Origin of the sequence: Vibrio casei, assembly GCF_002218025.2 — a bacterium.
GTDB lineage: Bacteria > Pseudomonadota > Gammaproteobacteria > Enterobacterales > Vibrionaceae > Vibrio > Vibrio casei.
The window spans coordinates 115,343-576,715 of the sequence record NZ_AP018681.1; the positions used below are offsets into that span (position 1 = coordinate 115,343).

Consider the following 461,373-nt stretch of genomic DNA (forward strand, 5'->3'; position numbering starts at 1 on the left):
AAGGGTGAGCATAGCCGCAACGTTGGTGGTGATGTGGATTCCCATTCAATGATGATGCCTTTAGGTGTTTGTGCCGGTATCACGCCTTTTAATTTCCCTGTGATGGTGCCGATGTGGATGTTCCCTATTGCACTGGCGACAGGGAACACCTTTATTTTGAAACCCTCAGAGAAGAACCCTTCGGTCTCATTAAAATTAGCGGCGTTGTTAGTTGAGGCCGGATTACCTTCAGGGGTATTTAATGTGGTGCAAGGGGATAAAGAATCGGTGGATGTATTGCTTAGTGATTCACGGGTAAAAGCAGTGAGCTTTGTCGGGTCGACGCCTATTGCTGAATACATCTACTCACAAGGCTCAGCCAATGGCAAACGCGTGCAAGCGCTCGGTGGGGCGAAAAACCATATGGTCGTGATGCCTGACGCCGATCTTGATCAAGCGGTAAACGCGTTAATGGGCGCAGCATTTGGCGCAGCTGGTGAGCGTTGCATGGCTATTTCTGTGGTGGTTGCTATTGGAGATGAGGTGGCCGATAAATTGGCGAAAAAACTGACCGCACGTATTCGAGAGTTACGAGTTGGACCGGGTTATGGTCAATCGATTGAAAATGAAATGGGGCCATTAATTACTCATGACCACATGAAAAAAGTCAGCGCTTATATTGATAAAGGGGCAGCAGAAGGCGCGACATTACTGGTGGATGGGCGAGATTGCTCAGTGCCTGGTTATGAAAATGGTTTCTATGTTGGAGGCACCTTATTTGATGATGTTACCCCCGATATGACGATTTACCGTGAGGAAATCTTTGGCCCGGTGTTATCGATGTTGAGAGCGAAATCTTTAAATGAAGCATTAGAGCTTATTAATCAACATGAATTTGGTAACGGCACGGCTATTTTTACCGCCGATGGTCAAGCGGCACGCGATTTTTGCGATAACGTTGAAGTGGGCATGGTTGGCGTTAATGTGCCAATTCCAGTGCCGATGGCATTCCATTCCTTTGGTGGCTGGAAACGTTCATTATTCGGCCCACTTCATATGCACGGTAATGATGGTGTTCGTTTCTTTACAAGGATGAAAACCGTCACTACACGCTGGCCTAAAAATCAGCAACAGCAAGCCGACTTTGTGATGCCTACTATGAAGTAGCTTGTTTCATCAACGGCTTTCTATATCGAACTCATTACAGTGACGTGGTGTGTGAGGTCAGAAAGCCGTTCTAATTAACTAAATAACTCACTTTATTCACAATAAACCCTACTCACTAACTTAGGTTGAGGGGCGTATTTGTTTTAGCCTCAGACAGTTCAATTCGTACTAGTGAACATAATCATGGAGAGTATTCATGTCTATTATACGGAAGCGAAACAAACGCCATTCAATCACAAAAGTCGTACTTGGATTGGTTTTTTTATTGGGGCTTAATACGCCAGTTAGAGCGGTACAAGGCCCAGGTTTAGGTAATCTTAACTACAGCAATGGAGAAGCTTACACTCAGGTATCTTATCCATTAGTGGATGATACTACTGGATTTTTACCACCCGATTATCCGGGCAGTAAGCATTATGGTGTGAATACCATGACCATGTTGAATGGTTATATGGTGGGTATTTTTGCACCAGACAGTGGCGGTGGGCCTGGTGGTTGGATTGCGCTCGATGCTTCAAATCCAACCAATTTATCGTTAGTAACAATGGTCTATGAGCCCGATACCAGCAATCAATATCGAACCGGTGATGGGTTGCGAACGGCTGAATTTCGAGAACCTCATTCTTTTGGTTTGAGTGAAGGTAATTTAGTTGCGATTCAAACCGGAAAAGGCATTGAAATTTGGGATTGGTCTAATGTAAGCAACCCTGTTAGGGTGTCAAAATTGCCAATATCAGGAGTGAACTTTGGCGATTATAATAATGTTTCTTGGCAATTGTTTTGGCAGGCACCTTATTTATATGTCGCACGCGGTAATGCCGGGTTAACCATTGTTGATACCACGAACATTAGTAATCCCTCGATAGTAAAAACCATACCCAATTCACAACTAGGTGGCTTTAATGTTGGCCCCGTGTTTGTCGTGGGGAATAAAATGTTTCTATCAAGCATGGAAACGACAGCAGGCTTTTCTATTTTAAATTTGGATGATCCTGTAAATCCGACCCTAGAAAAAAGTCTCAGTTCTTTACCTGAAAAATATTATGCTTCTTGCTGGGATGGGAAGTATGCTTTTTTTGGTGCTCGATCGACGGCAGAAAAACTCAGAATTTATGACACATCGACTACCCCAATAACTTTAGTTCATGACCAATTATCAGGGTTTGAGAACCTGTATTGTAACCTACAAGATCATAAGCTTTTCTTAGGCAATCAAAATGATATATCGGTGTTGGATATCTCTAACATGAGCAATATTCAACCTTTAGGAAGCGGTTCATTAAACGCTGCTGGTGGTGATACTGATCATGGGCAGGTATTTCCATTCGGTAATATGGTTTGGGTGGGGAATGATCATGGAACCGGCAGTGGGTTAATTGCTCATCAAGCTGGGCCAGATAATACCCCGCCAATGATTGCCACATTGAGCCCAGAAATGGATTCTATCCTTCAACCACAATCATCTCGTATTGGGATTATTTTTTCAGACAGCATATTGATGGAGTCGGTTAATAGCACGACCTTCACGGTGACGCCATTAGGAGGCGGCTCTACGATTGATGGTACTTACAGTGTCAATTTAGGGTTTGTTAACTTTACACCCAATATCCCGTTAGATGCCGATACGATTTATGTGGTTGATCTAGATGGTATTCAAGACTTTGCTGGTAATGCAATGCCTGCCACCAGTTACCGTTTTTCGACGGGGTCAGTCGTTGGTCATGATATTGCGCTTTCTAGTTCAACTCAGGTAACACTCGGTACCCCTATCACTTTTTCAGCTTCGGCTTCTCCTTTATTAGGGGGTAACTTAGAGTATTCTTGGGATTTTGGTGATGGCACTGCCCCCACCGCATTTTCGAGCAATGGTTCCGTTAGCCACACGTATAATACTCCGAATCACTGGAATGCGATTGTGACGGTGAGAGAGTCTGGTACGTTGACGACCAGTAAAGCTCAACAACATACGGTTTATAATCCAGTGACAACAACCGGCCCAACGACAGCCAGCACCATTGTGAAAGGCTCAACATTGGTGTATGCGGTTAATGAAGATAATGGCACGGTATCCGCTATTAGCCAGACAGCGCCGTTTGCAAAAGTGTGGGAAGCTCCTGTTGGTGAAAAGCCACGCACACTGGCTATTGCTCCCAATGGGGATATTTGGGTGGCCAATCAAGACAGCGATAACATTAAAGTATTGTCTTCAACCGGCAGTGTTATTCATACCATTGATTTGCCTCGTGCAAGTCAACCACACGGTGTGGTGTTTACGCCGGATGGTAGCGTTGCGTTAGTGTCACTGCAGGCTACCGGTGAAGTGGTCAAAATTAATGTTTCGGATCGAAGTATTCTTGGGCAGGTCAGTGTAGGTCAAAGTGCTCGAGGCATCGCTGTTGATAGTAATTCTTCTACGGCTTTTGTGACCCGTTTTATTTCACCTCAATCTCACGCTGAAGTGGTTGCGATAGACATTGGTTCAATGTCGGTCGATTTAGTTATCCCATTACAAAAAGACACGACAACAATGGATGGTGAAGATCGTAGCCGTGGGTTGCCGAACTACCTTAACGCCGTCACTATTTCGCCTGATGGTCAATCGGCTTGGATACCCTCCATCAAAGTTAATGTGGATCGTGGAGAATTTAATGATGGCGATCCAAATAAAGCATTAACCTTTGAAACAACACTTCGTGCGATTACTTCTCAAATCAATCTCAATACATTGACAGAAGTGCCTGCTTTGCAATTGGATATTGATGATAGAGCGCAGCCAAAAGCCATCGTATTCAGTGAACTAGGGGATTATGTTTATATTGCATTAGAAGGACAAAATAGCATTGAAATACGGGATGCTTATACACGAGAACGGGCGAGTGAGATTGCCGATTCAGGTAAGGCGCCACGAGGCTTAATTAAAGTTGGTGATTTACTGTTTGTGCATAATTTCCTATCAAGAACCATTTCTGTGCATGACTTGTCTCCTTTTGAAAATCAAGGTGAAGCGATTGCTAAACTGGCAGATATTTCTCTCGTTTCAAATGAAAACTTGCACCCAAGAGTATTGGCTGGGAAGCAGATTTTCTACAATGCTAGCGATGCTAGAATGACCCGAGATGGCTATATTTCATGTGCTGGCTGTCATACTGATGGTGACAGTGATAACCGTGTGTGGGACTTTACGGATCGAGGGGAAGGGTTGCGTAATACCATTTCTTTGCTTGGCCGAGTAGGGACAGGAAACGGTCGGGTGCATTGGACTGCTAATTTTGATGAAATTCATGATTTTGAAAATGACATTCGTTTCGAATTTGAAGGTGTTGGTTTCTTAGATGATGCTATCTTTGCGCTTACCGCCGATCCTCTTGGCGCGAATAAAGCTGGGTATAGTACCGATTTAGATAATCTTGCGCTTTACGTCAGTAGCCTCAACCAGTATCCGCGTAGTCCTTTTAGAGAGCAAACGGGTAATCTGACGGCATCGGCCACGGCGGGTAAACTCTTGTTTACTCAAAAAGGCTGTGATAGCTGTCATAGTGGTAATTTGTATACCGATAATCAACGTCATGATGTTGGGACAATTCAAGCTTCATCAGGACAAGGAAGTGGTGGCCCACTTGCTGATGTCGGTTTTGATACACCGACCTTGATTGGTGTGTGGTCAACACCGCCTTATTTTCACAACGGTCAAGCCGCAACCTTAAATGAAGTGCTTCAAATCGGCTCTCAGCACAGTGTGGCAGATTCCAGTGAACGAGCAGATCTAGTTGCATACTTAGAGCAAATTGAGTACGAAGGGCCAGAAATCGTCGTACCAGAACCACCTACTGAAGCTACAGTTGTTTATCTCAGCGATATGATAGAGCTTTCTTCATCTAATGGATGGGGGGATTTTGAAAAAGACGCCAGTAATGGTGAATCTGCTTCAGGAGATGGTAATACGATTTCCATTGGGGGAACCCAATATCAAAAAGGGCTAGGTGTGCATGCAGAATCTGAAATAGTGTACGATTTGAGTGACGGAGATTATGAGCAGTTCCGAGCATTTATCGGTATGGATGATGAAGTAGGAAACGCTGGATCTGTCGTATTTGAAGTATGGGTTGATGGTGTACTGAGTTATCAAAGTGGCACTCTGACAGGAGCTGATACCGCTCAATATGTGTCGATTAATCTCAACCCAAATAACTATGAATTGAAGTTGATAGTGACTGGTGCCGGTAACGGTGTGGGGAGCGATCATGCGAGTTGGGGAGACGCAAAGCTTATTCAATCCACAGGGCAAAGTTTGTATCATTATTTAAGTGATATGACGGCAACAGGAACCGTGCAAAATGGCTGGGGGCCAATGGAGCAAGACAGCAGTAATGGGGAAGAGGGAGCGAATGATGGCACTACAATTAGCATCGGCGGTTCTTTATATAATAAAGGCTTAGGTGTGCATGCCGAGTCATCGATTACCTATACGTTAATTGCTGGCGAATACGATCAATTTCAAGCAATTATCGGAGTTGATGATGAAGTCGGAAATAATGGCAGTGTTGTTTTTGAAGTTTGGTTGAATGGCAGCCGAACCTATCAGAGTGCCACAATAACGGGCAGCCAAGCCGGTATGACGATTAACATTCCTATTGATTCTAATGTGACAGAATTAAAACTCGTAGTAGGAGCCGCCGGTGACGGAGATGGATACGATCATGCCAATTGGGCGGAGGCAAGGTTACGTTCCGCTAATTAATTAGCGACTCATTCAGAGGTATTTATTTTTGCCCAAACCGATTGTTTTTGTTTGGGCATTTTTAATTTGAAAATGTGCCAAAGCCATTTAATGATCCAAAGTTTTGGTTAAGATTGAAGGGCGTCATTCCAGCCGAGCCAAGGCGAGAGCGGGAATCTTATACAGCGCGCTGAGAGTAGATACCGGATAACTCGTTCCTCGTTTCCGGCATGACGGTGGTTAGATGTTTCTTGTATCGGCAAGATACAGCTTAAACTTATTCTGCCCCATTCTTTACTAGGGATGCCAATTCACCGATTTCAACGTACTGAATAATTTTCAGCCTATTCGGGTAATAAAGGCTTGCTCGTCATCCACAAAAGCCACAAAACCGCCGTGATAGATAAATACCCGACCACGTCCCTCAACTAGGCAGGCAAGCTGTGGGTTAAAATCTTCTTCGTTATCCTGACGTTGAAAAGTGCCTGTATCGGTGATTATGCCGCTGAGTGTAGGTAAATATCCATAAGTGCGCTTGGCTTGATCAATTAGGCTCAATTCGCTAGCGGTAGAAAAGCATAAGGGGATCGCCCCTGCTTCTTCTATAAATAGAGTTTTCAGTTCTTCAAAAGCGGTAATCACCAGCCAGTCAATGCCGTTAACACGATGGATAAACATAGAGTTTCTCGATAATTCTGATGCGGAGATTCTATCATTGTCAGGGAAAAAGCGTAGTAGAAATTGAGTCATTAAAGACGGTAATGCTGTGCCATTTCCAGACATTGACTAGACCAACTTGAAACAGGTTTTGCCCCAAAGTGAGTTACCAATACTCACACGACTCAATTTTTTAACTTAAAAATATGCATCAAGTCTAATGTTTGATGCACGGTTAATTGAAATCGCTTAGTATTTTTAATTATAACGACATTGTCACGTAGACAATGTCCGTATAACAATTGTTATGTGTACACGAAATTAAATTCCTTTAAATAACTGCGCGTACACTATTAACTATTTATGACAACTTAATGAAAAGCACTATTAAATACAGGCGGTGTACCACATGCTAAATTTGAAGAATCGTACTATTGTGAGTTAAAAACTGTCTAGTGAAGTCTGGGAAGTGCTGTTGTATTTTAAATGTTTTAAGGGAATGCCCTGTGCAGAGCCGCATGCAGGGAGTTTTTTAGGGGCTGTGAGGTTAGAGACTCTGGTTACCCGATTAAAGCATTTGGCAGGGATTTTCAGTGCTCTTTACCGGATGATGTATCTATTTTGACTGACACAATTCAATATCCCATAGTTTCATTAATTCTGTAATGGAATCGTTGAGATCCGAGGCATCCACTCCGTCCCTAGCTAAAATCGATACACCAAGAAGGAAACTATTAAAGGCAATTCCCATAGATCTAGCATTCGTTTTTTTGGACAGTTCACCCATAGTTATTGCGCGTTCGACGCATCGCACAAACCCTTGAAGCGTTCGTGATCGCGAGGCGGCAAGTGGTTCAGCAACGTGAGTAAACTCTGGCGAAGGTGCACTCATTGTCCCCAAAGACACCATACATCCCTTTGGATGCCCTGATTCACACTGCATTTTTGTCGAGCGGCGGAGCGTAAGCTCAACAGCGTCTCTGGGTGAAATCTCGTCGTCCCATAGAGCGTCTGTTACGCATGCGTAAGTTTCCAAGTAGCACTGTACAGCTTCATTGAATAATTTCTCCTTTGAACCGAATGCAGCGTAAAAGCTTGGTGTAGAAATCCCTCCACCAATATTAGCTTTCAGTTGGCTTAGAGAAGTCGTTTCGTAGCCATGCTCCCAGAAAATATACATAGCTTGCACAACCGCTTTCTGGCGATCAAACGTTCTAGGTCTGCCCATTTTTGCCATTTTTGTCTCCATTTCATCTATGACTTATATACTACTCGATACATAAATCATTGACAAGACTTGGTAGCTTGCTATACATTTGTATCGATCGATATATAACCATACAGGCACATAAGTGCCAACGTGTAACCCACCAATTTTTTAAAGGATAACTTTTTTGTGAATAACTCTCTCAATAAAGCAAATGAAGATCCGGATCGCTTACCTATGTCGGCACTGCTCGCATTGGCCATGACCGGATTCATTTGTATTGTCACAGAGACATTGCCTGCGGGGCTGCTGTCTCAGATCAGTGCAGGTCTGGAAATCAGCCAGGCTATAGCAGGTCAAATGGTAACGGCATATGCTTTGGGATCCTTGCTTGCGGCCATTCCCTTGACAATTGCGACACGTGGCTGGAAGCGACGTAACGTTCTGCTGCTGACCATCTTCGGTTTCTTCATTTTCAACTCGGTTACCGCTTTATCAAGCAACTATGTTCTAACATTGGTTGCTCGTTTCTTCGCGGGTGTTGCAGCTGGACTTGCTTGGAGTCTATTAGCTAGTTATGCGCGCCGGATGGTCCAGCCCCATCAGCAAGGCCGTGCAATGGCTGTCGCTATGGTCGGTATCCCTCTAGCTTTGTCTTTGGGTGTACCTCTTGGCACATTTATGGGATCGACTATCGGTTGGCAAACTGCATTTGGCGTCATGTCAGGTTTGGCACTTGTCTTGATCGTCTGGGTGATAGCGAAAGTTCCTGACTATCCTGGGCAGTCCGCTCACGAGCGCTTACCGTTGAAGAAAGTATTCATGAGTCCCGGGGTACGACCAGTACTTTGCGTGGTTATCACATGGATGTTAGCCCACAATATTCTTTATACCTATATTGCACCGTTTGTGGAGCAAGCAGGGCTTGGGAAACGAATTGATTTGGTTCTACTTACCTTTGGTCTTGCGGCCCTTGTCGGTATTTGGTTTGCAGGCATGCTGGTGGACCGATATTTACGGATTGCAATTCTAACAAGTCTCTTAGCATTCGCTTTAATTGCTTTGCTATTTGGATTTGGTGCTCAATCTCCAGAAATTATCTATATCGGTGTCGTAGTGTGGGGCATCACTTTTGGAGGCGCATCCACCTTTTTGCAAACCGCATTGGCCGATGCTGCAGGTAGTGGTGCTGATGTGGCGCTTTCTATGAATGTTGTTGCATGGAATTTAGCTATTGCCGGCGGAGGAATCGTTGGCGGGATACTGCTTGATTCAGTAGGTGTTAGCTCTTTCCCTTGGTCTCTGCTGGCCTTACTTTCAGTCGCATTTTTAATAGCTTGGTCATATCATTCGCACGCCTTTAAATCTGGGGCGCGTATCAGTGAAAGTTCTGTCGCTCAATAATCATCAACTGCTTTATTAAAGTTACAGACTAAATACGCCAATGAGTATGGAAGAGAAGCACGGTTACCACTTTGACAGTGCAGAGCAGCTTATGGCCTGCATTGATGAGTATATTGCTTATTACAACAACGATCGAATTAAGGTTAAATTAAAAGGCCTGACTCCGGTAGAATACCGAAATCAGGCCTTAGAAGCCGCATAGCAGAAATGTCCAACTTTAAAGGGGCAATTCAGTTATCCTTGGTCACAAGAGAATGAAAGGCAATGATGCCAATTTTAAAGTCGGCAAAAGATTATTTAAAACACTATGCCACGTAAAACACATAACAATCCGCTCAAATTCGTTCCGGCCACAAAAAGCGTGGCCTCCACCAGACTCGCTGACGCTCGCAGTTTAGCGGGGCGTTGAGGTTGTAGGATTTCCCGATTTTCAGCGGATTTTCCATGTTTTTATCGTCATTTATCCTGCTGAGAATGGCTTAAATGCTGCGCGATGATAGTGGCCTTTATCATGGCAAGGAAAGAGATAGCGACAAAATGAGAGTTAAGCGGGTTTTTCCTTTGATTTTAGAGGTTTTACCTTCTATTTAATGTGATTTCGTAGTTTTTCTATATTGTGAAGCATGCTGAACATCGCCCATTGGGCGTTTACTTTCTCTCTACCTCTCAGCGTAAATCGGTTCATTTTTTTGTTGACGGTGATGTTGCCAAACACAGGCTCAATACACCCAAGTCGCTTGCTGTATTGCCGGTAAGCGTCCGGCCAACCACACCTAGCAACAACACTTTTTGTATTTGAAAATACCTTCAGCTTTTTATTGAAGGTTATTATGAATTCACCAATCCCTATGAAGGATATAGGGCCTATTATGTTCCATGTCAAAATACTGGACTCTCGTCATGGAAGTTTTGCCGACAGACTTCATCGAGCAATCCGAGACTTGGAAGATAATGTTAGGAGTGATTTTTCTGCAAAGGCTTAACAAGAGATTGAGACTTCAAGATACTTTTTAGTTTGTTAGAAACATTGTCGTGGGTGTAACTCGTTTCTGTCCAGCGCTACGTTAGTGGAAAATCATTGCGCATTCCAAGCCAGAACCCTTTGCTTACATCATTAGACTACTTAATTATTTTCGGATAAAATACGCACTCGCGGCTGCACATGAATTTCAGTCAACTTTAGAGAGAATACGATGATTGTAGAAAATGTGCTTCCTGAAGATTACGCAGAAATGCTGAATGTTTGGGAAAACTCAGTCCGAGCAACTCATGACTTCATAACAGAAGAAGATATTGATTTTTTTAAACCAATTATCATTGAGCAGGCTTTTCCTGCTGTCACGTTAAGATGTATTAAAAGTAATGATGGCTCAATTCTAGGCTTTGTGGGTATCCATGATTCTAAAGTTGAAATGCTGTTCATTTTAAACGAGGCAAGAGGGCAAGGTATTAGTAAGGTGCTACTGCAATACGCAATAGAGCAGTTAGGTGCAACCAAAGTCGATGTAAACGAACAAAACCCGCAAGCAGTAGGCTTCTACGAGCATATGGGTTTTAAAGTAGTTTCTCGTTCACCACTTGATGATATGGGAAAACCTTTTCCAATTCTGCATATGACACTTTAAAGCTCGGTTTGTCGTAACCAAGTTTGTTAGAAGAAACGCCCAAAGCTAATAACTTTGGGCGTTTCCGTATACGGTGAAAAATCCAATATAAATGTTTAAGGTTTCAAGATACTTTTTCTCATCTGAACTGTGCCACTTAGTCATTTGGGCTAAGAAGGTTTTGTCCAAAACTGAGTTACCTGTAATATCAAACTTTATCATCTCTCACAATTGATTCAGGGGCCTGAAATGTATAATCTGACTAAAATCTGAGTTGATAAGTAACCGCATGAATATAAAAAAGTTCACAGGATTAAAAGAGAAAGGCTCAACCATTGAGCGCGTGCTTCGGGTGATGTCATTTATCTCAGAGCATGAAGGTGAGTGCACACAACATGAGTTATCCGATGCGATGGCTTTACCGAAACTGGCGATGGGAAAATTGATTAATCAATTGAAAGAATTGGGTATTGTGAGTGAAAATTTAAATAGAAAAATCATCGCAGGCCCTGAGTTTCGGCAGTTGTCGCTTTCGGTGATCCGCAATCGTGTTTTTTCATCACAGCGGATCGCTATTCTTGAACAGTTGGCACAAGAAATTGGCGAAACCTGTGGAATATCGGTACCAAATGGTATTGATATGCTGTATCTAGAACGTGTTCAAACCAATTGGCCTTTGCAGATCAGCTTACCTGTTGGGAGTTTTGTGCCACTGACCGCCACGGCATCGGGAAAATTACATTTAGCGAATTTGTCCGATGAGGGTCGGCAAGTGATTTTGGATAATATCGCGCTGGATGTTTTTACAGAGCATACGATTGTCGATAGGTTGAAGCTTGAACAAGAGCTGGCGAACATTCGTGAATTGGGTTATGGGCGAGATAACAATGAATTTATCGATGGCATGGCAGCAGTCTCGGTTCCTATTACTTGCGATGGGCTATTATTCGGGTATCTATTTTGTCACAGCCCAGTTATCCGCCACAGCTTAGTTGATTTAGAAGCGTTTATTCCGCAAATGCAGAAAGCCGCCAATGATATAATGTCAGTTATGTTAAAAGGGGAATAATCTCTTGGCGTTTTAAACATCAATATGGTGTTGTAACTGATCACGCGTACGTTCTAGATCAGGCAAAAACGTGAGTAATTCATCGAGGCTTTTTCGCGTTTTAGGGCAATGACAGAACAACGAGGCTAAAAATTTTCCATTGGAAGAAAAAATCGGAATGGCGACCGCCACTAATCCATCGATAAACTCTTCATTATCCACACTGAACTGGCGATGCCGGATTTTTTTCAGCTCGACTTCAAGGGCGATTTTGTTCGTTTGTGTATTTTTCGCATAGCGAGTTAACGGCAGTTGATTCAGCAGTTTTTCACGCTGTGATTTTGTCAATGAGCTTAGAAATAATTTACCACTTGCCGTTGCCCAAATCGGTGATTTCATGCCCAGTGGCAATATGATTTTGAGTGGCCAGTTGGTCTGAATACGCTCGTAATACACCATGTCATTGCCATCGGGAATTGCGATGCCACAGGTTTCTTCAATACGTCTTGAGAGTCCATGCAATATGGCCTGTAAGTAAGTTTTTCTTTCGCTATTACTATTGATATTTAAGGCAATTCGTTTCAACTCGGCACCGGGGTAAATATTGCCTCTATGATCAGAAGAAAGAAAGGCATCATCATCGAGTTGTTGGACTAGGCGATGGTAAGTCGGTTTTGGGATCTCGGAGTGAAAAATAAGATCCGGTAGAGAAATTGGCTGTTCTTGCTTTGCGCTTTGAGTGACAATTTCCACAACCCGGCTGACGGCGTTGGGTTTATTGTCCATGCTGGCTTTGCTATCCATGTTGATACCTGTTATCCCTGACGTTTCTCGATTATATATTGTATCTCTACTGGCTAAAAGGTAGATTTAGAGACTAACCCAAGAAGGTGTATTCTTCTTTTCCACAAAATGGTGACGGTATAACGGCCCCACGACAAACAAAGGTGCGGCCAGATAATGGTTGTATTACTCGCTCTTGTTCTGTCATTCCATACCATCCCGTTGTGATAAAAAGGGAATCAAGGTTTTTTCCTCCAAAAGTGCAGCGAGTGGCATGTTTCACCGGCAGTTCGATCGTATGGAGGAGCTCGCCTAAAGAGTTATAAATGCTGATACAACCTTTATTCCAATGGCATATATATAGGTTTCCCATTGCATCGGTTGTTAGCCCATCGGGCAAACCTTGGTGCTCTTTTAATTGGATAAACACGCGTTTGTGGAGAACAGTTGACCAATCATGGTTCATCTGTAGTTCAATGACTTGCCCTTTAAACATATTCGACACGTATGCTCGCTTTAATTCCGGGTTAAAGGCGATGCCATTGGCGACGGAATAATCTTGATCTAATTGTTGTATAGAATGGTCTCTTGCTTGGTATCGATATATACAACCATCTGGTTGATCAAGTTGCTGCTCATTCATAGTGCCAAACCAAAGATCACCATTGGGACAATTTACTGCATCATTAAGCCGGATGTCCCTTTTCCCTTCCGTTGGATCGGCAATAAATTCAAAATGTTCGAATGTTCTATTACATCGGTATAAGCCATGTTTAGTGGCAGCCATCCAGTTTTGATTGGTAGTCGGTGCAATTGCTGTCACTGCAACAGGCACTGTGGTGACTTGGTGCAGCTCAAGACTTGGAGAATATTGATGAATATGGAAACTTTCGGTATCTACCCAAAATTGGCATTGATCTGACGCTAGCCAAATGGGCGATTCACCTATTTCACATAATGGTGATGGGATAAGATTAACAATGATATTTTTCATTTTTCACCTATATTGATAATTTAAATATCATTATAGGTTAATTTTTGGTTTTGTGCTTTTAGATGTATGAACAATATTAAAGGAGATTGGCAATAGTGGACTCGCTTAAGTGATTGAGATAAATATACGCAGCCGGTGAATAATCACGAACGATGAATAGATTCACCGTCCGTTGAAATTAAGCCTCAAGAATGGCTTTCAATTCTAATAATGATTTTACCGTATAATGCGGTTGAATATTATCAGTTGCGCTTGCGCCGTGTGGGTTTAACCAACAAGTTTCAATGCCAAAATTGATGCCGCCTAAAATATCAGAATGCAGGTTATCACCGACCATCAGCACTTTTGATTTACATGGATTACCCGCGCGTTGCAAAGCATGTTCAAAGATGATGCTATCAGGTTTTGCCATGCCGACTTCTTCTGAAATGATAACTTGATCTATGTAGCTATCCATTCCAGTGCGAGCCAATCGAATCGCTTGTAAATCGGTAAAGCCATTAGTAATGATACCAATTTTGGCTTTGCCCGTAATCGCTTCCATTAACTCTTTGGCACCTGGTAGAACAGAACAAATATCAGCCATGGCTTCTAAAAATGCTGAGTTCAGTTCCGCTGGCGTGGTGTTTAGTCGCTGCGCCCATGAATCAAAACGAGTGTGCTTGAGTTGGTCTGCCGTGATATCGCCATTTTGATAATCAATCCAAAGCGGTTTATTCACTTCTTGATAAGTGGCAAAATCTTGTTTGGTGAAATCCACGCCTTTTCTAGAAAACATGAGCTGCATACCTTTAAATGCATCAAAATGGAACAAGGTTTCGTCCGCATCAAAAAAAATCCAATCGTACTTCATGGTTACTCCTTATTTTGTTGTGGCTAGTGTAGCGATTTTTCTTTTTTGGGGTAAGCCAATAAATGAAAAACAAGTGATGAAGGATTTACATCCCATAGCGAAAGGGTTTGTTTAACGGTAACATATCTCGATGAATAGGCGCGAGAGCATGAGCATAGCCAGTAGCTGCAATGTATATTCACATCGAGCAAGGAAATGTGGATCTGTGATGGTTGATTCTTCGCTTAACAGAGAATCAACTTCGCGGAAGATGAGGTGATCAGGTAAAAAGCAAACATGGTTATTTTTATTGCCTGTCATTCGTAATTCACTGATAGGGTAAACTCCATTAATACTAGCGGACACACTAACAAGTAGGGCAGGCTTGTGCGCAAGCTCTTCGTCTGTAGTGAGTAGCAAAAAATTTTTGAGCGCAGGCGTTGCCATTCCATGCCATTCTGGCGTAATAAAAATAAAGGCGTCGGATTGAGACAATTGCTGAGCAATGGGTTTCCATTGTTGCCACTCGTTACCACCATTCCAAACGCCTTCATTCCAAAAAGGCAGATCTAATGCGTGTAAATCTACAATATTAATCTCGTTAAATTGAGAATGAGCTAATTGTTTTAAAGTGTTAGCGACATTTAAGCTTTGTGATTGTGGTCTTTGACTGCCAGAGACAATAGTGAGTTTCATGGTTAATTCCTTTTATTCAAATAGTTAATGAGTGATGGATTACGAGTTAGAGTGCCTATTTTTGGATGTTGTATTGCTTAAAATAATGGAAGAGAATATTGCTAGCGCGCCTATTAGTTGGCTTGGCGTAAAGGCTTGTTGTAAAAAGATATAGCCGAGTACACAAGCGGAGACACTGCTAAGAAAGCCTAAAAATGAAATGGAAATGGCAGGTAGTTTCTCTATACCGCGAAACCATAAGAAGTAACCTACAATTGCGCCGATTATGCCTAAATAGAGATAACCCAATACATTGGTGAGGCTGATGTGGTTTGGAATGCCTTCAACTGTCAAGGCGATCGGAGCAAGCATTAAGCCGCCAAAGAGTAATTGCCAACCAGTGAAACCTAATAAGCTCATCTCTTCTGGTCGTCCCCATTTTTTAGTTAACACTACACCTAGCGCCATACTTAGCGTGCCCATCAGCGCGACAAAAATCCCCGTTTGGTTAAGATTGGCGTGGCTATTGAGTACGAGAAAACCAATGCCTGTAATGCCGATTATACCGGCAAGAACATGTTGAAAAGTGAATGTACTCTTTAGTAAAAATCGACTGAGGACGATGACCATTAATGCTTGGCTTGACATCACTAACGCCGCCATTCCTCCAGGTAAGTAAGTGGCGGCATAAAAAAGACAATAGAAAAAAAAGCCGATATTAAAAAAACCTAATAACGCAATGCGCCACCACCAATGCCCTTTGGGTATGGTACGAGTGATCATAATCAACAGTATTCCAGCAGGAAGGGCTCGAATCAGTGCTGCCATTAATGGGCTATTAGGAGGAAGAAGTTCACTGGTCACGATATAAGTACTTCCCCAAAGAATGGGTGCTAGTGCTGTGGTGAGTAGCAGTAATAACAATCCTATTTTAGACATTATTGTTTCCTTAACTATTCCATCTCTAATATATGTAGAGAATAAACTTTAATAAAAGTATCTCTCATAAAAGATACTTTTATTAAAGTAATGGATATTTATATTTTGATCAAGTATCTTTTTTGAAAGTTACTTTTGAGGTTTGAATGATGAAAGATCCTGTCGATACTATTTTGCAGCAATGGTTACAAGTGCGCCCTGATCTTGATTGCTCAAGCATGGGGGTGGTTGGCCGTGTTCGACGCACCAGTGAGCAATGGAAAAAACAGATGGAGAAGGTGTTTAAGCAGCATCAATTAAACTCAATTGAGTTTGATATTCTAGCCACGCTCCGACGTAGCCAAGCACCACTCACGCCAACAGAGCTTTATCAAACACTGATGTTGTCATCGGGTGTAATGAGTACTCGTATTGAATCTTTAGTGCAAAGAGGTTTATTACAGCGTCTCGCGAGCGAAGAAGACCGACGCAGTTGCCGAGTAGAATTAACCGCAGAGGGGATGGCTTTAATCGATCTTAGTGTGGTTGAGCATGTCCAGAATATGGAAAGTATGCTCTCTCCATTAAATAAAAAAGAACGAGATCAGCTCGCTACGCTGCTGAAAAAGTTACAATAAAGTTCGTAAAATAGTAAGTCCATAGGCACAAAAGAATAGACCGAGTGCGTAGGAGGTATGTGCAAGAAAGCTGAAAAACCGAGCTCTCCAAGGTGCTGGGGTTTGGCTTGCTGCGACCCCAAACCCTAAACAAGGTTGCATAATAAAAAATGGAAAAATTAATGTTGTAATGCCTATGAGCAATGCTGGCATTAAGCTGGGTTGGGCTAGCCATGCTTGTCCAAAAATTAAGGCAGTCAAAGCAGAAAAAACAACACCGATGAAATAATGCAATAGCCAACCTACAATGGCTTCTTTAGGTAAAGGAGGGGTTTGCATGATGGTCTTATGCCGCCACTGACCTTTTGGTAAATACCCTACCCAGCGACCAACTAACGCGTAATTGAGTGATGGGATCCCTAAAACGTGTTTTTGAAACCAAGCCCAGAGATCCATTATTGCCGTTGCGCCCATTCCGATGATGATGATGGATAAAGTATTCATGTTCGATCCTTCTATAGATTTACTTCTCGATTTGTTAAAGTAAATTAAGAATACAACTTGAAGTTGGCTTTAAGTCAAGGGTGGATGCATGGATATTGGCGAAGTGGCAAAACGGTCGGTATGTTTACCTTCTACATTGCGGTATTACGAGAAACTGGGTTTGATTCATTCTGTTGGGCGGCATGGATTAAGACGTCAATACACATCAAAAGTTTTGAATAAGTTGAGTATTATATCATTAGGACAGATGGCGGGATTGTCCCTTACCGAGATAGCAATGATGTTTGATGAACATCAAGAATTAGTTATAGATCGAGTATTGCTACTAGAAAAAACACAGCAAATTGATGAACAAATAAGGCACTTAAAAGCGGTAAAAAAGAGTTTGCACCATGTTGCGACTTGCCCTCAATTATCTCACTTAGAGTGCCCATCTTTTCAGAAAATGATGGAAGCCGTACAAAAAATATAAATGTAAACCACATTTAAACTAGCGTTAACATAATTAAATAAATAGCCGTAATTTTAGTGAGGGCTACGGCTTTTTTATTTCAAATCAACGCAGTTAATTGCACGTTTTATGATTAATGTTCTCTTTGATTAGAGGATGTATAAAAACCAATGATTCGGATTAACTACTCGGCGTACCTTGATGGTGCGCAATATTACCTACTTCTAGTAGCGGTGCTACATCAAGATCGGCGGCGTTCATCATTGAAGATATGCGTTGCACAGAAGACAGCAGTAAGGATTGCTCCCAATTTTCCAAATTCTGAAAGCGTTGAATAAAATGATCTTGTAGTGGCAAAGGGGCCTTTTCTAGTAGCTTTGCACCTTCCTCTGTTAAATAAGCATGAACCTTACGCTTATCTAATTGGCTACGGTGACGCTTTACGAGACCACGCTTTTCAATACGGTCAATGATGGTGGTCGCGGTTGCTTGGCTCATATTAGTGTTTGATGATAATTGACGAATTGTCACCTCACCAGAGTCACGAATTGAACGCATCAGAAGTAGCTGGGGGCCAGTTAATCCCAGCTCTTTATTTAACTGTCGTGAATGTAAGTCGATTGCGCGAATGATCTGACGAATTGCTATCAGCACTTCTTCATGTTTGTCCATGTTTTTCCCCCATATTGAAGACGTGAAAAGTAACCCATCTGTTTTTATTCGCAAAGGGAAAACTGCATTGAAATAGTAAAATTATGGGTATTCTTTATGTTAAGTGTGAGTGAAAGGCGATATATCCTCAAAGAATGCTCATGATTTATGCTTTTGTGTGTCAATTAAGCGATCATGAACGGGTATCATTGTACAAAAATTAAGGATATAAATAAATGAAACCAGTCATAAAAAAAAGGCTCAGTGGTTTATTCGTTATTATGAGTTTAATTGGCATGAAAATATCGCCAGCTCAAGCTGATAGAATATCGAGTATGCCGGTTATTGCCCCGCTTTATTACAGTGGAACCTTAGTAAAAAATAATATTTTAAATCAGTTTGATACTACGTTTTCAGTCGGGCGTGATGTGACGGCCTTTACGATTGCTGGCATGACATTAGATGCCTATATTTTGACTCTTCCACTTCCACTTGAAACAAAAAATAGAGTGATTAAACGCCTTTCTAATCCTTTCTATAGCATCGCTCTAGGGCATTTTCTCTATGTTTTTTATGATCAATACAGCCGGGCAGAAAATAAAGACCAATTTCGTGCCCATCTCTTTAATCATTATTCTTCTGCTGAGCTAGAGCCTTGGCAACATACTCTTTTTTATTTAGATGAAGAAGAATCTGACATGAGGGATGTTGAGCAACCCGCCGATGAAGTTGAACGTCGTGAAGGGGTGACGATGAATCGCCCTTTTTTTGCCATGTTGGTGAGTATTTATGATGAATTATTTAACAATGATGATTGGGAACTCGCTAAATCTTTGCCTGATCACTACCAATATTTAACCACCTCTGCAAAAGATCAAGCAATCATTGTCCATGTTCAAACTTTGCTCATGGGAGAGCTTTCCAAATACGCGGAAAGTATGCCGCAAGGTGAAATGAGATCGGCAATGGATGCCATCTTAGATGATGCGAAACCGGCCAACCAAGGTAAGACCAACAATAAAGCGCAAGCATTGACGATTACTTTAATCGATTTTGTTCGCATGAATGTATTGAAAGCCTACCGCCAATATGTGCAACCGACTCAACGGGCAGAAGTCTTTACGAGGTGGATGCAAGATAAACTGGAAGATAACCCAGATGAGTTAATTGCCTATTTACAATCACGGCAAAACCGACCCAGAGCGGTTCAAATTGTGGTGGATGGTTTAAGCCAAGGTTTAATGGAAGGGTTAGCTCAATCTAAAGGCAGCCCTTATTTACACCAAGCATTCAAACAAGACCAAGTGTTTAAAGCTTTTAAACCAAAGGGTGATATGGGTTCACCAGAGCATCAACCTCAGCATAATTTTTTGAATCAGTTGGTAAATAAAGGGGAAAATGATCCGAATTATTTACCATTTTTTAAGCGGTTATATCAGCTACATAAAAATGGGATTGCTAGTGATGGCATTTCATCCACTCCGACTATTAGTGTGCGTAATTTACCGATTGTAAAAACGGGGGCCACAGTTTCTGGTGAAGGAGGGACGGGGATCCCTAATTTTCATTTTGTCGATAGGCAACAAGATCGTGCTTATTACTTTTTTGGTAATGATGCTTTGCAGTTAGAGCCTTTAACAGAACAGCGTGGAATGCAGACCATGTTTGATCGTTTAAACTATCTGAAAACCATGAATTGTAATGCTCAATATGATTGGAATGCACAACTTAGTTTTGATGCGTTAGTAAATTTAGGCTTGGGTGAATCGATTCGTGACTTTGGTGAGCAACGTTGCTTACTGGAATTGCAACACCGGGCGAAAGCAGAGCGTATCGCTTCGAAAAAGCGCCAAACTTTGATTAATGACATTCAGGCTTATCAAAGTCTAAGTGATTGGCGACTGCTGACAAAAATGAGCCAAAAGGCAGTGTTGAACGATCAAATCGCCGAGTTAGCAACATTGAATGAACAAGCTATGCCTGATTATTTATTGATGTATAACCCATGGCCGGATCACTTTGCTCATTTTAAAGGACCATTTGGCGATGAGATCATTAATCCAACTGGGGAGTTGAATCGATTAGATTTTTGGCTAGGACAGGTTGATGAGGCTTACAAACAAGCGGGAATACATCAACACACGCTTTGGGGCATGGCGGGAGATCATGGCTTGTCTGCGGTGCATTATACGCTTAGCCCAGAATTAGTGGTGTTTGATGGTTTGAAAAAGCAAGGTGTGGAGTTGAAAGTATTAAAAATTTCATCAGATGAGGGGGAAGGGCCCAAAATGACGAACGCTTTGCATTATCCGAGTAATAAAGGGGTGGATGTTGTGATTGCTTCTACCGCTGGTGGAAATTACATGATGGATTTCTTTAATTCTGAACGTGGTTGGAAAGTTCAGCCGCTTTATAAAGAACTGACAACATTGAAACCCATTGGTGGCGGTAAGCCCATGAACATCATTCATGAAATGGCTTATCGTTTACGTGAATCGTTAGATTACTTAGTGGTACGAGAAGCTGACTGCACTACTCAGCGTTGCGCGGTACGCGTGGTGGGCTATCGAAATGGGCAGATTCGTCATGAAGTTATCACTCGGATTGGGGCGCGTATTACTTATCAAGCAGTGGATGGAAAAGGTGCTCCGGAATTATTATCGATTGGGCTGACGAATCCGTATAAAGCAGCATTAACCGATGAACAAGTACAACGTAAACAAAGCTTAATGCAAACGTGTATGGCGCCAAAGGGGTGCATTGCCGCACAATGGCGATCGTTAACGGCCATGAGTACTCGACCCGATTCTGTGATGCAACTGGTGCATTTATATGAAGATGATAGAGCTGGTACTGTGAATTTATTTCCTAAAGATGGCTTTGGTTATAATACTTTAGTGCCTGGTCGCCATGCTGGTGAAACGTATTTAGAGAAAGACGCTTTTGTCGGTTTTTGGAAGGATGGTATGAAGCCTAAAACACGGTTAGGTGCAGTAGATAATGGCTCGCTTGCTCCCACGTTATATGAATACTTAACGGGAAATCAAGTTAACGTTGGCGTCGACGGTTGGGGGTATCCTTCGGTCTTAAAAAACCTACAGGAATAGTGTTGGTTTAAATCAGTAAAAGGTTGCCATATTGAGGCAACCTTTTATTCTTGGTTGATAGAATGTACCCTAAAGTATCATCACTAATGCGTTGATTATTTGGCCGCGTTTTTCGCTTCGGTAATCCAAGCATCAAATTGCTTTTGGTGGGCTTTAATCCAACCATTGGCATGGTATTCATTTGGAAGCCGTAGTTTTTGCCGTTTGGTAAGGCTGTATCGATATCACTACGGTTACCCGGTAATGATGAGAATGGAACTTCTAGCCAAGTAACGTCTTTACCTGGGACCAAAACGCCACTAACCCAATAAGGTGTCCATGTATAGTATAAAATCGATTCACCATTTCGATAACGCGCGATAGTATCGGCAATCAATGCTGCATAGTTACCTTGGTTATTAGTCACTGTTTTTTCAAGGCCGAACGATTTCATTTGGTGGTTTACAACACTTTCACAACCCCAGCCTGGATTACAGCCTGTTAGGTCTGCGGTGCCATCATCATTGGTATCAAACAACTTGGCTATTTTGGGGTCTTTAAGCTGTTCGATATTGGTGATGTGGTATTTGTCGGCAGTTTTTTTATCAATCAAATACCCTTGCGCGGCACCTGAAATGTATTCACCTTTACGGTAGAACTTATTATCCCCACCGGCTTGTTCATATTTATCTTTATGAAGTGGATCCCAGTTAACAGCAAGGTAGGTGGCATCGCCATTGGCAATTGACGTGTACCCAACGTTGTAGTCCACTTCTTTGGTTGGTTGAACGGTGTAACCAAGCGCTTCCATAGCCTTATTAACAACTAGCGTTTGAAAGGTCTCTTCAGCAACGGTTGATTGGATAGGTTGCACCGTTTTACCGGTTCCCGGTAAGTCGGCGGCCTGAGCGGTGAAAGCGACTGAAGAAGCCAATAAGCTGGTTGTAAATAAAGTTTTCATCCGTGATTTATTCATAATATCTCCTTGTTATTGAATCAATATTTAAGATGTTTCGGTTTTATTTTTCTTTGTTAATTTATAAACCAATGATATTGGGCCGGTTTCATACCAGCGTGTCTTTTTATCACGAGAGGCAATACCAATGGTTTGGGTTAATCGGTCTAATAAAATCGCTAGAATAACGATGCCTAAGCCACCGACGGCAGCAAGGCCCATGTCTAATCGACCAATACCGCGGAGTACCATTTGGCCTAAACCGCCGACGGCAATCATGGAAGCAATAACCACCATAGAAAGTGACAGCATTAAGGTTTGATTCACACCCGCCATAATGGTTGGCGTCGCGAGTGGAAGTTGAATTCGATAGAGCATTTGTTTCGGGCTTGCGCCAAAAGAATGCCCTGCTTCAATTAATTCTTCTGGTACTTGCTGAATACCCAGAATGGTCAAACGAACAATCGGTGGTAAGGCAAAGATGATCGTGACGACCACACCCGGCACATTACCTATACCAAACAACATAACGATGGGCACTAGATAAACAAAAGCTGGTGTGGTTTGCATCGCATCCAAAATAGGGCGAATGACTTTCGCGGCAGTGTCACTGCGGGCAAGCCAGATTCCCATTGGAAGGCCGATTAATAAACAGAAAAAGACAGATGTTAAGACTAAAGCTAATGTCACCATAGCCTGAGACCAAGCGCCAATAAGTCCAATAACAACCAGTGATACGAGAGTTGAAGCTCCCATTTTTCGACCAGCAAGTTGCCATGCGATTAGGGTTAAAATTACCATCATGATAATTGATGGGGTTGAGACTAACGCGGTTTGAAACGACGTCAGAATAAAATCAATAGGGACTCTAATCGCTTGGAAGATTGGGCGGCCATGTGTGACTAACCAGTTCAATCCCGTTTCTACCCAGTGATCAAACGGGATTACAGCATCTTTAAATGGGTGAGCCCAATCGATATGTTGCTCAATAGGATGAGTCGGGGCATCACTTAACCATGACGTCGTACTATCTGCTGAACTGGCGGTAGACCAAGGATCGGCAGCACTGGTTGTGGTTGAAGACCATGGATCGGCCGATGCAGCTTGATTGACACTTTCTTGAGTGGCGGTTGATTCAGTCGTCATAATAATTACTCTCTATCTAAAGTTTGAAGCAGGCGCGTTTTGGTGATCACTCCGTAGTAGGTTCCGTCATCTGACACGACGGGGACCGCATAAGGAACATCAGCGACTTGGCTAATTAATTCGCTAACAGGAGTATCAATATGTAAAGAAACGGCGTTATCTAATAGCGCAGAGCTAAGTGAACGTTGTTCTTTGTGCGCGACTTTGAGAGAATTAACCGATACGATACCGGCGTATTTATTGGCTTTATCGACCACTACACCGTAATCACGGTCTTGATCGGACAGAATTTGTAATGCAGCCGCAGGGCCATCTGTTTCACCTTTTTTAAACATGGCAGCCGGTTTCTTGCGAGCAATGTCTTTCGCGGAATAGACATCAGCAACGTTTACACCACTAAAGAAAGACTCGACATAATCGTTGGCTGGGTTTTGCAGAATCTCATCCGGTGTTCCAACTTGTACCACAATGCCATCTTGCATGATTGCAATACGGTCACCAATACGCATCGCTTCATCTAAATCATGAGAAATGAACACAATAGTGCGGCGGTCATCGTTTTGTAGGCGGATTAGTTCTTCTTGCATTTCAGTCCGAATTAAAGGATCCAGAGCAGAAAAGGCTTCATCCATTAAAAGGATGTCTGGGTCGGTCGCCAAGGCCCGGGCAAGCCCAACACGTTGTTTCATGCCACCAGAAAGTTCATCAGGGTAAGATTCACATTGATTTTCTAACCCAACACGAGCTAATGCATTTCGAGCGGAATCATTACGCTTGTCCAAATCAACGCCTGCTAATTCAAGGCCAAATGCAGCGTTTTCAATTACGCTCATATGAGGCATTAAGGCGAAGTTTTGGAAAACCATACTGATATTGTTGCGTCGCACATTACGTAATTCTTCATCTGAAATCACCGCAATGTCTTTACCGTTTAAATAAACATGGCCACGAGTCGGCTCAATTAAACGATTTAATAATCGAACTAAGGTGGATTTGCCTGAGCCAGAAAGGCCCATGATGACGAATATTTCCCCTTCATTAATCGAAAGTGAAACATCTTTTACCCCAACAGTGAGGCCAGTTTTGTCAAAAATTTCATCTTTATCTAAACCTTTATCGATGAGAGAAAATGCTTCATCGGGTGTTTCTCCAAACACTTTATAGAGGTTTTTTACTTCTAATTTCGTTGTCATTCTTTAGCATCCTTGGCTAGTTTTTTACAAAACCAAAACATCTAATGTCTTGTAAACTGTTTAGTGCCCTAAACAATTTGTCATGAAATTGCAAAAGTTAGACAGTGCGCACAAGTTGCTGTAATTAACAAAATTGTTATTTCTATTGGCTTTTTTGTATTGGTTTAAAGATGAGGTTGATAAGGGTAAATATTTGAAGTGTAAAGGTTATGTTTGAGTTTAGAATTCGATACGAACAAGATATTTGCCCTTTAAATGGTTAGGTTGGAATTATTTATGAGAAATATGATTCAGATATTGGAAGGTGGGTATACTAATACTTTTATCAATCCGTTATTCTTCCACCAAATTCTTTTGGCCTAATGAATATTTCTTTGGGTTTTAAATGTTTTGTTTTTCTTTAAATTATTCACTAGGAGCAATAGTCATGGGCACAATTCAGCGCCAGCAAACCAATCAACGAATGAGTAAAATTGTTGTGCATAACGAGACGGTTTATTTATGTGGTCAAGTAGGTGTTGCTGGAACGAGTGTGGCGGAGCAAACCGCGGAAGCATTACGTCGTGTTGAAACCTTGCTGTCAGAAGCTGGATCCGATAAACAACATGTACTACAAACCATCGTTTGGCTTGCAGATATGGCTGATTTTCAAGAGATGAATGCCGTTTGGGATGAATTTTTTGAAGAAGGTTTTGCTCCAGCGCGTGCGTGTGGCGAAGCGAAATTGGCGCGTCCAGAATTAAAAGTGGAATTGATAGTCACTGCGGCATTAAAGAAAGATTAAACCTATCCTTTTTAACTAACTAGGTTATAAAAATAAAAACGCACGTCGATTTTGATATCGGCGTGCGTTTTACTTTGGTTTTATCTATTCGCGTTTAAGCTTATAGAGTACAGACTTTTGTCCAGTCAGCGTTGTTACCCGGCTCTGATGATGTCCACCAGTTAGCTTGGTATACCATACCGTCGTTGATGACTTTATCACCTTGGTTAGCATGGCTTGGGTTGCCTTGCCAGTCGGTTTGAGGGAAGTCAGGGTAGGTAACCAGTCCAGCGCTATCACAAGTTCCGTCACTGTTGCCATTATCGCCGCCACCTGTGCTTGATGAAATATCACCTAAAGGCAGTTCTGGATTCTCAAACTTAAAGCCGTAGTCCACACCATTAATATTTACGGTGTAGTTGGCTGGGCCCGAAATTGGTAGGTAGTACACCATATCCAATTCATAAGACTCGCCAGCTGGTAGGACTTTCCAAGAAGGAAGTGTGAAGGCAACGCGATGCATGTCGCCATCTAAGCCTCCAATGTTATCCGCACGGCTATGACCTGAGCTAATCACTGCTAAACCGCCACCAGACTGGTCTTTGGCATTATCTGGTGTAGAGGTTGGAATATCGAATTGGAATTCGGTTCCACCTGGCAGATCTTGACCTGTGTTGTTGGTAAAGGTGATTTTCGGATTTACAGGGAAGTTTTGGTCACCCACTTTAAACCCACCAATGCTGACTGAAATATCGACTACTTGGTCAGGCATTGCTCCGGTTGCCACCTTGTTGCCGTAAGGCGCTGCTGACTTAAACTCATCATATATGGTCTTGGTCATAGTGTTACCCATGTGGTATTCACCGTTGCCAGATGCACACGCTTGCTCGGTTGGATCGACACTTGTACGGTTGCTATTCTCATCAAGGACATAACAGCTGTAGTCACCCGCTAGTTCCCAGAACATGATACCGCCAATACCTTGGTCGATAACGTATTGCGCTTTGGTGGTGATGGATTCTTTATCTTCAGTTGATAGGAAGACTTGTTTCTCTGCGTTCCATAACCAAGGAGCCACCGCCATTTCATCGTAATGACGAGTATAAGTACCGGTTAGTGCATCGGTTGGATCGTTTTGTGGATCTAAACCATAAGCATCAGCGTAAGAGCCCCAAATGCCTTTCTCTAGGTTTTTCGCATGCCACATTGGGTTTGAGCCTGCGCCCATTTCGTTGCCTTTCGGATCAGTATCGTGCCACATGTTGTCGATACCAATTGCGCCATGACCACAGTTGTTTTTCTCACCTTCACCGGTACCTTCTGAACATTCAGATTGGTTCAGTAGTGCAGCACGACCCCATAGGCCGTTATCGCCACCAGTGACGCCTTGCCAACCACGGGTGTAATAAGGAACACCAATATTGATTCGACCAGCAGGCATAGAACCACGGAAGTAATGGTAAGCCCAGTCAGTATTTAGGTAGCCGATACCACCGTAAGCGGCAGTTCCGTAAACATTCCATTGTGCAAGCTCAGAATCTTTACCTGTGTCGTATAGCGCAGCATTGTGACCAACGTGATCATTCCAAGCACCATGTAAGTCGTAAGTCATGATGTTGACGTAATCGAGGTATTTCGTTACATCAAAGGTTTCCATACCACGTAGTAGGTAACCAGATGATGGCGCTGCAATGGTTAACATGTAGTAGTTATCGTCTGCTTCTGATGCGCGGTCGACTTTCTCACGTAAAACTTTCATCAGCTCTTGGTATGATGCCCATAAGTGCTCGCGGCGTGGTTCCATAAAGTCTTTATCGTATGGGTTACCGGCACCAGCCATTGAGGTTGGATATTCGTAATCAATATCTAAACCATCAAATTTGTATTTGCGCATTAATTCAACAGCAGAATCGGCAAATTTTTCAATCGCAGCATGGTTGATAGAGCCATCGGCATTAGTAGTCATCGTGTAGAAACCACCGTCAGCAACACGTGAACCGTCAGTCGCAAAGTGACCACCCGTTTCCGCCCAACCACCAATCGAGATTAAGGTTTTCACGCCATAACGTTCTTTATAAGTCGCAAGCGCACCAAAGTGACCTTTAAACCCTAGTTCAGGATCAACATCGACACCCGGCCAAGTTTTACCTACCGCGGCATTTTCAGGATCATTAACATCACCAATATTAACGTTACCGTCAGAGCCAATGCTGACAAACGCGTAGTTAATGTGAGTTAATTGTTCCCAAGGAATATCTTTGACTAGGTAAGCCGCTTGATCGTTATCACCGGCACGCCAGCTAGTGAAATAACCGATAACACGACGAGGGTGATCGGCCCCCATTAATTCACGACCTTCTTCATCGTAAGCATTACAGTAAGGAACGTTCACACCTTCGGTTTGATATAGACCATCTGGGTGACAAGTTGCAGCAACCGGTTGATCACTGGTCACTTGTAAGCTTGCCGTAGCAGAGTCTGTAGTTGCGCCTTCATTATCGGTGGCTTTAGCAAAAACAGAAACAGAGCCAGTTTGAGTCGTCGTGTAGTTAAGAGTGTATGGAGAAGAGGCGACGGTTCCAACTAGGCTGCCACCAACATAAAAGTCGACTTTATCAACGGTGCCATCTGAGTCTGCGGCAGTAGCGGTTAATGTAACCACTTCACCTAAGGTTACGCTGCTGCTAGAAAGTGCAACAGAAACACTTGGTGCTTGGTTGGTGTCAGTTTGAGACATTTGCACTTCAAGAGTTACGGTGCTTTGAGTACTTTGCGCGCCTTCATTATCGTAAGCAATCGAACTAAATGCGTGAGTACCAGCAACCGCTGTCCAAGTGGCTGAGAATGGTGCACTGGTTGATTGCCCAATAACGTCACCATCGACTAAGAAGTCAACGCGAGCAATTGTGCCATCGCTGTCTGTTGCATTGGCGGTTAATGTCACTTCATCATCTTCAGTGAGAGAAGTACTCGTGGTTGGAGAGGTGAGATCAACCGTTGGGGCTTCATTGGTCACAACATCCGTGCTACAAGCATCAACCAGTGCCCAAGCTCCCCATTGCCCGGCATCTTTAGGGCTATCTCCTTGAGTCCAGTATTTTGCGCTGTATGCGCTACCTTCCTGTTGAACTTGAGCTCCACCATTATAAACTGCTGCGGTATCCCACAGATCTAATGGGCCGCAATCTACTGCAGCATAACTACTGAAAGCCATCATGCATGATGCCGTTAAGGCACTTAACCTAAAGGCATTTTTGCCTAGTTTCACTTGACCGTTTTTCATTAATGATTATCCCTAACGTATGGTTTTTACTCACATAGGTAATGTCTTTATCGTGAATAAAAAATTAATCTTATTGCGCAAGTTGAAGTTACAACTTAAATTCTCACGCAAAACAACTGTAGGATAATTGATGTAATACACACTGGAATTTTATGAAAATTACATACTGACTCGAAAAATTCACATTCTAGCGTGTAACAGTGTAATTGGGTTTGTACTCACAAGCCGATTTTGACTTAACCATGATATGATAAATGAACAACATAATCTGCTGGTTAATATTTTTTGATGGTTTTTTGTGCTAATTAATGCGTGATGGAATGATTTATTTATTAAGCATAGAGATTTTTAAGTGGATTAAAATAAAAATAATTTTTCTACTTTCCTTTTCCTGATGAAGTAATATTAAACATTTTTTACAATTAAAATTATGTAGAAGGTGGCGGAGTCATGAACATCACCGTTGACTTTAATACTTTTTCTTTTGGTTGTTTTTTGTTCGCTTGAGATCTTTATAATCTGTTTGATGAAAAAATCATCAGATAGGTCTCTTTGTCTTTTAATATGAGTGAACGTGTATTTAAAATTCACTTTATGCCATTTTTTCGTTTCTTCATAATACTAACGATTTGATTTTTTTCTTATTGTGGGTTTTTCATAAATAATGTTTTATATCAGTTTGTTAATGGATTTCTTAGGGGAAGGGTAATCAAAATAACTTAGGGAACATAAAGATGTGATCAAAAGCCTTTGGGTTGAAGTTACAACATAAATGTATACCCTAGCGGCGCGCTACCTGTTTGGAAAGGATGACTGCGGGTGTAAATACAGCTTTGTGATGCTATAGCAAAAATATAAATGCTAAAACAAGTATGCAAAGAAAAACTGGAGTCAGAATGCCTGATTTAACAAACTCTCTTGATAGTTATACTGAAACCCTTAAACCTCCGCGACAAGAAACTACTTCCGATAAACTTGGCTTAACCAATCCTGCCTTTTGGTATAGTGGCGGCTTTATTGCTCTTTTTGTGGTTCTCGCGTTATTTGATGGTCAAGTGCTGTCTTACCTCGTTAATACTGGCTTTGCTTGGTCAGTTAAAGTGTTCGGGCCATATTGGCAAGTTCTACTTCTTCTTACTTTTTTCATTGGGTTAGCATTGGCCGTAGGCCGTACTGGTCGAGTGATTCTAGGTGGTACTGATACCCCAGAGCTACCTAATTTCCGTTGGACGGCAATTTTATTTTGTACGTTACTTGCTGGTGGCGGTGTTTTTTGGGCTGCTGCCGAGCCTATCGCTCATTTTGTAAGTGCGCCACCTCTTTATGATCCGACTGATAATATTCAGCAACGTGCTATTAATGCACTTTCTCAATCTTTTATGCATTGGGGATTTTTAGCCTGGGCGATTGTCGGGAGTTTAAGCACCATTGTCGTTATGCATTTACATTATGATAAAGGCCTACCGCTGAAACCACGAATTTTACTTTACCCTGTTTTAGGTGAACGTGCTTTAAAAGGCCATGTGGGCGCATTAATTGATGCATGCTGTATTATTGCAGTTGCTGCGGGAACTATTGGTCCCATTGGATTTCTTGGTTTGCAAATTAGTTATGCATTGAATGTATTGTTTAATGTACCGGATGGTTTTGCTACCCAACTGATCATCGTATTATTTGCTATTGCGCTTTATACCATATCGGCGTTAAGCGGTTTAAATCGTGGTATGCAGATGTTAAGCCGTTATAACGTGATCTTAGCGGTGGCGTTGATGCTGTATATCTTAATTTTTGGACCTACTCATTTCATCTTTAACAGTTATATTCAAGGTGTTGGAACTATGGTCGATAGCTTTATACCCATGGCGACGTACCGTGGGGATGAAGGCTGGTTAAGTGGCTGGACGGTTTTCTTTTGGGGATGGTTCGTTGGTTATGCACCGATGATGGCGATTTTCATTGCGCGTATTTCTCGTGGTCGTTCAATTCGTGAATTGATTGGTACTGTGAGTATTGTTGCCCCTTTAGTGACTTGCTTTTGGTTTACGATTATTGGGGGCAGCGGTTTAGCGTTTGAGATAAGTAACCCTGGCAGTGTGAGTTCGGCATTTGAAGGATTCAATTTACCAGGAGCATTACTGGCGATAACACAGCAATTTCCATTTCCTACGCTGATTTCAATTTTATTTATTGTACTGACGACCGTATTTATTGTGACGACCGGTGACTCTATGACTTATACAATTAGTGTGGTGATCAGTGGTGAAACGGAGCCAAATGCGATTATTCGTACCTTTTGGGGAGTCATGATGGGGGTCACGGCACTTATCTTAATTTCTTTAGGATCTGGTGGTATTTCTGCCTTGCAGTCCTTTATTGTGATTACGGCTGTTCCAGTATCTTTAATATTATTGCCTTCTTTGTGGAACGCGCCACAAATAGCAATGAAGATGGCAAAAGACCAAGGTTTGGACTAGCCTTCATACTTTTTCGATAGCCCGTTAAGACCAGCCCTGAGCTGGTCTTTTTTATGTATATCGCAAAATAACTGCTAATAATTTTATTAGTGTATGAGAGTGATAACCAAGGGTGATAAATTTACTGGAATATCAATGGATTTTATGATGTTGAACAATCGGTATTTATATGTGATGGTCGCCAACATTGTTCACAAATGAAATCTTATGAAGAAGCAAAGTTTTTATTGATCATTGTCCAGAGACTAAAATGGATGGAGACAGAGACGGGATTCTTTGCGAAAGGCAATTTAAGCGTTAATTGATGTTAAAGCCGTTCAGTTTCGGAGTGTGAACGGCTTTATTGATAGCGGTATTTTATTTCACAATCCATTCTATTTGTTCATTGGCACGAATGGGTACAACCACATCTTCACCGAAAGGCATGGTTGCAGGTACATGCCATGTGGCTTTTTCAATGACAATGGTGTCGTTATTGCGAGCAATATTGTAGAAGTCTGGGCCATTGTGGCTGGTAAATGCTTCAAGGTTTTCAAGCTTACCTTCTTTATCGAACACTTCCGCATAAAGCTCAACCGCAGCATGGGCAGTATAAGAACCTGCGCAGCCACAAGCGGTTTCTTTTTTGCCTTGAGCATGCGGTGCGGAATCGGTTCCTAAGAAGAATTTTTTGCTACCAGAGGTGGCGGCTTCAATTAATGCTTGTTGATGGCTACTACGTTTTAGAATCGGCAGACAATAAAAGTGAGGTCGAATGCCTCCAACCAGCATGTGATTACGGTTAAATAATAAATGATGTGCAGTGATCGTTGCTGCAACGTTGTCGCCTGATTGATTAACAAATTCAACTGCTTCACGTGTTGTGATGTGCTCAAGTACAATTTTTAAATGTGGGAAATCGTTCACGATTGGCGCAAGTACGGTATCTAGAAAAGCTTTCTCACGGTCAAAAATGTCCACATCATGTGCGGTTACTTCACCATGAATCAGCAGTAACATACCCACTTCTGCCATGGTTTCTAATACTGGATAAATTTTCTTTGCATCGGTAACGCCAGAATCAGAGTTTGTGGTTGCACCTGCAGGGTAGAGTTTACAGGCTACAACTTTGCCAGAAGCGTACGCTTCATGAATATCGTCTGGTGTGGTGTTATCGGTTAGGTAGAGTGACATCAATGGTTCAAAAGTATCGCTGTGATTATGAGCCATGATGCGATCGCGGTACGCTAAAGCCAACGTTAAGTTGGTGATAGGTGGAACGGTGTTTGGCATGATCAAAGCCCGGCCATTGTAACGGCTAATATCCTTTACCGTATTAGCTAACGCATCGCCATCGCGTAAGTGCACGTGCCAATCGTCAGGGCGTGTAATGGTCAAAGTTGTCATGGTTCCCACCTTATTCAATTTAAAAAAACGCAAACGCTTTCGTGTGGGGCGAAATAATAGAGGAAATGTCCTTACTTTTCATCTTATTTTCCAGTCTTTCGCTTAGGTTCAAAGAGGCAATTCTGGTATTCTTTAACCATAACTATTATCCACACCAGATGGAGCGGTGATGAGTCAGTCAGAATTAGAAAAAAAACTCGCCAAGATTGAAGCTACTTTGGGCCTAGACCCTTTTCAAGAGGCGACATTAGCGCAAATTAATGTCTATCCAGTAAAATCAATTACTGGTATCGAAATGTCATCATCATGGGTCGAAAAGCAAGGATTAAGTTTCGATCGTCGTTTTATGGTGGCCGATATGAATGGACGAATGGTAACCGCTCGTGAAAACCATCAAATGGTGCGCATTAAAGCAGCCTTACAGGCAAATGGTTTAGTATTAACGTACCCAGAGTCTAAGCCTATTCACCTACGTTTTGAGGATTTTGAACGTGAAGAAGTGGGGTGCCAAGTTTGGAATGATCACTTTCAATCTTATTCCACAACAGAACAAGCCAATCAATGGTTCAGTTTTATTTTAGGTAAGAAAGTTCAGCTTTTATTTTCTGGTGAACAGTCCAATCGTCAACGTGAAAAAATTCAAACCAATGTGAGTTTTGCTGATGGTTATCCATTGTTATTGATTTCTCAAGGGTCTTTGGATGAACTTAACCGCCGCAGTACCAAACAAAATGTGATGGCGCAATTTCGCCCTAATATTGTGGTGTCTGATACCGAAGCTTTTGCAGAAGATTCGTGGAAGCGTTTTCGTATTGGTGAGGTTGAATTTGAAGTAGTGAAGCCTTGCATGCGCTGCGTTTTAACAACGGTTAATCCTATAACCGCAATGCGTAGTGAGCAAAATGAACCGTTGAATACACTCTCAAAATTTCGTGCTGATAAAAGTGGGGGGATCTTCTTTGGCCAAAATGTCATTGCCAAAAATGAAGGTATGATTCGTTCTGGTGATGTGGTCGAAATTCTTGAAACGAAAGAAAAAGAATATTACGCCGACACCAGCCAAGATGTCGTGCAAGTTGATCCTGTGAAAAAAATCACTATCAGTATTGATGGTAACTTGTTTGAAGGTGATAACCAGTCAACGTTATTAGAACAAGCTGAAAAATCAGGTATTCCAGTTGCCAATAGCTGTCGTTCGGGCTTTTGTGGCACTTGTAAAATGACATTGGAATCAGGCAAAGTTGAGCAACCAGATATGCCAGCTTTATTCCCAGGTGAAATCGATGAAGGTAAGGTGCTTGCATGTTGTTGCGTGCCTAAATCTGATGTTGAATTGGTGAGTTAGTTTTTATTACCTTCTTTTAGGGAGTCGTTATGACACAACCTGATATAAAATTTATCGCGTCCGATATGGATGGAACATTACTGAATGAACAAGGTAAACTTGACCCTGATTTTTATGGTCTTTATAACCAATTAGAACAAAGAGGCATCATTTTTGCGGCGGCTTCTGGTCGACAATATTACAGTTTAATGGACACTTTCGAGCCGCTGAAAGATAAGATGATGTTTATAGCTGAAAACGGCACCTTGGTGATGCACCAAGGCAAAGAGCTATACAGTTGTACCATTGAACGTGAGGAAGTTGAAGCGATCATCAAGCAAGCTCGTCTAATTGATGATGCATTTTTGGTGTTGTGTGGAAAACGATCTGCTTATATCGAAACACAGAATCCACAAGCTTTGGCTGAGTTTTCGAAGTATTATCATCGTTGTGAATATGTAGAAGATGTACTGAGCGTAGACGATGAATTCATTAAAATCGCCATTTGTCATTTTGGTGGTACAGAAGCGTTGGTTTATCCGATCATTAATGAAACGTTTGGTGATTCTCATCAAGTGGTTGTAAGCGCTAAAATTTGGCTTGATGTTATGAATGCAGACGCTTCTAAAGGAGCGGCGATTAAACACTTGCAAAATATGCTTGGTTTTAGTTTTGAACAGACTATGAGCTTTGGTGATTATTTTAACGATGTCGAGATGCTGCAGCAAAGCTATTATTCTTATGCCATGGAAAATGCACATGAAGGCGTTAAAAAATACGCTCGTTTTTATGCTCCAAGTAATCATGAGTCGGGGGTATTAAGGGTAATTGAAACTCTTCTAAAATAATATGCTAGTTATTCAATGAATGAGTTATCGCATAAGTGATGATTGAAATGCCACCAGCAGGCAAGAGCTTGCTAACTGGGGGCATTTTAACTTTTAGTATATGCAATCTGATTGATCCTATTCGATTCAATTTTTTGGAAGATATTGTGTGTTTAGGTTCGCAGGACACTCAGCCAATAGATATAACATTAATTGAGATTCATTAAAGGTATATAAACATGCTCATAAGCAATACTCATAGCAACAAAAATGAGTAATCCCGTCATAAGAATATTATACAGTTTAAAATAGTTTGGGTTATTAATGCGCTTTCCCATCATCATTCCAGCGATTGAATAACCGCTGGGATCTCCGAACCCCAATACGGCTAGAATGAATCAAACGGCCCTAATTTCAGGCCGACTGATGGGATTATGTGATATTACAACTCGGTTTGTGGACGTATTTTTAACGAAACCAAACGAGGCAATAATAAGCCCGTGATAACCACTGCTACACCAATTAATTGTAATGTAGTGACGGTTTGCCCCATCATAAATGATGTCAACATTGCGAAGATCGGTACAAAGTTAAAGAACAATGATGCGCTGGCAGAACCCAGTTGGCGTATGCCGTTTAGCCATAATAAGTAGCCCGCTACCGTCCCAAATAATCCAATATAAATCACTTGAGCAATCCCAGAAATAGAGCTGCTGGATAGTTCAGTAAAAGGATGCACTTCCGGGGTGATTAAACACATGGTTCCAATGACCGCTGCACCGCTGAGCATACCAACAAAAGTGTAAGGGATCACAGGCATCCACTGGCTGATTCCTTGGCTGAAATAGGTGTACAAGCTCCATGCTAACATGCCTGAAAATATGAGTTTATCACCATGATTCAGTTTCAGGTGAAGTAAGGTGTCTAAGTGCCCATTGGTGATCACCAATAAGACGCCAGATAAACTCACCAATAAACTAAAACATTGAGCTTTCGAGGGTAATGCTCGGTGAGCGACACTGGCGATAAGTGAGGTCATTAACGGGCTTAATGCCATGATTAATGAACCATTGGCAGCGCTGGTATACGTAAGCCCGGTGAACAGCCCTAGATTTAACCCACCAACCCCGACCGCACTGACCGTAATTACCCAGATCCATTGTGTCGAGCTTAGGAGAGTTTTTGGGCTACGAATGGCTTGCATATATAAACCTAGGCAAATGGCTGCAATAGCAAATCGCCAAAAAACTAAGGTTAGTGCGTGCACTTCATTTAATGCATTTTTACCGATAGGAAAGGTGCTGCCCCAAAAGAAAGTACACAGTATTAAGAGGGTAACCGCTTTAGTTGTAGTAGAAAAATTCATTCATTATTCCAGTTCACTTGTTAATAGACGGTAAGTGTATTAGTTTCATTATTAAGATAAACAAGCAAAAATAAGACAGGTAATCCCATTTATGAAATCTAACTATTCTCTTGATGACATGCGTTATTTTTGTACTGTAGCACGTTTGAAAAGTTTTAAATTGGCGTCAGAAAGTTTATCTATTCCCTTATCGACATTGAGCCGGCGAATCCGTCAATTAGAGCAAGACCTACAACTTCGATTACTTAATCGTGATGCACATCGGGTGTCGTTAACCAATACTGGGGAGCTTTATTTTCAACGTTCGAGTGCCTTATTTGATGAATTAAATGATATTGGTAAAGACTTGCATAATGAGAAGCATCAGGCGAAAGGTAAAATTCGTATTAGTGCTCCTATAAATGCAGGTTCACAATTTCTTCGTACTATTTTTTATGATTTTTTGCTTAAGTACCCTGATATTCAGTTGGATTTGCATTTTTCTAATAGTTTGATTGATATTGAAGGGGAAGGCATGGATGTGGTTTTTCGCGTTGGTAATCCTGTGGTGGATAATTGGATAGCTCGTCCGCTAAAAGATATTCACTTTATTCTTTGTACGAGTCCGAGCTTTACGACACGTGATATTTTACAACCACCTGATTTATGCGGTCAGCCTGTGATTATATGCCACCCAATGTCGGTATGGCAGTTAGTCAATATAAAAACGGGGCAAGCTTATGATTACCAAGCGAATCAAGCCATTCGTTTGGAGGTTGATGAAATACAAATGTTGACGCATGGAGTGAAACAAGGGTTAGGCATTGGCTATATTCCAGACTATTTTGCCTTGCCTATGATAGAGAAAGGAGAGTTAAATCGAGTATTGCCTGAGTGGAGAAGTAAGGCGAGAACGTTATTTATGTTGTATCGAGATCGTGATCATTTACCAATGAGGGTGCGTTTATTTATTGAGTTTGTGCTGACTCGTTTTGAGGAAATGGATGCCCGTTAGATGTTGGGATTAACGAGCATATTCAATTATTTTTTAGGAAAAACTTGGCTCCAATCTTGTTTCATATCAATTACGGTCCAACTATCTTTTTTCGCTAATGGAAGGGCTTTTTCTAAGTGTCCCACATTAGAGTCTTTATCGTAGGCCCACTCGCGTTCGGCGTCTGTATGATGAACCAGTAACGCAAGGCTTGGATAAGAGGATGTTTTTGTCCACTGCAACATTTCTAAATCGCCATCTGAATTTCCTACCGCGATAACGGGTTTCTTACCGATGTAGGTTTGAATGGTTAATGGTTTTTGTGCTTTATCATTGTTTACACTGATTTCAGGTAAACGCATGATGGTTGGTTTACCATTGACTATCTCATATTGAGTTTTGACCGATGAGCCTAAAATCTGCTCTTTGGGTATACGGTATACTTCTGGAGCCCAAGCTCTCATAAACTCAACGCCACCACCTGATACAATATAAGTCTTGAAATTGTTGTCTTGTAGGTAATGTAATAATTCAATCATTGGTTGGTACACCATCTCTGTAAATGGACGATGGGTTGTTGGATGGCGAGCGGTTTTGATCCAAGCTTTAACGGAAGCATTAAATTGCTCTGTTGACATACCAGTATGGCTAGCCATGACGAGTTTCACTAAACCTTCCATACCTGATTTTTTCACGCCTTCTAGGTCACCTTTTAGAGCCGATGCAAAAGGCTCTTCCGTTTTCCATTCGGGGTGCTGGCTTGCTTGGGCTTTAATTTGGTCTAAAGCGAAATAAAGTTGAAAATAGACAGGTTTCTCTGCCCATAACGTTCCATCATTATCAAAAGTGGCAATACGCTCACTAACAGGAATGAATTGCATTGAATCAGGGTTAGTCGTTTGTTGAACATATTGAATGATGCCTTTTTTTGTTGCCGTGTCGTTCCATGACGGTAATGGATCAATAGTGTTATTGGCGATAGCGTGATGACTCATAATGGCCACGGTGGCAAGTGTTAATATTCGTAATAGGTTCATAATTTATCCTTAAAACTAGGGAAAACGAAAATAACGCATTAAATATTAGTGTTGAACAAGAGCGATCTAATCTTAGACATAAACATCATAAAAAGGCCTACCATTGCTAGTAGGCCTACGATTAAAATTTTATCTTACTCTATTCACTACAATACTTATTTAGTTGTTGGAGCTTCAGAGAGTTTTTTCATTACATCATCTAGATTAAACGTTGCAGGTGTTTGGCTTGGTGGGAATTCTTTGAAGGTTTCTAAGAATTTCCCGACATAAGCTTGTGCTGGTACGTATAGATATACATGATCCATGACCCAGTCCCAATACGTGTTAGAGGTAACATCGGCTTCTTCATATGGGTCTGAACGTAGGTTAAATAGCTTAGGAGTACGTAATGGCGTGAATGGGTCGGCCCATAACGCTAAAGTACCTTTTGTACGTTGCTCCATGAAAACAATTTTCCAGCTTTCGTAACGAAGCCCGACTAACTGACCGTCATCATTGAAGTAGAAGAATTCTTTACGAGGTGATTCTTTTACTTTGCCAGTTAAGTAAGGTAGTTGGTTATAACCATCTAAGTGAACTTTGAAGGTTTTATTACCGACTTTTTTGCCCTTAAGCAATTCTTCTTTAACTTTGGTCTCACCAGCAACAGCGGCTAGAGTTGGTAACCAGTCAAGTCCGCTCACGATACCATTAGCAATGGTGTCTGGTTTGATGTGGCCAGGCCAACGAATCATAGCAGGAACACGGTAAGCACCTTCCCAGTTAGTGACTTTTTCACTACGGAATGGGCTATTACCAGCATCAGGCCATGTGTTCTTATGAGGGCCATTATCGGTCGTATATAAAACGACGGTATTATCGGCTACGCCTAAATCGTCAAGTTTCTTAAGAATAGCACCGACTTGGTTATCATGCTCAATCATGCCGTCAGCATATTCAGTGCGTGAGTTAAGACCTGGTTTATCACGGTTCTCTTCTTTTACATGGGTACGGAAGTGCATACGAGTTGCGTTCCACCACACAAAGAATGGTTTCTCTGCTTTTACTTGTTTTGCCATGAAGTCCATTGCAGCAGAAGCGGTTTCTTCATCAATGGTTTCCATGCGTTTGCGTGTCAGTGGGCCAGTATCTTCAATTTTACCATCGGCATAAGAATGAATAACACCACGTGGCCCAAATTTCTTTCTAAAATCAGGGTCTTGAGGGTAGTTACGTTGTTCTGGTTCTTCTTCAGCATTTAAGTGATAAAGATTACCAAAGAATTCATCAAAACCATGTTGTGTTGGTAAGAATTCATCGCGATCACCTAAATGGTTTTTACCAAATTGGCCTGTCGCATAGCCAAGAGGTTTTAATAATTGAGCAATGGTGACATCACGATCTTGTAAACCAACATCTGCGCCAGGTAAGCCAACTTTTGCTAAACCGGTGCGTAATGTAGATTGACCTGTAATAAAAGTAGAACGTCCAGCTGTGCAGCTTTGTTCAGCATAGTAATCGGTAAAAATTACACCATCTTTTGCAATTTGGTCGATATTTGGAGTTTGGTAACCCACTAAACCCATTGAATAGGCGGAAATATTGGTTTGGCCAATATCATCACCCATAATAACTAAAATATTGGGTTTGTCGGTTGCCGCAAAAGTACTAAATGAAGCTATGGCTCCACCTAATATGAGAGCTTTTTTTAAAATAGGACGCATGAATCCTCCTGCGCAATTATCCATAAAACATTAAAGATACAAATGTTCACAATCTCGTGCTCTAATGTAAAAAAACAGTAATTATTTCCATGAGCAATATCCGTGTAAATCATTGTTACCTAAAATATTAGTTATTATGAGAAAATAGTTATAATAGTTTGTTTTGTATTATGTGGATCCTAGCCTTTATAAGGCTTGAGAGAGATATTTTTTTGAGAAGATATTTTTGATTATGACGATAAAATAAATTTTATCATTCATCTTTGTTATGTATTTTCTTGGTTTATTCGTAAAACTTTTTTAATAAGAAGCTTTAACAATTATGGTTCTTAATTATTAATATGTAAGTTTATATTGAAAAGAATAATAAGCCTTTAATGTTAAGGCAGAGTTTTTGGGTATTTTAAGTGAAATCTGAAAAGAGTTGATAAACCTATGTTAATATTTTTTAGTTCATTTTTTATAATGTTCAAGTGGTTATGAATGACAATAAATCGTTTTTAATGTTTTGTATGGATAGCAATAAGCAGATGAGGTTTTTGTGAAAAAGTACGGACAATTTTTTTGGTAATAATGGTGCTTTTTAATATATTCAGTATGTCTGTTTATGCGGCAGGTCCTCCTAGTGAGCAATGTGCTAGCTGCCACCAACAGCAAGTTGACGATTGGAAAAAATCCGATCATTTTCATGCGATGGAAAAAGCAACGGTGGTGTCAAGTCTAGGTGAATTCGATGGACGTAGCATTCAATATTTAGGTCAACCGGCGGTATTTCGCGAAGATGAAGAGAAAAAACTTTGGGTTGATTTTGTCGATGAACAGGGTAAAACGCAGAATCTTAATGTGATTTATACTTTTGGTTATCAACCGTTACAACAATATATATTTGATGCAGGAAAGGGGCGTTGGCAATTTATTCCTTTTGCTTGGGATTCTCGTACTCAACAAGAAGGAGGTCAGCGCTGGTTTATCTTACATCCAGGCCAGTCCCCTAATGATACCTTCCACTGGACGCAACCCGGGCAGAACTGGAACCAAATGTGTGCTGATTGTCATGTGACGGATTATAAAAAAAATTATGATGCAGAGACCCAAACCTACCAACCTGAATTTTCGGCGATTAATGTTAGCTGCAATGCGTGTCATGGTGATAATACTAAGCATATTAAATGGGCTAAGGGAGATAAAAGCATTACGAATAAAGGCTATGACGTTAATATTAAAATGCGTACGCCTCTATTCCATAAAGATGTCGATGGTAACATGGTGTCTGTGCAACCTTTAATGGCAAGTAAACAAGTGGATACGTGTGCTAGTTGTCATGTACGCCGAACTCAATTAGAAGATCGCAGTAACCCACAAGATATTGTTAATGCCTTTATGCCATCATTATTAACAGCCGATTTGTATCAACCAGATGGCCAAATTTTAGATGAAGTGTATGTTTGGGGATCTTTTATGCAGAGTAAAATGCATGAAAAAGGAGTTACTTGTAGTAATTGCCATAATCCACATTCAGGCAAGTTAAAGCTACCTGGCAACGATACCTGTACTCAATGCCATACTAAAACTGAATATGATACGGATGCTCACAATAAACATGCTAAGTTTAAGCAAGGTAACCAGTGTGTAGATTGTCATATGCCTGCAACCACCTATATGCAGGTGGATCCAAGACGCGATCACAGCTTTAAAGTGCCTCGCCCCGATTCGACCCTTTTTACGGGGTCGTCGAATGCCTGTAATCAATGTCATGAGGATAAAAGTGCTAATTGGGCAGAAAAAACATTGAAAAGGTGGTATCCGAATAGTCAATATCAAGGCCGTGATCATTTTGCTAATGTGTTTTATCAAGCAGATATTGGCGGGCTTACCTCAAGTACTGAGTTATCTAAGATTGCTCAGGATTCTAATTATTCTGACATCGTACGGGCATCTGCTTTGGAGCGGATGAGCACTTTACCGGATAAGAACGCAATGGTCGCGATTGTACGTGCAGTTAAAATGAATGAACCACTGAAAAAGCTTGGTGCAATCGAAGCAGCACAAAACTTTCCTATTGATCAACGGTGGGGTTTATTGAGCCCTTTATTGAATGATAAAGCGTTATCGGTGCGTACTGAAGCTGCTCGAGTTCTGGCTCCTATTGTGCCTGATTTAGCTCAATCGGCGAAGCTTACGAAAGAAGAGAGAAATAGACTCAACAAAGTGTTGGATGAATATCGCCAAGTTCAAGCCTACCAGAATGATCGTGGTTTCTCTTATGCGGCGTTGGGCAACCTTGCTTTGAATATGCAACAGTTCGATAAGGCAGAAGAAAACTTTAAGAAAGCGATTGAATTGGAGCCTATTTTCATTCCCGCTTATGTCAACTTAGCGGATGTATTCCGAGTTGAAAAGGAAGAGAAAAAAGCGCAAGCAACGTTGGATCAAGGATTGGTTCTTTTCCCTAAGAATGCGTCATTACACTACGCTAAAGCAATGAGCTATATACGTGATGGGCAGAAGCCTAAAGCAGTAGAGTCTTTGCGTAATGCTACTATTTATGCTGCTGATAATATGCAATACCACTATACCTATTCTTTACTCTTAAAAGATCAAGGGAAGCGAAAAGAAGCAATATATGAATTGGTTGAGGCTTATAAGTTAGCCCCGAATAATCCCGAGTTAATTTATGCCATTTCTCAATCTTATGCTGAGATGAAAGATTATGCTTTGGCCTTAGAGTATGCGAAGAAGTTACAGCAACTTTTACCTAGGAACCCTCAAGTGGATGCGTTTGTGGATCAATTAATGAAATTGAACCAAGGTTAGTTTTTGGTGTTGCACGATAAAAAATGCACGCTGTTCAGCGTGCATTTTTATTTTGTTGAGTGAATATTATGTTTCACTATTTTAAATCAAAGCGATCTAATTCCATGACTTTTGTCCATGCTTTAACGAAGTCTTGAACGAATTTTTCTTTCGCATCAGCAGAGGCATACACTTCCGCGACGGCGCGAAGTTGTGAATTCGAGCCAAAGACGAGATCGGCACGCGTGGCTTGCCATTTTTCTTTTCCCGTTTTGCGATCCATTCCCTGGTAGATTTTCTTATCATCACCAATTGCTTGCCACTCGGTATTCATATCAAGTAAGTTCACAAAGAAATCATTGCTTAAGGTTTCTTTTTTATCGGTGAAGATGCCGTAACCCGTTTGAGCATAGTTGGTGCCTAGTGCACGTAAACCACCGACAAGAACGGTCATTTCTGGTGCCGTTAACGTTAATAGTTGTGCTCTATCAACAAGTAAGTACTCTGCCGGTACTCTAGATTTGCTATTTTCATAGTTACGGAAACCATCGGCAACCGGGTTTAAGTACTCGAAAGATTCCACTTCGGTTTGTTCTTGAGTAGCATCAGTTCGGCCGGCTTGGAATGGAACATCTACATCCATTCCTGCATTTCTCGCGGCGTGTTCAACCGCTGCGTTACCAGCAAGTACAAGAACATCGGCAAATGATACTTGTTTACCACCTGATTGTGCTTGGTTGAATTGTCCTTGAATTTCTTCCAGTTTCTCTAGTACTTTGGCGAGGTGTACTGGCTGGTTCACTTCCCAATCTTTTTGCGGAGCAAGACGAATACGAGCACCGTTTACTCCACCACGCATATCCGAACCTCTGAATGTTGAGGCAGCAGCCCACGCGGTTGAAGCGAGATCTGAAACAGGCAAACCAGAGGCCAGCAGTTGTTTCTTCAATTCGGCCTCATCAGATTTATCTATTAGAGGGTGCTTCACTTCTGGGATCGGATCTTGCCAAATTAAATCTTCGGCAGGTACTTCTTGTCCTAAGTAACGCGCTTTTGGCCCCATGTCGCGATGGGTTAGTTTAAACCATGCACGGGCAAACGCTTCTTGGAATTCCAGCGGGTTTTTCATGAAGCGACGAGAGATTTTTTCATACTCAGGATCAAAACGTAATGATAGATCGGTGGTTAGCATGGTCGGTTTATGCTTCTTACCCGCTTCAAATGCATCCGGTACATTTTCATCGTCAGTTTTTGCAACCCATTGCCAAGCACCTGCAGGGCTCTTCACTAGATCCCATTCGTAGTTGAATAAATTTTCTAGGAAGTAGTAGCTCCATTTGGTCGGGGTTTGTGTCCAAGTGACTTCTAAACCACTGCCGATCGCATCGCCTGCTTTACCTGAGCCGTAGGTACTTTTCCAGCCTAACCCTTGCTGCTCAATACCTGCTGCTTCTGGATCGGCGCCTACGTGTGCGGCATCACCGGCACCATGCGTTTTACCGAAAGTATGACCACCTGCAATTAAGGCAACGGTTTCTTCATCATTCATTGCCATACGAGCGAAGGTATCACGGATATCGTGTGCTGCGAGTAGTGGATCTGGTTTGCCACCTGGACCTTCTGGGTTTACATAGATTAAGCCCATTTGAACCGCGGCAAGGGGATCGTCTAAATCACGATCGCCAGAGTAGCGTTGGTCATCTTCAAGCCATGTGGTTTCTTGGCCCCAGTAAACGTCTTGCTCTGGTTCCCAAACATCTTTACGACCACCGGCAAAACCGAAAGTTTTAAAACCCATAGATTCTAGAGCAACGTTACCCGTTAGGATAAATAGATCTGCCCACGATATTTTTTTGCCATATTTTTGTTTAATAGGCCAAAGTAGGCGACGAGCTTTATCTAAGTTAACATTATCTGGCCAGCTGTTTAGAGGGGCAAAACGTTGTTGGCCTGTACCGCCACCACCACGACCATCTTGTACGCGGTAAGTACCAGCACTGTGCCAAGCCATACGAATGAACAGAGGACCATAATGTCCAAAATCGGCAGGCCACCAATCTTGAGAATCGGTCATTAATTCATGAAGATCTTTTTTGATGGATTTTAAATCGAGTGAGAGAAACTCTTTTTCATAATCGAAAGTAGAATCCATTGGATCGGACTTTGCATTTTGTTGATGAAGGATGGAAAGATCGAGTTGATTAGGCCACCAGTCTTTATTTTTTGTGCCGGTTGCTGCGGTTTTCGCTGCGCTATGAAACGGGCATTTTGATTCATTTGACATAGGTATACTCCCTGCATTTTGATATTGCTCTTTGATTCATTCAAATTACTCCTGATTCAGTGTCGTGACCAATCGGAATTACCGATAAAACTCATAGGTTATTCTTTATTTATATTATGGTTTTTTGTATTAGACCGTTTTTATTCATAACATTGATTACTAGCTTAGCGTAAATTGGTTACAATACGGGTTCTATTTAAAAGTTTGAGAAATTCGATGTCATTTTCGACGCTGGGATTAGACCCTTTAATACAAAAAGCTATTACCGAACTTGGTTATAACAAACCAACTGATATCCAAAGCAAAGCGATCCCGTTTGTTTTACGAGGTGAAAACCTGATAGCAGCGGCGCAAACGGGTACTGGTAAAACTGCCAGTTTTGTATTACCTATTTTAGAATTACTTCGCCAAGGTGAAACTCAGCGAAAAAAACGCATTCGAGCCTTAATTTTAGTGCCTACTCGAGAGTTAGCGATTCAAGTAGAAGAAAACATTCAAGCCTATGGTAAATACTTGGAGCTATCATCACTTGCTATGTACGGTGGTGTCGATTACGCACCACAGAAACAAGCCTTGCTTGATGGTGTTGATATTTTAGTCGCAACACCGGGCCGTTTGATTGATTTATATGGCCAGCATTCGGTACACTTTGATGAAGTTGAAATGTTGGTATTAGATGAAGCCGACCGAATGCTCGACATGGGTTTCATTGAAGACATCAATAAAATTTTAGCGCGCTTGCCTGAAAATATTCAGAATTTATTATTCTCTGCGACGTTATCAAACCCAGTGAGAGAATTAGCTCGTACGGCGGTGAGTAATGCGACGGAAATTTCTATCGCTAAGCACAGTGCGTCTAAAGATTCGATTAACCAATATATGATTACGGTAGATAAGGATAAAAAATCAGCCTTATTGACGCATTTATTAACTGAGCGAGATTGGGCTCAGGTACTTATCTTCATTGGCACTAAGCATGGTGCGGCTAAATTAGTGTCACAGCTTGAAAAACGAGGCATTGCGGCTGAAGCCATTCATAGTGGGCGAAATCAAGCGTCACGTGCACGCGTATTAGATGAATTTAAAGCAGGAACGGTGAAGTATCTAGTGGCAACTGGAGTGGCTGCACGTGGTATTGATATCGATGATTTACCGTGTGTCATCAACTACGATTTACCTTTTCCTGCCGATGATTATGTACACCGAATTGGTCGAACGGGTCGTGCTGGTTCAAAAGGTGAGGCGGTATCACTCGTTTCTCGTGATGATTTTAAAAATTTATGTATGATTGAAAGTCGTTTAGGACATTTGATCAAACGCGAAACGGTCGAAGGTTTCACGCCGATTAAAGATGTGCCCATTTCAGTATTAAATTATGTGCCAAAGCATAAAAGGCACTCGAAAGAGTCTTAATTTTAATTCTCGGTGATTGAAATAATCGTCACTTTTACAATAAACGCCATGCGATTAACATCGTGTGGCGTTTTTTAATGTCGGTTTGGTTATTGCCTTAATCATCTGTTTTGTCTGCGGGTATAATCGACAGTTTAGCGCCTGCTTCTAGTACGCCTTTGCGATCATCTGGGTTGTATAAGGCGCAGCTTTCTAATGATAAACAACCACAGTTAATACAACTGCCCAATTGAGTTTTCAGGGCTTTTAGACTTTGAATTTTTTGAGTTAATTGGTGTTGCCAACTTTGCGCTAGTTCTTCCCACTCTTCTTTTTTTGGTGCTCGGTGTTTAGGTAAGTGAGACAGTTGATTGGCTATTTCTTGCAAACTTAATCCCACATTCTGCGCCGCTTTAATGACCGCGATTCGACGAAGAATTTGTCTTGGGTAACGCCGTTGATTTCCAGCATTTCGGCTACTGTAAATTAGCCCTTTTTGTTCATAAAAATGTAAGGTAGCTACGCTTATTCCTGCACGTTTAGCGACTTTTCCAACACTCATGTCCATGTTCTTCACCCGATAAAATGTTTACCGTTGTTATTGATCTGTGATTTTAGTATTACAAACAATAAAAGCTAACCTTAACTTTAGGTTGAGTCTATCTTAAATATGATGACTTAAACATCTCAACTTAAAACATGGCCAAAAAACACGGTGACATAAGAGTATGAGTGGAATACTTTTTAATGACTACATTATTGACGCCCATATTATTGATTCATGTGTTTTTTCAGGGCCTGATTAAAGACATTTACTTTTTGTTGTAAGTACTTGCGATGGCTATACATGGCATTTACTGGGTAGGAGCCGAAGTCATAATCAGATAGCAGTTGCTGTAATTGACCAGTTTTTAAAAAAGGGTCAACCGCAAAATCTGGGCTGATGGTGAATAGATTACCGTGAACAGCAAGTCGGGCAGACGCTAATGCATTATTGACGGAAATAATGGACTGGATTGGGAACGAAAAAGATTCCCCTTCTTTGTAGCAACGCCTTAAGCTACGGCCTTTGTGGTTCGTATCGTAGACGGCAGGTAAAGAGCTTAATTCTTGTGGCACCTGTGGCATGCCATGTTGTTCAATAAAAGTGGGTGAAGCGCATGCTTTTAATGTCATTAATCCAACTGGCACGGCAATGAGGTCGGAGTCTTCTAATTGACCGATACGAATGGCGAGATCGTAACCTTCGGATACCAGATCAACAAAACGATCGTTGAGCACAACATCTATTTTTATGTTGGGATGAACGTTGATAAATTCGGCAACAAATGGCATTAGTACGCATTCACCAAATGTGGTGGGGGCGCTGATGCGTAAACGCCCAGCAATTTGTTGTTGATCGTTCTTTAAACTCACTTCCACCATCGAGATATCATCTAATATTCGTTTGGCTTGTTCATAGTAGGCTTTGCCGGCTTCAGTGAGCTGTATTCCTCGGGTTGAGCGATGAATAAGTCTTACCTGTAATTCACTTTCTAATTGAGAAACATGAGTACTCATTAGTGCTTTAGTTTTACTTAGATGTTGAGCTGCAGCGGTGTAAGATCCTTTTTCAGCAACATGAACAAAACTATTCATAACATTTAATTTATCCATTTTGTCTCCCTGTACTTATTTGCCTTTTACTAGCTGAACTTTATTCAATCGATTTGGTCAATATTACGCTGTTCAATAATTTTGAACAATGTGTTCATTGTTTACTATATTGTTAATTAAAAGTAATGGTAGCAAACTTACCTCATCGAATAATTGAAGAGCGAACGAGGTAAATGAGATGACAATGGCTCCTGCGATGTTTGTTGGTCATGGCTCGCCTATGTTTGCGATTGAGCAAAGTTATGCAAGACAATTGTTAGAACAGCATCAATCAAACTTTCAAAATATTAAAGCGACTGTTGTACTTTCTGCCCATTGGAATACGCGTGGTTATACGGCAATTTCAACCGATGCTCAGATGCAAACGATTCATGATTTTGGTGGTTTTCCAACGGCGTTATATCAATTGCAATACCCTGCTCGAGGAAATCCAGCATTGTCTCTGCAGATCCAGCAATGTTTGGTTGCGAAGGGGGTTGATGTTCAGTTGCAATCAAACAGAGGCTTAGATCATGGCGCTTGGGTACCACTAATGCACTTAGTCCCTAATGCGAGTGTGCCAGTGATTCAGGTGTCGTTAGATGTAACCGCTAGCCCACAGCAAGTGTTTCGATTAGGTCAATGTTTAGCTCACTTTCGTCAGCAAGGAATTGCAATCGTCGGCTCAGGTTCGATAACCCATAATCTGGCTGATGTGAAAGCTAGCCATGATAACGCAGCACACTATGCGCAACGTTTTGAAAGCTGGGTGCGTTCACAAGTGGAACAAAATAATGGAGAGGCTTTAATAGCTGCGGCTGATTTACATCCTGATTTTTATCAAGCGCATCCAAGTGCAGAGCATTATTACCCATTACTGTTTGCCTTAGGGGCAAGCCAAAGTAATGACCAACTTAAGATTTTGAAGGGTGGAATTAAATACCACGCTTTATCAATGGAATCGTATTTGTGGGCTTAGCTTAATGACTAAATGTTTAATAACTAACTGTTTAGTAGCTAACCCAAATTATTTAAACGTAAGGAAAAAATTATGTCTTTATTACAACGCATTGTGAAATCAAACACAGGCTCTACAAACGCAAGCTTTGCACCTTTAATACTACGTATACCGACGGGCATTATTTTAATGGCGCACGGTAGCCAAAAGTTATTTGGTTGGTTTGGTGGTGGCGGGCTTGAAGGAACTGGACAATTCATGGCATCACTTGGACTTAGCCCTGGTGAATTAATGGCATTTTTAGCTGGCTCTGGTGAGTTCTTTGGTGGTTTATTGATTTTATTAGGCTTGCTGACTCGCCCTGCTGCTGCGGTAGTTGCTTTTACGATGGTGGTAGCGATTGTTTCTGTCCACTTACCTAATGGTTTGTTCCTTGCCAATGGTGGCTATGAATTTGGTTTGGCATTATTGGCTATTGCTGTTTCCTTGGTTTTTTCAGGCTCAGGACGTGTAGGGATAGATAACCTTATTTTTAAAAAATTGAAAGGTTAGTATATTTCGTCTAGCGCCATCAAAAAAATAGTTGTGTTTTTATAAAGGATGCCCAATGAGATATTGGGCATTTTCTTGTCTTAAATATAGTCTTGAATATTGTCGACAGTGAAAGATGGCGTACAATGGGGTTATCTAATTATTTTAAGAGCTGGAAAATGGAACTCACCCAAGCCTTGCAACAAATTCAACCTTCTTATATTCGTGAAATCTTAAGTGATGCTCAAGCTCCAGGTGTTATTTCTTTAGCGGGGGGGTTACCTGATGGAAATACGTTTCCGATTAGTTTAATGGAACGGTCATTAACGTCATTGCCTGAACGTCCTGCTTTATTTCAATATGGTCATACAGCTGGTTTCGCGCCACTTTTAGATTACTTTCGTAAGCAATATCAGTTACTCGATCACCATCAAGCTTTAGTCTGTACCGGCTCTCAACAAGGGTTGGATCTGATTGCTCGCGCTTTTGTTAATCCTGATGATAAAGTTGTGATGGAAGCACCAAGTTATCTTGGCGCATTGCAAGTCTTTGGTTTGGCTCAAGCCAATGTGATCAGCGTGTCACAACAAGCGGATGGCCCCAATCTTGAAGAATTAGAAGCCTGTTTTGCCCATCAAGCACCAAAGTTATTCTATGCCGTGCCAGATTTTCATAACCCAACAGGCGTGTCTTGGTCTTTAGCGGTGCGTCAGAAAGTCGCTCAGTTATGTCAGCAATATGGCGTAACCTTAGTGGAAGATGTGCCTTACCGCGAATTACGTTTTAAAGGTGAGATGTTGCCTTTAGTCTCAAGCTTTTGCCCAGACCAAGCTTTAGTGTTGCGTTCGTATTCTAAAATTGCCGCTCCAGGTATGCGCATGGGGGTGGTGACAGGTAAAGAAGAGTGGATTACACCACTTATTAAAGTAAAACAGTGCGCCGATTTACACTCAAGTGTACCGATGCAGGCTGTCTTATTGGATCTTCTTCAGCATCCAAATTTTGATCAACACATTGTAACGCTTCGGTCTATTTATCAAGAACGTTACCAATGCCTTGCCGAACAACTTCGCGGTAAATTGCCCCAAGGTTGCGCGTTTAATGAAGTAGAAGGCGGTATGTTTATTTGGGTGACAGTCCCTGAGTGTGATGATTTTGCTTTAGCCAAAGCGGCATTAAAAAATAAAGTGGCGGTTGTTCCAAGCACTGTGTTCTACCAGCAAGGTGAAAAAATCACTCCGGCACTACGCCTTAACTTCACCAATGCCACGGTTGAAGAACTCGCGGAAGCGGTTGACCGTTTAGTAACAGTGATTAAATCTGAGTGTGGTGTTATGTAGATACTCGCTGCCAAAAAATTGAAGGCCAAGACATTATGCTCTTGGCCTTTTTATTAAAGGGTATTAAGGAATTGATTAATTTGGGGACGATGTTCTATAACTGAAAAATCCTGTGGGCAAGTGCAATATAAGAATGAATGATAATGCATGCCTAAATGCTGAGCAGTAAGCCGGACTGGCTCGGAAAAGCATGAAGGAGGTATCGGATCACAACCAGTTGCGATGAGTGATACTTTTTTGCCTTTTAGTAAACGGCCTATTTCTTTTTCTATAGAGATAAGATCCGATAGGCGATCAAAAAAGACTTTCATTTGCGCTGACATAGAATACCAATACATTGGCGTTGCAAAAATTAGGTGATTAGCTTGAAGTATTGAATGTATTAAAGGTAAAAAATCGTCATTTTTATTGTGGTGAGCATAATCATAGAATGAGAAGTTGAAATCATTTAAATCAAAGATCTTTGCTGATAAATTATTAGAAATAGTATTGACCAGTTGACGGGTATTACCATCGCCATTGGATGACCCAAAAATGATAGCCGTTGCCATGTTGTATCCTTATTGTGTGAGTTTAAATCACCTACACAATAAATCCTCAAGCTAACTTGAGGACAAGTACTATCTTGATAATAAAATCCTTTTTACACCGTCATTATCCCTTTTAATGTGGTTACTGCTTGCCCACTTAATTTAACTCTTTGGTTGTCTAACATTTCAATTTTAACTTCACCGCCACGCTGCGACGCTTGATAACCTATTAATTTGTCTTTCTTGAGTTCAGCAGACCAATAAGCCGCTAAAGCACAATGAGCAGAACCGGTAACGGGATCTTCGTTGACACCAGCCCAAGGGGCAAAATAACGAGAAATAAAGTCATATTGAGAGTCATTTGAAAGGGCAGTAATCACAACGCCTCGACCCGTTAGTTGCTTTAAACCATCAAAATTAGGTTGTAATCTTTTGAGTACTTCAACTTGTTTAATGACAATAAAATCTTTGGTATCAAAACGTCCAACTGTGATCACGTCTTTATTAGAAATACCTAAATAAGCCAGCATTTCTTCATTTATAGGCGTATTGAGTGTTAACGGTGCCAAGGGGAAGTCCATGGCAATATCGTGTTCGGAAAAATACACCGTTAATGGTCCTGATTTAGTTTGAAAAGTGACTTCATCACCTATCTTCATTTTTCCTTGTTGCAGCAGAACATGTGCCGTCGCTAGTGTGCCATGACCACATAGATTGACTTCAATTTTGGGGGTAAACCAACGCAAGTTCATATCATCTAAAGACAGGAAAGCGGTTTCCGATATCGCCATTTCTCCGGCAATCGATAACATTAAAGCTTCACTTAGGCCCTTATTGGTAATACACACACCGGCAGGATTACCTTTAAATGGAGTATGGGTAAATGCATCAGCTTGGTAGATTTCTAAGAGCATAATAAACCTAAGGTGGCAAGAGTAAGGTAAAATAAAATAGTGGTTGGTTTCGTAAAAGAAAAATTAGAGTAACCAATGAATACCGCTACTCTATTGATGCTTCAGATTTAGTCTTGAATTCGCTCAGCCAAGTCTTTGTCATTGAAAATCACAAGGAATCTATCCCAGTGATTAGACTAATACATCCACTCGTTACTGTCGAGTGATGGAGTTTTTCCATGTCATTTTTTCTTTTGGATTAAACGATTTTCCAAAGCATAAACGTCCGAATGAATAAGCTTGATTTGCAATAAAAGGCTTTTATAAAAGAGCAAAATTTTCTTAGTATATAGGTTGGACTTAACTCTAAGGAAAGATCTTTTATGCTAAAGATTCGGTTTGCCCTCAGAATAAAAAATCAATGGATAGACAGGCATGTATATACTTGAGTTAGCGTCATTTTTTGAGTAGCGTTAACTCAATAATCCCTCACATTAAGGAAAATATATAGCTCATTCTCATGGACATGATCACGGGCACTCCCACGGTCATCATCACCATTCGCCAGATGACAGCATGGGTAAATTGCTCTTCGCTATCATTATTAATATTGCGTTAACCGTTGTCCAAGTTATTGGCGGAATTCTGTCTGGTAGTTTATCGCTATTAGCTGATGCTTTACATAATCTCAGTGATGCTGGAGCCTTGATTGTTGCGGTTATTGCGAGAAAAGTCGGCAATAAATCAGCATCAAATACCATGAGTTATGGCTATAAACGAGCTGAAATCATTGGTGTGCTGATCAATAGTACGACCTTGATTGTGGTCGGTGTGTATTTGATTTTTGAATCATTTAATCGCTATTTAAACCCCGAACCAATTGATGGTTGGATTGTGATTGGCGTTGCAGGTGTTGCGCTTATCATCGACTTAGCAACCGCTTTTCTTACCTTCACTAGTGGCGCAAAGGATAATATGAATATCCGCGCAGCTTTTATTCATAATGTGTCTGATGCGATGGCGTCTGTTGTTGTTATCATTGCAGGGACATTCATTATTTTATATCAATGGTATGTGATTGATTTAATTGCCACGATTGGTATTTCTATTTACGTTATTTATCACGGCATTTTGCTATTAAAACAAAGTATTTTAATCATTATGCAAGCGGTGCCTTCTCATATCGATATTGAAAAAATGAAACAACAGCTCAATGTGATTGAAGGCGTTGAAGACCTTTCTCATTTTCATGTATGGCAGCTTGATGATAAAAAATATTTTTTTGAAGGCCACGCTAAGTTAAATACCACTGACAGTGAAACAGTCAAAAATTCGATTAAAGCTTTTTTACATGATGAATATGAAATTAAGCACAGCACCATTGAAACAACTCAAATGTTGGAAGCGGATCAGAATCTAGATCCTCTAAAATGAGTCTGATGTAAATCGTGCATGACGCGCTTCTGCCATTGTGCAATCAGTTTGAAGCATAAGATCAGTAAGCGTGATATCGGGATTATTGCTAATTAAACGTTCTAATATAGCCACTTTAGATTCAGGTTTTGTCTGGGTGGCTATGAGGCTCTCATCGATTTTCTTAATCAAAAATGCCATTGGTTCAGCATCAGATTGACGTAATGTAACCAATAAAGACATGACTGATTCAATAGCACCTTCAAGCTGCCAATGCCTAGAACGACGAATACGATTGAGCTTACACCCAGATTCGATGGCCAGTTGTTTCGCATGTTTAGCTTGTTCACCACCAATGCGATGGATGAATGAGGGAAGTTGAATACAGATCATGCCAGTATGATAAAGAAAAACGCTCATGATGACGATGGGCGTTTTCAATATTTGGCTTAGTGTTGATAAATTTTGGTATTAATAGCGCTTGTTATCAAGAGCGAGTGTTATTAATAGAAAGTGTTATCAGTAGAGTGTGCTATCAACCCCAATGTAATATTTTCCAAGGCTTCCCTTTCGCTTGTTCTAGTAGACGTTCACATGGATTCACTAAATAAGAAAAATCGGCGTATTCACATAAAGGTAAATCGTTGATGGAATCAGTGTAAAAATGCACTTCTGAAAATGATTCACTTTGTTGGTCACACCATTGCTGTAAGCGAGTGACTTTACCTTGCTGATAGCTAGGCGTTCCCAGAATGGTTGGCGTGAACTGATTATCTTTTTCCACTAAATCAATACCAATTGCATATTGAATGCCAATACGTTTTGCTACTGCAGCCACGAGAAAAGTCACGGATGCCGAGATGATTAACATGGCACGTTGCTGTTGGTGAAGTTGCTCAATTAAGGTGTTGGCTTGCGGAAAGATTTTTGACAGTATTTTTTCTTCCACACATTGATCGGCCAATTGTGACACTTGTTCAACGCTCAAATGGCGGATAGGCTCAATCGAAAAATTTAAATATTCTTTTATATCGAGCTTACCTTTTGCATATAAACCCATCAATCTTTTGTCTTCAGCAATAAAATTTGGATTGGTTGCTATTTTTTGTTCAACCAAAAATTCATGCCACAGCATCGCACAATCAGCATTGATTAAAGTTTCATCCATATCAAAGACATACAGAGGTTTGGTCATGTTTAGGCTCTCACTGGTTGAATTTCATTAAGATTAAAGCGCAGATTCAGTTGTTGGCCATTAGCCAGTAATCGTTCAGATGAGCGATTTAATAAATCGACAGTTAATTCGCAATCACGGCAGCTTTCCAGAGCAACTTGGTAGCGAATAACATTACCAAGTAGTTGATGACTTCGTATTTTAGCCGTTAAAGGTACGGAGATGTGTTTGGGATAATGCCGACCTTTTTCTTCCACGTAAATGGATTCAGGGCGGATGGCGATTTTTTCTGTCGTATCAATATTGAATAGCTGCTTTGCGTGTTGAGCTGCCATTAAGTTGTAATGGCCCATGAACCCTGCCACAAATTCATTGGCTGGCTGGGTGTAAATTTCTTCTGGGCTGCCTTGTTGAACAATCTCACCATTATTCATTAAAAAGATTCGATCAGACATGATCATGGCTTCTTCTTGATCATGTGTGACGAAAATAGTGGTGAGGTTGAGCTCTTTTTGAATCTCTCTAATTTGTTGCCTTAAGCGCTTGCGAATTTTGGCATCAAGGGCTGAAAGTGGTTCATCGAGTAATAAAATACGAGGTTTAACCACTAAGGCGCGAGCCAATGCGACACGTTGTCTTTGGCCGCCTGATAACTGATGCGGATAATGTTGTTCTTTACCGGCTAGGTCGACTAATTGAATGATTTTAGCCACTTCTTTCTTGATGTTCTCGGATGAGAGCTTTTTCATTTTCAAACCAAAGGCAATATTGTTTTCAACCGTCATATTGGGGAAGAGCGCGTAAGATTGAAATACCATGCCAATACCACGTTCTTGTGGCGTTTGATGCGTAATATCTTCTCCATCTACATGAATGCTGCCCCCATCAATTGGATTTAAACCGGCTAAGCTTCTTAATAACGTCGATTTTCCGCAACCACTGGGGCCAAGTAGCGTTATAAATTCACCTTGTTTGATTGAACATTCAATTCCCTCAAATACGGTATTAGAACCAAAGCGTTTGGTGAGTTGTGAGATATTAACGTAATGATTATTTTGATCGATATTCATGATGATGTTCCTTGGCTAAAACGACTGGCAAGCCAAGTCAGTACAAAGATAAATAAGAAATAGGTCATGACTAGAGCTGAGGTAAAATGTCCGCTCGTTTGACGCATATTGTAGAGGTAAATCTGCATGGTTTCATAACGGGTTCCGACCAGAATGTTGGCAAACACAAATTCACCTAACAAAAAAGAAAATGAGATAAATAGAGAGGCGAGTAACCCTTTTTTCAAATTGGGTAGAATAACCAGTAAGAATGCTTTGAATGTACTTGCGCCAAGTAAATGAGCTGCATCCATTAAGTCGTGTAAATGAATAGCGCTAAAGTTGTTGGAAATGGCTCGGTACATAAATGGTAAAGCGATAGTGAAATAGGTACCAATTAAAATCCAAGGCGTACCTACTAAAGGAATGGCGCTGTCGGAATACAATTGCAGCAAGCCAACCGATGACACCACGGGAGGAACCGCAAAAGGCAACAAGATTAAAATATTCATGACTTTATCGAGTTTAGGGTAGTAATAAAACACCACAAAAATAGTTGGTAGAATTAATACTACGCTGAGAACTAATGCGCTAATTCCTAATACTAAAGAGCGCCCGAATGCTGCGATAAATCGCTCGTCAGTGAGCAGTTTGATATACCAGTCGAACGTTAAGCCTCTGGGTAAAATAGTGGCACCCCAACTGGATGAAACAGAATAAAGCAGGGTCGCCAGTATCGGTAATATCATGATGCCAACAATGCCATACACTATAAATTTATGGGAAAGTGGTGAGTGATTAGCCTTTTGCATGATAGCTCCTTGAAATCAGCCATTGGTTAATCAGAGTGATAAACGCAAGCAGTGCCAATAGCACGACTGAAATTGCTGCCGCTAAATTCGGTTCCAGAAATAAATCACCCGACACCAAACTCGCAATACGAATGGTGATCAAGTTGTAGTTACCACCAGTTAAAGCATAAACACTGGCGTAGGCTCCGATGGCATTGGCAATCAGGATGATTAAAGTACCGAGCAATGCTGGCGCTAATACAGGCAAGGCAATGTGGAACCAATATTGATAGGTTTTAGCCCCCAGTAGAGCCGCGGCTTCTTTCCAATCACTTTTTAAGCTATCAAAAGCAGGGTAGAGTAGCAGAATTGCTAGTGGGATTTGAAAATACACATAAATGGTGAGTAATCCCCATTTACCGTAGAGATTAAAGTCATCAATTAAGCCGTATTTTTTTAGTAATAAAGTGAACGCGCCATTCACACCTAGAATAATGATGAATGCGAAAGCCAGTGGTACGCCTGAGAAATTACTGCTCATATTGGTGAAGGCAATGACGCCGTTACGAATTTTGTTATCAAGGTGCCGAAGTGAGGAAACCAATAGGGCGGCAATGAGCAAACCCAATATGCTCGACCAAGAGGAAAGCCAAATACTATTGCTAAAGCCTTGTAGCATAAATTTGGAATTCAGCACTTCATGGTAGTTATCTAACGACCATTCTCCATCGTAGATAAAGCTATTAATGACAACCCAGATCATTGGCGCAATTTGGAATAAATAGAAAAACACCCCAAAAGGGATGAACCATAAAGCGGGTTTTAGATGCCCTAACCAAGTTAGGACGTATGATTTTGTTTCTTTCATTTGATGGTTATCTTTGGTTTGTGACGTGATAGATGGATTATTCATATTCGGTCACTGTTTGTATTAAAACTGCTTATGTTCATCCCCATTATCCTTCTTGTGTGAGCAAGCTGCTTTCTGGAAACAGTTGTGGGAAATAGGGTTTGTTATGTTTAAGTCCAAGAAGTTGGCAAACACTGCCACAGATTTCAGTTTGCTTGATCTCAACTGGAAGGACGCCACTGCTTTGATGTGAAAAAGCATCACCAATAACAAACAAAGGAACTTCTCGCTCCTCTGGTAAGATCCCACCATGAGATAAGTCGTTATTCATCCCGTGATCGCTCGTTACCATGACTTGATAGCCATCACTAATCCAAGCATCTATGTAGGTGGATAGATGAATATCCGCTCCACGAGCACAATTACGGTATTGGCGAGAATCTAAGCCAAACTTATGACCTGTATCGTCAATATTCATTGGATGGATTAGTAGAAAATCCGGTTGATAAGTACGGCGTAAATACTCCGCATCCAGAAAGAGTGCTTCATCTGGGTAGTGATCCCAATGATAAAAGCAACCATGTTGAATATTCATCGATTCATTATGAGTAAATCGATCGCGTACAGCATCATACGGAGCTTGGTTATACAGTTCACTTACCCAATGATAAGCGGCGGCGGCAGTCACTTTTCCTTGCTGTTTCGCTAGGCTGAAAATAGATTCATGATGAGATAAACGAACAATCTGATTATTTACAATTCCGCTATCTACAGGGCGAACACCGGTTAACAAACATTCATACAGTGGGCGAGACATAGAAGGAAGCTCGCTTTGTAATGGATATAACGTGGCTCGGTTCTGCTCAATTAAACCATTTAAATAGCCCATACAATCATGGGCTACTTGGTAATTGAGGCCATCGAGAACCACTAAGATGACCTTATTTTTCATAATATTTAACTTCTTTAATTGGGTATTATTGTTGGTTAATTAACACTTCTTCTTGCCATTGACGGGGCAATTGACGAGCGGATTTTTCCCATGCAGCAAAGTCGCCTACAGGGTGAACGTTGCGGTATTGAGAGTTAGGCAGTAGCTTGTCTTGAATTGACTTCGGCAGTACGACATCGCTGCGAATAGGGCGGGCATAGCCTTCTGCAAGGTTGATTTGCCCTTTATCACTGAAGATGTATTCACGCGCTAGCTTCGCAGCGTTAGGGTTTTTTGCGTATTTATTGATGATGGTGGTGTAGCCCGAAATGACCGAACCATCTTGCGGAATGCTAACGGTAAAGCGGCTACGTTCAATTTGGTCGCGGTAATTCAGTGCGTTGAAATCCCACATTATCGCGACTTCTACTTCGCCTTTTTCAAGATTGGCGACACCAGGATCGGTAAACGATAAGCGGCCTTCTTTAGCTAGCTTGGCAAAAAATTCAATCGCAGGTTTCAAGTTTTTCTCATTGCCACCTTTTGCAAAAGCGGCGGCTAGAACGGCATTGTTCGCTTGAGCGGCAACACCCACATCACCGACACTGACTTTGTAATCTCCTTTTAGTAGATCATCCCAAGTTTTCGGTGGGTTTTTAACAAGGTTATTATTGGAAATAAACGCAATGGTACCGGTGTAAGCTAATGCCCAATGGCCTTCTTTATCTTTCGCCCAATCTGGAATGCTATCCCATGTAGTGGGTTTATACGGTTGGGTCACGCCTTTTTTAACCGCAGTACGAGCGAATGCAAAACCGACATCACCGATATCCGCTGTTGCATTATTTTTTTCAGCTTCAAACTTTGCGATTTCTTGCGCCGAACTCATGTCGGTATCTTGATGTTTTAAACCGTAGTTCTTGGCTAAATCTTGCCATGTGCCTTTCCAGTTGGCCCATGTGTCTGGCATGCCAATACTGTAAACTTGGCCTTCTTTTTTCGCCGCTTCTACTAAAGGTTGAATAGATGAATTGTCGGCAAATGCATGTGCAGAAAATAATGCTGCAATTAACGTAGTGCTGGTTAGCAAGCGTTTCATAAAGTCGATTCCTTTGGACTAGGTCAGTAAGTTCATTACGTATCCTAATGGCGAAATATGACGCTTTGTGGGCAGTTATCTTTCAATTTTTGGGTATTTTAATGGCAGTTTTATTTCAATTATTGATGTTTTAATCATCATGGTGATTGTCATCTTGTTGTTATAAAAACGTTTTACCCTATCGAAATAAATGACTGGACTAGATCAAGATAATGACGATAGCAATGGAAAGAGCCCCAACACGGTTAGCGATGATAAAGAACACGTTAAGAGAAAGAGTGGCTTCAGGGGTCATCGGGCATCGAAGTAAATTACCTTCAGAGCGTGAGCTAAGCGAATTATTCAATACGACAAGGATCACGATTAAAGATGCTTTGATCTCATTGGAAACGGAAGGACTTATCTATCGTGAAGAAAGAAAGGGGTGGTATGTGTCACCTCCTCGGGTTCGTTATAATCCTTTATCTCGTAGTCATTTTGAAAAGATGGTGACCGAACAGCACCGCCAGGCTCGAACAGTGTTACTACAAGTAAAAACAGAAATTGCTAATGGGGAGCAGGCGAAAGCGCTTGGTATTGATTCTATTTGTCCAATCCATATTATTGAACGGTTACGCTATATTGATGATCGTGCTGTGTTGTTTGTTGAAAATTGCTTAAAAGTAGATTTGTTTCCCGAGATCTTAAAGTATGGCCTCACGACATCATTAACTCGTTTATTTACCGAACAATATGGTTACCATACACATCGTTCTCGATTCGAGGTAATCCCAACGTCTGCGCCCAAACATGTCGCAAAATCGTTAGGTTTGGTTGAAGGGCAACCCATCTTAAAAATCTGCCGTATCAACTATAAACAAGACGGAGAATTGATGGATTGCGAGTTTGAATATTGGCGACCAGATGCTGTGATGATCAGCATTGACAGCGAGGGGTAGCTTCATGGGCGTACGGTATAAATATAAATATAAATATAAATAGAAGGATTTATACGTCTTCACCGGCCTCATCTTCAATCACAATATCAGTTTCTGTACTGGCCTCTTCTAACCAACGTTGGACGGCAGAACTGTTAAGGACTTTCAGCTGATACTCTCGTGCTTTATCGGAAAGTGGTATTTGATAAGTTTGGAAACGAAGTGCGATAGGTGTGTACATCGCATCAGTTATTGACCATTCTCCAAATAAAAAAGAATTAGAATATAGGCGCATTTGTTCTGACCATATCTCGTCAATACGCGCGACTTCTTTTTGTGCCGCTTCCGTTAATTGTACTCGGCGTGTTGCACGGCAGTTCATTGGCATTTCATTACGTACGGCGTTAAAGCCTGAATGCATTTCGCAAGCCAGAGATCGGGCTTTAGCTCGTTCAAGATGATCACTTGGCCATGCTTTTCCATTCAAGTACATATCATTAATATATTCTAAAATCGCCAGTGAATCCCATATTGTCGCTTTTCCATCAATTAAGGTGGGAACTTTGGCGGTGGGGGTTATGTTTTCTAATGTTCGATAGAACTTAGGCGTGAAAAGTTTTAGCTTGGTGATTTCGACATCTAGATTGTATTGTTTGAAAATTAGCCAGCCACGAAGCGACCAACTTGAGTAATTTTGGTTTCCTATATAGAGATGCATATCGATATCCTTATTGAGTATGAAAAATTTTAATCCGTTAATTGGAGTGTAGGGGATTGCTTGTTTTGTGACTAACGGATAGTTTTAATATCAGATATCAAAAATTGTGATGAATAAAAGTAGTGGGTAAATCAAATGGATATTGATGCTCTAAGAAGTTTTTTAGCGTTTGCAGAAACTGGCAGTTTTACTCGAGCAGCAAAGCAGATTTGCCGCACTCAGTCAGCGTTTAGCGCACAGATGAAGAAGCTAGAAGAGGAAACAGGAGCAGGTTTATTTGAAAAAAATGGCCGAAATCTTATTTTAAGTGAAGCGGGGTTGCAGCTAAGTGCCCAAGCAAAGCAGCTAATTACCTTACATGATAATACTCTGAACCAGTTAAAGCAGAACCAAGGTAAACGCTCATTACGCCTAGGGTGCCCTGAAGATTACAATGATATTGTCTTACCTATTATTGTTGCAATAATAAAAGATGCCGATCCGCGTTGTTCTATTCACATATACAGTGAAACTAGTATGACGCTAAGAAAATGGCTAGATACAGATAAAATTGATGCGGCTATTCTAACTCGCCAGCCGAATACAGAAGAAGGTTATTGGCTAACCTCTGATCGAGGTGTCTGGATTGCGGCACCAGATTATCAATTATCTCAAAATAGTCCAATACCACTCGCTTTATTTCAAACGGACTGTAAATATCATGCCGCTGCTATTGATGGTTTAACTAAAAAGGGAATCAGTTTTCAACTGTTGGCATGTTGTAATACGGCTTCTGCACAAAGAGCATTGGTTAAAAATGGATTAGCGATTGGGGCAATGGGGAAGTTAAGTATTGGAAACGAGTTAAGCATTATAGAAAATATGCCCTCACTACCAAATGTTGATATTGTTTTATCGGTATCAGCAAAAGTGCATCCATTGTTGAATTCTTGTTTTTTACAAAACTTAGAAGCAAACTTTAAAAAGAAAATGCCGATGGGTTCTCAACCCAACCAAGTCAATTCATAAAGCATTTAGCATGCTTAGATCGATTTCTATTGTTAATGATAAGGGTTTTCTGTTTCGAGTTAGATGAAAAATTTAGGTTAACTTTTATTTTTAGTTCGTAAAATGAACAAATAATGTATTTTTGAGTGAAAAATAAGCATTTAGTGTCTTTTTTTAAAATTATATAAATAAACACTTGCTAATGATCTGAGCTGCCCTATAATGCGCACCTCTTCAACGGAAAGCCGAAACGGTAACCGGGTTGTCTAAGTAGTAGATAGCGATGAAGAAAGCTCTTTAACAATTTAAACCTATCAATCTGTGTGGGCACTCGTTGATGATAATCAAAACAGTTTATTTTCACTTTTAAAAAGTGAAGGAAAATTTGGTATCAATGAACTGAGTGACCAAACGGCTATTAATAAGAACAGCTTTGAGCTTGTTTGATTTCACTTTTTAAAGTGAAAGTAATAATAGCGGCACAGTCAATTCATTATCATTTCCTGCTGGGAAATGATAATAAACTTTAAAGTTACTTTCTACCTCGGTAGAAATGAGTTTGAAGTCAGTAATCATTGAGCCGATGCGAAAGCATCAACAAAACTTTAATTGAAGAGTTTGATCATGGCTCAGATTGAACGCTGGCGGCAGGCCTAACACATGCAAGTCGAGCGGAAACGAGAAGGTGCTTGCACCTTCGGCGTCGAGCGGCGGACGGGTGAGTAATGCATAGGAAGTTGCCCTAACGAGGGGGATACCAGTTGGAAACGACTGTTAATACCGCATAATCTCCTTTCTGTTAAAGGAAAGAAGCAAAGCGGGGGACCTTCGGGCCTCGCGCGTTAGGATACGCCTATGTGGGATTAGCTAGTTGGTGAGGTAATGGCTCACCAAGGCGACGATCCCTAGCTGGTCTGAGAGGATGATCAGCCACACTGGGACTGAGACACGGCCCAGACTCCTACGGGAGGCAGCAGTGGGGAATATTGCACAATGGGCGAAAGCCTGATGCAGCCATGCCGCGTGTATGAAGAAGGCCTTCGGGTTGTAAAGTACTTTCAGTTGTGAGGAAGGTTTCGTCGTTAATAGCGGCGTTGCTTGACGTTAGCAACAGAAGAAGCACCGGCTAACTCCGTGCCAGCAGCCGCGGTAATACGGAGGGTGCGAGCGTTAATCGGAATTACTGGGCGTAAAGCGCATGCAGGTGGTTTGTTAAGTCAGATGTGAAAGCCCGGGGCTCAACCTCGGAAGGTCATTTGAAACTGGCAAACTAGAGTACTGTAGAGGGGGGTAGAATTTCAGGTGTAGCGGTGAAATGCGTAGAGATCTGAAGGAATACCAGTGGCGAAGGCGGCCCCCTGGACAGATACTGACACTCAGATGCGAAAGCGTGGGGAGCAAACAGGATTAGATACCCTGGTAGTCCACGCCGTAAACGATGTCTACTTGGAGGTTGTGGCCTTGAGCCGTGGCTTTCGGAGCTAACGCGTTAAGTAGACCGCCTGGGGAGTACGGTCGCAAGATTAAAACTCAAATGAATTGACGGGGGCCCGCACAAGCGGTGGAGCATGTGGTTTAATTCGATGCAACGCGAAGAACCTTACCTACTCTTGACATCCAGAGAAACCAGTAGAGATACAGGTGTGCCTTCGGGAACTCTGAGACAGGTGCTGCATGGCTGTCGTCAGCTCGTGTTGTGAAATGTTGGGTTAAGTCCCGCAACGAGCGCAACCCTTATCCTTGTTTGCCAGCGAGTAATGTCGGGAACTCCAGGGAGACTGCCGGTGATAAACCGGAGGAAGGTGGGGACGACGTCAAGTCATCATGGCCCTTACGAGTAGGGCTACACACGTGCTACAATGGCGCATACAGAGGGCAGCGAACTTGCGAAAGTAAGCGAATCCCAAAAAGTGCGTCGTAGTCCGGATTGGAGTCTGCAACTCGACTCCATGAAGTCGGAATCGCTAGTAATCGTGGATCAGAATGCCACGGTGAATACGTTCCCGGGCCTTGTACACACCGCCCGTCACACCATGGGAGTGGGCTGCAAAAGAAGTAGGTAGTTTAACCTTCGGGAGGACGCTTACCACTTTGTGGTTCATGACTGGGGTGAAGTCGTAACAAGGTAGCCCTAGGGGAACCTGGGGCTGGATCACCTCCTTACGAAAGATTTATTATTGATGAGTACCCACACAGATTGATTAGGTTTATAAAAGTTAAGGGGCTATAGCTCAGCTGGGAGAGCGCTTCGCTGGCAGCGAAGAGGTCTGCGGTTCGATCCCGCATAGCTCCACCATCTTTAAATGTTTTTACTAAGAATGTTTAAACATGGTTACCTCGAAAGAGGCTTAACTTGCTCTTTAACAATTTGGAAAGCTGACTAGATAAACATTTACTGTTTATCTTAATAAAAGTTCTCAAATCTTATTGCTTGCTTGCAAGTAATAAGTAACAACACACATTCAAGTGTCTTGTATTCTACAAACCAGTAATGGTTTGTTCTATTGAGTCCGGCAAATCGTTTATTTTGGATTACCCTCCAAAATAAACAAAAACTAAACCTTATTTAGTTGAACATACATAAAGACCCTTTTGGGTTGTATGGTTAAGTGAATAAGCGTACACGGTGGATGCCTAGGCAGTCAGAGGCGATGAAGGACGTATTAACTTGCGATAAGCGTAGATTAGGCAGTAAAAGCCACTTGAGTCTACGATTTCCGAATGGGGAAACCCACGTGCATAAGCACGTATTATTAACTGAATACATAGGTTAATAAAGCGAACCGGGGGAACTGAAACATCTAAGTACCCCGAGGAAGAGAAATCAACCGAGATTCCGAAAGTAGCGGCGAGCGAAATTGGATTAGCCCTTAAGCTTTATATGCGTCAGGTGAAGGCTCTGGAAAGTGCCGCGATACAGGGTGATAGCCCCGTAACCGACAACGCATACTAAGTGAAAACGAGTAAGGCGGGACACGTGATATCCTGTCTGAACATGGGGGGACCATCCTCCAAGGCTAAATACTCCTGACTGACCGATAGTGAACCAGTACCGTGAGGGAAAGGCGAAAAGAACCCCTGTGAGGGGAGTGAAATAGAACCTGAAACCGTGTACGTACAAGCAGTAGGAGCACCTTCGTGGTGTGACTGCGTACCTTTTGTATAATGGGTCAGCGACTTATATTTAGTAGCAAGGTTAACCGTATAGGGGAGCCGTAGGGAAACCGAGTCTTAACTGGGCGTCGAGTTGCTAGGTATAGACCCGAAACCAGGTGATCTAGCCATGGGCAGGTTGAAGATTGAGTAACATCAATTGGAGGACCGAACCGACTAATGTTGAAAAATTAGCGGATGACTTGTGGCTAGGGGTGAAAGGCCAATCAAACCTGGAGATAGCTGGTTCTCCCCGAAAGCTATTTAGGTAGCGCCTCGGACGAATACTACTGGGGGTAGAGCACTGTTAAGGCTAGGGGGTCATCCCGACTTACCAACCCTTTGCAAACTCCGAATACCAGTAAGTACTATCCGGGAGACACACGGCGGGTGCTAACGTCCGTCGTGGAGAGGGAAACAACCCAGACCGCCAGCTAAGGTCCCAAAGTATAGCTAAGTGGGAAACGATGTGGGAAGGCTCAGACAGCCAGGATGTTGGCTTAGAAGCAGCCATCATTTAAAGAAAGCGTAATAGCTCACTGGTCGAGTCGGCCTGCGCGGAAGATGTAACGGGGCTAAGCTATACACCGAAGCTGCGGCATCCTAGTTTACTAGGATGGGTAGGGGAGCGTTCTGTAAGCCGTTGAAGGTGAACTGAGAAGTTTGCTGGAGGTATCAGAAGTGCGAATGCTGACATGAGTAACGATAAAGGGAGTGAAAAACTCCCTCGCCGGAAGACCAAGGGTTCCTGTCCAACGTTAATCGGGGCAGGGTAAGTCGACCCCTAAGGCGAGGCTGAAAAGCGTAGTCGATGGGAAACGGGTTAATATTCCCGTACTTCTTATAAATGCGATGGGGGGACGGAGAAGGCTAGGTGGGCCTGGCGATGGTTGTCCAGGTTCAAGTGCGTAGGCTAATTTCTTAGGTAAATCCGGGAAATTGTTAGGCTGAGACACGATGTCGAGCTACTACGGTAGTGAAGTCATTGATGCCATGCTTCCAGGAAAAGCCTCTAAGCTTCAGTTTGTAAGAAATCGTACCCCAAACCGACACAGGTGGTCGGGTAGAGAATACCAAGGCGCTTGAGAGAACTCGGGTGAAGGAACTAGGCAAAATGGTACCGTAACTTCGGGAGAAGGTACGCTCTTGTTGGTGATGAGACTTGCTCTCTAAGCTGACGGGAGTCGCAGATACCAGGTGGCTGCAACTGTTTATTAAAAACACAGCACTGTGCAAAATCGTAAGATGACGTATACGGTGTGACGCCTGCCCGGTGCCGGAAGGTTAATTGATGGGGTTATCTTCGGAGAAGCTCTTGATCGAAGCCCCGGTAAACGGCGGCCGTAACTATAACGGTCCTAAGGTAGCGAAATTCCTTGTCGGGTAAGTTCCGACCTGCACGAATGGCGTAATGATGGCCACGCTGTCTCCACCCGAGACTCAGTGAAATTGAAATCGCTGTGAAGATGCAGTGTACCCGCGGCTAGACGGAAAGACCCCGTGAACCTTTACTACAGCTTGGCACTGAACATTGACCCTACATGTGTAGGATAGGTGGGAGACTTTGAAGCATTCACGCCAGTGGATGTGGAGTCAACCTTGAAATACCACCCTTGTAGTGTTGATGTTCTAACTTAGCCCCATTATCTGGGGTGAGGACAGTGCCTGGTGGGTAGTTTGACTGGGGCGGTCTCCTCCCAAAGAGTAACGGAGGAGCACGAAGGTGGGCTAAACACGGTTGGACATCGTGTGGTTAGTGCAATGGCATAAGCCCGCTTGACTGCGAGAATGACAATTCGAGCAGGTGCGAAAGCAGGTCATAGTGATCCGGTGGTTCTGAATGGAAGGGCCATCGCTCAACGGATAAAAGGTACTCCGGGGATAACAGGCTGATACCGCCCAAGAGTTCATATCGACGGCGGTGTTTGGCACCTCGATGTCGGCTCATCACATCCTGGGGCTGAAGTCGGTCCCAAGGGTATGGCTGTTCGCCATTTAAAGTGGTACGCGAGCTGGGTTTAGAACGTCGTGAGACAGTTCGGTCCCTATCTGCCGTGGGCGTTGGAAGATTGAAGGGGGCTGCTCCTAGTACGAGAGGACCGGAGTGGACGAACCTCTGGTGTTCGGGTTGTCATGCCAATGGCATTGCCCGGTAGCTAAGTTCGGAATCGATAAGTGCTGAAAGCATCTAAGCACGAAGCGAGCCCTGAGATGAGTCTTCCCTGGCGCTTTAAGCGTCCTAAAGGGTTGTCGGAGACTACGACGTTGATAGGTTGGGTGTGTAAGCGCTGCGAGGCGTTGAGCTAACCAATACTAATTGCCCGTGAGGCTTAACCATACAACACCTAAAGGGTTTTGGCTGGACTGAATAGAGTAAGAAATACGAATAGATACTTGAATGAGTGTGAGAACGAGTTAGAGATAACAGCAGCTTTCCGAATTAAGTTAAACGCTTATGCGTTTAACAAAAGAATTTGCTTGGCGACCATAGCGCTTTGGACCCACCTGATTCCATGCCGAACTCAGAAGTGAAACGAAGTAGCGCCGATGGTAGTGTGGGGTTTCCCCATGTGAGAGTAGGACATCGCCAGGCTTGATTTAAAAGAAACCGCTAATAATTAGCGGTTTTTTTTCGTCTGATGAAAATTTTTAATTATTTCATGCCCTAAACAAAAAATGTATTTATTTTAAGCAATCTTTGTTTATTTTAGTTATTAATATATGGTTTATCGCCATGTATCTGCGTTATCATTATTTATCTATTCCTAATTTACATTGATCTTATGTTACTTGAAGGCATTGAAACACTACTGGTTCTTAGTAATGAAAAGACCATGAGTCGTGTGGGGAGCCAACTTTATATTAGCCAGTCAGCAGTGAGTAAACGGATCGCTTTACTTGAAAAAAAACTGGGTAAAAAGTTGATTGTTCCAGATGGTAGGCATGTTCGCTTAACCGCTGACGCGCAAGAACTGATTATGAATATTGGTCCGACGTTCCAAGAACTACAAGGACAGATATTTGATCAACATACTTTTCAAGATGACACATTAATCAATCTCGATTGCTCTGAAACTTTAGTGGCAGGCTATCTTAATGGCATGATGGGAGAGTATTTAAAGCGAGATCCAGCAATTCGAATTAGCACACATCATACGCCAAGAATTGTAGAAAGAGTTCAATCGGGAAAAGCAACGGTTGGCTTTTGTGCTGGACATATTTCAATGCTACATGGACTGAAAGCATTACATTTATGGGATGAACCATTTGTTATTGTGAGTAGGGATTCGATATATGACCTACCTAAGCAACTGATAACGAATGATTTGTCAAACCCTGCTAACCGTTATCAATTGGATATTTTAAGTCAATTAGGAATTAATGCTTTAATGGAAATGGATTCTTATACAGCCTCGGCTCAATTGGCTTTGGGAGGAGTAGCATCGGCGCTTGTGCCACTCTCTGTGATTAAAACGTTGAATATTGAGCCGAAGTATTGTTTTAATTTTCCTGAGTTAGTACCGCTGTTTCGTCCTATCAATTTATGCTTACGCTCTAATACTCATAGGAATGAAAGAGTTAAAGCAATGATAGCAGCCATTGCTGATGTTGTTCCCACAAAAGCTTGAGTGCCATTGTCATTGACATGATAATAACTAAAGGTTTGATCCATTTTTGACCGCTACCGAGAACCACTTTTGCACCAAGGCGAGCACCAATGAAACCACCAATTGCCATGGTTAGTCCGAGCTCCCAAATTGGCAGGTCGGCCAATATAAAAAAAGATAGGGCAGCAATGTTGGACGTAAAGTTGAGAACTTTGGTTCTCGCGGTTGCGGCTACCAGTGTATACCTTCCAATTGCGACAAAACAAACGGCAAAAATAGAACCAGTACCAGGCCCTAAAAATCCATCATAAAAGCCAACACCGCCGCCAATGATGAAGGCAAATGCAGCTTCTGATAATTTGGGCTTATCTTCCGGATGAGGAGTGACTGAAGAAGAAAAAAGAAAATAGCTGGAAATGGCGATTAGAACGATAGGAATTAAACTCATTAAAATATCAGGTTTGATATGTTGAACCGCTTCAGCGCCTAATGCAGCTCCAATAAAAGTACATACAATCGATAACCACATAGATTGAAGTTTTACTGCACCGCTGCGTATAAAATATAAACTGGCAGAAAAACTACCAAATGAACTTTGTAGTTTATTTGTAGCAAGAGCCTGAGTTGGAGGTACGCCAGCCGCTAAAAGAACTGGTAGGGTAATTAAACCACCTCCACCAGCCATCGCATCAATAAATCCTGCGACAGCGGCCACTGCGACTAGCAGAGCCATCATTTCAAATGATAAATCCATTTTCTTTCCTTAGATATGAGCAATAACGTCAATATATCATTGAAGCTAACGTCTAATTAGCAAAAGGAAGGAAAGTTAACTATTCCATATTTTCATCAGTTATATTGTTGAGGTCTATTGTTAATTATATTTAGGACAGCTCCTTGAATTTTTCTGATAGAAGTTGAAAGCTTCTAAACATTTTTTATCAACTAAATAAGAGGGTGGGAGGTTAACGCTGATGTGGAGATACGTTTTATGCATCACGGTTTTCCAATCCATTAATGCACGTTTTAATGCAAAATCAGTGATGGTATTAATGCCTCTCTCTCCCCCAACATTTGGTTGGTTTTACTGCTTACAAGTGGTTGGTAAACTAAGAATAAATTATTGTTTTTGGCATGTGGAGCTCTAATGATTAAAGTCATATATCTATTATTAACGCTATTTATACATTTGACGAAATATAAATGACTTGAATTTATTTTATTCAAATATCCTTGTTGTTGTCGTCAAGAGAATGTTGATTCGTGTAAGATGATTTTTTTGATTTAGAGTTTATTGATGATTGGTTTATTTGTATTGCTAAGTGCTGTATCCCTCATTATTGTCATTCATCAACTATTCAGTTGGCTATGTTCAAGAAAGATATTAGGTAATTCAGTTTCAAAAGGGATGTTTTATGTATCAGCGTTCTTTGGTACTCCGATACATGAGTTGTCTCATGCACTAGTAGCGATAGTTTTTGGACATCGGATTAAAGCAATACAACTTTTTCAGCTCGGTAAGGATGGGCGATTCGGTTATGTTGAACATCAATGGAACAGGCGTTCGGTGTATCAATCTACAGGTGTTTTTTTTATTGCACTTGCCCCGTTATGCACTGCATTCTTGTTAATTGAATTTTTACAATATCACTTTAAACTTGGCGTTGTGGATACTTTTGTGTTGAATGTCGATATGGCAAATGTGAGAAATATTTGTTCTGAGGTTTTTAACTACATTTGGCACATTACTTATCAAATCGTCCAGTACGCTTCTCATTCATATGAAGGAGCGGGATGGTTGTTGATTGTATCTTTATTATGTTTTCACTGTATTCCGAGTCGAGCTGATTTTAAAAATGCACTAAAAGGTTCGATGATAGTGATGATTATAGTATTCCTGTTATGGTTTTTTTCGTATTCATTTAATCTGCATCATCAACAATGGATGCTGGCGATATTTAATTGGTCGGTCAATATGTCGAGCTTTATTTTTATCGTGTCATTGTTATCGATGTTGTGGTGGGGATTATTGTCTATTCCAGCTTTACTTAGGTTTAAGTGATGCCCATTTTTACTACATTAACTATGTCGAATAATACAGCTGATTGAAGAGCGCCGCCGTTTGCTATGTGTAATGTTCAGCAGTTTTCTAATTAGGAATATCAAGGATAAGGGAATAGATCGATATGATAAAAAACTCCGAATGGCCGGCTTTATTGATGGGCTTAATGGCGACTTTTATTGGGATTGGCATTTCACGTTTTGCTTATACTCCTTTTATTCCATCATTAATTGAATCATCCTGGTTCACGCAATCGGAAGCGGCTTATCTCGGCGCTGCAAACCTGGTTGGGTATTTTGTAGGGGCATGGCGAAGTCATGGAGTTTCTGAGCGTTTTGGCGTGATAAGAACGATCCTCGCTTCTTTTGTGTTGGTTGCCTTAAGTTTAGCGTTAAGTCATCAACCCTTACCATTTTGGATGTTTGCTATATTAAGATTTGTGGCTGGTTCGGCTGGCGCGACATTAATGGTGGTGGCTCCCTCGTACGCTTTAATGTCAACGCCTGCGGAGCGCCGACCTATTGTGGGATCGTGTATATTTACTGGAATTGGTTTTGGAATTTTATTTTCGTCGCTTTTAGCCCCTATTCTAGTGTCTCAAGGGTTAAGTACCAGTTGGATGATTTTGTGTGGAATGACGATCATCGCCATGTTTATTGCAAGCTGGGGAATGAGGCATCTTCATCGAATAGCACAAAATAAACAGCCTCATGAGGATGCAAAAGCACCTTCGAAATCCGTTTCTGTTGTTATCTTCTTTGTCTTTATTGCTTATGGATTAGACGCAGCGGGTTTTATACCACATACCGTTTTTTGGGTGGATTTTTTAGCAAGAGAACAAGGTCTTGGGACGCAAGAAGCCTCATTTCAATGGGGAGTTTTAGGGATTGGTGCGGTGTTTGGGGCGCTTCTTGCTGGGCAATTGGCTTACAGGATTGGTTGGGGGCATTCTCTTTCTATTGCATTCTTATTATTTACAATCGCTATTTTATTGCCGTTTTTTTCAACGGAGACGGTTTTTCGATATATGTCGTCGTTTATTGTCGGCGCTATGATTCCAGCGATTGTGACTTTAGTGTCAGGACGGCTTTCTGAATTAGTTTCCCCGGTTCAACATAAAAAGTATTGGGGGGTGGCTACTGCGTACTTTGCCGCAGCCCAAGCGTTATCTGGACTTATGATGTCGGCCTTTTATGACTGGGTCGGGCAATACCATTGGCTATTTCTATTGGGTTCTATTGTCATGTTTTTCGGTTTTATATGTATTCAAATGAGCCAGAAGAAACAAGGCTTGCTAGAAGTGTTAAGGCAAAACTAGGGCTTATTTACAATGGTCGATGTAACAATTCGTTTATTAAGCGATCTAAATTTGGGTTAAACGATGATTTTGGTCTCATTAAAAAATACCCTTTTCCGGAAGAAACTGCTAAGGAGTGAGGGGTGGTGAGTCTTCCCATCGCTAACTCTGTTTTTGCTAATGTCACATCACCGATAGCCATACCAAATCCTTGAATGGCCGCATTGATAGAGAGATCTAATGTTGCGAAGTGTTGGTTTTGTTTTGCTCTCATGCTGGTAATTTCTGGACGATGTAAGTTGTTACTGAGCTGTTTAAGCCAAAGTTTCCAATCTGATTGGTCTGGAGTAGCATGCAGCCAAGTTACATCCGCGAATGTTTCTAATGTGAGCGGTGAGCTTCCTGTTAATAAACTCGGTGAGCACATCGGTGTGAGTTTTTCTTCAAAAAGCAGTTCACTACTAAGCTGATGGTCTAATTTTGGTAATTTGTCTAACTCACCATAACCAATTGCGGCATCAAAGTGCTCCGTTGAAAAGTTGACTTTATGGTTGATGGAAGAAGTAAGCTCAACATCAATATCAGGGTGGGTTTGCTGGAATTGCATCAGTTTAGGTAATAGCCAAGAGGTAATACAACTTGGTGCCTTTAGCCTTATGGTGTGCTTATCGTGAGAGATTTTCTCGACTGCTCGCTGAATTTGATTTAATGCTGTTTCTATTAATGGTAAGAATTCAGCCCCTTTCTCTGTTAAGTATAACCCTCTTGCATGGCGTTGAAATAACGAGATCTCTAGGCGTTGTTCGAGAGCGAGGATCTGTCTACTGACCGCCCCTTGAGTCTGTCTCTTGATCACAAATCAAAAATGAAGTCTTGGGTTATTCGATATCCTTCAACCAAAGTCTGCAACTTAAACCATCCTTCCCATAGGGTGATCCAACTTATTCTCCCTGTTAGTTTACTATTGTTCCAACCTGCTAATTTACCTAGGCTAATGTAAGCCCAATGAATATTGGGCGTTAATTTAGGAGGTTGTACACCTTCAACTTTTATCCAAAGTAACTTCCACTCCAAAGGCGTCAATAGTGTTTCACAACTGGTATTTTTAGCTTTATCTTTATTTAACCCTACATACCTAAGCTGCTGAATCCTAATAGCAATAAATGACAATATGACAGTCATTTTTTCAAGGCTATTTTTTGTCTGCATGCGTAATGATTCGACTTTTGTCCCCCCAGACTTCCAAGCTTTATGGTAGTCCTCAATTAGCCACCTTTTCTCATAGAACTCTATGATTCGCTTTGCGTCATCAGCATTATTGATTTTTTCAGAAGTCAATAAATGCCATCTCAATGGCTCTTTAGAGCCAGTTGAGTTCTCATGGCAGCCAACATAATAAAGACTTATATCTTCAAGATTACCGCGCTTATTCCCCGGAACTTTTAATGTAACAGGTGAGTATTTGATATCGCAGTTTACTAATCTCTTTTTCCTAGCTGCTGAGGTTTTTGTTGCGCCTCTTTGAGATATGCAAATTGTTCTTTGAGCAACACTGACTAAATTTTCTGAAAAAGAATAGAGTTTATTGTTTTCCTCTGTGAGTCTCCGACTTTGCATCGAACGAACAACAAAACGATGGTTATTTTGAGTTTTATATCGAAGATATTCATAAATATCTGCTTCACGATCGCAGACAGATATAACTTTACTCATATTCGATTTAAGTCTCTTGGCAACATGAGTTGAAGCTCTTTGCCATTTAAAGCTTTCTTTATCTTCATATTTATATTCTAAATGTTTACTTCCTCTACCATGAGAGGAGAGGCTTCGGCACCAACGCTGTTGTTCGATAAGGCCCACAACATTTTGTTCATTTGGTGCAAATAACAATACAGAATGAGCCATCATCCCCCTAGCTTTTGTACTATTCCCTAAAGGGCCAAGTTCAGGGTTGACGGATTTATAACTGAAATTAAGGGATGTTGTATCTTCTAAAGCAAGCAATAAATCATAATTGTTAACGAGCTCTGCTGTAGTGTTAAATGCTGACGTTTCAATATCTTGAGCCTTGATTTTTTCATTTCGAATAAAGCGATAAGCAGCCTCAATTTTGTCCGATGTTTGTGATGATTTTACTACCGACATACCAATGTTACTGACTAAGTCAGTAACTAAAGTAACGAGTCGTTTTGTCCGTCTTTTATCACCTAGCTCAGCATTACCAAAATTATTCTGTGCCCACTCAGCAGCTTTGACAATCATGTTTATTCCTTAATTCAGACTCATCAATGGGAGATCTGATCTATGAATGTCGTTAAAGTTCCAGAAATAATGATTTGTGTATAAGAGACAGCCCTTGAGTAAGGTTTAAGCGTTGAGCTGCTGATGTGAAGTTTAATTCTTCCGCAGTGATCACAAAAGCGTGTAGTTCTTTCGTCGAAGGGAGTCGATGTGACATGTTGATCCTTGTTATAGATTACGGGCACTTAAGCTAGGTATGTTATTTTCGCATGTCTAGTATGTCAATATATCGATTCTCAAATCAACGTCACTCTGTATATTTAGAATCGAACTAAATATAAATTCACTTAATAAGAATTTATATTTATTTTTTCATGTATTTCATTCATTTTTTGATTTTATAAGAGAGTAGTAATGAGTTCTTTAGCCGATAAATTAGTCCCGCCAGCAGTAGAAAAACTCATACCTTATCAATCGGCTAGGCGTATTGCTCGTCAAACAGGAAATACAGGGCATTTATGGTTAAATGCCAATGAATTGGAATCATGTTGCCAATACGGTGATATCGATGGTGGTAAAAATGCCCATTACAATCGTTATCCTGATTTTTTACCTCATGATATTGCGGCAGATTATCAGCGTTATTGTGAGCAGCAATTAGATGGGGCATTGTCACTTTCAACGGAAATAATTGCGGTTAGAGGCGCCGATGAGGCTATTGATTTAATCGTTCGAACCTTTTGCCAGCCTGGTCATGATCAAATTCTTATTTGTCCACCGACTTATGGAATGTATGAGTTTTGTGCCGATGCCTTTGCAGTGAATACGGCGATAGTTCCTCTGCTTGATACTTTTCAATTAAATGTGGATGCGATAAAAAAACAATTACCACAAACCAGTGTTGTGTTTTTATGCTCACCGAATAATCCAACCGGTAATGTACTTCACCAAAATGATTTAATGGATTTATTAGAGGCGAGCAAAAACACTTCTTTAGTGGTGGTTGATGAAGCCTATATTGAATTTGCTCCACACACTTCGGCCGTACATCTTATGGCAACGTATCCTCATTTAATCGTGATTAGAACGCTATCGAAAGCATTTGGTTTAGCTGCCATTCGAGTGGGGTTTTTATTGGCCGATTCTAGCGTGATGAGCTACATTTCGCGCTTAGTTGCCCCATACCCTATTGCGGATCCTAGTGCTGAAATTGCTCAAAAAGCATTATCTGAAAGAGGGATCTTACAAATGAACCAGCAGACAGAACGATTAATTGAAGTGCGGGATTGGTTTATAGAAGCACTGTCGTCATTACCTATCGTGCAGACGATCTATGATTCTAGTACTAACTTTGTGTTGGTGAGATTTCGTGGGCAAACCAATATGTATGATTACTTGATCAGCCAAGGCATCGTCGCAAGAAGCCCTGCGAATGAATCCAGTGTTGAAGGTTGTGTCCGAATTTCGATTGGCAGCAAAGCCAGTATGGTGGAAGTTTTTGAAGCGCTAAAGCATTTTACCGAATGATTTTCCTTCGTAAATAACAAAAAATAATAAAAAGGATTTTAAGATGAAAAAAATAATGACGCTTGCAATGGCAGTGTGCTCTATGTGGTGGTTACCTGTTCAAGCTTCCGATCAACAAGCTTCCGATCAACAAGTGGTGCGTCTAGCCTCTGATTTTACTTACCCACCTTTTAATTATAAAGATGCTAATGGTCAACCTGCTGGATTTGATATTGAGATAGCGGCTGCTTTATGTCAGGCAGCAAACTTTAAATGTGAGTGGACGACTCAAGATTGGGATGGGCTGATACCGGCTTTACTTGCACGTAAATCAGATGTGATCATGGCTTCTATGCGCATTACCGAAGAGCGCAAGAAGCGTATTCTATTTACCAATAAGTACTACCAAACTCCCGCACGTTTTGTCGCCAAAAGTAATGCCGATTTTACTATGGATGTATCGGGCTTAACGGGAAAAAATATTGGTGTTCAAATTGGTACTATTCATGATAACTACGTAACTGAAAAATTCGGAGATGTTGCAAATATTAAACGCTATAAAGGCCAAGATGAAGTGTATCTTGATTTAGAAAGTGGCCGCTTAGATGCCGCGTTTGGGAATGCAGACCAACTTCAATTGGCCTTTTTAGATAAGCCGCTTGGTAAAGGTTTTGCTTTAGTAGGCGCGCCAGTCACCGATAAAGCTTATGTTGGAGAAGGCACGGCACTTGCGCTTCGTAAACAAGATAAGAAACTTGCCGAAGCGTTCAACAAGGCGATTGCTGAAATTCGTCAAAATGGAACTTACGACAAAATAGCGTCGAAGTATTTTAACTTTGATATCTATGGGGAGTAATAATCCGATTGCATTAAACGTTTATATCCATCTTACTTGACGTTGCAAATGTAATGACTCTGGCATAGCGGATAAACCTAAAAGGAACGGTACAGATTTTTCTGTGCCGTTTTTTGTTATTGATGAGTCTAAAATAAGAGAACAATGAGGTGATAGAGCCATGAGATTATAGAGTAATGTGGACTAGCCAGTCGGTTTTAGCGCAGCGATTAGAATGGGCTGTCTCTTTTTAATTCATGGCAAATATCAACAATTGCTAATGATAGGCCAGATTTGATGACTTGTTGTTGGCGTTGTAATTGCAGTTGGTAAAATTCCAAATCAATATCATCATCAGGTTCCGTGATTTGCAGGGGAACCATGCTGAGTTTACTGACAAGGTGGAGCCGTTTAATGGTTTCTAAGATGATGGGGTCAGTAAAGGAATATTCTAACCCATCACTATTGAGTTTATTTCTGAGTTTAATGATGTCTTCAATATCGTGATAAATCCCATCAGGCAGTACCCCAAGTCCGAATAAAAGCTTTAAACGGACATTGAGATCCCCTAAAGGGCCTGAATCTTGTAACAGTGGGCCGACGACGGATTGCACCGCAAAATTATCTTTACGAAATATTCGTTTGATGAGTGCATCGATGGCATCATTAAAAATTTCAACGGTTTGGATGAAAAATCCTCTTACCGTTGGGGCATGGTTTAAACGTTCAATGATTTCTGTTTCGTTCAGTTCTTCGGTCATAAATCAGTCTAATTAATGGAAATATCAAGCCAGACAGTTTGGCTTGTCGAGTTGATGCCTTAAAGTAAAGGCACCAACTTATCGCTTAGAAGCCGTATTGATTACAGTTGCTTATAAATCTGCTCAATTTTTTGGACTTCAAGGCTGCTTTCATCAAGGCCAGTATAATCGGCAAGTGATTTTTTAATACCTTGATTTTTAATCGCTTTTTGTAACTCTACCGCTTGTGGATCGGTTTCATTTTGATACTTACAAGCGGCAGCAATCCCTTTTAATAGGGTTTCGTTTGCTGTGTTGTACTCAATTGTACCGAGTAATGGTTTGATTAGCCTATCATTTTCACCTAATTTTCGTATTGGTTGGCGGCCAACGCGGCTGACTTCATCGACTAAATAGGGGTTAGCGAATCGTTCTAAAATTTTATTAATATACGCAGCATGCAGCGTAGGGTCGAAGTGGTAGCGTTTAATAAGCACAGCTCCGCTTTCTTGCATGGCTTGTTTGACATCAAAGTAAATTTCCGGATCTTCAATGGCTTCTCTAATCGTTTTGTGGCCTTTTAAGCACCCTAAATAAGCGGTAATGCAGTGGCCAGTATTCAGCGTGAAAAGTTTACGCTCAACAAAAGCCATGAGATTATCGGTTTTTTCCATGCCAGCGATATCAGGTATGTCACCTTTAAATTGGCTTTCATCGACAATCCACTCACTGAAACTTTCAACGGTGACTCCTAAAGGATCATCATTCGCCGCTTCTGCGGGTGGGACAATACGGTCAACTGCTGAATCGACAAAGCCAATAAGTTCGTCTGCTTTAGCATGTAGGCTGGTATCAAGGTACTTGTAAACTTCCCCTTTTAAATGGGTGGTACCTCGGATCATGTTTTCACAAGCAATGATATTGAGTGGGCTTTCATTACTTGCTGCAAAGCGTTTAGTGATCCCTTTTGCTATGGTTTTAGCGATGATATCTAACACGTTAGGGCCAACCGCCGTGGTGACCAAATCGGTGTGGGCGATTCGGTCAATAACATCGTCACTAGCTGAATTGACAGCCGTGACGTGGCTAACCGTATCGGTGCGGCATGTCGCTCCGACCACTTTAACTTTGTATTCTTGTTTGTGGCTAATCTGGTCAATTAATGGTGCATCGACGTCAGCGAAAGTAACTTGAACATCAGCATCGGCTAAGAGTTTTCCAATAAAGCCACGACCAATATTACCTGCACCAAAATGAACTGCATTTTTCATAATTATGTACCTACCAATATGGGTTAATCGAAGGTGAAAAGTGAGGTCAAACGCATAGGGGGAACGTACTGACCTCGTTCTTATTTCTTGTTTCTTGTTAGGCTGCTTCATGGCCTTGAAGAATATTAAGAACCTCTTCGATATCTTTGGTCGTGGTTAATTTCTCGATGGTCTCTGGATCATCAAGGGCATTAGTAATTTTAGTAATCACTTGAATATGTTCATCATTTTTAGCCGCAATACCAATGACTAATTTAGCGATGTCGTCTTTTTCTTCTCCAAATTTTACGCCAGAAGGGTATTGGCAGATGACAATGCCTGTTTTTAGCACCTTGTCTTTGGCTTCAACGGTGCCATGGGGCACGGCAATTGATTCACCTAAATAAGTGGTCACGAGTTTTTCACGCTCGAACATTGCATCAACATATTCTGGTTGGACGTAGCCCAGTTCAACTAATTGGTTGCCTGCAAAGCGAATGGCGTCCTCTTTATTGGAGGCGTGTAACCCGAGGTGAATATTTTTACGTTCGATATTAAAAACGGATGGGGTTTGCTCTTCAAAACTTTCATCATTTGCGGCAAGAATCGACATTTTGATGGCTTGATTATCGTTTGCAGCTTGTGGGCGCTGCGCAGCCAGTAACTGAGTGACAAGTTGGTTGTACATTTCACTGTCTAAAAAATTGACTAGTGATACGTGGTAAGCATTTGGTACATGTTTACGGGCACGGTCGGTTAAATCTTTATGAGTGATCACGATATCAACCCCTTCTGGCAAATTATTAATGGCTAAGTTAGTCACGCTAATATTCAAACCCGCTTGCTGGATTTTTTTGCGTAATAAACTTGCCCCCATTGCACTTGAACCCATGCCCGCATCACACGCGACAATAATGCTCGTGACTTTAGACATATCTAAGTTACCGCTTTGGCTTACGGTTTTGTTGTGAGTGGCTGTGAGCTTGTCGCCTTTAGTCCCCGCTTTCATGTCTTTCATTTGAGATGTGGCTTTTTCTAGAGAATCTTTTCCACCATCTTCGTCTGTTGTTCGTTGAGATTTCATTAAAATCGCGGCAACCGTAAATGACACCATTGCGGCGCCAAAAATAGAGCATAGAACACCAATCATCGAGCTTTTTGGTGTCATTAATAAAACAGCAAAAATAGAACCCGGAGAAGCGGGGGAAACAATCCCAGCATTAAAGGCTGTTAAAATGAAAACACCGGTCATACCGCCGGCAATTGCCGCTAAGATCAAACGTGGATTCATTAAAATGTATGGGAAATAAATTTCGTGAATACCGCCAAAGAAATGAATGATGGATGCGCCACCTGCTGTTTGTTTTGCGGTACCTTTACCGAAGAACATATACGCTAATAAGATGCCTAAACCTGGCCCTGGATTCGCTTCAATTAAGAAGAAAATTGACTGGCCTGTTTCAGTGGCTTGTTGGATACCAAGTGGTGAAAAAATACCGTGGTTAATGGCATTGTTTAGGAAGAGGATTTTTGCAGGCTCAACAAAAATGGATGTTAAAGGAAGTAAATGAGCATTCACGAGGAAGTGAACCCCCGCGGCCAATACGCCAGATAAAACTTTAACGAATGGACCAATAAGCATAAAGGCAATAATGGCGCAAACCATGCCGATAATACCGGCAGAGAAGTTATTCACTAACATCTCAAAGCCACTTTTTACTTTTCCTTCAACACGCTTATCGAAAGTTTTGATTGCCCAACCTCCCATCGGGCCGACCATCATTGCCCCCATGAACATTGGAATATCCGTCCCGACAATTACGCCCATTGTCGTAATTGCGCCGACAACTGCACCACGTTCCCCGCCGACTAATTTACCACCGGTATAACCTATCAGTAATGGTAGTAAGTAAGTGATCATAGGGCCAACCATCGACGCTAAAGTTTCATTTGGCAGCCAACCAGTTGGAATAAATAAAGCAGTAATAAAGCCCCAGGCGATAAACGCACCTATGTTGGGCATAACCATGTTAGAGAGGAAACGACCAAAATTTTGTATCTTGATCTTAGCATCAGGTGATATCATAACGACTCCCGTTTGATGTTCTTAAATTATATTGTTGTTGTAATACGGTTCGCAAAAACCGCTGGTTGCTTAGTACTCAATCAATTTACCACATAATATTAAATTAGAACTGATAACGGGTTTTTTGTGACTTTATTCGTACTTCTGCATCATTTTTGAATTAAAAATGCGATCTATTTTGCAGATATTTAATGTAATTTTATTACATTATTATAATTTCAATTTACCCCTCCGATTATTGGTGATCTGCATCACAATTATCGCTTGATGCTCGGTGATATTTATTGTGATTGATGTCACTAAATAATAAATGCCCATCCTTTTCTTAAAATTTTTAGTGATATATATCACGCGAATTTATTTATTTAGATTTATAAAATAATTCATAGGATGAATGGTTGGGTGTTGTGTAATTAAGTAACGAAAAGTGAAGTGATGTCTTTGTTGCTATTATAGACAAAAAAATCCCTGCTTATAGGGATAGGCAGGGAGTGGCTTATTATGTCCCTTACGGGCTGATGCGAATCAGAAGCACAATAGATAAATTTTAGACTGATATCTTAATCTTTGGGTATTAAATAATCATGAACCTTCAGTGTACTTTTTAATATTGATGAAATTTACCCGCTTGATAATCATTAATAGCTTGGTTAATTTCATCCATACTGTTCATCACAAATGGGCCATAGTGGACGACGGGTTCGTCAATAGGTTCACCCACAAAAATCAGCAGTCCCGTATCAGAATCCGATGTTATTTCAATTTCATCATGGCTATTATCCAATGGGGTAATAGGTTTCATGATGGCAAAATCACTTTGCTTTAATGATTTATCTGAAACAGTCACATCACCTTTATAGACATAAATAAGTGCATTATGGTGACTGGGTATTTTGAGTGAAATAGTGCTGCCTGCTTGGGCTTTCCAATCGGCCACGGTAGCTGGAACACCCGTGTCCGTTAATGGGCCTTGTAGTGGTTCACCATTGGCGACTAAGTCACCCGATAAAATACGCAGCAGGTTCGTTTCGGTTATAAATTTTTCAGTAATTGATTCAGGCTGAAAATCAAAATATTTAGCAGGCTTCATTTTGTCGCGTGCTGGTTGATTAATCCAAATCTGAAAACCGTGTAATTGACCATCTTCCATGATCGGCATTTCGCTGTGGATCACGCCTTGTCCGGCTGCCATCCATTGTGCGCCACCGCTGCGTAATTCGCCTACATTGCCCATATGATCTTTGTGCTGAAAGTGTCCATTCATCATATAGGTTAAGGTTTCTATACCGCGATGGGGATGTGGAGGGAAACCACCCACATAATCTTTTTTGTCGTCAGCTTTTAATTCATCCACCATTAAAAACGGTGAGAAGTATTTATTATTAAAACCAGCAACACGACGAATTTTTACCCCATCACCATCGGATGTATTTTGAGATTGCATGACGAAATGCACGGGACGTTGATTTAATTGAGACATAGTTACCTCGGGATGGTTGTTAGTTAATATGCATTCATAATAGGGCAAGATATTGTGCTTGATGATGGGGGTAGATAAATTAACTTGTTCGAAAAAATCGAACAACAAAAGTGGTCATGCATGTAAGTGCGATGTATGCAGCGGCTATGAATGCACCTTTAAGCGAAGAGTGTGCGGTGGGGACTGTCATGATCATTGATTCCACTTATAAAATGACATAGCTTAGTGATATGCCTCAGATTTGTAACAATTTATAAATATATTTTGCATTAATATAACGATAAAGATAACCGTCATGGAGAACAGGATGTTCAACCTTCAAAAAAAACCTTTACTGGCCTTAATTGGCTCACTTGCTGCTTTATCCACTATGTATACCACTAACGCTTTCGCGCAAGATACCGCTGCTGTTAAAAACACAGAAATCACTGTTGGCGCACTACACTTCACCAGCCATGCTGCAACCTTTGTTGCGCTTGAACGTGGGTACTTTAAGCAGCAAAGTTTGGATGTGAAACTGAAATTCTTTCAAGCGGCGCAACCAATGGCAGTTGCGGTAGCATCTAAAGATGTTGATTATGCGGTGACCGCAATGTCGGGTGGTTTGATTTCCTTGGCTGATAAAGGCGCGATCAAAATCATCGGTGGTTCATTGTCGGAAGATCCGAAGGTGAGTGGTCAAAAGATTGTGGTTTCCAATAAAGCGTTTGAATCTGGCGTGACAGATCCATCTAAACTCGATGGCAAGACGTGGGCGATTTCCCAGAAAGGATCGTCGTTCCATTATGTTGGCGCACAAATTGAAGCGCAAGATCATATCACCATGCACTTTAAACCATTGCAAAAAGTCGGCGCGATTATTGGAGCAATGAAATCAGGCCAAGTAGATGCATGGTCGATTGTGCCACATATTGCTAAGCCTTTGGCGGATGCTGGCGCGGTTCATATTATTGGTAATGTGTCGGATTACTTGCCTAATTACCAAGTCACCACCATTTTCACCTCTACCCATAATGCAACTCAAGAACGCGATCAAACTCAAGCATTCCTAACGGCCATTGCGAAAGGGGCGGCAGATTATAATGCGGCTATGATTGATCATACTGTTGGTCAAAAAGGTGAAGAGGATATGGTGAAACTGATCCATAAATATATCTATACTGATCAGCCTTTAGAAAAAGCAGCACCAAGCATCATCAATGGTTCAATGCGTTTAAATGCTGATAACGTCCTAAATATGGCATCGTTACAAAATCAATTAGATTGGTTCCAAAAAGGTAAGATGGTTAACACTTCAATTAAACTGACCGACATTGTCGATACTCATTATGTGAAAACGATTGATGAAAAATCAATGGATGCGAAAAAAGAGCCGACTAAATAAGTACCCATTAAATAACGACCAAGGACATTATGAATTTAAGTATTGAACAGCTGGGTCATTCGTACGGACAAATGGAAGTACTGCGTGATATTAACTTGGATATCCCAACCGGAAAAATTGTGTGTATTGTGGGTCCTTCTGGTTGCGGAAAATCGACCTTATTACGTTTAATTGGCGGTTTAGAGCAAGCGAGCAGTGGGAATGTGTTACAAGTGGGCGAGCCGCCACAGGCCTGTTTGAATCCACTTACTTATGTATTTCAACACTTTGCATTGCTGCCTTGGCGCTCGGTGGAAGGTAATATCAGTGTGGTACTGGAAGATCATAAGCTCCCAAAAGCACAAGTGCAGAGCATTATTACGGATGTTCTGGCGCGCACCAATTTAAGTGATTTTCGACACGCACTCCCTACACAATTATCCGGCGGAATGAAACAACGAGTGGCAATTGCGCGTGCTTTAGCGGTGAAACCGGCAGTGATGTTGATGGATGAACCTTTGTCGGCACTCGACAGCCAAACCCGTGAATTATTAATGGATGATTTGGTGGGTTTGTGGACCAAAGCACCTTTCACCGCAGTATACGTCACGCATAACTTAAATGAAGCGGTGCGTCTTGGGCATAAAATTGTGGTGCTATCGCGCCGCCCTGGTTGCATTCATGAAGTGGTGGTAATTGACACACCATTGAATGAGCGCCATGCGGGAGATGCTGAGTTAGCCCAAAAGCAATCTTACTTATGGAACTTAATGCGAGATGAAGCGATGGCCGCAGAAGGAGAGTTGATCAATGGATAACTTAACTCAAAAACCGGTGCCATTTCGCGGTGGTGGCTTTGCTCCTCAGCCGAAACCTTGGGTTGGCGTTATTGTATTTGTAGCATTGATTGCGTTGTGGGAGTTAGGTTCTCGCTCTGGATTTCTGTCACCACTAACCGTTCCTCAACCTTCTAAGGTGTGGGCAACCTTTGTCGATCTTTATCAAAGCGGTTTGTTATGGCAACAACTGTTGCCGTCATTAACTCGTTTAGCCGTGGGGGCGAGTATTGGTGTGTTGCTCGGCATCAGCTTAGGGTTAATGATCGGTTTGTTTTCATTAGCGCGAGCAGGGTTAGTACCATTAATCTCGGCGATTTTTCCGATACCTAAAATCGCATTATTGCCATTGTTTGTGATTTGGTTTGGGATTGATGAAGCGTCTAAATATGCTCTCATCGCTTTTGGTACTTTTACTCCAACCGTCGTTGCCACTTACGGCGCGGTTGATAATGTTGATCGTTCGCTCATTCGTATGGGGCAGAGCTTCTCAATGTCGTGGTTTTCAATTGTGCGTAAAATCGTACTGCCGGGTGCCATGCCGGGCATTTTATCCGGTTTGCGTGTCAGTTTAGCGATTGCGATAATCTTGCTGGTGGCTGCGGAAATGCTTGGCGCTGAATATGGTATTGGCGCGTATATTCTTGAAGCTGGTTCGCTGTACGATCTCGATCGTTTATTTACTGGTGTGGCGATATTGTCTCTGCTTGGCATCATTATTAGCTTTGTAATTGGACAAGTAGAAAAGCGGCTGTTGAAGTGGCGTTAGAATTTAATTATTGATATGGCGATAAATGCCCCACGAAGATTATTTGTCTCGTGGGGCATTTTTTTATTTGGTTTTGGACAATTTCGTGTTAAGCACAAAACCAACTGAGGCCCTATTCAGATCAGAAAATATACTTATCAAATGAATTAGATTAAATAATGACATGATGGCCAAATTATTGATTTGTTCCTTTTCGTAATATCTCAATATGTCGCTTAGGCGATATTCCAAAAAGCCGAGTATATTCACGACTAAAATGTGAAGGACTTTCATAGCCTACTTGAAATGCTGCACTTGATGCACCGGAATTATCGTTAAGCATCAGACGTTGGGCTTCGTTTAATCGTAACCATTTTTGATACTGCAAAGGACTCATCGATGTATGTTTACGAAAATGGTGATACAAGGTCGTCGTACTCATTTGTAAATGTGAAGCCAACTCTTCAATATTTAATGGTTCGGAATAATGCATTCGAAGCCAACCTATGGCTTTAGATATTCGATTAGCTTGATTTCCCGATGATGCAATCTGCCAAATCCGACTAGCAAGATCGCTAGTTAAAAGGCGGTAATGAATTTCTCTCACGATGAGTGGCGAAAGTGTTGTAATAGCTTCAGGCTCATCTAGTAGATCTAATAACCGAATAAACGGTGCCAATAAATCAGACGTAACGGCTCCTATGGCAGAGCTTCCATTGATAGGACTATCATGAGGAGAATTCATACCATTTTGAGCAATAATATCGGCCATGAGCTGCATATCAATTTTTAACATCAACCCTAAACAAGGATTATCCAAACTGGCTTCGATTACTTGCGAGCTAGCAGGCATATCTAATGAATTGAGTAAAAAATGTTGTGTATCATAGGTGAAGTTTTGCTCTCCAACTAACAACTGCTTAGTTCCTTGCACGACAAAAAGAACACTTGGTTCAATTGTACAAGCGCAAGGTTTCGCGACCACTTCCCGACGAAACAGAGACAAGCTTTCAATTAACGTAGAACTATCTTCATTGCCTACCGTTTTTTGCTCGATAATCCTAGCTAACTTAGCCTGCATATCACTGATATTTATATCTAACTGTTTATTTTCAGCTCTCGATTCGTGTTGAGCAATCATTCAATATTCCTCAAATTGGATTTACTTAATAATAGGTCGATCCATACCTAGAGTCACCTGAAATTTTATCCATTCGGTGTATTAGGCAAGCATTGAGTAGGATCTTGTTAACGTAAATCGGACAAAACTGTAAAACTAAATACTAGTAAAACAAACCATCGCCTTTATTTCATTATTTATGGCAAATATGAATGCCTATCACACGGGTAGTAAAGACTCATGACGTTCCAATATTTGAACGTTTTATGCAAGGTGTGCTCAGCAATACTCGCTCAATTTATCAGGAGAAAACCATGGATAAATCCATTAAAAATACCAGCATTACTTCTAAAAAAAATGAAGCCAATGAAGGACGTAGAAATATGATGAAAATGACTGGAGCAAGCGTTATTGCTTTAGGTTTGAGCACGATAGTATCAACTCAAGCTTTTGCTCAATCATCATTAAAGTTAAGCGATGAATGGGACAAAAAATTTGCCAAAAGTAACAAGGTCGATCATAAAAAAGTCACATTCAAAAATCGCTATGGTATTACTCTCGTTGCCGACCTTTACCAACCCAAGGATGCCTCAGGTCAATTACCAGCGATAGTTGTTGGTGGACCTTTTGGTGCAGTGAAAGAACAATCGTCAGGTCTTTACGCTCAAACAATGGCTGAGCGTGGTTTTGTTACGCTTGCTTTTGATCCGTCTTACACAGGTGAAAGTGGTGGTGAGCCGCGTAACATTGCATCACCTGATATCAATACGGAAGACTTTAGCGCTGCAGTAGATTGTATTGGTATACAAGAAAATGTGGATCGTGAGCGTATCGGGATGATAGGTGTATGTGGTTGGGGTGGTATGGCACTAAATGCGGTCGCCGTCGATAAACGTGTCAAAGCTGTTGTCACCAGCACTATGTACGACATGACCCGCGTTATGTCTAAGGGTTATAACGACAGTGTCACTCTAGAGCAGCGCGCACAGGTACTAGCGCAACTGAACCAACAACGTTGGCAAGATGCAAACAATGGCACGCCAGCCTATCAAGCACCTTACAACGTATTGAAAGGTGGCGAATCTCAATTTATGGTTGATTACCATGAGTACTATATGACACCACGCGGTTATCACCCACGTGCAGTGAACTCGGGTAATGCTTGGTCGCAAACTACACCACTATCCTTTATAAACATGCCGATATTAACTTACATTAAAGAAATTTCACCACGTCCTATTCTGTTCATTCATGGTGAAAAAGCACATTCACGTTATTTTAGTGAAACGGCCTATGAGAATGCTGCTGAGCCAAAAGAGTTAATGATTATTCCCGGTGCTAGCCATATTGATTTATATGATCAAATGGATGTCATTCCGTTTGACAAGCTCACCAGTTTCTTCAAACAACATCTCGCTTAATCGATAGTTAGCTATTTGTCGTTACATGGTTGGTATGGGCATAAGAGCGATTTTTGCCCTATTAACTAATTAATTGAATCCGGCTTTTGAAACCACGTGTGTTGTTTAATCACATGAGGTACTTCTATAAAATAAAGGCAAAATAAACGAACTTATGAAATCAACGACGACCTATGATGGCTCATCTTCTGAGCTGACTGAGAATACAGCTCATTGGAGTGGCGTATTTGCCATGTCTTTATGTGTATTCACACTTATCGCGTCCGAATTTATGCCTGTTAGTTTACTAACACTAATTGCAAACGACTTACAGATAACGGAAGGAATGGCAGGCCAAGGCATTGCAATCTCTGGCATCTTTGCTGTACTGACCAGCCTATTACTGCCTACTTTTATCGGTACCATTGACCGTAAGAAATTACTATTAACACTCACTTTCTTGATGGGAATATCTGGGGCCATGGTAGCTTTAGCACCAAATTACATAGCTTATATGTTGGGACGTGGGCTCATCGGCGTGGTCATTGGTGGATTCTGGTCAATGTCTGCGGCAATGGCCATTCGATTAGTGCCACCTGAAAAAGTACCTAAAGCTCTCGCCATTTTTAATGGTGGTAATGCGATGGCAACGGTCATTGCTGCACCATTAGGCAGTTATTTAGGGTCTATTATTGGGTGGCGTGGTGCTTTTCTAGCGATAATTCCTATTGCGCTAATCACCTTAATATGGCAATGGTTGACCTTACCTACTATGGAAACGGAGACAAACACATCGAGTTCTCGAAATATTCTCAAGATACTAAAAAACCGTACCGTAGCCCTTGGTATGGCAGGCTGTGGCGCTTTTTTTATGGGACAGTTTGCTCTATTTACTTACTTGAGACCTTTCCTTGAAACAGTAACACATACCAGCGTCTCTACATTGTCTCTGCTATTACTTGCTATTGGGTTTTCAGGGCTTATTGGCACATTCATCATCAGTTCATTTCTCAAAAAAACGTTATACGGTTTGCTGATCGGTATTCCCATTCTTATGGCTATGATTGCTATAGCCTTAATCCCATTAGGAAGTAATGTGTTCATCGTAGCAATACTACTTTCTTTATGGGGATTGTTCGCCACTGCCGCTCCCGTAGCATGGTGGACTTGGGTCGCAAAAGCGATACCAGATAATGCTGAAGCCGGAGGTGGCTTGATGGTTGCAGTTGTCCAAATGTCCATCGCGTTAGGCTCTACCGTAGGAGGGCTACTATTTGATGCTGATGGCTACCAAAGCACTTTTATTGCCAGCGCGACTGTATTGTTAATTGGTGCTTTTCTCGCATTGCAAGCATCACGCCTACAAGCACAATAAAATCTACTCGTTTATCGAAATAATAAAATTAATGGGGCCACTATTATGAATAATTTTGCTGTTAGCACCGACAAAGTAAGTACCTTAGGCATAATAGTGCCTAGGCTGCGCTTAACGTTGATCAAACTGGCTAGCCTATTATTGCTGTTATGCTTAGCACTGAGTAGCAGCTATGCTGCCCAGTTAGTAACAGATCCAATCGCAGGGAATAATGCCGTAACTCAATCGGAGCGTTCGTATATGTGGATTACCATTGGAAATCATCGTTTCAAAGCCAACTTAATCAACACACCGGCAGCGAGTGAATTTTCAGCCATGTTACCATTTACTCTCAACATGGATGACCTTAATAATAATGAAAAGCACGCCCAACTGCCGAAATCAATATCAACTGATGAACATCGCCCAAAACGTATTCATAATGGCGATATCATGTTGTGGGGTAATCGAACTATAGTTGTCTTCTATAAGGATTTTGATACCTCATATTCATACACTCGTATTGGCCATATCGAGGATCCCAGCCAGTTACAACAGATACTTGGACAAAATAATGTAAGCGTAATGTTTTCTAAAAACTAAAGGCTGTCAGAAAAATTGTTCACCCAAGTGATAATAAACTTTTAGGAAAGTAATAACGAAAATAGAGCAATTCTATATCAATGAGCACTGTTCATAATTTAAAGCCTATTTTGCTTAATAAACATGAAATTCATTCATATTTATCAAAAATACCCCACAAATTTGTCACTACAGAAATATGTCAGCTAACTATGGGAAGTCCAAACAACACTGAATAATCGATTGCAGTTAGTCCATTCGGATAAGATTAATTAAGGCTAATTTGCGATAAAGAAAATTAAGTTCGTTTTATCACAAATCATTTTGGGGCATAAAATAGTTAGCAACATATTTTATTAGGAGATTCTGAACTACGCTCCTTCGTCGCTATCCTGAATGACAGGTCAGGGCAAAAACAAGTTTTAAACCTTACTCCGCCAATTACTCAGATCCAATATAATGACAACCGGATTTAGAGTCTATTACCGAATCCAATAAGGCTTTTGCAATGTTGTCGGCCGGGCTTATGCGCCATCGTTTGGGCAGTATTGGGTTGAAGACAGTTAATGTTATCGCCAGTATCTGCTCGTCCAACCGAAATTCATCACGCTTTCCACCGATTAAACCGGGTTGAACCAAAGTGAGTGAGTTAAACCCAATCGCTTGTAAATCGCGCTCTAATTCTCCCTTCACTTGGTTATAAAATATCTTTGAATTTTCGTTAGCACCAATAGCTGAATTGAGCACATAAGTGGAAGCGCCATATTGATGTGTGAGGTTTGCCACCATTAATGGATAGTCATGATCGACACGTTTAAATGCGGCTTTCGACCCTGAATCTTTAATCGTGGTGCCTAATGTGCAAATCACAGCATCGACTCAATAGGGGACATTAACTTAGGGTGTGCGGTCAGCGCTCGACGAGTTGGAGCTATAATTGACGTAATTTGAGGCTCAGCTAAAGCACGTTGTAAAACCCGACGCCCCACTAAACCGGTTGCGCCAATGATTAATAATTTCATATTGCTTCCCTTCTTCGAGTCCAAAAGATCGGTTATAAAATCACGAGCAATAGGTAAGTCATAAACGGGGATAATAGAGAAATGGCTCGTTTATTCATGTAAACCATCGTCTCTGTGCGATTAATTTATTTTTTCTAGGCTCAACAAATAATTTTTCAAATTAACACTTCGATTGGTAATGCCTAGTTTGTTTCTTAAGCTATTCCTATGATTTTCTACTGTTTTCTTAGCAATATTCAATGTGTTAGCGATTTCTTGACTCGACATTCCACCGCGAATAAATTCAGCAACCTGCAATTCAGAGGGGGTTAATACTTGTAGTAAAGCGCTATTCATTGTTGAGTTATCGTGCAGCAGGTTTTCCATATTGGATTTGACTATTTCTAAACACATTTTGAGCATAGGATCTTGTATTTGATGTAAGCGCTTTTCAACTTCTGGCAGGTGAGTCTGTTTTATTTCTTGTTGTAAATGTTCTGGAAAATGATTTTCGGAAGCGGTGGATAAGATGGTCAAAGAATTAGCTAATTCATTGAAAATTGTATAATCGTGTTCGATAGCAGACAGCTTGGTTTCAGATTGGACAGCATCAAGCAATTGGATAGCTAAACAATACATTACTTGTTCAGTATCATCTTGCAGATAAATCATTTCAAACTTGAGGTTGGCAACGGAAAAATGGGTGTCAGTAGAAGGATGAAGCATAAAGCTACGAACCCGTTCTAGATTGTGCTGACCAATTAAGAAAATTAGATCATCTAATTTATTTAAGGTGAGGTTAGTCACTGGATAGTTACTGTCAATGACACTTTCACTTTGATCAAAGGCAATAAAATAAATGGCATGATGAGACAGTAACTTACGATAAGTCTCTGATGATAGCTGTGACAATATACCCTCCTTCATCCTGAACATTTAATTTGGCCTATAAATAATCTATTAATAATATCTTTATTTTACCTATTTAACACCTATAAATACCTATGAAATAACAAGTTCTTAATTTTGGTTACTCAGCCTTATCTTAGGAGGTGGGCTTTCCTGTTTGGATTTACACAGTATTTTGCCCATTAAATGAGCAGGTTTTAATAATATGCGAGTTAGGTCAAAAAAATACATTCGCAAAACACCCATATAATACCTATATTTATGCTCATATAATACCTAATAAGGAAATGAGTATGTTTAAAATATTATATAAGAATCGAGTTGTTCTGCTGTCGTTATTTGTTATTGGTTACTCGCTATCTGTGCAGGCTAATGATGAAACGAAAGGGCCAAATGGAGAGCAAGCGACTCCTTATACGCAAGTGTCATTGACTCAAGATCAGCAAGATCAGGTAAAGACAAAAAACTACACAGCCGCCATTTTGATGCACAGTACTTCGGATTGGTCGAATGCTTTAATTGCTGGTGCTAAAGACCTTTTTAGCAGTCTGAATATTAAGGTTGTGGCAGTCACCGACGCCGAGTTTGATGCAAATAAACAAAAAACTGATGTTGAAACCATTATGGCAATGAAACCAGACATTTTAATTGCTTTAGTGGTCGATCCTGTTTCTGGGGCGGCGGCGTTCAGGCCCGCGGTACAGCAGGGCAGCAAATTAGTCTTGATCAGTAATTTACCAACAGGGTTTGTACACGGTAAAGATTATGCCGGTATTGTGACGGATGATTTATTTGAAATGGGAAAAATTGCAGCTGATTTGATTGCGAATGCTGTAGGACCACAAGGAAAGGTTGGTTTTATTTATCATGATGCTAGCTACTATGTAACCAATCAACGTGATAAAGCAGTGCTGACTAGCCTGAAAAATCATTACCCCAATATAGAAATTGTCGCGAAACGCGGTATTGCTAATGCTAATGATGGCGAAGCGATTGCCTCTGCCTTAATTACTCAATATCCAGATATCAATGCGATTTACGCGCCGTGGGATAGCATTGCAGAAGGAGTGGTGTCAGCAACACGAGCAGCAGGACGCAAAGATATTAAAGTGGTCACCATGGATTTAGGTGCTGCGAATGCGTTGGATATGGCCAAAGGACGTAATGTTGCAGGCATTGTTACTGATTTACCTTATGACCTTGGGAAAACGCTGGCTCGTATGGGCGCTCTATCTAAGTTAGGCGTTGATACCCCAGCATTTGTGACCGTGAGTGCAAGTGGCGTGACAAGGGATAACCTTGCTAGTGCATGGCAAAAATCATTACGCCGTGAAGCACCTAAATCAGTCATAAAAGCATTGGATCAGTAGTAACGCTAGGGTAAGTAAAGCACCAGTTAACAGCGAGCGATAAACGGAGAAATGTTAACTCACTAAGGACAATACAGTTCTTTATGATGAAAGGCTGTATTGAGCTCAATGAATTCAATAGGGATTAAGGCATGGAGATTCTAGCAATCGAAGCCAGAAAAATTAAGAAAGGATTTGATGGTAATCCAGTTTTAAAAGACGTGAACTTTACGCTTAAAGCAGGTGAAGTACATGCCTTGGTCGGACAAAATGGAGCGGGAAAGTCAACCTTAGTCAAACTGATCAACGGGTACCATCAACGTGATGGTGGCGAGATTAAAGTCTTTGGAAAAGCCAGTCAGTTTTCTAGCCCTAAACAAGCTCAGCTGGAAGGGATATCGATGGTTTATCAAGATTTAAGCCTAATTTCGAGTTTGAGCGTGGCAGATAATATTTTTTTAACCGAGCAATCGAAAAAATCGGTCTTAATTTCTAATCGAGAAAGAATGAAACAGGCGCAACCCTTTCTCGACATGTTAGATGTGGACATTTCCCCAAGCCAAAAAGTCGAGACATTAAGTGTTGGTGAGCAACAGTTTATCGAAATTGCTAAGGCACTGGCGATGAACGCTAAAATTTTAGTATTAGATGAACCGACAGCATCACTTTCTAATAATGAAATAAATGATCTATTTAAGGTGATCTCAACTTTGAAAGAGAAAGGAATTTCTATTATTTATATTACGCATTACCTCAGTGACATTATGAGGATTTGTGATGCCGTCACGGTACTAAGAGACGGCTATACCGTATTAGAAATCCAGACCAAGGATACGACTATCGATGAGTTGGTTGAAGCCATGCTCGGTAATAAAACCAGCACTAATTTAACGTGGGAAAGACAAGCATTAACTCAGCCGTCTCACACGCCATTATTAGAACTTCAAAATATTAGCACTGCTGAGTTGGATGATGTGTCTTTAACCGTTATGCCAGGACAAGTGGTGGGTTTAGCCGGATTGTTAGGAAGTGGTCGTACTGAAATTTTAGAAGCTATTTATGGGTTAACACCATTAACCAAAGGCACGCTCTTAGTTAATGGCAAAGAAGTGAAAATATCATCACCTCGACATGCTATCGAAACGGGTATCAACATGGTACCGGAAGATCGTCGTTCTCAAGGTTTGGTATTGGACTTTTCAGTGGAAGACAACGTGCTGATGGCTTCTTTTGATCGGATATCCCGATCAATGGTTTTAGACAAATCGAAAGGACAAATGATGGTTGAAAATACCATCAAAAAATTGGGTGTAAAGACCACGGGCGCTTCTCAGTCGGTGCGTTTTTTATCCGGGGGAAATCAGCAAAAAGTGGTGATAGGTAAGTGCTTATCTACCGACGCCAAAATCTTATTATTGGACGATCCAACCTTCGGAATTGATATCAATGCTAAATACGAAATCATGAAAATAGTGAATCAATATGTTGCTCAAGGAAATGGAGTCATTTTTGTCTCCAGTGAGTATGCTGAAGTAGGCAGTTTTTGTGATGTTATTTATGTCGTTAATAAAGGCAGAATCGTTAACCATTATAGTGGGCAACGAATGACAGAAGAAGAGCTTCTTGCTGCGGTGCAATAAAAGGAATTTATGATGAATGATGAAACACTGGTGACACCAAAAGCCCCCAAATCAAATGCACCAAAAATACAATGGCGAGACTATATTATCTACCTTGTTTTTATTGGTATTTTTGCCTTTTTTTCCATTATGTTACACGACAAAGGATTTCTATCGTCGGTCAATTTGATGAACATTGCTCGTCAAACCGCGACTATAGCTATCATGGCGGTAGGAATGACATTTGTGCTCAGCGCTGCTGAAATTGATTTGTCTTTCGGTGCCACTGTCGCGCTTGCTGCGATTGTGTCGGCATTAACCTTACAAGAAACCGATAGTATTTTACTCGCGGTATCTGCAGCGCTTGCTGTGGGTACAATGGTTGGTTTCATTAATGGCATCTTCGTAACTCAAGTCGGTATTCCATCCTTTTTAGTAACGCTTGGTACGACAGGGATCATTACTGGTATAGCCCGTTGGTCTACCTCGCTTCAATCGATTCCAATTGATAATGATACTTACACTTTTATCTTCGGTTCTGGGGATATTGGCCCTTTTTCCATTCTATTTGTTTGGGCGTTGTTGGTGACGGTTATTGGTGCCTTTATTTTGCGTAATACTACCTTTGGCAAACATGTATTAGCCACGGGAGGAAATAAAGTATCAGCCATGTATTCCGGCATTAATATCAACCGAATTAAATTGTATGTATTGATGCTGAATGGATTTTTAGCTGCTTTGGCAGGCATTTTGTATTCCGGCCGTTTATACAGTGCTCGTTATACCTTAGGTGAAAATGATCTGATGCTGGTGATTGCCGCGGTGATCATTGGTGGCACGAATTTATTTGGTGGTCGTGGCACAGTCGTTGGGTCGGTAATTGGAGCGTTGATCATGGGAATGGTCAATAACGGATTATTACTTATGGGATTAAATGTTGATCAGCAATTGATCTTGCGGGGCATTATCGTGATTGTTGCGGTCACCTTTACGATGGGACAAATCCGTCAGTTGCGTAAAAAATAATGTATGAAACTATGATGGATAATAGGACGAAAATTATGATGGAACAACAAGCGCGAGAGCTGATTTCAACTTGGTCAATAAAAGAAAAAATTGGTCAGTTATTTATTTTAGCTTTTCCTGGGAAATCAGCAGAAACCGCTCGACAGATGATTGAGGAATATAATTTAGGAGGGTGTTATCTAAGCCAAGATAATGCTGAAACGTTTACTGAAGCTCAGAAATTAAATCAAGAATTAACAAGTATTCTCAATGAGAATCAGCGATTACCCTTATTGTTAGGGGTTGATCAAGAAGGTGCATGGGGTGTGTTAGTTGGAGAGTCGACGACAGGGCCGGGGAACCTTGCACTTGGGGTTAACGATATGGCCGAGAATACAGAAAATATGTATCAATTGATGGCGGATGAAATGCGTTTTGCCGGTTTCAATTGCATTTTAGGCCCATGTTGCGATGTGAACTTTAACCCACAATCGCCCATTATTGATACTCGTTCGTTTGGTGACCAACCGGATAAAGTCAGCTTGCATTCAGCCGCGGCAGTACAGGGATTACATCAAGGAAAAATCATTGCTTGTGCCAAGCATTTCCCAGGGCATGGTGATACTCATGCCGATACCCACAGAGAAATTCCACAAGTAAATAAATCATATGCACAGTTAAAAGCCAATGACTTAATGCCTTTTCAAGCTGCGATCGACTCTGGGGTTGATCTCATCATGACTAGCCACATTCTTTACCCGCAACTTGATGCGGTAAATCCTGCCACTTTATCCCCCACCATTTTGCAGCAAGTCTTGCGTCAAGACATGGGATTTGAAGGAATTATTATTTCAGATAGCATGAATATGGGGGCTATCATGAATCACTATTCTCCGGTAGAAGCGGCGATTAAAGCAATCAAAGCGGGAATAACCATGCTAATGCTTTCAGAAGAGCATTATGATCATAGTGATGCCTATATTGATAAACAGTTAGCGATGATACATGGGTTGATTGATGCAGTTCAAACCGGTGAACTTTCAGAATATGTAATAGATCAAGCGCTATTGAGAGTCATATTATTTAAGTTAGAAAAGCTACTTCCAATTTCTTTATATCAAAATATCGATCTTCAACATCATCAACAAATAGCTCTACAGTCAGCTGAATCTGGTGTGAGCTGGATACGTGGAGGGGGTGATCTTCAAGATAAGCAGCTTTATGTTATGAATGCGACGCCACCAGAAAGTTACCATAATTTGATTAATCCCCGTGGCATTGGCCCAAATCAGTCACAATCGGCTTATGAAATCTTTACTCAATCGCTATCGAATACATCCCTTAAGTGGCAGCCCGTTAGTTTAGATACTCTTCCTAGTGATACTCAGGATCATTACTTAGTTGTGGTGACGGAAAACCACCCATTACCGGGTGAAGACTTTGATCAAATTCAAGCCCAACAATTGGTGCAACAACTAAGCCAAGACTTTGAACAGCTAATCGTCGTTGGATTACGCAGCCCGTATGATCTTTTGCATTACCCTCATGTTCATCACTATTTATGCTCTCATTCACCACGACCTGAATCAGCCATTGCTGCAGCGAAAGTACTGGCTGGAGAACTTGCTGCTGTTAAAGGTCATGCGGTGAAATTAGTGAGCTAAAGCTAAGCTTCGTTTTAACTTATAAACAGAATTTCAATGATTCAATGATTCAATGAATTATTGAAGGCCTCCTAGTATTTCGTGGTTGGGAGAAACAATAAAGAAACCTCTAAAAAACTAAGGAAATAAGCATGATTTTAAGTACTAGGAAAAAAACATTGTCACTTTTGACAATGATTATTTTAAGTGGACAAGCTGGTGCCACCACTACGGGGGTTCAAGGGTTTTTAGATTCTTTACGTGACTTTGAATCGGGTATTAACCCAGCTATGGCCAATTTTTATTCTGCTAACTTAGACACCCCTGTTTTTACTTATGCTGAAGTAACTGAACCGGGACGTTTGGTTCGAGATTGTTCCACTGGAACTATGATTTCTGAACCAACAACTGTGAATCAATTTTTTGCGAAATTAGGAGTCGATAGTCTTTATAACCCCCTTACTCCAAATGACCCTGAGATGTTTCGCCAAATGCAATATAACTCAATGAATGCTTGGGGGTTCATAGGTTATCAATTAGGAGAAGCGGTATTAATTGATTCCGGATATTACAGCCCACAAGTCGTTAATATTGATGGAAAGCCTTACGATAGTTTTTATATGTTTGTGCCTGATTCCACTTGGATTGGTTGTAAAACCGAAGCATTAGCAGAAATAGAGGGTTCCGGTGGAAATCAAGTGTATGTGACAGATAATAACCGCTGGCAAGGGACGTTTGTTGGTAAAAATGGTGTGAATTCATTGGCAGATTTACGTTTACCCGAAAAGCAAGAATTGGTGATGCGTGATGCAATGCATTTTAATGTTAAAGTTATTAGTAAATTGCTAGATGATGCAAATATGACGTGGGGGCAAGCACTAGCGAAAAGTTGGCCGGGTACTGATGAGAATGGTAATCCAATTACCGTTCATGCAACCATGTCTGGTATTTTAGCTGCCGCTCATTTACGAGGTGCGTGGGGAACGGCTGCTTTACTGACGAATGATCAGATTACGTGTGATGAACTAGGTACTTGTATCACTACATATGTAGACAAATTCGGTGGGTTTAATACCATTTTTGATACCCCAGCAGATGATGTTATAGAAGGTTCACCTTATGATGAAGTACTTACCTCTGGACAAGGTAACGACACTGTTATTACAGGTGGTGGCAAGGATAAGATTTTATTAAATGAATCAATATCTTCTATTACAACGGTGACAGACTTTACTGTAGGGAATGATCTTATTGTTTTACAAGGGTGGCAATCACTTGATCCTCTTGGAGATTTAACCATTTCATCCGTATCTGGTGCTACGGAATTACAGTTTTCAGGACAGACTGTTATTTTGACAGGGATAAACGCGGTAGATGTCCAAGCGGATCCAACAAAAGTAATTGTTAAGTCAGATACTTATGTTTTAGCTTGGAACTCGGGAAAGCAAGTCGTCACGGACTTTGATCCTGCAGTAGATAAAATAGAAGGTTCCTCTGGGATTGGTTTCAAGCATTTGAAAGCTTATGAAACGACGAACTCGATTGTGATTGGTCCTCAGGCAGAGGATGGTGGTATTTACGCATCTTATGAATTGGTTGGTTTAACATTAGCTGATATTACCCCGGAAATGTTTTCTAATGTGACGGGAGGATATAACCGGTTAGGTTATATTGTTCCAATTAATAGTGTGAATTGGGGATGGAATGTTGAATTAATTGTTAATCATTTTGATGTGTCGAAAACGGCAATTACTACGCCAAGTAATGAATCCGTTCCATTTAGTTCTATTAAATTAACTCAAGAAGGTAGTAGCACTGTGATGACGCTGTTAGAACCTTATGCGCAAGGCAATGCTAAGCGGTTGGTTTTAATGGCAACAGATGTTACGACTTTATCGGCGAATAATTTCGCAGGATTCACGGGTAGTTATTCTGAAGCAACCATTGATATTCCCGTTTTTTACCAAGTAAATGCTAGCGTCAATGGTGCTGGTGGCGTTATTTTTCCAGCACCTGATTCATCAGGAGTGATATCGGCCAAAGGAGGAGAAGATTTTACGGTAAACTTTATCCCCGAGGCTGGCTTTACGGTAAGTTCCGTATCTATTAACGGAGTGTCTCAAGCGATTAGTAATAGTTATACATTCACCAATCTTTCGAGTAACCAAACTTTGGTTGTGAGCTTTGAGCAGGGAGAATCCAGTACTTGCCCTACAGTCTGGGTTAATGGTCAGGTTTACACTGCTGGAGATAAAGTGTTATACCAAGGAAGCATTTATGAAGCTAAGTGGTGGACAGATAACAATCAGCCCAATTCAGGTGGCCCATGGTTGTTTATAGAAACGTGTAACTAAAATACATTGAATGATGAGTTATTAATGAGCCAACTCTTTATTGAATTGGCTTTTTTTATTGATAGCACTTTACCTTACTGCTTCACTCACTAAATACAAAATTGATTGATGCTCATGGTTCGACTAATACAAGATGGGAAGTATACTACTATTTCCCCGCGCGTATTTCTCAAATGAGCAGAAAGTGATGACCAATGAGTTTGATAATTTCGCCACCGAAGCTTTACCGTCTCTTTCTCATATCCAGAAAATCATATACGTTGTACTCAACAAGGCCGATGGTAATAAAGCTAAAGCAGCGGAAACCTATAAATAACTAGGTACACACTATATTGTTGTCTGGAGTAAGGTTAATAAAAACGGTTAACCCCTAAACAGATTAGCCGTTTTGCTTCATTATTTTTGAAAGTTTTGCACCGTCTCCCAAGCGATTATTTGCAGTTTTTCCGCGGTTTCTGGTGTCATATCAGAATCCACAGGTAAAGCTCCACCAACGGGAGATTTATTATACAAAGTGGCAAAAAATACCGATGCCGCTAAATAAGTTCCAGCCAATGACGGATGCTTGCCATCGCTATGGTAAAGGTTAATTTCTGGGTATTGTTGTAATGTGTTTGCAAATGCGAGGCCGACAGGAGCAACATAACCACCGGTTTGTGTCGCGATATCAACATAAGCATTGGCCAATTTTTGTGTCAGTTCAGGTTTTGCTTTCGGCGCCCAAGTCATTAGGTAGACCACTTTTGAGTCTGCTTTGTGTGCGATATCTGCCATCTCTTTGGCTGATTTTTGGAAGTATTCTTTTGAGCCTTTTTTCTTGGAAATTGGCTCCATTGAATTTCCCTGAAAGACCACAACATCCCAGTGCTTTAGGCTATTTTGGAAGATCAAATTTTGTTTGTGCCAACCTAATTGACCACTGGAAATGGTAATACCTCGGTAACTGTATCCCTTGGCCTTATTCGGTAATAAAGAACGGGTTAAATCTCTTAAGCGTGTATTTAGATTATTGTTATAATGCGTAAAAGAATTCCCATAAAGCGCGACCACTTTATTGTTACCAGACATTTTAGCATTGGCGGTTGGTGCAATTAGTGTGTCAGCAAAAGTTTGAGTTGAACTTAGGCACATTAGGCTGATAAGCAGTGATATAACAGTAAATAGTTTCATGATTATTCCTTAAAAGTCGTAACGTAGGCCAAGTGTGATGGCATCGTTATTGGTTTTTTTATTACTGGCAGCAAGCTCTTTATCATAGGTGAGAGATAAATAGGTTTTTTTCGCGAGAGTCAGTTGCCCTTCAATTCTCCAATCTTCTTTTTCATAAATATCTTGGTCGCGTTCCTCTAAGAAGCTATAACCGCCAAGCAGCTTGAATTTTTGCCACTGATAAGACGCAATGGAATCTAAACCGAAGTATTTATCTTCGCCATTATTTTGTTTGATGTTGGTATAGTCAGCTGTGACACCGAATGTGAATTGCTGCCATGCCACTTCAAGCCCAGCCATAGCTTGGTTGTGCTCTTTACGAGTGGTGTCGGTGTTGTCATCATTACGCTTAAATTGGCTTGCTGCAAAGGTGGGGGTTATCTTGACTTGATCGATTTTGACATGAGTGTAGTAGCTGCCCATGATGCCATAATCGAGACGCCCATTTTCACCATTACCCATCACATAAGCGACTTGAAATTGATGCTTATCAATGTGGCTATTCCATTGCAAAGTGCTGTCTTGGCGGTTATAGGTATACGAAGTATCAATTGATGAGATGCCATAGTTATAGATATTTGGCGTATAGTTTTTATATTTATCGGTTATTTTCATTACTTGATACATTGGGTTTTTAGTTCGACCAACGATGAGTTCTCCCCAGGTTTTATTATCAAATCCAATGTAGTTATAACGTGCTTCTAAATCTTCACCAGCGTCCAGTTTAGTATCATTGGTTTCGGTTCTTAATTGCCATTCAAATTTACCAATGATGCGGGTGTTTTCAATGATAGAAAGCTGCCTTCCCATTAGAAATCCTAAACGACCAGTCATTCTCGCGCCGGTATCATCACCAGTGAAAGACCCTTTACCAGTGGCGATTTGACCTTCAGCTCGGCCGTAAATATCGAGGCTGTTAACTGTGTCGTTATAAACCTCAATGGCATAACTTGAACTGCTCATGGCGGTAAGTAATGCTCCAATTAAAAGCGTTTTATTCATAACATTATTCTCTTTATTAGTATGGTTCATCAGTAAGGTGTATTGAGTTGCAATAATTATGTCTTTGTAGTGGAAAATTGATGATGGGAATATATTTTTCCCTAAATGAAATGTGATCCTTTATCCAATTGAAGTGACTTTTGTGATTAAAATCCTATTCATCGGGTAAAAAATGTCTATTTGGGGATGGGGGTAACCGCGTATATAAATTCACTGTGAGTGATAGAGAAAGGGCGTTTTGGGGAGGAAATCGGGGATAAGTGTGAAAGAGATCAAAGAAAGAAGGTAAATCAACCTAGAGCAAAGTGGGAATTTGAAATTCTCATAGTTTTCACTGTGTGAGCAAATACTATACCAAGCATATGACGTTATCTAATCGATAAAAATAACATAGAGAGAATGAGCATGGTTGCATTATTGGCGCTACCGATAGTTTTCGGAGCCGGTTATTTCATTACTAAAAAATATAATACTCAAGCAATATTATTTGCTGCTGGCTTGGTGATGATGTTGGTGGGGGCTTTAGCGGGTCATCAAGATTTTACACCTAGTGGGCATACATCGGGGTCTTTTTTTGTTGATTTTTTCATGTCTATTAAGGAGATCACTTCTGGAACTTTGGCCAAATTAGGCTTAATTATCATGGCTGTGGGTGGTTTTTCTAAATATATGGGACACATCGGCGCGGCCAATGCTTTGGTGCGTTTAACCACCAAACCTCTATCTTATATAAAAAACCCCTACATCATTTTGGCTATCGCTTATTTAGTTGGCCAAGGGTTAAATGTATTTATTCCAAGTGCAGTAGGCCTTGCGATGTTACTTTTGGTTGCTTTGTATCCGGTCTTGGTTGGCATTGGTTGTACACCAGCATCGGTGGCTGCAGTGCTGGCAACAACCGCTTGTTTAGATTTAGGGCCCGCATCGGGAACGGCCAATAAAGCGGCAGAAGTGATCGGTATTGATGCTGCATCTTATTTTATTGAACACCAACTTTTTATTGGGGTTATTACGGCGTTTGTTATTGCCGCTTTGCACTTTTTTGCTCAGAAATATTTCGATAAAAAAGATGCAGAGAAAGGCATTGAATATGAATTAAGTAATAAAGAAATATCGGTTCGACAAGCACCAACTTGGTTTGCGGTATTGCCTATTTTACCTTTGGTCTTATTGCTTATCTTTAGTAAATTCGTCATTACTTCGATTAAAATTGATGTGGTTACTGCGATGTTTATTTCATTAGCGGTGGCAATGCTGTTTGATTATATTTATAGCCGAAAAGGCAAAGAAGTTGCCGCTTCACTTAAAGTATACCTGCAAGGTATGGGCGATGTATTTTCAAGTGTCGTGTCGCTTATCATTGCGGCTCAAACTTTTGTTGTGGGCTTAAAAGCGATTGGTTTTATTTCGGGATTACTTGGTTTGTCATCGCATTTGGGTTTCGGTTTTATGTTAATGGTGATATTGATGGTGGTGGTGATTGGGGCAACGACCTTCTTGTCTGGTTCTGGTAATGCCGCTTTTTATAGCTTTTCAAATCTTGCCCCAGATGTTGCTACGCAAGTAGGCGTTTCGACGGCTGCTATTGCACTTCCTATGCAGTTATCAGCGGGAATTTTCCGCTCGTTCTCTCCGGTTGCCGGTGTGGTTATCGCATGTGCGGGCGTAGCAAATATTCCACCAACAGAGCTTGTGAAAAGAACCTTTATTCCCATGGTAGGCGGGCTGTTAACCGTGTTAATTGTTACATTTATTGGAGCTTAATTTGATGGTGATGGGTGATAATTCTTCCGTATTTGATTCGCAGCTGTATTCTTCATTGTTTACGCAAAAAGAAATGAAATCGATTTGGACTGATGCAAATTTGATCCGTGAATGGGTGAAATTTGAAGTCACTATAGCCCAAGTGCAGGCTGATTTAGGCATCATTCCTAAAGAAGCTGCAACTGCAATCACTGAGGCTTGCCAAACCTTTAAACCTGATTGGCAACGTCTTGCGCAAGACACTGAATCGGTGGGGATGGCGATTAAGCCACTAGTTGATCAAATCTGTGACCATGGAAACTCTTGGGTTAAGCAGTATTTGCATTGGGGATGTACGACTCAAGACCTTCTTGATACGAGTCTTGCAATGCGCTTAAAATCGAGCCTGATTTTGGTTAGGAAACAATTGGTCGATTTAGGTGATGAACTGGCTGCGATGGCAAGTGAACATCAAGATACTGTGTGTGTTGCGCGTACCAATTCAATGGATGCGCTACCAAGTACCTGGGGCTTGCAAGTCAGTTCTTATCTGACAGAGTTAAGCCGTCATCTGACTCGTTTGGATGAGATTTATCCACGAGCCATTACAGGTTTATATGGTGGGGCGGTGGGTAATTTCTCATCCATTGGTACGCAAGGGCTTGTCGTGAGGAAAGCTTTGTTTGCTGCTTTAGAGCTTAATGAACCACAAGGGTTAAATAATGGCAGCTTAGATCATGTTGCAGAAGTGATTCAGTTTTTTGCTTTAGTGCATGGCAGTTTATGCCGAATTGCCAATGATGTTGAAACCATGGGACGTGCCTCTATTGCGGAAGTGCGAGAAGGTGAATCGGGTGGCGGTTCGAGTACCATGCCACATAAAGCTAATCCAAGGGCGAGCAATATGATCCAAACTTTGTCACGAATGGGATGGATGTATGCCAGCAGCGCGCCCAATATGATGGATCAGCAAGATCTTCGATCCGCTTCAATGCGAGTGTTAAGTTGGAGTTTGGTACCAGAATCGGCATTGTGTGTGTCTACAGCATTAGAGCGAGCGCAACGTTTGATTGGTCATTTAGTCGTAAATAAACAGCAAATGCTTGCGAATTTTTCCGCATCCCGCCATTTCATTATGTCCGAAGCCATGATGATGGTATTGGCACAAAAAATTGGCCGCGATCAAGGCTATAAATTAATGAAAGAGGTTTTGGTCTACGCGAATGGTAGCCAAAGTTTTATTGATCTTGTCCGTGAAGATCGCGCGATTAATCAAGCACTGACGAAGCAAGAAATCGCTGTCGCGTGTGATCCACTTAATTATTTGGGCTGTAATCAACAATTAATCTCAGAAGCTCTAGCTCAATTTGAACAGGTAAAAAATAGATGACAAAGACATTATTTATCAGACAAGCGGGCAATACGTTACTGAATACGCCGTTATTGAATAAAGGTAGTGCGTTCTCAATTGCTGAGCGACGCAACTTTAATTTAATGGGATTATTGCCACATAATATTGAAACGATTCAAGAGCAAGTTGATCGCGCTTATGAACAATTTTCATCGATGTCTAGTACCATGGATAAACATATCTATATTCGTAATATTCAAGACACTAATGAGACCTTATATTACAAGCTGATTCATGATCATATTGAAGAAACAATGCCAATCATTTATACCCCGACGGTGGGTGACGCATGTGAAAATTTTTCGCAAATTTATCGACGTAACCGTGGTTTATTTTTATGCTATGAAGATCAAGATGAATTAGAAGAAATCATCAATAATGCACCAAATTCTGATGTGAGAGTGATTGTGTTAACCGATGGAGAACGGATTCTTGGCTTAGGCGATCAAGGTATTGGTGGGATGGGGATTCCGATAGGAAAGCTGGCTTTGTATACCGCATGTGGTGGGATTAATCCCGAACATACTCTGCCGATCATGATCGATGTTGGTACTAATAACGCTAATCTATTATCTGACCCGTTGTATATGGGGTGGCGTCATGGCAGAGTCACCGGTGAGCGATATTATCAATTTATCGACCGCTGTTTATCAGCTTTGAAAAAACGTTGGCCTAACGCTTTGATTCAATTTGAAGATTTTGCTCAAACCAATGCTATGCCTTTACTGCAACGCTATAAGGATAAATTGTGCTGTTTTAATGATGATATTCAAGGTACGGCATCCGTTACTGTAGGCACTTTACTTTCTGCAGCTAAAGCCACACATAAACCATTAACGGATCTTAAAGTCGTCTTTGCTGGCGCGGGTTCTGCAGGTTGTGGTATTGCAGAGGCGATCATCGCACAAATGGTGAAGGAAGGGCTGCCAGAGCAACAAGCTCGTTCACAGGTGTTCATGGTTGATCGCTCGGGAATGATTGAGCAAGGGATGTTGAATTTATTATCATTTCAGAAAAATCTTGCCCAGCCTTCTTCGATTAGAAAGAGGTGGAATATTAAACAAAACCACTCTAAAATTGGCCTATTGGATGTGGTGAAACATGCAAAACCAGATGTGTTAATCGGTGTCACGGGTGTAAGCGGCTTGTTTACTCAACAGATAATCGAGCAACTGGTCCAAGGTTGTAATGCACCGATAGTGATGCCGTTATCGAATCCAACCACACGTGTTGAGGCTACACCACAGGATATTATTATGTGGTCACAAGGTAAGGCGATGGTTGCAACTGGTAGCCCTTTCCAAGATGTGCAATATCAAGGTAAAACCTATCCAATATCACAATGTAATAATAGCTATATATTCCCAGGAGTAGGCTTAGGTGTTTTAGTTAGTGAATCGACTCGAGTGACTGATGGCATGTTGCAAGTTGCAAGTGAAGCATTAGCCGAATTATCTCCTTTGCATCAAGGTGGGCAGTTATTATTACCGTCATTGCACGATATCCAAAGTGTGTCCAAGCACATTGCATTGGCGGTGGTGAAAAAAGCGATTGAAGATGGGGTTGCTCAACCGAGAACCGAGACGCGCATTTTAACTAAACTCAATGACATGTTTTGGCAGGCACAATATTTAGAATATAAACGAATCGCATCATAATGTCGTAATGTCATACGATACCTAGTAACCAAAAAATCAAGGTAGAAATCCTACCTTGATTTTTTTTATTAGTTGAGGTTTGATTTTTGGCTATTTGGTGGTTGAATTCGCTGAAAAGGTGCCAAAAAATTGAAATAATTGTTCGAGTTTTTCGAAATTTCCTTCCCCATCAATTTTCTCATAAGCCAAGTGTAAAATTAATTCAACAAACATAAAACCGGTCATTCGGCTATGGAAAATAGCTTGGGCATCACTTGGTAATACAAATTTCAAATCACTGTATTTACCATAAGGATTGGAGTGCGAATTGGTGATCACCACCACTTTTGCATTATGGTCTTTAAACCAACGGGCAATATCAATCACCACATTATTAAATCGATAATAAGAAAAAATCACTAAGACATCATTTTTATTAATATCAATCAATTGCTTAGGTAAGTCGCCAGTATCAACACTTAACAGGTTGACTTGGCTTCGAATATATTTAATTAAGGTTGAAAAATGCACCGCCATTGCCGCAGATGACGATGGACCAACGGTAAATATTCGCTTGTTATTATCAGCAATTAAGTTAATCAATTCATTTAGATTATTTTGGTCCAAGCTGTCATTAAATTGCTGGATAATATGGTTAATGTTATCGGTAAATGTGGAGATCAATTTAGGTGTGTTTTGTTGTTTTTCTTTACCTGAATGATAGACCTCGATAGGCGCCGTCATTTTATTTTCGGCAAGGCTATTTGTCAGAGCCGCTTTAAACGCGCTATATCCTGTGAAACCGATTTTATTAAGAAAACGGCCAATGGTGGCTTTACTGACTTGAGCATTATTAGCAAGATCGACAATTCCGTGATAGGGCAACTCGTCAAAGTGCTTTAAAATATAGTGGTGCATATTTTGTTCTGATTCGGTCAGTACTGTGATGCTTGCTACCAGAGTTTGGTAAGCCGATTTATCCAATCGATTGATATGAGCCATTAGTACATTTCCGACTGTAACTGGGTGGCTTCACTCACCAAATACAAAATTGATTGATAAGGTACGCCGCTGTGGTGCGATAAGCCTATTTCACAGGTTAAGCTGTTACTAAAACCTCTTGTGCAATGAGTGGGGACTTGGTCTTTCAAAGGGTGTAAAGCGGCTTTATTTAATTCTGGTGTGTTAAAGCCTTTGTCTCCAGCCCACCCACAGCATTGAATATGCTCAGGCACGATGACTTTTTTAGCACACTGTTTTGCAAGATCGAGCATAGTGTTTTCTAAGCCCATTGTTCGAGAGCTACAGGTGATGTGTAGCATTACCGTTTCATTTATTGGTGATAATTCAAGATGATTTAGTGCATGTTTCATAATAAACTCTGAAGGCTCAAACAAAGAAAGTGGCTTGGTAAATTGGGTTAAACTTTGTTTCACGCAGGGGCTGGTGTCGATCAATATTGGGTATAAACCTTGTTGGCTGGCTTGCCACAATGTTTGTTCTAGTTGATGTGATTTTTTATCCCCTAGGTCATTCAATCCTTTGCTTTTATAAGGCATTCCACAACATTGTTCACTGAGATCTTTGGGTAAAATAATGTCGAAACCTGCTTTGGTGAGCAATGACATAGTAATTTCAGTTAAGGATGATGATTCGGTATTGGATCCCATCGTTCGGCTTACACAAGAAGGAAAGTACACCACTTTCTTATGTTGAACATCGGCAATTTTCCCTCGATCTTGTTCCGCTTGTTTTAAGGTGTTCATTGGTAATTTATGAGTATTCGCTTTGGGTATTTCAGGTAACCATAGCGGAGTGCGATTCTGACTAATGTTACGAACACCATTTGCCGTGCGAGACATGATATTCCGACCGACTAACCGAGTAAGAATATGGTTAATGGTTAAGCCATATTTCACGGCGGCGGTGGCCGTTGAAAAATGATCACTCGTCCAGCGTGCAATCAGAGGTGCTTTATGTTGTGTAAATTGGTCTGCACGCAGTTTCTTAACTAAATCGCCCGTATTGATCCCAACTGGGCAGCGCTGTTCACACAAACCGGTTGCTGCGCAAGTTTCAACGCCTTGGTAGTTAAATAATTCTTCTAGTTCTGGGACGGTGTCTTTACCCTCTCGTTTTTGCTGCTGTAATTCACGGTACAGCACAATGCGTTGTCGAGGCGATAAGCTCAGTGTTCGAGAAGGACAAACGGGTTCACAAAAACCACATTCAATACAGCGATCGACTAAGTCATCAGCTTTGGGCATTGGCTTTAAATGACTGAGGTGGGCATGTGGGTTATCGTTAATAATGACCCCAGGATTGAGCAAACCTTGTGGATCAAATAATTGCTTAATCTTTTGCATTAAGCGATACCCTTCTTTTCCCCATTCTAGTTCGACATAAGGCGCCATGTTACGCCCAGTACCGTGTTCAGCTTTAAGGGAGCCTTGATATTTTACGGCCACTAATTGAGTCACGTCATCCATGAACTGACCATAACGTTCGACTTCGGCTTGAGCTTCAAACCCTTGAGTGAAGACAAAATGCAGATTGCCATCAAGCGCATGACCGAAAATGATGCCTTCGGAGTAATCGTATTTTTCGAAGAGTTGTTGTAGCTCTCGTACTCCTTGGGCTAAATGCTCAATGGGAAAAGCCACATCTTCAATAATAACTGTAGTGCCGGCTTCTCTTACTGCGCCAACGGCAGGGAATAAACCTTTACGGATATTCCACAAACCGGTCACGGTTTCAGGATCGCAAGTGAATGGGACTGATTCCATAATATTGAAATCGCTTAATCGACTTAAAATTAATTCACACTGGTGCATTAACTGTTCTTGGTCGGTAGCATGAGATTCAATCAATAGTGCCGCGGCTTCCAGATCCAATTGTTTAATAAAGTTTGGCATGCCGGGTTTATTGGCAACGGAACGTAATGAGCGACCATCCATCATTTCAACCGCAGCGATAGGGGTGTTTGATAGAATTGTGACGGCTTGACTGGCTTGCTCTATATCCGAAAACACCAATAATGCCGATGCTTTATGTTGATGTTCTATGACCGTGTGGTAAGTAATTTCGGCGATGAAACCTAATGATCCTTCAGAACCAATCATGAGGTGTTGGATAATTTGAATCGGATCGCTGAAGTCCACCAAGGCGTTAATGGAGTAACCTGTGGTGTTTTTTAATCGATATTTATGATGAATAAGATGTGATAAATCGTGATTACTTTTGGTTTCCTGACTGAGCAAACTAATTTGTTTAATAAAATCAGCGTGAGTCGTTTGGAACCGTTCAATACTTTGAGGGTTTCCGGTATCTAAAATGGCCCCATCGGCAAACACTATTTTCATGCTGTCTAACGTTTGATATGAGTTTTGCGCAGTTCCACAGCACATGCCGCTAGAGTTATTTGCCGCAATACCGCCAATTTTACAGGCATTAATAGACGCTGGATCTGGGCCGATTTTACGCTGAAATGGTGCGAGGTATTTATTCGCATCGGCGCCGATAACCCCCGGTTGCAATGAGATTTTCTGGCCACTGTCATAGATTTTATAAGTACGCCAATCGTCGGTTAAGGTGATTAAAACTGAATCTGAAACGGCTTGTCCTGAAAGGCTAGTACCAGCAGCACGAAAGGTAAAGGGAAGTTGGTGTTCTCGGCAGCAGCGCATGGCATATAGCACTTCTTCAAGGTCTTGAAGCCTTAAGACGATTTTCGGCACTAACCGATAAAAACTGGCATCCGTACCATAGGCGAGACGTTTGTCTTGCTGTGTGATGATTCGGTCAAGTGGAATACGTTGTGAAAAAGCGTGTTCGAGTTGAGAGTAATTGTCCATGCTTCCTGCTTTTTATTTATTATCAGTGTATTAGGATAGTATATTAGCTTCAAAGACTATACCCTTCTTACTTGAAGCTGACAGCGTTCATTAACTTGTCGCTTCACTGCCACTCAAATTACTTTGGGTATATACACTGCTTGGTTGAATATGCAGCTTTGTTCCGTTTTTATAATATGTCGTTAGCTAAAGTTTGTCGGCACATTTAAGCATACTTAGTATAGAGTTACTCTCGTTTGAAAACACAAATAGCCATAAAATTTGCTGTATTAGTCAAAAATTAACCATGATAACTTTTATATTTTCTGACACATTTTCGCGATATGACGGATTATTTAGGGGGATCGCTTACGGCTTTGCGCATTTTATGAGCACTTAGATGGATATATAACGTAAATCACTCAATTAAATAAAAAAATAAACTATTCTCACAGAACGAACCTAAAAGTAGGGATTGCTTATGACGATGTATTCTTCCTCCCTCAGCTTAACCAGCGATAAGCTTTACCACTCGGCAGAGCTTGATCAATTGCCTTGCAAATCAACAAAAGATATCCCACCCATTGACGAAATTGTGGGACAAGAACGTGCGCAAAAAGCCGTTGAGTTTGCTATGTCCATTAAAGATAAAGGCTACAATATTTACGCTTCGGGGCAGAATGGCCTCGGCAAACGTACCATGATCTTACGTTATTTGAATCGCCATAAACCTGATGATATGCAATTATTTGATTGGTGTTACGTGGCTAATTTTGATGATATTCGCCGTCCAAAAGTATTAAAACTACCCATTGGTGTGGGAAATAAATTACGTCAAGATGTTGAAAAATTACTCTCAAAACTAGTTAAAGCATTACCTTTAGCCTTCGATAACGAAGTGTACTTTACGCGTGCCGATAAACTGAAGAATCAACTTAATCAAAAACAGCAAAGCGCTTTAGAAGAAATAAGTAAAGTGGCGAAGGAAAAAAACATCAGCCTTACGGTGACGCTGCAAGGCGATTATGAATTTATCGCAATGCAAAATGATGAAGAAATGCACAATGAAGAAACATTTGATGCGCTTAGCCGAAAGGAACAAGATTACTTTCAGCGTACCATTGATGAATTGGAAATTAGTCTACGAGGTATGGTTCGTCAGTTGACGGAATGGGAAGAAGCCTTTAGTGAAAAAATGAAAAAATTAAATGATGAAACCGCATTAGAAGTGTTTCGCCATTTAATTAAAGATTTGAAAAAGGAATACCATCAATACCCAGAAATTAAGCAACATTTAACCGATCTACAAAAAGATGTGGTGGAAAATGCTGATCAGTTTTTACAAGAGCCGACCGAGCAAAATGAAATAGCATCGGCTTCTTTAGATAGCCAACTGCCACGCCGGTATAGCATTAATGTATTAGTTAGCCAAACTCAAGATACTTTTCCGGTGGTGGTGGAAGATAACCCGAATTATCACAGTCTATTTGGTTGTGTGGAAACGGCAACGTACAAAGGCACCGTATTTACCGATTTCTCTTTAATTCGTTCTGGCAGTATGCACAAAGCAAATGGCGGTGTGTTGTTGATGGATGCGATTAAAGTGCTCGAACAACCTTATGTTTGGGATGGTATTAAACGCGCATTACGTGCCAAACAGTTAAGCCTAACCTCATTAGAGAAAGAAGTGACATTAACGGGGGCGGTGTCTCTTGATCCTGAACCGATTCCTTTAGATGTGAAAATTATTTTGTTTGGGGATTATCGAACGTATCAATTGTTGCAGCATTATGATCCCGAGTTTAGTGAACTATTTCGAGTCACTGCGGATTTTGAAGATGAAATGACACGCACCGCTGACGCTGAAATGCATTATGCGCGTTTCATTTCCAGCATAGTACACGATAATAATTTGCTGCATTGCGATAAAAAAGCGATCGCAAAAATTGTGGAACACAGTTCGCGAATGTCTGGCGATCAGAAAAAATTGTCACTTCATTCTGCTCATATTGCCAATTTATTAAGGGAATCGAATTACGTGGCAAAAGGGGCGAAATCGAGTTTAATTCGCGCTTCTCATGTTGAACAAGCCTTAAATAATCAAACGATGCGAGTGAGTCGCTTGCAAGATAGTGTGATGGAAACCTTCTCAAATGGTACAACTTTAATTAAGACGGAAGGCAGTGCGGTAGGGGTTGTGAATGCTTTATCTGTTTTATCTACCACCGATCATATGTTTGGGGCACCAAACCGAATTACCGCCACAACAGCTTTTGGCGATGGCAACATTCTTGATATAGAACGTAGTGTTGATTTAGGGGGCAACATTCACTCGAAAGGCGTGATGATTCTTTCAGCTTATCTTGCTTCCATTTTAGGTCGCAACGCGAAAATTCCGCTCACAACGCACATTACCTTTGAACAGTCGTATGGTGGTGTCGATGGCGATAGCGCCTCAATGGCCGAAGTTTGCGCGATTGTTTCGGCATTTTCTAAATTACCGATTAGGCAAGATATTGCGATTACTGGCTCCATGAACCAATTCGGTGAGTCACAACCTATTGGTGGAGTGAATGAAAAAATAGAAGGGTTTTTTGATGTGTGTAAGATCAAAGGTCGGCAATCCACGCAAGGGGTGATCATTCCTCAATCTAATGTGCATAATTTAATGTTACGCAAAGATATTGTTGAAGCCGTCAATAAAGGTGAATTTCATATTTGGGCGATAGAACACGTCACCCAAGCGATTGAGATATTCACGGGCATTCATACTGGTGAACTGGAAGACGATTTTACTTACTCTGTTGGCAGTGTGTTTGGCATTACCCAGGCGAAATTGAATGCACTCAGGAAGTAGAATTAAATTTGTAATGCGAATACTTTTTGAGAATCGCTAGAAACCCTACTTATTGAAACAGGGATGGTTTTGGTAATTAGTATGGAGTATTGACTTGATACTCCATACTAAAAGCTTCCGGAGAACATTGCGATGTGGTTATTTGCCGCGAGATTTGAGTTGAATATCCCACAAATAACATAAAGGGTAACAATCAATGATATTTTCATAAATATTCCTTATAAAAGGTCAAAGGCTTGTTAAGAGACAAGTGCACGGTCTGAAAGAATAGCCCAATACAAATTGTAGGATATTTCTGAAAATTTTCACTTTATAAGTAAATTAATACAGGCTTACGATCCTTAGATGTGGGTGATCTATTAGTGATAGGAGCGGATAATGGGTTGTTGCAATCAAGCACCGAAAGGCGGTGGTGATTTAAAACTTGGAATGAAAGTATTTGGTGTGATTGCTGTCGTGGTGGTGTTGATTGTTGTCGTGTTTGGTTAGCTCAATAGTGTTGTGAAATATAATAACCACAAGGTTCGATTAAGAACCCTGTGGCTACAAAAAATTGTGGTTACAATGAACGGTTTACTAAGACTAATTGGCGTCTAGAGTCAGTTCAGCGCTGCTGTTTTCGGTTTTTAATTTTGTTTGACTATCTAGAATAAACACACGATCAGGCTCGACATGTTGTTCATCCACTAGATAAGCTTTGATTGAGCGAGCACGTGCTTGTGCAAGGCTGCCTAGTTCATCGGGCAGCACAGTTTGAGCTTCGACTAATTGGTTGTACATGCTGGCATGTAAAGCCATGTTTAGCTGGTTATAATCTATTTCTTTTTGACCGATTTCGCTTTGAATTTGTTGCTTAATTTTATCTTCTTCATCGCCGACATCTTTTTTGAGTTGCTCTTCAAATATATCTTCAAGGGCATCAACTAAGTCGCCATCTTGTGGGAAATTGCTTGCTGTTAAGTTTTTCGGAAGAGAGGAATCCCCACTTTCTTTTAGCAGTAAATTTTGCAATTTTTCTTCCGCAATCGCACGGCTGTCATCGACAGCAGAAACAGAGCCGACAATACTAAGTTTCAGCATTGGGCGATCATCTAACGCTTTCGCTAAAAGAGTCAGTTTCTCTTTTTCTGAGTCGGTTAGGCTAAATTGACCGAATTCAAAATTAATATGGTTCAGTTCTTCATCACTGCCTGCTAACCCTGCCAACATTGAGAAAGGAGAGGTGACCGCTTTCGTGAGAACATTAGCAAATGCTCCCCAAATCACACTACCAAAGCTAAAGTTCGGCGCATTAACATCTCCGGAAACTCGAACGCCAAGGTCTATCACGCCATGGCGATCTTGCAATATTGCAATGGCGAGTGATAATGGCAAGCTTGTCGCTAGGCTAGAATTACTAGGTTCACCGAGTTTTAGTTGATCAATCACAACATGGTTTTCACCTACCAATTGGTTATTTTCTAACTGATAGTTTAACGCCAATGATAACTGACCTTTATCGATATAGTAGCCCGCATAGGCACCGGAATAAGGGTTGACCGATGTGAGTTCAACACTTTTAAAGATCAGATCCAAGTCTAAATATGGATTTTTAATTAATGGGTTGATGGCACCGTTTAGAGTCACTGGAGCATATTTGTCGATCTTACCTTTCAGGTTGACGGTTGCTTTTGTGCCTGGTGTTGAAGACAAGTTTTTGATGGAGCCATTAAGCAGTTCAATTCCCGAAGCAAAGTTTGGTTTAAGCGAGTAATCGGCAAAATAGGTTGACCCATTTTTAATGGTTATCTGCTTAATATCGACAGCAAAGGGTTTGCTATTTTCTGTCGTCGATTGGGTACTTTTACTGGGCTTGCTTTTTGGTGTTTTAGGTTGTGCCTTGACGATATTGCCAATATTCGTTTGTCGGTTTCTATCAATTAATATTTTGCTGTATGGCGTATTAAAGGCGATCGTTCCAATTTTGATGCGCTGTTTAGCTAAATCAAATTGGATATTGCTTAAACCCATATCATTCCATTTAATTAAAGGTTGATTTTCTAAGCGATCCCGCACGAGTAAGTTGCTGATATTGGCTTGTCCGGTATAGGTTGCATTCCCTTTGGTATCTGCGACGTAACTCCCTTTTGCAGATAAGAAGCCAGATTGAAGCTTTATGTTTAAATAAGGGTCGAGATAAGTTTGAAATTGGTTAAGGTCAAGCTTTGATAGATTCACGTCCCCCATAAAAGTGAGTTTCTTCGCATCAATATGACCTTGGCTACTCAAGCTTCCTCTTGATTGTTCAGGTTGAGACTTTCTCCAAGAATTTACTGATAAATCTAGGTCGTATTTGATTGGGTGACTTAAATCACTTAACACTTCTTGCGTTGAAATGGATAACGGATATACACGCCAATGAACTCCATTACTGACCATTTCTTCATTCACATTGATATCGGTATTTTTCATCGAAAACGTATGCAAACGTACTAGCCAAGGTGAAGATTGGGTATTGTTCGTTGCTGTCGGAGATGGATCTTGGTTGGATGTTGTGTTTTTTCTATCTGAATTTGTTGGTGCCGCAGTGGAGACTTTAACAGTGTTTTTAGACGTTTCAGCTTTGGGGGTAAATAAAGATTGTAGATCAAGGCCATTTTTATTGAGGATGGCATCGATCCATAGATTTTTAATCGCTAATGCATCGACATTAACCACTTGTTTTTGGCTATCTAAAGAAATGTTATTTAAGGCTAAGTGGGGCAGTTTTATTTTAGGTTGATTGTAGGCATTGAAGGTTAAGTTTATGAGTTCAAAATATCCTTCACTGGTGGAGTAATTGAACTGTTCTGAGGTGTTCGAAGCTTGAAAACGAGTCGAGTAATTCATTTTACCCGCTACTAATTTTGCTTGAAGTTGTTTTTCAGCAAAAGGCCAGAAATTGGCTAACGTAATGTTATCCATTGTTAGCTTTCCGTTGATGGAAAAAGGCTCAAGCTGAAATTGACCGTCCAAGCTGACTTCACCCTTATCAGCCCCGATAACATTAATGGCAAAATGATTCTGGGTTTGCTTAGCCTTGCTAGAAGTGGCAGAAGAAACGGGTTTATCCGTTTGGTTTTCTATTGGTGAAACTTGAGTAACCAAGGCTTGAGAGTCCAACTGTGGCAACTTGATATTCAAACCTTGATATTTTAAATGTGCACCGGTTGGCCAATCATGAAAGTCGAATATACCTTGGCTTAATTGAATATCTTCTACTCGAAAAGCTGGAAGGCCAGTGGTTTCTTTTTGAGGGGCTTCTTGGGCTTTAGATGCGTTGTTTTTTTCAAGAGTGGTTAGAATATCCGTGAAGTTAAATCCCGAAGATTGATCTAAACGCGCAACGTGGATTTGAGGTTTTATCAAATAGGCGTGATCAAGGGTCGGTGTGAGTGTAAAGACACTACGCCAAAAACCGATTTGCACATCTAATTCATCAAAGCGGACAAATGATTTTTCGTTGTCATGCTCTTGAACAGCAAAGCCTTCAACCTGAATTCGTAATAGAAAAGGATTGATACTTAGTTTTTCAATTTGGACATCTCGACCTAAAAGCTCGCTAAGTATTTTTGGCGTTTGTGATTGAGCAATCGCGGGAACCATTAATCCTAAAAGTAGGGCGTAACTAGCATAAGCGCAGCCCAAATAGGTGAGTATTCGAACGGCTTTTGGTGTTTGTTTAAAGCATAGGTACATTTTTTTTACAGCAGGGAACATATACGGTACATCCTTTATGGGTATGCCATCAAAAAGGGAGGAAATATTTCTTGAATTCAGGTTTTTCCTACATAAATGAGCGTGTTTATTATATATCTTAGAAAAGAACATCACAGTGGTATTTACCATTTAATTCTTAGGAAGTTCGATTTCGTGCTTATTTATTTTGATTTCGTTTATTTTCAACGTTAATGAATGCGAATGTTATGTGGATAGGCATTGTGGTTAGAAGAATCAATTATGCTTTAGCCGTGAGTGAATGTCTTTTTATTGTAAAAATATAGAATGACATATTGATGTTGTGAATGTATTTAATTATGGTCTGCGCGTTGAAATGGTATTGAAATTCAGAATCAAAAGGAAATGAACCATTTATGTTAAGTTCAATGAAATTAAAAGCGTTGGTGATTGCTGGCGCGGTTTTAACGGTTACGGCCTGTGAATCGACCAATCCTTATACAGGAGAAAGCCAAACATCGAAGTCAACGACAGGTGCGCTTATTGGCGCAGCAGCTGGCGCGGCGATTGGTGTTGCTTCTTCAAGTAAAAGTGATCGTGGTAAAGGGGCGTTAATTGGTGCTGCTTCAGGGGCAACGTTAGGCGGTGGTATTGGTTACTACATGGATTCTCAAGCGAAGAAGCTTGAGCAAGAATTGCGTGCAACGGGTATCAGCGTCACGCAAAGTGGCAATAATATTATTTTGAACATGCCAAACTCGCTTACCTTTGATGTGGACCAAACTGAATTAAGTAACACGGCGAAACGTGCGTTATTTAACGTGGCAAAAGTAGTGAATGAGTATGATGAAACCAATATCAATATTTTAGGTTACACCGATAGTTCAGGTTCTGATGCCTATAACTTACGTTTGTCTGAAGTGCGTGCCAACCAAGTGGATAAATTCTTAGTGAGTAACAAAGTTAAATCAACAAGAATTAACAGTGTTGGTAAAGGGGAAGCTAATCCTATTGCCTCAAATTCGACGGCGGCAGGGCGAGCTCAAAACCGCCGTGTTGAAATTATTTTAAGTCCTATGGCAAAATGATTTTCTGGTTGATATTGGATGGCAGGTTAGCCTAAGCATCAATATTAAAAACCAGTAATATTAACAATAAACGTCAATCTTGCCCTATCAAGATTGGCGTTTTTATCTATATTGCGGCGTTGTTTGGGTTATTGCATATGGATAGCGCCTATAAAACAATCGGCTTTACACGCACCACATCCAGAGCATTTCTCGAGAATAATTATGGGGCTTGCGTCATCTTTCCATTGCAGTGCTTGAGTTGGACAAGATGTTTCGCAAGCATCGCAGTAACCATAAAGGTTAATACAAGTGTCGTTCACTTGAGCACGTAAGCCCGTATCTTGCAGCTCACCTGAGAGCGCAATAGTTGGGCAAACATTTTTGCATTCACCACATAGCGTGCAGTGGGCATAATCCACATCTAACGTCGGATATCCAGCTTGCATATGAATAATGGCTTGTGGGCAAACCTTGGCACACTCTCCACATTGGTTACACAATCTCTGGAAAATATCTTCGTCGACAGCGGTTGGTGGACGAGGAACCGTTCGTTGCACGGCTTCAACGGCTTTGATTGCCTTAACATGAGAGCTAAGACCACCGAATAAACCTCGTCGAGTTAAGTTAGGTGCTGTCGACATGCTCAATTACTCCTGAGTTTCATTTCTATCTTGGTCGATTTGAATATAAATCTTTCTATTTTCTACCGGGATCAAGAAAACCTTAGTGTATTGCTCTAGTAACGTTTGAGTGGTTTTTACCAATGATGAATAACTCGGTTCGGTAAGTGCGAGACTGACATTACTAAGGTAAGTATGACTCCACGGAAGTAGGTGGACGCTTAGCATTTCTTGCAGTTCAGCTGAATCAATCGCGTTGTCATTTTCTTGGGTATCCAATAACGCACTTAGCGCCATTAACATTAAGCCAATATGATCGAGTGGATCGTTGTTTTTGGTTTCAAATTCAAAGCCAGCCTTGGTTAAAAACTGCTTATATTGGGTATGAGATTCACCGAATAATACGCATTCACGATCTAAATACACTGAGCCCCAAGGTGGCGCTGGAATATCTGCAATGCCGGAAAAATGTTGATCGTGCAGTGTGGTTAGATCATCAATATTGGCTTGTTTAAAGGCCGTTAATGTCGAGATAAATTGCTGCATTAACGGTGAAGCATCTTCTGGATCCAATGGAGTATTAAGTATCTCATCAATGCCGTATTGTGAGTATTCGCATGGACGATAATAGAATAATGAACCTAATGTTTTACTGATTAAGGCAGACTCTACATGGCTGTAAGTAGCAAGCGTCATAATATATCTCTATTGAAATTCGTCGTTAAAACCGCTTATTCGTATTGTGGGTGGCTAAAGTACAAGCGAACAAGTTACTGGCACATAATATACGTGTAAAAGATCGATCACACTTTGATGTAAAACAAAGTACCTATAAGGGGCTAGGTTCATAATTCGCGGCATAACTCGAACGTATAAAGAGGAAATGTCGTGTCAGTTAATCATAAACAGACAAATATTAATAATGCATTTTCGGTAACACGCCGAAGCTTTGTTAAAGGAAGTTCAGCATTAGGTGCGCTCGCAGTCGCATCAACAGGCTTAACGCTACCGTTTAGTAAGAAGGCGATTGCGAAAGAAACGCCAGCTAAATCTGATGAAAAAATCGTTTGGTCATCGTGTACCGTCAACTGTGGTAGCCGTTGTCCGTTACGCATGCACGTGGTAGATGGTGAAATCAAATGGGTCGAAACTGACAATACCGGCTTAGATGAATTTAACCATTCGCACCAAGTACGTGCTTGTTTGCGTGGTCGTTCTATGCGCCGCCGTGTTTATAACCCTGACCGTCTTAAATATCCTCTTAAACGTGTCGGTAAACGTGGCGAAGGCAAATTCAAGCGTATTAGCTGGGATGAAGCTTTAGATACTATTGCTGATAGCTTAAAACACACCATTAAAGAATATGGTAATGATGCGATTTACCTAAACTATGGCACGGGCACACTTGGTGGCACTGTGACCAAAAGCTGGGATCCAAGCGCAACACTTGTGGCGCGCCTAATGAACCTATCCGGTGGCTACTTAAATCATTACGGTGATTATTCTGCGGCAGCGATTGAATGCATGACTGATTTCTTCTACGGCGGTTGGGTGGCTAACAACAGCATGGATGATATTCAAAACTCAGATTTGGCTATTTTCTTTGGTAATAACCCAGCCGAAACTCGTATGTCGGGTGGCGGTCAAACTCATAACTATGTTGAGGGTCAGCAGAAAAATCATACTCGCACTATTATTATTGATCCTCGTTACACCGATACTGCTGGTGGCCGTGAAGATCAATGGGTTCCACTTAAACACGGAACCGATGCTGCGTTATGCGCTGCGCTTGCACATGTGATCATCACAGAAAACAAAGCAGATGAAGATTTCCTAAATAAATATTGTGTTGGCTACGATGCCACTACGCTTCCAGCTTCTGCGCCTAAAAATGGTAGTTATAAAGATTACATTCTAGGTAACGGCAATGATAAAACGCCAAAAACACCTGAATGGGCCGCGCCAATCACAGGTATTCCAGCTGAGGATATCATTAAGTTAGGCCGTGAAATTGGTAACGCAAACCGCATTTACATTACTCAAGGTTGGGGTTTACAACGCTCTGCCAGTGGTGAACAAGCGTGTAAAGCGATTGGTATGTTGTCCTTGTTGCGTGGTCAAGTTGGCTTGCAAGGCGGTGGCACTGGTATGCGTGAAGGCGACCATAGCTATCCGTTCCAACGTTTCCCGAAAGTACCAAACCCAGTAAAAGCATCAATCCCAATGTTCTTATGGACTGATGCGATTTATCGTGGCAAGGAAATGACCGATGTTACCGATGGTATTCGTGGCGTTGAACGCCTGCAAAATCCAATCAAATTCATTTGGAACTATGCAGGTAACTGTTTGATTAATCAGCACTCTGATATCAACCGCACTCACAAAATACTGCAAGATGAAAAAGCCTGTGAAATGATTGTGGTGATCGATAATCACATGACATCTTCAGCTAAATATGCGGATATTGTATTGCCAGACTGTACCACTTCTGAGCAATCTGATTTCTGTATGGATGGCGCAGCAGGCTCTATGCCGTACTTTATCTTTGCCAGCCAAGCGATCAAGCCTCGCTTTGAGTGTCGTCCTATTTACGACATGTTATCTGATCTTTCAAAACGTATGGGCACGGAAAAAGAATTTACTGAAGGCCGCACCCAAGAAGAATGGCTACAGTGGATGTACGCACAAACCGTGAAACAAAATAACGATCCAGATTTACCTGATTACGACACTATGCGTAAACAAGGGATTTATAAGAAACAATTTGATCGTCCTTATGTCGAATTGGAAGATTTCCGCAAGGATCCGACTGCGAATCCATTGCCATCTCCATCGGGTAAAATCGAAATCTATTCTGAGCAGCTAGCAAAAATTGCAGCAACTTGGGAGCTAGATGACGATGAGCACATTACGCCGATTGCTGAATACCATCCAACATTTGATGGCTGGGATTCTCCAAAGCGTCAGCAATTCCCATTACAAATGACAGGTTTCCACTACAAAGCTCGAACTCATTCCACTTACGGTAACGTTGAGTTATTGAAAGCGGCAGCGCCACAAGAAATTTGGATTAACCCAATTGATGCGCAGCAACGTGGCATCAAAAATGGGGATTTAGTTTTAGTGGAAAGTGAGTTCGGTAAGTTGCAAGTGTGCGCCAAAGTGACGCCTCGTATTATCCCGCATACGACTGCACTAGGTGAAGGTGCTTGGTATGCGCCAAATCGTGACAAAGTGGACATGAACGGCTCAATCAATGTATTGACGACAGCGCGTCCAACGCCACTGGCGAAAGCGAATCCATCACACACTAACTTAGTTGAAATTACACTGCTGAAAAGCATGGGAGTTAAAGCATGAGTGCACAAAATAACTCAGGTACGAATCAATCTATGAACGTCAAAAAACAGTACGGTTTTTATATTGATTCAAGCAAATGTACTGGCTGTAAAACATGCCAACTGTCGTGCAAAGACAATAAAGATCTTGATGTTAAGCGCAACTTCCGCCGTATTTACGAATATGTTGGTGGTAACTGGTCTGAGAACAATGGTGTATATCGCCAAGATGTTTATGCATATTACTTGTCGATTGCGTGTAATCATTGCTCAAACCCTGCTTGTACTAAGGTTTGTCCATCTGGCGCAATGCATAAGCGTGACGAAGATGGTTTGGTCGTGGTAAACGAAGAAGTGTGTATTGGTTGTAAATATTGTCATATGGCTTGTCCGTATGGCGCGCCACAATACAGTGAAGAAAAAGGTCACATGACCAAGTGTGATGGGTGTTATGAACGAGTTGGTGAAGGTTTGATGCCAATTTGTGTCGATTCATGCCCATTACGTGCGATTGAGTTTGGTGACATTAATGAGCTTCGCGCGAAATACGGCAACAATGCTGATTGTGCACCATTGCCAGATTCTCGCTTAACCAGCCCTAATTTGATTGTGAAATTGAATCCGAATGCGCGCCCACTTGGTGATACATCTGGCTTCTTACAAAATCCGAAGGAGGTGATCTAATGAACTTTTTAGAATTTCCGTTAGTGATTTTCACTGTTCTCGCGCAGTGCGCGGTAGGTGCCTATTTGGTGATCGCTACTCGCATGACGTGTGTGAAAGAAGAATCACAACTGACTGATTTAGCCGTGAAAAGCTTGTTCTTTGTGCTCGGTTTTATGGCGATTGGTTTTGCAGCATCAACGGCTCACCTCGGCAGTCCATTGCGTGCGTTTAACTCGTTTAATCGTGTTGGTGCATCAGGTCTTTCCAATGAAATATTAAGCGGCTCAATTTTCTTTGCGTTTGCAGGTATTTATTGGTTAACCGAAGTATTGGCAATGATCGGTAAATCAGTGGTTGGCAAAGGCGTTCGCACCGCATGGCGCTATCTAGGCGTAGTTTCTGGTGTGATCTTCATGGTCGCGATGATCAAGGTTTACTTGATAAATACCGTGCCGCTTTGGGATAACATTTTCACACCGATCGAGTTTACATTTACTGTGATCACGGCAGGTCTATTATTTGGTTATGTTCTACTAAATGCGTTTAATGGCAGTTCAGTAACATCCAATAAAAGGATGGCAGGCATTGGTGTACTACTGATAGCGATTCACTTTATTGTGATGATTGCTCGGATCCTTGATTTCTCTGGTGTCGTAACTTCAATTCACCAAGGTATTACCGTGCTTGATGAATACTCAAGTATGATCATGACCCAATGTGTATTGATGTTAGTGGCGGCCATCTTATGGGCTGTTTCGGCGCATCAAACCAGCAACAAAGTACGTTTTTACAGTATTCTGGCATTGTTCGCTATGATCGCTGCTGAAATATTTGGCCGTGGTGTGTTCTACGGTATGCATTTTACTTTTGGTTTGATCTAATCTTTAGATAGCAAAATCAAGCATAATACAGAGCCCGAGCTGCGAAGTTCGGGCTTTTTGTGTTTAGATGGACGATCAATAAAACTTAGGACAAAAAATGTCTAGACTTAATCCATTAATAGAATAATTAATAATGGTGCCGAGGAACGACGTAATGAAAGTAAAACGTATTGTTGCCAATGTGGCGGCGGTTAATCTAGACGATGCCACATTATTTTATGAGTCTATTTTTGACCTTACGCTCGAGATGGATCATGGTTGGATTAAGACATACAGTTCAGGTGAAAAAATGACCACACAGATCAGTGTGGCATCGGAAGGTGGTTCTGGTACACCCGTCCCCGATTTATCGATAGAAGTTGACGAGCTTGAAATGGTTCTTCAACGAGTGATTAGTGCGGATATCCACATTGAATATGGCCCTGTGTTGGAGCAGTGGGGGGGTCGTCGTTTTTATATTCGCGATCCTTTTGGCAAGCTTATTAATGTGCTGCAACATCAATAGCCATTAACGCTTCAATTAGATCCTAACCATGTTATGGAAAAAAGATAGGATCTTGAGATAAGTCTAATCAGAAAAAGAGATGCGATATGTTAGAAAAAGAAACGACGGGCCTTATCGTGGTGGATATTCAGGGCAAATTGGCAAATTTAGTACATAACAGTCATATGTTAATTTTAAATTGTACAAAGCTGATTCAAGGCGCGAAAATTTTGAATCTGCCAATCATTTGGCTTGAACAAAATCCAGATAAGCTTGGTCATACTGTTAAGGAACTTGGTGTCTTATTAAACCCCGCTATTCCGATAACAAAGTTTTCTTTTAACGCGTGTGAAGAACCCAATGTTATTCAATCAATGAATACGATAGACGTCGATTCGTGGTTAGTCTGTGGTATTGAATCTCATATATGTGTTTACCAAACGGTTTTAGGGTTACAACGATTAGGGTATAAAGTGCAGGTGGTTAGTGATTGTATTTCTTCTCGTACTGTTGAAAATACCCAGTTAGGTATACAAATGTTGATGAATAAAGGTGTAGACATGACAGGAGTTGAAATGTGCTTGTACGAGCTAGTGAAAGATTGCCGGTTAGAGGAATTCAAACCAATTCTTAATCTTATTAAATAATGAAAAAACAGCATGATTAATATGACTTTAACCGTATGATATTTAGGTATGTATGAATAATAACCGTGAAGTAATTGCGTATTTGCGCGAACGAATTCCAACATTTGAATGTAAACCAGGTTGCCATGATTGTTGTGGGCCGGTCACGACGTCTTCTGAAGAAATGTCTCGCTTGCCGGTGAAGAGCGATGCCGAGCATGATGCAGCATTAGCCGAATTTAATTGTGTCCATTTAGGGCCTCAAGGATGCATAGTATACGATGAACGTCCGTTAATTTGTCGGGTATTTGGTACGACGCCAAATATGCCGTGCCCAAATGGCTGCAAGCCTCAAGAAATGATTGAACCTAAAGTTGAGCGTCAAATACATCATTACATTCGAAACACGCGACAAGTATTGGTGTAAACGCGAGGGGTATAACGAGAAAAAGGGAGAAGACGTGAATCAATTAACAGAACAAACCATTGGGTGCCCATATTGCGGGGAAGCCATTCATATTCTTATTGATCCTTCCGATTTAGATCAACAATATATTGAAGATTGCCAAGTTTGTTGTAAGCCTATTAATTTTAGGGTGTCAGAAAGTATTGATGGAGCATTGATCGTTTCAGTGTATAGCGATGATGACGCCTTTTAAAGAATTAAGTTGTTGATTTTTTATTGCCTTGCTAGAGGGAAACGCTTAGATGATTTTTTCTAATCGTTTTTACCTATCTTTAAAATACATCAAACCCGTTTTTAGATGACGAATATTTCCGTAAAATTATAGCGAAGATAAAAGGTGAATACTTTTGTCTTCTTTTTATTTTCGGGAAGGTGTGTGATGAAGAAAGCGTTAGTGGTTGAAGGCGGGGCAATGCGCGGTATTTTTGCCAGTGGAGTTTTAGATAGTTTTCTTCAACATGAATATAATCCCTTTGATTTTGTGATGGGAGTTTCAGCTGGAGCCTCTAATCTTGTTGGATATCTAGCTAATCAACCAGAACGTAGCTTTAACGTGATAACGGAGCTTGCAACCAGTCGGCAATTTTTTAATCCGCTTCGTTTTATGAAAGGTGGTGATCTTGTAGATGTTAAGTGGTTAATAGAAGAGTCAAATCGTCAATACCCTATCGATGAAGACAAAGTATTTAACCACATTCCTTTTTTTGCCGTGGCGACTAATGTAGGAACTGGCCGCGCAGATTACTACAGAATCACCGCAGAAAATTATACCAAGGCGTTAGAGGCAACATCGGCACTGCCAATTGCTTATAAACATACGCCTTGTTTTTCTGGTGAATGTTATACCGATGGTGGGGTTGCTGATTCCATTCCAGTTATTGAAGCATATCGTCGTGGTGCACGTGATATCACGGTGATCTTATCTCACCCATTAAGTTATGTAATGTTGCCACCTAAAACGACATGGTTGACGAGGAAGTTGTTTGCTCGTCATCCTCATATTGCCCGCTCGATGTTATTAAGAGCTCGAAACTACAATAAATCACTCGATTTCATTAGACATTTTCCAGAAGATGCTGTTATTCGGGTGATCGCACCACCAGAAAATTTTGCTGTTAAACGATTAACAATGAAAAAAAATATGTTGGTAGAAGGTTATGAAATGGGATTAAATTCAGGTGAACGACATTTATCTCACCGTTTCATTACATTTAAAAATTAAGTTATTCACGCTAAGCCAATGGTGACGGGAGCTACCGATATTTAGAAAATAGTTCACATTTTCTTGTTCAAGAAATTCGATTGTCTTGGACAAATTTACCTAATTTATTGTGATGTATGTCACGCTATAATTAGTTTAGTGAATGTGTTCAATCTCGAACTCGTTTAAGAAAGGAGCTTATAATGAAAACGTTATATACCACTATGCTAGCAACTTTAGTCTTCAGTACTGCAGCAATGGCTTCTACTTCAACAGGAATTAAACTTGACGTGATTTCTCATGTTAGTGATCAAGCGGTAGTTAAGGTGACACAGGATGGTCAACCGTTAGCAAACTACCCAGTAGAAATTAAAGGTTTAGGCGAACAAAATCGCATGACAGATGAAAATGGTCAATTAGTCGTAAGTAATGCGGCGGGTTCTGGTTCTAAGTATATTTTGACGGTAGAAGATGCTCAAGGCCAACAAGTTTCAGAACAAGTGTTTTTGAAAAATAAAAGACAGTAATGATACTGAGAGTCAAGATACTAGTAATAAAAATGCCGCTATATAGCGGCATTTTTATTTTAAAGATGGAGTTAAGCGGTTTGTTGCTTTAACTCAGGTTCCGCAGTTTGCTCTTGTGTGTTAGGTTCAATTGGGTCACATTTGTCAACAAACCAACCCATGTATGAGGTTACAATGGTGACGATGATACATACAAAACTTAACCACATAAAAGGGGCATAAGACAAGGTTGCTACGCCTAGAATACTTGCCATATAAATCCCATTGTCACTCCATGGCACCATACCAGAAGTTAATGTGCCACCAAACTCGGCATTACGCGATAAATTCTTACGCTTATAACCTAGGCGGTCGTAATTTTTGGCGCATATTTTGGGTGTCAGAATTAATGATACATACATCGCTGAACCAAAAACATTGCCCATAAAAGCGGTGGCTATTGTACTAGAAGCAAGTGAACCGGCGCTTTTTACACGGTTCTCAAACAACTTGGCGATGGTTTCGAGTAGTCCTACTTTATCAAGTAAACCACCAAAACCCAGTCCAAAGACGATAACGGCAACCGAGCCTAACATGGAAGACATGCCACCACGGTTAAGAATTGAGTCAATAAACCCAACACCAGAATCAATATTGTACGGAGCCCAAGCGGTATTAAACGCTTGCAAGAAGTCGATATCTTGAACCATCACAGCCCACACTACACCCAATAAAGAGCCAAAGCTGATCACTGGGAAAGAAGGCATTCTCATGGCTAGCAAACCTAATACAATGATAACTGGTATAAAGGAAAGCGGGGTGATATTGAATTGCACTTCCATTGAATCAATAACGCCTTGTACCTGTGACATATCCACTTGACCAGCGTAGTGAAGCCCGAAAGCGGTAAACATGATTCCGGTAATGATGTAGCTAATCAGAGCAATGGGTAACATCCCTTTGATGTGTTCCATGACTTCAACATTCGACATAGAAGAGGCAAGAATCACAGAATCCGAAAGAGGTGACATTTTATCGCCAAAATAACAGCCAGACAGTACAGCGCCAGCAGTCACAGGGGCAGGAACACCTAATCCATGTCCAATTCCCATCATGGCAATACCTGCGGTGCCTGCTGCTCCCCAAGAGGTTCCGGTTGCTAGAGCCGTGAGAGAGCAAATAATCATGGTTGCAAGTAAGAAAATAGAAGGATGAATGGCTTTAAGACCATAATAAATGATGGTTGGAACTATGCCGCCAGAAATCCATGTTCCGACCAATGCGCCAACAGCAAGCAATATTAAAACCGCGCCTAAACCGTTTGAAATACCGTTGAGAGCCGCTTTTTCTAAGTCTTTATATTGATGACCTAAGTAGATACCAAGCCCAATAATGATGAACCAACCAATGTACAACGCGAGTTGTATGGGTAAATCGAGTTCTGCTGTAAAAGAAAATGCCAGCAGCAAGAACAAGCCTAAAGAAATAATGACTTGCATCAAGCTGGGTAGTTTTGGTTTATTGTGCTTCATTTGAGCCTCATATTAGTTTTTTGGGCTAAGGATCTAGTGTCCTTGTTCGTAACCGACACGCACTTTACCTTATGAACAGTCATATATCGAAAGCTTATGTCCATATTGTGATTATCATCTTTAATTAATGAGGTTTTCGATATTTTATGTTGATAATTTGTGTTGCCTTTGGGGTAAGTTTGTTTAGTGATACGATTTTTTGTGAGAGGCATGGGCTGAATGACGATTTTGAGCCGAGTTTTCATCTGGTGGGTGGTGTGGTCGCTAGCCTCTAGTTCATATTCAGTGCTAAAGTAAATATAGTTTTTTATTCTGGTAAGATTAAATATGGCAGGTTTAAGTTTATTAACATTGTTAGATGATATCGCTTCCGTTTTAGATGATGTTGCCTTGATGTCTAAAGTGGCAGCAAAAAAAACGGCAGGTGTCTTAGGGGATGATTTAGCCTTAAATGCCCAACAGGTCACAGGTATCCGTGCTGAGCGTGAAATCCCAGTTGTTTGGTCAGTGGCTAAAGGCTCATTTCGAAATAAATTGATACTGGTGCCTGCCGCTTTACTGGTGAGTGCTTTCGCGCCTTGGTTGATCATGCCTGTTTTATTAGTGGGGGGATTATATTTATGTTACGAAGGTGCTGAAAAAGTACTCGAAAAATATTTACCGCATCATAATCAGGAAAAAAATGAATCTACCCATGATTCTGAAATCCTCGAAGGCATGCCGGAAGATTTAATAGCCTTTGAGAAAAAGAAAGTGAAAGGCGCAATACGAACCGACTTTATTCTTTCTCTCGAAATTATAGTGATAACGTTAGGTATTGTTCAGGGGCATCCGCAGTTAACACAAATTGTGGTGGTGAGTTTGATTGCCTTTATTATGACTTGTGGGGTTTACGGTTTGGTGGCAGGGATCGTGAAACTGGATGATCTAGGGTTTTACTTTCAACGAAAAAGTGAAGGTAAAGGTGCGCTTAACTTTTTAGGCAATAGCTTAGTTTCAACTGCGCCAAAGTTAATGAAATTGCTAACCGTTGTCGGAACGGTGGCGATGTTTTTAGTCGGCGGCGGTATTATTGAACATAGTATTCCTGCTGTGCATCATTTTACGGAGGCATTATTTTCACCTCTTTCGGCTCAACCTATATTAGGAAGTGTTTTTCCTTATTTGTTAACTGGTGTGCTTGGTCTATTGGCTGGAGCAATATTAGTCGGCATTTTTACTCTCTTTGGCTTAGTCAAACAGAGGGTTTTTCGTCGTTAATGCTTTAAATGTCAGGTTCTATCTTGTCATTGGTATGGATGATGAGGCAACAAAGTAAGGCATTATTATGAGTGTAAACGGAAAATATCAAAATGGAGGGCTATGCTTAGCATGTTGCTCTTCATTTGGATAGGAGGCCGTCATGAAACAGACTTCCTTGTTTGTCGACATGAAAAGCTTATTAATATTGTGGTTAGTTTGGCTATTGCCTCTTTTCGGATGTAGTCAAACGACGTTACCGCTTTCTTCACCATCAAAGTACGACTCGCCAACGGAAATACGTACTTCTAATCAGTTAAATTCTCAGTCTGTTGAGTTACAGACAACATCTTCGTTTCAAAAAGGCCTTGTTCCTCGTACGCCAGAGATTGCTACAATAGAGTCAGTTGATCGTCACTGTCAGATGATTAATGACGAAATAACCTTGCCGGTTAACTGCCATTTTAGTCATCAAGGTAAGCATTCTGAGCTTGTCTTGTATTTTGGTCACTTTGATAATTCTCATTACTATATGGCGGTGTTGTCACCGAATTTGATTGCGCCATATTGTTACATCGTGAATAGATACCAGCAAAAGGGTTCGGTGATCGCTGTACTTTATGATACGCAAATTCAACGCCATTATTCTTGCCGTGATAAACAATGGGGAAGGTGGGAGAGTCTGAAAGAGGAACAATTGTCTCCTTTCGTTCAATTTACTTTAGCGTGCACGAACAATGAAACGGCGCCGTTTAAAGTATTCACATGTGCAATGGATTGGTTTCAAGACATCCCAGTTCTTGTGCTCAGTTTTACGAGTATGAATGATGTTGATCAAAGGCCCGATACGCCTATGAATAAAACCATTAAGCGCTTTTGCCATGTCGGATTAAAACACTATGGAGAAGCGCTGTATTTAATGGAAGTTCCCAGTTTTAATTTAGCGAAGGTGACGCATTGTAATGGTCAAAGTTCATCGGAATGGTTTCCAATTGACGATGAAAAAGAAGCGGAAGCAGACCGTGAGAAAAGAGTGATTTAGACCAAACGACTCCAACATAAAATAGTGTCACATAAAGAATGTAAGGCACAGATATTTAAGAAAAAGTCATTTGGTTTATGGGGGAGGACTGGTGTTATTACGCGTTGATGATATCTTGCTCTAAATATTGAATAATGTCGTTAGACTCATACATCCACGTTACCTCACCTTGGTTTTCAATGCGTAAGCAAGGGACTTTTACTGCGCCGCCACCTTCTAATAATTGTTGGCGATTGGCTGGATTATTTTTGGCATCTTTTAATTGGATATTAAGGCTATTTCGTTTGATTGAACGACGAACTTTGACACAAAAAGGGCAGGCTTCAAATTGATATAACGCCAAATTTTGAGTTTTTTCGTCAAGTTTTTGTTGCTCTTCCGCAGAGCGTTTGGTACCTGATGGTGAAAAAATAAAGTTTAAAAGTAAGATAATGCGTCCTAAGACCCAGCGAATGATAGCCATGGTAATCCTTGTATTAATTGACAGAATCTCAGTGAGTAAAAAAGCGTTATTAAATGATACCTTTTGGTGAGACTTGAGTATAAGATGAATGATAAAGCAATGTTTACAGTAGGTGTAGTGCTTAAAATGAAGAATGTTATAGGAGTTGTGATTTAGACAGAAATTTGAAAATAAAAAGGCTGAACAATTCAGCCTTTGAAAGGATTCAAGCTAGAAATTACAACGCTTTCAAATAATCGATGATGGCATCCGATTCATACATCCAAGTCACCTCACCTTGTTTTTCAATACGTAAACAAGGTACTTGGCCTTTACCACCGCCGGCAAGTTGTTCCTCACGAAATTCTGGGTTTTGGCGTGTTTCTCGTAGTTCAATATCCAGACTCAGTTCTGCCATAGCACGACGTACTTTTTGGCAGTATGGGCAAGTTTCGAAATGATAAAGCGCTAATCCTTGGGTTTTAGCATCGGCCATGTGGCTCTCCTTTGAGTAAGATGAATACTAACGATTTAAATTTTAATGTTACTTAAACCGAGCAGATCAATATAAGCACTGTTACATTTATATTTTTCAGAAAGTTGATCTTCGGATTTGAACTTTGAAATATTTTGGTCACGTGCAATTTCAGATAATTTGTCATTCACCAATACTTTGAACTTATCACTGTAGGTATACCACTGCATTTCATAATTTTTAGTTAAATAGGAACCAATTTTATAACTATCTTCTTTATGCAAGTAACTGCATACAAAATATCGAGTGACATCAGGATCTGATAAGGTTTTGGGTGCAGCACTTGCTGACATTGCAAATAAGAGCGTTGAAAAAAGTGTGATAAAGCGAAGCATCCGTCTTCCTTACATTCAGGGTGAATTTGAATAATGTTTGTCATCATAACAAACAATGGTGGATATACCATATTTGTCAGTCACCATTTAGAATTGACCAATACAATTCACATAGAATCTCTTTAGTAGGGAGTTATTCTTGTAATGTTTCCCAGCTTATTTCACATTGGCTGTTATCGGCGCTGATGTATGCGCTATTTCCGGACAGCATAACTCCAATATCGAGCGTTCGAGCGATCATCTTGCTGAAATCTTGAATTCCGACATTATCAAAGCGTACGACTTCTGCTTTCAGTTGGGAAAATTTAGTCTGATTTTGTTTCCACCAAACATCGGATTTTGTGTTAAAGCTGTAAACCTTGACTTGTTTTGCGAGTCGAGTCGCTTTTTTGATACGCTCAGGATCCGGTTCACCGGCTTCAATCCAAACTTGAATCTGATCATCGAGAGATTTTAACCAAATGTCCGGTTCTTCAATGCTTGAAAGCCCCTTAGTAAATTGCAAACCAGGCTGTGCATTCAAGCAAAAAGCAAGGACACGAGCCATCATGCGATCTTCACTTTCAGAAGGATGTTGGGCGATAGTAAGATTTAATGAATCGTAATAATCTTGATTCATATCGGTTAGCGCGATACGAAATTTATAAATGGTTGGTTTTAAAGCCATGAGAATTCTATTGTGATGGAAAGTGTTGCCATTGTACGTGATTCTTTTATATGCAGGGATGTTTTTATTGGCGTTAGGGTATTTGTTATTTCGTAATTTGTACTTTACATGGTTTTTAATGACGGCTTGTATTATTTCATGGTTTATATTTTTGTCCATAGCCTTACTTTTGAGAGCGGCTGCACAATGATATGCAACCGTTTGCTTTTTCCGTACAATACTGAGGATTTTTTATCTTTAAGTAAGGTTTTTTATGAAATGGTATAAAGTGATATTTGTCTCGGTATTTGCTTTGGCTTTTAGTGTGGTTACTCAAGCATCTGCAATGAAGAGTGTTACGGTTAATAGTCATCAGGTACCTTTACAGCCGATTATTATTCAAGGGCCAATGCCAATTGAAGCGCAACACTTTGCGGCACTTTTAAAAGACGTTTCAATTGAAAAAACTGGCTCATTTGTTTTTTATAAAGGCACCTTAAATGGCTACCCAGTGATTGTAAGCCAAACCGGTAAAGGCTTAGAGAACACAGCAGCGGCGACCGCGATTGCGATTGAGCGCTATAAGCCGTTGGCGATTATCAACCAAGGTACTTCTGGCGGACACGATCCAAAATTAGCCGTCGGCGATATTGTGCTAGGTAAGCGTGTGGTAAATATCGGCAACCTAAAAACACCAAGTAAAAAAGCCACTGAAGGCTCGAATTCGCTAACATGGATCCCAATGGATATCATGGCCTCTTCAGGTAGTGCGGGTTCAGACGATGCTAACAAAATCCGTTACTATGAAGGTAGCCCTGAACTACTCGCCATTGCTAAACAAGTCAAATACCAGAACGGTAAAGTGGTAGAAGGCACGGTTGGTTCTGCGAACTTCTGGAATAGCGAACTTGACCGTATTACATGGTTCCATGAAAACTTCGGCACTAGTGTAGAAGAGATGGAAGGCGCATCAGTGGCACAAATTGCCGAGGCTTATAAAGTACCATTCTTATCGATTCGCATTTTGTCGAACAACATCACCAATGGTGGTCATTACGATCCGAATACCGCAACAGAATGCCAAGCGTTTGTAAAAGATGTCATGGTGAAATACATCGAGACACTGCAAAAATAGAAGACAAACACTTAACCTCCGAAGAGGTTATATACCCAAGTAACTTAAAGGTGCGAGTTTCAGCAAGAATAAAACAAGCTTTAGGCAAGGCAAATTGAATATGAGCATAGTTATTCTATCTCTGTTCAATTTAACGCAGCATAAAGCTTGTTTTAACTTGCCCTTCGGGAGCTTCATTCAAACCTTTATGCCGCGTCAGATTGGTTTGAAAGGTGCCCACATTCCTTCGCCAATCCTCCTTGCCTAAAGGCTTGGATGATAGCTCTGAATTCTGCACCTTGAAGTCACTTGGGTATACAGTTAAAAGCCTTGAGATTATTGTGTCTCAAGGCTTTTTCATTTTTGTTGGAACGAGTATTAACTAGCGATGATCAGTAAGTTGATCCAAAGGACGAGTACACACAAAAACGAGCCCCAAAAAGCTAAGGCGCGGTGTCTCACGTTGTTAGAACCGAGATGAATATAGCTGTGCAAGTAACGGAATAGTACAAATAACCAAGCCACCACTAAGCCAAAGATGCTGTCGATATGTAGGCTGACGTATAAGGTACACACCACATAAAACAGTACTGGGATCTCAAAAAGATTAGCCAAGTGACGATTGGTTTTGACGACCATGTCAGGTAGGTTATCACCCTGCATCAGTTGAAAATACTTCAGACTAATTTGTTTGCTTTTGACACTATTAATACGAACTTTAAGCGTGACACAGCCAACAATAAAAATCAGCAACACCATTGCCGCCATTGGATAAAGCATAAATATTTCCTTGTGAGTTTTTATCTATCTTCAGGTTAGGATAAAAGAGTTTAGAACAACTTAATCAGTACGTAGTGTATGGAGTTTTGGTTCACTTATTGGAAATAAATATATTTATTTATCCCTTCTCTATCACTGAACCAAAAATGGTAGAGAAGGAAAATGTTATTACATTAAGTAGTTGGTGATAGCACGATACATCGGCAACAACACTGGGTCAGATTTGCTATTGGCCGCGACAGGTTGAGAGGCAAAACGAACAATAACGGTTTCTGCTTTTGGATCGATATAGATGGTTTGGCCATGTACGCCTCGCGCTGCAAAGACGCCGTGATCATCATGAGAAACCCACCAAAGATCTCGATAACTCCAACCGGGTAAGGTTTGGTAGCCAGCCTTGGCAAATAAGGCTTTATCACCACCTTGTTTGATATCATCAATGGCGGCTTTAGGAATAATAGTTTGTCCATTATATTGACCATCTAAACGGATCATTTCTCCAAAACGAGCCATATCGCGAGTGGTGAGATTCAAACCGCCGCCAGCAAATTCATTGCCTTCTGAATCAAGAGAAATATAAGCATCTCGCTCAACGCCAAGCTTTTGCCAAACACGCTCAGATAGCACTTTACTTACCGACTGATTCGTCACACGTCGAATGAGCCAACCAGCGACATCAGCATTGACGGTTTGATAGTTAAAAACATTGCCAGGCTTTTGTGCGCTAGTAACGGTTTTGGCGTAATTGTAAAAACCTTGTGGTCCTTGGTAATTTTGGGGTTGTGGGAATAAGCCACCCGCTTGAACATAATCCCAGATTTCTGCTTTAGGATCGGCGTAGTTTTCTGAAAATTTGACCCCAGTTTGCATATCCAATACTTGTTGAACCGTGGCATCTGCAAACCCTGAGCCTTTAAGTTCTGGTATATATTGAGTCACCTTGGCATTAGGGGCGAGCTTTCCTTCTTGAATTAATGTTGCCGCTAAAAGACCGAATACTGATTTGGTGACCGACCAAGCAATATGGCGAGTTTGAGGCGTCATCACACCATAATATTGCTCAAATACCACATTGCCTTTGTGCATCACTAATATGGAATCGGTATAAGTATTAACTAAGGCTTTCTCGACGGTTAGGGAGGATTGTCCATCCATTGTTTTGAATGAGAGTTGCTTAATTTGAGGATCAACTTTAACTGTCAACTTAGAAGGTGCAGAGTTTCCTTGCCAAATTACGCTAGTCGGTTGAAGCTCACTCCAGTGTGCAAAAGACCAACGTAATTGAGGGAAGTGGTAAAAGCTCCCATCTTGTTTACGGATAATTTTATCGGCTGGTGGCGGTTGACCTTGCATCCAGCCTTGTAACGCAGGATCACTTTTTACCGGATCGAGTTTATCTGAATCTGCTGCAAAAGAAGGTATTGAAAGACTCATCAATACGGTAAAAAGTAAGCTTCTCTTCATGTTAGTTCCTGTTAATTTAGATTAAAGTAACCAATTAGGCACCAATACCGTTATCATTTGGTGAGTATAAAATTCGCGCAATATTAATTGATAAGATTAACAATTAAAGTTTGGTGACTCACAAATCAGAGAATACGGCATGAATTTATTTATTCTGTCGGGCCGATACATTGATGGGTAATTATAATTGAAACTTAGGACTGAAATATGAATATGAAAGCGTTTTCTGGCTTAGTAGGCTTGTCTTCTCATACTCTTCGATATTATGAAAAAATCGGTTTGCTTAAGAATATTCATCGAAATAGTAGTGGTCATCGTGAATATACCAATAAAGATTTAATCTGGATTGGCTTTGTGAAGCGATTAAAAGATACCGCGATGCCTTTAGATGAAATCTTACAGTATGCAAAGTTAAGAGAGCTGGGGGCGGGGTCGCTATTGGAACGACAACACTTATTGGAACAGCATCAACAAAACTTAAAAAAACATATTGATGAACAACAAAAACACATGGCGGCTTTAGAAGAAAAAATTGACCTATATAAAAATGGAAAAGTGAGTTGACTTAGAGTGAACTCTAACTTGTATGGTGTGCTTCTTCTTAACTAAATAGGTACATAAACCATGCAAAAATCACGCTTTGAAATTGGGTTACAACTCCTGTCTGAAATAGATGGCGATGCAGGACATAACGTTATCGAAAGCTTGCAAGATATTTGCCCAGATCTTGCTAAGTACACCATTGAATATCCTTTTGGTGACATTTATGCACGCCCAGGTCTTGATTTAAAATCCCGAGAAATTGCTACTGTTGCGGCTCTCACTGCTTTGGGAAATTGCGCCCCTCAACTCAAAGTTCACCTACATGCAGCATTGAATGTTGGATGCAGTGAAGATGAAATAAAAGAAGTAATCATTCAAATGTCTGGTTATGCAGGGTTCCCAGCGGCACTGAATGGCATGTTTGCATTTAAAGAAGTGTTAGCCACCAGAAACAAACAAAACCCACAGACCTAAATCTGTCTCTTGTTACCCCTATCTCTTAGAATCTTATCGCTTGGTATTTGAAAGCTTAATCAAAGCCAAGCGTAAGAAATTAAGGTAGATAATCGTCATTACGTAGTAAAAACCATTACATTATTTATTTAATTGTACGGCGGTGTTTCGGAATGACCATACTTTGTGACCTTTTTGCATTGCCCTACCCATTAAGACAATAATGATAGCCCCAAGTAAAACGGGCGTGACCAAAAATCCCCAACTTTGTCCTGATAACATGATAAGCAATGGATTAGCACCTGCTGGTGGGTGTGTTGTTTTAGTGATTAGCATAGCGCTGACGCCAAGCCCTGTTGCAATCGCTAGAGTAATTGGTGTCACACCAATCAGTTGTACAAATGCTACTCCTATTATGGCCGTAACTAAGTGACCTAATATTACATTTTTAGGTTGTGCTAATGGGCTATCAGGTAAACCGAATACTAGAACAGCGGTCGCTCCGAAGGGAGCCATTAGCATGATGGTTTCTTTTAAGGTGGAATCAAGAAGTGAAAGAATACCAATTGCCACAGTAGCTCCAAATCCTGCAAATATAGCGGTCATTATTCTATTCATAAAGTTCTCCAAGTTAGATTTTCAAGGTAGACCAATCTGTCTACCTATTGCCAATGTAGACAACTTGGTCTACTCTTGTCAAGTCAAATGAATTAGGAAAATTTATGAACGAAAAACGTCAATTACTTATTGAGACAGCACTGGCTCTTTTTTATCAAAATGGCATTAATTCGGTGGGGATAAATGAAGTGCTAAAAGTATCCGGAGTGGCGAAGAAAACGTTATATAGCCACTTTGATAGCAAAGAAGCTTTGATTCTAGCTGCGCTTGAGCATCGACATGAAATTTTCACCGCTTGGCTTGCAAGCAAGCTTGATGGAATAAGTAATAATCACGATTTGGTTGAAAAGCTATTTCATGCACTCAATTCTTGGTTTATAGGTTCAGAACCTACTTTAGGCTCTTTTAGAGGTTGTTTTTTTATTAATAGTTCTGCTGAATTCAGTGATCAAAATAGTGATATTTCGCTTTATTGCCATAAGCATAAGCAAGAGGTAAAAAACCTTATTGGACAGAAAATGAATAAGGAGGACTCTCTATTTCTTGATGCGCTCTGTATTATGAAAGAAGGTGCAATCACCACCGCATATATGAGTGGTGATTATGATGTTACCGATCAATGCATCAAGATATTAAATGCAAAAATGGTTGAGTGAATCAAAAAGGATGAACAAACAAAACCCACAGACCTAAATCTGTGGGTTTTATGTATTCAGCTTTTAAGTAACTCTAAGCCTAGAGTAGTGGCAAGTTTAGATCAGCTGCATTGTGGTAATGCAGGTTCTTGTTTTATCGGCAGTGCTTAGTACTTCGGTACTGGTTTTACCGTTATAAGTAAAGGTCACTTCTAGGTTCTTGCGATCTTTTGGCATCCATAAATCAATGAAGCCGTCTTTTTGTGTGGTGACTTGGCCGTATTTCAACACCTTTTTATTATCCAAATCGACCACTTTAACCATCATGGTTTTTTCGACCATTTCACCTTGGCAGCCCGTTGGTACGTGGTAGCCGCATGGGTGGGTTTGGTTTTCATAAGGGGCAATAGACAATAGATGCTGATCTTTAGTTGGGATCTGAATTTGGCTGTTGTCATCAAATTTCGCCACGATCACATCCGGCATGACTTGGATCGATGCAGTGCCTTTACCGTGATAGTCGTGCGCTTTTTCTAACGCTTGTGGCGCGGTTAATCCTTCAAATTTATCAGCTTCATTGGCTAACGTTGAAAAAGATAAAGCCGCGGCGAATGCGCCAGTGAGTAGTGTTGTTATCGTTAAACGTAGATTCATTGTATTCTCCTAACACTTCCAATATTGGTCGTGTATATATTCAAAAGTTAAGTTTTTTAATCGTATTGATGTATTGAATTAAAACCAAACAGATTGAATGGGAGGACGTGACAAATTAGGTAGCGTTAAAGAGGGGATAGATTCGGTATGATCATTGTATTCTGACTCTGCCGATGGATTACTTTCCATATCCAACGCCGTAGGTAAAGTGGCATAAATTGGCGCGCAAGAGGCGCAGTGATCATCGCTATGTTTGGCAAAATCTGAACATGGGAAATCAGCGACTAGGCCAGTTTTAGATAAGCTGGCACAAGGTGACGCATGGTGCTGAGAATCTGGTTCAACCGCTGTGTCGTGTGTCATGCTTTGATCGGTTGCTTGAGGCATAGTCATTTGAATAGCAGAAATTGGCGTGGCAACACTCACACTTGAAAGCACAATGGCGATCAAAGTCATCAACAATATAACCGAATGTTGAAGTTTAGAGTGAAGCCGAGCTAAACAAAACCTAGTGAAAAACATCGTGAACAGGCGACTCGCTACAGTTTCAATGAGTAAGTGGCGAGTATAAAGCTTCCCACTAGGGGAAGGTCAATACCCTTTGTATTTGAAATTACAGCTATTCATCCGCCCCAATTATTTAGACGGACTAAACATGGAAAGGCTAGATCTGAAACTTACTTTTATCGCCAATATCATAGTGAAACGGCTGTCTAAGTTTGGCAATGCCAATGGTAAATAGCAACACAGCAGATAGGCCAGCAGCGAGATAAAAAACCGGCAACCAAATTGGCAGAGCAAAGCAAACCCAAAACAGAATTAATATCAGTGGCGTAATTCGAATCAATCTAATGCGGAAGCAGTAGTACTCTTTGATAGAAAGGCCGCACCACACGGCTAGGCTTGCTCCAACCGCAATCGGAGTAAACAAATTCGCAATTAATAAACAAACTGCAAATAAGGCGCTACTTTGGATAAACCAGCGGATGGTTTTGTCATAAAGATGCACACAAGCACTGGCAATTAATGCACTAACAATTAGTAGTGGTACGCCATATTGTTCAAGCCCGAATCCTAACAAAGCAATCGCAATGGCTGACAATAAAAAGCACGAGCGATACACCGCCACGGTAGCGTAGTCGATGCGGTCGAGTTTTTCTTCAAAATGAATGTCAGCCATAGCCGGTTTCCTATTAAATATTACTTAGTTAATTATAGGCTTTGAATGTCGATCAGCGCACCAGTATGTAGTCTAAAGCGCCGGTAATCGCCGCTACTTGAGCGCGGTTACATTCATCATCAGTGACTTTCGGGCTGTCTGGATACACTTCTGTGGTCGTGCAATATTGGCAGTCAGTGAAACCGGCGCATAACCCTAAAGTGACAAGCGGGTAGTTAATCACGCCATCTTGAGTAACATCTGAACCGATGATCTGATTGTTCTCATCTGCCGGCGCAATGTGCGTCACTTTACGTACTGAATCAATGATGGCTTTTTGTAATTCATCATCTTGCTTTTCAGTATCACCTACCGTGTAGAAACCATCTGGAATTGAGCCTTTTACGTATTCAATACCATCACGCGCCGCCAGTGCAGGGCGGAATTCTAATTCATCGGTATCGGTAGTTTCATGTAGATCAATATGCGCCAAAATTGATACGCCAAGATCGGCGACTATTTTCATAACCGCAGCAGATTCTTGCGCCGGGCTATTGGCCACAAAGTTACGGTTTGGATCAAGCGCATCTGGGTTCCAGCGGTTAATCGTTTCATAACCCCAAGGGCTGACACATGGCGCAATCACAATGTTGAATTTATCTTGATAACGCGCCGCTTCGGTTTGAGCAAACAACAACGCGCCATGTACACCACTGGTTTCATAACCGTGTACACCACCGGTAATTAAAATCGTTGGTTTGGCATCATTCCAAGTTTTCGATTTCAAAACAAAAAGAGGATAGCGAGATTCACCGACTGGGTTATTGTCGTATTGCAATTGACCGTATTGAGCCACTTCAAAATCACTACTTAGAGCCTGTATCTTGGGCACGACTTCTTCTGAATAAGAACGCTTGATCGTGGTTTGTTCAAGCCATTGACGTTTTTCTACGTCGTCCCACGGTTGGCCAGGAGTGCCAATTGGAAATGCATTGGTCGCGTTCATGATATGTCCTTTGGTTAAATTTGCTTTAAATATCTAGGTAAAACTGCATCTTACTGAATTGAGGGTATACACTAATCAAGTGACCTTCATTGTTTATAGGCAAAATATGTTTAAGCGTTTGATTATTGTAGTGACTTTTCTTGTGCTAACAGGCTGCTCAACTCAGTTTTTTTACAATCGATTAGATTGGCTAGTTACCCAGTATGTCGATCGCTACTTACCGCTTAATGATGCGCAAGAAAGCATGTTAAAGCAATCAGTGATTGACGTTCGCCAGTGGCATCGAGAGCAAGAACTGCCTAAATACATCGAACATATTGATAGACTGCTCACTTTGCAGCCAAAAGAAATCGGCCCACAGCAAGTTGAGGCGGAGTTCTTTCGTTTAAAAGACTTTTCCGCGGATGTCGCCCAAAAAGTAGTGCCGGAGATGTATGAGCTATTTATGACGCTCGATCAAGAGCAGGCCGATGAATTGTTTGCCTCGTTAGATGAAAAGTATCGTGATGAATTTTCCGACTATAAAGACCTATCAGAATCTGAAATGCGTGAAAAATCAGCCGAGCGAATGACCGAAGCCTTAGAGACTTGGCTGGGGGATTTATCGGAACAGCAAAAGCAATGGGTACTTCAGTGGAGCCTCGAACGTCCGAATATGGCGAAAGACTGGTTTTGGCAACAACAAACCAATAAATCCGAATTACAGGTTTTATTCTTGCAACGTAATCCTTCCCCTGAATTTAAGCAAAAGTTCTTGAATACGATGCTTAACCCAGAGCAACTCTATAGTGCAGAATTTACCGAAAAAGTGCAGCGTAACAGACAAGTTACCTTCCAAATGGTTAGCCAAGTCATTCAAGCGATGTCCGAGAAGCAACTTGAACACTATCATGAAAAATTACGTGATTGGCGTGAAACGTTTAGTGATTTGGTTTCAGACAACTAGTCGTAAGGTATAAATCAAGTAAGAGCTAAATTGCAGGTATAAACTTGTTTTCTGTCACATATTTTTAATTGAAGTGATCATATTATTGCGCCTGATTGATAAGTCGCTCAACACTTTTAACTAACAACTCTTATTATTAAAAAATTCACACCGGAGTGTTTCATGAATTTTGTTCGTCACCCTATTTCGCTTTCTGTTCTGGTCGGGATGATCAGCATAGCTAACCCTGCCTTTGCCGATACCATCAAACTTCGCGTCGTCGAAACCACCGATATTCACGCCAATATCATGGACTACGACTACTATAAAGATAAGCCATCCAACCAAATTGGTTTAGTGCGCGCCGCCACTGTGGTTAAGCAAGCGCGTGGGGAAGTAACCAATAGCGTATTGATCGATAACGGTGACTTAATCCAAGGTAGTCCAATGGGCGATTATGTCGCGGCCAAAGGGTTAGAATCCGGTGATGTCCATCCTGCTTATAAAGCGATGAATCTACTTAATTATGATGTGGCTAACTTCGGTAACCATGAATTTAACTACGGTTTAGACTTTCTTGCCGAAGCGACTAATGACGCAAAATTCCCTTATGTGAATGCCAATATTGTCGATGACAAATCCGGTAAAAATTATTTCAATCCTTACGTGATTAAGGACTACAAATTTAAAGATACTGATGGCCAATCGCATGATATCAAAGTCGGTTACATTGGTTTTGTACCACCACAAATCATGGTGTGGGATAAGAAAAACCTAACCGGTAAAGTTCAAGTTAACGATATTAAGCAAACTGCCGAAGCCTTTATTCCTAAGATGAGAGCCGAAGGCGCAGACGTAATTGTCGCGATCCCACACTCAGGAATTTCGACCGAGAAATATCAGCAAGGGGCGGAAAATTCCGTTTATTACTTAACAAAAGTAGCGGGTATTGATGCGATTACCTTTGGCCATGCTCACGCCGTTTTCCCAAGTAAAGAATTTGCTAATGTGGATGGTGCGGATATCAAGAAAGGGACTATCAATGGTATTCCATCTGTGATGCCAGGCCGTTGGGGTAGTCATGTTGGTGTGATTGATTTAGAGCTAGAACAAAAAGACGGTAAATGGGCGGTTGCCGATGGAACCGCTGTCGCACGTCCAATTTATGATGCCAATAAGCAAAAATCGTTGGCAGCAGAAGACCCTGAAGTGAAGCATGCGATAGACCAAGATCACCAAGCGACGCGCAAGTTTGTCAATCAGCCTATCGGTAAAGCAAATGACGTGATGTATAGCTTCTTGTCATTAGTGCAAGACGATCCTACCGTTCAAATCGTGAACCTCGCGCAGAAAGATTACGTCGAACGCTTTATTCAAGGTGACCCAAATTTAGATGGCTTGCCAGTACTTGCCGCAGCAGCACCATTTAAAGCGGGCGGTCGTAAAAACGATCCTTCAAACTTTACCGAAGTGGAATCTGGCCAATTAACTTTCCGTAATGCGGCCGATTTATACCTCTACCCAAATACACTAGTGGCGATGAAAGTATCGGGTGAAGAAGTGCAAGAATGGTTGGAATGCTCAGCAGGCCAGTTTAATCAAATTGATCCAAATAGCGATAAGGTTCAATCTCTGATCAACTGGGATGAATTCCGCACTTATAACTTTGATGTGATCGATGGCGTGAACTACCAAATCGACATCACCAAACCCGCTCGATATGATGCCAATTGTAAGCTTATCAATAAAGATTCGCACCGCATTGTGGGGTTAACCTACCAAGGTGAACCAATTAAGCCGAAGCAAATCTTTATTGTGGCAACCAATAACTACCGCGCTTACAGCGGCACGTTCGCCGGTACCGGTGCAGACCACGTAGCTTTTGATTCACCAGATGAAAACCGCACTATCTTGGCAGACTACATTTCTCGCATCAGTAAAGAGAAAGGTGAAGTCACGCCAAGCGCGGATAACAACTGGTCGTTTGCACCGATTAAAACGGATGCGGATCTGAAAGTGCAGTTTGAAACCTCACCAAGCGATCTCGCGGCGAAATTCATTAAAGATAAAGCGCGATATCCAATGAAAAAAGTCGGCAAAGATGATGTTGGTTTTGCGGTGTATCAGATTGATTTGAAGAAATAGTCATCATACCTAAACCCTAGATATACAAACTATCAAGCCCGCATGTGAAGTGTCGGGCTTTTTTATGCTCTCAATTATGAGTTTTCGTTCTTTGTGTAAACGTTTTCATTTTTTGTGTTGGATCACAGAATTAAAGCTCCTGCACCTGCTAGTATAACCTTATTAAAAATAGTCTAGCGTTGCTGTAATCGTTTTCCTGTTTAAGAGATATTTGTTTACGCAGCAATCATGGAGGCATAAATGAAAGTATTAGTGACAGGTGGTTTGGGCTATATCGGCAGCCATACTTGTGTTCAGTTAATCGAAAATGGCCACACACCAGTGGTGATGGATAACTTATCCAATAGTAAAGCACTGGTTCTGAATCGCATTGAAGCCTTAACCGGGCAGCGTCCGAGCTTTCATTTAGGCGATGTGCGTGATGAAGCATTTCTTGATTCTATTTTTGCTCAGCATCAAATCGATGCCGTGATCCACTTTGCGGGCTTAAAAGCGGTCGGGGAGTCAGTTTCCAAGCCATTGGAATATTACGATAACAACGTCAACGGCTCTTTAGTGTTGGCGCGTAGTATGCGCAAAGCGGGCGTGAAGAACATCATTTTTAGCTCATCTGCTACCGTGTATGGCGATCCACAACAAGTACCCATTACCGAAGACTCTCCAACCGGAGCTACCACAAACCCTTACGGCCGCAGCAAATATATTGTTGAACAATGCTTGAGTGATTTGTTTACCGCAGAAGACGATTGGAGCATTACGCTACTGCGTTACTTCAACCCTGTTGGTGCGCATCCTTCTGGCACTCTGGGTGAAGATCCACAAGGTATTCCGAATAACCTAATGCCATTTATCGCACAAGTTGCAGTCGGTCGTCGTGACAAACTGGCGGTGTTTGGTGATGACTACCCAACACCAGACGGCACCGGCGTTCGTGACTATATTCATGTGATGGACTTAGCCGATGGCCACCTTGCGGCGCTTAATGCCTTAACTAATAAATCAGGCTTACATATTTACAACCTAGGCACTGGCAAAGGTAGTAGCGTACTCGATATGGTTAACGCATTTTCGGCAGCATGTGGGCATCCGGTGGCTTATGAAATTCATCCGCGTCGAGCTGGAGATATTGCTGAATGCTGGGCAAGCACCGCTAAAGCAGAACAAGATTTAGGTTGGAAAGCGACCCGTGATATCGCCCAAATGAGCGCCGATACATGGCATTGGCAATCTAACAACCCGCAAGGTTATGACGAATTAGAGAAATAGGAAAGAAGATGTCCAAGGTAGAATTTAACCCCGTTGATCATCCGCACCGCCGTTACAACCCACTGACAGGGCAGTGGATTTTAGTCTCGCCACACCGCGCCAAACGCCCGTGGAGTGGTCAGGATGAAAAGCCTGTTATCGATAGTATTAAGCCTTACGATGAGGGCTGCTTTTTATGCCCAACTAACACGCGTATATCCGGTGATGTGAACCCTGATTATCAAGGCACTTATGTCTTTCAAAATGACTTTGCCGCGTTAATGCCTGATTCACCGGATGCGCCACAATCGGCTAATCCGCTATTTAAAACTCAAGGCGTGCGCGGTTTAAGTCGAGTGATTTGCTTCTCGCCTGATCACAGCAAAACGTTGCCCGAGTTACCACTCAATCAAATTCGCAATGTGATTGATACCTGGAATGAGCAAATTGAAGAGCTCGGTAAAGAGTACCTGTGGATACAAGCGTTTGAAAATAAAGGCGAGGCGATGGGGTGCTCTCAGCCGCACCCCCACGGGCAAATCTGGGCCAATAGTTTCTTACCCAATGAGATCGAACGTAAAGACAAACATCTACGCGATTACTATCAACAATACGGCTCGAATTTACTGGTCGATTACGTGCAGTCAGAATTAAAAGATGGCGCGCGTACCGTCGTCGAAACCGAGCACTGGATTGCCGTCGTGCCGTATTGGGCGGCGTGGCCATTTGAAACCATGTTACTGCCGAAAACCCACATTCGCCGCATGAGTGAATTAACCGATGCACAGCGTGATGATTTAGCGCTAGCGATTAAAAAACTCACCAGCCGTTACGATAATTTATTCCAATGCTCATTTCCGTATTCAATGGGCTGGCATTACGCGCCTTTTTTTGAGAATGAGAAGATTGAACATGACTGCGAACAAACCGACACAAGTACTGAACATTGGCAACTTCATGCCTTGTTTTATCCGCCGTTATTGCGCTCCGCCACAGTGAGAAAATTCATGGTCGGGTATGAAATGCTAGCCGAAAGCCAACGCGATCTAACCGCCGAGCAAGCCGCCGAACGCCTACGAGCCTTGAGCGATAAGCATTATAAAGAATAACGAATTTAGGATGCTCGGCTCTCGTTACTCGAGGTTTGAGCGCAATATTTAAAGGCTGGATCCGAGTTACGAGATTCCGAGCCACGAGAAACGATTTAGGGCTTTATTATGACCGAAAGAACCACTCAACTTATCCAAGCGGTATCTAATGCGTTTGAAACCGTACTAGGCTACGCCACCAAACACATCATCCAAGCGCCGGGGCGTGTAAACCTCATTGGTGAACATACCGACTACAACGATGGCTTTGTACTACCTTGCGCGATTGACTACCAAACCGTTGTTGCAGCCGCTAAACGTGACGACAATATCGTGCGGATAATTGCGGTTGATTATGACAATGAAGTGAATGAATTCGATATTTCACAACCGCTTGAGTTTGATAAAGACGTCATGTGGGTTAACTACATTCGTGGCGTGATTGATTGCCTACAAAAACGTGGCTATCAGTTTAAAGGTGCCGATATTGCAGTCAGCGGCAACGTGCCCCAAGGGGCCGGGCTGAGCTCATCTGCCGCGCTAGAAGTGGTGATCGGACAAACATTCAAAGTGCTTTATGGCCTAGAGATTTCTCAACAAGAAATTGCACTCAACGGCCAGCAAGCAGAAAACCAATTTGTCGGGTGTAATTGCGGCATTATGGATCAGCTCATTTCCGCCGAAGGGCAGCGTAACCATTCACTATTAATTGATTGCCGCTCATTGGAAACTCAAGCAGTTTCAATGCCAGAAGATATGGCGATTGTGATCATCAACTCGAATAAAAAACGTGGCTTGGTGGATAGCGAATACAACACGCGTCGTCAGCAATGTGAAGCCGCCGCCGAGTTCTTTGGCGTGAAAGCACTACGCGATGTGACGATTGAACAGTTTATCGAGCGCCAAGCCGATCTTGATCCAGTCGTCGCCAAACGTGCTCGTCATATCATCACGGAAAATGATCGTACGGTAGAAGCGGCAACAGCCCTCAAAAATCACGACATGGCACGCCTTGCAGTATTAATGGAGCAATCTCATATTTCAATGCGTGATGATTTTGAAATCACCTGTTCAGAAGTCGATACCATTGTCGATATTGTAAAAGAAGTGATCGGTACTCAAGGCGGCGTACGCATGACCGGCGGAGGCTTCGGTGGCTGCGTAGTCTCACTGGTTCCACCGTCATTGGTTGATGCAGTGAAGCAAGCCGTAGAAGCGCAATACCAAGAAAAAACAGGTTTAAAAGAAACCATTTATGTGTGCAAAGCGATGGATGGTGCGGGGGAGGTTATATAAAATTTCTCGTGACTCGTGACTCGTGACTCGTGACTCGTGACTCGTGACTCGTTATTAATCTCCTTGCATCCTGTCATCCCGGAAACGAGGAACGTATATGGACTCCTCTTGTATAACAAGTAAATTTTGCTGTTAGTGTAAATTACAAGTGCACGTATATTCGGTTTTTTATAATAGGGAGCTACCCTTAACCTGTATGGCTTAATTCACATTACAACAGTTCTTAACGAGTAAAAGGTATTTTATACCGTCGTTCCTCTCAGAGTTTCTGTTGTGTGCTTTGTTACACTTCATCTTGTCTACTTGTTGTACTCGACAGTCACCAATTGCTACTTATACAGCCTTATCAACGCTTAATTAGCGAATTGTGGTTGATAGGGTTGGCTTGTTTTCAGCATGGCGCAAGCCATTCTGACTATTTTATTTGCGACAGCAATTGTGGCTTTATTTGGATGGTTTCGCTTTAAAAGCTCACGAATCCAACAACTTAAAGGATCCTGCTTTTCTTTTATGTTAGAAACTACGGCTCTTGCTCCATGGACAACTAATGACCTTAGTGTCCTATCTCCTGATTTAGATATACCTATATTTACATTTTTCCCACCAGTTCCATTATGAGCGGGTACTAGCCCTAAACTAGCGCTAGCATCTCGACCGAATCGAAACATAGATGCATCACCAAATCGAGAATATAACCCACTAGCTACAATCCAACCAACTCCAGGTAATGTAATGAGTAATTGGCAGGAAGGAATTTGCTTTGCAAATTCAATTAATTGAGTGGTCACTTTTGCAATATTTTCGTCTATTTTAATAAGCTGCTCATATAAATCACTTAAAACAAAGCGGGCAATATGAATGAGATCATTATTCATATCTGATAAGTGAACAGGAAGATTTTTTCGCAGCTGATTCAGGCCTTGTGGCATTTTGACAGCGTACTCCATTGCTACACCGCGAATTCTATTTGATAGTTGAGTTCTGCGTTTTACGTAACTCTCTCGTAGTTTTAATAACGCTGCTAAATCTTGTTGCTCAATGGTTTTTACTGCGACAAATTTCACTTTAGGGCGGTTAGCTGCCTCGTAAATAGCGAGAACATCATTCGCATCATTCTTGTTACCCAGTCGGTATTTAGCAACCACCTGAGCAGGAATAAGCAGAACTTTATGTCCTTGGTTTTGAAAGTAACGACCAAGATAATTTGAGGTGGCACATGCCTCCATACAAATAATAGCTTCGGGATGCATAGCAACAAATTTCAATAGTGCAGATTCAGAATATTGCTTATTTGATTTAAGTATATTGTGCTTATTGGATAAGCCTGCTTGGAATTTAGATTTAGCAAGATCAATGCAAATGATGCTAGTATTTTTCATGGTATGGGCTCCTTTTTTGTTTGGTTACATTCACTTTAGCTCACATTGTGAGTGGAAGTGAGGAGTCCATACCATTGAGTTATCCGGGATCTCCTACCGCAATTGACTTCTCAACACGTGGCAGGAGATCCCGTATCTTCTTCGCCTAGACTCATGTACGGGATGACGGGGCTTTGTGATTAGCGCGCACTAGTAGAATCTGCCCTTACTACCCTACCAACGAAACAGCCCCCTCCCTTTACCAATGAAGAATACTTGGCATCAAGATTTACAGCCAAGGGAGGGCGGGGGAGGGTTGATGTGAGTAACTTATTTATGCCCCAAAGCCATTTAGACAGCAATTTTACAAACATGTCCGTTGCTCATTCTTTCCATATATTTTCTAATGTGAAAGGTTGCCACTTATGTATCATTTGAAGCAGTAAATTATCTATATATTGATCACATAACCAGACAAAGAATCGTAATGAGTTTGATTTCGCTTTAAGCGAGGGTTACTCAAACTTATCTAAGCAACGGTACTACACATGGGTTTTGAAATATTAATATCACCAAAAATATTAACAATTATAACGACATATAAATGCACTGCTGCCTGTGTGGAATGTTGTTTTGAATGTACCTAAAAACTTACCAGCGCATTAAGTTTCGATGAGATTAAAAAAGCGATTCTCGATGCGAAACAACTGTTTCCTGAACTAGAACTATTGATGCACTAACAGAAGAATCACTCAACTATTAATCTGGACTAAAAATATGACCTATGAACTACAGATAAACATGAGTACGTACATACTCGGCTTTTTAGTAATCTTTGTTATGCCAATAGTAATCACGGTAGGAGCTGAATATGGAATAAACAAAGCTATAACGATAAAAGTGATAATCTTTTCGCTTATCGTCTCTACGGCATCGTTCATAGCAATGTTGATGCAATTTTCTTCCTCCAAAGTAATCCTAAATCCAATCAACCTTGAAATTAATAGTTTATTATATAGCGAAGTGGTTGATTTTAAGGATATTGAGACCATTGTTTATGTAGAAGATTTACTCCCACCAGAGCAAAATCTCGCGATCAGGAAAAATGGTATTGGCTTGTTTGGTTACAAGGCCGGTACTTACGCTTTAAAAGATAAAAGCAGAGCATTCGTTCAAATGACAACTGCACCATACATTTTTATCACGCTAAAAGATGAACAAAAAAGTTACATCATTACCTCAAATAAAGAAGTTTACTTGGAAATCTTGGATTTAACGAAACTGTCTGAAAAGCTATAACAAAACCCTTGTCAGACTTAAGATAGAAGTGTTGTGGTCAATTAAATTTGGCCACAGTTTTAGACCTTTATTTTAGGTACTATCAATACATTTTTTATCCAAATTTCACAATTTCGGATTTAATCGCTAGCCCATTCCTGTCCAGCGCTAACCTAGCGGAAAATCACTTTCCCCCAAACTAGTTAGATCAAATAGTCTTGATTACTCGACCAATTTTAGTTTTTCTTACTGGAAGTTATCCTAAAGAGTAAAAATGAAAGCCCGATCTGGCTAATTTAAGAGATTACTGAGTGTGAATCGCGCTCTAAGATCTCAGTGCGGTATTTGCTTGGTGTCTGATCGAACATTTTCTTAAAAGCGTATATATAGGCAGAGTCAGAAGCGTATCCTAATTCTAAAGCAATTTCCTGAATGCTCTTTTTTGAGCCTAATAATTGCAGAGATAAAACTAACCTAATACTTTGCCGCCATAATGAAAATGATTGGGAAAACTCTTTCGAGCATAGTCTAGATAGGGTTCGCTCTGATGCTCCCACCTTTGTAGCCCACTCATTTAATGTGAATGACAAATCAGGTTGCAGCTTAAGTTGCACAAAAATAGATAAAAGACGTTTATCTGTCGGAATGAGTAGTGGTATTTCATAACTCTTTGCCACCACTATTTGATCTCGCAATACCATTAGTAAATGAGTGATATAGGGTTCGGATTGCGAGAGGGTATTGTTCTCAAACAAAACTAGTATTAACTCTTTTATGAATGAGTTTACAAGACAAGATTTAGGCTTATCTCCATATTGGACAAATTTGTCTGGGTTAAGATAAATAGCTAAAAATTGAGTATCAGTAATGGCTATGGATTTGTGAACCGTGTTAGCGGGTATATAAAGCATTCCATTGTGAGGGACTACCACACATTTATCACCAATGTTTGATTGCAATAACCCTTTAAGAGGAAACACTATTTGATGCCATGGGTGCGAGTGAAAGTCATCCACGTAACCAGAAATCATTGTAGTAGTTTTGGTTATGAGTTGTTTATCAGGAAAGCCTCGTATGAGTTCATTGGCTTGCATAATTGTCTGCTTATCTATATTTGTTGTCAGTTAGCATAAAGTACGCCATATAGATTTGATATAACATTTGAAGCCAATCGTTACATAAAGTGAGCTTACGGCAGCATAGCTCAACTTAACTCGCCAGCTCTGGTTTACTAAGTGCTTATCCAATATAAGGAAGGCACCATGCAAAACCAGAAAAACCTGATTCAGGCCACTGCTGACTTTGAGCACTGGCGACAAACCCGCATTAATAAACATGCCAGTATCCCCGATGAACTACGCTGCTTAGCACTCAAGCTGCTTGAAGAATATCCGATCAGTCACGTGACCAAAGCACTACGGATCTGCACCACCCAGCTCAATGACTGGCGCAAGCAACTTCCCGTTAAGTCGTCCGCTCCTGATTTTGTTCCGTTACAGATAGAGCCTGATTTACTACCTAAATCAGACCTGAGCCTTCAGCTCACTCTTCCTAATTCAAGTCAGATCTGTATCAGCGGCCTTGTCTCTCCTGACTTATTGCGAGCTCTGATACAAGAAGCAGGAGAAGTAAAATGATCCACCTGACTGCTGAGAGTAAAATCCTGCTTGCGACTCAACCAGCCGATTTTCGCTGTGGTATTGATGGACTCGCCGCCCTGTGTCGTCATCAGCTAAAACAGTCGCCTCGTAGCGGAACCCTGTTTGTGTTTACCAACCGCCGTCAAACCATGCTTAGAGCATTATGTTATGACGGCTCTGGCTTCTGGTTAATCAATAAACGCCTGAGCAAAGGCCGCTTTCAAGATTGGCCCCGTCATCACCAAGATGGGGTGACCCCTGTCGCCGCGAAGCAGCTTAAAGCTCTGTTGGTGGGGCTGCCTGGCTGGCAAAAAGTATGACCGTACGCACACTATTCCCCCTTAAGTTATCGATCCTCACGATCATGTTGACTGATCCCACAATGCTGGAATAATTGAGCGCATCAGCACTGCAAGCCAGCCGACAGGAACTTAAATGGCGCAAGACTTTACCGATATTGACAGCGAAGAGCTGGACGGGCTTATCCAGCGAGTGCACGAGGCAAAGGAGCACGACTTAGCACTGAGTGCGGAAGATTGCCACATCTTGTTGAAGGCATTAAAGACGCTGGCTGCCTTGCAAGAGCGTCTGTCTGATAACGATATCACCCTGCATAAATTGCGTAAGTTGGTTGGCATGGTCAAGTCATCAGAAACGATGGACACTCTACTCGGCCAGAAAAATAAGAAAAACAAAAACCGCGGTCAAAAACGTCCTAAGCCTAAAAATACCCAACCCAGCACACCACCAGTGAAACCGAAAGTCACTCAGCATAAACTGGACGATCTAAAGAAAGGCGATAGTTGCCCCGAGTGTCAAAAAGGCAAGTTATATAAATACGAGCCCGCTACGCTGTTGCGGATCACTGGGCAAAGTCCGTTCGTCCCAGAGCAACACGTTATGGAGCGGCTACGTTGCAATGCCTGTGGTCAGTACTTCACTGCCAAGTTACCTAATGACGTGATAAATGATGGAGAGCCAAGCCAGAAGTATGGTTACAGTGCCCGCAGCCTGATGGCTCTTCACAAGTTTTTTGCAGGTGCACCCTACTATCGTCAGGAGAGTACGCAAGCGCTGATGGGGATTAAACTGACCGCCTCAACCATCTTTGACCAAGTCGAGTTAGTCGCCAATAGCTTGCAACCCATTTATAACTTGTTAAGAGTGTTTGCCGCAAACGCAGAGCACTATTATTTAGATGACACGACCAACCGAATTTTAGACAAAGTCCCGATAGAAAAGCCGCAGAGAAATGGAACAAAAACCCGAGAGCGCAGTGGTGTTTACAGCTCCGGTTTAGTCGCGGGCTTAAAAGAGGGTCGTACTGTCGTGTTGTATCAGACCAATATCGGTCATGCCGGCGAGTTCATCGACGAGATTTTACATGACCGTGGCCGGACACTCGCGCCCCCGATATTGATGAGTGATGCCTTATCCAGCAACCGCCCATCGCTTGATTACGTGGTCGAACACAGTCTGTGCAACAGTCACGGACGACGGCAGTTTGCCGAAGTCCTTAATCAGTTTCCAGATGAAGTGGAGCAAGTACTACAGTGGTATGGTGAAATCTGGCGACACGATGATGAAGCCAGGGAGCTAGGACTTAACGCGGGGCAACGGTTAGCTTGGCATAAAAAGCTATCACTTCCGGTAATGGAGCAGATCCGAAACTGGGGTCAGGCCGAGCTGAACAGGGGAAGTACAGAAGAAAACAGCGGGCTTGGTAAAGCAATTAATTATTTTACTAAGCATTATGAGGGGCTGACCGCCTTCTGCCGTCTCGAGGGAGCACAGCTGGATAATAACCGAGCGGAGCAAGCACTCAAGCTAGTTGCTCGCAACCGAAAAAATGCCCTGTTCCATAAAACACAGGCTGGTGCGAGCATTGCGGATGTGATCATGGCGATGATAGCGACATCAGCCGAAGCGGGTATAAATGTGCTGGATTACTTTAATACGATACAGCGAATGGAAAGTGAAGTTAAGGCTAATCCACAACAGTTCTTGCCCTGGAATTATCAGTCCAATATCTAATCAAAACAGGCTCTGGCTTTCGGCCAGAGCCGCTTCTTAATACCTATGTACACTATCTTCTCGTAAGCTCACGATACAGCGTCTAATGAATGCACTTCCGTCTGTTTGACCGAAGCGTTGAAGTGATTTTTTTGAGTTACACGCATGCACATTTGAGGTAATTAAACTATGTGTTCGAGTAAAGGTTAGTTGAAATAACTATCCAGCCAAGAGTAAGTGTTGAAGGAAAATTTGGTTAACTGAGTGTCCCGATTTACGTTATCCACCTACCCTATCATCGATCTAAAACAAGATTTATCAGGGAGATTCATAGCTTGTCTTCTGACTCAAAATCTCCTTGCAGTGGAATTAATGCGCTCTAATCTCGCCATACAAAAGTGAGTTGAACGATGATCGTAAGTTAAAACTTAGAGCAGGCCACAAGGTTTTTATTGAGCACAAGATCGATCTTTCGAAGATAGATTATTGAGTTTTTATTGCAGCTTTAAAGGTAAAGTATTGGCATCAAAATCCTAATCGTTGAGGTAAAGCAGTTCACATTCACGACGTCCGAAAGCATGAACGTTCGCGTTATGAAAAGATATTATTCATTGTTACTTTCACTTTTATGGACTTAAAATTCGTCATTCCTTACCTGAACTTTCTGGTTGGTTGTTGCTCTTAACGTATCTTATATGAGTGTTTAAAAATTTTGGTTCATAGCGTTCATGACAGAAAATTTCGAGCTGCCTTGAGTCGAATAGGAAGACACTCACGAGTAAATATATTTATAAATGTTGATCAAAAGTTCATTCGATACAGCGTCTAATGAATGCACTTTCGTCTGTTTGGTCGAAGCGTTGAAGTGATTTTTTTGAGTTACATGCATGCACATTTGAGGTTATTAAGCTGTGTGTTCGAGTAAAGGTTGGTGAAAAAATTAACCATCCAAGAGAAAGCTTTGAACAAAAAAATGCTTAACAGAGTGTCCCGATTTATGATCCCACCCCTCTCCTTTATCGATCTAATAAAAGATTTCTTAGCTTATTTTGTGACTCAAAAACCACCTTATAGTGGATTGAAAGTGTTCGAACCGTGCCATGCAAAGGTGAGCAGGATGATGACCAAAATTTTTATCTGTGCGTAGATCAATACGTTTTTAGTGAGCGCTAGAACGTGCTTTCGAAGGCAGTGTATTGAGTTTTCTACGCACCTCGAAAGGTGAATGATTTAAATCATACCTATAAACGGTGAGCCAAGTTTATCGAATTTACAATGCTTACAAATCTGAATTTTGTTGCGTAGCAATTCACCTAACGTCATTTAGACGGCCTAAGATTGCATCATTAAGTTAGTCAGTTGGAAAGGTTTGGGGATTGTTCTATGGTCCCTCCTGTGATTTAGATGAGTGTTTTAAATTTTGATTTTGGGGGATTTTAAAAAGTAGGGTTTGATCTGTTTTCGGTCAACATGAATGAATGTCACGAGGTTGTTTTGGCGGCAGCATCCATGAAAGTTTTGAGATTGTTGGCCTCATTTTTCATGGTGATGTAAAAATGAAATCTACATCAAAGTGCTCATCGATAGTAGTAGAGTCACCCAGAAAATTAAGATAAAAAAAGGCCGATTGATTATCGACCTTCTTATTTATGTATTAATGCAGCCTAAGATGTAGCTTGTTCTTTGCTGCTTTCATTTGTTTCTATACTGTCACTATCAATGGTTTCATCGTCACTCTGTTCGGTAACACCATTGTATATTGATAGTATCTTCTCTCTCGTTGCAGTAGACATGAAGTTATTGTCACGACGTGTAATCCGTGGCGCAGAATCAGCTCTTATATCAAGTAGTAACACCTCAAGACTTAAATTGATAAGATGGTTATCTTCGAACGCTTTAGCTGTGCGTTGCGTCTTCTGTGCTATATCTTCACGACTAATAGAAGTGTTCTTCCATGACGAATTCAAGCCAAGTAGAGATCTAAAATCTTTCTTTGCTTCTTGACGGTATATGCGTGATTGTTGTGAAGATATCACACAGTGTTTCTCTGCCTGGAAGACTAAATAAAGCATCGTATCAAGATGTTTTAAAGACCAGAGCATAGCAGTAGAGAGGTTATTCTTTAGGTTAACATTCACAGTAAATGCATGAGCATTATTATCAAGCTTCAACTTAGCTTCATTTAATTCAAACAATGCTTTTATCTGACTGCGAAGGCCATTAGTTTGTTCAGTTATCGTTTCGTTAAAATGGTTAATCGCACGCTCAGTATCAAGTAAAACTTGATCTGCAAATGGATCATCTTGACGAGAAGCATTAATGATTTTATTGATTCTCGTATCGAATGACCTGATTGCAGGCAGGAATGTTTTTTTCTTTCTTTGAGGGATGATCTCAGGATCGATTAAACGCACAGCATCACGAGTCATGAATTTAATTTCAATTGTGTTAAAAGTTGGCCTGTTTTGACTAACTGTTAATACAAATCTGTTCATGTTGTCGTTTTCATTATGAACATCATTTTCATTTTTTAGTTCATCATCTTCTTGAACTTTGATGCTTTTGTTAGTGTTAGGTTCTTTCACATCACCGAATCTTGTATTCATTTTGTCCCTTCCCTTCTTTGACGTTTTAGGATGTCTCTAAATTGCAATATGTCTTTGTTTAACAGCTCAGCAACGCGGATCATTGCTTCCGCTTCAGAGTTCAGTTCTATTTTTAATTTTTCGTAGAGTTCATGAATGGCCATCTTTTCATTCATTGTTAATATGCGACTTGGCGTTGTTCGACTGTGTTGCTTTCGGTACTTCTCTATTTGACTTGAATAAACGCAAGTGAACCTTATTCGTGAGCGAGCAGAAATCAAGATAGGTAACGTAAGCGCGGCGATTTGATGTGATGTGGCCTTATTAGCAAAGAATCTCATCAACGTATAATGTGTATATGCAGTATCAACAACCAATTGAGTAAAACGGTCAAAATGATGCTGAGAGTCTTTAGCGATGAAGCTATTAATTACTTCATCGCCACGCGATAATTTGGAGTGATAGCTATCAATTGCATCGAAAATTGGAACTAAGCTATCCATTGCGCAGACAGTTGTTGCATCCTTTCTCGATAAATTATAAAGGCGCATAGCTGAGGTTACAGTTGGTAATCCATCAGCATTTTTATTAAAAAAAGACCGCACATATTGTACGTCGGTATCAACAGCGAGATTCTTCAAAAGTCGCTTGTCTCTGACACTGAGTAATGGTTTTTCAGTGAGTTCACTAGCCATAAGTCTCGGTACCTTTATGTTTCTATTGTTTGAAGATTGTTCACGTAAACTGTCTCTCAGCATCAAGGTTTCATCTTTATCTACTAAGCAGATACCGGAGCCGACTTTGTGTGTTTGGTTAATTAAATTCGTTAAATCTATGCCAGCATAAAAAGCCGCAAATATTTCATGAAAAGCTACCGATACTTCGCCTGTGTCATCACGAATAATGTTCACATTGATTAGGTCAGTAGTGAGAAAGTTTGCAGATAGCTTTATCAAAATGTAATCGACTAAATTGGCTTTACGTTCAAGTGTAAGCATTAACTATCAACCTGTTTCGTAGACAAAATTCGATGTGTGTTTCGTGAATAATTGACTTGAATGTGGTCAAAAAACTGCTGACTTATAAGCAAGACAAGTTCTTTACTCATCCCTTTGATCTCTTCTTTGTATTCCACGCATTCACTATTGTTTTGAATATGTAAGATGATTGAAATTATGATCTTTATTTGGAAATTTACGTTCGGAGATACTTCTGGTTTATAGACTTCATCTATTAATTCTTGATATTCCGACGTCACTTGCAAAAGGGATTTAGCAAATGCTTGGGATATGATGCTAAATAATATTTCTTCGTTAAGTGCATTAAGAAGCAGCAACATGGCAAAAAATTCAGCCACATCATTTGCCGTTTCTTCAAGGTTTGTATTTTTATTGAAATACCGAGGGACATTCAAAAAGCCCTCAATTACATCTTCATCTGCAAGAGCTGTGTGCAGATAATCTAAAATAGTAAATAGCTGATCTATATTGAAATCACTTTCATTCAGGATGCCTAGTGCAATTTTTGAGCGATTGATTCTCTGTTTTGAATAGATCAATTTCCTTACTTGCACAACGGATGAAAACTCACGAACGTATCCATTCAATAAGGTTTTTGCTTTTTCCGTCTCGTACTGAATTTGTTTGAATGAACTTTCAGAAAGAGTTGTCATCTCTCTATCTACAGTCTCACCTTTTATGATTGCGTTAACCATTTCTAAGCTTGTCATATAACCTCCATACAGTTTGATGAGAACGTTTTTTTAATTCTCTCTAATCTATCTATGTCGTTAAAAAAAAAATTGACACAAAAAAGTGAAATTATTTGCATCAATTTTTTTTTAGTGGGCATATAAATAGTGTCACTAAACCATTTTACTGAGGGTCTGCTTAATCATTTCAGGGCTAATCCCTTGATCTAAAAGCTTTTGGTAAGCATCACCAACAACATGTTCAGTTGTTTTGAGTTTTTCAGCTTCGATTTCAAACTCTAGTTTTATTTCTTCAACAACAGTTGTGAAAACATCAGAGATTTTATCGAAATCAGTTTTAGGTAGTGATTTAAGAGCCGACTGTAACCCCCGGTGTCAGGATAGTTGTCCAGATCTTAGATCGCCCAAAAATCCAGCAATGGAGGGCTAACGAAGGACACTATGCCGAGATATTCCGAAGAAAGAAAAGCTGCCATCTTGAAGAAGCTACTGCCACCGCATAACAAAACCATTCCAGAAGTTGCTGCGGAGGATCACATCAGCGAAGCAACGTTATACAATTGGCGTAATAAACTCCGCTCCGAAGGTAAACCTGTGCCAGGTAATCAAAAAAATTCTGAACATTGGTCAGCTGAAGCCAAGTTCGCCACCGTCATCGAAACCGCCAGTTTGTCAGAAACTGAGCTTAGCCAGTATTGTCGCCAGAAAGGTTTGTACCCTGAACAAGTTAAAGCGTGGAAACTCGCTTGTATCAGCGGTGCGGGTCAAGCTGAGCAATCTAAGAAAGCAGAGCAGACAGCGCGTAGAGCGGATAAAAAGCGTATCCGAAAATTGGAAGCAGAGCTGCATCGTAAAGACAAAGCCCTGGCAGAAACGGCGGCGCTATTGGTGCTGTCAAAAAAGCTCAAGGCCTTGTATGGGAGCGACAGCGAGGAGGACTGACTCCTCTCGATATGCGCGAGACATTGCTGGCGCTTTTTGATGAAGCGGTTGCTAATGGCGCGCCTCAGTACAAGGCTGCAGACCTTATGCAAGTTCCACAGCGAACCTTGCGCCGCTGGCGTACGTCACAGGGTCATGTGTTGCCCGATCTTCGTCCTCTGGCTATCAGACCAGAGCCCAAAAACAAGCTGTCAGAGAAAGAGCGTCAGCATATTTTGAATGTCTGCAATGAGGCCGACTATGCCAACTTACCCCCCAGTCAAATCGTGCCAAAACTGGCCGATCAGGGAGAATATATCGCCAGCGAGTCAAGCATATATCGTGTGCTGAAAGATAACGACCAACTGCATCATCGAGGACGGACGAAACCGCCACAGCCTACGACGGAGCCCGCTTCTCATGTGGCGACAAAGCCCAATGAGATCTGGACTTGGGATATCAGTTATCTGCCCGCGAAGGTTCGTGGTCTGTACTGGTACCTTTATATGGTCATTGATATCTACAGTCGCAATGGGAAGTCCATGACTGCGAATGCGGAACGCTTGCTTCTCAGCTGATTGAGCGAGCCACCTTCAGTGAACGCTGTTTCGTGAAGCCTCATTATTTACATTCTGACAACGGGGCTCCCATGAGGTCACTCACCTTGCGTGCAAAGCTTGATGAAATGGGCATCCGAACGTCCTTCAATCGTCCGGGCGTGAGTAATGACAATGCCTATTCAGAGTCATTGTTCCGTACAGCCAAGTACCGGCCTAACTATCCGGAGCATGGCTTCGAAACGCTGGCAGACGCACGTGAATGGATACTGAATTTTGTAAACTGGTACAACAACGAGCATCACCACAGTGCGATTAAGTTCGTCACTCCAGCAGAAAGACACAGAAACTTAGATACAACAGTGCTGGCGAAGCGACATACTGTGTATCAGCAGGCGAAAGCCAAGCATCCTGAACGTTGGGCAAGGGAGACTCGCGACTGGTCACCCGTTGGTTCGGTAACACTCAACCCCAAAAGCGCAGACAATAATGAACATGGCGGTCAAAAAAGAGCCGCATAATTAGAAAATCTGGTCAACTACCTTGAAATCTACCGACTTTGTCACACCATCAGAGCGCCATAGTGGAAAAGACAAGCAAATCTTGGAACGTCGAGCAAAGGTGTTGATGGAACATCGCCAGAAAAGACCAGAACGCTGGTCAGGGAAAATCAGGAACTGTGAGCCGATCGGAGAAGTTCATCTGAACCCAGAAAAAGAAGCTGCTTGATAATTAAGCAAGTAGTGACAACTACCTTGAAAAACGCCGAAAGGCACCTTTTCTAACTAGCTGTTATTTAATTTGATTTTCTTCTCATTGATATTCGAGTGGGAGTAGGGCTTGCTATAATTAATGAATTAAGTTTTCCCAACTAATTATAATCCCAGTCAGTTCACCGAATTGACTGGGATTTTTTATTGGGTGTGGTTGAACAACACTGGATACGATCCAAAGATGAAAGCTATTACCAACAAAATGAGGTGTTGGCCGTTTTATTGCCACAAGTAGGTAAAAAACAAATTGTGCATTAGGACGAATCCCATATGCCGCTACACATGAAGCGATTATGGTGAAGTTGTAAGTCGTTTTTGGACATCTTCAAGTTACAATAACAAACAATACAGTTAACTTTCAGATAAGAAAATATAAGGGAAAATCTAAAAATGTGACCAAATTCACTATGCCACTACAATTCATTCAAAAATAATGAAGAGTCACTTAATGATTTGATTTATAGTAGCCTTCTAGCTTATCTAAAAACTCATGTAATTTTTGGTTCATTTCATCATAGTCATGGTTGAGTAATACGTCGGGTTCATCGACAAATCGATATTTTGCCGCTTCACTTAGATCATCGTTTTCAATTAACAACGCTACGACTTCTTTAGTCAACTCCATATGACACTGAAAACCAAATACTAAGTCACTATAAGCAACTATTTGTCTCGGACAACCTTCACTATACGCAATCAATTGTGCATTGGTTGTTAGCCCTGGCATATCGTTATGCCAATGACCAACTTCCAGAACGTTGCCAAAATGATCAAATAACGGATGTGCCAAACCATCATCCGTTAATGTGATCGGAAACTTACCAATTTCACGCTCTGGGCTATGTTCGTATTGTCCCCCTAAAGCTTCACCAATCAGTTGCGAACCTAAACAGATACCAATCACAACTTTTCCAGCGTCAATGGCTTTTGAAATGACTTCCTGTTCCCTTTTAGCATCGAAGTGAGGGCATTGTTCAGTTGTTGTTACTGGGTCTTGAGGTCCTCCCATTACAATCAGAAAATCGATACCTTCAACATTGTGTAGGAGAGGTTCATCTTCATATACCCGAGAATAAGTGATGGTATGATCATGACTTTTTGCCCAAGCCTCATAGGCTCCAGGAGCTTCAAAATATTCATGAATAATAAAGTGAATATGCATTTTTCTGCCTTTTATGTAGTGAGCTTACGAGAAGATAGTGTACATAGGTATTAAGAAGCGGCTCTGGCCGAAAGCCAGAGCCTGTTTTGATTAGATATTGGACTGATAATTCCAGGGCAAGAACTGTTGTGGATTAGCCTTAACTTCACTTTCCATTCGCTGTATCGTATTAAAGTAATCCAGCACATTTATACCCGCTTCGGCTGATGTCGCTATCATCGCCATGATCACATCCGCAATGCTCGCACCAGCCTGTGTTTTATGGAACAGGGCATTTTTTCGGTTGCGAGCAACTAGCTTGAGTGCTTGCTCCGCTCGGTTATTATCCAGCTGTGCTCCCTCGAGACGGCAGAAGGCGGTCAGCCCCTCATAATGCTTAGTAAAATAATTAATTGCTTTACCAAGCCCGCTGTTTTCTTCTGTACTTCCCCTGTTCAGCTCGGCCTGACCCCAGTTTCGGATCTGCTCCATTACCGGAAGTGATAGCTTTTTATGCCAAGCTAACCGTTGCCCCGCGTTAAGTCCTAGCTCCCTGGCTTCATCATCGTGTCGCCAGATTTCACCATACCACTGTAGTACTTGCTCCACTTCATCTGGAAACTGATTAAGGACTTCGGCAAACTGCCGTCGTCCGTGACTGTTGCACAGACTGTGTTCGACCACGTAATCAAGCGATGGGCGGTTGCTGGATAAGGCATCACTCATCAATATCGGGGGCGCGAGTGTCCGGCCACGGTCATGTAAAATCTCGTCGATGAACTCGCCGGCATGACCGATATTGGTCTGATACAACACGACAGTACGACCCTCTTTTAAGCCCGCGACTAAACCGGAGCTGTAAACACCACTGCGCTCTCGGGTTTTTGTTCCATTTCTCTGCGGCTTTTCTATCGGGACTTTGTCTAAAATTCGGTTGGTCGTGTCATCTAAATAATAGTGCTCTGCGTTTGCGGCAAACACTCTTAACAAGTTATAAATGGGTTGCAAGCTATTGGCGACTAACTCGACTTGGTCAAAGATGGTTGAGGCGGTCAGTTTAATCCCCATCAGCGCTTGCGTACTCTCCTGACGATAGTAGGGTGCACCTGCAAAAAACTTGTGAAGAGCCATCAGGCTGCGGGCACTGTAACCATACTTCTGGCTTGGCTCTCCATCATTTATCACGTCATTAGGTAACTTGGCAGTGAAGTACTGACCACAGGCATTGCAACGTAGCCGCTCCATAACGTGTTGCTCTGGGACGAACGGACTTTGCCCAGTGATCCGCAACAGCGTAGCGGGCTCGTATTTATATAACTTGCCTTTTTGACACTCGGGGCAACTATCGCCTTTCTTTAGATCGTCCAGTTTATGCTGAGTGACTTTCGGTTTCACTGGTGGTGTGCTGGGTTGGGTATTTTTAGGCTTAGGACGTTTTTGACCGCGGTTTTTGTTTTTCTTATTTTTCTGGCCGAGTAGAGTGTCCATCGTTTCTGATGACTTGACCATGCCAACCAACTTACGCAATTTATGCAGGGTGATATCGTTATCAGACAGACGCTCTTGCAAGGCAGCCAGCGTCTTTAATGCCTTCAACAAGATGTGGCAATCTTCCGCACTCAGTGCTAAGTCGTGCTCCTTTGCCTCGTGCACTCGCTGGATAAGCCCGTCCAGCTCTTCGCTGTCAATATCGGTAAAGTCTTGCGCCATTTAAGTTCCTGTCGGCTGGCTTGCAGTGCTGATGCGCTCAATTATTCCAGCATTGTGGGATCAGTCAACATGATCGTGAGGATCGATAACTTAAGGGGGAATAGTGTGCGTACGGTCATACTTTTTGCCAGCCAGGCAGCCCCACCAACAGAGCTTTAAGCTGCTTCGCGGCGACAGGGGTCACCCCATCTTGGTGATGACGGGGCCAATCTTGAAAGCGGCCTTTGCTCAGGCGTTTATTGATTAACCAGAAGCCAGAGCCGTCATAACATAATGCTCTAAGCATGGTTTGACGGCGGTTGGTAAACACAAACAGGGTTCCGCTACGAGGCGACTGTTTTAGCTGATGACGACACAGGGCGGCGAGTCCATCAATACCACAGCGAAAATCGGCTGGTTGAGTCGCAAGCAGGATTTTACTCTCAGCAGTCAGGTGGATCATTTTACTTCTCCTGCTTCTTGTATCAGAGCTCGCAATAAGTCAGGAGAGACAAGGCCGCTGATACAGATCTGACTTGAATTAGGAAGAGTGAGCTGAAGGCTCAGGTCTGATTTAGGTAGTAAATCAGGCTCTATCTGTAACGGAACAAAATCAGGAGCGGACGACTTAACGGGAAGTTGCTTGCGCCAGTCATTGAGCTGGGTGGTGCAGATCCGTAGTGCTTTGGTCACGTGACTGATCGGATATTCTTCAAGCAGCTTGAGTGCTAAGCAGCGTAGTTCATCGGGGATACTGGCATGTTTATTAATGCGGGTTTGTCGCCAGTGCTCAAAGTCAGCAGTGGCCTGAATCAGGTTTTTCTGGTTTTGCATGGTGCCTTCCTTATATTGGATAAGCACTTAGTAAACCAGAGCTGGCGAGTTAAGTTGAGCTATGCTGCCGTAAGCTCACGCTGTATCGAATGAACTTTTGATCAACATTTATAAATAAATGTGCTCGTGAATGTCTTCCTATTCGACTCAAGGCAGCTCGAAATTTTCTGTCATGAACGCTATGAACCAAAATTTTCAAACACTCATATAAGATACGTTAAGAGCAACAACCAACCAGAAAATTCAGATAAGGAATGACGAATTTTAATTTCCGAAATGTGAAAGTAACAATGAATAATTTCATTTCATAACGCGAAGGTTCATGCTTTCGAGCGTCGTGTATGTGAACTGCTTTACCTCAACGATTAGGATTTTGATGCCAATACTTTACCTTTCAAACTGCAATAAAAACTCAATAATCTATCTTCGAAAGCTCGATCTTATGCTCAATAAAAACCTTGTGGCCTGCTCTAAGTTTTAACTTTCGATCATCGTTCAACTCACTTTTGTATGGCGAGATTAGAGCGCATTAAATCCACTGCAAGGAGATTTTGAGTCAGAAGACAAGCTATGAATCTGCCTGAGAAATCTTGTTTTAGATCGAAGATACGGTCGGTGGATAACGTAAATCGGGACACTCAGTTAACCAATTTTTTCTTCAACACTTACTCTTGGGTGGATAGTTATTTCAGCTAACCTTTACTCAAACGCAAAGTTTAATTACCTCAAATGTGCATGCATGTAACTCAAAAAAATCACTTCAACGCTTCGAACAAATAGACGAAAGTGCATTCATTGGACGCTGCATCGAATGAAATGATGAGCAATACGTCTCAGAAATTTTCTCGTAAATATCTTTTTGCCCGACGCAAGAAAGACCAGTTTCTTCGTTCATAAATCCTATAAATAAAAATTTATAAAACTCATTTAAGGCACAATGGGAGCAACAACAAACCGAATAATTTAGAACAAGAATGACAAACTTTTAAGATCCGAAAAGCAAAAGCCAAAAAGAAATGCTTCATTTCATAACGCTAACGTTCATGTTTACGAACATCGTAAATGTGATTTACTTTACCTCAATGATTAGAATTCTAGTGGTCAACTTTTGCCTTTCATGCTGTAAAGAAAACACAAAACACTGTTTTTGATAGATGGCTTTGGTGATCATTAAAAACCAATTTCTCCGAGTTGTGATACAACTTTTCATCCATCGTTCTGCTCACTTTTCACGGAAAAGCTCAAACACTTTTACCCCACTTATTCTTCATGAAGTGGCACAGGGAATCCAATTTTCACTCGATGATTTACCACTGGAAAGTGGTCAGAAAAAGTATAAATTTTTTTCAAAAAAAACAGATAATCGACAAAATTTAGCCCAAAATTTTTGGTCATTTTTATCTAAAAATGGTCGGTGATGAACTCCCTATTCAAAGAAAAATCTAACAAATACTTCTCATTTCTTAGTGAACAACGTACCCAATCGAACTTGTTTTACCTGCTGATTTATAGGGCAGAGCTGGTCACTTTTCGATAAAAGCCACTAAGCTTTCTAATGGGCAAGCCATTAAAAACTAATGCCTGCCTCACTAATTCAGATAGTTAAATGACTATTCATAACCACAAAGGAACTATAGCGAGTGCTATTCAGGTTATTCCTAACGACCAAGGCGCTATTAAAGGTAGCTAATGTATTATTCATAATGCAAAGGGCATTTAAGCCAATATTACTGACTTTAGCCTAACTTGTTATTCATTATTTATAATGCACAAACCACTATTCCTAACCCCCATTAGACTAAACCTAACGTAATAGCCATTAGGTCAAACGCAAAAACAATTAAACCTAACGAATTTCACATTAGGCCAAACGGCTAAGCAATTAAACCGAACGATAAAATCGTTAGGTCTAATGGCAAATGTAATATTTCTAATGATATTTGCATTAGGTCTAATAGGAAAATGATTAAAGTCTAACGGAATCATCGTTAGGTCTAACACGGAATGGATTATTTACTATAGGAAAGTCGTTAGACTCCGAACGGAAATACTGTTATTCCGAGTCGTGTCTTGATTATTCAACATTCATTGAAAATTATTACTAATCTAAATTCTGTTAAAGGGCACTTCTACCAGCCTTGAATTACGCCTTATTTTTCACGTTTTTCCCTATATATATATATAGTATATATAGATAGTATATATGGTTGTTTTCAGCGTCCTGAAACATGCTATATTTTCTGTGTGAGTGATCCTCGAAAAAAAGTCGGTCTTAATTGCCTTTGGCAAATTACATGCGAAGCGGTGAAATCGCAGTTTCATAATCCGCTTACTTGACCACTAAAATTTATTGGACACATATCGGCCTCTCAGGAGGCCGATTTTTTTTGTCTGAAAATCCCCCTACAAAGTTCGTTATCTTTTCTGCTTAGATTTTTATGCCGCATTTTTTAAAACCTACATTGGGTAGTTACAGCAGAAATTAAATCGGATTCGATAATGAAAACATGCAAACCAAAATTGGCTTTCCTATTGCTTAGTTTGAGCGGTTCCATTTTTGCTTCGGAGCAAGCGAATGAAATTCCAAAGCAATACAAACAAAACCTGGATGGCTACACACAGATTGTCATCGACACAGATGATGAACAGAAGAACCCACTCATCAACGTTATCTCAACTGAGATCCCTGCTTCAATCGTTAACACGGGGCAAGCACTTAACTACGTTTTGTACTCTTCAGGATTTGCACTGAAAGACTTACGACAAACAGATGTAGAAACTTTGAAGCTGTACTCATTAAAAGTTCCGCTCGTGAATCGTTCGTTCTTTCGGGTAACGGTAGAACAAATTATTGAAACACTGATTGGTGATGCGTATGTGATGAACGTAGATCAAGTTCGTCGTGAGATTTCCATAGAGGCGAGAAAGAAATGATGACGAAGAAGAAAATGGATTTCAACGAAATGGAATTGGAAACGAAAGTAATGCAGTTTGCGGAACGAACGAAGCCAGAAGAAAACGAAAATGAAAACTCGGAAGCCAACAAAGAACAACACGAGCACGAAGACGTTCAACAACATCGTGATGATGAAGACAACGAAAGTGTAATCACTGATGAAACAGAATCGAATGACGTCAACAACGAAACCTTGTCTTCAACGTCAACGAATGAACCTCAAGAAGAACAACAGCGTGAACTTAGCCGATCTGAACAACGCGCAATTGTCAGAGAGAACAAACGCCGTGAACAGAACGAAGCAAAGCAAGCTCGGCTGAATGAACGACAACAAAAAATAAATGAACGAAGAGAAACTAAACAAGCGAAGAAAGAAGCGAAGCGTTTAGAGCGTGAGGCACGAAAAAATGATCGCGGTGTAGTTCGAGTGTTTGCTATTGAGACATCCAAAATTTTATTAACTAGCAGCATCGCAATAGGAGTTAGTTTCGTAGGTTACGAATTCTTAGAAAGTAAGTCAGAAGAATTACAAATGGAACAACGGGGAAAACAACAAGCATCGATTGCATCGCTCACGAATAAAGTGTCAGACATGCAAGGCAAGTTAGAAAACCAAACAATTCAATTGCAAGAATTCAATAACCAATTAAAGAACGAACAGATGACATTCAAAACGAAGCTAGAAGATTTAACGTTGATGGTTGAGCAGTTCATTAAGAACTCAAACGCAAATGACGACCTAATTAAAAAAATGCAGAGTGACGTTGCAAACAACAAATCATTAACGACAAGTGAGATTGCATCTATCCGTCGTCAACTTGCTGCGCTAGAAAAAGAATCCATTAAACAGAGTGAAGAACTTTTAACACAAGTTAAAAGTACGGTTGCTCAAGCGAAGAGAGAAAAGGTAGTAATCAAACCGGTGCCGCATTCGACTCCAATCAAATCGAAAGTTCAAACAGTGACAGCGTTAGATGGTTTGGAGTTGGAGACGGTCACTCAGTTTGGATCAAACAACGTCGCGGTATTTTCAAATCGAGGACTTGGGGCAATTCAAAGATTGGAAGGTGAACGAATTGGTTCGTACATCATTCAAAAAATCTCATCGAGCAATGTCACTGTGAAAGGTATTGCTGATAACGAGACTTACATAATCAAAAGTAAGGGGTAAGAAATGAAGAAGAAAAAATCTTTAGTTACGCGACTTACATTAGTAACACCTCTTGCTCTGCTATTGGCAAGTCACACACAAGCATCGGGAACAAAACAAAACGCAACAACCAATAAAATTCACGTTGCGGAATTGAAAGTCAAAACTACGCAGGTCATTGGACTTGATGGTAAGAGTCAAGAAACGAAGTACGAAGTAGACGGAATTGAGATTGAGTTAACGCCAAGCGACAGAGCAAAGGTAAAGAACTGGAACTTACGAAACGAAGATTGGGTGAAGTACAAGTACGCAATGGAATACACACCTCGTGGAATTTGGTCGCCTGATTTAGATCCACCGATTGTACTTGGCAACTTATCAAAGACAGAAGCGGAACGCGCACGCTACTCACGAGTAATGAACGCATTGGAATTAGATCGTCGTCATCGAGAGATAGCTTTTCAGTTGACGGCCATCAACCAACTACCAACCGAAGAAGCTGATGAAATAAAACCGAGCACAGCATTAAGTCGAGCGCTACCACCGGAGAAGACGATATTAAAATCAATCTTCATCGATACTGCGACCTGCGAAAAGGAGTGCGTTCATTTTGTACTTTTGGAAACGGCAGGAACATCGACACGAACAAAGTTGAACATCATCTTCACGACTGATGACAAATCTAAGCAAGAAAAAATCTTATTGGGAGCTGGCATAACAAACACCAAGATTCGTGACAAACAAATTACGGTAGTCACGGATGCGGAAACAACGCAGCAATACCGAGAAGGTTTCGACTTTCCTTTTTTGATAATTCAAAACGACGAAGGTTTAACGCGTCGAGACATAAGCAGTTAACAAAGGGAATGTGAAAGTGAGATTAACGAAAGGGAATCAAATCTTATTGAACGTATTATTTGTTGTTGTGGTTTTTAGTTTCGCGCTTCACACGAGTAACGCTTACGCACGAAAAACGATGCCGCTCGATATTCAGCACGATTTGTTTCTAACTTAAATCATGTACGTCAAGCGATGAAATCTTGAGTGTGAATCAAATGGTTGAAATCAGGTTCGCAAAGGAGGTCGACCTGAAAGACCTATACAGATGGCCATTTAAATGGCTCAAATGTGCGCCTGTTGCGGCTTTAATCAAGAATGCATACGATTGGGCTACTAATCATAACAACGAGGTTAGAGGGTCATTTAGAGGGAAATAAGTCGTGGCGCTTAATTTGCACATTGATAGCGTTATTGTTCTTTGTCGCCGATACAATCAATACTCTATGAGCGGAAGAGAAAAGGGCTATTTGAATTCATTTGTCTACGAGTGGGGCCGAAGCCGCGTTTCTCATAGCAAGCGACAGTAGTATATTAGTATATTCATGGAATTGGAATCTGTTATTTATTCTGGAAGCACTGACAAATTTAAGTCCAGAACCATGCCAGAACCATGCCAGAACCATGCCAGAACCATGCAAGAAGGCTATGTAAGAAATCACCTAAGTTTTTATTAAAGTGTGGATTTGTAGGGTGTTAATTAAAGATGCCTTGAGGTCGTGAACTATCTTTACTCTATTACAGAAAAATCCACATATTACTCGGCTAATAAATTAAATATACCTACAAGCGGATATTTCCACTCTCATCCCTTGGTGAGGATAATATGGACGTAATCCCCACTAAGGGATATACTCTGATTTATCCTTAGTAAGGGATAATTAGTTGTCTTGAACTTAGGCTTTATTTCGATAGAGGGTTGGAACGAATGATATATAGTCCAAAACAGTTAGCCGATATGATGCTATTGATACGCCAAAAAAATGGATGGACACAATTAGAATTGGCAAAAAAAGTCGGTATAAAACAAGCGACGATTTCTAATTTCGAGAACAACCCCAATAAAACAACACTTTCGACTTTCTTCAAGCTTGCCCAAGCAATGGATATCTCATTAATTATCCAAGAAAAATCCCAGCTGGCATCATCAGATGTAAACGATGACGAGAATTGGTAATGCAAAAGTTAATCGCATATATGAACGGTGAACTTGTTGGCACCTTGGAAAAACATAAAAACGGTGCTCACAGTTTTCAATATGATAAGAACTGGGTAGCCAATGCAATGACTCGGCCATTGTCCTTGTCTCTAAAACTTCAATTACCACCTATCACTTCTGATGCCGTTATCAATTATTTTGATAATCTCTTACCTGATAGCCCTCAAGTGAGAGATAGAATCGTTGCAAGGTATCAAACCTCATCAAAGCAACCATTTGATCTCTTAAAAGAAGTTGGCAAGGATAGTGTTGGTGCGATCACTTTACTTCCTCCTAAATACCCTTTTAAAAAAGAACCTCTCAACTACGAAGTGCTGGATGATAAAAAGTTAGAAAGTGTCCTTTGTGCATACCAGTCGGATATTCCGCTCGGGATGCTTGAAGAGGAAGATGACTTTAGGATCTCAGTGGCCGGTGTCCAAGAAAAAACAGCACTCTGATCCGCTCCAGCTGTTTTGGACACTGAGTTAAGTGAGTACAATCACTAACGAGGTGAACAATGACAACTAAGAAAACTAGAATTAAACATTCCCCTGAATTTAAAGCAGAAGCCCTAAAACTAGCAGAGAGAGTGGGAGTAGCTGCGGCTGCAAGGCAGCTTTCTTTACATGAATCTCAAATCTACGGGTGGCGGAAGAACTCGAAGAAAGACACCAATACTAGTCAGCGAGAACAAGAGCTAGCCGCAGAGGTTGCCAAGCTCAAAAGGCAGTTGGCTGAGCAAGCAGAAGAGCTAGAAATTGTAAAAAAGGCCGCCACCTACTTCGCGAAAAATCTAAAGTAAATTGCTACGAATTTATGCTCGAACACCTGATGTACTTCAATATTGTACGTATGGCTAAGGTATTCGGGGTATCCCGAAGTGGGTTTTATTACTGGGTTAAACATCGCCATAAGGCTAGCCAACGCGAGGCAGTTCGCCAAGAGCTTGATACAAAGGTCAAAGAAGCTTTTGATAACAGCAAAGGCCGAGATGGCTCAAGGCGAATCCAAAAAGAACTGTCTGAGAGCGGTGATAACCACAATGTGAAAACCATTGCGGCCAGTATGAAGCGTCAAGATTTAACGCCGAAAGCGGCACGTAAATTTAAGTGCACGACAGACAGCAAGCATCAAATGCCAGTTGCTCCAAACTTGCTGGCTCAGAACTTTAACGCAGCGGCTCCGAATGAAAAATGGGCGGGAGACATCACCTATGTTGCGACAAGCGAAGGCTGGTTGTACTTGGCAGTAATTATTGACCTTTACTCAAGACAAGTAATCGGATGGTCTATGGATACCAGAATGACGGCTACGCTGGTCTGTGATGCTCTATCAATGGCTTTGTTCCGTCGCGAATTTCCTGAGCAGGTTATCGTTCATAGTGATCGAGGTAGTCAGTACTGCTCAAAAGATTATCGAGACCTCATAACTGTTTATAATCTAAAGCAAAGTATGAGTAGGAAAGGAAACTGCTGGGACAATGCTTGTGTTGAGAGCTTCTTCCATTCGATGAAAGTTGAAGCGATCCAATATGAGCCGATTATGACGAGAGACCAGATGCGTCAAACGATCTTCGAGTACATAGAGGTTGATTATAATCGGACAAGAAGGCACAGTGCTCTTGGGTATCTAAGCCCTGTTAACTTTGAACAGCAAAATGTCGCTTAATGAAGTGTCCAGTCTGGCTGGAGCAGATCACTCTTATTGGTTGATGGACAGTGGTGTATACCGAAAGGGAACACGCCTACCACTCACATTATCAAATTACCCATAGGGGAAATACAACAAGCAAATTCAACACTTGATCTTAAAGATAGTGTAGAAAATGAATATCTTTGTATTGAGTTAGCAAGAGCTTTGGGATTTGCAGTACCTAAGGTCAGTATCATCAAAACAGATAGCCTTAAAGCTTTAGCGGTGGAGCGGTTTGATAGGCGCTGGACAAAAGATAAGGCAGGGATATTACGTTTACCTCAGGAAGATATTTGCCAAGTATTTGGTCTGTCTTCATCCATTAAATACGAATCTCAAGGTGGTCCTAGTATTGCTCAGATCATGGAGTTATTAATGGGTTCAAGTAATGCGATAGAAGATCGCTATAACTTTATGAGATTCCAAGTGTTTCAATGGCTTATTGGTGCGACAGATGGCCATGCTAAAAACTTTTCCATTCATATTGGGAAAGGAGGGAGCTACCGACTTACGCCATTTTACGATATTTTGTCGGCCTACCCATTACTCGGTGGAAAAGGGCTCAATATCAGAAAATTAAAGTTGTCGATGGGCTTGAAAGCAACCAAGGGAAAGAAGTACGAAATCAGTAAAATTTTACCTCGCCACTTTTTAGATACCGCTAAAGCTGTCAATTTTAGTCAAGATACGATGCAAGAGATAATCGATGAAATGAAAGGTGCATTACCTGATGCTATCGCAAGAGTAAGTGCAGCACTGCCTCAAGGTTTTCCTAAGCATGTTTCAGATTCGATTTTTGAAAATACTGAGAAAATAATGAGTAAGATTTAACTATATAAACCCTAAAAAGAAGTTATGACACTTATCATTAAATAAACAATTGAATGGCATTTTTTGATTAATGAATATAGTTTTTTTTAGTTAAATTGGCCGAATATTGATTCTTACTCAAAACAATCGTAACTATTCACCCACGAGCTATTGACGACGGTTTACGCTAAAAATACTGGCGCCTGATAATCAACTTTCAACATGTGATGTTCGACGATTTCACGTAGCCATTTATAAGCAGAGACCTGCTGAAGTTTGGCTGTTTCTATCAGCGAGAACATTCGTTCGCGGAACGGGTCGCCTCGATATGAGCGAGTCACGTAACAACACTTCCTCATCAGTATGTAATTACGGAGAACTCGCTCCGCTGCGTTGTTTGTTAACGGGCACTCGGAGTCGTCCATAAACCGCCAGACCATGGCATCATCAGCGATGAGGTTTCGACATCTACCTCGATATCGTTTTGAGCATTGATAACTACCCAATTTGAGCCAATGAAGCCAGCTCTTTCGTAATCGCCTGAGTCGGCGGTAATATTGGCTTTCGGTAATTTTTTCTTCGATATATCGGTGATGACACCTGAATACGCTATGAGCGATTAAAGCGAGTTTTTCTCCGATTTTTTGGTTTTCAGGACAAACGCTTTCCTCGATAGCGATGACGTTCCTTAATATGTGAGCCCAGCATAATTGGCGCTTAGATTCGTCGATATATTTGTAGGCAGAATATTGGTCAGTCACTAAAAGGTGTGAAACCGCTTCACCAAGTAGTCGTTTGGCAGCATGTTGGTTTCTTCCACTGTTAATTTAGAAAAAGGCTACGTCATTGCTGAGTGCGGCCCACATCCAGCGTTTATCATTATTGCGCTGATGCGAAGTCTCATCAGCCATAATCAGTTTAGATGCTTTGACTGTTTCATGAATTTGAGTATGAGTATCGGCTAAGTATTCAGTGACTCGTCCTTGCGCCGCTGATATTGCACCTGTTGAGAAGTTAAGCTGGAAGACGTCTTTCAACATAGATTGTATTTTACCTATGCTTTGGTGGTGCTGCGTCGCCTGGATTGCGATAAAGCTATGTAGATTTGACCCCATTTGAACATCGGGCACAGACTCTGGAAGCTCCGCTTGATGCTTATCACCACACCATGAGCACTTGAGCACTCGCCTTTAAAAATTTGATGTTCAACAAGCGTGTATGAGATATCTGGCAAGTCAAAGATTTGGTGTCGTTTATAAGGTTTTCGATTTGGAATAACACACCCACCGCAGTGGCATATCTTATTCGGTAAATATTGCTCAACCGAGGCGCTCTCTTCAATAGGATGAAGCAGTCGGCGATGGCCTTTATGACCTGGTTGAGCTCCTTGCTTTTTTCCAGATTTCTTCCGATTTGGCGAAGTATTCTTAGCTTTATTATGCAGGGGTTGTTGAGATGATGGCACAGAAGAGTTTCGACTATTTTGATTTAGTCGGTCTTCAAGCTCTGCCAGCTTATTCCATAAAAAGTGGATGATGTCTTTCGCCTCTTCAGGCGAATCGAAATCTGGCGGTGGAGGTAATGTTTTCTTATTCATACCTCCAGATTGCCACCACAAAAAGATCACTCAAGTTGAATGTGGGATCAAGTTAACTCAGTCACATAAATTTGCTGTCAATAGCTCCTGGGTGAATAGTTACGAATATCTTGATTTAGGCAATCTCGATATTGCATGAAAACAGCCGCTGATCTTTCATTTTATTTCAAACAATTCCACTCCATACCTGTGACCAAGATTAAAGATTTTATCGAATATCAAATCATTCAGTTTCATATTCAAAACAAGTAAACCGGCTAACCGATTAATCTAATAGAGAAAAGCCCAGCCTAAGACTAACCCTTCGTTTCATGAAAATACGGTAATGTTTAGACTATGATCGTATTCTCAACTTTCAAAGCATTCATCTTTTAAGATCAAAAACACCTCTTACTAAAGGATAGATTTATGAAACATTGGCTAATCCCTCTCTCATTATTATTTTGCTTACCTGTTACTGCTGCTGAACAACAAAACCAAGATACGCTGGCACAAAGCGGGCAAAAGAACACCACTGACACCCCATTATCTGGCGCAGAAGTCTATAGCTTAGATACCGTCCATTTTGGTAAGTTTGTCGTACGCATGAAGTTAGTCTCTGTACCAGGAGCTGTCTCCTCATTCTTTACTTATGACAATCAATCATGGCAAGGGGAAGGCCGACCATGGCGAGAAATTGATATCGAATCAATTGGAATAAAACCGGACACCTTACAGACTAACTTGATCACAGGTACGCTCGATAAACGGGAACATTCAGAGCACAAACATTCAGTCGAAAAACTGACTGATTTCCATACCTACAGTCTGGAATGGACCCCTGACCATATTAGTTGGCAAGTGGATAACAAAACGCTTCATAAGGAAACCGCACAAAATTCGCAACAAGTCGTTGATATGAGGGACACGCCTCAGACCTACCGCATGAATGTATGGATTTCAGAAGCAATAGGATGGGTAGGAAAGTTCGAGAAAGAATCGTTACCTGCTTATCAAACCATTGATTGGATTGAATACCACTCCTACCAAAAAGATGGCAGTTTTAAATTAGAATGGAGAGATGACTTCAACAGTTTTGACAACAAAAGATGGGGCAAAGGGGATTGGGGCTTCCCGAGCAATCTCGTCATCTTCTCACCTAAAAACGCCTATATTAAAGATGGAAAGCTAATTTTGGCATTAACCTCAAGCGAAGATAATTAACCTACCGCAAAGCCATAAACGCAAAAAAGGCGCTCAATTGCTTGAACGCCTTTCTTTAAACTTGGTGGTGGGCGGACTTGAACCTAAGACTTTAGACCTTGATATATAAGCATTATTATTTTTATCCATGATTTTGTGGTACTAACCGTGGTACTAAAATGAAAAGTCATTAATAAACTTTAATGGAAGATAGCATTCGTATTTCCAAACAAGCTCTCACTAGACGTAACCTAATAATAGCTATTTTTATCAATCAATTTCCGGCGGCTCGTCTTTTCCCATCCAATCAAGAGGAGATGCTAGTTCCACCAAATCCTTTTACTCATCTATATCTATAGTATTAAACTTATTACTTATATATAAATACTGCATCCATAAAATCGCAGATTTCCCAGTAACTAGTTGCTCTGGTTTTCTTCCATTTTTTTTATATTCTTCATTCAAAGATTCTGCTACTTTCTGTAATTCTGTTTGGCCTTTATTTCGAGAGTCATGTACACCCCCAAAAAATATAGTACTGCTACTCAACGCTGTTTCCTTTGAGGAAAAATGAGAAGAAAAAACACTCGTTAAGTATTCAATGAATTTGAAACAATAACATCCTTCGGGATACCTATTGGGCACCACACTATAATCTGGGCTATAGTCCAAATTTATTGTATCCGCGCCATGAACCCACGGGGCGATATTGTTAGTGTTTAAAGTTCCAAGGCAGGAGTGCATCGATATCAGGTTCCGCTTTCGCTAACTCCTGCATGCACTTGACCATGTAGTCGTAAACGATAAGGCCGTTGGCTTTCGCTGTCTCGACGATACTGTAAAGCATCGCGCTCGCTTCAGCTCCATTGGGATTGGTCGAGAAGAGCCAGTTCTTTCTCCCAATAACCAGCGGTTTTATTGCGCGTTCAGCTCGGTTGTTGTCTATCGATAAGTGACCGTCATCGATATAGCGGGTGAGCTTCGGCCACTGACCGAGCGTGTATTTTATTGCTTTACCCAGCGGGCTAGACTCAAGCACTTTCTGAGTTGTCATCCATTCATAAAGCTCATCCAGTATCGGCTTAGCATGCTCTTGGCGCTCTGCTTTCCGCTTTTCGGCACTGGCACCTTTTAAGCGTGATTCTATTCCATAAAGCTTCTGGATTTTGGCCAACGCTTTATCCGCTTTACCTGACTTGCCTTTGCCTTGAAGCTTTTTCGCCTCCATGAACTTGCGCCGAGCATGCGCGAAGCAACCGACATTGGTGACGAGATGAAGCCCATCATAAACACCATAGCCATCGGTTTGCAGATACCCATCATAGTCGCCCAAGAAGGCAACGGGGCACGCCCTCGCGCGACTGTTTTGATAGTCGTACAAGACGATATTTTTCACATTGGGGAGTGCGGCATCTGGCGAGTCTGCGCCCGAGCAGTAGAGCCACATGTAACACTGTTTATCTTCTTTGAGGACATTTGACCCGCATAGAACATAATGATCTTGTTCTATGCTTCTTTGGGGCTCTAACTTATATGAATCGGCTTTCTTTGGCTTTCATCTACATGCAGTTGGAAAATGTCATTGCGAGCATAATGCCCAACAGTATCCAAATCGTAACGGGCTTCAACAATTTCTTCGAGGTTAATCTCAGCGCATATTAGTGTGTCTTGGTCATAAATCGGCCCAGCCAATACTTCTCCCATTGGTGATATGATCACGCTGCCACCACGAATCAATACTTGTTCATCAGGCCACTCAGTACTAAGTCCTTGCTCTGATGGGGATAACTGATGCTGGCATGCGCTGACAAGGAACATACGGCCTTCATAAGCGATATGACGCATACTTGCTTGCCATATTTCTCTATCATCAACAGTAGATGCACACCAGACCTGGACGCCTTTAGCATACATACTGGCTCGTAGTAACGGCATGTAATTCTCCCAGCAAATAGCGCCACCAATTCGCCCTACAGTTGTGTCCACAACTGATAGAGTTGAGCCATCGCCTAGCCCCCAAACTAAGCGTTCACTAGCAGTAGGCATTAGTTTACGGTGTTTGCCTACAAGTTCACCTTGTTCAGAAATATATAATGATGTGCAATATAGGGTAGTGCCGTCCCGTTCAATAACTCCAATAACTATAGTAGTTTGAGTTCTTTGAGCCAACTTACAAAGCTTGTCCACTTCGGGACCGTCAAGCTCAATTGCCTGTTGCCAATAAGCAAGATATTCCTTTCGCCCCAAAGGGGTTCTATATCCGATCCTAGCGCCAAAATCGGCCCCTTTGGGATAGCCACCCAATAACGCTTCTGGCATTACCAGTAGTTGGCAGTTTGAATCTAATATTTGTTGTTCGTATTCTAATATATTATCTAGGGTTTTTTGAGTCCCCTGTGGGTCAGAGCCTATTTGAAGAGCTGCTACTTTTTTGATAACCATGTGTAAAGCCTCTTATTTGTTATGTAGTCAATAAGTAGAATTGAGTTTAACTTTACATCCTGTCTTGATAGTAATGAAATTAATATTATATAATACAGATATGAATTCTATTAATTTAGCTAAAGTAGATCTTAACCTACTAAAAGTATTTCTGGCCCTATGTCAGGAACATAACGTTACTCGTGCAGCAGAAAAGCTCTGTGTTACACAATCAGCCGTAAGCTCTTCCTTAAAGCGGTTACGACACCTTTATCAAGATCCGCTTTTTCAACGTACACAAAATGGGATGGTACCCACCACAAGAGCATTATTACTCCGACCATTGATACAAGATGCTCTTACCAAAGTGGAGCAGTCACTTTCAGATACGGTTGCACTTGATGTCCGTCAACAAGCGAGAACAGTAACCATTGGGCTTTCGGATGATTTTGAAGTGGCTTTCGGTAGAGAATTAATAGAATCAATTCGACAAGAAGCACCGAATTTCAGAATCGTATTTAAACAGACAAATAGTATAGTCGTTGAAAAAGCTCTAAAAGAGCATGATATTGATCTTGCCATTACAGGAGGTGGGATTAATGATCCACGTATAAAACATCTGTCGTTGGGACGCTCAGGTTATCTGTGTATTTATGACAAACGGCACCGTAGTGATGACAGCGAAATACTGCTAGAGGAATTCATTGCTCGAGAACATATTTTAATTTCTTATACTGGTATCACAGGGTCGGTGGATGATTGCCTTGAGGAGATAGGGTTATCACGAAAAATAACAGTAGCCAGTACTCATTTTTCCGCAATACCATTCTTATTGGCAGACACTGACGCCATAGCAACAATACCAGATTTTGCTGCCCGAAAGATAGCCAAGCAAGGCTGTTTTGCTGTATCGTCCTGCCCAGTTGCTATGCAGGAATTTGCTATTAATATTGGTTGGCATTACGATGCTAACCGTGATTCAGCTTTAATGCTAGTACGTGATTTAATCGCAACACTAATCAGAACAAAGCTTAGAATTACGTAAGATACAATGTGTATATCAGCGATGTGCTAACTCAAATATCCCCTCTAGTGAGAATGCAATATCTAGGGGAGAACTGTTTAATAGTTACATTTAAAAAGTGGTCAAATAGCATTGTGGGTATTGTTTTTATTGGATTTGGTTCTAAGATGGCTTTCATGAAACATGGTTAACAAAGGTGATTATTTTATATTTCTACGTGGTTTTTATTGAGCCTAGTTAACAACAATATAAGTTATAAGACACTTTTTACAATCTATAGTGGCACAGTTAGTACAATTGTTCTAACTTGGTTCTTCAGACCTGTTCATATTCGTATTTTTATGGTTCTAATAAGGTAAATACGCATGCATTCTATTACATTTAATATTTAATATTTAATGGAATAAAATCATTAACAAATAAATTAAGGTCTTAAAATTTGAGGAAAAATTGTTTCTTTATTGGCCTACTTTATCGGACAAGCCTTTTAATAGTGTGAGTATACACATTGAATTCACTAATCATGAACGTATCAATTAATTACCCCGTCAGTCGAGATACCAATTCGTAGCATAAATAACTAAAACAACTAAAACAACTAGTAAGATTAACATCACTGTCATCTTTTTCATGTAGGCGGCTCTATCAAATACTACACCTTCTTTTTCTCTCACTCTTGCCTCTTCATCAAAATGCCATTTAATAGCAAAGTAGCCTCCAATGCCTAATACAATGAGCTTAAAAGCTCCAGCAAAATACGGAAAGACGTTAATCCAACTGAGGCTCATTACCTATCTCCATAAGTTAAATATCGATTTTACGGTTGCATAATTAAAGGTTTATGTTTAATACGTGACTAAAATTAGGCATTCTAGCTAGAGTAAGTCTACTCTCAACGATAGTTATCTACAATGTAAAACCTGTAGTTTATAGTGGTTGGCTTAATCAGTAAAAGCTCTAGTTTATTTGTAAGCGCCCCATAAACCCATCGATTTAGTTGCGAATTCAGTAGATTGCGTATTGAGATTGGGAGAGCTACCTATCAGTAGCATGATAGGTAGAAAGATTGCTACCGTTAAAATGGCCATTTGCGCTTCACCTGAATATCTGGAGAAGCAAGGCAATCCGACTTCACTTGATGATCTCAAAGATCATATGGCGATTAACTATTTTTCAGGACAAAAACATAACCCCTTGGCATGGCATTTTTCGCATAATAAAAACATTGAAGAAATCATGTTAACGGGGTCATTAATGGCTAATGATGCAGAAGCTGTCGTAGCTTGTGCTCTCAATCATATGGGGTTAATTCAAGTACCCGGTATTTTAGTTTCAGAAGAGTTGAGTCAAGGGAAGTTGGTAGAAGTGCTTCAGGAAGTCAGCAATATCGAGTTTCCTTTATCGATCATGTATCCAAACCGACAGTATTTAGCTCCTCAAGTCAGGACCTTTATTGATTGGATGATTCAGACAGTAGAGTCAAAAAAAGGACTTTGGATTTGTTGACAATCCATAGGTGAAATTACCTTAAACCCTTCATGCGGCGATCTATGAACAACTTAATTTTGAGAAGCGATCTGAGGCCTCAATAAAAACCTGATTTCAGCAGCTAACTATAAACCATCATATTGATTGATCTACGATTATCATTTAAGAGTACGATTGTTTATCCAGTTAATACAAAAATCAATATAAGCTCTGACTATTGTTGAAGGATGCTTGTGTCGGGCATAAACAAGGTGTATTGGCAAAGCTTCAGCATGTAGATCTGGCAGAAGCTGCACTAATTCACCGCTATCTAAATAGGGTGCGACTAATATATCGAGTAGTTGTGAAACTCCCATATTATTCAAGGAGTAATGGAATAGTCCTTCGACATTATTGGTTGAAAATATAGGCTCGAATGTGATTTTCTCCGTGCCAAATTGCCATTCAAAAGTCCCATTATTTATGCCTTCCCAAGTGGCGATCGGAAATGAAACTAATTCAGCTAATGTCGTTGGGAAGCCACAGAGTTCTATGAGTTTTGGACTGGCAACTAAGCAAGGTTCTACACTCATAATTTTTTTCGCTATTATATTATCTGTATGCAAATCGCCCATTCTCAATGCAACGTCAATACCATCCTCAAATAAATCGACTACTCTTTCACTGGCATGACAAAATACTTGAATGTCAGGATATTGCCGTTGAAATGCTGTTAATAAATCCCACCATAAAGGGAAGTTTGGTGGAATAGATATACGCAATTTACCTTGTAGCTTGTGATCTGATTGCACTGATTTCTGTGCATCATCTAATAGTTCTAATCCCATTCGAGCTTGTTCGAAAAACTGTTGCCCTTTGTAGGTGGGTTTCACGCCTTGGCTAGTCCGATCCAATAGCTGAACTCTTAACCCTTGCTCTAACTCATTCATTTTTCGACTTAGCGTAGAAATGGGTACACCCGTTTTCTCACTTGCAGAAGATAGGCTCCCTGCTTGAACAACTGCGAGAAACAGTTTAGCGGCATTATAATCCATATTGGTTTCCATATTTGGCAAGCGTATTTCTATTTTTGCTTATTCAATTTCAAATTTCAAAGATTAAAATGTTCGACACAATTTAGTAATCAAAGAACAAGGCATGAATAGTGCCCAGAGTCGTGGTTAATACCTTCCAAATTAAAAAGATGATGAATATGACAACTCGAATTACCGAAATTCTGAATATTAAATATCCACTGATTCAAGCACCAATGTATTTTCTGACTAATGCGGAGTTTGTTGCTGCAGTTTCCAATGCAGGAGGGCTTGGTATTATTGGTCCACATTCAGGACAAGAAACATTGCCAGATTCTCGCTTTGTAGCACTTGAGCGAATGAGACAAGAAATTCGAAAAACCAAAAATCTTACCGATAAGCCATTTGGAGCCACTTTGATTAATGGACCAGACATGAGCTTTTGGCGTCCTACAGCTGAGATGTTTGTTGAAGAAGGTATAGAAGTCGTATTAATCAATGTCCTTCTTGATAAGGAAATTTTCGAATTTTTTCAAACGCACAACATTAAAACGATTTATCGTGCTTTAACCCCGACCATAGAGAATTCGAGGGAAGCTGAGCGTTTAGGTGCCGATATTATTATTGCAACAGGTTTTGATGAAGGCGGTACTGTACCAACGAGTGTTATCGGAACGTTTAGTATTGTGCCAATGATCGCCGATAGTGTGGGTATACCTGTATTGGCAACGGGTGGAATTGGTGATGTACGCGGTGTGAGAGCATCAATAGCACTGGGCGCGGAAGGTGTATCGATCGGCAGCTTATTTTTAACGTCGAATGAAAATCCGGCAAATGAAAAAGTGAAGCAATTGATTGTTAACTCTACTGCTGAAGACTTAATGCTGTTCCGTACATTGCCTGCCTATTATCGCACATTGCCAACAGACCTCAGTCCAAAATTGGCAGAATTAGAGGCTCAAGATACTGATAGAGAAACTATGTTCGATGCAATGAATGGATACAAAACTCTCTGGCAAGGTATGCGTTTAGGTAATTTTAATAAAGGGATTGTATCAACCGGAACTGGCATTTCTATGATTAAATCTATCCGGCCAGTGGCTGATATTGTTGAAGAATTGATGCAAGACTTTGCCTGATTACATCGGAGTTTGAAATTAAACCATATTTATATGCATACCTGTCCAAAATGAAGTTAGATGAAATTGTTGAAAGATTACGACAACATTGTAGTGCTCTTATGGCAGGTAATCTTGGTAAAAATTAAGCAATAAAAATAAATCACACTTAGTAGTTTTCCCTTTGTTAAGGGAGGAATGTTTAATCGCCCACTGCCATTTTTAGATGTTCCTTTTTTAATATGAAAAGGCAGCTTATCAAGTTAAGAATAAGCTGCCTTTTATTGGATATGCCCGAATGATTATAAGTCGCCGATAAGGTTTGCCTGAGTGATATTCGTTATACCAATTCTATAAAGAATGTATGCTGTACAAGCATCTAAGGTTTTAAAATACTTTATCTCATCTGAGACTGGCGGCTTGGTGCAATTCACTAAATCGTTCTTGTCCAGCGCTAATCTAGCGGAAAATCATTGCTCCATAACTAACTCATAATTTCCCCCAATAGGGGCTATAGTTTTAATAAAAAAGGCTCCCTTTAATGTTTGAGGAAGCCGTTTTATATAGAATCCAATATTGAATTAGTTAATGTGTATTAAAAAAATCCTTGACCCGATTGAACGATTCTTTTTTATCCCATGGAGGAAGTCGCTATTACCCCAATCGACAGTTATCGTTACCGGCCTTTAATCTGGTTACCGACGCGCTAAGGTTTTAAAAAGAAATAACCAACCATACTGATTGTGATGGTTGGTTTTCATCTATCCATGTTGTTTATATCAATAGGGCTGATATTAAGCTTCAGCTTCTAATGTCGCCATATCAATCACAAAACGATAATGAACATCAGAACGTTCCATACGTTCAAAGGCGTGGTTAATCTCATCCATACGGATCATTTCACACTCAGGTAAAATATTGTGCTCAGCACAAAAATCAAGCATTTCTTGAGTTTCTTTAATTCCACCAATCAAAGAGCCGGCAATGCGGCGGCGGCCCATAATTAATGGCGTTGTTAATGGCTCTGCTACAGGGCCAATTTGTCCAACTAAGACTAAAGTGCCATCAATTTTCAATAGTGGAGTATAAGGATTGAGATCATGCTTTACTGGCACCGTATCAATGATCAAATCAAAATAACTCGCTTTTTCCGCCATTTGATCGCTGTTTTCTGAAATTAAGAAGTGATCCGCGCCAAGTTCCATTGCATCGGCTTTCTTATTTTCTGAACGGCTAATGACCGTAACTTCCGCGCCCATACCTGCCGCGAGTTTAACCGCCATGTGACCTAAACCGCCCATTCCGATCACACCCACGCGGCTGCCTTTAGTCACGTTCCATGTTTTCAATGGAGAATAGGTTGTTATACCGGCACAAAGTAGAGGTGCTACACGAGATAAATCCAACGTTTGTGGCACATTCAGTACAAACTCTTCACGTACAATTAAATGCTTTGAAAAGCCACCAAAAGTAATGTCACCAGTTTGGCGATCTGGGCTATTGTAGGTTTGAGTCATGCCATTTTCACAAAATTGTTCTTCATGATGATGACAAGGTTCACACTCTTGACAGCTATCCACCATACAGCCAACTGCGACGTGATCTCCGATTTTATATTTGCTCACATCCGAGCCAACTTCAATCACGCGACCGACAATTTCATGACCTGGAATATTAGGATAGGTTGTCCAGCCCCAATCATTACGTGCAGTATGTAAATCACTGTGGCATACGCCACTGTATAAAATTTCCATCGCAACATCATTGCTGCGCAGAGCACGACGTTCAAAAGTAAAAGGAACAAGTGGGGAGTTTTGGTCGTGAGCACAATATCCGATCGTTTTCATTCGATAGCCTTTTGTTTTATTAACAAGATTGAGTTTATTGTAGATTAAGAGTAACTATTCACCCACGAGCTATTGACGACGGTTTACGCTAAAAAATACTGGCGCCTGATAATCAACTCTCAACATGTGATGTTCGACGATTTCACGCAGCCATTTATAAGCAGAGACCTGCTGAAGTTTGGCTGTTTCTATCAGCGAGAACATTCGTTCGCGGAACTGGTCGCCTCGATATGAGCGAGTCACGTAACAACACTTCCTCATCAGTATGTAATTACGGAGAACTCGCTCCGCTGCGTTGTTTGTTAACGGGCACTCGGAGTCGTCCATAAACCGCCAGACCATGGCATCATCAGCGATGAGGTTTCGACATCTACCTCGATATCGTTTTGAGCATTGATAACTACCCAATTTGAGCCAATGAAGCCAGCTCTTTCGTAATCGCCTGAGTCGGCGGTAATATTGGCTTTCGGTAATTTTTTCTTCGATATATCGGTGATGACACCTGAATACGCTATGAGCGATTAAAGCGAGTTTTTCTCCGATTTTTTGGTTTTCAGGACAAACGCTTTCCTCGATAGCGATGACGTTCCTTAATATGTGAGCCCAGCATAATTGGCGCTTAGATTCGTCGATATATTTGTAGGCAGAATATTGGTCAGTCACTAAAAGGTGTGAAACCGCTTCACCAAGTAGTCGTTTGGCAGCATGTTGGTTTCTTCCACTGTTAATTTAGAAAAAGGCTACGTCATTGCTGAGTGCGGCCCACATCCAGCGTTTATCATTATTGCGCTGATGCGAAGTCTCATCAGCCATAATCAGTTTAGATGCTTTGACTGTTTCATGAATTTGAGTATGAGTATCGGCTAAGTATTCAGTGACTCGTCCTTGCGCCGCTGATATTGCACCTGTTGAGAAGTTAAGCTGGAAGACGTCTTTCAACATAGATTGTATTTTACCTATGCTTTGGTGGTGCTGCGTCGCCTGGATTGCGATAAAGCTATGTAGATTTGACCCCATTTGAACATCGGGCACAGACTCTGGAAGCTCCGCTTGATGCTTATCACCACACCATGAGCACTTGAGCACTCGCCTTTAAAAATTTGATGTTCAACAAGCGTGTATGAGATATCTGGCAAGTCAAAGATTTGGTGTCGTTTATAAGGTTTTCGATTTGGAATAACACACCCACCGCAGTGGCATATCTTATTCGGTAAATATTGCTCAACCGAGGCGCTCTCTTCAATAGGATGAAGCAGTCGGCGATGGCCTTTATGACCTGGTTGAGCTCCTTGCTTTTTTCCAGATTTCTTCCGATTTGGCGAAGTATTCTTAGCTTTATTATGCAGGGGTTGTTGAGATGATGGCACAGAAGAGTTTCGACTATTTTGATTTAGTCGGTCTTCAAGCTCTGCCAGCTTATTCCATAAAAAGTGGATGATGTCTTTCGCCTCTTCAGGCGAATCGAAATCTGGCGGTGGAGGTAATGTTTTCTTATTCATACCTCCAGATTGCCACCACAAAAAGATCACTCAAGTTGAATGTGGGATCAAGTTAACTCAGTCACATAAATTTGCTGTCAATAGCTCCTGGGTGAATAGTTACCCTAGAAAACGTGAATTGTGCTACTCTAGGCTTAACTTTGAATTGTTAAATAAAAAGGAGTAAGTCTTTGAATGAGATGCTATCATACTCTTCATTTATTGAAGTGGCTTTTTTATTAATTTTAGCTGCGGGCATAGGCTTCTTAGGGTTGCTTTTTAAACAGCCTTTAATTGTGAGCTTTATTGTCGTTGGTTTAATAGCTGGACCATCAGCACTAGATATAGTTCACTCTAAAGAAAAAATTGATTTTTTATCTGAGTTAGGAATCGCAACATTATTGTTTCTCGTTGGGATTAAGTTGGATATAAAACTGATTCGCTCCATCGGTTTAGTATCCATATTTACTGGATTAGGTCAAGTTATATTCACATCTTTGGGGGGGTATCTTCTCGGTCTCGCATTAGGTTTTGATAGCATTTCTAGCCTATATATTGCTGTAGCATTAACTTTTTCATCGACGATTATAATAGTAAAATTATTATCTGATAAAAAAGAAATAGATGCTTTACATGGCCAAATAGCATTAGGTTTCCTCATTGTACAAGATATAGTTGTTGTTCTTTCAATGGTCATTTTAGCTACGATAGGTATTGGTAGTGAGAATGGAGAAGAATCGAAATCTATAGCTCAAGTTATTCTAGCATGTATTGGATTAGTTCTTTTTGTTGCTATTTTTGTACGTTTCATTGCCACACCTTTAACTCAAAAACTTGCAAACGCCCCTGAGTTATTACTGATATTCTCAATTGCATTTGCAGCTTTATTTGCAAGCATTGGTGAATTAATAGGTTTAGGAAAAGAAGTGGGGGGATTACTTGCTGGCATTGCTTTAGCTTCTACTCCTTATCGAGAGAGCATAGCAGCAAGACTAGCTCCTTTAAGGGATTTTTTATTGTTGTTTTTCTTTATTTCTCTGGGATCAACATTAGATTTATCTCAGTTAGGAAGTAATGTATATGAGTCGATAATTTTATCTCTATTTGTACTAATTGGTAATCCATTTATTGTCATTATCATAATGGGATTAATGGGCTATAAAAAGAGAACAGGTTTTTTAGCTGGGCTTACTGTTGCTCAAATTAGTGAGTTTTCACTAATTTTTATAGCAATGGGGATCACTTTAGGTCATGTGAAAAATGAAATCTTGGGTGTTGTTACCTTGGTTGGTATCATTACCATTGCACTTTCCACATATATGATAACCTATTCTCATAGTTTATATAAAATACTTGAACCATACTTATATATATTTGAGAAAAAGGAACCTAAGCGAGAGAATCTGTCAGAAAAGCATAATCAGTTAAAATACGATGTTATTATTCTAGGTCTAGGCCGTTTTGGAACAGCTTTATCCAGACAGTTGAGGAATAAAGGAATATCTGTTTTAGGTGTTGATTTTAATCCTAGTGTAGTAAAAAAATTGAATAGTGAAGGGTTGGATTGTCTCTATGGAGATGTAGCTGATGCCGAGTTTTTGGCAGAGTTACCTTTGCAAGGCTTGAAGTGGGTTATTTCAACCATACCAAATCATCATACTGGCTTGTCTTATGAAGATTCTCGTAAAACAATAGTTCAGTTGTTAAGGGCATGCTCTTATCATGGTAGTGTATCCATTGTTTCCCACAATAGTGCTGATACTCTACTACTTGAGAAACTAGGCGTCCATTTAGTGTTAGAGCCTTTTAAAGATGCTGCACAGCAGGCTTCAATCAAGATAGAGAAATCAATCAAAAATAATGGGTGTTGAGGTGAAAGTTATGAAAAGCCCCCTCTGGCAGGATAGTTGTCACTGTTAAAATTTAACCAGTTAGGGGCGGTAACAGAGTAAGTCATGTCTCGTTATCCGCAGGAAAGAAAAGAAGCAATATTGAAAAAGCTATTACCTCCATACTCTCGTTCAGTGGCGGAAGTAGCAAAAGAAGAAGGCATCAGTGAAGCAACCCTGTACAATTGGCGTAACGCATTAAGACAGTCAGGAGCCGTTGTGCCAGATAGTAATACTTCCTCCGAGCAGTGGTCAGCCCAAACTAAGTTAGCTGTAGTTGCTGAAACCTTTTCCATGACAGAGCATGAGTTAAGTCAGTATTGTCGTGAAAAGGGGCTTTGCCATGAGCAGATCAAAGAGTGGCGCAGCGAATGTATGCACGGTTTCATGACTCAAAAAGAACGAGAAGCGGAAGCCAAGAAACGGGCAAAAGCGGACAAACATGAAATAAAAGAGTTGAAGAAAGAACTCCGTTACAAAGAAAAAGCGCTGGCAGAAACCACTGCTCTTCTGGTGCTGAGAAAAAAGCTCAGAGCCTTTTACGGGGAAGAACCCGAGGACGATTAACCTCAACCGATGAAAGGCAAAGTTTGGTTGCACTCATCCATGAGGCTCGTCAAAACGGCTGTCGCTTAGAGAATGCCTGTCATGAAGCTGAGATCGATTTACGGACTTACCGTCGCTGGTATCAGAGCGGTGAAATACAGGAAGATCAAAGGCCGATAGCGACACGACCAGAGCCAGTAAACAAGCTCTCGAAGCAAGAAAGGCAGTTGATCGTTGAAGTCAGTAACGCACCTGAATACGCGAGTTTACCACCGAGTCAAATCGTCCCAACCTTGCTGGATAAAGGTGAATATATCGCATCAGAATCGAGTTTTTATCGGGTTTTGAAAGCAGAAGGTCAACTCAACCATCGAGGTCGCCAACGTAGTCGGAAAAAATCATCGAGACCAACAAGTTACACCGCTACAGGGCCGAATCAGGTTTTCACTTGGGATATTACGTACATGCCGTCAGGGGTTCGTGGTCAGCATTATTATCTGTACATGATCGAAGATATTTATAACCGAAAAATCGTTGGGTATGACGTCTATGACCGAGAGTGCGGAGAGTTGGCAGCTCAGTTACTGCAACGAACCTTGATGCGAGAGCAATGCTTCAATCAGTCTCTGGTTCTGCATTCCGATAATGGCGCTCCAATGAAATCATTGACGTTCAAAGCTAAGATGGAAGAACAGGGCATTATCTCGTCCTACAGTCGCCCACGAGTCAGCGATGACAATCCGTATGTGGAATCCTTATTCCGCACATTGAAATATGTGCCGAATTGGCCATCAAAAGGTTTTATTGATCTAGACGTATGTCGAGCTTGGGTAGCTGAATTCGTTGTCTGGTATAACACCGAACACAAACATAGTCGCTTAAACTTTGTCACACCATCAGAGCGCCATAGTGGAAAAGACAAGCAAATCTTGGAACGTCGAGCAAAGGTGTTGATGGAACATCGCCAGAAAAGACCAGAACGCTGGTCAGGGAAAATCAGGAACTGTGAGCCGATCGGAGAAGTTCATCTGAACCCAGAAAAAGAAGCTGCTTGATAATTAAGCAAGTAGTGACAACTACCTTGAAAAACGCCGGGGGGGAGACCATCTCTGCAACTTAACGCGGCTATATGCCAGTAATCAGAAAGTCGATAGCAGCAATGATCTCGTTTCTAAAAGTGCTCAGTTCATTTACTGGATCACGTAAGATCTTAGTAGGAATGCTCGCCATTTGGTGGGTAAGGATTACGAAGTCACCTTCATCAATATGGATCACCGGACATAGATGAGCTGGAGCTTTCTTATCTAACATTTCAACTGGAGTTAAGGGAATCACTAATCGCGTATTCAGCGTATCAAGCATTTCACTTTGAACATCAACAAAGTATGGGTAAGCGGTGGCAGTTCTTTTATCGTTATTTTGGTGTAGTGAAAACTGCGACATTAGAAAACTCGGTAAGAATCGGAAAATAGACCGTGATTTTCAGTTAGTTCATTGCAAGCGCTGATTGCTTCTGCATTTTGTTCTAACCATTCATCTTTAAGGCGTTGGTTTACTTCTTTTTCAAGAGCTTTTTCCATTGTCGCAGAAAGGTTTATGTTTAGGCGCTTGGCTTCAGCGAGTAGTTCACTGTTTAGGCTCAGGTTTGCAGATTTTTTCGGTGCCTGAGTACTGTATGCGTTTCTCATGATAACAACCTATGCGTATTTAAAGTGCGTATACATTATAGGCATAAGTAAGGGGTATAACAAACACGGCTACATGGATTCCCCGGTTGTCAAACATGTGCTAAACTTCAAGTGATGGGTTTGGACACCGAGTTAAGTGAGAACAATCATTAACGAGGTGATTTCCTGATACTGAATTTTAGTTGGGAATGTTGTCAATTGTATATTTAGAATATTGTCTGAGTTAGTGGGGTTAATCGCTTCAGGTGCTAGCAGAACGATTGGCGGTTCATCTTTTCATTTGATCGAGTAGATATCTATGCCACCACTCAACTTTACCTCTATCTAGCTCATCTTCATGAATAGATATTCATTTAGTAGTTAGATGTGAACACTGGGTCTGTCACATCATCTGTGTTCAAGAGTCCATCTGTCACTTATTCAAGTTGACACTTTACAGTCAATTACAGTTGCAGGTTATGTAAACTAATACCGTGTACCTAAAGAAGAGAGCATTAACAATATAAGTCTCGTACACATAAGTTTTGACATGTACCAATTGCACAGTTGTAAATAACATATGTTGCCATTATCAATAATTTAAAGTTGAGATTTCAATGTTAAAATCCTTTGAAGGTTGGCTCGGCCAATACAACATCCACTTATCGGACTTGATTCAAGTTGCAGAGGCACTTGGCCTTATTCTATTGATTGCTATTGTCATTCATCTCATGTTTCACCGTGTTTTCTTAGTGCGGTTAAAGAGTAGCGCCAATAAATCTCGGGCTATTTGGCGCAATGCGCTGTTCAGTAGTAATTTATTCAGCCAAATCGCTTTGCTTATTCAAGGGGTAGTGGTTGGTTTTCAGGCCAATTTATGGCTCTCACAAGAAAGCGAACTTCGGGAAATATTGCTGACAATCGTCTCACTATGGATAGTACTTTATGCCTTGTTATCGATATTTTCATTGCTGAATATTCTCGATGTACTACTTGAACGTACTCAGACTGGGCGTAACATGCCTACTAGAGGCATCATTCAGAGCATCAAAATCATTATCTTTGTCATTGCGGCTCTTCTATCTACCTCCATTTTAATTGGGAAATCACCAATCATATTGCTAAGTGGCTTAGGTGCTATGACTGCCGTAGTAATGTTGGTATTTAGAGACCCCATTCTTGGTTTAGTCGCAGGGGTTCAGTTATCAGCCAACAAAATGCTCAGTGTGGGTGATTGGCTCGAAATGCCGAAACATGGCGCAGACGGTGATGTCATTGAAATCAACCTCACTACAGTTAAAGTACAAAACTGGGATAAAACCATCACCACAGTCCCAACTTACGCTCTGATTTCAGATTCATTCAAAAACTGGAAAGGGATGACAGAGGCAGGGGGCAGACGCATTAAACGTAGTGTGATGATAGATGCAACCAGTGTTCATTTCCTCAATGAAGTTGAGGTGTCTGAACTAACTAAAGTGCATTTTCTAGAGACGTATATCAAAAGTAAGGTAGAGGAGATTACGCTCTACAATGAGGAACACCATATAAATAACATTAGCTCTATCAATGGCCGTAGACTGACTAATTTGGGTAGTTTCCGTGTTTATTTGGAGCATTATTTACGTGCGCATCAAGACATAAATAACAGCATGACCCTGATGGTTCGACAGCTAGCACCAACGCGTGATGGTATCCCGATGGAGATCTATTGCTTTACCACCACCACTGTATGGGGTGATTATGAACGTATTCAATCGGACATTTTTGACCATTTGTATGCTGCAATGCCAGAATTCAAGCTAAGAGTATCTCAGGCCCCAACTGGTAACGACTTCCACCGCTTGTCAGAAGTTAATAAAGTACATGTAACCAAATGATAGGCTGAAAAAGTTAGAAGCTCCAGTCATGGCGGGGCTTCTACGCCGATTAGCTTTCCAGATAAATAGTATCAAGTCACCACGCTCTACAGCCCCGATCAACTTTAGGCTGTTAGGTTTCTCGTCTGAATTACGCAACATATATGGACGCACCTCAGGATGCAATGACTGATTCAATAGCAGTTTGCTCTGGTAGTTGGCGGACAGTATCGAGAAGCTTATCTCGCTTTACCTTTCTGTTTGATAAAATTTGTCCATTTGTACCCAGAACACACACTTGGAAGAGATTTTTCGCTATATCAATACCGACAACTTTAATAGACATACTTGTTACTCCTGCTCTTAATGGTTGTACTATTAGTTTGGTACAACGACGCTAGAAGGGAGGTGCGTCCATCACATCAAAGCCGCAATTTGTTGTAGATTGCGAATGACATGCGCCCAACAGAGTTGGTGTCTGTCCGGAGAAAGCCAGTTGTAACCGCTATATTGGTCACTGACCACAATGCCACAATAGTCTGAGTCCAGTACCGTTTTTGCTGAATGCATTGAACGAGAGTAAAGGATTTTTTCATAGACTAAATCCTCGCTTGCCACTAGCCAGCACCAACGCAATATATGTTTTAAAATTAGTTGTAACTTTGAGGAAACATCTTTTGTCGGAAATAAAAATTATAGGACTTTTTGTAATTACTGCTTTGGCTGAAATTATTGGTTGTTATTTACCATATCTTTGGTTACGCGAGGGTAAATCTGCTTGGTTGCTAATACCTGCAGCTCTTAGTCTTGCAGCATTTGCTTGGCTGTTGTCGTTGCATCCAACAGCAGCAGGTAGAGTTTATGCTGCCTATGGTGGCGTTTATATTTTTATGGCTATTCTATGGTTATGGGCAGTCGATGGTATTCGTCCAACGATGTGGGATATTGTTGGTTCTGGTATCGCACTTATTGGTATGGCAATAATAATGTTCGCTCCACGCAGCACATAACTAGCAGTTAATGGTTTTCATATACTTTGTCTAATCTGATACGAACGATTTAATGTTATTAGCTAAATAATTTTTGTCCAGAACCTTGCTGAAGGGGGGCGTAACTCGAAATTGCCCCGAAGTCATTCAGAGTAAATACTTATTTATACCTTGTTAATATGAACTTGCCCGACTAAAAGTTATCCGAATTCCCCCTTGAAATAACGCACTTATAGAGGCAGCGTCATGCTAGGGTAAAACCGGCTGTTGGACGTCTAATTAGTGCTATACAAATGCAGCAAGCAAATGTAGCTTAAGAGCTTAGTCTGTTCGCGAACTTGAAGCCTATATTACATCACTGAAAATTCGCTACCGTTTATCATGCTTCATGGCGATTTAGATAAACCAGTACCACTAGAGCAAAGTGAGTTACTCAAGCAATTATTAGACAAGTACGGTGTAGAGAATCAACTTTTTGTTGAAAAAGTGTTGGTCACAGTGCACCGGTCTTTGATACTGAAAAGTATGTGTCAGAAGTTGTTTATTTTGTCCGAGCGCAACTCCCTTCTCAAACCTTCGAAAAGGCTTCAATGTGCGCGATACACTATTTTTCGCCCATTAATCAATTTCACTTGTGACAAAGTTATCAGAATTATGCATTTTCGGTAACGTTCCCGAAATTATCGATCTATCATCCACTCAGATACAAAAGTGAAGTAATCAACACGACTGATTTCTATTTCTTCTTCGATATAGAGCTTATACATCAAAAGTATAAGCCGAAATGCGCTTACGAATCATTTTGGGAACGTTTGCAGACAATCCAAAACAATTAACGTGAGAACATCAGAATGAAACGACACATTTTAGCGGTTGCTGTAACAATGGGGCTAATGACTACATCGGTATTAGCAAGTGAAGACGTTGCAGCATTAGAGCAACGTATTAATGAATTAGAACAAAGGGTTGCACAAACAGAGCAGGTCTCTACCGAGGCCAATGAAAAGGCTTCTTCGTTTGAGTTTCACGGCTATGCTCGCTCTGGGTTATTGATCAACGACGACCTCAATGGCGCGACAGGCACTGGACCTTACATGACGACAGCTGGTGCCATTGGAGCTCCAATTGGACGTCTTGGTGTTGAAGATGATCATTACGTTGAAGCGAACTTGATTCATAAGCGATTTGCAGACGATGGCTCTAGTGCTTTGTTTCGCATCATGTTGGCCGACAGTACTGATACAAATAACGAGTGGACTGCCAGCGAAAGCCAGTTGAATGTGCGACAAGTGTATTCAGAACTGAACCGTCTGAGCATGTTCTCTGAATCTGAAGCGTTTTCTGAAGCAACGTTTTGGGCGGGTAAACGATTCGATCGCGACAACTTTGATATTCACTTTTTCGATTCGGATATTGTCTTCTTATCAGGTACTGGTGCGGGCGTTTATGACGTTCAGATGAGCGACAACTGGAAAGCGAATTTCTCTATTTATGGCCGAGATTTTGGTGAGATTGATAGCTCATCAACAGATGTAGAAAACTACATTGCAACCATGAATAACCGTATTGGCCAATGGCAAGTGATGTTGAGCGGTATGACCTCAGCAGACAACGATAGCCGCCTAAATGGCGCAGCTGAAAGCGGTGTACACGCAATGTTTGCATACCATGGAGACAACTTCTTTGGTCTGAGCGAAGGCTTCTCTAAAACGGGTATGTTAGTGGGTAGCGGCCTAGGTGCAGAGCTAAAAGGCATCGGTTCAAATGGTGATCTACTGGATGACGCGAAAGCCGTTCGCCTGTTTAGCTACGGTGTCACTCGCATTGGCGACAACTGGCGCTTAGCACCTGCATTAATGGCAGAGCATAGCCAAGATCGTTTGAAGAAGAATGACGAGTTCACATGGGCTTCTTTAAACGTTCGATTAGCTCAAGAGTTCACAGAGAACTTTGAGATGGTTTACGAAGGTTCATTGCAATACATGGATTTAGACAACTCGACAGAGCAAGCTAGCGGCGGTTTCTACAAAGCGACAGTTGCACCAACACTGAAGCTTTCAACTAGCACTGGTTTCTTTGACCGACCAGAACTGCGTTTCGCTGTGAGCTATGTGGATTGGAGTGAAGACCTAAATGGTTACTCGATCAGCACTGAAGCAGATGCTGCAACGATGGGAGAGGGCGGCGAGGTTCTGTTTGCACTGCAGATGGAAACTTGGTTCTAATTGCTTGATATATCGTTTAGATAGAGAGTGTTACTCATGATGTGATAGTCGCATCACCAAATGCCAACCTTATCGTTTCAACTCGAAGGTTGGCATTTTTTATCTTGGGATAACCTGATCTCTGAAATAAATCGCTAGCAAGACTCTCGGTCAATAGTGGTGAAGGTCAACACCATCTTGCTCATTTCAAAGCCTTTTTTCTCAATACGGTCGAGTAGCAGCTTGGCTCCATTTTCTCCCGCTTTATCAAACGCATAGTTAAATGTAGACAGCGTTGGTGTGCATACTGAAGCAAGTTCATCATCACCCACGCCGAGTACCAAGACATCCTTTCCTGGAACGAGGCCCGCTTCTTGAATTGCTCTGATCGCACCGATTGCGATACGGTCAGTTGCGCAGAACAGGCCATCGAGCTTGGTGTGCTCTTTTAGAGACTGTTTAGCCAGTTGGTAACCTGACTCTATGGTGAAGTCGCCACGGGCGTGAAATTGCAGTGTGAGCTCGTTAAGTTGAAGCGATTGAGCGAAGCCTTCCGATCTCATCTTATCAACCGCAATATCATCACCTTGCACACCGATGAATCCCATATGCTTACAAGCTTTCGCTATGAGGCGATTACCCGCTTCAAACCCTACGCGAGTGTCGTCGTGCACAATACTTGGGATGTTAAACATTGACCCGTCTTGACCCACCAATACCACCGGCACAGCAGAGCTTTGAATCGCTTTGACCAATTGGTTGTCGAGGTGGGTCGCGTACAGGATGATGCCTTCAACGCGCTTTTGGTTAAATATCTGAATATATTCAAGTTCTTTATGGTGTGTTTGATGTGTGCTCGCTAATAATACATGCTTGCCCGCTTGCTCTAAGACGGCGGTTAAACCATCGACACCCTGAGAGGTGGCATGGGAAGAAACCCTAGGAACAATCACGCCAACCAGGTTGGTTTTTTGGGACTTTAAGTCTTTAGCGACTTGGTTTGGGAGATAGCCACACTCTTCAACCGCTTTACGCACCTTCACCTTGGTCGCGTCTTTTACGCCATACTCATCATTGATTACTCTTGAAACCGTCGACTTGGAAACTCCAGCGAGACGAGCGACATCATGAAGACTAGCCATTATTCATTATCCAATTGTAATTTTAGTTTTGGGGTTGTTTGCAAACAGAGCATCAAATTTACCTGTTATTAGGGGATTTTAACCCTGTCTTCTTATCCTAGGGAGATAATTTGAAGATCATTCTCACACTATTGAGCAGTTATCTTTGATCATTTGTTATTTCTAGGCAAAAATTTGTTTTGCAAACGTTCCCGAAAATTCAAAAGCTAAAATGATAATCCAATGGGGTATGTAATGAATTATCCAAAAATAGCAAAAGAGCTGCTTTCTCTATTAGGTGGTAAAAGTAATATCACCGCACTCGCACACTGCGCGACTCGTCTGCGTCTTGCGGTTGCAGACCAAGATAAAATTGATGAACAGGCGATTGATAACCTAGAAGGGGTTAAGGGCCAGTTTAAAGTGGCAGGTCAATATCAGATCATCTTTGGCTCAGGCATTGTAAACCAAGTTTATGCTGAGTTGGCTAAGCTGACTGAAATGACGAAAATGTCGACCAACGATGTGGCGTCTGCAGGTGCTGACAACCAAAATATCCTGCAACGCGCGGTGAAAGGCCTGTCTGATATTTTTGTACCAATCATTCCGGCGATTGTTGCTGGTGGTTTGTTGATGGGTATCTACAACCTATTGACGGCTCAAGGCTTATTCATTGATGGCAAATCTCTAATCGACGCTAATCCGGGTTTGACCGACTTAGCAAACATGATCAATACATTTGCTAATGCTCCTTTTGTGTACTTACCTATTTTATTAGCATTTTCAGCGAGTAAGAAGTTTGGTGGTAACCCATACCTTGGCGCGGCTTTAGGTATGTTGATGGTTCACCCAGACTTGCTTAACGGCTGGGGCTTCGGTGGCGCATCAGTGTCGGGCAGCATTCCGGTTTGGAACATTTTAGGTTTCGAAATCGAGAAAGTAGGCTATCAAGGTTCAGTACTGCCCGTTCTTGTTTCTGCGTTTATTCTAGCGAAAGTTGAGCTTGGGCTGCGTAAAGTTATTCCTTCGGTTCTGGATAACTTGCTAACGCCGCTATTGGCGATTTTCATAACTGGTTTGTTAACATTCACGATTGTTGGTCCATTTACTCGTGATATCGGCTTCCTGCTTGGTGACGGCCTAAATTGGTTATACAACAGTGCTGGCTTCATTGGCGGTGCGGTGTTTGGTTTGATTTATGCGCCGTTTGTTATTACTGGTATGCACCATAGCTTTATCGCGATTGAAACTCAGTTGCTTGCGGATATTGCAACAACTGGTGGTACGTTTATCTTCCCTATCGCGGCGATGTCTAACGTGTCACAAGGTGCAGCGGCACTGGCGGTTGGTTTCATGAGTAAAGATAAGAAAATGAAAGGTATCGCGATTCCTTCTGGTGTGACCGGTTTGCTTGGTATTACTGAGCCTGCAATGTTCGGTGTGAACTTGAAGCTTCGCTACCCATTCATTGCTGCGGTTTGTGCAGCTGCGGTTTCAAGCGCGTTTCTCACTATGTTCAATGTGAAAGCACAAGCACTGGGTGCGGCGGGTATTCCTGGCATCATCTCAATATCGCCGGAAAAAATTGGTTACTACGTGGTAGGTATGATTATCGCGTTCGTGACTGCCTTTGCTCTGACCTTTGTTTTAGGTTTGCGTGAGAGCAGCAAGCAAAACATTAAAACAACAGCTTAACGTTTATCCCTAGAAGTGAAGCCCCCCTTTTCACTTCATTTCCTAAGCTTTGGGGTGCTAGCTAGGTGATTTGGCTTAGCTAGCCTTTTTATATTTTTACATGACAGCGTGAAGTTTCACCTTGCTTTCGGTTGCTACTGCTTTCGGTTGTCATGATTTTCAGTTTTAAGGTAAGAAAGATGAATCAAGTTTGGGTAACTGGAGACGCCGTCGTCGACCTCATTCCGGAGTCTGACTCGACATTATTGAAATGTCCGGGCGGTGCTCCTGCTAATGTCGCGGTAGCGATTTCTCGCCTTTTAGGCAAAAGCGCATTTTTCGGCCGAGTGGGTAACGACCCGTTTGGCACTTTTATGGAAGTGACTCTGCAAAAGGAAGGTGTGAATACCGATCGCTTGGTGAAGGACCCTGAACAACGCACATCAACCGTGGTGGTTGATCTTGATGACCAAGGCGAGCGCAGTTTTACGTTCATGGTTAAACCAAGTGCCGACCAGTTTATGTCTGTTGCAGACATTCCCGAATTTAAGAAAAACGAGTGGCTGCACGTCTGCTCAATCTCTTTGGCTAATGAACCAAGCCGAAGCAGCACCTTCGAAGCCATCCGACGCATGAAAGCCGTGGGCGGTTACATCAGCTTCGATCCAAACCTTCGTGATGAAGTGTGGCAAAACCCATCTGAAATTAAGTCTGTGGTCATGAAAGCGGTTGAGTTGGCGGATGTGGTTAAATTCTCAGAAGAAGAACTGGACTTCTTAACCGATTCAACTTCGATGGAACAAGGCTTGGCTAACATTGCAGATCTTAACAACACGCTTGTTTTGGTTACGCAGGGCGCGAAAGGCGTTTGGCGAGTATTTGAAAACCAAGGTGTGTTGATTTCAGGCCGCTCAGTGACGCCAGTGGATACCACGGGTGCAGGCGATGCTTTTGTTGGCGGCTTGCTTGCAAAGCTTTCTCAACATGATGAGTGGAACAATCAACAAGTCGTCGATTCTGCAATTCAGTGGGCGAATGGGTGTGGTGCACTGGCGACAACGCAAAAAGGCGCAATGACCGCACTTCCAACGCAAGAAGCTCTAACTCAGTTTATTCAAAAAAACTCTTCAAATACGAATGCCGTAGAGGAGAGCGTATGAGTTTGAACTCGAACTGGACAGTAGAGCAAAGATATCGTCGTATAGAAGATATTTCTCAAGAGAGTATTGATGCGATGGTAGAGCTTCGCAAACAAGACTCTGGCTATCCAAGCTACCATGTTGCGCCTAAGTTTGGTCTGCTTAATGATCCGAATGGTCTGTGTTTCTTTAATGGTGAACACCACCTATTTTACCAATGGACGCCAGTTGGCCCTGTCCATGGTATGAAGTACTGGTACCACCTTTCAACCAAAGACTTCGTTCATTTCGAAGACCACGGCATAGGCCTACACCCGGACCAAGATTACGATTCTCACGGTGTTTATTCTGGTGGCGCATTGGTTGAAAACGGCAATGCACTGCTGTTCTTTACGGGTAATAAACGTGATGAAAACTGGCAACGAGTCCCAACTCAATGTTTTGCCAAGATGTCTGCTGACGGCAAAATAGAAAAGCACGGCGTGGTTATCGAAAACGATCACTACACCGAACATTTCCGCGACCCAAAAGTGTGGAAACAGGGCGACGATTATCTGATGGTTGTGGGTGCTCAAACGCCTCAAAATACTGGCTCTATGGTGCTATATTGCAGCCGAGACCTGATGAATTGGCATCACAAAGGTCCAATTCAAACTCGTTACAACAACCTTGGCTATATGTGGGAATGCCCAGATTTCTTTGAAATAGAGAATCAGTCGGTGATGCTATTTTCTCCGCAGGGCGTGTCTAGTGAAAGCCCATACGACTTCAAAAATATATATTCAGTGGCTTACATTTTGGGTGACCGCTTGAACTTAGATACGGCGGAACTGGAAAACCATCAAGACATTGCGCAGCCAGATTACGGCTTTGATTTCTACGCACCACAGACTTACTTAGATGATAAAGGCCGTCGCATCTTGATTGCTTGGATTGGTCTGCCTGAGATTGATACACCTTCTAATGCGCATGAGTGGGCGGGCATGTTGTCGTTACCACGCGAACTTCAAATCCAAGATGGCTATCTGGTGCAGTCGGTTTTACCTGAATTGAAAGCGCTACAGGGTGAAGCGGTTACGGTTGAAAATGTTCTTGAACTGGATACAACCAGCTTCATGGTTGAGCTCGAAACGGATACGGACGAGTTTGAGTTAACGCTTGCTAACGCTGCGGGCGATAACATCTTGTTCAGCTCCACAGAAACGGAGTTCATGCTTGATCGCAGTAAGATGTCTCAACTTTACGCGGAAGAGTTTGGCTCTGTGAGAAAAGCGCGGAGGTTAAGCACTAAGCAAACCATCGAGGTTTATGTCGATAAGTCGGTGATCGAAATCTTCATTAATGGCGGTAAACATACAATGACCAGTCGCTTCTTCATTGATGACTTGAACGCGCTGTCCATTACTGATGGTGTGAAAACTGTTTATCACGCAATGAGCCCAGTTAAAGGACTAGATGATTAAGTTGTTACAATTATACAAACCACTTTACTAGTGGTTTGTATTGTCTTGAAGCATTTCTGTAGTGGTCAAGTGAATTGGGCTACTACATTAGAGGCTTTGCTATACTTCAAGTTATCCGCTAAATGCTAATTTAGCATTTCATATAGCACGAAATTGTCCAAAAACACGTTAAGTTAGTGTTCAAATATAGTTAAAGTTAAACAAAAATGAGCCCAATTGGACTCATTTTTTTTATAACTGCTTATCAAAAAGTGCTAATTTTATTGCTGCACTTTCGTCCCCAAATGCAGCCAAGTTTCTAACACCGTATCAGGATTTAATGATACTGAATCAATCCCTTGTTCCATTAACCATTGGGCGAGATCGTCGTGATCCGATGGGCCTTGGCCACAAATGCCCACGTATTTCCCTGCTTTATTGGCGGCTTTAATCGCCATGGAAAGCATTGCTTTTACGGCGGCGTTGCGTTCATCAAACATATGAGCAATGTCGCCGGAATCTCGGTCGAGTCCCAAGGTTAATTGCGTCATGTCGTTTGAGCCAATTGAGAAGCCATCAAAGTATTTGAGGAAGTCATCCGCCAAAATAGCATTGGAAGGTAATTCACACATCATGATGACTTTCAGGCCATCTTCACCACGTTTAAGATCAAATTTAGCAAGGAGATCAATCACCGATGCTGCTTCTGTTGTGGTACGAACAAATGGGATCATGATTTCAACGTTTTTCAAGCCCATCTTGTTACGAACACGCTTCATTGCTTCACATTCCAAAGCAAAACAGTCTTGGAATTTTGGTGAAATGTAGCGAGATGCGCCTCGGAATCCCAACATCGGGTTTTCTTCGGTTGGTTCGTAATGGATGCCGCCGACCAAGTTGCGGTATTCATTGGATTTAAAATCTGACATGCGCACAATCACACGTTTTGGCCAGAAAGCAGCAGCTAAGGTTGAAATACCTTCAGTCAGTTTTTCGATGTAAAACTCAACAGGGTTGGCGTAACCCACAATACGTTTGTTAATTTCAGCTTTAAGTTCAGCCGATTGCTCATCGTAATTCAATAGGGCTTTAGGGTGAATGCCGATCATTTTGTTAATAATGAATTCTAAGCGAGCAAGTCCTACACCTTCGTTGGGAATGCACGCAAAGTCAAACGCGCGATCAGGGTTGCCTACGTTCATCATCACTTTCAGTGGTAAATCGGGTAGGTCGGTGACTGAAGAACGTTTGATTTCAAAATCAAGTTCGCCTTCATAAACAAATCCAGTTTCGCCTTGCGAGCAAGAGACGGTAACTTGCTGGCCATCTTTCAGTTTACTTGTGGCATCACCACAGCCGACTACCGCCGGGATGCCAAGCTCACGAGCAATAATGGCGGCATGGCAAGTACGCCCACCACGGTTGGTGACGATGGCGGCGGCTTTTTTCATTACCGGTTCCCAATCGGGGTCGGTCATGTCGGCAACCAGCACATCACCGGTTTGCACTTGATCCATTTCGTCTAAGCTTTTTACAACTCGAACCACACCCGCACCAATACGTTGTCCGATCGCTCGGCCTTCAATTAGTGTTTTACTCGAAGCTTGGTTGTTTAATTGGAAACGCTCCATCATTTGTTGATCATCACGAGAGCGAACCGTTTCAGGGCGAGCTTGAACGATAAGCAACTCACCGGTTACGCCGTCTTTGGCCCATTCAATGTCCATTGGGCGACCGTAGTGTTTTTCAATGATCATGGCTTGCTTAGCCAGTTCTTGAATCTCATCATCATTTAAAGAATAGTGGCGACGTTCTTCATCCGTGGTGTCCACAATTTCAACTTGAGTACCAATCTCTTTGCCATCGGCGTAGATCATTTTGATTTGTTTTGAACCAAAAGTACGGCGCACTACCGCTGGGTTTCCAGCTTGCAGCATCGGTTTATGCACGTAAAATTCATCTGGATTGACGGCTCCTTGAACGACCATCTCGCCTAAGCCCCAAGAAGAGGTGATGAAGACGACTTGATCAAAGCCTGATTCAGTATCAAGGGTAAACATAACGCCAGATGATGCTTTGTCTGAACGCACCATACGTTGAATGCCGGCAGACAATGCGACCCCTTTATGATCAAAGCCTTGGTGAACACGATAGGAGATAGCGCGATCATTAAATAGAGAAGCGAAAACATGTTTCGTTGCTTCAATCACCGCATCAATTCCTCGAACGTTTAAGAACGTTTCTTGTTGACCTGCGAATGAGGCATCCGGTAAATCTTCGGCCGTGGCAGATGAACGTACGGCGACTGGTAAGCTGTCGTCACCATTCCCCAGTTCTTGATAAAATGCTCGAATTCCATCTTCTAATGCTGGTGGGAATGGGGCATCCAGAACCCATTGGCGAATTGTGGTACCCGCTTTTTTTAATGCGTTGACATCATCGACATCCAATTCATCAAGTAGTTGATAAATCCGATCATTTAATTGGTTGGTTTCTAAAAATTGATTAAAAGCAAAAGCAGTGGTGGCATAGCCATTGGGTACTTTTACTCCAGCATTTGAAAGATTGGCAACCATCTCACCTAAAGATGCGTTCTTGCCCCCGACTTTATCAACATCGTTCATTGATAAAGCATCGTACCAAACCACATTCTGATCCACGGCGTGTCTCCTAGACTTTTGTATTGGATTAATTCCCATCATAGCTAAAGTGGCAACTTTAATTATTTGAGAAGAATTATTATTTCTTAGGTTTCATTTAATTGTGTTTCTCTCATAGAGAGTGTGGGCAAAGTCTCAATCACTTGCATTGCAGTAGCGTGAAATTGATGACTGATTCACAATGAATTTGACTTTAGCCATTTATTTGCAAACATCCTGTGAAATTATAGTTGTAAATATTTACAACTTTTAACTTACAGCACGCCATAAAGGATTCAACTTCTTATGCAGAGCAAAACAAATTTTCGTGATGTATTTTACATTTCTGATGGAACAGCCATCACATCTGAAACATTAGGGCATGCTGTCCTTGGACAATTTCCGATTGAAATTGCACAAAAAACGTTGCCCTTTGTTGAAACCGTAGAGCGTGCTGAACAAGTAAAAACGCTCATTAATCAAAAAGCTAAAGAGTCTGGAACTAAACCGTTGGTCTTCTTTTCTATCGTGGTACCTGAAGTGAAGTTAATAATTGAACAAGCCGATGCGCATTTTTATGATGTACTCAATTGTTTAGTGGATCCCTTAAAACGAGATCTTGATTTAGAACCAAGCCCACAATTACACCGTTCCCATAGTATTGAGAAAGATGCCGCCAGTTATCAAAACCGAATTGCGGCGGTTGAGTACACCCTAGCCCATGATGATGGTGTGTCATTAAGTAACCTTGATCTGGCGGATATTATTCTGCTTGGTGTGTCTCGTTGCGGTAAAACACCAACCTGTTTGTACCTTGCAATGCAGTTTGGTATTCGGGCAGTAAACTACCCATTTATTGAAGATGATATGGCTAAGCTAAAGTTGCCAAAAGAGATAGAACCCTACCGTTTCAAAACATTTGGACTCACAATCGATACAGAACGTTTAATGGCGATTCGACATGAACGTTACGCTAATAGCGATTATGCAAGCCAAGAACAGTGTGAAAAAGAACTGAATCGAGTGGAATCTTTATTCCGAAGAGAAGCGATACCCTATCTCAATACGACAACATTATCGGTGGAAGAAATTTCGACCCGACTGCTTGAACTCAGTGGCTTGAAGCGATCGATGTGGTAAGTCGGGAGTGAGTAAAGCGCTTATAAACTTTATTTTAATTTTAAAAAAAGTGAAGAGTTTGTCGTTTAAGATGATCAAAAACAACTTTTTAGCTTTTTTCTGTCAGAGTTTACATGCCAGGTCTTTTTCAGTATTGAATTGGTTTATAATCGCGTTTCAAAATGTATTTCCAATAGTTGATGTAGCCCATGAGTAAAGTAGCGAACCACAATGATTGATTTATTACTCCAGCTAAAACCGGATGTATTAACGTCTGCTCAATTCTTTCTTCTTATTGGATTAAGCGGTTTAACCTCAATGCTAAATACCATTATTGGTGTTGGAGGAGGAGCCACTTTAATTGCGTTTATGATCACCATGATGCCTGCTGCCGCAGTGATTCCTGTGCATGCGATTGTACAATTAGGATCAAATGCAGGTCGCGCAGTATTAATGCGTCGTCATATTCAAAAACAGTACCTTGGTTGGTTTTTTGTCGGTAGTGTGGCTGGTGCAATCATCGGGGGTAATATTGCGTTAAACCTTCCCACGAAATATCTAGAACTCATTCTCGCTGTGTTTATTTTGATCAGCAGTTGGATACCTATTAATTTCAGTTTTAAAGGAAGAAAAGGCTTAGTTGGTGTGGGTGTCTTTACGGCCTTTTTAACCATGTTTGTTGGTGCGACGGGGCCATTTTTGATTGCGACAGTGAAAAATCTATTGCCTGATCGTCGGGAACTCGGCGCGACCATGGCGTGCTTTATGTCGATACAACACGTGATTAAAGCCGTTATTTTCGGCCTATTGGGTTTTGCTTATCAACAGTGGTTAGGCGTAATAGGGCTGATGATCTTGGTTGGGTTTGTCGGAACGTACCTTGGTAAGCATGTGTTAGATAAAGTCTCGAATAAGCACTTCCATGTTGTGCTTAAATTCGCTCTAACCGTTATTGCGTTGCGTTTGATTTGGAGCTTTTTTACTGCGCATTAATTTTATGATGATTGGGTTGGTGGTAATTTGCTTTGTGGTATTGGAAAAACTTTATCGTAAGCCAGATTATACACAAACGCATAAACTAAGTAGAAAATCACCATGCCTAAATCGAGGATCAGTGCATCCAATAAGCTGATTTTTAGCCACCATGCCATGATAGGCAAAGTAATAAATAATAAGCCAAATTCGAAGATAATTGCATGCGCTATTCTTACGATGGTTGTTTTATGAATTTGCCCCGTTTTCTTTAGCATCGCTTTATCAAAGAGGATGTTGTAGTAATAATTCCACACTGTTGCAATAATTGAAAATACTATGGCTAATATACCTATCTGACTCATCTCCATATTAAGTAATTGGTTGATACCAAAAATTAAAATGATCAGCCCTAATGCTTCGAATCCAATGGTGTGTCTTAATCTGTCTAATTTTGTACGCATATAATTTCAACTTCTTTTTAATGTTCGGCTATTATCAATGTTTATTACGATACATGTTAGTTAATAACTATCGTTTTTATAGATAGGTTGTTCGGATAAATAGGGTGAAAGCATGCGTTTTTCAATAGAGCAATTACAAGCTTTTGTGGCCTCGGCAGAACAAGGGTCTTTTTCGGCAGCAGCACGGCATTTAGGAAAGGCGCAATCTGTCGTCAGCGCGGCTATTGCAAATCTTGAAGCGGATTTAAATTTAAGTTTGTTTGATCGAAGTACTCGTTCACCAAGGTTAACTGTACATGGTGAAGCCTTGTTGGTGAGAGCAAAACGGATATTGAATGAATGTGGTACATTTTTATCGGCAGCTGATGCTTATCAAATTGGCCTAGAAGAAAAAATAACCTTAGTGATTGAGTCAATGGCAATGACACATTCGGTTGCCCAAGCGTTAGCGCAATTTGAGCAAGCTTACCCATTAGTTGAAATTGAGATATTACACGTACATGAAGGCGATATTTTGGATTTTATTCGTCAAGGCCGAGCACAATTGGCGATTATGCAGCAATTGGAGTTTCTCTACCCTGGAGAAATTGAAGTGTATGGTTTGGGGCTGCTTGAATTTTGGTGTGTAACTGGCATGCACCATCCATTGTCGAATCAAAAGCAAGTGACGTGGCAAATGCTAGAAAGCCATCGTCAGTTTCTTATTGCTGGACGCTACGGACAAGATGCGCCAAGGTGGAGAGTTTCTGACCAAGTGTGGCGAACCGAAAGTGCGTATTCAACCATTCCATTATTGCAACGAGGTTTAGGCTGGGCTTCATTACCGGCTCAGCTTGTCAGTGATTTTGTTGATGCGAAACAATTAAAACGGTTAGATCTTGCGTTTGAATCCCAGCCTTGGAAGCAGGGCATTGATATTATTTGGTCGACTCAGCATCCTCAGGGGCCAGCAACTCGAACATTACTTGCTGAGCTAAAAAGTATTAATCTTTAACTTTACCTATAGGGTGAAAGGGACGACTTACATCGTATGGTATGAAGGCATATAGTCACCTTCGTTTTTATTAGAATAATGAAGAATATATTTGTCTAGTGAATGTAAAAAAACTTCTCTTTCTATATGATGAATTGATGATAAAAATAATGACAAGGAAGCGTTGCATACCATGAATGATCGTATTAACTCACAATCTACTCGCCCCTCATCTTGGTTTAATCTTAGCCATATTTCTGCAGGCTTTACCGCCGTTCTGATTGGTTACACTAGCTCGGTTGTTATTATTATTCAGGCCGCTACTTCAGCCGGAGCATCAGCGCTGCAAATTGCCAGTTGGTTATTGGTTTTAGGCGTCACTGTGGGTATAAGTTCTATAGCTTATTCTTGGTATTATAAAATGCCTGTTTTGATGTCTTGGTCAACACCGGGGGCGGCGATGTTGATTGCGGCAGTTGCTCAATATAGTTTACCGCAGGTTATTGGCGCTTTTGTGATCTCTGGTTTGTTGTTGTTATTAACAGGGTTAATTACGCCGCTGAGTCGTTTACTTGAAAACATTCCATCACAGCTTGCGACGTCGATGCTTGGCGCGATCTTAATCCCTTTTTGTTTGAAAGCCTTTACGCCGGTGACGACAAACCCAATGGTTTTTGGGGCGATGTTTGCCACTTTCTTTATAGCAAAACGCTATTTACCTCGTTATGCGATGATGCTTCTACTGGTTGTTGGCATTGCCATTGCGACTTTCACTGGGGCGTTTTCAGGGCAAGTGATTGTACTGAATATTGCTGAACCGGTATGGGTAACGCCAGAGTTTGATTGGATGGCGATGGTGAATTTAAGCATTCCACTTTATATCATCACGATGCTTTCTCAGAACTTGCCCGGCTTTGCCATGATGAGAAGCTATCAATATGAATTACCGGCGAAACCTTTATTTATTGGCACGGGGGCTCTCAATATGCTGACTGCACCTTTTGGCGGGTTTAGCTTAAATTTAGCGGCAATCTCAGCTGCTATTTGTATGAACGAAGATGTGGATTCAGATAAAAGCCAACGTTATAAAGCATCAATGTGGGCTGGTTGTATTTTCATTATCGCGGGTTTGTGGGCCACCGCAGTGGTGGGGATATTTTTAGCCTTACCAAAAGAGGTTTCACAGATTCTCGCAGGTTTGGCGCTACTAGGAACCTTGTTAATGTGTATGCAAACGGCGTTTGGCGATGCTGAATATCGGGAGTCTTCCCTTTATATATTTTTGGTTACATTATCGGGTATTACTTTGTTTGGTATTGGTTCGACGTTGTGGGGATTGATGGCAGGGCTTATTCATCAAAAATTCATGCATAAGAAAAATAATAACTGATCGCACATTATGGTTCCTTCCTCAGTAAGGCACTCAATAAGAGTGGATCCATTATTTTCACGATGAAAATGATAATTCGCAGCTTATTAATAGAAATAACTGCGAATTATATGGCCGAAAATGATGGGTTCTTATGATAAAAATATCAGTGATTGAGAATCATTCAATCGATGAACACTCAAGTAACCATTTAATACCCCAAGAATTTCTTTCTAAGCATTATCCTTAATTCCTTCCTGACTTCTTTTCCTCCGATCATGGCGAGCAATATTAATGCACCAGGTATGAGAACCAACATTAACATTGGTCTCAATAGATAAGAAAAGCAAAATATCCACGGTAAAAAAATAAGATATTGACCAACTCTTTTGAGTGTATTCATCCGTTATCCTTTTTTAAAATGAGCGCGCTCATATATTTAATTGAGCGTGCTCAATTTGTCAAGATATTAAACTAAGAGTATGATCATTAAAGGTTCAAAAATAAGAAGAAATAATGACGAAAAGACAGCAAACCAGAGAAAGCATTTTAAACGCTGCGTGGGCCTTATTTGCCGAAAATGGCTATGAAATGACGACAACAAGACAGATCGCAAGGCAGGCAGGGGTTGCTGATGGCACTGTATTTAGCCATTTTTCAACTAAGCTTGCGATGCTAAGGGAGGGAATGCTTTCTCAATTGAATAGACTTGGAGAAGAAGTGCTTTCTCAAAATGAAGAGGGCATTGGGTTTGAAATTGGGCTGAGCTTAACAGAGAAGTATTATCGGTATTACTTTAGTCACGTAGAATTAAGTCGAGCTTTACTAAAAGAGATTATCTGGGACTTGGACTATTATCACACCTTTAACCAAACGTTATTTCAGTCTATAAGTCATAACATGGTGTCCATTGAGAAAATGCCATTACTTTTGGATTGTTATTTTATGACATTAATCACTCACCTAAGTCGAGTGGAACCGGATGTTGAACTTGCTTTAAAAGAGCTAAATATAAAGTATGAAAACATAATGAATGAATAGGTTAGTTAGTATGCTATTCAATGTTGACATCGATTTGTGAAGTAAAAAAGACTTACATGAACGTAAGTCTTTTTATTTATATCATTGGTACTTTAAGTCGCAGTTTATTGACAGCGTTCGTTCATTTGTTGCTTTACTGCAAGTCAATTACTTTGAGGAAATACACTCTGTATCATTTTGTTATTTATGCTGCTTTTGCTTGTATTGTACTTTGGCTTTTTACAAAGAAAATACAACCAGCCAGAACAACTAAAGGAAGGAGTGGGTCGAAAATGCTGCCTTGGCTACCGAAGATCAGATTCAATGTCATGATAAGTGTTCCGCCAATTGCCCACGCGATAGTGGTTGGAACGGTCCAAATAACCAGCTGCTTCTTCACTTCCGTTACACCCATTAAACGGTTAACAATGTGGAATAGACTGTCATTAAAGTAACCTGCAAATAGGCTACCCATAGTCGCTGCTGATGCGGCAAATAGCATATTCACATCTTGCATTTCAGCTAGCACTGGCGCAGAAATTGACGCTGCGGTAATCATGGAAACCGTGCCACTACCTTGGATGATTCGTACCAATGTGGCAATAATGAATGGAATCATAACCGGTGAAATGGACAGTTCAACAATTTGGTTCGCGATTTCAGCACCGGCGCCAGATTCACGTAATACACTACCTAGCGCACCACCTGCCCCCGTTACCAACAAAATGATCCCACAAGTTGAAATACCCTCTTCCAACTTAGCAGTGGTGGTTTCTTTGTCTAAGTAAGGTGTTAGAGTATAGACAGCCAATAGTGTACTGATTGAAAGGGCAATAATCGGGTGACCAAGGAAGTTAAACACCGTTCCAAACGTACTTGTTGATAACCCTTCCATATTAAATTGTTTTTCAGCAAGGCTCATGAGGGATTTAATTAAAATCAGAACAATTGGAACCACAATTGGCATGATGGATTTAATGAGTGACGGTAATTCTTTCGATGCCTTTGAAGCCAGCGTGAGTACAAAATAATGCCATACACACAAGGAATCGCAATGAGAAGGCCAAAGCCCAACATAGACGCTAAGTCTACATTGAAAATACTGGCGACACCTAACGGGCCAGGGGTGGGAGGAATACAATGGTGAGCGACCACTAAACCGCCTGCAAGTGCGACTGTTAACGTTAAGATAGAGCGATTAGACGTTTTGGCTAACGATTTAGCGATTGGGTATAAAATGATCAGTGCACTATCAACAAACACTGGAATACTGACGATATAGCCTGTGATCGCCAGTGCCATTTCTTCTTTTTTCTTCCCTAACCATTTAATGAAATGATAGGCAATAGATTCCCCTGCACCAGAGGTTTCTAAAATGGCGCCCATCATGACACCTAAACCGATCACAATCCCGATCCCACCTAAGGTGCCACCAAATCCTTTGCTAATGGCAGACATGGTTTCGTCGACGCTTAAGCCACCAATAAGGCCTGCAATACAGGCGGCAATCAACATGGCAATTAAGACGTGAACTCGGGTTCGCAAGACTAAAAAGATTAAAACGAATACGGCTATTATTAAGCCGATGACAGATATAGGTAACATGAGGAAGACTCCCTTCTCGTGATTGAATTTTTGTTTTTATTAGAATGTTATTTTGTTGTGTTTCTATTCGTTTGTTGTATTTATATAGGTATTTAAGATGGCATTAAAATCGCTATCTTTTATAAAACCTAGCGCTAATTCTTTATCGTTATTCATGGATTTTGGCCAACTTGAAACAATGCGTTCAACATTGTCATCTTTCTCGTAGGAAATAAAATCAAGACATGATTCACCCGCGATATTGACTAGGCTGGCAATCATTTCTTTTGGTGAAGTTTGTAATCCCGGTAAATTAACCGTGCGGAATCCTTCTAACGTTTTCGTATCCATTTGGCTTGCGTGAATAATGTTTTTAATTACCGTATTCGGGCTAGAGACCCATAAAGGTAAATCGACATCAACAGGACAGTTTGATTGTTCTTGTTTCAATGGTTCACGGATCATGCCACTGACAAAAGAAGAAGCGGCTTTATTCGGAACACCCGGTCGAATGCAAATGGTTGGTAGACGAACGGAAACCGCATCAACAAAGCTTTTTCGTGCGTAATCATTGACCAGTAACTCACAAATGGCTTTTTGTGTACCGTAAGATGAGCTTGGTTGCATCGCGGTCATGTAGTCGATTTTGTCTGGTAGTTCCCCACCAAAGACCGCAAGAGAGCTTGAAAAAACAAAGCGGATATTAGGATTAACGTGACGACAACGTTCTAATAAAAGTTGTGTGGCTTTCAAGTTAACCAGCATACCTAACTCGAAGTTTTCTTCGGCGTGGCTAGAGACGATGGCCGCTAAATGAAATACGTGAGTGGTGTTTTCATCAATAATATTATCGACTTCTTGTTGAACCGTAATATCGGTAACAATAGATTCAATTTTATGACTTGTTATTACGTTTTCGCTCAACTTAACTCTATCAACAACTTTAATCGTTTCTATCGAAGGGTATTGTTCTAATAGATTTTTTAATAGTTCTGAGCCTAAAAAACCAGCGCCACCAGTGATGATAATATTCATGTCATTGCCTTTTATTTTTAATTATTTTAATTACGTTTTTATAGGTACGGTTGTACCCAAGCTAATCCGTCTTCGGTTTTATTTTTTGGGTTGTATTCACAGCCAATCCAGCCCTTGTATCCAGATTTATCCAAGATATTAAATAGGTAAGGGTAATTAACTTCACCTTCTGATGGTTCGTGTCTTTCTGGTATAGAGGCGATTTGTATGTGCCCGGTATAAAGGGCGAGATCTTGAATTAAATGGGTTAGGTCGCCATCCATGATTTGAGCATGATAGAGATCGAGCTGCAGTTTTACATTGGGTCGATCGACTTGTTTGATTAACTCAACGGCCACTCTTTGGTTTGCGACAAAATAGTTTGGGACATCCCGGTTATTTAATGGCTCAATCATCAGCTCTATGCCGTGCTTGGCAAAAGCGTCTGCTGCATAACGAATATTTTGAATAAAAGTGTTCACGTGCTTTTCATAAGAAAAACGTTCATCGATTAATCCCGACATCGCATGCACTTTTTTACAGTTAAGAGCCTTGGCATAAGTAAGCGCAATGTCGACACTTTCTTTGAATTCATGTTCACGACCAGGAATCGCCGCAAAACCTCGTTCACCGGCATCCCAGTTCCCAGGCGGCATATTAAAGAGGGCTTGTTCCAATCCATATTGTTCGAGTTTTTGAGACAAAACGTGTCTCTCAAAAGCATAAGGAAATAAGAACTCAACGGCTTTAAAGCCAGCGTTGTGGGCTTTTTCAAAACGCTCTAAAAAAGGCACTTCGGTAAATAGCATAGTGAGATTTGCTGCAAATTGAGCCATTATTTTCCTCTCCCTTTTAAATCCATGACTTCTTCATCTGTTAAATAACGAATGTTTTTTCCATGTAATAGAAATGCCAGTTTTGCTGTTTCTTCTAATTCTTCTGCGTTATCAACGGCATCAAGAAAGTCGGTGCCTGTAATAATTGGGCCATGGTTTGCTAATAAGAAAGCACGATATTTCCCCGCTAATTTAGAGAGTTCTTCGGCAATTCGTGGAGAACCTGGGCGGAAATATTCCACGACTGGCAGCTCACCAACACGCATTACGTAATAGGGCGTAAAGGCTTTAATGGCATTGCTATGATCTAAATTTTCTAAGCATGAAAGCGCGGTAAGGTAGGTTGAATGCAAATGCACAATAGCATTGCAGTTCGGATCTTTTTCATAAATAGCCAAATGAAAGGCCACTTCTTTGGAAGGGCGTTTACCTGAAATATGGTTTCCTCCTTTATCTACCACAGAAAGCTCATCAGCAACTAATCGGCCAAATGACGAACCTGTCGGCGTTGCTAGAAAATGGCCATTGGGTAACTTGAGTGACAGATTTCCTGCTCCGCCAGTGGCGTAGCCACGTTCAAACATTGAACGAGCTAGGTTAACCATTTGTAGTCTTAATTCATTTTCGTTCATTTAAAATACTCCTGAGCGGCCGTGAAAAAGGCTTCGTTTCCGAAATTGCCAGATTTAAGGGCGAGGGAAAGATCGCTATTGATTGATTTCACCCAAGGCACACCCGGAGCGATTTGTGGGCCAATATGAAATCCGTCAACTTGCAGGCTTTGAGTGACCACGCCAGAGGTTTCACCACCGGCGACGATAAAGTTACGAACACCAAAGGTTTGAAGTTTAATGGCCAATTGACTGAAAAGTTGTTCGACGGCTTCACTTGATGCTTGTGCGCCATATTGTTGTTGAATATTTCTTAAGTCGCTGGCATCGGCTGTGGCGTAGACCATCGGAGCCATTTCTTGATCCAAATGACTTCTCACCCAATCAAATACTTCATCGCTGTAGCTTTCTTGGTTTAAGCATTGATCAATATTAATCGCGAAATGTGGGGCTTTGTCTTTATAAGCATTTACTTGTTTATTGGTCATCACCGAACACGATCCAGAGAAAATCACGGTCGCGGCTTTATGTGGATAGCCTGCTTGCTTTGCATCGGTTTGATCTTGTAAATGTTCGCCCCAGTTTTTGGCAATGCCTGCCGCTAAACCTGAACCGCCAGTGATGAGTTTTAACTTAGTAATCGACGCTCCAATTGCATCTAAATGCTCGGCTTTGAATGCATCAACCACTGCATAGCGCTTTCCTTCCGTTTTTAATTGGGTAAAACGAGCTTGAATATGGCTAACACCTTGTTCAATGGTTTGGTAATTAACGAGCCCGGTTTCACCTTGTGATTGCGCATTCATTAAATGGATTAAATTTGAATCCGTCATCGGTGTGACAGGGTGATGACGCATACCTGATTCGCTTAAAAGTTGCCCCATAACAAATAAGTGTCCGTTAAAAACAGTACGGCCATTAACAGGGAGGGCTGGACAAACAATGGTGAAATCTTCATTTAATGCATTCAGCAGGGCATCCGTGACAGGGCCAATATTGCCTTGGGCGGTACTATCAAAAGTAGAACAATATTTAAAATAAAATTGCTGACAACCCTGTTGCTTAAGCCATTCAAGCGCTTGAAGTGAATCCGTAATGGCTTGCTCGGTTGGGCAAGAGCGAGATTTCAAGCTCACCACGACCGCATCCGCATTGATCTCTAAAGGTTGAGAGGGAACGCCGTTGACTTGAATAGTACGCATCCCGTTTTCAACTAAGAAACCCGCAATATCAGTCGCACCAGTAAAATCGTCTGCAATGACACCTAATAACATATTATTTCTCCCTATTTTTTTGACTGGTCTTTTGAAACACCCGGTAGATCGATACCATCAAAAATTTTGATTACCGCACTATCATCTTCTTTTCCAAAGCCTGCATTACTTGCTGAAATGAACATATTTAATGCAGTACTGGATAATGGAAGAGGGAATTGCAATTCTTTTGCCGTATCCGCGACTAAGTTAAGATCTTTCACGAAGATGTCGACCATGGATTTTGGGGAATAATCACCGTCTACGACATGTTGCATACGGTTTTCAAACATCCATGAATTCCCCGCCGCATTGGTGACGACGTCGTACATTAGATCAAGAGGGATATTGGCGCGAGCGGCTAATGCCATCGCTTCAGCACCAACCGCAATGTGCACACCGGCTAATAGCTGATGAATAATTTTAACGGTTGCGCCTAAGCCAATTTGCTCACCAATGTTGTAAACTTTAGCGGCAGTGGCATCGAGAACGGGTTTTAACATCTCGAAAGCAAGGGCAGAACCCGATGCCATAATGGTCATATCCCCCGTTGCCGCCTTAGCTGCTCCGCCTGATACGGGCGCATCAAGCATGATCAATTGGTGCTGTTGTAATTTTGCCTCGATCTGTTTCGCATCGTCAGCGGAGATAGTGGCAGAAACCATGACGGCGGTATGTGGGTTTAGCGCTTCGGCTAAACCTGAATCAAATAGCACAGCATTAACTTGTTTTGCATTGACCACAAGGATGAGTACGGAATCTAATTGTTTGGCAAAGTCGAGCGGATTACTCGAAACGTCTTTGGCTCCAGCAAGGCTTAACTCTTCTAATGCCGTTGAATTTAAGTCGATACCAAAAACATCTAACCCTGCATTAATACACGATTTAGCCGCGCCCATTCCCATTGAACCTAAGCCAATCACACCTACGGATTTCACTTGATTGCTCATCTTTCACCTGCCGAATAAATGTTAAATAATGTTTATGTTTGTGATTATAGTGGACGGATATATTTAATAACGTGCTTTTTATCACACAATTTAACATATATTAACATTCAAGGTGGTCAGGTATCATAATTAAAGAAGCTTTAACGCTTTATTCAGTCTGTGATGCAGCTATCAACTCATAAGTTCACATTTATTCACATGTGTGTGATTGTTTGATAGACTTTATTCCTAACACATTGAGTGGATGATAAAAAATGATTCCGGCAGAAAGACAAAAAAAGATTTTGACCTTATTAAAAAGCCAAGAAGTGGTCAGTATTTCCGAGTTAGTCGATTTACTTAATGTTTCTCATATGACCATTCGTCGAGATATTGAAAAGTTAGAATCGATAGGGAAAGTCAACTCGGTTTCTGGTGGGGTGCAATTAACCCAAACGCTTCATAGTGAACTTTCTCATGATGTAAAAATCACGCAATTTTCTCTTGAGAAAGAGAAGATAGGGCAAATCGCCTCCAATGCGATTATTCCTAACGCGACGATTTATTTAGATGCGGGTACTACGGCTTTAGAAATTGCTCACCAGATTAGTCAGCGAAATGATTTACTGGTGATCACAAACGATTTTGCAATTGCGGCGTATTTAATGGCTCATTCTGTTAACGATATTTATCATACTGGTGGAAAGGTGGACCGTGAAAATCAGTCTACGGTAGGCTCGAAAGTCGCGGATTTTTTATTAAGTATGAATATTGATATTGCTTTTGTTTCAACCTCTTCATGGAATATGAAAGGGCTTTCTACGCCGAATGAAGACAAAGTGGTGGTAAAACAAGCTATTGCAAAAGCGTCTAAATCAGTTTATTTGATCTCGGATGCGTCAAAATACGGCAAAGTTGCGACATTTCATGCATTAGATATTGAGAGTATAGATACGATCATTACCGATTCGACATTGCCAGAAACGGTGAGATTAGAATTAAAAGAGAAAGGAATAGAAGTATTGAGTGCGTAGTTTCAAGAATAAATAGCCCAAGTAGCTGATTAGAAACTTGGGCTTTATATCATTAACGACTTGATGCCGCTAATCCAATCCCAAAACTAACAAAAACGCCACCACTGATTTTATTTAAAGCGGTACTGCCCTTTTTAGAGGAAAGTTTAGATTTAGCAAAAGAAGCAAATAGGGCATACACTGAATGAATCACGAGTACTAATAGGCTAAACGTCACGGCCAGTAGGATAAACTGCGGTTGATATGCTTGTTTCACGTCAATAAATTGTGGAAAGATGGACATGAAAAAGATCACTGCTTTTGGGTTTGAAATTGATACTAAAAAGCCTTCGATAAAACTCTTTAGCAAAGAACTTTCTTTATTCCTAGCATGTATATGATGGGCACCTTTTCCTCGGAACATTTTGATACCAAGATAAATGAGATAAATGGCGCCTGCAATCTTGATAGCATTAAAAGCCATCGCTGAACTGGCCAAAACGATGCCTAAGCTAGTAGCGGAAATAATGGCGACGAGTAGAATGGCCAAAGCAATCCCCAGTATTCCGGAAAGAGATTTGAGTAAACCTTTTTGAATGGAGTTATTGATTGTGAGTATTACCGCCGGACCTGGCAATAAAATGGTGGCCATGGCGACCCCCACATAAATAAGATAATTATCCACACATTTTCCTTAATAATGTTAACTGAATTTTTCGAAAACTTGCTGTTCGGTAAGGTTTTCTGTTTCATTAGAAAACGCGTAGAAGTTGGGTTTCTTATCAATGAATATTTGCTGTTTGAAAGTAAAGTTCGTTTCTTTTTCAAATAGCCCAACGGGAACCATGTAGTCATCCGTCGGTTTGAGGTGATAGTACAAATGCGTTCCGCAATGTTGACAAAATGCTCTTTCAGCCCATTCAGAAGAATTATACGTTTTAATATGTTCACGCCCAGTGATATTTATGCCTATTTTACAATGCACACTGAGAAAAGGACCGCCTCCCCAACGACGACACATACTACAGTGACAGGCTTCGAATTCATTAAGTTCATTGGATTCTATTGTGACCGATTGACAAAGACAGGTACCCTTCATAAATATTCCTTATTTAACCGTCTCAAAATAACATGTTGACTCGGTTTCGAGCTTTTCGAATATACACATTGTCGGTTGGTTTCTTTATTTATGCAAAAGTATTATTTATATAAAAACATTCTCCACCATAATACCCGGCAAATTGGTGGTGTAATATTTTAATCTAACCTTAATGGTGGGCAATAAAATGAAGGCTGGAGGGGTAAAGAAATGTTAGGCAGTAAAATTACTGCCTAATCAATGGCTTAGTTATTGTTTTTTGCAATGTTCGCTATTTTGTTGATGGTTTATAATGAACTGACTGCTGCTAGATGTTTTTCCGGTTTAAACGTTAAGTCTCCCCAATCGATGATATTGTCATCTTCAGCAAGCTCATACACAGAGTCCTGAGCTAAGTGGTTGATAATCTTGGCAGCGCGCCATGCGGCTAAGCTAAGCTGCGGCTCGGCAATACCATGATTATCGGTGCCTGAATTTACAATGTAAATACTGTTGTTTTTCATTCCTTTCCATTGCAAGCAATAATCGGAAGAAAGCAAGATGCGATCTTGTTCATCTGTCATGATGTATGGCCTTAACTCATCGAGACATTGAGGTAAATCATGGTTAAAACCGGTACATAAAATCACGATATCGGCGTTAATTGTTTCAACTTGTTTGGTTAAACCGTGTTGAATATCTAATTGATATTGTCCATTAACTCTTCTGCTGGAAATTAAACTTTGGTGCGTTTTAATTTTCCACCAACGTGGGTTTCGTAATACGTATTTATCATGATAGAGCCTTTGATAGATCCCTTGCAGACAATCAGACGTGACGCCGTCACTTGCTAGTTTTTGATGAGAGACTTCCTGCTGTTTGTTGGATGAATCTAATTGATAAAATTGATTCACATAATCGGGCATAAAGTATTGATCGGTAAAGCAACCTTCATCCAGTTGTTCGATATTGGCTCTTCGGCTTATCCATTCAATATGAGTCGGTTTACCAAATTGTTTATCAAACGTATGCTGGAAAATATCAGCACCAGTTTGACCGCCACCAATAATGGCCACTCGTTTTCCGGTTAAATCTGGTGAACGTAATGCTAATTCACTGGCGTGAAAACACGTTTCAGAAACGAAAGGCTGAATGCACTCTGGTACATGTGGTTGCATACCCGTACCAATAACTAAATGTTGGCTATTAAACACTTCTTTATCGGTTGTGATACGGAAATGGTCTTGTTCAAACGCTACTGATTTTACGTCACAGCCAAATTGGGTATTGGGTAATTGATGCGCGGTCCAGCCGAGATAATCCGAGAACTCAAGACGAGAAATCACCGACTGACCAGAGGCGCAGAATGGGTAAAATTTTCGTTGAGTGACTAAGTAGTTTAAAAAGCTATAAGGGCTAGTTGGATCAACAGCGGTAACAAGATCTTTTAAAAACGAGGTTTGCATTTTTGCATCACTCAATAGCAACCCTGGATGCCAACTAAAATGACTTTTTCTTTCTAAGAACAGCGTTTTTAGATGAGTTTTCTCTTCATCCGATAGAGCGGCAATACTTAAATTAAAAGGGCCTAATCCGATGCCGATACAATCGAGAATACGGTCTAATTTTTGGGGAGTTGTCATAATGTGTTCCCTACTTTTTGCCTAAATAATTAAAAGATAATGTGTTGAAAGAAACGTTCGCGATCACATTGAAGCAATGCAGCACGCTTGTGTAGAAAATCAAATTCAAATTGTTTCTGCATACCGATTCGTTCGGTGATTTTTACTACGCGATGGTTTTTTGCGTTGGGTTCACCGAATAACCTCATTGTTTGAGGTTCACTTACAAAGCAATAGTGGAAAATAGATTTACCCCAAGCATCAAAGAAAGTGCCGCCACGGTAATCAAAATTACCTACGAGGATATGAATACCGCGATCAAAAGCTTGGTGATCGTAATATGGGCCAAGGCGATCTTCGGGAGTCCAATACACTTCAAAATAACCAAATGGGACACCATCAAATTCACCAATCACGGCGAATTGATGTGGGTCTTGGTCTAATTTTTCCAAGTATTCTCGGTGCATGGATAAACTGCCCTCTAATTCCCATACAGGGTGAATAATCGGGTGGTTATGCCATTGATTGAAAATGGCGAGATCACGCTCGATATCAATGACTCTAAAAGTAAGCGTTCGTTTTAAGTGGTAACAGTAGCGTTGAAAGACTTGACCCACCGGTTTTTTGGGGCGCGTGGGGTGTGAAATGCCATTGGCCGCAGTGTGCATTGTGTTGTCGGTTTCGGCTTGTTGAAGGTGCCAAATAGGGGCTTTTTGTAGAAAGGTAGAACGTGATATTTTACCGTCTTTATCAATTAATTCTTGCACGAAATCAGGCCAAGTTGCGCTCGTTACGTGTTCAGTTTTGAAGCGATAGAAAGCGTGTTCTAGTGCGCTCCACCACAATAAAATATCGTCAATATTGGCATCAAAATAGGTGTTTTCATCTCGGTGAACGAGGTCAAATTCAGCTTGTTTTTTCCATATTCAAATAGATTGAAATGAAGATGAGACTGTTGATCTTCTTCAATGATGTTGTCTAATTCAATGCAGACATAACGGTCGCTTGATAAAGGTTTATGTACGCGTTCGGTCTTTTCTTCATCATAAAATGGATTTTTTATTGAGCAGTATATTTGGCTAGGATCAGGTAAGGTAGCTTCATTGAAATCGGACAGGAAACATAGGAAATTTCGTTTCCAATGTAGTGTTGGTGAATCAAGTAGATAATCATAGAAACTGGCATCTTTGGGGTGTGCGTTGCGTAACGATGAAAACTTGTGCTGGCAGACTTTCCAAAGCAATGATTCTTTAATCTCAAGACTTGCAGCAATCGCGGTGATCGTGTTGAGTAATGTATTGCCAATTAAATAATAAGCAAGATAAGGGTTCACGGTATCACTTGAAACAAAGTATTCGGGTTTCTTGTCAGTAAAAAGAGCCGAAAATCGTTTCAGTGCAATATCCGTTAAAGCAATTCCCTGACAATCTCGATACTTCATGCCGACAGGTAAATACTCTTTTATCTCTAATAGGATATTTTGTTGGTGAGCGAGTAAGATGATTCCGTAATCACTGCGAGCAATACACAGTGGTGCAATGACGTTATCTAAAAAGTTTGATAGCCATTGGTTTGCGGCATCCACTATTTCAATATTTTGTTGTTCGGCATATTGCTTAACCCAAGCACCGATTTGGTTGCTCTCTTTATTGCTATCTTTGTTTTGACTGAAACCTACGGTTTGATTGGTTGCCATCGTATGGGTAAATTCATGGCTAATGCTTTGGTTTACCGTGGCGAGTAAGTGAATATTGGCACTCTTATTGATTGATGCTTCTCCGTGCTGAGCATCAAAAAAGACATTCTCTCGTAAGCATACTAAAGGTAAGTCGAGACATTCCCCTTGTCGATTTTTAATTGAACACCATAGTGGTTCTTGAAGAAATTCCGTCGTTGGCATCCGTTGTTGCATTTCTTTACCCGTATCTGAGTCGAGTAATTGGCTAAATTGAATACCACGTTTGGCTTCTTTTTCCGTTAATAAGCGCAGTGAATTGGTCAATTTTACGGGCAGTGATACTTTCAACATCCAATTTAATTTTGGGTGATAAATAGCGCGACTCGATGATGTCGCCGTCCAACCTTGTGTACTGAGGTGGCAGTCGATGACCTGATCTTGTAAATCGAGAGCTTCTTTACTTTCTCGCCAGGCTTTCGCTTGTAACGGGTGCATAGGCAAAGCCAACCAGCCTTGTTCTATGGCATTTGGAGTGGCTCTTAATCCTTTCGTATTCTTTTTTGAATCAATAGTCAGTGAGTCAATGGCAAGTGAATCGGTCAGTAGTTGCTTCATTGTCGTGAACACATCATGATAAATGCTCTGTGAAGCAACATGATCAGGGTTGACTGCAAACCACTCAATTGCAAAATTATTTGCATGTTCTGGTAGGTAAGTTTGTTGATCAATTTGGCTTAATGGCTCACAACTTTTTGGGGCGGGGTGCATGCTATGCCCACCGATTAATGACTGTTCAGAAGTAATGAACCCCAAGTGGTTATCGCTTTGTTTCGTTAACCAAGCTTGATTGACAGTGTTTATGTAGCGATCAGATTCGCCCACTCGATTAAAAAAACGATCATGGCAATCTGCCGATAAATAAGGGAAGTAGTGCTCTACGACTCGTTGAATGGCCGTTGGAAAATCGATGAGGGTTGCACTGTTTTGCCATTTGTCTTGTGTGGCATCGCTATGAAATATGTCACCTTGGTAGCGATGTCTACCCAGTTCCGAATGAAAGTGTAATGGTAAAGCCAATTGAGATGAATCAAGAGGAACAAATAACGTGTTGTGCTTAACCGTACAAGCATCTGTTTCCATCGAAAAGCTGTTGAAAAAGCTTTGAAGGCTAAGTGGATGATGCTGTAAAAATGACTTGTCAGGTTGCATGTTTAGTCCTTGTTATGGTCAATGAAATAAAAGGGTTATATAGGATTACGATTGATATTTTCTGCCGTCGATCCGTGTTTTCTTCGCAACATCACCGCACAAATGAGTAAGCTGATAATGCCGGTAATTAGGAGGTACTCGATGTTCAATTGCAGATACAAAATCAATGATGCACATCCGGTACCAATCAGGTGGCCTGAAGAGTGAGCTTGAGCGAGTAACCCACTTAATTTGCTGGTATGTGCCGAGTGGTTATCCACCAAGAGCAGTTGTTTAGAATACCAAGCGGGTAAGTTTGATAACGCGATGGTGAAAGTTACGCTTAAAGCCAGTAGTGCGATCAGATTGTATGGGGTGAAAGCGAGTAATGCGGCGGTGGCAAATAAAGGCCAAATAATGCTGTGCCACATAAAGGTAGGGTAAGCCATGCATTTTGGAATTAGCCAGAGTTGATTGATTGCCATTATCACGCTAATACATACCATAATACTCGCTAGATACTGGGATATTTTCTGATCGTTTAGTCCTAGCTTTGATAAATAGGGGATCAACATAAGTTGGTAAATTGCGACTAATAATGTCGTAAAAATAGCGGTTAATAAGGTTAAATAATGTCGCTTTGCCAGTGACCATGATGGTGAAGAAGAGGCCGATGATTTGATGGGTTCACCTTCATATTTAATGCTGTTTTTTGCCAGAATATTGACCAGTAATAAGCTGATGAGGATTGGTACGATGGTGAGAAGTAATATATTTGGCAGTGCAAAGGGAATGAAAACAAAAGCTGGGCCGATTAATCGACCAAGAGTCGCCATTCCACTTAATTGAGAAAGTTTATTTAATTCGGGTGGTTGTTTGTGCGCTAAGTAAGTTTGCCCTATAGGCATGAAAGCACTACTGAATAGACCAAGCCCTAAACGGCTCAATGACGCAAGCCATAATAGTGGTTGTTCAAAGTGAAAGAGAGCACTGATAAAGAGTATATGGCAGCCAATATAACCAATCGAAGCAATAATATAGGAAGAGGTTAGGCTGAGTTTTTGAATGTACTTTCCCCATATACCAGATCCAATCCAATAACTGATTAAGTTCACATTCAATGCTAGTGCAATGATTCCAAGTTCATGCCCTTGAGGGTCAATGCCGAAGAGTTTTGCTATTTGAGGTAGCAGGGCAATCAAGAGTGTTTGATTTATTCCCAATGTAAATAATGAACCTAATAACCACATAATTTAAATGCAAATACTAATGATAATAATTATCATTATAATTATCATTATAATTATTGATCTTTAGGGGGGATGTCAATACATTAGGGGAAATATTGACATTTATCTCGTGCTACATGTTTTATCACTAGCACTTATTTTCATTATTAATCAAATTATTAAATATTTTAGGGGGAAAGGTGAAGCAGAAATATTGGGAACAAGCAAACCGAAAGTTAGTGGCAAAAACATTGAGCGAACTTCATTTCGAGCAGCTACTTGAGTTCAATGTAAAGGATTCAAATGAAGGTATGGGCTCCTTATCTAATGCTGTTAAATGTTACCAAATAGAATGTGGTCAACATCTTTGGCAATTTAAGGCCGAAATTAGCGTGTGGGGAATGCTGTTGGTGAATAATGAATCAATTCAATCCACTTTAATTCAACCGACTTCGTGTTCATCAAGCCATCGCACAGTACCGTTAATCAATGATTTATTACTCGATCTACAAGACACATTGAATATTAGTGATATGAACTTAGCGGGATTTATTGAAGAAACGCAACAGACAATGTGGAGTGAAATAAATGCTCTGGCAGCCAGAACAGGAATGACCGCGTACGACATGGTTTAATTGGATGAAGTTTCTCGTCAGCAATATTTGGATTCACATCCCAAGTTGATTGCAAATAAAGGTCGTTTGGGCTGGGGAGAAGAGGAGTTAACTCGTTATTCCCCAGAGTCGGGTCAGCCTTTTAATTTACATTTATTAGCCATTGATAAACACATTAGCATCACCGGATTTCAAGAGGGGTTATCGGCTAAGTCGTTATTTTCATCATTTGTATCTGAATCTGAATGGCAGCAGTTATTGAACAAGCTGCCTGATGGTGGGCTAGATCATTTTGACATTATTCTTGTTCATCCGTGGCAGTTACAACGTTATTTAAATAGCCAGTTTTTACAATATTTCGTTGAAGGTAAGATCATTGACCTTGGTGAAACGACGATGGGGTGGTTAGCCCAACAATCGATTCGAACATTAACATCGGTAGATGCTAATGTGAATGTGGACATTAAAACGGCACTCACTATTTTGAATACTTCTTGTTACCGAGGTATTCCTGGTCAATATATTGCTCATGGTGCACGTATTTCAACGTGGCTTGCAAACTTAGTGAATCAAGATGAACTGTTCCAATCGCATGGTTTGTATGTCCAACAAGAAATTGGAGGTGTGTATTGTCCTCATCCGCATCAATCAAAGCTCAGTGGTGCTTATCGATACAGCGAAATGCTGGGTTGTATTTGGCGTGAGCGCGCAGAATCCATCTTACCGTCAAATCAAAGGCCTTTATCAATGGCGACATTGATGCAAGCCGATGAACAAGGGATATCTTGCATTGAAGCGTTAATTGAGCTTTCAGGAAAGTCGGCAGAGCTTTGGCTTAAAGCCATGTTTAAACATGTAGTAGTACCTATTTATCACTTGATGGCGAAATATGGCGTGGGAATTGTTGCTCATGGGCAGAATGTGACATTGGTTCTAGAGGATAATTTTCCAGCTGGTTGTTTAATAAAAGATTTTCATGGTGATTTACGATTAATTGATCAGCCTTTTGAAGAGTTAAATTCATTAGATGACGATATCCAGAATAACTTAGTGAGATTACCCGCTCATTATTTAATTCATGATTTGCTGACAGGACACTTTGTCACGGTTTTACGCTTTGTTTCACCTTGGTTGAGTCGTATGGGGGTTGCCGAAACACAATTTTATCGTTATTTGCATGAAGAAATTCAAGCCTATCAGGTAGTGCATCCGGAGTTGTCTGAGCGATTTATGATGCTCAATTTACTGACGGAAAAGATAGAAAAAGTTTGTTTGAATAAAGTCCGATTTAAAATTGGTTTAGGTGATAGCAGTGAAAGGCCCTTACCTGAGTTAGCTGACCCTATTTTAAACCCACTACTGGCACATACTCGTTTAACTTGGAGTGGTCGTGAAGAGAGGATCGATAATAAGTCAGTAGATACCTCAATTACTTAATACATAACATTGTACCTAAAGTAATTGGGGCTGATTTTTAATAAAATGTAACCACGAAAAGTCAACACTCTTTAGTCTCGGGTTTATTTATTGTGATGAATACAGGCTGTTATCAATATAATTAAAATTTGTTATTGATACGGGTTATGATAATCATTAGTATTTACCGAAAAGTAAGGTTTGCTCAATTTAGGCTGTGATTTTTTATGTTCAAGTTAACCGATGTTGAATTTGGCACTCAAGGTAAAACGATTTTAAACTCAACGTCCATCGAGTTTGAAGTGGGTAAGGTGACGAGTTTGCTTGGGCATAATGGTAGTGGTAAGTCGACATTAATTAAGATGTTGGCTCGTCAACAAATGACAACCAAAGGGCAAATTTCTTTAGACGGTAAGAATATTGATGAACTTTCCGCTAAAGAGTTTGCTTTAAAAGTCGCTTATCTACCTCAGCATCCTCCTATGGCGGATGGCGTAAAGGTTCGTGAACTGGTTCGATTCGGTCGATATCCGTGGAAAGGTTTGTTTGGTCGTTATAGTGACAAAGATGAAGCTTATATTGATCAAGCATTAGAACAAGTTGGGCTTTCTGCTATGCAAGATCGTTTCGTTGCGACATTGTCTGGTGGGGAACGACAACGAGCTTGGGTAGCCATGTTACTTGCTCAGCATAGTGAATGTATTTTACTTGATGAACCCACCTCTGCATTAGATGTGGCACACCAATTTGAATTGTTAGCTTTAATCCGTGATCTCAACGAGAGCCTAGATCTCACAGTTATTATGGTTTTACACGATATTAATATGGCGGCTCGATTTAGTGATCGTATGGTAGCGCTGCATTCTGGTCGTGTATTAGCCAGCGGTTCGCCAAACGATCTTATGCAACAAGATATTTTACAATCAATTTATGGTATTGATTTAGGGTTATTTATTCATCCTGAAACTGGCCATTCTATTAGTTATATTCGTTAGTTCTTTATTTTGAACAATAGGAAAGCAGTTTTCATGGAAGTATGGTCATTCAATGTTTTATCCATATTTAAAAAATTCGCATTAGTGACAATACTGATCTTGGCCAGTTCTACGATTCACGCTCAGGTTTTTCAACATGAAATGGGTCAAGTGGATCTGAAATCGACACCAATCAAAGTGGTGTCGTTAGATTGGGTGCTAACGGAGCATTTATTAGCGTTAGGAGTGACGCCTTATGGTATTGCTGACGTTAAAGGCTATCAATCTTGGGTTGTCAAACCGATATTACCTGAATCCGTTATTAGCATTGGATCAAGACGAGAACCAAACCTAGAGCTTCTTGCGCAGATTAAACCAGATCTTATTTTAATGAGCGATGTAATGAGCCCCGCGTTTGAAAGATTAAATGCGATAGCGCCAACCATGGTATTGAGTGTCTATACCGCTAAGAACGCTCCTTTAGAGGCGGCAAAACAGCAGTTATTAACCTTGGGAAAAGTACTGAACCGTTACGAACAAGCACAGCAAGTGATTACCGATTTTGAACAGACCATTCAATCTAATAAGCAGAAGATTGAAATGGAGAATTCAAGCGTATCAGATGTATTATTTCTGCGGTTTATTGGGGATAAACACATACGAATTCATGGTGAAAACTCGTTAACTGGCGAAACAATGAGTGCGATGGGATTAAAAAATGCTTGGACTCAACCTGGTAATACTTGGGGATTCAGCTCAGCCACTATTCAACAGCTTGCACAATTACAAGATGCACAAGTGTTTTATTTTGGGCCTTTGAGTGCGGAAGATAAAAAAGTATTGTCGTCTAATCCTATTTGGAATGTGATGAAGTTTGTTCGAGATAAAAATACTTATGAATTACCGCCAATTTGGACATTTGGTGGTTTGATTGCCGCGCAGAGATTAAGTGATTTTGTCACCGAAGAGCTGATTCATTCAGACTCTGTAAACCATCAAGATCGAAAAATGGCAGACTTAGAATAAATTAATGGATACTGCTTTGTTTTCTACCACAAGTCGACTGTGTTCAAAACACGTGGTTATCAGGCTAAGTATTGCACTGAGCATTCTGCTTGCTTGCGGATTACTGATTCAAAATAGCTTGCCCTATCCTCTGCCTTTCTCTTTGTGGGGAAAAGTACTGTGGTCGCCAAATATGGAAAGCTATCAACAAGTAATTTTGCATTACAGTTTCTTCCCTCGTTTAATCATGGCTTTGATCTGTGGTGCTGGCTTGGCGCTAGCAGGATGTGTGATGCAAGCCGTTTTGCGCAACCCTTTGGCTTCACCAACCACACTAGGCGTTGCTTCTGGGGCGCAATTAGGGATTGCGATTGCCTTACTGCTCCCCCTACAAGACTGGGCATCACTGCATTCCATTTTTTTCTGGCTAACGCCGCAATGGTTTGCATTTGTTGGTGGTTTATTCGCGACAGGATTAGTGTTTCTACTTACTGCTAAAAAAGGTTTTGCACCACTACAAATGGTGCTAGCGGGTATGGTGGTGACGTTATTTTTTGGCTCGTTAAATATGGTATTGATCTTGTTTAACGAGCAGCAATTGACTGGGCTGTTTATATGGGGAGCAGGAGCGCTTGATCAAAATGATTGGCAAGGCGTCCAATCATTATTTCCTCAATTATTATTAGCTTTTGCCTTATTAACGTTTATCCAAAGGCCACTTTCTATTTTACAGCTCGGAGAAGAAGTGGCCTCTTCCATCGGAGTAAAAGTTGGGATATTACGTATTGGCTCGTTGGTCGTGGCGGTATTTATTACATCGAGTATTGTCAGTGAAGTCGGGATTATTAGTTTTATTGGCTTAGTTGCTCCGTCTTTAGCGAAATTATTAGGTGCTCGTCGGTTAATGAGTCAACTCATCATCAGTACAGTACTCGGTGCGGTATTACTGCTTTTAACCGATCTAATAGTGATGTCCTTTTCGGGAATGGCTGGTGATTTACTGCCAACTGGTGCGGTCACCGCTTTAATTGGTGCGCCTTGTTTATTGTGGTTATTGAGCCAGAAATCATGGTCTTCTAGTCAACGGTTTGAAGTGTCTAATAACCCAAGCTTTGTCGATAAACCGTTTATGCCCGTTTTCTTGATAGCCAGTGGAGTGTTAATCGTATTGTTCTTTTGCTCTTTGTTTATAGGGCAAACCCCACTAGATTGGAATCTCTCTTGGCCAAGTGCGTTATTTGAGAACTCGGTGTTTGATCTGCGGATGCCGAGAATCGTAGTGGCTATTTTTGCGGGGTGCGCCTTGGCATTGGCAGGCTGCATTATTCAACGCATTACTGGTAATCCTATGTCTAGCCCAGAAGTGATGGGCATAAGCTCGGGAGCAGCATTTTTTCTGGTACTAGGAGTGCTCTTTTTTGGCTCAATTACCCGCAGTGAACAAATGTTACTGGGTGGGTTTGGTGCTTTTTTAGTGATGTTTCTCGTTTGGTGGTTAAGCCGAAAAAGTCAGCTTTCACCAGCCAGAATGCTACTTACCGGCGTGGCGTTAAGTGCGTTTCTCGACTCATTGATTCGGATCTCACTTGCCAGTGGTAATGAACAAGTGAAAGCCTTACTGGCTTGGTTATCGGGTTCGACCTATTTAGTTGCTTGGGCGGATGCGCAAGTATTGATTGCTGGTACGATTATTCTTGGTGGCTTGGTATTTGCTTGTCATCGTTGGCTTGATGTAATGGCGCTGGGAAACGTTACAGCCAGTGCATTAGGTATTAATACCTATCGAATACGCCAATTGCTTATGTTGCTTGCTTCGTTGTTAACCGCCGTCGCGGTGGTGGTGGTGGGGCCATTAAGCTTTGTCGGACTTCTCGCGCCCCACATGGCAAAGTCATTAGGACAGTATACGGCTCGCCACCAAATGTTATTAGCTTGTGTGATTGGTAGCAACATCATGTTATTGGCAGATTGGCTTGGGCGTAATATCTGGTTTCCTTGGCAAGTGCCTGCTGGATTATTGGCTTCTTTGATTGGCGGTGGGTATTTTATTTATTTACTTCGACGATCGTAATGTTTCCCGTGACATCAGGTAATTTAAATTTCGCTGATGTAGACAATCGATATCCACCATGCTTGAAGTTGTCGTTTCAAGTATGAAGGAAATAAAGGACCGATAGTTATCGCTGATAAGCGATCATTGAGTCCTAATAAATTCCCTATGAATCCATTTTTCAGATTCGATAAAGGGATGATTTTTACTTACACATAGTAATGCTTATCATTGGTATTACTATTCTTAAGTGTTGTAAGTAACTGTTGTGAAGTATAGAGATGAGTTTTTTAAAATTGCATACAATATAGAGAGAAATTTTCAAATGGAAATCAGTAGCTTAAAAGGATTGAAGTTAAAGCCACTTACGGTTGCCTTAACGTTATCAGGCATCACCAGTTTTTCTGTTAATGCCAATGCAGAAGAAAAACCATCTTCAATGGACACCGTAGTGGTTGTAGCCAGTACCGCCCCTAAAAGTATCAGCGATATTCCAGGAACGGTTTGGTATGTCGACTCTGAGCGTATTGAGCAAGAAGCACGCGCAGGAAAAAATTTAGGTGATATTCTAGCCGCAACGATTCCATCGCTAGATATTGGTAGCCAAGGCCGTACCAATAATGCCCAGAACTTACGTGGTCGTTCAGCTCTAATAATGATTGATGGTGTTTCTTTGAATTCATCACGTTCTATCAGCCGTCAATTTGACTCAATTGATCCGTTCAATATTGAGCGTATTGAAGTGCTTTCTGGTGCCACATCAGTCTATGGTGCAGGTGCCACTGGTGGCGTGATTAACATTGTGACGAAGAAAGCCAAATCTGGAGATGGTATTCAAGCTGAAACTTATCTTGGCGCAGGATCTGGTTTTAATAATAGTGATGATTATGATGGCAAGATCGCTCAGTCGATCAGTGGTGGTAATGATAAAGCTCGTGGACGAATTTCAGCGGTCTACCATGAAACGGGCGCAAAGTATGATGGGAATGGCGAACGTATTATTCATGACATCACTCAAGGCTCATTGCAGTATAATGAAGTCTTAGATCTAATGGCCTCGGGTGAAGTAAATTTAACGGATACCCAAACGATTTCTATTCTTGCTCAATACTATGATAGTCAACAAGATAGTCCATATGGTGTTGATTTTGGAAAGAATTTTGCGGGCCTAAGAGATCCTAGCCAAGTTGATCCCCGCGCGAAAGGTTACGAGTCTGACCAACAAGGTGGTACTGAGCGTTATATGCTCAACATGAACTACCTTAATACGGATTTCTTAAACCAACAGTTAATGATCCAAGCGTCGTACCGTAAAGAAAATATGTCTTTTATTCCCTTTATTTACGGTACCTACATGGCAGCTTCAGAACAAGATACAGAAGTAGTGAGTTTAAGAATGGCTTTATTGAAAGATTTCGGCCGTTTTAATTTAACTTATGGTATCGATGGGTATATTGACACTTTGGAAAGTAGCCAAACGATCTTTGATCCTGCGACGAGTTATGCAACAGGTGGCTTAGTCAACCGCTCTTATGCAACGATTGGTCGTTATCCGGGAACGGAAGTGGCTTCTATTGCTGGATTTGTTCAAGGTGAGTTCAACATTACCGATGATTGGACGGTTCAGGGCGGATACCGTTATCAATATATTAATAATACCGTTGATGACTATGTGGGATCCGATCAACAAGCACAAATAGCGTTAGGTCAATACCAATCGGCTGACAGCATTGATGGCGGTAGTACTGACTACAATGTAGGTTTGTTTAACTTAGGGACCTTGTATCGTATCAATAACACGAACCAAGTGTGGGCGAATTTCTCGCAAGGTTTTGATTTGGCTGATCCGGCTAAATATTATGGTTATGGTAATTATCAAGACAGCAATGCGGATGGCCACTTAGAATTAATAGACAGCATTAATGTTGCTGATTCTCAACTTGAAGGAATGAAAACGAACAGCTTTGAAGTTGGGATGCGTAACCAAATTGGTGAGTTAAGTATTCAAACGGCTGCGTATATTTCACTATCTGATAAGGTTATTTCTTATAATAAGAAGAACCTTTCAGTCACAGTAGCCGATTCTGACAAACGTGTGTACGGATTAGAAACCGAGTTAAATTATTGGTTTACCACTAACTTACAAGTGGGTGCTTCTGGGCATGTTGTTCGTACTGAAGAGAAAGACAGTAATGGTAATTGGGTAAAATCAGCCGTGACAACCGCGAGTGCATCTAAGGCAAGTACTTGGGTAGGTTGGTATGATGATCAATATGGATTGCGTTTACAAAGCAATACGATGTTTGATTTGAGTGATGACTTTAATAGCGAATTGAATGGCTATACCACCGTGGACTTTACCAGCTCTATTCAATTACCCGTGGGCAGTTTAGCGCTTGGCATTCAAAACTTATTGGATGAAGACTACACAACAGTTTGGGGTCAACGTGCTCAACTGTATTACGGTGGTTCTGCTCCAGCCGCGATCTTTGACTATAAAGGTCAAGGCCGAACGTATATGTTGAGCTATCAGGTTAAGTACTAATTAACATATTGTTTTAGTTAAACTTAAAGGTTTTATCTAAAACACATTCTAAATGGGCTGATATTCATAAGTGAATGTCAGCCCTTCTTATATCACTCTCCAGCTACCCACCTGTTTCATTGCGATATTGATATTTTAAGATCCATTATTTTTAGCATCATTAATGATTACATTTTTTGTAACCCAATTTTTGGGCAAAATTCAGAGCGTGAACCATACTGGCATTATGGATAAGTGTTTTCGCTAGAGTCGACAATCTCTAGCTTGGTGCGTTGGGAGATTGCCATGCAACGAGTCATATTTAAGTTTTCTCTCGAGGAATATCAGCAGCGTTTACTTAAAGTTCGTCAATCGATGGAAGTTCATGAGTTGGATTTATTGATCATTCACGACCCTGCTAATATGGCTTGGTTGACAGGGTATGATGGGTGGTCTTTTTATGTGCCCCAGTGTGTGATTATTTCAACCAGTGGTGATCCTATCTGGTTTGGGCGCTACTTAGATGCCAACGGTGCTTTGCGTACGGTTTATATGTCGGCAGAGCATGTGTATTGCTACCCAGATTATTATGTTATGAACCCTAAATGTCACCCAATGGAGCATCTGGTTAAAGCTGTCTTGGAGCCGAAGCTTTGGGACAGAGGCCGAATTGGTGTTGAAAAAGATAATTACTACTTCAGTGCTACGGCATTTGAATGGTTACATGACAGCTTGCCAAATGCTCAACTACTGGATGCAACAGGCTTGGTGAATTGGTGCCGAGCGATTAAGTCCGAGCAAGAATTGATCTATATGTACCATGCTGCCCGTATTGTCGAAAATATGCACCGTGTTGCGTTTGAAATGATAGAGCCGGGTTTACCTAAGCATCACTTAGTGGCTGAAATTAATCGCCAAGCGGTTCTGGGTTACGAGGGGCATTATGGTGATTATGCTTCTATTGTGCCGATGCTGCCTTCTGGCGCGGATGCTTCAGCACCTCATTTAACATGGGATGATCAACCTTTTCTTCGAGGAGAAGGGACATTTATTGAGATGGCGGGGGTACATCGCCGTTATCATTGCCCATTATCACGCACCATTTTCCTTGGGGAACCTGGAGATGAATTTAAGCGAGCCGATGAAGCGATGACCTTAGCGATAAGCGCTGCGATGGATGTTGCACGGCCTGGTAATACATGCGCAGATGTTGCTCATGCTTTGCAAGCAGTATTAGATAAAGCTGGGTTGAGCCGAGCAGGGGCGCGCTGTGGATACCCTATTGGTTTAAGTTATCCACCCGATTGGGGAGAGCGAACTATGAGTTTACGAGAGGGCGATCAAACCTTATTACAAGAAGGGATGACCTTTCATTTAATGCCTGGCTTATGGTTTGAAAGTTGGGGATTAGAGACAACAGAAAGCATTGTGATCACCAATTTCGGCGCTCAAGCATTGTGTAACTATCCTCGCCATTTATTTGTAAAACATTGATGAAATGTTTAATCAATAAATGATGAATAAATACTAGTGCGGAGGCTGTATGCAATTGGATCGCTACGATGTGAAAATTTTGAACATTCTTCAAAAAAATGGTCGGATTACTAAGTCTAACTTGGCGGATGAAATTAACTTATCGGTTAGTCCTTGTTGGGAAAGAGTGAAGAAATTAGAACAGGCCGGCATTATTGAAGGCTATGGTGCCAAAGTGAACATTAATAAATTGTTCAACCAGACATCACTCATGGTAGAAGTGTCGTTAAAGCAGCATCATGCAAACGCTTTCAAGCAGTTTGAGAAATTGATGAGTGAAACCTCAGAAGTGACAGATTGCTACGCGACGGGCGGAGGGGTGGACTATATCCTTAAAATACAAACGCAAGACATTGATCAATATCAGCGTTTAATCGACCGGTGGTTGGAATCAGATCTTGGCATTGAGCGTTATTATACTTATATCGTCACCAAAACGATTAAGCAAAATGCTTCCCTAGTTGAATACCCCAATTGACGGTTTGCCTTAATATTCATTTTAGAGAGTGATGATTTATAGACGACTCTTAACTTTAGTGGCGGCCAACTTTAGTGGTGACCAATCTAACTCATCTATTTATCTTTAGTTTCTATTGTTCTTCTCTGAAAATATTGCGCTTCTCAGAAAAAAACGAATACATTATCAGCTTAAACAGAAAAAACATCATTAAATTCCTTTCTTATCAAAATTATTTACGCTTCTTTTTGCTTATCTTTTAGTTATGACAATCAAGAGATAAACGTGGAGGCAATAATGGATGCAGCAATTCAACATACTCACTCTTTTGGTTATAAACCCTCACATGACATGATGACCTGTTTATCTGATGTGCGTTTGGTGCGAAATCATGCCTACATGAATGGCAAGTGGGTGGATGGTTCGGACTTTCATCCAGTGGAAAACCCAGCCACTAATCAACCCATTGGGTATATCACCAAACTCAGTGCAGAGCAGATAGATCAAGCCATTGAAGCCGCGGATCGGGCGTTTCAGCCTTGGCGGCAGTTTAGTGCAGAGCAACGAGCTGATTATCTTATGCGTTGGTATCAATCAATTTTGGATGCTAAAAACGATTTAGCGCATCTGATGGTGATGGAACAAGGGAAGACTTTAGCCGAAGCCTTAGGCGAAGTGGAATATGGGGCTTCCTTTGTACGTTGGTTTGCAGAAGAAGCACGTCGAAGTTACGGAAAAACTATTCCAAGCCACATTCCTGATGCCCAGCTTTCAACGATACGTGAACCTATTGGTGTAGTGGGCTTGATTACCCCTTGGAATTTTCCTAATGCCATGATCACCCGTAAAGCGGCGGCGGCATTAGCCATTGGCTGTACTGTTGTGATTAAACCCGCAAGCGATACTCCTTTTTCGGCATTAGCGTTGGTGGAATTAGCGGATCGTTGTGGGTTTCCCGCGGGAGTATTCAATATCGTCACTGGTGACGCTGCGATGATTTCTAAACAGTTATGCAGCTCACCTAAAGTGAAAGCTTTGTCTTTTACTGGTTCGACAAAAGTCGGGAAATTATTGTTAAAGCAAGCGGCTGATACGGTTAAGAAATGCAGTATGGAGCTAGGGGGTAATGCCCCATTTATTGTGCTTGATGACATGAATGTCGATCAAGCGGCAAAAGCGGCGGTTGATGCAAAATTTCAGACCTCTGGGCAAGACTGTTTAGCGGCGAATCGAATTTTTGTACCTCGGCGTCATTATGGTGAATTCTTAGCCTCATTTACCCAACATATGAGTCGCATTGTGGTGGGAAATGGCCTTGATCCTAATGTAACTCTTGGGCCACTTATTTCACTACAGGCTGCGCAACATGCCGAGGATTTGGTTCAAGATGCACTCGATAAAGGCGCTCGATTAATTTCTCGTTATCAAGGTCATTTACCCGGGCCTAATTACTATCCGCCCACATTATTGGCCGATGTCACATCTAAAATGAAGGTGTACCTCGAAGAAAACTTTTGTCCGGTTGCTGGGGTGTTGGCTTACGATGATTTAGATGAAGCCATCAAGATGGGTAACGAGACGGAATATGGTTTGGCGGCTTATGTGTACGGACACAATATTCACGATATTTACCGCTGCATGCGAGGGCTAGAGTTTGGCATGGTGAGTGTTAATTCAGTCAAAATGACCGGACATTCTATTCCTTTTGGAGGGGTAAAACAATCAGGGCTAGGGCGAGAAGGCAGCTGTTATGGTTTTGATGAATTTAGTGAAATCAAGTATTGCTGTTTAGGTGAATTACCCACCGTGAGTGGTTGCTAGGAGTGATTAGCTGCTAAGCATTTCATATTAACGACATGAAATAACGAAAATTTAAGTGATAAAAGCAAGGAGTATGATAATGACTAAATCAACCGAACAGTTACTGAATATTGACCGTAATAGCGTTTTTCATTCTTCAACCCATCTTAAGCAATATGCGGCAGGTGAGTTACCAGGGCGCATTATTACCGGAGGCAAAGGTATTCGCATTACCGATTCCGAAGGGATTGAGTTAATTGACGGCTTTGCCGGCCTCTATTGTGTCAATATTGGTTATGGTCGAGAAGAAATGGCAGAGGCGATTTATGAACAGGCCAAAAAACTGGCGTATTATCATACTTATGTTGGCCATACTAACGAGGCATTAATCGAACTTTCTGATCGTATTTTGAAAATGGCACCGGAAGGAATGAGTAAAGTGTATTACGGCTTATCGGGCAGTGATGCGAACGAAACTCAACTCAAATTAGTGTGGTACTACAACAATGCCAGAGGGTTACCCCGTAAGAAAAAAATCATTTCTCGTGATCGTGGGTACCATGGGTCGAGTATTGCTTCTGGTTCGATGACAGGCCTGCCAATTTTCCATGCGCACTTTGACTTACCTTTAGAGCGTATTAAACACACCATTGCTCCATGTTATTACCGACGAGAAGTTGAAAATATGAGTGAAATTGAGTTTTCTCAGTTTTGCGCCGATCAACTTGAAGCGCTAATTTTACGTGAAGATCCCGATACTGTAGCGGCCATGATTGCTGAACCAGTATTAGGCACCGGAGGCATTGTTCCGCCACCAAAAGGTTACTGGCAAGCCATTCGCAAAGTATTAGACAAATATGACATTTTATTAATTGCGGATGAAGTCGTGTGTGGGTTTGGTCGGTTAGGATCGAGTTTTGGTTCCACGCATTATGATATGAAGCCAGATCTTATGACGGTTGCCAAAGGGTTAACATCAGCCTATTTGCCTTTGTCTGGCGTTATTATTGGTAAGAAAGTATGGGAAGTATTAGAAGATGGTACCGATCAGTGGGGGGCAATTGGACATGGTTACACTTATTCCGGACACCCAATGGGAGCGGCAGCCGCGTTATGTAATTTAGATATTATTGAACGTGAACATCTTGTCGAGAATAGCCATGATGTCGGGCAATATTTACAGCAGCGTATGAATGCGACTTTTGCTGATCATCCATTAGTGGGTGAATCGCGAGGGGTTGGTTTATTGCATGGACTTGAGTTTTCATCGGATAAATCCCATCGGGCGCATTTTGATCCAAGCTTAAAGGTGGGGCCACAAATTGCCGCGGCATGTTTAGAGCGTGGGCTCATCGCTCGGGCAATGCCTCACGGCGATATCTTGGGTTTTGCACCACCGCTTATTGCGACTAAAAGTGATATTGATCAAATGGTCGACATTACGGAACAAGCGATCAACCAAGTGATGGATAAATTGGTCACATCAAACGGTTTCGTTGGTAGATAAAAATAAAGCTTTGTGTCGCAGCAGGATAGTGAACGTTTAGGTGGGAGAAGAGTTGTTACCCGAGTATATTTTCCTTCTCCCTTTTAAACTTTATCGTTAATGTGGTGATGCATTGCTCTCTTTGGTTATATAATGTGCACTTGAACTGAAAATGTCATAAAAGGGCTTTTTTTTTCGATAAGTTATGGCATAGTAACTCCCGTCTTCAACAGACAGCTTACCAGTTAAGCGTGCGTCGTATAATGGCTATTACCTCAGCCTTCCAAGCTGATGATGCGGGTTCGATTCCCGCCGCACGCTCCAAATCTTTTTGAAAAAATCCCAACATAAGTCATTGAAAAAAGAACACTCTTCATTGAGTGATTTTGCGTTTTTATGTCATTATTTATTCCTAATAATGACATAAAATTTAAGCCTACTGATGTGATTACTTTGTTAGCTCTGTTTAATATCAAAAGGATAATAAACCAGTTCTGTATTTATAATTTCAAATAAGTCATCTACCTCACACTCTAAAAACCCACATAATTTTTAGAGTGTCAAATCAAGTCTATTAATTGTTTCGTTCTAGAAACGATTTATAGTACGCCTATTGATCACTGTTTCATTAATCAAAATATAATTTTTCATACCGGACAAATACAAATAATAACATAAATAATAATTGATCTCATTATCATTTGGGATTATTATGTACCAACTTTATGTTCACCTCTTGGTAATTTCTCGGATGAAGTTTTTTTTAGCTGTTACAACTCTGCTTTTCTTAATTTGTAAAAGTGGTCATACAAAAGATGATTTTTCTTGGTTGAAAGAAAGTAAGAAAGAAACTGAATCAATAGCTATTTATCTAAAAAATAAGAATGAATTATCTTCGCGATTTTTATTTAATTTAAAGCCTTTACAAGAAACCTTGATTAAAGAGTGGGAAGAATCTGCTCCTAATAAACCAGAAAAACCTTGGTTGATAAGAGGGAAGTTTGAGCTTAGCCTTATTAGATTAAATAATGAACGTGTTATAGCTATCCGCGATCGTAAAACCAAAGCTCAGAAAGTTTTATTTAATATTGAATATCGTTCATCTCAGCATGATTACTATCAACTTGGTGGTTGGTCTTTAAGCCCTAATGGTAAGCTGATTGCTCTGGCTGAAGATATTTTAGGAACCGAAGAGTATCGTATTGTTGTTATTAATTTGGAAAATCATAAAGAAAACGTTATTTCAGATAGAAGTGAACCAACATTAATTTGGACAAAAAACAATCAAAGCTTATATACAATCAAAAAAACAGAGTCTGATTTTAGACCATTTGCTCTTTATTTAACCAATGTAGATACGGGAGTATCGAAGAAAAAAATAGAAGAAGAAAAAGTTGAATTTCTATTATCAGTTTATTCTGCAAGTGATGACCGATATGCGATCGTCCAATCAAATAATGAAACAATGACAGAGCAAAGAATACTCAACTTAGAGTCTGGTAGTATTTCTGAGCCCATTAGACAAAGAAAGTCAGGTATTGAATATACGACAGATATCGCCAATGAATTATTGTATATACAAAGTAATATATCAGGAAAGTCGGCTTTATATTATCAAGAGTTATTAAAATCTGATAAATGGCAAGAACTATACTCTCCTGAAGAAGGAACAACATTACAGAGCTTTCATTTATTTTCTGCTGGAATATTGATACGAGAAAAAAATAGCCAACAAGAGTCTATTGTTATCCTTCCTTATAAAGAAGGGAAATTCATTCGATTTCCTTTAGCTCCTAAAGGTTCTGTAGGTTGGTTAAGCCATGTGGGTGATTTCAATAGTAATATTGCCTATATTCGCAGCATGTCTTTAGTTCAACCAGCCAAATGGGAAATGCTCGATATTGCTCATGCTCGGCGCAGCGTTATTAGTGAAGATACTTATCCTAACTATCATGTTTCCGATTATCAAACTGAGACGATTTTTGTTCCATCTGGTGACGTTAAGATTCCGGTTACATTAGCCTACAAAAAATCAATGTTTGATAAAAATTCTCCCGTTGTTTTATACGTCTATGGTGCTTATGGCTTCAAGATGAAGCCCTACTTCATGCCTCAAATTACTTCAATGCTTGATCAGGGGATCGTTTATGCGATCGCACATGTTCGAGGAGGAGGGTATTACGGAGAGAAGTGGCATCAGGCAGGAAAAGGGGTAAATAAGCCTAAAGGTATTAGCGATTTTCTTTCAGTCGTTAAGGCCATGAAAAACTTTAATGAAGGGAACCGTAAAATAGCAGCAATGAGCTCTAGTGCTGGAGCCGTATTGATAGCCGCTGCAGTTAACCGACATCCCGAATATTTTTCGGCCATTAATTTAAATGTTCCTTTTGTAGATGTGGTCAGTAGCATGGCTAACTCTAAGTTACCACTGACAGCTCAACAATATTATGAATGGGGAAATCCTCATGTTCAGGAAGAACTTTCTATTATGTCTTCTTTTGACCCCATGAGGAATATTCATTCGGCGAATTATCCACCCACCTTGGTGCGTATAGGTTGGCATGATAGTCGAGTCCCATACTGGGAGGGGGCTCAATATTTATCCTTAATATCTCAAAAAAGTAAGGGGCGAGGACCGTACTTATTACTGACTGATTTCGAAAGTGGCCATTCAGTTGACCAACGCAAGGCTTTAACCCAACAAGCGATGGACTATGCCTTTTTAATCCACTTTTTATCATTACCTGAAATAACGGAGCTGTAAATGAAACCGCATCAATGGAGTGCTGCCACATTGAGTCTACTTGCATCAAATTTTGTGTACGCAGAGGCTGACATATTTAATGAGGTTGTAGTGACGGCTAATAAATATGAAGAAAACTTGTCTCAAACTGCTGGCTCTGTCGCTGTCATTAATACTGATGATGTTCGAGAAGAAGGCGCTACTGAATTGTATGACGTATTAACGCATGAACCTGGAGTGAATGTAACAGGAGGTGCTGGACGCCCACAGAATATTACGATTCGAGGCATGAGTGGGAATAGAGTCGAGATAATTAAAGATGGTATATCAACGTCAGATGGCTTTGGTGCTGATGATCTAAATGATAGCGCTGGTCGTAATTCTTTTGATATTTCGACATTAAAGAAAATACAAGTTGTAAAAGGAGCGAGCTCAACAAGTTATGGGTCTGGTGCTATAGGCGGTGTTGTTATTCTCAGTTCATACACACCTGAAGATCTTTTAGGAAGTAAAGATTTTTACTCTGATATTTCTACTACCTATACAGGAATTAGTAATAAATACCGAATATCTTCCAATGTGGCTTTTCGTACGGAGAGCACCAGTAGTTTATTTAGTGTTGGATATTGGTCAGGAAATGAAAGTCGTAATTATCAAAGTGATCTTTACAATCGAGATGTTGAAGGGACAAGTTTTGAATATACCCTACATCATTATTTAAGTGATCAATGGTTGTTAAAAGCAAAAGCTGAGATATACAACGAAAAAATGAATACGCTTGAAGGTTCATCATCTCTTCAACCTGATGGTATTTGGAGTATTGGTGACTATAACGAAGAAACTTCAACGACAACTTATCTAGCATGGATTGGAGCTGAATATGATGCTGATCATATTTGGATGGATAGTTTAGATACAAAGGTTTATTACCGGTTTAGTGAATATAAGGAAGGTACTAATCGTTTAATGAATCGTGAAAATAATGGAGTAACCGAACTTCGCCGAGAAATTGATAATCGTGAATTTAATGACCAATTGTTGGGTTTTTCCATGGATTTTGATAAAGAGATATATAGTAAGGGGCTTACTCATACTATTGTTTATGGAGGGGTAGCTGAGACCTCATATCACGATCGTCCAGTTCATGATACCACTTCGGATTGGAATGGAACCACTTCTAGTAACTCAGCTCCTTTTGCGCCTGCCCGAAGTTATTCTTTAGGAGTCTTCTTACAAGATTCTATTTCAATGGGAGCATGGACTACTATGCTTGGCTTGAGATTTGATGCTCATAAATTAATGGCAGAAAAAAATACTTCAGCCGAGTTTTATGATTTGAAAGATAACTCTAGCCATGAATTATCACCTAGTGCTTCACTTACATATCAATTCACGAACGAGCTTAATGCTTATGTCAGTTATAAGCATGGATATCGAGCCCCTGAATACGATAAAACATATGGTTATGTGAGTCATGAGTTTGTTCCAATTACACCTTTCGTTATTTTACCAAACTTCAATTTAGAAGCCGAAACCAGTGATAGCTTTGAACTAGGTTCCAAATATGACAGTGGCTCTTTACGGATATATACCGCTATTTTTTACAACAAATTTGAAAACTTTATTAGTGTTGTTGATCAAGGGTTTAATAGTTCAACGGGATTATTTGAAAAGAAATTCGACAATTTTAATGGGGTTGAAACTTATGGCGCTGAACTATCAATTGAATATGCATTTAATAGTTCATGGAGTGCGCTAGGAAAAGCAGGTTGGGTTGATGGAGAAGATGGTAATGGTGAATACGTTCGTACAATTACACCATTAGAAGGTAATTTCACTCTAAATTATACGAAAGATATTTTTAATAGCTATGCACGTGTTAATTGGGCTGGATCAATGGATCGAACACCAAGCTGTGCAACGGAGCTTGGTTTACAAACGACCTGCGCAACCACCTCGGGATGGGCAACTTTCGACATGGGGGTTGGTGTTGAAATGGTAAAAGACCTTTCTATTAATTTGAATATTCTTAATTTATTCGACCGTGAATATACTCGGTATCAAGATGTTGCTGGTGTTTCTAGTTCACAAACTCATTTTTCAACTCAGCCTGGTCGATATTTCACTGTTAATGCACGTTATGCATTTTAAGGATATTTAATGAAATATTATTACTTAATTATTTTTTATTCGCTTTCTTTTGGCATTTTTGCGGGGGAATGGGATTACCCAGCTGGTAACGAAGTTGTAACTAATAAAATAGAAGCTCAGCGTTATTTAGAAACGCATTATCCTAATATCGGTGAATTATCCTTTCGTTATGAAAGCCAAAGTATTTTAGGTCATCAATATAATTTTAATCTTAGCCAAGAAGGAGAATATAAAGCGCAACGAGTTATTGTTTTACATTCAAATAAGAATGATATTGTTGAGCGAATATTTAAAAGCCTTGAAGATACTATTTTAAGAAATGGTGAAGCGACAATAGCCGCTGAGATTGAAAAACCTCGTCGATTAAAGGCCGATTTACCCCCCTCAATTGGTAGTGGAATATTAGTACCTCAAACGATTAATATTGTTGATCCCGATTTAAGAACAATGGATAGATTGACGGCTCCAAAATACGCCTGGACCGATATATCTCAATACCCGATTGCTCCTCACTTTGTTTTAAAGCAAGTTGAAATGCTGGAAGTCGGAAACCGTATCTATTTATCCAATAATAGAGTGACTCAAGTTGATGCTGATTATTTGGAAGAACAAGATCGCAATACCGATGTTTGGTCTAAAAGTTCTAATATATCGTTTATGCCTAAAGATGGCATTACATTTTTTGATAGTAAATCGGACTTACAAAACTTAATATTTGCAAGCCCCGATTTCACCCAAGTTATGGCTTTTTATCAAATAGATCAATCTTTACAGTATTTAGAATCATTAGGTTATCAATTGTTTTTGGAACCCGTTAAATTTGATGCGCAGGGTTTAGCAAATAATAATTCCAGTTATTACTTTGGCCCCAAGGCGTTGATGTTTGGTGTTGGGAGTGGTTCTGCAGATGCTTTAGATGCTGATGTTATTACTCATGAATTAGCGCATGGCATCCATTATCATATATTACCTGATTGGGCATATGGGCACACAGGAGCAATCGCAGAAGGATTCGCTGACTATTGGGCGGGTTCCAATAGCTATCGCCAGCAATTTGAGTTAGGTGATACCTTTGAAATTGATACGGTTTTCAATTGGGATGGGTATTTTGGTAGTAAAATTTCAACTCGTAGCCTTTGGAATCAACGTGCACAATATTTTGAGCAAAATGAGTATAGAGCGCATGAAAGTGTTGGTGGTGAACTGGGTGATGAGCTGTGGTCGACACCGCTATTCCAGACTTTAAAACAAAGCGTCGAACTTTACGGAGGAATCGCTTTTAAAGAAGTTGATACTTTAGTATTGGAGTCAATGTTTGGTATGGGGCGCGGTATGAAAATGCATGATCTTGCTGAAAGCATGCTTTATGTCGCACAGGCACTTTACCCATCAAGAGATTATTATATTCTTTTAAAACAGAATCTAAACAAGCACGGATTATTGAAACAACCATTCCTCCTTGAAATGAATAACCGCTATGTAGATCCATTGAAACCAATCGAGATAAGAATTGTGAGTAATGGAAGATCAGCAAAGATAGAAGGAAAAATAGAAGCTTCGATTGGCGGTTATAAAAGTATTAAAGCTGAAAAAGTTGATACTATTGTTACTCAAATTGAGTTACCAACCACGTCTACCTGTGGGGAAGCGTTTGATATAACAGCTAATATCAACTATCAATTTTCACCTAACTTAATAGCGTCGGACTGGTTATCCACTTCTTCATTGGTACTTGGTATTCCGGTTTTTAACCAAGAGATTAAAGTCCAGAATTCAATCATTCCTGATGCATATCTATCAAACTCTGGAACGATTAATTACGGCTTTAAAACCTTTAATTTCATCATTAAAAATGATTTAGGTATTGTCTCGGATGACTTCGTAGTATATCTAAACTTCAACCACTCTGATTTTTCTGATCTACAAGTAACACTTGTATCACCGTCCGGTAAACGACAAATATTACTTCAGAATCAACACTACTCACTCTCTCACCGTACATTTTATTGGGTGGCCAAATATGATGAAAAGCTTCAAATATTCTTAGGGGATCCAATTAGAGGCTCGTGGCGTTTAGAAGTTACAGATTTAACCCCAGAAGATAAGGGTAAACTTATTGAATGGGGAGTGGGTAGAGTCACTCACTACGACTGTGAAAATGAGCCTACTATCGAAACACCTAACGACAATAATGATGAAGATAAAATACAACAATCCTCCTCTGGAGGTTCAGTTTCACTGGGAACCTTATTGGTATTTGTATTGTTATTTTATCGTCGATGCTTTTTTATTAAAAATAAGGACAGAGTTATATGACATTAAAATTATCCATACTTTCTGCTGCTATTTTACTCGCGGGATGCGGTGGTGGTTCAGATGGAAGCTCGGATGTAAGTGAGCCGACTTATCAAGTATCAGGACAGATCACTGCACTAGCAAGCCAAGGCGATGAAAAAGTTTGTGCGGATCTTAATGGTGATTTCATCTGTGGCTCCAATGAGCCATCTACAACGGCAAGAGATGGTTCATTTTCGATTACAAGCCATCAAAAATCTATTCTAGAATCACCTCTTGTTGTCGAATTAGATATTGGTACTTCTTCATTGCCCTCTCTGTCAGACTAGTTGTCGCGCTTAATATTCAACCATTAAACAGAGGGCGTGGAGTAACAATGAAACATTATTCAGCGCAAAGCAAAGAGTCGGCTCTTCAGAAGATGATGCCTCCAAATAATATAGCAATAGCCCAATTATCAATCGAGATGGGGATTGGTGAATCAACCTTGTATAATTGGCGAAAACAAGCAATTGATAAGGGGCATTTAGTGCCAGGTGATGGAAAGAATGCTGAGCAGTGGTCATCAGCAAATAAATTCTCAGTCGTGTTGGAAACAGCCTCTTTAAATCAAGCTGAGTTAGCGGAATATTGCCGAGGCAAAGGTCTTTATGTGGAACAAGTATCGGCTTGGCGAAATGCGTGTATAGATGCAAACGCTAACGTTAAAGAGCAAGAAAAAGCCTTCTCCACCGAAACAAAGAAAGATAAAAAACAGATCAATCAATTAGAAAAGGAGCTACGTCGAAAAGATAAGGCACTCGCTGAAACCGCAGCACTATTGGTGTTAAGAAAAAAAGCAAATGCGATCTGGGGGGAAGCCGAGGACGAATGATCCTCGACTCAGCTCGCATTCAAGCAGTTAAACTAGTTAATGAAGCTGTGAGTTCTGGTGCGCCAAAGTTTAAAGCTTGCCGTGAACTTGGGATCAGTGTCCGGACGTATCAACGTTGGACTGTTGACGGGAACATAAAAACAGATGGTAGACCAATATCTCAGCGCCCTGAGCCAAAAAATAAGCTATCAAAAGCAGAGAGAGATAACATATTAGCCATCGTTAATAGCGATGATTTTAAGAGCTTACCACCAAGCCAAATCGTCCCTACATTAGCAGATGAGGGTATTTATCTTGCTTCTGAATCAACATATTATCGTGTTCTTCATGAAGAAAAACAGCAAAACGCTCGCGGACGTAGTCAGATAAAAGAGAGAAAAGTACCGACGACACACTGTGCTACAGGGCCAAACCAAGTGTGGTGTTGGGATATTACTTGGTTACCAGGCCCCGCTAAAGGGCTGCATTTTTATTTATATTTGATACTCGATATATTTAGTCGAAAGATTGTTGGATGGGAAATTCATGATGACGAATCAGCAGAAAATGCATCAATATTAATTAAGAAAGCTCATTTAAAAGAAGGAGTTAAAGATAATCCTCTGGTACTGCATTCGGATAATGGAAGCCCAATGAAAGGCTCATCAATGCTTGAAACACTTTATAGTTTAGGTGTCGTGTCGTCTTTTAATCGTCCTAGGGTGAGCAATGATAATGCTTATGCTGAGTCGATATTTAAAACGTGTAAATATCGCCCTGACTATCCGTATAAAGGGTTTTCAACAATTGATGAGGCGCGTAGTTGGGTGTTGAAATTTAGCCACTGGTATAATTTTAACCACAAACATAGTGGCATCAAATACGTCAGCCCACATCAAAGGCATTCAGGATTAGCGGGTGACATATTGGCTAATAGAAAAGAAGTTTATCAAGGTGCTAAAGATGCTCACCCTGAGCGCTGGAGCGGTAATATCCGTAATTGGGATTTACCAAAAGAAGTGTACTTAAACCCTGAACAAAATAGTGTCAAGGCTGAGAGTGCATAACGTAGTGATCGCGACAACTAGTTTGACAAACACCGATTGTCGAGTTACGTGGGAAATAAAACTAATGCTTTTTTGGTTGCTCCTAGTCAAAGAAAAACAACCGGCAATGAAATTAATGTGATTACGACTCTGGTTGCAAGCCAAATGTCTAACGGTCTGACGCTTAACGATGCCATTAACTCAATTAAGATACAGTTAAATAGCATCGGATTGACCGCGACAAATAATCTTCTTAATGAAGGTAATAGTAATCAATACCAAATTTTAGAGCAAAATATTCTAACTTTGATTGCTTCAATTGATAAATCTAATGCTAATTTTTTGCTTTCTATTCTGAGTAGTAATTTATCGGATTATCAGTCCTTTATTTTGGCACCAGCACCAACTGAGAGTGCTATACAAGCCTTAATTATTGCTCTAAATAAAGCAACGGAAGGAAAAGACTTTAATGATACAGGGTTGGTGGAATATTACAGCGATAATGGTAGTAGTTTCAACGCCCCTAGTGATTACTTGGGACAAGATGCGGATTATGGTCATGATAAAAATAGTGGTGGTTTCTTATTTACAAAATTAGACTTTAATGGGCGCCCTTTAAAGGATGAAGCTGAACAATGGTCATGCGTTAAAGACCAACGAACAGGATTAGTTTGGGAAACAAAAAGTGATGATTTAGCATCTCCTCAATTTAAAGATAAGTTATTCGCTTATCAAGTGAGTGGAAAATTTGAACCTTACCAAGAAGATATTGATATGCTCAGTTGTTCGGATGAAATCTGCACAACTGAAGACTATGTGAATTATTTAAATAAAAATACTGTCTGTGGGATTAATAATTGGCGATTACCTACCTTTGGTGAATTCTATGACATTATTGATTTTGGTATTAAAGAAAAAGATTTCAATGGTGATGTCTATGGTTTAAGCCCTGATTATTTCCCAAGACAGAGCATTATAAGTGACCTTGCATCCGGAGAAGTATGGACCTCAACTGAGTTCTTTACGGAATACGAGGCGACTAAAATTCCTCATAGTCGAGTAATACTTGCTGCGTTGACTCGTGGGATATATAGAGGAACAACATACCCGGTTAATATTTATAGTGATAAAGTCGAAGTTGATATGGGAGCATCATACCAGCTTCCAATTCGTTTAGTATCAGAAATGGAGTCTGTTAAATGAAATCATTAAAATTGTGTACACTTTTATATCTTATTCCCATGAGCGCCATGGCTGCACAAGAGTGTTCTCAGAATATGACCAAATCGGCTCCGAATGCTCGATATGAATTTAATAACAACGGCACAATAAAAGATCGCATCACTGGCTTGACTTGGATGCGATGTCCATTAGGTAAAACTTGGGATAGTACCGAGGATACATGCTTAGGTGATGGACAGGATATGTTTTGGCAGGCTGCTTTATACGATGTTCAATCAATAAATCAAAATCCAAGCCACGCTCTTCATAATTTTGCAGGAATAAAAAACTGGCGGATGCCAAATATTAAAGAGTTAGTGACATTGTCTGAGCATTCTTGCTTTGCTCCTGCTCTGAATAAAAAAGCCTTCTCCAATGCTTTTCCGTATTCCACTAATCAAGAAAATTATGGAGCCGGAGATATTCGTTCTCGGTGTTTGTCAAACTAGTTGTCGCGATCACTACGTTATGCACTCTCAGCCTTGACACTATTTTGTTCAGGGTTTAAGTACACTTCTTTTGGTAAATCCCAATTACGGATATTACCGCTCCAGCGCTCAGGGTGAGCATCTTTAGCACCTTGATAAACTTCTTTTCTATTAGCCAATATGTCACCCGCTAATCCTGAATGCCTTTGATGTGGGCTGACGTATTTGATGCCACTATGTTTGTGGTTAAAATTATACCAGTGGCTAAATTTCAACACCCAACTACGCGCCTCATCAATTGTTGAAAACCCTTTATACGGATAGTCAGGGCGATATTTACACGTTTTAAATATCGACTCAGCATAAGCATTATCATTGCTCACCCTAGGACGATTAAAAGACGACACGACACCTAAACTATAAAGTGTTTCAAGCATTGATGAGCCTTTCATTGGGCTTCCATTATCCGAATGCAGTACCAGAGGATTATCTTTAACTCCTTCTTTTAAATGAGCTTTCTTAATTAATATTGATGCATTTTCTGCTGATTCGTCATCATGAATTTCCCATCCAACAATCTTTCGACTAAATATATCGAGTATCAAATATAAATAAAAATGCAGCCCTTTAGCGGGGCCTGGTAACCAAGTAATATCCCAACACCACACTTGGTTTGGCCCTGTAGCACAGTGTGTCGTCGGTACTTTTCTCTCTTTTATCTGACTACGTCCGCGAGCGTTTTGCTGTTTTTCTTCATGAAGAACACGATAATATGTTGATTCAGAAGCAAGATAAATACCCTCATCTGCTAATGTAGGGACGATTTGGCTTGGTGGTAAGCTCTTAAAATCATCGCTATTAACGATGGCTAATATGTTATCTCTCTCTGCTTTTGATAGCTTATTTTTTGGCTCAGGGCGCTGAGATATTGGTCTACCATCTGTTTTTATGTTCCCGTCAACAGTCCAACGTTGATACGTCCGGACACTGATCCCAAGTTCACGGCAAGCTTTAAACTTTGGCGCACCAGAACTCACAGCTTCATTAACTAGTTTAACTGCTTGAATGCGAGCTGAGTCGAGGATCATTCGTCCTCGGCTTCCCCCCAGATCGCATTTGCTTTTTTTCTTAACACCAATAGTGCTGCGGTTTCAGCGAGTGCCTTATCTTTTCGACGTAGCTCCTTTTCTAATTGATTGATCTGTTTTTTATCTTTCTTTGTTTCGGTGGAGAAGGCTTTTTCTTGCTCTTTAACGTTAGCGTTTGCATCTATACACGCATTTCGCCAAGCCGATACTTGTTCCACATAAAGACCTTTGCCTCGGCAATATTCCGCTAACTCAGCTTGATTTAAAGAGGCTGTTTCCAACACGACTGAGAATTTATTTGCTGATGACCACTGCTCAGCATTCTTTCCATCACCTGGCACTAAATGCCCCTTATCAATTGCTTGTTTTCGCCAATTATACAAGGTTGATTCACCAATCCCCATCTCGATTGATAATTGGGCTATTGCTATATTATTTGGAGGCATCATCTTCTGAAGAGCCGACTCTTTGCTTTGCGCTGAATAATGTTTCATTGTTACTCCACGCCCTCTGTTTAATGGTTGAATATTAAGCGCGACAACTAGTCTGACAGAGAGGGTTCTTACGTATGGAGTAATACTTCATTATTAGAAACACAAGAAGTTTTTACTTTTGATGTTCGAAATGCCGAAATAATAGCTTATGCACCTACGGCTATAGCAGGAAGTGTGCTACTCGTTGCTGAGGATTAGTTAGAAGCTAAATAATCTATTCAAAAAATATTTAGTGGCTAAATATTAATACTTGGTGCTACTCGTTATAACTTTCTTAAGTAAAATGGAGGAGTTGTATATTTATATGAATGCAAATGATAATAACAATCATTTGCATTTTTTATTGAAAAGGTGGAAGATAGGGCTAGTGGTGGATTGCTGAACATGTGTGAATAATTGCCCATTAAAAGGATAATTAAGGAGAAATCTATGAGTCATGAATTCCCAGCTTTACCTTATGCGTATGATGCACTAGAACCCTATATTGATGCTCAGACAATGGAAATCCATTACAGTCGTCATCATAAGACTTATTTCGATAAATTTATGGCGTCTATTTCAGGTACGGAGCTTGAGCAGACATCATTGGATGATATTTTTGCTACTATCTCTCAGCATCCTCCAGCAGTTCGTAATAATGGAGGAGGGTACTATAACCATATCGTGTATTGGCAATGCATGTCGTCGTCACCTCAATCGAAACCGACTGGCGATTTAGCAGCAAAAATTGATGAAACATTTGGGGATTTAGAAGAATTTAAGCAGCAATTTAGTGATGCTGCGGTGAATACTTTTGGTTCCGGCTTTGTTTGGTTAATTATTAAAGATGGCAATCTCGAAATCACCTCTACGCCAAATCAAGATAATCCTTTAATGGAAACATCATCTCGTCAAGGGCTACCTATTTTAGCGCTAGATGTATGGGAACATGCTTACTACATTAGCTACCGAAACCGCCGACCCGATTATATTAATGCGTGGTGGAATGTGGTTGATTGGAAAGTGATTGAAGAAAATTATTTATCAGTTGTTGCTTAACTCAATAATGAGAAACTGTTGGTCATGATGGCTAACGGTTTCTAAGCGGTGATGGTATAAACAAAAAATGATCAACCGGTTTATTAATAGGTTTTTAATATATTGTTCTTTTAATCGTTGATGCAGGTTGGGTGAGGGGATATGAAATGAATGTGTCAGAGTGGGAGAAGCATGTACTGTTAGCGGATAAGGCGATGGAACAATACGACCATCTTCGAGGTATTTTGCATTACCAGCAAGCACTTGCATTAAGTGAAACTGTCGATGATGCAGTACACATTGATTTAAATGATAAACTAATGATATCGGTTATTTCTTGCCATAATATGGCGAAATTTTGGCGTGTGCTAGGTGATGATCAATATGAGCTTAAATATCTTGAACTGGCTTCAGAACGAATACTCACTTTGCTTCCTCAATGTCCTAATACATCGTGCGGTGAATTTATAGAATCATTAGGGTGTTGCCGCAAAGCGTTAGTTGAGTTTATGAAACGTCATCCTAATCCGTCATTGGCCAATTTGGTAAAAAGCTTAGACAGTGCAACGAACTGCAATCTTATTGCTAGATTCCGTATTAATTGATTTTAATACTATTACATACATGCATGTTGGCTATACATTAGTATCATTTTAATCATGTCCTATATATGGATATTATGCTTATCTGTGGTCTTATTTAAACAAGGTAAGTATAGATGTCTGCATTATTTAACTCATTTGCATTAAAAGATATTGTCTTAAAAAATCGTATTGCGGTTCCACCAATGTGTCAGTATAGCGCTGAAGATGGTGTGGCGAATCAATGGCACGATATTCACTATGCTGGTTTGGCAAGAGGCGGTGCTAGCTTGGTGATTGTTGAAGCGACAGCGGTTTCTCCAGAAGGTCGTATTAGCCCAAACTGCCTTGGCATTTGGAATAATGAACAGGCGACAGCACTGGCGAGTATTGCACAAAGTATTAAAGATAATGGTAGTGTGGCGGGTATTCAAATTGCTCATGCTGGCCGTAAAGCCAGTGCAAATCGACCATGGGATGGTGATGACCATATTGAAAATGATGATCCTAAAGGTTGGCAGACTATTGCGCCTTCTGCATTAGCGTTCGGTGGTAATTTAAATAAAGCACCGCTTGAAATGAGTATTGCCGATATTGAGCGAGTAAAACAAGATTTTGTTGAGGGCGCTAAGCGTGCTCTAGAGGCGGGTTTTGAATGGTTAGAATTGCATTTTGCCCACGGCTATTTAGCACAGAGCTTTTTCTCTGCTCATTCTAATCAACGTACTGATCAATATGGTGGCAATGCTGATAATCGTGGTCGCTTCTTACTTGAAACTTTTGCAGCAGTACGTGCTGTATGGCCAGAAAATTTACCATTAACGATTCGCTTTGGTGTGCTTGAATTTGATGGTCGTGATGAAGAGACACTTCAAGAATCTATCGTGCTGATTAATAAGATGAAAGAGCAAGGGCTAGACATGGTAAGCGTGAGCGTTGGATTCTCTACGCCAACTGCACAAGTTCCATGGGGACCTGCATTTCTAGCACCAATTTCAGAACGTATTCGCAAAGAAACGGGCTTACCGGTTGCGTCTGCTTGGGGCATTGATCAGCCTGAAGATGCCAATCGTGTTGTTCAAGAAGATCAAATGGATGTGGTGATGATTGGTAAAGCTTACCTAGCGGATCCACACTATACTTATCGTCTTGCCAAAGCCTTGAATGTTGATAAACCATCATGGGTTTTACCCGCGCCTTATGCACATTGGTTAGAACGTTATTAAGTTTTTTACAATCTGAATAATCGACTGTAGTCGCTATCAGTATCTGTTATGTCAAAGTAAGCCCTTTCTATTTTTCGTGTATAACGATTGATATTAAGGGCTTTTTTATGGTTCAGCTTAAGTGGTAGTCTTCTATATTAATCACGCTGTCTGATAATGACTGGATAAGTTTAGGATCATGGCTAACAATCAGCACGCCACAACCTTGTTTTTTCGCTAAAGTGATCAACATTGTTGACACCTCTTTCGCGACCACGGGATCCAATCGTGATGTCGGTTCATCCGCAAATAAGAAGATGGGGTCGAGCAGTAGTGTCCGCAAAATAGAAAAGCGTTGTAATTCTCCACCGGATGCTTGATGGGGTTTTAGATGAAGAAGCTCCGGTGATAATCTCAGCGTCTCCATCATATCGGGTATACGTTGACGATTTATCTGATGACATAAAATGAGATCGTCTAATAGCTGCCCTAACGTTACTTGACTGGGTAATGAAGCGATAGGATCTTGAAAAATCTTTAACCAATGTGATTTCTTCATCTCGTAGCTAAAGCGTTCAATTGTGCCAGAATAGGTGTTGATTAAGCCTAAAATGACATCGCCTAAGCTGCTTTTACCACTACCACTTTTTCCAACAACACCAATGACTTCACCTGCGTGTAAGCGAAGGTTCAAATTAGTAAATAGGCAACGATTCCCGCGATGAAGCGTAAGGTTACGTATGCTTAATATTGGTACTGATATCTTGTGTTGATGGTGTGGTTGAGCCCATCGCTCAGGAACGGACGCTAGTAAGGTTTTGGTGTAAGAATGAGTTGGAGAACCTAAGATAATTTGTGTGTCACCTTGTTCGACCAATTCTCCTTTTTGGATAACAATCATGCTACCACCTAAGCCTTGTGCAACCTCAATGTCATGAGTCACCACACAGAGCCCACCGTCTTTAGCGCGATGTTTAAGATGAGTGATCATTTCATCTCGACGGGCAATATCTAACCCTTTACTTGGTTCATCAACTAACAACAGATCGCTGTGTCCGGCACTGGTAATGCACATTGCAAGTCGCTGTGCCATACCACCAGAAAGCTCATAAGGTCTTTTGTTGGCATGTTCACCTAACCCGTAACTCTCTAATGATTGATGTGCTTTTTTCTGAGCTAAAGATCGTTCGTCTTTATTAACGTAACGATAGACTTCGCTTACCTAAGCATGTCCTTTCATTAGAGGGCTAAGGGTTTGCGATGGTTCTTGTGGCAATATAGATAATGTTTTCCCCCATAATGACGAACGTTGTTTGTAGGATATTTCCTTTCCACTAATAAAAAACTGCCCAGTTATATGAAGTTCGGGATCGAGTGTCCCCATTATGAATTTGAGCAATAAGCTTTTTCCAGACCCTGTTTGCCCTAAGATAATTAATGGGTTTTCGTTCGTCAGTGAAAATGAAATATTGTTGATTAGCGTGACATCACCGCTCTTAATCGAGAGATTACTCACCTGTAAAAAAGGGTTCATGACTTTCTCCAAGTTAATAAATGAAAGCTCATAATAAGCAAGGAAATAAGTAGAATCGGTTGTAACAATAGCCAAGGGGCTTCACTGTAATAAGGAAATAATTCTACGATCATTAACCCGAGCTCACTGGTAGGAGGTTGAATGCCGACATAGATAAACCCAAGAGACGCCATATATAAGATGGCATTTGCTGCCCCAAAAGACGCAATGGTGGCGACTGGAGTAGAAAGTTCTGGCCATAGGTGACGACGTAGTAAATACATATTGTTAAAGCCAAGAAGGCGAGAATTTTGAATCGCTTCGCTGGTCATTATTTTTCGAGTAAGCGTGCGAGAAAGCTGAAAATACTCGACCCATTGCACTAAGGATATTGCTAAATAGAGTGCAATAAAGGAACCGGGCATCATTGCCGCTAGCAATAACACAATCACAAGAGCAGGGAGTGCTAAGAGGATATTGACAAGCATGACTAATCCACTGTCTATCCAACCACCACGCCAACCGGCCAAAATTCCTAATGTACACCCAATCAATGCAGAGGTTGTGACGCAAAGGATGGCCATGAATAATGACAAACGTAACGCATAAGCAAGACGGCTAAACATGCTGCGACCATACTGATCACTGCCTAACCAATACTCGCTATTAGGTGGGGTGAGAATGTGCATTAAATTTTGTTGATAAGGGTCTATTTCGCCAATGTAAGGGCCAAAGATTGCGAACAACACAAGTGAAGACAGTATTGTTAAAGCTAGCTTTTGAGAAACGCGGTCTATCATATGACGGCTCCTTGTAAATCGGATTTAGGCTGCTGGGAGCGAGGGTCAAGTTGGCGACAAATTAAATCATTGATGGTGTTTAAAATAACAAACAGGATACCAAGGCAGATGGCAGTGCCTTGTATCACAGGGATATCACGAGCAAATATGGCATGCGCAAGCCCATGTCCGACACCTGGCCACGAAAACAATGACTCAATCATCACGACGCCTTCTAATACTATAACGAGCTGCACTCCCCAATAAGCCACCACAGGTAATGCAATATTGATAATGCCGTGACGACGAAAGGTGGTTACAGTGCCCAAGCCTTTTGTTCTTGCAAAGCTATAAAATGGCGCTCGAAAAGTGTCTTGCGCAGAGTGATAAATAATACGATTGGATGCTGCGGCTAAGCTGATGGCAAGCGTTAATGCTGGCAAAACTAAATGATTTGGTGTGCCAAAACCTGCAACGGGAAACCACGACCAATGCAAAGCAAAAAGTAAAATTAAAATGAGGCCAATAACGAAAACAGGCAGAGATCGAAATAATGCCGAAAAGGTAAAGGCTAAGAGATTAAAATGGCGTGGCCAGAGAGCACTACACAAGCCAATTGGTATAGCAATAATGATGGACATCAGCATCCCAGTACCGGCTAGCATGATTGAGTGGGTCAGCTGATGTTCTACAATACTGAAAACAGACTCGCCACTGACAAGTGAGTGCCCAAAATTAAATTGTGCAATATCGAGCATCCACTGCATAAACCCATGCCAACCCGTTTGGTTAAGTGCCAACTCTTGACGCACAAATTCAGCGGCTTGTTCGTTGACGTTATCTTGTCCATATCGACTGGCTGCAATTCGGTAAGCCATATCGCCAGGGAGTGCCCGCATTAATAAAAAAGTAAGCCCTCCGACGGAAAAAATAACCGCAAAGAGTTGAAATACTCGTTGATATAAAATGGTAAACATTAGTGTGAAAGCTCCATTTTGTTGATAGGAAACTGCCGTTCGTATGGGTCAAAATGAAAGTCTTGAACTCTTTGATTGACGCCGACTCTTTGCGTGTAACTGGCGATGGGTAACAAGGCGTATCCATGATGAATTTTCTCAGCGGCTTGCTGTGCTAATTGATGATATTCATTTGGATCATTAGTGATATTAAGCTTATTAAATAAGGCATTAAGGCTAGGATCGTTCCAATTCATAGCCCCCCAATCGCCACCTGTTGGTGAGAAATCATTACTTAAAACGGCAAGAGGGTCGGCTATCACACCATAATTTCGAGCAATAAGAGCGACTTGTAATGAGCCATCATTATGACCTGATGGTATCGCACTAGAATTCGTAATATTGACTTTTAATTGCACGCCAAGACGTCGCCACTGTGCTTGTATTGCTGTAGCAACGTTCGTTAACTCTGGGCGATCGGCGTAAGTGATAAGTGTGAGTTCAAATGGTGCACCATTACGGATTAGGATGCCATTTTCATTTTTCGTCCAACCAAGATCGCTCAATAACTGTTGTGCTTTGTCGATATTGTAATTTGGGGCAGCGTATTCAGTGAGGTACCAATTCTTTGCTGTTTCAGGTAATAATTGAGACGTTTCAGCGCCAGGTGTTCGTAAAACACCATTAGCAATACCTTGTCGATCAATGGAAAGGCTTAGTGCTTGACGAGCTCTCACATCGTTTAGGAGAGGATCGCCACTATTAAGTTTAATGACTAAGGTTCTAGGTAATGAAATATCATGAACTTTTATGTGTGGTTGCATTTTCATTCGTATGGTACTTGTGGGAGACAGTTCGTAGGCGATATCAGCTTGGCCACTCGTGACTTGCAACGCGCGGCTTTCTGCTCTATGGCCTGTCAAGTAAGTTGCGTATTCGATAGATGCAACATCTCCCCAATAATCTGCAAACCGTTTGACCGTTATTTTATGAGGTGGTGCTAACTGATCAATTTGATAGGGTCCAGTACCATTTAGACGGACGATTTTCCCATTATTATCATACGATTCTGAGCCAATAATAGCGGTTGAATAGTGAGCGAGTACCGCACCTAATGGTCGGTATGGGCGAGATAAAGTGATCTCAATTTTTTGATTTTCAATCGCATGAATAGAAAGGATTGGCACATTATTGAGTGGACCGTGTTTGCTTCTAGCTCGGATCAAACTTTGCACAACGACATTGGCATCCATAGTTTGTCCATCGTGAAATTTGATATTATCATTGAGAGAAAATAACCAAGTTTTACCACCATTACTAACGTGGTAGCTTTTCGCTAGGGCAGGTAATAATTGCCCCTGAGGATTAACATTAAGCAGCGTTTCGATGACTTGCATTCGTGTGAATAAATAGCCATTAGAGGAAGGATCAATATTGGTAAACTCTAGACTGCCCGCAATAGATAATGTGTTTGAGCGATTAGGTTCAGGGGTTTCATTTGCATAAATCACGGTACTTAAGCAGGCGCAAGCGAGAAAAAGAGAAGTTTTTATGTTTAACATTTAAAGGGGTCTTATTTAAGATTGAATTTATCGTTATGTTATAACATATCAAACGAATGGCAATCGACACTTGTAACAAAATGTAAGCATTTTATTTCGAGGGGGAGTGGTAATACGATTTTTGGGTGTAAACCAATGCTAATATTAGAGATATGGCTCATTGTTGCGGTCATCTTATCGTGTGGAGAGTCGCTAAAATAATAACGATATTCATAATTAAGGCCACCAAATGTGACCTTAATTTTTTTAGTTGATAAAAGCTTTTTAGTAGACTAAAGCTGAGGTGTTTACTTCCACGCTCATGGAGCGATCATATTGAAACAAAGCTTATAAGGTAAAGCGGGACATGGAAAAAAGATTAATATCATATTGAAGCGGTTTCTCCAGAATAAGATCACTGACGATTTCCCCAATGACACTACTAAACTTAAAACCATGACCTGAAAATCCCGACGCTATAATAATATTGTCATTCTCAGGGTGACGATCGATGATGAAGTTCTCATCAGGTGTCATAGTGTACATGCAGGTTTTACCCATTTTGAGTGATTCAACATTCGGCATATGTTTTGCTAATAATGCACGAAGGTCATGGCTATCATTATCGAAATCAAAAGGCGCTATTTCTCCATTAGGGTCTTGAACTTCTCCGAGGTCATGACGGCCAATTTTTAGTCCTGCGCCATCGATGCTCGGAAAACCATAATAGATCCCTTCATCTGTAGTAAAAGAAAAAGCAGGGAATACCTCTTGCCCATATTGTGATTCTGGGGCATTAAACCAAGCAAATGTTTTTCGGGTTGGTTGAATTGGGAGGTTGAGTGATAGCATTTTTAATAGGTTATGAGACCAAGCTCCAGCGGATATCACGATTTTATCAGCATGAAACGTTTTGTTATTGGCGGTGATTGCTATCTTGTCACTTTGAGGCTGAATATCGGTGACTTTATGATGAGGCAAAAGGATGGCGCCATGCACGATCGCAAGATCTCGGTAAGCTTGAATAGAGGCTTCGCATTTCAATACGCCTGAAGTCGATTCAAAACAACCAATATATTTTTCTGGAATGTCTAAACCGGGAAAGCGGGTATTTATTTGTTCGGCGCTAAGTATTTCTATCGGAAGTTTGTATTTCTTTGCACTAGCAATCAGCATTTCAATGAATGATGATTCTTTAGATCCAATATTCAATACCCCTGTTTTTAAGAATAAAGATCGTCCGGTTTGTTGTTCTAACGCTTCCCATAATACTTTGGCACGTAACGCTAATGGCACATATTCTTCACCTTCGCCATAGGCGTAACGAATGATGCGGGTTTCACCATGGTGACTTGCATGAGAATGGGGAGGATCAAAAGCATCCAGTAATAAAACCTTCTTTCCTTCTTTGGCAAGAAAATAGCCGGTAGCCATTCCCATGGAACCTGCGCCGATGATTACCACATCATAATTCATGAATTCTCTATTCCTGTTCTTGAAACAATTTGTTTCTATATCCTACTGTTTTACTGAATGTAAGCAATGCGTGTATTCTTATTTTACAATGACCGCACTGCTCGTGAAGCTTGGTCATAAAAGCCGGATAAGGTGCGCATTAGTGTTGCTACATCACCTAGCTGGTCGTTGATGTTCATGGTTTTGAGTGCCTCGACGAGACATTGTTCTCGTACATCGCGGTAGTGGTTGCAAAATGCTTCGCCGGATGAGGTGATGGTATAAAAGGTATCTTTCCCTTGTCTTGTACTGGTAACTAATTCAAGTTTTACGAGTTTTCGTACTGAATAAGAGACGGTATGAAGGTCATCAATATTGAGAGTAAATGCAACATCGGCAATGCGTTTTGGTCGATTCCGATGATAAATATTATGGACAACTAAAATATCGAGAGGGCTTAATTCTGACATTCCAGATGTGGTGCTGCATGATTGCATCCAGCGTTGAAAAGCATTGTTCATCATGGTTAATGCATATTCAAATTCACTTAATGTCATCGCATCGCTATTGGCTAAATGAGAAGAGGAAACAATCGGTAAATGCTCATTTTGGCCTTGTTTATTCGTCATGATGTTATCCTTTGGTCATGGTGGTTGGTAGCCAAGTGACAATGTCTGGAAATAGGGTAATGACAACGACAGCAGCCATTAATAAAAAGAAGAATGGTAAGGCAGCCTTGGCTACGTAAAGAATGTTTTTTCCCGTAAGGCTTTGGATTACAAATAGATTAAAACCTACGGGTGGCGTAATTTGAGACATCTCAACCACTAAGACAATGTAAATTCCAAACCATAAAGGATCGATACCAGCTTGCATCACCATAGGTAATACCACTGACGTTGTCAGAACTACTACTGAAATTCCATCGAGGAAACAGCCTAAAATCACAAATAATATTGTTAGTAAAAATAACAACATATAAGGTGACAGTTGCATGATGGCGATTTGTTCAGCGAGCATTCTTGGTAGGCCAATAAACCCCATCGCGACGGTTAAAAAGGCTGCACCAGCAAGAATGAATAGAATCATACAAGAGGTTTTTACGGCGCCAAGTAAGCTGGTCTTAAATGTTTCCCACGTTAAGCTTCGACTAGTGAGGGCTAAAATTAATGAACCTAAAACACCAAATGATGCTGCCTCTGTTGGTGTGGTGATGCCCGCGTAAATTGAACCTAAAACAAATATAACTAAACATGCCACCGGAACAAGTTTTAGTAAGGCTTTGAATTTTGTGGGTATGGAGTAATAAGTATTATCTACGGGCATACGGGTTTTATTTTTTACTGACCAAAAAATAGTGTAACCGATAAACATTAATACCAACATGAGGCCGGGTAGAGCGCCTGCAATAAATAAACGGCTAATTGAGACTTCAGCCGACACACCATAGACAATTAAAATGATGGAAGGTGGGATTAGTAGTCCTAATGTTCCGGAACCTGCCAGTGTACCAATGGCCATTTTATCGTCGTACCCTTTACGTTTAAGCTCGGGTAATGTCATTTTACCAATGGTGGCTGCGGTCGCAGCAGATGAACCTGATACAGCTGCGAACATGCCACAACTTAGGATATTAACGTGCAACAAAGCGCCAGGGATTCGGCTTAACCAAGGTGTTAATCCTTCAAAAAGATCTTGGGATAAACGTGTACGGAATAAAATTTCGCCCATCCAAATGAACAAAGGAAGCGCAGCAAGAGACCAATCAGATACCGTTCCCCACGTTGTCGTGGCATAAATGAGTCCAAAAGAATCATTGCCAATTAATAACATTCCTACGGCGGCAACTGAAATAAGTGATAGCGCAACCCATGTACCACTGGCAAGAAGGGTAAATAAAACCACCAGTAGTATGGCTCCAATCGACAACTCATTCATGATGTTTTCCCTCGGATGATATCTGTATGGTTTCAGATTCAGCGAGCATTTCTTCGTCAGATTTTGGTATGGGTGTTTTAAATAGCCAGCTACACACAGAACTATCGATGACGGCAATTGCAAAAATAGTAGCACCAATTGACATAGGAAGTTGAACTGCCCATAACGGCATTGGAATATAACCAGAAGTGACTTCTTCAAATACCCAAGATTCCCAAACCATGTAGCCTAACTGGTAGGAAAGGTAGCTGACTAAGCATGCCGCTAAGGTTAATACACTGCGATCAACCCACAGCAATGTATTTTTAGATAGTCGAGAGGTAAATAAACTCACACGAATATGTGTGCCACTGCGAAAGGCATAGGCAAGCGCAAGAAAGCTAGACGATGCTAATAAATAACCGGCAAAGTCATCACTGGACGGAATGACAATACCAAGCCATCGGCCGACTACTCTGGCAAGGATCACAAGGCAAATAAGAATAATACTTAGCCCTGAAATCGCACCTGCGCTTAAATAGATTCTGTCTAACATGGCACGCATATAGAATTCCTTGTTTATTTACCGCCGTCTCTATTTAAAACAGCCAATGTTGAAAGCCATTTGTAGATGGCTTATTGTTGTTCTTGATAATCGGCAAGTACGATTTTATCTTCAACGCTGGCTTCTTCAGCCCATTCTTTCGTCATAACATCGCCTACCGCTTTTAAGGACGACATCAATTTTGCACTCGGCTTAGACACGTTAATGCCTTTATCTGCCAACATTTGAGTTTTTTCTGCAGTTTCTTTTATTGCCATATCCCAACCACGGTTTTCTGCTTTTTCCGACATACTTAATAGCGAGGTTTGGACATCTTTAGGTAAGCGTTTAAAGGCGCGTTTATTCACAATGACCATATTTTTAGGGATCCACGCTTGAACGTCCGTATAATTTTTTAGGTAATCCCAAGATTGACTGCTCACACCGGTTGTTGGCGAGGTCATCATCATATCGATAATTCCTGTTGAAAAAGCCTGAGGAATTTCAACGGTTTGAACGGTTGTTGGTATTGCCCCTAATAAGACAGATAAGCGAGATAGGGTTGGGCTGTAAGCGCGCATTTTCCCACCTTTTAAGTCATCAATAGAGTTAATAGGATTTTTGCTGTATATGCCTTGAGGTGGCCAAGGAACAGAGTAAAGAAGCATCATGCCATCTTTATCCAATTTTTTTTCTAACGTTGATTTAGAAGCTGCGTAAAGCGCTTTAGCTTGCTCAAAATTAGTGGCAAGAAAAGGGATATTGTCGAGCTTATAGATAGGATCACTGTTACCAAGAATACCAATGAAAACTTCACCAATTGGTACTTGTTGGGTACGAACCGCACGAGCAATTTCGGTATGTTTGATAAGAGAAGCACCTGAATGCACAACGATTTCAAGCTCACCATTAGTCGCTTCTTTTACATCTTTAGCAAACTGGATCACGTTTTGTGTGTGGTGAGTGGCATCGACATAAGGGGTTGCCATGTCCCACCGAGTAGCAGCAAAGCTTGAAAGGCTAGTTAACATCGCTATTGAAATGAGAGATTTCTTTAGTAATGTATTGGTTAATCTGGATTTAATCATTCCTTTTTCCTCTATGGTCTATCCGTGAATATTATTTTTATTATTGAGCTGAGGAAAGGAAGCTATCTAGGCTTCAAATGATGCCATCAACGTTCAATATTTACTCAATTGTCGCTTGTTATTTATACCATAACTATATTTAAACAAATTGACAACATTTTAAAAACGAATAGGATACAAATTACATCCACTTTATTTTTATGGTGGTTATTTAGTCATGTGATGAAATAATGATTAGGGAGTGAGGGGCATGAAACTGAACTGCGATCTTGGTGAAAGCTATGGAATATGGTTACTTGGGCGAGATGAAGCCGTGATGCCCTACATTGATATGGCAAATATAGCTTGTGGCTTTCATGCTTCTGATCCTGACGTAATGGCCACGACGATACAATCGGCAATTAAGCATAATGTATTGATTGGGGCTCACCCTGGTTATGAAGATAAAAAAGGATTTGGTCGTCGTTCTATTTCTCATACTCATAATGAATTAAAGCATTTAATGATGTATCAAATTGGTGCCATGGAAGGGTTATGTCGGCTTTATGGTGGTGAGATAGCGTATGTTAAACCTCATGGTGCCTTGTATAACGATATGATGGCGAATGAATGTATTTATCGAGCCATCATTGAAGCGATTGCACAGTCAAAACTTGATATCCCATTAATGATTTTGGCACAAGTAGATAGGGTTAATTATCAGAATATCGCTCAAGAAAATGGTGTGTCATTGCTATTTGAGGCTTTTGCAGACCGTGCTTATGATGCTCAAGGATATTTAGTATCAAGGCAGATTGAAGGGGCGGTATACCATGATGAACAGAAAATCATTGATCAGGTCATTATGTTGGTAGAAAAAGGCACAGTGCAAACTTTAGATGGAAAAGAAATCACCTTACAAGCCGATACGGTGTGCGTGCATGGAGATAACGATAAATCGGTAGAAATAATTGGCCGATTAAGAAAGGCATTAGGTTAATAATTCGCCACAGTGAAAAGTCAGTAAAATGAGGGTGAACAGTGAAGAAAATAAATGACATACAAGGTCAATCGCCAGAGAGTGCTAAACAAATGATTCGTCTTTCTGAAACGCATCTTATCGTGTATGTCAGCGATATTATTGATATTTCTCATGCGCCTAAATTGGCTTTATTGTGTCGCGATATTAAACAAACCTTCCCTGAATTGATCGATCTTATTCCTTCCTATACCAGCATCATGATTGAGTTTCACCCATGTATAACCAATGTAACGGCTCTGGAAAAGCATTTGAAGTTATCGTTGGATAAGTTTGAGCAATTAAAGCCGGTTGATCAACATGAATTGATTGAATTGCCTACCTATTACCACCCTGATGTTGCTCCTGATATTGAGTCCCTAGCGAAATGTCATGCACTGAGTCTTGATGACGTTATTCAGCTACACAGTGTACAAGAATATACCGTGTGTGCGATAGGTTTTGCCCCCGGGTTTGCCTTTTTAGGCACAGTGGATGAACGTATTTCGACCGCGAGACATATTGAGCCGCGTATGCGAGTTGCAAAAGGTAGTGTTGGTATTGCCGATCAGCAAACCGCGGTATATCCAGCGGAGTCACCTGGAGGCTGGCAAATTATTGGTAATTGCCCAATAAATTTATTTGATCCTAGCGCTGACCCCATCACGCCTTTCAAAGTGGGCGATAAAGTGCGTTTTGTGCCAATTGACCGTGAAACGTTTATTGAGCTAGGTGGAGTATTAAAACGGCAACAAGTGGAGACCGAATCATGAATGCGTTACGAGTATTGTCATCAGGGACGCTTTCTTTAGTTCAAGATCTTGGACGGCAAGGCGTAGGTCATTTGGGACTCAGCTCGGGCGGCCCTGTTGATTTACATGCCTTTTGTTGGGCAAATCGGTTACTTGGTAATGCTATTAATGCCTCTATGATTGAGATTACTCTAGGGCAGGTAAGCTTTAAGGCACAGTGTGATGTCATGCTGTCTTTAACTGGAGCCGATATGCCTGCCAATATTGATGGGCTTAATATTGAAAATTGGCGCTCGTTTTTGATGAAAAAAGGGCAAGTATTAAAATTAGGGTATGCACGTAAAGGGTTGAGATCTTATCTTGCGATTCAAAGCGGTATCGATGCTCCCAAAGTGTATGGAAGCAGTGCAACGGTTATTCGTAATCAGCTAGGAGGGCTAGTAAATTCTCAAGGCCAAGCATTACAAAACGGCGATATTATTCCCATCTGCAAACCACCGACAACTCGATTAGAGCCGCAATTTGTCCCACCTCGTTTCATTCCTGATTACCCACAACAGGTCGATATTGGCGTGTTTGAAACCTATCAACATGATGCTTTTAACCAAACTCAAAAAAATGAATTTTATTCAAACGTGTACACAGTGAGTGACAAATTGGATCGAATGGGAATTCGTTTACAAGGAAAGTCTATTTATTCAAACTGTCGTGGGATCATCTCTGAGGGTATTGCTCCAGGTTCCATTCAATTTCCACCTAATGGTCAGCCGATTATTCTTGCTTGTGACCGACAAACATTAGGTGGTTACCCTAAAATAGGGTGTGTATCAAAAATGAGCTTAATGCGTTTGGCGCAGGTAAGACCGGGCACAGTACTGAACTTTTACTTAAGCGATATTGAAGAAGAGACAGAAAAGTATTGTGAATTTATGCGCTTCTTCGGTTTGTAAAGTAATGAAGTTAAGATAGCGATGAGATTTTACGGCAGTATTAACTATTGTTTTTCGTCAGCAGAAATAGAAAAAGCTCACAGAGCGTAGCATTGTTATCTTCGCACCATGAGCCAGCGCTAGTTATTTGCCTATTATCGTTTCCTCTATCGATAATTTAATCGTTCTTTTATTAAGCTTCTTGGGTGTTTTTAGCTGAAGTATTGACACTGGATTTTGCCCAGTAACCGGCAAGAATGGATCCGCTGATATTGTGCCAAACCGAGAAAATAGTGCCAGCAATGGCTGCGGTTGGTGCAAAAAATTTCATCGCCAGCGCAGTGGCAAGGCCAGAGTTCTGTAAGCCCACTTCAAAGGCAATGGTACGACAAATCTTTTCATCAAAACCTAGTTTTTTAGGTATCCAATAACCGGCTAATAAGCCCGCAGAATTGTGTAAAACAACAGCTAATGCGACCATCGGACCAACTTCAATTAATTTTCCAGAATTGAGCGCGACGACAATAGCAATGATCATTACAATGGCAGCCATTGAGATCAACGGCAAAATAGGATTGAGTTTTGTGATGTACTTATGAAAAAGCGAATTAATAAACACTCCGACTAAAACAGGGACTAAAACGACTTTTACTAAGCTAATGATCATTCCTGTTACGGGAATATCGACGGCTTTACCCGCCAGCGTTTCGACTAATAATGGCGTTAATAATACTCCTAGAAGCGTACTAATGGCTGTCATGGTAATTGAAAGCGCTACATCACCTTTGGCCAAAAAGCACATCACATTACTGCTGGTGCCACCAGCCACACAGCCAACGAGTACGAGGCCGACCGTTAGATCTGCATCAAAGTTTAGTAACATGGCGATAGCAAGCGCCACTAATGGCATGACTGAAAACTGTAATACGATTCCCGTGGTCACAGCCCCTATATTTTTACGAATATTTGAAAAATCTTTAGGGGTTAATGTTAAGCCCATTGCTAGCATAATGATGGTGAGCAAAGGGACTATAGATGCTTTTAACCCAACAAATATATCGGGTTGTATGAAAGCAAGGCCAGAAAAAAGAATGGCCCATATAGGGAATAGGTTGGTAATCGTCCTGATCATAATTTTTATCCATATTGTATTAGAGTACACATAACTTAATCGAAGTTATTTGGGTCTCATTAATTGAGCTATGTGGTATATTCTTTAGCGTTTTATAGATAACACTCTTTTACGTTGCTATCAATGCAATGCAACCTTATTTCTGCCGGATAGTTTTGCTTGGTAAAGCGCATCATCGGCTTGTTGCATGAGCTGATCGATATCAATATGATGATTTTTTTGGTAAGCGCATCCAATCGAAACGGTCATTTTAATATTGACGCCTTTCTTGACATCTACGGTTAAGTTTTCGATAGCTTCTCTCAATTTTTCTGCTTTATTGACGGTGTCTTGTGGTGATGTTGGATGGTAAAGCAAGGCAAATTCTTCTCCACCAATACGAGTAAAAATATCATCTTCATTGATATGTTGTTCAACTTCTCGGCAAAACGCGGTTAATACGATATCACCCACTTTATGTCCATATTGGTCGTTAATGCTTTTGAAGTGATCAATATCTAACATTAGAGCGGCTATTGGTGTATTTTCATTGGTATTGGGCGGGAATAAAGCGTGAGATTTTTCAAAGAAATATCGACGATTTTTGACACCGGTTAATGGATCCGTATTCGCGATGTATTCCAATCGTTTTTCGAGTTTAATCCTATCTGAAATATTAAAGACGGTCGTTCGTGCAATGACTAATCGGTTTCTATCTTTTATTCCGGTTGCGACTAAAGATACGTGAAAAGTGTCGCCATTTTTACATTTAACCTCAAGGGTGATGCCTTCTACATTTTGTTCTGTATTTAATGCTTCAATGAGATTATTGAATAATGTTTTACTTTCAGGTGTTAGAAATTCACTAAAGTGCTTATCCAATATTTCTGATTTATCGTAACCTAGCCATTGTGCAAGCGTGTTATTGATTCGCTTAATATAACCTTATTTATCGAGTGTGTTATAGCCGCATGGTGCATTTTCATAGAGGTCAGTGAGCTCCGCGGTGGCTCGTTTGTCATATTCTAATTGGTAGTGTTTTTGTTCATATAATACATTGAGCAGATACAATAGTGCCGACATTAAAAATAGCAAGGTAAAGATAATGGCTAAGCCTGCGGGCTTAAAAAAGAAAGAATGCTGATGAATCATTTCAATTGGGATGAATATCACTAACTTCCAATTGGTGTTTTGTATTGATTCTGGAATGATGGTGAGCTTTTTGACGGATGGAAAATAATGAATGTCATTAAAATCAAATGGTTGAATGGATTGGAAGCGGAAAAGCCCAAGCTCTGAGTGTATCGACCCTGATGGATCTTCATGCACTTTTTTCCAAACCGATGGGTATTTTTTTTCAAAATTATTTTCTGGATTATTGAGGTCTCGTCCCCACTCATTAGTGTTGTCGTGGTGGCTTAACCAGAAGCCTAATGAGTCTAAGAGCATACCATAACCCGTAATTTGAATTCTTTGTTTGTTTCGAAAGCTATTTAAGAAGTCTTTAGCAAGGTAATTAATCATTAATGTACCGACTTTTTGACCATCATTACCGAGCACTGGTGTTGCAAAACGTAGAATAGGTTTATGTGGTATTTCTATTTTATCGTTATGTAAACTGAGTTCCATTTTAGATACATAGGCTTCATTAGGCTTAAGTGCTTTCACTGGTTGATAATATTGTCGATCATTTAAATCAAATAAATTTGTTGAAATAGCACTTTGTTGTAATTTGGCATCGTAGGTTGTTTTAACCATCTCATGCCCATTATTACTGATGAGTCGGATTTGATCTTGGCTTTGAAAAGTATTTGATAAATTGATGAATAAAGCTGCGACTTGGCTCCCTCGTTGTATTTCTTCTTCTGCTGTTTCTGCTTGAAAGTAACGGGTAACAATTTGAGATTTGGCTGCCATTTGTAGCACCATCATTTGTTGATGAATTTCTTTTTGCAGTAATTGTGATGTGGTGGCAATGAAATTATTTTCACTGGCTAACAGACCTTGTTCTAGTTTATGAGTGTAATATTGATAGATAAAGTAACCACCAATAGACAGAGCAATCATTAAAATTGGCCACATCCAAAGAAATCGACGAAGGATATTTTTCTGCGTCTGTTTAGGATCGAGTGGTTTTTGTAAAAGTGCGAATGAATTTTCTAACACAGTTTGGAGACCTTTTGATTTTACTTCTTTAAATGTAACGTATTTTTAGTTAAGTACTAAGTTTTTATAGAGTAGTAGGGATTAATTAATGGATAAATAAAATGGATAGATTTCTCTATAAATAGATGACTATTGATAGGGTTATATGGGTGGGCTAAGTAAAGCAGTGAAAGCAAAACAACTCAAGCAGTACCACCTGTTTGAGTTGTTTATTTATGTAAAATAATAGTAATAGCGGTTATGGTGTTGCTAATTTATACGCCATAACATAATCACCCGGTTTTGTTCCGATAGAGCCATGTCCACCAGCAACAATTACGACTATTTGTTCACCTTTACTGTTTAGGTAAGTCATTGGTGTGGCTTGACCACCTGCGGGTAATCGGGCTTTCCACAGTTCTTCACCATTGGTTAAGTTATAAGCTCGAAGATAATCATCAACACTTGCACCTAAGAAGGCAACACCACCTGCGGTGATGATTGGACCACCAATGCCAGGTACACCCATTTTTATTTTCAGTGGCAGCGGCGTCATATCTTCAATCGTACCATTTTTATGCTGCCAAGCGATGTCTCCAGTGACTAGATTTGCGCCGGCAACGTAGCCCCAAGGCGGTTGCTGGCAAGGAACACCTAGTGGCGATAGGAATGGTTTAAGTTCGACGGCATAAGGTGCGCCGTGATTGGCGTTTACACCATGCTCACCTTTATTGCTGTCTTCTTCTGAAAAACCCGATGTTTCTTTGTTTTGAATGGTTGATACGAAAGCAAGATTTAGTGGCATTCCGAACATTACTTGACGTTTAGGATCAACAGCAATACCACCCCAGTTAAACACACCAAAGTTACCCGGATAAACAATAGTTCCTTGTTCTGATGGTGGAGTATAGCGACCCTCATAACGTAAAGACTTAAATTGAATACGACAAATCATTTGGTCAATTAATGTCCCCCCCCACATGTCGGTTTCTTTTAGGGCGGGTGGGTTAAAACTTAACGCTGAGACAGGTTGAGTTTTTGACGTAAAGTCACCTTTAATGGCGCCTTGCGGGGCCGGTTTTTCAGTAATTGGTTGAATCGGTTCGCCTGTTTTACGGTTAAGAACATAAACGTCCCCTTGCTTAGTTGGAACGACTAAAGCAGGTTGCATACCATTTTCTGTTTTTAAATCGATTAGGCTTGGTTGAGCGGGAGTGTCCATATCCCATAGATCATGGTGAACAAATTGTTGTACCCATTTAGCTTGTCCTGTTTTTGCATCAAGTGCGACGACAGAACTTGAGTATTTCTCTTCGCTTGGATTACGGTACATGCCGAGTTGGTCGGGAGTACGGTTGCCCATCGGAAAATAAATCAGGCCTAGTTTTTCGTCGGCACTGGCTACAGACCAACTGTTTGGTGAACTAACGGTATAAGTTTTCCCGTCTGCAATCGGTGAGGTATCGTCTGGGTTAGCTGAATCCCAGTTCCACATTAATTCCCCCGTTTTTTGATTGAAAGCACGAATGACGCCTGAAGGAGAATTGATATCGTAGTTATCATTCACCGCACCTGCGACAACGACGACACCATTGGTTACGATTGGAGGAGAAGTCGAGTAATAATAGCCATCTTGTTTATAAGGCATATTGCTCATCAGGTTGAGAATACCGTCTTTTGCAAAGTTATTGCATCGTGCACCCGTGTTAGGATCGATAGCAATTAAACGCGCATCTGATGTTGGCAAAAATAGCTGAGCGTCACATTGAACACTTGGGAGATCTTGCGTGCTCATATTAGGTTTGCTGTCTGTGAGTGTGGTATTGATTGAATCTGCTGCATGTTGAGGTGGCAGATAAGACACACCTCGGCACGTTTGATGCTGACGCTGACTTTCAGCAGGCACTTTCGCATCGAAAATCCAACGCTTTTTACCTGTATCGGCATCCAAAGCAACAAGCCAGTTATGAGGAGTACATAAATAAAGGGTATTACCAATTTTAAGTGGCGTCGCTTGGTAAGTTGTCTCACCGACATCATTTGGTCTTTTTACATCACCGGTTTGGGTCTGCCATGCTGGTACGAGTTGAGAGACATTGTCCGTGGTGATTTTCTCAAGTGGTGAATAGCGTTGACCATAGTTACTACGGCCGTAGCTAAGCCATGCATCATCTTCAATATTGCCCATGTTTGGTGATGAATTTACCACCTCTTCGGATAAGTCACCCGCCACATCATGCGTGGTTGGAATGATTGATCCTAAAGTAATAATAGAACTGATTCCCCATACAACAAAAAGAGAAAGAGTAGAAGATCGGTTGGCGGATTTGAACGTAACCAGTAGTGGGATCGCAAGCAATAATGGTAAGCCCATACGAGTGGCTAGTGGCCACCAATCAAGCCCTGATTCAGATAATGCCCACAACATCGTCAGTAGCAAGAAGAAGGTATAAAGGTAATGTGAAAGTGTTCTTTTCTTCTTCCAAATAGCGATGCCAGATAAGAAAAAAGCTAAACCTGCGAATAGATAATAAGGGCTACCACCTAAAGACACGAGCCAAATTCCGCCAAAGCCGAAACAGAGCCCGAGCAAAATGAATACCACGGAGAAAAATCGCATAAAAACTCCTAGTTCAATAAATAAAAGCAATAAAATCATCACTTTTTCTTATTATAAATTGTAACATGTTGTGACTAATGTCAAATAATTAGCGCAATATGTTTAAAAAAAGTTATCAATCCATACTAAATTTTTATTGTTAGCTATTTACTTAGCTTGCTAAATAATTATAATGACCTTTCTTCTGAAATTACTTAGCGTGCTAAGTAATTTAATGGGTGCTTCAATAATATAAATGGTAGAAATGATAATGGTTATTCACTTAAAACATTCATAGTTTAAGCCATAAATCACCAAGGGGTAAGGATGAACTCAGGATTAATACAAACTATTCAGCATATGCCGCTCGCTGAGCGATTAGGTCGATTGACTCGCTTATGGCGTATGGTGGCTGATGCTGAACTTATACCATTAGGATTAACCCATCCACGTTGGAGCGCTTTATGGAAACTGAGGCAATTAGGTGATTGTGTTGGTCAAAAGGTGTTGGCGGAAGGCTTAGAAATTGAGCTGGCATCTTTAATGCGCACCCTTAATCAGCTTGAGCACCAAAATTTAATTGTTCGGACACCATGCCCGCATGATAAGCGTGCTCGGCTTGTGTGTTTAACCGAAGATGGTCGTACCGTTCTTGGGCAAATGGAAACGAAGATCTTTGATGTGAGAAAAAAGGTGTTATCGGGATTATCTGAACAGCAACTTCAAGAATTCGAAAATGTGATTGAGCACATTAGCCATAATGCTTTAGAGCAGCTCAAGCCTTAGACCACCACGATTATTACCAAAATGACAGAGAGAGTTATGACACCAGATCAACAATTTACGCGATTAGTGCGTATCGCCATGTTCGGCTTTGCTTTTATATTTATCTATTTTCTTTTTGCAGATTTAAAAATGCCAATGACGACAGAAGCCATGGCAACCCGTTCAATCACAAAAGTTGCTCCTCAAGTCAGTGGTAGAATCGACCAGGTTCTGGTACACAACAACCAGATCGTTAAAAAGGGTCAAACATTATTTCAAATTGATTCAACCCCATTTCAACTTGCGGTAGAAGAAGCGGAGCTATCCCTAGAACAAGCCAAGCAAAACAATGCTGAATTAGATGCTTCACTTGCTGCGGCTAAAGCCGATGTGAATGCGGCGCAAAGTATTAGCGTTCAAAAAAATCGTGAAGCTAAACGGATGACTAACTTATTTTCAAATCACGGTGTTTCACAACAAGAAAGAGATCAATCGGTTAGTAATGCTCAATCGGCGAGAGCGAACTTATTGGCGGCACAAGCGCAGTTAGAGAAAATCAAAGTGAGTCGTGGCTTAGCGGGAGAGAATAACCTTAATATTCGTCAGGCTCAGAATCACTTAAAACAAGCTCAACTAAATTTGGCCTATACCCAAGTGAAAGCGGATCAAGATGGGTTGGTTACCAACCTACATTTAGAGCAAGGTAGTTTTAAAAGTGCGGGTAGCCCAGCCCTAGCTTTGGTTTCCAATCAATTTGATATTATCGCGGACTTTCGTGAAAAAAGTCTGATTGATGCCAAAAAAGGAACAGAAGCTTTAGTTGCATTTGATGGCCGCCCAAGTGAATTATTTAGCGCGACGGTAGAAAGCATAGATGCCGGGGTTAGCTCGGGTCAATTTGATGCAAATGGTGAACTGGCGACTCCGACATCATCAAGCCGTTGGGTGCGTGATGCACAACGCATGCGTTTGCATTTTACGTTTAATCAGCCGCTGGATTTTGTGGTGGCAGCAGGAGCAAGAACGACGGTTCAATTAGTGCCTGAAAATGGCTTGTTTGCCGTGTTAGCGAAAGCGCAAATTAAAATCGTTAGTTTTATGCACTACATATATTAAGGCGGTGATGCATGATGTTATTGCGCCATCACCCACTGAGCCAAAATGATTTACGCCAATGTTTACGCATTGCCACAGGTGCCATGTTGGGCTTTTTTATCTGTAAACTTTTTGGCTGGCAAAATGGGGTATTTTATACGGTAACCCCTGTATTATTGTTGGGCCTCGTACCACAAGTGAACATGAACGTGGTGAAACAGATCCTCGCATCTTGTGTGATGTGCGCTATTGAAGTAGGTTTGATTGCCGGAATGTTAGGTCACCACCCGGCATTAATGACTCCCGTTGCTTTTTTAATGTTTTTGTATCGGTTCATTGCCATGAGTAAAGGACATTTGTTCTTATTCGGTTCAATGGGTGTCATTAACTTAAGTATTATGTTGCATTTTGCGAGTTACCCAACTACGGATATTGGCGTGTTGATTACTGATAATATTGTTTCATCAGTATTGTCGTTGTTGATTGCGTACTTGATGATGTATTTGTGGCCTGATGTAGAAGCAAGACCATCTCGCCCTATGGTCGAAAAAACAATAATAGAATGCGCCATGAAGCTTTATTAGGCGCTTCTATGGCAACTATTTCCTTTATTGTTTTCCAAATGTTGGATTTACAAGATTCGATGTCTGCGCAAGCGACTAGCTTACTTTTGCTGTTTCCCATGCATTGGAATGGCATGTTAGGTTATGCGCGTAAACGAGCGATTGGTACAATTTTAGGGGTGAGTTTTGGTATTGTGGTGCAGGTTATTTTATACGATTGGTCGAATATGTTAGTGCTTGTAGCACCTTTATTATGGATAGGATTATTCCTGTTTAGCCAAGTGCATGTAAAAGAAGCCAGTGGCTCTGGGGCAGGCTTTGGTGCAATGACCACTTTAGGTATTCTATTTGGGCAATATTTAACGCCCAATGGAGACTTAATTTTCAGCGCCTTGTACCGAATGAGCAGTATTGGTGTCGCGATAGTGGTGACGTTGTTGGTTTGTTTTTTCTTGCACAAGCTATTAAATCAATTTGAAGCCACGAGATTTGGGGCATAACCGTTACTCCTTTTATTTCAACATTCCCACGTTCATTCAATTGGCGTGGGAATGTTGTTGATTTATTTGACTTGATCTCTTAACAGGAATTTTTGTACTTTTCCGGTTGAGGTTTTTGGTATCGACGTAAATATAATGCGCTTAGGTGCTTTAAAGTGTGCTAAATACTCTCGGCTATAATCAATAATGTCTTGCTCGGTTAAGCTTGAAAAATCATGTGATTTTACAAAAGCACAAGGCACCTCACCCCATTTCTCATCCGGGATCGCGATGACTGCGATTTCTTCAATGTCATTGAGTGGCTCATCTAAAGCTCCTTCGTTGATGAGTGCTTCGTAATCTAATTCCGTGACTTTTTCTCCTTGTTGAAAATTCTCGTCATCAATCGTGACCAACAGTGGCAGTGTTACATCAGCATCATGAGATAGCAATTGCATGGCTTGTTGGGCTACAGCGCCAAATTCTTTATCAACTAACAGTATCTTGCTTTCAGTATGTTTTAGAATGTAAGCGATAGTTTGCGGTTCAAGGCGTGTATTAATGGCATTCAACGGTGTCGCATATCTATAGTGAATATCTTAGAAAAACCTTCTGAAAGATCGATTTATATTGATGATAAGTCTATTCGAATGGAAAAAATGGTGATGGTCAACTTATCGTCTGTGATAAGAAAGAATTACAACAATTACGTACTAAACTTACGATGGTTTTCCAGCATTTTAATTTGTGGAGTCACATGACGGTGTTAGAAAATGTGATGGCCGCACCAGTAAAAGTGTTGGGTATCAGTAAAGATGTAGTTAAAGCGCGTGCTATCAAGTATTTGAATAAGGTCGGGATTGATGAACAAGCTCAATATCGTTATCCATCACACTTATCTGGTGGCCAGCAACAACGTGTTTTTATAGCAAGAGCGTTGGCAATGGGACCTGAAGTGTTATTGTTTGATGAACTGACGTCAGCGCTGGATCCTGAAACAGTATTCAATAACCCACAAAGTGAGCGATTAAAACAATTTTTATCTGGAGCCTTAAAATAAATGTATTCGAGTAGTAAACAGATTAATGACTGACCATTTTCAGAAAAAGATTGAGGTTGTTGTTTTTATTCCTGAACAATGTTCACCACTGGATTTATCATCGGTGGTAGAGCCTTTTTTATTGGCGAATCAACAGCTCGGACATGAAAAGTACCAAGTTCGTTATGCTTCGCTGCATCAAGGTCAATTAGCGATTTCTGCTTATTTACATCTGTCGATTGATTATGCTTTTGAGAATCAATTTGATTGTGACGTATTGATTATTTTGAATCAACATAAACCGAAAGCCCCTTTATCTCAATCGATTAAAAAGCGTTTTCAATATTTGTATCAACAAAAAGGTATCGAAATTTTTGCTGCTTATGCCGGTGTCTATTGGTTGGCAGAAAGTGGTTTATTGTCAAAGGGTATCAGTACCATTCATTGGTCAATAATGGATGGGTTCAGTGATGCTTTTTCCCAGTTAGATATTTCGGCTAATTTGTATGAAACCACCGAGCGGATCACGACCTGTTCTGGTCGATTAGCCATGTTAGATTGCATGATTAATTGGTTGGAAACTCAAGAAAGTCGTGAATTAGCTCACGCTTTATCTGAACAGCTTTGCATGGACAGAATTCGCCCCTCCAGTGAAAGACAAAATATTCCGACCAACTACCTTGGTGGCGATTTACAACCTCGATTAACCATGTCGATAGAGTTGATGGAAAACAATATTGAAGAACCATTATCGACGGATGAAATTGCGGACTTGGTGAATATTTCTCGTCGTCAATTAGAGAGGTTGTTTAAACGTTATTTAAACAGTATGCCTGCAAAATATTACTTCCAGTTACGTTTAAAAAAGGCACGCCAGTTGTTGCTAAATACCAATAAGTCGATCATTCAAATTGGTTTATGCTGTGGCTTTTCCAGCGGACCACATTTCTCTAGCGCGTATAAAACGTTTTATGGTATTACCCCAAGGGAAGAACGAACAACATTATTTAATGTCAAAAAATCGTGATATGGGTAAACGTAGAGGGTTAAAAATCAGTGTGCTGATGATTAAAACAGAAGTGTGATGAGAAACCAGCACAAGTGATGAAATATATAAATCCTTGTCAGAAATCTATATTTCTTCTGGAATGAACTCATCTATTCTGAAGTTAATTAATCATGGATAGCGAGGATATTATGAGCAAGCACACGATAGTTAGGGAAGATTTTGACCGTTATATGATCCCAATGTATTCACCGGCTGGTTTTATTCCAGTTCGTGGTGAAGGCTCTAGCATTTATGATCAAGAAGGCAAACATTATATCGACTTTGCTGGTGGCATTGCGGTTAATGCACTCGGTCATGCGAATCAAGATTTACAACAAGTACTTGTTGAACAAGCCGCAAAACTTTGGCATACCGGTAATGGTTATACGAATGAGCCTGTACTGAAATTGGCTAAACAATTGGTTGAAAGTACTTTTGCCGATAAAGTGTTTTTTTGTAACTCAGGAGCTGAAGCTAACGAAGCCTCTTTAAAGCTTGCGAGAAAATACGCTTTAGATCATTTTGGTGAAGGTAAGAATGAGATTATTGCCTTTAATAATGCTTTTCATGGTCGTACGCTTTTTACAGTAAGTGCAGGTGGTCAGCCTAAATATTCTCAAGATTTCTCACCTCTACCTGGTGGTATTCATCACGTCGTGTTTAATGACTTAGAGGCGGTAAAAGCCACAATATCTGATAAAACTTGCGCCATTATTGTTGAACCAGTTCAAGGTGAAGGGGGCGTTTTACCGGCCACACCTGAATTTTTACAAGGATTACGCGATCTTTGTGATGAGTATAATGCGTTATTAATTTTTGATGAAGTGCAAACGGGTATAGGCCGTACGGGGAAGCTGTATGCGTATATGAATTACGGAGTTACTCCGGATGTCTTATCAACGGCTAAAGCGCTTGGCGGTGGTTTTCCTATTGGTGGTATTTTAACGACGGATAAATTGGCGACAGCATTACCGATAGGCAGCCATGGAACCACGTATGGTGGTAATCCACTGGCGTCAGCTGTAGCAGGAAAAGCGCTAAGCATTATTAATGACGACGTGTTTTTACAAGGAGTATCAAATAAGCATGATCAATTTATTACCGCATTAACGCAGATGAATTCCGAGTTGAATCTCTTTAGTGATATTCGTGGCAGTGGGTTATTGATAGGCTGTGAATTGAGCACCGAGTACGCAGGGCAAGCCAAAGCGATCACTAATTTAGCGGCAGAAGAAGGTTTGTTGGCCTTAATCGCTGGCCCCAATGTGGTTCGGTTTGCTCCTGCACTGAATGTATCAACGGATGAAATTGAGCAAGGAATGCAAAGAATGCATTCAGCGCTCAAACGTTTTTTAAAGGAGTAAAGCACCAGTGATTCTATTACGACCTGCCAAATTAAGTGATATTGGGCATATTGAACGCATTGCACATGAAAGTGGTGACTTGGTGTGTACCTTGCCCAATCAGCGAGAGCATTTGTTGCAAAAAATTGAACGTTCAATTGCTTCATTTGAGCAGGAAGTATGGAGTCCCGGTCAAGAGTTGTACTTCTTTGTATTAGAAGAAAGTATGACAGGACAGATTTTAGGGACGGGTGCGATTAATGCTTTGGCTGGTTTTCGTGAACCTTTTTATGCCTTTCGTAATGATATTTTAATTCATTCATCCCGTGAGTTGAAAATTCATAATCGTATTCATGCGCTGACTTTAACACATGATTTAAGTGATCACTCTCAATTGAGTTCCTTCTTCATTATCCCCTCGCTGAAAAACACCGATTACCCCAGCTTAATCACACTCGGGCGGTTGCTGTTCATGTCCGTTCAATCCCATCGTTTTACCAACGAGTGGATGGCTGTGATGCCCGGTGTGGCAGATGCTAAAGGGCATGCACCATTTTGGGAGCATGTAGGGCGTAAGTTTTTTGGTATTGATTACAGCCAAGTAGAGTATTACAACGGCACCAGAGACAAAACCTTTATCGCTGAACTAATGCCACATTATCCTCTTTATGTACCTCTTATTGATGGCCGTGCACAAGAGGTAATGGGGCAAGTTCACCCTGATGCAGAATTGCAATTCAACCTTCTCACTGAGCAAGGATTTGAAGCCGACAAATATGTTGAAATTTTTGATGCCGGTCCAATTGTGACCGTGTCACCAAATGTGTTACCTATTTGGCGAAAACATAAAGAAGTAAAGATTAAACTGAGTGTGACTAATGATGGCTTTGAGCGTGTATTAATTGGCGCGCAAACCAAAGTAGGGTTTTGCGCCGTTATTGCCAACGGAAAATTAAACGAAGATGAAGTGTGGGTAGAAGCCTCCACCTTAGAACAGCTTGGATTAGATGGAATTGACGACCAAGCATTATCAACTATTTGGTGCTTCTCACTTGATAGTTAGTTGTCTTTTACCTCCTAGGTTAGAGAACTGGCTTTAAAGCCACACTCATTGAATTCATGCAGTAAAAGGATATTCACATGATGATAATTCGACCGGTCCGAGAAGATGATCGGGCCGCCATTGTAGCGTTAGCCAGTAAAACTGGCGTAGGTTTTACATCGTTACCAAAAAATGAAAACCGAGTAAAAGAACGTATTGAACGTATGTTGAAAACGTGGAACAAAGAAGCGTCACAGGCAGAGCAAGGCTATTTATTTGTATTAGAAGATACTGAACTGAATAAAGTAGTTGGGGTAAGTGGTGTTGAAGTTGCGATTGGTTTAGATGAACCTTGGTACAACTACCGAGTAGGAACTTTAGTTCATGCTTCAAAAGAGCTGAGCGTTTATAGCCGCATGCCTACTTTATTTCTTACTAATGACCACACGGGTTACAGTGAACTATGTACCTTATTTTTAGACTCGGATTATCGTCATAGTCAAAATGGTTATTTGCTTTCGAAAGCCCGATTTTTGTTTATGGCGGCTTTTCAAGATTGTTTCTCTGAGCGATTGATTGCAGAAATGCGTGGGTATTCAGATGAGCAAGGGCGTTCTCCGTTCTGGGAGAGCTTAGGCCGTCATTTTTTCAGTATGGACTTTGCTGAAGCGGATCATTTATCGGGTATGGGGAAAAAATCGTTTATTGCTGAGTTAATGCCAAAGCATCCTTTATATGTTGATTTTCTTTCTGAAGAAGCCCGAAATGTGATTGGCAATGTTCATCCTCATACCGAACCTGCCGCCGCTATTCTAAATAGTGAGGGGATGAAATATGAAGGTTGTGTGGACATTTTTGATGCAGGTCCTACGCTAGAAGCGCATGTCAGTGATATTCGAGCGGTGAAAGAAAGCCAAACATGGCATGTGCTTATTGATGAATTAGCTAATGACCCAGCAGAAAATCATGTCGATAAAAAGAGCGATACCGCCGTTTATATTCTCGCGAACGAAAACTACCTTGATTTTAGAGCGGTGCTAGGCCGAGTATCGTTTGATAAACATTCTATTTGTATTTCCAATGATATCGCCCACGCATTAGGCGTTAACCACGGTGACACCATCCGCGCCGTGACTTTATTTCCAGAGGAGAAAGCATAGTGTCACATCCAAATTTATTGATTAACGGCCAGTGGTGCCAAGCAAAAGGTGACGCATTCACTAAAACTAACCCTGCAAATAATCAAACCTTGTGGCAAGGAACTGAAGCCACCAAGGAGGATGTTGACAGTGCGGTTGCTTCTGCGCGACAGGCATTCCCTGTATGGGCGAAAACGCCACTGGAAGAACGTATTGCTTTGCTTGAGCGGTTTTCTCAACTGCTTAATAAAAATAAATCGAAGCTTGCGGAGGTGATTTCTCAAGAAACGGGTAAGCCGCATTGGGAAAGTTTAACGGAAGTCGGTGCAATGGTCGGTAAAGTGGCCATTTCAATCAAAGCATTTCATGAACGTACCGGAACAAAATCAACTGATATGCCGGATGGTCAAGCGGTGTTACGTCACCGTCCACATGGTGTATTAGCGGTTTTTGGTCCTTATAATTTCCCGGGTCATTTACCGAATGGACATATTGTTCCCGCGTTATTGGCAGGGAACACAATTGTATTTAAGCCCAGTGAACTGACGCCTTGGACAGCAGAAGAAACGTTAATATTATGGCAAGAAGCGGGTTTACCTGAAGGGGTGATTAACCTAGTGCAAGGTGGTCGTCCGACAGGTGAAGCACTGGCTTCTCATTCGGGTACAGATGGTTTGTTATTTACTGGTAGTGCAAACACTGGGTACCACTTGCATCGTCAATTATCAGGTCAACCAGAGAAAATTTTGGCGCTTGAAATGGGCGGAAATAATGCTCTGATCATAGAAGACATTGCCGATATGGACGCAGCGGTTCACTTGACCATTCAATCGGCTTTCATTTCGGCGGGTCAACGTTGTACATGTGCGCGTCGATTATTGGTTAAAGAAGGGCAACAAGGCGATGAATTTATTCAACGTTTAGTGGACGTCACCAAAGATATTCAAGTGGGTGAGTGGAATGCAGAACCTGAGCCATTCATGGGAAGTGTGATTTCTCAAACCGCGGCTAAGCAGCTTTTAGCAGCGCAAGACAATTTAGTGAAAAAAGGTGGGAAGTCATTATTAACCATGACTCAGATTCATCCAGATCGCGCGTTAATGTCACCGGGAATCATTGATATTACCGATGTAAAAGACAGCCCAGATGAAGAATATTTTGGTCCATTATTAAGCATTATTCGTTATCAAGATTTTGATCAAGCATTAACGATTGCCAACAATACTCGCTTTGGTTTAGCGCTAGGGCTTATCTCGCCACATCGTGAACATTATGATCAGTTATTGATTGAAGGGCGAGCAGGCATTGTGAACTGGAACAAACAGTTAACAGGTGCATCCAGTGCCGCACCATTTGGTGGCGTCGGGGCTTCTGGTAATCACAGAGCCAGTGCTTATTATGCGGCAGACTATTGTTCATGGCCGATGGCTTCATTAGAAAGTGAAGACATTGCGCTACCGGCAAGCTTATCGCCTGGCTTAACCTTTTCGGTCAAAAACGCAGAATAGTCGGATAAAATTTTTAGGAGTTTATGATGAAAGCCTATGAAGTTAATTTTGATGGTTTAGTCGGGTTAACACACCATTATGCAGGGTTGTCGTATGGCAATGTTGCATCGACCAGTAATAAAAGTGTGATTGCTAACCCTCAATTGGCAGCAAAGCAAGGTTTAGCTAAGATGAAAGCCTTGAGTGATATGGGCTTTAAGCAAGCGGTATTGCCACCTCAAGAACGCCCACACGTTGAGATTTTAAGACAATTGGGGTTTGATGGCAGCGATGCACAGGTACTTGCTGCCGTATCAAAACAAGCACCGCATTTACTTTCAGCGGTGAGTTCGGCTTCTTCAATGTGGACGGCCAACGCCGCCACCATGTCACCGTCATCAGACAGTGCAGATGGTCGAGCGCATTTTACGGTTGCGAACTTAAATAACAAGTTTCATCGTGCGATTGAAGCCGATACCACAAGTGCAACATTACGCTCCATTTTTAGTAATGATCGCTACTTTGTGCACCATGATGCCTTACCGCAACAAGCGATCATGGGCGATGAAGGTGCCGCTAACCATAATCGTTTATGTGCCGATTATGGCAGCGCTGGGGTTCAGGTTTTTGTTTATGGTCGTCAAGCCTTTGGTGGAAAGGTAGAGCCGGTACGCTATCCGGCTCGTCAAACCCGAGAAGCCAGTGAATCTGTTGCGCGTTTACATCAACTTTCAGCCGAACAAACGGTTTTCGTACAGCAAAATCCAGAAGTGATTGATCAAGGTGTATTCCATAATGATGTTATTTCAGTTAGCAATGGCAATGTGTTATTTCATCATGAACAAGCATTCTTAAATCAAAGCGCTGCGCTAGATGAAATTGGTCAGAAATTATCAAAGCAAAATACCGATTTTGTTTCGATTGAAGTGCCAACTAACCGCGTCTCTGTTGATGATGCGGTAAGAACCTATCTTTTTAACAGCCAATTATTAACGAAATCAGATGGTAAAATGCTACTGATTGTGCCTGAAGAATCCCGCCAGAATCCTCAAGTTTGGTCGTATCTGAGTGAGCTTATTTTAAGCGGTGGTCCAATTAATGAAGTGAAGGTGTTTGATTTACGTGAAAGCATGAGAAACGGTGGTGGGCCAGCGTGTTTACGTCAACGGGTCGTATTGACTGAAGATGAATTAAAATCCGTTGCTCCGGGCGTATTAATGAATGATCACTTATTCAATACATTGAATGCTTGGGTCGATCGCTTTTATCGAGACCGACTCGTTGAGTCTGATTTGGCCGATCCACAACTGTTGATTGAAAATCGCCGAGCTTTAGATGAGCTGACGCAAATTATGGGCTTAGGTTGTATTTATCCCTTCCAAAAATAACAAGAATGAAAGTAGGCGTGTATGTTTGATTTTCTAAGCACCACCTTAAATGGTTGCCAATCAGACCAACAATCTGGCGAAACAAAGCAACTGGTTTGGCAATGGCTAGAAGAGGGCGTATTGCTTCTTGAACCCAAAATATCGTCCACAAAAACGTCGTCAAACAGTGGCCGATTAGATAAGGAATTAGACAGCGTTTTATTGTCGGCTGGTGTGCATGGCAATGAAACCGCTCCTATCGAAATATTAAATAGCATTATTAACGACTTAATATGTGGCGATTTAGACTTGAGGGTTCGTTTACTCGTTATGCTCGGTAATATTAATGCTATGAAAAGCGGTGAACGTTATCTTGAACTTGATCTTAACCGTTTGTTTAGCGGGCAACATACTAAATTTCCAGATTGTGCTGAAACCCAAAGAGCCAAACAATTAGAAGAGGTGGTGAGGACTTTTTTTGAACAAGCTTCTCATGGTTGCCGCTTTCATTTTGACATGCATACCGCCATTCGTGAATCTCATCATCAACGCTTTGCCTTATTGCCTTATAAAGAAAGCAAAATCGGTAAAACTCAAGGTATATACAGCCGTATAATGTTTGATTGGTTAAGCTCTGCGGGTATAGAAGCCATGGTCGTTAATCAAGCTCCTAGTGGAACATTTTCATATTTCTCTAGCCATTATTGTTTTGCGGATAGCTGCACGCTTGAACTCGGGAAAGCGAAGCCTTTTGGCAAGAATGATTTAAGCCAATTTGAGCGGATTAACCGAGGTGTCCGCTCTATGATCCGCCACGGCATGGCATCAGACCATAAAGAAGCTGATACATCGGATGTGAAAGTGTACCAAGTGACCCAACAACTCACGAAATTAACCGAATCATTTGAGCTTAATTTCAGCGATTCAGTGAAAAACTTCACCTCATTTCAATGTGGTGAAATCTTAGCGCAAGATGGAGACATTACATACCAAGTCGAACAGCCAGAAGAATGGGTTCTTTTTCCTAATGCGAAAGTACGCCCAGGCTTAAGAGCGGGTCTAATGCTTGTGCAGATTGATCAAGCACGTTTGTTTGAGTAATGAGTACGATTGGTATAACTTTATCGAAACAACAAAAAAGCCACTGATTATTAATCAGTGGCTTTAGTTTTATTATAGAAAGCTAATAATTAGAAAATTAAGTTATGAAATCAAAATTAGCAATCTGTGTCTTCAGCGTTCACGCCTTCTTTAACGTCTTCACATTTGTCTTCAATTGCATTACCAGCGTCGGTTGCCATATCATTCATTTGCTCAGAAGTGTCATCTGCTTGATTAGACATTGATTCGCCCATTTCATCCATTTTGTCACCAACTTTGTCGGATGCATCAGCCGCAGACTCTTTTACATCTGTTGCCATTTCATTGACTTTTTCGCCGGCATCATCAGCCATTTGCTGAGTTTGTTCTATTGCATCATCCATTTTGCTTTCCGCTTTGTCAGCTGAACTATTGTCACAAGCTGCAAGAGCTAATGCAAAAAATGAAGCCACTGCGAATGGTTTTAACCAATTTGTTTTAGTCATATTCATCCCTTATTTGTGTGAGATATGGAAAAAGAAATCTCTTTATAAATACGCGTTACCCATTAACTGTAGAGCATTAATAATAAATTGCGATGGTAAGTCGGTGAATTTAACGGGTTTATAACAACTCATGACGGCGATTTTACTTATCACTATAATTTTGTCTTTATTTGGTCTTTAAATAAACAAAAGACTTGTTAACTATAAGTGTTTGTACTCGTATTACTCGGGTACAATAAGCAAAATCGTTTAAATAGTGTTTGTAAGGAATATCATGAGTCAATTTGTTGTATGTGCTCTCTATAAATTTGTGGAGCTAGACGATCACCAGTCGTTACAAAAGCCATTACTTGATTTAATGGAGCAATACAGTATTCGAGGTACATTATTATTGGCACATGAAGGTATCAATGGAACCGTTGCTTCTACTCGTGAAGGTATTGATGCTTTATTAGCTTGGTTTGGTTACGACGCTCGTTTATCAAACATTAGCTGTAAAGAGTCTTTTCATCAAGAAATGCCATTTAACCGTTCAAAAGTGAAATTGAAAAAAGAAATTGTCACCATGGGTGTTGAAGGTATCGATCCTAAACATGTCGTTGGTACTTATGTTAAGCCAACGGAGTGGAATAGCTTAATTTCAGATCCTGAGGTCTTTGTGGTTGATACTCGTAATGATTATGAAATTGAGTTAGGCACATTCCAACATGCAGTGAACCCTAAAACCGACACTTTCCGTGAATTCCCAGGTTATGTGAAAGAGAACCTTGATCCTGAAAAACACAAAAAAGTCGCTATGTTCTGTACTGGTGGTATTCGTTGTGAAAAATCGACGGCTTATTTAAAAGAGCAAGGCTTTGATGAGGTGTATCACCTTGAAGGTGGAATCTTGAAGTACCTAGAAGAAGTACCAGCAGAAGAAAGCCTATGGGAAGGCGACTGTTATGTCTTTGATGGTCGTGTAGCCGTGAACCATAGCTTAGAGAAAAGTGAATATGAATTGTGTAATGCTTGTCGTTTACCCATAACAGAAGAAGATAAGCAAAGTGAGCAATTTGAATCTGGTGTGAGTTGCCCTAAATGTTTTGGAACCCACACTGAAGAACAAATGGAGCGCTTTCGCGAGCGTGAAAAACAAGTTCAATTGGCCAAAGAACGAGGTGAAACTCATGTCGGTGGTGATGCTTTAAAACAGATGGAACAAAAGCGTCAAGTGAAACTACAAAAGAAATCAGCACAACGAGAAGCAAAACGTTAATTGTACTCAATGTGATGTGAGGTAGATTGATAGATCAATAAGAAAGCTCGGACTTAGGTTCGAGCTTTTTTTATATAAATTTCATTTTTTTGATAGCTTCTTTTATGAAGTTCTAAATATTTTTATTAAATATGATGCCAATCAGATGAGAGCGTAATGAACAATGTGCAGTATTTATCATTTTAATTACCCACAAAAATAATATGTCAAACAATTTATTAAAATAAATGCTATTCAAGTCACAATAATGAAACGAAAGAATATATCAAAAAAACGCTTCAATATGTAATTCCAAAATTAACCTTAAAGTTAATAATTACATTTAAAAACAATTAGTTAATTTCCAGTCCTCGGTTTTTTAAAGAGATCGAGATCACATAAATCAAGTCATGTTAGGCATTAATAAATGTTGGTTAATAAAAAAATAAGAATTTTTTGTGATTAACTTCAAAAATTAAAAGGCGGTAAAAGACAAAATGTAATCATAGAAATTCAACAGGAAATGATTATGAAAATAGCAGTAGCGATAAGTGGTGGTGATGCTGTTGGAGTGAATAATTTCTTATTCCAGATATCAAAGATGATGAATGTAGGAATGAAGTTATATGACGGTGGGATAAATGGTTTAATATCCGGTTCGATAAAAAAAATCACACATAGAGAATTGGTTGATTATTCCAATTCGGCAATGCCTATTATCACATCAGGAAGAACAGAAAATATAATTAGTGAAGATGAATATTTAAAAATTGTTGATAATTTAAAAAAACAAAAAATTGATGTGCTTATTTTGGCTGGAGGTGACGGATCTCTACAATTTTTAAATCAGTTATCTTTATATGGCGTTAATTGTTTTGGTGTAGGAATGACTATTGATAACGATGTAAGTGGAAGTGAATACACAATAGGATTTTCGACAGCTTGTGAGCAAGTTAAAAATGAAGTTTTGAAGCTTCGTATGACAGGGAAGGCATTACCAAATAGAATATTTATGGTTGAATTATTAGGGGCTTATTCTGGAGAGCTTACTTTACAGTCGGCGATAAAATCAAATGCGGATATTGCTTTGATTCCTGAATCTAAAATAAATATAAATGAACTTTCTGATCGGATAAAATTTTTATATAAAAAACAAAATTCAGTTGTTATTTTATGCTCAGAAGGATATACGCAAGAGTATTACCCTGGATTTCAAGGGGCTATTGATACTGTAATTAGAGAGTTAGAGCCATTACTTCCTACGCGAATTAGGAAAAGCATTATGGGGTTTAGCTTGCGTTCAGGCGATCCAAGTTGTGAAGAAATATATCAAAGTACCATTATGGCCAATGAAGTCGTTCGTTGTATTCGCTCCGGAATGAGCAATAAAGCCATAATTATTAATTCAAGTAATAAAGCAATTCCAATTGATTTATTAAGTATACAAAGGAGAACAACACAAAAAGAAGACCATTATATTAAATTGGCAAAAGAATTAAATATTATTTAATAGATATCAAGGAGTGGATCATGATTAAAGTACTTTGCGTTTGTGGTTGTGGGTTAGGTTCCAGTTTTGCTATTGAAATGAGTGCTCAGTCAGTATTAAAAAAGCTAGGCGTCGATTTTACAATAGACCATACAGATGTATCTGGTGCTAGTGCTTTTGATTACGATGTAATATTAACGCAGAAAACATTTGCTGATGTGTTAAATGCCGATGCAAATGAAAGTGAAGCATCTATAGTTATTTCCTTAAATAAATTAACCGATAAGAAAGAAATAGAAGAAAAACTAACACCATTTATAAAAATGTAAAATAATTATAATTATATCGAGGTTAGAATGAATCAATTTTTTAATTTTATAATCCATGACTTATTAGGGCAAGCATCAATACTCATTGCATTTATTGCCATGTTGGGGTTGATACTACAAAAGAAATCTTTTGGTAAAACGATTGAAGGGACATTTAAAACATTATTAGGTTTTTTAGTGATGATGGCCGGTATAAATATCATCGTAGAGACTCTCACATTTTTAAATACTATATTTAGTCACGGCTTTGGTATGACAGGGTATATAACCGATGTTGCCGCTATTGCCGGGCTAGCTAATAGAGAGTTAGGTTCAGAAGTCGCTTTAACATTATTGGTTATATTCATTACGAACATTGTTATAGCCAGAATTACACCGTGGAAATATATTTTCTTAACCGGGCAAGCATTATTATGGATGGCAACCATAGGTACTGTCATTGGTTATAAAGCAGGGCTCACAGGGTTACCATTGATTTTAACTGGAGGTATTTTTGGTGGAATTATGGCGGTTCTGATGCCGGCTATTGCCCAACCTGTTGTAAGAAAAATAACGGACTCTGATGACGTCGCGCTTGGACACTTTTGTACGATTGGCTACTTAGTTCAGGCTGCTGTCGCTAAAGTTGTCGGTAAGAACTCAAAATCAATTGAAGATATTGAATTACCTGATGGGTTTAAGTTTCTTAATGACACCTATTTATCTATGGCTGTTGTTATGGTGCCAATGTACTTAATCCCCGCAATAGCCGCAGGTCCTGAGTTTATTGATCCCATGTCTAATGGTGTTAATTATTTGTAACTATTCACCCAGGAGCTATTGACAGCAAATTTATGTGACTGAGTTAACTTGATCCCACATTCAACTTGAGTGATCTTTTTGTGGTGGCAATCTGGAGGTATGAATAAGAAAACATTACCTCCACCGCCAGATTTCGATTCGCCTGAAGAGGCGAAAGATATCATCCACTTTTTATGGAATAAGTTGGCTGAGCTTGAAGATAGGCTAAACCAAAATAGTCGCAACTCTTCTGTGCCATCATCTCAACAACCCCTGCATAATAAAGCTAAAAATACTTCGCCGAATCGGAAGAAATCTGGAAAAAAGCAAGGAGCTCAACCAGGTCATAAAGGCCATCGCCGACTGCTTCATCCTATTGAAGAGAGCGCCTCGGTTGAGCAATATTTACCGAATAAGATATGCCACTGCGGTGGGTGTGTTATTCCAAATCGAAAACCTTATAAACGACACCAAATCTTTGACTTGCCAGATATCTCATACACGCTTGTTGAACATCAAATTTTTAAAGGCGAGTGCTCATGGTGTGGTGATAAGCATCAAGCGGAGCTTCCAGAGTCTGTGCCCGATGTTCAAATGGGGTCAAATCTACATAGCTTTATCGCAATCCAGGCGACGCAGCACCACCAAAGCATAGGTAAAATACAATCTATGTTGAAAGACGTCTTCCAGCTTAACTTCTCAACAGGTGCAATATCAGCGGCGCAAGGACGAGTCACTGAATACTTAGCCGATACTCATACTCAAATTCATGAAACAGTCAAAGCATCTAAACTGATTATGGCTGATGAGACTTCGCATCAGCGCAATAATGATAAACGCTGGATGTGGGCCGCACTCAGCAATGACGTAGCCTTTTTCTAAATTAACAGTGGAAGAAACCAACATGCTGCCAAACGACTACTTGGTGAAGCGGTTTCACACCTTTTAGTGACTGACCAATATTCTGCCTACAAATATATCGACGAATCTAAGCGCCAATTATGCTGGGCTCACATATTAAGGAACGTCATCGCTATCGAGGAAAGCGTTTGTCCTGAAAACCAAAAAATCGGAGAAAAACTCGCTTTAATCGCTCATAGCGTATTCAGGTGTCATCACCGATATATCGAAGAAAAAATTACCGAAAGCCAATATTACCGCCGACTCAGGCGATTACGAAAGAGCTGGCTTCATTGGCTCAAATTGGGTAGTTATCAATGCTCAAAACGATATCGAGGTAGATGTCGAAACCTCATCGCTGATGATGCCATGGTCTGGCGGTTTATGGACGACTCCGAGTGCCCGTTAACAAACAACGCAGCGGAGCGAGTTCTCCGTAATTACATACTGATGAGGAAGTGTTGTTACGTGACTCGCTCATATCGAGGCGACCAGTTCCGCGAACGAATGTTCTCGCTGATAGAAACAGCCAAACTTCAGCAGGTCTCTGCTTATAAATGGCTGCGTGAAATCGTCGAACATCACATGTTGAGAGTTGATTATCAGGCGCCAGTATTTTTTAGCGTAAACCGTCGTCAATAGCTCGTGGGTGAATAGTTACAATTATTTAATGTATTCATTTATGCAGTCAATAACATTTGTTGCAGGCGTATTTGTGCTGTATGCCGGCGTACGTTTACTGCTTAATGAGCTAGTGCCTGCATTTAGGGGTATTGCCATGAAGTTGGTGCCAGATGCTAAGCCAGCCCTCGATTGTCCCGTTTTATTTCCTTACTCCCCCAATGCCGTCATTGTTGGTTTTCTTGCGACAACGGTCGGTTCAATTATCGGGATGTTGGTATTCCCTATGTTTGGTCTCGCAATGATATTACCAGGGTTATTGACTAACTTTTTTGCTGGCGGTACAGCAGGTGTGTTTGGTAATGCGATGGGAGGGCGTCGCGGTGCGGTTATTGGGGGGGTTGTACATGGCCTATTTATTACATTACTCCCAGCAATTTTAATTCCATTGCTTGAAAGTTATGGTTTTGTTGGGGTGACGTTCAGTGACTCCGATGTTATCTCAACTGGGCTTGTCCTTGGTAACGCATTCAATGGCAACTGGCTATTTGTAAGTGTATTCAGCGTATTCGTTATCGCTGTTACGTATTTTGTTCACCGTAGTATTAATAATGACCTTAAGGGATTATCACATGAAACTTTATAATTTTACCGAACTTCGTGCCATAGCTAAAGAACGTGGATTTCAAGCTCTTGGTTCGTTTAACTTACATTGCTTGGAAATGCTACCTGCTTTCTTTAAAGCTGCGAAAGAAACAAATTCACCTTTGATGATACAAATTTCGACAGGGACAGCACTATTTTTAGGTCATGAGTTGATTGTTGATTCAATTAAGTCATTGTCTAAAACAATGGACGTTCCAGCATGCTTACATTTAGATCATTGCTCTAATATTGACGACATTAAAAAAGCTATTGACTCAGGTTTTAGCTCTGTAATGTACGATGGTTCTCATCTGCCTCTAGCCGAAAATATAGCCAATACAAAAATTGTTATTGCTTATGCACATCCTCGTAACATTACCGTGGAAGGGGAGCTAGGGGCGATTGGTGGTAGTGAAGATGGTAAAGCGGTTCATGAAAATGATATTGCATTTACCACTCCGGAAGAAGTACAAGCTTTTGTCGACGGAACTAATGTAGATATGTTGGCTATTTCAATCGGTACAGTACATGGCTCATACACATCTAAAACTAATATACAACATGAATTATTAAATAAAATTACTCAAATAACGAAGACACCTTTAGTGCTACATGGTGGAACGGGGGTGAGTAATGAAGATATGCGTTTAGTGGTTGGTAAGGGGATTGAGAAAGTCAATGTCGGGACGGAAATGAATGTACAGTGGGTTGATAATATTCAAAAAACATGTGCGGCAGGAAAAGTAGATGACAGTGTCCGAAAATTTTTAATTCCGGCGAATGATGCAGTGAAAGAAGTATTAAAGCAAAAAATTCAACTATTTCAATAATAACAAATATTAATCATCTTATGGTCGCCAAGAAATTGGCGGCTGATTAAGGAGACGATATGTTGAAGTTTATACAATCTGTATTCACATCGAAACCAACGATGAATACAGAGCAATCAGCAGTAAATAATACGGACGCGATAGAAATAGAGTTGCGTATTCAAACACTAGAACATCAATTGATGGAAGATGAGACGAATGCAGAAACTCATAAAGTATTAATGCTTGAATACAATAAAGCGTTGAAAGTTTTTGCAAAAACACCAGGCTTCAAGAACAAAATCGATGATGTGTTTTTAAAGATAGATGATTTAAGAAACACGACACGCAAACATTTATAGGTCTATTTATGAATATAAAAGAATTATTGATCGAATCAGATGCCATTCAATTAGGAATATGTGAAACAGACTGGAAAGCAATCATCAATTTAGCGGCAGCTCCTCTAATAAAGAATGGCTATTTAGAAAAAACGTATTCTCAATCTGTAATAGACAGTACGAATGATAACGGTGCTTATTATGTTTTCGATGAAGGTATAGCTATTCCTCATGCTCGGCCGGAGTGTGGTGTTTTGAAGAATTGTTTTAGTTTAGTCGTTCTCACTAATCCTGTCTCTTTTAATGGAAGTGTGCCTGCAGATATTATTATTTTATTTGGAGCAATGGATAGCAATGCTCATATTGAACAGGGGATTGGTTCTATTGTCACGATGCTGGATGATGAACGTAAGATTAACGCTATTAGAAATGCAACGAGTCGACAAGAATTATTGGAGATGATATGACCTCTGAATATAAATTCGTGATTTTAGTTAATGGGGTTCCTGCTTCAGGGAAGAGTTCTGTTGCGCATCAGGTCGCTGAGCACTTTAATTTTACTTATTTGTCTATTGATACGATTAAAGAGCCATTTATGATGGTGACAGAAAATTATAATCGAACAATAAATCGTGCATTAGGTAAAGCAGCATATCAGGTGATTTGGGATATTGTAGCCCAATCACCACATCATAATAGTTTTGTGATTGATGCTTGGTTTGGGTTTCAGCCGCGAGAAGACTTACTTGAATATCTAAACCGATCGGGTGTGACACATGTCCTTGAAATTTGGAATAGTATTTCTGGAGAGACTGCGATGCAACGTTATAAAAAACGGATTCCATATCGCTCAGATAAGCACCCAAAAGAAGAATATTTACCGGAGCTTTCTATATTGGCTGAAAAAGCTAAACCGATGATGGTGAGTGATGTCATCACTGTCGATCAAGATAAAACGATCGATATGGCTCACATCTTTCGGTCAATAACTGAAAAACTAACACAGCAAAAAATAAGAGCATAAAGGTATGTATTAGAGAGACGTTCTCGATAAAAAATGTCTTTATGACTTAAATTATAATGCTTCTGTTTATTTCATATATAGATGTATTAATCAGTGGATGATTCAGTGATTGCTTAAGGTATCGTTTGCTTTGTGGTAATGAGCATATTTATCTAAAGTTTATATTGTACTTCGCTAAATTGACGGTATCGTTAGTGCCCATTAAGAAATGGTGATGATTTACATGCTTTTGATCACCTCATTTTATGGGCATTTTGAGCCTGAATATTGATACCAAGATATTGCAGTTGTCGTTGTAAATTGTGGCTTTGCTAGCGCGATTTGATGCCTTACCGCAACTTGAGTGTAAAATTAAACCTATATAGACAAACAAGAGGCAGTATTATGAATACCCCACTTCCAAAAGTGATTTTGCACGAACATATTGAAGGTTCAGTGACCCCTGAAACTGCTCTTGTTTTAGCGAAAAAGCACAACGTATCTCTGCCAGATGATTTTTTATATCCAGAGGGAGCTTACGATAAAGATGCTTTTCCAAATGGACGTTATCAATATGATGAAACGGATTTTGGCGCTTTTGTTACTGCTTACGATGTTGTTGCCGATTTAGTTCGTGATGCTGATGATTATTACCTCATCATGAAAGATTACCTCTTACGCAATGCTCAGCAAGGAATGATCTATTGTGAAATGATTACCTCTGCTTTTCACCTGTGTTACCAAGAAGATGCTCAAGGAAAGGTATTGCTTAATGCTGATAAGTATCATGACTTCATGGATGCCATTGAACGTGCCATTAATGAAGTAAAAGAGGAATATGGTACAGAAACTCGTTTACAAGCGTGTGGTGTACGGCATTTGAGTAGGGAACATTTAGATCTGAGTGCTGATTTCATAGCAAAAAACCCGCGTAAAATGGTCACAGGTTTTAATATTGCGGGCAATGAAATGGCAGGGGAGTTTGAAGATTTCATTTATGTTCACGAACTGATCGATAATATCCCACTACCTAAATCTTATCATGCCGGTGAAATCCGTGGGCCGGAAAGTATTCGCGATGCATTGGCGTTTGGTGCCAAACGTATTGGTCATGGTATTGCGGCGATTAAAGATGATGAGTTAATCGAGAAGCTTATTCGTGACAATATTACGTTGGAAGTCGCCCCAACCAGTAACCGTATTCTGGTGACCGAGTTTGAACAAACATTGGATAATCATCCTTTGCGTCGTTTATATGAAAAAGGCGTTCGGTTATCGGTGAATACTGATGATGCCGGATTATTTGGTACCGATGTGGGTAAGGAATATCATATTGCCGCCACTGTATTTGGGTTTTCTCGGGTGGAATTATTGGATGTGACTTTGTGTGCTTTGGAAGCGGCGTTCGTCTCTGATGATATTAAACACGATATGATCATGAGCACCTATGATGTTTTCACTGATCAAGATTGGCAAGATCTAGAAATTCATGCCGCTAATTTGCCTGATGGGGCACTGAAAACACGCTTGCAATCTCGAGTGAAAAACAAACCCTAGCTCTTTAGTAAAGCAGGCAGAGCACGGTGTATCTGTCTGCTTTCATTTAACTTATCACTGGCTTTTGCCTTGTTCTTTTTGTCTTTTGTTGGTCCAATCTGTTTGACTTTTCAAACTGCCTCTTGATGTCGTATAGGCATCTATCTGTTTGTCATCACTTGTAGATAGTTATATAAATTACCCATATAAGTTGTTAGCCTAAATGCGGTTAATACGGGCAAAGGACATGTGATGAAAGAGAAGGCTATTTCTATATTACTGATGAACGTGTTTTGTACTTCTTTTGCTTGGGCGGAAACACCAAGTGCGTACGATTTGTGTTTGTTGGATAAAATTAAACAGCAACAAGGTGATGAAACCATTGAAAGTGTGCGCAGCCAGTGCCAACTTAGTGTGGTGTCTGATCCTGATGCCGGACTAAAAACGTCTCAAGACAGTTTGATTGAACAAAGGGTTAAATCTGAACGAGAAACAGCCTTTGAACCTTATGTGATCACCGCTCACCGTTTAAATTATTTATTACCTGTGACGTACAGCGATAGCATTAATAAAGAGGCTTATGCAGATACTGATTGGGGAGAGGGTTTACGCCATGCTGAAGCTGAATTCCAAATAAGCTTTAAGATCCCGCTTAACTATTCTGATTTGATGTTTGAAGGCGATGGCCTGTATTTTGGTATGACACTGAAATCATTTTGGCAAATTTATTCACAAGAGATCTCTCGCCCATTTCGTGAAACCAATTATCGTCCCGAGATCTTTTATGTGACCCCAACTGGTTGGACGCCATTTGGTGGTAAAACGGCCTTTGGTTTTGGTATTGAGCATGAATCTAATGGGCAACGACAAGGGTTATCCCGTAGCTGGAACCGTGTATACAGTCAATTTTATTTCGCTAAGGATAACTTTGTTGTTGCATTACAACCTTGGTGGCGCATTCCAGAAGACGAAAAAGATTCCCCGATGGATCCCAGTGGTGATGATAACCCTGATATTGAAGATTACATGGGGCATTTTGAATTAACGAGTGCTTATAAGTGGAATAAACTGGAATTCTCTTTCCTTGGCCGAGAAAACTTTTCAACCAACAAAGGCTTCGCTGAAATAGGCGTCAGTTTTCCTATTTGGGGGAAAATTCGTGGTTATACTAAGTATTCTACGGGTTATGGCAGCAGCTTGATTGATTATGATCAAAATCAACAAAGAGTCGGTATTGGTATCGCGATAACGGAATTGTTATAGCTTCTCTTAATTTTTAGATCGGTCTTATTGAAAGCTTAATCATAATGGTTAAGCTTTTTCTTTTAAAGAATTCCATTTTCACCTTCTGCATAGATTTCATGTTTAAAAATGGCCTATTGTTTTGTCTAAAGTCAGCAAAATGATCATTTTTTCATGTTTTGGTTAAAACGGTATTTTCTTACTTATAGAGTGCTACTGTTAGGGTAACGATTTCATTCATTTTTATAGCCACTAATTAGGAGCGAAATAATGTTTACAGTCACGCGCCAAAACGACAACCTTCTTTATATTGAACTCAATGGTAAGTTAGATAGAAACAGCATGAAAGTTGCACTTGATGAACTTGTGACTGAATCTGTCGGTGTTCACAATGGCATGATGCTTTACCGGGTGTCGAATCTTCAGTGGCCTTCTATGGGCGCTATTGGTGAAGAAATATCAAGGATGCCGGAGCTATTATCGCTGATGAAACAATTTAATCGTGCCGCGGTATTAACCGATAAAGAATGGGTGAAAAAAGCCAGTGAGTTTGAAGGGGCAATCATTCCTAATCTTGAAATAAAAGGATTCACACTCGCTCAAGAACTGGAAGCATTAACTTGGTTGAAAGATAAATAATAGAGTGATGGTTTTCTCTTTAAAATCTAAATGTCATACCAATATTTGATTGAAATTGGTTCATCCAATCTGATTCAAACTGTATTAGGCAATTTTGCGTTTTTGGATTGTAACCACATAAGGTATTTGAATTACTGTCAACCACCGTACCTAACCAGCGTAATTGCCCATTAATGGATAGTTTATTGGTGATTTTATATTCCATGCCGACAAATCCAGTAGCTGAAAATCCGTATTTATTATCAGCCCAGGTGACATCGACATAGGAAGCACCGAAACCCACACCTACATAGGTTGTTAAGTGAGGATTAATAGGCAAGTCGAGGCTACTTTGTAAGTGTAAATATTGAAGAGGGGAATCAAATCCCAGTTTCTCTAGTTGGGTTCTTTGGTGGGAATAAAATAGGCCAATTCGACCATTATCAATAGGGGTTTCAATGGCAATAGCATAGCTTTCATTTGATTGCATATCATATTTATTACCATTGTTATCTTCGACACTGCCTCCAAGTGTATAACCTATCATCGGAGTGATCATCACCTTTGCTTCAGCCCAATGGCTAACTGCTAACAATGGTATAAGATAGAGTTGTTTGCTAAATCGAATCATCTATTTCCTCTACTTTATGCCGTTTTATAGTTTGTCATTTCACGGTACTGTAAATTGCTATAAAAAAAAAGAGAATGTAAAATATATCATTTAGATTATGGGTGGTGATCACTTAATTTAAGGGGGATCTATTGTTTCAAATAGGCACTTTTTGATTACCGCATAAGCTGAGAGTAAAAGAAATATTCGACCTAAATTGATAGGTGGCTTTCATGAACTCTGTTAGACTAATGTGCATTGAAATAGGGTAGCTCACTGGCTGCCCTTACTTATTTTATTTAGGATCCATTTTGACCAATAACGATATCTTACGCCGTATTCGCTATACTTTTGATTTTAAAGACGCCGCAATGGTGGACATTTTCGCTGCTGCCGATCATGAAGTAAGTCGACAACAAGTGATCAATTGGTTGAAAAAAGAAGACGATACTGATTGTGTAAATTTAACCGATACTGAACTGGCTATTTTCTTAAACGGTTTGATTAATACCAAACGTGGCAAGCGTGAAGGTGAACAACCTCAGCCCGAAAAACGCTTAACCAATAATATGGTCTTCATGAAATTACGTATTGCTTTGAACATGAAAGCAGAAGATATTCTCGATACTTTAAAAGTGGTTGATTTTAACGTAAGTAAACATGAACTCAGCGCCTTTTTCCGTAAGCCTGAAAACAAACATTACCGTGAATGTAAAGATCAAATCTTGCGTAACTTTTTGTTCGGTGTTCAGCGCCAATTACGCCCAGAGGATACCACCGAATTTCAAGATTAAGTCTGGTGGATGGAAACTGAATCAGCCGCTTACTGGTTACTCACTGGTTAAGCGGTTTTTTATGCGTGTAATGCCGTCGAACAGATAAGTATCATGGTGATTACCCTGAATTTTCATTTAATTTGCACCAAGGCTTTTCAATATGTCTGCTTATACTTATATCGATATTCCGTTTAACTTCAGATACACCTGTTGGTTTTGTGGCGAGCCGTCTTCACGTTCATTTGATCTTCCTAAAAACCCGAACAACCAACGTTTTCTTGAACATGACCCTATGAGTATTCCTGCATGTTCGGAATGTGCCGTGGTCACGGTGGCGAGTGATGTATCTTCCATTTGGGCGGTTCGGGATCAAGTTAAACGTTCCATGATGGATAAATATTCCGACCATTTAGCAATAGGGCAAAACTGGACAGAAGAAGAGCTGAAAGAATCTGAGTTTTCTGGTGCATTATTAGGTGGGTTTGGCGAAAGTGCTTGGGCCATGTACTTGATTGCTAAAGATCGAGTGTCTTACCAAGGTTGGCCTGTTGCCCTCGACAGCATGTTAGTGGAAGGCGATGATGAATCGTATGGTTTTGAGTTCGATGGTGTGCGTTATATGTCACTGAATACTTGCCTTGAACATTTGATCAAAGCGCTGCGTTTAGATGCTGAATTATTACCCAGTTTGGTGGATATATTAGGCCCAGATCGCCTAACTTACGCATTAAGAATTGCCAAATTAAATAAAGCGATTACTGCATACCAACGTAATAAAATTTTAGATGAAATACGCCAACAACAAGATGATCAAGACGATATGCTAGAACAAGCAAAATACGCAGGCCAATTTCATGGAATAGAAGAAGTGGCGATTGGTGATGGTTTAGCGACCATTTCATCGATTCAATGGGCACTGAAGAATGACATTAAAAGCTTGGAATATTTATGCCAGCAAGAAGACGCTTTTTTTGATGAGTTTGCGCATTTAGGCGGTCCGCAATGTTACATGAACTACTATGGTTTGCAGCTGTATTTTGAAGCCAGGCAAAATCCTGTTTGGGTTGCAGAGCACGATCCGAATCTTTCATGGTGGTAATATCTTTATAGCTATAACATATAAAAAACAATTTGATGATGCTATGAGGTTTGATGTTGCATAGTTGTTGGGCAATTGTTTATGATGTGCGCTTTTAACTCTATTGACATACTTCTAATGCAGCTTTTTTTACGTCAGTTTTTTCAATATCTTTATCAACATACTCAAAAAGCATTCTCACGTTTTCTACTTCAGTTGGGTATTGAACATGCTGACGAGCAAACCCTTTCTGCTATTCCACTTATCGAACGAATTAAAGTGGCGGTTACGGCATTTATTACTTTATTTATGGTCGTTACCGTAAGCCTACAAATTCAAAACGAAGAAGCGGTGATCATTCTGATTGGTTCAATGGGGGCATCTTCTGTTATTTTATTTGCATTGCCAACCAGTCCACTTGCCAAGCCATGGTGTTTTATTGTTGGGCATAGCTTATCGGCGACAATTGGTTTTGTACTGACTTTTTTCATTCATGATTTCGCATTATTAGCTGGGGCAACCATCGCGTTGGTATTAATGGCGATGTATATTTTTGAATGTATGCACCCACCCGCAGCAGCGACCGCATTGATCCCCGCGTTAGCTTCGCAACACATGGCGATTGATATACAAATTTTATACCCAATTATGATTAATATTGCGGTGTTCTTTGTGATGAGCCAGTTGTTAAATCGTTTGATCATGCGCAGAAAATGGAGCAAACCACTACCAAGTTACGATCCGGTTCATTTGCATCATGATCAAACTCCGCTGAAACGTTTAGGGTTACAAAAAGAAGATTTGATGGTGGCAATTAACCGTTTTGATACGGTATTGGCCGTCAGCGAACAAGATTTAGAGCAAATTTATCAAGAAGCGCAGCGGAATGCTTATCAGCGTCGAAGCGGCGAAATTTTAAGCCGCGATATTATGTCTTCTGATGTTATTACCGTACGCGCCAATACATCATTAGGGCAAGCATGGAGGCTGCTTCATAAACATAAAATCAGCATGTTACCAGTCGTTAATGAGGAAAAAGAATTATTAGGCGTTATCTCAAGTGTTGATTTTTTGAAGAACTTATCGGTACCGAGTTATTCCGGGCTACTTAAGCATGTAAATCGCATGTTGGTGAAACGCAAACATAGTAAAGAAGTGAATAATCTCGTTCAAGATCTTATGGTAACGAATGTCGTTGCGGTAAAAGATACCGATCATATCGTTGCATTAGTGCCATTACTTTCAGACATTGGTTTACACCATATTCCCGTTTTAGATTCTGAACAAAAGCTGTGTGGCATTATTACCCAGTCCGATTTAATTGGCGCGTTATATCAAGTTAATCAAAAGGATTAACCTTAGCTACTTTTGAGTTCTAACCGGTTGGGAACTCAAAAAAGTAATAAGACTGAAAGGGGAGCGATAATAAATGGCCGTATATAAACTTCGCAGCCATTTTTTAACATTATACTAATGCCTCGTGAACCTCTGAATTTGTAGCCTCAGCTTGTGTCGTATGGCGTTGACGACAGTGAGCAAGATAAAATAGTGTCGGGACTAAATAGAAAGATAATAATGTGGTTAGCACTGTACCGCCTGCAATCGCTATAGCGAAAGGTGGCCAGAAGCCGCCACCGGCTAAAATCAATGGAATAAATCCGCCCACAGTGGTAATGGTCGTAGAGGTGATGTGTCTTCCGCAAGATAAAACACCACGTACGATGGCCGATTTATCCGCATGACAGGCAGCCTCGTCTTGTTTCAATTCGGCTAAGATGACGATGGCAGCATTCACGGCTAAGCCGACCACACCGAGTAGCCCTATAATGACGGTAAAGCCAAATGGGTAGTTAAAAATATAAATAGACAGTAGCCCTAATCCTGCCGATAAAAATCCGACTAAGAAAATGATGCCACTGAGTTTGAAAGAGTTAAACGATAATACCACCACAATAAACATTAAAGTAAATACCATTAATAAGTTTGACATTAATTTGTTGACGGAGTCATTGCGTTCTGATGATTCACCACCAATTTCTACCCAATAGTTAGAGGGCAAACTCTTAATGTATTCATTGAGCTTAGGAGTGAAGATATTTAGGGCGGCTTGCGGTATCACGCCAGCTTGAACAAAGCCTTCAATGGTATTAAGTCTTAAGCCATTAAGGTGTGGGATCTCCCCGAGGGTCGGGACTAAACTTAATTCCGCTAGTGATGAAAAACTGATGCCAATATCTTGGCCTTGCATCGGAAAGTAGAGGTTTTTAAGCTGAGACATATTGCCTCTTTCTGAGTCATTAACCCGTACTTTAATCGGTAATGACTCGGTGCCATCAATATACGATCCTTGTTCTATTCCTGTGAGGGAGGCGTTTAATACTTGGGCAATTCCTCGTAAGGTGAAGCCTTGTATATCAGCTTCTTCTTGAATATTGGCTTTTATTTTTGGTGCACCAGCCAATAAGGTTTCCTTAGTGTGGGTAACAAATGGCGTTTTAACCATCAACAAGCGAATATCTTCCCCATATTGTTTCAATTTCTCTAAATCTGGACCAAATATTCTGACCTCAATCGGTGCATTAAAAGGGGGGCCTTGTTCTAGCTTTTTTACTAATATTTGTGCTTGTGGAAAAGCTTGGTTAACTTGCTCTTGCAGTTTAGGAATTAAACGATTGGCAGACTGATAATCACTGACCTTTACCATAGCTTGAGCAAAATTCGGTGTATTAACTTTTCCAACGACCATGTTGTAATAAAAAGCAGGAAAGTTTTTCCCAATCATCCAATTAACTTGTTCAATTTCTGGATTCTTTTTTAATAATTGGCTAACGTCTTTAACCGTATCTTGTGTTGCGTAAATGGTTGATTGTGGCGGCATGTATAGCTGTATTTCGAACATGTCCCTATCAGCGGGTGGGAAGAACTGCATCGTGAGTTGATTCATAAAATAGAATCCGGAAAGCGGTAAAATCAACATAAGTGATACGGTTTTGAATGGTGAGGCGAGCGCTGAATGTATGGTGTTTGAAAACCAACGACTAAGTAATGGGGCTCTAATCCCGACATGATACCATTTATAGTGAGCTTGCTTATTTGATGGTGTGGTGTTTTTGGGGAAAAATCGTCCCGCTAAGCTAGCAATAATGGTATGGGCGATAACATAAGAGCTAAGCAGTGAAAAAGAAACGGTTATTGCTATGGCACCAACAAATTCACCTGTCGCACCGGGCATTAAAAAGATCGGAGCAAATGCTAGTATGGTGGTCAGCGTAGATCCTAATAATGGCACCCATAAGTTTTTTATCGCTTTATAAGAAGCTTGCAACGGAGCCATACCTTTTTGTCGATAAGTTTGTATGGTATCGACCATGACAATCGTGTTATCGACCATGATGCCTAACGCGACGATCAAACCTGTGACCGACATCTGATTGATGGGAATACCGGTAAAATTCATCATCGCAAGAGTAGAAAGCGTGGTAAGAGGTAAGGATATAGCAACAATGGCTGCACCTCGCCAACCCAGAGTAAACAACAACACAAAAAGAATAAGGCTAAGACCAAGTAACATACTTTTTACTAGGTTTGTTAAACGATCTTCAGTGTAGTGTTGTTGGCTAAACAGCTGTGTAAGTTTAATGTTACTTGGTAATGATTGTTCAAACTGGTTGAGCTTTTCATTAATATTATTGGTCCATAAATCGACACGCCATTCAGGTTGCATACGAATCGCTACTATGATGCCGGGTTTTCCATTGATTAAAGCAATATTGGAACTTGGATGACGAGCTTGATGTTTAACTGTTGCAATGTCCCCTAAACGAGTAATTTCTCCATTTTTCGTGATATTAATAGGGAAAGCTCGCAGGGTATTAAGAGAATCAGTGGCCGTGTTTAATTCCACAGAGAAACGGTGCTGCTGATTAAAGAGTTCTCCGGCCGAGTTTTTGGCATCACCACCTTGAATTTGATTACTCAAACTGAGCGCTGATCCTTTTAATAAACTGATGTCAGATGAATGAATGCTGATCAAAATTTCTTCATCGGGGTTGCCATATTCATCAATAAATTCAGTACCAGCAACATTGCGCATTTGCATGGTTAATTCTTTCGCATAGCGGTTGAGCGTTAATAAATTGTCAGGGCTGCCGTGTTCCCACGTTAATGCGGTAAGAATGGTGAATGCATAAGTATGATCGCTACTGAAAGTGGGTTCTTCTGCGCCTTGTGGTAATACTCTTGATGCATCATCGAGTTTATCTCTTACCTTTGACCAAACCGGCTCTGGCTTGGTGACATTATCGTGAAGTTCAAGTGTGATGATAGACACACCATCTTTCGATACTGAAGATATTTCTTTAACTTCACTGACTTCCCTTAGTGCGGATTCAACGGGCTCGGTCACTAATATTTCGACTCGTTGAGCGGTTGCCCCTGGAAAAATGATGCTCACATTAGCAAAGCGATTACTAATGATAGGGTCTTCAATACGAGGAAGCGAATAGAGTGCGGCGATTCCTGCTACGATCAGTAATGCAATCAACAAAATCAATAGACGAGAGTTTCTTAAGATACTTTTCATTATCGACCTACCACTGATGTTGAAAGGGTTTTCTCTAATGATGTTTTAATGAACATCTCCTGTTTTGATGACTCATTGTTTTTAATTTCTTGAACTGTGGGATGATTAAGGCTTGGAGGGGACGGTTTTAAATCGATGTCTTCTGAAAGGGCTGAAATACGTTGACCCGGAACAATACGGTGTAACCCTTGGGTAACAAAGGCTTCATTATGACTAATCGCCCCACGGATATAAGCATGATGGCTATTGGCATAAACGAGGTCAACACTGCGTCGTTCGGTACTGAGTTGGTCTTTTTGTTGAGTCACAACATAAATATTCCATGTGCCTCTTATTCCATTTGTTAATGCCGATAGTGGAACCCAAAATCCATTAGATTGCTGGGGGTCTTGAAAGTTAAGATAACCTAGCTGTCCGTTTATCCAATCTTGATCCTCCGGTAATGCAAAACGTAAATTAACGGTTCTTGATAGATTATCGACCTGAGTACCAGAATTAATACGCTTTATTAAGTAAAGTTGACTGCCTATTTCAACTTCAAATTGATCTTGTTGTGTTAATTGAGGAAGGTATTTTGTTGGAATACCAACGTGTAACTCCGGTTTTTCATCCGAAAGTAGCGTTAGGGTCGGCGTGCTAACATTGACAATATCACCAAGAGAAATGAATCGTTGACTGATCAGACCTGAATATGGAGCCGTTAAAACGGATTTTTTTTGTTCTAATAAATTGGCTTTAAGGGTTTCATGGAGCTCTTGCGTGCTGGCTTTTAATACACCAATTTGACTGATAAGATCATCAATATTAGCATCGGCACTAAAGCCTTTATCCTTTAGGTAAGCTTGGCGTTTCAACTTTTTGTTGGCAAGATCAAGTTCAGCTTTAATTTTACTTTGTTGTGCTTGAATTTGTTTTTGTCTGCTTTGCAGCATATCAATGTCAAGTTTGATCAGAATTTGATCTTTTTTAACTTGTTCACCGACTTGGACGAGAATATTGGCAATCTTCCCGCTGCGTTCAAAACCTAAATTAGCCTGTTGGTTGGCGGTCACTAAACCAATGAATCGATGGGATATATTATAGCTTTCTTCTTGTTGTAAAAGAGCCACGGATACCGCCATTGGTGGGTTTGTGTTAGTTAGCTCTGATTGTGAATTTGAGAGTGTTGATCCAGCAGAGGGGCTATCTGGATACTCACTCTCTGTACAGGCAAAGAGCATGATCAAACTAAGAGTGATGACTAATATTGGAGTATGATATTTCATATTCTGTTTTCCTTAACAGGTAACCTTTGCCTAATATTTGAACTAAAAATTTCAAGTATTTTGGGATACGAAGAAGCACTACGATAAAAATAGAGCTCAATGTTGACGACGTCAACATGATTGGCTAGGTTATTTTGTAACCATGACGTAACATTTTGTGATAATGCACGGTTTAGTTGCGGTTATTTAGTACAAGAATAAGTAAGGAATAAAAATTGGGCACTCTTGGAGAAAAACAAAATGAAGTGAAAAATAATGCAAGTTACCATCATGGAGACTTGCGTTCCGAGATCATTCGTGTGGGAGTGGAAAAGTTAAAATCAGATGGAATTCAAGCGATTACATTACGTGGGATTGCAACAGAATTAGGTGTTTCTCGCACGGCTCCATATCGACATTTTCAAGATAAACACTCTTTACTTTGTGCTATTGCGAGTGAAGGTTATAAACGTTTTACACAAAAGCTGAAGCAAGCCAGTGATTATTACCCAGATTCTCAATCTCAAGAAAAATTACAAGCAGCCGGTAGGGCTTATTACGAGTTTGCTGCGCAATACCCTGAATATTATAAATTGATGTTTAGCTTATCTGGTTTGCAATATTCCTCTGGTTCAGAGCTTGAGCAGCGTTCACAAGAATCGTTTCAATTACTTTGCGATTTATTGCTGTTATGTCAAAAAGAAGGAGTAGTAAAAACAGAAGATGTCATGTTGCAAGCGCATTTTGTATGGGCATCGTTACATGGTTATTGCAGCTTGATTTTTGATCAAGAGTGTCGGCACGTTCAGTCCTTGATTGATGCGCAAACCTATTTTCTAACGAAGATTATTACAGCAATAAAGTAAAATTACCCCTTTATCATCGTTGGAGTTACGGTAGGTAGTTTCAGCTAACGATAAAAATGAATTTATTGATAGGGTAATGTTTTCATTAAATCGGCATATTTTAATTTTATATTGAGTGCCTTAATCGTTTGATTTGCACTGATTACCTTGCTTTTCTCGCCATTATCTATAAATTCTGGCGGTAGTAGTCCAATACGTTTTGCCATTCCACGGTAATATTCAGAGCGAGAAGGGTGAGTCGGTGCCGCTAAATGTAATATCTTTTGAGATGGCCAATGATTAACAATTGAATGGATAGCGGTAATCACATCATCTTGATGGATAAGATTGACCGGTGTTAAGCCATTTTCTAAAGGGAGCAGGGTAGATTCAAAACGTTTAACAATATGTTTTACTGGGTGACGATCACGGCCAATTAGGCCGGCTAAGCGCAGAACAACCAAGTTTTCTTGCCATTCTTCCTTTAACCATTGTTCAATCCAAACATGAGCATGACCTGATTCGGTATTGGGTGCAGTTGAGGTTTCTTCCGTCACTTCTCCCATACAGTCAGCGTAAACGCTGGTGGTACTAATAAAGATGATTTTTTCTCCACCAAATCGTTTTGCCATGTGTGATAGGTTTTGAATTTTTTGCTTAAATACTTCGGCGCTATTGGTGCTCCGCCCGGGTGGAACATTTATGACAAGTACATTGAATTGAAAAAAAGAAGCGAGATTTGAAGTATTGCTTTCAATGAGTAAATCAAGGTTAATAGGCAAAGAAAGTGCGACGCCATTAATGCCTTCTTTTAGTAAAGCTTGCACATCATCAGGGGATTGCTTACTGCCGAAAACTGAGAACTTGTTCTGAACAAATGACTTTGCTAAAGGTAAGCCTAACCATCCGCAGCCACAAATGCTGATTTGTTGTTGATTCATATTACGTTCTCATAGAAATTGAAAGGTACAATATTTCGATCAGATACCCAAGTCACTCCACACTAACAAAGCCCGTTATATAAAGAAAGCGGCGATGATTGATATTTAAGAAGAGAACTATGGCTAATACGCTCAATGATTTTGCGGTAAAAATACTGATTGATAGTGAATTATTTGAAAAGCAGTTGGCATGTAAGGAGTTACTTTATGATTTTAATCATTCTCGTCCAACCGAGATCCAATTGCGTAAAAGTATATTAAAAAAACTACTTAATAATTATCAAAATACATATATAGAGCCACCATTTATATGTGATATGGGGGAAAACTTTACCATCGGAAAAGGCGGTTTTATTAACTATGGCTTAACGGTATTAGACATTGCACCAGTAACCATTGGAGATTATGTTCTCATTGCACCAAATGTGCAGCTTTGCGCAGCAAGTCATCCTAATATTTTGCATGAGCGTATAGAACCTTTTGCCTGTGGTGATCCGATTTCCATTGGTGATTGTGTATGGATTGGGGCTGGTACTATTGTGCTAGGGGGCGTTACGATTGGAAGCAATAGTATTATTGGTGCCGGCAGTGTGGTAACTAAAGATCTTCCGGATAATGTTATTGCTGTGGGGAATCCCTGCAAAGTGCTTAAAACTATTGAGCATGGTGAAATGCCAACTCAAGCGGATGTGGATGCAATAATAGAGAAATATGGCCTAGAAGGGTGGGATTAATTGAATAAAAAAAACGGGGTGAAACTGACTTTAATTAGAGGTTTACCTGGCTCTGGAAAATCAACTTTCGCAAAGGTTCTCGCAAAGAAAACGGATGCGGTCCACTTCGAAACGGATATGTATTTTGTTGATGATTCTGGTGAATATCGATTTGCTCCAAATCATTTAGAGAAGGCGCATCAATGGTGTCAGCAGCAGACTTATCATGCTTTATTACAAGGCAAGAGTGTTATTGTGTCGAATACTTTTGTTCGTTACTGGGAAATGAAGGCCTATAAAGAGATGGCTAATAAACTGAATGTTAAGTTAGAGATTCAAGTGTGTAGAGGTAATTATGGCAGTATTCATGATATTGAGCCGAGTACGATCATAAAAATGAAATCCAAATGGCAAAATTAACGCTATAGCATCGTTCATTTCCATTTCTATGACATGAACAAAAAAGCACGCGGAATTCAGCGTGCTTTCAAAATAAGGAAGATTCAAATATCATTATTCGGTTTTAGTGACTAAATAATGGTTTAACATTTCTTCGTAGCTTTCAACGCTTTGTGCCCCTGTGAGGCCTTGTTCATTATTAAACACAACCGTTGGTACACCAGAAATGCCCATTTCGCGCCATTGCCCCTCAATCACATCGACTTTGTCATGTTCTGAAGAGTCGTTTAAGTAAGCCAACATCTCTGCGGTTTCTAGACCAATACTTTCACCGATATCTAATAACACCTCAGTATCTGAAATGTTTTTTCCTTCGGTAAAATAGGCAGTGAAAAAAGCGAGTTTTAATTGAGTTTGTAAGCCAATAGAGTGGGCGTAATCAAGAAGAATATGACATTGACGAGTATTATAAATTCGGGATTCATCATTAAAATTAAAGTCGAAACCAACGGATTTGCCCAGTTCAACGAGTCGTTGACGGTTTTGTTCACTTTCTTCCTTAGAAGATCCGTATTTTCTGGCGATGTGGTCACGTAGGTTTTCACCTTCAGGTGGCATATCTGGATTTAATTCAAATGGATACCATTCTACATCTATTTGATTTTGCCAGTTATTTTTTAAAACGGCTTCTTTAAGGTGTTTAATTCCAATGACACACCAAGGGCACACTACATCTGAAATGATGTCTATTTTTAGTTTTCTATCGGACATACTGCATCCTTGCCATTTTACGAAAGTAAGGCAAGTATTATGGAAGTTGAATATGTCGTGTCAATAGAAAAGGGTAACTAAATATAAAGTTCTTGCTTTCCTACGGCTTTAAGACCCGCTAGGACAAAGGTATAGAGTTGGTTAACAAGTTGATGTTGTGGAATTTTTTGTAATGGTTGAAGCGGTGTGAGTTGATTGCGACCAGTGACGATCAACATTAAATAAGGTGCCATGCTACTGATTAAGCAAGGTAATAATGTTGGAGAATCTATTGGGATCCCTGAAACCTCGCTTAAAATAGATTTAATTAATTGAATCTTGGGTAAAACTTCATTATCTAATAACGTTGCGAAATTAGAGGTAGGGGAAAGTATTTCTCGTGACAGTACTTGAATTTGCCAACGATGCTCTTCAAATGCATGGCTATAAATAATTTCCATTAGTTTTAACAGTTTTTCATCTGCCGTTATTGTGAGTTGATGAATCGCCGTTAAATCTTCTAGACGTATAATGCTGCGATGTGCTTCGGCTAAAACACATTGATATAAACCATTTCTGTTTTTGAAATGATAATTGATAGACGCTAAATCGACTTGTGCAGCATGGGCAATACTTTTATTGGTAGTTTCAGAAAAGCCATTAGCGGCAAACAATAGACCTGAGGTTGTGAGTATTTTTTGACGAGTCATGTCTCCATCGGTACGGCTTGATACTTTTCGATTCATATTTGTTGTCTACTTATCTTGCTTGATTATTATTCAACCTTAGGCTACTTTAAGTTTAAATTCAATTTAAACTTTATTGTTTTAAATATGCTTTTTGAATTCAGTGATTGAAAAAGTAGGGGCATTACGATGGAGAAAAAGATGAAATGCATGAGTAAAATATGGATTGTATTCTTTGTTGGTCTATTGCCAGCTTGTACGCCGGAAGGCCAACAAGCATTGGGGGTATTGGAACGAGATCGTGTTTCTTTAACCGCAACGTCTAATGAGATTATTCAAGCTCTTCCTATAAAAGAAGGAAGCGAAGTAAAGCAAGGCGAAGTGCTTGTCCAGTTTGATGCCAGTAAACAGCAAGCAGCATTAGAAAAATCAATTGCTGACCAAGATAAAGCAAAGGCAGCATTAGAAAAACTACTGAATGGTGAGCGTATTGAAGATGTAGAAGCGGCGAGAGCCAATTTAAATAATGCACAAGCCAAACGTATTGATGCGCAAAAAAGTTATCAGCGTATGGCCCAATTAGTGAAAAAGAAACTTGCTTCACCATCGGAGCTTGATAATGCATTAGCCGAAAGAGATGCAGCAATCGCATCAGTGAATGCGTATCAACAAACGTGGAAAAAACTGTCATCGGGTGCTCGCCAAGAAGATATTGATGAGGCAAAAGCCACATTATTATCCGCGCAAGCGAACGTAAAGTTACAACAGTATTACGTTAACGAATTGACAGTGATCGCAACTCGATCGGGGCTTCTCGATTCTTTGCCTTATAACCAAGGAGAGCGAGTGCCAGTGAATGGTGTTGTAGCGATTATTCAAACCGATTCAGTTCCTTATGCTCGGGTTTATGTGCCAGAACCTTTTCGTGCACGTATTACCGTCGGTAAGAAGCTTAAAGTACATGTTGATGGTATTGATGAAACGTTTTCTGGTCAAATTCGTTGGGTGTCGGTTGACCCAGCATTTACGCCTTATAACAATATGAGTGAACAAGATCGTTCTCGTTTAGTGTATTTAACGGAAATTGATTTACCTACCTCGGCGCAAAGACTTCCAGCAGGCATACCGGTACAAGTTGATCTGGAGTCTTTATGAGTGAATTTGCGATTCAAGCCACCAATATATCTAAGAAATTTGGTGGTTTTACGGCAATAGATGACCTTACGTTGCGGATTAAAAAGGGCAGTATTTATGGATTCTTAGGCCCCAATGGGTGTGGCAAATCAACCACTATTCGTGTTCTGACAGGTTTGTTAACACCAACGGATGGCGACATTCAGGTTCTAGGTTATCAAATGCCGCAAGATGCCGATAAGCTGAGATTGAAAATTGGTTACATGACGCAAAAGTTTTCACTTTATGAAGATTTAACCGTGGAAGAAAACTTGATCTTTATGGGCAATATTTTCGGTATGGGAAAAGGCGAGTTAAAAACAAGATGTGAAGCTCAGCTCATGACTTATGGTTTAGATAAGCTTCGGAAACAATTGGTGAGCGGGATGAGTGGTGGGCAAAAACAGCGCCTTTCTCTTGCAGCGGCAACGATGAATCAACCAGAATTGCTTTTCTTAGATGAACCGACTTCAGCCGTTGATCCTGAGAATCGCCGTGATTTTTGGGAAAAGTTATTTGATTTATCAGAGCAAGGCACCACTATTCTAGTTACGACACATTATATGGATGAAGCGGAGCGTTGCCATCGGTTAGCGATTATGGAATCAGGCCAATTACGAGCAGACGATGAGCCTGAAGTATTAATGGCTAATATGGGCGTGAATATTGTTGAAATTAAAGCAGATGGGTTACGCAGTTTAAAATCTAAATTAACTTCGTATGAAGAAGTCCGTTCGACGGCTCAGCTTGGTGTTCGTTTAAGGGTATTGATTAAGCACTCTATTAAACAGCCAATTGAGTGGCTACAAACACAATTTCCTGAATTACGAGGTGCAGAATTAACCATGGCGCGTCCTACACTGGAAGATGTGTTTGTAAGTGTAACCGGAGAAGGGCGCCAATGAAAAGTTTGCATCGAATTCAAGCGATCATCTTTAAAGAAGTGCGTCAGTTATCGCGTGATCGTTTAACTTTCTCCATGATTGTGATGATCCCATTGGTGCAGTTAATACTCTTTGGGTATGCGATTAATACCAATATTCGTCATATTCCGGTGGGCTTGGTTAATCAAAGCCAAACGCAGATGAGTCGAGCATTAACGGAAACCATCCGTGCGACTCAAGTCGTCAATTTTAAATACCAGTATCAAACGCCAGAACAAGCTAAATACGCTATTCAAGCTGGAGAGATCCGAGCGGCTTTGGTGATTCCCGAGGATATGGCTCAACGTTTTGTCCAGAAGCGGCCATTGGGTCAATGGATGGTCGATGGTACGGACAGCATCATTGGAGCTGCCATTGCGGGGCTACAAAACACACCATTTACTGTTTTTCCTAAACTCGTGAATAGTCCTGTTGAGGCAAATATGGTTCAAAACACTTTTGATGTGACTTTATTCTATAATCCGGCGAAACGTTCATCGGTTAACATTGTACCGGGATTACTCGGTGTGATTTTGAGTATGACTATGGTGTTGTTTACCAGCATTGCCATTGTGCGCGAAAGGGAGCGTGGGAATTTAGAATTATTAATCACGACTCCCGTGAGTTCGTTAGAATTAATGATCGCAAAAATTATTCCCTATATTTTTGTTGGTTTGTTGCAAGTATTGATTGTTTTAGGCTTAGGACATTTTCTCTTTGATGTGCCGATCAATGGTGCGATTTCTCAAATATTTCTTGGGTCGCTGCTATTTATTTCCGCTAGCTTAACGTTAGGGTTATTGATCTCAACGATTGCACAAACACAGCTTCAAGCGATGCAAATGACGATGTTCGTTTTATTGCCATCGATTTTATTATCTGGATTCATGTTTCCTTATGAAGGTATGCCCGTGGTAGCTCAGTGGATATCCGAACTTTTACCTGCTACTCATTTTATGCGTTTAATTCGTGGGGTGGTGCTACGTTCTGCCGATTTAGTTGATTTATGGCACGACACTTTATGGTTAGCGGCTTTCACTGTGATAGGGGTGATTATTGCTTCTAAACGATTCAAAAAATCACTCGATTAATTCATAAGCTTAAGATTTACAAAACTCGGTTTTTAACCAGTCCCTCAGTGCTAAAACTTGTTTGTTTTTTAAATTTGCTTTTGGTGTCGCGAAGTAGAATTGCTGATGAGGGTTCTTCACTGCATCCCCAATGGGTACAAGCATGCCGTGTTTTATATCATCGCGAACATATTGTTTATGAGTAACAAAAATGCCTAAATGACGAATGGCGGCTTGGGTGGCTTGAATTGAAATACTAAAGGTTAAATTTTTATGCTGGTTTGGCAAAGTAAAGTTGTAAGCGTCACACCATATCTGCCAGTCATTTTGTCTACGTGGGTTATTAACAAAAATAGCCGGATAAGTGTAAAGTAATTGTTCTGGTGTAATTGTTTTTTTATTCTTTAGTTCTTTTAACAGACGTTCATGTAAGATCGGGCTGCACACCAAGATTAATTCATCATCTCCTAATTTTTCACAATGACTGTGTGTGGTTTGCAATGGTTTCCCATGAATAATTGCGACATCAATACCATCTCGCTCAAAATTAAATTCAGTGGCTAAATTTGAAATCCGAACGTCAATTTCAGGTGCAATGGTTTGAAATTCGGAGACACGAGGTATCCACCAATGCAATGCCATCGAATTGACCATGTTCACCGTTAAATAGTTTAAGGCACTTTCTTTAGCTTGTATTTCTTGGGTTGCTTGAATAATTTCCGTTATCGCTGGGGAGACACGGCGATAATAGTGGCTGCCTGGTGCATTCAATTCTACTCGCCGACCAATGCGATTGAATAATGGCAAATTAAGTTGGGATTCTAATGATTTGATCGCTTGGCTAATAGCTGAATGACTCACATTTAACTTAGCCGCAGCTTCAACCATGCTGCCTGTTTCAGCAACAGTAATAAAAGCATAAATGGACTTTAAGGGTAGGCGGTCATTCATTATGTTTTCTCATTCCTATATGTTAGTTTTTCTTACATGTTTGTGCAGTATTATTCGCTTTTTTATTGTTGATATTCAAGTTAAATTTGCGCCAGTTGTTGATGTGACTCACAAAAAATTTCCGACAAACATCAAAATTTTGCCATGAGTGATATGTGTTTTTAATGATAGGAGAGCAATATTGAGCAGTTTGCGCCCAACCCTTTTTATGCTGATTTCAACCTTTACCTTAGCCATGAATGGGTTTATTTCAAAAATTCTAACGGATTACTTTTCTACTGAAATAATGGTGTTTTTACGCATCAGTTTACCGGCGGTGGTGATGCTATCATTAGCTGCAATGATCGACTGGCGAATGCCAACCAAGGCTGCGTGGAAAACGTTTGCTACACGAGGGGTGTTTATTGTGTGCTGCCAAGCGTGTTTTCTGGTGGCATTAACTCAGTTAACGCTAATTGAAGCGGTAGTACTATTTAGTACGGGGCCTTTGTTTATTCCATTAATTGAACGGGTCATTTTCAAAACACGCATTCATTGGATTGTGTGGCCTACTTTCATACTGATGTTTACCGGGATGATAATACAAAATATTCAGGCGGATGGATTTGTGTGGCGCCCGGCGCTATTGATTGGATTGGGTGCAGGCGTGTTTAATGCGTGCTCTCAAGTAACGTTATTCAGGGCTAGTCAGATAAAGTTACCAGTTTTGGTTATTAACGGTTGGTGTTTTGCCATTGCTTCATTGATACTTTTACCCGTAGTAACGGGATTGATGGATGACGAAAAAGCCATAACAACACTGCATAGTTTAAGCAACACGGAACATTACATTCCCATCTTCATTATTTTTTTAGGTATATCGACCACGTTAACTCAATTCTTTCGCTCGAAAGCCTATCGGCTTGCCAATTCTAATTCTGAAGTCGCACCATTGATTTATACTAACCTTGTGTTTGCCCTTATGTTCCAAGTTATTTTCTTTGATTCTCATATGACGGTTCATCAAATCCTTGGGACAACATTAATTGTACTTGCAACTTTAATGAATACGTTTGGTCGGGGTTGGTTACAAAGTTGGCAAGCTCGTAAAACCGTCGCAGTGCACCACTAACTTGGTGCCTCTTAACGGTCTTACATCAAGCCGGTTTCTTAGTATTATCATCGGGATTGACTATGGTTGTGCGAACCGAGAATTTGTTCGCCAGAGAGTAAAGCTCTGGCAACATTCGATAAATTAAATAAAGCTGTTGCAAGATCAAACGAACAGATTCGTCATCTCCTTCGCGCCATTCCCCGATACGTTTATCTAAGTCGCTGCTTAAAGATTCTGGTGTGATATCACCATTTTGTAGGAGAAGTTGCTGCTCAAGGCGCTCTAGATTTTCATGGATGCCTTTATGGGCTTCTAAAATAAGTAAGTGGGTTTCGGCGTCATCAATTCGTTTACGGTGTGCGCCTAATGCTGAAATATAGCTTAACATCGCATGATTCAGCGTCAAAAAACGAAAGCTTTCATCAATGGCTTTTTTGTATTTTTTAGGTTCTGCCAACATATTACTGATGGTTGTACTAAGAGTGGCATCCATATTATGCGCGTTTCGGCGGGCAAGACGGTAATTGACATCATCCCGCTTACCTATCCGATATTGCGAAATAATTTGCCCAAGGTAATTTTTATTAGCTTGAATGGCTTCAGACATTACTCGGTGTAATTTTTTTGCTTCCCAATCAGGTAAAATATAACGCACAGCAAATACCGCGAGTCCGCAACCAATAATAGTGTCGGCTAGCCGAGGCAAAATAACGGCATAACCTTCACCTAGTTGATTAAAGCAAAATAAGACGAGTAAAGTAATAAAGGCGGTTGCAGAACCATAGTTGTGCATCCTAAAAGCGAAGAATAACGTACCGGAAATCACTAAAAATACAAGCTGACTTTCCTGAGAAGGGAACAATGTTAATAATGCGCCTCCGACTAATAATCCAACAATTGTACCTACCACACGTCCAGTTAATTTATGCCTAGTTGCGCTAAAGTTCGGTTGGCAAACAAACAGACTGGTTAGCATAATCCAGTAGCCACGTTCTAAATCAAAAGCCTGAATAATGCCGTAACCTATGGTTAATACAATCGACATTCTCAGTGCATGGCGAAAAAGTATGGAATCTTTATTCAAGTTGTTTTGAATGCGCTGCCACATTACTTTTGGTGTGTGGGCGGTGGTGTCATGCAAAGAATAGTCGTTGACTTCATCGCTGGTATTTTCTGGTGTGAATTTGGAAGCGTCAGGGTTACTGACGTTTGAAAGCTGTTTTTCGACAGTGACTAAATTATTAAATAAATAGAACAGTTGAGCCAGTGGTAGTTTCCATTCAGGCTTTTGCTGATCTTTTAAATATTGCATGGATGATTGTAATTCATCTAGGGCTAGAATCGAGTCGCCATCGTATTGGTATTGTGTGCCAGATTCTAATGCTTCGGAAATCGCTCGGCAGGCTTTTGCTTGTGCGAGCATTAAATGTTTGAAGCGAAACAGTACATCGGTTCTTGAGAAGTGTTCGGCTAAATCTTGGTAGCGATAATGCGTTGAACTTATGCGTTCGTGGATATCTTGCGCTAAAAAATAGAGCTGTAAATAGCGATCACTCGGGCCATCAACATGCCCTCGTTTAGAGCGATTTAATAACGTACTTTTGGCATTATTTAAAGCCATTACGGTACTGGAATTTAGCTTTGCTTCTAATAAACGGTAAGGCTGAGGTGTTAAACCAACAATAGGATGAAACAGTTCGCTTTTTCCCTCTAAATAGTCCGCTAACTCTTCAAATACATTAGCTAATCCTTGTTGCACTGGCTGCATTGGCCAGAATATTTGCCATATCATTGTGATCAAGGAATACCAAGCCGCGCCAATTAATAATAGTGTCGGTTGAAACCAAATACTTTCATCTAAATGGTGCCCTAGCATGGTGTAAATTGCGATCAGTAATGAACCAAAAGCAATACTGGCATAACGAGGACCAACCGCGCCTAGCATGATAAATCCAAAACTACTTATAAATAAGCCAATGGCAAAAAGAGGTGGATAAGGAAACAGTATTTCGATAGAAAATGAAGCGATGGCAAAACATATAAAGGTAAGGATCAATGCCCGAATACGGCCCATAAAATTATCATCTGTTTCGGCTAATGCAGCAGCGATAATACCAAGAATTAATGGGGTGATTTCGGTACTGTAATGATAATACCAACATGGAATGACGATACCTAGCAACGCAATGAGAATTCGAACGCAGTAATTTACGATTTTATCAGACCAATAATGGCGAAGTTGACGCATCAAGTTCATCATACACCTCAAAATAACAACAAGATTTGAGTATAGTGTGCTTTCTACAGTGAAACCATAGGCGATTGTAATAACAGGTAAAAAGTGACGCTATGTTTGCTTATGAACAAGTTAGGGATTATTTGTGCTGTTTTCTTCAATATAATGCTGACTTTTTGTTCGTATTTCATTTCTTTAAAATACCATGACGAGTGAGAGCTTTCATTCAACGTAAAAGCCGTTAATATACGTTAGCAATAATACAACATAGCCAATTGATAAAATTCAAGCTGATTTTGTTGCATTGAACTATTGATCATTGAAAGGAAACCCCATGCAATTAAGCGCGAGTCGATTCGCTCAATTTTTTATTCAAGAAGAATACCAACAAGTTGAAGTGAAAGATCAGTGTATTACCTTATCTTCGCCTGCCGATGAAATTCACATTCCTTTTGCTGCTTGGAATGGGGAAGTCACCGTAGAAAGAGGATTAGTGTGGGGTAATTTGTATTTTCATGCTTATGAAGAAGACGGTGAGCAACTTCAATGGCTGGCTCAAGGCTTACCTTGGCAAGAGTGCCAAATTTTTGCTCAACAAGCGGTTGGTGAATATCGCCGTTGGCAAAATAACCAAAGTGAATCATTAGCAGAATTGGTACCCAGTTGGTTAAAGCAATTGCAAGAACTGGTGAATCAACCTCGTTATTTGACGCATTCTTCTTTGCAATATTGGATGAAAGGTATTGAAGACGATCTTGCGAAAAAAGCGATGTCTTTACCAGAAGTGATCCATATATTTCCTACTCATAATGAATGGGACAGTGAAAGTGATGATCAGCAAAGTACGCCATCAGTCATGAGTGGTTTGAAACGTTGGTTAACTCACCCCGAAGCGTCTTTAGAACAACGTAATCAAACGTGGGTTAAAAACCAAGAATACGATTGGAAAGCCTTTTTTCAAGAATGTGAACGTTCACCACTTAATGCCACACAGCAAACCGCGGTGTTATTGAATGATGACCACACCTTAGTATTAGCGGGCGCGGGATCTGGGAAAACCAGTGTTTTAATGGCCAAAGTGGGTTATTTACTGAAAAGTGAACAAGTTCAAGCCAGTGATATTTTAATGGTCGCGTTTGGTCGTGAAGCGGCGAAAGAAATGCAGCAACGTATTAGTGAACAATTTGGCGCAGAGGCATCGAGTATTAAGGTGCAAACTTTCCATCAATTAGGTTTAAACATCATTAAACAGGTGGAAGGGGCACAAGTTGAAATCTCACCTTTAGCGACAACCCCTAAGTTAAAATCAGCCTGGTTTTCACAATGGTTAAAAACCCATTGGATGACAGAAACGAACTTTAAACGTTGGCAAAAACATCTTATGGACTGGCCAATTGCCTTTTTAAAAGGGGATGTCGATTTAGGTTCTCATGCTGAAAATCCTAAATTATTGGCATGGCTTGAACAACAAGTGGATCAACTGTCGGCGTTGCAATTACCGAAAAAGCAACTGCAAGAGCAATTAATTGATTTGGCCGATTATCCGCGTTTAAACAGTGAGTTAATGCTGGCTTGGCCCTGTTACCAAGCGTGGCAAAAAATGCTGAAAGAAGATAATCAAATTGATTTTAATAGCATGATTTCAAAAGCCACTCAGTACACTCGTAATGGAAAATTCAAACCGACATGGCGCTATATGATGGTGGATGAATATCAAGATATTTCACCAAACCGTTTAGATTTGCTTGATAGCATCTGCCAAAAAAGTATCAATGAAATTTCCTTAGGAGAAACCACCACCAAGCAACCATGTGCCTTGTTTGCGGTTGGCGATGATTGGCAGGCTATTTACCGTTTTGCTGGCGCTGATGTTAACTTGACCACTGGATTTAAAAAACGTTTTTCACAGGCTAAAATTCATTATTTAGATACAACGTATCGTTTTAATAACCAGATTGGTGATGTCGCTAATCACTTTATTCAACGCAACCCTAGCCAATTAGAGAAAACGTTGAATAGCCATAAGCATCAAAAACAAAAAGCAGTCACTATTGCGCCAATGTCTTCATTAGAAAAGATCTTAGGTGAGTTGAATAGCCAAGATAAAGCCCGTAAAAAGGTGCTGATTTTAGGGCGAAATCATTACCATGAGCCAAGCGATCTGAAAACGTTGCAAAAGTTGAATTTACATTTAGATATCGAATACAAGACCTGTCATGCCAGCAAAGGGCAGGAGGCCGATTATGTTTTTATTGTGTCACTCGATGAAGGGCAGTTTCCTGCTATTGAAAGGCAAAAACATCTGCACGATGCCTTACTTTCTAGTGAAGATCATTTCCCACATGCAGAAGAGCGACGTTTGTTTTATGTCGCAATGACTCGCGCAAAAGAGAAGGTTTGGCTACTGCATAATGCCAACCCTTCTGCGTTTATAAAGGAACTAAAAGCGGGGCGTTACCCCGTTATAGTGAAGAAGCGTTAAGCTATTTACCTATTTACCTATTTACCTATTTACCTATTTACCTATTTACTTATGTACTTATTTACCAATTAACAAAATATATGATGCTGTTTCTTTCCAGAATATTGGGTGAAAACAGCATCACTTTTTACCTTAACCTGGATGCCCATCCACTCTTGGTTTAGTCAGCATCGGGCCAAATTTAACGATACACATTATAAACGCATAAATCCATAATATGGCGGAAAGGTTGATGAGTATCATCATGTATTCTGGCCAAAATGCCACGCCAATTCCCCGTACCAAGGCAGCGATTAAAATGGCTAAAAATGCATGCCACATGCTGGGTCCTTCATAAATATTGTGGCCAGTGTGTCCCATCGTGACTCGAGTAATCATCGCTAGAATCAAGCCGCCAATCGCACCAATTGCCAATACATGAATCATATTGTGAGACACGAAATACCCGCTTGAAATGACGCCCATTAGTGCTAATCCTTTAATGAATAACCCTACAGGTATACAAGCGTAGGCGGTATGCAAAGACCACACCAAAGGTTCTTTAAAGGTTGTCCATGGTTTCCAACGTAAAAAGCGAGCGGTCTGCATAACCGCAGCGAATATCATTAAGGCTGGGCTAATCGTCATTGCGGTAAGTGGAAAAAAGCTAAGAATAAATAATAAGACTAAAGGAAAATTCGCACCAACATCTAGCCAAATTAAAGGTTCTGCTTTTTTAAAGTTGATTCTTCTCGCTGTAAAAAATGGAATAACCCGCCCACCCATAATGGAAATGAGTAACACAAACCACCACAGCATGGCCTCCCAAACCGCAATAGAAGGAAATGGTGGCATACCTTTAATGGTGGCATAGGCTGCAAAGTTCGCCACAATCGCTAAGATGAAAAAGGGCAGAAAAATGAGGTTACGGTACTTTTGTGATTTGACTACTCGAAAAGAAATTTCATACGCGACCAAGGCCAAAAATAGAGCTTCAATGGATGAGATGACCCACAAAGGGGTAGACGTCCAAAACAATATTCGAGGCAATAACCACAATATAACGATCACGCCTAACCATGTATTTTTAGTCCCATTCACGCCAGTCCAATTCTGGGCGGCGGTGAGTAGAAACCCTGCGACAATGGCCATGGCAAATCCAAACAGCATCTCATGAACATGCCACCATAATGCCGGGACCGATAACTGGCTTGGTTGCCCATGCTGAAAAGCGTATACCCAAATGGCAATAGCAAGAGGGGCGTAAATAGCGCCTAGCAAGAAAAAAGGTCGAAAGCCAAGGCGCAACAGAGGGGTAATTTTATCTTCGGCACTTTTATCCGTGATATTCATCATTAAAGATAGCTCCTAAAAATGTGGGTGTACTACGGTGTAAACGCAATTATTATGTCATACCTATTATTTAAAGCATTAATCATGCCACTATTTAACTGATTGATTTTTAATGTTAATTTTTATCAGTATAAACAGTTGATGTTAAATAAACATCATTAGGGTAAGATCACAAAGTGACCTTATTATACATGTGATCAATTGTTTTATTTATTATTAACTTACGGGTAACATCTATGGTTAAAAACACATCAAACCATTCAATGGAACGAGTGTTATTACAAATAGCATTGGACTTAAATGCTCGCACACCAACGACTCAACATTATCAAAAGTTGGTTGATGCTTTGCAGCAGGTGTTACCGTGTGATGCTTGTGTTTTATTGATATTAAACCATCAGCAGCAACTTATCCCTGTTGCGATGAATGGATTATCGAATGAGGTTCTTGGCCGTTCTTTTTTACCAGAGTTGCACCCACGTTTGTCCATAATTTTGGAAAGCCGTCAGCCCGTACGTTTTCCAGAAGATTCAACGCTCCCCGATCCATTTGATGGTTATTTAAGCCATGACCCTCACCATAAAATTGATGTACATGCCTGCATGGGATGTAGCTTATATGTTGAGGATACTTTAGTTGGCGTTTTAACGCTTGATGCTCAAGCCTCAGGAGCCTTTGATGATATTGAAGATTCTACAATCGAAACGTTTGCAAGCTTAGCCGCGGGTATTGTACGTAATATTAGTTTGTTCGAAGCCTTGAATAAGGCGAACTATCAACAAAAATCCATTAATAAATTATTGATCGACGAAGCTCGAATCCGAGGGGGGCAATTGGTGGGGATTAGCCCTCAAATAAAACAATTATTATTAAATATTAAGATGGTTGCGCAATCCAATTATGCGGTTTTGATTAGTGGTGAAACCGGGACTGGTAAAGAGCTTGTTGCCCATCGGGTTCATGCTAAAAGTTTACGTTCAGATAAACCGATGATTTATGTTAACTGCGCGGCCTTACCTGAATCGATTGCAGAAAGTGAATTGTTTGGTCATGTGAAAGGTGCATTTACCGGGGCTCATGCTCATCGAGCGGGTAAGTTTGAGTTGGCCGATGGCGGAACCATCTTTTTAGATGAAATTGGGGAATTGCCATTGCTGTTACAAGCAAAGTTATTGCGTGTGATTCAACAAGGTGAAGTACAACGTGTGGGGGCCGATAAAAATAGCTTAATTGATGTGCGCATTATTGCCGCCACGAACCGGGATTTGGATAAAGAAGTCACCGAAGGGCGTTTTCGCTCAGATCTCTTCCATCGCTTGAATGTATTCCCAATACTGGTGCCCCCATTACGTGACCGAGAAGGGGATATACCCGTACTGATTGGCCATATTCTCGATACCATTCGTACTCAGTTTCAATTGAAAATATTGCATATTCATCCAAAAGCATTACAACAGTTAGAACAGCAGCCTTGGCTCGGTAACGTGCGTGAACTTGAACACACTTTGATGCGTGCGGGGTTAAGGGCCATGCAAGAACAGGCGAAAGTGATTGAATGGCATCATTTTCATGCCGATTTATCGATGAATCAGGTTGAATCAACGTTGGCGTCATCCAATCAAGCGGCTTCAACCTTACTCCCTATCGAACCCACCCCGATGAGATCGGCGGTTGAAGCGTATCAAAAGCAACTCATTGCCCATGCGTTGCAGCAAAGTGGCGGTGTATGGTCAAAAGCGGCTGAATTTTTACAAATGGACAGAGGAAATTTATATAAGATGGGTAAGAAGCTCGGGTTGTGAGTAGAATCTTGACGTTATTTGGAAGTATAAGAAGTCATTTGGAAATATAAAAAAGCATTAAATATATTGATATTTAGTGTTTGAAGCCCCACTCTATAGGAAAATCTACTTCGGAAAGCTTGATGTGAGTACCATTCGGTTCATTTTATTGTTTTTTTGTGTCATTGGCGCGACTCATGCCAAGGCCGATCACATCCCGGATTTACATCAAGCCCGTTTATCACCCGTTTTAGTCTCTCTTTCTCAAAATATCACCTCGACATGCCAAATAACCGCTTTGGATGTTTCGGCAGTACCATGTTTGTCTAACACGGCGTCTACCGATTCATTAAACCAGCATTCATTGAATCCGCATTCATCAAAACTGGCGTCGTCAACTGATTTCAGCAATGACATATACGTCAATAGTTTTAATCTTAGATTTGCACATGGTAGTTTTAATCATGATGAATTAACGCCAGACTATGTGGAAATCTTTGAATTTTCGGTTGTTTCTTTTTCTTCAACCGCTTGGCACTATACTGAACGTTTCACGCCTCAGCATGATTGGATGATACTAACTAAATCTAAATCACCCCGGATTTCTTCTTGGAAAGACAGTAACTTACAATATATTCCTCAGCAATATCCCCATCTATTTGCCTAACTTGCTCTGAGCCTTTGGGTCATCTTTAGCCCTTAGATTCAAGCTTAGATCGTTATTATTTGGCTATTTTCGCGAATTTATATTATGCGTTAGCTTTATTTTTCGACCCTTTTAGTGCGGTTTTATTCAATGATTCTGAGTGGCTACATCGACCTAGCTTGGAACTAAGAAGAAATCGATACTTATTCATCAACGTACTATCAATCAATGGGCGTTGAAGACCTATTTTAGGTAAATAAGATGAATGTACATAAACCTCGCGCCTCCTCGAAGCGCACCTTAAACCAATATTCTTTTTGGCAATATGCGGTGCTTATTGTCACTCTTTCGATCATGTTATTAAGCGCCTTACCTTCTTGGTTTGGTGAATCACCAGCCTTGCAAATTAACCAAGGTAGTGAGGCTCGATCCGATAAATTGACTCATGTTCAATTTGAACCCTTGAAGTTACAGCAGGCCCTTATCAAACAAGGAATAGAGTTAAAAGAAATCAAGCAAGATAACACCACCACTTGGGTCATATTATCGAATTCAGAACAGATGCCATTAGCTAAGAACGCCTTGCTTGATATGGTTGGTAAACAAGGTGAAAACAGTGATATTCAAGTGGCTTTAGCTTCGGTTGCTAACGCGCCTAGATGGCTAACTCACCTTGGATTGAAGCCGATATCATTAGGGTTAGATCTCCGTGGTGGTGTGCAATTTTTGCTCGATGTTGATATGGCTTCTGTGTATCAAAATCAAACCGATGAAGTTCAAAAAGGAATCAACCATTTTCTGATTGATAATAAATTTCGTAGAGCACAATTTACCGATCTATCGGCTGAAGGCTTTAGCGTCACACTCGCCAATGCGAAGCAAGCATCCCAGTTACGTGATTTTGTTCATGAGCAGTACGCCAATTGGAAAGTCGTTAACAAGGATAATCGCCTTACCTTAAGCCGCTTGGAAGCGGAAAGTGTGGCATTACGCAATATGACGGTGCAACAAAACTTGCAGATTATGCGCAGTCGAATTGAAGAGCTAGGCATTACTGAAGCGTCAGTACAGCGGCAAGGTGATCAACGTATTCGTATTGAATTGCCCGGTGTTCAAGATCCGGCTCAAGCGAAAAATGTCATTGGGGCAACCGCGAGTTTGGCGTTTTATGAAGTGGTTAATAATGGAGGAAAAACGCTCCCGGATCAAAATGGCAATCTAATTCATGTTAACCAATCACCAGTATTAACGGGTGAACATATTGTTGATGCTCGTGCCAATTTTGGTGAAATGGGCATGCCTGAAGTGAACATTAGTTTGGATAGCCAAGGTGGGAAAATGATGGCCGATTTTTCCGGTCGTCATATTGGCAAGCCAATGGCAACCGCGTACAGCGAATATTCACGTAACGAAAAAGGAGAGGTGGTACAAACCAATAAGATCATTAGTGTTGCGACTATTCAATCGGCTCTTGGCTCTAAATTCCGCATTACCGGAGCTGGCTCAATGCAAGATGCGCAAAGTTTAGCATTACTGCTACGGGCTGGGTCATTAACGGCGCCTGTTACCATCGTGGAAGAACGCACGATTGGTCCAACACTTGGGGCTGAAAATATTACCAACGGCTTTTCTGCCTTAGCTTTAGGCTTAGGATTGACCTTGCTATTTATGGCGGTTTGGTATCGTCGATTAGGCTGGGTTGCGAACGTTGCTTTGTTAGCCAATATGGTGATGTTATTTGGCCTTCTGGCCTTGATTCCAGGAGCGGTATTGACTCTACCAGGCATTGCAGGGTTGGTGCTTACCGTCGGCATGGCGGTGGATACGAACGTGCTCATCTTTGAGCGGATTCGTGACAAGTTAAAAGATGGCAATAGTGTAGCGATGTCGATAAATAATGGATTTAGCAGCGCAACCAGCACCATATTAGATGCCAATTTTACCACCATGATCACTGCGATCGTGTTGTACACCATTGGTAATGGGCCCATACAAGGCTTCGCTTTAACACTAGGTTTGGGGCTGCTGACCAGTATGTTTACCGGTATTTTCGCCTCTCGCGCAATGATCAATTGGTTTTGGGGTAAAGACACCCGCCGTAATGTGAGTATTTAATCATGAGTAAATTAATAAATATGCAAAATGCGAGTAAATGGCGTTATGGCACAAGTGTGATCTCGATTTTATTAATGTGCGTCGCTTTGTTTTTTATTACGACGAAAGGTTTTAATTGGGGGTTAGATTTTACCGGTGGTGTGGTGAGTGAGATTCAGGTTAGCCCCAAAATCACCAGTAGTGAGCTTAGCCCATTATTAGAAGGGGGGTTAGGGCAAAAAGTCAGTGTCGTGGCAGGTGAAGGGCAGGGACGTTGGATCATACGCTACAGCATGCCAGAAAATGCACAGGAAAATACGTCATCGATTGAAACACTATTACTACCACTGCACGGCGAAACACAAGTGTTGAACACGAGCATTGTTGGGCCACAAGTCGGCCAAGATTTAGCGAATCAAGGTGGCTTGGCTTTACTTGTCTGTCTATTGTGTATCATGGCTTATTTAAGCATTCGATTTGAATGGCGGTTGGCTTTAGGTTCGCTGGTGGCATTACTGCATGATGTGGTCTTTGTGCTCGGTTTCTTTGCATTAAGCCAGATGGAGTTTAATTTAACCGTATTAGCCGCCATTTTGGCTATTCTAGGGTATTCGCTCAATGACTCGATCATCATTGCCGACCGTATTCGTGAATTGCTGCGTATAAAACCTAATGTGGCCACCGCTGATATAAATAACCAAGCCATCGCGGCGACGTTTATTCGTACAATGATCACCTCAGGTACGACTTTATTGACTGTTTCCGCCTTATGGTTATTAGGTGGGGCGCCGCTAGAAGGCTTTTCTATTGCCATGTTTATCGGCATTGTAACGGGGACATGGTCGTCCATTGCTGTTGGCACCTCTTTACCCGAATTGCTGGGATTAAAACCCGAGCATTATCAAGTCGTCACAATATCCGATACGCCATAAATAGCTTATACCAATCACATGAATTAATGAGTCAGACAATGCTCACCGGTACAGTAGGAGTGGATGGTGCCACTGATGCATTCTAGCAACGAATGTCACCGAATGAGCATATCAAGGTGGTTATTGAACCTTGGTATAATGGCTTGTTGGAACGAGTGTGAAATCCGTCAAGTAGTAGAATCAAGAAGTAGCAGAATCATCACCCCATGAGGTTCGCTGAATGGGGTTTTTTAATATTAACGATGTTTTTTTAACATCTCACCGATGTGTTAAAAACATCATTTTTGTTGTTAATGATAAGTTAAGTCGTTGTTTTGTAGCTATTTAAATATTGGCACGCTACATGCAATACAGTGATTAAGTTTTTATTGGTCGTAAGTTTCTCGGCCTTATTTTTATTTATCACTGGAGCTTCAAACTATGTTCTGTATTCAATGTGAGCAAACTATCCGTACCCCTGTTGCCAGCGGTTGTTCTTATTCTCAAGGTATGTGTGGTAAAACAAGTGACGTGTCGGATCTGCAAGATATCCTTGTTTATACATTGCAAGGTGCCACTTTTTGGGCTGAACTTGGTCGTGAATACGGCATCATCGATTCTGAAATTGATGAGTGGGCACCCAAAGCATTCTTTTCAACGCTTACCAATGTGAACTTTGATGAAGAACGCATCATTGAATTTTCAAACCAAGCTTACCAATTCAAAATGCGCTTAGAAGAAAAAGTACGCGCGGCGGCCACACTGGCAGACAAAGCGTTACCAGAGCTTTCTCCTGCTGCTATTTTTGAGCTTCCAACCGACCGTGAATCTCTCCTTAAATTTGCACCATTAGCCGCGGTTAACCGTGGTCATGAAACGGTAGATCCTGATGTGATGGGCTTACGCCTGCTTTGCCTTTATGGCTTAAAAGGGGCGGCAGCTTATATGGAACATGCTCGAATTCTTGAGCAAACCAGTGTCGAAATTTTTAGCGAATATCATCAAATTATGGCGTGGTTGGGTACGGAGCCACAAGATCTTGCGGCGTTGCTTGAGTGTTCTATGCAAATTGGTTTGATGAACTATAAGATCATGGAAATTCTTGATCGTGGTGAAACACTAACTTATGGACACCCAGCGCCCACTCAAGTGAATGTAAAAACCAAGAGTGGCAAATGTATTCTAGTTTCTGGCCACGACTTACATGACCTTGAGAAAATCTTGCAACAAACTGAAGGTAAAGGCATCAATGTTTATACCAACGGTGAAATGTTGCCTGCACACGGCTACCCAGAGCTCAACAAATATCCACACCTGGCGGGTAACTACGGTAGCGCTTGGCAGAACCAACAAAAAGAATTTGCTAACTTCCCTGGTGCCATTGTGATGACGTCAAACTGCTTAATTAACCCAGAAGTGGGTCAATACGCTGATCGTCTATTTACGCGTAGCATCGTAGGTTGGCCGGGTGTGGCTCATCTTGAAGGCGATGATTTCTCATCGGTTATTGATTGTGCATTAGCCCACGAAGGTTTCAAGCATGATGAGATTGAACAAATGATCACGGTTGGATTTGGTCGTAATGCCTTGATGGAAGCCGCTCCGGCAGTTATCGATCAAATCAAACAAGGCAACATCAGCCACTTCTTCCTAGTGGGTGGTTGTGACGGGGACAAAGTGGAGCGTAACTACTTCAATGAATTCACCAAACAAACCCCTGATGACAGCGTTATTTTGACGTTGGCGTGTGGGAAATTCCGCTTCAATAAAGAGCAACACGGTGAAATCAATGGCATTCCACGCCTATTGGATGTGGGCCAATGTAACGATTCATACTCGGCGATTCAACTTGCTCTTGCCCTTGCCAAGGAGTTTGATTGTGGTGTGAATGATTTACCCCTAACGCTGGTTCTTTCTTGGTTTGAACAAAAAGCGATTGTGGTACTTCTTACGCTGCTTGCGTTAGGCATCAAAGGGATTTACACCGGCCCAACCAAACCTGCGTTCCTAACCGATAACCTAATGGCAGTGATGCAAGAGAAATTCGATCTTCGTTCAATCTCAACGGTTGAAGAAGATATGAAGGCTATCTTAGGCGAGAAAGTCGCTTAATTATAACCGTCGTATTTGAAGCTACAACATCAACTACTTAGGTTATCTATCTGTCGTATTTGAAGCGGCATCTCCGTTTGATTGCCGCTTTAAATGGTTGGATAGCCATCACCAAATATCGCCATCCCGGAAATGAGGCACTAATTATCCGGGATCTCGCTTTAATCCATATCATTATCGTGATTATAAACCCGTTTCAGATTGGCTTTTTATGTCTAGAAACGAGCAACGAGAGAAATAATATGAATCACTTCCAATGGCCTACCAATGGCCCTGTTACTTTAGTCTGCCAACGTAAATGGGCTGAAACATCAAACAGTGTAAGCTTTACTCTCGCACCTGAATCTTTTGAAGAGCAAGGTGTGGTGTTTGATTTTATTCCCGGTCAATTTATTACTTTAGGGATCGAAATCGACGGCAAAATGGAATATCGCGCTTATTCATTAAGCTCAATGCCAAATCAAACTGAATTACAACTAACCATCAAGCGGGTTGCGGGTGGTAAAGTGTCAAACTATATCGTTGATAGCCTACAAGAAGGGCAAGCGGTATCGGTTTTAAAGCCAGCAGGTCAATTTCACCTTGCTCAAGCTCATGGCGATCGCATTGTTTTACTTAGCGCCGGTTGTGGTATTACCCCTGTTATGTCAATGGCCAAAACACTATTGGCCGATGACAATGACCCAACCGATATTCATTTCATTCATGCGGCAACAGAAATAGATCAAGTCATTTATCACCAAGAACTATTATCGATGGCTGAGCAGCATCAACGTTTTTACCTTCACATTATGCTTGAAGATGCCAAAGGAAGTGATTATTTAGAAGGGCGTTTAACCCAAGCTGCAATAAAACAATATTGCTCGGATATTGCTGATCGCAGCGCATTCTTATGTGGCCCAGTCGGTTTTATGGGCGCCATGAAAGAAAACCTACAGGCGTTAGGTATGAATATGGATTATTTCTACCAAGAAAGTTTCACGCCAGCAGAATCGACTCAACCAGACGTTGATCTTGCTTCTGGTGATCAATCCAAAGGAGATAAAGCAAAAGCGTTATCTAATGCAACGGTATTTGTACCCACTTTTGGCGCACACGCAGAAGCGAAAATTGGCAGTACGTTAATTGATGCATTAGAAGCCGCAAAAGTGCCGGTGATCGCCGCCTGTCGTAGTGGTATTTGTGGTTCTTGTAAGTGTAAAGTTACCAAAGGAAAATTTACGCGTACCAGCACAGAAACCTTAACCGCCGATGAAATTGAGCAAGGATTTGTACTGGCGTGTTCTTGTCACATTGAATCTGACTTAGAAGTTGCGTTGAATTAGCCGTTGTTACTAAGTCGTTCGTTATTAATCCTTTTATCATCTACTCATTAAAAAATAGTACTTTATTGCCTATGTGAGAGTATTTCTTTAGTGAGAAAGCTCTGCAGGTTGTGAAAAATACGCGTATACTCGCGCCAAATTATTGCTCACTTTCAATTGGGACTTCAATGTCAAAATTATTCTTTAAAGGCCGTATTGATACGCGTCAAAATCATGTTATGTCTGGCTATAATGTTAAACGTGATGTGAAAGCTGGCAGTGCTGAATCACCACTAAATTTAGTGGTGAAGACAGCAGAGCGCCAAGCTGAGATCGAAGGCATCTTATTAGAGCAACAATTAGTTGCAGATATTACGGTTGATGCTTCTAAAGATGAAAATATTGTAGAACTAGACACCATTTTGAACAAACCGAAAACCACGACGTTTGAAAAAACACCTAATCGTAATGATCCATGTTCATGTGGAAGTGGTAAAAAATACAAGAAATGTTGCGGCTGAAAAAACGGAAGTGACGGAGAGCAGAACGATTTAATTTGAAGCTGCAGTATGATGATATCCCTGCAGCTTCAATTTTTTTACCTTTAAAAAAGACTTAGCGACGATTACGCACAATTTGGTATTTACGTGTTAAATATTCCACTGGCACGCTCCAAATGTGAACTAAACGGCAGAACGGGAATAGCAAGAACATGGTCATACCCAGTACGATGTGTACTCGGAAGATCATGGCGACCCCATCTAAATGCGCAGAAGAACCCGCGCCAAACGTCATCACCGATTGTGCCCAGCCCACTAATTTCATCATTTCGCTGCCGTCCATGTGTTGGGCAGAAAAAGGAATAGTGAGAACACCTAAACAAGCCTGAATCACCAATAAGGTTAAGATACCAATATCGGCAAAGCTTGAAGTTGCTCTAACGCGTGAGTTAGTTAAACGGCGTTTTAGTAGCATGGCGCCACCTGCTACCGTCATTAGCCCACATGCCCCACCTGCAATCATTGCCAATTGTTGTTTAGCGGCAATGGTAATAAAAGGAGCATACATCCAATGTGGCGTTAACATCCCGACAAAGTGACCCGCAAAAATGCCTAAGATCCCAACGTGGAATAGGTTAGATGCAATGCGCATGTAGCGTTTGTCATTACGACTGGTGAGCATTTGGCTAGAGCCTGCACGCCAAGTGTATTGAGCGTAGTCATAACGAATCCAACTACCAATGAAAAACACAGCACTGGCGATGTAAGGATACACGTCAAAAAAGAACGTATTTAGAAAACTCATTATTGGCCTCCAGAGACTGAAGTTGATGATGCAGTTGAAGTCGGAAGTGAATCTAAGCTGACATATTGTGGCTGTACACTGCCGGCAAAACGTTTTTGGTGCATGTTTTGTTCAGCAGACGCACAACCTTCTTCACCTAAGAATTTGATTTGCTCTTCTTCCCAAACCGCATCTAAAGCTTCGGGTGTATCATCGCGTTCTTCTTTTTCTACATTACTATTTAAATGCTCAGGACGAACTTTTGTGCCTGATAACTCAAGTAATAAAGTAAACAAGTGGCGATAGATACTGTCACGCTTTTCTAAACGAGCGCCAAGCAGCGCAAGAATAGGAGCGATATCGGCTAAACCTTTAGTCGACTCTTCACGGGTTTGCGTGGCTAAGTATTCAAGGTAAACCGGCAGATAATCAGGCAGTTCAATGCTGTCGATTTGAAGGCCGGCTGCTTTGTATTGCTCCATCAAGTCGATCATGGCTTGGCCACGATCTCTTGATTCACCATGCACATGTTCAAACAACAATAATGATAATGAACGGCCGCGATCGAACAGTTCAATGTAGTTAGATTGAGCATCCAATAAATCTTGCTCAGTCAGTTCTTCAATGAAGGTGTATAAACGACTCATTTGAGCCGGAGAGAGAAAGAGCATTTCAGAAATATCTTTCATCAACTCGTCTTGGTGTAACCAGATCTCGCGATCTGGGTACTCAAGCAAGAGAGAAATAATCTTTAGATTTTCCATTATTTCGCTCCTTTACCGTTCATATCTGAAGCATCCATAAATTGAACACTATTTTGAGGGGCAGTTTTTGGATCAATGTTGATAGCATCGATGCGTTTGCTGTCAAATAGGTTGAATTTGTTTTCACTTCCACCGCCATGACAACCATCACCAAAACTAAATCCACAACCACTTTTTTGGGCATAAGCGCCGGTGTCATCAAGTGCGCCTGGGAACGATTCTTTGGCCATTTCACGATGACTCGCTGGAATAACAAAGCGGTCTTCGTAGTTAGCAATCGCAAGGTAACGATACATTTCTTTCGCTTGAGCTTCGGTTAAACCCGCTTCTTCAAGTGCTGTGGTATCGATAACACCGTCAACAGTTTCTGCGCGCTTGTAATGACGCATGGCGAGCATACGTTTTAGAGCGCTAAGTACTGGTTTTTCATCACCTGCGGTGAGTAAGTTAGCCAGATATTTCACAGGAATACGCAGTCTTTCGATTTCTGGCAAGATGCCGTCGCCGTCAAGTACACCCGCATCCGTTACCGCTTGAATTGGCGATAGCGGCGGCACATACCACACCATTGGTAGGGTGCGATATTCTGGGTGAAGAGGCAGCGCCAATTTCCAATCAACCGCCATTTTGTAAACCGGTGATTTCTGCGCTGCTTCAATGGTGCTCATTGGAACGCCTTGTGCTAACGCTTCTTTAATCACAGCAGGATCGTTGGGATCTAAAAACACATCCAATTGTTCTTGGTAGAGATCGGTAACGTTCTCGGTTGATGCGGCTTGTTCTACTTTATCGGCATCGTAAAGCATTACGCCAAGGTAGCGAATACGGCCGACACAGGTTTCAGAACACACGGTTGGTTGACCCGCTTCAATACGCGGGTAACAGAAAATACATTTTTCAGATTTTCCTGATTTCCAGTTGAAGTAGATTTTTTTGTATGGGCAACCGGTTAAGCACATGCGCCAGCCGCGACATTTGTCTTGATCGATTAAGACAATACCATCTTCTTCACGCTTGTAGATTGAACCGCTTGGGCAAGTTGCCACACAAGTTGGGTTCAAACAATGCTCACATAAACGCGGCAAATACATCATGAAAGTGTTTTCAAATTCGCCGACGATTTCTTTTTGCTTTTGCTCGAAACCAAATGCATTCAAGTTGTAGTCTTTTGAACGTTTTGAATACTCACCACCAAGAATTTCTTCCCAGTTTGGTCCATTTTCAATTTTGTCCATACGCTCGCCAGTGATCAAAGAACGTGGGCGTGCGATAGGTTGATGTTTGCTTTCTTTAGCATTTTGCAGATGTTCATAATCGAACGTAAACGGTTCGTAGTAATCATCAATGCTTGGCATATCTGGGTTGTTGAACAATTTTGACAATACGCCAACTTTGCCGCCCATTCGTGGTTCAATTTTGCCATTGATTTTTCTAATCCAACCGCCTTTCCATTGGTCTTGATCTTCCCAATTGGCTGGGTAGCCAACACCAGGTTTACTTTCTACGTTGTTGAACCACGCATATTCCATACCTTCACGGCTAGTCCATACGTTTTTACAAGTGACTGAACAGGTGTGACAGCCAATACATTTGTCTAGGTTAAGCACCATGCCGACTTGAGAACGGATTTTCATGCTTATTTCTCCTGTTCAGTTTTGGTTGAAGCGTGTGGAACCGCTTTTTCTTGATCGTAATCGTTATTTTCTTCATCTAACCATTTCACGTCTTTCATCTTACGAACCACAACGAATTCATCGCGGTTAGAACCCACGGTGCCGTAGTAGTTAAAGCCGTAAGATTGCTGAGCGTAACCGCCAATCATGTGGGTTGGTTTTGGCGTGATACGAGTCACTGAGTTATGAATACCACCACGTTGTTTGGTGATTTCAGAACCAGGGATGTTCACCAAACGTTCTTGAGCGTGGTACATCATCACCATGCCTTCAGGCACACGTTGGCTCACAACTGCACGAGCGGTTAGAGCGCCGTTGCTGTTAAACGCTTCGATCCAATCGTTATCTTCAATGCCAAGTGATTTTGCATCGTCCTCACTCATCCAAACAATTGGACCACCGCGAGACAGCGTTAGCATTAATAGGTTTTCGCTGTAGGTTGAGTGAATGCCCCATTTTTGGTGTGGAGTAATAAAGTTCAATGCTTTTTCAGGGTTGCCATTACTCTTTCTGTTGATTTCGCTTTGTACTGAGCGAGTATCAACCGGTGGACGATACGCCACTAAGCTTTCGCCGAAATCACGCATCCATTGGTGATCTTGATACAACTGCTGACGACCAGAAAGGGTGCGCCATGGGATAAGCTCGTGTACGTTGGTGTAACAGGCGTTGTAAGACACATGTTCATCTTCTAAGCCAGACCAAGTAGGGCTTGAGATGATTTTGCGTGGTTGCGCTTGAATATCACGGAAGCGAATTTTTTCATCTTCTTTATTAGTGGCAAGGTGAGTATGCTCAAGGCCAGTTTTCTCACTCAGTGCCGCCCATGCTTTTACGGCAACTTGACCATTGGTTTCTGGTGCAAGCGATAAGATCACTTCTGCTGCATCAATGGCGCTCTCAATCAGTGGACGGCCTTCAGCTGCGCCTTCTGTTTTGGTGTAATTCAGCTCTTTTAGGAAATCGACTTCAACTTGTGTATCCCAGTTGATGCCTTTACCGCCATTGCCTTGTTCATCCAAAATAGGACCAAGTGAAGTGAAACGCTCATAAGTATTTGGATAATCACGAACCACGGTTTTAAGGTGTGGTGCAGTTTTACCTGGAATAAGGTCACATTCGCCTTTTTTCCAATCTCTTACATCAAACGGTTGAGCAATCTCAGCGTTTGAATCGTGTTGAATTGGCAGAGAAACAAGATCGGTTTCAACCCCTAAATGACCAACACAAACTTCAGAGAATTTCTTCGCGATGCCTTTGTAGATTTCCCAGTCACTTTTTGCTTCCCAAGCAGGATCAACCGCGGCAGAAAGAGGGTGGATGAATGGGTGCATGTCTGAAGTGTTCATGTCATCTTTTTCATACCAAGTAGCAGTAGGAAGAACGATGTCTGAGAATAAACAGGTGCTTGACATACGGAAATCGAGCGTTACCACGAGATCAAGCTTGCCTTGTGTACCTTGGTCTTTCCATTCAATTTCTTCAGGCTTAACCTTACCTTGTAGGCCAAGATCTTTACCTTGAATGCCGTTTTCAGTACCCAACAAGTATTTCAGCATGTACTCGTGACCTTTACCTGACGAACCTAGTAGGTTTGAACGCCAAATAAACATGTTACGGGGATAGTGATCTTCAGGTTGTTCTGCGGCAAACTTGATGCTGCCATCTTTTAAGTTTTTCACCATGTAATCTTCAGAGCTTAAGCCTTCTGCTTTGGCTTTCTCAGCCACATGCAGCGGGTTAATATTGAATTGTGGTGATGATGGTAACCAACCCATACGTTCTGCTTTCACGTTCATGTCGAGCAAGCTTTCGCTGTAACGCGACTTGTCGGCAATCGGAGAAAGAAGATCGTTCGAATTAACCGTTTCATAACGCCATTGGCTTGAATGGTTGTAGAAGAACGACGTACCATTCATATGGCGAGGCGGTTTCTGCCAATCTAGGCCAAAAGCAAGGGGTTGCCAGCCAGTTTGAGGACGTAGTTTTTCTTGACCAACATAGTGCGACCAACCGCCACCACTTTGACCAACACAGCCACAAAATACCAACATGTTGATGATGCCACGGTAAGACATATCCATGTGGAACCAGTGGTTCAAACCTGCGCCAACGATGACCATTGAACGGCCACGCGTTTTCTCGGCATTTTCACCAAATTCACGAGCAATCTTAATGATTTCAGCGCGATTTACGCCAGTAACAAGTTCTGCCCAAGCTGGAGAATACGCTTTGACTTCATCGTAAGTAGAGGCGCAGTTTTCATCATTCAGACCACGATCAATACCGTAGTTCGCCATGGTTAAGTCGTAAACGCTGGTGACTAAAATCTCGTTACCTTGGGCATTGGTAATACGTTTGGCTGGCAATTTATGTTGAATAACATCGTTCAATTCAACATTTTGGAAATGCTCGCTTGGCAGGCCACCAAAGTATGGGAAGCCAACACTGACAACTTCATCGTGTGAATCAACAAGGCTTAAACGCAGGTTACGTTCTTGGTCAGTTTTGCCATCTTTTTGTTGAAGGTTCCATTTGCCATCTTCACCCCAGCGATAACCGATAGAGCCTTGTGGCGCAATCAACTCTCCAGTGGCTTCATCAATCGCAATGGTTTTCCATTCAGGATTGTTATCTTGGCCAAGGTTATCGACTAGATCAGAAGCACGCAGCTGACGACCAGCAACAAAAGTACCGTCTTCGCGTTTTTCAAGTTCAACCAACATTGGCATGTCGGTGTATTGTTGAGTGTAATTTTTGAAGTATTCGACTTGACGCTTGGTGTGGAACTCGGTCAATAAAACGTGGCCCATTGCCAATGCCATTGCACTGTCGGTACCTTGTTTTGGGTTTAACCAATGGTCACACAATTTTGCTACTTCAGCGTAATCGGGCGTTACTGCAACCGTTTTGGTGCCTTTGTAACGAACTTCGGTAAAGAAATGCGCATCAGGCGTACGCGTTTGAGGCACATTTGAACCCCACGCGATGATGTATGAAGAGTTATACCAATCGGCGGATTCTGGTACGTCGGTTTGCTCGCCCCATGTCATTGGAGAGGCTGGTGGTAAATCACAATACCAATCGTAGAAACTTAAGCACGTTCCACCGATAAGAGAAAGATAGCGAGCACCAGAAGCATAAGACACCATCGACATTGCTGGAATTGGAGAGAAGCCAACAATTCGGTCAGGACCGTGTTCTTTTGCCGTATGAACGTTTGCCGCGGCAATTAATTCGTTTGCGTCATCCCAATTAGCGCGAACAAAACCGCCGCGTCCGCGGGCTTTTTTGTATTGCTGCATTTTAACAGGATCGGAGGTGATTGATTTCCAAGCATCGACTGGATCGCTGTGTTGCAGTTTCGCTTCTTGCCAAAGTTTTAATAGACGTTTGCGAATCATTGGGTATTTAACTCGGTTGGCACTGTAAAGATACCAAGAATAACTAGCACCACGAGGACAACCACGTGGTTCATGATTTGGGAGATCAGGACGAGTACGAGGGTAGTCGGTTTGTTGTGTTTCCCAAGTTACTAGGCCGTTTTTAACATAGATTTTCCAACTACAAGAACCTGTACAGTTAACCCCGTGAGTGGAGCGAACAATCTTGTCATGTTGCCAACGACTACGATATCCATTTTCCCAATCGCGGTTAGAATCCATCGATTGGCCGTGGCCATTTGAAAAGGTTTCACCTAGTTGCTTAAAGTAACGAAACCGGTCAAGAAATTTGCTCATCCGGGGATCTCCTCATCAGGTTTTTCACCTGTAGTTATATGTATTTAGTTAATATTGACATTGGTCATCTCTGCCAGAATAGGGAGCCTAAAGTGGCGAGGTATTGATTTTGATCAATAAGTACTTTGTCGTGAATGAAAGTCGATTAATCATCTACCTCCAATTAGTTAGAATTATTTTATTTTAATTTATTGTTTTATAATGATTTTTTTGAAATTAAAGGCTTGAATGGATTGAGAGAGGTATAGGAAACTATTGAGGGGTATATAGCCTTTGTACTTGAAGCTGCCGTTTTGTTGATAGCGTTTATTCACCCTAATCACTTTGGGTATAGAATTGAAACGTGCTGAGTGAAAAGGCTGCTCAAGAATGGCATGAACCCAAAATAAAAACAGCCTGATCAATCATGATCAAGCCGTGATGTTTTATATAAACGCAGAGCTTACTCGTTCTGTCTTCTATTTTTTCTCATAACGGCCATACACCGCCCAAGTCAAAATGACACAAACAATGTAAAAGCCCAAGAATACCTTCATGGCTCCAATCGGTGAGCCAGTCAGCGCTAGAGACGTCCCAAACGCTTTAGGGATAAAGAAACCACCAATTGCGCCAATGGCAGAAATAAAGCCTAATGCTGCTGCTGAATCTTTGATGGCTCGCGCTTGCGCTTTTTCTTCGTTACCACCATTTTCACGTAGCATTCTTTCAACAGTTAATTGCCTAAATACCACCGCAATCATTTGGAAGGTTGAGCCACTTCCCAAACCAGCCGTAGCAAATAACAACATAAAACCAATAAAGAACAATTTGAAATTACCGTTGGCCGATGCTTCGCCTGGTAAGAAATAGAAAATTGACGCAGTAAAGATAGCCATTAATACAAAGTTAATGGTAGTGACTTTTATTCCACCAAGTTTATCGGATAATGCCCCGCCCACAGGTCGCATAAAGGCGCCTAATAATGGGCCCAAGAATGCAATATGGATAATATCTACCGTTGGGAATTGGGTTTTGGTTAACATGGCAAAACCGGCTGAAAAGCCAATAAATGAACCAAAAGTCGATAAATATAAGAAACTCAACACCCACATATGAGGGCGTTTTAATACTGGCAGTTGATCGGAAATAGACGCTTTAGCGGTGGCGATATCATTCATACCAAACCATGCCGCTAAGGTGGTTATTACGATAAACGGAACCCAAATGAGAGGTGCGTTTGCGAGCCATAACATGCTGCCATCGGGTTGTTGAGAACCAGAAACAAAGAAGCTAAAGATCCCCATAGAAACCGTAAGTGGCGCAAATAACTGCATCACACTCACGCCAAGATTGCCTAAGCCACCATTTAAGCCCAGCGCGCCACCTTGTTTATGTTTTGGGAAGAAGAAACTGATGTTTGACATGCTTGAGGCAAAGTTGCCGCCAGCAAAACCACACAGTAGAGAAATTAAGACAAAAATAGAATAGGGCGTATTTGAATCTTGAACGGCAATGGATAGCCAGATGCAGGGTACTGCCAGGAAGGCAGTTGTGAAGGCAGTCCAACGACGGCCACCTATAATAGGGACCATAAAGGAATAAGGGATACGCATGATCGCGCCAGAGGCTGAAGGTAGCGCCGTTAACAAAAACAGTTGATCGGTAGTAAAGGTAAATCCTACTCGATTAAGGTTAATAGAAACCGTGCTAAACATCATCCAAACACAGAAAGAAAGTAATAGACAGGGAATAGAAATCCATAAATTCTTACGGGCAATATGTTGGCCTTCCTGTTGCCAAAACGTTGGGTCTTCCGGTACCCAATGGGTTAACACCTTGCTAATATTTTTACTCTTATGAATGGTCGATTCCATTTCAAAATCCTTACTAAGTCTGCAAAATAGACGCTAGCTTTGACCTATTTTTAAGGGGGCTTTTTGACTCATATCAATTGAATGGCAGTTTTTTAGAGGTATAAAGGTGATACCATTCCTATATAGGTACTATTTATATGGTTATTATTTTGTTTATTATTAATAGGTTACATTTAATTGTTGAAGGGTAGGTATCAAAATATAAAGTAATGGATATTAAGTAATACCTATAAATGATTATATGGTTCTATTTCAGAAAGCATAAAATATAACCTTACTCTTTGTGAAAGATTGCCATGAAGCGAATTCAATTAAAGCAAGTTCAAGTAAAGCAAGCTAAATCAAAGCAAGCTCGGTCAAAACAGACGCTTGCGAGTCCTCTGTGGAATCCATTTTCGCTCGTCAATCAAGTATCTCTATCTATGCTGGTGATCACGGTATGCGCGATCATCGGTATGTCGGTTTCTGCCTGGGTTGCTAATAGTATTCAGGGAAATGCTCACGCGATTAACCGAATTGGTTTTATGCGGATGCAGAGTTTTGAATTGTTATCATTATTACCGCTTAATCAACAGACAAGTGAGGTGCTATCCGTTACCGATAAGAGTAGCCATTCCCAATTTCTAGAAGAGTATATTCATGAACGCGGCCTTTCAGATGAATATAAAAAGGTACATCGTTATTGGCTAGAGGAGGTTAAACCCACTTTGCTTGAGGCGCATAGTCCAGACGGCGCAAGGCAAGTTATCACCCAATATGTGGATCAATTAGATCAATTGGTGCATTTAATTGATAAAGAAACAGAACATCGTTTATGGGTTTTGAAATCCTTACAGACGACGTTCATCATTTTATTATTACTGATTTTATTTGCCAATGTAGTGCATTTACGTAGCCGTATTTTTCACCCTTGGCGTCAGTTATTGACCATGGCTTTTGAGTTAAAAAATGGTCATTTACAATCTCGCTTTCCAGTGAATAATAAAAAAGATGAACTGAATCAATTAGGTATTATGTTTAACAGCATGGCAGATAAGCTCGAGAGTATGTACTCAAACCTCGAAACGTTAGTGGAAAGCAAAACGGAGAGTCTGACTCATAAAAATAGGTTGCTCGATTTTTTGTATCGCTCCAGTGGGGTTTTGATTTTAGATAATAGTGAGAGATATTGTGCTTTATTTTCCCCAATAGTATTCGAGCTTAGAGATATCACTGGTTATCAAAACATTACTTTAGAAATAGCGGATTACCATAAGTCGGGCAATTGCCAAGTGATTTCAACTGCGCAGCATCAAAGACCGGAAAACTGTTTGGATCTGAGTTGTGAAGCTTGTTTCTTTTCGATATCTGAACCATTACCGAACACGAATGGTGAGGTTAAAGTGTGGGAACTTGAGGATGGGTTACGCAGTTATGGCCGATTAAAAATTGAGTTTTTGCATGATCAAGCTCCCTCGGAAGATAATCTGCAATTTATTGACACGTTAAGTAAACAAATTACTCGCTCTTTAGCCTCTAAATACCAAGAACATTTAAATAGTGAATTAATGTTAGCCAATGAGCGTGCGACGATTGCTCGTGAATTGCATGATTCCATTGCTCAATCTTTGTCTTGTTTGAAGATCCGTTTGAGTTGCTTGCAAATGCAAAGCAGTCATTTTTCGGATGATCAAAAAAACTTGGTCAAAGAAATGCGTCAGGAAGTAGATACGGCCTATACCCAACTGCGCCATTTGCTCGCGACGTTTAGATTGAAATTAACGGAGCCCGGTTTATTAGCGGCATTGGAAAATACGGTTGAAGAATTTAATGAAAAATTGGGGTTAATGATCCACTTAAACTTTGAAGTGCCGGCCAATAGTATCTCTTCCCACCAAGCAGTGCATATTGTGCATATTGTTCGTGAAGCATTATCCAACATCTATAAACATGCAAATGCCAGCATGGTTCATATTGACGCTAAATATGATGTTAATAATCAAAAAGTTTCTGTGACAGTAACGGATAATGGTTGTGGCATGAATACAATTACTGAACCTAAAAATCATTACGGTCTCACTATTATGAGAGATAGAGCCAAGTTGCTACCTGGCAAGCTCAATATTAAATCAGAATCAGGGGTAGGAACGCGTATTAATATTGAGTTCTCACCACAATAAAAAAGGTATTGCTATGGAATTACAACACACCAATAAATCAACCATATTATTAATTGATGATCACCCAATGTTATGCAGAGGCGTGAAACATTTAATTGAAATGAATGGCAATATGCAAGTCGTAGCAATGGCTCACACTGGCACAGATGGCATAGCATTGGCGAAAGAACATGATCCGGACCTTATTTTATTGGATCTTAATATGCCTGAGATGAATGGCTTAGAAACCTTACGTGAATTGCGAAATGGCCACCTATCGAGCCGAGTCGTTGTGTTTACAGTCTCGAATTATAAAGGTGATTTAACCAATGCCATTAAGTTAGGTGCCGATGGCTATTTACTAAAAGACATGGAACCTGAAGAATTAATAAAAGCTATTGATCAAGCTTGTAACGGGCAAATGGTACTAAGCCCAGAAATGACCCCGATTTTAATGGAAGGTTTACGCAGTAAAAAAGAAGCGCCACGTGGAATTGACAGTTTAACCAAACGGGAATTTCAAACCTTAAAGCTGGTTGCAACGGGAATGACGAATAAGATGATTGCTCGTAAATTGGATATTGCCGAAGGGACAGTGAAAGTTCACGTTAAAAGTTTGCTAAAAAAATTGAATTTGCACTCGCGTGTCGAAATGGCGGTGTGGGTACATGAAGAGAATATCTGTTAACCCTTAAGCTTGGGGGAGTATCCGAGACGGGTATATTCAAGTTATTTTCCAAGTGTTTAAAATCTTAGTATATGAATTCGGTAATGAAAAAAAGCGGGCCTATGAGACCCGCGAAAGAGGAGGAAGTGCTCCTTTTAGGGAGGAGCTTGTTTAGGGATTAGATTATTTAGGGTATTTAAGTTATTTAAGGGTTAGCTTACTGCCTCAATTTTTGCTTGATCGGCAGGTTTAACATTTCTTCGTCTTTCGGATAACACGACGAGTAAACGCTGCAAGCCAATAAAACAAAATAATAAAATACCGATGATGATTTTTGTCCACCAAGAGCTTAAGGTACCATCAAAGGTGATGTATGTTTGGATCAATCCTTGAATTAATACGCCAAATAATGAACCTAAAACCGTACCGACGCCACCCGATAATAGGGTGCCTCCGATGACAACCGCCGCAATACCATCAAGTTCAACACCGACTGCTGCAAGCGGGTAGCCTGCCGACGTGTAAATGGCAAATACAATACCGGCTAAAGTGGCTAGTAGGCTCGACAGCATATAAATACGGATGTTGGTTTGACGAACCGGCACGCCCATCAAGGCGGCAGACTGAGCATTACCGCCAATCGCATAGACGTTATTACCAAATCGAGTTCGGTGAGCGAGATAGATCCCAAAAGCGACAACCGCAAGCATGATAATGGCAATTAAGCTTAATCGACCGCCTCCCCAAATCTTCCATGATGCTCGGGACAGTTCTCTAAACATTGGGTGTACGATGGGAATCGACTGCTCTGAAATAATAAAACTGGCGCCACGTAAAAAGAACATACCCGCCAATGTAATGATGAAAGGTGGGATTTTTAAGGTATCAATAAACCAGCCCATCATTGCGCCAAACATGGCACCCATCGCAAGCACAATCGGTATCGCGACCACTGGATTGACTCCCCAGTCACCGACCATTTTAGCGAGCAGTACTCCAGTAAAGGCAACCACGGCACCAACCGAAAGGTCGATTCCCCCAGAGAGGATCACGAAGGTCATGCCGACCGCGATAATTCCGAGAAATGCATTATCGGTTAAGATATTGCAAATTACTCGAGTGGTTAAAAAGGCAGGGTATTCGACTAGGCAAATGATATAGCCTAGGAAAAACACCCCAATAGTGATCATTAAAGGTAAGTGGCGCTTAATCATAATTTACCTCTCTTTAATGAATTTAAAACCGTAGAAGATTGCAATACGAGAACGACGAGAACCACTAAAGCCTTCACGATTAAGTTCCATTGCGGCTGGTAGCCAGAGAGTAATATTCCGGTATTTACGCCTTGGATAATCAGCGCACCAACTAAAGCGAGGAATAAATGAAAGCGGCCGCCCATTAACGCGGTACCACCAATCACTACCGCTAATATCGCGTCCATTTCCAACCATAAACCCGCATTATTGGCATCGGCTCCTCGAATATCGGCGGCGACAATAATGCCGGCAATGGCTGCCATTAATCCGCTCAACATGTAAGTGGAAATCACGATAACCGGGGTGTTTACGCCAGCATTTTTGGCGGCACGGATATTAATCCCGACCGATTCAATAAATAAGCCGAGCGCAGTTTTTTTGGTAAGCATCCAGATAAACAAAGTACACAGTAGTGTGATAACGACTGGGGTTGGGAAGTAGAGGAAAGAACCACTGCCTAACCATGCTAAAGCGTCGTTATTGAAGGTGATGATTTGCCCTTCAGTAATCAGCTGAGCGATACCTCGTCCTGCCACCATCAATATTAAGGTGGCAACAATCGGCTGAATTTTAAATACAGCGACTAAGAAGCCATTCCATAAATCACAGGCAAGACCTGCTGCCAGCGACGCTAAAATTACCACCGGGATGGAATATTCTTGAGCGGCTAAGCTGGCCATAGTCGCACCGCTGATCGCCATGACCGCGCCAACCGATAAATCGATCCCGCCAGTGGCGATCACGAGTGTCATACCTAGGGTAAGTAGGGCAACTGGAGCACAGCGATTTAAAATATCAATCACACTGCCAAATAAGCGTCCATCTTGGATATGAATTGAGAAGAAACCATCCGAGACAAGGCTGTTGATCAGCAAAACTAAAATTAAGGCTGCAATTTGTGGTGCGCCTTTAGGCACCTTGAATTTGAACTTTGAAGGTTGTTCTGGTTTTGGTTTTAGAGAATCTTGAACCGTTTGGGACCTCATGCTGCACCTCCTTGGGCAATAGCTTGCATGATTGCAGGAACCGTTAATGTTTCGGTTGGAATTTCTGATACTTGTTTTTTATCTCTCAGCACAATCACTCGGTCTGCATAACCGACCAGTTCTTCAAGCTCGGAAGAGATAACTAACAAGGCGAGCCCATCTGCGCACAATGACTCAATTAAACGAATGATTTCAGCATGTGCACCAACATCAATCCCGCGGGTCGGCTCATCTAAAATCAAGAATTTCGGTTTGGTTAATAACCAACGAGCAAGTAGAACTTTTTGTTGATTACCGCCAGACAGAAATTCTATCGGTTGTTCCATATTTGGGGTTTTAATACCTAGCTGCTCAATAAAGCGAGTGGCGATGGTTTCTTGTTCTTTCTGCGAAATAGGTTTGAACCAACCACGTTGTGCTTGCAGCGCGAGGATAATATTTTCTCTCACGGATGCTGCGCCAATAATGCCATCGGTTTTTCTATCTTCAGGACAAAAGCCTAAACCTGAGCGAGAAGCTTTTCTGGCAGAATGAATGGTGAGTTTTTCGCCTTTGAAAGTACATTGGCCACTGTCATTGGGTTGAATACCAAAAATGACTTCCGCGGTTTCGGTTCGGCCCGAGCCGAGTAAACCTGCCAGCCCAACGATTTCTCCGGGATACACATCAAGATCAAAAGGATGAATGGTGCCTTTCTTGCCGTAATTTTTAAGCTGGATAGTAGGCGTATCACTTAAGCGGGTTTTACCAGCACGTTTCAGCGCGTTATCAGCAAGATCTTTACCTAGCATCATTTTGATTAATTCAATACGTGGTAGATCTTTGGTGACTCGTGTCCCTATAAACTGCCCATTACGCAAAACGGTAATGCGGTCAGAAATGTCATAGACTTGCTCAAGAAAGTGAGTAATGAAAATTAAGCTAATCCCTTGTTGCTTTAAGTCATTCATGATGCGAAATAGCATCTTTACTTCATTGTTATCTAGGCTAGCGGTGGGCTCATCTAATATTAATATTTTGGCGGATAAAGAGACCGCCCGCGCAATCGCGATGACTTGTTGAATCGCAACCGAAAAATGGTTAAGAGGCTGGGTGACATCAATATTCAGACCATAGTGTTTTACCAATTCTTTGGATTTTTCAGTCATGGCCTTACGATCAACAAATCCCCATTTCTTAGGCTCATGGCCGATAAATAAATTATCCACCACTGACATGTTAGGCAGTAAGTTGACTTCTTGATAAACCGTACCTATGCCGAGTTGTTGGGCATGTGAAGTATCGGTTGGATTAATTGCTTGGTTTTCTAATAATACTTCACCGCTGTCTTTTTGATATACACCAGTGAGCACTTTAATTAAGGTGGATTTTCCCGCACCATTTTCACCTAATAAGGCCATGATTTCGCCATGTTGTAGCTCAAAATCGACATTATCGAGCGCGCGAACCCCAGGGAAAGATTTAGATATTCCTTTGGTTTGCAGTAGAGGTGTGGCTGAGCGTCCTTGCTCAGATTTAATTTGTGACATAGTGACTCCGTTAATGCTCTTGTAATACCAATTTCAACAAGTAACTGATCGCTTAGCTTGCTAAAAACGCGAGCATGACTTTTCCTTCAACGGGCTAGCTCTAGATATAGGTGAGCATGAAAAGGCAGTGATTATCGATCGCTGTTTTTATTAGCGGCTTACCATCGCCTTACATGCTCACAGATTTCAAGTGGCGTGAATTACACGCATTGATTATCGATTAATATCCCATGTCTTTTTTCAGAGCGAGTTGCTCTTTAGCGCTACCTGGTTCAAATAGCGTCGTTTCGGTTTTGATGTGTTTTGGCGGCACAGTGCCGTCTTCTTTGTATTTGATTAGCGCATCATAAGCAGGGCCAGCCATATTTGGCGTAAGCTCTACTGTTGCATTCGCATCACCAGCCATCATGGCTTTAAAGATATCTGGCACACCATCAATAGAGACGATGTAAATATCGCTACCCGGTTTTAGCCCGGCTTCTTTAATCGATTGAATAGCGCCGATCGCCATATCATCGTTGTGAGCAAATACCGCACAAATATTCTTACCGTTATCTTCGGCTTTAATGAAGCTCTCCATGACTTCTTTACCTTTACTACGGGTAAATTCGCCAGATTGAGTACGGATAATTTTTAGATTGTCGGCAGAAGCGATGGCGTCTTGGAAGCCTTTTTTACGGTCGATAGCCACACTAGCGCCTACCGTACCTTGCAGCTCAACTACGTTACATGACTTATCGCCGACTGTGTCGATCAGCCACTTACCAGCTAATTCACCTTCCAGCACGTTGTCCGCCATTACTGCGGTCATATAAAGTGAATCATCTTGCACATCGATGCCACGGTCGAGTAGGAAGACCGGAATATCGTAATCCTTGGCTTCTTCTAGCACAGGGCCCCAGCCAGTTTGTACCACTGGCGCGATAAAGATGGCATCAACCCCTTGGGCAATGAAAGAGCGAACCGCTTTAATTTGGTTTTCTTGTTTTTGCTGCGCATCGGAAATTTTTAATGTGATGCCGCGCTTTTCAGCTTCTGTTTTAGCTACGCTGGTTTCCGCTGCTCGCCAACCAGACTCTGATCCTATTTGAGAAAAGCCTACCGTGAGGTCTTGAGCAAAAATGGAAGGAGATACTAGGGCGGCGCTGACCATGGCAGTTAAGGTTAATTTTTTTAGCATAATATTGTCCTTTTTATTATTGATACGCGAGATGGATAAACGTCCTTTCATCTCTATGCATGATGAAGATAGCTAAAGAAAATTAAAAGAAGCATGTAAATGGTCACATTAGGCTTTAAGTAGCTATTATATCCATAAAGATAGCGGAGCTGTCCATAATGATCACTTGACTGATTTAGTATTAAAAACAATATGATAGGTTAGACTAAAGTCTTAATTTTACTGGCAGGAGATGTTGAAAAAGCCTAAAAAGAAAAATTCTTTATAGGCTGATTTAAATAGGTTTATCAATAATGCGCTAGGCTTACAAACGGTCGTTCAAATAAGCTTGATAATCTGGAATTTCTATATCTACTTCTTGCTCTAATAGTTCAGAGTTAAACAAAAATTTAGCAGTGGCACGGTTCGTAGCAACAGGAATATTCCATACTGATGCGATACGAAGTAAAGCTTTTACATCGGGGTCATGAGGGACGGCGTTAAGAGGATCCCAAAAGAAAATCATCATATCAATTTTACCTTCAGAGATCAGCGCGCCAAGTTGTTGATCGCCACCCATAGGGCCGCTAATTAAACTTTTAATGGCAAGGCCAGTTTCTTTACTCAGCATATTGCCGGTTGTGCCTGTGGCATATAAAAAGTGTTTTTGAAGTTTCTCTTTATTTTCAACTACCCAACGCAATAATTCTGGCTTGTAGTGATCATGTGCGACGAGCGCAATATTTTTATGTGCAGGCATAGTTCGAATGGTTTTTTTCATTATTATTACCCTGAATGTTCGATAAATATTTTATTTGTAGCGACGGTATACGGCGCTTAAGTTACACACAGCATAAGGGAATTATTGGAAAATAAATAGGCTTGAAATTCACTTCAAACCTATTTATTGAGATCTTTTTGAACCGAAGAATTATCGGTTCTCAAATCGGTTGTAATCGAGAAGACCTGCTTCTATTGGCTGATCTTTTTCATACCATTTGTGTAACTTGTCACTAAATTGCCAGAAATTTTTATCACTACGACGAACACCATATTTATTTAGGATAGCAACATAATCATTGTCTTCTTTTATGGTCGATAACCGTTGATAAAAATCGCTGATGTCATTTTCATTAAGGTATAGGAAGGCAGAAGGGTAGCTGCCGACGACGCCTTTCACAAACGTAAGGTCATCGTTTTCAGGATCTCGATTACTTTCTTCATCAAACAAGCTTGAAATATTACGATGAGAATTGTTATGAATAATGGTGAAGACTTGTTCTTTACCTGAATGAGTCGTGATCATTACTGTTAGTAGCTGAGGAACCCAGCGCAGCCCACTTCCTTTAATGGTGTTAATCTTTTGAAGGGTAGCTTCGTGCTGTGCGGTTAATCCCGTATTTTTTATTTCATAGCGATGCGTGAGCACTGGCGCTAAACGTTTTTTGAGCATTTGATAAAGCTCGGTTTGTGGATGACTCGTTTGATATTTGACGTTGGTCGGTTGTTCAAATGGTTTGACATCACGCTGGATAAAAGCACTTAATTGAGGTGGAGAGTTTTGGTACCAGCTTTCCATTAAGTGGTGGCGATCCTCGATCGGTAGTAAAGATAAGAAGTTTTCTTCCCCTTCCATTCGTAGAAAATCCATAAACATACGAGTAATCAGTTGGTGACCAAAGTTGCCATATACATCAAAGCCATCCACTAATAAGTATTGAATACGTTCGAGTAAAGCATAGTCCATTATCCATGCGGTTTTAGGTGGGGTACCGACTAAACCTTGTACGACAGAAGCACTGTCAAAGTGGCGAAAAACGGTTAAAGCCGCATTTGGATTTTTTCCATCGCCATCCCAAACTAAATCGGTGGTTAAGTGTTCGCCGTCCTTAAACCATTCGTTCATTGCCCGAGTCTTGGCTTCAAGATATTGGGCTTGTTGCTTGGAATAAGACAGCCATTGATACGTCGGAATCAAGTTACTTTCTTTTTCAGAAGGCAAGTGTAGGTTCTCCATTTGGCTGTCATAGAATGTCTTAACTTGAGGCGAACTGGATGATTTAGGATCAACAAAAAAGACCCAAAAACGGTCGTTGATAACATTTAAAGCAAGTTGACCACGGCATACCGGACCTTTGATAAAACTCATGATGGTATTCTGAGCATTATCCAACATGAATTGATAACGAGCTTCTACCGGTAAGGAAACAAATGCTGTCATAGGATTAGCCGATACTTTTGGTTTATAGCTGGGTAAAGCATCCACTTGGTAAGTCGGCTGGATGAAAAGATCTCGAATACGTTTCAACTTTTTGCCATTAAAGGCATAGGGTTGGTGTGTTTTATCCACAATGGTTGCTGGATAAGCGACTAACCGATAATAGACGCGTTCAACTTTTGGATCATCATATGGGCGACGGGTGGCAATTCGCTTCACTGGCAGCCCCGGTGGCGTCGCAGAGCGTACTAAAGCAAAAAATTGGATTGGGCTGTTAGGTGTTGCTTTTTGAAAATCTGAAAAATAAATATGGGATAAAAACAAATGCTCATAAATATATCGACTGGTGAGCTGTTGTTTTAATGAATCATCATTTAAGAATGCTTCCCAGATGTCGACTTGCTTGGTTTGTTGCTTAGAAAGTGGTTGATGGGCTGTCATTACTGCGCCATCAGACAACCAAGTCATCAGAGTATTATGTTCTTTATTACTTAAAGCGGGCATACCGTAAGGCATTCCCCAAGTTGGGTAATTGGTTTGATACTGGTCTATATTTTCAATCGTTGGGCATTTTTGTTGACGATTGATTTTAAAATCAAACCCTTCGAGTTGTGTTTGTTCAGGAAGGGGATGAGCTTTCTTTTGAGTGAGTAAACGTGCCACTAAACCAGCTTCTAGATTGGCTTCAGGAATTTGTGAGCGTTCATTGAGAATTGGGTGAAATCCAATCTCTCGCCATTCTTGTGTGGTTTGCGCATCTTCAAATAAACGGGTCGGATTTGACGCTGTTAATCGTGTGCCTTCGTAGACTAAGCTTTTATTTGCGCCTCTATCGATACCTTCAACCGATGAGAGTTTGAGCTGGCAGGGTGCATCATAACAGGCGTGACAAACCACGCAGCGGTTATCTAAAATGGGTTTTATTTCACGCACGAAGCGTTGCGCTGCCTTACTATTGTACTCTGGCGTTCTTGGTTGAACTTGCTGTTTTCCAAAAAGTTGATCGTAATTTATACCGGTGTAAACGGCACAACCAGAGATGACTGAGATAAAGATCAGAGCGACAAGATGTTTTAATTTCATCCTAAATCCATTTATATTATTTGTAATCAGTTACTTGGGTGTATACACAAGTGGTATAAAAATATAGATATCAATAAGGATACCAAACACTGGAGTATTTACACAAAATAGCAATGAATGTGGTTTTTTTTAAATACAATATTAGCCATACCTATTGATTTGTTGGAGTCATTATACCCATGAATATGTTCGATGATTATTTATAAGTATTTGATTGATTTAAAGCATTAAACGCCAAAATGGTTTTTAGTAAACTGAGCGCTATGATAAATTTACGTCAGAATTTTTACGGAGTACTCTTCTGTATTTTCTTTACGTTATACTAAATCAAATAACAATAGATAGATCAGTACATCATAAAGATAATAAACCAAACTGAGAGAACATAAATTATGAAAAAGTTGAAAATAGCGATTGTAGCAGCATTAGGTGTGACAACATTGAGTGGTTGCATGGGACAAATGGGCGTAACGGGCCTAGTCACAAAAGGTAACTTAATGGCTGTCGATAACCGCTATGCGCGTGAAGGTCTATTTATTTTAATGAGCCCAATTTACGGTATTGCTTCTATTGCTGATTTATTTATCTTTAACTCAATCGAGTTTTGGACTGGCAAAAACATCATTACGGGTAAATCGCCAGCAGTTGTTGATACAAAAATTGATGCTTTATTAAAAGTAAATGATAAAGTCGACGGTTCTTTAACAACAGCACCTGTTCAGGCGAACAATGCTCAAGTTGAAAATACGACTATTCAACAAATTGACGATAACACTCTTGAAATGAACATTTCTTACGTCAATGGTACACAAAAGACACTTCGTGGTGTTAAAACAGGCGATGCTGTTGAGTTCTATTCTGATAACCAACTGGTTACGACTGTGAAAATCCAAGAATTAGAAAACTACGTTACTGCTGCCCAGCTTTAATGTATTTGCACTTAATTTACTAAGTAAAGTATAAGTAAATTAATGTAGGTAATGTTGGTATTGAAACAGAGTGAACTGAAAAGTTTACTCTGTTTTTTATGTTAGATTTTTAAGTGTCAAATTAATGTACATAAGCAACGCCAAGATGAGAGTTTTGAACCTTAAAGTCATTTGATATAGGCATCCTCTTCTTTATATTCGCTTTATTTCATTCACTAAAATCAATCTGAATTACGGTTAACCCCGTCACATCTTTTGAGGTTTACGACTTAAGTTCTACAGTTATTCACATCTAAAGACTGCATATTAAGCATGTGGGATGGTTTTGCTTCGTGTGATTGGGGAAAATATGTTTGAAACAATGGTTATGGTTGTTGAAAAAAGTATCTTAGTGATAGGCATTGCCTTGATTTTGATGAGTTTGTATCAATATGGTAAGCGTAGCCAAGATTGGAAAGGTGTCGTAACCGTATTTTACAAGAGAGTTGAAATGACTGTACAGGAGTTTAAGTTTTATAAATTAGGTGTCAGTTTGGTGATATTTGCAGTGATATTAAGAATTGTAATTTTAATATTCTGGCCATAAAAAGTCGCATTAACATAAACTCTTTAATTATCAGAATCTTAAGATTGAATTCTATTGACTTTATAGTCAGTTTTTAAATGGAAGCTGACATAAAGTACCATAAAAAAAATTAAAATATCAGACTAGTAAGAAAAAAATCACAACCTATAATGCTGAAAACCGGAGCGTCTGCCAACGCTCCGGTTTTTTGTGTCCGAAATATAGATGAACACTTCTGCCAAAGTATTCATCTCGCATGCAGCAGATACATGTTTGCAGCGTCAAGGACGCATACATTTTATGTAATAAAGGAAATTTGCACTATGCGTATCGAACAAGAACTTAAGTTAGGCTTTAAAGATGTATTATTCCGCCCGAAGCGTTCTACATTAAAAAGTCGTTCTCAAGTAAATTTAACCCGCGATTTTACGTTTAAGCATAGCGGACGTCAATGGTCTGGTGTACCTGTTATTGCCGCTAATATGGATTCTGTTGGTAGTTTCAATATGGCAAAAGCGTTAGCAGAACATGGTGTAATGACGGCGATTCATAAACACTACACCGTTGAAGATTGGAAAGGTTTTATTGAATCAAATGAAGCAAATGTTCTAAACAATGCAATGGTATCGACTGGTACTTCAGAAGCTGATTTCCAAAAGACCAAAGATATTATGGCAATGAGCGATGATTTGATCTTTATCTGTATCGATATAGCTAATGGCTATTCTGAGCATTTAGTGGATTATGTGACTAAAGTGCGTGCAGAATTCCCGGACAAAGTGATCAGTGCTGGTAACGTGGTTACGGGCGATATGGTTGAAGAACTTATCCTAGCGGGTGCCGATATCGTTAAAGTCGGTATTGGTCCAGGTTCAGTGTGTACAACTCGTGTTAAAACTGGTGTCGGTTATCCTCAACTTTCTGCCATTATTGAATGTGCGGATGCCGCTCACGGTCTAGGTGGCATGATCATCGGTGACGGTGGCTGTACTTGTGCGGGTGACGTATCGAAAGCCTTTGGTGGCGGTGCCGATTTCGTGATGCTTGGTGGTATGCTAGCTGGTCACGAAGAATCAGGTGGCGAGCGCATTGAACAAGATGGTAAATCATTCATGAAATTCTACGGCATGAGTAGCCAGTCTGCGATGAAGAAGCATTCAGGTGGTGTGGCGAAGTATCGTGCGGCGGAAGGGAAAACAGTGCTGATTCCATTTCGTGGAACCGTGCATGAAACCATTAACGATATTCTTGGTGGCGTGCGCTCAACCTGTACGTACGTTGGCGCGGCGAAGCTTAAAGAGTTAACCAAACGCACCACGTTCATCCGTGTGCAAGAACAAGAAAACAACGTTTACGGACGTGAATAAATTGCTAGTTTAACCTTTAAATGTGTTGATACAACCATAAATTGATATTTACAACCATATATTGATATTTCGTACAACCATAATTTGATATTGCCTCTTCATGGTCTAAGCTTACGTAAGTTTACGACAAAATCGTGAAGAGGCAATATTATGTCTGATCTACTTTCCCCTTCTACAGCCATCCTGGTTGCACTAGAAAATGCATTTTCTACGCCTGCTCGAAACTTAACTAAGTCACGCGGGAAAAATATACACCGATACGTCAGTGCTAAAATGGGAAAAAGAGTTACAGTAGAATCTTTTTTAGAATGTGCTGCCTGTTATCATTTTGATTTTGAGTCCAGCATCTTTCGCTTCTGTTCTCAGCCGATAAGATTTTCATACTGTTTAAATGGTAAGACCCATACCTATGTTCCAGACTTTCTAGTTCAATTTGATACCGGTGAATTTAAGCTGTACGAAGTAAAGTCCGATATGGAAAGCTCAAAAGACGAATTTCAATGTGAATGGGAGGCAAAAGTACAAAGCGCCTTTGAGTTAGGTTTGGAGCTAGAGCTGGTTACAGAGGGAGAAATACTGGATGAGGTCATATTTAGCAACCTTAAGCTTTTGCATCGATATGCTTCAAGAGATAACTTGAATCACTTTCCCTCTCTGTCAGACTAGTTGTCGCGCTTAATATTCAACCATTAAACAGAGGGCGTGGAGTAACAATGAAACATTATTCAGCGCAAAGCAAAGAGTCGGCTCTTCAGAAGATGATGCCTCCAAATAATATAGCAATAGCCCAATTATCAATCGAGATGGGGATTGGTGAATCAACCTTGTATAATTGGCGAAAACAAGCAATTGATAAGGGGCATTTAGTGCCAGGTGATGGAAAGAATGCTGAGCAGTGGTCATCAGCAAATAAATTCTCAGTCGTGTTGGAAACAGCCTCTTTAAATCAAGCTGAGTTAGCGGAATATTGCCGAGGCAAAGGTCTTTATGTGGAACAAGTATCGGCTTGGCGAAATGCGTGTATAGATGCAAACGCTAACGTTAAAGAGCAAGAAAAAGCCTTCTCCACCGAAACAAAGAAAGATAAAAAACAGATCAATCAATTAGAAAAGGAGCTACGTCGAAAAGATAAGGCACTCGCTGAAACCGCAGCACTATTGGTGTTAAGAAAAAAAGCAAATGCGATCTGGGGGGAAGCCGAGGACGAATGATCCTCGACTCAGCTCGCATTCAAGCAGTTAAACTAGTTAATGAAGCTGTGAGTTCTGGTGCGCCAAAGTTTAAAGCTTGCCGTGAACTTGGGATCAGTGTCCGGACGTATCAACGTTGGACTGTTGACGGGAACATAAAAACAGATGGTAGACCAATATCTCAGCGCCCTGAGCCAAAAAATAAGCTATCAAAAGCAGAGAGAGATAACATATTAGCCATCGTTAATAGCGATGATTTTAAGAGCTTACCACCAAGCCAAATCGTCCCTACATTAGCAGATGAGGGTATTTATCTTGCTTCTGAATCAACATATTATCGTGTTCTTCATGAAGAAAAACAGCAAAACGCTCGCGGACGTAGTCAGATAAAAGAGAGAAAAGTACCGACGACACACTGTGCTACAGGGCCAAACCAAGTGTGGTGTTGGGATATTACTTGGTTACCAGGCCCCGCTAAAGGGCTGCATTTTTATTTATATTTGATACTCGATATATTTAGTCGAAAGATTGTTGGATGGGAAATTCATGATGACGAATCAGCAGAAAATGCATCAATATTAATTAAGAAAGCTCATTTAAAAGAAGGAGTTAAAGATAATCCTCTGGTACTGCATTCGGATAATGGAAGCCCAATGAAAGGCTCATCAATGCTTGAAACACTTTATAGTTTAGGTGTCGTGTCGTCTTTTAATCGTCCTAGGGTGAGCAATGATAATGCTTATGCTGAGTCGATATTTAAAACGTGTAAATATCGCCCTGACTATCCGTATAAAGGGTTTTCAACAATTGATGAGGCGCGTAGTTGGGTGTTGAAATTTAGCCACTGGTATAATTTTAACCACAAACATAGTGGCATCAAATACGTCAGCCCACATCAAAGGCATTCAGGATTAGCGGGTGACATATTGGCTAATAGAAAAGAAGTTTATCAAGGTGCTAAAGATGCTCACCCTGAGCGCTGGAGCGGTAATATCCGTAATTGGGATTTACCAAAAGAAGTGTACTTAAACCCTGAACAAAATAGTGTCAAGGCTGAGAGTGCATAACGTAGTGATCGCGACAACTAGTTTGACAAACACCGCTTTCATCAAACTCTTCTTACTACCCTCAAATTGAATGGTACCCAAACCGCAAAGAGTTTAGGACACCACCTTGGCTTAAATGAAAAAAAAATATTACCATTTCTATGTGATCTGCTCTCTCGAAACATACTCCAAACAAGCTTAGAGACGCCTCTATCACTCGAATCTGAATTTGAATTGGGTTGTTATGCCTAAGAAATCATTTTCGAGTTTTCATCGGAAGTCAGCACTTCAGCAAGAAAAAGTTGAACTGAATGATAGAGGTTTTGATACCAACGTTGATATAGAAGAAGCAACATATCAAGATATATCTGCATTTCCTGACAATATAGTCACTCAGATTACTTTTCGTCTAAGTATCCTTCGTTATTTAGCCAGTAAGTGTGAACAAATCATTCCAAAGACTATCGAACCGCATCGCGTTGCACTACAGCGCTTGCATGACAGGAAGATTCCAAGTGCGATATCAATATACCGTTGGTGGTTAGTTTTCAGAGCGTCTGATTGTAATCCAGTTAGCTTAGCTCCCAAGAATAAAGATAAAGGTAACAGTAAAGCCAAAGTGCCAACATTCGTTGATGCGTTAATGGAACAAGCTGTAGAAGGAGTTATCTCTGGGCGAAAAGTGCGAATAAGAAGCGCCTACAAGCGTGTGCGAAGGAAATTACGTCAGCATAATTTGAGCAATGGTACGAAGTACACATATCCAACTTATGAATCCCTTCGGAAGCGAGTTAATAAGAAAACTCCATTCGAACGATTGGCAGCAAAAAAAGGGGTGCGAGTTGCGAAAAGAGAATTCCGCCGGATGGGGAAGAAAATATTAACCTCAGCGGTGCTAGAACGAGTGGAAATAGACCATACAGTGGTTGATTTGTTTGCGGTACACCCAGTGTATCGAATTGTTGTCGGACGACCTTGGCTTACGCAATTGGTGGATTGTTATAGTAAAGCTGTTGTTGGTTTTTATTTAGGTTTTGAACCTCCAAGTTATGTATCGGTGTCGCTAGCTCTCAAAAATGCAATACAACGTAAAGATGACTTCTTGTCTTCATACGAATCAGTTGAAAATGAATGGTTGTGTTATGGGATCCCTGACTTAATCGTCACTGATAATGGTAAAGAGTTTCTGTCAAAGGCCTTTGATAAAGCATGTGAATCATTGTTGATCAATGTACATCAAAACAAAGTCGAAACGCCAGACAACAAACCGCATATTGAACGTAACTACGGCACTATCAATACTTCCTTGTTAGATGATCTTCCAGGGAAAGCTTTCAGTAAGTACCTTCAAAGAGAAGGTTATGATCCATTGAGAGAAGCCACTCTTACACTAGATGAAATTAAGGAAATTTACTTGATCTGGTTAGTCGATATTTATCATACAAAACCTAACCAAAGAGGTACTAATTGTCCGAATGTAGCATGGAGAAGGGGGTGCCAAGAATGGGAACCTGAAGAGTTTACTGGGACTAAAGAAGAGTTGGACTTCAAATTCGCGATTGTAGACCATAAGCAACTTACTAAAGTTGGAATCACGGTCTATAAAGGCCTCGAATATAGCAGTGTTCGATTAGCTGAATATCGGGGTAAAAAAGGCAATCATAAAGTTCAGTTCAAATATAACCCGGAATGTATGGCGGTTATTTGGGTATTGGATCAAGACGAAAATGAATATTTCATCGTCCCTGCTATTGATTATGAGTACGCAAGCGGAGTTTCACTCTGGCTGCACAAGTATAATATGAAGCATCAAGCAGAATTAAATTCAGCAGATTATGATGAAGAGAAAGAAATTGATGCAGAGATGAAAATTGAAAAAATTGCTGAACAATCAATTTTTAAGACCAAAAAAACCACAGCTCGGAGACGCGGAGCAAGATATCAAGAGAACAGATCTAGGGCAAAAACCATTAGCGAAACAAAGCCTATGCCTGATAAAAAATGTGAAGAAAGTGACGTCATTGTTGATGATGGAGATTGGGATATTGATTATGTTTGAGGGTTTCTTCGGTGAATGACAATCGTGAGGCTCGTCTCTCAATAGCCAAAAAAGCATTTGTGTCGACTCCTAGCGTTACAAAAATTTTGTGCTATATGGATAGGTGTAGAGACTTGTCTGACTTGGCCTCTGAGCCCACCTGCATGATGGTTTTTGGCGCTTCGGGAGTTGGTAAAACGACAGTTATCAGAAAGTATTTAAAAGAAAACAAACGAAAAATTGAAATGCGAGGCGATATAATTCCAGTATTGCATATCGAATTGCCAGATAATGCGAAACCAGTAGATGTAGCAAGGGAGTTGTTGCTTGAAATGGGGGACCCATTAGCGGTTTATGAGACGGATCTAACTAGGTTGACGAAAAAACTAACAGATTTAATACCTGCAGTTGGAGTTAGGTTAATCATTATCGATGAGTTTCAGCATTTAGTTGAAGAAAGATCAAGCCGGATTCTCACACAAGTCGGTAACTGGCTAAAAATGTTACTTAACAAAACTAAGTGTCCCATTGTTCTTTTTGGCATGCCATATTCAAAGCTTGTACTACAAGCAAACTCGCAACTTCATAGTCGATTCTCAATTCAGTTTGAGCTTCGGCCCTTTAGTTATCAGGGGGGTAAAGGTATATTCAAAACTTTTTTGGAACGCCTAGACAAAGCTTTACCCTTTGACAATGAGGCTGGCTTAGCTACAGAGAATTTACAGAAAAAATTATATGCCTTTTCTCAAGGTAATATGCGATCGCTGAGAAATCTTATTTACCAAGCATCTGTTGAAGCAGTTGATAATAATCACAATACCATTACGGAAGAAGATTTTATTTTTGCTGCAGAGCTAACTAAAGGAGACAAGCCTAGCACGTGGCTAAACCCGTTCGAGAAAGATGTAACGGTGACGGAACGTATGCTACGTCCGCCACAAAAAAACATTGGCTGGGAAAATTATTTAGGTAGTCGTGCATCTCAGCCCAAGAAAAATAAAGGGGATGCAGGCCTCTTTGATTAGAGCACTTACGCCCATATTCACGGCTATTAACTTGCCGGAAATCTGCGTAGTTCAAGATTAGTTCGAAATGCATCAAACATCTTTTTTGACAAGCTAGCAGCCATGAACGTTTTTCCGGCTCCAGGTGTCGCTTGTGTTAGAAAGAGTTGTTTACCATGTAAGTACTTATTGAGGGCCAGATTGATACATTCGCTTTGCCAGTACCTTAGCATGTAGCTACCTTATCATTTTGGACAACACTTATTGCGTTACTCCAGACATTTAACTTCGCTAGCAGTAGAGCTGATCTTCGCGTAGCACGTAAATAGGATGGTTTAAGTAGTTGTGATAACTCGGTTGAACGACTCATTAGCACTTTGTATTCATCTATCTCTGCGAGCGCAACTGTTAGTTCTGCTTCAATGTCATTTTTTTCTTTCTCGAGTGTTACAACAGTACTTGGATCTCTTTTCATCGGTTGTATCGCTTTGTTGGCTTTGGATCGTTTGTCTACAAGTTCAAAGTCTGCCTCATGAAATTGCGCTGTTTTAGAGAATACTTTGTTGCGCCCACTTCCTTTACTACTGATAAGTCCCACTTTCTCAAGGAGATGAAACTGTCTTGATACAAACTGGCGAGCATTATTATTGTTTCCGTACTTGTTTGAGTTCGCTTGAATGCGGTTTCGTACATCGATCACACGGAAGTGATTTAAAGATGGCACAGATAGTGTTTGATAGATGTCACTGTTAATTCGATGCTTTGTATTCATTGGTAACGTTTAGATTGATTTTTGCGGATTATAGTCCGTGGTAATAAATGCATCAAGAGGCGATAGTTTTTGTTTTTTAGAGTCGTTTTAAATGAAAGACTTAGCAAAGCGCTTTGGTGCCAATTTACGTGGAAAACGCAGAGATAAAAAGGTTTCTCAAGACCAATTAGCTTTGTTGGCTGATATCGATCGGAGTTATATTGGCAGGATTGAAAGAGGAGAAGTGAACATCACACTCGAAAAAGCCTACCAGCTAGCGCAAGTGCTCGAGTGTGATGTTAGAGACCTTCTTCCGTAACTATCTGCTTATTCAGCAGTAAGTTGTTCTTGTACTCGAATAAAAGTGGTTCGTTTGTTATCAACTACTTTTACGGTAGTTGTGAGGATTATAGTCCTCTTTATGGGGTAAAACAAACAGCCGAGTAGCTGTTTGGAAAATAAAAATGTTGATGTTGTTAATGCACTCTACCTACTCGGCAGTTCATAAATGGAAAGTTCAGCAGTTCGTTGATGAAAAATTATCAGCTACCTACTCGGTAGTTCACCTGTTACAAAATTAAATATAGTACATATTTATCAATTGGTTAATATACTTAATTCCAAGTAACCCTATTTTGTAGGGATGAGTAAAACAACCATTAACTCAATAGGTTAAGATTATCGATAAAAATATGATTAAACCAAAGGGACTGGTTGATATGAATCCACCGCATTAGATAATCCGTAGCTGCTGAAAATAGAGTCACCTTCTAAACTTTGCTCTGGCTTTATTTGTATATTCAGTCGAAAAGGGCTGTTTTTACTGCGACTGTTAACCTCAAGTGAGTGATAGTGGGGAATAATAATTGATTCCCTTTGTTTTATTAGTGCGGCGTTAAACGATTCCCCTCTAGCTATTGCACGCTTTTCAAGGCGTCTTAGTTTTCTTGTTTGAGCGGCGGTAGTGGATTTGTCGATTGATTGATTACGCACGAATGAAACATATTCGCAACCATCGGGAATTTGAGTCGTTGATGAAATATCGAAATAACCGAGCTGTTTCATTTGAGTAAAGTAGTGGTGCTTCAGTAATAAATCGAGCTCAACTCTACTTGTGCTGATAAAAGAGAGCTTCTTTCCCACAGTCTCTTCACACCACTTAGGAAAAGAGATGCCAATACTTCGGGTATCATACTTGTAATTGAACCCGTGAAGAACTCTTAAACACTTTGCTGCGAGTACTTCATTGTCACATCGCTCTGGGAGGAAAGTCACGGTCTTATAGTACCAGCGCATAATTAATCTCCCTTATGCTGGAACATGCCACCTTTGATGAGGTTGGCAACTAAGTAGTGTAAGTCATTCGTAAGTTCTTGGCTCAATTTGTCCGGTGAAGATAATCGCTCGATGAATTGGTCAGAGTTCTGGAGTATGGAAAATAGGTCTTTTTCTGTTGATGGGTGACGATAGCAAGTTACATCCCCTTTGTGTGCGCCAAATCGACTAATTCGTAATGGTTCAATGGCATTCGGATACCAATCGTCAATTGTTGCAATGGCAGCGCCCACCTTGTAAATACCAATGATTGGAGAGCGTGCGTTTTCAATCTGAGTGTTCTGAAATATTCGAGCTTTGTTGCCAGACTTTTTTGAGTCTTTATTTTCTTTTTCAGCGAAAGCTTGGCTTGGATAAATCTCACTATTGGTTGGGAGTGTCAAAGTGGCTTTAACTTCAAATATTGCCAGTCCATTTGATTGGCTGAACGCATCAACAACTAACTGGCGGATAGCCCCCCATTGTTGATGAGCTTCAAATGCTGATTTTTCTGTGTAATCGGTACGTATATTTTCAAATAAAACTGGCTGGTCAGTCCACGGCCAAGGAGTTAGCTCAACGTCATAGCGATATGCTTTTTTGGTATTTTTCCACAACCAAGAGCCGTTACAAACGTTGATTAGGTATCTTGACACTAACTCCTGCCAACCGATTCGTTTTTCGTAGAGTTCGATTAACTTAATTAGAGTATTTTTGACATTGCCTGAATTGCACTTGTATGGTTTCCGTAACGCTGAAGAGAAAGATACTGAGAAAAAACATTCAATGTAGCTAGCTCCGAAAGGGACGCTACAAAAATCAACAGTATGTGGATTGCCATGCGCTAGTTTTTCTGCTGTAGCATTATCTTTAATTTTTCCCGATGACTCATAGGCTAGTGCAGCTGTCTCCATCTGCCCAAGTACGGTGCGAGAGCTATATCTGAGCGGCTCTTTCGCTCCGTCGGGCCAAACAACAAAAAAGCAAACATCAGAGGGGTTGATGGAACGCTCATAAGCTAAGTTGGTTGGTAGTTCCATGATGGTTATGTCTCCGTTTGCAATACGATATGGTCATGATGATATTGATAACACCATAAAATTTTATTTGGGTCAGTTGTGTTCCCAAAAACTATAGGATTGATGAGTCCAATAATAGATTCGGCAAATGCATGTCTATAGTTTCGTAGCGTGTCCTTTTTCTCTACTGGTTGCTCTAGCAGATGATATCCAACGCAAGAAGGGGTTAACCATTGCCTGTTTTTTACGTTTGTTACCATGTCATCAAAGTTGTTGAGAGGATGCTTATAGAGCGAGAGCCATTTTCCAGTTTGTGTCGGTACATGTTTAACGGCGGAAGTTAAGTTGTCGAATGACTGAATGTTATGAAAGTCGATAATAGAAATTTTGGCAGCCCCACGAGCGAGACGTTTGGGCAGAGCTTTGATGATTGAGTCGATGGGCATAGTTGGTTGATGTGTGAATTTCAAGATAAGACTAAATGTGAAATCACACTGCCAATCATCATGTATTGATGGGGGAGATATAGTGCCGTTAGTTTTTTCAACAAACTCTTTGGTTAAACCACGTTTATCTAAATGGAACTGATGAATACAGATAGCAAACGACTCAATTTTCGTTGCTGCGTGTAACTCTCTCAATTTACGTTCAAATGCATGCACATATCCATAGAATGCTGTTAGTGAGGGAATACCGATTGTTACGGAAGAGCTCAATGCAGTGGCTCCAGAGACCTTGGTATTGGGTAAAAGCAAAAAGGAACCAGTCTTTGAGCTAGACTCATCAATGGTTGGTTCAAGTAGAGGTGAGCTTACGGCAGCATAGCTCAACTTAACTCGCCAGCTCTGGTTTACTAAGTGCTTATCCAATATAAGGAAGGCACCATGCAAAACCAGAAAAACCTGATTCAGGCCACTGCTGACTTTGAGCACTGGCGACAAACCCGCATTAATAAACATGCCAGTATCCCCGATGAACTACGCTGCTTAGCACTCAAGCTGCTTGAAGAATATCCGATCAGTCACGTGACCAAAGCACTACGGATCTGCACCACCCAGCTCAATGACTGGCGCAAGCAACTTCCCGTTAAGTCGTCCGCTCCTGATTTTGTTCCGTTACAGATAGAGCCTGATTTACTACCTAAATCAGACCTGAGCCTTCAGCTCACTCTTCCTAATTCAAGTCAGATCTGTATCAGCGGCCTTGTCTCTCCTGACTTATTGCGAGCTCTGATACAAGAAGCAGGAGAAGTAAAATGATCCACCTGACTGCTGAGAGTAAAATCCTGCTTGCGACTCAACCAGCCGATTTTCGCTGTGGTATTGATGGACTCGCCGCCCTGTGTCGTCATCAGCTAAAACAGTCGCCTCGTAGCGGAACCCTGTTTGTGTTTACCAACCGCCGTCAAACCATGCTTAGAGCATTATGTTATGACGGCTCTGGCTTCTGGTTAATCAATAAACGCCTGAGCAAAGGCCGCTTTCAAGATTGGCCCCGTCATCACCAAGATGGGGTGACCCCTGTCGCCGCGAAGCAGCTTAAAGCTCTGTTGGTGGGGCTGCCTGGCTGGCAAAAAGTATGACCGTACGCACACTATTCCCCCTTAAGTTATCGATCCTCACGATCATGTTGACTGATCCCACAATGCTGGAATAATTGAGCGCATCAGCACTGCAAGCCAGCCGACAGGAACTTAAATGGCGCAAGACTTTACCGATATTGACAGCGAAGAGCTGGACGGGCTTATCCAGCGAGTGCACGAGGCAAAGGAGCACGACTTAGCACTGAGTGCGGAAGATTGCCACATCTTGTTGAAGGCATTAAAGACGCTGGCTGCCTTGCAAGAGCGTCTGTCTGATAACGATATCACCCTGCATAAATTGCGTAAGTTGGTTGGCATGGTCAAGTCATCAGAAACGATGGACACTCTACTCGGCCAGAAAAATAAGAAAAACAAAAACCGCGGTCAAAAACGTCCTAAGCCTAAAAATACCCAACCCAGCACACCACCAGTGAAACCGAAAGTCACTCAGCATAAACTGGACGATCTAAAGAAAGGCGATAGTTGCCCCGAGTGTCAAAAAGGCAAGTTATATAAATACGAGCCCGCTACGCTGTTGCGGATCACTGGGCAAAGTCCGTTCGTCCCAGAGCAACACGTTATGGAGCGGCTACGTTGCAATGCCTGTGGTCAGTACTTCACTGCCAAGTTACCTAATGACGTGATAAATGATGGAGAGCCAAGCCAGAAGTATGGTTACAGTGCCCGCAGCCTGATGGCTCTTCACAAGTTTTTTGCAGGTGCACCCTACTATCGTCAGGAGAGTACGCAAGCGCTGATGGGGATTAAACTGACCGCCTCAACCATCTTTGACCAAGTCGAGTTAGTCGCCAATAGCTTGCAACCCATTTATAACTTGTTAAGAGTGTTTGCCGCAAACGCAGAGCACTATTATTTAGATGACACGACCAACCGAATTTTAGACAAAGTCCCGATAGAAAAGCCGCAGAGAAATGGAACAAAAACCCGAGAGCGCAGTGGTGTTTACAGCTCCGGTTTAGTCGCGGGCTTAAAAGAGGGTCGTACTGTCGTGTTGTATCAGACCAATATCGGTCATGCCGGCGAGTTCATCGACGAGATTTTACATGACCGTGGCCGGACACTCGCGCCCCCGATATTGATGAGTGATGCCTTATCCAGCAACCGCCCATCGCTTGATTACGTGGTCGAACACAGTCTGTGCAACAGTCACGGACGACGGCAGTTTGCCGAAGTCCTTAATCAGTTTCCAGATGAAGTGGAGCAAGTACTACAGTGGTATGGTGAAATCTGGCGACACGATGATGAAGCCAGGGAGCTAGGACTTAACGCGGGGCAACGGTTAGCTTGGCATAAAAAGCTATCACTTCCGGTAATGGAGCAGATCCGAAACTGGGGTCAGGCCGAGCTGAACAGGGGAAGTACAGAAGAAAACAGCGGGCTTGGTAAAGCAATTAATTATTTTACTAAGCATTATGAGGGGCTGACCGCCTTCTGCCGTCTCGAGGGAGCACAGCTGGATAATAACCGAGCGGAGCAAGCACTCAAGCTAGTTGCTCGCAACCGAAAAAATGCCCTGTTCCATAAAACACAGGCTGGTGCGAGCATTGCGGATGTGATCATGGCGATGATAGCGACATCAGCCGAAGCGGGTATAAATGTGCTGGATTACTTTAATACGATACAGCGAATGGAAAGTGAAGTTAAGGCTAATCCACAACAGTTCTTGCCCTGGAATTATCAGTCCAATATCTAATCAAAACAGGCTCTGGCTTTCGGCCAGAGCCGCTTCTTAATACCTATGTACACTATCTTCTCGTAAGCTCACATTGCCGCGTATTTCGGAGCGTTTCAATCAGTCATTTGGAGGTTATTTGAACAATTTCAGCCTAACTCTTAAATAGGTGACCGGAACCCCATCATTTTCTCTTTTAAATCAATAACTCGCTATGCTTTACTTTCTCGGTATGAAGGGTAGGACGCGATAATGGTTAAAAAGGCAACCCCAATGAACAAAGTAAAGAGTAAGCGTCCCATTAATTGTAAGCGTCTGACAACCGACTCATTGATTTCCTAATATCAACAGAGATACCGCCAACTAAGGCGGTATCTGTCATCCTGAACGGTATTGTTTGAGGAACGGATTATTCCGTTTTTGGCATATTCCAAGGAAGAAGATGACCATGGTCGCCCCCGCACTTCAGTTTTGGGATTTCTGGTAGCACGTATTCGAGGTACTCATACGGCTCACAGTCGTTAGACTTCGCGGTTTCGATAATTTACAGCGGCACTGGCTTTTTTCTATCTGCTACGCCTTTTGTATCATTTGAGTGATGATTACTTAAAAGTAATCTAAGAGTATTAATGTGTTAAGTTTGCTATTCACTAAATCATTTTCACTGAAGTAACATCATTAAGTTTAAATTAATTAAACTTTATTCTGTATCCACAGAATAAAGTAGAGCCGTGTGTTGAATCATTGTTTAGTGATTTTTATTCGCTTCCATTATAAATCCACTCCACCAGCTCATAATTTCTTTCCTTTGTTCAAAAAAGTCAGAGCGGTTGTAGCTCGCTCTTGTCGTATTCTTGTCCATGTGCGATAGGCAAGCTTCAATATGCAGAGTGTCAAAGCCTTGTTCGTGTAGGGCGGTTGATGCAATAGCTCTTAAACCATGTGCAACGAGTTCATCTTTAAACCCTAAGCTGCGTTTTAAAGCAGCATTGGCTGTGTAGATGCTTATATGACTCTGTGGGTTACGTTCACCAGGGAAGACGAATTCTTTAGCGTCACTTTGAATTCTGATTCGTTCAAGAACACTAATTGCTTGCGTGGGGAGAGGGACTCTGTGTTCACGCCTCCGCTTCATTTCCTCTGCAGGTATGGTCCAGCATCGCTTTTTCAAATCTATGTCTTTCCAGCGTGTTCTTGCCGCTTCTTTTGGACGTGCGATAGTGTGCAACTGCCAAAGTAGAAGTAGTTTGGTTTTATCTTGGATGTTTTCATTTTTTTCCAAACGAGATAAAAATTCTCCTAATAGTTCAGGACGAATGGTAGGCATGTTTTCAACTTGATGTTTCTCAAATGAATTGATCATTTTTGTAAGTGGGTTAGCGGTGATAACATCGCTTGCGACAGCGTATTCCATGATTTGGTTTAGGCTTTGGCAAATTCTTTTAATCGTTGAGAGTTTACCATCGCTTTCAAGTGGCCGTAGCGTCTGAATGGCATCACGCCGAGTGATCTCACTTATGGGGAGTGAGCCTAAATGGTCGAATACGTATTTTTCCAAAGTTCTCCAGGTTCGTTCTGCATGAAACGGACTAATGGACTTACGCTTTCTGTCAAACCAATTCGTTGCAACAGCGAGAAAATTATCGTTGTGCTTACGTAGATATTCAATTTTCTTATCTTCTTTGAGGCGCTTAGGATCTAAACCTAATGCAATTTGTTTGCGATATTCTGCTCCTTCTAATTTGGCGGCAGCCAGTCCTAGAGAAGGATAGGTTCCCATTGAAATTTTGGTTACTTTTCGCGTTACAGGGTGACGATATTTGAATTGCCAGGCTTTTGTTCCTTTTCCGGAACTGGAGCGTTTAGGGCGAATACGAAGCTGTAAGCCCTCTTCAACAGTGTAGGTATATTCCTTGTCCTTGATAACGAGTGCTTTGATTGATGTATCTGTAATCCGTTTAGCCATAATCATAATCACATAGATGAGCGAGTAGAGACCATTGTATAGCAATATAATCTAGTGGGGTACCAGGTGGGGTACCAAGATGATGGTTTTCAATAAAACGTGGTGAGACTTCCTGGAATTGAATTGTTGATTAACTTGCTGATTTTAATGGATTAAAAAGACTTCCTGGTAAGCTATGAGATTTCAATGCGGGTGACCCGGAAACCACTGGATTGCGTTATTAACCATATGAATTTATTAACCTTAGTGTTTTGTAATGTGTATTGGGGGTATTTTGGGGGGACTTTTCGATTTTTTCGAATTGATGAACCAAAATACAAAAATGCCAATAACACTTAAAATTTAGGGGGAGTTTAACACTTATTATCTGCTAGCACATGCTTAGTAACATTTAACTATTCCTGATTTCAGATAATAACTGAGACATTAATGGAAAGGTGTATGTAGAGGAGGAAGTCAAGTACTGAGAGTGGTACGTTCTTCTTGCCAAAGAAATAATATCGTACAAAAAATGGTCAAATATTTGTTGAACCTATGCAGATTGCTCGCTGAAGAGAGATAGGGAGTTAGAAGCTAGGAGAATGATTTCTGAAGGGATAGATCCGCAGTTAGCCAAAGCAGAGCAGAAAGCTATGGCAATTGTAGAGAAAAATGCCACATTCTTATCTGTTGCCGAACAATGGAAAGCAACGAAAGAGGGAAGGATCAAAGAAAAAACACTTCACGATAACTTGCACGGGTCTCATTATGGTCTAAGTGAGATAAACAGGTTTCAATCAGTAAGGAATAAAAGCCTGCTCATGCAAGGTTGTGGATGCAATCGATCTAAGCCCGTGTGCTACTAACTGGTTTTTAAAATTAAGTACTAAAACAGCACGAAATAACCATCAAACCCAAGAGCTAAAGTTACGTAATTAGGGAAATTATAATATTCTAGCAGGGTAGAGAATAATGTTTTAACCAAACAGAAATAGTCTCTGATGATGATAAATTGAAGGCGCACTAGTGTGATTAATAGACCATTTGTTTTTCCATATTGATTTTAGTATAGGTAATTTAAAATCAGCGGTATTGGATATACCTAAGAGGTAAGAATGATGATGTACCATGGATTCAATGTACAGAAGTCCAATATCGGATTTGACGAGCCGGAATAGATAACTCTTTAGCAAGAGTTCAAGAAGATTCGCCATCAAGACAGCGTTGTGCGATTCAGAGTTTTAATTCTCTGATGTATTTAGACATAAATAACCCCCAATGTTAGTTGTCCAACTATTTTGGAGCAGTTAAGAACATAAAATTTATAGCTAAGATTATATTTATTGTCTTATTTGTCAGTTACATATTTCATCTTTTTTAGATTTAACTCTAAAAATTACAAAGGAGTAATAGTCGGTTATAATAATTTAAAGTAGCTTAGTGCTTAATAATATTGTCTCGGATGGTTTTATGAGTTCTATTCTATATTGAAAATGTATATAATTATTTAGTGAGCAATTTAATTCGTTATTATGTTATTTAATGTTGATTTTTATAAATAAACTATCATGATTTAAATATTTAATTTATATTTAAATTTCAAATGTTTTATATTAAATTAGAATTGATAACCTAGTTTTTAATTTATTTGGTTATGTCGATGAATTATCAAGGAAAATAAATCGTGGCTAACTCGAAAGTTTATCGGTTAGCCATAAATGAGCGCAGTACTCTTTTACTGCATTAATGCGAAAGGTATTTTTATGTATAACTTAAAAATGCAAATGAAATTTTGATGGTCGATGGTGGTGTGATGGGGGGCTACCCGCTGGACCAGGATATGGAGCTCAATCAAATGGAATTGGAAGTGGTAATTTGGGTAATTCAGCAGCGGCTGGTCACGGCTTAGGTTCAGGGGATTGTTCTAATGGAGTAGGTGGTGGAATGGTTGCTGGTATGAGTGGCGGATTAGCTGGAATGGGATTAGGTGCAATTGGAGGCAGTATTGCTGGTGGGTGCTATTAATGGCAATAGCTGATAAATATAAGTTAATTATATTAAAGATAGTAAGTATTATTTTATCTATAATTATATTAAAATACTTATCCCCATTATTTCTTGTGGAAAATATAGCTATAGATATAAAAGTTATAACTTTATTACTTACAGCATATGGTTTATCTGTTTTAATAGGTAAATTTTTGGTTTTTATTAAATGGTGATTACTTATAAAACACCCTGTTTTTATAGGGTGTTTTGTTATTAATATTTAGTATTGATAATAAGGGTGGGAGTATTTTAAAAATGTATGGTGTTAAAGGTAAGATTTTTATTTGTAATGTTGATATTAATTAATAAATTAGGTTATTATTTTATTTATTAATGTCCGAGTTTAAATATAGGTCATATTTAATTTATATCATATGCGGCGGTAATTAATCTTGCTGAAAATAATTTATTTAACCCCATGATTTTAATTTGGTGGAGGAGATTTTACGTAAATTACTTTTTGATATAATTAAATACATACATACATTTATTTTAAAGTTGATTTATTTTTTACTTCATTCAATTGATTCGTGCTTTTATGGAAAATCATTTTTAATTTGTATCTACCATAAGAAAAATAACCTACAGATATGCCATTCAGACTACAGAAAGAACGGAATGGCGTATCACTAATGTGGGCTCTAGCTGTACTACTTGTTGCGGTGCTTGAGGGGCTTCAAGTCGAGCGAGTAGTGTGTCTACTGCTGTTTTACCGAGCTGATGTTTAGGTTGGTGGATGGTGGTAAGAGAAGGTGTGATAAATTTGGCTAAATGAATATCATCATAGCCAATAATAGAAAGATCTTTGGGGATCGTTAAGCCATCTTCCGTGGCCGCATTAATGAGCCCCATTGCCATCATGTCATTACAAACAAAAAGCGCAGAAGGTAAGGCTCCACTTGCTTTTAGAGTTTGGTAAGCATCATACCCACCGTCACATTCAAAGTTACTTTCAACGATCCAATCTTGATTCAGTATGATCTTGGCATCTTGTAAAGCTTGCTTAAATCCATCAAAGCGAGAAGACGCTTGGTTACGATGCAGTGGCCCGGTGATGCAACCAATTGTACGGTGACCATTTTCAATTAAATGCTGGGTAGCAAGGTAGCCACCTTTATATGAATTGTCTTGAATCTTATCACTGGCGTAAGCCATTGGTCCCCAGTCCATGACCACCACTGGAAGTTCTGGATAACGCTCAAATATTTCTATTTTTTCGCCTTCTAGCGTGGAACACATTAGCATTAATCCATCAACACGTTTTTGTAATAGCGTATCGATAGAGGCTTTCATCCGTTCACTGTCACCTTCCGTATTGCAGAGTATGAGATTGTAACCTTTCTCATAGCAGCGACGTTCAACGCCTTTTAAAACCTCGCCAAAAAAAGGATTGGTCGAGGTGGTGACGAGCATTCCGACCGTTTTAGTGCATTTCATTTTTAAGCTACGGGCAAGGGCCGAAGGGGCATAATTAAGATCTTGCGCTGCCTGTTTGACGCGTTTTTCAATATCTTCACTAACAAATCGAGATTGATTGAAAACATGGCTGACCGTCGAAGTCGACACATGAGCTAATCTCGCTACGTCTTTCATGGTGGCCATGCTTTTTTATTCCTTTAGATATTAGATATTAGATATTAGATATTAGATGTTAAGGGATGAATGGCTTCGTAACGCTAAAAACTCATCCGTTTCTTGCCGTGTGGGTATCGACGTTTGTGCTCCAAATCGTGTTACCGATAAGGCGGCAGCGGCATGAGCAAAAATGATGGCTTGTTCGATGGCCATTCCTTCGATTAAACCCGTAACCAAAGCTCCGTTAAATGTATCGCCTGCGGCGGTCGTGTCAACGGCTTTTACCTTAAAGCCCTGAATGAGTTTACTATTTGAATTATTACTTAACCAAACACCCTTAGCACCTAATGTGATGATGACCGTTTCGATACCTTTAGCATGTAATTGATTAGCCGCGAGTTGGGCGGATGTTTCATCCATTACTTTAATACCAGTTAGTACTTCAGCTTCAGTTTCATTGGGTGTAATGATATCGATCAGAGCCAATAATTGATTGGGTAAAGCTCTCGCTGGCGCAGGGTTTAAGATTACTTGGCGCAAAGAACCAAACTCAACCTCTGTTTGCTTAGCCAATTGAACGGCTGCTTCAATACCATCAAGCGGGGTTTCAAGTTGCAGTAATAAATATTCACAGTTTTGGAGCGCTTCGCGATGGCGAGACACTAATTCTGCATTGAGGTGATCATTGGCTTCGGGTGATAGACAGATGCTGTTTTCTCCCTCATCGGAAACTTGAATCATCGCAATGCCTGTTGGAGTATTTTGCGTGATGTGAACGCACTCCGTATCCATGCCATCTTGTTTAAATTGTTTAACAATATTGTGACCAAAACTATCTGAACCGACACAAGCGATAAAACCAATATCAGCGCCTAATCGAGCGGCTGAAACGGCTTGATTCGCGCCTTTTCCACCAGGGATTACTTGATAGTTGCGTCCCATTAGGGTTTCCCCTGGGCGAGGGAAGGAGGTGACTTGAAGCACGTGATCCGCATTAACACTGCCTAAAACCATCAGTTTGTTCATTGAAAAATCCTTTCATTGATGAGCGCAGAATTGTGATGACACTTATTATTGTATAAGTGGGGTACTGTATAAATTGAAACATAACGCATGCCGCGATAATGCATCGAGAAAATAAGGTGAGGGCTTGTTGACCCTCACTCTATTTGGTTATTTTGTGATGACTTTCAGTGGAACAGGAATGTTTTTCTCAACGGTCTGACCTTTTAAGACTTTGTCTGCCGTTTCGACCCCTAGTTCACCGATTAAAGCCGGTTGTTGAGCAATGGTTGCTCCTAACATGCCACGTTTAACCGCTGAAATACCGTCGTCGGTGCCATCAAAGCCTACAATGAGTATATTTTTACCTGAAGCTTGAACCGCGCGTAATGCACCTAATGCCATTTCATCATTTTGCGCAAATACGGCTTGTACGTCGCTGTTTGCCGCCAGTAGGTTTTCCATAACGTTCAATCCTTTAGTGCGGTCGAAATCGGCAGGTTGGCTTGCAAGAAGTTCAAGGTTTGATCCCTTTACCGCTTTCATAAAACCTTCTCCGCGTTCACGAGCCGCTGAGGTACCTGCAATGCCTTCAAGTTGAATAACTTTGGCTTTTTCGCCGACTTTTTCAATGATGTATTTACCCGCCATTTCGCCGCCAGCGACGTTATCTGAAGCGATGTGACTCACCACATCACCACGGCTTGCGCCACGATCAAGTGTAAGTACTGGGATGTTGGCACGGTTTGCAATGCGAATGGCGTTAGAGACTGCATCCGAATCGGTTGGGTTGATTAGCAGGGCTTTTACGCCACGGACCGATAAATCTTCCACGTTCGATAGCTCTTTACTTGGATCATTTTGAGAATCTAAAACGATCAACTCATAACCGAGTTCTTTGGCTTTGGCTTCTGCGCCATCTTTCATACTAACGAAGAAAGGATTGTTCAGGGTAGACACAACGATGGCTAAGGTATCTTGTGCATGAGCCGTAACCGATAACGTACTGGTTAACACGGCGGCAGAAAGTAATGTGGAGATTTTTTTCATTTTCATGTTGTTATTCCTTTAATGTGTAGGGGGGAGCCTATCAACTGGCTCTTGTCTTTTTCTTGTTAATAAATGATTATTTATCATTATCTGTGTTTTATTTATTTTTGTTATCGACCATTACCGCCAGTAAAATAACCACGGCTTTGGCGATCATTTGGTAGTAAGAAGAAACATCGAGCAAATTGAGTGCATTGTTTAAGAATCCGATGATAAGCGCACCAATTAAGGTTCCTATGATTCTTCCTCGGCCACCCATTAAGCTAGTACCACCAACCACGACTGCGGCAATGGCATCTAATTCATAACCCATTCCAGCGGTTGGTTGAGCTGAAGAAAGACGAGAGGTAACAATGATGCCTGCCAATGCCGCTAATGCACCGCAGATGGCATATACCCCCATTTTTACTTTATCAACATTAATGCCTGATAATCGTGTTGCTGATTCATTACCGCCCAGCGCATAAATATAACGACCAAAACGGGTATGGTTTAGAAGATACCAAGCGCCAGCAAAGACAATCACCATGATCCAAACCGGAACCGGAATCCCTAGTGCGTAGCCAGTGCCAAACCATGCAAAGTTATCTGCCACATCGGTGAAACCGGTGGAAATAGGGCGGCCATCGGTGTAAACCATGGTGACGCCACGTAATAAGGTCATGGTGACAAGGGTGGCAATAAATGCCTGTACTTTACCTTTTGCAATGATAAGGCCGCTGATACCACCTAAAACCGCGCCTGCGAGTAAAGCTGTAGGGACGGCAACCAATACGGGGACTTCCATGGCGATTAAACTGGCTGCAAACGCGCCGCATAATGCCAAGACCGAACCTACGCTTAAATCTATCCCTGCGGTTAAGATCACTAACGTCATACCCACGGCAATAATGGCACTGACGGAGGTTTGTCTTAAAATATTCAGTATATTATCGACAGTGAAAAAATTCGGATTTAAAAACGAGACCACCACGATTAAGACGATAAGCGCGATCAGTGATTTTTGCTCGATCAGCCATTCTTTGCTGATCAAGGGTTTCTTTTTATTCTCAGGGGAATTAGGGTGGTTGATGGTTTTACTGCTCATGCGACATCCTTACTGATATTTTTACCGACTGCACACGCCAGTAGTAATTCTTGATTTGCTTGTTTAGCGTTAAATTCGCCACTGATCTTTCCCTCATGCATGACTAAAATACGGTCACTCATGCCAAGTACTTCAGGCATTTCAGAGGACACCAAAATGATGCTCATGCCTTCAGCCTTAAACTTATTGATCAATTGGTAGATCTCTTTCTTAGCTCCTACATCCACACCACGCGTGGGCTCATCTAAAATCAGCACATTTGGGCGGGTCATCAAACCTTTCGCAATGGCGACCTTTTGTTGATTACCCCCCGATAAGTTGCCAATGATCTGTTCACGATTAGGCGTTTTAATATTGAATAAGTCTATAAAGTCGTCGACAGCCATGACTTCACTATTATGTTGGATTTGAGCACCTTTGCTAAAATGCTGTAGAGCAGAAAGCGTCATATTGTCCTTTACCGACAAACCCAACACCAATCCATCTCCTTTACGGTCTTCAGAGATGTAAGCTATACCATTAGTGAGCCCTTCTTGCGGGGTTCTAGAGTGAATCGATTTCCCTTCAAGTAATACTTCGCCACTTTGGTATGGAAGAGCGCCGTAAATCATTTTCATTAGTTCAGTGCGACCGGCGCCCATTAAACCAGACACGCCAACAATTTCACCACGCTTTAAATCAAAACTCACATCGTAAATACCTTTACCGGTTAACCCTTTTACTTCAAGGAGTGTATCACCAGATTGAACCGCAATTCGTGGGTACTGTTCTTCAAGCTTACGCCCAACCATCATTTCGATTAAGGCATCTTCATTGGTGCTTTCAACGCTGCATTCACCAATAAATTTGCCATCACGTAATACGGTAATATCGTCACAAATTTCAAATATTTCTTTTAAGCGATGTGAGATATAGACAATGCCACAACCTTGATCGCGTAATTCATTGATCACTTTAAATAAGAAATCGGTTTCTTTATCGGTCAAGGCATCGGTAGGCTCATCCATGATGATGACTTTAGATTCAAACGACAGGGCTTTGGCGATTTCAACCATTTGTTGTTCACCAAGGCTAAGCTCGCCAAGTAGAGTATTCGAAGTGCGCTGAACATTTAAACGAGCCAGTAACTTATCTGCTTTTACATGCATTTGATCCCATAGAATACGACCAAAACGATTAGTGATTTCACGGCCTAAAAAAATGTTTTCAGCAATACTAATTTCAGGAATAAGATTTAATTCCTGATGAATAATACTGATGCCAGCTTGCTGTGAGTCTCTCGGGCCTTTGAATTGAGAGGGTAGACCTTGGTAGTGAATCTGGCCGGAATCCATTGAATAAATTCCTGTTAGTACCTTCATTAATGTCGATTTACCCGCACCATTTTCTCCCATTAGCGCCATTACCCGCCCGGGATATACATTTAAGCTAGCCTGATCGAGTGCTTTGACGCCAGGAAAGGCTTTTTCGATACGGTTAAGTTCTAATATGGCTTGTGTCATAACAAATCTCGTTTTTAAAAAGTCACACCAGTTTGAAAGATAACATTGGCATAAGGGGTACACTCACCAGTACGAATGATCGCTTTGCTTTGATGTGTTCGTAGTTTGAAATCTTCATGAGGAAGGTAAGTAATAGACAATGTTTTCCCTGTCTCCAATTCTTCTATCTTTAAGCATTGAAGTAAGGCTTGGTGATGTTGTGCACTGACTTGCTTAAATTCATTTGCAATGATCACCCCTTCAATTTGTGACTCTTTTAACAGAACTTCGACGGTTTGTATAAAGCTTGGGATACCATGGGTTAATGCAAGATCAATACGTTCAACCGAAGAGGGAACCGGTAAACCAGCATCACAAATAGTGATTTCATCGGTGTGACCAAGTGTCGCCACCAAATATGAAAGCTCTGAATGGAGTAAAGGGGTTTTCTTCATAGTGATACAACCTATATTCAAATAATTCGAATTCATCGAAACGTTTCGATGAATAATAGTAACAAACAAAAATAATGCATTACTTCACCAAATAAATTGTGAAATGGATCATCGAAACGTTTCGATGGTGATAGGCCTGAGTGATCAGGGTCACATTGAAGCAGAATAAGAGGGTGAGGTTAAGCTGTATTTTTACGGTGAAGCTGATAGCATCGACAGGGTACTTTTTTGACTATTATCGACTAAAGCTGCCACGAAACCTTATGATCCCACTTATTTATCATCCTATTTACTCTGCTTTGGATTTGCCTGCTAAGCACCGTTATCCCATCAGTAAGTACCGTCTTTTGTATCAAGCTATTCATTCTATAATGCAAACTAGCTCGGTATGGCAATCTATGTTAGCTTTTGTTGAACCTGAACCCGTGACGATTGAACAAATCAAAGTGGTGCACCATTCTGATTATGTCGAAGCCTTGTTGCAGGGAAACTTGCCGGCAGCGAAAATGCGTCGTATTGGATTCCCGTGGAGTGAAGCATTAATTGAACGAACTTTGATGTCATCCGGAGGGACATGTAAAACGATCGAGATGGCATTAGAGTGTGGTATTGCGATTCATCTCAGTGGTGGATATCACCATGCACATGCTGATTTTGGCAGTGGATTTTGTTTATTCAATGATTTGGTTATCGCGGCAAAACATGCATTAACCTTTGATAATATTGATAAAGTATTAGTTGTTGATAGTGATGTTCATCAAGGTGATGGTACGGCAACATTAACTCAAAATAATAGTGACATTGTCACGTTGTCATTTCATTGCGAAAAAAATTTCCCAGCCAGAAAGCCTAATTCTACGATGGATGTGGCGTTGCCAAGAGAAACTAATGATGCAGAGTTTTTAGATCACTTTACTGCCATTGTTGAAATGGCGATTAATCTGCATCAGCCCGATGTCATTCTTTATGATGCAGGTGTGGATATTCATATAGATGATGAGCTCGGTTATTTTCAAGTCTCGACTGAGGGAATTTATCAACGAGATAGGTTTATGTTTGACTTAGCGAAGAAACGGCATATCCCGATTGCCTGTGTTATTGGCGGGGGCTATCGTTCGAAGCACCAAGATCTCGTGCCTATACATATCCAGCTAATAAAAGCGGTAATTGATTCACTAAACGAGAAAGAGTCTTTAACTTAAGGAAGATTAAGCATGGAGCAGGCTAAACAAGTAAATTCAAACCCGCTAGAACCAAAGCAGTTACAACCAAAGCAACAGCATAGAATTCGTGCTGCAGGTATCATCATTAAAGATAATTCGTTACTTTTATTACGAGTAAAAGATTTTAGTGGTGAATATTGGATTCCACCGGGTGGTGGCCTTGAAGAAAATGATGGGCATACTAAAGCGTGTTTAAAGCGAGAGTGCCATGAAGAAGCCGGTATTGATGTGACAGTGGGAAAATTAGTCTGTGTTAGAGAGTTTTTAGAAACCACACGAAATATTTATCATGCTGAGTTTTTTTACCATATTACGGATTTTTCTGGTAAGCCTCATATCGATAATTTAGCTGGGCACAACGACGCTGTGTTTATACAAGAAATCGAATGGGTGCCGATTGAAACCTTAGAGCAGAGACGCACTTTTCCGACCGATCTTAAACACGTTGCCATGCTGGTCTTACAACATAAAGCGAGTGTTCATCTTGGCAGTTATGTGCAGGGCGAATTTGAAATACACAATCAAATGTCTGATGATAATTCTTTATAAGTCAGAAATAATCTCGCATCAAATTCCAGTTGATGGTATTCCGGTTCCATATGGCAACATAAGGCATAAAAGGCTTTGTTGTGCTCTTTTTCTTTAATGTGCGCCAATTCGTGGACCACTAACATGCGCAACAGTGGTTCTGGTGCCTCTTTAAAGATGGAGGCAATACGGATTTCGTTCTTAGCTTTTAACTTACCACCATGATTACGAGACACAAAAGTGTGCAAGCCCAAGGCATGATTGACGATATGAATTTTCGGGTCATAAATGACTTTGGATAAAGGGGATGATTTCTTTAAATAACGATTTTTAATCGCCATTGTGTACTCGTAAAGTGCTTTTTCGGTGGTTAACGTATGCATTGTTGGATATTTACTTTTCATCCATGCGGCTAACTTGCCTTGTTCTATCAAGCTTTGAACTTGAGACAATACATTTTCCGGATAACCTTGCAGGTACTTTAAATTTACACTGTTCTTCATTCAATATTCTTTCAGTTTCAGCTTATATTCGTTGCAATGGGTAATGTCTTATCCCCTAAAGTAAAAGCGATCCTAAGATCGCTTCTATCACACAGACACCATCACTTACACTTTAAATTGTGCTTTACGAAGTCGATTTAAAACCGCCATGACATCGAGTGTGCGAGGCTTGGCTAAGTCACCATTTTTGGGCATGGCTTGATACCAATCGTTTTGCAATGCTTGCTCAAATATATGAGACGGGTTGTCACTCCAGCCAGGCTGTTGAGACAGTTGGAACCATAACCAACCAATGGCATTGAGTTCGCTGGTGGACTCAATTTGTTCAAGAGCGGAAACATCAACATGCTCTTTACCAAAACGCAGAGTATGAGTGCCTTTACCTTGAATTCGAAATTTACCTTCCGCCAAAATCTTCTGTAAACATAGATTATTAAATGAACGAGCAGGATGCTGAACCAGTGGCGTTTCGGTTTCTTGATTACGCTGGCTTGGGTGCTGTTTGATGACTTCTTTTGCTTTTTCCGTCACATCCAAGGCTTGGTAGTCATGCATTTGAATCACGGTATCGGCAACATCGAAATAATCCCCCGATCCACCCATGACAATAATAGAAGAGACGCCTTGCTCATCACGTAATTGCCCAATGCGATCGACCAAAGGTGTAATGGGTTCATCCCCTTTACTGACTAAAGCTTGCATGCGTTCATCGCGGATCATGAAGTTGGTAGCCGAAGTGTCTTCATCAATAAGAAGAGTACTTGCTCCCGCTTCTAAAGATTCTTGTAACCAAGCCGCTTGAGAGGTTGACCCAGATGCATCTTGCGTCGAAAAATCCGTCGTATCTTTCCCCATAGGTAAATGGTTAATGTAATTCGAAAGATTCAAATGATGAACACTACGGCCATCTTCTGCTCGAATTTTCATCGCTTGCGGATCAGTAACAATGTACTCACGACCATCGGTTGGTATGTGATCGTAAATAGAACGTTCTATCGCGGTGAGTAAAGTGGATTTACCGTGAAAACCACCACCGACAATTAAAGTAATACCCTTTGGAATACCTAAACCACGAATTTGACCTTTGTGTGGTGTATTTAAAGTGTACGCTAACGTTTCAGGTGCACTAAAGGTGACGGCATTTTTCATTGGTAGATCACAATCACCAGAAACACGTGGTAAGACACTACCGTCTGCAACAAATGCAACAAGGTTGTTTGTCGCCAATTGATGACGAAGCGCCACTTGATCTTCCACCACTTCACAGTGACGTTTTAGTGCTTCTATATCGATTTCACGCGCAATGGTTGACCGGCGGATAAACTTAGGCAAGTGAAAAGTCAGTATGTTAATGGCTTTCTTACTTAAAATCTGGCGACCATCGGCTGGTAAGTTGACACGAAAACGAAGTTCAATGCCACTTTCATCAAACACAACGGCAGTATGGTCGAGCACACTTTGTCCGTTGAAGGCAATATCGACGGAAAGTTCGGGCTGAGCTAATTGAGAAAAGTAACGAGCGATATAGTCACGAGCGGCACGTTGATAATCTTCAGATTGGTCTAGTAACCATTGTAAATCCGTTAATGACCATGCTCGGCGAGCTCGTAAGCGTGAAGCGGTCGCATGTGGATCACCTTGCACTGTATCGATGAAAAGATCGAAATCTGTAAAATCATATTGGCCTTTGATTTGCTGGTAAGCACGATAGTTTTGTTTTTCGATATTTTTCAGTTTGAAGATCAGCGTATCCATAGAGTTTCAGTATCGCTTTTGATGAGAATAAAGACTAAAGCGGGATTATATACCTAAGTCACTTCAAGATGCGAATTTCAGCTTAATAAAGCTTTAGAGAATAGGGGTATTCAATAGCTGAAGAGCAGAACAATAAAAATAATGAATCGGTTGATAAGGAACCTCTCTAATAAGCAATGCTTGAGGATCGCATTAGAGAGGTGATGAGCCTGTGAAAGGAGGCTGAAATATCTCGTTTTATCGTGGCACTATGGTTGAAGCGAACGTAAATATTCGACATCAACATCTTGCTGATAATCTACACCATGAATATCAAAACCATTTAACTGCATAAATGCTTGCTTATAACCATGGTAATCACCAACGTGCTTAAAATTATCTTGATTCATATTCGTCATGATTTCACTTACACGAGCTTGAATGCTTGGTTTTAGCTCCCACTCATCCATACGGATCAATCGTTCGGCATCAACGGGCGGTTTTTCTTGATTCAATTTGGTCGAGAATAAGCGTTGCATTTGCTCGATACACCCTTCATGGTTTCCTTCTTCTTTCATGGCTTTATAAAGAGCGATCATATAAGGCGTGAAAGTGGGAATAAACACGCTTGCTTTAGTCACTAAAGCTTTACAAGCTGTTGCGTAGGCTGCGCCATTAAAACTTGCCAATTTAATGTTTAAAGAGTGACTCGCTTGATGCAAATCGACTTTTGCCCATCCTAATGTGCCATCACGATAAATTGGGTAGTTAGCTTCACAACCAATGTAAGAGAATGCGATGGTTTTACACCCTTCAGCAATCGATTCTGAATTGATTAAAGTGTCGACCCATGATTCCCAATCCGATCCACCCATCACTTGGATTGTGGCTTCAATTTCTTCATCCGTGGCAGGTTCAATGCTCGTTTCAATCCATTGATCATTGTCAAGCAATACCGTAGCACCTGTGACGCTGTCACCAATTGGTTTGATGCTAGAAACCCAATTTTTATTGGTGTTTGGGTTCGGGCGAACACCTGTTGCTAAGCTATAGATGATGAGATCTACTTCGCCTTCGAAGTAAGTTTCAATCGCTTCGATAACGTGTTCTCGGGTTGCCTTGGCAAAGGCATCACCAATAATGTTGATCGCAATGCGACCCTCTTTTTCGGCTTCTTGTTTGAAAAAAATATTATTATACCAACCAGCACTTCCTACTCCTTTTTCAGAAGGACCACGTTCAAACGATACACCAATCGTATCGGCTTCACTGCCACCGAAAGCTAATGCAATCCGAGAGGCTAATCCAAAGCCAGAAGATGCCCCTAAAATGAGCACACGTTTTGGGCCATTTTCGATTTGTTTCGCGTTTTTTACGAACTGAATTTGTTGCTGTACTGATGCCTGACATCCGTATGGATGGGCACTTCGGGCAACGACACCCTTGATGATTGGTTCGATAACCATACGATATCCGCCTCTAAAGTAAGGAATAAGTCTTTAGAATAGAAACAATTAGCCTGTAGCGTATTGAGCAAACAGGGTATTAGTGGCAATTTTATGATTTATTTAAAGAAAATTTGTTTCAGATCATGAATGGAAGTGCTTGGAAATGAAAAAACGAACCTAATTTAGGCTCGTTTTTTATGATCTATATAGAAGCTGTGTGCGTAATGCAATAAGCATTTACAGAATCAATTCCAGCTGAGACGCCATAAAATCAGCGATCCAAGGTTGTGCTACCGCTTTTGGATGAAGGCCATCTTTCATCATCCATTCTGGTTTTACGATTACCTGTTCGAGGAAAAACGGTAAGATCGGAATGTCTTGCTGTTTAGCAACCTCTGGGTATAAATTGGAAAATGCTTGCGTATAACGCTTACCATAATTGGGTGGCACCATGATTTGCATGATAGCAACATCACTATTAGCGGCTTTACTTAAGGTAATAATTTGTGTCAGATTTTGCTTTATAGTGGTAGGTGAAAAGCCTCGTAAGCCATCATTAGCTCCTAATTCAACAATGACCCAATCGGGGTTATGTTGTTTCAATAGAGCAGGTAATCGCTGTAAGCCATTACCTGAAGTATCACCAGAAATACTGCCATTTATGACCGTGGCATTAATCCCTTTTTGTTTGAGTTGATCAGGCAATAATGAAGGCCAGCTTTGTTCTATCGGCATTTGATAGCCCGCACTAAGGCTATCGCCTAGAATTAAAATTGTCGTGTTTGCGCTGTTCGCCGCGTGCGTAATGGAAGAAAGACTTAACACTAGAATTAAGGATAGAAATCTCATCATGTCACAATCACCTACAGAAAATGTTATCAATAAAAATGCAACAACTCAGGCAAAGCCGCCATGTTCAACCATGGCCAATGTGGTTATCCAAGCTGAGGGTGTTGGTCAATCCGTTTCAACCAATAAAGAGCATTTAACCATATTAAAGGGTGTGAACCTAGCCATTCTGGAAGGAGAAAGTGTCGCTATTGTAGGGACCTCTGGTGCTGGTAAATCAACTTTAATGACATTGTTGGCAGGATTAGATAGCCCAACACAAGGTGAAATTAGCTTACTAGGAAAGTCATTATCAAAGATGGATGATGAAGCTCGTGCTGCATTGCGCAGTGATTCGATTGGTTTTGTATTCCAAAGTTTTCTTTTAATTCCGACTTTAACAGCATTGGAAAACGTAACATTACCGTGCTTACTTAAAGGCGAAAAAGAAAACATAGAAAGGGCGACCCATTTATTGAACGAAGTAGGGTTAAAAGATCGCTTAACACATACGCCGAGTCAACTTTCTGGTGGTGAACAGCAACGGGTAGCATTGGCGAGGGCTTTCATGATTCAACCTAAAGTACTGTTTGCCGATGAACCGACAGGCAACCTAGACCAAATTACTGCAGCAAAGATCATAGAACAGTTATTTGAGCTTAATAAAGCGCATAACACAACCTTAGTACTTGTTACCCACGATAACGACTTAGCAAAGCGTTGTGATCGCATATTACACATGCAAGCCGGTGAGTTGGAGGATCAAGCATGAACGCGGTGTCTAAGCCTTTACCCAATAAAGCTTTATTAAAATGGAGTTGGCGTGAGATAAAGCAAAGCCAGCTTTGGCCAATTGCTATTGCATTAACACTCATTATTGCTTGCGTGTTTGGTTTGGCGGCTTTGGCCGATCGCATGGATCAAGTGATCATGACGCAAGGTAAAAATGCTTTAACCGCTGATACGGTATTTCGCTCTTCGAATCCTTTACCTGAAAAATTATTAACGGCTACTAAAGCCCAGAAAACGAAAATCTCAACATTAACTCGATTTGCCACTATGGCCTTCAGCGACAACAGTATGCAACTGGTAACGGTGAAAGCGGTTGATGATAGTTATCCACTGCGTGGTGAAATGGTGCTTTCAAATGGTGATAAAACACGTAACCATGTTTCAGAAAATCAGTTGTGGCTTGAGCCTAGAGTTATGCAACAACTACAAGTTAATATCGGTGACGCCGTCACAATTGGTGATGCCGATTTCAAAGTATCAGGCGAAGTATTACAAGAACCTGGGTTGGCGTTTAACCCATTCCAGCAAATGCCGAGTGTTTATATCCATCAAAGTGATGTAGAGAAAACCGGCGCGGTGCAAGTTGGTAGCCGGGTCAGTTTTCGCTTGTTTATTAACGGAACTCAAAACCAAATAAAACAATTAAAGCAATCTATTAGCCTCACTCCAAGTGATAGGTGGATAGATGAAGATTCGCAAAGCAGAACGTCGGAAGTGTTTGAGAAAACCAAGCAATATTTATCATTAACAGTGGCGATTGTGGTCGTTATGGCCGCTATTACATTAGTATTGACTTGTCAGCACTATGTCGCTAGCCGCCGACAAACCATTGCTATGTTAAAAAGCTTAGGAGCACAAAAACCTTGGTTGATTCGTTGGCTCAGCCTTCAAATTGGTAGCTTGTTTGCCATTGGCATCGTATTCGGTTCACTGATTGGCGTATTACTTGAAATAGTATTGCGTATTCCGTTAACCGACGTTCTGCCAGATCCTCTACCTAGTTATGGTTTGATGCCGTTTTTGCTATCCGTTGGAACGTGTTTAGCGATTGGTATTCCCGCGTTAGGCATTCCTTTGATTGGGTTGCTTAATACCTCTGCTGCATCAGTCATGCAACCTAGCCAAGGTAATATTCCAAACAAAGCATGGTTGTTGATCATATTGCCATTTGGTTTGTTGATGTCAGTTTATGGCGGCAATATGCTGGTTTGGATAGTGCTCGCCAGTATTTTAGTGATATTTGTGATCCTTGGTGTAATCAGCCTATTTATGGTTAAAGGTTTACTGCGTCTGCCTGCATCACCAGCATTGAAATTAGCGTTAAGCCGCATTAATCGCTCTTCGATTGCTAGTGGCATTCAATTTGGCGCACTGTCTTTATCGCTAATGTTGATTGCCATTATTTGGTTAGTTCGAAGTGACTTGCTTAGTGATTGGCAACAAACCTTACCAGAAGATGCTCCGAATGTTTTTGCATTGAATATAGCCTCTTATGAAAAAGACGACTATTTACAAGAAATCGATAATGCAAATCTCAATCGTTCGGAAGCTTACCCAATAATTCGTGGTCGTTTACATCAAATTAATGGGGTTGATGCCAAAGATTATGCTGATGGGGAAGATAAAAGTGATTCACTGCGCAGAGAACTAAACTTTACTTGGGCTAATACATTACCTGCTCGTAATGATTTATTAGAAGGTGAATGGGGTGAGCCCGGCAGTGTTTCGGTTGAATCCGATGTGGCAAGCGATCTTGGCCTTAACATTGGTGATACGTTATCTTTTGTTATTAGTAGTCAAACGGTTACAGCAAAAGTGAATACTATACGCAAAGTTCACTGGCGTGAAATGAAGCCTAATTTTTACTTCATTTTTTCTCCGGATGTATTAAAGGATATTCCTGGAACATGGTTGGTGAGCTTTAAAGCGCCAGCGGATAACCAGAAAAAAACGGATGTATTTTTAAATAAAATGGCTCGTGATTTTCCTACAGTCAGTTTAATGGATATTCGTACCATGGCTGGCAAAATTCAAGTGTTACTCACTCAGATTGTATGGTCTATTACTGTTTTGGCTGGCTTAGCGGTGATTGCTGGCTTGTTATTAATCTTTACGTTATTACGTTTAAGTCTCTCTCAACGTCAACAGGAAATTCGACTGTACCGCACTTTGGGAGCCAGTAAAAAAAGGATCAGCAAAACGGTGTGGTATGAATATGGCATCATGGCCTTTATTGCCGGTGTCGTTGCCAGCGTGGGAGCAGAAGCCAGTGTTGCGAGTTTAATGAAGTGGGGGTTTGAACTTGACCCTACTTGGCATATTGGCTTGTGGATTATTTTGCCACTTCTAGCATTTGTGACCTTGGCGCTTGTGCTTCGAACGCTAATTAAACAATTGTTAGTCCCTGTTAATAAGGCTGTATTTTAATAAGCGGCTGAATAAAAGATGAGTTATCCACAAAATCGGTGACTGATATTTACTAATATGTGTTGTTAATTCAATGGGTTATGTTTTTACTGTTACAAAGTACATTGTAAAAGTATGCCAAATTGTAGCCCAAAATGTGTGACAATTCTAGGCAATAAAAAGCCCCCAACCAATCAAGGCTAGGGGCTTAGATTATCTAACTACTTTTAACTTTACAGACCACCAACCATTATAGGTTGTATTGTTGTATATATGCCGTTGTGAAAAGCATCTGTTTTGCTTACAACATTACCGATTATCTCACCGTCCAGCTCTACAGTCGTATTAACTACAGGATTAACAGTAATATTATTCTGGTTATTAATAGATTGTTGCGTGCTTGCTGCGGTTGGCTGAGGTGGTACTACTTTTGCCATAGTAGGTATAGTAGGAACAGTAGGCACAGTTGGCACTTGAGCATAAGGGTTATAAGTTGGCAATGTACTTGTACTATATCCGTGTGTTTGTACTTGCGGTTGTGGCTTAGTGTCATTAGAAGGTGTCGGCAATGTACCTAAGTTCATCTTATAGCTACCTAGCCCCGTTTGTGCATATGGATTATAATAATTTTCTATAGACTCAGATTTGTTATTGATGACACTTTTATCAATATTATGAATTGAATTTGAGTTGTTAATATTATTGTTTACATCACTTGAATCACTATCATTTGATTGTTTCTTATCATCATCAGATTGCATCCAACTTGGAAGCATGCCCACCAATGCCCCCTTGATTTTATCTGCTAAATTACTAAACATATTCAACACATTAGCACCAAATTCTCTAATTTTATTACTAACAGTATTAAATGCTTCAATAGCCCACTTCACACCATCAACAATTGCGCTTAATGCTTTAGTGAGTAATATTAAGCGATTTAAAAAAGGTTGGATTGCAAGCCCTAACATATAGCCTAACGGTTCGGCTAACTTCATTAATGTATCGAAAAACTCACTTAACTTACCTTGGGTATCTTCACCAAAAGCTTTAGTAAAACCATTATAAAATTTTAAGGAGAAGTTACTCATACTTGTGGAAATGGTTGCAAACATCGAGTCAACTTTTTGTAAGCGTGTGATATCTTCATCAGTTAAGCCAATGTTGTTTTCCTCGTATGACTTAGTAAGTTGGTTTACTTTTTCTCTGTTTTGATTCATTGCATTGTTTAACTTGCCTAAATCACTAGCCAATGATTCAAGTACAAATCTACGCTTGCCTTGATCATGAATATTCTTGTTAACATCTGCAAAAATACGGTCAATCATTACACCCATGTTTTTATCTGCATCAGCAAAATAGGCTTCAACACTCTGTTTATTGGCTTCTAATGCTCCACTGCGTACAAGTGCATTGATCAGATCGCCTGCACCGCCACCTCCAGTAAATTCACCTTCTTTATTAAAGCTACCTTCAGATAATGCTTCCCCGATTTTCTCCTGTGTATCGCTGAGCATGTCGATTTGCTTATCGAGATTAAACTCTTCACTTACCCCCTGTGAAATGTAAGCACGCCGTTGCAAATCATCTACCGAAATTCCAGTCTGATCAGAACCTTGTTGAAGTCGTTCATAGCGTTGCTGACCTGAAGTTAACCCCTGTTTGACTGCCATGCCCCCCAAGGCTATACCTGCACCTGCCATTAGCGCGGGATTAAGCGCAATAGGTAACATAGTTCCGCTTTTAACGTCCTTACTACCTTTACCACCACCGTCATTTTTAGCACGTTCCTTAGCTTGTTGTTTACGTTCGTATGCACTGCGTTGCTTTAGCTCTCTAGCGTAATGGGAGGTTGTTTTTGCATATTCCTCACGGATCTCGGCCTCTGATTTCTTAGCTGATAAAACCCTTTTAAGTTCCATCTTCTGCTCAAGTGTTAATCGTGCGTAACTTGCCGAGCGGAATTGTCTAAGCTTCCAATCGTTGAACCTTTTTTGTTGTACACGTTGTTTTTCTAAGCGACGATTTTCTTCCCTTTGAGCCTTCTCATGTGCACGTTTTTCTGTTGCTAGAGATTTCTTGGTCTCTCGCTCTTCTTGTGCGTTGGTCTTTTTATCATCTCTCAGCCTCTTGTCGTTACTCTTTTTGTGTAAGTCTAAAAGCTCTTTCTGACGTTTCATTTCCTTTCGGTGAGCATCAGTATTAATTTTATTAAACTTCTTTTCAAAGTCTTGAAGTTCACGGAATAGCCTACGTTTGTTCTCGAATTCTATACTAATTCCATACTCTGCTATGTTATCCATGTCTAACCCTCATTTTTATTATTATTCTGTTCAATCTCTGGATCGATAACACCCATGACAACTAACTGTAAATACAGGTCTTGAACCTCGGGATCTTCTGGGAATTCTTGGTACAGTTCGATGATATCTTTCTTGTATCTGTCACTGATAAATACTTGTTCAAGTTCATCAAGTTGTGATAATTCAAGAAACGCTGACCACTCTATTAATTCTTTCAAGTCATTGTTGAAAGGGCGGATTACCTTCATTAGTTCAATATCTTCACCCTCTACAGTTACTCTTTGCATAACAAGCTCAGGAAGGGGTTTAGATAGCTCATATAAGCGTGATTGTTGGGCAAGGCTATAGTTTATCGCGTAGTTTAATACATCCATTATTTACCCCTATTTAATCCGTATTTGTAGGCACATAGTAAAATGATAAAGTTTAAAATAATAACTGGTGTGTCGATTCCTAGCATTAGCCCTAATAAGTTCCAAAAGGTTGCTATTGTGAAAAGTTGTAAATGTTTAATCATAAAAAATCCTTGTCTGTTAATTGGTTATCGTCTACCTTGAGCTTGGCGGATTGCCTCTTGTTGTGCTTCCTTATTCTTCTCTTCCAAGTGATGACTGTACTCAATGTTGTTTTTTAGTACATTGATGTTGTATTCATCCACAAACTGCTTAAATGGGAGGTTTAAGGCACGTTCTAGAGGGATTTTGGAATAGATAACCCACTGCATTACCTGAGCGGTTTCTTCACCATATAAGGCGGTTAGGGCATCTGTTTGTTGTTGAATTAGCTCGTTTGGGCGATTTGCATTCTCAGCACTATTGATCGTATTCTTGATTTCTAATCGTTTATCTTTATCCGTTTCTTCAGCTAGTTGAGCACGTAGATTATTCAATCGTTTATTGCTAATCTCAGTTTGTAGATCGGGTAACAATTGGCATTCATAAAGGGGTTTGATAAACTCGAAAAACTTGTGAATACTTTCAAACACTCCACCTTCAATTTGTACCGATTCCAAAAACTCAAGAATGCTTTGATATGTATCAGAACTAATATCTGTAAGCGGTTTACCTTCGATTTCATTCAAGATTTTGTAAACAGTGGGTAAATGTTTCACGCATAAAAAAGGAGGCATTGCGCCCCCTGATTGGTTTAAATTTTGCATATAGTCTTACTCCGTAGGGGAGGGAGTAGGCAAGTTCAAGCTTGGGAAAAACGTTTCCTTGATATCTTCAAAGTGACTCTGTAACACTTTAAAAGTTTGAGTGGTTTGCAAGGGTTGGATAAGTTGAGCTTGGAACAGCCACATGAAAACATCCAAACTGTTAATACCCTTATCTTCAAGATAGCTATCTACATCTTTGATATGCTCTAAATCATCGTTCACTAGGGTGCTTAAAAGTAAATCTTGAAGTTGTTCAAAATGTTCTACACTAGCTTTCTGACTCACGACACTGAACAAAATAGTGTACAAATCTGGGCTGTCTTTTTGATCAGATAAGATGCCCACACAAGGAACAAGGATTTTACTTAGCTTAAATAACTCAATGTTTACGGTTGTTTGTTTCAGCTTTGAAGCTTGAAGGACAACACCATCAAATTCTTTTTTGATTAATTTCATTTAAGCATACCCTCCAAAATTGCTTGATCTGCAACAATATTACCTCGTAAGCACTCAAGGTACTCATCTCGCCAATTTAGCCAATACTCGTAATGTTCTTCTAGTGGTTTAAGCTGAGCGAATCGGTTGTTGTGCCAGTCATAAACAATCTGGTCGCTAAAAATCTGTTTATCCTCGAATTTCTTTAGTTCTCGTTGATTTTTCAAGATAGTATTTCTGAGAGAATTAATTTGGCTTAGCTTATATTCTGTAGTAATCATTTTTATTATGCCTCGTTGTAATGTTTAATTGAGTCTAAATTTTGAATCTCACCACTTACTAATTTTTGATAAATATCCATCTCAAAACGGTACTGATCTGTTGAAGGGGTGAGTGTCTTTAGAAGTTCTGCTTGGGCGAGTTGTCGAGCGATGTTGTAATCAATAATCATACACCCTCCTTTACCCATACGTTTTTTGTGCCTTTTTTAACTTTCGAGTAACCCAAGCTTTCCATTGCTGATACTAATAAGCTGTTATCTTTAACACTGCACTTAGCTTTAATATCCTCGTAACTAAACTCTGTTACACCATCTAAAAGGGCGGTTAGCTCGTTCTTAACAGTAGCTAATTGCTTAAATTGCTCCAAGTTGGGCTTATTGGCTTTCACGAGATCGGCTTCATATTTTGCTAATGCCTTACGTGCGGAGCTTAATGCTTTCTCTTCATCTGCTAACAAATCAGCGTTTGCTTGGTCAACTTCTGCTTGATAAGTTTTCTTCACATATTCAATAATTTCTTTTTTATCTGCTTCTTGTTCAGCTTCACCTTTCTCAAAGATCAACCAATTATGTTTAAAAAAGTGCAAGTGGAAGTTGTTATCGGATACCTTATGATCGGGGTTGTCGATTAAATAATTACTAAAAGTAATAAATTTGTCACGATCAAGCATTTGATGCAACTGCACGCTTACAAATCGATCTAGTTTTAATTCCTTGAAGCTCGGTGTAGGGCTTGTGTTAGCAATACCCACACCAATGTCATAGCGACTAACATAATTACTAATGCGTTTATCAAGTTCGGCTTGGCTGCAAGTAGCTAATTCAAGGGCGTTGTAGTATTCGTTCAAAAAGTCGTTTAGTGTTTTCATTTCGATTGTTATCCTTTATTTTATAAGTTATTTTGTTTTAGTTTGGCAATTGCTTGCTGCTTGATATCATCTTCAGATCGTTGAAGTCGCTTTTTAACAATACTCTGCAAATCCCTTAACTTCTCGGTAGCTTGTTCTACTTTGATGTTCGCCTTAACCTCAACTTTTGAAGCTGAAGGGGTAGCACTTGGGGCTGAGACTGGTTTACTTCCAATGATCGGCTTACCTAAATATTCGAAAAGTTCTTGCTCCGTCATCAAGTGGTCAACCAGCTTCAACGACATCGCCTTCTTGGCTGTATAAGTTTTCGCTTCAGTTTTAATCACATCGGCTTTACTCATCTTGCGGTTAGTGCTTACATGGGTAACAAAAGTCTGATATGTCTCATCCACTTTACTTTGAAGCTCTTGGATGAATTCCGCTTTGAAAGTGCCATCTTGCGCAAAAGGGATTTTCGAATTTCCACTGTAAACAAATGTGCGTTCATACCCTTGCTTTTGTAATGCTTGAGAATCATTGAGTAGTGATAAGACAACACCAATCGACCCGATCGAATTTGACTCTGGATGTGAAATAATCTTGTCACAAATAGAACCCCAAGCATATGCTGCACTGGCACAAGTTCCGTCCACATAACCAATTAACTCAATACCGTGTTTTTGTGCAAGTTGCTTAACCTCAGTACAACTACTAAATACTTTATACGCTTCACCGCCACCGCTTTGAATGTGGAAAAGTACACGCTTAATACTTGAGTTTTGTGTATAAGCTTGCATTTGCTCAACAATAGATTGATAAGAAGTCATACCGCATAAAGCTTCCATTGGCATTTTATCCGCTACTAATGCACCGCTAATTTGAATCAGGCCAGTATTTGAGGGTAGGTTACTCTTGATGCTTTTGAACTTTGCGCTGCGCTCGAATTCAGCCTCTAACTTCTGTGATTGAGTCGCAATTGTATGGTTAGCTAGAACAGAATTAACATTGCTAAGAAGAGTGGGTGTTGCTAAAAGTGGGGTGTTTGTAATCTTGCTGTTGTATAATGTAATCATTATTTACCTTATTTATAAAAAACTGACTTTAATAAAATGATCTCCGATCATGATGGGTTTGTTTGCGTGTATTTTTCTATACATTGTCGAAAGTGTGAAATTAAACACTGATTTATTAATGTTGTAAAAGTTAATAACACCATGATTAAACACTGTAGTTTTATTATTAAGTGAGTCGTAGATTTGAATTGGTTTGTTATGTGCCTCTCTTAAATTCTCTGACTTACTCAATAATCGGCAGTTCTTAGCACTGTAATTCCCCTCATCAAATAATCTAGCAATCTGAGGTTTATCTATTTTTGTGTAATCACGCCCTTGAGATTTTTCATATTCCAAAAAATCCATTACTTCGAAAATATTTTCAAACTCACACTTTACATTTAAATAGTTTGGATGCTTACTACACCGTGATTTTATGTTTGCGTACACATCTCTAATTTTCTTTAAATGATGTTTGAAATGTGGATATTCTTGCTCGAGTTGTTGTGTTAGTGTCATTATTGACCTCTTATTTTCTAGTAGTAGTAGTAGTAGTATTGTTGTGTTAAATTCTAATATTTTTGATATTATTGAAGCTATTATATAGTTTGATAGCATCTTGTATTAATTCGGCTTGTTTAAAATCTTTATAGAGATATATACATCGATGTCGGTGGGTATATAAAGTCGAGAGTTTGATTTTACCATTTAATAGTAAACTAAGAATTTCCTCTGCTGACTCGTACACCTTGCGTTTGTGGCTTAGTGTCATATGTGTTTCCTTGAAAAAAGGGTGTAGCCTTGGCATTGGAAAGGAGAAGAAACCAACGTCAAAGCTACAAATAGATTTTAGAAATTAGGAGATAAAAAGGGGGATTAGGTGCTAAGTTTTTACTTGCAGTTAGTAATAAAAAATAAACCCCAAACTTAAAAAGGAGAAGTCAGGGGTTTAATAACTGTTATCTAAAAAGAGGTAACTTTAAAAAATAACGTTTTTGGATAATACTACTACCAGAAATATAAGCTAAGCAACAACATAAAATGTCTAACCTATAATACCTATTATACACTAAAATTGATTCAAATGCAATAGTTTTGCTTGCATTAATATAAAAAACCTGCTATGTAACTTCTATTTGATTATTATTTAACCTAAATTCTTATGCTAAATTCTTTATTTTAGAAGGTAAGTGATTAGGGCTTGAGTTAATATAAATGCTGTATTTGAGAGTCTGATAGTTTTCGAGCCAGATCAAAAATAATTCCTCTTTGATTGGGTTGTCTTTAATTTTATACTGATAGTATTTTTTGAGTTCAAACTTGTCGAGTACATATTCTTTTTCGTTGATTAGCACTGTATTTAATGATCTAGTGTTATTTGGATTTAATATAAGTTGTCTTTTCATAATGTCCTCTTTTAATTAAGCCGTGAATTAAGGGTGTAGGAAGCCCAACACGGCTATTTACGTGAATTAAGGTGTATTGGTATTGTTATTTGTTAAAACGCTTATATGTCCCCTGTGGGGCTTTACAGGGCGATTTTAGAAGGGTAGCCAGTTTTCACAGTTGCTATTTTCGCAAGCACTCCACTGGTTTAATGGGTGGTTACACTCTGAACATAAACCAAATTGATGATATGTATTTTGAACAGTATCAGCACATATAAAACCCAATGATTCGAGTTCTTGATCGGCTTGTTCTTGTAGACTTTCACTCTTACTATGATCTTCTTCTAAGATTTGATCAGGTATAGCTTCCGCTTTGATTGATTCGTTAGTGACACGTTCAAGCGTTTCTTCTTCTGTCTCTGGTAAGTGGTCAGTAAAGTGTGTGCTATGCTCAGATTTAACAAAGTCGAACTTCATAAACTCGGATTCAACAACACAATTTAAGCTTGTACCCATCACGATCTCATAAGCTTCTTTCATATCATTTTTTAATGTATTAGCTAAACGTGTAACCGTTACAGCTCCATCATGCCAGCTAAGAAGACATTCACCCCTATCAATGAATCTTTGAATTACAATATCCATCATGCGAGATTCAAGGTTTTGCAGTGTTTGCCAAAAAGTAGGGCGATAAAAGTAATCTGCAATTGCTTTGTTATGTTCTGATAAGTCTTCTATTAGCTTTGTGGCTACAGACTGAATAGCATCTACACTATTGACTAGCCAAGCGTATTTTCTTGCCTGTAGCTTTTTACGACTATTCCCCAAGTCTTTTTGTAGTTCAATTTCGATTTCATTTAGCTTTTTTGGGTCAGTTGGTTTGATAACGTTGAACCATTTTGATCCAGCTTTTGCCTTGGGATATACAAGCAAATCTTCACGCAATGTTTGACGTACTGATCCCACTGCACCTGCTTTAGACTTAGAAAATAACAAAGCTAATGTTTTAGACTTACATAGTTTACGATGATCTTCTTTATGATCGGGGTAGTCGTGCTTGATACTATAACAATCGAAATGATCGGGAAGTTCAACACCTGCTAGGGTATAGCATAAGCGTACTTGAAGGTTTTTATAATCCATACCAGAACATGGTTGATCATTTAGTCGAATGCTAGAACGTTGTGATTTTGGCATTGTTTGGATACCACCACCTGCAACATAATTGCGCCCCTCACCATTTTGATCTAATCGATATTGTTTTTGATAAAATGGGGTAGCACATCTGATATTGTTTACTGTGATTTCTGTTTTACTAATAATATTGTGCCAATCTTCCATCATTCGCCATACATCAGAAGTACGACCAACACCTTGCATATTTTTAGTGTTTATAAGATTTCCATTTGTATCTTTTACTACAACCAACGGCTGATCAATCTTGCTTACTTCATTTGCTAACTTTACATTATCCACCATGTCAAAAAGAGATTTAGAAAAGATGATTTCAGATAATGCGCCACCGTCTAGATCAAAATGATCAGCACAGCCCATTCGAAAAGTTAGTAAATTGTCTGTATCCATGTTCTTTAGTACAGCAATAAAACGTTCACGATTAAGGTTCTGACCTGCGATTGCTTTATTCTTTGAAGGGCTGAAGTAGTCACGTCCAACTGGAAGACGAACACCTATAGCATGATTCTTTGAAGCTTGAGCTAATGCAGTGAATACAATCCCGATTTCTTTCTCGAACTTCTTCCCGTAAATCTTAGTGAAATGTTGAATAATGACTTTAGTGTTTTTGTATTTTTTATAACAAATGTAGAATTTGATAAGGTGGGGTGAGTATTGCTCTACCTCATTTTTCGATAGTGTCTCTAGATAAATCATTAATGTTGTTCTCCTTGTCGTGAACGTCTTGTGTGTGTTGTGTGTCTTGTGTGTGTTGATTTAATAAGTTGCGTATGTGTGTCTTGACGGATACACCTTGAGCTTCCGCTTCATCCCAAAGTCTTTTGAATGTCTGATCTGGTAAGTCGATAATCATTTTTAATCCTGTTTTTTGTCGTGTTTTGAACGCAAGAATCCCTACCCATTGAAACCAAAGGGCAAAGAGAAAGTTTGTGCATTACACGATTGTTTAGAAGGGTTAAGCTAAGAAGATTTTTCTGTATAAACTTGGGGTGATGTTCTGACCAACGATTTGAGAGAATCTATTGAAGTCTTTCTTTGTCAATCTACCTTTTTGCTCCTTTTCTTCTATTTCCAGCATTTCAATATGTAAGTTATCAAGTTCTGATTCATTCTGTGCTGTATATAATGTGATCATTCAGTCTCCTTTAATTCTCTGTATGTATCCCACAAGAAAAGGGCAGTGGAATAGTAAAGTGATTCTTTGATTAGTCCTTTTTGTTTGCGTCTATGTCGTTTATTGAGTACGTTATTGCGTGTTGTAGCCCCAATTGAAAGCTGTTCTAGTGTTAGCTGTGTTACCAGTGGCAGTGCTTCCACATTAGTGATAAAAGCTAGTGTTTCTTGAATATGTTTCATTTAGTTTCCTATATAGCAGACACACGAAAACCTACCGCTAGAACTCTAGAGTAAGTAAAAGTAAGTCAGATTTGATTTAATGATGAGGCGAGAGATTGAGTAGAAGTGAATTTTTTCTCAATCCATAGAACCATTTTCGCATGTAATCGGGATCTTGTCAACAGTTGAGAATGATTATTATTTAGATTAAAGGTGTTTTCTGTGTGTTCTGCTATTAAAAATCACTAAATAAGGTTTCATTGGTATTGGTTTGTGTTGTACTGGTTGTCTAGGGTGGAGTATTGTATGGTTATTTGTATAGTGTACAGGTTTATATTGTTTATTTAGGTTAATGGTGAGTAAGAGGGAATAAGAGGAGGAGGGAGGAATAAGGGGGAAGTGAGAGAGTAGGGGAGTATGTAGGACAGTATTTACTATATTATTGCTATATATCAATCACTTAGAGTATGTTTGTCTAATTCACGATGCTATTAATGTGAGTATTTCCCCTCCAATAGTCACTATTACCCATTGAATGGGCAAGGGGGAAAGGGTTAGGTAAGGAGGAATGGAGGGAAGAGGGAGAGTAGGGGAGTATGTAGGACAATAAATACCAACAAACCTTTATATACCAATGCTTCCAAGAGGTTTTGTCTAATTCACGAGGTTGATTTAGTGTAGTATTTACTCTAAATCACATCCCACAGACACTTTACACTTTACCTGTACAATTGCATTAAGATGATGCTAAAACGTCTGTGAGAGCCATACAAGCCGTTTTACGGTGAACTAGGTTCATTCCCATAGGGAACATATAGACGCCTTAACGGTGAATTAGCTTAGTGTATGATGACTACTCAAAGTTAGCAGTGAGTATAAGAGACTAAATTGTCCCCTAGGTATATAAGGGCTGAACATTAGAGAACCCAATTCGGGGGAGTCCGAATTATTGCGGATGAGGTATATCAAGGATGTGCAAAATTGCGTTTTGTATAGCTTGTAAGCACCGTGGTCACTGGGAAGGGATGAAAAATACGATCCCAAGGATTTACCAATATCTAGGTATGATAGTTTGTTATGTTTCCAACCAGAATCGAGTAGTTGGTTGAAAATCGGCTTGGAAGTCCCGTCCTTATTGGGATACGGTGAATAAACGTTTTCCGATTTCTTTGCAATATCAAGATAGGATAAGGACTCCTTTTTAATACAATGTTGGTCAATTGCATCGTTGGGACGAATATATTCCAACACTTCAGCAACCATTTGTCCACGAAATAATGCTTCCTCTTCACCATCCACATTCTTGAAGTTGTTTAGCAATACTGTTTTCTCTATATACGTTTAAGTTGTTGTTTTTATTAAGATCCGTATAATGTACGGAACTTGTTTTAGCTATATCAAGGTAAGATAAACGTTTAGTTACCAATGGTGTTTGTTTCCAACCTGAGTCTAACAATTGTTGAAATAATGACTTTTCTGGTTGTAAGCTGTTGTTTTTATTAAGATCGGATTTATTCACTGATCTTGATTTAGCAACATCTAGGTAAGACATCTTTCTGATATCAAGGCAATTATTTTGTACAGATTTAACTAGATCCTCATACCCCAACACTTCAGCAACCATTTGTCCACGAAACAGTGCTTCCTCTTTACCATCATCATTCTTGATAACAACTGTTTCAATTTGATGCCCATTGAAATCAAAAAGGCAAAGTTCTTCTTGAAGTTGTTTAGCAACACTGTTTTCTTTATATACGTTTATGTTGTTGTTTTCATTAAGAAGGCTATTCGATAGACTTCTTGAATTCTTAGAAATATCCAAATAAGACATTTTACAAATAAGTTCGACAGTATTGATTCTTAGATTGCTCCACTTGCTTAGTGTTACCTTGACCATCTACATAAACACATACTTGGCGAGTATCAGAAATTTGTTGAGAGTGGGATAGTTTCCATTGAGAGGCATTGGCTAGACTAGATACAGATAGCATTAAGATTGCAGGTAGAGTGAGTTTGATCATAGTAGTCCCTTATTCAGTATTCTTTCTTCAATTCTACTTCATTCTATCAATGGGGGTAATACAGTTAACCAAGATACCATTCTACAAGGGATTGTTCACACGATAACCCCTAAAAACAATTTTAATGTGTTGGATGATGGTCACAGTGTTGTCATGCTTGGGGTGGTATTGTTAGAGTAAATAACAGGGGGTAAAGTGTACTGTATGGATGAACAGTGATTTAACAACATTCACTTGCACATTACCCCTTAAAACCTGACTCATAAGTCAAGAAATTGTAACATTACAACACCCTTGTACTATCTAGCTAGTACACTAACCTAGGGTTACAATAAAACCTACACTAAAACACCACACTCTGGCACAATAAACCCTCATATAAGCCCCTGATAGCCTCTATACAGTGTTTTAAGTATATATTAGTGCAGTTATAACCATATACACCAATAACGCCTACAAGGGGACATATAGAAAGGATTTATACACCACAAGATACAATTGTTATAATATAACATTACAGGATATATACGATTTACCATATATGAATAAAATTTCACTCTAATATGATTATGTGTATAAGTAATAATAAACTCATTAAACATGAATAAAATTAATGATTGTAAATTACAGCAACAATACACCATTTCCCCTAAATTCCTCTTGTTTTTACAGTGCATCATTTTGGTGCGTTTTATTAACATAATTCAAATTCAAATTTCCACTATAAACACCAACATTTACCCCACAATATGCAGACTTCAGGAAGATTTATTGATAAGCCTGTTTTCGAATTTTACATAATGGGTGTAATGCGTAGTAGTAACCATAATACGCACTAGCTAATTCGCCTGTAACCATTGATACATAAGGGTTTGCTATGATTATACCAAGTGCGCTTATGCTAAAACTTTGTACAAAAAGGTACTTATGGGGAAGTGTGGAAAGGTGAGGGCATCGCCCTAAAGGGTGCATATTATGATGAATGATTATGTAGTTTTGGTGAGTAGATATTTTGAGGTTCTATGGGGTACAGGGTGGGCTAATATGGGTAAGCTAAGCCAGTCAATCTAAATTTCCCCCAAAATTCCCAACTTCACACTACAGATATTTTCCCCCAAAATTCCCAACCTCATACCCCCGAAATTTCACCCTAATTTTAAAATTTTTAGTAAATTCTCAGATATTGGGGGTTAGCCTTTATGGGTATTAGAACAATTGTCTTACATCCATATTTTAGATATTCAACAATACAACTCACAATAATAAATAACTGTCAATAGATAATCTGAAATTTATTGAATTTAACTGTCATTCATGGTATAATTGATAATAAGACGCATTAAGATTAAGAGCCTTATCTCTTAAATCTACCTTTTTAGCGATAACAGGGGTAGGCGTCAAACTCTCAACACCCCAAGATCCTTTTACTTTCCCTATTCAACACCAATTTCACCTTAGAATTTATGATTTTAGGGTGTTACCTGCGTGTTTGTAACCTATTGATTAATAACAAATTGACAGTTAGATAACAGGGGGTTAAGAGGTCACTATATAACACAATAACGAGGTATAAATTTGTATCCATGATCGAACAAGACCAACTAAACAAGATCGCTATACATATTCAAGATGAAACCATGAAATTGGCTTACTTTTTGTGTAGTGATTACACACGAATGAGCGAGCAAACTAAGCAAGTGATCGCTTTACTATCCATCAATCAAAGCTATGACCAAGTGATTGAGCACACAGGTTTTAACTTAAAGCCCGACACAATAAAACGCTATGCCTACCGCTATCGAGAAGTGATCGATTGTTGTAGTAATTACGCTATAGCCGAATATAAAAAACATCATCTAATCTAATATAAGAGACTATAAAATGACCAACACCGCATACGATACAAAACAAATCCCTTTCCCTATTCAAGACCGTATTAACAACCGTGTAGATACTTCTGATCCGACAAATAAAGCCATTATCGAGAAGAATAAGGTACTCAAAAAGATCAATGCTAAGTACGGAATGATGGTGGATTACTTGATTCGTGTTATCGAGTCAGAAGAAGAAAAGACAGGTGAGCGCATGAAAGCTATTAGTACGCTCATGAGCTTACAAGAGAAGATTTTGAAAGAGTTTGGTACTGAAGACCAGAAAACAAAACAAGTTTTAGAAGGTGAGAAAGTGAAAACTCCAGAACAACCAGAAGAAGCTCCTCAACAAAGCTTAACATTAGCGCAACTTCTAGAACGAGATGGGAAATAATATGGCGAGAGAAATTAGATACAACGGCACTCATGCGGAGTTAGCTTTCACAACTTTATCAAATTTTGGTTATACAGAAAGCGATCTCTCTTCAGTCCATATTTACCGCCCACTTGTAACATTAACAAGTGCGGAATGCTCAGAAGTTTTACAAAGTTTTGTTTCTGGAAAGGCTGAATATATTCATGCACTGTTCAAAGAATACGGCACAGACGGTGTTTACATGGTATTGCAAACATTCGTGGAGAATATCGAATCTAACTTTAGAAATGGGGTATTGTACGAGGTTGATATCATGGATGCACAACTTTGTTCAGCTTGGGACTATGCTCTTGCTAATGTTATCCCTGAGTTGGTAGCACCGAAAGAAATCTTAACCTTACATTACCGTTAATCATGAGGCTATGACTTAGTGTTGTAGCCTTTTTTGTGCTCATAATATGCCTGTGCATAAAGGTGTGTAGGTATGTAACACCAAGTTACTTGTGTATGTCGCCTAGCGTTACAAGAACACGCTTTCAGCTAAGAGTATATTAACAATACGTTTTATTTTTAATTTTCTTCTCTAAACACTTGCATTGCTTGGTGTTGCTAGGCTAAGATCTATCTTGTGAGATTAAGAACCTCACTTCCTGACAGTGTAAGAAGCTGAAAGGGGAACACAAAAAGTAAACAAAACAATTTTATATCATATCCTTTCCCCAAGGGTGTGATTCCCTAATATGGGCACTGGTTACAGGTCAAGTTTTTGTGCCTATATCCTTTCATACTGTTTTACTTTTTGTGTCAGTGTGGAGGGCTTTGCAGCCTGTAACCGCTTTTGCCCCCCAAGTTTCTTCATTGTCCTTAACACAAAAAGGACGATAGAACATGAAGCAAATAAAACACCACTCTCAACTTGTTAACGCTATTATTGCGTCAAACCTTCCGATCTCATCTACTGATAAGCTTGTACTTAGTACATTGGTGACACACCTCAATTTAGTAAAGAATGAATCTTTTCCTTCACAAAGTCGCATAGCCTCAATTTGTGGTTTATGTCGTGCCACTGTAAACCGTTCTATTCAAAAACTTGCTGAACTTGGTTACATATCAATCAAGAAAATCGAGCGCATTAATGGCATTGGATTACGTAACCTATACACGCTCAAATCAAGCCTTATCAAAGCGTTATCAGTGGTTATCCCTAAACTTGGTACATTAGCATCAAGAGTATTCAAACAAGCTCACAGCAAGCCTACAAGCCCAAATACAGGTACTAATCAAACATCATCAATATTAGATAAAGCCAATAAAGACTTTGAAGAACATTATACACAAATTTCTAATACTAGACGTGCTGATCTGAGTGTTGTACAAGCCCTGAAAGCGTCTCTACGTTGTACTTCTAAAGGAGGGCTTTAATATGTCATATTCTAACCTTCAGGCTTTATCTAATGCTATACAGCAAGCTTTCACAACTGGCAAACCTTGTCGGATGCCTAAGCTATCAAAGCAAGAATTGGATCTGTTGCTGTGGTTATTAAGTGATTGAGTAGTGGGGTATTGTGCCCCTTTAACTTGGTATAGCTTGTACAACATTATCGAGTTGCTTTAAGTCGATTAAGTGTGTACTTATGTAATCTTTCTTAGTGCCTTTTTGGGTGTGCCCAACAATAGCGTTGATCATAGTATCCGTAGCACCATAGCTTACTAATGAAGTCATAAAATTATGGCGTAGACTATAAAATGATAATAGTTCGCCTTGTTCGTTTAAGTTGTCTATATCAAGCTTTCTGAGTAGTTTTGTAAACATCATACTTAATGCCTCTGACGATATATTAAAGCCATTGTTAGCTTTGATGTAGTCCACTACGCCACGATCAATAAGATACTTATGTATTGGTACTCTGCGTTGTGCGTTGTCGGTTTTAGTACCTTTGATGTAAAAATACAATACACCTGTATCATCATCAGTGCGTATATCTTCGAGGGTAATAGCTAGGATTTCCTTGTTGCGCATACCACCAAACAACTGCATATAGAAGCAAGCCCCATGATCATCTAAGTCTAAACTATCATAGTATGCTCTTAACTTATTCAACTCACTTTTGTTAAATGCACCACGGCTAGAAAGGTCAGTAAATCGCTTGAATCGGGATTTTGTGATCGGGTTTTCTTCTAGAATATTCGTATCGTATAACCACGTAAAAAACCTATTAAACTTACTCTTAACACGTCCTAGTTGCTTATCTTGTCGTGCATCTTCTGGAGTATCACCACTTCTAGCAAGATCTAAACATTCTTCCATAGACATTTTTTTATAATGTTCCTTACGCTTCGGGAAGGCTGTTAATGTAACAAGCATTTCATCGAATTGACTGTAATCAATATCATGTATATTCGTAGATCCGAAATATGGTGATCCCAATCCCTCAATCCATGTCAGGCTTTCAGTTATTGTTTTTGTGGCAATTTCTTTACCTTTTTCATTCTTGTATAAGTAACTGTTTTTATCCTTTTTGTACTTCTCTAGAGCATGGTTATAGCTTAAAAATGATTTCTTCTGTAGTTGTTGAGATTGGGTAGTATAAACTTGTGATTGCGTTACGGTGTCGCGATTAAATGAGTGCTTGAGATTATCAACTACGGGTTTTAGTTGTGTTGTATCCGTAGTTTTCAATGCTTGTACGTACTTATTCAGTAATGTGATCAAGGCTTCTTGTTCTACAAATTCTTTCTCGTAGACAAGCGTTGGATCTTCATACATCAAGTATTCTTTCAAGCTCTGAGGTATATCAACATCCTTGAGTTGTTGCTTAATCCAATCATCTAAGTTCAAGATCGGTTTTCTGTCGGGTAAGCCTTCGACAAAAGGCACATTATCCAGTTGGTTATTGTGTAAGCTGTTGGGTGTGAAGTGGCTATGAAAGTACCTTGTTAACTCACTTTTAGCTTGCTTGCTTTGTGGTTGCAATATTGCTGTAACTTTATCTATAACCCTGTCAATCTCTTCCTGAACAACTGCCTTAATAATTTCTATAGTCACTCTCGCCCCCTCAATCCTTTGTTTTATAGCTTTGATTATACTTTTTGCTGTCCAAATGTCTCTTGTTTGTAAACTCAATCGAAACACTTTATTACCAATCCGCTTATTAAAATAAAACCAATCCGACCTACGTATTAAATATTTGTGTGCCATAATGTGTGCCAAAAAGTGTGACACATACCAGTAAATACTGTACAGATAGACTCAAAGCACCGTATAGCTAAAAAGTTATCCCCAAAATCGGTGGATAAATATTGGGATAACTCAGAAGGCTGAAAGTGCTCATCAGCTTGCAGACCATAACAGGGATTGCTTACAGCAATTAGGTTATTCACAAAGGGCACTTTTTTTTAAATTGAATAGAAACGGTCAAGTGATTTTTTAGATTTTTTTCAGATTTATGACTAAGCCGTTAGAACGAAATCTTTGAACTAAAAGAGTGCATAGAAAGGCTGAGTTTGCTGCCTTTTTGCGCACTTAAATTCGATTTTGGTTTCATATAGATAAAGATATAAAATATTGCTCGAAATATCTGACTGAAATGGTAGGGTATTGACACTAAAGTGCTGTGTTAAATGAATTTGGATTAGTATATCTAGCATTTATACACATTGACTCATTAATCGTTGTAGGAATTATCGATTACTCATGGCTTCTCCTCATATTGGTATTATTGGTGGTGGGATTGCTGGCTCGACAGCGGCATTGCATTTCGCTGAACAAGGGCTTCAAGTTTCTATTTTTGAGCAAGGACCTAGCTTAGTCGATGGCCCTCCAATTTGCCATTTGCACGCGGGTGGGAATTTATATCGTGAAATTTCAGAGCAACAATGTATTCAACTGCTCAAAGAATCGATTGATACGGTAAAACTATACCGACATACATTGAATGTGCGACCAACCGTAATCGCAGTACCCATTCAAGACCAAGGCCAGCCAGAAGAACTTTTCCCTCGTTTACAAGTGATTAAAAAAGCTTATAAAACCTTAGTGGAAAAAGATCCTACCAATCAAGTATTAGGATCTCCTGAGCACTACTTTAAGTTGTATTCAAAAGAAGCCTTGCTTAAATTAGCGCAGCAAGAGACCCCTGAGCTTGATTCTCTGTCGGGAAAAAGTCTCGATGAATGGATGATTCCATTTGCCCAACATACCGATCTTGAAAAACTTAAATACCCAGTAATGTTAGTGCAAGAATATGGGCTAAGTGTTTTTCGATTATCAGCGACTGTAAACCTTGCTTTGGAACAATTGCCAAATTGCCAAGTGTATACACAAACACAAGTAACGGCCGTTGAGGCTCAAGATAAGAAGTGGACAATTCGCTACCAGCCATATGACATTAATCAACTCGTCAATTTGCACCAGCAAGCTACCACCGTTGATTATTTAATTAATGCCTCAGGTTATAAAACTGGTGTTGTCGATGATTGGGTGGATAAACCGCGTTCAAGGTTGGTTGAGTTTAAAGCGGCCTATGTGACTCATTGGGATACAGGGTCTGCAATGTGGCCAGAAGTCATTTTTCATGGTGAAAGAGGCACACCACAAGGCATGGCGCAGTTAACGCCGTATCCTGATGGTTATTTCCAATTACATGGCATGACAGAAGATATCACATTATTTGAAGACGGAGTGGCTCATTCTACAGAAGAAAGCTCTCAACCCAAGTTACCTGTTCATTTGGTTAATAAGATCATTCATGGATGGAACGAAGAGCAGCAAACGATTAGAACGGATAAAGCCATTAACCATATGGCACAATTCATCCCCAGTTTTGCCAGTGCGACCATTGGTGGTAAGCCGTTATTTGGCGCTCAACAAGTTCCCGGTACTGATATTACTTTACGCGCGGCCAGTGTGTCATTTGCGGGCGACAACTACGCTCGTATGGAAATCGTTAAGGCTTCATCAGCATTAGAAGCCGCGAGGCAAATTGAAGATCAGATGCGAGAATGCGGTGTTTATGATGACTTCTCACTAGCGCCTAAAAATGTTTCATCTGAATTGAAAATAGAACAAATATTAGCTACAGCATGCACGTTAGCCGAGCAAAGACATTACCCAATCGCACTCGCGAAAGTGGGTGGAGTGAAGCAAGATTCTGACTAAAAGATTAACAGTCTACAAATAGACACTAAGGTTAAAGTTGTCTATAATAAGATTATTCAATTTGTTGTAGGAGGCAAAATGAATAATCATCAAGTCGAAAAGAAACCAGATACCAAAGTAATGGCAAAAGCCGGTTTTAAAGCTGCAAATCAAATCATGGACGGTTGGGGGTGCAGTACAAAAGACAAGCAAAAAATCATGCGAATTGCACCTTCGACATATCACAAATTTAAGGTTAATCCTGAAACCATTTCATTAGACAGTGATCAGCTTGAGCGATTAAGTTACATTGTTAATATTCATGCAAGTTTACGTATCGTGTTTGATAACCCAGAGAACGTTAAAGGTTTTATGGCGTTAGAAAATCATAATCCATATTTCAATGGTAGAACGCCACTTTCAATTATCCGTGATGGTAAGTTTTCGCATATTTATGAGGTCTTTTGTCGCATAGATTCGTTGCGTTCAGGACTGTGGGGGTAGGAGACATGCCTTCAATTGTTCAAGGCTTTCGCCTTATACCGTCTAAGTACCCAACCATTGATATTTTTGATGATGTTTCCAATCAAGAAGAATTTGAAGCCTTATATCAACTTCAGGCTTTAACTAACCCTCGTCTTGCCAATGAAGTGGGTGATATGTCTCTTCTAGATCATAAAGAAATTCCATTTCATTGTGAAAGAGGGCGCAGTTATGCAATTGCAGCTTTTACTCACATTAATCGTGATGGTTCACGCTTTGCTGACGGTGATCACGGTATGCTCTATATTGGCAATAGTGAGAAAACTGCCACCAAAGAAGTACAATTTCATCAAGCCAAGTACTGGTGTAATGTCACTGGTCTTAAATATGACCGCATAATTTTTAGAACCTTAAAGTTTACCTTTAATGATTCAAGTTGTGTCGATATCACCGACAAGCTAATGTCAGACTCAATATACGATCCCGATAATTATCTAACCGCTCAAAAGTTTGGCTTAAAAGTCTATATGAATCGGGCTGAAACGACCGGTATTAAATACAATTCTGTTCGATCGGACAATGGGGTTTGTTGGGCGTTATCGACTCCTTATGTGGTGCACGATGTGATCCAATGCTCACATACTGAAATGGTATGGAATGGCAATGAGATTAAACACGTAGATAAAATTAAGCGCATGAAACTTTAGGCTATGGTGTCGTAAGGTATATGAATACTTTACTTGAAAGTTGATGTGACTAATTAATTCCTAGTGTTGAATATAAATACCGAGCAATTCAAATTCACCGTCATCCTAGAAATGATGAATGAATTACCAGGGAGTAGATTAGGTACTTGGTAAAGGCTTATTGGGTTTTTATGTATATACGAAGCACTTTTACTATCTTATATCTACATCACTCACAACCGGGCAGTGATCACTTAAATTGTGATATAAAGATTCTTCACGAGTAAACAATATTTGTTTCGCTTCTTTCCCTAGACTTGGTTTACTAATTATAATGTGATCGATGAGTTGAGGGTAACGATATAGCGCCGTTGGATCTAGCTTCGACTCGACTTGGCATAATGTTGGTGTCGTTTTTGTAATCAATTCAATTTGTTTTTCAATGCCTTTGTTTAAGGTGCGCCATAACCAGTCGCTGTGAAATGAAAGGTTATGATTGAAGTCTCCCATCACAATAAAAGCATCGTTATTTTTTAAACGTTTTGCCATCCATTGGTTTAACACCTTTCCTTGTTGTAATACTTGAGCACAAGCCGACTTCTTGCTTTTCTTTCCGATGCACCCCTGCTTTAAGTGTACGGAAAGTAAATGAACATCAGGCTCCCCAATTTGGTTTAATATCACATAACTAGCAAAACGTAATTTTGAATTCTTGGTTAGCTCTATATCACGAGGATCAGTTACGGTAAATTGGCTTGAGATGGCAAAACCTGTGTATTGATTAATATTGCTAAACTGCTGTCCTTTATAACGGAAAAGGGAACGATCTGATAAGTAAACACGGTAAAAAGGCCCAACTACTTTTTGAATAGCCGCTTTAGAGTCGACTTCTTGAAATGCCAAAACATCAGGGTTAATTTGTTGGAACTTGTTGGCTAATAAAGTGAAGTCTTGAGAATTTCTTCGGCTCTCTGAAATAGAGGAAACAGGCTGAGTGGTTAACCATTCTAAGTTCCATGTAGAGACTTTTAGGCTGTTAGCCAATGACTGTGGGACTGTTAATAATGTTAATAACAAAGCGAAAGTAATGTGATAAGCGAATGTATAATAAGACGTATTCTGAGCCAGTCTTTGATTAAATAATAAGCATTTAATGTTCAGTTTTTTCGACATTTGAAGGTTAATATCCTTTACATTTTGATCACGGACAGATGTTAAATCATAGCTTTTTGGTAACAGAACAAGTAGGTGAAAAGTATAAATTTCAAGTTTTATTTGTATTTATGCGACATAAAACTCTTGCCTCTTACAATCTTTATTTTTGCTAGAAGATTTATTGATTTAGATCAACATCGCCAGAAAATTTAAAATGATAATACACAACATATTGTATTTTAAATTTGTTTACTACCTATATATGCGGTTGTGGTTTGAGTTTATGCATAAGACTAATGCACTAGATAATCGCGCCTAGGAATAAAATTAGGGTAGAAAATTGTCTTAGGAGGCAAGGTTAGATGACGACGTTAATCGTAATAAAAAGAGATGGCTCAAAGGTGTTATTTCAGCAAGATCGTATCGTTTCTGCGGTATTGAGCGCAGCTGAACATCCAGAGACCGGATTAACCGATTACACCCATCAACTTGCTAGCTGTGTGGAGCAGTTGATAATGGACCGTTACCATGACTATCCAGATGGCATTCACATTCAAGATATTCAAACCATGGTTGAAAATATTTTAATGCAAGGTGAGTACAAGGGGCTTGCACGGCATTATATTGAATATCGCCATGACAGAGATATTGCTCGTGAGAAAACCAGTTCGCTGAATAAAGAAATTGAAGGTTTAATTGAGCAGAACAATACAGACTTGCTCAATGAAAATGCCAATAAAGATGGCAAAGTGATCCCAACTCAGCGTGACTTGTTGGCGGGTATAGTGGCTAAACACTATGCGAAACAACACATTTTGCCACGCGATATCGTTCATGCTCACGAGTCTGGTGACATTCATTATCACGATCTAGACTACGCGCCATTTTTCCCAATGTTTAACTGCATGTTGATTGACCTTGAAGGTATGTTAACGCGTGGTTTTAAAATGGGTAATGCTGAAATTGATACCCCGAAATCAATCTCTACTGCCACGGCGGTGACCGCGCAAATTATCGCGCAAGTTGCTAGCCATATTTATGGTGGTACTACGATTAACCGTATTGATGAGATTCTTGAACCGTATGTGCTCGCCAGTCATCAAAAGCAGCTGAAATTAGCACACGAGTGGGAAATTCCAAATCCTCAAGAGTTTGCGCTTACCCAAACCGAAAAAGAGTGTTATGACGCGTTCCAATCTTTGGAATATGAAGTGAACACACTGCATACCGCCAACGGGCAAACCCCATTTGTTACCTTTGGTTTCGGTCTAGGCGAGTCGTGGGCAAGTAAACTCATTCAACAGTCAATTTTACGTAACCGTATTTCCGGCCTGGGTAAGAACCGTAAAACAGCCGTATTCCCTAAATTAGTATTCGCGATTCGTGATGGTTTAAACCATAAGCCAAGCGATCCTAACTACGACATTAAGCAACTGGCGCTGGAGTGTGCAACCAAGCGCATGTATCCTGATATTCTTAACTACGACAAAGTCGTCGAAGTGACAGGGTCATTTAAAACCCCAATGGGTTGCCGTAGCTTCTTAAATCCTTATGAAGAAGACGGTCAGTTGATTCATGATGGTCGTAACAACCTTGGAGTGGTGAGCTTAAACTTGCCGCGTATTGCGATTGAAGCTCAAGGTGACGAAGCTCTTTTTTATGAAATATTAAAAACCAAGCTGCACCTTGCTAAACGTGCTCTTGATACTCGTATTCATCGTTTAGAAAATGTGAAAGCTAGAGTGGCACCGATCCTCTATATGGAAGGAGCGTGTGGTGTACGATTAAACGCGGATGATTATATTACCGATATATTTAAACATGGTCGGGCTTCTATTTCTTTAGGTTATATAGGGGTTTATGAAACCGTAGCGGCATTATTTGGAAGTGCGACTCATGTTTATGATGATGAAGTCTTACGATTAAAAGCTATTAAAATCGTTGAATTTATGAAAACCTATGTTGATAAATGGACACGAGAAACGGGGTATGCATTCAGTTTATATGCTACGCCAAGTGAAAATTTATGTAATCGTTTCTGCCGCCTAGATGCCAAGCAATTTGGTGTGATTGAGGGCGTAACGGACAAAGGCTACTACACCAATAGCTTTCACTTAGATGTACAGAAAAAAGCAACGCCATACGATAAAATTGATTTTGAAATGCCATATCCTGAAATCTCAAGTGGTGGCTTTATTTGTTATGGTGAATTTCCAAACATGCAGCACAACATTGAAGCGTTAGAAAATGTTTGGGATTACAGCTACAGCCGAGTGCCATATTACGGTACCAATACGCCGATTGATGAATGCTATGAATGTGGTTATACCGGTGAGTTTGAATGTACTAGCAAAGGTTTCACTTGTCCTAAATGTGGCAATCACGATTCAAGCAAAGTGTCAGTAACGCGTCGCGTATGTGGTTATTTAGGTAGCCCTGATGCACGGCCGTTTAATGACGGTAAGCAAGAAGAAGTTAAGCGCCGCGTTAAGCATTTATAAGCTATAGCAACTTAAACAGAGCTGATATGAATATTTCTCAATATTATCCAGTCGATGTGATTAATGGCCCAGGAACACGCTGTACCTTGTTTGTGTCTGGTTGCGTGCATCAATGTAAAGGCTGTTATAACCAAAGTACTTGGTCGTTGAACTCTGGAGTGGCGTTTACCCAAGAAAATGAAGATGAGATTATTCGTGACTTGCAAGATACTCGAATATTCCGCCGGGGTTTGTCGTTATCTGGCGGCGATCCTCTGCATCCACAGAATTTATCGGCGGTATTAAAGCTGGTTAAGCGAGTGAAGCTTGAATGCCCAGAGAAAGATATTTGGATGTGGACAGGGTATATCTTGGCAGATTTAACAGAATCACAAAAAGAAGTCGTGAATTATGTTGATGTGCTGGTGGATGGTAAGTTTGAAAAGGAACTGGCCGATCCGAGCTTGCAATGGCGAGGCAGTAGTAATCAGGTTGTGCATTATTTGACGGAAAAATAAGCATTTCTTAATGTTTAAGTGATACCACGATTAGAATATCGACGAGAACTTTAAAATCTCGTCGATTTTTTTTTGTGTGGGTGGTAATTTAAATTTTTATTAACTGATTAGCACAGGGTTGTGTATTCATGCTTTCTCATCTAACCGCTCCGCAGCAAGATCCTATATTGTCATTATCTGTGGCATACCGTAACGATCCTCGTCCAGAAAAAGTCGATCTAGGCATTGGTGTTTATAAAAATAGCCAAGGCCAAACCCCAATTATGGCGGCGATCAAGCAGGCTCAAACTCAACAGGCTCAAGAACAAACCACCAAAGCGTATGTTGGCTTAGCCGGTTGTGAAGAATTTAATCAATGTATGGTCGATCTACTGCTTAAAGATACTTCAGCTTATTCTCGTGTTTCGGCGATTCAAACGCCAGGTGCGAGTGGTGCATTGAGAATGCTGGGTGATTTATTGAAAATTGCAGAGCCAGAAACCACGGTGTGGATAAGTAATCCTAGTTATGTCAATCATCGTCCAGTAATGGAAGCGGCAGGATTAAAGGTTCGTTATTACCATTACTTTAATCCAGAAACACGCCAAGTTGATTCATCTAGAATGTTAGACGACTTATCGCAAGCAGGACCAACAGATGTGGTCTTACTCCATGGTTGTTGTCATAACCCAACGGGCGCCGACATCAGCATTGATGATTGGAAAGCGATTACAGAATTGTCCCAAAAAAATGGATTCACGCCGTTTATTGATATTGCTTATCAAGGTTTTGGTGACGGTTTAGAGCAAGACATCGTTGGCTTACAACACATGGCCAATAATGTAGAAGAACTGCTGATCACCACTTCATGTTCAAAGAATTTTGGTTTATATCGTGAGCGTACGGGGGCGGCTATTGTGATTGGTAAAAACTTACAAGAGGCCAATAATGCCAAAGGTAAATTACTGACGTTGGCGCGTTCGACTTATACCATGCCACCCGATCATGGGGCAGCATTAGTGAAAACTGTATTGCAAAGCGAGCACTTAACCCAGCAATGGAAGGCAGAATTAGTCGAAATGCAGCAACGATTAGTCGGTTTAAGGCAAGCTCTATGTCAAGAGTTGGTTAATAGCCATAAAAATGACCAATTTGAGTTTATAAAGTCGCACAAAGGCATGTTTACTGTGTTAGGGTTTTCAAGTGACCAGATGATGCAATTACGTGAAGAATATGGCATTTATGGTGTTGGTGATGGTCGTATTAACATCGCAGGCTTGCAAGAAAAAGACATTCAATATGTCGCAAATGCAATCCATACGCTTGCTCGATAAATTTGTTCACGCTTATAGAGCATCGGACAGTCACAGCATATTTGAATTAAATACACTATTTATCCAAACGAATAAAAGGTAGAAAACATGAAGAAATGGGGTTTTTTCCTTCCAGCGATTATGTCTGTTGTTATGGTCGGTTGTGCGACATCGCCAGAAGGCACTTCAACTGATGATAAAGCAACAGAAACAAGTAACACTACGACAAGCAAGGATAATGCGGGTCAAAAAGAAAACACGGATGGAAAAGAGTCAACAACCCTTTCACCAATGGAAAAGCATCCTAATGTGAAGCCTAAACCAATGCCGACGGTAAAACCAAAGGTGGCTCCTTCGGCGACAAAGGGTGAAAAAAATTCGGATGGCAAATTGATTTTAGGCCAAAAAGAGTGGGTTCACCTTGAGGGGTTGGATGTTAATGTGGTCTCTCGTGTTGATACAGGAGCAACCACATCTTCTATTAGTGCCATTGATATTGTTCCTTTTGAACGCGATGGTAAAAAATGGGTGAAATTTAAGCTTGCTCATGATGGTCGCCAATCTAAAGATATTGAATTACCAGTGTCTTCAACCAAATTCATACGTCAGTCGAATTCAGATGAAACCTTTGAGCGTTATGCAATAGAAGCTTGGATTACTGTGGGTGATTTAAAAGTAAAAACACCATTTACACTGGCAGATCGTACTCATATGGATTATGGACTATTACTTGGGCGTAGCTTCTTCCGAGATGTGGCGATAGTGGATGTAAGTCGTGAATTTGTTCAACCTAAAGTGGTATTAGGTAAGAAGAAGTAGCCAATATTTATAGAAGGCCTCCTAAATAGGGGGCTTTTTAAAATGGCAAGACGAAAGGTAGCGTTTTATTATGTTTAAAGCTATACACCATATCGCGATCATTTGTTCGGATTATCAACGGTCAAAAATCTTCTATACAAAAACTCTTGGCTTTAAAATTATTCACGAGGTTTACCGCGCAGAACGTGATTCTTACAAATTAGATTTAGCTGTTTCTGAACATAGCCAAATTGAGTTGTTTTCTTTTCCTAACCCCCCAACAAGAGTTAGCCAGCCTGAAGCCTGTGGCTTGCGTCATTTAGCTTTTGCCGTGGATGATATAGAGCAATGTATTGCCTACCTTGAATCTCATAATGTGGTGTGTGAACCGATCCGAATTGATGAACTGACCGGTAAACAATTTACCTTCTTTAAAGATCCAGATGGTCTGCCCCTCGAACTTTATCAATCTTAATCACTGGCGAGTTGACGATGTTAAAACCAATTCAAGCGTTAATGGTGCAGGGGACAACTTCCGATGCAGGCAAAAGTGTGCTGGTGGCAGGTCTATGCCGCGTGTTAATGCGTAAAGGCGTTTCGGTCGCGCCGTTTAAATCTCAAAATATGGCACTCAATAGCGCTGTGACCAAAGATGGCGGTGAGATTGGTCGAGCGCAAGCATTGCAAGCCTTTGCCTGTGGCGTTGAGCCTAGTGTTCACATGAATCCAATTCTCTTAAAACCGAATACCGATATGAAAGCGCAGATTATCGTACAAGGTAAAGCGCTGCCGACAGAAGCTACTTTGGGGAATATTTCTTATAAGAACTACACCATGCCTTATGTGTTGGACTCTTTCGCTCAGCTGAATCAGAAGTTTGATTGTGTAGTCATTGAAGGCGCGGGTAGCCCTGCAGAAATTAACCTGCGAGAAAACGATATTGCTAACATGGGTTTTGCAGAAGAAGCCGATGTGCCTGTGATCATTGTGGCAGATATTGATCGTGGTGGGGTGTTTGCGCATTTGTATGGCACGCTCGCGCTATTATCTCAACCAGAGCAAGACCGAGTGATTGGTTTTGTCATCAACCGTTTTCGTGGCGATATTGAGCTATTAAACCCCGGATTAGACTGGCTAGAACAAAAAACAGGTAAGCCTGTAATCGGCGTATTGCCGTATTTGCATGGTTTAGAGTTGGATGCTGAAGACGCCGTTGATAGTCAACAAACCAAAAATGAGAAGACCAAACTCACGGTATGTGTGCCGGTTTTACCTCGCATGAGTAACCATACTGATTTCGATATGTTTAAACATCATCCGGAGATCGATTTTCAATTTCGTTATCAAGGGCAAAGCCTAACGGGTGCTGATTTGATTATTCTACCGGGGAGTAAATCTGTTCGTGCCGATCTGGCCTTTTTGCAGCAACAAGGTTGGCATAAAGATATTGAAAAGCACTTACGCTACGGCGGAAAATTGATTGGTATTTGTGGCGGTTATCAAATGCTGGGTAAAACCATCGCTGATCCTGATGGTATTGAAGGACCGGCTGGGGTTGCAGATGGACTAGGCTATTTAGAGTTAACAACAGAACTTAAACCGCATAAATCATTAACTCAAGTAACAGGCACACTATCTTTAGTCACAGGAAAAGTGGCCAGCATCATTGGCTATGAAATTCATGCAGGTGAGACACTTGTTGATTTACAACAACCTATATCAATAAACACGGACTCACACGATAAAAAATATGATGGTGCCTTATCGGATGATGGTATGATCTTTGGAACATATTGCCACGGTATCTTTGACTCGCCACAAGCCTTTGAACATATTCTTGAATGGGCAGGGGGGAGTGACTTACAACAAATTAATAGCCGTGAGCAACAGCAAATCAAATCACTGGATCGTTTAGCCGATAGTATCGAGCAAGATTTAAATCTAGCCTTACTTTGGCCAGAACTATTTAGCTGAGATTAGCTCCTGACATCTTATATCAAGGTACTTCAATGGAATTAGAAGCATTACTAACATTAAATACCAATCAGAAATTATTCGCTAACCCTAAGCGAATTGCTTTGCTTGAACAAATTGGTGTATCTGGTTCTATTTCACAAGGTGCGAAGTTAGCAGGATTGAGTTATCGGGCGGCTTGGAATGCAATTAATGATATGAATCTAGCATCACCTCATTTAGTTGTTTCTAGTGAAACCGGTGGGAAAGGGGGCGGAGGTGCAAAGTTAACTGAATTTGGCATTCGTTTGATCAAGGTTTATAGCCTGATGAATGAGATGCAGTCGATGGTGATGAAAGCCTTGATGGATACCAATGTCACGACTGAAAGCTTATTAGATATACTGGGGCATTTTAGCTTAAAAACCAGTGCAAGAAACCAGTTGAAAGGACGGATCACACGAATTGAATCTCAAGATGTGAAAGACCGTATTGTGGTCGCGCTTAACCAAGGCAGTGAAATTTCAGCTATTATCACCCGTGTTAGCACAGAGCAGCTTCAACTTGAGATTGGCAAAGAGGTGTTGTTGCTGTTTAAAGCGCCGTCGGTGACAATTTCACAAACATCTCAAAAAACCGATAAAAATCAATTAAAAGGGAAGCTCATCCATCTCACGCAAGGTGACGCGAGCAGTGAAGTATTTTTAGATATTGGTGATGGCACATTGTTATATGCTTCTGTGACACACCAATCATTAGAAGAAAATACATTAAAAAATAACACCTTACAGCTCGATAATACTTACTACGCATCTTTTGAACCAAGCCAGATCTTAGTGACCTGTTTATAATCCTACTTATTTTATTTTGCTTATAGAGCCAGTTTTGCGTATGATTCACCCATCGCTATGCATTTAAGTATACAGCGTTTGTTTTTAGAGGATTCCATGAAAAAACTATTCACCAAAAAGCCATACATGAAAAAGTTAGCACTTTATACGTTAGGCTTATCGGCTTTATGCTCATCACTTCAAGTATTTGCGGCTGACATTCATGTTTATGCGGCATCATCAATGACAGATGTCATGAAAGAATTAGGGCAAAAGTATCAAGCTGAAACCGGTGATACCTTGGTGCCTGTATTTGCTGGATCGTCTACTCTAGCGCGTCAAATTGAACAAGGTGCACCAGCCGATGTGTTTATTTCAGCGAATCCGAAATGGATGACTTACCTGGAAGATAAAGGCATGACGACCAAAGATCAGGTCACGGATCTAGTAGGCAATAGCCTGGTTTTGATTGGTTCTGACGAGGTGAAAAATGCACATGTCGATGCGGGTACATTTAAAGAATTACCTAATTTATTGGCTGAGAATCGTTTAGCGGTAGGTGAACCTCAAAGCGTTCCAGCGGGCATGTATGCCAAAGAAAGCCTTGAAAACATGGGACTTTGGTCGGAACTATCGTCTAAAACCGCACCAAGCAGTAATGTTCGTTTAACCATGTCACTTGTTGAGCGTGGTGAAGCACCATTTGGCGTGGTTTATAAAACCGATGCATTGATGAGTAAAAAGGTTTCAATTATTCAAACGTTCCCAGAAAGTACCCATTCGCCAATCATTTATCCAGCGGTTGCGTTGAACGACAAAGCGACAAGCCAAGCTTTCTTCAACTTTTTGAAAAGCCAGCAAGCGAGCGATACTTTTATTAAATACGGATTTACACCGCTTGTGGCTCATTAAGTCCTGATTTAATAAGCCCTATAGCGGTGAACTAACCATTTATCAGAATGAATAAAAACAGAATCAATAAAAGGATAACCAGTGATCTTGTCTGATTACGAAATTAGCGCCTTACTACTTAGCTTAAAAGTGTCCTCAATCGCAGTCCTTTGGTTACTGCCGGTTGGGGTTTTCTTTTCTTGGCTGCTTGTGACTAAAGAGTTTTGGGGTAAAAAGCTATTAGATAGTTTAATTCACCTTCCTTTAGTGCTTCCTCCGGTGGTGATTGGCTATATGCTCCTTCTAACCATGGGTAGAAAGGGCGTTGTTGGTGAATGGCTGTTTGATACCTTTGGTCTAGTGTTTAGTTTTAACTGGAAAGGCGCAGCATTGGCATCGGCAGTTGTGGCTTTACCGTTAATGGTGCGCTCGATTCGATTAAGCTTAATGAATGTCGATCCAAAACTCGAACAAGCGGCGAGAACGCTTGGCGCATCACCATTTCGTGTCTTTATGACAATCACCTTGCCGTTGGTCTTACCGGGCGTGATAACTGGTGCCATGCTGTCATTTGCCCGTAGTCTAGGGGAGTTTGGCGCAACCATCAGCTTTGTGGCAAACATTCCCAATCAAACACAAACGCTGCCATTGGCGATGTACAACTTTATCCAAACGCCCGGTGCGGAGTTTGAAGCCGCGCGTCTGTGCGTGATTTCGATAGTGATTGCACTGTTATCTTTACTTTGTTCTGAATGGTTAACTCAAAAAACCCAGAAAAGACTCGGCGTTTCTAGTGCTTCCAAGGCTAGCTCTTTCAAGAGCAGTTCTTCCAAGCATGGAGGCCAAGCATGATTGATTTAAATTTTAAGCAGCGTTTCATGGATTTTGATTTAGATATTCAAGCTCAGATACCGAGCTCAGGCATTACCGCGATTTTTGGCCGTTCAGGTGCAGGAAAAACCAGTATCATTAATGCCGTTAGTGGCTTAAAAAATCCCGACTCTGGCTCGATAAATATCAATCAACGAGTACTGTTTGACTCCCAACAAGGTATTAATCTAGCGGTTGAAAAACGAGATATAGGTTATGTATTTCAAGAGTCTCGATTATTCCCACACTATAAAGTGAAAGGCAACTTACTCTATGGTGTGAAAAATAAAAGTTATTTCAGTAAAGACCAGCTTATTGGTAAAAAAAAGCTACCCGGTAACTTTAATCAAGTGGTTGATCTACTAGGATTATCTGAATTATTAGATCGTTATCCGGCCGATTTGTCTGGTGGTGAGAAACAACGCTGTGCGATCGCAAGAGCCTTGTTGTCAGAGCCAAAAGTATTGCTGATGGATGAGCCATTAGCGTCTTTAGATCTGCCGAGAAAAAAAGAAGTCATGCCGTTTTTAGAATCGTTAGCGCAAGAGATTCAAATTCCAATTTTGTATGTTACCCATAGTCTGGATGAGATTCTGCACCTAGCCGATCACATGCTATTAATGGATTCAGGAAGAGTCGTGGCTTCTGGCGATATTGAGACCATGTGGGCATCAAGTGCCTTTAAACCTTGGCATGATGAAGTGGATTTGAGCACGATATTTAAAGGAGTCATCAAGCAACATCACCAACGTTATGCGCTGACCTATGTAGAAATTGCGCCGAGTTGTGGTGTTTGGATGTCGGCTATTGATGCCAATATCGATGAATCGGTTAGAATTCGTATTCATGCCAGCGACGTATCGTTAACCTTATCCGAATCTACAGACACGTCGATTCGAAATATCTTGCCTGCAAAAGTCGTAGAACTCGCGCCAGTGACGGATCCTGCGCAGCCGGTTTCAATTTGTTTAGCGATAGGTGAAGGTGAGGTTGAACATTACCTTTGGGCCAATATCACCGCTTGGGCCTATGAAGATTTACAGCTTGAAATTGGACAGAAGGTATTTGCACAAATCAAGGGCGTGAAAATGACCAACAAAGACATGGCAATTCGAAAATAAACATCACTGCACAAAAACCTTAATGGCCTGAATGGAAACGTTCAGGCCATTTTTGTATCTGGAAAGCCAAAAGCCCAGTGGCACGCTTCTTGAATTACTTTTATTAAGTGTTTAACACAAGGAGCAACAACTATGTGGTTATCATTATATTTTCCATCATTGAACGCGGCAATGGACGAACATAAGGTCATTTATAGTGCAAGTCCTTATGGTATGCCGGTTGTTGTGCACCATATTGATGCAATCAGTCAAGCAGGGGCTAAAGTTGACTCACTAGCAAAGTCAGAGACCTTTAATGCTTAAACTCAGTCAGCGGCCAATCATCTTCAGCGATTTAGACGGCACTTTACTTGATCATAATGATTACAGTATTGATGCCGTTGAGCCGGTACTCAAAAAGTTAGCGCTTCTTAGTGTGGATGTTATTCCAACGACTAGTAAAACCTTTGCTGAACTGCAATTCATCATGCCGCAGTTAGGTTTAAAGACACCTTTCATTGTTGAGAATGGCGCCGCGGTATTTATTCCTAAACCGAAAACAGCAACAACGGTAATGAATCAGCCAGAAGGCACAGTATCGATTCAAGATTATTGGTGCAAATCCTTTACCCAACCTCGTAGTTACTGGCAACCATATATTGAGCAAGCTAAACGCCAATTTGAAGGATGCTTTAGTTTGATGACCGAGATGTCTGCAACAGAAGTAGCGGAACTCACGGGCTTAACTGAGGAAGAAGCGCAACGTGCATTGCAACGTGACTATAGTGAGCCGATTAGCTGGCATGGCAGCGTTGAACAAGAACAGTGCTTTATCGAGTTTATGCAGCAGTGTGGTGCAACGGTACTAAAAGGTGGGCGTTTTCTACATATCGGTGGTTGTGCTCAAAAGGGCATCGCAATGGAGTGGCTTATGAATGTTTATCAGAGAGATCTTTTACAGCAAACAGGACAACAGAAAGATTGGTTCAGTATCGCGCTAGGAGACAGCGGTAATGATATCAGCATGCTCGAATTAGCGGATATCGCGGTGCGAATTCGTTCAGAGCATCATGATTTTCCGATTCTTTCTCGTGAAGAAGGGGTAATTGATAGTGATAGTTATGGCCCAACGGGCTGGGCAGAGTGTATACAGCTGATTTTATCCCTTGAGTAAGATCTTGAATTAGAAATTTTCATTTTTAGCATGGAATGCAGGAGGCATCATGGCTGACTTTTATCAAAACGGTATCGTGACAACATTACACAACTTGTCTGAACGGCCAGTGGAGGAATTGGAAGCAGAGTTAATGTCGTTTGCTGACCAGCGTTCCATGGGGTTGATTCTACCTTCTTTATTTTCGGAATTAGAAGGCGAAGCATTGCCTAAAATTGTCGAAGAATTAAAGAGTGTCCCTTACTTATCTCAGATCGTAATAGGCCTAGATAGAGCCGATGAAGCGCAATATAAACATGCTTTATCTTTCTTTAAAGACTTACCTCAGCATCACCGCGTTTTGTGGAATGATGGCCCTCGTTTACAAGCTTTAGATAAAGAATTAGCGGCGTTAGGTTTAGCCCCTAAAGAGCTCGGCAAAGGCCGTAATGTCTGGTATTGCATGGGTTACGTCCTAGCTACCGGTAAAGCTGAATCGGTAGCATTACATGACTGTGACATTGTCACTTATGAGCGTGATTTATTAGCACGTTTGATCTACCCAGTCGCCAATCCGCGCTTTAATTATGAATTCTGTAAAGGCTACTACGCACGAGTTGCCAATGGCAAAATGAATGGCCGAGTGGCACGTTTATTGGTCACGCCATTATTAAAAGCGCTTAAACGAGTGACCGATCAGAATGCCTACTTAGATTATATGGATAGCTTCAAATATTCATTAGCTGGCGAGTTTTCATTCCGCCGCGATGTGCTGAGTGATATTCGTATTCCAAGCGATTGGGGATTAGAAATCGGTGTGCTGTCGGAAATGCATCGCAACTATGCCAGTAATCGCCTGTGTCAGGTTGATATCGCTAAAACCTACGATCATAAACATCAAGATTTATCGTTAGATTGCACCGATGGTGGGCTATCTAAAATGTCGATCGATATTACCAAGTCTCTGTTTCGTAAACTGGCGACTCAAGGTGAAACTTTTAATATCGAAGGCTTTCGCTCGCTTAAAGCTACTTACTACCGTATTGCGCTCGATTTTGTTGAAGCCTACCACAACGATGCCTTAATGAATGGCCTAACCTTGGATGTTCATCTAGAAGAAAAAGCGGTCGAAATGTTTGCCCAAAATATAATGACCGCTGGCCAAAGCTTCCTAGATAACCCGATGGAAACGCCATTTATTCCAAGTTGGAACCGTGTAGTGAGTGCCATGCCTGATGTGATGGAACGATTAAAAGAGGCGGTAGAATTAGATCAACAAGAATTCGGGGGCTAAGTATGACGTCATCAAATTTATTAGTGGATAAAATTTGTCACCATTTGGATGTGATCTACCAAGGTATTGAACTATCAATTGAGCATAAAGAATTAGCCAATCAACTAATCAGTACTATGCGTCTATCTCCCAATTTAGAGACTTCTATGCCGATGTCAGTATCGCAATCTCTGTGGACTGAGAAAGATACCATCATGATCACCTACGGCGATAGCTTGCTGCAAAGCGGTGAAACACCTCTGAAAACCTTAAAGTCCTTTCTCAATCAATATTGTCAGCCTCATATCAACGGCGTGCATATTCTGCCTTTTTTCCCGTATAGCTCAGATGATGGTTTCTCAGTGATTGATTATTCGAGTGTCAATGAAGGCTTGGGTGACTGGCCAGATATTGAAGCGATTTCCAGTGAGTTTAATTTGATGTCGGATCTGGTAATCAATCATTGTTCAGCAAGGAGTGCTTGGTTTCAAAACTTTATTAAGAGCGAAGGCGTAGGGCATGATTACTTCTATACCGCTGCGTCAGATATTGATACCAAACAAGTGGTGCGTCCTAGAACTTCTGATTTACTCAAAGAAGTCGAAACCGCACAAGGCACTCAATATGTTTGGTGTACCTTTAGCCACGACCAGGTCGATTTTGATTTCCGTAACCCAGAAGTATTAAAAGCCTTTGTCGAGATCATACGTCAATATATCGACCATGGCATTCGTACCTTTAGGCTCGATGCGGTGGCGTTTCTGTGGAAAGAACTCGGCACCAGTTGCATCAATCTCGATCAAACCCATGAAGTGATTCGTCTATTACGTAGTTTGATTGAACAAGCCTGCCCGCAAGCCATTATCATTACCGAAACCAACATTCCCAACCATGAAAACCTGACTTATTTTGGCAATGCCAATGAAGCGCACGCCATATATAACTTCTCGCTGCCGCCGCTACTGGTGAATACGTTAATTACCGGCAATGGTGATCATCTGAAACGTTGGATGATGGGGATGCCTCCGGCGCAACAGGGCACGACTTACTTTAACTTTATTGCTTCACACGACGGCATTGGTTTGCGGCCAGCGGAAGGTTTACTCCAAGAAAACGAAATCAATGTATTGGTAAATACCATGCAATCGTTCGGTGGCTTAGTGTCATGGCGCGCGACGGAAAATGGAGACCGCAAGCCTTATGAAATCAATATCGCCTTATTTGATGCTTTACAAGGCACGCAAGCAGGGCCCGATAAATATGGTATCGACCGCTTTATTTGCGCCCATGCGATTATGCTTGCGATGGAGGGCATTCCGGGGATTTATATTCACAGTTTGCTTGGTACGGGGAATGATTACGATAAAGTTGAAAACACCAATCAAAATCGCTCGATTAACCGCCATCGCTGGGAGTTCTCACAACTGCAAGATTTGTTGTCTCAACCGCACACCCAACATCATCAAGTATTAAAACGTTTGATGCATTTAATTGAACTGCGAACAGGGCAATCCGCTTTCCATCCTAATGCAGTGCAATTTACGCTGCACCTAGGTGGACAGTTATTTGGTTTTTGGCGTCAAAGTATGGATAGAAGACAAAGTATTTTCTGTGTCAGTAATATCAGCCTTGAAGAGCAAACCTTGAACCTAGCCGATATGAATCTGATCCAAACGGATCATTGGAAAGATCTGATCAGCGATACTGAACTGACAGGCTCAACGGAAAGCATCCAATTAAAGCCGTATCAAACCGTCTGGATCACGAATAGGTTCAACTAACAGTAAAAAGCTCGAATAAAATAGGGTTTCAAAGCAATAGGCTATGTTCATTTCTACCTTGAAACGGTATCTTAGCGGGGTTAAAAATTTTGAAATACTTCGCTTATGATCGAGGTAAAAACTTTGGTAGAGGAACAAGCAATGAGCAAAGCAAAAATCGGTATTGTGACGGTAAGTGATCGTGCTAGCCAAGGTGTGTATGAAGATTTATCTGGCCAAGCCATCATTGATACGCTCAACGAGTACTTAACATCAGAGTGGGAACCGGTTTATCAAATCATCCCCGATGAGCAAGACCAAATCGAAACCATGCTTGCAAAAATGGTGGATGAAGATGGCTGTAGTCTAGTAGTGACCACTGGCGGTACTGGCCCGGCAAAGCGCGATGTGACGCCAGAAGCCACAGAAGCGGTGTGTGATCGAATGATGCCAGGTTTCGGTGAGTTAATGCGCGCGGAGTCATTAAAGTTTGTTCCAACTGCGATTTTGTCTCGTCAAACAGCTGGCTTACGTGGTAGCAGCCTGATTGTAAACTTACCGGGTAAACCAAAATCAATCCGCGAATGTTTAGACGCCGTCTTCCCAGCAATTCCTTACTGCATCGACTTAATGGAAGGCCCATTCCTAGAGTGTGATGAAAGCGTGATTAAGCCGTTTAGACCGAAAGCGAAGTAACACCACATAATAAAATTACCCTTTGGATTAATAGTGGAAAATCTATTAGTCCAAAGGGCTTTTGGTAAAACCAAATTTACTACCTATCACATGCATATATAGCTCTTTTTTACCCCTCATCTTAATTGCCTCCTAAACGCAATTTCATGTAAATATTGTAACTTAACTCACTGATTTAAAATTAAAGTATGTAATAATTTCAATTTTGGGATTGTGATAATTAGTTCACTAAACCCAATTCTTGCTTTCTATATCGCATAAAATTTTCCAAATGCTTTTAAAAATTTATCATTAGAGTATCTTATTGATAATAAATGAATTGATTAATAGTGAACGTGTATAAAGTCCATTCGGGTTTATCCGAGTTTCTTGCTAATACACAGTTATATTTTAAGGAGAGTTTTGAGCAATGATCGACGCCATCCTATATAAGGACATAGTAAAAGTAGTCAATAGTCAATTTTTAGGTAAGTCTAAGCGGATAGCATTTTTTGACGGTGTTAGTCCTGCATCATCCAAAGCGATGGCTGATGTTAATTCAAAAATAAAAAAGAAAAGTCTTGTGGCGATTCTATTTTGCAATCCTAATTCACAGTTTTGTAAGAATGAAATTCTAGAATCACTTAGTTATTTTCATCATCGATCAAAGGAACACATAAATATATTTTGTTGTGGTTATGGAGCTTACTGGCCAAAAGATAAATACCCTGACCTGAAGAAAGTAACAAGTATAGATGGCGTGGATTGGAGTTATAGTGATAACTCATTTGTAGCGGCGTTGGAAGATTTTGAGAGCAAAACTAAATGGCGCTATAGTGGAGAGAATGAACTTTTACTTTTAGAGGTAAGTCCTTCTAGTGAACCTAATGAGCTTAATATAAATAGCACTCTTGTTTGCAATCTAGAGCAAATGAAAAAAGACGGTGCTTTTAGTTCTGTTCGTGCATTATTTGAAAGTATTATTCGCTATTCAGTTAATAATGATGAAGGTGGTACTTGGGGGTTTAGTGATCAAAAAGGCTGTGAGGTTGCTACCTCATTTTTAAAAGATGCTATTTTAGGCTTGTTACCAAAACCTCTTCAGAATAGTTATCGCAAAGCTGAAAGCTATGCTGTCAGACAAATATAACAATCGCAAGCGCGTGGAACAATTTTCAGCTGAACTAACAATTGTCTGGTGTTGTGCATGTTATAACTTATAAGGAATGTCGAAGTGCATATATATTTACAAGCTATAGTATTAATCCTCTCGCTTGGTACAACATCAGTACTAGCATCTAGTCCTAAAGGAGATAATTCAATACTGAATCTATCACTTGCAAGCGTGGCTTGTGCGGCTGTTTGATCTGCTCCAGCCAGACTGGACACTTCATTAAGCGACATTTTGCTGTTCAAAGTTAACAGGGCTTAGATACCCAAGAGCACTGTGCCTTCTTGTCCGATTATAATCAACCTCTATGTACTCGAAGATCGTTTGACGCATCTGGTCTCTCGTCATAATCGGCTCATATTGGATCGCTTCAACTTTCATCGAATGGAAGAAGCTCTCAACACAAGCATTGTCCCAGCAGTTTCCTTTCCTACTCATACTTTGCTTTAGATTATAAACAGTTATGAGGTCTCGATAATCTTTTGAGCAGTACTGACTACCTCGATCACTATGAACGATAACCTGCTCAGGAAATTCGCGACGGAACAAAGCCATTGATAGAGCATCACAGACCAGCGTAGCCGTCATTCTGGTATCCATAGACCATCCGATTACTTGTCTTGAGTAAAGGTCAATAATTACTGCCAAGTACAACCAGCCTTCGCTTGTCGCAACATAGGTGATGTCTCCCGCCCATTTTTCATTCGGAGCCGCTGCGTTAAAGTTCTGAGCCAGCAAGTTTGGAGCAACTGGCATTTGATGCTTGCTGTCTGTCGTGCACTTAAATTTACGTGCCGCTTTCGGCGTTAAATCTTGACGCTTCATACTGGCCGCAATGGTTTTCACATTGTGGTTATCACCGCTCTCAGACAGTTCTTTTTGGATTCGCCTTGAGCCATCTCGGCCTTTGCTGTTATCAAAAGCTTCTTTGACCTTTGTATCAAGCTCTTGGCGAACTGCCTCGCGTTGGCTAGCCTTATGGCGATGTTTAACCCAGTAATAAAACCCACTTCGGGATACCCCGAATACCTTAGCCATACGTACAATATTGAAGTACATCAGGTGTTCGAGCATAAATTCGTAGCAATTTACTTTAGATTTTTCGCGAAGTAGGTGGCGGCCTTTTTTACAATTTCTAGCTCTTCTGCTTGCTCAGCCAACTGCCTTTTGAGCTTGGCAACCTCTGCGGCTAGCTCTTGTTCTCGCTGACTAGTATTGGTGTCTTTCTTCGAGTTCTTCCGCCACCCGTAGATTTGAGATTCATGTAAAGAAAGCTGCCTTGCAGCCGCAGCTACTCCCACTCTCTCTGCTAGTTTTAGGGCTTCTGCTTTAAATTCAGGGGAATGTTTAATTCTAGTTTTCTTAGTTGTCATTGTTCACCTCGTTAGTGATTGTACTCACTTAACTCAGTGTCCAAAACAGCTGGAGCGGATCAGTTCAAAAAGTTAATCCAGATGTGGTTAGTTCTGCTTATGAAGGCTACTTACAAGATTCAATCACACTTTACTCTCACTATCACAACTTCTCTATTGAAAAGTCACGACTGCATCAAGAGGGAATTTTTGACATTATTACAGGAGAGCCCGCAGTCAAAGCTCAGGCTTTAAACTCAAATGTTGGTGCAACCGCATATTTATCAAAATATCTATCAAAAACAGATGCAGAAAGCTGTAGTGAAATTCGAGAGTATTCCGATAAAATATTGGACAAGTATGGCTTAGGGTTATCAGAATCCGCTTAAGCGAAGCCAAACACACCAGTTGCTTTGTGGCTTGTTTAGCTTAATTTTTACCACAGTAACTTCCGTATTTGCCTCGGCTTAGCAAAGCGTTACTCAATTAACCTAATAATGTCTATACGAACTTTTCCCCACCATTCATTCCTACACAGTGTGATGAGTGTGACAAAACAGACTAGGTAAGGCTCTGATTGTATGTAGCAGCTAACAAAATACTAAATCTTGGCTTTCAAGGTTTAGTATTTTTTGTTTTATAGTAGATGTTTGACGATGGTTTAGCTTTAACTTTAGGTATAGATACTTGGGATACTTGGGATATTTGGATATAGTGATTTATATAGTGACAGGATTGATTGTTGGAGCGACTCTGTTGCCTATATCCCGTCATCCACATTGGATTGTGAGGGGAATGGACTTTCCTCGGATCCAGCTCGTTATCTGTGCCTCGTTACTGCTCTTGCTACAACTGAGCATTCTTAACCTTTCTGAGCCTCAAACCTGGTTTATTGTTATCACCACAACACTATGCTTGGTTTGGCAGCTTTGGTGGATTTTGCCCTATACCAAACTATGGCGAGTCGAAGTGCGTGCAAACCAAAATGTCGATGAGACTCGTCAACTTAGTATCTTAACTGCCAATGTGCTGACTCCGAATCGAGATGCATATAAACTGATTGAGCTGGTTAATAAATATCAGCCAGATGTACTGGTTACACTTGAATCGGATCAATGGTGGGAAAACCAATTAGAATGCCTTGAAGTGGATATGCCTGAAACCATGAAGTGTCCGTTAGATAATCTTTATGGCATGCATGTGTATTCGCGACTTCCGTTGCACGAGAAAGAAATTGCTTACCTAGTTGAAGATGATATTCCATCTATGCATACGCTTGTCGAGTTACCGACTGGTGACTTGGTGCGAATGCACTTTTTACATCCTGCGCCACCAAGCCCTACAGAAAATCCAGAATCAGCCGAACGTGATGCCGAATTAATTATTGTCGCGCGTAGTGTGGGAGAGAGCGATCAGCCCATCATAGTTACCGGTGACTTAAATGATGTCGCATGGTCTCGAACCACTCGTTTATTTCGCAAATTGAGTGGTTTACTGGATCCTAGGGTAGGTAGAGGGATGTTTAATACTTTCCATGTTGATTATCGCTTACTACGTTGGCCACTAGATCATCTTTTCCACAGTGAGCACTTTACCGTTCAGAGTATCCAACGATTACCATCCATTGGCTCCGATCACTTCCCGCTATTTTCTCGTTTGGCCTTCACTCCCGTAAAAGGCAAAGGGCAAGATGGCTTGGTTGCCGATCAAGATGATAAGGCATTCGCGGCTTCTATTACTCGCTCACAGAATGTTAGCAAGGAAGATGTACCACTAAAAACTAACCTCCCTCAGTCATTAATTTGACATATCAATCTTTATAAACAGGCAATTTATCGCATCTAACTTATCCCACTAATAAAGATGGGAATGTTGTATTTCATAATAAAAGGATAGTTTGTGAATAAATTGATTGTAGTCTTGGGTGCGTTGTTCATATTAAGTGGTTGTCAACTTACTCGCGTAGAGGGCGAACTGCATAATGTCGATGTTAAAGTCGGTACGAGAGACGATAGCCGTAACAATAGCGGTAAATTTTGCCCGCCAGGACAGGCTAAGAAAGTGAACTGCTAATGTTGAGCACTAGGCAAGTCTTGTTTGCCTAGTGCTGGTTAAATCTATTCTCCAAATCAAATTTTAACTTTTTACACCTTTCTTCACGCTAACCCCTTTTCTTTGTACTAAACAGCTTTCTTTGTACTAAACAGCAAGGCGGGTAGAACCGTTAGGCTGTAAACCAACAAGAAGCCAATCGCAATAGTAAGTAAGAAACCAATGCTGAACATACCTCACGAAATATCGTTTATTTAAAATTCATTAAAAATAAAGCTAATTCTTTTTATATCAAAGTCATATTTCTTTCATTATTGTGGCGCGGTAATTGCTTTGTCAGTAAGTAGTGTGAAAAGCAATGCGTTATAGCTAGGTTATTTATAAATATAACAAGCGCTTGCACTATGATATGACAAAGGTAGTCATTTTTGCACTATTGATAAATAAATGGACTGCAATGCTAAATGTCTATGCAGAATTAAAATAATTAAGGAAAGATTATGAATAAATTAGAATTAACTGAAACTATTTTTGCCATTAAAAAAGAAAAGCAATTAAGTTGGCAAGCTATTGCTGATGGTATTGATATGTCCATAGTATGGACTACATCAGCTTGTTTAGGTATGAACAGTTTTCCGAAAGAGCAGGCAGAAAAATTAATGGAATTTCTAGGTTTACCAGAAGAAAGTCTACCGGTTTTAATGGAATACCCTACAAAGGAGTGGGATAAATCGGTACCGCAAGATCCATTAGTTTATAGGTTATATGAAGTGGTTGGCGTATATGGCGACACCTTAAAAGAAGTTATTCAGGAAAAATTTGGTGACGGCATCATGAGTGCGATAGATTTTGAAATGGATATTCAAAAAGAAGAAAACCCTAAAGGTGATAGAGTTATTCTCACTTTAAATGGTAAATTTTTGCCGTACAAATCATGGTGATTAATTTTAGTGCAAAGGATTGCACCTATCATAACATTTTGCACTACTACTGTTCATAATAGCTTGTTAAATAGCTATAAAATCAAATTAATGTCATTAAATCAATGAGTTGTAATTTTGGCACTTTTTGTGCTTAACAATATTGTAACAACCATGAATTTAACGATAACAGAGAGAACCTATGGCCTATATAGAACCAAGTGAATTTGTCACTAAAATGGTAGATGCCGGCGAGCAAAAAGTTTACATGTCTACTAAAGATACTTTAATTCGTGCTTTTATGGCGGGGGCCATTCTAGGTTTAGCAGCAGTTTTTGCTATTACCGTAGCAATGAAAACGGGCAGTCCTATTCTAGGTGCTTGCTTATTTCCTGTTGGCTTTATCATGCTTTATTTAATGAAGTTTGACTTATTAACGGGTGTATTTACCTTAGTACCGTTATCTTGGTTGGATAAGCGTCCAGGCGTTACCTTTGGTGGCGTTATGCGTAACTGGGGTTTAGTCTTTATCGGTAATTTTGCCGGTGCAATGGCTACTGCATTCTTCATGTCCTTTATTTTAACTTATGGTTACGCAACCGATGGTGGGGAACTAGCAGCTAAAGTAGCGCATATTGGGGAATCACGAACCGTTGGTTACCAAGAACACGGTATTGGTGGTTGGTTTACCATTTTTATTCGCGGTATGTTATGTAACTGGATGGTTTCTATGGGGGTTGTTGGCGCAATGATTTCAACATCTGCTGGTGCGAAAATGGCAGCAATGTGGATGCCAGTAATGTTGTTCTTTTTTATGGGTTTTGAACATTCTATTGTAAATATGTTTTTATTCCCATTCTCTATGATTATGGGGGGGGAGTTTACTGTTTATGATTACCTTTTATGGAATGAGATCCCAACGGTATTAGGTAACTTAGCCGGTGGTTTATTACTCGTTGGATTACCATTATATTTCACTCATGTGCGTACGTCTCCAGTACGAACTATTGGCTAAGTTAGCTGTATACAAAGTATTGTTATTACAATACTTTGTACGAATAATACTGACATAACAATTGATATTATAAAGGTTTCTTAATTTAGGTTTTGAAACCTTTTTTATTGAAGTTCATTTGTCGAGATGAATCTTGAAAAGTAAGTTAAAGGTATTTTATGGATAAATCGTTAAGTGTCAGTATTGGTAGTTCAACTAATAAAGGAATTAAAGCCATTAACCAGGATGCTTTAGGGCATGTTATTCCTAAAGAGCCTCTATCTAGTAGTAAAGGTATTGTGTTAGCCATGGCCGATGGCATCAGCTCTAGCGAAGTTAGCCAAATAGCGAGTGAAACAGCCATTGCTAGTTTTTTAGAAGACTACTACTGCACCTCCGATTCATGGTCAGTTAAAACCTCAGCACAAAAAGTTATTCAGTCCATTAACTCATGGCTTTATGCACAAACCCGAAATAGTCCATACCGCTTCAATAAAGATAAAGGCTATGTGTGTACTTTCAGTGCTTTGATATTAAAGTCAAATACAGCACATCTTTTCCATTCTGGTGACACCCGCATTTACCGTGTTTCAGACGGTAATTTAGAACAGTTAACAGAAGATCATCGTCGAATTATTTCAGAAGATACCAGTTATTTAAGTCGTGCTTTAGGTATTGAGCATAACTTTGAGGTTGATTACAGCCAACAAGCTCTTGAAGAAGGTGATACTTATGTAATTAGCACCGACGGTGTTTACGAGTTCCTAGCTGATCAAGAAGTTGCTGCTGCTATTGAAGCTTCCACTGATTTGAACGAAACAGCAGATAAGCTGATTGAACAAGCTATCAAATTAGGCAGTAATGATAACTTAAGCATTCAAATAGTCCGAGTGGATCAAGTAGCGACTTACCAACTTGATGAAGTTCATCAACTGACACAATTACCGCTACCAGCAACATTATCACCTAGAATGATTTTTGATGGTTACGAAATTTTACGCGATATTTATATTAGTAGTCGTAGTCATGTTTATTTAGCTCGCGATACCGACACCGATAAAACCGTTGTTATCAAAGTCCCGTCCGTTGAACTAAGAAGTGACAAAGAATACCTTGAACATTTTATGTTAGAAGAATGGATTGCGAAGCGTATTAATAATCCTAATGTTGCTAAAGCTATTACCTCTAACCGTAAGCGAAATTATCTATACTTAGTCACAGAATATATTGACGGGATTTCTTTAAATCAATGGATGATAGACAATCCTAAACCTAAATTAGAACAAGTTAGAGACATAATTAAACAAGTCGCTAAAGGTTTACAAGGATTTCATCGACAAGAAATGATCCACCAAGATTTACGCCCAGCTAATATTATGATTGATAGCACTAATACCGTTAAAATTATCGATTTTGGCTCAACATATATTGCTGGTGTTACCGACATGTACAAAGAAGCGGCAGTACGTGGCACCATTCGATATAGCGCACCAGAATATTTTTTAGGTAAACCTGGTACTAAGCGTTCTGATTTATACGCATTAGCGGTAATCACTTATCAAATGTTATCAGGGAAATTTCCTTATTCACCTAAACTAGCCCAAGCGAACAGTATTTCAGCACAAAATAAGCTAGCCTACCGTAGTATTCTTGATGAGAATTGCCAATTTCCGGCCTGGATAGATGACACTTTAGAGCATGCATTAAAGCTAAATCCGCAAAAGCGTTACACGGAGATCAGCGAATTTATTCACGACCTACATCAACCAAATAAACAATTTTTAGCTAAAACTAAACCGCCGTTAATGCAACGAGACCCCGTCAAATTTTGGCAAAGTATTTGTGTTATCTTGATGATCTTACTAATAATACAAAGTGTATAACTGGAATTTGAAAATGCTGATATATTTTCAGGAATACACACAGCATTCAAATTCGGTATATAAACTCGTTTTCTTCGCGCTAAACTGTTTTTTTACTAAGTAGTTTTCTTTGTACTAAACAGCAAAGCGGGTAGAACCGTTAGGCTGTAAACTAGCAAGAAGCCAATTGCGATAGTCAGTAAGAAGCCAATGCTGAACATACCGCGGTGATCGGCCAGTAATAATGAACCGAAAGTTACTATGGTCGTGAGCGAACTTAATATGGCTGCTTTTGGTGTCGAAGATTGGTAGAAGGCTTTTACTGAACCTACCTCGCGGAAACGTTCCACAATATGAATACCGTTATCTACCCCTAATCCAAAGATCAATGGGATCACGATGATATTCGCCATGTTAAGTGAAAAGCCACTCCAATGGGCGACTGCCATGGTTGATAGGGTTGTCAGCAGAAGCGGAATAAAACTCAGTACCACATCTCTCTTATGCTTTAGAGCAAACAATAACACTAGCGCGATTAAGGCTAATGAATAGCAGATGGCTTGAATGAAGGCTTGAGTAATAATCTTGCCAACTTGTTGCTCGGCGACTGGGCGTCCGGTGGCATTAGGCGCAATCGCCTGTACCGCATCAATAAACTCATTTAACTGTTTTACATCTCGCATATCACCAGATGGATAAGCAACCACCAATGCGTAATCTTGATTGTAATAACGTTGTGCAAGTTGCGTTGGAATGTCATCAAAAGTAGCGGGTGGCGCTTGCATCATTTGCGTAAAGTTCTGCTGCATTTGAGCTAAAGGTTGCAGGGCTTGAAGTGAAATAGCCTGATAAATCTCAGGTTGATCAGCGGTTTTTAACCAATGCAACACCAGGGAAATGGGATGAAACGGCGGTGATTTTGTCTCAGGCCGCTCAATCGGTAGAAGCTGGTGGTGCGGATTGCCTACTTATTTGTACCAATGCTATGCATAAAGTTGCGCCTCAAATTGAAGCTAACATTACGATTCCAATTTTGCATATTGCGGATGCGACCGCTGAACAATTACTGAGCGATGGCGTTACTAAAGTAGGCTTGCTTGGAACTCGCTTTACCATGGAGCAGGATTTTTATAAGCGTCGCTTAGTTGATAAGTTCGGTATTGAAGTCTTGGTACCAAACGAAGACGATCGCGACGTGATCCACACGGTGATCTATGAAGAACTATGCCAAGGTGTGGTTAATGCTGAATCGAGAGAACGCTATCTTGATGTGGTTGATCGTTTAGCATCACAAGGTGCGCAAGCTGTCATACTAGGCTGTACTGAAATTGCATTGCTCATTAATCAAAGCCACACAAATGTGCCGTTATACGATACGACTAAAATTCATGCTGACTATGCCGTGAAGTGGGCGATTAGCTAATTTATACCTAGGTGGCTTCAAGATGCAGAATTCAGATCTATCATCCAAACCTTTAGGCAATAAAAAACGCTGACATCAGTCAGCGTTATTTTTATTCATTTACTTATACTGGAATACTTGGCTCTAGCGGCGATTAAGCTTGCTCTGCAAAGATTTCCATAAAGTCTTTTTTCAAGATAGGGTCACGGCGTGCTTTTTTAAGCTGCTTAACCATATCTTTTACGCAGTTCTGTAGCACTTTGTCTAGTAGGCTTGCGCGATATTCTTGTTGCTCTTCTTCGCTCATATCGTCACGCATTTTTAGCGTTTCGAACTCTTGCATGAAATCGATAGCGGCAAAAGTTTGGCCTACTGAGATCAAAGCATGGAATTGTTCGAAGTTATCTAAAATATTTTGCGCGCTGCCTGGTAGATCATCCCATACATCGCGAACAGGCTCTTCTGAAACTTCATGTATTGAGGTCACCATTGGAATTGCTTGTTCAGGGACTTGTTCAAATTCGATTAAATGACGTAACTCTGGAGAGTATGTACTTAAATCAACACTTTCTGGAGTATGGTTTTCTGTCTCGATTTCTTCCACTGAAACGGGTTCTTGTTGTTCTGACATAAGGAAACCTCAATTTATCCTGTACACAAATAAGCGTGTACTTCTATTCGTCTTCGCCATTATGTATAAGCTGGTCATGAAGAGCAACTGATCTCAAGCTCATGTGCCCAAGAAGGCGGCAGATTTGAATATTGATCATACTCTGGCTGCTCATCATAAGGGTTTTGTAGCAAGTTAAATAATGTTTCTACTTCAGAGTAGTCTCCATCTTCCGCTTTATCGATAGCAATTTGAGCAAGGTGATTACGCAGAATGTATTTAGGGTTGTGAGTTCTCATTGCTTCACAACGTTCAGCATAGCTTTGTGCTTCTAAAGTTAGCCGTTGTTGGTATTGATCTAGCCAGATTTTCGCGGCTTCACGATCTAAGACTAAATCGATAACAGGCTGAATGCCTTGGCTATCGAGCATAGAAAGCTGACGGAAAAAGCGAGTGTAGTCGACTTTGTTTTTGGCTAGTAGAGCGAACATTTCACCAAATAACTCAGGATCTTGCTCTTGCTTGGTTTGCAATCCAATTTTCTGACGCATCAAACGGCTGAATTCACGGTTAAGCTCAGGTTCGTAGAGTGCGAGAGCCTCATCTAAATCACTACGCTCAATCAATGTTGACAAAGAGTGAGCGAGGGCGGTTAAGTTCCATAATCCAATATTCGGCTGATTGGCGAAGGAGTAACGGCCTTGGTAATCAGAATGGTTGCAGATAAAGTTTGGATCGTAGTTATCTAAAAAGCCAAATGGCCCAAAATCGAAGGTTTGTCCTAGTATCGACATGTTATCGGTATTGAGAACTCCGTGAGCAAAACCAAAGGCATTCCATTTGGCAAATAATTGAGCGGTAGAAATGACCACTTGCTGTAGCATGGCAGCGTAAGGTTTTTCTTGTTGTTGGCACTCAGGAAAGTGATTTCTTAAGGTATGCTCAACCAGTTCTTTAAGTTGTTCGTGTTGACCTGTATAAAAGCAGTGCTCGAAATGACCAAAGCGGATATGGCTTTCTGCTAGGCGAATACAAATTGCGCCCGTTTCGGTTTTTTCACGATAAACCAGAGTCTCGCTATTGATTAATCCTAGTGCGCGAGTAGTGGGAATACCTAAGTGATGCAAGGCTTCAGAGCATAGATATTCACGGATGCTAGAACGAAGAACCGCGCGACCATCACCTTGGCGAGAAAAGGGCGTTAAGCCAGCACCTTTAACATGAATGTCGTAACGTCGCCCATCGTTTGCTTTGATCTCTGCCATCAATAAGCCGCGACCATCACCTAAGTCTGGGTTGTAATAACCAAACTGATGGCCAGCGTATTTCATGGCGAGCGGTTTAAATTCTTCAGGTAGAGTAATACCAGAAAAAGCATTGAGCATTTCTGTATTATGTTCTGTTGGGAGTTGGAGTGATTCAGCAAATTCACGGTTCCAATGAACCCAATGAGGATGGCTTAATGGTGACGGCGTAACACCTCGGTAGAAGGATTCTGATAATCCATGAAAATGATAGCTAAATTGTGCGCTAGACCAAGATGACATAACGGAATCCCCTTTATTTTGTCTAGATAAATTAGCATACTTACTTGGGTATATAACACCGAGAGAAATTAAGGTTAAGCAATACTCTTCACCTCAGTGCCCATTTTGATTGAAATGGGAGTCATTAATTTATTATAAGGGTAGTCAGTGGCGTCAGTTGTTACGGCATGGTTTGCTGGTTGTATTATTTATTTTGCCGTGATTTTATCTGCACAAACTGATGAGGAGATCCGATCTCGGGCCCAGCAAAACTTTGCCACCGCTGTGGTACTCACCGATAGTGATGCGATTCAATTTGGGGTGCAGAATTTTAACCCTAACTCCATTACACCATTTAAAAATGACGATATGGGGAACGATGATTCTCTTGATTTGAGGAACAAAGTTGCCGTCACTAGTTTTCCTTATTCTTGGCAGCTAAATAGCCTAAGCCCACAAGTTAAACATGAAATTGCCGTTCGTGCTTCTTATGTTCACTTTGAAAATAAAGTCTCGCTAGACAGCCGACCTGATTTACCCGCAGATACAGATAGTAATGAAGTCTATGATGCTTTCTTTGAGTATCGCCTTATCTACAACATTACCGATTCTTGGAATATTAAGTATGGTTTAGGTAATCATTTTATGTATTTCAAAAATAAGCATTCTTATAACAGTCGAGAAAGTGAGCAGTTAAAACCTTTTTTAGATGGTTATGCCTATAATACATCAAGCCGTTCTTATATTGCTGAGCTGATCTGCTCCAGCCAGACTGGACACTTCATTAAGCGACATTTTGCTGTTCAAAGTTAACAGGGCTTAGATACCCAAGAGCACTGTGCCTTCTTGTCCGATTATAATCAACCTCTATGTACTCGAAGATCGTTTGACGCATCTGGTCTCTCGTCATAATCGGCTCATATTGGATCGCTTCAACTTTCATCGAATGGAAGAAGCTCTCAACACAAGCATTGTCCCAGCAGTTTCCTTTCCTACTCATACTTTGCTTTAGATTATAAACAGTTATGAGGTCTCGATAATCTTTTGAGCAGTACTGACTACCTCGATCACTATGAACGATAACCTGCTCAGGAAATTCGCGACGGAACAAAGCCATTGATAGAGCATCACAGACCAGCGTAGCCGTCATTCTGGTATCCATAGACCATCCGATTACTTGTCTTGAGTAAAGGTCAATAATTACTGCCAAGTACAACCAGCCTTCGCTTGTCGCAACATAGGTGATGTCTCCCGCCCATTTTTCATTCGGAGCCGCTGCGTTAAAGTTCTGAGCCAGCAAGTTTGGAGCAACTGGCATTTGATGCTTGCTGTCTGTCGTGCACTTAAATTTACGTGCCGCTTTCGGCGTTAAATCTTGACGCTTCATACTGGCCGCAATGGTTTTCACATTGTGGTTATCACCGCTCTCAGACAGTTCTTTTTGGATTCGCCTTGAGCCATCTCGGCCTTTGCTGTTATCAAAAGCTTCTTTGACCTTTGTATCAAGCTCTTGGCGAACTGCCTCGCGTTGGCTAGCCTTATGGCGATGTTTAACCCAGTAATAAAACCCACTTCGGGATACCCCGAATACCTTAGCCATACGTACAATATTGAAGTACATCAGGTGTTCGAGCATAAATTCGTAGCAATTTACTTTAGATTTTTCGCGAAGTAGGTGGCGGCCTTTTTTACAATTTCTAGCTCTTCTGCTTGCTCAGCCAACTGCCTTTTGAGCTTGGCAACCTCTGCGGCTAGCTCTTGTTCTCGCTGACTAGTATTGGTGTCTTTCTTCGAGTTCTTCCGCCACCCGTAGATTTGAGATTCATGTAAAGAAAGCTGCCTTGCAGCCGCAGCTACTCCCACTCTCTCTGCTAGTTTTAGGGCTTCTGCTTTAAATTCAGGGGAATGTTTAATTCTAGTTTTCTTAGTTGTCATTGTTCACCTCGTTAGTGATTGTACTCACTTAACTCAGTGTCCAAAACAGCTGGAGCGGATCAAGCCTAACATTGAGTTGAATTACGAATTGAACCGAAAATGGGGCTATTGGAAATACACATCATCCTTTAACTACTTTTATGGCAAAGTTTGGGATAAAAAACGTGAGTATGATTTTGGTAACCCCAAAGGTTGGTACATGGTTAACGGCTTAAAGGCCAATTACAACTTGACCAATTGGGATGGATTTATCCCTTCGGCTTACACCAGCTTTAAGCGTATTGATTTAAAGGGAGATCCTGAGGCTTCTTTTGGTACAGATAACTATTACGAGTTTTCAGTTGGGCTATTGCTGACGCCGCCCATTTTTAAAGACTATATCGATAATGTCGGAATAGGTATTAATATGAACTACGGTAGTGCACTGAAAGGCGGAAGTATCGTTTTATTTTTTAATGAGTAAAAAACCGTACACCTAGTAAGTTTGAATTATACAGTTTGATCGCTTAGCGTGGCGGTAGCGCTAAGAAAGTTAAAGCAAATATTGAATTGAGAATTATAAAGAGGATAGAGCATTGGGATTTTTGTCGAAGTTATTTGGCGGTAGCAAAACGTCAGCAAAGAAAGAAGTAGAACCAATTGAGTACAATGGCTTTTTAATTTACCCAGAACCTATCGCAGAAGGTGGGCAATTTCGAATTGCTGGACAAATAACCAAAGAAATTGATGGTGAAGTTAAAAGTCATCGGTTTATACGCTCAGATGTATTGTCTTCTGAATCAGATGCTTGTGAATTAATGGTCAAGAAATCAAAGATGTTTATTGACCAATCATCCGGCAAGATTTTTTGATTCAATTGAATGTTTAATCAGCATTTTATGACTTATCACATGGAGATTTTCTACACAAATGCATGGCGTGCATATCAGGTATGACCTGTTATTGTGATCAATCTGTTGTTTTTTTACGTCATAAGAGTGAGAATCGTCAAACTTAGAGTTATATGTCATATAAAAATGTTTTTTTATTACATTGAACTTACGGTTACTATATTTAACTGTTATCTCTTAGGTTAAGTTGATCTTAATTAAAGGGCGATGCCCAGAGATGAGTTTAAATAGTGGACTACAAATTTATTGTGCCAATGTTCAAGGAATAGCTATGCAGATTGGTGTACCAAAAGAAATACTCGCGGGTGAAGCGCGAGTTGCTGCCACGCCGAAAACGGTTGAGCAGCTTTTAAAACTAGGCTTTACCGTCGCCGTTGAGTCAGGAGCGGGTGCTCTTGCCAGCTTTGACGATACTGCCTTTGAAGCGGCAGGTGCTTCAATTGTTAATACTGAAGAAGTGTGGAAGTCAGGTTTGATCCTGAAAGTAAATGCGCCTCGTATTAACGATGAAACAGGTGTGGATGAGTTTGAGCTTATTCAAGAAGGTGCGAGCCTAGTGAGCTTTATTTGGCCAGCTCAAAATGAAGAGCTACTGAATAAACTGGCGACCAAAAACATTAATGTTATGGCGATGGATTCTGTGCCGCGTATTTCTCGCGCGCAATCGCTAGACGCATTGAGTTCAATGGCTAACATTGCAGGTTACCGCGCGGTAGTTGAAGCAGCTCATCAGTTTGGTCGTTTTTTTACTGGTCAAATTACCGCTGCAGGTAAAGTGCCACCAGCGAAAGTATTAGTTGCAGGTGCGGGCGTTGCCGGTCTTGCTGCAATCGGTGCTGCCGGTAGCCTAGGCGCTATCGTTCGTGCATTCGATGTACGCCCTGAAGTAAAAGAGCAAGTCCAGTCAATGGGCGCAGAATTCTTAGAAGTTGATTTCAAAGAAGAGTCTGGCTCTGGCGATGGTTACGCGAAAGAAATGTCTGAAGCATTCAACAAAAAGGCTGAAGAGCTTTATGCTGAGCAAGCTAAAGATGTTGATATCATCATCACAACCGCATTGATCCCAGGCCGCCCAGCGCCGAAGCTTATCACCAAAGAAATGGTTGATAGCATGAAAGCGGGTAGCGTGATTGTTGACCTTGCTGCTGCGAATGGCGGTAACTGTGCATACACTGAAGCCGATAAAGTAATTACCACACCAAATGGTGTAACGATTATTGGTTACACTGACATGGTAGGTCGTTTGCCGACTCAATCTTCTCAGTTGTACGGTACAAACCTTGTAAACCTTCTTAAACTGCTTTGCAAAGAGAAAGATGGAAACATCAATATCGATTTTGATGATGTAGTACTTCGTGGCGTGACAGTGGTAAAAGAAGGCGAAGTAACATGGCCTGCGCCACCAATTAAGGTATCAGCGCAACCACAAGCCGCTGCAAAACCTCAAGCTGCACCAGCGCCTAAAGTGGAAGAAGAACCAAAATCACCAACGAAGAAATTGGTTGGTATGGCTGTCGCTGCCGGTGTATTTGCTTGGATTGCAAGTGTTGCCCCTGCTGCATTCTTGACTCACTTAACCGTGTTTGTTTTAGCCTGTGTTGTCGGTTACTACGTAGTTTGGAATGTTTCACATTCACTGCATACTCCATTGATGTCGGTAACCAATGCTATTTCTGGCATTATCGTTGTCGGTGCATTGTTGCAAATTGGGCAAGATAATACGTTGGTATCTGTCTTGTCTTTCATCGCTATATTAATTGCGAGCATTAACATTTTTGGTGGCTTTACCGTGACCAAACGTATGCTTGAAATGTTCCGTAAGAAATAGGAGTAACATATGTCTGCAGGATTAGTACAAGCGGCATACCTTGTTGCTGCTGTTCTTTTTATCATGAGCCTTGCTGGTCTATCTAAGCAAGATTCTGCTCGTGCTGGTAACTACTACGGTATTACTGGTATGGCGATCGCATTGATCGCAACGATCTTTGGCCCTGAAACCGGTAGTATTACTTGGATCATCATTGCGATGGTGATTGGTGGTTCGATTGGTATCTTCTACGCTAAGAAAGTAGAAATGACGGAAATGCCGGAGCTAGTGGCGATGCTACATAGCTTTGTGGGTGCAGCGGCCGTTTTGGTTGGCTATAACAGCTACTTAGATATGGGCACAATGGTTTTAAACCATGCTGAACACGTGATTCACCTGGTAGAAGTATTCTTAGGTGTATTCATCGGTACAGTAACCTTTAGTGGTTCGATTGTTGCTTTCTGTAAGCTACGTGGTCTAGTTTCATCTTCTGCGATGAACATTCCTCATAAGCACAAGTGGAACCTATTAGCATTAGTGACTTCAACTTTGTTGATGATCTACTTCGTGAACAACGATGGCAGTATGTTTGCTCTATTAGTGATGACGGGCATTGCCTTAGTATTTGGTTATCACCTTGTATCATCAATCGGTGGTGCAGATATGCCAGTGGTTGTTTCTATGCTGAACTCATACTCTGGTTGGGCAGCGGCAGCAGCAGGTTTCATGCTAGCAAATGATCTACTTATCGTAACCGGTGCTCTAGTGGGTTCTTCTGGTGCGATTCTGTCTTACATCATGTGTAAAGCCATGAACCGCTCTTTCATCAGTGTTATTGCTGGTGGTTTCGGCGCGGCTCCAACTTCTACATCAAGCGATGAAGAGCAAGGTGAGCACCGTGAAACAACCGCTGAAGATGTGGCTGAAATGCTGAAAGACTCTAAGTCAGTTATCATCACTCCGGGATACGGAATGGCGGTTGCACAAGCACAGTACCCAGTTTACGAAATCACTGAAAAGTTACGTGCACAAGGTATTGAAGTTCGCTTTGGTATTCACCCTGTAGCAGGACGTCTACCAGGTCACATGAACGTATTACTCGCTGAAGCGAAAGTACCATACGATATCGTATTAGAAATGGATGAGATTAACGACGATTTCTCTGAAACAGATACGGTTCTGGTTATCGGTGCTAACGATACAGTTAACCCAGCAGCTCAAGAAGATCCAAACAGCCCAATCGCAGGTATGCCTGTACTGGAAGTTTGGAATGCTAAAAACGTGATTGTCTTTAAACGTTCAATGAACACAGGTTATGCCGGTGTACAAAACCCATTGTTCTTTAAAGAAAACACGCAAATGCTGTTTGGTGATGCTAAAGCCAGCGTTGATGCTATATCTAAAGCGCTTTAATTTCTTGTTATAATTAATAAAAACCAGTCTTCGGGCTGGTTTTTTTATGCTCACCTTCGTCGTTCTAAAAAAGTAATCCTCATTTTTAATGTTCACAATCCTAATTTTTACGTATAACCAATCCTGTTTACTTTAATGATTAAAAGTTATCCAAACGTTAATTAATGACTCAAAAATGACATGTATTCTACTCAGTGCAGTTTTTTTATGTAGTATGATGTACCATTATTTTCATATAAACATGGATTGTTAGCCCTTGAAAGCATCAAAATTTTTATTTTTGTTGACAGTATTGATGGTAGGGCAAGCGTATGCTGATACATTACCAGAGCGTATTGATCAATTTAAAGGATCATTTGATCACTCTAAGGCAAGTGCAATTTATGATTTACGTGTCGTTCAAACTGATTTTCCTACTAGCCTATTATCACCAGAATCGTTGCTCCCACAAACATCTAAATACCCTTTAAAGGACTTGCAACTGGTTTATCTTCTTGCAACGACTTGTAAAGGTAAATATCCGCTAAGCCCTGCGGTTACTGAGCCTTTAGTGTTTACTCGGGCTATTTGTAAAGGGACATCATTACCAATTAAATGGTTTATCCGTTCAGGACTCATTCACCCTGGCGGTGGAACCTATGCAGCTCGATATGCAGCACTTCATCCAGAAAAATACAAACAACTCGTTAATTTCATGCATATTGAAGAGAGGCCAAAAGCACCAGAAAATACTTTATTAGGTCGATTGCAATTAATGCCTTATGATTCTATCAGTGCGCTAATTGCTGGCTCTGAAACTATCATTGCAAATAATGAATTATGGCTAAGGCGAGGAACACAATATTATGTGTTCACTGAGTCTATTTGGAACCGTGCATTAAGTGATGCGAATTTAATTGCGAGACCGTTGTCTCAAACAGATCATTGCTATGTAAGAAGTGGTAATGTTTGTTGGGATACAAAAAATGATTCAGATATTTTATTCTACAGCATACTCGCACTTGGTATTGTTAATATTACTCTTATATGCAGTTGGGGGTATTCTCGCTGGTTAAATAAGAGAAAGGAATTACGTAGCCGAATGTTAGTTCTGCAGATTCTAACACATGAACTACGTACTCCAATCGCAAGCTTATCGTTAACAGTGGAAGGTTTTAGAAGAGAATTTGAACATTTACCGAATACTGTGTATGACGAATTCAGGCGTTTATGTGAAGATACAAGGCGTTTAAGGCAACTAGCTGAAGCAAGTAAAGATTATTTGCAGTCTGATACACAGACTTTAGCAACTGAATGGATTCCTTCGGTTGAAGAGTGGTTAGAATACCGATATGTACAGGGAGAATTTAATATCGGTATGGAGATTAATCAAGATCAAGCTGTAAAAGTAAACGTATATTGGCTTGGAACTTGTGTTGATAATTTAGTGAGAAATGCCTGTAAGTATGGTGAAGCCCCCGTACTCCTAAAGGTAACAACACATTCAAAGAAATTAGTTCTTGAGGTTATTGATCAAGGACAACTAACTAAAAAGGATTGGGCTAGACTTCGTAAGCCATTTGTAAGTAAAAGTGGTTTAGGTTTAGGCCTCACTATCGTTGAATCGATGGTTGCGCGAATGGGCGGTACAATGAGCCTTAGTGGTCCACCAACAACTTTTAAATTGGAGATTCCCTGTGAAACAGACATTGCTACTCGTTGAAGATGATCGAAATCTAGCAGATGGCCTATTAGTCAGTTTAGAACAAGCAGGTTATGAGTGTTTGCACGTTGAACGCGCGGCTGATGTTGCCTCTGTATGGGATAAAGCAGATTTAGTGATATTAGACCGTCAGCTGCCTGATGGTGATTCCGTTACATTTTTAAATGATTGGAAAAATATAAAATCAGTACCTGTTATTTTGTTAACCGCTCTTGTTTCTGTTAAAGATAAAGTGTCGGGGCTTGATGCAGGTGCTAATGATTATTTAACTAAGCCTTTTGCTGAAGCGGAGCTCTTTGCTCGTATTCGAGCACAACTTCGTTCTCCAGATGCAGAAGATGATGGTAATACAGTTACCGTAGGGGATATCTTTATTGATAAAACTACACGCGAAGTGAAGTTTGGAGAAGAGTTTGTAACGATGACTCGCACAGAGTTTGATTTATTGGTGTTTTTAGCGAGTAACTTAGGCCGAGTATTTACTCGAGATGAGCTTCTTGATCATGTTTGGGGCTACAACCATTTCCCAACGACACGAACGGTTGATACTCATATTCTTCAACTTCGTCAAAAAATCCCAACAATTAAAATAGAAACACTTCGCGGTGTTGGCTACAAAATGAAAGCCTAATTTTAAATGTCTCACTTAAAGTTAAGTTTTACATTTGTAACGTTGTCACTTTTTGCCGTTTCAGCGTCCAGTTGGGCGGCAAAACCTAATGATTGGTTTACAGAGAAGTCATCACTAACGAATGCTCATAAAACTCTTTTAGAGGGAGATTTAGAGCAAAGTTTTCATTCTATGATCCAAACTTGGCAAAAAGAGCCGAAAGAACATATCAAAAATCATCTTGACAACTTATTAACTAAAGCCTTGGATAAAGATTGTGGCCGTTCTTTTGATGGCTCTGGTTTCCCTAGTTGGTTGGAAAAGGTCACCATTCAAAGGCAAACTATTCAAAGTCCAGGAAGATTAAATTATCGACTGAGAATATTAGTTCAATCGAACCATAGACTCGATGATGTAACCTTTACAAAATGGCCAGATCTTACGCTTATAAACAAAGTAGGATTAGTTGAGAACAAAGAGAGAAATCATTGGTTGTATAGCAATCGTATTGATATGAATGCTCAAATAGATAGCGGTTTATATAAGTTTAAATTGATAGATGAAGCTGGTGAGGAGTGGGAAAACTGGGTGATCTTATCAAAGCCAAATAATAAGCAAACGGTACGCTGGAATTCAAAAGACACTTGGGTTGTTGATAAAATAGGTTTATTGAATCGTTTTTGTCCACTGCCAGTGCTTGAGGTTTCTTTATATGGAAATGTGAGTGGAGAATACACCGAAGTCTGGAAAAAAGAGTATGAAACCGATTATCCAGAATCAGTTTCGAATGTAGCACTACCACCAAATCGATATTTATTAGGTGTTTCCATTACCCATAAACGCTGGCAAGGTTTAATGACAATTGAAGATAAGCAAATAATTAATAAAGCTTATGATATATCAGATTAGATAAGGTTGAGTATGTTTGATGATCTACCTACGCTCTCTCACGAAGAGCAGCAAGATGCAGTAGAAGAAATACAGAAGTTAATGCAAGAAGGAATGAGTACAGGCCAAGCTATTCAGTTAGTAGCTCAAAAAATTCGAGCACAAAAAGCTAAAGAAAATAAGAGCAAGAAATAACTGATCAGATTAATATTATGCACTATAACTAAATATATATACTAAATTAAAAGGGGAGTACAACTCCCCTCAATTAGTATAAACGGTCTTCAAAATCCTCAGAGCGTTGATGCGTCCTTTCTCTATGAGTTTTACGTTTTGATTTGCTTTTTTCTACTAATTCACCGTCATAGTCATCAAAATCACGTTTGTTTTTTTTGTTACCATTACGAGGTGTATCATTTTTCAACCACTTATCCAAGTTGCTCATTGTCCTGTCCAAACATCATTATCATTTATGAGTCGCAAGTAAGATTATGCAAATACAATGTGACAGTAAAACGAACTTTTTTTGACGTTATCATGAAATATATTAATCGTAAGTTAGCGTTCTTAATTCAAAAGGAACATCACTTAACTGATTAATATAATCTATCTTTTCATTGTTTTCATTCCAGCATAAGTACAAAGATTGTTCCATAATAGGAGCACCTTCAACAATAAACAGTTGCTCCTTATCTAAGCTTTTACTTACAACCGGTTCTGGTAAATAAGCCATCCCCGTATTCGCTATTAAATACTTCATAATGACATTACTTGATGAAGCATGCATGATTGGTGTTTTTTGCAATTCTACAATACGAGCATGTTCAATAGAAAATCGAGTACTCCAGTCTAAATAGGCTAATGGGATAGATGGTAAATCTGAAAAAGTAGAATTTGACTGTGTTGATACTAACTTAAACTCAAAACTCGCGACTTGCTTTAAATTAAAACCTTCAACTTTGGGAGGATCACCAAGAAGAGCCATATCTATGCTTTTTTCCAGCAACGCTCGGACAATATCTTGCCTGCTAACTGATTCCATCCGAAAAGCAACTTCAGGAAGGGAATTATGGCTATCATTAATCCAATCAGAAATACCACTTAGTTCCCATACACTAGACGAAGCACCAATAGAAATTTGTTCCATATAATTATCACTAAGCAGTACATCTTGGCGAGCACGGCCCCATGTCTGTAATATGGACTCAGCATAAGGAAGCAATCTTTCACCTGCAGGTGTTAAATGGACATTACCTCGTTGACGAGAAAAAAGAGGGCTTCCTAATTGAGACTCAAGCTGCCTAATACGAAAGCTCACTGCGGACTGCGTTAGATATAGACTTTCTGCTGCACGACCGAAATGACGGGTTTTACCGACCTCTAAAAATGTGCGTAATAGCTCAGTATCCAATTTACACCTCAAAGCATTTGATAAAGATTAGATTTTCTAAAAACCATAATGACAAGAATAACCTAAAATGATAAAAATTTTTTATTAAATTGAACAAAATCTTTTGTTGTACAGAAACACAATAAACACCTATTTTCGCAGAAATACAAGTAACACAAGAAAAGAGTAAAAGAATGAGAAATCTAGGAAAGTTTTTTGATAATAAACATTTTGCTCGAGGCTTTAATCGCTCAGGAGAATTCACTATTAATGAAGCGCAAGTACTTGAAAACTTCGGACGAACAATGAAAGGTTTGTATGAAGGAAGCCTTACACCTGAGAATTCAGACGAACATGAATTCATTTCTGCATTTCAGGAAGGAGGGGAGTATGTTAAAAGTCAATATGCCAATTGTTGGAAAAAATACTTAAATAAAACTCAAAGAAAAAGAACCTATACACTTTGCAGTACAGTGAAATCTACTGGTTCATCATATGACGACGATGATTCGGATAATGATGATATTGTTATTGAAGATTAATAACTTCGAATTCAGCTAAGCCCGCTAATAAATAGCGGGCTTTTTTTTGTTTATTATTCACACTAAACATTGCAATGTGAGTTGATCTTCATGGCTTTAATTAAGTATTTGAATTTAAATGCTTATATTTTTTTGTTTAAAATCTCAATGTTTTCACGGCAAACACTTCATACTTACAAACAGGTTATTCACAAAGTGTAAGTAAATTACAAAACTGTATCCTTAATATTTTTGCTGGTTTGAGTGTCTATTCATCAAGGTGTTAAGTAAGAGTGTTGTCACACTGTCACTTATTGTGGGCTAAAAAAAGCACAACCGATATGGTTGTGCTTAAGTGTTGCCTTAATTAGCTATATTTAATTCATTAAGCTATTAATGGCTTTATTTAAACTAGCGACATCTGCGCCATTAATAATATAAGTATTATCAATTGAAGCACCAGAGGTAGGCATGACAACTAAAGCTGGTGTTCCTTTAAACCCTAATTGTGAAAATAATTGGAGGTTTTTCTGATAATTTTCTGTCGGTTTAAACTTATTCAAATCAACACCTGCCAACTTTGCATTGGCATCAACCACGTCTTTGGTCAGCTGCCCTTCGTTTAATCCACTGTCATAAATACCATTATGATATTTTTCATATGCAGAGGAACCTTTCTGTGTAAATGTTTCAAGTCCTATTTGTGCCGCATATTTCGATGGCTCCCATCGGTTACCAAATATAGGAGTTTCTTTAAAAATAAACCTTACATTAGGATATTTTTTTTGAAGTTTCTCAATAGTCGGAGAGAGACGAGCACAATATATACACTGATAATCAAAGAACTCAACTACGTTTACTTTTGCATCCTTGGGCCCAGTAAATGGCGTATTTTTATCATTTAACAATGCATCTTTATTAGATAGAACCGCTGATTTTTGAATATCAGCTTGCTGCTCTAATTGTTGTTGCTGTAATTTTTGGCTAGCTTTAACCAAAAACTCCGGGTTATCAACCAGATACTGGGCTGCAATTTCACCTATCTTAGCCTCTTGTTCAGGGGTAAATGTTGTATCTGCGAATGCACTATGTGAACCAAAGGCAATAATAATAGGTAAAGCGAGTTTTTTCATACATATCCTACCAGGTCTTATTTTAAACAATTAAAATAGCTTAATTAATTATGAGTTACCTCATTTAAATTAGTTCAATTAACTTGCTTACATTGATCGTATATTTTTATGTAGTAATGAAACTTGTAGTATTTATGAGCTTGACGGATTTATACATTAACTGTGCTCTAGTCCAGCAACATGTTTCATGGGATGTTGATAACAAGATGAAAATTTAAGGTTTACTACATGAGAACAATGATAATTTTACTTTTACTCATAGCTAGCCATTCCGCTTATGCCTATGATGATAGCAAGCGATATAAAGCGGCAAAGTTTTATAAAAATAAAGCGCAATCAGCAGTAAGTAACTCAAAAGCAAACCTAAAGGGTGAATGCCAACTTATGTTAACGATGCAACACATAGACAGAAAATACGCTCAACTAAAAAGGATTACTCACATAGGAAGCCCAAAGATATGTAAAATTGCGAAAAATAAATTAAAATCGTATTTAAATAAATCAACTCGTTACGATGTCACAGAAAAATACCTTAGGATTGAAGTTAGTCGCTGGGATTAAAGACTATACAAAAATAAAAGTATATTGTTCTGCTCTTGATTCACTCTAAAGTGAGTGGGAGGGCTTTCGAATGCAGAAAGATCAGACTCTTAACTCCTCCAACCGGACAAAGAGCTACACCTCAACAAATTCTAACAGGGCTAGGGCTGTTAGAAATCAATTCAGAAATAGAATTAATGACATCCCGTAGGATTTTAAAAATCGCAAGAGCGATCGGTAGGATAAAAACGAGGTGAGACTTTCACCCCGTATTACGATACGGGGTTGTAACAGGTGATACTAACAAAGGTTTAATATAAAAAAGCCAGATCTAACGGGATCTGACTTTTTCGTAATACCTAAGCCGTAAGAATCACCAAACAGCGAACGCTGTTATTCTTAATTGAATTCAAAATATATAATATTTATAGTTTTTAAATTATTGTAAATTTAATACTCTAGCAAGCTGGATATAACTAAATATTATCTTCAGAATCTAACCATGGCGGTAGATTTCAAGGTAGTTGACCAGATTTTCTAATTATGCGGCTCTTTTTTGACCGCCATGTTCATTATTGTCTGCGCTTTTGGGGTTGAGTGTTACCGAACCAACGGGTGACCAGTCGCGAGTCTCCCTTGCCCAACGTTCAGGATGCTTGGCTTTCGCCTGCTGATACATAGTATGTCGCTTCGCCAGCACTGTTGTATCTAAGTTTCTGTGTCTTTCTGCTGGAGTGACGAACTTAATCGCGCTGTGGTGATGCTCGTTGTTGTACCAGTTTACAAAATTCAGTATCCATTCACGTGCGTCTGCCAGCGTTTCGAAGCCATGCTCCGGATAGTTAGGCCGGTACTTAGCTGTACGGAACAATGACTCTGAATAGGCATTGTCATTACTCACGCCCGGACGATTGAAGGACGTTCGGATGCCCATTTCATCAAGCTTTGCACGCAAGGTGAGTGACCTCATGGGAGCCCCGTTGTCAGAATGTAAATAATGAGGCTTCACGAAACAGCGTTCACCGAAGGTGGCTCGCTCAATCAGCTGAGAAGCAAGCGTTCCGCATTCGCAGTCATGGACTTCCCAACCCACAATTTTGCGACTGTAGATATCAATGACCATATAAAGGTACCAGTACAGACCACGAACCTTCGCGGGCAGATAACTGATATCCCAAGTCCAGATCTCATTGGGCTTTGTCGCCACATGAGAAGCGGGCTCCGTCGTAGGCTGTGGCGGTTTCGTCCGTCCTCGATGATGCAGTTGGTCGTTATCTTTCAGCACACGATATATGCTTGACTCGCTGGCGATATATTCTCCCTGATCGGCCAGTTTTGGCACGATTTGACTGGGGGGTAAGTTGGCATAGTCGGCCTCATTGCAGACATTCAAAATATGCTGACGCTCTTTCTCTGACAGCTTGTTTTTGGGCTCTGGTCTGATAGCCAGAGGACGAAGATCGGGCAACACATGACCCTGTGACGTACGCCAGCGGCGCAAGGTTCGCTGTGGAACTTGCATAAGGTCTGCAGCCTTGTACTGAGGCGCGCCATTAGCAACCGCTTCATCAAAAAGCGCCAGCAATGTCTCGCGCATATCGAGAGGAGTCAGTCCTCCTCGCTGTCGCTCCCATACAAGGCCTTGAGCTTTTTTGACAGCACCAATAGCGCCGCCGTTTCTGCCAGGGCTTTGTCTTTACGATGCAGCTCTGCTTCCAATTTTCGGATACGCTTTTTATCCGCTCTACGCGCTGTCTGCTCTGCTTTCTTAGATTGCTCAGCTTGACCCGCACCGCTGATACAAGCGAGTTTCCACGCTTTAACTTGTTCAGGGTACAAACCTTTCTGGCGACAATACTGGCTAAGCTCAGTTTCTGACAAACTGGCGGTTTCGATGACGGTGGCGAACTTGGCTTCAGCTGACCAATGTTCAGAATTTTTTTGATTACCTGGCACAGGTTTACCTTCGGAGCGGAGTTTATTACGCCAATTGTATAACGTTGCTTCGCTGATGTGATCCTCCGCAGCAACTTCTGGAATGGTTTTGTTATGCGGTGGCAGTAGCTTCTTCAAGATGGCAGCTTTTCTTTCTTCGGAATATCTCGGCATAGTGTCCTTCGTTAGCCCTCCATTACTGGATTTTTGGGCGATCTAAGATCTGGACAACTATCCTGACACCGGGGGATGGCGTACCATGCATTTTGGGGTAACCTTCTAAATAAGTGATTTTTGCATAAGTCTCTTTTCTTATTTCTCTGACAATATCTAAAAATGTTTTCTCCGTCCATTCTTCAGATGTTCCTACCATCCCTCTCTGTCAGACTAGTTGTCGCGCTTAATATTCAACCATTAAACAGAGGGCGTGGAGTAACAATGAAACATTATTCAGCGCAAAGCAAAGAGTCGGCTCTTCAGAAGATGATGCCTCCAAATAATATAGCAATAGCCCAATTATCAATCGAGATGGGGATTGGTGAATCAACCTTGTATAATTGGCGAAAACAAGCAATTGATAAGGGGCATTTAGTGCCAGGTGATGGAAAGAATGCTGAGCAGTGGTCATCAGCAAATAAATTCTCAGTCGTGTTGGAAACAGCCTCTTTAAATCAAGCTGAGTTAGCGGAATATTGCCGAGGCAAAGGTCTTTATGTGGAACAAGTATCGGCTTGGCGAAATGCGTGTATAGATGCAAACGCTAACGTTAAAGAGCAAGAAAAAGCCTTCTCCACCGAAACAAAGAAAGATAAAAAACAGATCAATCAATTAGAAAAGGAGCTACGTCGAAAAGATAAGGCACTCGCTGAAACCGCAGCACTATTGGTGTTAAGAAAAAAAGCAAATGCGATCTGGGGGGAAGCCGAGGACGAATGATCCTCGACTCAGCTCGCATTCAAGCAGTTAAACTAGTTAATGAAGCTGTGAGTTCTGGTGCGCCAAAGTTTAAAGCTTGCCGTGAACTTGGGATCAGTGTCCGGACGTATCAACGTTGGACTGTTGACGGGAACATAAAAACAGATGGTAGACCAATATCTCAGCGCCCTGAGCCAAAAAATAAGCTATCAAAAGCAGAGAGAGATAACATATTAGCCATCGTTAATAGCGATGATTTTAAGAGCTTACCACCAAGCCAAATCGTCCCTACATTAGCAGATGAGGGTATTTATCTTGCTTCTGAATCAACATATTATCGTGTTCTTCATGAAGAAAAACAGCAAAACGCTCGCGGACGTAGTCAGATAAAAGAGAGAAAAGTACCGACGACACACTGTGCTACAGGGCCAAACCAAGTGTGGTGTTGGGATATTACTTGGTTACCAGGCCCCGCTAAAGGGCTGCATTTTTATTTATATTTGATACTCGATATATTTAGTCGAAAGATTGTTGGATGGGAAATTCATGATGACGAATCAGCAGAAAATGCATCAATATTAATTAAGAAAGCTCATTTAAAAGAAGGAGTTAAAGATAATCCTCTGGTACTGCATTCGGATAATGGAAGCCCAATGAAAGGCTCATCAATGCTTGAAACACTTTATAGTTTAGGTGTCGTGTCGTCTTTTAATCGTCCTAGGGTGAGCAATGATAATGCTTATGCTGAGTCGATATTTAAAACGTGTAAATATCGCCCTGACTATCCGTATAAAGGGTTTTCAACAATTGATGAGGCGCGTAGTTGGGTGTTGAAATTTAGCCACTGGTATAATTTTAACCACAAACATAGTGGCATCAAATACGTCAGCCCACATCAAAGGCATTCAGGATTAGCGGGTGACATATTGGCTAATAGAAAAGAAGTTTATCAAGGTGCTAAAGATGCTCACCCTGAGCGCTGGAGCGGTAATATCCGTAATTGGGATTTACCAAAAGAAGTGTACTTAAACCCTGAACAAAATAGTGTCAAGGCTGAGAGTGCATAACGTAGTGATCGCGACAACTAGTTTGACAAACACCGCCATCGCATCAGACATGCTTCGACTAATTTGCATTATTCCACCCGTCTTTTTATTAAACGATGCATAAACATCTAAATGATATCCATTTTCATATTGCCATAAGCAAGAAGTTAACTTTAATGTACTACTATCTTGAATCTCACGAATAGCCTGAGCAACCCAAACTGCACCATCACATGTGGCTACTTTTAAAGACACACCGTTTGCTGCGGCTAAAGAGGCCATATTAGAGCCTGCAAAGGGATTTACTAAAAGAAACCGACCAGATTGCTTTGGAGGAGTTGAAAAATTAGGGATTGGTGTCGATTCATTTGCAGAGTTAATATTTTGTCCAAGACCATTGCTTGCAGCATTTATTACTGTAGCTCTATCACTATCAGTTTGGATGTCAAAAATTCTATAGTATTCCACCGTTTTGCTTTTTTCGGCAAGAGTATTATTTAATGATCCACAGCCATTAAGTGTACCTGCAAAAATTAAAGCTAACCCTATTAACTTAAATTTGTTCAAAATTAATCCCTTTGTCAATATTAATGAACAGGAATTATACATAATAATCATTAATAACAAAGTGTTATCAATAACATGAATAAAAGTGTGTCATAAAACTGTCGTTCTAATCACTATTCTTAATTCTCGCTGTGTCTTTTCCATCTTATCAGAGCGAAATAAAGAGCCTAAATAGGGAAGTCCATCAACACAGGAACGCCCTACACGGTTATTTCACCATTAATCACATGCGGTACGACTTCAAGCGAGACGCCCCGACATCTTGACGTTCTATTTGTTGGATAACATTGCCGCCGTCGGTCACTTCGGTTGAGGTTAAAAAGGGCACGTTTTGACCGACCGTAATGTAACCGCGCTCCCTGTCCATGATTAACATGTTCGGGCGTGATAACAGCTCAGTATTTTGGTCAGTGGTCACCGCTTTAACTAATGCGTTAAAATCCCCACCCGTAAAAATAGCGGCGTTGTCGGTCAGTAAGTCTACGACCGTAGTGTTGGTGACAAAACCTGCTTTATCCAATGCAAGACTTAGGTTGATGACAATTTCGTAACGGCTTGGTATTATCAGTAATTTCAATGAGTTGAGGAATAGTTGCGGTGCTATTTTCAAGCCATGCGGATGCTACCCTTGCGCACGTTACCAAGTGCGCATTATGTATATGGCATTATGTTTAAGGCGTGCCCGTCAGTACCATTGCGCAGCACTGGCGGGTTGCGTAGCAACGTTTAATATAATTCCCATAATGCGAACTAAGGTTTGATTTATCCGCGCCTCTGAATTCTAAAGCTACTGCATATACACATGACTTTCATAGTGTGCATGTGGACATCCGCCACTTATCGCACCAAAGCGGGGTATGTTAAAAAAATGACATACCAGTTAGATGAAAAATCCTTCATCCTCTAGAATGCTTTTCTTCTTTTAGCTATTGCAGCTCACGGGGATGGGGGGAGGCAAGCGGAGCGCCCCCCATTTTCGTGAGTACACTATCTTTAATAGTGTACTCTTGTGTAAATATGACACAAGCCGATATTTTTTTATTTGTTATTAGTAACTTACGGAAGTGTGAAAAAGCTCAAAATTATAGTTTGCAATTACATTGAGATTACATTGTAATCGCATTTATTGGTTGCTATTCTTATTTGTAATCGCAATGTACACACAAATAGGTTTTAATATGACAGATTTAGTTCAATTTTTGGATAAAGCAGTAGAGCTCAGAAAGGCGAGAATGAGCAGGGAGTTTTCGGATGAATTGGATACTAATTTCAATTTTAGATGTAACTCTGAGCTTAAAGAGGAATTCAAGAGACTTTGTAAAGCTTCACAAACTTCACCTAGTTCAGTTTTGAAAGTTTACATGCTGAACTGTATCAGAGCGCAGAAAATAGTTTAGGTGCTCTTAAAACGCATCTAGGGACGCGCCAACGTCCCTAGATGATGATAAACCCCAACCGTTAAAAATAGGAATTAATCATATGAATACAAGTATCGTAAATACCGCTCAAGATAACAATATCACACATGCATTCATGACACGTTCGGATAAGAATAAATCATGTGAGAATTATTATAGCTTGGAGAATGCAGAATCGTTAGCTGATGATATTTCTAACATAGGCTTGTTAGTGAACTCTGGTTCAGTTAAGAATGCTCAGTTATTCGAGGCTTTAACTTCTGAGTTACTTGATAAGGTTGAAGAGCTTCAGACCGTCTTAACGTATATTCGAGTATCTCCAATGTTTGACCAGGAACAGCAGAAACTCGCCCAATAATAACGCTCCAATAGTTCGCATTATGTATCTTATGTTAAATCATTGTAACTTGAAGTTATATAAAAACAAAAGAAACTCATCAGCACTAGCCTCCATTTATTTACCTAATTATCGTCTAGTGCTGATGATCTAATTAATTATAAATTATGGATTACATTCATCGACTAAAATTTGAGGCTGAACACTTACCAACTTGTACTCACCCTTTAAATTTCTAAATACGATTGTGGAATATGCATCTCCATCTTCAATCGTAAAATTAACTTTGTAGTTCATACCGGCGACAACTTGTTGCTGAACACTCTGGATTTCTTTCAATGAATATCCTCCTTCCATACTTGCTGTAGCAAGAACTGCTGCTTGTTTAGCTTCTGGAGTAATATCTGCTTGTTGCCAACTACCAGGCATTGCTTTGACGGGCTCGCATACAGCTTCTTGTGTTGATGCCGTACTTGTTTCTGCCGTATTTTTTGTTTCAGGTGAAGAGCTGCATGCCATAAGTGCCAATGCTCCAGTAGTAATTACAAAAAGTTTTTTATACATATCCAATTCCATTTAATTTATTCAAAGTTCAATACTATTAACACAGCATTAAGTATAATCTGATGCTCTTTCAATATTTTTTGCTCCTATATTTTGACCAACTAATGTAGAAACAGCCATGGCTAATCCCATAGCCGGAATCGTTATTACTTGAAGCACTGTTGATCCAACACCATAAGATGCAATAGTTACCGTTCCAAAACTAGCCACTAAAAAAGACATTATCATCAAACCTAAAGCTCTTGCCGATAATTCTACAGAGCCAGGAGCGCCTAAGAAAAAAGCACGTTTTATGTATAAGAAATCAGGCTTAAAACTAGATAAATCTAGCTGAATACCATGTCGACCTCGAATGAAAACCCAGAGTCCTATACAGGCTGCTATTCCCTGTGTAACTAAGGTTGCCAATGCAGCCCCCATTACACCTAAACCATCAAATCTTCCAAATCCAAAAATAAATAATGGATCTAAACCAAAATTAAGAATAACGGTGCATAAAACAATATAAAGCGGTACTTTTACTTGTCCAATACCACGCATGATGGATTGAAATATTGCATATATAAAAACAAAAATAACCCCTATAAAAGAAACATGCATATACTTCAATGCGTCGTTATAAACTGTGCTATCAACACCTAATAGAGTCAAAAAATAAGGTGATAGAACATAGCCAGTTAAACCTAATACGATAGCGCTAATAATAACCATCACCATGGTTTGTGCTGCCACATGGTTAACCATTTTTTGATTACCCGCTCCCATGTACTGAGCTGAAAGCGTGGCCCCTGCCATTGCCAACCCGGCACCTAATGCAATAACTAAAAACGTAACTGGCGCACTAACAGATACCGCTGCAACTTGCGCTGCACCTAATCGTCCAACCCAAAATGCATCAGTAAGTTGGTAAGCTGATTGTAATATTTGTGCTAATACAATCGGGAATGCTATCTTTAACAAGACCTTACTGATAGAACCTTCAAAAATAGCACTATTTCTTTCTTTCATTGTTCACTCACAAACGAAAAAGACGCCGAGGTAAATTCCTCGGCTTCTCAATATTATAATTAATGATCAACCACCGGCTAACTTAACTTTATAATTTTTCTTTTCAAGGTGAGCTTTTATTTTATCTCTATTGTCACCTTGAATTTCTATTTTACCATCTTTAACACTACCACCACATCCACATATCTTTTTCAATTCAGCGGCCACAAGTTTCAATTCTGAATCATTCAAATCAAACCCAGATACAAGGCAGACACCTTTACCTTTACGACCTTTTGTCTCTCGTTGAATTCTCACAATACCATCGCCTTTAGGGCGCTGTTCTTCTGGTTTATCTTTTTTAATGCGACCAACATCAGTGGAGTATACAAGTGACATATAAAACCTTTATTAATATTTTAAAAGTAAAACGTTTTAGCCTATCTAAGATAGTTTAATAGTAAATGTATTTGGTTAAGGTTCAAGTATTTGCTATAATTTATTTAGTTATAGTGCGTTGATGAGAGTTAAATGAAAAAATTAATTACCATTGAGTCGGATCAATGTAAATTAAAACTAAGTCAGGAATTATTTTCTGACTTAGTTACTTACGACAATCTCAATGATTTAACACACCATCAGTATGCGCATAATTCATTACTTTCAATGGTTAATGATTGGAATTTATTTGTTTCTTTTTGCCAGAAAAAAAATGTGAGCCCACTACCGGCATCGATTACAGCAATACGACTGTTCTTAGAAAAAGAAAGCCAACAAAGAAAGTACGCTACATTAAGGCGATACAGCTTAACTATTGGTCTCCTGCATCGTTTACATCGCCTAGCTGATCCTACTAACCACCGGCAAATACATTTCACTCTTTCAGCACTAAGAAATATGAAAAAAGGTGATGCATCTCAAGCCAGCCCTTTTACATCTAAACATTTATCAGCATTAAACGAACGCTTTAACTCTTCTGAATCGATTAAAGATTTACGAGATCTGATTATTTATCACTTAATGTTTGAGTGTCTGTTAAAACGCGGTCAGCTTAGAACGTTATTAATTAGCCATTTAGACATCACCTTAAATGACACTATACGCTTAAATATTGGTGATAATACCTATGAACTTTCTGAACAATTATGTCAGTTATTGGATCAGTGGCTATTGGTGCTAGCTCGCCATGATGGCTTTTTACTGTGTAAAATTGATAAACATGGAAATATTGGCTCTGAAGCATTAAATGATTCTTCAATTTATCGTATTTTTCGTAGGGCAAGTGATACATTAAATTTGCCTCAACACCTTAGCTTTTCAGGGCAATCCACACGTGTAGGTGCTACTCAGGAACTCTATAAACAAGGATATGATCTGAGGCAAATACAAGAGTTTGGACGTTGGTTCAGCCCAGTGATGCCGGCTCAATATCTTGGTAAGCATCAATTTTCAGAATCCGAGCAACTTGTATTTAAGAAAATAAAAAATTGGGATTAACTAATTAATCCCAATTTTAACGCAATGATTTCTAGCTCAAGCTTTGACGAATTGTTTGCTCTAAAAACACATGGAATTTATCCCCATTATATTCCATCAATTTAGGAAACATTGAAATAGGTGTCATTCCAGGAAAGGTATTCACTTCATTTAAATAAAGATGCCCCTCATCGGTTAAAAAGAAATCAATTCTAGATAAATTTTTCAAATTCATATGTGTGAATACTTTTCGAGAGTATTGCTCGATCTGCTTCAACTGATTATCCGACAAATTTCCAGCTTCTAATACCGTCGATGAATGACTATCCGAACTATACTTTTCATCGTAAGTATAGAAAACACCTTCTGGTGCGATAACCTCCCCTGGCTTAGTTATTTTCAGCTCATCATTTAGTACATAAGCAGCCACTTCTAACTCTCGAGGCTTAACAGACATCTCAATTAGAACCTGATCAGAGAACTGAAAAGCATTATGAATGGCTTCTTTTACTGCCACCCTTTCAGTGACACTGTAACAGCCAACTGATGAACCCTGCCTGGCTGCTTTAACGAAGATTGCCCCCCACAAATCAAAAGCTTGAAGAGCCAGACTTAGGGACTTCTCACTATTTTCAGTCAAAAAACGATAAGGTGTATTTGGTATGCCTAGTGCGTCATACCAAAGCTTCGATGTTATTTTATTAAAACTGTTTGAACTAGCTTCAGGACCACAGCCTAAATAAGGAATACCTGCCATTTCTAATAAAGATTGAATATCACCTGTTTCACCAGGAAACCCATGGATACAAGGAACTACATAATCAATAGGTATTGTTTCTATTTGCTTACCTTTTAAACTTGAATGAGCGATATCTAATTCAACTTTCAGCCCATTGGAGTCAAGCCAAGCTTGTGGTGTTATTTCTACTTTAATAACATTAAAATCAGCCGTTACATTTAATTGCTGTTCTAAGTATTTAGCTGATACTAATGATACTTCATGCTCAGAAGAACCACCGCCACATAAGAGTAAAATATTTTTCATCTTCAATTCAACGCTTTAATTATTACGGAAACTTAAAAGTGATGAGGTAATGATAGTGCTTTATGATTCAGTATTCAGCATAAATTATTGGTCTACACATTCATTACATTCCATGTTGGAATAACCCTCTAAAAGAACATAACTTCACGTCGTTTTAAAGGGCAGTACTAATTAAGGCAATTTTTTCAATTCTGGATATTGAGATGATTTAATCGACTTCACGCTTTTAACAAACGGACCCATTGCTTGATAAGATGCTGGTAATTGGAGTATCGCATCTTTAGCCTCTTTAACTGTCTCAAAATTGCCAAACAATAAGCTGTGCCAATTTTTATTATTTATTGTTTTAACATTTTCCCATTTTGGTTGATTACTTGGTAAATCAGCCGCCGTTGATAACAAATGTTTCTCATTTGCCAATGCAGCCACTTGAACTAAATAATGATCAGTATCCGGCTGAGTCATTTTATTGTCACTTGGATAAAAAACACGAACTGAAGCCTCACTTGTATTGGCTTGATCTAATGTCATATCTTCTTTAGGGCTCAACTTAACCACTTTCTTACTTTTAGGCGCAGTAGTATCTGACGAATTAGAGGGTTCAATCATTGAAGGCTGACCAGCCTTTGTTGAAGCCACCGTAGATAATGGCTGTACATCTTCTTCCATTGGAGCTGCAGTAGATGTAGTGATTGGCTGTGGCACTTCATCTGACTTATAGTTTTCTTGATATGTTTCTGTTGACACTTCGCTATCGTAATTTGATGATGAACATGCAGCTAAAAACAACACGGAAAGAGATATAATTGCTATTTTTTTCATAAAAAGACCAAAGTGTTATAAACATTTATGCATCATGCCCCTGCCACTAATGAATATCAAGGTGCATACCAACATCTCAGTAAAATGTCTGTCAATTTATTGAATATTGCCGGTTAAATATCCATATTATTAACGACAAAAATTACAGTTAGAATAATTATCGTGGTGGATCACAGACAGACACGCCTTTCACACTTTTATCTAGGAATGAGATTATTATATTTACACCACTCGCCTTGCTACCAATCTATTGTTTAACGAGGGATAAATGCAAAATCTAGACAAGTTATTAAAACCAAGTTCCATTGCTGTGATTGGTGCTTCCCAACGTCCTTTTCGTGCTGGCTCTATAGTAATGCATAACTTACTGCATGGTGGGTTTCAAGGGGTAATTATGCCAGTCACGCCTAAATATAGATCAGTAAATGGTGTCTTAGCTTACTCAAGTATTAGCCATCTGCCTTTAATTCCCGACCTCGCCATGATTTGTACCAATGCAAAATATAACAAACTAATTTTCCAACAACTTACCAAGCTTGGGGTTGGCGCAGTAATAGTAATATCGTCAGATATGCACCAAACGATTCATTCGGATGAAACACTTGATGACGAATGTTTAGCAATAGCAAGAGATGCCAATATGCGGATATTAGGCTCAAATAGTTTAGGTATTATTCTTCCTTGGCTAAACCTTAATGCTTCCCTTTCACCTGTGACAGCGTCACAAGGAAGCATTGCTTTTATTTCTCAATCAGCAGCAGTATGTACAACTATTTTGGATTGGGCTAATGATAAAAGCATCGGGTTTTCCGCCTTTATTTCCCTAGGTAATGCTATTGATATTGATTTTTCAGAGCTGCTTGATACGTTATCAATTGATAGCAAAACGTCTGCTATTTTGCTCTATGTTGATTCAATAAAAGATGCAAGAACCTTTATGTCTGCAGCAAGAAGTGCTTCACGAAATCGACGAATCCTTGTATTAAAAAGTGGCCGGAGTACTGAAGGTCAAAAAGCTGCGTCCATTCACACTCGTGGTAGCCAAAGTTTAGATATCATTTATGATTCAGCCATTAAACGCTCAGGGATGCTTCGAGTAAATAATACTCATGAACTATTTGCTGCTCTAGAAACCCTTACTCATGCTGTACCTCTGCGCGGTGAACGCTTAGCGATAATAACAAATGGAGGTGGGCCCGCGATTATGGCTGTCGATGCTTTAATTGACCGAGGGGGAAAACTTGCTAGTTTATCTGACCAGGCTATTGACCAATTAAGTTTATTCTTGCCACCAGCTTGGTCACATAACAATCCAATAGATCTTGTTGGCGATGCAGATAGCCAACGCTATGCAAAAACACTAAACGTATTATTAGACAGCGAATCTATTGATGCCATTTTAGTTATGCACAGCCCTTCCGCGATATCTCATCCGACACAAACTGCGCAGGCTATAATTGATATCATTAAATCTCATAAAAAAAGTAAACAATTTAATATTTTAACTAATTGGTCTGGTGAGGAAACCGCAAAAGAAGCTCGCTTGCTCTTCACTAAAGCAGGCATTCCAACCTATAGGACTCCAGAAGGTGCCGTTGGTGCTTATATGCATCTTGTGGAGTATCGACGTAACCAAAGACAATTAATGGAAACACCATCATCTGTAGAATTAAGAAATGCAACTCAGCTTCAACAAGCCAAACAATGGATTAGTAGCCATGTTAAAGAAAGTGAAACCAACTATGCCTCTCACCAAATTAGTAAATTACTTGATAGTTATAACATATCGGTTTTACCAACTTGGTTAGCTGCTGATCCAAGTGAAGCGGTACATATTAGTGAAAGTATTGGCTACCCTGTCGCGGTTAAGCTTCGTTCATCCGACATTCTGCATAAATCGGAAGTTCAAGGAGTTATGCTTAATTTACGAAATGCTAATGAAGTTGCCAGCGCAGCACAAGCGATATTAGATAGAACCGCTTTATCTTATCCTTCCGCGTTGATACAAGGACTTTCAGTTCAATGTATGGCAAGTCGTGCCGGTGCTCAAGAGCTTCGAATAAGAATAGAAAGTGATCCCATCTTCGGTCCGGTCATCATGCTAGGACAAAGTGGAATGGAGTGGGATATGAACCAAGACGCCTCTGTTGCCTTATTACCTCTAAATATGGCCCTCGCTCGATATTTAGTTATTCGTTCGATGCGAGTGGGAAAGTTACACTTGGAACAATTACCTAATCCTGTTGATACCATCGCTTTATGTGAACTATTAGTTCGTCTTTCACAAATGGTCATTGATAGCCCTGAGATAATAAGCCTAGATCTACATCCTCTTCTGGCCAGTGGAAACGAGTTTACCGTTATTGATGCAAGCTTAAAGCTTCAAGCTAAAAATGGTGTGCCACGGCAACGACTAGCAATTAAACCTTACCCGGTTGAACTCGAACAGTTACTTGAATTAAAAAATAGCCAACAATGTTTATTTAGACCAGTTCTCCCCGAAGATGAACAAAAAATGGCAGATTTCATCACCCAAGTGTCACGAGAAGACCTTTATAAGCGCTTCTTCTCTGATGTTGGTGAATTTAATCACGAAGCATTGGCAAATTTGACGCAAATAGATTACGACCGTGAAATGGCTTTCGTGGCAACTAAAATAGAAAATGGACGAGAGATACTATTGGGCGTCGCTCGCGTTGTGGCAGATTCACATAATTATGATGCAGAGTTTTCCATTTTAGTTCGTTCAGATCTAAAAGGTATTGGTTTAGGCAAACTATTGATGCAAAAACTCATCGATTACAGCAAAACTAAAGGAACAGTTAGGTTAAGTGGTATCACTATGCCCTCCAATAAAGGTATGGTGTCTTTAGCTAAAAAGTTAAATTTTAAAACAGACATCCATTTTGAAGACAACACTGTTGATATGCTACTGATACTTTAATTTATTGGATATTATTTCTTACTGTGGGTACAGATACTTTATTTTGTGGCCTGCAGCAAGATAAACAAACTTCAATTTTAATTAAAATCACTGATTTTCCAATACTTTTTCAAATATTGAATACACCAAGATTTTGCTTTCCCCATTTTGTTACGTCGCCAAGCAATCACCATTTCAAAAGATAGGACCTCACTTCCTTCAATTATAGCTAGCTTTTTTTGTTCTATCAGTGGATTAGCTACATAACGAGGCAAAGTGCCAATACCTAGTCCTGCACATAGTGACTCTATTTTTACAGGAAAATTACTCACCGTTAATCGCGGCTGATCATCAACTAAATTTCTACTGAGCCTAGGAGCCGTTCTAGCAGAATCAGCAATAGCGATGGCGCGATATTTTTTTCTTGTTTGATGGCCAAAATCAGAGGTTCTTTTATGTACAATGTGCTTAGGTGCCGCAACCCACACCATGTCTAAGTTTCCCAATGTCTCAATTTTCACATCAATAGGAATATGTTCTGGTTTAGGACAAATCAGTATATCAGCCCGGTCATAAGATAATGCTTCCCAACTACCCGCCAATACTTCTTCTTGCAATTTAACCCTCGATTTAGATACGGAAGATAGGTCATGCACGAGTGGAAAAAAAATTGAATGGGTAATAAATCGTAGGCAATGGAAATCTCAAGTTCCCATCCGTGGGCAAGTATATTGGCATCTTCAACTAAGTCATTAGCGGCTGACAGTAATATCCTTCCTCTATTTAAGAGTAACTGTCCCGCTTCAGTAAATACCGCTTTATGCCCTGAACGGTCAAAGATAACAAGGTCAAGATCTTGCTCTAATTTTTGAACTTGATAACTCAGTGATGATGGCGCACGATTCAATTCCTGCGCCGCAGCAGCAAAACTTCCCCGCCGAGCTATCGCATCAAGCACTTGTAGTGCTTCTAATGTCAGGCTACTACTCAAAATAAATGCTCCCACACAGTACAAATGTGACATATATCACGAAATGGATATTAAATCCGAGTTGGTTAAATGTGCACATACAAATTAACTAATTGAAATTTAATAACAATAAAAACATCAATGTCTCTTACTTATAAAAATACCAACCAAATGCAATTACAAATGATAGTCATTATCATTACAGTTAAGTAGAATGCGAAACCAAATATTAACATAGTGAATGGAAAACTATATGTATACCCCCAAGTTTAAACCAACCTTATTGGCAACATCTATTACTTTCTCCTTGTTTACAAGCGCTGTATCCGCCGAGCAAACTGAATTACAAGAAGTGGTCGTTTCTGCGACTCGTACAGAACAAGACATTAAAGATGTCTCGGCCTCAATCGAAACGGTTTCCTCAAATGATATAAACCAAGAAATGGCAACCGACCCTAAACAAGCTTTGAAATATACACCAGGAGTAGAGGCTCAAGGTACAGGAAGGTTTGGTATCTCAGGTTACAATATACGAGGAATGGAAGACAGTCGTATAAAAGTGATGGTGGATGGTGTAGAACAGCCAACACCATACAATCCTGGTTCAAATGAACAGCGTTCTTACCCAAATAATATCGAAATAGATACTTTATCTGCAATTGAAATTAATAAAGGACCCTCTTCTACATTATACGGTTCTGATGCTTTAGGTGGCGCCGTACTTTTCAAAACAAAGGATCCATCAGATGTACTTGTTACTGATGGTGATGAAAATCGTTTTGGTATTAAATCTGGGTATACGTCTGCCGATGAAACGTTTAAAAATACGCTGACCTGGGCTCTACGCCATGGCGATCTAGAAACCTTATTAATGCTCACTTACGCCAACGGACATGAAACAGAAACTCATGGTGATGGTGCTGATAGCAGTGGGCCAGATAGAGGTGCGGCTGATCCAGCAGATAAAGATATTAGTAATATACTGGCAAAAATCTATTATCAAGTTAATGAAACGAATCGTATCGGCCTCGCCGTTGAATATAACCAAAGAAATTATGATGAAACCGAGCTATCTTATGAAGGTTATCAGATTTTCCCAGGTTTTGTTTATACCGATAATTATAATGACGATGAAACAAAAAGATTACGAGTCAGTTTGCTTCATGATTGGCAAATGAATACCGTGCTGGCCGATAATTTATCGTGGTCATTAACCTATCAGGGTACCGATTCACTGTCCAAAAACTATGATACAACCCCTTCTAATGGACGACGTGAACGTGAACGTGACGCCAAAGATACTAGTATTCAATTCGATGCCCAGTTTGATAAGTTAGTTGAATTAAGTGACAGTTATCACCAATTAACCTATGGCATCACGTTTATCAATGATAAATTTGAACTTGAAAATACCGATTACAAGTTTGACTTTGGTACCGTAACCCCCGGCAGTACTGGGATGCCTGACTCAACAGTTCAAAAATGGGGAGTCTACCTTCAAGACCAAGCGTTTTTCTTGCAAGAACGCTTAATTCTAACTGCTGGTTTACGGTATGACTCCTTTAGCACTTCTCCTGAAACTGATGATGGATTCACTACTCAATACCCTGATAGCGATAGTGATGCATTTACAGGTAAAATTGGTAGCGTGTATCACTTTAGTGATAGCTTTAGTGGTTTTGCTCAAATCAGCCAAGGATTTAAAGCACCT

The 461,373-nt window shown here is 40.6% G+C and carries 393 protein-coding genes, 2 tRNA genes, 3 rRNA genes and 20 pseudogenes (2 of these 418 only partly in view); 231 read left to right on the forward strand and 187 right to left on the reverse strand.

The features are described from left to right. Together VCASEI_RS13460 and VCASEI_RS13465 are read left to right on the forward strand one after the other, a co-directional pair. Positions 1–1,146 carry the 3' portion of a CoA-acylating methylmalonate-semialdehyde dehydrogenase gene (locus tag VCASEI_RS13460; protein ID WP_089110246.1) on the forward strand. Its footprint begins 351 nt before the window's first position, so the window shows 1,146 of its 1,497 coding nt (coding positions 352–1,497); its start codon lies beyond the left edge, outside the window; the stop codon is at positions 1,144–1,146. A gap of 196 nt (positions 1,147–1,342) precedes the next feature. Further along, the gene (locus VCASEI_RS13465; RefSeq protein ID WP_089110247.1) at positions 1,343–5,884 is read left to right on the forward strand and encodes an NPCBM/NEW2 domain-containing protein; all 4,542 of its coding nucleotides are present in this window, start codon (positions 1,343–1,345) and stop codon (positions 5,882–5,884) included. Between the two features lie 318 nt (positions 5,885–6,202). On the opposite strand, the gene VCASEI_RS13470 is transcribed toward VCASEI_RS13465, so the two are convergent. Both VCASEI_RS13470 and VCASEI_RS13475 read right to left on the reverse strand, forming a co-directional pair. Next, complete coding sequence (locus VCASEI_RS13470; RefSeq protein WP_089110278.1) at positions 6,203–6,541, reverse strand: cytosolic protein; 339 nt, start codon at positions 6,539–6,541, stop codon at positions 6,203–6,205. Positions 6,542–7,136: 595 nt separating this feature from the next. Further along, on the reverse strand, positions 7,137–7,757 hold the full coding sequence (locus tag VCASEI_RS13475) for a TetR/AcrR family transcriptional regulator (protein ID WP_089110248.1): 621 nt from the start codon (positions 7,755–7,757) through the stop codon (positions 7,137–7,139). Positions 7,758–7,916: 159 nt separating this feature from the next. Between VCASEI_RS13475 and VCASEI_RS13480 the strand changes: the two genes are divergently transcribed. Together VCASEI_RS13480 and VCASEI_RS13485 are read left to right on the forward strand one after the other, a co-directional pair. After that, a complete protein-coding gene (locus VCASEI_RS13480) occupies positions 7,917–9,131 on the forward strand; it encodes an MFS transporter (RefSeq protein WP_197709599.1) in 1,215 nt (404 codons plus the stop codon). 58 nt (positions 9,132–9,189) lie between these two features. Continuing rightward, positions 9,190–9,333 (forward strand): annotated as a pseudogene (locus tag VCASEI_RS13485) (IS3 family transposase); the annotation flags it as partial. 381 nt (positions 9,334–9,714) lie between these two features. Here VCASEI_RS13485 and VCASEI_RS19665 read toward each other — a convergent pair. Beyond that, on the reverse strand, positions 9,715–10,014 hold the full coding sequence (locus VCASEI_RS19665; protein ID WP_226983392.1) for a transposase: 300 nt from the start codon (positions 10,012–10,014) through the stop codon (positions 9,715–9,717). Positions 10,015–10,324: 310 nt separating this feature from the next. Here VCASEI_RS19665 and VCASEI_RS13495 point away from each other — a divergent pair, with 310 nt between their 5' ends. After that, positions 10,325–10,756: a GNAT family N-acetyltransferase gene (locus VCASEI_RS13495; protein ID WP_089110250.1), complete on the forward strand. Its 432-nt coding sequence runs from the start codon at positions 10,325–10,327 to the stop codon at positions 10,754–10,756. Between the two features lie 268 nt (positions 10,757–11,024). Further along, positions 11,025–11,804, forward strand: coding sequence for an IclR family transcriptional regulator (locus tag VCASEI_RS13500; protein WP_089110251.1), 780 nt, complete (start codon positions 11,025–11,027; stop codon positions 11,802–11,804). Between the two features lie 12 nt (positions 11,805–11,816). Here the strand turns inward: VCASEI_RS13500 and VCASEI_RS13505 are convergent, their stop codons facing one another. From VCASEI_RS13505 to VCASEI_RS13525, 5 genes and pseudogenes are all read right to left on the reverse strand, one after another. Next, complete coding sequence (locus VCASEI_RS13505) at positions 11,817–12,587, reverse strand: IclR family transcriptional regulator (protein WP_238321412.1); 771 nt, start codon at positions 12,585–12,587, stop codon at positions 11,817–11,819. Between the two features lie 73 nt (positions 12,588–12,660). Further along, positions 12,661–13,560, reverse strand: a complete 900-nt coding sequence (locus tag VCASEI_RS13510; RefSeq protein WP_089110252.1) for an SMP-30/gluconolactonase/LRE family protein — start codon at positions 13,558–13,560, stop codon at positions 12,661–12,663. A 178-nt stretch (positions 13,561–13,738) separates the two neighbouring features. Further along, positions 13,739–14,413: a pyrimidine 5'-nucleotidase gene (gene yjjG, locus VCASEI_RS13515; protein WP_089110253.1), complete on the reverse strand. Its 675-nt coding sequence runs from the start codon at positions 14,411–14,413 to the stop codon at positions 13,739–13,741. An 85-nt stretch (positions 14,414–14,498) separates the two neighbouring features. Continuing rightward, positions 14,499–15,088 (reverse strand): annotated as a pseudogene (locus VCASEI_RS13520) (NADPH-dependent FMN reductase). 39 nt (positions 15,089–15,127) lie between these two features. Next, entirely contained in the window at positions 15,128–16,006 is an 879-nt protein-coding gene (locus tag VCASEI_RS13525) for an EamA family transporter (RefSeq protein ID WP_086960488.1), read from the reverse strand. Positions 16,007–16,152: 146 nt separating this feature from the next. On the opposite strand from VCASEI_RS13525, the gene VCASEI_RS13530 reads away from it, so the two are divergent. After that, positions 16,153–16,623, forward strand: a complete 471-nt coding sequence (locus VCASEI_RS13530) for a MarR family winged helix-turn-helix transcriptional regulator (protein ID WP_086960489.1) — start codon at positions 16,153–16,155, stop codon at positions 16,621–16,623. On the opposite strand, the gene VCASEI_RS13535 is transcribed toward VCASEI_RS13530, so the two are convergent. Continuing rightward, positions 16,615–17,106 carry a DUF2938 domain-containing protein gene (locus VCASEI_RS13535; protein WP_086960490.1) on the reverse strand — a complete coding sequence of 164 codons (492 nt, stop codon included), beginning with the start codon at positions 17,104–17,106 and terminating at the stop codon, positions 16,615–16,617. The genes VCASEI_RS13530 and VCASEI_RS13535 overlap by 9 nt on opposite strands. Before the next feature lie 88 nt (positions 17,107–17,194). Here VCASEI_RS13535 and VCASEI_RS13540 point away from each other — a divergent pair, with 88 nt between their 5' ends. Beyond that, on the forward strand, positions 17,195–17,578 hold the full coding sequence (locus VCASEI_RS13540; protein ID WP_089110254.1) for a helix-turn-helix domain-containing protein: 384 nt from the start codon (positions 17,195–17,197) through the stop codon (positions 17,576–17,578). 159 nt (positions 17,579–17,737) lie between these two features. Here VCASEI_RS13540 and VCASEI_RS13545 read toward each other — a convergent pair whose 3' ends face one another. Continuing rightward, positions 17,738–18,229 (reverse strand): MarR family winged helix-turn-helix transcriptional regulator, encoded by a 492-nt coding sequence (locus VCASEI_RS13545; RefSeq protein WP_086960492.1) that lies wholly within the window; start codon positions 18,227–18,229, stop codon positions 17,738–17,740. 215 nt (positions 18,230–18,444) lie between these two features. Here VCASEI_RS13545 and VCASEI_RS13550 point away from each other — a divergent pair, with 215 nt between their 5' ends. After that, entirely contained in the window at positions 18,445–21,315 is a 2,871-nt protein-coding gene (locus VCASEI_RS13550) for an alkaline phosphatase family protein (RefSeq protein ID WP_089110255.1), read from the forward strand. Between the two features lie 95 nt (positions 21,316–21,410). On the opposite strand, the pseudogene proX reads toward VCASEI_RS13550, so the two are convergent. The 3 genes and pseudogenes from proX to proV form a co-directional block, all read right to left on the reverse strand. Then, a pseudogene (gene proX / locus VCASEI_RS13555) lies at positions 21,411–22,270 on the reverse strand (glycine betaine/L-proline ABC transporter substrate-binding protein ProX). 27 nt (positions 22,271–22,297) lie between these two features. Beyond that, a complete protein-coding gene (proW, locus tag VCASEI_RS13560; protein WP_086960495.1) occupies positions 22,298–23,395 on the reverse strand; it encodes a glycine betaine/L-proline ABC transporter permease ProW in 1,098 nt (365 codons plus the stop codon). Positions 23,396–23,400: 5 nt separating this feature from the next. After that, the gene (proV, locus tag VCASEI_RS13565; RefSeq protein ID WP_089110256.1) at positions 23,401–24,588 is read right to left on the reverse strand and encodes a glycine betaine/L-proline ABC transporter ATP-binding protein ProV; all 1,188 of its coding nucleotides are present in this window, start codon (positions 24,586–24,588) and stop codon (positions 23,401–23,403) included. Between the two features lie 427 nt (positions 24,589–25,015). On the opposite strand from proV, the gene VCASEI_RS13570 reads away from it, so the two are divergent. Next, entirely contained in the window at positions 25,016–25,372 is a 357-nt protein-coding gene (locus tag VCASEI_RS13570; protein ID WP_086960497.1) for a RidA family protein, read from the forward strand. A gap of 100 nt (positions 25,373–25,472) precedes the next feature. Here the strand turns inward: VCASEI_RS13570 and VCASEI_RS13575 are convergent, their stop codons facing one another. After that, positions 25,473–28,634, reverse strand: coding sequence for a chitinase C-terminal domain-containing protein (locus VCASEI_RS13575; RefSeq protein WP_089110257.1), 3,162 nt, complete (start codon positions 28,632–28,634; stop codon positions 25,473–25,475). Between the two features lie 896 nt (positions 28,635–29,530). On the opposite strand from VCASEI_RS13575, the gene VCASEI_RS13580 reads away from it, so the two are divergent. After that, positions 29,531–31,108 carry a BCCT family transporter gene (locus VCASEI_RS13580; RefSeq protein ID WP_086960499.1) on the forward strand — a complete coding sequence of 526 codons (1,578 nt, stop codon included), beginning with the start codon at positions 29,531–29,533 and terminating at the stop codon, positions 31,106–31,108. Positions 31,109–31,465: 357 nt separating this feature from the next. Here VCASEI_RS13580 and pyrC read toward each other — a convergent pair whose 3' ends face one another. Next, complete coding sequence (pyrC, locus tag VCASEI_RS13590) at positions 31,466–32,494, reverse strand: dihydroorotase (RefSeq protein ID WP_086960500.1); 1,029 nt, start codon at positions 32,492–32,494, stop codon at positions 31,466–31,468. A 169-nt stretch (positions 32,495–32,663) separates the two neighbouring features. Between pyrC and VCASEI_RS13595 the strand changes: the two genes are divergently transcribed. Next, entirely contained in the window at positions 32,664–33,839 is a 1,176-nt protein-coding gene (locus tag VCASEI_RS13595; RefSeq protein WP_170924576.1) for a YcbX family protein, read from the forward strand. A gap of 29 nt (positions 33,840–33,868) precedes the next feature. Further along, a complete protein-coding gene (locus tag VCASEI_RS13600) occupies positions 33,869–34,666 on the forward strand; it encodes a Cof-type HAD-IIB family hydrolase (RefSeq protein ID WP_086960501.1) in 798 nt (265 codons plus the stop codon). A gap of 421 nt (positions 34,667–35,087) precedes the next feature. Here VCASEI_RS13600 and VCASEI_RS13605 read toward each other — a convergent pair whose 3' ends face one another. Continuing rightward, on the reverse strand, positions 35,088–36,011 hold the full coding sequence (locus VCASEI_RS13605) for a DMT family transporter (protein WP_086960502.1): 924 nt from the start codon (positions 36,009–36,011) through the stop codon (positions 35,088–35,090). A 91-nt stretch (positions 36,012–36,102) separates the two neighbouring features. Between VCASEI_RS13605 and VCASEI_RS13610 the strand changes: the two genes are divergently transcribed. Next, on the forward strand, positions 36,103–37,005 hold the full coding sequence (locus VCASEI_RS13610; protein WP_086960503.1) for a LysR family transcriptional regulator: 903 nt from the start codon (positions 36,103–36,105) through the stop codon (positions 37,003–37,005). A gap of 26 nt (positions 37,006–37,031) precedes the next feature. On the opposite strand, the gene VCASEI_RS13615 is transcribed toward VCASEI_RS13610, so the two are convergent. Then, the gene (locus VCASEI_RS13615; RefSeq protein ID WP_086960504.1) at positions 37,032–38,021 is read right to left on the reverse strand and encodes an HAD family hydrolase; all 990 of its coding nucleotides are present in this window, start codon (positions 38,019–38,021) and stop codon (positions 37,032–37,034) included. 155 nt (positions 38,022–38,176) lie between these two features. Beyond that, positions 38,177–39,724: an arylsulfatase gene (locus VCASEI_RS13620; RefSeq protein WP_086960505.1), complete on the reverse strand. Its 1,548-nt coding sequence runs from the start codon at positions 39,722–39,724 to the stop codon at positions 38,177–38,179. A gap of 597 nt (positions 39,725–40,321) precedes the next feature. On the opposite strand from VCASEI_RS13620, the gene VCASEI_RS13625 reads away from it, so the two are divergent. After that, positions 40,322–42,538 carry a multiheme c-type cytochrome gene (locus VCASEI_RS13625; protein WP_226983390.1) on the forward strand — a complete coding sequence of 739 codons (2,217 nt, stop codon included), beginning with the start codon at positions 40,322–40,324 and terminating at the stop codon, positions 42,536–42,538. Positions 42,539–42,614: 76 nt separating this feature from the next. Here the strand turns inward: VCASEI_RS13625 and katG are convergent, their stop codons facing one another. After that, positions 42,615–44,801 carry a catalase/peroxidase HPI gene (gene katG, locus VCASEI_RS13630; RefSeq protein WP_086960506.1) on the reverse strand — a complete coding sequence of 729 codons (2,187 nt, stop codon included), beginning with the start codon at positions 44,799–44,801 and terminating at the stop codon, positions 42,615–42,617. A 216-nt stretch (positions 44,802–45,017) separates the two neighbouring features. On the opposite strand from katG, the gene VCASEI_RS13635 reads away from it, so the two are divergent. After that, positions 45,018–46,214 carry a DEAD/DEAH box helicase gene (locus VCASEI_RS13635; RefSeq protein WP_089110259.1) on the forward strand — a complete coding sequence of 399 codons (1,197 nt, stop codon included), beginning with the start codon at positions 45,018–45,020 and terminating at the stop codon, positions 46,212–46,214. Between the two features lie 97 nt (positions 46,215–46,311). Here VCASEI_RS13635 and soxR read toward each other — a convergent pair whose 3' ends face one another. Both soxR and VCASEI_RS13645 read right to left on the reverse strand, forming a co-directional pair. Further along, complete coding sequence (gene soxR / locus VCASEI_RS13640; RefSeq protein ID WP_089110260.1) at positions 46,312–46,761, reverse strand: redox-sensitive transcriptional activator SoxR; 450 nt, start codon at positions 46,759–46,761, stop codon at positions 46,312–46,314. Positions 46,762–46,964: 203 nt separating this feature from the next. After that, a complete protein-coding gene (locus VCASEI_RS13645) occupies positions 46,965–47,849 on the reverse strand; it encodes a LysR family transcriptional regulator (RefSeq protein ID WP_089110261.1) in 885 nt (294 codons plus the stop codon). Between the two features lie 178 nt (positions 47,850–48,027). On the opposite strand from VCASEI_RS13645, the gene VCASEI_RS13650 reads away from it, so the two are divergent. The 3 genes from VCASEI_RS13650 to VCASEI_RS13660 all read left to right on the forward strand — a co-directional run bounded on the left by VCASEI_RS13650 (position 48,028) and on the right by VCASEI_RS13660 (position 50,657). Continuing rightward, on the forward strand, positions 48,028–48,807 hold the full coding sequence (locus VCASEI_RS13650) for a DODA-type extradiol aromatic ring-opening family dioxygenase (RefSeq protein WP_089110262.1): 780 nt from the start codon (positions 48,028–48,030) through the stop codon (positions 48,805–48,807). Positions 48,808–48,879: 72 nt separating this feature from the next. Continuing rightward, complete coding sequence (locus VCASEI_RS13655) at positions 48,880–49,338, forward strand: DoxX family protein (RefSeq protein ID WP_197709600.1); 459 nt, start codon at positions 48,880–48,882, stop codon at positions 49,336–49,338. A gap of 158 nt (positions 49,339–49,496) precedes the next feature. After that, positions 49,497–50,657, forward strand: a complete 1,161-nt coding sequence (locus tag VCASEI_RS13660; protein ID WP_089110264.1) for an aminotransferase-like domain-containing protein — start codon at positions 49,497–49,499, stop codon at positions 50,655–50,657. A gap of 53 nt (positions 50,658–50,710) precedes the next feature. Here the strand turns inward: VCASEI_RS13660 and VCASEI_RS13665 are convergent, their stop codons facing one another. Together VCASEI_RS13665 and VCASEI_RS13670 are read right to left on the reverse strand one after the other, a co-directional pair. Next, on the reverse strand, positions 50,711–51,208 hold the full coding sequence (locus VCASEI_RS13665) for a flavodoxin family protein (protein WP_086960512.1): 498 nt from the start codon (positions 51,206–51,208) through the stop codon (positions 50,711–50,713). 92 nt (positions 51,209–51,300) lie between these two features. Continuing rightward, a complete protein-coding gene (locus tag VCASEI_RS13670; protein ID WP_086960513.1) occupies positions 51,301–52,101 on the reverse strand; it encodes a PhzF family phenazine biosynthesis protein in 801 nt (266 codons plus the stop codon). Between the two features lie 555 nt (positions 52,102–52,656). Between VCASEI_RS13670 and VCASEI_RS13675 the strand changes: the two genes are divergently transcribed. Then, positions 52,657–53,514: a cation diffusion facilitator family transporter gene (locus VCASEI_RS13675; protein WP_089110265.1), complete on the forward strand. Its 858-nt coding sequence runs from the start codon at positions 52,657–52,659 to the stop codon at positions 53,512–53,514. On the opposite strand, the gene VCASEI_RS13680 is transcribed toward VCASEI_RS13675, so the two are convergent. The 7 genes from VCASEI_RS13680 to VCASEI_RS13710 all read right to left on the reverse strand — a co-directional run bounded on the left by VCASEI_RS13680 (position 53,506) and on the right by VCASEI_RS13710 (position 59,387). Continuing rightward, positions 53,506–53,913, reverse strand: a complete 408-nt coding sequence (locus tag VCASEI_RS13680) for a ribosome recycling factor family protein (protein WP_089110266.1) — start codon at positions 53,911–53,913, stop codon at positions 53,506–53,508. The genes VCASEI_RS13675 and VCASEI_RS13680 overlap by 9 nt on opposite strands. Positions 53,914–54,028: 115 nt before the next feature. Further along, entirely contained in the window at positions 54,029–54,688 is a 660-nt protein-coding gene (locus VCASEI_RS13685) for an HAD family hydrolase (protein WP_086960516.1), read from the reverse strand. Positions 54,689–54,690: 2 nt separating this feature from the next. Beyond that, positions 54,691–55,737 carry an ABC transporter ATP-binding protein gene (locus VCASEI_RS13690; RefSeq protein ID WP_086960517.1) on the reverse strand — a complete coding sequence of 349 codons (1,047 nt, stop codon included), beginning with the start codon at positions 55,735–55,737 and terminating at the stop codon, positions 54,691–54,693. Then, the gene (locus tag VCASEI_RS13695) at positions 55,734–56,528 is read right to left on the reverse strand and encodes an ABC transporter permease (protein ID WP_086960518.1); all 795 of its coding nucleotides are present in this window, start codon (positions 56,526–56,528) and stop codon (positions 55,734–55,736) included. The genes VCASEI_RS13690 and VCASEI_RS13695 overlap by 4 nt, the downstream gene beginning before the upstream one ends. Next, positions 56,515–57,375: an ABC transporter permease gene (locus VCASEI_RS13700; protein WP_226983394.1), complete on the reverse strand. Its 861-nt coding sequence runs from the start codon at positions 57,373–57,375 to the stop codon at positions 56,515–56,517. The genes VCASEI_RS13695 and VCASEI_RS13700 overlap by 14 nt, the downstream gene beginning before the upstream one ends. 88 nt (positions 57,376–57,463) lie before the next feature. Next, complete coding sequence (locus VCASEI_RS13705) at positions 57,464–58,309, reverse strand: alkaline phosphatase family protein (protein WP_089110267.1); 846 nt, start codon at positions 58,307–58,309, stop codon at positions 57,464–57,466. A gap of 25 nt (positions 58,310–58,334) precedes the next feature. Next, on the reverse strand, positions 58,335–59,387 hold the full coding sequence (locus VCASEI_RS13710; RefSeq protein WP_089110268.1) for an ABC transporter substrate-binding protein: 1,053 nt from the start codon (positions 59,385–59,387) through the stop codon (positions 58,335–58,337). Positions 59,388–59,596: 209 nt separating this feature from the next. Here VCASEI_RS13710 and VCASEI_RS13715 point away from each other — a divergent pair, with 209 nt between their 5' ends. Then, positions 59,597–60,325, forward strand: coding sequence for a UTRA domain-containing protein (locus VCASEI_RS13715; RefSeq protein ID WP_174208766.1), 729 nt, complete (start codon positions 59,597–59,599; stop codon positions 60,323–60,325). 49 nt (positions 60,326–60,374) lie between these two features. On the opposite strand, the gene VCASEI_RS13720 is transcribed toward VCASEI_RS13715, so the two are convergent. Next, a complete protein-coding gene (locus tag VCASEI_RS13720) occupies positions 60,375–61,022 on the reverse strand; it encodes a glutathione S-transferase family protein (protein ID WP_089110270.1) in 648 nt (215 codons plus the stop codon). A 135-nt stretch (positions 61,023–61,157) separates the two neighbouring features. On the opposite strand from VCASEI_RS13720, the gene VCASEI_RS13725 reads away from it, so the two are divergent. The 6 genes from VCASEI_RS13725 to VCASEI_RS13750 all read left to right on the forward strand — a co-directional run bounded on the left by VCASEI_RS13725 (position 61,158) and on the right by VCASEI_RS13750 (position 68,791). Further along, positions 61,158–62,030 (forward strand): LysR family transcriptional regulator, encoded by an 873-nt coding sequence (locus VCASEI_RS13725; RefSeq protein WP_089110271.1) that lies wholly within the window; start codon positions 61,158–61,160, stop codon positions 62,028–62,030. Between the two features lie 585 nt (positions 62,031–62,615). Further along, a 16S ribosomal RNA gene (locus VCASEI_RS13730) occupies positions 62,616–64,172 on the forward strand. Between the two features lie 57 nt (positions 64,173–64,229). After that, positions 64,230–64,305, forward strand: a tRNA-Ala gene (locus VCASEI_RS13735). A gap of 307 nt (positions 64,306–64,612) precedes the next feature. Next, positions 64,613–67,500: ribosomal RNA gene (locus tag VCASEI_RS13740) — 23S ribosomal RNA — on the forward strand. 139 nt (positions 67,501–67,639) lie between these two features. Further along, positions 67,640–67,755: ribosomal RNA gene (rrf, locus tag VCASEI_RS13745) — 5S ribosomal RNA — on the forward strand. Together the 16S, 23S and 5S rRNA genes with 1 tRNA gene alongside form the textbook arrangement of a ribosomal RNA operon. Positions 67,756–67,945: 190 nt before the next feature. Continuing rightward, complete coding sequence (locus VCASEI_RS13750; RefSeq protein ID WP_086963074.1) at positions 67,946–68,791, forward strand: LysR family transcriptional regulator; 846 nt, start codon at positions 67,946–67,948, stop codon at positions 68,789–68,791. Here the strand turns inward: VCASEI_RS13750 and VCASEI_RS13755 are convergent. Then, positions 68,742–69,524, reverse strand: a complete 783-nt coding sequence (locus tag VCASEI_RS13755; RefSeq protein WP_110957805.1) for a TSUP family transporter — start codon at positions 69,522–69,524, stop codon at positions 68,742–68,744. The genes VCASEI_RS13750 and VCASEI_RS13755 overlap by 50 nt on opposite strands. A 543-nt stretch (positions 69,525–70,067) precedes the next feature. Here VCASEI_RS13755 and VCASEI_RS13760 point away from each other — a divergent pair. Together VCASEI_RS13760 and VCASEI_RS13765 are read left to right on the forward strand one after the other, a co-directional pair. After that, on the forward strand, positions 70,068–70,832 hold the full coding sequence (locus VCASEI_RS13760; protein ID WP_110957806.1) for a hypothetical protein: 765 nt from the start codon (positions 70,068–70,070) through the stop codon (positions 70,830–70,832). 124 nt (positions 70,833–70,956) lie between these two features. Then, entirely contained in the window at positions 70,957–72,150 is a 1,194-nt protein-coding gene (locus tag VCASEI_RS13765) for a YbfB/YjiJ family MFS transporter (RefSeq protein ID WP_110957807.1), read from the forward strand. A 7-nt stretch (positions 72,151–72,157) separates the two neighbouring features. Here VCASEI_RS13765 and VCASEI_RS13770 read toward each other — a convergent pair whose 3' ends face one another. Genes VCASEI_RS13770 through VCASEI_RS13780 form a run of 3 tightly spaced genes read right to left on the reverse strand, consistent with a single transcriptional unit; the run spans position 72,158 to position 74,587 of the window. Continuing rightward, on the reverse strand, positions 72,158–72,985 hold the full coding sequence (locus VCASEI_RS13770; RefSeq protein WP_110957808.1) for a LysR substrate-binding domain-containing protein: 828 nt from the start codon (positions 72,983–72,985) through the stop codon (positions 72,158–72,160). Then, positions 72,982–74,391, reverse strand: coding sequence for an IS4-like element ISPrst1 family transposase (locus VCASEI_RS13775; protein ID WP_110410729.1), 1,410 nt, complete (start codon positions 74,389–74,391; stop codon positions 72,982–72,984). The genes VCASEI_RS13770 and VCASEI_RS13775 overlap by 4 nt, the downstream gene beginning before the upstream one ends. Positions 74,392–74,443: 52 nt before the next feature. Next, positions 74,444–74,587 (reverse strand): LysR family transcriptional regulator, encoded by a 144-nt coding sequence (locus VCASEI_RS13780; RefSeq protein ID WP_197709601.1) that lies wholly within the window; start codon positions 74,585–74,587, stop codon positions 74,444–74,446. A gap of 197 nt (positions 74,588–74,784) precedes the next feature. Here VCASEI_RS13780 and hisC point away from each other — a divergent pair, with 197 nt between their 5' ends. Both hisC and VCASEI_RS13790 read left to right on the forward strand, forming a co-directional pair. Then, a complete protein-coding gene (gene hisC / locus VCASEI_RS13785) occupies positions 74,785–75,897 on the forward strand; it encodes a histidinol-phosphate transaminase (protein WP_086963065.1) in 1,113 nt (370 codons plus the stop codon). Between the two features lie 43 nt (positions 75,898–75,940). Beyond that, positions 75,941–76,732, forward strand: coding sequence for an ABC transporter substrate-binding protein (locus tag VCASEI_RS13790; protein WP_170924608.1), 792 nt, complete (start codon positions 75,941–75,943; stop codon positions 76,730–76,732). A gap of 209 nt (positions 76,733–76,941) precedes the next feature. Here the strand turns inward: VCASEI_RS13790 and VCASEI_RS13795 are convergent, their stop codons facing one another. The 4 genes from VCASEI_RS13795 to VCASEI_RS13810 all read right to left on the reverse strand — a co-directional run bounded on the left by VCASEI_RS13795 (position 76,942) and on the right by VCASEI_RS13810 (position 82,267). Then, entirely contained in the window at positions 76,942–77,472 is a 531-nt protein-coding gene (locus VCASEI_RS13795) for an MltR family transcriptional regulator (RefSeq protein WP_086963061.1), read from the reverse strand. Positions 77,473–77,573: 101 nt separating this feature from the next. Further along, positions 77,574–78,722, reverse strand: coding sequence for a mannitol-1-phosphate 5-dehydrogenase (locus tag VCASEI_RS13800; RefSeq protein WP_086963060.1), 1,149 nt, complete (start codon positions 78,720–78,722; stop codon positions 77,574–77,576). A gap of 97 nt (positions 78,723–78,819) precedes the next feature. Then, positions 78,820–80,787 carry a PTS mannitol transporter subunit IICBA gene (locus VCASEI_RS13805; protein WP_086963058.1) on the reverse strand — a complete coding sequence of 656 codons (1,968 nt, stop codon included), beginning with the start codon at positions 80,785–80,787 and terminating at the stop codon, positions 78,820–78,822. Between the two features lie 604 nt (positions 80,788–81,391). After that, a complete protein-coding gene (locus VCASEI_RS13810) occupies positions 81,392–82,267 on the reverse strand; it encodes a pirin family protein (RefSeq protein ID WP_086963056.1) in 876 nt (291 codons plus the stop codon). A 307-nt stretch (positions 82,268–82,574) separates the two neighbouring features. On the opposite strand from VCASEI_RS13810, the gene VCASEI_RS13815 reads away from it, so the two are divergent. The 3 genes from VCASEI_RS13815 to VCASEI_RS13825 are packed head-to-tail and all read left to right on the forward strand — an operon-like array spanning position 82,575 to position 85,235. Then, a complete protein-coding gene (locus tag VCASEI_RS13815; protein ID WP_086963054.1) occupies positions 82,575–83,651 on the forward strand; it encodes an ABC transporter substrate-binding protein in 1,077 nt (358 codons plus the stop codon). Between the two features lie 29 nt (positions 83,652–83,680). Beyond that, positions 83,681–84,448 (forward strand): ABC transporter ATP-binding protein, encoded by a 768-nt coding sequence (locus VCASEI_RS13820; RefSeq protein WP_086963053.1) that lies wholly within the window; start codon positions 83,681–83,683, stop codon positions 84,446–84,448. After that, the gene (locus VCASEI_RS13825; protein WP_086963051.1) at positions 84,441–85,235 is read left to right on the forward strand and encodes an ABC transporter permease; all 795 of its coding nucleotides are present in this window, start codon (positions 84,441–84,443) and stop codon (positions 85,233–85,235) included. The genes VCASEI_RS13820 and VCASEI_RS13825 overlap by 8 nt, the downstream gene beginning before the upstream one ends. A gap of 175 nt (positions 85,236–85,410) precedes the next feature. On the opposite strand, the gene VCASEI_RS13830 is transcribed toward VCASEI_RS13825, so the two are convergent. Continuing rightward, complete coding sequence (locus VCASEI_RS13830) at positions 85,411–86,355, reverse strand: AraC family transcriptional regulator (protein WP_086963049.1); 945 nt, start codon at positions 86,353–86,355, stop codon at positions 85,411–85,413. A 191-nt stretch (positions 86,356–86,546) separates the two neighbouring features. On the opposite strand from VCASEI_RS13830, the gene VCASEI_RS13835 reads away from it, so the two are divergent. The 3 genes from VCASEI_RS13835 to VCASEI_RS19450 all read left to right on the forward strand — a co-directional run bounded on the left by VCASEI_RS13835 (position 86,547) and on the right by VCASEI_RS19450 (position 89,691). After that, positions 86,547–87,755, forward strand: a complete 1,209-nt coding sequence (locus tag VCASEI_RS13835) for an alpha/beta hydrolase (RefSeq protein WP_238321413.1) — start codon at positions 86,547–86,549, stop codon at positions 87,753–87,755. Positions 87,756–87,909: 154 nt separating this feature from the next. Then, positions 87,910–89,109: an MFS transporter gene (locus VCASEI_RS13840; RefSeq protein ID WP_086963045.1), complete on the forward strand. Its 1,200-nt coding sequence runs from the start codon at positions 87,910–87,912 to the stop codon at positions 89,107–89,109. Positions 89,110–89,154: 45 nt separating this feature from the next. After that, entirely contained in the window at positions 89,155–89,691 is a 537-nt protein-coding gene (locus tag VCASEI_RS19450; protein WP_162621072.1) for a cyclophilin-like fold protein, read from the forward strand. Between the two features lie 420 nt (positions 89,692–90,111). Here the strand turns inward: VCASEI_RS19450 and VCASEI_RS13850 are convergent, their stop codons facing one another. From VCASEI_RS13850 to VCASEI_RS13855, 3 genes are all read right to left on the reverse strand, one after another. Then, positions 90,112–90,540 carry a Rossmann-fold NAD(P)-binding domain-containing protein gene (locus VCASEI_RS13850; protein ID WP_197709602.1) on the reverse strand — a complete coding sequence of 143 codons (429 nt, stop codon included), beginning with the start codon at positions 90,538–90,540 and terminating at the stop codon, positions 90,112–90,114. Further along, positions 90,537–90,692: a Rossmann-fold NAD(P)-binding domain-containing protein gene (locus VCASEI_RS19570; RefSeq protein ID WP_197709603.1), complete on the reverse strand. Its 156-nt coding sequence runs from the start codon at positions 90,690–90,692 to the stop codon at positions 90,537–90,539. The genes VCASEI_RS13850 and VCASEI_RS19570 overlap by 4 nt, the downstream gene beginning before the upstream one ends. A 120-nt stretch (positions 90,693–90,812) precedes the next feature. Beyond that, the gene (locus VCASEI_RS13855; protein ID WP_394347160.1) at positions 90,813–91,583 is read right to left on the reverse strand and encodes a response regulator transcription factor; all 771 of its coding nucleotides are present in this window, start codon (positions 91,581–91,583) and stop codon (positions 90,813–90,815) included. 284 nt (positions 91,584–91,867) lie between these two features. On the opposite strand from VCASEI_RS13855, the gene VCASEI_RS13860 reads away from it, so the two are divergent. The 6 genes from VCASEI_RS13860 (at position 91,868) to VCASEI_RS19790 (ending at position 99,866) form a co-directional block, all read left to right on the forward strand. Then, positions 91,868–92,950, forward strand: coding sequence for a substrate-binding domain-containing protein (locus VCASEI_RS13860; RefSeq protein WP_086963040.1), 1,083 nt, complete (start codon positions 91,868–91,870; stop codon positions 92,948–92,950). 131 nt (positions 92,951–93,081) lie between these two features. Continuing rightward, positions 93,082–94,569: a sugar ABC transporter ATP-binding protein gene (locus VCASEI_RS13865; protein WP_086963038.1), complete on the forward strand. Its 1,488-nt coding sequence runs from the start codon at positions 93,082–93,084 to the stop codon at positions 94,567–94,569. A 12-nt stretch (positions 94,570–94,581) separates the two neighbouring features. Beyond that, positions 94,582–95,574 (forward strand): ABC transporter permease, encoded by a 993-nt coding sequence (locus VCASEI_RS13870; protein ID WP_086963036.1) that lies wholly within the window; start codon positions 94,582–94,584, stop codon positions 95,572–95,574. 32 nt (positions 95,575–95,606) lie between these two features. Further along, positions 95,607–97,217 carry a glycoside hydrolase family 3 N-terminal domain-containing protein gene (locus tag VCASEI_RS13875; RefSeq protein WP_086963085.1) on the forward strand — a complete coding sequence of 537 codons (1,611 nt, stop codon included), beginning with the start codon at positions 95,607–95,609 and terminating at the stop codon, positions 97,215–97,217. A gap of 173 nt (positions 97,218–97,390) precedes the next feature. Then, entirely contained in the window at positions 97,391–99,550 is a 2,160-nt protein-coding gene (locus tag VCASEI_RS13880; protein ID WP_374701014.1) for a carbohydrate-binding protein, read from the forward strand. A gap of 184 nt (positions 99,551–99,734) precedes the next feature. Next, on the forward strand, positions 99,735–99,866 hold the full coding sequence (locus VCASEI_RS19790; RefSeq protein WP_258954858.1) for a hypothetical protein: 132 nt from the start codon (positions 99,735–99,737) through the stop codon (positions 99,864–99,866). Between the two features lie 80 nt (positions 99,867–99,946). On the opposite strand, the gene VCASEI_RS13885 is transcribed toward VCASEI_RS19790, so the two are convergent. Next, positions 99,947–100,720: an SGNH/GDSL hydrolase family protein gene (locus tag VCASEI_RS13885; RefSeq protein ID WP_086963034.1), complete on the reverse strand. Its 774-nt coding sequence runs from the start codon at positions 100,718–100,720 to the stop codon at positions 99,947–99,949. A 9-nt stretch (positions 100,721–100,729) separates the two neighbouring features. Then, positions 100,730–101,761: a porin gene (locus VCASEI_RS13890; protein WP_197709604.1), complete on the reverse strand. Its 1,032-nt coding sequence runs from the start codon at positions 101,759–101,761 to the stop codon at positions 100,730–100,732. A gap of 405 nt (positions 101,762–102,166) precedes the next feature. Between VCASEI_RS13890 and dcuC the strand changes: the two genes are divergently transcribed. From dcuC to VCASEI_RS13905, 3 genes are read left to right on the forward strand one after another with little or no spacing between them, the layout of a single operon-like run. Then, entirely contained in the window at positions 102,167–103,525 is a 1,359-nt protein-coding gene (gene dcuC, locus VCASEI_RS13895; protein WP_089110467.1) for a C4-dicarboxylate transporter DcuC, read from the forward strand. A 4-nt stretch (positions 103,526–103,529) separates the two neighbouring features. Beyond that, positions 103,530–104,894, forward strand: coding sequence for a class-II fumarase/aspartase family protein (locus VCASEI_RS13900; protein ID WP_226983441.1), 1,365 nt, complete (start codon positions 103,530–103,532; stop codon positions 104,892–104,894). After that, positions 104,891–106,573, forward strand: coding sequence for an NAD-dependent malic enzyme (locus tag VCASEI_RS13905; RefSeq protein ID WP_086963030.1), 1,683 nt, complete (start codon positions 104,891–104,893; stop codon positions 106,571–106,573). The genes VCASEI_RS13900 and VCASEI_RS13905 overlap by 4 nt, the downstream gene beginning before the upstream one ends. A 90-nt stretch (positions 106,574–106,663) precedes the next feature. Here VCASEI_RS13905 and VCASEI_RS13910 read toward each other — a convergent pair whose 3' ends face one another. Both VCASEI_RS13910 and VCASEI_RS13915 read right to left on the reverse strand, forming a co-directional pair. Then, complete coding sequence (locus tag VCASEI_RS13910; RefSeq protein ID WP_086963028.1) at positions 106,664–107,554, reverse strand: MurR/RpiR family transcriptional regulator; 891 nt, start codon at positions 107,552–107,554, stop codon at positions 106,664–106,666. Further along, positions 107,554–110,406, reverse strand: coding sequence for an FAD-binding and (Fe-S)-binding domain-containing protein (locus VCASEI_RS13915; protein ID WP_089110466.1), 2,853 nt, complete (start codon positions 110,404–110,406; stop codon positions 107,554–107,556). The genes VCASEI_RS13910 and VCASEI_RS13915 overlap by 1 nt, the downstream gene beginning before the upstream one ends. Before the next feature lie 466 nt (positions 110,407–110,872). Here VCASEI_RS13915 and VCASEI_RS13920 point away from each other — a divergent pair, with 466 nt between their 5' ends. Beyond that, a complete protein-coding gene (locus VCASEI_RS13920; RefSeq protein WP_089110468.1) occupies positions 110,873–113,242 on the forward strand; it encodes a Lon protease family protein in 2,370 nt (789 codons plus the stop codon). A 582-nt stretch (positions 113,243–113,824) separates the two neighbouring features. Here the strand turns inward: VCASEI_RS13920 and VCASEI_RS13925 are convergent. Continuing rightward, positions 113,825–116,980, reverse strand: a complete 3,156-nt coding sequence (locus VCASEI_RS13925; RefSeq protein ID WP_086963020.1) for a DUF748 domain-containing protein — start codon at positions 116,978–116,980, stop codon at positions 113,825–113,827. Between the two features lie 374 nt (positions 116,981–117,354). On the opposite strand from VCASEI_RS13925, the gene VCASEI_RS13930 reads away from it, so the two are divergent. Beyond that, entirely contained in the window at positions 117,355–118,026 is a 672-nt protein-coding gene (locus VCASEI_RS13930; RefSeq protein ID WP_086963018.1) for an OmpA family protein, read from the forward strand. Between the two features lie 128 nt (positions 118,027–118,154). Here the strand turns inward: VCASEI_RS13930 and napF are convergent, their stop codons facing one another. Both napF and VCASEI_RS13940 read right to left on the reverse strand, forming a co-directional pair. Next, on the reverse strand, positions 118,155–118,649 hold the full coding sequence (gene napF / locus VCASEI_RS13935) for a ferredoxin-type protein NapF (RefSeq protein ID WP_089110465.1): 495 nt from the start codon (positions 118,647–118,649) through the stop codon (positions 118,155–118,157). 6 nt (positions 118,650–118,655) lie between these two features. Further along, complete coding sequence (locus VCASEI_RS13940; RefSeq protein ID WP_086963015.1) at positions 118,656–119,324, reverse strand: molecular chaperone TorD family protein; 669 nt, start codon at positions 119,322–119,324, stop codon at positions 118,656–118,658. A gap of 192 nt (positions 119,325–119,516) precedes the next feature. Between VCASEI_RS13940 and VCASEI_RS13945 the strand changes: the two genes are divergently transcribed. From VCASEI_RS13945 to VCASEI_RS13985, 9 genes are all read left to right on the forward strand, one after another. Further along, positions 119,517–121,988: a DmsA/YnfE/YnfF family dimethyl sulfoxide reductase gene (locus tag VCASEI_RS13945; RefSeq protein ID WP_162621073.1), complete on the forward strand. Its 2,472-nt coding sequence runs from the start codon at positions 119,517–119,519 to the stop codon at positions 121,986–121,988. Between the two features lie 32 nt (positions 121,989–122,020). Continuing rightward, complete coding sequence (locus tag VCASEI_RS13950; protein ID WP_086963076.1) at positions 122,021–122,650, forward strand: DMSO/selenate family reductase complex B subunit; 630 nt, start codon at positions 122,021–122,023, stop codon at positions 122,648–122,650. Continuing rightward, the gene (locus tag VCASEI_RS13955; protein WP_086963012.1) at positions 122,650–123,513 is read left to right on the forward strand and encodes a dimethyl sulfoxide reductase anchor subunit family protein; all 864 of its coding nucleotides are present in this window, start codon (positions 122,650–122,652) and stop codon (positions 123,511–123,513) included. Before VCASEI_RS13950 ends, VCASEI_RS13955 begins: the two co-directional genes overlap by 1 nt. Positions 123,514–123,667: 154 nt before the next feature. Further along, entirely contained in the window at positions 123,668–124,018 is a 351-nt protein-coding gene (locus tag VCASEI_RS13960) for a VOC family protein (protein WP_086963009.1), read from the forward strand. 86 nt (positions 124,019–124,104) lie between these two features. Continuing rightward, positions 124,105–124,644: an isochorismatase family protein gene (locus VCASEI_RS13965; RefSeq protein ID WP_086963007.1), complete on the forward strand. Its 540-nt coding sequence runs from the start codon at positions 124,105–124,107 to the stop codon at positions 124,642–124,644. 52 nt (positions 124,645–124,696) lie between these two features. Further along, complete coding sequence (locus VCASEI_RS13970) at positions 124,697–125,050, forward strand: YkgJ family cysteine cluster protein (RefSeq protein WP_086963005.1); 354 nt, start codon at positions 124,697–124,699, stop codon at positions 125,048–125,050. A 34-nt stretch (positions 125,051–125,084) separates the two neighbouring features. Further along, positions 125,085–125,282, forward strand: a complete 198-nt coding sequence (locus VCASEI_RS13975; RefSeq protein ID WP_086963003.1) for a CPXCG motif-containing cysteine-rich protein — start codon at positions 125,085–125,087, stop codon at positions 125,280–125,282. Positions 125,283–125,465: 183 nt separating this feature from the next. Further along, positions 125,466–126,311, forward strand: coding sequence for a patatin-like phospholipase family protein (locus tag VCASEI_RS13980; protein ID WP_086963001.1), 846 nt, complete (start codon positions 125,466–125,468; stop codon positions 126,309–126,311). A gap of 182 nt (positions 126,312–126,493) precedes the next feature. Further along, entirely contained in the window at positions 126,494–126,817 is a 324-nt protein-coding gene (locus VCASEI_RS13985) for a hypothetical protein (RefSeq protein ID WP_086963000.1), read from the forward strand. Between the two features lie 71 nt (positions 126,818–126,888). Here the strand turns inward: VCASEI_RS13985 and nhaC are convergent, their stop codons facing one another. Beyond that, positions 126,889–128,328 carry a Na+/H+ antiporter NhaC gene (nhaC, locus tag VCASEI_RS13990; RefSeq protein WP_086962998.1) on the reverse strand — a complete coding sequence of 480 codons (1,440 nt, stop codon included), beginning with the start codon at positions 128,326–128,328 and terminating at the stop codon, positions 126,889–126,891. A gap of 327 nt (positions 128,329–128,655) precedes the next feature. Here nhaC and VCASEI_RS14000 point away from each other — a divergent pair, with 327 nt between their 5' ends. Both VCASEI_RS14000 and VCASEI_RS14005 read left to right on the forward strand, forming a co-directional pair. After that, on the forward strand, positions 128,656–129,588 hold the full coding sequence (locus VCASEI_RS14000) for a DUF808 domain-containing protein (protein WP_086962994.1): 933 nt from the start codon (positions 128,656–128,658) through the stop codon (positions 129,586–129,588). A 142-nt stretch (positions 129,589–129,730) separates the two neighbouring features. After that, the gene (locus tag VCASEI_RS14005) at positions 129,731–130,609 is read left to right on the forward strand and encodes a hypothetical protein (protein WP_086962992.1); all 879 of its coding nucleotides are present in this window, start codon (positions 129,731–129,733) and stop codon (positions 130,607–130,609) included. A gap of 97 nt (positions 130,610–130,706) precedes the next feature. Here the strand turns inward: VCASEI_RS14005 and VCASEI_RS14010 are convergent, their stop codons facing one another. The 4 genes from VCASEI_RS14010 to VCASEI_RS14025 form a co-directional block, all read right to left on the reverse strand. Then, the gene (locus tag VCASEI_RS14010) at positions 130,707–131,072 is read right to left on the reverse strand and encodes a glutathione S-transferase N-terminal domain-containing protein (protein ID WP_086962990.1); all 366 of its coding nucleotides are present in this window, start codon (positions 131,070–131,072) and stop codon (positions 130,707–130,709) included. Positions 131,073–131,289: 217 nt separating this feature from the next. After that, positions 131,290–131,547: a glutathione S-transferase N-terminal domain-containing protein gene (locus VCASEI_RS14015; RefSeq protein WP_086962988.1), complete on the reverse strand. Its 258-nt coding sequence runs from the start codon at positions 131,545–131,547 to the stop codon at positions 131,290–131,292. Between the two features lie 35 nt (positions 131,548–131,582). Continuing rightward, positions 131,583–131,921, reverse strand: coding sequence for a hypothetical protein (locus tag VCASEI_RS14020; RefSeq protein WP_086962986.1), 339 nt, complete (start codon positions 131,919–131,921; stop codon positions 131,583–131,585). A gap of 133 nt (positions 131,922–132,054) precedes the next feature. Continuing rightward, positions 132,055–132,588 (reverse strand): YaeQ family protein, encoded by a 534-nt coding sequence (locus VCASEI_RS14025; protein WP_086962984.1) that lies wholly within the window; start codon positions 132,586–132,588, stop codon positions 132,055–132,057. Between the two features lie 253 nt (positions 132,589–132,841). Between VCASEI_RS14025 and VCASEI_RS14030 the strand changes: the two genes are divergently transcribed. Further along, positions 132,842–133,702 (forward strand): 5'-methylthioadenosine/S-adenosylhomocysteine nucleosidase, encoded by an 861-nt coding sequence (locus VCASEI_RS14030; RefSeq protein WP_089110464.1) that lies wholly within the window; start codon positions 132,842–132,844, stop codon positions 133,700–133,702. 357 nt (positions 133,703–134,059) lie between these two features. Here the strand turns inward: VCASEI_RS14030 and VCASEI_RS14035 are convergent, their stop codons facing one another. After that, on the reverse strand, positions 134,060–134,461 hold the full coding sequence (locus VCASEI_RS14035; RefSeq protein WP_086962978.1) for an MAPEG family protein: 402 nt from the start codon (positions 134,459–134,461) through the stop codon (positions 134,060–134,062). A 168-nt stretch (positions 134,462–134,629) separates the two neighbouring features. Then, entirely contained in the window at positions 134,630–135,925 is a 1,296-nt protein-coding gene (locus VCASEI_RS14040; RefSeq protein ID WP_089110463.1) for a serine hydrolase domain-containing protein, read from the reverse strand. Between the two features lie 207 nt (positions 135,926–136,132). Between VCASEI_RS14040 and VCASEI_RS14045 the strand changes: the two genes are divergently transcribed. Both VCASEI_RS14045 and VCASEI_RS14050 read left to right on the forward strand, forming a co-directional pair. After that, the gene (locus VCASEI_RS14045; RefSeq protein WP_086962973.1) at positions 136,133–136,489 is read left to right on the forward strand and encodes a MerR family transcriptional regulator; all 357 of its coding nucleotides are present in this window, start codon (positions 136,133–136,135) and stop codon (positions 136,487–136,489) included. 60 nt (positions 136,490–136,549) lie between these two features. Beyond that, positions 136,550–136,942 (forward strand): carboxymuconolactone decarboxylase family protein, encoded by a 393-nt coding sequence (locus tag VCASEI_RS14050; RefSeq protein ID WP_089110462.1) that lies wholly within the window; start codon positions 136,550–136,552, stop codon positions 136,940–136,942. Positions 136,943–137,062: 120 nt separating this feature from the next. Here VCASEI_RS14050 and VCASEI_RS14055 read toward each other — a convergent pair whose 3' ends face one another. Then, entirely contained in the window at positions 137,063–137,539 is a 477-nt protein-coding gene (locus tag VCASEI_RS14055; RefSeq protein ID WP_089110461.1) for an HPP family protein, read from the reverse strand. Between the two features lie 104 nt (positions 137,540–137,643). On the opposite strand from VCASEI_RS14055, the gene VCASEI_RS14060 reads away from it, so the two are divergent. After that, on the forward strand, positions 137,644–138,195 hold the full coding sequence (locus VCASEI_RS14060; RefSeq protein WP_089110460.1) for a TetR/AcrR family transcriptional regulator: 552 nt from the start codon (positions 137,644–137,646) through the stop codon (positions 138,193–138,195). Positions 138,196–138,291: 96 nt separating this feature from the next. On the opposite strand, the gene VCASEI_RS14065 is transcribed toward VCASEI_RS14060, so the two are convergent. The 4 genes from VCASEI_RS14065 to VCASEI_RS14080 form a co-directional block, all read right to left on the reverse strand. Beyond that, on the reverse strand, positions 138,292–138,828 hold the full coding sequence (locus VCASEI_RS14065) for a CueP family metal-binding protein (RefSeq protein WP_089110459.1): 537 nt from the start codon (positions 138,826–138,828) through the stop codon (positions 138,292–138,294). A gap of 78 nt (positions 138,829–138,906) precedes the next feature. Then, entirely contained in the window at positions 138,907–139,284 is a 378-nt protein-coding gene (locus tag VCASEI_RS14070; protein WP_086962966.1) for a hypothetical protein, read from the reverse strand. Positions 139,285–139,492: 208 nt separating this feature from the next. Further along, entirely contained in the window at positions 139,493–140,008 is a 516-nt protein-coding gene (locus tag VCASEI_RS14075; protein WP_089110458.1) for a DUF2301 domain-containing membrane protein, read from the reverse strand. Positions 140,009–140,060: 52 nt separating this feature from the next. Next, the gene (locus VCASEI_RS14080) at positions 140,061–140,993 is read right to left on the reverse strand and encodes a M14 family metallopeptidase (RefSeq protein ID WP_089110457.1); all 933 of its coding nucleotides are present in this window, start codon (positions 140,991–140,993) and stop codon (positions 140,061–140,063) included. Between the two features lie 106 nt (positions 140,994–141,099). Between VCASEI_RS14080 and VCASEI_RS14085 the strand changes: the two genes are divergently transcribed. From VCASEI_RS14085 to galK, 5 genes are all read left to right on the forward strand, one after another. Next, positions 141,100–141,939 (forward strand): DUF6279 family lipoprotein, encoded by an 840-nt coding sequence (locus tag VCASEI_RS14085; RefSeq protein ID WP_089110456.1) that lies wholly within the window; start codon positions 141,100–141,102, stop codon positions 141,937–141,939. A 162-nt stretch (positions 141,940–142,101) separates the two neighbouring features. Next, positions 142,102–144,063: a 2',3'-cyclic-nucleotide 2'-phosphodiesterase gene (gene cpdB / locus VCASEI_RS14090; RefSeq protein ID WP_089110455.1), complete on the forward strand. Its 1,962-nt coding sequence runs from the start codon at positions 142,102–142,104 to the stop codon at positions 144,061–144,063. A gap of 240 nt (positions 144,064–144,303) precedes the next feature. Continuing rightward, entirely contained in the window at positions 144,304–145,329 is a 1,026-nt protein-coding gene (gene galE / locus VCASEI_RS14095) for a UDP-glucose 4-epimerase GalE (protein ID WP_086962958.1), read from the forward strand. Between the two features lie 8 nt (positions 145,330–145,337). Then, positions 145,338–146,417: a UDP-glucose--hexose-1-phosphate uridylyltransferase gene (locus VCASEI_RS14100; RefSeq protein WP_086962957.1), complete on the forward strand. Its 1,080-nt coding sequence runs from the start codon at positions 145,338–145,340 to the stop codon at positions 146,415–146,417. A gap of 108 nt (positions 146,418–146,525) precedes the next feature. Continuing rightward, positions 146,526–147,692 carry a galactokinase gene (gene galK / locus VCASEI_RS14105; RefSeq protein WP_089110454.1) on the forward strand — a complete coding sequence of 389 codons (1,167 nt, stop codon included), beginning with the start codon at positions 146,526–146,528 and terminating at the stop codon, positions 147,690–147,692. A 353-nt stretch (positions 147,693–148,045) separates the two neighbouring features. On the opposite strand, the gene VCASEI_RS14110 is transcribed toward galK, so the two are convergent. Further along, complete coding sequence (locus VCASEI_RS14110; RefSeq protein WP_110957809.1) at positions 148,046–149,071, reverse strand: IS110 family RNA-guided transposase; 1,026 nt, start codon at positions 149,069–149,071, stop codon at positions 148,046–148,048. 756 nt (positions 149,072–149,827) lie between these two features. On the opposite strand from VCASEI_RS14110, the gene VCASEI_RS14115 reads away from it, so the two are divergent. Then, positions 149,828–150,349 carry a PH domain-containing protein gene (locus VCASEI_RS14115; protein ID WP_086960284.1) on the forward strand — a complete coding sequence of 174 codons (522 nt, stop codon included), beginning with the start codon at positions 149,828–149,830 and terminating at the stop codon, positions 150,347–150,349. Positions 150,350–150,624: 275 nt separating this feature from the next. Here the strand turns inward: VCASEI_RS14115 and VCASEI_RS14120 are convergent, their stop codons facing one another. Then, on the reverse strand, positions 150,625–151,422 hold the full coding sequence (locus tag VCASEI_RS14120; RefSeq protein WP_086960283.1) for an AraC family transcriptional regulator: 798 nt from the start codon (positions 151,420–151,422) through the stop codon (positions 150,625–150,627). Positions 151,423–151,590: 168 nt separating this feature from the next. Between VCASEI_RS14120 and VCASEI_RS14125 the strand changes: the two genes are divergently transcribed. From VCASEI_RS14125 to tnpC (VCASEI_RS14135), 3 genes are all read left to right on the forward strand, one after another. Then, the gene (locus VCASEI_RS14125; RefSeq protein ID WP_110957753.1) at positions 151,591–151,965 is read left to right on the forward strand and encodes a hypothetical protein; all 375 of its coding nucleotides are present in this window, start codon (positions 151,591–151,593) and stop codon (positions 151,963–151,965) included. Beyond that, a complete protein-coding gene (gene tnpB / locus VCASEI_RS14130; RefSeq protein ID WP_004393962.1) occupies positions 151,962–152,288 on the forward strand; it encodes an IS66 family insertion sequence element accessory protein TnpB in 327 nt (108 codons plus the stop codon). The genes VCASEI_RS14125 and tnpB (VCASEI_RS14130) overlap by 4 nt, the downstream gene beginning before the upstream one ends. A 115-nt stretch (positions 152,289–152,403) precedes the next feature. After that, complete coding sequence (tnpC, locus tag VCASEI_RS14135; RefSeq protein WP_110957756.1) at positions 152,404–154,002, forward strand: IS66 family transposase; 1,599 nt, start codon at positions 152,404–152,406, stop codon at positions 154,000–154,002. Positions 154,003–155,645: 1,643 nt separating this feature from the next. On the opposite strand, the gene VCASEI_RS14140 is transcribed toward tnpC (VCASEI_RS14135), so the two are convergent. Genes VCASEI_RS14140 through VCASEI_RS14150 form a run of 3 tightly spaced genes read right to left on the reverse strand, consistent with a single transcriptional unit; the run spans position 155,646 to position 158,295 of the window. Further along, positions 155,646–156,587, reverse strand: coding sequence for an AcaB family transcriptional regulator (locus VCASEI_RS14140; protein WP_086960279.1), 942 nt, complete (start codon positions 156,585–156,587; stop codon positions 155,646–155,648). Continuing rightward, the gene (locus tag VCASEI_RS14145; RefSeq protein ID WP_110957810.1) at positions 156,584–157,564 is read right to left on the reverse strand and encodes a hypothetical protein; all 981 of its coding nucleotides are present in this window, start codon (positions 157,562–157,564) and stop codon (positions 156,584–156,586) included. The genes VCASEI_RS14140 and VCASEI_RS14145 overlap by 4 nt, the downstream gene beginning before the upstream one ends. After that, positions 157,564–158,295, reverse strand: a complete 732-nt coding sequence (locus VCASEI_RS14150; protein WP_110957811.1) for a hypothetical protein — start codon at positions 158,293–158,295, stop codon at positions 157,564–157,566. Before VCASEI_RS14150 ends, VCASEI_RS14145 begins: the two co-directional genes overlap by 1 nt. A 423-nt stretch (positions 158,296–158,718) precedes the next feature. Between VCASEI_RS14150 and VCASEI_RS14155 the strand changes: the two are divergent. Together VCASEI_RS14155 and VCASEI_RS19455 are read left to right on the forward strand one after the other, a co-directional pair. Further along, positions 158,719–160,276: pseudogene (locus tag VCASEI_RS14155) on the forward strand (IS3 family transposase). A 22-nt stretch (positions 160,277–160,298) separates the two neighbouring features. Further along, positions 160,299–160,484 carry a hypothetical protein gene (locus VCASEI_RS19455; RefSeq protein ID WP_140396199.1) on the forward strand — a complete coding sequence of 62 codons (186 nt, stop codon included), beginning with the start codon at positions 160,299–160,301 and terminating at the stop codon, positions 160,482–160,484. 489 nt (positions 160,485–160,973) lie between these two features. On the opposite strand, the gene VCASEI_RS14160 is transcribed toward VCASEI_RS19455, so the two are convergent. The 5 genes from VCASEI_RS14160 to VCASEI_RS19795 all read right to left on the reverse strand — a co-directional run bounded on the left by VCASEI_RS14160 (position 160,974) and on the right by VCASEI_RS19795 (position 165,087). Then, complete coding sequence (locus tag VCASEI_RS14160) at positions 160,974–161,690, reverse strand: type 1 glutamine amidotransferase (RefSeq protein WP_086960282.1); 717 nt, start codon at positions 161,688–161,690, stop codon at positions 160,974–160,976. Positions 161,691–161,780: 90 nt separating this feature from the next. After that, positions 161,781–163,379 carry an IS66 family transposase gene (gene tnpC / locus VCASEI_RS14165; protein ID WP_110957756.1) on the reverse strand — a complete coding sequence of 533 codons (1,599 nt, stop codon included), beginning with the start codon at positions 163,377–163,379 and terminating at the stop codon, positions 161,781–161,783. 115 nt (positions 163,380–163,494) lie between these two features. After that, positions 163,495–163,821, reverse strand: coding sequence for an IS66 family insertion sequence element accessory protein TnpB (gene tnpB, locus VCASEI_RS14170; RefSeq protein ID WP_004393962.1), 327 nt, complete (start codon positions 163,819–163,821; stop codon positions 163,495–163,497). Further along, positions 163,818–164,192 carry a hypothetical protein gene (locus tag VCASEI_RS14175; protein WP_110957753.1) on the reverse strand — a complete coding sequence of 125 codons (375 nt, stop codon included), beginning with the start codon at positions 164,190–164,192 and terminating at the stop codon, positions 163,818–163,820. The genes tnpB (VCASEI_RS14170) and VCASEI_RS14175 overlap by 4 nt, the downstream gene beginning before the upstream one ends. Positions 164,193–164,952: 760 nt before the next feature. Next, the gene (locus VCASEI_RS19795) at positions 164,953–165,087 is read right to left on the reverse strand and encodes a hypothetical protein (protein ID WP_272948322.1); all 135 of its coding nucleotides are present in this window, start codon (positions 165,085–165,087) and stop codon (positions 164,953–164,955) included. A 1,604-nt stretch (positions 165,088–166,691) separates the two neighbouring features. Between VCASEI_RS19795 and VCASEI_RS14185 the strand changes: the two genes are divergently transcribed. From VCASEI_RS14185 to VCASEI_RS14215, 7 genes and pseudogenes are all read left to right on the forward strand, one after another. Then, on the forward strand, positions 166,692–167,126 hold the full coding sequence (locus VCASEI_RS14185) for a hypothetical protein (RefSeq protein ID WP_086960275.1): 435 nt from the start codon (positions 166,692–166,694) through the stop codon (positions 167,124–167,126). Further along, complete coding sequence (locus VCASEI_RS14190; protein WP_110957812.1) at positions 167,123–168,319, forward strand: coiled-coil domain-containing protein; 1,197 nt, start codon at positions 167,123–167,125, stop codon at positions 168,317–168,319. The genes VCASEI_RS14185 and VCASEI_RS14190 overlap by 4 nt, the downstream gene beginning before the upstream one ends. Positions 168,320–168,322: 3 nt before the next feature. Further along, positions 168,323–169,156: a hypothetical protein gene (locus VCASEI_RS14195; RefSeq protein WP_086960273.1), complete on the forward strand. Its 834-nt coding sequence runs from the start codon at positions 168,323–168,325 to the stop codon at positions 169,154–169,156. A gap of 907 nt (positions 169,157–170,063) precedes the next feature. Next, a complete protein-coding gene (gene hipB / locus VCASEI_RS14200) occupies positions 170,064–170,312 on the forward strand; it encodes a type II toxin-antitoxin system antitoxin HipB (protein WP_027695170.1) in 249 nt (82 codons plus the stop codon). Beyond that, a pseudogene (locus tag VCASEI_RS14205) lies at positions 170,312–170,791 on the forward strand (HipA N-terminal domain-containing protein); the annotation flags it as partial. The gene hipB and the pseudogene VCASEI_RS14205, both read left to right, overlap by 1 nt. Positions 170,792–170,853: 62 nt before the next feature. Beyond that, a protein-coding gene (locus VCASEI_RS14210) for an IS3 family transposase (RefSeq protein ID WP_110957783.1) occupies positions 170,854–172,004 on the forward strand; the annotation gives its coding sequence in 2 pieces (ribosomal slippage) (positions 170,854–171,097 and positions 171,097–172,004; 1,152 coding nt in all). Between the two features lie 27 nt (positions 172,005–172,031). Continuing rightward, positions 172,032–172,859: pseudogene (locus tag VCASEI_RS14215) on the forward strand (HipA domain-containing protein); the annotation flags it as partial. Between the two features lie 161 nt (positions 172,860–173,020). On the opposite strand, the pseudogene tnpC (VCASEI_RS14220) reads toward VCASEI_RS14215, so the two are convergent. Further along, positions 173,021–174,435 (reverse strand): annotated as a pseudogene (gene tnpC / locus VCASEI_RS14220) (IS66 family transposase). 408 nt (positions 174,436–174,843) lie between these two features. On the opposite strand from tnpC (VCASEI_RS14220), the gene VCASEI_RS14225 reads away from it, so the two are divergent. Continuing rightward, on the forward strand, positions 174,844–175,638 hold the full coding sequence (locus VCASEI_RS14225) for a family 16 glycosylhydrolase (RefSeq protein ID WP_086960345.1): 795 nt from the start codon (positions 174,844–174,846) through the stop codon (positions 175,636–175,638). Positions 175,639–175,956: 318 nt separating this feature from the next. Here VCASEI_RS14225 and VCASEI_RS14230 read toward each other — a convergent pair whose 3' ends face one another. The 3 genes and pseudogenes from VCASEI_RS14230 to VCASEI_RS14240 all read right to left on the reverse strand — a co-directional run bounded on the left by VCASEI_RS14230 (position 175,957) and on the right by VCASEI_RS14240 (position 178,059). Continuing rightward, entirely contained in the window at positions 175,957–176,166 is a 210-nt protein-coding gene (locus VCASEI_RS14230) for a hypothetical protein (protein ID WP_086960346.1), read from the reverse strand. A 163-nt stretch (positions 176,167–176,329) separates the two neighbouring features. Further along, positions 176,330–177,094, reverse strand: a pseudogene (tnpC, locus tag VCASEI_RS14235) (IS66 family transposase); the annotation flags it as partial. A 47-nt stretch (positions 177,095–177,141) separates the two neighbouring features. Beyond that, positions 177,142–178,059 (reverse strand): carbon-nitrogen hydrolase family protein, encoded by a 918-nt coding sequence (locus VCASEI_RS14240; RefSeq protein WP_086960347.1) that lies wholly within the window; start codon positions 178,057–178,059, stop codon positions 177,142–177,144. Positions 178,060–178,132: 73 nt separating this feature from the next. Between VCASEI_RS14240 and VCASEI_RS14245 the strand changes: the two genes are divergently transcribed. Further along, positions 178,133–179,083 carry a LysR family transcriptional regulator gene (locus VCASEI_RS14245; RefSeq protein WP_086960348.1) on the forward strand — a complete coding sequence of 317 codons (951 nt, stop codon included), beginning with the start codon at positions 178,133–178,135 and terminating at the stop codon, positions 179,081–179,083. A 527-nt stretch (positions 179,084–179,610) separates the two neighbouring features. Here the strand turns inward: VCASEI_RS14245 and VCASEI_RS14250 are convergent. Further along, positions 179,611–179,850 carry a hypothetical protein gene (locus tag VCASEI_RS14250; protein ID WP_086960350.1) on the reverse strand — a complete coding sequence of 80 codons (240 nt, stop codon included), beginning with the start codon at positions 179,848–179,850 and terminating at the stop codon, positions 179,611–179,613. Positions 179,851–180,049: 199 nt separating this feature from the next. Here VCASEI_RS14250 and VCASEI_RS14255 point away from each other — a divergent pair, with 199 nt between their 5' ends. Continuing rightward, entirely contained in the window at positions 180,050–180,568 is a 519-nt protein-coding gene (locus tag VCASEI_RS14255; RefSeq protein ID WP_197709610.1) for a LysR substrate-binding domain-containing protein, read from the forward strand. Between the two features lie 140 nt (positions 180,569–180,708). On the opposite strand, the gene VCASEI_RS14260 is transcribed toward VCASEI_RS14255, so the two are convergent. Further along, positions 180,709–181,584 carry a LysR family transcriptional regulator gene (locus tag VCASEI_RS14260; protein WP_089111081.1) on the reverse strand — a complete coding sequence of 292 codons (876 nt, stop codon included), beginning with the start codon at positions 181,582–181,584 and terminating at the stop codon, positions 180,709–180,711. Between the two features lie 158 nt (positions 181,585–181,742). Between VCASEI_RS14260 and VCASEI_RS14265 the strand changes: the two genes are divergently transcribed. After that, positions 181,743–182,702 (forward strand): NAD(P)H-dependent flavin oxidoreductase, encoded by a 960-nt coding sequence (locus VCASEI_RS14265; protein ID WP_089111080.1) that lies wholly within the window; start codon positions 181,743–181,745, stop codon positions 182,700–182,702. A 773-nt stretch (positions 182,703–183,475) separates the two neighbouring features. Here VCASEI_RS14265 and VCASEI_RS14270 read toward each other — a convergent pair. After that, complete coding sequence (locus VCASEI_RS14270) at positions 183,476–184,528, reverse strand: NAD(P)-dependent alcohol dehydrogenase (protein ID WP_086959745.1); 1,053 nt, start codon at positions 184,526–184,528, stop codon at positions 183,476–183,478. A gap of 69 nt (positions 184,529–184,597) precedes the next feature. Continuing rightward, positions 184,598–186,027: pseudogene (gene tnpC, locus VCASEI_RS14275) on the reverse strand (IS66 family transposase). Between the two features lie 179 nt (positions 186,028–186,206). Here tnpC (VCASEI_RS14275) and VCASEI_RS14280 point away from each other — a divergent pair. After that, positions 186,207–187,877 (forward strand): cation:proton antiporter, encoded by a 1,671-nt coding sequence (locus VCASEI_RS14280; RefSeq protein ID WP_226983475.1) that lies wholly within the window; start codon positions 186,207–186,209, stop codon positions 187,875–187,877. An 84-nt stretch (positions 187,878–187,961) separates the two neighbouring features. Then, positions 187,962–189,496 (forward strand): IS3 family transposase gene (locus tag VCASEI_RS14285; RefSeq protein ID WP_374700991.1). Its coding sequence is split into 2 segments (ribosomal slippage): positions 187,962–188,415 and positions 188,415–189,496, totalling 1,536 coding nucleotides; the frame shifts between segments, so codons are not numbered across the junction. A 70-nt stretch (positions 189,497–189,566) separates the two neighbouring features. Here the strand turns inward: VCASEI_RS14285 and VCASEI_RS14290 are convergent. Both VCASEI_RS14290 and VCASEI_RS14295 read right to left on the reverse strand, forming a co-directional pair. Continuing rightward, entirely contained in the window at positions 189,567–189,884 is a 318-nt protein-coding gene (locus VCASEI_RS14290) for a CcdB family protein (protein ID WP_086960287.1), read from the reverse strand. Beyond that, a complete protein-coding gene (locus tag VCASEI_RS14295; protein WP_086960288.1) occupies positions 189,884–190,129 on the reverse strand; it encodes a type II toxin-antitoxin system CcdA family antitoxin in 246 nt (81 codons plus the stop codon). Before VCASEI_RS14295 ends, VCASEI_RS14290 begins: the two co-directional genes overlap by 1 nt. Positions 190,130–190,725: 596 nt before the next feature. On the opposite strand from VCASEI_RS14295, the gene VCASEI_RS14300 reads away from it, so the two are divergent. Next, on the forward strand, positions 190,726–191,988 hold the full coding sequence (locus tag VCASEI_RS14300; protein ID WP_086960289.1) for a mechanosensitive ion channel family protein: 1,263 nt from the start codon (positions 190,726–190,728) through the stop codon (positions 191,986–191,988). Positions 191,989–192,163: 175 nt separating this feature from the next. Here VCASEI_RS14300 and VCASEI_RS14305 read toward each other — a convergent pair. Together VCASEI_RS14305 and VCASEI_RS14310 are read right to left on the reverse strand one after the other, a co-directional pair. Continuing rightward, a pseudogene (locus VCASEI_RS14305) lies at positions 192,164–192,313 on the reverse strand (IS110 family transposase); the annotation flags it as partial. Between the two features lie 83 nt (positions 192,314–192,396). Then, positions 192,397–192,603, reverse strand: a pseudogene (locus tag VCASEI_RS14310) (IS66 family transposase); the annotation flags it as partial. Positions 192,604–192,644: 41 nt separating this feature from the next. Between VCASEI_RS14310 and VCASEI_RS14315 the strand changes: the two are divergent. Continuing rightward, the gene (locus VCASEI_RS14315; protein ID WP_089110617.1) at positions 192,645–192,977 is read left to right on the forward strand and encodes a YnfA family protein; all 333 of its coding nucleotides are present in this window, start codon (positions 192,645–192,647) and stop codon (positions 192,975–192,977) included. 830 nt (positions 192,978–193,807) lie between these two features. Continuing rightward, positions 193,808–195,181, forward strand: coding sequence for a carbohydrate porin (locus VCASEI_RS14320; RefSeq protein ID WP_086960291.1), 1,374 nt, complete (start codon positions 193,808–193,810; stop codon positions 195,179–195,181). Between the two features lie 134 nt (positions 195,182–195,315). Here VCASEI_RS14320 and VCASEI_RS14325 read toward each other — a convergent pair whose 3' ends face one another. After that, the gene (locus VCASEI_RS14325; protein WP_086960292.1) at positions 195,316–196,302 is read right to left on the reverse strand and encodes a LacI family DNA-binding transcriptional regulator; all 987 of its coding nucleotides are present in this window, start codon (positions 196,300–196,302) and stop codon (positions 195,316–195,318) included. A 234-nt stretch (positions 196,303–196,536) separates the two neighbouring features. On the opposite strand from VCASEI_RS14325, the gene VCASEI_RS14330 reads away from it, so the two are divergent. The 3 genes from VCASEI_RS14330 (at position 196,537) to VCASEI_RS14340 (ending at position 200,557) form a co-directional block, all read left to right on the forward strand. After that, positions 196,537–197,976 (forward strand): sucrose-specific PTS transporter subunit IIBC, encoded by a 1,440-nt coding sequence (locus tag VCASEI_RS14330; protein ID WP_089110618.1) that lies wholly within the window; start codon positions 196,537–196,539, stop codon positions 197,974–197,976. Between the two features lie 179 nt (positions 197,977–198,155). After that, entirely contained in the window at positions 198,156–199,115 is a 960-nt protein-coding gene (locus VCASEI_RS14335) for an aminoimidazole riboside kinase (protein ID WP_086960294.1), read from the forward strand. Then, positions 199,112–200,557 carry a sucrose-6-phosphate hydrolase gene (locus VCASEI_RS14340; RefSeq protein ID WP_086960295.1) on the forward strand — a complete coding sequence of 482 codons (1,446 nt, stop codon included), beginning with the start codon at positions 199,112–199,114 and terminating at the stop codon, positions 200,555–200,557. The genes VCASEI_RS14335 and VCASEI_RS14340 overlap by 4 nt, the downstream gene beginning before the upstream one ends. A 260-nt stretch (positions 200,558–200,817) precedes the next feature. Here the strand turns inward: VCASEI_RS14340 and ppsA are convergent, their stop codons facing one another. After that, complete coding sequence (gene ppsA, locus VCASEI_RS14345) at positions 200,818–203,196, reverse strand: phosphoenolpyruvate synthase (protein WP_086960296.1); 2,379 nt, start codon at positions 203,194–203,196, stop codon at positions 200,818–200,820. A gap of 285 nt (positions 203,197–203,481) precedes the next feature. Here ppsA and ppsR point away from each other — a divergent pair, with 285 nt between their 5' ends. Then, positions 203,482–204,315 carry a posphoenolpyruvate synthetase regulatory kinase/phosphorylase PpsR gene (ppsR, locus tag VCASEI_RS14350; protein WP_086960297.1) on the forward strand — a complete coding sequence of 278 codons (834 nt, stop codon included), beginning with the start codon at positions 203,482–203,484 and terminating at the stop codon, positions 204,313–204,315. 210 nt (positions 204,316–204,525) lie between these two features. Next, positions 204,526–205,287, forward strand: a complete 762-nt coding sequence (locus tag VCASEI_RS14355) for a sulfite exporter TauE/SafE family protein (protein ID WP_086960298.1) — start codon at positions 204,526–204,528, stop codon at positions 205,285–205,287. Between the two features lie 2 nt (positions 205,288–205,289). Here VCASEI_RS14355 and VCASEI_RS14360 read toward each other — a convergent pair whose 3' ends face one another. Then, complete coding sequence (locus VCASEI_RS14360; RefSeq protein ID WP_086960299.1) at positions 205,290–205,730, reverse strand: PACE efflux transporter; 441 nt, start codon at positions 205,728–205,730, stop codon at positions 205,290–205,292. 112 nt (positions 205,731–205,842) lie between these two features. Here VCASEI_RS14360 and VCASEI_RS14365 point away from each other — a divergent pair, with 112 nt between their 5' ends. The 3 genes from VCASEI_RS14365 (at position 205,843) to VCASEI_RS14380 (ending at position 209,113) form a co-directional block, all read left to right on the forward strand. Beyond that, the gene (locus tag VCASEI_RS14365) at positions 205,843–206,724 is read left to right on the forward strand and encodes a LysR family transcriptional regulator (protein WP_086960300.1); all 882 of its coding nucleotides are present in this window, start codon (positions 205,843–205,845) and stop codon (positions 206,722–206,724) included. Positions 206,725–206,896: 172 nt separating this feature from the next. Beyond that, positions 206,897–208,093 carry a benzoate/H(+) symporter BenE family transporter gene (locus VCASEI_RS14370; protein ID WP_086960301.1) on the forward strand — a complete coding sequence of 399 codons (1,197 nt, stop codon included), beginning with the start codon at positions 206,897–206,899 and terminating at the stop codon, positions 208,091–208,093. Between the two features lie 495 nt (positions 208,094–208,588). Further along, complete coding sequence (locus VCASEI_RS14380) at positions 208,589–209,113, forward strand: TetR/AcrR family transcriptional regulator (RefSeq protein WP_086960303.1); 525 nt, start codon at positions 208,589–208,591, stop codon at positions 209,111–209,113. 184 nt (positions 209,114–209,297) lie between these two features. Here the strand turns inward: VCASEI_RS14380 and VCASEI_RS14385 are convergent. The 6 genes and pseudogenes from VCASEI_RS14385 to ltnD all read right to left on the reverse strand — a co-directional run bounded on the left by VCASEI_RS14385 (position 209,298) and on the right by ltnD (position 215,340). After that, positions 209,298–210,697 (reverse strand): annotated as a pseudogene (locus VCASEI_RS14385) (GntP family permease). Positions 210,698–210,760: 63 nt separating this feature from the next. Then, positions 210,761–211,711 carry a D-erythronate dehydrogenase gene (gene denD, locus VCASEI_RS14390; RefSeq protein ID WP_089110619.1) on the reverse strand — a complete coding sequence of 317 codons (951 nt, stop codon included), beginning with the start codon at positions 211,709–211,711 and terminating at the stop codon, positions 210,761–210,763. A 38-nt stretch (positions 211,712–211,749) separates the two neighbouring features. Further along, positions 211,750–212,526 carry a 2-oxo-tetronate isomerase gene (otnI, locus tag VCASEI_RS14395; protein ID WP_086960306.1) on the reverse strand — a complete coding sequence of 259 codons (777 nt, stop codon included), beginning with the start codon at positions 212,524–212,526 and terminating at the stop codon, positions 211,750–211,752. Beyond that, positions 212,526–213,158 (reverse strand): 3-oxo-tetronate 4-phosphate decarboxylase, encoded by a 633-nt coding sequence (otnC, locus tag VCASEI_RS14400; protein WP_086960307.1) that lies wholly within the window; start codon positions 213,156–213,158, stop codon positions 212,526–212,528. The genes otnI and otnC overlap by 1 nt, the downstream gene beginning before the upstream one ends. Then, positions 213,155–214,411, reverse strand: a complete 1,257-nt coding sequence (gene otnK, locus VCASEI_RS14405; RefSeq protein WP_086960308.1) for a 3-oxo-tetronate kinase — start codon at positions 214,409–214,411, stop codon at positions 213,155–213,157. The genes otnC and otnK overlap by 4 nt, the downstream gene beginning before the upstream one ends. 11 nt (positions 214,412–214,422) lie before the next feature. Further along, positions 214,423–215,340, reverse strand: a complete 918-nt coding sequence (gene ltnD, locus VCASEI_RS14410) for an L-threonate dehydrogenase (protein ID WP_086960309.1) — start codon at positions 215,338–215,340, stop codon at positions 214,423–214,425. Between the two features lie 254 nt (positions 215,341–215,594). Here ltnD and VCASEI_RS14415 point away from each other — a divergent pair, with 254 nt between their 5' ends. After that, positions 215,595–216,353, forward strand: a complete 759-nt coding sequence (locus VCASEI_RS14415) for a DeoR/GlpR family DNA-binding transcription regulator (RefSeq protein ID WP_086960310.1) — start codon at positions 215,595–215,597, stop codon at positions 216,351–216,353. 52 nt (positions 216,354–216,405) lie between these two features. Here the strand turns inward: VCASEI_RS14415 and VCASEI_RS14420 are convergent, their stop codons facing one another. From VCASEI_RS14420 to VCASEI_RS14445, 6 genes are all read right to left on the reverse strand, one after another. Next, on the reverse strand, positions 216,406–217,017 hold the full coding sequence (locus VCASEI_RS14420; protein WP_086960311.1) for a LysE family translocator: 612 nt from the start codon (positions 217,015–217,017) through the stop codon (positions 216,406–216,408). 18 nt (positions 217,018–217,035) lie between these two features. Next, a complete protein-coding gene (locus VCASEI_RS14425; RefSeq protein WP_086960312.1) occupies positions 217,036–217,431 on the reverse strand; it encodes a GFA family protein in 396 nt (131 codons plus the stop codon). A 287-nt stretch (positions 217,432–217,718) separates the two neighbouring features. Further along, on the reverse strand, positions 217,719–219,053 hold the full coding sequence (locus VCASEI_RS14430) for a lysine N(6)-hydroxylase/L-ornithine N(5)-oxygenase family protein (RefSeq protein ID WP_086960313.1): 1,335 nt from the start codon (positions 219,051–219,053) through the stop codon (positions 217,719–217,721). A gap of 29 nt (positions 219,054–219,082) precedes the next feature. After that, complete coding sequence (locus tag VCASEI_RS14435; protein ID WP_162621075.1) at positions 219,083–219,799, reverse strand: GNAT family N-acetyltransferase; 717 nt, start codon at positions 219,797–219,799, stop codon at positions 219,083–219,085. Positions 219,800–219,858: 59 nt separating this feature from the next. Then, positions 219,859–221,919 carry an IucA/IucC family protein gene (locus VCASEI_RS14440; protein WP_089110621.1) on the reverse strand — a complete coding sequence of 687 codons (2,061 nt, stop codon included), beginning with the start codon at positions 221,917–221,919 and terminating at the stop codon, positions 219,859–219,861. A gap of 35 nt (positions 221,920–221,954) precedes the next feature. Next, positions 221,955–223,148, reverse strand: a complete 1,194-nt coding sequence (locus VCASEI_RS14445; RefSeq protein WP_086960315.1) for an MFS transporter — start codon at positions 223,146–223,148, stop codon at positions 221,955–221,957. A 179-nt stretch (positions 223,149–223,327) separates the two neighbouring features. Between VCASEI_RS14445 and VCASEI_RS19575 the strand changes: the two genes are divergently transcribed. From VCASEI_RS19575 to VCASEI_RS14530, 18 genes are all read left to right on the forward strand, one after another. Continuing rightward, positions 223,328–223,762, forward strand: coding sequence for a hypothetical protein (locus tag VCASEI_RS19575; protein WP_197709605.1), 435 nt, complete (start codon positions 223,328–223,330; stop codon positions 223,760–223,762). Beyond that, on the forward strand, positions 223,763–225,178 hold the full coding sequence (locus tag VCASEI_RS14450; protein WP_197709606.1) for an IucA/IucC family protein: 1,416 nt from the start codon (positions 223,763–223,765) through the stop codon (positions 225,176–225,178). Between the two features lie 206 nt (positions 225,179–225,384). Next, entirely contained in the window at positions 225,385–226,152 is a 768-nt protein-coding gene (locus VCASEI_RS14455) for an ABC transporter ATP-binding protein (RefSeq protein WP_089110622.1), read from the forward strand. A gap of 33 nt (positions 226,153–226,185) precedes the next feature. Beyond that, positions 226,186–227,157, forward strand: a complete 972-nt coding sequence (locus tag VCASEI_RS14460) for an ABC transporter substrate-binding protein (protein WP_089110623.1) — start codon at positions 226,186–226,188, stop codon at positions 227,155–227,157. A gap of 16 nt (positions 227,158–227,173) precedes the next feature. Then, positions 227,174–229,207, forward strand: a complete 2,034-nt coding sequence (gene fhuB / locus VCASEI_RS14465) for a Fe(3+)-hydroxamate ABC transporter permease FhuB (RefSeq protein WP_226983403.1) — start codon at positions 227,174–227,176, stop codon at positions 229,205–229,207. 304 nt (positions 229,208–229,511) lie between these two features. Then, positions 229,512–231,731 carry a TonB-dependent receptor gene (locus tag VCASEI_RS14470; RefSeq protein WP_089110625.1) on the forward strand — a complete coding sequence of 740 codons (2,220 nt, stop codon included), beginning with the start codon at positions 229,512–229,514 and terminating at the stop codon, positions 231,729–231,731. Between the two features lie 285 nt (positions 231,732–232,016). Next, a complete protein-coding gene (locus VCASEI_RS14475; protein ID WP_086960321.1) occupies positions 232,017–233,204 on the forward strand; it encodes a M24 family metallopeptidase in 1,188 nt (395 codons plus the stop codon). 49 nt (positions 233,205–233,253) lie between these two features. Next, positions 233,254–233,721: an Lrp/AsnC family transcriptional regulator gene (locus VCASEI_RS14480; RefSeq protein WP_086960322.1), complete on the forward strand. Its 468-nt coding sequence runs from the start codon at positions 233,254–233,256 to the stop codon at positions 233,719–233,721. 276 nt (positions 233,722–233,997) lie between these two features. Beyond that, on the forward strand, positions 233,998–235,521 hold the full coding sequence (locus VCASEI_RS14485; protein WP_086960323.1) for an NAD-dependent succinate-semialdehyde dehydrogenase: 1,524 nt from the start codon (positions 233,998–234,000) through the stop codon (positions 235,519–235,521). 79 nt (positions 235,522–235,600) lie between these two features. Then, a complete protein-coding gene (locus VCASEI_RS14490) occupies positions 235,601–237,007 on the forward strand; it encodes an aspartate aminotransferase family protein (RefSeq protein ID WP_089110626.1) in 1,407 nt (468 codons plus the stop codon). A gap of 228 nt (positions 237,008–237,235) precedes the next feature. After that, positions 237,236–237,310: transfer RNA gene (locus tag VCASEI_RS14495), tRNA-Gly, on the forward strand. 427 nt (positions 237,311–237,737) lie between these two features. Then, entirely contained in the window at positions 237,738–239,750 is a 2,013-nt protein-coding gene (locus VCASEI_RS14500) for a prolyl oligopeptidase family serine peptidase (protein ID WP_089110630.1), read from the forward strand. After that, a complete protein-coding gene (locus tag VCASEI_RS14505) occupies positions 239,751–241,880 on the forward strand; it encodes a TonB-dependent hemoglobin/transferrin/lactoferrin family receptor (protein WP_089110627.1) in 2,130 nt (709 codons plus the stop codon). A 9-nt stretch (positions 241,881–241,889) separates the two neighbouring features. Next, entirely contained in the window at positions 241,890–244,196 is a 2,307-nt protein-coding gene (locus VCASEI_RS14510) for a proprotein convertase P-domain-containing protein (protein WP_089110628.1), read from the forward strand. Continuing rightward, positions 244,193–244,504: a hypothetical protein gene (locus VCASEI_RS14515; RefSeq protein WP_089110629.1), complete on the forward strand. Its 312-nt coding sequence runs from the start codon at positions 244,193–244,195 to the stop codon at positions 244,502–244,504. Before VCASEI_RS14510 ends, VCASEI_RS14515 begins: the two co-directional genes overlap by 4 nt. 47 nt (positions 244,505–244,551) lie before the next feature. After that, positions 244,552–246,095, forward strand: a protein-coding gene (locus VCASEI_RS14520) for an IS3 family transposase (RefSeq protein WP_110957763.1) whose coding sequence is annotated in 2 segments (ribosomal slippage) — positions 244,552–245,017 and positions 245,017–246,095 — 1,545 coding nt in all. Because the reading frame shifts where the segments join, the coding sequence is not laid out codon by codon here. A 48-nt stretch (positions 246,096–246,143) separates the two neighbouring features. Then, entirely contained in the window at positions 246,144–247,277 is a 1,134-nt protein-coding gene (locus tag VCASEI_RS14525) for an Lcl domain-containing protein (RefSeq protein WP_110957813.1), read from the forward strand. After that, on the forward strand, positions 247,274–247,744 hold the full coding sequence (locus VCASEI_RS14530) for an Lcl C-terminal domain-containing protein (RefSeq protein ID WP_110957814.1): 471 nt from the start codon (positions 247,274–247,276) through the stop codon (positions 247,742–247,744). Before VCASEI_RS14525 ends, VCASEI_RS14530 begins: the two co-directional genes overlap by 4 nt. A 17-nt stretch (positions 247,745–247,761) precedes the next feature. On the opposite strand, the gene VCASEI_RS14535 is transcribed toward VCASEI_RS14530, so the two are convergent. Further along, positions 247,762–249,305, reverse strand: a protein-coding gene (locus tag VCASEI_RS14535) for an IS3 family transposase (RefSeq protein ID WP_110957763.1) whose coding sequence is annotated in 2 segments (ribosomal slippage) — positions 247,762–248,840 and positions 248,840–249,305 — 1,545 coding nt in all. Because the reading frame shifts where the segments join, the coding sequence is not laid out codon by codon here. 429 nt (positions 249,306–249,734) lie between these two features. Between VCASEI_RS14535 and VCASEI_RS14540 the strand changes: the two genes are divergently transcribed. The 3 genes from VCASEI_RS14540 (at position 249,735) to VCASEI_RS14550 (ending at position 252,129) form a co-directional block, all read left to right on the forward strand. Continuing rightward, positions 249,735–250,343 carry a superoxide dismutase gene (locus VCASEI_RS14540; RefSeq protein WP_089110717.1) on the forward strand — a complete coding sequence of 203 codons (609 nt, stop codon included), beginning with the start codon at positions 249,735–249,737 and terminating at the stop codon, positions 250,341–250,343. Between the two features lie 146 nt (positions 250,344–250,489). Then, the gene (locus VCASEI_RS14545) at positions 250,490–250,927 is read left to right on the forward strand and encodes a DUF2753 family protein (RefSeq protein WP_089110716.1); all 438 of its coding nucleotides are present in this window, start codon (positions 250,490–250,492) and stop codon (positions 250,925–250,927) included. Between the two features lie 113 nt (positions 250,928–251,040). Further along, positions 251,041–252,129: an NADH:flavin oxidoreductase/NADH oxidase gene (locus VCASEI_RS14550; RefSeq protein WP_086961233.1), complete on the forward strand. Its 1,089-nt coding sequence runs from the start codon at positions 251,041–251,043 to the stop codon at positions 252,127–252,129. Positions 252,130–252,241: 112 nt separating this feature from the next. On the opposite strand, the gene VCASEI_RS14555 is transcribed toward VCASEI_RS14550, so the two are convergent. The 10 genes and pseudogenes from VCASEI_RS14555 to VCASEI_RS14600 all read right to left on the reverse strand — a co-directional run bounded on the left by VCASEI_RS14555 (position 252,242) and on the right by VCASEI_RS14600 (position 261,901). After that, the gene (locus tag VCASEI_RS14555; RefSeq protein ID WP_337589339.1) at positions 252,242–253,099 is read right to left on the reverse strand and encodes an ATP-binding cassette domain-containing protein; all 858 of its coding nucleotides are present in this window, start codon (positions 253,097–253,099) and stop codon (positions 252,242–252,244) included. Between the two features lie 42 nt (positions 253,100–253,141). After that, positions 253,142–253,642 (reverse strand): annotated as a pseudogene (locus tag VCASEI_RS14560) (ATP-binding cassette domain-containing protein); the annotation flags it as partial. Continuing rightward, on the reverse strand, positions 253,639–254,421 hold the full coding sequence (locus VCASEI_RS14565; protein WP_086961237.1) for an ABC transporter permease: 783 nt from the start codon (positions 254,419–254,421) through the stop codon (positions 253,639–253,641). The pseudogene VCASEI_RS14560 and the gene VCASEI_RS14565, both read right to left, overlap by 4 nt. Next, positions 254,418–255,377, reverse strand: coding sequence for an ABC transporter permease (locus VCASEI_RS14570; RefSeq protein ID WP_086961239.1), 960 nt, complete (start codon positions 255,375–255,377; stop codon positions 254,418–254,420). Before VCASEI_RS14570 ends, VCASEI_RS14565 begins: the two co-directional genes overlap by 4 nt. After that, entirely contained in the window at positions 255,377–256,918 is a 1,542-nt protein-coding gene (locus VCASEI_RS14575) for an ABC transporter substrate-binding protein (RefSeq protein ID WP_086961241.1), read from the reverse strand. The genes VCASEI_RS14570 and VCASEI_RS14575 overlap by 1 nt, the downstream gene beginning before the upstream one ends. Before the next feature lie 327 nt (positions 256,919–257,245). Further along, positions 257,246–258,373 (reverse strand): N-methyl-L-tryptophan oxidase, encoded by a 1,128-nt coding sequence (solA, locus tag VCASEI_RS14580; protein ID WP_086961243.1) that lies wholly within the window; start codon positions 258,371–258,373, stop codon positions 257,246–257,248. Between the two features lie 83 nt (positions 258,374–258,456). Next, positions 258,457–258,981 (reverse strand): winged helix DNA-binding protein, encoded by a 525-nt coding sequence (locus tag VCASEI_RS14585; RefSeq protein ID WP_086961246.1) that lies wholly within the window; start codon positions 258,979–258,981, stop codon positions 258,457–258,459. A gap of 4 nt (positions 258,982–258,985) precedes the next feature. Next, positions 258,986–260,290 (reverse strand): TRAP transporter large permease, encoded by a 1,305-nt coding sequence (locus tag VCASEI_RS14590; protein WP_086961248.1) that lies wholly within the window; start codon positions 260,288–260,290, stop codon positions 258,986–258,988. Further along, positions 260,283–260,834, reverse strand: coding sequence for a TRAP transporter small permease (locus VCASEI_RS14595; protein ID WP_089110714.1), 552 nt, complete (start codon positions 260,832–260,834; stop codon positions 260,283–260,285). Before VCASEI_RS14595 ends, VCASEI_RS14590 begins: the two co-directional genes overlap by 8 nt. Positions 260,835–260,905: 71 nt before the next feature. After that, the gene (locus tag VCASEI_RS14600) at positions 260,906–261,901 is read right to left on the reverse strand and encodes a TRAP transporter substrate-binding protein (RefSeq protein ID WP_086961251.1); all 996 of its coding nucleotides are present in this window, start codon (positions 261,899–261,901) and stop codon (positions 260,906–260,908) included. Between the two features lie 250 nt (positions 261,902–262,151). Between VCASEI_RS14600 and VCASEI_RS14605 the strand changes: the two genes are divergently transcribed. Genes VCASEI_RS14605 through VCASEI_RS14615 form a run of 3 tightly spaced genes read left to right on the forward strand, consistent with a single transcriptional unit; the run spans position 262,152 to position 264,600 of the window. Next, positions 262,152–262,880, forward strand: a complete 729-nt coding sequence (locus tag VCASEI_RS14605; RefSeq protein WP_086961253.1) for a 5-oxoprolinase subunit PxpA — start codon at positions 262,152–262,154, stop codon at positions 262,878–262,880. Between the two features lie 41 nt (positions 262,881–262,921). Further along, positions 262,922–263,671 (forward strand): 5-oxoprolinase subunit PxpB, encoded by a 750-nt coding sequence (gene pxpB, locus VCASEI_RS14610; protein ID WP_238321414.1) that lies wholly within the window; start codon positions 262,922–262,924, stop codon positions 263,669–263,671. Next, positions 263,668–264,600: a 5-oxoprolinase subunit C family protein gene (locus tag VCASEI_RS14615; protein ID WP_086961255.1), complete on the forward strand. Its 933-nt coding sequence runs from the start codon at positions 263,668–263,670 to the stop codon at positions 264,598–264,600. The genes pxpB and VCASEI_RS14615 overlap by 4 nt, the downstream gene beginning before the upstream one ends. Before the next feature lie 172 nt (positions 264,601–264,772). Here VCASEI_RS14615 and VCASEI_RS14620 read toward each other — a convergent pair whose 3' ends face one another. The 4 genes from VCASEI_RS14620 to VCASEI_RS14635 all read right to left on the reverse strand — a co-directional run bounded on the left by VCASEI_RS14620 (position 264,773) and on the right by VCASEI_RS14635 (position 270,455). After that, entirely contained in the window at positions 264,773–265,711 is a 939-nt protein-coding gene (locus VCASEI_RS14620; RefSeq protein WP_086961257.1) for a bile acid:sodium symporter family protein, read from the reverse strand. 120 nt (positions 265,712–265,831) lie between these two features. Beyond that, complete coding sequence (locus VCASEI_RS14625; protein WP_089110713.1) at positions 265,832–266,629, reverse strand: diguanylate cyclase; 798 nt, start codon at positions 266,627–266,629, stop codon at positions 265,832–265,834. 6 nt (positions 266,630–266,635) lie between these two features. Further along, positions 266,636–267,856: a cache domain-containing protein gene (locus tag VCASEI_RS14630; protein WP_089110712.1), complete on the reverse strand. Its 1,221-nt coding sequence runs from the start codon at positions 267,854–267,856 to the stop codon at positions 266,636–266,638. Positions 267,857–268,094: 238 nt separating this feature from the next. Next, a complete protein-coding gene (locus VCASEI_RS14635; protein ID WP_086961372.1) occupies positions 268,095–270,455 on the reverse strand; it encodes a glucose/quinate/shikimate family membrane-bound PQQ-dependent dehydrogenase in 2,361 nt (786 codons plus the stop codon). 306 nt (positions 270,456–270,761) lie between these two features. Here VCASEI_RS14635 and VCASEI_RS14640 point away from each other — a divergent pair, with 306 nt between their 5' ends. The 3 genes and pseudogenes from VCASEI_RS14640 to VCASEI_RS14650 all read left to right on the forward strand — a co-directional run bounded on the left by VCASEI_RS14640 (position 270,762) and on the right by VCASEI_RS14650 (position 273,357). Then, the gene (locus VCASEI_RS14640) at positions 270,762–271,220 is read left to right on the forward strand and encodes a MarR family transcriptional regulator (protein WP_086961260.1); all 459 of its coding nucleotides are present in this window, start codon (positions 270,762–270,764) and stop codon (positions 271,218–271,220) included. A gap of 36 nt (positions 271,221–271,256) precedes the next feature. Then, a complete protein-coding gene (locus VCASEI_RS14645; protein ID WP_086961262.1) occupies positions 271,257–272,315 on the forward strand; it encodes an HlyD family secretion protein in 1,059 nt (352 codons plus the stop codon). 14 nt (positions 272,316–272,329) lie between these two features. After that, positions 272,330–273,357: pseudogene (locus tag VCASEI_RS14650) on the forward strand (DUF2955 domain-containing protein). Between the two features lie 62 nt (positions 273,358–273,419). Here VCASEI_RS14650 and VCASEI_RS14655 read toward each other — a convergent pair. After that, positions 273,420–273,908, reverse strand: coding sequence for an AMP-binding enzyme (locus VCASEI_RS14655; protein WP_226983402.1), 489 nt, complete (start codon positions 273,906–273,908; stop codon positions 273,420–273,422). Between the two features lie 152 nt (positions 273,909–274,060). Between VCASEI_RS14655 and VCASEI_RS14660 the strand changes: the two genes are divergently transcribed. The 8 genes from VCASEI_RS14660 (at position 274,061) to astE (ending at position 282,902) form a co-directional block, all read left to right on the forward strand. Beyond that, positions 274,061–274,396: an ATP-binding cassette domain-containing protein gene (locus tag VCASEI_RS14660; RefSeq protein ID WP_198772019.1), complete on the forward strand. Its 336-nt coding sequence runs from the start codon at positions 274,061–274,063 to the stop codon at positions 274,394–274,396. Positions 274,397–274,421: 25 nt separating this feature from the next. Further along, the gene (locus VCASEI_RS14665) at positions 274,422–275,402 is read left to right on the forward strand and encodes a GlxA family transcriptional regulator (RefSeq protein ID WP_086961264.1); all 981 of its coding nucleotides are present in this window, start codon (positions 274,422–274,424) and stop codon (positions 275,400–275,402) included. Positions 275,403–275,572: 170 nt separating this feature from the next. Beyond that, positions 275,573–276,787 (forward strand): bifunctional succinylornithine transaminase/acetylornithine transaminase, encoded by a 1,215-nt coding sequence (locus VCASEI_RS14670; RefSeq protein WP_086961266.1) that lies wholly within the window; start codon positions 275,573–275,575, stop codon positions 276,785–276,787. Between the two features lie 7 nt (positions 276,788–276,794). Further along, positions 276,795–277,829: an arginine N-succinyltransferase gene (locus VCASEI_RS14675; RefSeq protein WP_086961268.1), complete on the forward strand. Its 1,035-nt coding sequence runs from the start codon at positions 276,795–276,797 to the stop codon at positions 277,827–277,829. A gap of 77 nt (positions 277,830–277,906) precedes the next feature. Beyond that, on the forward strand, positions 277,907–278,968 hold the full coding sequence (gene astA / locus VCASEI_RS14680; protein ID WP_086961270.1) for an arginine N-succinyltransferase: 1,062 nt from the start codon (positions 277,907–277,909) through the stop codon (positions 278,966–278,968). Beyond that, positions 278,968–280,455, forward strand: a complete 1,488-nt coding sequence (gene astD, locus VCASEI_RS14685) for a succinylglutamate-semialdehyde dehydrogenase (RefSeq protein ID WP_086961271.1) — start codon at positions 278,968–278,970, stop codon at positions 280,453–280,455. Before astA ends, astD begins: the two co-directional genes overlap by 1 nt. A gap of 26 nt (positions 280,456–280,481) precedes the next feature. Beyond that, positions 280,482–281,822 (forward strand): N-succinylarginine dihydrolase, encoded by a 1,341-nt coding sequence (gene astB / locus VCASEI_RS14690; protein ID WP_086961273.1) that lies wholly within the window; start codon positions 280,482–280,484, stop codon positions 281,820–281,822. Between the two features lie 21 nt (positions 281,823–281,843). Then, positions 281,844–282,902: a succinylglutamate desuccinylase gene (gene astE / locus VCASEI_RS14695; protein WP_086961275.1), complete on the forward strand. Its 1,059-nt coding sequence runs from the start codon at positions 281,844–281,846 to the stop codon at positions 282,900–282,902. 116 nt (positions 282,903–283,018) lie between these two features. Here astE and VCASEI_RS14700 read toward each other — a convergent pair whose 3' ends face one another. Beyond that, positions 283,019–283,387 (reverse strand): YtxH domain-containing protein, encoded by a 369-nt coding sequence (locus tag VCASEI_RS14700; protein ID WP_086961277.1) that lies wholly within the window; start codon positions 283,385–283,387, stop codon positions 283,019–283,021. Between the two features lie 274 nt (positions 283,388–283,661). Between VCASEI_RS14700 and trhO the strand changes: the two genes are divergently transcribed. From trhO to VCASEI_RS14765, 13 genes and pseudogenes are all read left to right on the forward strand, one after another. Continuing rightward, on the forward strand, positions 283,662–284,645 hold the full coding sequence (trhO, locus tag VCASEI_RS14705; protein WP_086961279.1) for an oxygen-dependent tRNA uridine(34) hydroxylase TrhO: 984 nt from the start codon (positions 283,662–283,664) through the stop codon (positions 284,643–284,645). 508 nt (positions 284,646–285,153) lie between these two features. Further along, positions 285,154–286,134, forward strand: a complete 981-nt coding sequence (locus VCASEI_RS14710; RefSeq protein WP_086961281.1) for a 6-phosphofructokinase — start codon at positions 285,154–285,156, stop codon at positions 286,132–286,134. 20 nt (positions 286,135–286,154) lie between these two features. After that, a complete protein-coding gene (locus VCASEI_RS14715) occupies positions 286,155–286,442 on the forward strand; it encodes a PTS sugar transporter subunit IIB (RefSeq protein WP_089110711.1) in 288 nt (95 codons plus the stop codon). A 27-nt stretch (positions 286,443–286,469) separates the two neighbouring features. Beyond that, complete coding sequence (locus VCASEI_RS14720) at positions 286,470–287,243, forward strand: PTS transporter subunit IIC (protein ID WP_238321415.1); 774 nt, start codon at positions 286,470–286,472, stop codon at positions 287,241–287,243. Positions 287,244–287,342: 99 nt separating this feature from the next. Next, positions 287,343–288,764: pseudogene (gene tnpC, locus VCASEI_RS14725) on the forward strand (IS66 family transposase). 28 nt (positions 288,765–288,792) lie between these two features. Continuing rightward, complete coding sequence (locus VCASEI_RS14730) at positions 288,793–289,389, forward strand: PTS transporter subunit IIC (RefSeq protein WP_272948326.1); 597 nt, start codon at positions 288,793–288,795, stop codon at positions 289,387–289,389. Next, positions 289,376–290,218, forward strand: coding sequence for a class II fructose-bisphosphate aldolase (locus VCASEI_RS14735; RefSeq protein ID WP_086961285.1), 843 nt, complete (start codon positions 289,376–289,378; stop codon positions 290,216–290,218). The genes VCASEI_RS14730 and VCASEI_RS14735 overlap by 14 nt, the downstream gene beginning before the upstream one ends. 59 nt (positions 290,219–290,277) lie before the next feature. Then, positions 290,278–290,559 carry a hypothetical protein gene (locus tag VCASEI_RS14740; protein WP_086961287.1) on the forward strand — a complete coding sequence of 94 codons (282 nt, stop codon included), beginning with the start codon at positions 290,278–290,280 and terminating at the stop codon, positions 290,557–290,559. Between the two features lie 8 nt (positions 290,560–290,567). Further along, on the forward strand, positions 290,568–291,005 hold the full coding sequence (locus VCASEI_RS14745) for a PTS sugar transporter subunit IIA (protein ID WP_086961289.1): 438 nt from the start codon (positions 290,568–290,570) through the stop codon (positions 291,003–291,005). Beyond that, positions 291,002–291,562, forward strand: coding sequence for an AAA family ATPase (locus tag VCASEI_RS14750; RefSeq protein ID WP_086961291.1), 561 nt, complete (start codon positions 291,002–291,004; stop codon positions 291,560–291,562). Before VCASEI_RS14745 ends, VCASEI_RS14750 begins: the two co-directional genes overlap by 4 nt. 384 nt (positions 291,563–291,946) lie before the next feature. Further along, a complete protein-coding gene (gene add, locus VCASEI_RS14755) occupies positions 291,947–293,098 on the forward strand; it encodes an adenosine deaminase (protein WP_162621077.1) in 1,152 nt (383 codons plus the stop codon). A gap of 231 nt (positions 293,099–293,329) precedes the next feature. Continuing rightward, entirely contained in the window at positions 293,330–294,340 is a 1,011-nt protein-coding gene (locus VCASEI_RS14760; protein ID WP_086961295.1) for a phospholipase A, read from the forward strand. Between the two features lie 249 nt (positions 294,341–294,589). Then, on the forward strand, positions 294,590–294,958 hold the full coding sequence (locus tag VCASEI_RS14765; RefSeq protein WP_086961297.1) for a SpoIIAA family protein: 369 nt from the start codon (positions 294,590–294,592) through the stop codon (positions 294,956–294,958). 19 nt (positions 294,959–294,977) lie between these two features. On the opposite strand, the gene VCASEI_RS14770 is transcribed toward VCASEI_RS14765, so the two are convergent. After that, complete coding sequence (locus VCASEI_RS14770; RefSeq protein ID WP_107928098.1) at positions 294,978–295,568, reverse strand: porin family protein; 591 nt, start codon at positions 295,566–295,568, stop codon at positions 294,978–294,980. A gap of 290 nt (positions 295,569–295,858) precedes the next feature. On the opposite strand from VCASEI_RS14770, the gene VCASEI_RS14775 reads away from it, so the two are divergent. The 3 genes from VCASEI_RS14775 (at position 295,859) to VCASEI_RS14785 (ending at position 298,757) form a co-directional block, all read left to right on the forward strand. Beyond that, complete coding sequence (locus tag VCASEI_RS14775; RefSeq protein ID WP_086961299.1) at positions 295,859–296,341, forward strand: YehS family protein; 483 nt, start codon at positions 295,859–295,861, stop codon at positions 296,339–296,341. A 142-nt stretch (positions 296,342–296,483) separates the two neighbouring features. Further along, a complete protein-coding gene (locus tag VCASEI_RS14780; RefSeq protein WP_086961301.1) occupies positions 296,484–297,422 on the forward strand; it encodes a hypothetical protein in 939 nt (312 codons plus the stop codon). A gap of 117 nt (positions 297,423–297,539) precedes the next feature. Next, complete coding sequence (locus tag VCASEI_RS14785; protein ID WP_086961380.1) at positions 297,540–298,757, forward strand: HPP family protein; 1,218 nt, start codon at positions 297,540–297,542, stop codon at positions 298,755–298,757. A gap of 109 nt (positions 298,758–298,866) precedes the next feature. Here VCASEI_RS14785 and VCASEI_RS14790 read toward each other — a convergent pair whose 3' ends face one another. Together VCASEI_RS14790 and VCASEI_RS14795 are read right to left on the reverse strand one after the other, a co-directional pair. Next, positions 298,867–301,983: an efflux RND transporter permease subunit gene (locus VCASEI_RS14790; RefSeq protein ID WP_086961302.1), complete on the reverse strand. Its 3,117-nt coding sequence runs from the start codon at positions 301,981–301,983 to the stop codon at positions 298,867–298,869. After that, positions 301,983–303,248, reverse strand: a complete 1,266-nt coding sequence (locus tag VCASEI_RS14795; protein ID WP_086961304.1) for an efflux RND transporter periplasmic adaptor subunit — start codon at positions 303,246–303,248, stop codon at positions 301,983–301,985. The genes VCASEI_RS14790 and VCASEI_RS14795 overlap by 1 nt, the downstream gene beginning before the upstream one ends. Before the next feature lie 215 nt (positions 303,249–303,463). Between VCASEI_RS14795 and VCASEI_RS14800 the strand changes: the two genes are divergently transcribed. Then, complete coding sequence (locus VCASEI_RS14800) at positions 303,464–304,093, forward strand: TetR/AcrR family transcriptional regulator (protein ID WP_086961306.1); 630 nt, start codon at positions 303,464–303,466, stop codon at positions 304,091–304,093. Between the two features lie 62 nt (positions 304,094–304,155). Here the strand turns inward: VCASEI_RS14800 and VCASEI_RS14805 are convergent, their stop codons facing one another. Next, positions 304,156–305,013 carry an NAD-dependent epimerase/dehydratase family protein gene (locus VCASEI_RS14805; RefSeq protein WP_086961308.1) on the reverse strand — a complete coding sequence of 286 codons (858 nt, stop codon included), beginning with the start codon at positions 305,011–305,013 and terminating at the stop codon, positions 304,156–304,158. 119 nt (positions 305,014–305,132) lie between these two features. Here VCASEI_RS14805 and VCASEI_RS14810 point away from each other — a divergent pair, with 119 nt between their 5' ends. Both VCASEI_RS14810 and VCASEI_RS14815 read left to right on the forward strand, forming a co-directional pair. Further along, a complete protein-coding gene (locus VCASEI_RS14810) occupies positions 305,133–305,747 on the forward strand; it encodes a sugar O-acetyltransferase (protein ID WP_086961310.1) in 615 nt (204 codons plus the stop codon). A gap of 18 nt (positions 305,748–305,765) precedes the next feature. Then, entirely contained in the window at positions 305,766–306,146 is a 381-nt protein-coding gene (locus VCASEI_RS14815) for an AAA family ATPase (RefSeq protein WP_086961381.1), read from the forward strand. A 93-nt stretch (positions 306,147–306,239) separates the two neighbouring features. Here the strand turns inward: VCASEI_RS14815 and VCASEI_RS14820 are convergent, their stop codons facing one another. Both VCASEI_RS14820 and VCASEI_RS14825 read right to left on the reverse strand, forming a co-directional pair. Then, positions 306,240–306,896, reverse strand: a complete 657-nt coding sequence (locus VCASEI_RS14820) for a DsbA family oxidoreductase (protein WP_086961312.1) — start codon at positions 306,894–306,896, stop codon at positions 306,240–306,242. Positions 306,897–306,973: 77 nt separating this feature from the next. Beyond that, the gene (locus VCASEI_RS14825; protein WP_089110494.1) at positions 306,974–307,621 is read right to left on the reverse strand and encodes a TetR/AcrR family transcriptional regulator; all 648 of its coding nucleotides are present in this window, start codon (positions 307,619–307,621) and stop codon (positions 306,974–306,976) included. 150 nt (positions 307,622–307,771) lie between these two features. Here VCASEI_RS14825 and VCASEI_RS14830 point away from each other — a divergent pair, with 150 nt between their 5' ends. From VCASEI_RS14830 to VCASEI_RS14840, 3 genes are read left to right on the forward strand one after another with little or no spacing between them, the layout of a single operon-like run. Then, entirely contained in the window at positions 307,772–308,716 is a 945-nt protein-coding gene (locus VCASEI_RS14830) for an HlyD family secretion protein (RefSeq protein WP_086961383.1), read from the forward strand. After that, positions 308,713–309,639, forward strand: a complete 927-nt coding sequence (locus tag VCASEI_RS14835) for an ABC transporter ATP-binding protein (protein WP_086961316.1) — start codon at positions 308,713–308,715, stop codon at positions 309,637–309,639. The genes VCASEI_RS14830 and VCASEI_RS14835 overlap by 4 nt, the downstream gene beginning before the upstream one ends. Continuing rightward, positions 309,636–310,748, forward strand: a complete 1,113-nt coding sequence (locus VCASEI_RS14840) for an ABC transporter permease (RefSeq protein ID WP_086961318.1) — start codon at positions 309,636–309,638, stop codon at positions 310,746–310,748. The genes VCASEI_RS14835 and VCASEI_RS14840 overlap by 4 nt, the downstream gene beginning before the upstream one ends. Positions 310,749–310,757: 9 nt before the next feature. Here the strand turns inward: VCASEI_RS14840 and VCASEI_RS14845 are convergent, their stop codons facing one another. Beyond that, a complete protein-coding gene (locus VCASEI_RS14845) occupies positions 310,758–311,678 on the reverse strand; it encodes a LysR substrate-binding domain-containing protein (RefSeq protein WP_086961320.1) in 921 nt (306 codons plus the stop codon). A gap of 181 nt (positions 311,679–311,859) precedes the next feature. Here VCASEI_RS14845 and VCASEI_RS14850 point away from each other — a divergent pair, with 181 nt between their 5' ends. Next, the gene (locus VCASEI_RS14850) at positions 311,860–312,789 is read left to right on the forward strand and encodes a DMT family transporter (RefSeq protein ID WP_197709607.1); all 930 of its coding nucleotides are present in this window, start codon (positions 311,860–311,862) and stop codon (positions 312,787–312,789) included. A gap of 25 nt (positions 312,790–312,814) precedes the next feature. On the opposite strand, the gene yccS is transcribed toward VCASEI_RS14850, so the two are convergent. Continuing rightward, positions 312,815–315,028 (reverse strand): YccS family putative transporter, encoded by a 2,214-nt coding sequence (yccS, locus tag VCASEI_RS14855; RefSeq protein ID WP_086961324.1) that lies wholly within the window; start codon positions 315,026–315,028, stop codon positions 312,815–312,817. A gap of 313 nt (positions 315,029–315,341) precedes the next feature. Between yccS and helD the strand changes: the two genes are divergently transcribed. Then, positions 315,342–317,489, forward strand: coding sequence for a DNA helicase IV (gene helD, locus VCASEI_RS14860; RefSeq protein WP_086961326.1), 2,148 nt, complete (start codon positions 315,342–315,344; stop codon positions 317,487–317,489). 132 nt (positions 317,490–317,621) lie between these two features. Here helD and VCASEI_RS14865 read toward each other — a convergent pair whose 3' ends face one another. Further along, entirely contained in the window at positions 317,622–318,824 is a 1,203-nt protein-coding gene (locus VCASEI_RS14865) for an NnrS family protein (RefSeq protein ID WP_086961328.1), read from the reverse strand. Between the two features lie 233 nt (positions 318,825–319,057). Between VCASEI_RS14865 and norR the strand changes: the two genes are divergently transcribed. The 7 genes from norR to VCASEI_RS14900 all read left to right on the forward strand — a co-directional run bounded on the left by norR (position 319,058) and on the right by VCASEI_RS14900 (position 328,190). Further along, the gene (gene norR, locus VCASEI_RS14870) at positions 319,058–320,623 is read left to right on the forward strand and encodes a nitric oxide reductase transcriptional regulator NorR (protein WP_086961330.1); all 1,566 of its coding nucleotides are present in this window, start codon (positions 319,058–319,060) and stop codon (positions 320,621–320,623) included. Between the two features lie 124 nt (positions 320,624–320,747). Further along, on the forward strand, positions 320,748–321,269 hold the full coding sequence (locus VCASEI_RS14875) for a hypothetical protein (RefSeq protein WP_140396204.1): 522 nt from the start codon (positions 320,748–320,750) through the stop codon (positions 321,267–321,269). Positions 321,270–321,509: 240 nt separating this feature from the next. Further along, positions 321,510–323,363, forward strand: a complete 1,854-nt coding sequence (gene secD, locus VCASEI_RS14880; protein WP_086961334.1) for a protein translocase subunit SecD — start codon at positions 321,510–321,512, stop codon at positions 323,361–323,363. A 2-nt stretch (positions 323,364–323,365) separates the two neighbouring features. After that, the gene (gene secF / locus VCASEI_RS14885) at positions 323,366–324,274 is read left to right on the forward strand and encodes a protein translocase subunit SecF (protein ID WP_086961336.1); all 909 of its coding nucleotides are present in this window, start codon (positions 323,366–323,368) and stop codon (positions 324,272–324,274) included. Between the two features lie 420 nt (positions 324,275–324,694). After that, positions 324,695–326,365 (forward strand): hydroxylamine reductase, encoded by a 1,671-nt coding sequence (hcp, locus tag VCASEI_RS14890; RefSeq protein ID WP_089110495.1) that lies wholly within the window; start codon positions 324,695–324,697, stop codon positions 326,363–326,365. A gap of 242 nt (positions 326,366–326,607) precedes the next feature. Then, a complete protein-coding gene (locus VCASEI_RS14895) occupies positions 326,608–327,690 on the forward strand; it encodes a hybrid-cluster NAD(P)-dependent oxidoreductase (RefSeq protein WP_086961339.1) in 1,083 nt (360 codons plus the stop codon). A 167-nt stretch (positions 327,691–327,857) separates the two neighbouring features. Next, a complete protein-coding gene (locus tag VCASEI_RS14900; protein WP_086961341.1) occupies positions 327,858–328,190 on the forward strand; it encodes a PBPRA1643 family SWIM/SEC-C metal-binding motif protein in 333 nt (110 codons plus the stop codon). A gap of 94 nt (positions 328,191–328,284) precedes the next feature. Here VCASEI_RS14900 and narI read toward each other — a convergent pair whose 3' ends face one another. From narI to VCASEI_RS14925, 5 genes are all read right to left on the reverse strand, one after another. Then, the gene (gene narI, locus VCASEI_RS14905; protein WP_086961343.1) at positions 328,285–328,974 is read right to left on the reverse strand and encodes a respiratory nitrate reductase subunit gamma; all 690 of its coding nucleotides are present in this window, start codon (positions 328,972–328,974) and stop codon (positions 328,285–328,287) included. Beyond that, positions 328,974–329,717 carry a nitrate reductase molybdenum cofactor assembly chaperone gene (gene narJ, locus VCASEI_RS14910; protein WP_086961345.1) on the reverse strand — a complete coding sequence of 248 codons (744 nt, stop codon included), beginning with the start codon at positions 329,715–329,717 and terminating at the stop codon, positions 328,974–328,976. Before narJ ends, narI begins: the two co-directional genes overlap by 1 nt. Continuing rightward, a complete protein-coding gene (gene narH, locus VCASEI_RS14915) occupies positions 329,717–331,351 on the reverse strand; it encodes a nitrate reductase subunit beta (RefSeq protein WP_086961347.1) in 1,635 nt (544 codons plus the stop codon). Before narH ends, narJ begins: the two co-directional genes overlap by 1 nt. A gap of 2 nt (positions 331,352–331,353) precedes the next feature. Then, a complete protein-coding gene (locus VCASEI_RS14920) occupies positions 331,354–335,130 on the reverse strand; it encodes a nitrate reductase subunit alpha (protein WP_089110496.1) in 3,777 nt (1,258 codons plus the stop codon). Between the two features lie 458 nt (positions 335,131–335,588). Continuing rightward, on the reverse strand, positions 335,589–336,983 hold the full coding sequence (locus VCASEI_RS14925) for a NarK family nitrate/nitrite MFS transporter (RefSeq protein WP_089110497.1): 1,395 nt from the start codon (positions 336,981–336,983) through the stop codon (positions 335,589–335,591). 296 nt (positions 336,984–337,279) lie between these two features. Here VCASEI_RS14925 and narX point away from each other — a divergent pair, with 296 nt between their 5' ends. After that, positions 337,280–339,142, forward strand: a complete 1,863-nt coding sequence (gene narX, locus VCASEI_RS14930; RefSeq protein ID WP_086961352.1) for a nitrate/nitrite two-component system sensor histidine kinase NarX — start codon at positions 337,280–337,282, stop codon at positions 339,140–339,142. 13 nt (positions 339,143–339,155) lie between these two features. Continuing rightward, positions 339,156–339,809, forward strand: coding sequence for a two-component system response regulator NarL (gene narL, locus VCASEI_RS14935; protein ID WP_086961354.1), 654 nt, complete (start codon positions 339,156–339,158; stop codon positions 339,807–339,809). Positions 339,810–340,000: 191 nt separating this feature from the next. Here the strand turns inward: narL and yjfF are convergent, their stop codons facing one another. The 6 genes from yjfF to VCASEI_RS14965 form a co-directional block, all read right to left on the reverse strand. Then, positions 340,001–341,002: a galactofuranose ABC transporter, permease protein YjfF gene (gene yjfF, locus VCASEI_RS14940; RefSeq protein WP_086961355.1), complete on the reverse strand. Its 1,002-nt coding sequence runs from the start codon at positions 341,000–341,002 to the stop codon at positions 340,001–340,003. Next, positions 340,999–342,030: a galactofuranose ABC transporter, ATP-binding protein YtfT gene (gene ytfT / locus VCASEI_RS14945; protein WP_089110498.1), complete on the reverse strand. Its 1,032-nt coding sequence runs from the start codon at positions 342,028–342,030 to the stop codon at positions 340,999–341,001. Before ytfT ends, yjfF begins: the two co-directional genes overlap by 4 nt. After that, a complete protein-coding gene (gene ytfR / locus VCASEI_RS14950; RefSeq protein ID WP_089110499.1) occupies positions 342,027–343,559 on the reverse strand; it encodes a galactofuranose ABC transporter, ATP-binding protein YtfR in 1,533 nt (510 codons plus the stop codon). Before ytfR ends, ytfT begins: the two co-directional genes overlap by 4 nt. Positions 343,560–343,779: 220 nt before the next feature. Beyond that, on the reverse strand, positions 343,780–344,739 hold the full coding sequence (ytfQ, locus tag VCASEI_RS14955) for a galactofuranose ABC transporter, galactofuranose-binding protein YtfQ (protein WP_089110500.1): 960 nt from the start codon (positions 344,737–344,739) through the stop codon (positions 343,780–343,782). A gap of 304 nt (positions 344,740–345,043) precedes the next feature. Further along, entirely contained in the window at positions 345,044–345,499 is a 456-nt protein-coding gene (locus tag VCASEI_RS14960) for a methylglyoxal synthase (RefSeq protein WP_086961361.1), read from the reverse strand. Positions 345,500–345,649: 150 nt separating this feature from the next. Then, positions 345,650–348,019, reverse strand: coding sequence for a fatty acid cis/trans isomerase (locus VCASEI_RS14965; protein ID WP_089110501.1), 2,370 nt, complete (start codon positions 348,017–348,019; stop codon positions 345,650–345,652). Positions 348,020–348,411: 392 nt separating this feature from the next. Between VCASEI_RS14965 and VCASEI_RS14970 the strand changes: the two genes are divergently transcribed. The 7 genes and pseudogenes from VCASEI_RS14970 (at position 348,412) to VCASEI_RS15005 (ending at position 356,179) form a co-directional block, all read left to right on the forward strand. Continuing rightward, on the forward strand, positions 348,412–348,948 hold the full coding sequence (locus VCASEI_RS14970; protein WP_089110502.1) for a DUF3332 domain-containing protein: 537 nt from the start codon (positions 348,412–348,414) through the stop codon (positions 348,946–348,948). 349 nt (positions 348,949–349,297) lie between these two features. After that, entirely contained in the window at positions 349,298–349,534 is a 237-nt protein-coding gene (locus tag VCASEI_RS14975; RefSeq protein ID WP_086961385.1) for a hypothetical protein, read from the forward strand. 302 nt (positions 349,535–349,836) lie between these two features. Continuing rightward, positions 349,837–350,880 carry a GMP reductase gene (locus VCASEI_RS14980; RefSeq protein ID WP_086961366.1) on the forward strand — a complete coding sequence of 348 codons (1,044 nt, stop codon included), beginning with the start codon at positions 349,837–349,839 and terminating at the stop codon, positions 350,878–350,880. 150 nt (positions 350,881–351,030) lie between these two features. Then, positions 351,031–351,528 (forward strand): annotated as a pseudogene (locus VCASEI_RS14985) (Tn7 transposase TnsA N-terminal domain-containing protein); the annotation flags it as partial. A 65-nt stretch (positions 351,529–351,593) separates the two neighbouring features. After that, positions 351,594–353,137 (forward strand): IS3 family transposase gene (locus VCASEI_RS14990; protein WP_110957763.1). Its coding sequence is split into 2 segments (ribosomal slippage): positions 351,594–352,059 and positions 352,059–353,137, totalling 1,545 coding nucleotides; the frame shifts between segments, so codons are not numbered across the junction. A gap of 223 nt (positions 353,138–353,360) precedes the next feature. Beyond that, positions 353,361–355,175, forward strand: coding sequence for an integrase catalytic domain-containing protein (locus tag VCASEI_RS15000; RefSeq protein WP_110957815.1), 1,815 nt, complete (start codon positions 353,361–353,363; stop codon positions 355,173–355,175). An 11-nt stretch (positions 355,176–355,186) separates the two neighbouring features. Next, positions 355,187–356,179 (forward strand): TniB family NTP-binding protein, encoded by a 993-nt coding sequence (locus VCASEI_RS15005; RefSeq protein ID WP_110957816.1) that lies wholly within the window; start codon positions 355,187–355,189, stop codon positions 356,177–356,179. 26 nt (positions 356,180–356,205) lie between these two features. On the opposite strand, the gene VCASEI_RS15010 is transcribed toward VCASEI_RS15005, so the two are convergent. Together VCASEI_RS15010 and VCASEI_RS15015 are read right to left on the reverse strand one after the other, a co-directional pair. Continuing rightward, positions 356,206–356,391: a DEAD/DEAH box helicase family protein gene (locus tag VCASEI_RS15010; RefSeq protein WP_226983413.1), complete on the reverse strand. Its 186-nt coding sequence runs from the start codon at positions 356,389–356,391 to the stop codon at positions 356,206–356,208. Then, entirely contained in the window at positions 356,385–356,930 is a 546-nt protein-coding gene (locus VCASEI_RS15015) for a hypothetical protein (protein WP_110957817.1), read from the reverse strand. Before VCASEI_RS15015 ends, VCASEI_RS15010 begins: the two co-directional genes overlap by 7 nt. A gap of 91 nt (positions 356,931–357,021) precedes the next feature. Between VCASEI_RS15015 and VCASEI_RS15020 the strand changes: the two genes are divergently transcribed. After that, positions 357,022–357,228 carry a helix-turn-helix domain-containing protein gene (locus tag VCASEI_RS15020; protein WP_110957818.1) on the forward strand — a complete coding sequence of 69 codons (207 nt, stop codon included), beginning with the start codon at positions 357,022–357,024 and terminating at the stop codon, positions 357,226–357,228. Positions 357,229–357,605: 377 nt separating this feature from the next. Here VCASEI_RS15020 and cas6f read toward each other — a convergent pair whose 3' ends face one another. Genes cas6f through VCASEI_RS15035 form a run of 3 tightly spaced genes read right to left on the reverse strand, consistent with a single transcriptional unit; the run spans position 357,606 to position 360,111 of the window. Next, the gene (gene cas6f / locus VCASEI_RS15025; protein ID WP_110957819.1) at positions 357,606–358,205 is read right to left on the reverse strand and encodes a type I-F CRISPR-associated endoribonuclease Cas6/Csy4; all 600 of its coding nucleotides are present in this window, start codon (positions 358,203–358,205) and stop codon (positions 357,606–357,608) included. 2 nt (positions 358,206–358,207) lie between these two features. Further along, entirely contained in the window at positions 358,208–359,263 is a 1,056-nt protein-coding gene (gene csy3 / locus VCASEI_RS15030) for a type I-F CRISPR-associated protein Csy3 (RefSeq protein WP_110957820.1), read from the reverse strand. 5 nt (positions 359,264–359,268) lie between these two features. Further along, a complete protein-coding gene (locus VCASEI_RS15035) occupies positions 359,269–360,111 on the reverse strand; it encodes a type I-F CRISPR-associated protein Csy2 (RefSeq protein WP_162621078.1) in 843 nt (280 codons plus the stop codon). Positions 360,112–360,126: 15 nt separating this feature from the next. Between VCASEI_RS15035 and VCASEI_RS15040 the strand changes: the two genes are divergently transcribed. The 3 genes from VCASEI_RS15040 to tnpC (VCASEI_RS15050) all read left to right on the forward strand — a co-directional run bounded on the left by VCASEI_RS15040 (position 360,127) and on the right by tnpC (VCASEI_RS15050) (position 362,538). Beyond that, positions 360,127–360,501 carry a hypothetical protein gene (locus VCASEI_RS15040; RefSeq protein ID WP_110957753.1) on the forward strand — a complete coding sequence of 125 codons (375 nt, stop codon included), beginning with the start codon at positions 360,127–360,129 and terminating at the stop codon, positions 360,499–360,501. Further along, positions 360,498–360,824, forward strand: a complete 327-nt coding sequence (gene tnpB, locus VCASEI_RS15045; RefSeq protein ID WP_004393962.1) for an IS66 family insertion sequence element accessory protein TnpB — start codon at positions 360,498–360,500, stop codon at positions 360,822–360,824. Before VCASEI_RS15040 ends, tnpB (VCASEI_RS15045) begins: the two co-directional genes overlap by 4 nt. 115 nt (positions 360,825–360,939) lie before the next feature. Further along, positions 360,940–362,538, forward strand: a complete 1,599-nt coding sequence (tnpC, locus tag VCASEI_RS15050; protein ID WP_110957756.1) for an IS66 family transposase — start codon at positions 360,940–360,942, stop codon at positions 362,536–362,538. A gap of 388 nt (positions 362,539–362,926) precedes the next feature. On the opposite strand, the pseudogene VCASEI_RS19800 reads toward tnpC (VCASEI_RS15050), so the two are convergent. Together VCASEI_RS19800 and VCASEI_RS15060 are read right to left on the reverse strand one after the other, a co-directional pair. Continuing rightward, a pseudogene (locus tag VCASEI_RS19800) lies at positions 362,927–363,061 on the reverse strand (transposase domain-containing protein); the annotation flags it as partial. A gap of 204 nt (positions 363,062–363,265) precedes the next feature. After that, a complete protein-coding gene (locus tag VCASEI_RS15060; RefSeq protein ID WP_089110970.1) occupies positions 363,266–364,483 on the reverse strand; it encodes a tyrosine-type recombinase/integrase in 1,218 nt (405 codons plus the stop codon). A gap of 530 nt (positions 364,484–365,013) precedes the next feature. Here VCASEI_RS15060 and VCASEI_RS19685 point away from each other — a divergent pair. Together VCASEI_RS19685 and VCASEI_RS19460 are read left to right on the forward strand one after the other, a co-directional pair. Beyond that, positions 365,014–365,214 (forward strand): annotated as a pseudogene (locus VCASEI_RS19685) (integrase); the annotation flags it as partial. 1,123 nt (positions 365,215–366,337) lie between these two features. Further along, complete coding sequence (locus tag VCASEI_RS19460; RefSeq protein WP_162621079.1) at positions 366,338–366,487, forward strand: hypothetical protein; 150 nt, start codon at positions 366,338–366,340, stop codon at positions 366,485–366,487. A 621-nt stretch (positions 366,488–367,108) separates the two neighbouring features. Here the strand turns inward: VCASEI_RS19460 and VCASEI_RS15075 are convergent. The 6 genes from VCASEI_RS15075 to rbsD all read right to left on the reverse strand — a co-directional run bounded on the left by VCASEI_RS15075 (position 367,109) and on the right by rbsD (position 373,197). Next, entirely contained in the window at positions 367,109–368,113 is a 1,005-nt protein-coding gene (locus VCASEI_RS15075) for a substrate-binding domain-containing protein (RefSeq protein ID WP_086958613.1), read from the reverse strand. 42 nt (positions 368,114–368,155) lie between these two features. Continuing rightward, positions 368,156–369,112: a ribokinase gene (rbsK, locus tag VCASEI_RS15080; RefSeq protein ID WP_086958611.1), complete on the reverse strand. Its 957-nt coding sequence runs from the start codon at positions 369,110–369,112 to the stop codon at positions 368,156–368,158. A gap of 147 nt (positions 369,113–369,259) precedes the next feature. Continuing rightward, positions 369,260–370,138: a ribose ABC transporter substrate-binding protein RbsB gene (rbsB, locus tag VCASEI_RS15085; RefSeq protein WP_089110969.1), complete on the reverse strand. Its 879-nt coding sequence runs from the start codon at positions 370,136–370,138 to the stop codon at positions 369,260–369,262. A gap of 97 nt (positions 370,139–370,235) precedes the next feature. Next, positions 370,236–371,225, reverse strand: coding sequence for a ribose ABC transporter permease (rbsC, locus tag VCASEI_RS15090; RefSeq protein ID WP_086958608.1), 990 nt, complete (start codon positions 371,223–371,225; stop codon positions 370,236–370,238). Then, positions 371,222–372,727: a ribose ABC transporter ATP-binding protein RbsA gene (rbsA, locus tag VCASEI_RS15095; protein ID WP_089110968.1), complete on the reverse strand. Its 1,506-nt coding sequence runs from the start codon at positions 372,725–372,727 to the stop codon at positions 371,222–371,224. The genes rbsC and rbsA overlap by 4 nt, the downstream gene beginning before the upstream one ends. A gap of 14 nt (positions 372,728–372,741) precedes the next feature. Continuing rightward, on the reverse strand, positions 372,742–373,197 hold the full coding sequence (gene rbsD / locus VCASEI_RS15100) for a D-ribose pyranase (protein ID WP_374700982.1): 456 nt from the start codon (positions 373,195–373,197) through the stop codon (positions 372,742–372,744). A 227-nt stretch (positions 373,198–373,424) separates the two neighbouring features. Here rbsD and VCASEI_RS15105 point away from each other — a divergent pair, with 227 nt between their 5' ends. Further along, positions 373,425–374,363: a histone deacetylase family protein gene (locus VCASEI_RS15105; RefSeq protein ID WP_089110967.1), complete on the forward strand. Its 939-nt coding sequence runs from the start codon at positions 373,425–373,427 to the stop codon at positions 374,361–374,363. Between the two features lie 12 nt (positions 374,364–374,375). Continuing rightward, positions 374,376–374,933 (forward strand): NUDIX domain-containing protein, encoded by a 558-nt coding sequence (locus VCASEI_RS15110; protein ID WP_089110966.1) that lies wholly within the window; start codon positions 374,376–374,378, stop codon positions 374,931–374,933. Here the strand turns inward: VCASEI_RS15110 and VCASEI_RS15115 are convergent. From VCASEI_RS15115 to tesA, 4 genes are all read right to left on the reverse strand, one after another. After that, entirely contained in the window at positions 374,906–375,415 is a 510-nt protein-coding gene (locus VCASEI_RS15115) for a M48 metallopeptidase family protein (RefSeq protein WP_086958598.1), read from the reverse strand. The genes VCASEI_RS15110 and VCASEI_RS15115 overlap by 28 nt on opposite strands. 105 nt (positions 375,416–375,520) lie before the next feature. Further along, a complete protein-coding gene (locus tag VCASEI_RS15120; RefSeq protein ID WP_089110965.1) occupies positions 375,521–377,170 on the reverse strand; it encodes an ABC-ATPase domain-containing protein in 1,650 nt (549 codons plus the stop codon). 248 nt (positions 377,171–377,418) lie between these two features. Then, a complete protein-coding gene (gene fabV / locus VCASEI_RS15125; RefSeq protein WP_089110964.1) occupies positions 377,419–378,615 on the reverse strand; it encodes an enoyl-ACP reductase FabV in 1,197 nt (398 codons plus the stop codon). A gap of 219 nt (positions 378,616–378,834) precedes the next feature. Further along, the gene (tesA, locus tag VCASEI_RS15130) at positions 378,835–379,449 is read right to left on the reverse strand and encodes a multifunctional acyl-CoA thioesterase I/protease I/lysophospholipase L1 (protein ID WP_089110963.1); all 615 of its coding nucleotides are present in this window, start codon (positions 379,447–379,449) and stop codon (positions 378,835–378,837) included. A 70-nt stretch (positions 379,450–379,519) separates the two neighbouring features. Between tesA and VCASEI_RS15135 the strand changes: the two genes are divergently transcribed. Together VCASEI_RS15135 and VCASEI_RS15140 are read left to right on the forward strand one after the other, a co-directional pair. After that, a complete protein-coding gene (locus VCASEI_RS15135) occupies positions 379,520–380,197 on the forward strand; it encodes an ABC transporter ATP-binding protein (RefSeq protein WP_086958960.1) in 678 nt (225 codons plus the stop codon). Then, positions 380,194–382,644: an ABC transporter permease gene (locus VCASEI_RS15140; protein WP_089110962.1), complete on the forward strand. Its 2,451-nt coding sequence runs from the start codon at positions 380,194–380,196 to the stop codon at positions 382,642–382,644. The genes VCASEI_RS15135 and VCASEI_RS15140 overlap by 4 nt, the downstream gene beginning before the upstream one ends. A gap of 212 nt (positions 382,645–382,856) precedes the next feature. On the opposite strand, the gene VCASEI_RS15145 is transcribed toward VCASEI_RS15140, so the two are convergent. The 15 genes from VCASEI_RS15145 to VCASEI_RS15220 form a co-directional block, all read right to left on the reverse strand. After that, the gene (locus VCASEI_RS15145; RefSeq protein WP_110957822.1) at positions 382,857–384,926 is read right to left on the reverse strand and encodes a DUF3523 domain-containing protein; all 2,070 of its coding nucleotides are present in this window, start codon (positions 384,924–384,926) and stop codon (positions 382,857–382,859) included. A 2-nt stretch (positions 384,927–384,928) separates the two neighbouring features. Next, on the reverse strand, positions 384,929–385,300 hold the full coding sequence (locus VCASEI_RS15150) for a hypothetical protein (RefSeq protein ID WP_089110720.1): 372 nt from the start codon (positions 385,298–385,300) through the stop codon (positions 384,929–384,931). Between the two features lie 167 nt (positions 385,301–385,467). Next, the gene (locus tag VCASEI_RS15155; protein WP_089110721.1) at positions 385,468–386,085 is read right to left on the reverse strand and encodes a hypothetical protein; all 618 of its coding nucleotides are present in this window, start codon (positions 386,083–386,085) and stop codon (positions 385,468–385,470) included. Between the two features lie 6 nt (positions 386,086–386,091). Then, positions 386,092–386,541 (reverse strand): hypothetical protein, encoded by a 450-nt coding sequence (locus VCASEI_RS15160; protein ID WP_089110722.1) that lies wholly within the window; start codon positions 386,539–386,541, stop codon positions 386,092–386,094. Continuing rightward, positions 386,538–386,801: a hypothetical protein gene (locus tag VCASEI_RS15165; protein WP_089110723.1), complete on the reverse strand. Its 264-nt coding sequence runs from the start codon at positions 386,799–386,801 to the stop codon at positions 386,538–386,540. The genes VCASEI_RS15160 and VCASEI_RS15165 overlap by 4 nt, the downstream gene beginning before the upstream one ends. A 5-nt stretch (positions 386,802–386,806) precedes the next feature. Next, positions 386,807–386,971: a hypothetical protein gene (locus VCASEI_RS19465; protein ID WP_162621080.1), complete on the reverse strand. Its 165-nt coding sequence runs from the start codon at positions 386,969–386,971 to the stop codon at positions 386,807–386,809. After that, the gene (locus VCASEI_RS15170) at positions 386,968–387,669 is read right to left on the reverse strand and encodes a hypothetical protein (RefSeq protein ID WP_089110724.1); all 702 of its coding nucleotides are present in this window, start codon (positions 387,667–387,669) and stop codon (positions 386,968–386,970) included. Before VCASEI_RS15170 ends, VCASEI_RS19465 begins: the two co-directional genes overlap by 4 nt. Before the next feature lie 20 nt (positions 387,670–387,689). Continuing rightward, positions 387,690–388,721, reverse strand: a complete 1,032-nt coding sequence (locus VCASEI_RS15175; protein ID WP_089110725.1) for a S49 family peptidase — start codon at positions 388,719–388,721, stop codon at positions 387,690–387,692. A 12-nt stretch (positions 388,722–388,733) separates the two neighbouring features. Continuing rightward, positions 388,734–389,219, reverse strand: coding sequence for a hypothetical protein (locus tag VCASEI_RS15180; protein WP_089110726.1), 486 nt, complete (start codon positions 389,217–389,219; stop codon positions 388,734–388,736). Positions 389,220–390,241: 1,022 nt separating this feature from the next. After that, positions 390,242–391,978, reverse strand: a complete 1,737-nt coding sequence (locus VCASEI_RS15195) for a hypothetical protein (RefSeq protein ID WP_089110729.1) — start codon at positions 391,976–391,978, stop codon at positions 390,242–390,244. Further along, the gene (locus VCASEI_RS15200; protein ID WP_089110730.1) at positions 391,947–392,135 is read right to left on the reverse strand and encodes a hypothetical protein; all 189 of its coding nucleotides are present in this window, start codon (positions 392,133–392,135) and stop codon (positions 391,947–391,949) included. Before VCASEI_RS15200 ends, VCASEI_RS15195 begins: the two co-directional genes overlap by 32 nt. Positions 392,136–392,237: 102 nt before the next feature. Then, entirely contained in the window at positions 392,238–392,417 is a 180-nt protein-coding gene (locus tag VCASEI_RS15205) for a hypothetical protein (RefSeq protein ID WP_089110731.1), read from the reverse strand. Beyond that, a complete protein-coding gene (locus VCASEI_RS15210; protein ID WP_089110732.1) occupies positions 392,414–392,638 on the reverse strand; it encodes a hypothetical protein in 225 nt (74 codons plus the stop codon). The genes VCASEI_RS15205 and VCASEI_RS15210 overlap by 4 nt, the downstream gene beginning before the upstream one ends. Before the next feature lie 1,267 nt (positions 392,639–393,905). After that, a complete protein-coding gene (locus VCASEI_RS15215; RefSeq protein ID WP_162621081.1) occupies positions 393,906–394,439 on the reverse strand; it encodes a hypothetical protein in 534 nt (177 codons plus the stop codon). A gap of 10 nt (positions 394,440–394,449) precedes the next feature. Next, complete coding sequence (locus VCASEI_RS15220; protein ID WP_089110734.1) at positions 394,450–394,638, reverse strand: hypothetical protein; 189 nt, start codon at positions 394,636–394,638, stop codon at positions 394,450–394,452. A 1,583-nt stretch (positions 394,639–396,221) separates the two neighbouring features. On the opposite strand from VCASEI_RS15220, the gene VCASEI_RS15225 reads away from it, so the two are divergent. The 5 genes from VCASEI_RS15225 to VCASEI_RS19805 all read left to right on the forward strand — a co-directional run bounded on the left by VCASEI_RS15225 (position 396,222) and on the right by VCASEI_RS19805 (position 398,437). After that, on the forward strand, positions 396,222–396,503 hold the full coding sequence (locus tag VCASEI_RS15225; protein WP_089110735.1) for a hypothetical protein: 282 nt from the start codon (positions 396,222–396,224) through the stop codon (positions 396,501–396,503). Positions 396,504–396,519: 16 nt separating this feature from the next. Beyond that, positions 396,520–396,903 (forward strand): hypothetical protein, encoded by a 384-nt coding sequence (locus VCASEI_RS15230; protein ID WP_089110736.1) that lies wholly within the window; start codon positions 396,520–396,522, stop codon positions 396,901–396,903. A gap of 1 nt (position 396,904) precedes the next feature. After that, positions 396,905–397,297: a hypothetical protein gene (locus VCASEI_RS15235; protein WP_089110737.1), complete on the forward strand. Its 393-nt coding sequence runs from the start codon at positions 396,905–396,907 to the stop codon at positions 397,295–397,297. Positions 397,298–397,773: 476 nt separating this feature from the next. Further along, positions 397,774–398,307 carry a helix-turn-helix domain-containing protein gene (locus VCASEI_RS15240; protein WP_089110738.1) on the forward strand — a complete coding sequence of 178 codons (534 nt, stop codon included), beginning with the start codon at positions 397,774–397,776 and terminating at the stop codon, positions 398,305–398,307. 1 nt (position 398,308) lies between these two features. Next, complete coding sequence (locus tag VCASEI_RS19805) at positions 398,309–398,437, forward strand: hypothetical protein (protein WP_272948324.1); 129 nt, start codon at positions 398,309–398,311, stop codon at positions 398,435–398,437. 21 nt (positions 398,438–398,458) lie between these two features. Here the strand turns inward: VCASEI_RS19805 and VCASEI_RS15245 are convergent, their stop codons facing one another. Further along, positions 398,459–400,009 (reverse strand): tyrosine-type recombinase/integrase, encoded by a 1,551-nt coding sequence (locus tag VCASEI_RS15245; protein ID WP_162621082.1) that lies wholly within the window; start codon positions 400,007–400,009, stop codon positions 398,459–398,461. A 570-nt stretch (positions 400,010–400,579) separates the two neighbouring features. Between VCASEI_RS15245 and VCASEI_RS15250 the strand changes: the two genes are divergently transcribed. The 3 genes from VCASEI_RS15250 (at position 400,580) to VCASEI_RS15260 (ending at position 403,212) form a co-directional block, all read left to right on the forward strand. Continuing rightward, on the forward strand, positions 400,580–402,043 hold the full coding sequence (locus tag VCASEI_RS15250; protein WP_089110740.1) for an FAD-dependent oxidoreductase: 1,464 nt from the start codon (positions 400,580–400,582) through the stop codon (positions 402,041–402,043). 78 nt (positions 402,044–402,121) lie between these two features. Continuing rightward, a complete protein-coding gene (locus tag VCASEI_RS15255) occupies positions 402,122–402,526 on the forward strand; it encodes an antitoxin Xre-like helix-turn-helix domain-containing protein (RefSeq protein WP_086958585.1) in 405 nt (134 codons plus the stop codon). Positions 402,527–402,531: 5 nt separating this feature from the next. Continuing rightward, entirely contained in the window at positions 402,532–403,212 is a 681-nt protein-coding gene (locus tag VCASEI_RS15260; protein WP_086958583.1) for an RES family NAD+ phosphorylase, read from the forward strand. A gap of 192 nt (positions 403,213–403,404) precedes the next feature. On the opposite strand, the gene VCASEI_RS15265 is transcribed toward VCASEI_RS15260, so the two are convergent. Next, on the reverse strand, positions 403,405–404,364 hold the full coding sequence (locus VCASEI_RS15265) for an endonuclease/exonuclease/phosphatase family protein (protein WP_086958581.1): 960 nt from the start codon (positions 404,362–404,364) through the stop codon (positions 403,405–403,407). A 344-nt stretch (positions 404,365–404,708) separates the two neighbouring features. Here VCASEI_RS15265 and nrdD point away from each other — a divergent pair, with 344 nt between their 5' ends. From nrdD to VCASEI_RS15340, 16 genes are all read left to right on the forward strand, one after another. Continuing rightward, positions 404,709–406,847 carry an anaerobic ribonucleoside-triphosphate reductase gene (nrdD, locus tag VCASEI_RS15270; protein WP_086958579.1) on the forward strand — a complete coding sequence of 713 codons (2,139 nt, stop codon included), beginning with the start codon at positions 404,709–404,711 and terminating at the stop codon, positions 406,845–406,847. A 26-nt stretch (positions 406,848–406,873) separates the two neighbouring features. Further along, positions 406,874–407,344 (forward strand): anaerobic ribonucleoside-triphosphate reductase-activating protein, encoded by a 471-nt coding sequence (gene nrdG, locus VCASEI_RS15275; RefSeq protein WP_086958577.1) that lies wholly within the window; start codon positions 406,874–406,876, stop codon positions 407,342–407,344. A gap of 128 nt (positions 407,345–407,472) precedes the next feature. Continuing rightward, positions 407,473–408,657, forward strand: a complete 1,185-nt coding sequence (locus tag VCASEI_RS15280) for an amino acid aminotransferase (RefSeq protein ID WP_086958574.1) — start codon at positions 407,473–407,475, stop codon at positions 408,655–408,657. 87 nt (positions 408,658–408,744) lie between these two features. Further along, on the forward strand, positions 408,745–409,455 hold the full coding sequence (locus tag VCASEI_RS15285) for an ATP-dependent zinc protease family protein (RefSeq protein ID WP_086958572.1): 711 nt from the start codon (positions 408,745–408,747) through the stop codon (positions 409,453–409,455). 70 nt (positions 409,456–409,525) lie between these two features. After that, the gene (gene gloA2 / locus VCASEI_RS15290; protein WP_086958570.1) at positions 409,526–409,909 is read left to right on the forward strand and encodes an SMU1112c/YaeR family gloxylase I-like metalloprotein; all 384 of its coding nucleotides are present in this window, start codon (positions 409,526–409,528) and stop codon (positions 409,907–409,909) included. Positions 409,910–409,926: 17 nt separating this feature from the next. After that, complete coding sequence (locus tag VCASEI_RS15295) at positions 409,927–411,408, forward strand: cobyric acid synthase (RefSeq protein ID WP_174208762.1); 1,482 nt, start codon at positions 409,927–409,929, stop codon at positions 411,406–411,408. 35 nt (positions 411,409–411,443) lie between these two features. Continuing rightward, a complete protein-coding gene (locus VCASEI_RS15300; protein ID WP_086958568.1) occupies positions 411,444–412,238 on the forward strand; it encodes a TOBE domain-containing protein in 795 nt (264 codons plus the stop codon). Between the two features lie 96 nt (positions 412,239–412,334). Next, a complete protein-coding gene (gene modA, locus VCASEI_RS15305; RefSeq protein ID WP_226983458.1) occupies positions 412,335–413,129 on the forward strand; it encodes a molybdate ABC transporter substrate-binding protein in 795 nt (264 codons plus the stop codon). An 84-nt stretch (positions 413,130–413,213) separates the two neighbouring features. After that, a complete protein-coding gene (gene modB / locus VCASEI_RS15310) occupies positions 413,214–413,960 on the forward strand; it encodes a molybdate ABC transporter permease subunit (RefSeq protein WP_089110748.1) in 747 nt (248 codons plus the stop codon). Next, positions 413,957–415,099: a molybdenum ABC transporter ATP-binding protein ModC gene (modC, locus tag VCASEI_RS15315; RefSeq protein WP_089110741.1), complete on the forward strand. Its 1,143-nt coding sequence runs from the start codon at positions 413,957–413,959 to the stop codon at positions 415,097–415,099. Before modB ends, modC begins: the two co-directional genes overlap by 4 nt. A gap of 132 nt (positions 415,100–415,231) precedes the next feature. Next, positions 415,232–415,402 (forward strand): hypothetical protein, encoded by a 171-nt coding sequence (locus VCASEI_RS19470; protein WP_162621083.1) that lies wholly within the window; start codon positions 415,232–415,234, stop codon positions 415,400–415,402. Further along, positions 415,395–416,252: an HAD-IIB family hydrolase gene (locus VCASEI_RS15320; RefSeq protein ID WP_089110742.1), complete on the forward strand. Its 858-nt coding sequence runs from the start codon at positions 415,395–415,397 to the stop codon at positions 416,250–416,252. The genes VCASEI_RS19470 and VCASEI_RS15320 overlap by 8 nt, the downstream gene beginning before the upstream one ends. A gap of 49 nt (positions 416,253–416,301) precedes the next feature. Further along, positions 416,302–417,525, forward strand: a complete 1,224-nt coding sequence (locus tag VCASEI_RS15325; protein WP_089110743.1) for a glycosyltransferase family protein — start codon at positions 416,302–416,304, stop codon at positions 417,523–417,525. 2 nt (positions 417,526–417,527) lie between these two features. Further along, positions 417,528–419,285 carry an alpha-amylase family glycosyl hydrolase gene (locus VCASEI_RS15330; protein ID WP_089110744.1) on the forward strand — a complete coding sequence of 586 codons (1,758 nt, stop codon included), beginning with the start codon at positions 417,528–417,530 and terminating at the stop codon, positions 419,283–419,285. 141 nt (positions 419,286–419,426) lie between these two features. Continuing rightward, positions 419,427–419,960 (forward strand): molybdopterin adenylyltransferase, encoded by a 534-nt coding sequence (gene mog / locus VCASEI_RS15335; RefSeq protein WP_089110745.1) that lies wholly within the window; start codon positions 419,427–419,429, stop codon positions 419,958–419,960. Positions 419,961–420,369: 409 nt separating this feature from the next. Continuing rightward, positions 420,370–421,089, forward strand: a complete 720-nt coding sequence (locus VCASEI_RS15340) for a hypothetical protein (protein WP_089110746.1) — start codon at positions 420,370–420,372, stop codon at positions 421,087–421,089. Between the two features lie 243 nt (positions 421,090–421,332). Here VCASEI_RS15340 and VCASEI_RS15345 read toward each other — a convergent pair. Further along, positions 421,333–422,483, reverse strand: a protein-coding gene (locus VCASEI_RS15345) for an IS3 family transposase (RefSeq protein ID WP_110957783.1) whose coding sequence is annotated in 2 segments (ribosomal slippage) — positions 421,333–422,240 and positions 422,240–422,483 — 1,152 coding nt in all. Because the reading frame shifts where the segments join, the coding sequence is not laid out codon by codon here. 83 nt (positions 422,484–422,566) lie between these two features. On the opposite strand from VCASEI_RS15345, the gene VCASEI_RS15350 reads away from it, so the two are divergent. The 6 genes from VCASEI_RS15350 (at position 422,567) to VCASEI_RS15370 (ending at position 428,311) form a co-directional block, all read left to right on the forward strand. Further along, positions 422,567–422,851 (forward strand): hypothetical protein, encoded by a 285-nt coding sequence (locus VCASEI_RS15350; RefSeq protein ID WP_089111082.1) that lies wholly within the window; start codon positions 422,567–422,569, stop codon positions 422,849–422,851. 406 nt (positions 422,852–423,257) lie between these two features. Then, entirely contained in the window at positions 423,258–424,268 is a 1,011-nt protein-coding gene (locus VCASEI_RS15355; protein WP_089111083.1) for an endonuclease/exonuclease/phosphatase family protein, read from the forward strand. A 93-nt stretch (positions 424,269–424,361) separates the two neighbouring features. After that, entirely contained in the window at positions 424,362–424,535 is a 174-nt protein-coding gene (locus VCASEI_RS19475) for a membrane lipoprotein lipid attachment site-containing protein (RefSeq protein ID WP_162621084.1), read from the forward strand. Between the two features lie 479 nt (positions 424,536–425,014). Further along, entirely contained in the window at positions 425,015–425,455 is a 441-nt protein-coding gene (gene cynS / locus VCASEI_RS15360) for a cyanase (protein ID WP_089111084.1), read from the forward strand. Positions 425,456–425,636: 181 nt separating this feature from the next. After that, positions 425,637–426,449, forward strand: coding sequence for a formate/nitrite transporter family protein (locus tag VCASEI_RS15365; protein WP_086958553.1), 813 nt, complete (start codon positions 425,637–425,639; stop codon positions 426,447–426,449). Positions 426,450–426,607: 158 nt separating this feature from the next. After that, the gene (locus VCASEI_RS15370) at positions 426,608–428,311 is read left to right on the forward strand and encodes a bifunctional protein-serine/threonine kinase/phosphatase (RefSeq protein WP_089111085.1); all 1,704 of its coding nucleotides are present in this window, start codon (positions 426,608–426,610) and stop codon (positions 428,309–428,311) included. Between the two features lie 95 nt (positions 428,312–428,406). On the opposite strand, the gene VCASEI_RS15375 is transcribed toward VCASEI_RS15370, so the two are convergent. Continuing rightward, positions 428,407–429,177 carry an MMPL family transporter gene (locus tag VCASEI_RS15375; RefSeq protein ID WP_162621085.1) on the reverse strand — a complete coding sequence of 257 codons (771 nt, stop codon included), beginning with the start codon at positions 429,175–429,177 and terminating at the stop codon, positions 428,407–428,409. Between the two features lie 5 nt (positions 429,178–429,182). Here VCASEI_RS15375 and VCASEI_RS15380 point away from each other — a divergent pair. Then, positions 429,183–429,713: pseudogene (locus VCASEI_RS15380) on the forward strand (aspartate/glutamate racemase family protein); the annotation flags it as partial. A gap of 133 nt (positions 429,714–429,846) precedes the next feature. Here VCASEI_RS15380 and VCASEI_RS15385 read toward each other — a convergent pair. Together VCASEI_RS15385 and VCASEI_RS15390 are read right to left on the reverse strand one after the other, a co-directional pair. Beyond that, positions 429,847–430,323: a DUF3069 domain-containing protein gene (locus VCASEI_RS15385; protein WP_086958546.1), complete on the reverse strand. Its 477-nt coding sequence runs from the start codon at positions 430,321–430,323 to the stop codon at positions 429,847–429,849. A gap of 74 nt (positions 430,324–430,397) precedes the next feature. Further along, positions 430,398–431,849: a protein adenylyltransferase SelO gene (locus VCASEI_RS15390; protein WP_089111088.1), complete on the reverse strand. Its 1,452-nt coding sequence runs from the start codon at positions 431,847–431,849 to the stop codon at positions 430,398–430,400. Positions 431,850–431,996: 147 nt separating this feature from the next. Between VCASEI_RS15390 and VCASEI_RS15395 the strand changes: the two genes are divergently transcribed. Then, positions 431,997–432,641: a Solitary outer membrane autotransporter beta-barrel domain gene (locus tag VCASEI_RS15395; protein ID WP_089111089.1), complete on the forward strand. Its 645-nt coding sequence runs from the start codon at positions 431,997–431,999 to the stop codon at positions 432,639–432,641. On the opposite strand, the gene VCASEI_RS15400 is transcribed toward VCASEI_RS15395, so the two are convergent. Next, positions 432,613–433,763, reverse strand: a protein-coding gene (locus VCASEI_RS15400; protein WP_110957783.1) for an IS3 family transposase whose coding sequence is annotated in 2 segments (ribosomal slippage) — positions 432,613–433,520 and positions 433,520–433,763 — 1,152 coding nt in all. Because the reading frame shifts where the segments join, the coding sequence is not laid out codon by codon here. The two genes, VCASEI_RS15395 and VCASEI_RS15400, sit on opposite strands and share 29 nt — an antisense overlap. Positions 433,764–433,833: 70 nt before the next feature. Between VCASEI_RS15400 and VCASEI_RS15405 the strand changes: the two genes are divergently transcribed. The 8 genes from VCASEI_RS15405 to VCASEI_RS15440 all read left to right on the forward strand — a co-directional run bounded on the left by VCASEI_RS15405 (position 433,834) and on the right by VCASEI_RS15440 (position 441,268). Next, on the forward strand, positions 433,834–434,226 hold the full coding sequence (locus VCASEI_RS15405; protein ID WP_272948327.1) for a Solitary outer membrane autotransporter beta-barrel domain: 393 nt from the start codon (positions 433,834–433,836) through the stop codon (positions 434,224–434,226). Between the two features lie 112 nt (positions 434,227–434,338). After that, positions 434,339–434,614, forward strand: coding sequence for an HlyU family transcriptional regulator (locus VCASEI_RS15410; RefSeq protein ID WP_089111076.1), 276 nt, complete (start codon positions 434,339–434,341; stop codon positions 434,612–434,614). A 310-nt stretch (positions 434,615–434,924) separates the two neighbouring features. After that, the gene (gene pntA / locus VCASEI_RS15415; RefSeq protein WP_086958541.1) at positions 434,925–436,481 is read left to right on the forward strand and encodes a Re/Si-specific NAD(P)(+) transhydrogenase subunit alpha; all 1,557 of its coding nucleotides are present in this window, start codon (positions 434,925–434,927) and stop codon (positions 436,479–436,481) included. A gap of 9 nt (positions 436,482–436,490) precedes the next feature. Next, positions 436,491–437,873, forward strand: coding sequence for a Re/Si-specific NAD(P)(+) transhydrogenase subunit beta (gene pntB / locus VCASEI_RS15420; protein ID WP_089111075.1), 1,383 nt, complete (start codon positions 436,491–436,493; stop codon positions 437,871–437,873). Between the two features lie 295 nt (positions 437,874–438,168). Continuing rightward, complete coding sequence (gene vxrA, locus VCASEI_RS15425) at positions 438,169–439,575, forward strand: sensor histidine kinase VxrA (protein ID WP_086958952.1); 1,407 nt, start codon at positions 438,169–438,171, stop codon at positions 439,573–439,575. After that, the gene (gene vxrB / locus VCASEI_RS15430; RefSeq protein ID WP_086958539.1) at positions 439,550–440,206 is read left to right on the forward strand and encodes a response regulator transcription factor VxrB; all 657 of its coding nucleotides are present in this window, start codon (positions 439,550–439,552) and stop codon (positions 440,204–440,206) included. The genes vxrA and vxrB overlap by 26 nt, the downstream gene beginning before the upstream one ends. Positions 440,207–440,212: 6 nt before the next feature. Continuing rightward, positions 440,213–441,094: a DUF2861 family protein gene (locus VCASEI_RS15435; RefSeq protein WP_086958538.1), complete on the forward strand. Its 882-nt coding sequence runs from the start codon at positions 440,213–440,215 to the stop codon at positions 441,092–441,094. Between the two features lie 12 nt (positions 441,095–441,106). Then, positions 441,107–441,268 carry a YoaH family protein gene (locus tag VCASEI_RS15440; protein ID WP_086958537.1) on the forward strand — a complete coding sequence of 54 codons (162 nt, stop codon included), beginning with the start codon at positions 441,107–441,109 and terminating at the stop codon, positions 441,266–441,268. A 73-nt stretch (positions 441,269–441,341) separates the two neighbouring features. Here VCASEI_RS15440 and VCASEI_RS19480 read toward each other — a convergent pair whose 3' ends face one another. Together VCASEI_RS19480 and hdfR are read right to left on the reverse strand one after the other, a co-directional pair. Continuing rightward, complete coding sequence (locus VCASEI_RS19480) at positions 441,342–441,518, reverse strand: hypothetical protein (protein WP_162621087.1); 177 nt, start codon at positions 441,516–441,518, stop codon at positions 441,342–441,344. A gap of 102 nt (positions 441,519–441,620) precedes the next feature. Continuing rightward, complete coding sequence (hdfR, locus tag VCASEI_RS15445) at positions 441,621–442,484, reverse strand: HTH-type transcriptional regulator HdfR (RefSeq protein WP_086958536.1); 864 nt, start codon at positions 442,482–442,484, stop codon at positions 441,621–441,623. Positions 442,485–442,657: 173 nt separating this feature from the next. On the opposite strand from hdfR, the gene maoP reads away from it, so the two are divergent. Beyond that, entirely contained in the window at positions 442,658–443,005 is a 348-nt protein-coding gene (gene maoP / locus VCASEI_RS15450) for a DUF413 domain-containing protein (RefSeq protein WP_086958535.1), read from the forward strand. A 356-nt stretch (positions 443,006–443,361) separates the two neighbouring features. Here the strand turns inward: maoP and VCASEI_RS15455 are convergent, their stop codons facing one another. Further along, positions 443,362–444,117, reverse strand: a complete 756-nt coding sequence (locus tag VCASEI_RS15455; RefSeq protein ID WP_089111074.1) for a thioredoxin domain-containing protein — start codon at positions 444,115–444,117, stop codon at positions 443,362–443,364. Positions 444,118–444,345: 228 nt separating this feature from the next. On the opposite strand from VCASEI_RS15455, the gene VCASEI_RS15460 reads away from it, so the two are divergent. Next, entirely contained in the window at positions 444,346–444,678 is a 333-nt protein-coding gene (locus VCASEI_RS15460; protein ID WP_086958534.1) for a hypothetical protein, read from the forward strand. A 520-nt stretch (positions 444,679–445,198) separates the two neighbouring features. On the opposite strand, the gene VCASEI_RS15465 is transcribed toward VCASEI_RS15460, so the two are convergent. Continuing rightward, positions 445,199–446,766, reverse strand: a protein-coding gene (locus VCASEI_RS15465) for an IS3 family transposase (protein ID WP_110957768.1) whose coding sequence is annotated in 2 segments (ribosomal slippage) — positions 445,199–446,313 and positions 446,313–446,766 — 1,569 coding nt in all. Because the reading frame shifts where the segments join, the coding sequence is not laid out codon by codon here. Between the two features lie 264 nt (positions 446,767–447,030). On the opposite strand from VCASEI_RS15465, the gene VCASEI_RS15470 reads away from it, so the two are divergent. Further along, a protein-coding gene (locus VCASEI_RS15470; protein ID WP_110957763.1) for an IS3 family transposase occupies positions 447,031–448,574 on the forward strand; the annotation gives its coding sequence in 2 pieces (ribosomal slippage) (positions 447,031–447,496 and positions 447,496–448,574; 1,545 coding nt in all). On the opposite strand, the gene VCASEI_RS15475 is transcribed toward VCASEI_RS15470, so the two are convergent. Both VCASEI_RS15475 and VCASEI_RS15480 read right to left on the reverse strand, forming a co-directional pair. Further along, positions 448,533–449,120, reverse strand: a complete 588-nt coding sequence (locus VCASEI_RS15475; RefSeq protein WP_089110874.1) for a hypothetical protein — start codon at positions 449,118–449,120, stop codon at positions 448,533–448,535. The genes VCASEI_RS15470 and VCASEI_RS15475 overlap by 42 nt on opposite strands. Positions 449,121–449,343: 223 nt before the next feature. Beyond that, positions 449,344–449,730 carry a hypothetical protein gene (locus tag VCASEI_RS15480; RefSeq protein WP_319020522.1) on the reverse strand — a complete coding sequence of 129 codons (387 nt, stop codon included), beginning with the start codon at positions 449,728–449,730 and terminating at the stop codon, positions 449,344–449,346. Between the two features lie 869 nt (positions 449,731–450,599). Between VCASEI_RS15480 and VCASEI_RS15490 the strand changes: the two genes are divergently transcribed. Next, positions 450,600–450,896, forward strand: a complete 297-nt coding sequence (locus VCASEI_RS15490; RefSeq protein WP_089110876.1) for a hypothetical protein — start codon at positions 450,600–450,602, stop codon at positions 450,894–450,896. A gap of 144 nt (positions 450,897–451,040) precedes the next feature. On the opposite strand, the gene VCASEI_RS15495 is transcribed toward VCASEI_RS15490, so the two are convergent. From VCASEI_RS15495 to yciH, 3 genes are all read right to left on the reverse strand, one after another. Further along, a complete protein-coding gene (locus VCASEI_RS15495; RefSeq protein ID WP_162621088.1) occupies positions 451,041–451,439 on the reverse strand; it encodes a cystatin domain-containing protein in 399 nt (132 codons plus the stop codon). Between the two features lie 48 nt (positions 451,440–451,487). Beyond that, the gene (locus VCASEI_RS15500; protein WP_086959846.1) at positions 451,488–452,447 is read right to left on the reverse strand and encodes an MATE family efflux transporter; all 960 of its coding nucleotides are present in this window, start codon (positions 452,445–452,447) and stop codon (positions 451,488–451,490) included. Positions 452,448–452,513: 66 nt separating this feature from the next. Then, a complete protein-coding gene (gene yciH / locus VCASEI_RS15505; protein WP_086959847.1) occupies positions 452,514–452,825 on the reverse strand; it encodes a stress response translation initiation inhibitor YciH in 312 nt (103 codons plus the stop codon). A 132-nt stretch (positions 452,826–452,957) separates the two neighbouring features. On the opposite strand from yciH, the gene VCASEI_RS15510 reads away from it, so the two are divergent. Then, positions 452,958–453,923, forward strand: coding sequence for a tyrosine-type recombinase/integrase (locus VCASEI_RS15510; RefSeq protein WP_086959848.1), 966 nt, complete (start codon positions 452,958–452,960; stop codon positions 453,921–453,923). Between the two features lie 31 nt (positions 453,924–453,954). On the opposite strand, the gene VCASEI_RS15515 is transcribed toward VCASEI_RS15510, so the two are convergent. Beyond that, positions 453,955–454,953 carry a D-alanine--D-alanine ligase gene (locus VCASEI_RS15515; protein ID WP_170924563.1) on the reverse strand — a complete coding sequence of 333 codons (999 nt, stop codon included), beginning with the start codon at positions 454,951–454,953 and terminating at the stop codon, positions 453,955–453,957. 165 nt (positions 454,954–455,118) lie between these two features. Then, complete coding sequence (locus VCASEI_RS15520) at positions 455,119–455,769, reverse strand: SPOR domain-containing protein (RefSeq protein ID WP_086959850.1); 651 nt, start codon at positions 455,767–455,769, stop codon at positions 455,119–455,121. Between the two features lie 268 nt (positions 455,770–456,037). Between VCASEI_RS15520 and VCASEI_RS15525 the strand changes: the two genes are divergently transcribed. Beyond that, positions 456,038–458,713, forward strand: a complete 2,676-nt coding sequence (locus VCASEI_RS15525) for a bifunctional acetate--CoA ligase family protein/GNAT family N-acetyltransferase (protein ID WP_089110877.1) — start codon at positions 456,038–456,040, stop codon at positions 458,711–458,713. Between the two features lie 77 nt (positions 458,714–458,790). Here the strand turns inward: VCASEI_RS15525 and VCASEI_RS15530 are convergent. After that, a pseudogene (locus VCASEI_RS15530) lies at positions 458,791–459,683 on the reverse strand (LysR family transcriptional regulator). A gap of 232 nt (positions 459,684–459,915) precedes the next feature. Here VCASEI_RS15530 and VCASEI_RS15535 point away from each other — a divergent pair. After that, on the forward strand, positions 459,916–461,373 hold the 5' portion of the coding sequence (locus tag VCASEI_RS15535; protein WP_086959853.1) for a TonB-dependent hemoglobin/transferrin/lactoferrin family receptor. It continues 690 nt past the right edge of the window; only the first 1,458 of its 2,148 coding nucleotides appear in the window; its start codon is at positions 459,916–459,918; its stop codon lies beyond the right edge, outside the window.

What these genes read in the sequence shown, in the direction of transcription:
- VCASEI_RS14750 (WP_086961291.1), top strand. Translation starts at nt 291,002, where the DNA reads ATGACCTCTGAATATAAATTCGTGATTTTAGTTAATGGGGTTCCTGCT.
- VCASEI_RS13665 (WP_086960512.1), bottom strand. Translation starts at nt 51,208, where the DNA reads ATGGCAACGGCTATCATTTTTGGGTCATCCAATGGCGATGGTAATACC.
- fabV (WP_089110964.1), bottom strand. Translation starts at nt 378,615, where the DNA reads ATGGTTATCGAACCAATCATCAAGGGTGTCGTTGCCCGAAGTGCCCAT.
- VCASEI_RS14370 (WP_086960301.1), top strand. Translation starts at nt 206,897, where the DNA reads ATGAATGATCGTATTAACTCACAATCTACTCGCCCCTCATCTTGGTTT.
- VCASEI_RS19450 (WP_162621072.1), top strand. Translation starts at nt 89,155, where the DNA reads ATGAATAATTTTGCTGTTAGCACCGACAAAGTAAGTACCTTAGGCATA.
- VCASEI_RS14545 (WP_089110716.1), top strand. Translation starts at nt 250,490, where the DNA reads ATGAATGTGTCAGAGTGGGAGAAGCATGTACTGTTAGCGGATAAGGCG.
- VCASEI_RS15170 (WP_089110724.1), bottom strand. Translation starts at nt 387,669, where the DNA reads ATGAAAACACTAAACGACTTTTTGAACGAATACTACAACGCCCTTGAA.
- narJ (WP_086961345.1), bottom strand. Translation starts at nt 329,717, where the DNA reads ATGGAAAATCTAAAGATTATTTCTCTCTTGCTTGAGTACCCAGATCGC.
- VCASEI_RS14265 (WP_089111080.1), top strand. Translation starts at nt 181,743, where the DNA reads ATGACAACTCGAATTACCGAAATTCTGAATATTAAATATCCACTGATT.
- tnpB (WP_004393962.1), bottom strand. Translation starts at nt 163,821, where the DNA reads ATGATCCACCTGACTGCTGAGAGTAAAATCCTGCTTGCGACTCAACCA.
- VCASEI_RS14030 (WP_089110464.1), top strand. Translation starts at nt 132,842, where the DNA reads ATGAAATGGTATAAAGTGATATTTGTCTCGGTATTTGCTTTGGCTTTT.
- VCASEI_RS15370 (WP_089111085.1), top strand. Translation starts at nt 426,608, where the DNA reads ATGGATAAATCGTTAAGTGTCAGTATTGGTAGTTCAACTAATAAAGGA.
- VCASEI_RS13540 (WP_089110254.1), top strand. Translation starts at nt 17,195, where the DNA reads ATGGATATTGGCGAAGTGGCAAAACGGTCGGTATGTTTACCTTCTACA.
- VCASEI_RS13925 (WP_086963020.1), bottom strand. Translation starts at nt 116,980, where the DNA reads ATGTTCCCTGCTGTAAAAAAAATGTACCTATGCTTTAAACAAACACCA.
- VCASEI_RS14475 (WP_086960321.1), top strand. Translation starts at nt 232,017, where the DNA reads ATGCAACGAGTCATATTTAAGTTTTCTCTCGAGGAATATCAGCAGCGT.
- cynS (WP_089111084.1), top strand. Translation starts at nt 425,015, where the DNA reads ATGAATAAATTAGAATTAACTGAAACTATTTTTGCCATTAAAAAAGAA.
- VCASEI_RS14660 (WP_198772019.1), top strand. Translation starts at nt 274,061, where the DNA reads ATGGTTTTCCAGCATTTTAATTTGTGGAGTCACATGACGGTGTTAGAA.
- otnK (WP_086960308.1), bottom strand. Translation starts at nt 214,411, where the DNA reads ATGTTATTAGGTGTCATTGCAGACGATTTTACTGGTGCGACTGATATT.
- VCASEI_RS14280 (WP_226983475.1), top strand. Translation starts at nt 186,207, where the DNA reads ATGCTATCATACTCTTCATTTATTGAAGTGGCTTTTTTATTAATTTTA.
- VCASEI_RS19465 (WP_162621080.1), bottom strand. Translation starts at nt 386,971, where the DNA reads ATGATTATTGATTACAACATCGCTCGACAACTCGCCCAAGCAGAACTT.
- VCASEI_RS13775 (WP_110410729.1), bottom strand. Translation starts at nt 74,391, where the DNA reads ATGATTGTCAAAGCTGCTGAGTGGGCACAGAATAATTTTGGTAATGCT.
- VCASEI_RS14175 (WP_110957753.1), bottom strand. Translation starts at nt 164,192, where the DNA reads ATGCAAAACCAGAAAAACCTGATTCAGGCCACTGCTGACTTTGAGCAC.
- VCASEI_RS14035 (WP_086962978.1), bottom strand. Translation starts at nt 134,461, where the DNA reads ATGCTTTATCCAATGGCGGCAATGGTGTTGCTGATTTTTATTGTTGGC.
- yjfF (WP_086961355.1), bottom strand. Translation starts at nt 341,002, where the DNA reads ATGATTAAGCGCCACTTACCTTTAATGATCACTATTGGGGTGTTTTTC.
- VCASEI_RS13795 (WP_086963061.1), bottom strand. Translation starts at nt 77,472, where the DNA reads ATGACCGAAGAACTGAACGAAACAGAAATCATTGAACGTTTAAACCAT.
- mog (WP_089110745.1), top strand. Translation starts at nt 419,427, where the DNA reads ATGAGCAAAGCAAAAATCGGTATTGTGACGGTAAGTGATCGTGCTAGC.
- VCASEI_RS15495 (WP_162621088.1), bottom strand. Translation starts at nt 451,439, where the DNA reads ATGTATAAAAAACTTTTTGTAATTACTACTGGAGCATTGGCACTTATG.
- VCASEI_RS13605 (WP_086960502.1), bottom strand. Translation starts at nt 36,011, where the DNA reads ATGAATTTTTCTACTACAACTAAAGCGGTTACCCTCTTAATACTGTGT.
- ppsR (WP_086960297.1), top strand. Translation starts at nt 203,482, where the DNA reads ATGCAGAGCAAAACAAATTTTCGTGATGTATTTTACATTTCTGATGGA.
- VCASEI_RS13690 (WP_086960517.1), bottom strand. Translation starts at nt 55,737, where the DNA reads ATGAATATCGATCAAAATAATCATTACGTTAATATCTCACAACTCACC.
- VCASEI_RS14665 (WP_086961264.1), top strand. Translation starts at nt 274,422, where the DNA reads ATGACTGACCATTTTCAGAAAAAGATTGAGGTTGTTGTTTTTATTCCT.
- VCASEI_RS13510 (WP_089110252.1), bottom strand. Translation starts at nt 13,560, where the DNA reads ATGAAAAATATCATTGTTAATCTTATCCCATCACCATTATGTGAAATA.
- VCASEI_RS14125 (WP_110957753.1), top strand. Translation starts at nt 151,591, where the DNA reads ATGCAAAACCAGAAAAACCTGATTCAGGCCACTGCTGACTTTGAGCAC.
- narH (WP_086961347.1), bottom strand. Translation starts at nt 331,351, where the DNA reads ATGAAAATCCGTTCTCAAGTCGGCATGGTGCTTAACCTAGACAAATGT.
- VCASEI_RS14075 (WP_089110458.1), bottom strand. Translation starts at nt 140,008, where the DNA reads ATGGCTGACATTCATTTTGAAGAAAAACTCGACCGCATCGACTACGCT.
- VCASEI_RS14295 (WP_086960288.1), bottom strand. Translation starts at nt 190,129, where the DNA reads ATGAGAAACGCATACAGTACTCAGGCACCGAAAAAATCTGCAAACCTG.
- VCASEI_RS14055 (WP_089110461.1), bottom strand. Translation starts at nt 137,539, where the DNA reads ATGAATAGAATAATGACCGCTATATTTGCAGGATTTGGAGCTACTGTG.
- VCASEI_RS14270 (WP_086959745.1), bottom strand. Translation starts at nt 184,528, where the DNA reads ATGAAAACGATCGGATATTGTGCTCACGACCAAAACTCCCCACTTGTT.
- VCASEI_RS14355 (WP_086960298.1), top strand. Translation starts at nt 204,526, where the DNA reads ATGATTGATTTATTACTCCAGCTAAAACCGGATGTATTAACGTCTGCT.
- tnpC (WP_110957756.1), bottom strand. Translation starts at nt 163,379, where the DNA reads ATGGCGCAAGACTTTACCGATATTGACAGCGAAGAGCTGGACGGGCTT.
- VCASEI_RS14670 (WP_086961266.1), top strand. Translation starts at nt 275,573, where the DNA reads ATGAGCAAGCACACGATAGTTAGGGAAGATTTTGACCGTTATATGATC.
- VCASEI_RS14005 (WP_086962992.1), top strand. Translation starts at nt 129,731, where the DNA reads ATGAAACAGACTTCCTTGTTTGTCGACATGAAAAGCTTATTAATATTG.
- VCASEI_RS13680 (WP_089110266.1), bottom strand. Translation starts at nt 53,913, where the DNA reads ATGAGCGTTTTTCTTTATCATACTGGCATGATCTGTATTCAACTTCCC.
- VCASEI_RS15165 (WP_089110723.1), bottom strand. Translation starts at nt 386,801, where the DNA reads ATGATTACTACAGAATATAAGCTAAGCCAAATTAATTCTCTCAGAAAT.
- galE (WP_086962958.1), top strand. Translation starts at nt 144,304, where the DNA reads ATGAAAGTATTAGTGACAGGTGGTTTGGGCTATATCGGCAGCCATACT.
- VCASEI_RS14785 (WP_086961380.1), top strand. Translation starts at nt 297,540, where the DNA reads ATGCAGCTTTTTTTACGTCAGTTTTTTCAATATCTTTATCAACATACT.
- VCASEI_RS13815 (WP_086963054.1), top strand. Translation starts at nt 82,575, where the DNA reads ATGTTCAACCTTCAAAAAAAACCTTTACTGGCCTTAATTGGCTCACTT.
- VCASEI_RS13695 (WP_086960518.1), bottom strand. Translation starts at nt 56,528, where the DNA reads ATGCAAAAGGCTAATCACTCACCACTTTCCCATAAATTTATAGTGTAT.
- VCASEI_RS15210 (WP_089110732.1), bottom strand. Translation starts at nt 392,638, where the DNA reads ATGAAACATATTCAAGAAACACTAGCTTTTATCACTAATGTGGAAGCA.
- denD (WP_089110619.1), bottom strand. Translation starts at nt 211,711, where the DNA reads ATGAATATTATCATCACTGGTGGCGCTGGTTTTTTAGGCTCAGAACTA.
- modC (WP_089110741.1), top strand. Translation starts at nt 413,957, where the DNA reads ATGATTGATTTAAATTTTAAGCAGCGTTTCATGGATTTTGATTTAGAT.
- VCASEI_RS15155 (WP_089110721.1), bottom strand. Translation starts at nt 386,085, where the DNA reads ATGCAAAATTTAAACCAATCAGGGGGCGCAATGCCTCCTTTTTTATGC.
- VCASEI_RS13725 (WP_089110271.1), top strand. Translation starts at nt 61,158, where the DNA reads ATGGATATTGATGCTCTAAGAAGTTTTTTAGCGTTTGCAGAAACTGGC.
- VCASEI_RS13930 (WP_086963018.1), top strand. Translation starts at nt 117,355, where the DNA reads ATGTTAAGTTCAATGAAATTAAAAGCGTTGGTGATTGCTGGCGCGGTT.
- VCASEI_RS14320 (WP_086960291.1), top strand. Translation starts at nt 193,808, where the DNA reads ATGAAACGACACATTTTAGCGGTTGCTGTAACAATGGGGCTAATGACT.
- VCASEI_RS15510 (WP_086959848.1), top strand. Translation starts at nt 452,958, where the DNA reads ATGAAAAAATTAATTACCATTGAGTCGGATCAATGTAAATTAAAACTA.
- cpdB (WP_089110455.1), top strand. Translation starts at nt 142,102, where the DNA reads ATGAATTTTGTTCGTCACCCTATTTCGCTTTCTGTTCTGGTCGGGATG.
- VCASEI_RS14360 (WP_086960299.1), bottom strand. Translation starts at nt 205,730, where the DNA reads ATGCGTACAAAATTAGACAGATTAAGACACACCATTGGATTCGAAGCA.
- VCASEI_RS14970 (WP_089110502.1), top strand. Translation starts at nt 348,412, where the DNA reads ATGAAAAAGTTGAAAATAGCGATTGTAGCAGCATTAGGTGTGACAACA.
- VCASEI_RS14500 (WP_089110630.1), top strand. Translation starts at nt 237,738, where the DNA reads ATGAAGTTTTTTTTAGCTGTTACAACTCTGCTTTTCTTAATTTGTAAA.
- otnI (WP_086960306.1), bottom strand. Translation starts at nt 212,526, where the DNA reads ATGGCTCAATTTGCAGCAAATCTCACTATGCTATTTACCGAAGTGCCT.
- tnpB (WP_004393962.1), top strand. Translation starts at nt 360,498, where the DNA reads ATGATCCACCTGACTGCTGAGAGTAAAATCCTGCTTGCGACTCAACCA.
- VCASEI_RS14045 (WP_086962973.1), top strand. Translation starts at nt 136,133, where the DNA reads ATGAATATGAAAGCGTTTTCTGGCTTAGTAGGCTTGTCTTCTCATACT.
- VCASEI_RS15280 (WP_086958574.1), top strand. Translation starts at nt 407,473, where the DNA reads ATGCTTTCTCATCTAACCGCTCCGCAGCAAGATCCTATATTGTCATTA.
- VCASEI_RS14825 (WP_089110494.1), bottom strand. Translation starts at nt 307,621, where the DNA reads ATGAATCGAAAAGTATCAAGCCGTACCGATGGAGACATGACTCGTCAA.
- VCASEI_RS13500 (WP_089110251.1), top strand. Translation starts at nt 11,025, where the DNA reads ATGAATATAAAAAAGTTCACAGGATTAAAAGAGAAAGGCTCAACCATT.
- VCASEI_RS15105 (WP_089110967.1), top strand. Translation starts at nt 373,425, where the DNA reads ATGATCCCACTTATTTATCATCCTATTTACTCTGCTTTGGATTTGCCT.
- VCASEI_RS13600 (WP_086960501.1), top strand. Translation starts at nt 33,869, where the DNA reads ATGACACAACCTGATATAAAATTTATCGCGTCCGATATGGATGGAACA.
- VCASEI_RS14140 (WP_086960279.1), bottom strand. Translation starts at nt 156,587, where the DNA reads ATGAATACAAGATTCGGTGATGTGAAAGAACCTAACACTAACAAAAGC.
- VCASEI_RS14195 (WP_086960273.1), top strand. Translation starts at nt 168,323, where the DNA reads ATGAAGAAGAAAAAATCTTTAGTTACGCGACTTACATTAGTAACACCT.
- VCASEI_RS13805 (WP_086963058.1), bottom strand. Translation starts at nt 80,787, where the DNA reads ATGATATCACCTGATGCTAAGATCAAGATACAAAATTTTGGTCGTTTC.
- VCASEI_RS14600 (WP_086961251.1), bottom strand. Translation starts at nt 261,901, where the DNA reads ATGATTAAATCCAGATTAACCAATACATTACTAAAGAAATCTCTCATT.
- cas6f (WP_110957819.1), bottom strand. Translation starts at nt 358,205, where the DNA reads ATGCGCTGGTACTATAAGACCGTGACTTTCCTCCCAGAGCGATGTGAC.
- VCASEI_RS14445 (WP_086960315.1), bottom strand. Translation starts at nt 223,148, where the DNA reads ATGTGGTTATTAGGTTCATTATTTACATTGGGAATAAATCAAACACTC.
- VCASEI_RS13885 (WP_086963034.1), bottom strand. Translation starts at nt 100,720, where the DNA reads ATGAAACTATTTACTGTTATATCACTGCTTATCAGCCTAATGTGCCTA.
- VCASEI_RS14765 (WP_086961297.1), top strand. Translation starts at nt 294,590, where the DNA reads ATGTTTACAGTCACGCGCCAAAACGACAACCTTCTTTATATTGAACTC.
- VCASEI_RS13550 (WP_089110255.1), top strand. Translation starts at nt 18,445, where the DNA reads ATGAAACCAGTCATAAAAAAAAGGCTCAGTGGTTTATTCGTTATTATG.
- VCASEI_RS14735 (WP_086961285.1), top strand. Translation starts at nt 289,376, where the DNA reads ATGAAACTTTATAATTTTACCGAACTTCGTGCCATAGCTAAAGAACGT.
- VCASEI_RS14085 (WP_089110456.1), top strand. Translation starts at nt 141,100, where the DNA reads ATGTTTAAGCGTTTGATTATTGTAGTGACTTTTCTTGTGCTAACAGGC.
- VCASEI_RS14590 (WP_086961248.1), bottom strand. Translation starts at nt 260,290, where the DNA reads ATGAATGAGTTGTCGATTGGAGCCATACTACTGGTGGTTTTATTTACC.
- napF (WP_089110465.1), bottom strand. Translation starts at nt 118,649, where the DNA reads ATGTCGACAGCACCTAACTTAACTCGACGAGGTTTATTCGGTGGTCTT.
- VCASEI_RS13820 (WP_086963053.1), top strand. Translation starts at nt 83,681, where the DNA reads ATGAATTTAAGTATTGAACAGCTGGGTCATTCGTACGGACAAATGGAA.
- VCASEI_RS15325 (WP_089110743.1), top strand. Translation starts at nt 416,302, where the DNA reads ATGGCTGACTTTTATCAAAACGGTATCGTGACAACATTACACAACTTG.
- VCASEI_RS14455 (WP_089110622.1), top strand. Translation starts at nt 225,385, where the DNA reads ATGTTCAAGTTAACCGATGTTGAATTTGGCACTCAAGGTAAAACGATT.
- VCASEI_RS14245 (WP_086960348.1), top strand. Translation starts at nt 178,133, where the DNA reads ATGAAATTAATATTATATAATACAGATATGAATTCTATTAATTTAGCT.
- rbsB (WP_089110969.1), bottom strand. Translation starts at nt 370,138, where the DNA reads ATGAAAAAAATCTCCACATTACTTTCTGCCGCCGTGTTAACCAGTACG.
- VCASEI_RS14615 (WP_086961255.1), top strand. Translation starts at nt 263,668, where the DNA reads ATGAATGCGTTACGAGTATTGTCATCAGGGACGCTTTCTTTAGTTCAA.
- VCASEI_RS13960 (WP_086963009.1), top strand. Translation starts at nt 123,668, where the DNA reads ATGAAAGTAAAACGTATTGTTGCCAATGTGGCGGCGGTTAATCTAGAC.
- VCASEI_RS15230 (WP_089110736.1), top strand. Translation starts at nt 396,520, where the DNA reads ATGACCAACACCGCATACGATACAAAACAAATCCCTTTCCCTATTCAA.
- VCASEI_RS14540 (WP_089110717.1), top strand. Translation starts at nt 249,735, where the DNA reads ATGAGTCATGAATTCCCAGCTTTACCTTATGCGTATGATGCACTAGAA.
- VCASEI_RS13675 (WP_089110265.1), top strand. Translation starts at nt 52,657, where the DNA reads ATGGGTAAATTGCTCTTCGCTATCATTATTAATATTGCGTTAACCGTT.
- rbsA (WP_089110968.1), bottom strand. Translation starts at nt 372,727, where the DNA reads ATGACACAAGCCATATTAGAACTTAACCGTATCGAAAAAGCCTTTCCT.
- nrdG (WP_086958577.1), top strand. Translation starts at nt 406,874, where the DNA reads ATGAATATTTCTCAATATTATCCAGTCGATGTGATTAATGGCCCAGGA.
- VCASEI_RS14490 (WP_089110626.1), top strand. Translation starts at nt 235,601, where the DNA reads ATGACTAAATCAACCGAACAGTTACTGAATATTGACCGTAATAGCGTT.
- VCASEI_RS13910 (WP_086963028.1), bottom strand. Translation starts at nt 107,554, where the DNA reads ATGGCTCATATCAATCGATTGGATAAATCGGCTTACCAAACTCTGGTA.
- VCASEI_RS13900 (WP_226983441.1), top strand. Translation starts at nt 103,530, where the DNA reads ATGGTGATGGGTGATAATTCTTCCGTATTTGATTCGCAGCTGTATTCT.
- VCASEI_RS14225 (WP_086960345.1), top strand. Translation starts at nt 174,844, where the DNA reads ATGAAACATTGGCTAATCCCTCTCTCATTATTATTTTGCTTACCTGTT.
- pntA (WP_086958541.1), top strand. Translation starts at nt 434,925, where the DNA reads ATGCAGATTGGTGTACCAAAAGAAATACTCGCGGGTGAAGCGCGAGTT.
- VCASEI_RS14510 (WP_089110628.1), top strand. Translation starts at nt 241,890, where the DNA reads ATGAAATATTATTACTTAATTATTTTTTATTCGCTTTCTTTTGGCATT.
- VCASEI_RS14975 (WP_086961385.1), top strand. Translation starts at nt 349,298, where the DNA reads ATGTTTGAAACAATGGTTATGGTTGTTGAAAAAAGTATCTTAGTGATA.
- VCASEI_RS13800 (WP_086963060.1), bottom strand. Translation starts at nt 78,722, where the DNA reads ATGAAAAATGCAGTTCATTTTGGTGCAGGTAATATTGGTCGTGGCTTT.
- VCASEI_RS14240 (WP_086960347.1), bottom strand. Translation starts at nt 178,059, where the DNA reads ATGGTTATCAAAAAAGTAGCAGCTCTTCAAATAGGCTCTGACCCACAG.
- VCASEI_RS14430 (WP_086960313.1), bottom strand. Translation starts at nt 219,053, where the DNA reads ATGACAACTCCCCAAAAATTAGACCGTATTCTCGATTGTATCGGCATC.
- VCASEI_RS13790 (WP_170924608.1), top strand. Translation starts at nt 75,941, where the DNA reads ATGAAAAAAATAATGACGCTTGCAATGGCAGTGTGCTCTATGTGGTGG.
- solA (WP_086961243.1), bottom strand. Translation starts at nt 258,373, where the DNA reads ATGAATTATGATGTGGTAATCATCGGCGCAGGTTCCATGGGAATGGCT.
- VCASEI_RS14795 (WP_086961304.1), bottom strand. Translation starts at nt 303,248, where the DNA reads ATGAAATATCATACTCCAATATTAGTCATCACTCTTAGTTTGATCATG.
- VCASEI_RS14065 (WP_089110459.1), bottom strand. Translation starts at nt 138,828, where the DNA reads ATGAATCTACGTTTAACGATAACAACACTACTCACTGGCGCATTCGCC.
- VCASEI_RS13645 (WP_089110261.1), bottom strand. Translation starts at nt 47,849, where the DNA reads ATGGATAAATTAAATGTTATGAATAGTTTTGTTCATGTTGCTGAAAAA.
- VCASEI_RS13495 (WP_089110250.1), top strand. Translation starts at nt 10,325, where the DNA reads ATGATTGTAGAAAATGTGCTTCCTGAAGATTACGCAGAAATGCTGAAT.
- VCASEI_RS15000 (WP_110957815.1), top strand. Translation starts at nt 353,361, where the DNA reads ATGCCTAAGAAATCATTTTCGAGTTTTCATCGGAAGTCAGCACTTCAG.
- rbsK (WP_086958611.1), bottom strand. Translation starts at nt 369,112, where the DNA reads ATGAACAAACTGATGGTTTTAGGCAGTGTTAATGCGGATCACGTGCTT.
- VCASEI_RS14040 (WP_089110463.1), bottom strand. Translation starts at nt 135,925, where the DNA reads ATGAAGAGAAGCTTACTTTTTACCGTATTGATGAGTCTTTCAATACCT.
- VCASEI_RS15340 (WP_089110746.1), top strand. Translation starts at nt 420,370, where the DNA reads ATGATCGACGCCATCCTATATAAGGACATAGTAAAAGTAGTCAATAGT.
- VCASEI_RS14645 (WP_086961262.1), top strand. Translation starts at nt 271,257, where the DNA reads ATGACACCAGATCAACAATTTACGCGATTAGTGCGTATCGCCATGTTC.
- VCASEI_RS13905 (WP_086963030.1), top strand. Translation starts at nt 104,891, where the DNA reads ATGACAAAGACATTATTTATCAGACAAGCGGGCAATACGTTACTGAAT.
- VCASEI_RS13475 (WP_089110248.1), bottom strand. Translation starts at nt 7,757, where the DNA reads ATGGCAAAAATGGGCAGACCTAGAACGTTTGATCGCCAGAAAGCGGTT.
- rbsD (WP_374700982.1), bottom strand. Translation starts at nt 373,197, where the DNA reads ATGAATTCGAATTATTTGAATATAGGTTGTATCACTATGAAGAAAACC.
- ltnD (WP_086960309.1), bottom strand. Translation starts at nt 215,340, where the DNA reads ATGAGCAATCAAGTGAAATCCGTAGGTGTGATTGGCTTAGGTTCAATG.
- VCASEI_RS14865 (WP_086961328.1), bottom strand. Translation starts at nt 318,824, where the DNA reads ATGATGAATATCACGGATAAAAGTGCCGAAGATAAAATTACCCCTCTG.
- VCASEI_RS14760 (WP_086961295.1), top strand. Translation starts at nt 293,330, where the DNA reads ATGAAAGAGAAGGCTATTTCTATATTACTGATGAACGTGTTTTGTACT.
- VCASEI_RS13955 (WP_086963012.1), top strand. Translation starts at nt 122,650, where the DNA reads ATGAACTTTTTAGAATTTCCGTTAGTGATTTTCACTGTTCTCGCGCAG.
- VCASEI_RS15205 (WP_089110731.1), bottom strand. Translation starts at nt 392,417, where the DNA reads ATGATCACATTATATACAGCACAGAATGAATCAGAACTTGATAACTTA.
- VCASEI_RS13765 (WP_110957807.1), top strand. Translation starts at nt 70,957, where the DNA reads ATGATAAAAAACTCCGAATGGCCGGCTTTATTGATGGGCTTAATGGCG.
- yjjG (WP_089110253.1), bottom strand. Translation starts at nt 14,413, where the DNA reads ATGAAGTACGATTGGATTTTTTTTGATGCGGACGAAACCTTGTTCCAT.
- VCASEI_RS14185 (WP_086960275.1), top strand. Translation starts at nt 166,692, where the DNA reads ATGAAAACATGCAAACCAAAATTGGCTTTCCTATTGCTTAGTTTGAGC.
- maoP (WP_086958535.1), top strand. Translation starts at nt 442,658, where the DNA reads ATGAGAAATCTAGGAAAGTTTTTTGATAATAAACATTTTGCTCGAGGC.
- VCASEI_RS14330 (WP_089110618.1), top strand. Translation starts at nt 196,537, where the DNA reads ATGAATTATCCAAAAATAGCAAAAGAGCTGCTTTCTCTATTAGGTGGT.
- VCASEI_RS14585 (WP_086961246.1), bottom strand. Translation starts at nt 258,981, where the DNA reads ATGACGAATAAACAAGGCCAAAATGAGCATTTACCGATTGTTTCCTCT.
- VCASEI_RS14845 (WP_086961320.1), bottom strand. Translation starts at nt 311,678, where the DNA reads ATGAATGACCGCCTACCCTTAAAGTCCATTTATGCTTTTATTACTGTT.
- VCASEI_RS14790 (WP_086961302.1), bottom strand. Translation starts at nt 301,983, where the DNA reads ATGAAAAGTATCTTAAGAAACTCTCGTCTATTGATTTTGTTGATTGCA.
- yciH (WP_086959847.1), bottom strand. Translation starts at nt 452,825, where the DNA reads ATGTCACTTGTATACTCCACTGATGTTGGTCGCATTAAAAAAGATAAA.
- VCASEI_RS19480 (WP_162621087.1), bottom strand. Translation starts at nt 441,518, where the DNA reads ATGAGCAACTTGGATAAGTGGTTGAAAAATGATACACCTCGTAATGGT.
- VCASEI_RS13685 (WP_086960516.1), bottom strand. Translation starts at nt 54,688, where the DNA reads ATGACCAAACCTCTGTATGTCTTTGATATGGATGAAACTTTAATCAAT.
- VCASEI_RS13750 (WP_086963074.1), top strand. Translation starts at nt 67,946, where the DNA reads ATGTTACTTGAAGGCATTGAAACACTACTGGTTCTTAGTAATGAAAAG.
- hipB (WP_027695170.1), top strand. Translation starts at nt 170,064, where the DNA reads ATGATATATAGTCCAAAACAGTTAGCCGATATGATGCTATTGATACGC.
- VCASEI_RS15460 (WP_086958534.1), top strand. Translation starts at nt 444,346, where the DNA reads ATGAGAACAATGATAATTTTACTTTTACTCATAGCTAGCCATTCCGCT.
- VCASEI_RS19805 (WP_272948324.1), top strand. Translation starts at nt 398,309, where the DNA reads ATGTCATATTCTAACCTTCAGGCTTTATCTAATGCTATACAGCAAGCT.
- VCASEI_RS13615 (WP_086960504.1), bottom strand. Translation starts at nt 38,021, where the DNA reads ATGAACCTATTACGAATATTAACACTTGCCACCGTGGCCATTATGAGT.
- narI (WP_086961343.1), bottom strand. Translation starts at nt 328,974, where the DNA reads ATGAGTTTTCTAAATACGTTCTTTTTTGACGTGTATCCTTACATCGCC.
- VCASEI_RS13780 (WP_197709601.1), bottom strand. Translation starts at nt 74,587, where the DNA reads ATGTCACATCGACTCCCTTCGACGAAAGAACTACACGCTTTTGTGATC.
- VCASEI_RS14485 (WP_086960323.1), top strand. Translation starts at nt 233,998, where the DNA reads ATGGATGCAGCAATTCAACATACTCACTCTTTTGGTTATAAACCCTCA.
- VCASEI_RS13575 (WP_089110257.1), bottom strand. Translation starts at nt 28,634, where the DNA reads ATGAAAAACGGTCAAGTGAAACTAGGCAAAAATGCCTTTAGGTTAAGT.
- tnpC (WP_110957756.1), top strand. Translation starts at nt 360,940, where the DNA reads ATGGCGCAAGACTTTACCGATATTGACAGCGAAGAGCTGGACGGGCTT.
- VCASEI_RS13470 (WP_089110278.1), bottom strand. Translation starts at nt 6,541, where the DNA reads ATGTTTATCCATCGTGTTAACGGCATTGACTGGCTGGTGATTACCGCT.
- VCASEI_RS13865 (WP_086963038.1), top strand. Translation starts at nt 93,082, where the DNA reads ATGGAGATTCTAGCAATCGAAGCCAGAAAAATTAAGAAAGGATTTGAT.
- VCASEI_RS14730 (WP_272948326.1), top strand. Translation starts at nt 288,793, where the DNA reads ATGTATTCATTTATGCAGTCAATAACATTTGTTGCAGGCGTATTTGTG.
- VCASEI_RS14250 (WP_086960350.1), bottom strand. Translation starts at nt 179,850, where the DNA reads ATGAGCCTCAGTTGGATTAACGTCTTTCCGTATTTTGCTGGAGCTTTT.
- VCASEI_RS14635 (WP_086961372.1), bottom strand. Translation starts at nt 270,455, where the DNA reads ATGCGATTTTTCTCCGTGGTATTCATTTTGCTCGGGCTCTGTTTCGGC.
- VCASEI_RS15260 (WP_086958583.1), top strand. Translation starts at nt 402,532, where the DNA reads ATGCCTTCAATTGTTCAAGGCTTTCGCCTTATACCGTCTAAGTACCCA.
- VCASEI_RS14565 (WP_086961237.1), bottom strand. Translation starts at nt 254,421, where the DNA reads ATGATAGACCGCGTTTCTCAAAAGCTAGCTTTAACAATACTGTCTTCA.
- astE (WP_086961275.1), top strand. Translation starts at nt 281,844, where the DNA reads ATGTTTGATTTTCTAAGCACCACCTTAAATGGTTGCCAATCAGACCAA.
- VCASEI_RS13595 (WP_170924576.1), top strand. Translation starts at nt 32,664, where the DNA reads ATGAGTCAGTCAGAATTAGAAAAAAAACTCGCCAAGATTGAAGCTACT.
- VCASEI_RS14960 (WP_086961361.1), bottom strand. Translation starts at nt 345,499, where the DNA reads ATGAAAAAAACCATTCGAACTATGCCTGCACATAAAAATATTGCGCTC.
- VCASEI_RS13610 (WP_086960503.1), top strand. Translation starts at nt 36,103, where the DNA reads ATGAAATCTAACTATTCTCTTGATGACATGCGTTATTTTTGTACTGTA.
- VCASEI_RS14925 (WP_089110497.1), bottom strand. Translation starts at nt 336,983, where the DNA reads ATGGAATCGACCATTCATAAGAGTAAAAATATTAGCAAGGTGTTAACC.
- otnC (WP_086960307.1), bottom strand. Translation starts at nt 213,158, where the DNA reads ATGAACGAAAATGAATTAAGACTACAAATGGTTAACCTAGCTCGTTCA.
- VCASEI_RS13920 (WP_089110468.1), top strand. Translation starts at nt 110,873, where the DNA reads ATGTATTCTTCCTCCCTCAGCTTAACCAGCGATAAGCTTTACCACTCG.
- VCASEI_RS14115 (WP_086960284.1), top strand. Translation starts at nt 149,828, where the DNA reads ATGACCTATGAACTACAGATAAACATGAGTACGTACATACTCGGCTTT.
- VCASEI_RS14980 (WP_086961366.1), top strand. Translation starts at nt 349,837, where the DNA reads ATGCGTATCGAACAAGAACTTAAGTTAGGCTTTAAAGATGTATTATTC.
- secD (WP_086961334.1), top strand. Translation starts at nt 321,510, where the DNA reads ATGAATGTACATAAACCTCGCGCCTCCTCGAAGCGCACCTTAAACCAA.
- ytfR (WP_089110499.1), bottom strand. Translation starts at nt 343,559, where the DNA reads ATGTCACAAATTAAATCTGAGCAAGGACGCTCAGCCACACCTCTACTG.
- ytfT (WP_089110498.1), bottom strand. Translation starts at nt 342,030, where the DNA reads ATGAGGTCCCAAACGGTTCAAGATTCTCTAAAACCAAAACCAGAACAA.
- katG (WP_086960506.1), bottom strand. Translation starts at nt 44,801, where the DNA reads ATGTCAAATGAATCAAAATGCCCGTTTCATAGCGCAGCGAAAACCGCA.
- VCASEI_RS13705 (WP_089110267.1), bottom strand. Translation starts at nt 58,309, where the DNA reads ATGAAAAATAAGGTCATCTTAGTGGTTCTCGATGGCCTCAATTACCAA.
- VCASEI_RS13965 (WP_086963007.1), top strand. Translation starts at nt 124,105, where the DNA reads ATGTTAGAAAAAGAAACGACGGGCCTTATCGTGGTGGATATTCAGGGC.
- VCASEI_RS13710 (WP_089110268.1), bottom strand. Translation starts at nt 59,387, where the DNA reads ATGAAACGCTTGCTAACCAGCACTACGTTAATTGCAGCATTATTTTCT.
- VCASEI_RS14745 (WP_086961289.1), top strand. Translation starts at nt 290,568, where the DNA reads ATGAATATAAAAGAATTATTGATCGAATCAGATGCCATTCAATTAGGA.
- VCASEI_RS15285 (WP_086958572.1), top strand. Translation starts at nt 408,745, where the DNA reads ATGAAGAAATGGGGTTTTTTCCTTCCAGCGATTATGTCTGTTGTTATG.
- VCASEI_RS14380 (WP_086960303.1), top strand. Translation starts at nt 208,589, where the DNA reads ATGACGAAAAGACAGCAAACCAGAGAAAGCATTTTAAACGCTGCGTGG.
- VCASEI_RS13915 (WP_089110466.1), bottom strand. Translation starts at nt 110,406, where the DNA reads ATGGACAATTACTCTCAACTCGAACACGCTTTTTCACAACGTATTCCA.
- VCASEI_RS13890 (WP_197709604.1), bottom strand. Translation starts at nt 101,761, where the DNA reads ATGAATAAAACGCTTTTAATTGGAGCATTACTTACCGCCATGAGCAGT.
- VCASEI_RS13635 (WP_089110259.1), top strand. Translation starts at nt 45,018, where the DNA reads ATGTCATTTTCGACGCTGGGATTAGACCCTTTAATACAAAAAGCTATT.
- VCASEI_RS14820 (WP_086961312.1), bottom strand. Translation starts at nt 306,896, where the DNA reads ATGTCCGATAGAAAACTAAAAATAGACATCATTTCAGATGTAGTGTGC.
- secF (WP_086961336.1), top strand. Translation starts at nt 323,366, where the DNA reads ATGAGTAAATTAATAAATATGCAAAATGCGAGTAAATGGCGTTATGGC.
- ytfQ (WP_089110500.1), bottom strand. Translation starts at nt 344,739, where the DNA reads ATGCTAAAAAAATTAACCTTAACTGCCATGGTCAGCGCCGCCCTAGTA.
- VCASEI_RS15365 (WP_086958553.1), top strand. Translation starts at nt 425,637, where the DNA reads ATGGCCTATATAGAACCAAGTGAATTTGTCACTAAAATGGTAGATGCC.
- tesA (WP_089110963.1), bottom strand. Translation starts at nt 379,449, where the DNA reads ATGATGAGATTTCTATCCTTAATTCTAGTGTTAAGTCTTTCTTCCATT.
- modA (WP_226983458.1), top strand. Translation starts at nt 412,335, where the DNA reads ATGAAAAAACTATTCACCAAAAAGCCATACATGAAAAAGTTAGCACTT.
- VCASEI_RS15145 (WP_110957822.1), bottom strand. Translation starts at nt 384,926, where the DNA reads ATGGATAACATAGCAGAGTATGGAATTAGTATAGAATTCGAGAACAAA.
- VCASEI_RS15060 (WP_089110970.1), bottom strand. Translation starts at nt 364,483, where the DNA reads ATGGCTAAACGGATTACAGATACATCAATCAAAGCACTCGTTATCAAG.
- VCASEI_RS14780 (WP_086961301.1), top strand. Translation starts at nt 296,484, where the DNA reads ATGTCTGCTTATACTTATATCGATATTCCGTTTAACTTCAGATACACC.
- VCASEI_RS15015 (WP_110957817.1), bottom strand. Translation starts at nt 356,930, where the DNA reads ATGAATACAAAGCATCGAATTAACAGTGACATCTATCAAACACTATCT.
- VCASEI_RS13950 (WP_086963076.1), top strand. Translation starts at nt 122,021, where the DNA reads ATGAACGTCAAAAAACAGTACGGTTTTTATATTGATTCAAGCAAATGT.
- VCASEI_RS13830 (WP_086963049.1), bottom strand. Translation starts at nt 86,355, where the DNA reads ATGATTGCTCAACACGAATCGAGAGCTGAAAATAAACAGTTAGATATA.
- VCASEI_RS13530 (WP_086960489.1), top strand. Translation starts at nt 16,153, where the DNA reads ATGATGAAAGATCCTGTCGATACTATTTTGCAGCAATGGTTACAAGTG.
- VCASEI_RS14415 (WP_086960310.1), top strand. Translation starts at nt 215,595, where the DNA reads ATGATTCCGGCAGAAAGACAAAAAAAGATTTTGACCTTATTAAAAAGC.
- nrdD (WP_086958579.1), top strand. Translation starts at nt 404,709, where the DNA reads ATGACGACGTTAATCGTAATAAAAAGAGATGGCTCAAAGGTGTTATTT.
- VCASEI_RS14835 (WP_086961316.1), top strand. Translation starts at nt 308,713, where the DNA reads ATGAGTGAATTTGCGATTCAAGCCACCAATATATCTAAGAAATTTGGT.
- VCASEI_RS14570 (WP_086961239.1), bottom strand. Translation starts at nt 255,377, where the DNA reads ATGTTTACCATTTTATATCAACGAGTATTTCAACTCTTTGCGGTTATT.
- VCASEI_RS15180 (WP_089110726.1), bottom strand. Translation starts at nt 389,219, where the DNA reads ATGACACTAACACAACAACTCGAGCAAGAATATCCACATTTCAAACAT.
- VCASEI_RS19795 (WP_272948322.1), bottom strand. Translation starts at nt 165,087, where the DNA reads ATGAACGAAGAAACTGGTCTTTCTTGCGTCGGGCAAAAAGATATTTAC.
- VCASEI_RS14620 (WP_086961257.1), bottom strand. Translation starts at nt 265,711, where the DNA reads ATGATCAGGACGATTACCAACCTATTCCCTATATGGGCCATTCTTTTT.
- VCASEI_RS14150 (WP_110957811.1), bottom strand. Translation starts at nt 158,295, where the DNA reads ATGACAAGCTTAGAAATGGTTAACGCAATCATAAAAGGTGAGACTGTA.
- VCASEI_RS15500 (WP_086959846.1), bottom strand. Translation starts at nt 452,447, where the DNA reads ATGAAAGAAAGAAATAGTGCTATTTTTGAAGGTTCTATCAGTAAGGTC.
- add (WP_162621077.1), top strand. Translation starts at nt 291,947, where the DNA reads ATGAATACCCCACTTCCAAAAGTGATTTTGCACGAACATATTGAAGGT.
- VCASEI_RS13860 (WP_086963040.1), top strand. Translation starts at nt 91,868, where the DNA reads ATGAGTATGTTTAAAATATTATATAAGAATCGAGTTGTTCTGCTGTCG.
- VCASEI_RS15455 (WP_089111074.1), bottom strand. Translation starts at nt 444,117, where the DNA reads ATGAAAAAACTCGCTTTACCTATTATTATTGCCTTTGGTTCACATAGT.
- VCASEI_RS14190 (WP_110957812.1), top strand. Translation starts at nt 167,123, where the DNA reads ATGATGACGAAGAAGAAAATGGATTTCAACGAAATGGAATTGGAAACG.
- VCASEI_RS14110 (WP_110957809.1), bottom strand. Translation starts at nt 149,071, where the DNA reads ATGAAAAATACTAGCATCATTTGCATTGATCTTGCTAAATCTAAATTC.
- VCASEI_RS14160 (WP_086960282.1), bottom strand. Translation starts at nt 161,690, where the DNA reads ATGCATATTCACTTTATTATTCATGAATATTTTGAAGCTCCTGGAGCC.
- VCASEI_RS15135 (WP_086958960.1), top strand. Translation starts at nt 379,520, where the DNA reads ATGGCCAATGTGGTTATCCAAGCTGAGGGTGTTGGTCAATCCGTTTCA.
- proW (WP_086960495.1), bottom strand. Translation starts at nt 23,395, where the DNA reads ATGACGACTGAATCAACCGCCACTCAAGAAAGTGTCAATCAAGCTGCA.
- VCASEI_RS15110 (WP_089110966.1), top strand. Translation starts at nt 374,376, where the DNA reads ATGGAGCAGGCTAAACAAGTAAATTCAAACCCGCTAGAACCAAAGCAG.
- VCASEI_RS13465 (WP_089110247.1), top strand. Translation starts at nt 1,343, where the DNA reads ATGTCTATTATACGGAAGCGAAACAAACGCCATTCAATCACAAAAGTC.
- VCASEI_RS15140 (WP_089110962.1), top strand. Translation starts at nt 380,194, where the DNA reads ATGAACGCGGTGTCTAAGCCTTTACCCAATAAAGCTTTATTAAAATGG.
- tnpC (WP_110957756.1), top strand. Translation starts at nt 152,404, where the DNA reads ATGGCGCAAGACTTTACCGATATTGACAGCGAAGAGCTGGACGGGCTT.
- VCASEI_RS15265 (WP_086958581.1), bottom strand. Translation starts at nt 404,364, where the DNA reads ATGTCGAAAAAACTGAACATTAAATGCTTATTATTTAATCAAAGACTG.
- VCASEI_RS14720 (WP_238321415.1), top strand. Translation starts at nt 286,470, where the DNA reads ATGAATCAATTTTTTAATTTTATAATCCATGACTTATTAGGGCAAGCA.
- astA (WP_086961270.1), top strand. Translation starts at nt 277,907, where the DNA reads ATGATGATAATTCGACCGGTCCGAGAAGATGATCGGGCCGCCATTGTA.
- VCASEI_RS14505 (WP_089110627.1), top strand. Translation starts at nt 239,751, where the DNA reads ATGAAACCGCATCAATGGAGTGCTGCCACATTGAGTCTACTTGCATCA.
- VCASEI_RS14895 (WP_086961339.1), top strand. Translation starts at nt 326,608, where the DNA reads ATGAATCACTTCCAATGGCCTACCAATGGCCCTGTTACTTTAGTCTGC.
- VCASEI_RS13670 (WP_086960513.1), bottom strand. Translation starts at nt 52,101, where the DNA reads ATGCTCTTAGAAATCTACCAAGCTGATGCATTTACCCATACTCCATTT.
- pntB (WP_089111075.1), top strand. Translation starts at nt 436,491, where the DNA reads ATGTCTGCAGGATTAGTACAAGCGGCATACCTTGTTGCTGCTGTTCTT.
- trhO (WP_086961279.1), top strand. Translation starts at nt 283,662, where the DNA reads ATGAGTCAATTTGTTGTATGTGCTCTCTATAAATTTGTGGAGCTAGAC.
- VCASEI_RS14515 (WP_089110629.1), top strand. Translation starts at nt 244,193, where the DNA reads ATGACATTAAAATTATCCATACTTTCTGCTGCTATTTTACTCGCGGGA.
- VCASEI_RS14710 (WP_086961281.1), top strand. Translation starts at nt 285,154, where the DNA reads ATGAAAATAGCAGTAGCGATAAGTGGTGGTGATGCTGTTGGAGTGAAT.
- VCASEI_RS15240 (WP_089110738.1), top strand. Translation starts at nt 397,774, where the DNA reads ATGAAGCAAATAAAACACCACTCTCAACTTGTTAACGCTATTATTGCG.
- VCASEI_RS13580 (WP_086960499.1), top strand. Translation starts at nt 29,531, where the DNA reads ATGCCTGATTTAACAAACTCTCTTGATAGTTATACTGAAACCCTTAAA.
- csy3 (WP_110957820.1), bottom strand. Translation starts at nt 359,263, where the DNA reads ATGGAACTACCAACCAACTTAGCTTATGAGCGTTCCATCAACCCCTCT.
- VCASEI_RS14080 (WP_089110457.1), bottom strand. Translation starts at nt 140,993, where the DNA reads ATGAACGCGACCAATGCATTTCCAATTGGCACTCCTGGCCAACCGTGG.
- VCASEI_RS15355 (WP_089111083.1), top strand. Translation starts at nt 423,258, where the DNA reads ATGGACTTTCCTCGGATCCAGCTCGTTATCTGTGCCTCGTTACTGCTC.
- VCASEI_RS14555 (WP_337589339.1), bottom strand. Translation starts at nt 253,099, where the DNA reads ATGATCACTCATCTTAAACATCGCGCTAAAGACGGTGGGCTCTGTGTG.
- VCASEI_RS13660 (WP_089110264.1), top strand. Translation starts at nt 49,497, where the DNA reads ATGGAACTCACCCAAGCCTTGCAACAAATTCAACCTTCTTATATTCGT.
- VCASEI_RS14900 (WP_086961341.1), top strand. Translation starts at nt 327,858, where the DNA reads ATGTCAAAATTATTCTTTAAAGGCCGTATTGATACGCGTCAAAATCAT.
- VCASEI_RS15490 (WP_089110876.1), top strand. Translation starts at nt 450,600, where the DNA reads ATGAATACAAGTATCGTAAATACCGCTCAAGATAACAATATCACACAT.
- proV (WP_089110256.1), bottom strand. Translation starts at nt 24,588, where the DNA reads ATGACAACGAAATTAGAAGTAAAAAACCTCTATAAAGTGTTTGGAGAA.
- VCASEI_RS14070 (WP_086962966.1), bottom strand. Translation starts at nt 139,284, where the DNA reads ATGACTTTGATCGCCATTGTGCTTTCAAGTGTGAGTGTTGCCACGCCA.
- VCASEI_RS15235 (WP_089110737.1), top strand. Translation starts at nt 396,905, where the DNA reads ATGGCGAGAGAAATTAGATACAACGGCACTCATGCGGAGTTAGCTTTC.
- gloA2 (WP_086958570.1), top strand. Translation starts at nt 409,526, where the DNA reads ATGTTTAAAGCTATACACCATATCGCGATCATTTGTTCGGATTATCAA.
- VCASEI_RS15300 (WP_086958568.1), top strand. Translation starts at nt 411,444, where the DNA reads ATGGAATTAGAAGCATTACTAACATTAAATACCAATCAGAAATTATTC.
- VCASEI_RS13755 (WP_110957805.1), bottom strand. Translation starts at nt 69,524, where the DNA reads ATGGATTTATCATTTGAAATGATGGCTCTGCTAGTCGCAGTGGCCGCT.
- VCASEI_RS14120 (WP_086960283.1), bottom strand. Translation starts at nt 151,422, where the DNA reads ATGCAAGCCAATGAACTCATACGAGGCTTTCCTGATAAACAACTCATA.
- VCASEI_RS14340 (WP_086960295.1), top strand. Translation starts at nt 199,112, where the DNA reads ATGAGTTTGAACTCGAACTGGACAGTAGAGCAAAGATATCGTCGTATA.
- VCASEI_RS14830 (WP_086961383.1), top strand. Translation starts at nt 307,772, where the DNA reads ATGAGTAAAATATGGATTGTATTCTTTGTTGGTCTATTGCCAGCTTGT.
- VCASEI_RS15220 (WP_089110734.1), bottom strand. Translation starts at nt 394,638, where the DNA reads ATGATCAAACTCACTCTACCTGCAATCTTAATGCTATCTGTATCTAGT.
- VCASEI_RS13760 (WP_110957806.1), top strand. Translation starts at nt 70,068, where the DNA reads ATGATTGGTTTATTTGTATTGCTAAGTGCTGTATCCCTCATTATTGTC.
- narX (WP_086961352.1), top strand. Translation starts at nt 337,280, where the DNA reads ATGAAGCGAATTCAATTAAAGCAAGTTCAAGTAAAGCAAGCTAAATCA.
- VCASEI_RS14365 (WP_086960300.1), top strand. Translation starts at nt 205,843, where the DNA reads ATGCGTTTTTCAATAGAGCAATTACAAGCTTTTGTGGCCTCGGCAGAA.
- VCASEI_RS13835 (WP_238321413.1), top strand. Translation starts at nt 86,547, where the DNA reads ATGCCTATCACACGGGTAGTAAAGACTCATGACGTTCCAATATTTGAA.
- VCASEI_RS13720 (WP_089110270.1), bottom strand. Translation starts at nt 61,022, where the DNA reads ATGCATCTCTATATAGGAAACCAAAATTACTCAAGTTGGTCGCTTCGT.
- hisC (WP_086963065.1), top strand. Translation starts at nt 74,785, where the DNA reads ATGAGTTCTTTAGCCGATAAATTAGTCCCGCCAGCAGTAGAAAAACTC.
- VCASEI_RS15255 (WP_086958585.1), top strand. Translation starts at nt 402,122, where the DNA reads ATGAATAATCATCAAGTCGAAAAGAAACCAGATACCAAAGTAATGGCA.
- VCASEI_RS15175 (WP_089110725.1), bottom strand. Translation starts at nt 388,721, where the DNA reads ATGATTACATTATACAACAGCAAGATTACAAACACCCCACTTTTAGCA.
- VCASEI_RS15390 (WP_089111088.1), bottom strand. Translation starts at nt 431,849, where the DNA reads ATGTCATCTTGGTCTAGCGCACAATTTAGCTATCATTTTCATGGATTA.
- VCASEI_RS15440 (WP_086958537.1), top strand. Translation starts at nt 441,107, where the DNA reads ATGTTTGATGATCTACCTACGCTCTCTCACGAAGAGCAGCAAGATGCA.
- VCASEI_RS13525 (WP_086960488.1), bottom strand. Translation starts at nt 16,006, where the DNA reads ATGTCTAAAATAGGATTGTTATTACTGCTACTCACCACAGCACTAGCA.
- VCASEI_RS14715 (WP_089110711.1), top strand. Translation starts at nt 286,155, where the DNA reads ATGATTAAAGTACTTTGCGTTTGTGGTTGTGGGTTAGGTTCCAGTTTT.
- VCASEI_RS14470 (WP_089110625.1), top strand. Translation starts at nt 229,512, where the DNA reads ATGGAAATCAGTAGCTTAAAAGGATTGAAGTTAAAGCCACTTACGGTT.
- VCASEI_RS14000 (WP_086962994.1), top strand. Translation starts at nt 128,656, where the DNA reads ATGGCAGGTTTAAGTTTATTAACATTGTTAGATGATATCGCTTCCGTT.
- VCASEI_RS14290 (WP_086960287.1), bottom strand. Translation starts at nt 189,884, where the DNA reads ATGTCGCAGTTTTCACTACACCAAAATAACGATAAAAGAACTGCCACC.
- VCASEI_RS14840 (WP_086961318.1), top strand. Translation starts at nt 309,636, where the DNA reads ATGAAAAGTTTGCATCGAATTCAAGCGATCATCTTTAAAGAAGTGCGT.
- VCASEI_RS14700 (WP_086961277.1), bottom strand. Translation starts at nt 283,387, where the DNA reads ATGACTAAAACAAATTGGTTAAAACCATTCGCAGTGGCTTCATTTTTT.
- VCASEI_RS15020 (WP_110957818.1), top strand. Translation starts at nt 357,022, where the DNA reads ATGAAAGACTTAGCAAAGCGCTTTGGTGCCAATTTACGTGGAAAACGC.
- VCASEI_RS13940 (WP_086963015.1), bottom strand. Translation starts at nt 119,324, where the DNA reads ATGACGCTTGCTACTTACAGCCATGTAGAGTCTGCCTTAATCAGTAAA.
- VCASEI_RS14425 (WP_086960312.1), bottom strand. Translation starts at nt 217,431, where the DNA reads ATGAAGGGTACCTGTCTTTGTCAATCGGTCACAATAGAATCCAATGAA.
- VCASEI_RS14325 (WP_086960292.1), bottom strand. Translation starts at nt 196,302, where the DNA reads ATGGCTAGTCTTCATGATGTCGCTCGTCTCGCTGGAGTTTCCAAGTCG.
- soxR (WP_089110260.1), bottom strand. Translation starts at nt 46,761, where the DNA reads ATGGACATGAGTGTTGGAAAAGTCGCTAAACGTGCAGGAATAAGCGTA.
- VCASEI_RS15225 (WP_089110735.1), top strand. Translation starts at nt 396,222, where the DNA reads ATGATCGAACAAGACCAACTAAACAAGATCGCTATACATATTCAAGAT.
- VCASEI_RS15040 (WP_110957753.1), top strand. Translation starts at nt 360,127, where the DNA reads ATGCAAAACCAGAAAAACCTGATTCAGGCCACTGCTGACTTTGAGCAC.
- VCASEI_RS13825 (WP_086963051.1), top strand. Translation starts at nt 84,441, where the DNA reads ATGGATAACTTAACTCAAAAACCGGTGCCATTTCGCGGTGGTGGCTTT.
- VCASEI_RS14575 (WP_086961241.1), bottom strand. Translation starts at nt 256,918, where the DNA reads ATGTTAAACATAAAAACTTCTCTTTTTCTCGCTTGCGCCTGCTTAAGT.
- VCASEI_RS13650 (WP_089110262.1), top strand. Translation starts at nt 48,028, where the DNA reads ATGACAATGGCTCCTGCGATGTTTGTTGGTCATGGCTCGCCTATGTTT.
- VCASEI_RS14025 (WP_086962984.1), bottom strand. Translation starts at nt 132,588, where the DNA reads ATGGCTTTAAAACCAACCATTTATAAATTTCGTATCGCGCTAACCGAT.
- VCASEI_RS13625 (WP_226983390.1), top strand. Translation starts at nt 40,322, where the DNA reads ATGTCTGTTTATGCGGCAGGTCCTCCTAGTGAGCAATGTGCTAGCTGC.
- VCASEI_RS15330 (WP_089110744.1), top strand. Translation starts at nt 417,528, where the DNA reads ATGACGTCATCAAATTTATTAGTGGATAAAATTTGTCACCATTTGGAT.
- VCASEI_RS14530 (WP_110957814.1), top strand. Translation starts at nt 247,274, where the DNA reads ATGAAATCATTAAAATTGTGTACACTTTTATATCTTATTCCCATGAGC.
- VCASEI_RS15195 (WP_089110729.1), bottom strand. Translation starts at nt 391,978, where the DNA reads ATGATTTATCTAGAGACACTATCGAAAAATGAGGTAGAGCAATACTCA.
- astB (WP_086961273.1), top strand. Translation starts at nt 280,482, where the DNA reads ATGAAAGCCTATGAAGTTAATTTTGATGGTTTAGTCGGGTTAACACAC.
- VCASEI_RS14605 (WP_086961253.1), top strand. Translation starts at nt 262,152, where the DNA reads ATGAAACTGAACTGCGATCTTGGTGAAAGCTATGGAATATGGTTACTT.
- VCASEI_RS14015 (WP_086962988.1), bottom strand. Translation starts at nt 131,547, where the DNA reads ATGGCCGATGCTAAAACCCAAGGATTAGCGCTTTATCATTTCGAAACT.
- VCASEI_RS15160 (WP_089110722.1), bottom strand. Translation starts at nt 386,541, where the DNA reads ATGAAATTAATCAAAAAAGAATTTGATGGTGTTGTCCTTCAAGCTTCA.
- VCASEI_RS13810 (WP_086963056.1), bottom strand. Translation starts at nt 82,267, where the DNA reads ATGTCTCAATTAAATCAACGTCCCGTGCATTTCGTCATGCAATCTCAA.
- VCASEI_RS15150 (WP_089110720.1), bottom strand. Translation starts at nt 385,300, where the DNA reads ATGGATGTATTAAACTACGCGATAAACTATAGCCTTGCCCAACAATCA.
- VCASEI_RS15320 (WP_089110742.1), top strand. Translation starts at nt 415,395, where the DNA reads ATGCTTAAACTCAGTCAGCGGCCAATCATCTTCAGCGATTTAGACGGC.
- VCASEI_RS15435 (WP_086958538.1), top strand. Translation starts at nt 440,213, where the DNA reads ATGTCTCACTTAAAGTTAAGTTTTACATTTGTAACGTTGTCACTTTTT.
- VCASEI_RS14810 (WP_086961310.1), top strand. Translation starts at nt 305,133, where the DNA reads ATGGCTAATACGCTCAATGATTTTGCGGTAAAAATACTGATTGATAGT.
- yccS (WP_086961324.1), bottom strand. Translation starts at nt 315,028, where the DNA reads ATGAACTTGATGCGTCAACTTCGCCATTATTGGTCTGATAAAATCGTA.
- VCASEI_RS15525 (WP_089110877.1), top strand. Translation starts at nt 456,038, where the DNA reads ATGCAAAATCTAGACAAGTTATTAAAACCAAGTTCCATTGCTGTGATT.
- VCASEI_RS14640 (WP_086961260.1), top strand. Translation starts at nt 270,762, where the DNA reads ATGAACTCAGGATTAATACAAACTATTCAGCATATGCCGCTCGCTGAG.
- VCASEI_RS15250 (WP_089110740.1), top strand. Translation starts at nt 400,580, where the DNA reads ATGGCTTCTCCTCATATTGGTATTATTGGTGGTGGGATTGCTGGCTCG.
- VCASEI_RS15295 (WP_174208762.1), top strand. Translation starts at nt 409,927, where the DNA reads ATGTTAAAACCAATTCAAGCGTTAATGGTGCAGGGGACAACTTCCGAT.
- VCASEI_RS14770 (WP_107928098.1), bottom strand. Translation starts at nt 295,568, where the DNA reads ATGATTCGATTTAGCAAACAACTCTATCTTATACCATTGTTAGCAGTT.
- galK (WP_089110454.1), top strand. Translation starts at nt 146,526, where the DNA reads ATGACCGAAAGAACCACTCAACTTATCCAAGCGGTATCTAATGCGTTT.
- VCASEI_RS14060 (WP_089110460.1), top strand. Translation starts at nt 137,644, where the DNA reads ATGAACGAAAAACGTCAATTACTTATTGAGACAGCACTGGCTCTTTTT.
- VCASEI_RS13535 (WP_086960490.1), bottom strand. Translation starts at nt 17,106, where the DNA reads ATGAATACTTTATCCATCATCATCATCGGAATGGGCGCAACGGCAATA.
- hcp (WP_089110495.1), top strand. Translation starts at nt 324,695, where the DNA reads ATGTTCTGTATTCAATGTGAGCAAACTATCCGTACCCCTGTTGCCAGC.
- nhaC (WP_086962998.1), bottom strand. Translation starts at nt 128,328, where the DNA reads ATGAAGCACAATAAACCAAAACTACCCAGCTTGATGCAAGTCATTATT.
- VCASEI_RS13700 (WP_226983394.1), bottom strand. Translation starts at nt 57,375, where the DNA reads ATGAAAGAAACAAAATCATACGTCCTAACTTGGTTAGGGCATCTAAAA.
- VCASEI_RS15075 (WP_086958613.1), bottom strand. Translation starts at nt 368,113, where the DNA reads ATGGCCACCATGAAAGACGTAGCGAGATTAGCTCATGTGTCGACTTCG.
- VCASEI_RS13620 (WP_086960505.1), bottom strand. Translation starts at nt 39,724, where the DNA reads ATGCGTCCTATTTTAAAAAAAGCTCTCATATTAGGTGGAGCCATAGCT.
- VCASEI_RS14480 (WP_086960322.1), top strand. Translation starts at nt 233,254, where the DNA reads ATGCAATTGGATCGCTACGATGTGAAAATTTTGAACATTCTTCAAAAA.
- VCASEI_RS14740 (WP_086961287.1), top strand. Translation starts at nt 290,278, where the DNA reads ATGTTGAAGTTTATACAATCTGTATTCACATCGAAACCAACGATGAAT.
- VCASEI_RS15520 (WP_086959850.1), bottom strand. Translation starts at nt 455,769, where the DNA reads ATGAAAAAAATAGCAATTATATCTCTTTCCGTGTTGTTTTTAGCTGCA.
- VCASEI_RS19470 (WP_162621083.1), top strand. Translation starts at nt 415,232, where the DNA reads ATGTGGTTATCATTATATTTTCCATCATTGAACGCGGCAATGGACGAA.
- VCASEI_RS14595 (WP_089110714.1), bottom strand. Translation starts at nt 260,834, where the DNA reads ATGCGTGCCATGTTAGACAGAATCTATTTAAGCGCAGGTGCGATTTCA.
- VCASEI_RS14335 (WP_086960294.1), top strand. Translation starts at nt 198,156, where the DNA reads ATGAATCAAGTTTGGGTAACTGGAGACGCCGTCGTCGACCTCATTCCG.
- VCASEI_RS14460 (WP_089110623.1), top strand. Translation starts at nt 226,186, where the DNA reads ATGGAAGTATGGTCATTCAATGTTTTATCCATATTTAAAAAATTCGCA.
- VCASEI_RS13570 (WP_086960497.1), top strand. Translation starts at nt 25,016, where the DNA reads ATGGGCACAATTCAGCGCCAGCAAACCAATCAACGAATGAGTAAAATT.
- VCASEI_RS15385 (WP_086958546.1), bottom strand. Translation starts at nt 430,323, where the DNA reads ATGTCAGAACAACAAGAACCCGTTTCAGTGGAAGAAATCGAGACAGAA.
- VCASEI_RS14920 (WP_089110496.1), bottom strand. Translation starts at nt 335,130, where the DNA reads ATGAGCAAATTTCTTGACCGGTTTCGTTACTTTAAGCAACTAGGTGAA.
- VCASEI_RS13655 (WP_197709600.1), top strand. Translation starts at nt 48,880, where the DNA reads ATGTCTTTATTACAACGCATTGTGAAATCAAACACAGGCTCTACAAAC.
- VCASEI_RS14300 (WP_086960289.1), top strand. Translation starts at nt 190,726, where the DNA reads ATGTTAAAATCCTTTGAAGGTTGGCTCGGCCAATACAACATCCACTTA.
- VCASEI_RS15115 (WP_086958598.1), bottom strand. Translation starts at nt 375,415, where the DNA reads ATGAAGAACAGTGTAAATTTAAAGTACCTGCAAGGTTATCCGGAAAAT.
- VCASEI_RS14020 (WP_086962986.1), bottom strand. Translation starts at nt 131,921, where the DNA reads ATGCTTCGCTTTATCACACTTTTTTCAACGCTCTTATTTGCAATGTCA.
- tnpB (WP_004393962.1), top strand. Translation starts at nt 151,962, where the DNA reads ATGATCCACCTGACTGCTGAGAGTAAAATCCTGCTTGCGACTCAACCA.
- helD (WP_086961326.1), top strand. Translation starts at nt 315,342, where the DNA reads ATGCAATTAAGCGCGAGTCGATTCGCTCAATTTTTTATTCAAGAAGAA.
- VCASEI_RS13840 (WP_086963045.1), top strand. Translation starts at nt 87,910, where the DNA reads ATGAAATCAACGACGACCTATGATGGCTCATCTTCTGAGCTGACTGAG.
- VCASEI_RS15200 (WP_089110730.1), bottom strand. Translation starts at nt 392,135, where the DNA reads ATGATTATCGACTTACCAGATCAGACATTCAAAAGACTTTGGGATGAA.
- VCASEI_RS15120 (WP_089110965.1), bottom strand. Translation starts at nt 377,170, where the DNA reads ATGGATACGCTGATCTTCAAACTGAAAAATATCGAAAAACAAAACTAT.
- VCASEI_RS14440 (WP_089110621.1), bottom strand. Translation starts at nt 221,919, where the DNA reads ATGCAACCTGACAAGTCATTTTTACAGCATCATCCACTTAGCCTTCAA.
- pyrC (WP_086960500.1), bottom strand. Translation starts at nt 32,494, where the DNA reads ATGACAACTTTGACCATTACACGCCCTGACGATTGGCACGTGCACTTA.
- VCASEI_RS14050 (WP_089110462.1), top strand. Translation starts at nt 136,550, where the DNA reads ATGCAAAAATCACGCTTTGAAATTGGGTTACAACTCCTGTCTGAAATA.
- vxrA (WP_086958952.1), top strand. Translation starts at nt 438,169, where the DNA reads ATGGTAGGGCAAGCGTATGCTGATACATTACCAGAGCGTATTGATCAA.
- VCASEI_RS14805 (WP_086961308.1), bottom strand. Translation starts at nt 305,013, where the DNA reads ATGAATCAACAACAAATCAGCATTTGTGGCTGCGGATGGTTAGGCTTA.
- VCASEI_RS13545 (WP_086960492.1), bottom strand. Translation starts at nt 18,229, where the DNA reads ATGGACAAACATGAAGAAGTGCTGATAGCAATTCGTCAGATCATTCGC.
- VCASEI_RS19570 (WP_197709603.1), bottom strand. Translation starts at nt 90,692, where the DNA reads ATGAAATTATTAATCATTGGCGCAACCGGTTTAGTGGGGCGTCGGGTT.
- dcuC (WP_089110467.1), top strand. Translation starts at nt 102,167, where the DNA reads ATGGTTGCATTATTGGCGCTACCGATAGTTTTCGGAGCCGGTTATTTC.
- VCASEI_RS14010 (WP_086962990.1), bottom strand. Translation starts at nt 131,072, where the DNA reads ATGGCTATCATTCGCTGGGTCTTAGGACGCATTATCTTACTTTTAAAC.
- rbsC (WP_086958608.1), bottom strand. Translation starts at nt 371,225, where the DNA reads ATGAGCAGTAAAACCATCAACCACCCTAATTCCCCTGAGAATAAAAAG.
- VCASEI_RS13970 (WP_086963005.1), top strand. Translation starts at nt 124,697, where the DNA reads ATGAATAATAACCGTGAAGTAATTGCGTATTTGCGCGAACGAATTCCA.
- narL (WP_086961354.1), top strand. Translation starts at nt 339,156, where the DNA reads ATGGAATTACAACACACCAATAAATCAACCATATTATTAATTGATGAT.
- VCASEI_RS15010 (WP_226983413.1), bottom strand. Translation starts at nt 356,391, where the DNA reads ATGCTAAGGTACTGGCAAAGCGAATGTATCAATCTGGCCCTCAATAAG.
- VCASEI_RS14550 (WP_086961233.1), top strand. Translation starts at nt 251,041, where the DNA reads ATGTCTGCATTATTTAACTCATTTGCATTAAAAGATATTGTCTTAAAA.
- VCASEI_RS13880 (WP_374701014.1), top strand. Translation starts at nt 97,391, where the DNA reads ATGATTATTTTAAGTGGACAAGCTGGTGCCACCACTACGGGGGTTCAA.
- VCASEI_RS13870 (WP_086963036.1), top strand. Translation starts at nt 94,582, where the DNA reads ATGAATGATGAAACACTGGTGACACCAAAAGCCCCCAAATCAAATGCA.
- norR (WP_086961330.1), top strand. Translation starts at nt 319,058, where the DNA reads ATGGTTAAAAACACATCAAACCATTCAATGGAACGAGTGTTATTACAA.
- VCASEI_RS14260 (WP_089111081.1), bottom strand. Translation starts at nt 181,584, where the DNA reads ATGGATTATAATGCCGCTAAACTGTTTCTCGCAGTTGTTCAAGCAGGG.
- VCASEI_RS14965 (WP_089110501.1), bottom strand. Translation starts at nt 348,019, where the DNA reads ATGAAATTAAAACATCTTGTCGCTCTGATCTTTATCTCAGTCATCTCT.
- VCASEI_RS14145 (WP_110957810.1), bottom strand. Translation starts at nt 157,564, where the DNA reads ATGCTTACACTTGAACGTAAAGCCAATTTAGTCGATTACATTTTGATA.
- VCASEI_RS14100 (WP_086962957.1), top strand. Translation starts at nt 145,338, where the DNA reads ATGTCCAAGGTAGAATTTAACCCCGTTGATCATCCGCACCGCCGTTAC.
- VCASEI_RS13505 (WP_238321412.1), bottom strand. Translation starts at nt 12,587, where the DNA reads ATGGATAGCAAAGCCAGCATGGACAATAAACCCAACGCCGTCAGCCGG.
- VCASEI_RS13985 (WP_086963000.1), top strand. Translation starts at nt 126,494, where the DNA reads ATGAAAACGTTATATACCACTATGCTAGCAACTTTAGTCTTCAGTACT.